This window comes from Serratia sp. SM04 (assembly GCF_040280225.1).
GTDB lineage: Bacteria > Pseudomonadota > Gammaproteobacteria > Enterobacterales > Enterobacteriaceae > Serratia > Serratia sarumanii.
In genome coordinates this window covers 115344-576716 of sequence record NZ_JBEOQT010000001.1, presented here as the reverse complement: position 1 = coordinate 576716, position 461373 = coordinate 115344, and the positions used below count along the sequence as shown (strand labels likewise).

The 461373-nt window shown below is 60.0% G+C and carries 426 protein-coding genes, 3 tRNA genes, 2 other RNA genes, 7 pseudogenes and 1 riboswitch (2 of these 439 running past the window's edge); of the genes and pseudogenes, 184 read left to right on the top strand and 254 right to left on the bottom strand.

Features of this window, described 5'->3' with window-relative positions; genetic code table 11:
* Positions 1-858, bottom strand: partial view of a LysR family transcriptional regulator gene (locus ABTW55_RS02620; RefSeq protein WP_015378928.1) — the 5' portion only. It extends 51 nt beyond the left edge of the window; the window shows 858 of its 909 coding nt (coding positions 1-858); its start codon is at positions 856-858; the stop codon falls past the left edge of the window.
* 108 nt (positions 859-966) lie between these two features.
* Here ABTW55_RS02620 and ABTW55_RS02615 point away from each other — a divergent pair, with 108 nt between their 5' ends.
* Both ABTW55_RS02615 and ABTW55_RS02610 read left to right on the top strand, forming a co-directional pair.
* A complete protein-coding gene (locus tag ABTW55_RS02615; protein WP_060422168.1) occupies positions 967-1851 on the top strand; it encodes an MBL fold metallo-hydrolase in 885 nt (294 codons plus the stop codon).
* Positions 1852-1919: 68 nt separating this feature from the next.
* The gene (locus tag ABTW55_RS02610) at positions 1920-2567 is read left to right on the top strand and encodes a DsbA family protein (RefSeq protein WP_033649493.1); all 648 of its coding nucleotides are present in this window, start codon (positions 1920-1922) and stop codon (positions 2565-2567) included.
* Positions 2568-2599: 32 nt separating this feature from the next.
* Here the strand turns inward: ABTW55_RS02610 and ABTW55_RS02605 are convergent, their stop codons facing one another.
* The gene (locus ABTW55_RS02605; protein WP_060422165.1) at positions 2600-3307 is read right to left on the bottom strand and encodes a hypothetical protein; all 708 of its coding nucleotides are present in this window, start codon (positions 3305-3307) and stop codon (positions 2600-2602) included.
* Between the two features lie 205 nt (positions 3308-3512).
* On the opposite strand from ABTW55_RS02605, the gene ABTW55_RS02600 reads away from it, so the two are divergent.
* Positions 3513-5240, top strand: coding sequence for an ABC transporter ATP-binding protein/permease (locus tag ABTW55_RS02600; protein WP_060422162.1), 1728 nt, complete (start codon positions 3513-3515; stop codon positions 5238-5240).
* A 36-nt stretch (positions 5241-5276) separates the two neighbouring features.
* On the opposite strand, the gene agaF is transcribed toward ABTW55_RS02600, so the two are convergent.
* The 6 genes from agaF to agaR are packed head-to-tail and all read right to left on the bottom strand — an operon-like array spanning position 5277 to position 9957.
* A complete protein-coding gene (gene agaF / locus ABTW55_RS02595) occupies positions 5277-5711 on the bottom strand; it encodes a PTS galactosamine/N-acetylgalactosamine transporter subunit IIA (protein ID WP_033649491.1) in 435 nt (144 codons plus the stop codon).
* Positions 5712-5721: 10 nt separating this feature from the next.
* Positions 5722-6615 carry a PTS system mannose/fructose/sorbose family transporter subunit IID gene (locus ABTW55_RS02590; RefSeq protein ID WP_033649490.1) on the bottom strand — a complete coding sequence of 298 codons (894 nt, stop codon included), beginning with the start codon at positions 6613-6615 and terminating at the stop codon, positions 5722-5724.
* Positions 6605-7384: a PTS N-acetylgalactosamine transporter subunit IIC gene (gene agaW, locus ABTW55_RS02585; protein WP_033635784.1), complete on the bottom strand. Its 780-nt coding sequence runs from the start codon at positions 7382-7384 to the stop codon at positions 6605-6607. The genes ABTW55_RS02590 and agaW overlap by 11 nt, the downstream gene beginning before the upstream one ends.
* Positions 7385-7398: 14 nt before the next feature.
* Positions 7399-7875 carry a PTS N-acetylgalactosamine transporter subunit IIB gene (agaV, locus tag ABTW55_RS02580; RefSeq protein WP_060422159.1) on the bottom strand — a complete coding sequence of 159 codons (477 nt, stop codon included), beginning with the start codon at positions 7873-7875 and terminating at the stop codon, positions 7399-7401.
* 1 nt (position 7876) lies between these two features.
* Positions 7877-9160 (bottom strand): D-tagatose-bisphosphate aldolase, class II, non-catalytic subunit, encoded by a 1284-nt coding sequence (locus tag ABTW55_RS02575; protein ID WP_060422156.1) that lies wholly within the window; start codon positions 9158-9160, stop codon positions 7877-7879.
* A gap of 23 nt (positions 9161-9183) precedes the next feature.
* A complete protein-coding gene (gene agaR / locus ABTW55_RS02570; protein WP_033649488.1) occupies positions 9184-9957 on the bottom strand; it encodes a transcriptional repressor AgaR in 774 nt (257 codons plus the stop codon).
* A gap of 503 nt (positions 9958-10460) precedes the next feature.
* Between agaR and ABTW55_RS02565 the strand changes: the two genes are divergently transcribed.
* Positions 10461-11681: an MFS transporter gene (locus tag ABTW55_RS02565; RefSeq protein ID WP_049194773.1), complete on the top strand. Its 1221-nt coding sequence runs from the start codon at positions 10461-10463 to the stop codon at positions 11679-11681.
* Between the two features lie 183 nt (positions 11682-11864).
* On the opposite strand, the gene ABTW55_RS02560 is transcribed toward ABTW55_RS02565, so the two are convergent.
* Both ABTW55_RS02560 and ABTW55_RS02555 read right to left on the bottom strand, forming a co-directional pair.
* Positions 11865-11978, bottom strand: coding sequence for a YmiA family putative membrane protein (locus ABTW55_RS02560; RefSeq protein ID WP_049232362.1), 114 nt, complete (start codon positions 11976-11978; stop codon positions 11865-11867).
* Between the two features lie 388 nt (positions 11979-12366).
* Positions 12367-14019, bottom strand: coding sequence for a multidrug ABC transporter permease/ATP-binding protein (locus tag ABTW55_RS02555; protein WP_033649486.1), 1653 nt, complete (start codon positions 14017-14019; stop codon positions 12367-12369).
* Positions 14020-14386: 367 nt separating this feature from the next.
* Between ABTW55_RS02555 and ABTW55_RS02550 the strand changes: the two genes are divergently transcribed.
* Positions 14387-14938, top strand: coding sequence for a tyrosine-type DNA invertase (locus ABTW55_RS02550; RefSeq protein WP_049194775.1), 552 nt, complete (start codon positions 14387-14389; stop codon positions 14936-14938).
* A 178-nt stretch (positions 14939-15116) separates the two neighbouring features.
* Here ABTW55_RS02550 and ABTW55_RS02545 read toward each other — a convergent pair whose 3' ends face one another.
* The 17 genes from ABTW55_RS02545 to ABTW55_RS02465 form a co-directional block, all read right to left on the bottom strand.
* Complete coding sequence (locus tag ABTW55_RS02545; RefSeq protein ID WP_080431169.1) at positions 15117-15851, bottom strand: response regulator transcription factor; 735 nt, start codon at positions 15849-15851, stop codon at positions 15117-15119.
* Positions 15852-15896: 45 nt separating this feature from the next.
* Positions 15897-16592 carry a response regulator transcription factor gene (locus ABTW55_RS02540; protein ID WP_033649483.1) on the bottom strand — a complete coding sequence of 232 codons (696 nt, stop codon included), beginning with the start codon at positions 16590-16592 and terminating at the stop codon, positions 15897-15899.
* A gap of 50 nt (positions 16593-16642) precedes the next feature.
* Complete coding sequence (locus tag ABTW55_RS02535) at positions 16643-17170, bottom strand: fimbrial protein (RefSeq protein ID WP_033649482.1); 528 nt, start codon at positions 17168-17170, stop codon at positions 16643-16645.
* Between the two features lie 57 nt (positions 17171-17227).
* Positions 17228-18286, bottom strand: coding sequence for a fimbrial protein (locus ABTW55_RS02530; RefSeq protein WP_230199965.1), 1059 nt, complete (start codon positions 18284-18286; stop codon positions 17228-17230).
* Between the two features lie 10 nt (positions 18287-18296).
* Positions 18297-20846 carry a fimbria/pilus outer membrane usher protein gene (locus ABTW55_RS02525; RefSeq protein ID WP_033649481.1) on the bottom strand — a complete coding sequence of 850 codons (2550 nt, stop codon included), beginning with the start codon at positions 20844-20846 and terminating at the stop codon, positions 18297-18299.
* Between the two features lie 105 nt (positions 20847-20951).
* A complete protein-coding gene (locus ABTW55_RS02520) occupies positions 20952-21629 on the bottom strand; it encodes a molecular chaperone (protein WP_033635793.1) in 678 nt (225 codons plus the stop codon).
* A 97-nt stretch (positions 21630-21726) separates the two neighbouring features.
* Positions 21727-22248, bottom strand: a complete 522-nt coding sequence (locus ABTW55_RS02515; protein ID WP_033635794.1) for a fimbrial protein — start codon at positions 22246-22248, stop codon at positions 21727-21729.
* A gap of 481 nt (positions 22249-22729) precedes the next feature.
* Positions 22730-23278: a tyrosine-type DNA invertase gene (locus tag ABTW55_RS02510; RefSeq protein WP_033635795.1), complete on the bottom strand. Its 549-nt coding sequence runs from the start codon at positions 23276-23278 to the stop codon at positions 22730-22732.
* A 554-nt stretch (positions 23279-23832) separates the two neighbouring features.
* A complete protein-coding gene (locus tag ABTW55_RS02505; protein WP_033649480.1) occupies positions 23833-24075 on the bottom strand; it encodes an acyl carrier protein in 243 nt (80 codons plus the stop codon).
* A gap of 11 nt (positions 24076-24086) precedes the next feature.
* Positions 24087-25340, bottom strand: coding sequence for a beta-ketoacyl-[acyl-carrier-protein] synthase family protein (locus ABTW55_RS02500; protein WP_033654091.1), 1254 nt, complete (start codon positions 25338-25340; stop codon positions 24087-24089).
* Positions 25341-25342: 2 nt separating this feature from the next.
* Positions 25343-26722 (bottom strand): efflux transporter outer membrane subunit, encoded by a 1380-nt coding sequence (locus ABTW55_RS02495; RefSeq protein ID WP_060422153.1) that lies wholly within the window; start codon positions 26720-26722, stop codon positions 25343-25345.
* Positions 26719-28671: an ABC transporter permease gene (locus ABTW55_RS02490; protein WP_060422151.1), complete on the bottom strand. Its 1953-nt coding sequence runs from the start codon at positions 28669-28671 to the stop codon at positions 26719-26721. Before ABTW55_RS02490 ends, ABTW55_RS02495 begins: the two co-directional genes overlap by 4 nt.
* On the bottom strand, positions 28661-29788 hold the full coding sequence (locus tag ABTW55_RS02485; protein WP_060422148.1) for an efflux RND transporter periplasmic adaptor subunit: 1128 nt from the start codon (positions 29786-29788) through the stop codon (positions 28661-28663). The genes ABTW55_RS02490 and ABTW55_RS02485 overlap by 11 nt, the downstream gene beginning before the upstream one ends.
* 40 nt (positions 29789-29828) lie before the next feature.
* The gene (locus ABTW55_RS02480) at positions 29829-31952 is read right to left on the bottom strand and encodes a peptidase domain-containing ABC transporter (protein WP_060422145.1); all 2124 of its coding nucleotides are present in this window, start codon (positions 31950-31952) and stop codon (positions 29829-29831) included.
* Between the two features lie 19 nt (positions 31953-31971).
* Positions 31972-32916, bottom strand: coding sequence for a hypothetical protein (locus tag ABTW55_RS02475; protein ID WP_060422143.1), 945 nt, complete (start codon positions 32914-32916; stop codon positions 31972-31974).
* Positions 32916-33581 (bottom strand): DsbA family protein, encoded by a 666-nt coding sequence (locus ABTW55_RS02470; RefSeq protein WP_033649473.1) that lies wholly within the window; start codon positions 33579-33581, stop codon positions 32916-32918. The genes ABTW55_RS02475 and ABTW55_RS02470 overlap by 1 nt, the downstream gene beginning before the upstream one ends.
* 175 nt (positions 33582-33756) lie before the next feature.
* Positions 33757-33960: a DUF4762 family protein gene (locus ABTW55_RS02465; protein WP_033635804.1), complete on the bottom strand. Its 204-nt coding sequence runs from the start codon at positions 33958-33960 to the stop codon at positions 33757-33759.
* Positions 33961-34387: 427 nt separating this feature from the next.
* On the opposite strand from ABTW55_RS02465, the gene ABTW55_RS02460 reads away from it, so the two are divergent.
* The 3 genes from ABTW55_RS02460 to lldD all read left to right on the top strand — a co-directional run bounded on the left by ABTW55_RS02460 (position 34388) and on the right by lldD (position 38397).
* Positions 34388-35308 (top strand): LysR family transcriptional regulator, encoded by a 921-nt coding sequence (locus ABTW55_RS02460; RefSeq protein ID WP_033654085.1) that lies wholly within the window; start codon positions 34388-34390, stop codon positions 35306-35308.
* Between the two features lie 323 nt (positions 35309-35631).
* Complete coding sequence (locus tag ABTW55_RS02455; RefSeq protein ID WP_060388384.1) at positions 35632-37215, top strand: L-lactate permease; 1584 nt, start codon at positions 35632-35634, stop codon at positions 37213-37215.
* A 42-nt stretch (positions 37216-37257) separates the two neighbouring features.
* Positions 37258-38397 carry an FMN-dependent L-lactate dehydrogenase LldD gene (gene lldD / locus ABTW55_RS02450; protein WP_033654083.1) on the top strand — a complete coding sequence of 380 codons (1140 nt, stop codon included), beginning with the start codon at positions 37258-37260 and terminating at the stop codon, positions 38395-38397.
* Position 38398: 1 nt separating this feature from the next.
* On the opposite strand, the gene ABTW55_RS02445 is transcribed toward lldD, so the two are convergent.
* A complete protein-coding gene (locus ABTW55_RS02445) occupies positions 38399-39208 on the bottom strand; it encodes a MoaF C-terminal domain-containing protein (RefSeq protein WP_060422140.1) in 810 nt (269 codons plus the stop codon).
* A gap of 36 nt (positions 39209-39244) precedes the next feature.
* Positions 39245-40462: an MFS transporter gene (locus tag ABTW55_RS02440; RefSeq protein ID WP_077791400.1), complete on the bottom strand. Its 1218-nt coding sequence runs from the start codon at positions 40460-40462 to the stop codon at positions 39245-39247.
* 702 nt (positions 40463-41164) lie between these two features.
* Here ABTW55_RS02440 and ABTW55_RS02435 point away from each other — a divergent pair.
* Positions 41165-41596 (top strand): VOC family protein, encoded by a 432-nt coding sequence (locus ABTW55_RS02435; RefSeq protein WP_060422137.1) that lies wholly within the window; start codon positions 41165-41167, stop codon positions 41594-41596.
* A 6-nt stretch (positions 41597-41602) separates the two neighbouring features.
* Here ABTW55_RS02435 and ABTW55_RS02430 read toward each other — a convergent pair whose 3' ends face one another.
* A complete protein-coding gene (locus tag ABTW55_RS02430; protein WP_033654079.1) occupies positions 41603-43147 on the bottom strand; it encodes a BCCT family transporter in 1545 nt (514 codons plus the stop codon).
* A gap of 158 nt (positions 43148-43305) precedes the next feature.
* Here ABTW55_RS02430 and betI point away from each other — a divergent pair, with 158 nt between their 5' ends.
* Complete coding sequence (gene betI / locus ABTW55_RS02425) at positions 43306-43902, top strand: transcriptional regulator BetI (protein ID WP_047570670.1); 597 nt, start codon at positions 43306-43308, stop codon at positions 43900-43902.
* A gap of 9 nt (positions 43903-43911) precedes the next feature.
* Here the strand turns inward: betI and ABTW55_RS02420 are convergent, their stop codons facing one another.
* Positions 43912-45681, bottom strand: coding sequence for an ABC transporter ATP-binding protein/permease (locus ABTW55_RS02420; RefSeq protein WP_060422365.1), 1770 nt, complete (start codon positions 45679-45681; stop codon positions 43912-43914).
* Between the two features lie 181 nt (positions 45682-45862).
* Between ABTW55_RS02420 and ABTW55_RS02415 the strand changes: the two genes are divergently transcribed.
* Positions 45863-46720 carry a GyrI-like domain-containing protein gene (locus tag ABTW55_RS02415; RefSeq protein ID WP_060422135.1) on the top strand — a complete coding sequence of 286 codons (858 nt, stop codon included), beginning with the start codon at positions 45863-45865 and terminating at the stop codon, positions 46718-46720.
* A gap of 34 nt (positions 46721-46754) precedes the next feature.
* Here ABTW55_RS02415 and actS read toward each other — a convergent pair whose 3' ends face one another.
* Positions 46755-47507, bottom strand: coding sequence for an amidase activator ActS (actS, locus tag ABTW55_RS02410; RefSeq protein WP_033635813.1), 753 nt, complete (start codon positions 47505-47507; stop codon positions 46755-46757).
* A gap of 159 nt (positions 47508-47666) precedes the next feature.
* The gene (locus tag ABTW55_RS02405) at positions 47667-48344 is read right to left on the bottom strand and encodes a hydrolase (RefSeq protein WP_033635814.1); all 678 of its coding nucleotides are present in this window, start codon (positions 48342-48344) and stop codon (positions 47667-47669) included.
* Between the two features lie 248 nt (positions 48345-48592).
* Here ABTW55_RS02405 and ABTW55_RS02400 point away from each other — a divergent pair, with 248 nt between their 5' ends.
* The 7 genes from ABTW55_RS02400 to ABTW55_RS02370 all read left to right on the top strand — a co-directional run bounded on the left by ABTW55_RS02400 (position 48593) and on the right by ABTW55_RS02370 (position 55342).
* Positions 48593-49480 (top strand): LysR substrate-binding domain-containing protein, encoded by an 888-nt coding sequence (locus tag ABTW55_RS02400; protein WP_049232373.1) that lies wholly within the window; start codon positions 48593-48595, stop codon positions 49478-49480.
* Positions 49481-49599: 119 nt separating this feature from the next.
* A complete protein-coding gene (locus tag ABTW55_RS02395) occupies positions 49600-50169 on the top strand; it encodes an HdeD family acid-resistance protein (RefSeq protein ID WP_033654076.1) in 570 nt (189 codons plus the stop codon).
* Positions 50170-50304: 135 nt separating this feature from the next.
* Positions 50305-50643 (top strand): hypothetical protein, encoded by a 339-nt coding sequence (locus ABTW55_RS02390; protein ID WP_033654075.1) that lies wholly within the window; start codon positions 50305-50307, stop codon positions 50641-50643.
* A 259-nt stretch (positions 50644-50902) separates the two neighbouring features.
* Positions 50903-51517 (top strand): 2OG-Fe dioxygenase family protein, encoded by a 615-nt coding sequence (locus ABTW55_RS02385; protein WP_223182037.1) that lies wholly within the window; start codon positions 50903-50905, stop codon positions 51515-51517.
* Positions 51514-52746, top strand: coding sequence for a cysteine desulfurase-like protein (locus ABTW55_RS02380; protein WP_033635820.1), 1233 nt, complete (start codon positions 51514-51516; stop codon positions 52744-52746). The genes ABTW55_RS02385 and ABTW55_RS02380 overlap by 4 nt, the downstream gene beginning before the upstream one ends.
* A gap of 95 nt (positions 52747-52841) precedes the next feature.
* Positions 52842-53189, top strand: a complete 348-nt coding sequence (locus ABTW55_RS02375; RefSeq protein ID WP_223307138.1) for a hypothetical protein — start codon at positions 52842-52844, stop codon at positions 53187-53189.
* 155 nt (positions 53190-53344) lie between these two features.
* A complete protein-coding gene (locus ABTW55_RS02370) occupies positions 53345-55342 on the top strand; it encodes a choline BCCT transporter BetT (protein ID WP_060425386.1) in 1998 nt (665 codons plus the stop codon).
* Here ABTW55_RS02370 and ABTW55_RS02365 read toward each other — a convergent pair.
* Both ABTW55_RS02365 and ABTW55_RS02360 read right to left on the bottom strand, forming a co-directional pair.
* Complete coding sequence (locus ABTW55_RS02365; protein WP_319864494.1) at positions 55284-55619, bottom strand: hypothetical protein; 336 nt, start codon at positions 55617-55619, stop codon at positions 55284-55286. The two genes, ABTW55_RS02370 and ABTW55_RS02365, sit on opposite strands and share 59 nt — an antisense overlap.
* Before the next feature lie 619 nt (positions 55620-56238).
* Positions 56239-56706, bottom strand: a complete 468-nt coding sequence (locus ABTW55_RS02360; protein WP_046372722.1) for a helix-turn-helix domain-containing protein — start codon at positions 56704-56706, stop codon at positions 56239-56241.
* A 129-nt stretch (positions 56707-56835) separates the two neighbouring features.
* Here ABTW55_RS02360 and ABTW55_RS02355 point away from each other — a divergent pair, with 129 nt between their 5' ends.
* On the top strand, positions 56836-57216 hold the full coding sequence (locus ABTW55_RS02355) for a hypothetical protein (RefSeq protein WP_129934099.1): 381 nt from the start codon (positions 56836-56838) through the stop codon (positions 57214-57216).
* Positions 57217-57287: 71 nt separating this feature from the next.
* On the opposite strand, the gene ABTW55_RS02350 is transcribed toward ABTW55_RS02355, so the two are convergent.
* On the bottom strand, positions 57288-57845 hold the full coding sequence (locus tag ABTW55_RS02350; RefSeq protein WP_262034217.1) for a recombinase family protein: 558 nt from the start codon (positions 57843-57845) through the stop codon (positions 57288-57290).
* A gap of 247 nt (positions 57846-58092) precedes the next feature.
* Between ABTW55_RS02350 and ABTW55_RS02345 the strand changes: the two genes are divergently transcribed.
* Both ABTW55_RS02345 and ABTW55_RS02340 read left to right on the top strand, forming a co-directional pair.
* Positions 58093-58533: a hypothetical protein gene (locus ABTW55_RS02345; RefSeq protein WP_342126732.1), complete on the top strand. Its 441-nt coding sequence runs from the start codon at positions 58093-58095 to the stop codon at positions 58531-58533.
* A complete protein-coding gene (locus ABTW55_RS02340; RefSeq protein ID WP_262034219.1) occupies positions 58530-58898 on the top strand; it encodes a hypothetical protein in 369 nt (122 codons plus the stop codon). Before ABTW55_RS02345 ends, ABTW55_RS02340 begins: the two co-directional genes overlap by 4 nt.
* A gap of 43 nt (positions 58899-58941) precedes the next feature.
* Here ABTW55_RS02340 and ABTW55_RS02335 read toward each other — a convergent pair whose 3' ends face one another.
* From ABTW55_RS02335 to xerD, 7 genes are all read right to left on the bottom strand, one after another.
* The gene (locus ABTW55_RS02335; RefSeq protein ID WP_262034220.1) at positions 58942-60873 is read right to left on the bottom strand and encodes a site-specific integrase; all 1932 of its coding nucleotides are present in this window, start codon (positions 60871-60873) and stop codon (positions 58942-58944) included.
* An 89-nt stretch (positions 60874-60962) separates the two neighbouring features.
* Positions 60963-61036: transfer RNA gene (locus ABTW55_RS02330), tRNA-Gly, on the bottom strand.
* Between the two features lie 146 nt (positions 61037-61182).
* Positions 61183-62700 (bottom strand): lysine--tRNA ligase, encoded by a 1518-nt coding sequence (lysS, locus tag ABTW55_RS02325; RefSeq protein WP_033649459.1) that lies wholly within the window; start codon positions 62698-62700, stop codon positions 61183-61185.
* A 9-nt stretch (positions 62701-62709) separates the two neighbouring features.
* Positions 62710-63808 (bottom strand): peptide chain release factor 2 gene (gene prfB / locus ABTW55_RS02320; RefSeq protein WP_096242572.1). Its coding sequence is split into 2 segments (ribosomal slippage): positions 62710-63732 and positions 63734-63808, totalling 1098 coding nucleotides; the frame shifts between segments, so codons are not numbered across the junction.
* 166 nt (positions 63809-63974) lie between these two features.
* Positions 63975-65708 carry a single-stranded-DNA-specific exonuclease RecJ gene (gene recJ / locus ABTW55_RS02315; protein WP_060422133.1) on the bottom strand — a complete coding sequence of 578 codons (1734 nt, stop codon included), beginning with the start codon at positions 65706-65708 and terminating at the stop codon, positions 63975-63977.
* Between the two features lie 6 nt (positions 65709-65714).
* Positions 65715-66431 (bottom strand): bifunctional protein-disulfide isomerase/oxidoreductase DsbC, encoded by a 717-nt coding sequence (gene dsbC / locus ABTW55_RS02310; RefSeq protein ID WP_039567312.1) that lies wholly within the window; start codon positions 66429-66431, stop codon positions 65715-65717.
* Positions 66432-66457: 26 nt separating this feature from the next.
* Complete coding sequence (gene xerD, locus ABTW55_RS02305) at positions 66458-67357, bottom strand: site-specific tyrosine recombinase XerD (RefSeq protein ID WP_033638574.1); 900 nt, start codon at positions 67355-67357, stop codon at positions 66458-66460.
* Positions 67358-67463: 106 nt separating this feature from the next.
* Between xerD and fldB the strand changes: the two genes are divergently transcribed.
* Positions 67464-67982, top strand: a complete 519-nt coding sequence (gene fldB / locus ABTW55_RS02300; RefSeq protein ID WP_060422130.1) for a flavodoxin FldB — start codon at positions 67464-67466, stop codon at positions 67980-67982.
* 36 nt (positions 67983-68018) lie between these two features.
* Here fldB and creD read toward each other — a convergent pair whose 3' ends face one another.
* From creD to sdhE, 5 genes are all read right to left on the bottom strand, one after another.
* On the bottom strand, positions 68019-69383 hold the full coding sequence (gene creD / locus ABTW55_RS02295) for a cell envelope integrity protein CreD (RefSeq protein ID WP_060422128.1): 1365 nt from the start codon (positions 69381-69383) through the stop codon (positions 68019-68021).
* 80 nt (positions 69384-69463) lie between these two features.
* On the bottom strand, positions 69464-70882 hold the full coding sequence (gene creC / locus ABTW55_RS02290; protein ID WP_033654070.1) for a two-component system sensor histidine kinase CreC: 1419 nt from the start codon (positions 70880-70882) through the stop codon (positions 69464-69466).
* The gene (gene creB / locus ABTW55_RS02285; protein ID WP_049232287.1) at positions 70879-71574 is read right to left on the bottom strand and encodes a two-component system response regulator CreB; all 696 of its coding nucleotides are present in this window, start codon (positions 71572-71574) and stop codon (positions 70879-70881) included. The genes creC and creB overlap by 4 nt, the downstream gene beginning before the upstream one ends.
* On the bottom strand, positions 71574-71996 hold the full coding sequence (locus ABTW55_RS02280) for a protein YgfX (RefSeq protein WP_033649453.1): 423 nt from the start codon (positions 71994-71996) through the stop codon (positions 71574-71576). Before ABTW55_RS02280 ends, creB begins: the two co-directional genes overlap by 1 nt.
* On the bottom strand, positions 71977-72243 hold the full coding sequence (gene sdhE, locus ABTW55_RS02275; protein ID WP_004931679.1) for an FAD assembly factor SdhE: 267 nt from the start codon (positions 72241-72243) through the stop codon (positions 71977-71979). The genes ABTW55_RS02280 and sdhE overlap by 20 nt, the downstream gene beginning before the upstream one ends.
* 320 nt (positions 72244-72563) lie before the next feature.
* Between sdhE and ygfZ the strand changes: the two genes are divergently transcribed.
* Positions 72564-73556: a tRNA-modifying protein YgfZ gene (gene ygfZ, locus ABTW55_RS02270; protein ID WP_060422126.1), complete on the top strand. Its 993-nt coding sequence runs from the start codon at positions 72564-72566 to the stop codon at positions 73554-73556.
* Positions 73557-73594: 38 nt separating this feature from the next.
* On the opposite strand, the gene ABTW55_RS02265 is transcribed toward ygfZ, so the two are convergent.
* On the bottom strand, positions 73595-74092 hold the full coding sequence (locus ABTW55_RS02265; RefSeq protein WP_033649451.1) for a DUF2165 family protein: 498 nt from the start codon (positions 74090-74092) through the stop codon (positions 73595-73597).
* Positions 74093-74242: 150 nt separating this feature from the next.
* Positions 74243-74917, bottom strand: coding sequence for a hemolysin III family protein (locus ABTW55_RS02260; RefSeq protein ID WP_033654067.1), 675 nt, complete (start codon positions 74915-74917; stop codon positions 74243-74245).
* Between the two features lie 183 nt (positions 74918-75100).
* Here ABTW55_RS02260 and ABTW55_RS02255 point away from each other — a divergent pair, with 183 nt between their 5' ends.
* Positions 75101-75709, top strand: a complete 609-nt coding sequence (locus ABTW55_RS02255; RefSeq protein WP_025304127.1) for an HD family hydrolase — start codon at positions 75101-75103, stop codon at positions 75707-75709.
* 26 nt (positions 75710-75735) lie between these two features.
* On the opposite strand, the gene rbsK is transcribed toward ABTW55_RS02255, so the two are convergent.
* The 12 genes from rbsK to ABTW55_RS02195 all read right to left on the bottom strand — a co-directional run bounded on the left by rbsK (position 75736) and on the right by ABTW55_RS02195 (position 88072).
* Positions 75736-76662, bottom strand: a complete 927-nt coding sequence (rbsK, locus tag ABTW55_RS02250; RefSeq protein WP_033635835.1) for a ribokinase — start codon at positions 76660-76662, stop codon at positions 75736-75738.
* Positions 76659-77567 (bottom strand): allose kinase, encoded by a 909-nt coding sequence (gene alsK, locus ABTW55_RS02245; RefSeq protein ID WP_060422124.1) that lies wholly within the window; start codon positions 77565-77567, stop codon positions 76659-76661. The genes rbsK and alsK overlap by 4 nt, the downstream gene beginning before the upstream one ends.
* A 10-nt stretch (positions 77568-77577) precedes the next feature.
* Positions 77578-78249, bottom strand: coding sequence for a D-allulose 6-phosphate 3-epimerase (alsE, locus tag ABTW55_RS02240; protein WP_033654065.1), 672 nt, complete (start codon positions 78247-78249; stop codon positions 77578-77580).
* A gap of 31 nt (positions 78250-78280) precedes the next feature.
* Positions 78281-79315, bottom strand: a complete 1035-nt coding sequence (locus tag ABTW55_RS02235; RefSeq protein WP_033654064.1) for an ABC transporter permease — start codon at positions 79313-79315, stop codon at positions 78281-78283.
* 10 nt (positions 79316-79325) lie between these two features.
* Entirely contained in the window at positions 79326-80312 is a 987-nt protein-coding gene (locus ABTW55_RS02230) for an ABC transporter permease (protein WP_033635839.1), read from the bottom strand.
* Positions 80305-81822: a sugar ABC transporter ATP-binding protein gene (locus ABTW55_RS02225; RefSeq protein WP_049212591.1), complete on the bottom strand. Its 1518-nt coding sequence runs from the start codon at positions 81820-81822 to the stop codon at positions 80305-80307. The genes ABTW55_RS02230 and ABTW55_RS02225 overlap by 8 nt, the downstream gene beginning before the upstream one ends.
* A 2-nt stretch (positions 81823-81824) precedes the next feature.
* The gene (locus ABTW55_RS02220; protein ID WP_033635841.1) at positions 81825-82808 is read right to left on the bottom strand and encodes a substrate-binding domain-containing protein; all 984 of its coding nucleotides are present in this window, start codon (positions 82806-82808) and stop codon (positions 81825-81827) included.
* 49 nt (positions 82809-82857) lie between these two features.
* Positions 82858-83676, bottom strand: a complete 819-nt coding sequence (locus tag ABTW55_RS02215; RefSeq protein ID WP_033654063.1) for a DeoR/GlpR family DNA-binding transcription regulator — start codon at positions 83674-83676, stop codon at positions 82858-82860.
* A gap of 311 nt (positions 83677-83987) precedes the next feature.
* Positions 83988-85313, bottom strand: a complete 1326-nt coding sequence (locus tag ABTW55_RS02210) for an MFS transporter (RefSeq protein WP_033654062.1) — start codon at positions 85311-85313, stop codon at positions 83988-83990.
* Positions 85310-85963 (bottom strand): DUF4286 family protein, encoded by a 654-nt coding sequence (locus ABTW55_RS02205; protein ID WP_033654061.1) that lies wholly within the window; start codon positions 85961-85963, stop codon positions 85310-85312. The genes ABTW55_RS02210 and ABTW55_RS02205 overlap by 4 nt, the downstream gene beginning before the upstream one ends.
* A gap of 49 nt (positions 85964-86012) precedes the next feature.
* Positions 86013-87359 (bottom strand): amidase, encoded by a 1347-nt coding sequence (locus ABTW55_RS02200; protein WP_060422121.1) that lies wholly within the window; start codon positions 87357-87359, stop codon positions 86013-86015.
* Positions 87359-88072, bottom strand: coding sequence for a DUF2848 domain-containing protein (locus ABTW55_RS02195; protein ID WP_033635845.1), 714 nt, complete (start codon positions 88070-88072; stop codon positions 87359-87361). Before ABTW55_RS02195 ends, ABTW55_RS02200 begins: the two co-directional genes overlap by 1 nt.
* A gap of 162 nt (positions 88073-88234) precedes the next feature.
* On the opposite strand from ABTW55_RS02195, the gene ABTW55_RS02190 reads away from it, so the two are divergent.
* On the top strand, positions 88235-88879 hold the full coding sequence (locus ABTW55_RS02190; protein WP_170929847.1) for a GntR family transcriptional regulator: 645 nt from the start codon (positions 88235-88237) through the stop codon (positions 88877-88879).
* A 224-nt stretch (positions 88880-89103) separates the two neighbouring features.
* On the opposite strand, the gene ABTW55_RS02185 is transcribed toward ABTW55_RS02190, so the two are convergent.
* The 4 genes and pseudogenes from ABTW55_RS02185 to ABTW55_RS02170 form a co-directional block, all read right to left on the bottom strand.
* On the bottom strand, positions 89104-89421 hold the full coding sequence (locus tag ABTW55_RS02185; RefSeq protein ID WP_049194807.1) for a BrnA antitoxin family protein: 318 nt from the start codon (positions 89419-89421) through the stop codon (positions 89104-89106).
* Positions 89384-89709 (bottom strand): annotated as a pseudogene (locus ABTW55_RS02180) (BrnT family toxin). Before ABTW55_RS02180 ends, ABTW55_RS02185 begins: the two are co-directional and overlap by 38 nt.
* Positions 89710-89784: 75 nt before the next feature.
* Entirely contained in the window at positions 89785-90531 is a 747-nt protein-coding gene (locus ABTW55_RS02175; protein WP_049232308.1) for an SDR family oxidoreductase, read from the bottom strand.
* A gap of 96 nt (positions 90532-90627) precedes the next feature.
* Positions 90628-90861, bottom strand: coding sequence for a hypothetical protein (locus ABTW55_RS02170; protein ID WP_060422118.1), 234 nt, complete (start codon positions 90859-90861; stop codon positions 90628-90630).
* Between the two features lie 189 nt (positions 90862-91050).
* Between ABTW55_RS02170 and ABTW55_RS02165 the strand changes: the two genes are divergently transcribed.
* From ABTW55_RS02165 to ABTW55_RS02155, 3 genes are read left to right on the top strand one after another with little or no spacing between them, the layout of a single operon-like run.
* Positions 91051-91710 (top strand): response regulator, encoded by a 660-nt coding sequence (locus ABTW55_RS02165; RefSeq protein ID WP_033654056.1) that lies wholly within the window; start codon positions 91051-91053, stop codon positions 91708-91710.
* Between the two features lie 4 nt (positions 91711-91714).
* Positions 91715-93133, top strand: coding sequence for an ATP-binding protein (locus ABTW55_RS02160; RefSeq protein WP_060422115.1), 1419 nt, complete (start codon positions 91715-91717; stop codon positions 93131-93133).
* Entirely contained in the window at positions 93130-93657 is a 528-nt protein-coding gene (locus tag ABTW55_RS02155; protein WP_060422112.1) for a GNAT family N-acetyltransferase, read from the top strand. The genes ABTW55_RS02160 and ABTW55_RS02155 overlap by 4 nt, the downstream gene beginning before the upstream one ends.
* A gap of 10 nt (positions 93658-93667) precedes the next feature.
* Here ABTW55_RS02155 and ABTW55_RS02150 read toward each other — a convergent pair whose 3' ends face one another.
* From ABTW55_RS02150 to ABTW55_RS02115, 8 genes are all read right to left on the bottom strand, one after another.
* Positions 93668-94633 (bottom strand): zinc-binding alcohol dehydrogenase family protein, encoded by a 966-nt coding sequence (locus ABTW55_RS02150; protein WP_047570626.1) that lies wholly within the window; start codon positions 94631-94633, stop codon positions 93668-93670.
* Between the two features lie 108 nt (positions 94634-94741).
* On the bottom strand, positions 94742-97621 hold the full coding sequence (gene gcvP / locus ABTW55_RS02145) for an aminomethyl-transferring glycine dehydrogenase (RefSeq protein ID WP_033635855.1): 2880 nt from the start codon (positions 97619-97621) through the stop codon (positions 94742-94744).
* Positions 97622-97713: 92 nt separating this feature from the next.
* Positions 97714-98100, bottom strand: coding sequence for a glycine cleavage system protein GcvH (gcvH, locus tag ABTW55_RS02140; RefSeq protein WP_033649434.1), 387 nt, complete (start codon positions 98098-98100; stop codon positions 97714-97716).
* A gap of 46 nt (positions 98101-98146) precedes the next feature.
* The gene (gene gcvT / locus ABTW55_RS02135) at positions 98147-99244 is read right to left on the bottom strand and encodes a glycine cleavage system aminomethyltransferase GcvT (protein ID WP_049232314.1); all 1098 of its coding nucleotides are present in this window, start codon (positions 99242-99244) and stop codon (positions 98147-98149) included.
* 507 nt (positions 99245-99751) lie between these two features.
* Positions 99752-100954 (bottom strand): FAD-dependent 2-octaprenylphenol hydroxylase, encoded by a 1203-nt coding sequence (gene ubiI / locus ABTW55_RS02130; RefSeq protein WP_060422110.1) that lies wholly within the window; start codon positions 100952-100954, stop codon positions 99752-99754.
* An 80-nt stretch (positions 100955-101034) separates the two neighbouring features.
* On the bottom strand, positions 101035-102213 hold the full coding sequence (gene ubiH / locus ABTW55_RS02125) for a 2-octaprenyl-6-methoxyphenyl hydroxylase (protein ID WP_060422107.1): 1179 nt from the start codon (positions 102211-102213) through the stop codon (positions 101035-101037).
* Between the two features lies 1 nt (position 102214).
* Entirely contained in the window at positions 102215-103531 is a 1317-nt protein-coding gene (pepP, locus tag ABTW55_RS02120; protein WP_060422104.1) for a Xaa-Pro aminopeptidase, read from the bottom strand.
* Positions 103532-103586: 55 nt separating this feature from the next.
* On the bottom strand, positions 103587-104165 hold the full coding sequence (locus tag ABTW55_RS02115; RefSeq protein WP_060422102.1) for a YecA family protein: 579 nt from the start codon (positions 104163-104165) through the stop codon (positions 103587-103589).
* Between the two features lie 319 nt (positions 104166-104484).
* On the opposite strand from ABTW55_RS02115, the gene zapA reads away from it, so the two are divergent.
* The 3 genes from zapA (at position 104485) to ABTW55_RS02100 (ending at position 105699) form a co-directional block, all read left to right on the top strand.
* A complete protein-coding gene (gene zapA, locus ABTW55_RS02110; RefSeq protein ID WP_004931621.1) occupies positions 104485-104814 on the top strand; it encodes a cell division protein ZapA in 330 nt (109 codons plus the stop codon).
* A 40-nt stretch (positions 104815-104854) separates the two neighbouring features.
* A non-coding RNA gene (gene ssrS, locus ABTW55_RS02105) (6S RNA) lies at positions 104855-105037 on the top strand.
* 53 nt (positions 105038-105090) lie between these two features.
* Positions 105091-105699: a 5-formyltetrahydrofolate cyclo-ligase gene (locus ABTW55_RS02100; RefSeq protein ID WP_060388362.1), complete on the top strand. Its 609-nt coding sequence runs from the start codon at positions 105091-105093 to the stop codon at positions 105697-105699.
* Between the two features lie 48 nt (positions 105700-105747).
* Here the strand turns inward: ABTW55_RS02100 and serA are convergent, their stop codons facing one another.
* Together serA and rpiA are read right to left on the bottom strand one after the other, a co-directional pair.
* On the bottom strand, positions 105748-106986 hold the full coding sequence (serA, locus tag ABTW55_RS02095) for a phosphoglycerate dehydrogenase (protein ID WP_025304156.1): 1239 nt from the start codon (positions 106984-106986) through the stop codon (positions 105748-105750).
* Positions 106987-107278: 292 nt separating this feature from the next.
* Positions 107279-107935, bottom strand: a complete 657-nt coding sequence (gene rpiA, locus ABTW55_RS02090; RefSeq protein ID WP_025304157.1) for a ribose-5-phosphate isomerase RpiA — start codon at positions 107933-107935, stop codon at positions 107279-107281.
* Between the two features lie 204 nt (positions 107936-108139).
* Between rpiA and ABTW55_RS02085 the strand changes: the two genes are divergently transcribed.
* A complete protein-coding gene (locus ABTW55_RS02085; RefSeq protein WP_033635863.1) occupies positions 108140-109033 on the top strand; it encodes a LysR family transcriptional regulator ArgP in 894 nt (297 codons plus the stop codon).
* 48 nt (positions 109034-109081) lie between these two features.
* On the opposite strand, the gene ABTW55_RS02080 is transcribed toward ABTW55_RS02085, so the two are convergent.
* The 3 genes from ABTW55_RS02080 to ABTW55_RS02070 all read right to left on the bottom strand — a co-directional run bounded on the left by ABTW55_RS02080 (position 109082) and on the right by ABTW55_RS02070 (position 111496).
* Entirely contained in the window at positions 109082-109813 is a 732-nt protein-coding gene (locus ABTW55_RS02080) for an oxidative stress defense protein (RefSeq protein ID WP_025160209.1), read from the bottom strand.
* Positions 109814-109934: 121 nt separating this feature from the next.
* A complete protein-coding gene (gene argO / locus ABTW55_RS02075) occupies positions 109935-110552 on the bottom strand; it encodes an arginine exporter ArgO (RefSeq protein ID WP_025304159.1) in 618 nt (205 codons plus the stop codon).
* A gap of 125 nt (positions 110553-110677) precedes the next feature.
* On the bottom strand, positions 110678-111496 hold the full coding sequence (locus tag ABTW55_RS02070) for an IclR family transcriptional regulator (protein WP_033649427.1): 819 nt from the start codon (positions 111494-111496) through the stop codon (positions 110678-110680).
* 374 nt (positions 111497-111870) lie between these two features.
* Between ABTW55_RS02070 and ABTW55_RS02065 the strand changes: the two genes are divergently transcribed.
* The 12 genes from ABTW55_RS02065 to ABTW55_RS02010 all read left to right on the top strand — a co-directional run bounded on the left by ABTW55_RS02065 (position 111871) and on the right by ABTW55_RS02010 (position 124174).
* Positions 111871-113424 (top strand): sugar ABC transporter ATP-binding protein, encoded by a 1554-nt coding sequence (locus tag ABTW55_RS02065; RefSeq protein ID WP_060422099.1) that lies wholly within the window; start codon positions 111871-111873, stop codon positions 113422-113424.
* Positions 113417-114499 (top strand): ABC transporter permease, encoded by a 1083-nt coding sequence (locus ABTW55_RS02060; protein ID WP_016930014.1) that lies wholly within the window; start codon positions 113417-113419, stop codon positions 114497-114499. The genes ABTW55_RS02065 and ABTW55_RS02060 overlap by 8 nt, the downstream gene beginning before the upstream one ends.
* Positions 114500-114513: 14 nt before the next feature.
* A complete protein-coding gene (locus ABTW55_RS02055) occupies positions 114514-115614 on the top strand; it encodes a substrate-binding domain-containing protein (RefSeq protein WP_060422097.1) in 1101 nt (366 codons plus the stop codon).
* A complete protein-coding gene (locus ABTW55_RS02050; protein WP_049212572.1) occupies positions 115611-116477 on the top strand; it encodes an SMP-30/gluconolactonase/LRE family protein in 867 nt (288 codons plus the stop codon). The genes ABTW55_RS02055 and ABTW55_RS02050 overlap by 4 nt, the downstream gene beginning before the upstream one ends.
* A gap of 256 nt (positions 116478-116733) precedes the next feature.
* Positions 116734-117732 (top strand): 3-dehydro-L-gulonate 2-dehydrogenase, encoded by a 999-nt coding sequence (gene yiaK, locus ABTW55_RS02045; RefSeq protein WP_033654044.1) that lies wholly within the window; start codon positions 116734-116736, stop codon positions 117730-117732.
* Between the two features lie 13 nt (positions 117733-117745).
* Positions 117746-118216: a YhcH/YjgK/YiaL family protein gene (locus ABTW55_RS02040; protein ID WP_049212569.1), complete on the top strand. Its 471-nt coding sequence runs from the start codon at positions 117746-117748 to the stop codon at positions 118214-118216.
* Positions 118217-118342: 126 nt separating this feature from the next.
* Positions 118343-119638: an MFS transporter gene (locus ABTW55_RS02035; protein WP_033654042.1), complete on the top strand. Its 1296-nt coding sequence runs from the start codon at positions 118343-118345 to the stop codon at positions 119636-119638.
* On the top strand, positions 119638-121128 hold the full coding sequence (locus tag ABTW55_RS02030; RefSeq protein WP_060422094.1) for an FGGY-family carbohydrate kinase: 1491 nt from the start codon (positions 119638-119640) through the stop codon (positions 121126-121128). Before ABTW55_RS02035 ends, ABTW55_RS02030 begins: the two co-directional genes overlap by 1 nt.
* Complete coding sequence (gene ulaD, locus ABTW55_RS02025) at positions 121125-121781, top strand: 3-keto-L-gulonate-6-phosphate decarboxylase UlaD (protein ID WP_033649415.1); 657 nt, start codon at positions 121125-121127, stop codon at positions 121779-121781. The genes ABTW55_RS02030 and ulaD overlap by 4 nt, the downstream gene beginning before the upstream one ends.
* Position 121782: 1 nt before the next feature.
* Positions 121783-122643: an L-ribulose-5-phosphate 3-epimerase gene (locus ABTW55_RS02020; RefSeq protein WP_060422091.1), complete on the top strand. Its 861-nt coding sequence runs from the start codon at positions 121783-121785 to the stop codon at positions 122641-122643.
* Positions 122637-123332 (top strand): L-ribulose-5-phosphate 4-epimerase, encoded by a 696-nt coding sequence (gene araD, locus ABTW55_RS02015; RefSeq protein WP_033649413.1) that lies wholly within the window; start codon positions 122637-122639, stop codon positions 123330-123332. Before ABTW55_RS02020 ends, araD begins: the two co-directional genes overlap by 7 nt.
* Before the next feature lie 143 nt (positions 123333-123475).
* Complete coding sequence (locus ABTW55_RS02010; protein ID WP_060388356.1) at positions 123476-124174, top strand: RluA family pseudouridine synthase; 699 nt, start codon at positions 123476-123478, stop codon at positions 124172-124174.
* A gap of 7 nt (positions 124175-124181) precedes the next feature.
* On the opposite strand, the gene ABTW55_RS02005 is transcribed toward ABTW55_RS02010, so the two are convergent.
* Positions 124182-124721: a DUF2058 domain-containing protein gene (locus ABTW55_RS02005; RefSeq protein ID WP_033635867.1), complete on the bottom strand. Its 540-nt coding sequence runs from the start codon at positions 124719-124721 to the stop codon at positions 124182-124184.
* 316 nt (positions 124722-125037) lie between these two features.
* Between ABTW55_RS02005 and ABTW55_RS02000 the strand changes: the two genes are divergently transcribed.
* The 3 genes from ABTW55_RS02000 (at position 125038) to ABTW55_RS01990 (ending at position 128593) form a co-directional block, all read left to right on the top strand.
* Positions 125038-126015 carry a DUF1852 domain-containing protein gene (locus ABTW55_RS02000; RefSeq protein ID WP_060422089.1) on the top strand — a complete coding sequence of 326 codons (978 nt, stop codon included), beginning with the start codon at positions 125038-125040 and terminating at the stop codon, positions 126013-126015.
* A gap of 25 nt (positions 126016-126040) precedes the next feature.
* Positions 126041-127072: a methionine synthase gene (locus tag ABTW55_RS01995; protein WP_033635869.1), complete on the top strand. Its 1032-nt coding sequence runs from the start codon at positions 126041-126043 to the stop codon at positions 127070-127072.
* A 171-nt stretch (positions 127073-127243) separates the two neighbouring features.
* Entirely contained in the window at positions 127244-128593 is a 1350-nt protein-coding gene (locus tag ABTW55_RS01990; RefSeq protein WP_060422088.1) for an aromatic acid/H+ symport family MFS transporter, read from the top strand.
* Between the two features lie 82 nt (positions 128594-128675).
* Here ABTW55_RS01990 and mscS read toward each other — a convergent pair whose 3' ends face one another.
* The gene (gene mscS, locus ABTW55_RS01985) at positions 128676-129542 is read right to left on the bottom strand and encodes a small-conductance mechanosensitive channel MscS (RefSeq protein WP_033635871.1); all 867 of its coding nucleotides are present in this window, start codon (positions 129540-129542) and stop codon (positions 128676-128678) included.
* A gap of 205 nt (positions 129543-129747) precedes the next feature.
* Between mscS and ABTW55_RS01980 the strand changes: the two genes are divergently transcribed.
* Positions 129748-130416, top strand: coding sequence for a DUF1345 domain-containing protein (locus ABTW55_RS01980; protein ID WP_033635872.1), 669 nt, complete (start codon positions 129748-129750; stop codon positions 130414-130416).
* A gap of 56 nt (positions 130417-130472) precedes the next feature.
* Here the strand turns inward: ABTW55_RS01980 and fbaA are convergent, their stop codons facing one another.
* The 7 genes and pseudogenes from fbaA to ABTW55_RS01945 all read right to left on the bottom strand — a co-directional run bounded on the left by fbaA (position 130473) and on the right by ABTW55_RS01945 (position 138423).
* Complete coding sequence (fbaA, locus tag ABTW55_RS01975; protein ID WP_060422085.1) at positions 130473-131552, bottom strand: class II fructose-bisphosphate aldolase; 1080 nt, start codon at positions 131550-131552, stop codon at positions 130473-130475.
* Positions 131553-131668: 116 nt separating this feature from the next.
* The gene (gene pgk, locus ABTW55_RS01970; protein ID WP_025160206.1) at positions 131669-132832 is read right to left on the bottom strand and encodes a phosphoglycerate kinase; all 1164 of its coding nucleotides are present in this window, start codon (positions 132830-132832) and stop codon (positions 131669-131671) included.
* Between the two features lie 70 nt (positions 132833-132902).
* A complete protein-coding gene (gene epd / locus ABTW55_RS01965) occupies positions 132903-133919 on the bottom strand; it encodes an erythrose-4-phosphate dehydrogenase (protein ID WP_004931582.1) in 1017 nt (338 codons plus the stop codon).
* 312 nt (positions 133920-134231) lie between these two features.
* A pseudogene (locus ABTW55_RS01960) lies at positions 134232-134357 on the bottom strand (LysR family transcriptional regulator); the annotation flags it as partial.
* Positions 134358-134423: 66 nt separating this feature from the next.
* Positions 134424-135494 (bottom strand): annotated as a pseudogene (locus tag ABTW55_RS01955) (ABC transporter ATP-binding protein).
* On the bottom strand, positions 135487-137256 hold the full coding sequence (locus tag ABTW55_RS01950) for an iron ABC transporter permease (protein ID WP_033635883.1): 1770 nt from the start codon (positions 137254-137256) through the stop codon (positions 135487-135489). The pseudogene ABTW55_RS01955 and the gene ABTW55_RS01950 overlap by 8 nt, the downstream one beginning before the upstream one ends.
* A gap of 78 nt (positions 137257-137334) precedes the next feature.
* Complete coding sequence (locus tag ABTW55_RS01945) at positions 137335-138423, bottom strand: ABC transporter substrate-binding protein (protein WP_060422362.1); 1089 nt, start codon at positions 138421-138423, stop codon at positions 137335-137337.
* 593 nt (positions 138424-139016) lie between these two features.
* Between ABTW55_RS01945 and brnQ the strand changes: the two genes are divergently transcribed.
* Positions 139017-140339, top strand: a complete 1323-nt coding sequence (brnQ, locus tag ABTW55_RS01940) for a branched-chain amino acid transport system II carrier protein (RefSeq protein ID WP_060388353.1) — start codon at positions 139017-139019, stop codon at positions 140337-140339.
* Positions 140340-140408: 69 nt separating this feature from the next.
* Here the strand turns inward: brnQ and tkt are convergent, their stop codons facing one another.
* Positions 140409-142403 carry a transketolase gene (gene tkt, locus ABTW55_RS01935; protein WP_033632127.1) on the bottom strand — a complete coding sequence of 665 codons (1995 nt, stop codon included), beginning with the start codon at positions 142401-142403 and terminating at the stop codon, positions 140409-140411.
* A gap of 238 nt (positions 142404-142641) precedes the next feature.
* Here tkt and ABTW55_RS01930 point away from each other — a divergent pair, with 238 nt between their 5' ends.
* Positions 142642-143394, top strand: a complete 753-nt coding sequence (locus ABTW55_RS01930) for a M48 family metallopeptidase (protein ID WP_033654702.1) — start codon at positions 142642-142644, stop codon at positions 143392-143394.
* 41 nt (positions 143395-143435) lie between these two features.
* Here ABTW55_RS01930 and ABTW55_RS01925 read toward each other — a convergent pair whose 3' ends face one another.
* The 14 genes from ABTW55_RS01925 to ABTW55_RS01860 all read right to left on the bottom strand — a co-directional run bounded on the left by ABTW55_RS01925 (position 143436) and on the right by ABTW55_RS01860 (position 156405).
* Positions 143436-145076, bottom strand: a complete 1641-nt coding sequence (locus ABTW55_RS01925; protein ID WP_033654701.1) for a thiamine pyrophosphate-binding protein — start codon at positions 145074-145076, stop codon at positions 143436-143438.
* A gap of 52 nt (positions 145077-145128) precedes the next feature.
* On the bottom strand, positions 145129-146598 hold the full coding sequence (locus ABTW55_RS01920) for an aldehyde dehydrogenase (protein WP_060423058.1): 1470 nt from the start codon (positions 146596-146598) through the stop codon (positions 145129-145131).
* Positions 146599-146614: 16 nt separating this feature from the next.
* The gene (locus tag ABTW55_RS01915; RefSeq protein ID WP_060431904.1) at positions 146615-147409 is read right to left on the bottom strand and encodes an aspartate dehydrogenase; all 795 of its coding nucleotides are present in this window, start codon (positions 147407-147409) and stop codon (positions 146615-146617) included.
* A gap of 15 nt (positions 147410-147424) precedes the next feature.
* Complete coding sequence (locus ABTW55_RS01910) at positions 147425-148219, bottom strand: SDR family oxidoreductase (protein ID WP_049235414.1); 795 nt, start codon at positions 148217-148219, stop codon at positions 147425-147427.
* Positions 148216-149034 carry an alpha/beta fold hydrolase gene (locus ABTW55_RS01905; RefSeq protein ID WP_060423052.1) on the bottom strand — a complete coding sequence of 273 codons (819 nt, stop codon included), beginning with the start codon at positions 149032-149034 and terminating at the stop codon, positions 148216-148218. The genes ABTW55_RS01910 and ABTW55_RS01905 overlap by 4 nt, the downstream gene beginning before the upstream one ends.
* On the bottom strand, positions 149034-149558 hold the full coding sequence (locus tag ABTW55_RS01900) for a cupin domain-containing protein (protein WP_004937634.1): 525 nt from the start codon (positions 149556-149558) through the stop codon (positions 149034-149036). The genes ABTW55_RS01905 and ABTW55_RS01900 overlap by 1 nt, the downstream gene beginning before the upstream one ends.
* Before the next feature lie 32 nt (positions 149559-149590).
* Positions 149591-150847 carry an MFS transporter gene (locus ABTW55_RS01895; protein ID WP_060423050.1) on the bottom strand — a complete coding sequence of 419 codons (1257 nt, stop codon included), beginning with the start codon at positions 150845-150847 and terminating at the stop codon, positions 149591-149593.
* A 23-nt stretch (positions 150848-150870) separates the two neighbouring features.
* On the bottom strand, positions 150871-152082 hold the full coding sequence (locus ABTW55_RS01890) for an NAD(P)/FAD-dependent oxidoreductase (RefSeq protein ID WP_060423047.1): 1212 nt from the start codon (positions 152080-152082) through the stop codon (positions 150871-150873).
* Entirely contained in the window at positions 152079-153020 is a 942-nt protein-coding gene (locus ABTW55_RS01885; RefSeq protein ID WP_060423044.1) for a VOC family protein, read from the bottom strand. The genes ABTW55_RS01890 and ABTW55_RS01885 overlap by 4 nt, the downstream gene beginning before the upstream one ends.
* A 109-nt stretch (positions 153021-153129) precedes the next feature.
* Positions 153130-153924: an IclR family transcriptional regulator gene (locus ABTW55_RS01880; protein WP_004937625.1), complete on the bottom strand. Its 795-nt coding sequence runs from the start codon at positions 153922-153924 to the stop codon at positions 153130-153132.
* 36 nt (positions 153925-153960) lie between these two features.
* A complete protein-coding gene (locus ABTW55_RS01875) occupies positions 153961-154716 on the bottom strand; it encodes an SDR family oxidoreductase (RefSeq protein WP_033635901.1) in 756 nt (251 codons plus the stop codon).
* Positions 154713-155756, bottom strand: a complete 1044-nt coding sequence (locus ABTW55_RS01870; RefSeq protein WP_049212885.1) for an aromatic ring-hydroxylating dioxygenase subunit alpha — start codon at positions 155754-155756, stop codon at positions 154713-154715. The genes ABTW55_RS01875 and ABTW55_RS01870 overlap by 4 nt, the downstream gene beginning before the upstream one ends.
* Before the next feature lie 20 nt (positions 155757-155776).
* Complete coding sequence (locus ABTW55_RS01865; RefSeq protein ID WP_004937617.1) at positions 155777-156085, bottom strand: recombinase-like helix-turn-helix domain-containing protein; 309 nt, start codon at positions 156083-156085, stop codon at positions 155777-155779.
* Positions 156086-156087: 2 nt separating this feature from the next.
* The gene (locus ABTW55_RS01860; protein WP_033632120.1) at positions 156088-156405 is read right to left on the bottom strand and encodes a non-heme iron oxygenase ferredoxin subunit; all 318 of its coding nucleotides are present in this window, start codon (positions 156403-156405) and stop codon (positions 156088-156090) included.
* A gap of 399 nt (positions 156406-156804) precedes the next feature.
* Here ABTW55_RS01860 and ABTW55_RS01855 point away from each other — a divergent pair, with 399 nt between their 5' ends.
* Complete coding sequence (locus ABTW55_RS01855) at positions 156805-158046, top strand: MFS transporter (RefSeq protein WP_033635903.1); 1242 nt, start codon at positions 156805-156807, stop codon at positions 158044-158046.
* 109 nt (positions 158047-158155) lie between these two features.
* Here ABTW55_RS01855 and ABTW55_RS01850 read toward each other — a convergent pair whose 3' ends face one another.
* The 3 genes from ABTW55_RS01850 to speA all read right to left on the bottom strand — a co-directional run bounded on the left by ABTW55_RS01850 (position 158156) and on the right by speA (position 161735).
* Positions 158156-158308 (bottom strand): Hok/Gef family protein, encoded by a 153-nt coding sequence (locus tag ABTW55_RS01850; RefSeq protein ID WP_033638576.1) that lies wholly within the window; start codon positions 158306-158308, stop codon positions 158156-158158.
* Positions 158309-158643: 335 nt separating this feature from the next.
* Positions 158644-159564, bottom strand: coding sequence for an agmatinase (gene speB, locus ABTW55_RS01845; RefSeq protein WP_004937606.1), 921 nt, complete (start codon positions 159562-159564; stop codon positions 158644-158646).
* A 194-nt stretch (positions 159565-159758) separates the two neighbouring features.
* Complete coding sequence (gene speA, locus ABTW55_RS01840) at positions 159759-161735, bottom strand: biosynthetic arginine decarboxylase (protein ID WP_033649617.1); 1977 nt, start codon at positions 161733-161735, stop codon at positions 159759-159761.
* Between the two features lie 909 nt (positions 161736-162644).
* Between speA and metK the strand changes: the two genes are divergently transcribed.
* Complete coding sequence (gene metK / locus ABTW55_RS01835) at positions 162645-163799, top strand: methionine adenosyltransferase (RefSeq protein WP_033654692.1); 1155 nt, start codon at positions 162645-162647, stop codon at positions 163797-163799.
* Between the two features lie 124 nt (positions 163800-163923).
* Here metK and ABTW55_RS01830 read toward each other — a convergent pair whose 3' ends face one another.
* The 7 genes from ABTW55_RS01830 to hrpB all read right to left on the bottom strand — a co-directional run bounded on the left by ABTW55_RS01830 (position 163924) and on the right by hrpB (position 175626).
* Positions 163924-164076: a Hok/Gef family protein gene (locus ABTW55_RS01830; protein WP_033649633.1), complete on the bottom strand. Its 153-nt coding sequence runs from the start codon at positions 164074-164076 to the stop codon at positions 163924-163926.
* 312 nt (positions 164077-164388) lie between these two features.
* Positions 164389-166377, bottom strand: coding sequence for a Fe(3+)-hydroxamate ABC transporter permease FhuB (gene fhuB, locus ABTW55_RS01825; RefSeq protein WP_060423042.1), 1989 nt, complete (start codon positions 166375-166377; stop codon positions 164389-164391).
* On the bottom strand, positions 166374-167282 hold the full coding sequence (gene fhuD / locus ABTW55_RS01820; RefSeq protein WP_060423039.1) for a Fe(3+)-hydroxamate ABC transporter substrate-binding protein FhuD: 909 nt from the start codon (positions 167280-167282) through the stop codon (positions 166374-166376). The genes fhuB and fhuD overlap by 4 nt, the downstream gene beginning before the upstream one ends.
* Positions 167282-168079, bottom strand: coding sequence for a Fe3+-hydroxamate ABC transporter ATP-binding protein FhuC (gene fhuC / locus ABTW55_RS01815; RefSeq protein WP_033649613.1), 798 nt, complete (start codon positions 168077-168079; stop codon positions 167282-167284). Before fhuC ends, fhuD begins: the two co-directional genes overlap by 1 nt.
* A gap of 47 nt (positions 168080-168126) precedes the next feature.
* A complete protein-coding gene (gene fhuA / locus ABTW55_RS01810) occupies positions 168127-170325 on the bottom strand; it encodes a ferrichrome porin FhuA (protein WP_060423036.1) in 2199 nt (732 codons plus the stop codon).
* Positions 170326-170576: 251 nt separating this feature from the next.
* Entirely contained in the window at positions 170577-173069 is a 2493-nt protein-coding gene (mrcB, locus tag ABTW55_RS01805) for a bifunctional glycosyl transferase/transpeptidase (RefSeq protein WP_033635910.1), read from the bottom strand.
* A gap of 118 nt (positions 173070-173187) precedes the next feature.
* On the bottom strand, positions 173188-175626 hold the full coding sequence (gene hrpB, locus ABTW55_RS01800; RefSeq protein ID WP_181423083.1) for an ATP-dependent helicase HrpB: 2439 nt from the start codon (positions 175624-175626) through the stop codon (positions 173188-173190).
* Between the two features lie 189 nt (positions 175627-175815).
* On the opposite strand from hrpB, the gene thpR reads away from it, so the two are divergent.
* The 6 genes from thpR to folK all read left to right on the top strand — a co-directional run bounded on the left by thpR (position 175816) and on the right by folK (position 180788).
* On the top strand, positions 175816-176358 hold the full coding sequence (gene thpR / locus ABTW55_RS01795) for an RNA 2',3'-cyclic phosphodiesterase (protein WP_060423031.1): 543 nt from the start codon (positions 175816-175818) through the stop codon (positions 176356-176358).
* Positions 176355-177062, top strand: coding sequence for a DNA/RNA nuclease SfsA (gene sfsA, locus ABTW55_RS01790; RefSeq protein ID WP_004937572.1), 708 nt, complete (start codon positions 176355-176357; stop codon positions 177060-177062). The genes thpR and sfsA overlap by 4 nt, the downstream gene beginning before the upstream one ends.
* Before the next feature lie 183 nt (positions 177063-177245).
* The gene (gene dksA / locus ABTW55_RS01785; RefSeq protein ID WP_004937569.1) at positions 177246-177701 is read left to right on the top strand and encodes an RNA polymerase-binding protein DksA; all 456 of its coding nucleotides are present in this window, start codon (positions 177246-177248) and stop codon (positions 177699-177701) included.
* A gap of 72 nt (positions 177702-177773) precedes the next feature.
* Positions 177774-178685 (top strand): tRNA glutamyl-Q(34) synthetase GluQRS, encoded by a 912-nt coding sequence (gene gluQRS, locus ABTW55_RS01780; RefSeq protein WP_033654685.1) that lies wholly within the window; start codon positions 177774-177776, stop codon positions 178683-178685.
* Positions 178686-178746: 61 nt separating this feature from the next.
* Positions 178747-180294: a polynucleotide adenylyltransferase PcnB gene (gene pcnB / locus ABTW55_RS01775; protein ID WP_072008431.1), complete on the top strand. Its 1548-nt coding sequence runs from the start codon at positions 178747-178749 to the stop codon at positions 180292-180294.
* Complete coding sequence (gene folK / locus ABTW55_RS01770; RefSeq protein ID WP_033654683.1) at positions 180294-180788, top strand: 2-amino-4-hydroxy-6-hydroxymethyldihydropteridine diphosphokinase; 495 nt, start codon at positions 180294-180296, stop codon at positions 180786-180788. Before pcnB ends, folK begins: the two co-directional genes overlap by 1 nt.
* A 9-nt stretch (positions 180789-180797) precedes the next feature.
* Here the strand turns inward: folK and ABTW55_RS01765 are convergent, their stop codons facing one another.
* The 6 genes from ABTW55_RS01765 to ABTW55_RS01740 form a co-directional block, all read right to left on the bottom strand.
* Entirely contained in the window at positions 180798-181127 is a 330-nt protein-coding gene (locus ABTW55_RS01765) for a DUF202 domain-containing protein (protein WP_051917642.1), read from the bottom strand.
* Positions 181127-181504 (bottom strand): YidH family protein, encoded by a 378-nt coding sequence (locus ABTW55_RS01760; RefSeq protein ID WP_033649606.1) that lies wholly within the window; start codon positions 181502-181504, stop codon positions 181127-181129. The genes ABTW55_RS01765 and ABTW55_RS01760 overlap by 1 nt, the downstream gene beginning before the upstream one ends.
* Before the next feature lie 28 nt (positions 181505-181532).
* Positions 181533-182411, bottom strand: a complete 879-nt coding sequence (locus tag ABTW55_RS01755; protein ID WP_033654682.1) for a MurR/RpiR family transcriptional regulator — start codon at positions 182409-182411, stop codon at positions 181533-181535.
* 70 nt (positions 182412-182481) lie between these two features.
* Positions 182482-183366 (bottom strand): hypothetical protein, encoded by an 885-nt coding sequence (locus ABTW55_RS01750; RefSeq protein WP_060423029.1) that lies wholly within the window; start codon positions 183364-183366, stop codon positions 182482-182484.
* Positions 183367-183375: 9 nt separating this feature from the next.
* The gene (locus tag ABTW55_RS01745) at positions 183376-185139 is read right to left on the bottom strand and encodes a sulfatase (protein ID WP_060423026.1); all 1764 of its coding nucleotides are present in this window, start codon (positions 185137-185139) and stop codon (positions 183376-183378) included.
* Between the two features lie 28 nt (positions 185140-185167).
* Positions 185168-186703 (bottom strand): PTS transporter subunit EIIC, encoded by a 1536-nt coding sequence (locus ABTW55_RS01740; RefSeq protein WP_060423022.1) that lies wholly within the window; start codon positions 186701-186703, stop codon positions 185168-185170.
* A gap of 166 nt (positions 186704-186869) precedes the next feature.
* On the opposite strand from ABTW55_RS01740, the gene ABTW55_RS01735 reads away from it, so the two are divergent.
* Positions 186870-188084 (top strand): anaerobic sulfatase maturase, encoded by a 1215-nt coding sequence (locus tag ABTW55_RS01735; RefSeq protein WP_060423019.1) that lies wholly within the window; start codon positions 186870-186872, stop codon positions 188082-188084.
* A gap of 11 nt (positions 188085-188095) precedes the next feature.
* Here the strand turns inward: ABTW55_RS01735 and qseC are convergent, their stop codons facing one another.
* Entirely contained in the window at positions 188096-189454 is a 1359-nt protein-coding gene (qseC, locus tag ABTW55_RS01730) for a quorum sensing histidine kinase QseC (protein WP_060423016.1), read from the bottom strand.
* Positions 189451-190113: a quorum sensing response regulator transcription factor QseB gene (gene qseB, locus ABTW55_RS01725; RefSeq protein ID WP_004937550.1), complete on the bottom strand. Its 663-nt coding sequence runs from the start codon at positions 190111-190113 to the stop codon at positions 189451-189453. The genes qseC and qseB overlap by 4 nt, the downstream gene beginning before the upstream one ends.
* A 166-nt stretch (positions 190114-190279) precedes the next feature.
* Between qseB and panB the strand changes: the two genes are divergently transcribed.
* The 3 genes from panB to panD all read left to right on the top strand — a co-directional run bounded on the left by panB (position 190280) and on the right by panD (position 192478).
* On the top strand, positions 190280-191074 hold the full coding sequence (panB, locus tag ABTW55_RS01720) for a 3-methyl-2-oxobutanoate hydroxymethyltransferase (protein WP_004937548.1): 795 nt from the start codon (positions 190280-190282) through the stop codon (positions 191072-191074).
* Between the two features lie 23 nt (positions 191075-191097).
* Positions 191098-191952: a pantoate--beta-alanine ligase gene (gene panC / locus ABTW55_RS01715; protein WP_060423014.1), complete on the top strand. Its 855-nt coding sequence runs from the start codon at positions 191098-191100 to the stop codon at positions 191950-191952.
* Between the two features lie 145 nt (positions 191953-192097).
* Positions 192098-192478 (top strand): aspartate 1-decarboxylase, encoded by a 381-nt coding sequence (gene panD / locus ABTW55_RS01710; RefSeq protein ID WP_004937544.1) that lies wholly within the window; start codon positions 192098-192100, stop codon positions 192476-192478.
* Positions 192479-192512: 34 nt separating this feature from the next.
* Here the strand turns inward: panD and ABTW55_RS01705 are convergent, their stop codons facing one another.
* The 3 genes from ABTW55_RS01705 to ABTW55_RS01695 form a co-directional block, all read right to left on the bottom strand.
* A complete protein-coding gene (locus ABTW55_RS01705; RefSeq protein WP_033635920.1) occupies positions 192513-193793 on the bottom strand; it encodes a polysaccharide deacetylase family protein in 1281 nt (426 codons plus the stop codon).
* Positions 193794-193970: 177 nt separating this feature from the next.
* Positions 193971-194741 (bottom strand): ABC transporter permease, encoded by a 771-nt coding sequence (locus ABTW55_RS01700; RefSeq protein WP_033635921.1) that lies wholly within the window; start codon positions 194739-194741, stop codon positions 193971-193973.
* Positions 194738-195661: an ABC transporter ATP-binding protein gene (locus ABTW55_RS01695; protein ID WP_033635922.1), complete on the bottom strand. Its 924-nt coding sequence runs from the start codon at positions 195659-195661 to the stop codon at positions 194738-194740. Before ABTW55_RS01695 ends, ABTW55_RS01700 begins: the two co-directional genes overlap by 4 nt.
* 211 nt (positions 195662-195872) lie before the next feature.
* On the opposite strand from ABTW55_RS01695, the gene can reads away from it, so the two are divergent.
* Positions 195873-196529, top strand: coding sequence for a carbonate dehydratase (can, locus tag ABTW55_RS01690; protein WP_033635923.1), 657 nt, complete (start codon positions 195873-195875; stop codon positions 196527-196529).
* Positions 196530-196566: 37 nt separating this feature from the next.
* Here can and hpt read toward each other — a convergent pair whose 3' ends face one another.
* Both hpt and cueO read right to left on the bottom strand, forming a co-directional pair.
* Positions 196567-197103, bottom strand: a complete 537-nt coding sequence (gene hpt, locus ABTW55_RS01685; protein WP_048234659.1) for a hypoxanthine phosphoribosyltransferase — start codon at positions 197101-197103, stop codon at positions 196567-196569.
* A 98-nt stretch (positions 197104-197201) separates the two neighbouring features.
* On the bottom strand, positions 197202-198869 hold the full coding sequence (gene cueO / locus ABTW55_RS01680; RefSeq protein WP_060423009.1) for a multicopper oxidase CueO: 1668 nt from the start codon (positions 198867-198869) through the stop codon (positions 197202-197204).
* A 217-nt stretch (positions 198870-199086) separates the two neighbouring features.
* Here cueO and ABTW55_RS01675 point away from each other — a divergent pair, with 217 nt between their 5' ends.
* The 3 genes from ABTW55_RS01675 (at position 199087) to speD (ending at position 201244) form a co-directional block, all read left to right on the top strand.
* Positions 199087-199434, top strand: a complete 348-nt coding sequence (locus ABTW55_RS01675; protein ID WP_004937515.1) for a YacC family pilotin-like protein — start codon at positions 199087-199089, stop codon at positions 199432-199434.
* A gap of 124 nt (positions 199435-199558) precedes the next feature.
* Positions 199559-200422, top strand: coding sequence for a polyamine aminopropyltransferase (gene speE, locus ABTW55_RS01670; RefSeq protein WP_041036651.1), 864 nt, complete (start codon positions 199559-199561; stop codon positions 200420-200422).
* Between the two features lie 27 nt (positions 200423-200449).
* Positions 200450-201244, top strand: coding sequence for an adenosylmethionine decarboxylase (gene speD, locus ABTW55_RS01665; RefSeq protein WP_004937510.1), 795 nt, complete (start codon positions 200450-200452; stop codon positions 201242-201244).
* A gap of 32 nt (positions 201245-201276) precedes the next feature.
* On the opposite strand, the gene yacL is transcribed toward speD, so the two are convergent.
* From yacL to pdhR, 6 genes are all read right to left on the bottom strand, one after another.
* Positions 201277-201639, bottom strand: coding sequence for a protein YacL (yacL, locus tag ABTW55_RS01660; RefSeq protein WP_004937507.1), 363 nt, complete (start codon positions 201637-201639; stop codon positions 201277-201279).
* 139 nt (positions 201640-201778) lie between these two features.
* Entirely contained in the window at positions 201779-204376 is a 2598-nt protein-coding gene (gene acnB, locus ABTW55_RS01655; protein ID WP_033635927.1) for a bifunctional aconitate hydratase 2/2-methylisocitrate dehydratase, read from the bottom strand.
* A 515-nt stretch (positions 204377-204891) separates the two neighbouring features.
* Positions 204892-206316: a dihydrolipoyl dehydrogenase gene (gene lpdA / locus ABTW55_RS01650; RefSeq protein ID WP_004937500.1), complete on the bottom strand. Its 1425-nt coding sequence runs from the start codon at positions 206314-206316 to the stop codon at positions 204892-204894.
* 233 nt (positions 206317-206549) lie between these two features.
* The gene (gene aceF, locus ABTW55_RS01645) at positions 206550-208433 is read right to left on the bottom strand and encodes a pyruvate dehydrogenase complex dihydrolipoyllysine-residue acetyltransferase (RefSeq protein ID WP_060423006.1); all 1884 of its coding nucleotides are present in this window, start codon (positions 208431-208433) and stop codon (positions 206550-206552) included.
* Positions 208434-208446: 13 nt separating this feature from the next.
* On the bottom strand, positions 208447-211110 hold the full coding sequence (aceE, locus tag ABTW55_RS01640) for a pyruvate dehydrogenase (acetyl-transferring), homodimeric type (protein ID WP_060423004.1): 2664 nt from the start codon (positions 211108-211110) through the stop codon (positions 208447-208449).
* 165 nt (positions 211111-211275) lie between these two features.
* Positions 211276-212040: a pyruvate dehydrogenase complex transcriptional repressor PdhR gene (gene pdhR / locus ABTW55_RS01635; protein WP_004937490.1), complete on the bottom strand. Its 765-nt coding sequence runs from the start codon at positions 212038-212040 to the stop codon at positions 211276-211278.
* A gap of 631 nt (positions 212041-212671) precedes the next feature.
* Here pdhR and ABTW55_RS01630 point away from each other — a divergent pair.
* The gene (locus ABTW55_RS01630) at positions 212672-214048 is read left to right on the top strand and encodes an amino acid permease (RefSeq protein WP_033635929.1); all 1377 of its coding nucleotides are present in this window, start codon (positions 212672-212674) and stop codon (positions 214046-214048) included.
* Between the two features lie 63 nt (positions 214049-214111).
* Here the strand turns inward: ABTW55_RS01630 and ABTW55_RS01625 are convergent, their stop codons facing one another.
* The 3 genes from ABTW55_RS01625 to ABTW55_RS01615 are packed head-to-tail and all read right to left on the bottom strand — an operon-like array spanning position 214112 to position 218684.
* Positions 214112-215347 carry a cytochrome c gene (locus ABTW55_RS01625; protein WP_060431771.1) on the bottom strand — a complete coding sequence of 412 codons (1236 nt, stop codon included), beginning with the start codon at positions 215345-215347 and terminating at the stop codon, positions 214112-214114.
* Positions 215344-215898: a (2Fe-2S)-binding protein gene (locus tag ABTW55_RS01620; protein ID WP_033635931.1), complete on the bottom strand. Its 555-nt coding sequence runs from the start codon at positions 215896-215898 to the stop codon at positions 215344-215346. The genes ABTW55_RS01625 and ABTW55_RS01620 overlap by 4 nt, the downstream gene beginning before the upstream one ends.
* Positions 215895-218684 (bottom strand): xanthine dehydrogenase family protein molybdopterin-binding subunit, encoded by a 2790-nt coding sequence (locus ABTW55_RS01615; protein ID WP_060423001.1) that lies wholly within the window; start codon positions 218682-218684, stop codon positions 215895-215897. The genes ABTW55_RS01620 and ABTW55_RS01615 overlap by 4 nt, the downstream gene beginning before the upstream one ends.
* Positions 218685-218892: 208 nt before the next feature.
* Here ABTW55_RS01615 and ABTW55_RS01610 point away from each other — a divergent pair, with 208 nt between their 5' ends.
* A complete protein-coding gene (locus tag ABTW55_RS01610) occupies positions 218893-219477 on the top strand; it encodes an NTP transferase domain-containing protein (RefSeq protein ID WP_033649596.1) in 585 nt (194 codons plus the stop codon).
* Positions 219478-219485: 8 nt separating this feature from the next.
* Positions 219486-220538, top strand: a complete 1053-nt coding sequence (locus tag ABTW55_RS01605; protein WP_060422998.1) for an XdhC family protein — start codon at positions 219486-219488, stop codon at positions 220536-220538.
* Here the strand turns inward: ABTW55_RS01605 and ABTW55_RS01600 are convergent.
* Positions 220462-221328 carry a helix-turn-helix domain-containing protein gene (locus ABTW55_RS01600; protein ID WP_049213493.1) on the bottom strand — a complete coding sequence of 289 codons (867 nt, stop codon included), beginning with the start codon at positions 221326-221328 and terminating at the stop codon, positions 220462-220464. The genes ABTW55_RS01605 and ABTW55_RS01600 overlap by 77 nt on opposite strands.
* Before the next feature lie 150 nt (positions 221329-221478).
* Entirely contained in the window at positions 221479-223125 is a 1647-nt protein-coding gene (gene fumA, locus ABTW55_RS01595; RefSeq protein ID WP_033649593.1) for a class I fumarate hydratase FumA, read from the bottom strand.
* A 349-nt stretch (positions 223126-223474) separates the two neighbouring features.
* On the opposite strand from fumA, the gene ABTW55_RS01590 reads away from it, so the two are divergent.
* The 6 genes from ABTW55_RS01590 to ruvX all read left to right on the top strand — a co-directional run bounded on the left by ABTW55_RS01590 (position 223475) and on the right by ruvX (position 227677).
* Positions 223475-223987, top strand: a complete 513-nt coding sequence (locus ABTW55_RS01590; protein WP_060422995.1) for a SprT family zinc-dependent metalloprotease — start codon at positions 223475-223477, stop codon at positions 223985-223987.
* Between the two features lie 101 nt (positions 223988-224088).
* Positions 224089-224784 (top strand): deoxyribonuclease I, encoded by a 696-nt coding sequence (gene endA, locus ABTW55_RS01585; RefSeq protein ID WP_060422993.1) that lies wholly within the window; start codon positions 224089-224091, stop codon positions 224782-224784.
* A 69-nt stretch (positions 224785-224853) separates the two neighbouring features.
* The gene (rsmE, locus tag ABTW55_RS01580; protein WP_033649590.1) at positions 224854-225585 is read left to right on the top strand and encodes a 16S rRNA (uracil(1498)-N(3))-methyltransferase; all 732 of its coding nucleotides are present in this window, start codon (positions 224854-224856) and stop codon (positions 225583-225585) included.
* Between the two features lie 10 nt (positions 225586-225595).
* Complete coding sequence (gshB, locus tag ABTW55_RS01575) at positions 225596-226546, top strand: glutathione synthase (RefSeq protein WP_033635939.1); 951 nt, start codon at positions 225596-225598, stop codon at positions 226544-226546.
* 145 nt (positions 226547-226691) lie between these two features.
* Positions 226692-227255 (top strand): YqgE/AlgH family protein, encoded by a 564-nt coding sequence (locus tag ABTW55_RS01570; protein ID WP_033635940.1) that lies wholly within the window; start codon positions 226692-226694, stop codon positions 227253-227255.
* On the top strand, positions 227255-227677 hold the full coding sequence (gene ruvX / locus ABTW55_RS01565; RefSeq protein ID WP_015379046.1) for a Holliday junction resolvase RuvX: 423 nt from the start codon (positions 227255-227257) through the stop codon (positions 227675-227677). The genes ABTW55_RS01570 and ruvX overlap by 1 nt, the downstream gene beginning before the upstream one ends.
* Here ruvX and ABTW55_RS01560 read toward each other — a convergent pair.
* Positions 227674-228696, bottom strand: a complete 1023-nt coding sequence (locus tag ABTW55_RS01560; RefSeq protein WP_060422991.1) for a type IV pilus twitching motility protein PilT — start codon at positions 228694-228696, stop codon at positions 227674-227676. The two genes, ruvX and ABTW55_RS01560, sit on opposite strands and share 4 nt — an antisense overlap.
* A gap of 20 nt (positions 228697-228716) precedes the next feature.
* Here ABTW55_RS01560 and ABTW55_RS01555 point away from each other — a divergent pair, with 20 nt between their 5' ends.
* From ABTW55_RS01555 to hemW, 6 genes are read left to right on the top strand one after another with little or no spacing between them, the layout of a single operon-like run.
* Positions 228717-229424, top strand: coding sequence for a YggS family pyridoxal phosphate-dependent enzyme (locus tag ABTW55_RS01555; RefSeq protein ID WP_060422989.1), 708 nt, complete (start codon positions 228717-228719; stop codon positions 229422-229424).
* A gap of 19 nt (positions 229425-229443) precedes the next feature.
* On the top strand, positions 229444-230265 hold the full coding sequence (proC, locus tag ABTW55_RS01550) for a pyrroline-5-carboxylate reductase (protein ID WP_033635943.1): 822 nt from the start codon (positions 229444-229446) through the stop codon (positions 230263-230265).
* A 31-nt stretch (positions 230266-230296) separates the two neighbouring features.
* Positions 230297-230851 carry a YggT family protein gene (locus ABTW55_RS01545; protein ID WP_033635944.1) on the top strand — a complete coding sequence of 185 codons (555 nt, stop codon included), beginning with the start codon at positions 230297-230299 and terminating at the stop codon, positions 230849-230851.
* A complete protein-coding gene (yggU, locus tag ABTW55_RS01540; protein WP_033649585.1) occupies positions 230848-231138 on the top strand; it encodes a DUF167 family protein YggU in 291 nt (96 codons plus the stop codon). Before ABTW55_RS01545 ends, yggU begins: the two co-directional genes overlap by 4 nt.
* Positions 231139-231155: 17 nt before the next feature.
* Positions 231156-231749, top strand: coding sequence for an XTP/dITP diphosphatase (locus ABTW55_RS01535; RefSeq protein ID WP_033635946.1), 594 nt, complete (start codon positions 231156-231158; stop codon positions 231747-231749).
* Positions 231742-232884: a radical SAM family heme chaperone HemW gene (hemW, locus tag ABTW55_RS01530; protein WP_033635947.1), complete on the top strand. Its 1143-nt coding sequence runs from the start codon at positions 231742-231744 to the stop codon at positions 232882-232884. Before ABTW55_RS01535 ends, hemW begins: the two co-directional genes overlap by 8 nt.
* Before the next feature lie 36 nt (positions 232885-232920).
* On the opposite strand, the pseudogene ABTW55_RS01525 reads toward hemW, so the two are convergent.
* The 5 genes and pseudogenes from ABTW55_RS01525 to trmB all read right to left on the bottom strand — a co-directional run.
* Positions 232921-233007, bottom strand: a pseudogene (locus ABTW55_RS01525) (DUF2442 domain-containing protein); the annotation flags it as partial.
* A gap of 116 nt (positions 233008-233123) precedes the next feature.
* Entirely contained in the window at positions 233124-233846 is a 723-nt protein-coding gene (locus ABTW55_RS01520) for a DUF2884 domain-containing protein (RefSeq protein WP_060422986.1), read from the bottom strand.
* Between the two features lie 30 nt (positions 233847-233876).
* Positions 233877-234800, bottom strand: coding sequence for a glutaminase B (gene glsB, locus ABTW55_RS01515; protein WP_060423083.1), 924 nt, complete (start codon positions 234798-234800; stop codon positions 233877-233879).
* A 95-nt stretch (positions 234801-234895) separates the two neighbouring features.
* Complete coding sequence (locus tag ABTW55_RS01510) at positions 234896-235222, bottom strand: YggL family protein (protein ID WP_019456098.1); 327 nt, start codon at positions 235220-235222, stop codon at positions 234896-234898.
* Entirely contained in the window at positions 235222-235941 is a 720-nt protein-coding gene (gene trmB / locus ABTW55_RS01505) for a tRNA (guanosine(46)-N7)-methyltransferase TrmB (RefSeq protein WP_033654659.1), read from the bottom strand. Before trmB ends, ABTW55_RS01510 begins: the two co-directional genes overlap by 1 nt.
* 177 nt (positions 235942-236118) lie before the next feature.
* Here trmB and mutY point away from each other — a divergent pair, with 177 nt between their 5' ends.
* The 3 genes from mutY to mltC all read left to right on the top strand — a co-directional run bounded on the left by mutY (position 236119) and on the right by mltC (position 238628).
* A complete protein-coding gene (gene mutY / locus ABTW55_RS01500; RefSeq protein ID WP_229601720.1) occupies positions 236119-237219 on the top strand; it encodes an A/G-specific adenine glycosylase in 1101 nt (366 codons plus the stop codon).
* Positions 237216-237488: an oxidative damage protection protein gene (locus tag ABTW55_RS01495; protein ID WP_004937404.1), complete on the top strand. Its 273-nt coding sequence runs from the start codon at positions 237216-237218 to the stop codon at positions 237486-237488. The genes mutY and ABTW55_RS01495 overlap by 4 nt, the downstream gene beginning before the upstream one ends.
* Positions 237489-237551: 63 nt before the next feature.
* On the top strand, positions 237552-238628 hold the full coding sequence (gene mltC / locus ABTW55_RS01490) for a membrane-bound lytic murein transglycosylase MltC (protein ID WP_033649581.1): 1077 nt from the start codon (positions 237552-237554) through the stop codon (positions 238626-238628).
* A 50-nt stretch (positions 238629-238678) separates the two neighbouring features.
* Here mltC and speF read toward each other — a convergent pair whose 3' ends face one another.
* Complete coding sequence (gene speF, locus ABTW55_RS01485; RefSeq protein ID WP_033654703.1) at positions 238679-240844, bottom strand: ornithine decarboxylase SpeF; 2166 nt, start codon at positions 240842-240844, stop codon at positions 238679-238681.
* A gap of 705 nt (positions 240845-241549) precedes the next feature.
* Between speF and ABTW55_RS01480 the strand changes: the two genes are divergently transcribed.
* Positions 241550-241625 (top strand) — tRNA-Phe (locus ABTW55_RS01480).
* A 500-nt stretch (positions 241626-242125) separates the two neighbouring features.
* Here the strand turns inward: ABTW55_RS01480 and ABTW55_RS01475 are convergent.
* The 12 genes from ABTW55_RS01475 to ABTW55_RS01420 form a co-directional block, all read right to left on the bottom strand.
* Positions 242126-242389 carry a hypothetical protein gene (locus ABTW55_RS01475; protein WP_060422983.1) on the bottom strand — a complete coding sequence of 88 codons (264 nt, stop codon included), beginning with the start codon at positions 242387-242389 and terminating at the stop codon, positions 242126-242128.
* Positions 242390-242953: 564 nt separating this feature from the next.
* The gene (locus ABTW55_RS01470; protein WP_072265045.1) at positions 242954-243499 is read right to left on the bottom strand and encodes a helix-turn-helix transcriptional regulator; all 546 of its coding nucleotides are present in this window, start codon (positions 243497-243499) and stop codon (positions 242954-242956) included.
* Between the two features lie 227 nt (positions 243500-243726).
* Positions 243727-244254 carry a fimbrial protein gene (locus ABTW55_RS01465; RefSeq protein WP_060422978.1) on the bottom strand — a complete coding sequence of 176 codons (528 nt, stop codon included), beginning with the start codon at positions 244252-244254 and terminating at the stop codon, positions 243727-243729.
* A 20-nt stretch (positions 244255-244274) separates the two neighbouring features.
* On the bottom strand, positions 244275-244760 hold the full coding sequence (locus ABTW55_RS01460; protein WP_060422976.1) for a fimbrial protein: 486 nt from the start codon (positions 244758-244760) through the stop codon (positions 244275-244277).
* A gap of 13 nt (positions 244761-244773) precedes the next feature.
* The gene (locus ABTW55_RS01455) at positions 244774-245265 is read right to left on the bottom strand and encodes a fimbrial protein (RefSeq protein ID WP_230199960.1); all 492 of its coding nucleotides are present in this window, start codon (positions 245263-245265) and stop codon (positions 244774-244776) included.
* A gap of 34 nt (positions 245266-245299) precedes the next feature.
* Positions 245300-245956, bottom strand: a complete 657-nt coding sequence (locus ABTW55_RS01450; RefSeq protein ID WP_060422971.1) for a fimbrial protein — start codon at positions 245954-245956, stop codon at positions 245300-245302.
* A 75-nt stretch (positions 245957-246031) separates the two neighbouring features.
* Entirely contained in the window at positions 246032-246859 is an 828-nt protein-coding gene (locus ABTW55_RS01445) for a hypothetical protein (RefSeq protein ID WP_060422968.1), read from the bottom strand.
* Positions 246860-246938: 79 nt separating this feature from the next.
* Positions 246939-247634, bottom strand: a complete 696-nt coding sequence (locus ABTW55_RS01440; RefSeq protein ID WP_373275165.1) for a fimbria/pilus periplasmic chaperone — start codon at positions 247632-247634, stop codon at positions 246939-246941.
* Positions 247635-247781: 147 nt separating this feature from the next.
* On the bottom strand, positions 247782-248717 hold the full coding sequence (locus ABTW55_RS01435; protein ID WP_133160038.1) for a hypothetical protein: 936 nt from the start codon (positions 248715-248717) through the stop codon (positions 247782-247784).
* A complete protein-coding gene (locus ABTW55_RS01430; protein ID WP_060422963.1) occupies positions 248704-251238 on the bottom strand; it encodes an outer membrane usher protein in 2535 nt (844 codons plus the stop codon). The genes ABTW55_RS01435 and ABTW55_RS01430 overlap by 14 nt, the downstream gene beginning before the upstream one ends.
* Positions 251239-251284: 46 nt before the next feature.
* Positions 251285-251827, bottom strand: coding sequence for a fimbrial protein (locus ABTW55_RS01425; RefSeq protein ID WP_060422960.1), 543 nt, complete (start codon positions 251825-251827; stop codon positions 251285-251287).
* Between the two features lie 91 nt (positions 251828-251918).
* Positions 251919-252461, bottom strand: a complete 543-nt coding sequence (locus ABTW55_RS01420) for a fimbrial protein (protein WP_060422957.1) — start codon at positions 252459-252461, stop codon at positions 251919-251921.
* Between the two features lie 508 nt (positions 252462-252969).
* Here ABTW55_RS01420 and ABTW55_RS01415 point away from each other — a divergent pair.
* Positions 252970-253746 carry a transcriptional regulator gene (locus tag ABTW55_RS01415; RefSeq protein WP_060422954.1) on the top strand — a complete coding sequence of 259 codons (777 nt, stop codon included), beginning with the start codon at positions 252970-252972 and terminating at the stop codon, positions 253744-253746.
* Between the two features lie 136 nt (positions 253747-253882).
* On the opposite strand, the gene ABTW55_RS01410 is transcribed toward ABTW55_RS01415, so the two are convergent.
* Positions 253883-254368 (bottom strand): hypothetical protein, encoded by a 486-nt coding sequence (locus ABTW55_RS01410; RefSeq protein WP_033636027.1) that lies wholly within the window; start codon positions 254366-254368, stop codon positions 253883-253885.
* On the bottom strand, positions 254358-255116 hold the full coding sequence (locus tag ABTW55_RS01405; RefSeq protein WP_033636029.1) for a helix-turn-helix domain-containing protein: 759 nt from the start codon (positions 255114-255116) through the stop codon (positions 254358-254360). Before ABTW55_RS01405 ends, ABTW55_RS01410 begins: the two co-directional genes overlap by 11 nt.
* 885 nt (positions 255117-256001) lie before the next feature.
* Here ABTW55_RS01405 and ABTW55_RS01400 point away from each other — a divergent pair.
* The 12 genes from ABTW55_RS01400 to ABTW55_RS01345 all read left to right on the top strand — a co-directional run bounded on the left by ABTW55_RS01400 (position 256002) and on the right by ABTW55_RS01345 (position 271263).
* The gene (locus ABTW55_RS01400) at positions 256002-257297 is read left to right on the top strand and encodes a lysine N(6)-hydroxylase/L-ornithine N(5)-oxygenase family protein (RefSeq protein WP_060422949.1); all 1296 of its coding nucleotides are present in this window, start codon (positions 256002-256004) and stop codon (positions 257295-257297) included.
* 50 nt (positions 257298-257347) lie between these two features.
* Entirely contained in the window at positions 257348-258232 is an 885-nt protein-coding gene (locus ABTW55_RS01395; protein WP_033655230.1) for an ATP-grasp fold amidoligase family protein, read from the top strand.
* A 603-nt stretch (positions 258233-258835) separates the two neighbouring features.
* The gene (locus tag ABTW55_RS01390; RefSeq protein WP_060423078.1) at positions 258836-259750 is read left to right on the top strand and encodes an alpha/beta hydrolase; all 915 of its coding nucleotides are present in this window, start codon (positions 258836-258838) and stop codon (positions 259748-259750) included.
* 427 nt (positions 259751-260177) lie between these two features.
* On the top strand, positions 260178-260588 hold the full coding sequence (locus tag ABTW55_RS01385) for a GNAT family N-acetyltransferase (RefSeq protein ID WP_004937348.1): 411 nt from the start codon (positions 260178-260180) through the stop codon (positions 260586-260588).
* 27 nt (positions 260589-260615) lie between these two features.
* On the top strand, positions 260616-261305 hold the full coding sequence (locus ABTW55_RS01380; RefSeq protein ID WP_060422946.1) for a PAS and helix-turn-helix domain-containing protein: 690 nt from the start codon (positions 260616-260618) through the stop codon (positions 261303-261305).
* A gap of 20 nt (positions 261306-261325) precedes the next feature.
* The gene (locus ABTW55_RS01375) at positions 261326-262627 is read left to right on the top strand and encodes a cytosine permease (RefSeq protein ID WP_033649111.1); all 1302 of its coding nucleotides are present in this window, start codon (positions 261326-261328) and stop codon (positions 262625-262627) included.
* Between the two features lie 529 nt (positions 262628-263156).
* Positions 263157-263771 carry a helix-turn-helix transcriptional regulator gene (locus ABTW55_RS01370; RefSeq protein ID WP_033636033.1) on the top strand — a complete coding sequence of 205 codons (615 nt, stop codon included), beginning with the start codon at positions 263157-263159 and terminating at the stop codon, positions 263769-263771.
* Positions 263772-264668, top strand: a complete 897-nt coding sequence (locus ABTW55_RS01365) for a queuosine precursor transporter (protein WP_004937338.1) — start codon at positions 263772-263774, stop codon at positions 264666-264668.
* Positions 264646-265485: an NADPH-dependent 7-cyano-7-deazaguanine reductase QueF gene (queF, locus tag ABTW55_RS01360; RefSeq protein ID WP_033655238.1), complete on the top strand. Its 840-nt coding sequence runs from the start codon at positions 264646-264648 to the stop codon at positions 265483-265485. Before ABTW55_RS01365 ends, queF begins: the two co-directional genes overlap by 23 nt.
* Before the next feature lie 123 nt (positions 265486-265608).
* Positions 265609-267756, top strand: coding sequence for a phosphocholine-specific phospholipase C (locus tag ABTW55_RS01355; protein WP_060422942.1), 2148 nt, complete (start codon positions 265609-265611; stop codon positions 267754-267756).
* Between the two features lie 86 nt (positions 267757-267842).
* Positions 267843-268979 (top strand): ABC transporter substrate-binding protein, encoded by a 1137-nt coding sequence (locus ABTW55_RS01350; RefSeq protein WP_033655227.1) that lies wholly within the window; start codon positions 267843-267845, stop codon positions 268977-268979.
* Positions 268980-269139: 160 nt separating this feature from the next.
* Positions 269140-271263 (top strand): TonB-dependent siderophore receptor, encoded by a 2124-nt coding sequence (locus ABTW55_RS01345; RefSeq protein WP_060422939.1) that lies wholly within the window; start codon positions 269140-269142, stop codon positions 271261-271263.
* A 27-nt stretch (positions 271264-271290) separates the two neighbouring features.
* Here ABTW55_RS01345 and ABTW55_RS01340 read toward each other — a convergent pair whose 3' ends face one another.
* Positions 271291-272187: a LysR family transcriptional regulator gene (locus ABTW55_RS01340; protein ID WP_025304273.1), complete on the bottom strand. Its 897-nt coding sequence runs from the start codon at positions 272185-272187 to the stop codon at positions 271291-271293.
* 272 nt (positions 272188-272459) lie between these two features.
* Between ABTW55_RS01340 and ABTW55_RS01335 the strand changes: the two genes are divergently transcribed.
* From ABTW55_RS01335 to ABTW55_RS01300, 8 genes are all read left to right on the top strand, one after another.
* A complete protein-coding gene (locus ABTW55_RS01335) occupies positions 272460-273776 on the top strand; it encodes a M20 family metallo-hydrolase (RefSeq protein ID WP_049235426.1) in 1317 nt (438 codons plus the stop codon).
* Positions 273773-275224, top strand: a complete 1452-nt coding sequence (locus tag ABTW55_RS01330) for a M20 family metallopeptidase (RefSeq protein WP_060422936.1) — start codon at positions 273773-273775, stop codon at positions 275222-275224. The genes ABTW55_RS01335 and ABTW55_RS01330 overlap by 4 nt, the downstream gene beginning before the upstream one ends.
* A gap of 100 nt (positions 275225-275324) precedes the next feature.
* Positions 275325-276851, top strand: coding sequence for a p-aminobenzoyl-glutamate transporter (gene abgT, locus ABTW55_RS01325; RefSeq protein WP_028127596.1), 1527 nt, complete (start codon positions 275325-275327; stop codon positions 276849-276851).
* Between the two features lie 180 nt (positions 276852-277031).
* Complete coding sequence (locus ABTW55_RS01320; protein ID WP_060422933.1) at positions 277032-277958, top strand: aminoimidazole riboside kinase; 927 nt, start codon at positions 277032-277034, stop codon at positions 277956-277958.
* Between the two features lie 193 nt (positions 277959-278151).
* Positions 278152-279561, top strand: coding sequence for a carbohydrate porin (locus ABTW55_RS01315; protein WP_033654846.1), 1410 nt, complete (start codon positions 278152-278154; stop codon positions 279559-279561).
* 63 nt (positions 279562-279624) lie between these two features.
* Entirely contained in the window at positions 279625-280995 is a 1371-nt protein-coding gene (locus tag ABTW55_RS01310; protein WP_033636041.1) for a sucrose-specific PTS transporter subunit IIBC, read from the top strand.
* Positions 280995-282404 (top strand): sucrose-6-phosphate hydrolase, encoded by a 1410-nt coding sequence (locus ABTW55_RS01305; protein WP_060423071.1) that lies wholly within the window; start codon positions 280995-280997, stop codon positions 282402-282404. The genes ABTW55_RS01310 and ABTW55_RS01305 overlap by 1 nt, the downstream gene beginning before the upstream one ends.
* A 21-nt stretch (positions 282405-282425) precedes the next feature.
* Entirely contained in the window at positions 282426-283469 is a 1044-nt protein-coding gene (locus tag ABTW55_RS01300; protein ID WP_060422930.1) for a LacI family DNA-binding transcriptional regulator, read from the top strand.
* A gap of 59 nt (positions 283470-283528) precedes the next feature.
* Here ABTW55_RS01300 and exbD read toward each other — a convergent pair whose 3' ends face one another.
* Both exbD and exbB read right to left on the bottom strand, forming a co-directional pair.
* A complete protein-coding gene (exbD, locus tag ABTW55_RS01295) occupies positions 283529-283951 on the bottom strand; it encodes a TonB system transport protein ExbD (protein ID WP_004937307.1) in 423 nt (140 codons plus the stop codon).
* A gap of 3 nt (positions 283952-283954) precedes the next feature.
* Positions 283955-284932, bottom strand: coding sequence for a tol-pal system-associated acyl-CoA thioesterase (exbB, locus tag ABTW55_RS01290; RefSeq protein ID WP_072264955.1), 978 nt, complete (start codon positions 284930-284932; stop codon positions 283955-283957).
* A gap of 431 nt (positions 284933-285363) precedes the next feature.
* Between exbB and metC the strand changes: the two genes are divergently transcribed.
* Complete coding sequence (metC, locus tag ABTW55_RS01285; RefSeq protein WP_060422927.1) at positions 285364-286575, top strand: cystathionine beta-lyase; 1212 nt, start codon at positions 285364-285366, stop codon at positions 286573-286575.
* Between the two features lie 130 nt (positions 286576-286705).
* Positions 286706-287368 carry a DedA family protein gene (locus tag ABTW55_RS01280; RefSeq protein ID WP_033636044.1) on the top strand — a complete coding sequence of 221 codons (663 nt, stop codon included), beginning with the start codon at positions 286706-286708 and terminating at the stop codon, positions 287366-287368.
* Between the two features lie 67 nt (positions 287369-287435).
* On the opposite strand, the gene ABTW55_RS01275 is transcribed toward ABTW55_RS01280, so the two are convergent.
* Positions 287436-288323 (bottom strand): AraC family transcriptional regulator, encoded by an 888-nt coding sequence (locus ABTW55_RS01275; RefSeq protein WP_194243347.1) that lies wholly within the window; start codon positions 288321-288323, stop codon positions 287436-287438.
* Between the two features lie 226 nt (positions 288324-288549).
* On the opposite strand from ABTW55_RS01275, the gene yqhD reads away from it, so the two are divergent.
* The 3 genes from yqhD (at position 288550) to ABTW55_RS01260 (ending at position 291573) form a co-directional block, all read left to right on the top strand.
* Complete coding sequence (gene yqhD / locus ABTW55_RS01270; RefSeq protein WP_060422924.1) at positions 288550-289713, top strand: alcohol dehydrogenase; 1164 nt, start codon at positions 288550-288552, stop codon at positions 289711-289713.
* Positions 289714-290000: 287 nt separating this feature from the next.
* Positions 290001-290825 carry a 2,5-didehydrogluconate reductase DkgA gene (gene dkgA, locus ABTW55_RS01265; protein ID WP_033654835.1) on the top strand — a complete coding sequence of 275 codons (825 nt, stop codon included), beginning with the start codon at positions 290001-290003 and terminating at the stop codon, positions 290823-290825.
* A gap of 142 nt (positions 290826-290967) precedes the next feature.
* Complete coding sequence (locus tag ABTW55_RS01260) at positions 290968-291573, top strand: transglycosylase SLT domain-containing protein (protein ID WP_033649078.1); 606 nt, start codon at positions 290968-290970, stop codon at positions 291571-291573.
* 63 nt (positions 291574-291636) lie between these two features.
* Here ABTW55_RS01260 and ABTW55_RS01255 read toward each other — a convergent pair whose 3' ends face one another.
* On the bottom strand, positions 291637-293805 hold the full coding sequence (locus ABTW55_RS01255) for a YgiQ family radical SAM protein (RefSeq protein ID WP_060422921.1): 2169 nt from the start codon (positions 293803-293805) through the stop codon (positions 291637-291639).
* An 80-nt stretch (positions 293806-293885) separates the two neighbouring features.
* Positions 293886-294620 carry a GntR family transcriptional regulator gene (locus ABTW55_RS01250; protein ID WP_033654833.1) on the bottom strand — a complete coding sequence of 245 codons (735 nt, stop codon included), beginning with the start codon at positions 294618-294620 and terminating at the stop codon, positions 293886-293888.
* A gap of 658 nt (positions 294621-295278) precedes the next feature.
* Between ABTW55_RS01250 and ABTW55_RS01245 the strand changes: the two genes are divergently transcribed.
* Both ABTW55_RS01245 and ABTW55_RS01240 read left to right on the top strand, forming a co-directional pair.
* Positions 295279-296676 (top strand): cytosine permease, encoded by a 1398-nt coding sequence (locus ABTW55_RS01245; protein WP_033649075.1) that lies wholly within the window; start codon positions 295279-295281, stop codon positions 296674-296676.
* Positions 296673-297605, top strand: a complete 933-nt coding sequence (locus tag ABTW55_RS01240) for a PfkB family carbohydrate kinase (RefSeq protein WP_060422918.1) — start codon at positions 296673-296675, stop codon at positions 297603-297605. The genes ABTW55_RS01245 and ABTW55_RS01240 overlap by 4 nt, the downstream gene beginning before the upstream one ends.
* Before the next feature lie 33 nt (positions 297606-297638).
* Here ABTW55_RS01240 and ABTW55_RS01235 read toward each other — a convergent pair whose 3' ends face one another.
* Together ABTW55_RS01235 and xapA are read right to left on the bottom strand one after the other, a co-directional pair.
* Positions 297639-298889, bottom strand: a complete 1251-nt coding sequence (locus ABTW55_RS01235; protein ID WP_060423068.1) for a nucleoside permease — start codon at positions 298887-298889, stop codon at positions 297639-297641.
* Positions 298890-298970: 81 nt separating this feature from the next.
* Positions 298971-299792 carry a xanthosine phosphorylase gene (xapA, locus tag ABTW55_RS01230; RefSeq protein WP_041036721.1) on the bottom strand — a complete coding sequence of 274 codons (822 nt, stop codon included), beginning with the start codon at positions 299790-299792 and terminating at the stop codon, positions 298971-298973.
* A gap of 137 nt (positions 299793-299929) precedes the next feature.
* On the opposite strand from xapA, the gene ABTW55_RS01225 reads away from it, so the two are divergent.
* On the top strand, positions 299930-300841 hold the full coding sequence (locus ABTW55_RS01225) for a LysR family transcriptional regulator (protein WP_033654828.1): 912 nt from the start codon (positions 299930-299932) through the stop codon (positions 300839-300841).
* Positions 300842-300858: 17 nt separating this feature from the next.
* Here the strand turns inward: ABTW55_RS01225 and ftsP are convergent, their stop codons facing one another.
* The 3 genes from ftsP to parC all read right to left on the bottom strand — a co-directional run bounded on the left by ftsP (position 300859) and on the right by parC (position 305660).
* Entirely contained in the window at positions 300859-302274 is a 1416-nt protein-coding gene (gene ftsP, locus ABTW55_RS01220; protein ID WP_039569305.1) for a cell division protein FtsP, read from the bottom strand.
* 132 nt (positions 302275-302406) lie between these two features.
* Positions 302407-303141: a 1-acylglycerol-3-phosphate O-acyltransferase gene (locus tag ABTW55_RS01215; RefSeq protein ID WP_060422915.1), complete on the bottom strand. Its 735-nt coding sequence runs from the start codon at positions 303139-303141 to the stop codon at positions 302407-302409.
* A 245-nt stretch (positions 303142-303386) separates the two neighbouring features.
* Positions 303387-305660, bottom strand: a complete 2274-nt coding sequence (gene parC / locus ABTW55_RS01210) for a DNA topoisomerase IV subunit A (RefSeq protein ID WP_039569308.1) — start codon at positions 305658-305660, stop codon at positions 303387-303389.
* A gap of 315 nt (positions 305661-305975) precedes the next feature.
* On the opposite strand from parC, the gene ABTW55_RS01205 reads away from it, so the two are divergent.
* Positions 305976-306557 carry an NAD(P)H-dependent oxidoreductase gene (locus ABTW55_RS01205; protein WP_060422912.1) on the top strand — a complete coding sequence of 194 codons (582 nt, stop codon included), beginning with the start codon at positions 305976-305978 and terminating at the stop codon, positions 306555-306557.
* A gap of 33 nt (positions 306558-306590) precedes the next feature.
* Positions 306591-306899: a putative quinol monooxygenase gene (locus ABTW55_RS01200; protein WP_033638602.1), complete on the top strand. Its 309-nt coding sequence runs from the start codon at positions 306591-306593 to the stop codon at positions 306897-306899.
* A gap of 5 nt (positions 306900-306904) precedes the next feature.
* Here the strand turns inward: ABTW55_RS01200 and ABTW55_RS01195 are convergent, their stop codons facing one another.
* From ABTW55_RS01195 to nudF, 6 genes are all read right to left on the bottom strand, one after another.
* Positions 306905-307819 (bottom strand): LysR substrate-binding domain-containing protein, encoded by a 915-nt coding sequence (locus ABTW55_RS01195; protein WP_049212936.1) that lies wholly within the window; start codon positions 307817-307819, stop codon positions 306905-306907.
* Between the two features lie 83 nt (positions 307820-307902).
* Positions 307903-309798 (bottom strand): DNA topoisomerase IV subunit B, encoded by a 1896-nt coding sequence (gene parE, locus ABTW55_RS01190; protein WP_025304305.1) that lies wholly within the window; start codon positions 309796-309798, stop codon positions 307903-307905.
* A 46-nt stretch (positions 309799-309844) separates the two neighbouring features.
* Positions 309845-310429: an esterase YqiA gene (gene yqiA / locus ABTW55_RS01185; RefSeq protein WP_025304306.1), complete on the bottom strand. Its 585-nt coding sequence runs from the start codon at positions 310427-310429 to the stop codon at positions 309845-309847.
* Positions 310429-311256 carry a 3',5'-cyclic-AMP phosphodiesterase gene (cpdA, locus tag ABTW55_RS01180; RefSeq protein WP_033636061.1) on the bottom strand — a complete coding sequence of 276 codons (828 nt, stop codon included), beginning with the start codon at positions 311254-311256 and terminating at the stop codon, positions 310429-310431. The genes yqiA and cpdA overlap by 1 nt, the downstream gene beginning before the upstream one ends.
* Before the next feature lie 27 nt (positions 311257-311283).
* Entirely contained in the window at positions 311284-311709 is a 426-nt protein-coding gene (locus ABTW55_RS01175) for a DUF1249 family protein (RefSeq protein ID WP_004937244.1), read from the bottom strand.
* A complete protein-coding gene (gene nudF / locus ABTW55_RS01170) occupies positions 311709-312341 on the bottom strand; it encodes an ADP-ribose diphosphatase (RefSeq protein ID WP_033649068.1) in 633 nt (210 codons plus the stop codon). Before nudF ends, ABTW55_RS01175 begins: the two co-directional genes overlap by 1 nt.
* A 347-nt stretch (positions 312342-312688) precedes the next feature.
* On the opposite strand from nudF, the gene hasF reads away from it, so the two are divergent.
* Positions 312689-314206, top strand: a complete 1518-nt coding sequence (gene hasF, locus ABTW55_RS01165; protein ID WP_060422911.1) for a multidrug efflux transporter outer membrane subunit HasF — start codon at positions 312689-312691, stop codon at positions 314204-314206.
* Between the two features lie 149 nt (positions 314207-314355).
* On the top strand, positions 314356-316305 hold the full coding sequence (gene dhaR / locus ABTW55_RS01160) for a dihydroxyacetone kinase operon transcriptional regulator DhaR (protein WP_060422909.1): 1950 nt from the start codon (positions 314356-314358) through the stop codon (positions 316303-316305).
* A gap of 4 nt (positions 316306-316309) precedes the next feature.
* On the opposite strand, the gene dhaM is transcribed toward dhaR, so the two are convergent.
* From dhaM to ABTW55_RS01140, 4 genes are read right to left on the bottom strand one after another with little or no spacing between them, the layout of a single operon-like run.
* Entirely contained in the window at positions 316310-317740 is a 1431-nt protein-coding gene (gene dhaM / locus ABTW55_RS01155; protein ID WP_060422906.1) for a dihydroxyacetone kinase phosphoryl donor subunit DhaM, read from the bottom strand.
* A gap of 11 nt (positions 317741-317751) precedes the next feature.
* On the bottom strand, positions 317752-318384 hold the full coding sequence (gene dhaL / locus ABTW55_RS01150; RefSeq protein ID WP_060422903.1) for a dihydroxyacetone kinase subunit DhaL: 633 nt from the start codon (positions 318382-318384) through the stop codon (positions 317752-317754).
* Positions 318385-318393: 9 nt separating this feature from the next.
* Positions 318394-319464: a dihydroxyacetone kinase subunit DhaK gene (dhaK, locus tag ABTW55_RS01145; protein WP_060422900.1), complete on the bottom strand. Its 1071-nt coding sequence runs from the start codon at positions 319462-319464 to the stop codon at positions 318394-318396.
* 51 nt (positions 319465-319515) lie between these two features.
* Positions 319516-320616 carry a glycerol dehydrogenase gene (locus ABTW55_RS01140; RefSeq protein ID WP_060422899.1) on the bottom strand — a complete coding sequence of 367 codons (1101 nt, stop codon included), beginning with the start codon at positions 320614-320616 and terminating at the stop codon, positions 319516-319518.
* A 353-nt stretch (positions 320617-320969) separates the two neighbouring features.
* Between ABTW55_RS01140 and ABTW55_RS01135 the strand changes: the two genes are divergently transcribed.
* Together ABTW55_RS01135 and ABTW55_RS01130 are read left to right on the top strand one after the other, a co-directional pair.
* Positions 320970-321632: a DUF1190 family protein gene (locus tag ABTW55_RS01135; RefSeq protein ID WP_025304315.1), complete on the top strand. Its 663-nt coding sequence runs from the start codon at positions 320970-320972 to the stop codon at positions 321630-321632.
* Positions 321633-321635: 3 nt separating this feature from the next.
* Positions 321636-322796 (top strand): glutathionylspermidine synthase family protein, encoded by a 1161-nt coding sequence (locus ABTW55_RS01130; protein WP_060422896.1) that lies wholly within the window; start codon positions 321636-321638, stop codon positions 322794-322796.
* A gap of 47 nt (positions 322797-322843) precedes the next feature.
* Here ABTW55_RS01130 and ygiD read toward each other — a convergent pair whose 3' ends face one another.
* A complete protein-coding gene (ygiD, locus tag ABTW55_RS01125) occupies positions 322844-323626 on the bottom strand; it encodes a 4,5-DOPA dioxygenase extradiol (RefSeq protein ID WP_033649061.1) in 783 nt (260 codons plus the stop codon).
* A gap of 323 nt (positions 323627-323949) precedes the next feature.
* Between ygiD and ABTW55_RS01120 the strand changes: the two genes are divergently transcribed.
* The gene (locus ABTW55_RS01120) at positions 323950-325482 is read left to right on the top strand and encodes an alkaline phosphatase (RefSeq protein WP_060422894.1); all 1533 of its coding nucleotides are present in this window, start codon (positions 323950-323952) and stop codon (positions 325480-325482) included.
* Positions 325483-325535: 53 nt separating this feature from the next.
* On the opposite strand, the gene ribB is transcribed toward ABTW55_RS01120, so the two are convergent.
* Positions 325536-326189, bottom strand: a complete 654-nt coding sequence (gene ribB / locus ABTW55_RS01115; RefSeq protein WP_033636071.1) for a 3,4-dihydroxy-2-butanone-4-phosphate synthase — start codon at positions 326187-326189, stop codon at positions 325536-325538.
* A gap of 109 nt (positions 326190-326298) precedes the next feature.
* A riboswitch (FMN riboswitch) is annotated at positions 326299-326459 on the bottom strand.
* Between the two features lie 147 nt (positions 326460-326606).
* Between ribB and ABTW55_RS01110 the strand changes: the two genes are divergently transcribed.
* Positions 326607-326882 (top strand): accessory factor UbiK family protein, encoded by a 276-nt coding sequence (locus ABTW55_RS01110; protein ID WP_033654817.1) that lies wholly within the window; start codon positions 326607-326609, stop codon positions 326880-326882.
* 58 nt (positions 326883-326940) lie between these two features.
* On the opposite strand, the gene hldE is transcribed toward ABTW55_RS01110, so the two are convergent.
* The 3 genes from hldE to ABTW55_RS01095 form a co-directional block, all read right to left on the bottom strand.
* Complete coding sequence (hldE, locus tag ABTW55_RS01105) at positions 326941-328371, bottom strand: bifunctional D-glycero-beta-D-manno-heptose-7-phosphate kinase/D-glycero-beta-D-manno-heptose 1-phosphate adenylyltransferase HldE (protein WP_033636072.1); 1431 nt, start codon at positions 328369-328371, stop codon at positions 326941-326943.
* Positions 328372-328448: 77 nt separating this feature from the next.
* Positions 328449-331286, bottom strand: a complete 2838-nt coding sequence (glnE, locus tag ABTW55_RS01100) for a bifunctional [glutamate--ammonia ligase]-adenylyl-L-tyrosine phosphorylase/[glutamate--ammonia-ligase] adenylyltransferase (protein WP_033649058.1) — start codon at positions 331284-331286, stop codon at positions 328449-328451.
* 45 nt (positions 331287-331331) lie between these two features.
* Positions 331332-332639 carry an inorganic triphosphatase gene (locus ABTW55_RS01095; protein WP_060422892.1) on the bottom strand — a complete coding sequence of 436 codons (1308 nt, stop codon included), beginning with the start codon at positions 332637-332639 and terminating at the stop codon, positions 331332-331334.
* 278 nt (positions 332640-332917) lie between these two features.
* On the opposite strand from ABTW55_RS01095, the gene ABTW55_RS01090 reads away from it, so the two are divergent.
* Both ABTW55_RS01090 and ABTW55_RS01085 read left to right on the top strand, forming a co-directional pair.
* Positions 332918-333538, top strand: coding sequence for a TIGR04211 family SH3 domain-containing protein (locus ABTW55_RS01090; protein WP_019453078.1), 621 nt, complete (start codon positions 332918-332920; stop codon positions 333536-333538).
* Between the two features lie 122 nt (positions 333539-333660).
* Entirely contained in the window at positions 333661-334905 is a 1245-nt protein-coding gene (locus ABTW55_RS01085) for a multifunctional CCA addition/repair protein (protein ID WP_060422889.1), read from the top strand.
* A gap of 39 nt (positions 334906-334944) precedes the next feature.
* Here the strand turns inward: ABTW55_RS01085 and bacA are convergent, their stop codons facing one another.
* Complete coding sequence (gene bacA / locus ABTW55_RS01080; protein WP_060422887.1) at positions 334945-335769, bottom strand: undecaprenyl-diphosphate phosphatase; 825 nt, start codon at positions 335767-335769, stop codon at positions 334945-334947.
* Between the two features lie 136 nt (positions 335770-335905).
* The gene (folB, locus tag ABTW55_RS01075) at positions 335906-336265 is read right to left on the bottom strand and encodes a bifunctional dihydroneopterin aldolase/7,8-dihydroneopterin epimerase (protein WP_060422884.1); all 360 of its coding nucleotides are present in this window, start codon (positions 336263-336265) and stop codon (positions 335906-335908) included.
* A 107-nt stretch (positions 336266-336372) separates the two neighbouring features.
* Here folB and plsY point away from each other — a divergent pair, with 107 nt between their 5' ends.
* Positions 336373-337011 (top strand): glycerol-3-phosphate 1-O-acyltransferase PlsY, encoded by a 639-nt coding sequence (gene plsY / locus ABTW55_RS01070; RefSeq protein ID WP_060422881.1) that lies wholly within the window; start codon positions 336373-336375, stop codon positions 337009-337011.
* A 30-nt stretch (positions 337012-337041) separates the two neighbouring features.
* Here plsY and tsaD read toward each other — a convergent pair whose 3' ends face one another.
* The gene (gene tsaD / locus ABTW55_RS01065; RefSeq protein ID WP_033654813.1) at positions 337042-338055 is read right to left on the bottom strand and encodes a tRNA (adenosine(37)-N6)-threonylcarbamoyltransferase complex transferase subunit TsaD; all 1014 of its coding nucleotides are present in this window, start codon (positions 338053-338055) and stop codon (positions 337042-337044) included.
* 325 nt (positions 338056-338380) lie between these two features.
* Between tsaD and rpsU the strand changes: the two genes are divergently transcribed.
* The 3 genes from rpsU (at position 338381) to rpoD (ending at position 342480) form a co-directional block, all read left to right on the top strand.
* Positions 338381-338596, top strand: a complete 216-nt coding sequence (rpsU, locus tag ABTW55_RS01060; RefSeq protein WP_001144069.1) for a 30S ribosomal protein S21 — start codon at positions 338381-338383, stop codon at positions 338594-338596.
* 136 nt (positions 338597-338732) lie between these two features.
* On the top strand, positions 338733-340481 hold the full coding sequence (dnaG, locus tag ABTW55_RS01055) for a DNA primase (RefSeq protein WP_025304325.1): 1749 nt from the start codon (positions 338733-338735) through the stop codon (positions 340479-340481).
* Between the two features lie 157 nt (positions 340482-340638).
* Positions 340639-342480 carry an RNA polymerase sigma factor RpoD gene (gene rpoD / locus ABTW55_RS01050; protein WP_060388246.1) on the top strand — a complete coding sequence of 614 codons (1842 nt, stop codon included), beginning with the start codon at positions 340639-340641 and terminating at the stop codon, positions 342478-342480.
* 74 nt (positions 342481-342554) lie between these two features.
* Here the strand turns inward: rpoD and mug are convergent, their stop codons facing one another.
* Positions 342555-343043, bottom strand: a complete 489-nt coding sequence (mug, locus tag ABTW55_RS01045; RefSeq protein WP_033654812.1) for a G/U mismatch-specific DNA glycosylase — start codon at positions 343041-343043, stop codon at positions 342555-342557.
* A gap of 146 nt (positions 343044-343189) precedes the next feature.
* Here mug and ABTW55_RS01040 point away from each other — a divergent pair.
* Positions 343190-343265 (top strand) — tRNA-Ile (locus ABTW55_RS01040).
* A gap of 106 nt (positions 343266-343371) precedes the next feature.
* On the opposite strand, the gene ABTW55_RS01035 is transcribed toward ABTW55_RS01040, so the two are convergent.
* Both ABTW55_RS01035 and ABTW55_RS01030 read right to left on the bottom strand, forming a co-directional pair.
* The gene (locus ABTW55_RS01035) at positions 343372-343593 is read right to left on the bottom strand and encodes a hypothetical protein (RefSeq protein WP_139639869.1); all 222 of its coding nucleotides are present in this window, start codon (positions 343591-343593) and stop codon (positions 343372-343374) included.
* The gene (locus ABTW55_RS01030) at positions 343556-344203 is read right to left on the bottom strand and encodes a hypothetical protein (protein ID WP_072265043.1); all 648 of its coding nucleotides are present in this window, start codon (positions 344201-344203) and stop codon (positions 343556-343558) included. The genes ABTW55_RS01035 and ABTW55_RS01030 overlap by 38 nt, the downstream gene beginning before the upstream one ends.
* Before the next feature lie 510 nt (positions 344204-344713).
* Here ABTW55_RS01030 and ABTW55_RS01025 point away from each other — a divergent pair.
* From ABTW55_RS01025 to aac(6'), 3 genes and pseudogenes are all read left to right on the top strand, one after another.
* Positions 344714-345302, top strand: a pseudogene (locus ABTW55_RS01025) (tyrosine-type recombinase/integrase); the annotation flags it as partial.
* A 22-nt stretch (positions 345303-345324) separates the two neighbouring features.
* Entirely contained in the window at positions 345325-346647 is a 1323-nt protein-coding gene (locus tag ABTW55_RS01020; protein ID WP_072265042.1) for a HEPN domain-containing protein, read from the top strand.
* A gap of 277 nt (positions 346648-346924) precedes the next feature.
* Complete coding sequence (aac(6'), locus tag ABTW55_RS01015; RefSeq protein WP_060422871.1) at positions 346925-347365, top strand: aminoglycoside 6'-N-acetyltransferase; 441 nt, start codon at positions 346925-346927, stop codon at positions 347363-347365.
* On the opposite strand, the gene ABTW55_RS01010 is transcribed toward aac(6'), so the two are convergent.
* Positions 347366-348082, bottom strand: coding sequence for an HPP family protein (locus ABTW55_RS01010; RefSeq protein ID WP_060422866.1), 717 nt, complete (start codon positions 348080-348082; stop codon positions 347366-347368). It lies immediately after the preceding gene.
* A 171-nt stretch (positions 348083-348253) separates the two neighbouring features.
* On the opposite strand from ABTW55_RS01010, the gene yfcF reads away from it, so the two are divergent.
* A complete protein-coding gene (gene yfcF, locus ABTW55_RS01005) occupies positions 348254-348889 on the top strand; it encodes a glutathione transferase (RefSeq protein WP_033644542.1) in 636 nt (211 codons plus the stop codon).
* 73 nt (positions 348890-348962) lie between these two features.
* On the opposite strand, the gene ABTW55_RS01000 is transcribed toward yfcF, so the two are convergent.
* Genes ABTW55_RS01000 through ABTW55_RS00990 form a run of 3 tightly spaced genes read right to left on the bottom strand, consistent with a single transcriptional unit; the run spans position 348963 to position 352995 of the window.
* On the bottom strand, positions 348963-350204 hold the full coding sequence (locus tag ABTW55_RS01000; protein ID WP_060422864.1) for an amino acid permease: 1242 nt from the start codon (positions 350202-350204) through the stop codon (positions 348963-348965).
* Between the two features lie 58 nt (positions 350205-350262).
* Positions 350263-351717 (bottom strand): NAD-dependent succinate-semialdehyde dehydrogenase, encoded by a 1455-nt coding sequence (locus tag ABTW55_RS00995; RefSeq protein WP_060422861.1) that lies wholly within the window; start codon positions 351715-351717, stop codon positions 350263-350265.
* 12 nt (positions 351718-351729) lie between these two features.
* Positions 351730-352995: a 4-aminobutyrate--2-oxoglutarate transaminase gene (locus ABTW55_RS00990; protein ID WP_004937164.1), complete on the bottom strand. Its 1266-nt coding sequence runs from the start codon at positions 352993-352995 to the stop codon at positions 351730-351732.
* A gap of 121 nt (positions 352996-353116) precedes the next feature.
* On the opposite strand from ABTW55_RS00990, the gene ABTW55_RS00985 reads away from it, so the two are divergent.
* Positions 353117-354607 (top strand): PLP-dependent aminotransferase family protein, encoded by a 1491-nt coding sequence (locus tag ABTW55_RS00985; RefSeq protein WP_033654788.1) that lies wholly within the window; start codon positions 353117-353119, stop codon positions 354605-354607.
* Positions 354608-354622: 15 nt separating this feature from the next.
* Here ABTW55_RS00985 and ABTW55_RS00980 read toward each other — a convergent pair whose 3' ends face one another.
* Entirely contained in the window at positions 354623-356242 is a 1620-nt protein-coding gene (locus ABTW55_RS00980) for an ABC-F family ATP-binding cassette domain-containing protein (protein ID WP_060422858.1), read from the bottom strand.
* Positions 356243-356549: 307 nt separating this feature from the next.
* Between ABTW55_RS00980 and ABTW55_RS00975 the strand changes: the two genes are divergently transcribed.
* The gene (locus tag ABTW55_RS00975) at positions 356550-358571 is read left to right on the top strand and encodes an FAD-dependent oxidoreductase (protein WP_033654790.1); all 2022 of its coding nucleotides are present in this window, start codon (positions 356550-356552) and stop codon (positions 358569-358571) included.
* Between the two features lie 195 nt (positions 358572-358766).
* Here the strand turns inward: ABTW55_RS00975 and rlmG are convergent, their stop codons facing one another.
* The gene (gene rlmG / locus ABTW55_RS00970) at positions 358767-359906 is read right to left on the bottom strand and encodes a 23S rRNA (guanine(1835)-N(2))-methyltransferase RlmG (protein WP_033636091.1); all 1140 of its coding nucleotides are present in this window, start codon (positions 359904-359906) and stop codon (positions 358767-358769) included.
* Positions 359907-360055: 149 nt separating this feature from the next.
* Between rlmG and ABTW55_RS00965 the strand changes: the two genes are divergently transcribed.
* From ABTW55_RS00965 to sstT, 5 genes are all read left to right on the top strand, one after another.
* Positions 360056-360562 carry a M48 family metallopeptidase gene (locus ABTW55_RS00965; protein ID WP_004937154.1) on the top strand — a complete coding sequence of 169 codons (507 nt, stop codon included), beginning with the start codon at positions 360056-360058 and terminating at the stop codon, positions 360560-360562.
* Positions 360563-360612: 50 nt separating this feature from the next.
* Positions 360613-361593: a Gfo/Idh/MocA family protein gene (locus ABTW55_RS00960; RefSeq protein ID WP_060422855.1), complete on the top strand. Its 981-nt coding sequence runs from the start codon at positions 360613-360615 to the stop codon at positions 361591-361593.
* Position 361594: 1 nt separating this feature from the next.
* A complete protein-coding gene (locus tag ABTW55_RS00955; protein ID WP_015379152.1) occupies positions 361595-362326 on the top strand; it encodes a glutamine amidotransferase in 732 nt (243 codons plus the stop codon).
* 252 nt (positions 362327-362578) lie between these two features.
* Positions 362579-363553: a TerC family protein gene (locus ABTW55_RS00950; protein ID WP_033649013.1), complete on the top strand. Its 975-nt coding sequence runs from the start codon at positions 362579-362581 to the stop codon at positions 363551-363553.
* 256 nt (positions 363554-363809) lie between these two features.
* A complete protein-coding gene (gene sstT / locus ABTW55_RS00945) occupies positions 363810-365045 on the top strand; it encodes a serine/threonine transporter SstT (RefSeq protein ID WP_033649012.1) in 1236 nt (411 codons plus the stop codon).
* A gap of 54 nt (positions 365046-365099) precedes the next feature.
* Here the strand turns inward: sstT and ABTW55_RS00940 are convergent, their stop codons facing one another.
* Genes ABTW55_RS00940 through ABTW55_RS00930 form a run of 3 tightly spaced genes read right to left on the bottom strand, consistent with a single transcriptional unit; the run spans position 365100 to position 368243 of the window.
* Positions 365100-366587 (bottom strand): UxaA family hydrolase, encoded by a 1488-nt coding sequence (locus ABTW55_RS00940; RefSeq protein WP_060422853.1) that lies wholly within the window; start codon positions 366585-366587, stop codon positions 365100-365102.
* 20 nt (positions 366588-366607) lie between these two features.
* On the bottom strand, positions 366608-368020 hold the full coding sequence (gene uxaC / locus ABTW55_RS00935) for a glucuronate isomerase (RefSeq protein ID WP_033649010.1): 1413 nt from the start codon (positions 368018-368020) through the stop codon (positions 366608-366610).
* A 55-nt stretch (positions 368021-368075) separates the two neighbouring features.
* Positions 368076-368243: a hypothetical protein gene (locus ABTW55_RS00930; RefSeq protein ID WP_154609308.1), complete on the bottom strand. Its 168-nt coding sequence runs from the start codon at positions 368241-368243 to the stop codon at positions 368076-368078.
* Positions 368244-368320: 77 nt separating this feature from the next.
* Here ABTW55_RS00930 and ABTW55_RS00925 point away from each other — a divergent pair, with 77 nt between their 5' ends.
* The 11 genes from ABTW55_RS00925 to ABTW55_RS00875 all read left to right on the top strand — a co-directional run bounded on the left by ABTW55_RS00925 (position 368321) and on the right by ABTW55_RS00875 (position 375853).
* Positions 368321-369619: an MFS transporter gene (locus tag ABTW55_RS00925; protein ID WP_350429236.1), complete on the top strand. Its 1299-nt coding sequence runs from the start codon at positions 368321-368323 to the stop codon at positions 369617-369619.
* A 119-nt stretch (positions 369620-369738) separates the two neighbouring features.
* Positions 369739-370515 (top strand): transcriptional regulator ExuR, encoded by a 777-nt coding sequence (exuR, locus tag ABTW55_RS00920; protein WP_033636102.1) that lies wholly within the window; start codon positions 369739-369741, stop codon positions 370513-370515.
* A gap of 186 nt (positions 370516-370701) precedes the next feature.
* Positions 370702-371148, top strand: a complete 447-nt coding sequence (locus ABTW55_RS00915) for a hypothetical protein (protein WP_033636103.1) — start codon at positions 370702-370704, stop codon at positions 371146-371148.
* Positions 371149-371283: 135 nt separating this feature from the next.
* Positions 371284-371964 carry a DedA family protein gene (locus ABTW55_RS00910; protein ID WP_033654796.1) on the top strand — a complete coding sequence of 227 codons (681 nt, stop codon included), beginning with the start codon at positions 371284-371286 and terminating at the stop codon, positions 371962-371964.
* On the top strand, positions 371961-372335 hold the full coding sequence (gene mzrA, locus ABTW55_RS00905) for an EnvZ/OmpR regulon moderator MzrA (RefSeq protein WP_004937130.1): 375 nt from the start codon (positions 371961-371963) through the stop codon (positions 372333-372335). Before ABTW55_RS00910 ends, mzrA begins: the two co-directional genes overlap by 4 nt.
* 241 nt (positions 372336-372576) lie before the next feature.
* On the top strand, positions 372577-372948 hold the full coding sequence (locus tag ABTW55_RS00900) for a DUF1090 domain-containing protein (RefSeq protein WP_033636105.1): 372 nt from the start codon (positions 372577-372579) through the stop codon (positions 372946-372948).
* A gap of 164 nt (positions 372949-373112) precedes the next feature.
* Positions 373113-373418 (top strand): YqjD family protein, encoded by a 306-nt coding sequence (locus ABTW55_RS00895; protein ID WP_004937125.1) that lies wholly within the window; start codon positions 373113-373115, stop codon positions 373416-373418.
* Positions 373419-373420: 2 nt separating this feature from the next.
* Positions 373421-373822 carry a phage holin family protein gene (locus tag ABTW55_RS00890; protein ID WP_033636106.1) on the top strand — a complete coding sequence of 134 codons (402 nt, stop codon included), beginning with the start codon at positions 373421-373423 and terminating at the stop codon, positions 373820-373822.
* Positions 373819-374106, top strand: a complete 288-nt coding sequence (locus ABTW55_RS00885; RefSeq protein ID WP_004937121.1) for a YqjK-like family protein — start codon at positions 373819-373821, stop codon at positions 374104-374106. Before ABTW55_RS00890 ends, ABTW55_RS00885 begins: the two co-directional genes overlap by 4 nt.
* 294 nt (positions 374107-374400) lie before the next feature.
* On the top strand, positions 374401-374796 hold the full coding sequence (locus ABTW55_RS00880) for a DoxX family protein (protein WP_004937119.1): 396 nt from the start codon (positions 374401-374403) through the stop codon (positions 374794-374796).
* Positions 374797-374866: 70 nt separating this feature from the next.
* On the top strand, positions 374867-375853 hold the full coding sequence (locus tag ABTW55_RS00875) for a glutathione S-transferase family protein (protein WP_033649007.1): 987 nt from the start codon (positions 374867-374869) through the stop codon (positions 375851-375853).
* Between the two features lie 50 nt (positions 375854-375903).
* Here the strand turns inward: ABTW55_RS00875 and ABTW55_RS00870 are convergent, their stop codons facing one another.
* Positions 375904-376800 carry a LysR family transcriptional regulator gene (locus tag ABTW55_RS00870; RefSeq protein WP_004937113.1) on the bottom strand — a complete coding sequence of 299 codons (897 nt, stop codon included), beginning with the start codon at positions 376798-376800 and terminating at the stop codon, positions 375904-375906.
* Between the two features lie 107 nt (positions 376801-376907).
* Between ABTW55_RS00870 and ABTW55_RS00865 the strand changes: the two genes are divergently transcribed.
* Positions 376908-377609 (top strand): pirin family protein, encoded by a 702-nt coding sequence (locus ABTW55_RS00865; RefSeq protein ID WP_060422850.1) that lies wholly within the window; start codon positions 376908-376910, stop codon positions 377607-377609.
* Between the two features lie 57 nt (positions 377610-377666).
* On the opposite strand, the gene rnpB is transcribed toward ABTW55_RS00865, so the two are convergent.
* Together rnpB and rsmI are read right to left on the bottom strand one after the other, a co-directional pair.
* An RNA gene (gene rnpB, locus ABTW55_RS00860) (RNase P RNA component class A) lies at positions 377667-378044 on the bottom strand.
* A 41-nt stretch (positions 378045-378085) separates the two neighbouring features.
* The gene (gene rsmI / locus ABTW55_RS00855; protein WP_004937108.1) at positions 378086-378949 is read right to left on the bottom strand and encodes a 16S rRNA (cytidine(1402)-2'-O)-methyltransferase; all 864 of its coding nucleotides are present in this window, start codon (positions 378947-378949) and stop codon (positions 378086-378088) included.
* A gap of 62 nt (positions 378950-379011) precedes the next feature.
* Here rsmI and ABTW55_RS00850 point away from each other — a divergent pair, with 62 nt between their 5' ends.
* From ABTW55_RS00850 to dolP, 4 genes are read left to right on the top strand one after another with little or no spacing between them, the layout of a single operon-like run.
* Positions 379012-381048, top strand: a complete 2037-nt coding sequence (locus tag ABTW55_RS00850) for a penicillin-binding protein activator (protein WP_060422848.1) — start codon at positions 379012-379014, stop codon at positions 381046-381048.
* A complete protein-coding gene (locus tag ABTW55_RS00845) occupies positions 381045-381398 on the top strand; it encodes a YraN family protein (RefSeq protein ID WP_086556960.1) in 354 nt (117 codons plus the stop codon). Before ABTW55_RS00850 ends, ABTW55_RS00845 begins: the two co-directional genes overlap by 4 nt.
* 51 nt (positions 381399-381449) lie before the next feature.
* Complete coding sequence (diaA, locus tag ABTW55_RS00840) at positions 381450-382040, top strand: DnaA initiator-associating protein DiaA (RefSeq protein WP_004937103.1); 591 nt, start codon at positions 381450-381452, stop codon at positions 382038-382040.
* 9 nt (positions 382041-382049) lie between these two features.
* Positions 382050-382625 (top strand): division/outer membrane stress-associated lipid-binding lipoprotein, encoded by a 576-nt coding sequence (gene dolP, locus ABTW55_RS00835; protein WP_033636114.1) that lies wholly within the window; start codon positions 382050-382052, stop codon positions 382623-382625.
* A 39-nt stretch (positions 382626-382664) separates the two neighbouring features.
* On the opposite strand, the gene mtgA is transcribed toward dolP, so the two are convergent.
* The 3 genes from mtgA to arcB all read right to left on the bottom strand — a co-directional run bounded on the left by mtgA (position 382665) and on the right by arcB (position 386623).
* Positions 382665-383396 carry a monofunctional biosynthetic peptidoglycan transglycosylase gene (gene mtgA, locus ABTW55_RS00830; RefSeq protein WP_060422845.1) on the bottom strand — a complete coding sequence of 244 codons (732 nt, stop codon included), beginning with the start codon at positions 383394-383396 and terminating at the stop codon, positions 382665-382667.
* Positions 383393-384046 (bottom strand): isoprenoid biosynthesis glyoxalase ElbB, encoded by a 654-nt coding sequence (gene elbB, locus ABTW55_RS00825; protein WP_049196178.1) that lies wholly within the window; start codon positions 384044-384046, stop codon positions 383393-383395. Before elbB ends, mtgA begins: the two co-directional genes overlap by 4 nt.
* A 237-nt stretch (positions 384047-384283) precedes the next feature.
* Positions 384284-386623, bottom strand: a complete 2340-nt coding sequence (gene arcB, locus ABTW55_RS00820; protein ID WP_033649005.1) for an aerobic respiration two-component sensor histidine kinase ArcB — start codon at positions 386621-386623, stop codon at positions 384284-384286.
* A gap of 411 nt (positions 386624-387034) precedes the next feature.
* Here arcB and ABTW55_RS00815 point away from each other — a divergent pair, with 411 nt between their 5' ends.
* On the top strand, positions 387035-387742 hold the full coding sequence (locus ABTW55_RS00815; RefSeq protein WP_033649004.1) for a phosphatase PAP2 family protein: 708 nt from the start codon (positions 387035-387037) through the stop codon (positions 387740-387742).
* Here the strand turns inward: ABTW55_RS00815 and ABTW55_RS00810 are convergent.
* The gene (locus ABTW55_RS00810) at positions 387737-388669 is read right to left on the bottom strand and encodes a TIGR01212 family radical SAM protein (protein ID WP_047570430.1); all 933 of its coding nucleotides are present in this window, start codon (positions 388667-388669) and stop codon (positions 387737-387739) included. The genes ABTW55_RS00815 and ABTW55_RS00810 overlap by 6 nt on opposite strands.
* 691 nt (positions 388670-389360) lie before the next feature.
* Here ABTW55_RS00810 and gltB point away from each other — a divergent pair.
* From gltB to ABTW55_RS00795, 3 genes are all read left to right on the top strand, one after another.
* Positions 389361-393821 (top strand): glutamate synthase large subunit, encoded by a 4461-nt coding sequence (gene gltB / locus ABTW55_RS00805; RefSeq protein WP_033649002.1) that lies wholly within the window; start codon positions 389361-389363, stop codon positions 393819-393821.
* Positions 393822-393835: 14 nt separating this feature from the next.
* Positions 393836-395254 carry a glutamate synthase small subunit gene (locus ABTW55_RS00800; protein ID WP_033649001.1) on the top strand — a complete coding sequence of 473 codons (1419 nt, stop codon included), beginning with the start codon at positions 393836-393838 and terminating at the stop codon, positions 395252-395254.
* Between the two features lie 165 nt (positions 395255-395419).
* A complete protein-coding gene (locus tag ABTW55_RS00795) occupies positions 395420-395899 on the top strand; it encodes a hypothetical protein (RefSeq protein WP_033649000.1) in 480 nt (159 codons plus the stop codon).
* Positions 395900-395962: 63 nt separating this feature from the next.
* On the opposite strand, the gene sspB is transcribed toward ABTW55_RS00795, so the two are convergent.
* From sspB to zapE, 5 genes are all read right to left on the bottom strand, one after another.
* Positions 395963-396463, bottom strand: a complete 501-nt coding sequence (sspB, locus tag ABTW55_RS00790; protein WP_004937084.1) for a ClpXP protease specificity-enhancing factor — start codon at positions 396461-396463, stop codon at positions 395963-395965.
* Between the two features lie 5 nt (positions 396464-396468).
* Entirely contained in the window at positions 396469-397110 is a 642-nt protein-coding gene (gene sspA / locus ABTW55_RS00785; protein WP_025304366.1) for a stringent starvation protein SspA, read from the bottom strand.
* A gap of 325 nt (positions 397111-397435) precedes the next feature.
* A complete protein-coding gene (gene rpsI, locus ABTW55_RS00780) occupies positions 397436-397828 on the bottom strand; it encodes a 30S ribosomal protein S9 (RefSeq protein ID WP_004937080.1) in 393 nt (130 codons plus the stop codon).
* A 15-nt stretch (positions 397829-397843) separates the two neighbouring features.
* Complete coding sequence (gene rplM / locus ABTW55_RS00775) at positions 397844-398272, bottom strand: 50S ribosomal protein L13 (RefSeq protein WP_004937079.1); 429 nt, start codon at positions 398270-398272, stop codon at positions 397844-397846.
* A gap of 263 nt (positions 398273-398535) precedes the next feature.
* Entirely contained in the window at positions 398536-399663 is a 1128-nt protein-coding gene (gene zapE, locus ABTW55_RS00770; protein ID WP_060422841.1) for a cell division protein ZapE, read from the bottom strand.
* 231 nt (positions 399664-399894) lie between these two features.
* Here zapE and zapG point away from each other — a divergent pair, with 231 nt between their 5' ends.
* From zapG to degS, 3 genes are all read left to right on the top strand, one after another.
* The gene (gene zapG, locus ABTW55_RS00765; protein WP_004937074.1) at positions 399895-400296 is read left to right on the top strand and encodes a Z-ring associated protein ZapG; all 402 of its coding nucleotides are present in this window, start codon (positions 399895-399897) and stop codon (positions 400294-400296) included.
* Between the two features lie 180 nt (positions 400297-400476).
* Positions 400477-401847: a serine endoprotease DegQ gene (gene degQ, locus ABTW55_RS00760; protein ID WP_033636125.1), complete on the top strand. Its 1371-nt coding sequence runs from the start codon at positions 400477-400479 to the stop codon at positions 401845-401847.
* Between the two features lie 88 nt (positions 401848-401935).
* Entirely contained in the window at positions 401936-402991 is a 1056-nt protein-coding gene (degS, locus tag ABTW55_RS00755) for an outer membrane-stress sensor serine endopeptidase DegS (protein WP_060422838.1), read from the top strand.
* On the opposite strand, the pseudogene ABTW55_RS00750 reads toward degS, so the two are convergent.
* Positions 402992-403519, bottom strand: a pseudogene (locus tag ABTW55_RS00750) (IS3 family transposase); the annotation flags it as partial.
* 73 nt (positions 403520-403592) lie between these two features.
* Here ABTW55_RS00750 and ABTW55_RS00745 point away from each other — a divergent pair.
* A protein-coding gene (locus ABTW55_RS00745) for an IS3 family transposase (RefSeq protein WP_181423071.1) occupies positions 403593-404770 on the top strand; the annotation gives its coding sequence in 2 pieces (ribosomal slippage) (positions 403593-403851 and positions 403851-404770; 1179 coding nt in all).
* 1 nt (position 404771) lies between these two features.
* Here ABTW55_RS00745 and ABTW55_RS00740 read toward each other — a convergent pair.
* The 8 genes and pseudogenes from ABTW55_RS00740 to mlaF all read right to left on the bottom strand — a co-directional run.
* Positions 404772-405508 (bottom strand): annotated as a pseudogene (locus tag ABTW55_RS00740) (IS3 family transposase); the annotation flags it as partial.
* Positions 405509-405641: 133 nt separating this feature from the next.
* Positions 405642-406901: a UDP-N-acetylglucosamine 1-carboxyvinyltransferase gene (murA, locus tag ABTW55_RS00735; RefSeq protein ID WP_004937068.1), complete on the bottom strand. Its 1260-nt coding sequence runs from the start codon at positions 406899-406901 to the stop codon at positions 405642-405644.
* A gap of 55 nt (positions 406902-406956) precedes the next feature.
* A complete protein-coding gene (gene ibaG / locus ABTW55_RS00730) occupies positions 406957-407211 on the bottom strand; it encodes a BolA family iron metabolism protein IbaG (RefSeq protein WP_004937066.1) in 255 nt (84 codons plus the stop codon).
* A gap of 140 nt (positions 407212-407351) precedes the next feature.
* Positions 407352-407654, bottom strand: a complete 303-nt coding sequence (mlaB, locus tag ABTW55_RS00725) for a lipid asymmetry maintenance protein MlaB (protein WP_016930202.1) — start codon at positions 407652-407654, stop codon at positions 407352-407354.
* Complete coding sequence (mlaC, locus tag ABTW55_RS00720) at positions 407654-408283, bottom strand: phospholipid-binding protein MlaC (RefSeq protein WP_033636128.1); 630 nt, start codon at positions 408281-408283, stop codon at positions 407654-407656. The genes mlaB and mlaC overlap by 1 nt, the downstream gene beginning before the upstream one ends.
* A 14-nt stretch (positions 408284-408297) precedes the next feature.
* Entirely contained in the window at positions 408298-408846 is a 549-nt protein-coding gene (gene mlaD, locus ABTW55_RS00715; protein ID WP_033636129.1) for an outer membrane lipid asymmetry maintenance protein MlaD, read from the bottom strand.
* Between the two features lie 4 nt (positions 408847-408850).
* The gene (gene mlaE / locus ABTW55_RS00710; protein ID WP_004937059.1) at positions 408851-409633 is read right to left on the bottom strand and encodes a lipid asymmetry maintenance ABC transporter permease subunit MlaE; all 783 of its coding nucleotides are present in this window, start codon (positions 409631-409633) and stop codon (positions 408851-408853) included.
* A 4-nt stretch (positions 409634-409637) separates the two neighbouring features.
* A complete protein-coding gene (gene mlaF, locus ABTW55_RS00705; RefSeq protein WP_028127533.1) occupies positions 409638-410453 on the bottom strand; it encodes a phospholipid ABC transporter ATP-binding protein MlaF in 816 nt (271 codons plus the stop codon).
* 303 nt (positions 410454-410756) lie between these two features.
* Here mlaF and ABTW55_RS00700 point away from each other — a divergent pair, with 303 nt between their 5' ends.
* The 13 genes from ABTW55_RS00700 (at position 410757) to ABTW55_RS00640 (ending at position 419818) form a co-directional block, all read left to right on the top strand.
* Positions 410757-411734, top strand: a complete 978-nt coding sequence (locus ABTW55_RS00700; protein WP_025160120.1) for a calcium/sodium antiporter — start codon at positions 410757-410759, stop codon at positions 411732-411734.
* Positions 411735-411750: 16 nt separating this feature from the next.
* Positions 411751-412737: an arabinose-5-phosphate isomerase KdsD gene (kdsD, locus tag ABTW55_RS00695; protein WP_033648998.1), complete on the top strand. Its 987-nt coding sequence runs from the start codon at positions 411751-411753 to the stop codon at positions 412735-412737.
* A 17-nt stretch (positions 412738-412754) separates the two neighbouring features.
* Complete coding sequence (gene kdsC / locus ABTW55_RS00690) at positions 412755-413309, top strand: 3-deoxy-manno-octulosonate-8-phosphatase KdsC (protein WP_021505108.1); 555 nt, start codon at positions 412755-412757, stop codon at positions 413307-413309.
* Positions 413306-413884 (top strand): LPS export ABC transporter periplasmic protein LptC, encoded by a 579-nt coding sequence (gene lptC / locus ABTW55_RS00685; protein ID WP_033654803.1) that lies wholly within the window; start codon positions 413306-413308, stop codon positions 413882-413884. The genes kdsC and lptC overlap by 4 nt, the downstream gene beginning before the upstream one ends.
* Positions 413853-414392, top strand: a complete 540-nt coding sequence (lptA, locus tag ABTW55_RS00680; protein ID WP_004937045.1) for a lipopolysaccharide ABC transporter substrate-binding protein LptA — start codon at positions 413853-413855, stop codon at positions 414390-414392. The genes lptC and lptA overlap by 32 nt, the downstream gene beginning before the upstream one ends.
* Before the next feature lie 6 nt (positions 414393-414398).
* Positions 414399-415124 (top strand): LPS export ABC transporter ATP-binding protein, encoded by a 726-nt coding sequence (gene lptB / locus ABTW55_RS00675; RefSeq protein ID WP_004937040.1) that lies wholly within the window; start codon positions 414399-414401, stop codon positions 415122-415124.
* A 52-nt stretch (positions 415125-415176) separates the two neighbouring features.
* The gene (rpoN, locus tag ABTW55_RS00670; protein ID WP_033648997.1) at positions 415177-416610 is read left to right on the top strand and encodes an RNA polymerase factor sigma-54; all 1434 of its coding nucleotides are present in this window, start codon (positions 415177-415179) and stop codon (positions 416608-416610) included.
* Positions 416611-416633: 23 nt separating this feature from the next.
* Complete coding sequence (gene hpf / locus ABTW55_RS00665) at positions 416634-416921, top strand: ribosome hibernation promoting factor (RefSeq protein WP_004937038.1); 288 nt, start codon at positions 416634-416636, stop codon at positions 416919-416921.
* 155 nt (positions 416922-417076) lie between these two features.
* On the top strand, positions 417077-417538 hold the full coding sequence (gene ptsN / locus ABTW55_RS00660) for a PTS IIA-like nitrogen regulatory protein PtsN (RefSeq protein ID WP_016930212.1): 462 nt from the start codon (positions 417077-417079) through the stop codon (positions 417536-417538).
* 129 nt (positions 417539-417667) lie between these two features.
* Positions 417668-418522, top strand: a complete 855-nt coding sequence (gene rapZ, locus ABTW55_RS00655; RefSeq protein WP_015379177.1) for an RNase adapter RapZ — start codon at positions 417668-417670, stop codon at positions 418520-418522.
* The gene (npr, locus tag ABTW55_RS00650) at positions 418519-418791 is read left to right on the top strand and encodes a PTS phosphocarrier protein NPr (protein ID WP_033648996.1); all 273 of its coding nucleotides are present in this window, start codon (positions 418519-418521) and stop codon (positions 418789-418791) included. The genes rapZ and npr overlap by 4 nt, the downstream gene beginning before the upstream one ends.
* 296 nt (positions 418792-419087) lie before the next feature.
* Positions 419088-419399 (top strand): type II toxin-antitoxin system HigB family toxin, encoded by a 312-nt coding sequence (locus ABTW55_RS00645; RefSeq protein ID WP_033636137.1) that lies wholly within the window; start codon positions 419088-419090, stop codon positions 419397-419399.
* A complete protein-coding gene (locus tag ABTW55_RS00640; protein WP_033636138.1) occupies positions 419396-419818 on the top strand; it encodes a type II toxin-antitoxin system HigA family antitoxin in 423 nt (140 codons plus the stop codon). Before ABTW55_RS00645 ends, ABTW55_RS00640 begins: the two co-directional genes overlap by 4 nt.
* Before the next feature lie 4 nt (positions 419819-419822).
* On the opposite strand, the gene ABTW55_RS00635 is transcribed toward ABTW55_RS00640, so the two are convergent.
* The 10 genes from ABTW55_RS00635 to ABTW55_RS00590 form a co-directional block, all read right to left on the bottom strand.
* Positions 419823-421739 (bottom strand): transcription antiterminator, encoded by a 1917-nt coding sequence (locus ABTW55_RS00635; RefSeq protein WP_033648995.1) that lies wholly within the window; start codon positions 421737-421739, stop codon positions 419823-419825.
* Between the two features lie 51 nt (positions 421740-421790).
* The gene (locus tag ABTW55_RS00630) at positions 421791-423005 is read right to left on the bottom strand and encodes a lactonase family protein (RefSeq protein ID WP_060422826.1); all 1215 of its coding nucleotides are present in this window, start codon (positions 423003-423005) and stop codon (positions 421791-421793) included.
* A 94-nt stretch (positions 423006-423099) separates the two neighbouring features.
* Entirely contained in the window at positions 423100-423840 is a 741-nt protein-coding gene (locus ABTW55_RS00625) for a KDGP aldolase family protein (protein ID WP_033648993.1), read from the bottom strand.
* The gene (locus ABTW55_RS00620; RefSeq protein WP_049234180.1) at positions 423837-424955 is read right to left on the bottom strand and encodes a DgaE family pyridoxal phosphate-dependent ammonia lyase; all 1119 of its coding nucleotides are present in this window, start codon (positions 424953-424955) and stop codon (positions 423837-423839) included. The genes ABTW55_RS00625 and ABTW55_RS00620 overlap by 4 nt, the downstream gene beginning before the upstream one ends.
* Positions 424939-426078 carry an amidohydrolase/deacetylase family metallohydrolase gene (locus ABTW55_RS00615; protein WP_060422823.1) on the bottom strand — a complete coding sequence of 380 codons (1140 nt, stop codon included), beginning with the start codon at positions 426076-426078 and terminating at the stop codon, positions 424939-424941. The genes ABTW55_RS00620 and ABTW55_RS00615 overlap by 17 nt, the downstream gene beginning before the upstream one ends.
* Before the next feature lie 60 nt (positions 426079-426138).
* Complete coding sequence (locus tag ABTW55_RS00610; protein WP_033636148.1) at positions 426139-426789, bottom strand: DUF4310 family protein; 651 nt, start codon at positions 426787-426789, stop codon at positions 426139-426141.
* 11 nt (positions 426790-426800) lie between these two features.
* Entirely contained in the window at positions 426801-427577 is a 777-nt protein-coding gene (locus ABTW55_RS00605; RefSeq protein ID WP_004937006.1) for a DUF4311 domain-containing protein, read from the bottom strand.
* A 30-nt stretch (positions 427578-427607) separates the two neighbouring features.
* Positions 427608-427904, bottom strand: coding sequence for a DUF4312 family protein (locus tag ABTW55_RS00600; protein WP_033636150.1), 297 nt, complete (start codon positions 427902-427904; stop codon positions 427608-427610).
* On the bottom strand, positions 427904-428269 hold the full coding sequence (locus tag ABTW55_RS00595; protein WP_033636151.1) for a glycine-rich SFCGS family protein: 366 nt from the start codon (positions 428267-428269) through the stop codon (positions 427904-427906). Before ABTW55_RS00595 ends, ABTW55_RS00600 begins: the two co-directional genes overlap by 1 nt.
* A gap of 36 nt (positions 428270-428305) precedes the next feature.
* Positions 428306-428632: a glycine dehydrogenase gene (locus ABTW55_RS00590; RefSeq protein WP_086557014.1), complete on the bottom strand. Its 327-nt coding sequence runs from the start codon at positions 428630-428632 to the stop codon at positions 428306-428308.
* Positions 428633-429076: 444 nt separating this feature from the next.
* Here ABTW55_RS00590 and rnk point away from each other — a divergent pair, with 444 nt between their 5' ends.
* The gene (rnk, locus tag ABTW55_RS00585) at positions 429077-429487 is read left to right on the top strand and encodes a nucleoside diphosphate kinase regulator (RefSeq protein WP_004936993.1); all 411 of its coding nucleotides are present in this window, start codon (positions 429077-429079) and stop codon (positions 429485-429487) included.
* A 37-nt stretch (positions 429488-429524) separates the two neighbouring features.
* Here rnk and ABTW55_RS00580 read toward each other — a convergent pair whose 3' ends face one another.
* Genes ABTW55_RS00580 through ABTW55_RS00570 form a run of 3 tightly spaced genes read right to left on the bottom strand, consistent with a single transcriptional unit; the run spans position 429525 to position 432638 of the window.
* Positions 429525-430313: a sulfite exporter TauE/SafE family protein gene (locus tag ABTW55_RS00580; RefSeq protein ID WP_033636153.1), complete on the bottom strand. Its 789-nt coding sequence runs from the start codon at positions 430311-430313 to the stop codon at positions 429525-429527.
* Positions 430306-431187, bottom strand: a complete 882-nt coding sequence (locus tag ABTW55_RS00575) for a formyltransferase family protein (protein ID WP_060388258.1) — start codon at positions 431185-431187, stop codon at positions 430306-430308. Before ABTW55_RS00575 ends, ABTW55_RS00580 begins: the two co-directional genes overlap by 8 nt.
* Positions 431184-432638 carry an FAD/NAD(P)-binding protein gene (locus tag ABTW55_RS00570; protein ID WP_049196172.1) on the bottom strand — a complete coding sequence of 485 codons (1455 nt, stop codon included), beginning with the start codon at positions 432636-432638 and terminating at the stop codon, positions 431184-431186. Before ABTW55_RS00570 ends, ABTW55_RS00575 begins: the two co-directional genes overlap by 4 nt.
* Before the next feature lie 283 nt (positions 432639-432921).
* Between ABTW55_RS00570 and ABTW55_RS00565 the strand changes: the two genes are divergently transcribed.
* Positions 432922-433704 (top strand): helix-turn-helix domain-containing protein, encoded by a 783-nt coding sequence (locus tag ABTW55_RS00565; RefSeq protein WP_041036839.1) that lies wholly within the window; start codon positions 432922-432924, stop codon positions 433702-433704.
* Positions 433705-433708: 4 nt separating this feature from the next.
* On the opposite strand, the gene cybC is transcribed toward ABTW55_RS00565, so the two are convergent.
* From cybC to ABTW55_RS00545, 4 genes are all read right to left on the bottom strand, one after another.
* Positions 433709-434095: a cytochrome b562 gene (gene cybC / locus ABTW55_RS00560; RefSeq protein WP_060422821.1), complete on the bottom strand. Its 387-nt coding sequence runs from the start codon at positions 434093-434095 to the stop codon at positions 433709-433711.
* A gap of 138 nt (positions 434096-434233) precedes the next feature.
* Positions 434234-435574, bottom strand: a complete 1341-nt coding sequence (gene pmbA / locus ABTW55_RS00555; protein ID WP_041036841.1) for a metalloprotease PmbA — start codon at positions 435572-435574, stop codon at positions 434234-434236.
* A gap of 175 nt (positions 435575-435749) precedes the next feature.
* On the bottom strand, positions 435750-436088 hold the full coding sequence (locus ABTW55_RS00550; protein ID WP_047570411.1) for a helix-turn-helix domain-containing protein: 339 nt from the start codon (positions 436086-436088) through the stop codon (positions 435750-435752).
* A complete protein-coding gene (locus ABTW55_RS00545; RefSeq protein WP_060422818.1) occupies positions 436072-436434 on the bottom strand; it encodes a type II toxin-antitoxin system RelE/ParE family toxin in 363 nt (120 codons plus the stop codon). The genes ABTW55_RS00550 and ABTW55_RS00545 overlap by 17 nt, the downstream gene beginning before the upstream one ends.
* 190 nt (positions 436435-436624) lie before the next feature.
* On the opposite strand from ABTW55_RS00545, the gene yjgA reads away from it, so the two are divergent.
* The gene (gene yjgA / locus ABTW55_RS00540) at positions 436625-437173 is read left to right on the top strand and encodes a ribosome biogenesis factor YjgA (protein ID WP_004936968.1); all 549 of its coding nucleotides are present in this window, start codon (positions 436625-436627) and stop codon (positions 437171-437173) included.
* A gap of 30 nt (positions 437174-437203) precedes the next feature.
* On the opposite strand, the gene ABTW55_RS00535 is transcribed toward yjgA, so the two are convergent.
* The 5 genes from ABTW55_RS00535 to aaeX all read right to left on the bottom strand — a co-directional run bounded on the left by ABTW55_RS00535 (position 437204) and on the right by aaeX (position 441364).
* A complete protein-coding gene (locus tag ABTW55_RS00535) occupies positions 437204-437503 on the bottom strand; it encodes a barstar family protein (RefSeq protein WP_060423064.1) in 300 nt (99 codons plus the stop codon).
* A 5-nt stretch (positions 437504-437508) separates the two neighbouring features.
* On the bottom strand, positions 437509-437970 hold the full coding sequence (locus ABTW55_RS00530; protein WP_047570407.1) for a ribonuclease: 462 nt from the start codon (positions 437968-437970) through the stop codon (positions 437509-437511).
* Between the two features lie 280 nt (positions 437971-438250).
* A complete protein-coding gene (aaeB, locus tag ABTW55_RS00525; protein ID WP_039569416.1) occupies positions 438251-440218 on the bottom strand; it encodes a p-hydroxybenzoic acid efflux pump subunit AaeB in 1968 nt (655 codons plus the stop codon).
* Positions 440218-441153: a p-hydroxybenzoic acid efflux pump subunit AaeA gene (gene aaeA / locus ABTW55_RS00520; RefSeq protein ID WP_060422816.1), complete on the bottom strand. Its 936-nt coding sequence runs from the start codon at positions 441151-441153 to the stop codon at positions 440218-440220. The genes aaeB and aaeA overlap by 1 nt, the downstream gene beginning before the upstream one ends.
* 7 nt (positions 441154-441160) lie before the next feature.
* A complete protein-coding gene (gene aaeX, locus ABTW55_RS00515) occupies positions 441161-441364 on the bottom strand; it encodes a p-hydroxybenzoic acid efflux pump operon protein AaeX (protein ID WP_039569422.1) in 204 nt (67 codons plus the stop codon).
* A 314-nt stretch (positions 441365-441678) separates the two neighbouring features.
* On the opposite strand from aaeX, the gene aaeR reads away from it, so the two are divergent.
* The gene (gene aaeR / locus ABTW55_RS00510; protein ID WP_025304394.1) at positions 441679-442590 is read left to right on the top strand and encodes an HTH-type transcriptional activator AaeR; all 912 of its coding nucleotides are present in this window, start codon (positions 441679-441681) and stop codon (positions 442588-442590) included.
* Here the strand turns inward: aaeR and ABTW55_RS00505 are convergent.
* Both ABTW55_RS00505 and ABTW55_RS00500 read right to left on the bottom strand, forming a co-directional pair.
* A complete protein-coding gene (locus ABTW55_RS00505) occupies positions 442581-442925 on the bottom strand; it encodes a hypothetical protein (RefSeq protein ID WP_033648980.1) in 345 nt (114 codons plus the stop codon). The genes aaeR and ABTW55_RS00505 overlap by 10 nt on opposite strands.
* Complete coding sequence (locus ABTW55_RS00500) at positions 442922-443197, bottom strand: zinc ribbon domain-containing protein (RefSeq protein WP_049234168.1); 276 nt, start codon at positions 443195-443197, stop codon at positions 442922-442924. The genes ABTW55_RS00505 and ABTW55_RS00500 overlap by 4 nt, the downstream gene beginning before the upstream one ends.
* A gap of 207 nt (positions 443198-443404) precedes the next feature.
* Between ABTW55_RS00500 and ABTW55_RS00495 the strand changes: the two genes are divergently transcribed.
* Entirely contained in the window at positions 443405-444346 is a 942-nt protein-coding gene (locus tag ABTW55_RS00495) for a nucleoside hydrolase (protein ID WP_033636166.1), read from the top strand.
* Between the two features lie 691 nt (positions 444347-445037).
* Positions 445038-446720 carry a PglL family O-oligosaccharyltransferase gene (locus ABTW55_RS00490; protein WP_060422813.1) on the top strand — a complete coding sequence of 561 codons (1683 nt, stop codon included), beginning with the start codon at positions 445038-445040 and terminating at the stop codon, positions 446718-446720.
* Between the two features lie 45 nt (positions 446721-446765).
* Here ABTW55_RS00490 and ABTW55_RS00485 read toward each other — a convergent pair whose 3' ends face one another.
* From ABTW55_RS00485 to csrD, 10 genes are all read right to left on the bottom strand, one after another.
* Complete coding sequence (locus ABTW55_RS00485) at positions 446766-447530, bottom strand: CDP-diacylglycerol diphosphatase (RefSeq protein ID WP_060422810.1); 765 nt, start codon at positions 447528-447530, stop codon at positions 446766-446768.
* A 123-nt stretch (positions 447531-447653) separates the two neighbouring features.
* A complete protein-coding gene (gene tldD / locus ABTW55_RS00480) occupies positions 447654-449099 on the bottom strand; it encodes a metalloprotease TldD (RefSeq protein WP_047570394.1) in 1446 nt (481 codons plus the stop codon).
* A gap of 7 nt (positions 449100-449106) precedes the next feature.
* On the bottom strand, positions 449107-449967 hold the full coding sequence (gene nit1, locus ABTW55_RS00475; protein ID WP_033636170.1) for a deaminated glutathione amidase: 861 nt from the start codon (positions 449965-449967) through the stop codon (positions 449107-449109).
* Positions 449964-453767, bottom strand: coding sequence for an AsmA2 domain-containing protein YhdP (gene yhdP / locus ABTW55_RS00470; protein WP_060422807.1), 3804 nt, complete (start codon positions 453765-453767; stop codon positions 449964-449966). The genes nit1 and yhdP overlap by 4 nt, the downstream gene beginning before the upstream one ends.
* An 87-nt stretch (positions 453768-453854) precedes the next feature.
* Positions 453855-455324: a ribonuclease G gene (rng, locus tag ABTW55_RS00465; RefSeq protein WP_016930237.1), complete on the bottom strand. Its 1470-nt coding sequence runs from the start codon at positions 455322-455324 to the stop codon at positions 453855-453857.
* Between the two features lie 38 nt (positions 455325-455362).
* Complete coding sequence (locus ABTW55_RS00460) at positions 455363-455947, bottom strand: nucleoside triphosphate pyrophosphatase (RefSeq protein ID WP_060422806.1); 585 nt, start codon at positions 455945-455947, stop codon at positions 455363-455365.
* A 10-nt stretch (positions 455948-455957) separates the two neighbouring features.
* Positions 455958-456446 (bottom strand): rod shape-determining protein MreD, encoded by a 489-nt coding sequence (mreD, locus tag ABTW55_RS00455; protein WP_004936918.1) that lies wholly within the window; start codon positions 456444-456446, stop codon positions 455958-455960.
* Positions 456443-457468 carry a rod shape-determining protein MreC gene (gene mreC, locus ABTW55_RS00450; protein ID WP_033636173.1) on the bottom strand — a complete coding sequence of 342 codons (1026 nt, stop codon included), beginning with the start codon at positions 457466-457468 and terminating at the stop codon, positions 456443-456445. The genes mreD and mreC overlap by 4 nt, the downstream gene beginning before the upstream one ends.
* Before the next feature lie 94 nt (positions 457469-457562).
* The gene (gene mreB, locus ABTW55_RS00445; RefSeq protein ID WP_003855260.1) at positions 457563-458606 is read right to left on the bottom strand and encodes a rod shape-determining protein MreB; all 1044 of its coding nucleotides are present in this window, start codon (positions 458604-458606) and stop codon (positions 457563-457565) included.
* A gap of 413 nt (positions 458607-459019) precedes the next feature.
* A complete protein-coding gene (gene csrD, locus ABTW55_RS00440) occupies positions 459020-460954 on the bottom strand; it encodes an RNase E specificity factor CsrD (protein ID WP_033636174.1) in 1935 nt (644 codons plus the stop codon).
* A gap of 205 nt (positions 460955-461159) precedes the next feature.
* On the opposite strand from csrD, the gene ABTW55_RS00435 reads away from it, so the two are divergent.
* Positions 461160-461373 carry the 5' portion of an MDR family oxidoreductase gene (locus ABTW55_RS00435; RefSeq protein WP_060422802.1) on the top strand. The gene runs 764 nt beyond the window's last position, so the window shows 214 of its 978 coding nt (coding positions 1-214); the start codon lies at positions 461160-461162; the stop codon falls past the right edge of the window.

Sequence of the window (461373 nt, the reverse complement as noted above, 5' to 3'; positions counted from 1 at the left end):
AAAGTCCAGCATGGTGCGCAAGGTGGCGGGCATCTGGCGGCGCGAGGTGTAGATGCCGTAGATGCCCATCGACTGCGGCCGGTAATCCGGCAACAGTTCGACCAGTTCGCCGCTGGCCAGCAGCGGCGCCGCCGAATAATAGGGCTGCATGGAAATGCCCGCGCCCTGCACCGTGCCGGCCATCAGCACCACCGACTCGTTGGCGCTCAGGTTGCCGCTGACCGCTACCGCCGATTTCACGCCCTGAGCATCGAAGTGCCACAGGCTTTTGCCGAAATAGGAGTAGGTCAGGCAGTTGTGCAACGCCAGATCCTGCGGTTGACGCGGGGTGCCGTGCGCCGCCAGATATGCCGGCGCGGCGCACACCACCGATGCGCAGGTGGACAGCGGGCGGGCGATCAGGTTGGGATCCAGCTCGTTGGTGATGCGCAGCGCCAGATCGATGCGCTCTTCCACCAGGTTCACCGCCCGGTTGTTCATCTGCAGATCGACCGCCACCTGCGGGTGACGCTTCAGATACTGAGCGACCGCCCCCACCAGCGCCGTTTGCCCGAGCGATTGCGAACAGGTGATGCGCAGCAGGCCGCGCAACTCGTCGCTCTGCCCTTCCTCCACCAGGTCGATCTCCCCCGCCAGCGCCAGCATTTGCCGGCAGCGTTCCAGAGTGCGCTCCCCGGCGTCGGTCAGACTAAGCTTACGGGTAGTGCGGTGCAGTAAACGCGCCCCGGCCCATTGCTCCATCTGCGCCAGGTAGCGCGTCACCATCGCGCGCGACATCTCCAGCGTTTCCGCGGCGGCGATCATGCTGCCGCGATCGACGATGGTGACAAAAACCTCAGCGGCGGTAATGCGATCCATAATTAGTCCGATTTATGCAACGAATAATTGCTTATTATCCGGTTTTTCTATCGCTTTATGCAACCTAACATCATTACAACATTAACCGATACCTAAGGACCTCTGCCCATGTTTAAGAAATCACTGTTAACTCTGGCCTTCACCGGCGTCGCCACCCTCAGCACCTACGCCACCGCGGCCGATACCCTGACCATGGAAGTGTATAACCCGGGCGAGAAAAGCGTGTTCCCGGTGTCTTCCGAAATCATCAGCGGCAAACACGAAGTGGCGCTGATCGACGCTCAGTTCCAACGCAACGACGCTGAAGAGCTGGTGAAAAAGATCAAGGCGACCGGCAAGAAACTGACCACCGTTTACATCAGCCACTCAGACCCGGATTTCTATTTCGGTCTGGACGTGATTAAAGCGGCCTTCCCGGAGGCGAAAATCATCGCTTCGCCAGGCACCATCAAGGACATCAACGCCACCAAAGACGGTAAAGTCGCCTATTGGGGCCCGATCCTGAAAGACAACGCGCCGAAAACCGTGATCGTGCCGCAGCCGCTGCAGGGCGACAGCTTCACCATCGACGGCCAGAAAGTGGAAGTGAAAGGCCTGAATGGCCCGACCCCCGATCGCACCTTCGTGTGGATCCCGGCGCTGAAGGCGGTCGTTGGCGGTGTCGCCGTCGCCGGTGACAACATCCACCCGTGGATCGCCGACAACCAGAGCGTGGAATCGCGCCAGCACTGGCAGCAGACGCTGAAAAACATCGAAGCGCTGAAGCCGCAGGTCGTGGTGCCGGGCCACTTCCTGCCGGGCGCAGCGCAAACGCTGGCATCGGTGCACTTTACCCAGAAATACCTGACCACGCTGGAAGCCGAGCTGCCGAAGGCCAAGGATTCCGCCGCGCTGATTGAGGCGATGAAAAAGCACTACCCGATGCTGAAAGACGAGTCGAGCCTGGAACTGAGCGCGAAAGTGCTGAAAGGCGAGATGAAGTGGCCGCAATAAGCGCCCGTGCGTGATTGAACCAGCCCTGGCGCCGCGGTGAGCTGCCGCGCGCCAGGCGAGGAGTAAAGATGACCGAAACCACTCTGCATTACATTTTCGATCCGCTGTGCGGCTGGTGCTACGGCGCCGCGCCGCTGGTGAAAGCGGCTCAGAGCCTCCCTGGGCTGAAGGTTGTGCCGCACGCCGGCGGCATGATGACCGGCAACAACCGCCGTCAGATTACCGACGAATGGCGCAACTACGTCATTCCGCACGACAAACGCATCGCCGAGATGACGGGCCAGCCTTTTGGCGAAGCCTATTTCAACGGCCTGCTGCGCGACACCACGGCAGTGATGGATTCCGAGCCGCCGATCACCGCTATCCTGGCGGCGGAAAAGCTGGCGGGCCGCGGGCTGGACATGCTGCACCGCATTCAGCAGGCGCACTATCAAGAAGGCCGGCGCATCGCCGATACGCCGGTGCTGGAAGCGTTGGCGAAAGAGCTGGGGTTGCCTTCGGCGGCGTTTATCGCCGAAATGCGTTTCAACACCGGCGCACCAACCGCGCAGCACATCGCGGAAAGCCGGGCGCTGCTGGCCAAAGTGCAAGGCCAGGGCTTCCCGACCTTTGCGCTGCAGGACAGCGAAGGCCGTCTGCATCTGCTGCCGGCCGGCAACTATCTGGGTAACGTGGAAGCCTGGAAAAACCTGCTGGGCGCCGCCGCGCTGGCGTAACCTACCTTTCCCGCCCCGGCTGCCGGGGCGGGTCATTCGACCCGCACGAACCGCCCTTCCGCGCGCACGTTGTGACCGAACCCGCAATCCCCCCGCGTGTGCATCTCCAGCGCTTGCTCGCCAAATTCCAGCGTGACGTCGCAGACCTGCGCGCTTTCCGAGTCATGCTGATGGTAGACCGCTTTGCCGTGCTCGATTGGCAGCTCGGCGGTGAAGTCACCCATGTTCGGCCCGTAATACAGCCCCATCAGCGGCATGGCGTAGCCGGAAAAATCGATCAGCCAGCGCTCGCCCTGCGGCTTCACCGCCACTTCGCTCCACACGCCGCGCCCGGCGTATTGCCAATACACGCCGCCCGGCCCCTGTGGCTGCGGCCGCTGCGCCAGGCGTTGGCGCAACAGGCTCATGTTGTGCTGCGATTTGTCATCGTGCGGCGCCAGCGCCAGGTAGGCCTGTGCCTTGAGCAATTCCCCGGCGCGCATCAGCGACAGCGCCACGTTGTTGTAGGCCGTGGCGATGGCCTGCTCGCTCAGGCCGCAAAACTCGCTCCAGGCCGCCTGATCGCGAAAGATGTCGGCAGCTTTGGCGTAATCCTGCCGCTGATAGGCCTTTTTTCCCAGTTCGGCGTAGCTCGCCACCTTTTGGCAGTCGGCGGCGATGTCCGGCTCGTCAATGTGCGCCCAAGCCCGGGCGCCGGCGAAGACGCCGCAGGTCAGCAACAGGGGAAACCAAGCCTTCATCGTTTATCCTTTCTGCAAAAATTCGGCGCCAGTATAACCGCCCGGCGGTGGAGTGTATGCCGCAATTGCGCCCGTCGGCGTGCCGCTGTCGATTCAGCCGCCTTATTTCAAACGGTTAGCGGAGTTAAAACTGCTTACAGTCGCGGTTTGTTTGTTACCGTCCCGCAGCCCATGCTGAACGAAATACCGCAATTATCGAGCCGTTATGAACGCAACCCCCTTGCAGAAACACGCCGTGTGGCAGCTGATCAAACCCTTTTGGGTGTCGGAGGAGCGATGGCGCGCCTGGATGATGCTGATCGCCATCGTCGTCCTGTCGCTCGGTCTGGTCTATATCAGCGTGCAGATCAACCAGTGGAATCAGGTGTTCTACGATGCGCTGCAGAACAAGAACTACCCGGTATTCAAGGCGCAGCTGTGGCGTTTTACCTATCTGGCGCTGATCTTCATCGTGCTGGCGGTCTACAAGATCTACCTGACTCAGGGGCTGCAGATGCGCTGGCGGCGCTGGATGACGGAAAAGTTCATGGCAAAGTGGCTGGCGCACCAGGCGTATTACCACGCCGAGCAGCAGCAGATCGTCGATAACCCCGATCAGCGTATCGCCGAAGATCTCAACGTCTTGACCCAATATACCCTGTCGCTGTCGCTCGGGCTGCTCTCCAGCCTGGTGACGCTGTTTTCCTTTATCGACATCCTATGGCACGTCAGCGGGCCGATGACCTTCGCGCTCGGCCAGCATGCCATCACCTTGCCCGGTTATATGGTGTGGTTCGCGCTACTGTATGCGGTGCTGGGATCGCTGCTGATCTGGTGGGTCGGCAAACCGCTGGTCATGCTGGGCTTCAACCAGGAACGGTATGAGGCAAACTTCCGTTTCGGCCTGATCCGCATCCGCGAAAACAACGACGCCATCGCGCTGTACCACGGCGAACCGCGCGAGGCGCAGCAGCTGGGCGACCGTTTTGACACCATTCGCAGCAACTGGTGGGCGATTATGCGCATCACCCGGCGGCTGAACATCGCCACCAACTTCTACGGCCAGTTCGCCATCGTGTTTCCCCTGCTGGTGGCGGCGCCGCGCTACTTCTCCGGCGCCATTCAGATGGGCGGCCTGATGCAGATCGCCTCGGCCTTCGGCCAGGTACAGGGTGCGCTGTCATGGTTTATCGACGCATTTAACGATTTGGCGACCTGGAAAGCCTGCGTCAACCGTCTGGCCGGCTTCAACGCCGCCGTCGATCAGGTGCATCATCAGCCGCGCGGCATTCAGCTGCGGGAAGAGACCGCCCATCCGTTGACGCTGAGCAACCTCAGCCTGCACTTGCCCGACGGCCAGCCGCTGCTGGCCGGCGCCGAGATGACGCTGCAACGCGGCGATCGCCTGCTGATCGTCGGCCCTTCCGGCTGCGGCAAGTCGACGCTGCTGCGGGCCATCGCCGGTATCTGGCCTTACGGCGCGGGCGCCATCGGGGTAGCGGCCAATGCCAACACGTTGTTCCTGCCGCAGCGCAGCTACATTCCGATCGGCACGCTGCGCGAAGCGTTGAGCTACCCGAGCCTGGCGTCGGAATACAGCGATCCGCAGCTGATGCGGGTGCTGGAAAACTGCCGCCTGAAACACCTGCAGCGCTGGCTGAATACCTCCGCCAACTGGAGCCACCGCCTGTCGCCGGGCGAGCAACAGCGGCTGGCGTTCGCCCGCGCCCTGTTGATTCGCCCGAACATCCTGTTCCTCGACGAAGCCACCAGCGCGCTGGACGACGAAACCGAACAGTTGATGTACTGCCTGCTGGTGGATGAACTGCCGGACGTGACGCTGATCAGCGTGGCGCACCGCAACAGCGTGGCGAAGTACCACCAGACCTGCTGGCGCTTCAGCCGCAGCGAAGATCAACCGGCGCGCCTGATGCTAAGCCCGCTGCCGGCATAACCAGCAGAGCCGGGCGCGGCGGCGCCCGGCGTTCGTTTAGATGCCGTCGGCCGGCACGTCTTCACATTTCACCCGGCGGCGCTCATGCCACAGGCTGGTCAGGCCGCGTTTGCCGCACGCCAGCGCCACCTCGCGAAACTCATCCAGGCTCAACCCGTCGCGCTCCAGCATCATTTCCGCCGCCAGTTGCATGTTGACGCCGGTCAGCACTTCGCAATCGCCCTGCGCATCCGCCAGTTCGCAGGCGCTGCGAAACGGCGAGCCGCCGAGCATGTCGGTGAGAAACACCACGCCGTCCGGCTGCGCCACCGCCGCCAGCGCCGAGCGCAAGGCGTCGTTGAGCTGCGCGGTGCTCATCTGTTCGGGGAAATCGACCGCCGCGCAGTGCGGCTGCGGCCCCACCACCTGCTCCACAGCCTGCAGCAGCCCGGTGGCGAAGCCGCCGTGGCCGGTAATCACAATGCCTGGCATAGCCCACTCCTCACAAAATGCCGATAAATTTGCCCGCTACGCCGATCGCTACGGTGACGCCAATCAGCTTCACCGGCGAGAAACCGCGCTTCATCAGGAAGAAAATGAGCAGCGTGAAGCACAGCGGCAACAAGTTGGGCATCAACTTGTCCAGCACGTCTGTCTGCAGCGCCACCCTGGCTTTGCCGGCATGCATCACCAACGGCGTGGACAGATGCACATACGAGGCCACCAGTGCGCCGATCACCGTCATGCCGACGATCGACGCGGCGTGAGAAATGCGCCGGGTGTGGGTCTTCAACAGCGCCAGCGCGCTGGTGCCGGCCTGATAGCCGTAGTGCGCCAGCCCGAAGCGCAGGCCGAAGTGGAACAGGTTGAACAGCAGCAGGAAGACGATCGGCCCGAACAGGCTGCCCTCCAATGCCAGCGAAGCGCCTATCCCGGCGCAGATCGGCAGCAGCGTCAGCCAAAACAGCGCGTCGCCGATGCCACCGAGCGGCCCCATCAGCGCCACTTTCACCGCGCGAATGGTGGAGATCTTCTCCTTGTTCTGCTCCATCGCCAGCACCAGACCGGACAGGAAGGTGACGTCGAACGGGTGCACGTTGATAAATTCCATGTGCATCTTCATCGAGTTGGCCAGATCCTGCGGGTTGCGGTGGATCTTGCGCAGCCCGGGGATCAGCTGATACAGCCAGCCGCCGGCCTGCATGCGTTCATAGTTGAACGACGCCTGCAGCAGCAGCGAACGCCAGGCCATACGGTTGATGTCGCCGCGCGTCAGCGCTTCGGCGGGCTGGCTGTCCAGATAGTCGTCCTGCTCCACCTGGCTGGTGGCCAGCGCCTGCGCCATGCGTTGCTCGGCCTTTTGCGCCAGCAGATCGTCGGAATCGTTAAATGCCATCTTCGGCGTCCTCCTGCGGAGCGGGCCGGGCCGTCGCCTCTGCCGCGCCGCGTTGCGTGTTGAAGAAATCGATCAGGGCGATCGCCAGGGCGCCCAGCGCCACCGCCAGGATCGGCAGCTTGAGGAACGTGACCGAGATAAAGCCGAGGATAAAATAGGCCACGTAGGTTTTTTTCATCATCACCTTCATCAGCAGCGAGAAGCCGATTGCCGGCATCATGCCGCCCGCCACCGCCAGCCCGTCCAGCAGCCAACCCGGCGCCTTCTGCACCATGGCGCTGGCCGCATCGGCGCCGAAGTAAATCGGCAGGAATGCCACCACGAAATAGAAAATGAACAGGATGCCGATGCCGAGATAGTTCACCCGTTCGACGCCGCGCCAGTTCAGCTCTTTCACCATGCGATCGCAGCGGTGCATCATCGGCGAGAACAGCGTAAACAGCAGCGTGATGCAGCCCTGCACCGCAATCGAGAATGGCACCGCCACGCCGATCGCCACTTTAGGGTCGGCCTTGGTCAGAATGGCGAACGCGGTGCCGATCACCCCGCCGATCACCACGTTCGGCGGTTGGGCGCCCGCCAGCGGCACCATCCCCATCCACACCAGTTCCAGCGTGCCGCCCACCAGCAAGCCGGTGTAGACATCGCCCAAAATCAGCCCCACCAGCGGCCCCATCACCACCGGCCGATGGAAGTGGGTCAGGCCGTCGAACAGGTCCACCCCCGCCAGCCCGGCCAACAACGCAATCAATAACGCATCCGTCAACATGCTTTCCCCCTGGCTCAAAAGAGCAATTTGCCGATCGCCTCGCCCGCCTCATCCGGCACCCGGCGCACTTCGCACTCCACGCCCAGCGCCGCTAACGCGCGAAACGCGGCCACGTCGTCGTCGTCCAGCGACACCGTTTTGTGCACCTGCCGCTTCCCCTCGGCGAAGTGCATGTTGCCGACGTTGACGAAACGGATCGGCACCCCGCCGCGCACCAGCGTCAACACATCCTGCGGCGTTTTGCACACCAGAAAAATCTTCTGCCGATCCGCCGCCTTGTGGATCACGTCGATGGTTTTCTGCAGCGTGAAGTAGCGGGTCTGCACCCCTTCCGCCACCACCATGTCCATCAGGTTCTGCTGCACCGGATCGGCGGCGGCCTCGTCGTTGGCCACCACCACCAGGTTGGCGCCGAGGGTGTTGGTCCAGGTCACGCCCACCTGGCCGTGCACCAGGCGATTGTCGATGCGGGTCATTAAAATGTTCGGCATGTCAGCGGCCCTCCGGGTAGCAGGCGGCGTGGTAATCGTCGAGCACCTGCGTCACTTTATGCAGCACCCACTCTTGCGGATCGGCGCTCAATTCGCCGGCGTTCAGCGCCCGCGCCTGATCCGGCAGGTACTGGCTGAGCAGCGCCAGCGGCGCCGGGCTGCGGCGCAGGTTGTCCAGCAGCCCGTCGACCGCCTGCTGCACCTGCGGCTGCGGCCAGTAGTAACGAACCCGATCGCTCAGGCTGTAGTGGCGATCGAGGTACTGTTGGTGCGGCGTGCCGTGGTAGTAGCGGCTCCACTGCTGCGGCTGCTCGCGCATCACCTGCTCCAGCGTGGCGCACAGCTGCGCCGACTGGCGCTCCCCCAGCCATTCACGCTCGATGCGATCGAGGGCGAACAGCGCTTCGCGCAGCGCGAAGGTCAGCGCCGGCCCCACCTTCAGGATGGCGAAGTGATCGCGCACCAGTTGGCGGTAGGCCTGCGGCGGCTGATAGTCCGTGGAGTGCGCTTCATAGATCATTCCCGGCTGGCGTTCGATGAAATGGCTCAATGCGTCGGCGCGCTGCGGCTGATAGCGTTCGACGCGGTGGTGATCGAACTCGACGCCCGGCTGCACCACCAGCGCGATGGTTCTCTGCCAGGCATCGTTCAGCTCGGCCTGTTGCCAGGCGATACGGTGCGTTTCCAGCGTTTGCGCCACCGCCTGCGGCGTGGTGACCTGCAGACTCGCCAGCGCCTCCTGCGCGCCGCCCGGCACCGGCACTTCGGTGCCAATCACATAGACCGGCGCTTCGCCGCCGCTCTGCATCCAGGCCCGCTCCGCCACCGCGCACAAGCGCGCCGCACGCTCGGCGACCGTGGCATCCCCCAGGGGCGAGGGATCGCCGGCGCACGACATGGAACAATCGAGGTGAATCTTGCGAAATCCGGCGCGAACGTAATCGTCGATCAAGGTTTCCGCCAGCGCCATCGCCTCCTGAGCCGGGCGATCTTGCCAGGCGTTGGGCCCCAGGTGATCGCCGCCCAGCCACACGCGATCGCGCGCCAGGCCAATCTCATCCGCCAGATGCCACAGCGCATCGCGGAACTGGGCCGCCGTTTGGCCGGTATAGCCGCCGAACTGATTGACCTGGTTGGACGTCGCCTCCACCAATACCGGCGTGCCGCGCGCTTTGGCCTGCCGCAGCGCGGCCTTCAGAACCCAGGGATGGGCGGAACAGACGGAAAAGATCCCGACCGGCATACCGGCCTTGTGCTGCTCGACAAGCTGTAACAACTGCTGCATGAAGCCCCCATGCAGGCGCCCTGCTACCGATCGGCGATGATGACCTCTACGCCCAGCTCGGTTAACGCCCGCTCGTAATCGTCCGGAAGACGGCTGTCGGTGATCAGCCGATGGATTTGTCCGGCTTCGCGAATCATGCAAAAGCTCTTGCGACCGAATTTGCTGGCATCCGCCACCGCGATAATCTCGCGCGCCACCTCGCACATCACGCGATTGAGGTGCGCCTCACCGGGGTGAGGCGTGGTAATGCCGGCGCTCAGATCGAACCCGTCGACGCCCAAAAACAGCTTGTCGAAGCGGTACTGACGCAATTGCTGCTCGGCGGCCGGACCGTAGAGCGAGTAAGAGTTGCGGCGCACGCTGCCCCCCAGCACCATAACCTCCACCCCGTCGTTTCCCGAAAGCTCGTAGGCAATGTTCAGCGCATTGGTCATCACCACCAGATCGCGCCGCCCCTTCAGGAACGGCACGATCTGCGTGGTGGTGGAGCCGGAATCGAGGATCAGCGCATCGCCGTCGCGCACATAGCCGGCCGCCGCGTTGGCGATCAGCGTTTTGACGTCGCGATTCAACCGCCCCTTGTCCCGCAGCGGCCGATCGAAAGCGAATTGCTGATTGAGCATCGCGCCGCCGTAAGCCCGCAGCGCACACCCTTTTCGTTCCAGAAAGCGCAGATCGTTGCGGATCGTCACCGTGGATACCGCAAACTGTTTGCTGAGCTGCTCCACGCGCACGCTGCCGTGCTCGCATAACAGATCGATAATGTGTTCACGTCGCTTTGCGGTATTCACTGGCATGAGCTGCGGTCCTCAGGTTTCCGGCATCGCCGGGGAGAAGATGGCTTTCGCTCTACTGCGCAGGCATTACAGCAAAGCGAAAGCAATGAAATTGTGATCGGGCTTACAGCCCGGTTTTAGCAAAAAAACCGTCAAAAAACCTTTCGAATCGAAACGGATCGAAAAGCCAAAAAGCGGAAGGGAGAAAAAGTGAAATGCCAGGATGGGCGAGAAGCCCGGAGCGCCGAGGTGCGGGCTGCGAGGAAAGCGAAAGCGGCGCCTGGCGCGCCCCGCGCCCTGACTTTTAGTTCACTCAGTGACCAGGATCACATAATGGCAATTATCCTGCGGCCGGCGAGGGTTAACCGCCGCCATCCCGCCGGGCCATCCCCTTGTCAGCGCGCGCCATCTTCCCTACACTTGCGATCGGATACCGTCGATTTGTCGGTACGTAAGCGTTAACGTCAATCAACGCATCATGCCATGCAGCACTGATTGACTGCATGCCCTGGTGCGAGGAACCCATGCCGCAACCCGCTTCACCCCCAGCGTCCACCGCGACCCCGCGTCGCCGATTACACCGCCCCGTTCTGCTGATCGTCGGCATTATGCTGATCGCGGCCAACCTGCGCGCCGCCCTGACCAGCGTCGGCCCGCTGCTGGAACAGATCCAGCAGCAGCTGGCGTTGTCCGCCACCGCCGCCGGCCTGATCAACTCGCTGCCGCTGATCCTGTTCGCCATCCTCTCGCCATTGACTCCGGCGCTGGCGAAACGCATCGGCATCGAGCGCACCCTGGGTCTCGCCCTCGCGCTGCTGGTCTGCGGCATCGCGCTGCGTTCCCTGCCGCAAGACGCCATGCTCTGGCCGGGCAGCATCCTGATCGGCGCCGCCATAGCCTTCGCCAACGTGGTGCTGCCGACGCTGGTGAAAAGAGATTTCCCGCATCGCGCCGCCGCGATGATCGCCGCCTATGCGGCGGTGATGTCGCTGGTTGCCGCCATCGCCTCCGGCCTGGCGGTGCCGCTGGCTGCCCTGGCCGACCTCGGCTGGCGTTTCTCCTTGCTGTGCTGGGGGTTGCCCGCGTTGCTGGCGCTGCTGGTGTGGCTGCCGCAGCTGCGACGCTCAGCCACTCCCGCCGCCAAAGCGCCGCAGCCGACGGAGCCACAGCGCTATCGCTCTCCCTGGGGCAGCGCGCTGGGTTGGCAAGTGGCGATGTTCATGGGGCTGCAATCGATCGCCTTCTACACCATCATCGGCTGGTTCAGCGCCTTTGCCGCCAGCTACGGCACCTCAGCTCAGCAGGCGGGTTTCGAGCTGTTCGTTTACCAGGTGGTGGCCATCGTCGCCAACTTTGTCATGGTGGTGATTTTGCCGCGCGCACACGATCAACGGGCGATAGCGCTGGGCAGCTCGCTGCTGATCTTTATCGGCGTCGGGGGATTGTTGGTGCAACCCGCCAGTTCACTGGTGTGGCTGACGTTTGCCGGATTGGGGGCGGGGAGTTCGCTGGTGCTGGCGCTGTCGTTCTTTGGATTGCGCAGCCAGCATCATCATCAGGCGACGCTGCTGTCGGGTATGGCGCAATCCGTCGGTTATCTGTTGGCGGCGCTGGGGCCTACTCTATTCGGCCTGCTGCACGATCTGACGGCAGGTTGGCGTTTGCCGTTGATCGCCCTGCTGTGCCTGACCGTCTTGCAAATGCTGTTCGGCGCGCTGGCCGGCCGCCGCCGCGTGATCAGCTAACGCGGCTGCGCGATGGGGGCCGCGGCGGCTCAGAGTCGGTATCCTGCCATAAGTCTTCAATAAAGGCGCGCTGCTCATCGCTCAGCACCCATGACGGCGGAATTTTGGACTGTGCGCGACGCTCAGCGCCCTCACGGTTTTTAGCCTGCTTCTTGTTCACGAATCGCCTTCCTGCTTAACCTGCTAACTCAGTAACCAGTAAATCACGGCGGCGGTTAACAGCCAGAACAGCCCGCTACCGATAAATACACACAGCCATGCTCTACGTTTGATATCTGATCCATCCTTGCTCACCACAGCGCCCTCAACCAATAGATTAAACCATTCAAATGATGATTATTGATCTATTTTAACGATCAATAAAGTAGCTTTTTCCTATGGAAATTTAAAAAACAACTGCCAGCCATAGGCCTGCATCACCGCCTCAGTAAGAACGGCACCGTGGATATCACTGTTATCGGCAGGCGATAACTTGAATTGATAGGCGAACGAAGGTGCAGTGTGCCATACCTTGGAAGGTCGAAATTAAACCACTGGTAAATAATTCAACTATCAATTATTTGACTGGCCGTAAGCCAAATCGGCAACAGGCAGCGCTGGAGACGGGGGAGAAAATGAAGCGATGTACTGGGATCATGCGGAGAGAAGCACCGGCCCGTTTTGGTCTTGCTCGGGCCGGCGTGAGTTAACCGATTCTGCTGACGGAATCCCGGCTGGCGTGTTCACGTTCGCTGCCGGTCAGCTCACGTAAATGGCCTGAGCGCATCTCAAGCAACCGATCGGCGTGTTCGAAATAGTGATCGTCATGGCTGATGGCAAACACCGTTTTGCCCATCGCGCGCAGCTCCGGCAATAGTTCACGATAGAAAGTGCGCCGAAATTGCGGATCCTGATCCGCGGCCCATTCATCCAACAGCAAGATATCGCGCTGTTCCGCCACCGCCAGCAGCAAAGCCAGACGTTTGCGTTGCCCCTGCGACAGTTGCGGATTGGTCACCCTGGTGCCGTCAAACTGCAGTTTGCTTTTCATATTCAACCGCTCGAGCCAGATGGCGACCAGATCCGCATCCGGTTCGCCGCCTTCCGGCCCTTGCAAGCGATCGAACTGATGAAAATCGGTGAAAATCGCCGAAAACAGCCGCCGGTAGTCCGGCATATCCGCTGCGCTCTGTGCGACGCCATCCAGAACGATATGGCCGCTCACCGGCCGGTACAACCCGGTCAACAACATCGCCAGCGTTGACTTGCCGCTGCCGTTGCCGCCGATCAGAAAGACCAGCTCACCACGCCGCAGCGTCAGATTGAGCGGCCCGACGGCAAAACCGGGCTGCTGTTCGGTATCTGCATAGTGAAAAACCACGTCGCGCAACTCCAGCGTCTGCCAGGGGCGGCCAACGGCGGCAGGAAACGCCGGTTGATACTCGGCCAGGCGCAGCGTCTTCAGCTTGTTAAAGGCCACTTCGGCGCTGACCAGCGTCGGAAACGCTCCGACCGCTTGCAGTAATGGCGTGCGCAAAAACAGCAGCGTCAGTGAATAGGTGGCGGCCACCGCCGAGTCCGCCCATCCCAGACTGTTGGCCATAAAGAACACCAGCCCAATCGCGCCCAACATCATGATGTTTGACCAGTTGAGCGCGCTCAAATGGAAGGTATCGGCGCGAATGATGTGGTGGCGATAAGCTTGCGCATCGGGCTGATAGGCCTGTTCGTACAGCGCCTGCGCCCGCTTGCGGTTCAACGTCAGTTCCTTGCGGCCGTCAATCACCGATTCATAACGATGATAGAGACGCTCTTCCGACTCACGCAAACTGGCCATGTGACGATAAACCCGTGATACCAGGCAGCCGCTGCCCACGACGGTCACCGCCACCCAGACTGCCGTGACCGCCAGCATTTTCGGCGATAGCCACCCCAGATAGGCCGCTGCCCCCAGGGTTAAAATCACCCCTTGTACCAGTTCAGGCAGGCGCACGAAGGCGACGGTGATATTGCGGATATCGCTGGACAGGCTGGCCAACAATGAGGCGCTGCCCAATTGTTCGAGGCGTTCAATATCGGTATCCAAAATGCGCTTCACTAACTGCCCACGCAGGCGATAGACGAAGTAATGGCCCAATGTCGTCAGCGCCAATTGCGAACCCAAGGTGACCGCTATCAACAATGCCAACAGGGCGAGAAACACCGGCAGCACGGCCAAGGCATCGCCGCCGGCATCCATCAGGTATTGATTGATAAAAGCAATGATACCGATACCTAAGCCGGCGCTGGCCATGGTCAACGCCATGACAGCCAGAAATGGCCAACGATACTGGTGATAAACCACCCGTAGCAGTTCCATGAAAAAACCTCTGAAGTCGCGATCTGGCAGGCATTGTAAGCGGCGTGAGAATGAGATCAAGACGAATTCTCAACACAGTTTATCAAGCACCGTTCTGAGAGAGGCGGTATCCCCGTAGCCATCTGACGGTGGCAAAATTTCCATACGGCTCTTACAGGACGCTCAATATTCGCTGATTAAATAGCTTCCCGAAATAAATTAAATAAACATATATTAATCAAAAAGCCATTCACTTAAAAAATAAAACAATAAAAACCCATGCATTCACAAATGAAATTATTTATTTTCTTTGCCGCCTATTATGTTCCAATGCTTTAATAAAGCGTCATAATAGAAATCGCCAACATCTAAGACGCAGGAAAGGAAAATGAAAAAAAGGAAGTTTCTTAGTCAGGTTGAAATTGAGCAACTGATAGCCGCTGTGCATGAAGGAAAAAATAGCATTCGAGATCGTTGTTTACTATTAATGTGCTTTATTCACGGCTTGCGGGTTAGCGAACTGCGTGCATTGCGCCTTCAGGATATTGACCTTACCTCCAATAGGATCCATATATCCCGGTTGAAAAACGGGTTTTCCGTTCAGCACCCCATTCAACCGCGAGAACGGCAGGCGCTGTTAAACTGGCTGGCCCAACGGGCGAACTATCCTGACGCTGAAGCGCCATGGCTATTCCTGTCGCGCCACGGTGGGCAGATATCACGTCAGCAGCTCTATCGGTTGATGAGAATGTATGGCGAGATGGCCGGCATTAGCGTTCAGGTCCATCCTCACATGTTGCGACATTCCTGCGGTTACGCCCTTGCGGATAAAGGGATCGATACGCGTTTGATTCAGGATTATTTAGGGCACAAAAATATCCAGAATACGGTGATTTACACCGCGACCAACGTTGAGCGATTCCGCACGATCAACATTTAACCTCACGACGAAAATAATTACGCAGCCCCGTCCTCCGTTAAACAACACATCGAGTGCAATGCAATATTCAGATGGGAGAGGCAGCCCGGCACGTCATCAACGGCTTACTCAGCAATATTTTTACGCCGAGCTGCTTTTCATGCATCAGCGCCAGGGATAGGCCACACTGGGTAAGCTTTTAACGGCAAGCCTGCCGATAAATCATAGCCCATACCGTTTCATTAAAGGTTAGGTGCCTTTTGACCATTTCCCCCCCCAATTGCCGCGCAATATTGGCGTGCAGAGAAAACAGTTCGCTGTCATTCTTCACCTGCAGTTTACGCATGGCGCTGCATTTATGCGCGCTGATCGTCTTGATGCTGCGCCGTTGCAACTCGGCGATTTGCCGCAGGCTCATTCCGTTGAACAAAAAGGCCAAGACGTCGCTCTCACAGCGGGTCAACTTTCGCGTTGCCGCCTCCTCTCCGCTAACGGAGGGCGCCAGAAAAGCGCCTATCTGCGGGCTCAACACGCGTTCCCCAAGCAGCACGCGATTAAAAAACTCCGCCACCAGCGGTAAAGCGTCATCTCTGGCTACGATGCTGATATTGGGCTGGTTCAACAGACGCCCCACCTCTTCTGCATTCTGGCAACGGGTATAGACGATCACCCGCAATTCGGGCAACTGCGTGCACAAGGCAAGCAACGTTTCCCTGCCCTGAGCGACCGTTTCATCTTCACCATCCATCTCGCTAATCAGCACGTCAGCCTGCTGATAGACCACGCTATCCGCCACCGCGCGGACGCTGGTTTCCTTTACGACGACTTTTGCCTGGGTTGGCAGCGTTTTTAAAAAACTCGCCAACCCCTCCAGCGTTAATGGGCATCTGTCCATTAATGCTATGTTCAGCGGCTGCTGACGCCATGAATGCATAATCTGCTCCTATGCTTGCTTACCCCAGAGGCATCGCACGCTTGCCTAGCGAACAAAAGACGAACCTTGCGCAGCCATCCATTTCCCCTGAAGATACAATTCCCCATCGCTGTGAAATCCCAACTTCAACATCGCATTGCGTTTATGCGTGCTGACGGTGCGAATATCACGGCACATCGTTAACGCCACGCTGGTCACGCTTTTGCCGGAAAACAACTGGGTCAGCACATCCAGTTCCTTCGCCGTCAGAGGCTTGTCGGCTGTCGCCTCATGCAATTGACGCTGACGCACCCGATGGCTGAAACTGCTGCAGCCCGCCAAGACCTGTTGGACGCAATGAGTCAACGCAATGGCCGGCTCTTGCTTCAACATCAGGCCGCGGATGCCGGATGCGATCAGTTGCCGCAGCAGCCTGGGCTCATCCAATGCCGTACAAATAATTATCGCGGTGTCCGGCGAGCTTTCACGCACATCGGCAATCAGCCTGAAGCCGTCCAATACCAATTCTGATTTGCCGCACAAATCCATCACCAGTAAACGATGCGTGTGCTGAGTGAATAAGGCTCTCAGCGCCACCAGGTTCGTCACCTGTCGAACGTTGTCGGGCTGTAGACCGCAGGACTCAATCAATCGGTTTCTCATCCCCAACGCCGTGAGGGGGCAAGGTTCCATGATAGCCACGGCCCCCGTCGCCGCATTGCCGGCCGCCAAGGTTGTTCCATAGGGATAATTAATATTCATATCATCACCTTAAATCTGTCGTTAACCTTCCATCTAGGGCAGCCCTTTGTCTACTGATAGACGAAAGTGACCTGCAGAGCCCCTTCTATCGAACCGGGCGTTGAACCGCCATTGACGCTGAATGCCCGCGCCCGCAAATTGAATTTGGCTTCATTCGTCGCCCGATTAACTAACTGGGCCATACTCTTGCCATTGCCCAGGTTTGCCCCCTGGCTATTTTGCAATTCAATTTGCACTCGGCGAGAACTGCCGGTGCTTTTGTACAAGCTGGCACCTTCATCCGCAGCCGTTCCGCTGAAGGTCGCGACGACCGACGTGGTGGTGCTTGGGCAGTTTTTTAGCGTCAAAGGGAACTCCACCCACGGGCTAAAGGCACCGGAAGTCGCCAGTACGGCGGCAGAAATATCGTCCCCCAGATTGACCGAAACCGTGCCGTTCGCGCCGTCGATTTCACAGGGTGCCGCTTTGATGTTGCCGGTAATCACTATTTTTGATACGGCATGCGCCGACGGCATCGCCAGGAGAAACAGGCCCGCCAGCGCCAATTTGCAGCCAATACCGCTAAAAACCTTCCCCATAATCTGCTCCTTCTCGTTAAACGCCGGGCCCCCGGCGTGCTACCGTTGAAATATCCGTTATTGAATTTCTGCCTGAATGGTCGCCGTTGCATTGAACTGCCCCACGGCAGGAGGTTGGCCGGTGGTGTTGATCGGATATACGCTGATCCGTGAGCTACCACTCTGGTTGGGATATTGGAAGTTATCGATCGGCAAGCGCCCGCTCTGAGGCCGAATAACATTGCCCTGCATATCCTTAATCATCACGCCAATGTCGCGATTGCTGGTCTTCAGAGCCTCGGGCATGCTGCCGTCCGCCTCACCGCGAAATGACAGGCTGACCTTGACGCCGGCGGAAATATTGCGGCAAGCCAGCGTCAGCGTTCTCTCTTCTGGCGTGACGCCGGACGCCATCGCCCCCTTGATTTGAATATTCGACGTCAAGATATCGCCAAAATCGATCGTGACCGTTTGCGGACTGATTTCACAGCTCTGCGGCACGGTGACGGTGCCGCTCATGGAGATAGTGGAGACCGGCACATCGCTTTTCACCCCGCTCACCACGGAGACGTAGGTGTCTACCAGGCGGGTGCTGGGGATTGTGGTCACGCCAACGAAAGGGCGGCGGAAATACAGGTGAATTCGCCCGCGAGCACCGCTGTTGTAGGGCGTGCTGGCACAGGATTCGTCATCACCATCCATATCGGTCTTAAAGTTAGACTCATTGGTGAACGGTGCGGCAATAAACGCGTTGCGATACCCCGCAACGAAAACTTCGCTGGCCACGCCCAGGTATTCATTCAACGCGTAATACGTTAATCCCCCGCTGCTGAATACCGGCTCGCTCAGCAGCATTTTGGCGGTAACATAAGACGCCGTACGCGTCTGACATTCGCACTTCACCCGATAAGAACCGGGCAAATTCCAGTTGCCGCCGTCAGCATTCTTAATAATCCGCCCCACCACGTTTTGCGACGGGTCGGTTAAAACCGGGGAAAAAAGGAATGAAAACCCATGGGTTCCCGAAATAGGAACACACTGCCCGAAAGCCGCCTGCACCTGTGGTGCACCCAACGTTGCGCACGCCAATAGCCCACCGACGATGATCCCTCGTTGAATCGATATTCCTGTCGCCATCATATGCACCTTATAAACACTGTCCGTTAACGAGGCGAATCCCACCGCTCTCGGGCTGATTAGCCAATTGATAGTTGGCCTGACATTGCTGAGCCGCGTCATTGCCCCACTTAACCCGCAACCGCCCGCTATCCGCCAGGCCAGCCAGATAAACCTGGCCGCCATCACCGACGATGGCTGCATTGTCAGAGGGGCTGTTGAGAGTGCTGACGGTGGCGCCGAACGGCACCGGAGCGCCGCTGCGCGTCAGCAAGGTCAGCAACACGCGGGCACCGACGTCCGGATTAAAGCGGGCGCGCACCACGGCGCCGCGAGTTGGGATCACCGTTTGGCTACTCAGCGTCATGTCGACGTCCTCTGCGAAAGATTCACCGTCCAATCCGACGATGTTGCGCCGGTAAGGCGTCAGGTAAGGCACAACCGCATAGCCGCGCCAGTCGGTGCTGACTCCGGTCTGGTTCAGGACATTCACCCCTGAAGCACCAGGCGCTTGCACCAACGCCACCGTATCGCCCAGCGGTTGGGAAAGCGTGATGCCGTTTTGGTGCACCAGAACGCCGCCCTGCACGCCGTAGTTCACCTGCCGGCGATGGCGATCGTAGCCGTACCCCAGGTTCAACTCGGCGAGAGAGCCTTTATAATCCGCCTGAATATTGCCGTTCGCCCCCACATCCCTGCCGGTATAGCCCTGGCTGATGCTGTAGTTCAGGTTGTTTCCCGGCAACGCCGTACCGCTCAACCCAAGGTTGTTGCTGGTGGCACCATTGCGACTGGCGTTCATACTGTAGGTGGCGTAGCTGCCCGGCAGCCATTTGCTGAGCGGTACGCTGACGTTGAAAGCCACGATATGGTCACGAATACTGCTGCGATTGCCGTTACTGTCATAACCGTTCTGGTTGAACGTGTAATTCAGCCCGTAACTGACCGCTTCCCAGCTGTTGTTGTAGCTGAGGCTGACAGACTGCGAACGGCGATTGTTATCCCAGTAGTCTTCGTTAAACAGGCTGAGCGACAGCGTTCCTCCCCGCTCCCACAGGCTTTGGCTCATCGTCAGCTCGGCGCGGCTCTTCTTGTGATCGCTATAGACGGCGCTGTTGCCGCCATAGCTCTCCAGCGCCTCCTGCAGGCTATAAAAGCCGCGCGTGGAGTAGCGGTAACTGGCCAAACTAAAGTTGGTGCCGGTTTCAATGAAGTTTTTACCGTAACGCAGACGCCATGATTGCCCCTGTTCCTTCGGCCGGGTTTCCTGCTTGGTCCAGGCTTGGGTGACATCGGCAGACAGCGCGCCTACCGCCCCCATGTTCTGCCCCCATCCCAGCGCCAAAGACTGATATTTACTGGCCGCCTGCACGCCGCCATACAACGTGGCCCCCCAAGGCAAACCGTAGATCCCGGTTGCCTGGCTGAACGGGCGTTCATCAACGCCGCCGCTGTATGACCGGTATTTCCCGCTGGTCAGGCTGTATTTAAACCGCCCTTCGCGCTGCAATACCGGCACCACGGCGTACGGCACCACAAAATGCTGCTCCTGCCCGTCTGCCTCACGCACGTTTACATTCAGGTCGCCGCTGCCACCCGTGGGATACAGATCGGAAATTTCAAACGCCCCCGGCGGCACATAGCTTTGATAAATCACGTAGCCGTTTTGCCGGATTATGATTTGCGCATTCGTGCGTGCGATCCCGCGCACTACCGGCGAGTACCCTTTCATGCTGTCCGGCAGGATATCGTCCTCAGAGGCCAACTGCCCGCCGCGGAACTGCACGCTATCGAACACATCGCTGGATGTTGTGCTGTCACCCAGGGTCAGGCGGCTTTGCAACGCAACGATATCGCGCTGCAGGTAGGTATTGATTGAGCGCCAGGAAGAAGAACCACCGGAGTAATGATTCCAGATCGAATAGTTACGCAGGCGCCAGGCGCCCCAGTTGATGCCCGAGCGCAGATTGAGGTAATAGTTATTGTTGTTTTGCCGTTCGCTGGCGCGCATCTGGCTATTGGCGCCGCTGAAATTGTAATTGACCAACAGCGCCGGTATGCCGGAATCCCATTTATCCGGGGAAACGTAGTCGCGCGCATTCAAGCGCAGTGCCGCCTGCGGGATGCTCAAATTCAGCCTCAACTGATTGAACAGGAATGTCGAAGAGGCTTGTGGAATGGCCTGCGCCAAATTGACGCAACTCTCCCCAGGCACCATCGCCGGAAACATGGCAACCCTCACGCCCAATTCAGCTAATTTTTCAGTGCTGAAACAAGGTTGCAGCGTTTGTTTACCGCCGGCCCCTGGCATAAGCCGGAACTCGACGTCGAGGCTGTCTATCTGTTCGCCGTTCAGGTAAAGATCGACCCGATAGTTCCCGGGCGCCTGGCTGCTGTTCTCCTCAAATACGGAGAGATCGGCGCCGCGCAGCGCCGGATTATCGATTTCCAGCAACGCCGGGTTGAAATAATCGCGCGCATAAGCCGTGCCGATCGGGCTCAGCAGCGCCACCTGGCAAGATATCAGGCCGGCAAGAACCGATCGCGCCCCTGGTAAACCAATGCAATTCGGGTTATTCATCCTTTTAACTCCCTGTCCCGATTGGCTCGGCCCGACGAAAAGCCAGGTAAGCCGAACACCTGCTCCAGCGTTATTCCGGAGCAAAAAACACGTACCGCAGCCCGGTTATAATGTGCTGGTGAAGGTCTGGCCGGTGCCGCCATAGTCATTGATGATTTGCCAGCTCAGACCGCCTCCTGCGCCATTCGCCGTCGGCAACGGGAAACTGGCGCTTGCCTGCGGTGCTACCATGGTGTTGCCGGTAATGGCGCGGCCATTCAGCTTCAAATTGAAAAAGGTGAGGTAGTAGGGTGAAGGGTTGGTCACCTGCAGACGATCGCCACTGCGCCGCCACGTCACTTTACCGGCCGCCTCCTCCAGATTGCCGGTGAGCCCCTGCGGGCGGTAAATCAACTTGATACGGGTCTTGATGGCGATTTGCAGGGTATTTTCTTTCTTTTCCACCGAGGGGATCGCCTTCACATTCAGCCAATACAGCGACTCTCTGTCCGTCGGTAAATTGCCGCCCGCACGTACCACGCGCAGCAGGTTATTTTGGCCGCCATCCAAGCGAAATAGCGGCGGTGTAATGATAAAAGGCGCTTTCGCGCTATCGCCTTCTTGCGCATCAACCCAGGATTGGATCAGATAAGGCATCGCATCCGGATTACTGATATTCAGAGCAGACTCTTTTTTGCCGCCGTCGTAGATCAGGCGCGTTCCCCCCACTACTACACCGGCCCGTACCGGAGTCCAAAGCGTCATCAGCAACGCCGCCGTCAGCACAAAGTATCCCGCTTTCATTCTCTTTCTTCCCGTTTCCATCACCGATGAATAAGAGCCAGAGAACACGCTCTCTGGCTCATTTTTCTAACTGTTCCGCCGCCGTAACGGCATGGCCTTACTGATAAACGATGGTGAAGTTGGCCGTAGCGTTGGCGCTACCGACGGAAACGTTGTCATAAGCGAAATAGCGCGCAACAAAGCCCAGAACGTTGTCTTTGTTCTCGGCCAAGGTATAGACGCGGGAATCGTTGCCGATATTTAACACGTTGCTGCCGTCGTCCAGCAGTTGCACGCCAATGCCGCCCGCGACCCCGGCGGTGCCGGCGCCGGTCAGTTGCAGCAGCCCGGACTGCCCCTGCACCTGAGTGCCGTCAAAACGCACGGTGGCGCCGGTGACGGTGGCCGGGCAATTTTTCAGCACCAGATTGAACGCCTTGGCGCCGGCGGTTTTGGACAGGGTGAACGCATCTTTGGCGATCTTGCCCAGAGCGACCTGCTTGTTTTTGGAATCCGCATCGACGGTGCAAGACTGATCGGTGATGGTGCCAGTAATATTCAGCGCGCCGTCGGCGGCAAATGCAGAAGTGGTAAATGCGGACGCGGTCAATATAGCTACAGCCAACAGATTCTTTTTCATCCTACTTTCCTTAAAATTATGCAAAATGTGCATGGGTTTATTTCCGACATATCCTTAATGTCATTCCTTTTATTTAGTTCCATGAATGGGAAACGTCTTAAGCCAAGTTGATTGATGGATTCTGGCTTATTCACCCAAACGATTCATTTTGAACTAAAGTGACTCCTTTGGACTTTTAAACCAATAAACAGACATTTGTCGGAATTTAAAACCAACCAATTGATGAATAACTGATAAATCAGACTAAAAAACCGAGGTGATAACGCAGTGATTTAAACTCGTGGGGTTTTGAGTAGGATTTTACTTAGATTGCCAGGGATGACACGGCATGCACAAAAAACACAACGCATTGTTTTTAAATGATATTTATCTTTATCCTGGAAAGAAGGCATGGGAATATTGACATTGTTTTTACGCGTCCTTACAGTATGTTTCAGTTTAGTTCAAAGTGACTCCTTAACGTTATTAACTTAAATCACACTTACCAAATTTCCTTGAAGCGCTGCGCATTGCTGGCGGTATAAATCACCGTATTCTGGATATTTCGGTGCCCGAGGTAATCCTGAATTAAACGGGTGTCGACACCGCGATCCGCCAATGCAAATCCGCAGCCATGCCGCAGCATGTGCGGGTGCGCATTGACCTCCAACTTAGCCACCTTGCTGTAATGCCGAATCAACCCGTAAATACGTTGACGCGACAGGCGGCCGCCGCGATTGGAAAGAAACAGCCACTCCTGATCGGCCCAGCGGTGCCGCTGACGTTTATCCAACCAGCGCCGCAAACATTGTCTTTCGCGCAGATAAAGCGGATGCACGGTGGAAAAACCATTTTTCAACCGATGCACATAGATATTACCGCCTTCCAGATCGATATCCGACAAACGCCATCCCCCTATTTCACTGGCGCGGCACCCATGAATAAAACACATATAAATCAAACAATAATCGCGTTCTGGATTCTTTCCATGCAGCGTGACCTCAAGCAGTCTCTCCACTTCAGAAGGCGTCAGATGTTTACGATTAGACATACAACCTCATTACTTTGATAGGAAAAATGTGGCTGTCATTTTCCTTTTACATCACCACAATGGACACTCAGGGCAGCCCCTGACATATGGATAGGTTCCTGCATCCAGCGCGGAGTATAGCGGATTTGCCGAATGCGAACAGCGCGACAACCGTTATTCTCGCGGCCATCAATCGCCCCTGAGAATCGCTATCGTGAATAATCTGCGCAGCTTTCCGGCCGTATCATAAATAATGAGGCCGCACTGCCCCTATTTTCTTTAGCTTGCATTATCACTTACAAGCGCGATGTAGAGTGAGATTGATAAATTAACCGGCAAAACAAAGAATATTCCTAAAAAATATCGCCACATAATTAACACTCATCATTCATAACGCCGCCAAGGGTTGAATAAAAAAACGCCATCACTGGCTCATATTAACCTGACGGATAAGCATTAATATTTATGGATATCGATAACTGAGTGAAGCAGGATGCGAAAAGGATGAAATGGACGTTACAACAGACGAAAAACCCAGGCCAGACCCTAGCAAGCGATCGCCTGGGGGGATGAAATTATTGACGGGTTATCAGGTGGCACAATTCGCCGAGGGTCAATTCAGGATGCTCGATAAGCATTTCCGCAGTGAGCGTAATGCCGAATTCTCGCCGAACCAACAACATCAGCTCCATATAATCCAGGCTGTCCAACCCAAGCTGCTGTAGCGGCATGTCTGCCGACAGCAGCGTTCTCTCCAGCCCTCGGGCTTCATGCAACATGCCGCAAATCGTCTCATATAACCGATGATATTTTTCCATGCGTTCTACCGTTATTCATAGTGATTGCCAAATACCAGCGCCGCATTGGCGCCGCCGAAACCGAAACTGAGGCTCATGACATTACGCAGACGACCATGCCGATGTCCTTCGCGAATATAATCGAGATCGCATGCGGGATCGGTTTCGTGCAAATGGCAGGTTGCCGGCATCATTTGCTGCTGTAACGCTTGCAGGCAGACGATCGCCTCAAAGCTGCCGGATGCACCAAGCAGGTGCCCGGTATAAGATTTCGTGCTGGAAATCGGTGTGCGATAGGCATCACGCCCCAGCGCCGCCTTGATCGCCTCGGTTTCGTTCACGTCGTTTTGCAACGTAGACGTGCCATGCGCATTGATATAGTCGATTTCATGGCTGCCGAGCCCCGCCTGCTCCAAGGCCCGTCGTAGGGTTTTCACCTTGGCCTGAGGATCCTTCGACGGCGCGGTAAGATCAAAAGCGTCTGAAAAGTTGCCGTATCCTTTGATTTCGCCCAAAATCGTCGCACCGCGCGCTAAAGCCGCTTCCCGTTCCTCAAGGCATAATACGGCGGCCCCTTCCGCCAGGACGAAACCGTTGCGTTCCCGGCTAAACGGGCAACTGGCTTTGGTGATATCCTTTTGCTCCCGGCTCAACAAACGCAACGCATCCATATTCCAGATCGCGCCGTTGCCGCGCAGCGACTCCGAGGCACCGGCCAGCATCATTGAAGCGCGGCCGCTGCGTATCACCTCAAACGCATCGCCAATCGCGATGCCGCCGGTCGCGCAGGCCGCCGCCGGCGAGCCTTGATAGCCCCGTAGCAACCAATGCTGGCCGCATATGGCGGTCGCGATATTGGGCATCGCGTGAAAACAGCCAAACAGCTGCCCCAATCCGGATTGCAGATAGTCCGCATTGTTTTGCATGATCTCATCCTGGCCGCCCCAGCCGCTGCCGATAATCGCTCCGCACTCCAACGACGAATAAAAGTGCGCGGGCCCAACAAAACTGGATGAAAACGCCATTTCGATCGCCTCCGCGGCGGCGGCAAGCGCCAGTCTGGCGAATCTGGGCAAGCGGCGGCTTACCCGCGCGGCAACGCCCTCCAGCGGCGGTTCGGCCTCCAGCAAAGCAAAAAAGCGCGCGTGGATCCCCGCCGCCGATTTATCGTGATAACGATAGGCCAGACGGCTAGCCATGATAGCCTGCCAGCTTTGCTGCGCGTTGCCCCCCAGCGCGGTGACGGCACCGTAACCGGTAACCACTACGCGTCTTGTTTTCTCCATGCTTATTCTCCTTGCCCGGATGCGAAAGCCTCGTTGCCGCCCAGCGCCAGCCAGAGTTGCATCGTGGCGTTCAGATAGCGGAATTGCAGTGCCGACAGCGAATTCTCGCTGGCCAACACCGCCTCTTGCGCATCCAGCAGCGTTTGCAGCGCAACGGAACCAGCCTGATATTGATGTCGCGCCAACGCCACGGCTTGTCGGCTCATCGCCAGATGCCACCGCTGATTGCCGATTTGCCGCTGTGCTTCCAGGCGTTGTCGCATGGCGTTGTCCACATCGGCCAGCGCACGGTAGACCGCATCGCGAAATTGAATCTCCGCCCGCTGCGCCTGCAACGCCGCTTTGTCGCTGGACAAGCGCATCTTGCGCCATTCGATAAACGGCAGCGTCAACGTGGCGCCCAGCGAGCGCGAAGGTTCACTGAACCACTGGCGGAAAAGTCCGCTGCCGGCATCCAACCCGGCCTCCAGGCTCAGCGCCGGATAAAAACTCAATCTTGCCGCCTCGGCACCGGCCAGCGCCGCTCTCAGACGGCGTTCTGCTGCCTGAACATCCGGCCGGCGCGCAATCACCCACGCCGGCTGACGCTGCGCGACAGCCACCTCGTCAAGCGGCAACGAACGCCGTTCGCTATAGCGCAGCAGCGGCGATCGCCCGAACAACAGTGCCAACGAGTTACGCGCATCTTCCCGCTGCCGCCCCAGCTCATGCAGCTGATTCTCTCGCGCCAACAAGCTTTGCTCCGCCTGCAACAGCTCGAATCGGCCAACGTCGCCGGCGGTGTGACGTGCCGCCACCAGCCGCAAAGTTTCACGCGCGATCGCCAGCGCCTGTTGCTGATGGAGGACTTGCTGATTCAAGTCGGCAATCTGCCAGTACCCGCGCGCGGTAGCACCGATCAAGGTCAACGCGGTATTGCGCCGATCCAACTCCGAGGCGACGGCCAGCCATTCGGCCTGTTCGCGAATGCGCGCCAGCTTGCCCCATAAATCCAGTTCATAGCTCAGAGAAAGCCCTGCACGGTAGCTTTCCTGCGGCGTAGACGCGCCCCGCAACGCTCGGGTATTGCGGCCGCTCAGGCTGGCGGTGAAATCCGGCGTCAAGTTGCCCTCCGTTAATCCGGCCTCCAACATGGCCTCGCGCCACTGCAATCCGGCCAGCGCCAAATCCTGATTCGCGATCAGCACGCCATCGATCAGCGAGGAGAGTTGCGGATCATTGAAGTTTTCCCACCAGGCGACGCCCGCCCGCAGCGAACCGGAACGCTCATCGACCACGCGCCACTGCTGCGGCAGCGACGGCGGCGCCGTGGCGTCGATCGGCCGCCCTCCGCAGGCGCTCAGCGACAGCATCACCAGCCCGTAAACCCAAAGTCGGCTCATTCTCGCGCCAGCGCCTCCACCGGCTGCAGGCGCGCGGCGGTGCGAGCCGGAAAGAACCCGAACCCGACACCGATCAACGCCGAAAATCCGCAGGCCAGCAGCAACGGCGGCCAGGTAAAGATCATCGTCACCTGCGGCGCCAATCCGCTCAGAACCCCTTTGACCAGCGCGGCGCAGGCGATCCCCAACACGCCTCCCAAGCTGCAGATCACCACCGCCTCAATCAAAAACTGCCGCATAATGTCCTTCTCGGCGGCGCCCACCGCCATTCGAATACCGATCTCATGGGTCCGTTCCGTCACCGAGACCAGCATGATGTTCATCACCCCCACACCGCCCACCAGCAGCGAGATGGCGGCAATCGCGGTAATCAACAGTTGCATGGAGCCTGAGGCGCGCTGAATGGATTGCGTCAGCTGATCGTCGGTCAACGTGAAGAAATCACGCCGCCCGTGTTCTACGATCAAACGCCGGGTCGCATCCCGTCCTGCCTCTTCCAGCGTCAGTTTTTCATTCACTCGCATCACAATGGATTCCAGCGGCATATCGCCGGCGATGCGGCCGGTGAGGGAGGTATAGGGCAGCCAGGCAAGCGGCTGAGAGCCGGCGTATTGAGCGCCGCGGCGCTGCGCGACGCCGATCACCCGATAAGGCACGCCCGCGATCAGCACTACCGCGCCCAACGGATCTTGCCGGGAAGCAAACAGCGCCTGTTTCAGCAAGGGATCAATCACCGCTACCGGTGCGCGCTCACTCAGATCCTGCGCGGTAAACAGGCCGCCGGAAAGCAGGCGAATGCCCTGCGTGCGGAAATACCCTTCGCCGACGCCCATCACGGCAAGCGGCACCTGTTTGCCTTCGCGAACGGCCAGCAGTTGGGTGCCGATCACCGGCGAGACGCTGTCGACGTAAGGCAGCGCCGCCAATAATGCGGCATCCCGCTCGCTCAGCGAGCGCGCAAGGTCGGGCCGCGGTTTCTCCCACCCGAGGCCTGGGCGAATCTCCAGCGTGCTGGTGCCAAGCTGGCTGATTTCCTTGAGAATATTACGCCGCGTGCCTTCTCCGATGGCGATGGCGGAGACCACCGCCGCAATGCCGATAATGATGCCGAGCATCGATAGCAATGCCCGGACCCGGTGCCCCAGCAATGCCCGCCAGGCCATGCCGACGGCCTCTTTCAACGCCGCGCCCGGCGCCATGCGTTTCAGCGGCGCCGCCAGCGGTCGTTCGAACGTAGAAAGATGTCGGGTGGCTTCATGGCGACGATCCGCCACGATCTCGCAGTCGCCGATCTCAATGATCCGCCGCGCCTGTTCGGCGATCCGCCGGTCGTGTGTCACGATGACGACGGTATGCCCGATAGCGTTCAGCTCGTGCAAAATGGTCATTAACGCCTGACCGCTGGCGCTATCCAGCGCACCTGTCGGTTCGTCGGCCAAAATAATTTCCGCGCCGTTCATCAGGGCGCGAGCAATACTGACCCGCTGCTGTTGCCCACCGGAAAGCTGCGCCGGGCGATGACCGCCGCGCTGCGCCAACCCGAGCCGGGCCAGCAAATGCGCTGCCCGCAGGCGGCGTTCGGCGGCCGGCATGGCGGTATACAACGCCGGGATCGCCACATTCTCACCGGCGGTCAGATAGGGTATCAGGTGATAGCGCTGGAAGATAAAGCCGATATGCCGGCTGCGAAGCTGCGCCAGGCGATCGGCGTCGGCTTGCCCAATAGCCACCCCGTTGATGTGCACGTCGCCCTGAGAAGGTTTGTCCAGACAGCCGATGATGTTCATCAACGTCGATTTCCCGGAACCGGAGGCGCCGACGATAGCGACCATTTCCCCCCGTTGAATGCTCAGGGAAATGCGCTTGAGGACCGCAATTTTCTGCTCCCCCGCCTGAAACTCGCGCGAGACGTTATCCAACGCAATGATGGGAGCGGTGTTAACTGACATCAGCGCCCTCCTCCACATCAGGCTGTTGCTCCAGCAGCACCTGCTCTCCTGCGTTCAGCCCTTCCAACACTTCGGCATAGCGGCGATCGCGGGTACCGATACGCACGCGGCGCACCACCGTTTGCCCGCCTTCCAGCACCTTGACCTGATAGCTTCCTTCATCCAATGCCGCGCCCAGCGCAGCCATCGGTACCCGCACCACCCCCTGTGCGCGTTCGGTCATGATGAATACCTGCGCCGTCATCGAGGTGCGCAATCGACGCTCGCCGTTGGCGACGGCAAACACGCCGTTGTAATACACCGCCGCCGTTTGCTGGCTTGAATTCCTGCCCAGCGGGTCGGTTTCCAGCGCCTCCGCCGGCGCCTGCTGTATCGCGCCCATCGCTCCCTCATAGCGGCGGCGGGGATCGGCGGCGACGTAAAACCACAGCGGCTGCCCCGTCTTCACCTGCAAGATGTCATTTTCCGATATGCGGGTATGCACCATCATCGTATCCACGTCTGCCATCACCAAAATGGTCGGCGCGCTTTGCGACGAGACGATGGTTTGCCCTTCCTGGGTGACGATGCCCAGCACCTCGCCGTCGATAGGGGCGGTAATACGGGTAAAAGCCAGATTGGCCCTGGCGGTTTCCTGCGCCACTTCGGCCTGGACGATCTGCGACTCGTTCACTTTCAACTGCGCCAGTTGCGCGTCGTGCTGCGCCTGCGCTTTTTCCAAATCGCTGGCCACGCCGGCGCGGTCTCGCGCCAGCGCTCTTTGCCGCTTCAGCTCCAGCTGGTACTGCTTCAGCTGCGCCTGGCTCGCCAGTTTCTGCGCCTGCGCGCTGCGTAATTCGGCCTGTGACTTGCGCAGCTCGTTAAGCTGCAGCGTCGGATCGATCTCAGCCAACAGCTGCCCCTGGATCACCCTGTCACCCTGTTTGACATACAGTTTTTTCAACTGCCCGTTGACCTGCGCGCCCACGTTCACCTGCCGAAGCGGTTTCAGAATCCCGGTCGCCAACACGCTTTTTTCGATGTCCCCGCGCTCGACGCGCGCCGTTTGCGGTGGTTGCGTGTCAGGGGGCCGATTCAGCAACGACAGCCCGCCAAGCAACGCCGCCAAAACGACCATCGCCAACGCCACTCGCCGCCAGCGTCTCTTTCCGGGCACCTCACTCCACCTCTGCACAATCATTCATCCTGGCGTCGTCGGTGGATTCAGGCACCAGCCGCCCCTGCGACATGCGCAAGACCCGATCGAATAACGGCAACAACCGCGGATTATGGGTGACCGTCACCAGGGTTTTACGGTTTTCACGGCAATGCGCCACCAGGGCCGACATCACCGCCGCCGCGGTCTTTTCATCCAGATTCGCCGTCGGTTCGTCCAGCACCAACACCGGGCAACGGCTGTACATGGCGCGCGCCAGCAACAGACGCTGCCGCTGCCCCAGCGACAGCCCGGCATGGCTCTCCCGCACCAGGGCATTCACGCCCCCCGGCAGCTGCGCCACCGCGTCCGTCAGCCCCAAACTGCGCAACGCCTGTTCCACCTGCCGTTGCTGGCCCGGCGCAGACGGCGCGAACAGCGTGATGTTCTGCAACACCGAGGCGTTGAACAGAATGTCCTCCTGGCTTTGCAGGAAGAACAGCCGCTGCGCGGCGGCACTTGCCAGTACGCGCCCATCCAGCGTCAGCTCCCCCTGCTGCGGCGTCAGCAGGCAGGCGAGCACCTTCAGCAACGTGCTCTTACCCGCGCCGGAACCGCCGCAAATGGCGATGCACTCGCCACGCTCCAGCGTCAGCGACAAATCGCGCAACACCGGTTGACCGGCGTCGTAAGCGAAGGCCACACTCCGATACGCCAACCGCGCGTCAAAATGGCTCACGCTTTCGTCCGCAGACTGGGCCCGAGCGGATACCGCAGGAAACAGATCCCGCGCGCGTTCATCGATGACGTGCAGCTGGTTTTTCTGCAAAACGGCAAAAAAGATCTTGCTGCTGTACGAAGTAAAGATTTCGCGCAAAAAGCTGTAGGCGAAGAATGCCCCCAGACTGAGTTCGCCCTCCTTGAGCAGCGGCAACGCCAGCAGCATGAACAACACCATCTCCAGACTGCCGATCAGCTGGTAAATGCTGCCTTTTATCTGTTCATAGATCTTTTGCTGCTGCAGGCAATTGAACAGCGAGCGGGCATGTTCGGCGAACCCTTCCTGCCGCTGGCCAGCCAGGCCGGCTGATTTGATGGTCGAAAACCCCTGGATGGTTTCCAGGATGAAGTCATTTTGCACCGCGCCTCGCACCTGCAGCTGCTGGGTGTAATGCCGATCGCGGTAGATGGCCCATACGCTGACCGCCCCCATCAGCAGCACGCCGACAACCGGCACCAGCGCCAGCATCGGGCTCAGGTAGCACATCACCGCCAACGCGATGGCGCCGATGATCCAATCGGTGCGCAGGCCGTTGTCCAGTTCGATTTTCTGGCCGGCGGCCATCTGCCAGCTGGTGAAACGGCTGAAGATCTCGCCGGGGGCGCGCTTGCTGAAGAAATTGAGTGAGTTTTCCAGCAGGCGAGAAAAACCGGCGGCGCCGTGCAACAACACGAAATTTTTGATGAAGCGTTCGGTGAGGGTGCGCGCAATCAGCGCCAACGCCGTGGACGCCACAAACGCCAGCAGATAATAGGCGTAGGGGAACGCGACCTCGCCGGCCATGGCGAACACCTGATTGATCGCGCTGGCGACCATCATCGGCATGATGAACAGCGTCAGTGAGATAAAAAACGTCATCGCCGCCAGGCGATAGATGCCGGCGATGCCGGCGGTATCCTTCAGGCTTAAGCTGGCGAAAGCGCTGCGGCGGCCGCTGCGCCGGGCCGGGACGGTGGCCGGCAAATCATCGCGATCCAGCACCAACGCATAACCGCTGATTTCCGCTTTCAGGGCGGCGTACGGCAGCAGCTGCTGCCCCAACGCCGGGTTCATTACGCACACGTATCCCCCCTGGCGATACGCCAATAACACATAGTGGCCCGCGCCGTAATGCAAAATGGCCGGTAACGGCAGCGCCGCCAGATCCCGGTGCTCGAACGCCACCGGATAAGCCGGTAGCGCCAGCTCTCCCAAAATGGCGCACAGCGTCGCCAGCGAAGTGCCGTGCTGCGAAGCGGGATAACGCTCCCGCAGCTCCGTCAACGGTGCGCGAATGCCCTGAGTTTCCGCCAGCATGGCGATGCAGGCCAGCCCGCACTCATTGATTTCGCTCTGCAAGACCGGCGTAGGAAGGGTGTTTTCCATACGTTGTGATATCCCTGACTTATTCGTTAATAAAAAATAAAGAGTGCGAATGCCATAGCAGCCAATCATCCGCATGCCGCCGGAGGGTTCGCTCGACGATCGCCGGCATGACGCGGCCGACCCGATCTGCGGCGACAGGTTCTTCAATGTGAATGCGGATGCCGCGATCGAAATAAAGCGAATAGAACACCACCTGAGCCCGCAACGCCCGGGACAGCCGAACGATGCCGCTGTGCAAATGCGCCGGCCGGCCGAACAGATGGCAGGCCAATTTAGCCGCCACATCCTGATTGCTGTGCAGGGTGTAATCCGGCGTGATATCGGGGAAAAGGATGATGTTGCGCCGATGTTCCGCCGCTTCCAGCATTGCCTGCGACAAGGTGCCGGCGATGTGCCGCGGATCGTCGTGAATCGAGCAATAGTCGAGCCGCTGCCGCCATTCGTCTTCCGGCGATCGCCGCGCAAACGCCTGCACATCGCCGGAAACGATCACCGTGGCCCGCCCGGGATAAACGCCCGCGCCGACCAGCGTCGCCAACACGTCGGAGACCGTATGCATCGGCGCCAGCAGCACCGGCACGCCCGCGCGATGCAGCGGTTCCACGACCTGATCAAGCTTCGCGGAACAGTGCGCCAAATGGCTCATCAACGCCGCATTGCGGGCAGAGACCGCCGCCATGTCCAGCCACTGCCGCCGCTGCATCAGCCAGGCGAAGTCCAGCTTGCCTTCACCCAACAGGCTTTGGCGGTTCGCCAGCGCTACCGCATGCCGGTGGCGAAAGCGGCGCTGCGGCCTGCTTCCCCTCAACCGCCGGCGCACCGCCAGCCACAGGCGATAGTCCACGCGCCGCAGCAGGGCACACGTCAGGCGGTTGCCCATCCCGGCACCGGCAGCCGATAAGCGGGCCATCGCGTCCAGGCCGTTGCGCCAGGCCAAATACCCCCGAACCGCGAGCAGGCGCATCAGGGGGCCAGCGGTTTATCGTGCTGCAACAGCGACAGCAGCTGCCGGCTGAAAGCGGAAAACTCGCGATCTTGCAGCGCCAGCCATTTGCGATTGACGATAAAACTGGGGGTCGCGTTGATCTGGTAATAGCGGCTCACCGCCGTCATATGCGCCAACAACGCCTTGACCCGCTCTGACTCTCTGGCCTGCCGATAGGCAGCCTCATCGATACCGTTGGCCGTCAGCCAGGCGCTGAGCTGCTTGTCGTCCGCCAGGTTGAGGTTTTCTTTGATAATGGCGCGATAAGCGGCGGGGCGATGCTGTGCTTCGATCCCCATGATCGTCAGCGTGGCGAACAGGGGCGCAAAGGCCGCCATGCCGGCTTGACTGTCGTCGCTGAGGTGCAAGCGCACCAATTTGGCGCCCGCCGGCAAACGTTTTTCCAGCTCTGCCACGCCGCTTTCGTTGACTTCACAATAGTGGCAGGCGTAAGAGAAGACTTCGACAATGGTATTATCGTCTTGCAACGGGCTTTGTTCGATTTTTTCCGGGGAGATAAAACTCAGGCTTTCCGCCTCCGCCGGTTGCATGACGTAATGTTGAAAATAAAATGCGGTCAAAAAAGAAGAGGCAAAAATAATAACGAGCGTGTAGCCGATAAAAAGCAAGGGACGTTTATACATAACGGACGCATCCTGCGCATATATTAATATTCACCCGGCAGAGTGAATACATGAAAAAGAGTTAATGCCGTAAATAATGAGAACGTAAGACGACTTTTTCGCCGGTATCAGGCGGGACAGCGCGAACGCTGCCCGCCTGCCCACCGCTAATCTAAATGCAGGGGGTCAACCCGCATCAGCTTGGCGTGGTTGGGTTAGACGGGCAGCTTGCTACCGGCGCCGGGTAATAAGACTTCTGTACGCCACCGAATTTGTTCGCACAGGTTTTCACCAGCTGGCAGGTGCGGTTGTTGCCGCTGCCCACCCAGGCAAATTCCTTGGTACAAACAAAAGTACCGCCGACGATGTTTTCCGCTTCTGACAGATTGATTTTTTTCATTACAATATCCTTATTTATATTAAAACATAAACACACTACCCATTACCCTGTCGGCAGACAGAGCAATCCTTCAATACGTTTCAAAACTATTTAACCAATAACAATGAGAGCGCTTCGGGAAAAAGCATAGCCATCCCAAACGAGCAGATCAATACAATTATTTACACTACAAGTTAAAGTTAATCGAATAAGTAACACTCGATTACAGGACTATTCCAATTTAAATAAGACTAAAAACAAGAAAAGTAGACTAAAACCGGTTACACCAAGAAAAATAAAAAAGGATAATTCTCAGTAAAATGAAAAAACAAATAAGAAAAATTCAGATCCGACCAGCTGGTGACGACGTGCGACACGCTGAAAAGATTGCTTCCTGGCGCGCCGGATTTACACTGGGACAAAAGGACTCTCACTCTACAGGATGCCCATGCTCGCCACCCACGAATACGCCAACGACCTGATTCTGTTCGCCCTGATCGTCGACTGCGGCTCGTTCAGCAAGGCCGCGGAGAGCGCCGGCATCACCAGCTCGGTGGTCAGTAAACGCATCGGGCGGCTGGAAAAATCGCTGGGCGCCCGTCTGCTGTACCGCACCACGCGCAGCCTGACGCTGACCGAAAGCGGCCAGGCGCTCTACCAGCAGGCCAAAGAGATCGGCGCCAAAGTGCAGGAGGCGCTGTACGCCGTCAGCGAAAAGAGCGAAGAGTTGACCGGCACCATTCGCATGTCGGTGCCGACCATTTCGGGCGAGCTGCTGCTGAGCGAGAGCGTGGCGGAATTTTGCGCTCTGCATCCCAGCCTGAAAGTCGAGATGCGGCTGGAAAACCGCTTTGCCGATCTGGTGGAAGAAGGCATCGATCTGGCGATCCGCACCGGCACCATGCCGGATTCAAGCCTGATTGCCCGGCCGATCTTCGATTCCCGCTGGGTGATCGTCTGCTCGCCGGGGTATTTGGAAAGCCACCCGGAACCGCGCTGCGCCGAAGACCTGCTCGGCCACAACTGTCTGACCTACACCTATCAGGAGAGCGGCACCGCCAACTGGCTGATGAAGCGGCCGGGGCGCAACGACATCTACGAGCTGCAGGTTAACGGCAACCTGTCGGCCAACAATGCGCGGGCGATCCGCAAAGCGGTGATCGGCGGCCACGGCATCGCCATGGTGCCACGCTGCATGGTGTATGAAGATTTGCAGGACGGCAAACTGACGGAGATCCTGGCCGGCCACTGCGGCAAGGTATTGGGCATTTACGCCGTCTATCCTTACACCCGCAATCTGCCGTTAAAAACCCGTCTGCTGATCGAGCATATCATCGGTTCCTACCAAAATATCAGCCACTATTTTTGAATTTTCCTCGCTGATTATTTCCCCGCGGCCGCAAAAGGCCGCGGAGATTACGGCATTTTTGGACATAATCTATTGAACATTACCGCTTAATTAATGTGAGCCCACGCATTCATCACACAATAATACTTTCTATCAATCTGATTTTTAAGCAGTTAATTCACCCCCTTCTACCGGCCAATTTTCCACCGCCGGCGCCGTTCGTCGATGTTAAAAAAATACCGCATGGCATCGTCGTCGACGTTGTGATTAGAATGAAAATGTTGCGCTAATTAACCTTTCAGCTACATATCTCTGCCCATAAAAATAATAACCCTGAGGATCTTATGCCCCTGTTTTTCAGTATTGCGCCCATCGTCCTGCTGATTTGGATGATGACCAAAAGGAATGGCGTGCCCTCTTATCTCGCCCTGCCGCTGACGGCCGCCGTGGTCTACGCCGTACAGCTCCTGTGGTTCGATGCCTCGCTGCGGCTGCTGCATGCCAATATCATCACCGCGCTGGTATCGACGCTGACGCCGATCACCATCATCGCCGGCGCCATCCTGCTCAACAAACTGATGCAGGTAAGCGGCGCGGAGAACGTAGTGCGCCGCTGGCTGGAAACCATCAGCCCCAATCCCGTGGCCCAGCTGATGATTATCGGCTGGGCGTTCGCCTTTATGATTGAGGGCGCCAGCGGCTTCGGCACCCCGGCCGCCATCGCTGCGCCGATTCTGGTCGGGCTGGGCTTCAACCCGCTGCGCGTCGCCCTGCTGACACTGGTGATGAACTCGGTGCCGGTCTCCTTCGGCGCCGTGGGCACCCCCACCTGGTTCGGCTTTGCCAACCTCGGCCTGTCGGACGCCAGCCTGCTGGAGATCGGCCGGCAGACCGCGCTGATCCATTTTGTCGCCGGCTTCGTCATTCCTCTGCTGGCGCTGCGCTTTATCGTTTCCTGGCAGGATATCCGCCGCAACCTGCCGTTTATCCTGCTCAGCGTGCTGAGCTGCACCCTGCCCTATCTGCTGCTGGCTCAGGTGAACTATGAATTCCCGGCGCTGGTCGGCGGCGCCATCGGCCTGGCGCTGTCGGTGCTGCTGGCGCGCGGCGGCATCGGCCTCGCCCGCAGCGGCAAACCGCAGAGCGCCGGGCAGGCGGTGCCGTTCATGCAGGTGGTCAAGGCCATGACCCCAACCCTGCTGCTGATTGCTATCCTGATAGTGACGCGCGTCCACCAGCTGGGCCTTAAAGCCTTGCTCAACAACACCGCGCTGCTGTGGCAGGAAAACCTCGGCTGGCTCGGGGAGCTGCGCATCAGCCGGGCGCTGATCGTCGAACTGCAGCAGGTGCTGGGCACCTCAGCCGCCGCCGGCTACAAAACGCTGTATGTCCCGGCGCTGATCCCGTTCCTGCTGGTGGTACTGCTGTGCATTCCGCTGTTCCGTCTGAATGGCGGCCAGGTGCGGCAAATGTTCAGCGAAACCGGCGGGCGTATCACGCGGCCCTTTATCGCCCTGTTCGGCGCGCTGGTGATGGTCAATCTAATGATGCAGGGCGGCGACAACGCGCCGGTGATCCTGATCGGTAAAGCGCTGGCGGCGCTGACCGGCGAGAGCTGGCTGCTGTTCTCTTCGTTCCTCGGCGCGCTGGGATCGTTCTTCTCCGGTTCCAATACCGTTTCGAACCTGACGTTCGGCGGCATTCAGCAATCGATCGCCCAGAGCAGCGGCCTTGACGTCAACCTGACGCTGGCCTTGCAGTCCGTCGGCGGCGCCATGGGCAACATGGTGTGCCTGAACAACATTATCGCCGTCTGTTCGATCCTCGGGATCGGCAACGCCGAAGGCAAAATCATCAGAAAGACCGTACTGCCGATGCTGGCGTACGGCGGGATTGCGGCCGGTATGGCGGCGATCCTCACGCTCTGACTGACCACTCGTTATCGCAAGCAAGACAAGAAGGTAAACACTATGATCATCTCCGCGTCAACCGACTACCGGGCCGCCGCCCAGGCCAAACTGCCGCCGTTTCTGTTTCACTACATCGACGGCGGGGCCTACGCGGAGCATACGCTGAAGCGCAATACCGCGGATCTGGCCGATATTGCCCTGCGCCAGCGCGTGCTGCGCAATATGTCCGAACTCAGCCTGCATACCACGCTGTTCGGCGAGCAGCTGGCGATGCCGGTGGCGCTGGGGCCGGTGGGGCTGACCGGCATGTACGCCCGCCGCGGCGAAGTACAGGCCGCGCGCGCCGCGGCTAAAAAAGGCATTCCGTTCACGCTGTCCACCGTGTCGGTCTGCCCGATCGAAGAGGTGGCGCCGGCGATCGATCGGCCGATGTGGTTCCAGCTCTACGTGCTGAAAGATCGCGGCTTTATGCGCAATGCGCTGGAGCGCGCCAAGGCCGCCGGCGTGAAAACGCTGGTGTTCACCGTCGACATGCCGGTGCCCGGCGCCCGTTATCGCGATGCCCACTCGGGGATGAGCGGCCCTAATGCCGCCCTGCGCCGCGTGCTGCAGGCGTTTGCGCATCCGCAGTGGGCCTGGGATGTCGGCCTGCTCGGCAAGCCGCACGATCTGGGCAACGTCTCGGCCTACCGCGGCAAACCGACCAGCCTGGAAGACTACATCGGCTGGCTGGGCGCCAACTTCGATCCGTCGATTTCCTGGAAAGATCTGGAGTGGATCCGTGAATTCTGGGACGGCCCGATGATCATCAAAGGCATTCTCGATCCGGAAGACGCCAAAGACGCGGTGCGCTTCGGCGCCGACGGCATCATCGTCTCCAACCACGGCGGCCGCCAGCTGGACGGCGTGCTGTCGACCGCGCGCGCCATGCCGGCGATCGCCGACGCGGTGAAAGGCGACATTACCCTGCTGGCCGACTCCGGCATCCGCAGCGGCCTGGACGTGGTGCGCATGATCGCGCTGGGCGCCGACAGCGTGCTGCTGGGGCGCGCCTTCGTCTATGCGCTGGCGGCGGCCGGTGAAGCCGGGGTGGCTAACTTGCTGGATCTGATCGACAAGGAAATGCGCGTCGCCATGACGCTCACCGGCGCGAAAACCATTGCGGAAATCAACGCCGGATCGCTGGTCAGAAACGCCTGAATCAAAGCGGCTGCACGCCTTCCGGGTAGGCGTTATAGCTCATCTTGCTGATGAAGGCCCCGGCCGGTGACACCAACACCCGGCCGGCGGCGTCCAGCCCAAGGAAGGTGCCGGTGCAGCGCCCGGAAATAAAGTCGAAGAAGAACACCGAGCACACCGGGATGATCTTTTCCCGGAAGGTGAACAGGAACATCTCGTCCTCAAACTTGTAGTAGGTGGCGTAGTCCATGTCGCCGTGACCGAATTGTTCGCCGCGCAGGTTTTGCCAGGCGTAGCGCTCGGTGTTGACATAGAAATGTTCGTAATAGTGGTTGGGGCTGTAGACGTTCAGCGTGCGATAGCCGATAAGCTCGCGGGTCAGATGCGGCGCGACGCCACCCGGCGTGGCGCCGACAATCCGGCCGACGTAGAAGCTTTGCTTGAGGCGGGACCCCTTTTCCACCGCCTGTTCCGGCAACAGCGTGCTGCGCACCAGCAGCGCCCGGCCGCTGTCACGATTGAGTACCAGCGTCAGGCACTCGTTGCCCGGCGACTGCAGCGGAATATTGAAGAAATAGCGCGCAGCGGAGGTTTGCACCTCTTCGTAAGCGTCCTCGCCGCTCTCCCCGCCCCAGGCCCACAGCACCCGCTGCCGATCGGCGCTGAAGCGCAGCGTGATTTCCCCGCTGCTTTCAAAAGCGATCTGCAGCGTTTTGCCGCGCCAATCCTGAGTGCCCGGCAGCCGGTTAGTGTCGATACCGCGCGCAAAATCGTCGTAATTCTTCCAGTCCGGTTCGGCATTCTGATTCAGTACGGATTGTTCTGCTGACATCTTCGCTCTCCTTGATTGAATGGGATGAAAACCGCCTCAAACGTCGGCGACGCCCGCCGGTTTCACCGCTCTGCGGCTCACCACCGCAGGTGCAGTTTCATCGAGAAAACAACTCAGTACGCCGGCGCACACGGCGCCGGTAGCCGCCAGCCACATCACGCTGACCAGCCCATAGCGATCGGCGATCAGCCCGGCGATAAACGGCGCCAGACAGCCGCCAATCACCTCGCCAATCCCCATCACCAGCCCCAACGCGGTCGCGATGCGGGCCGGCGACACCGTTTCAGACGGGATGGTGGCCATAAACAGCGTGAAGCAGCCAAGGCCGGTATAAGACAGGAACACCAGCACGCCCAGCAGCCACGGGTTATCGACGTAGCTGAGGAACAGCGGGCAGCACACCGCCAGCAGCGAAAAGAAGATCAGCGTCGGCTTGCGGCCAAGGCGATCGGAAATCGCCGGCACCGCCACGCCCCAAAATACCCAGGCGGCGCCGATGGCGCTCATGATGCCGCCCATCGTGCCCTCGCTGAAGCCACGGTCGGTCACCAAAAAGTTGGGGGTGAAGGTAATGATGATCATGAACCAGGTGACGAACACGCAGGAGATCAGAATGCACAGCGCTACGTTCTTGATTTTAAACAGCTCGCCGTAAGCGCCTTTGTTCGCCGCCTTGTCGGCCGCCGGCGCGGCGCTGAAAGCGGGATCCTTCTTGCCGTTCACATAACGATAGATCAGCCACGCCAGAATGATGCCCGGCACGGCGGTCAGGTGAAACGCCATGCTCCAACCCCACTTCTGCGCCAGATAGATGATCAGCGGCGGCGCGATAATACCGCCCAACAATCCCGGCGCCGCCCCCTGGATCAGCCCCATATTGAAGCCGCGGCGCTGCGGCTGCGATTTTTCCACCATCAGCGATTGCGCGATCGGCAGCACCGGCCCTTCGGCGATCCCCATCAGCGCGCGGAAGATCAATAACATGGCAAAGCCGCTGACCAGCCCCGACAGCGCGGAGAACAGCGAAAACACCAGGATCGACAGGATCAGCATCGGTTTGCGGATATTAAAGCGATCGGCAATCGCCCCCAGCCCCGCGCCAGATAGCGCCCAAGTCAATGCCAGCACCGCCGACAGCGTGCCAAGATGCACGTTACTCAACTTCAAATCGGCGGCAATCATCGGAAACAGAAAAGAGATGGTCAGACGATCGACGAACACGCAGCCGAAAACAAAAAACAAAATGATCAGCAATCGGTTCTCTTCGCTCAATCGCGAGCGCTGTCCTGGCGAATTATTCATAGCGTCATTGGTCCATAAGTTAACTTATAAATGGCGAGCGGCCATGGCATAAGTCGGTTGAGCGCTCGGCCAAGAGAGATATTGGCCATCGGTCACGATAACAACTCATTAACATGTTAATGATATAAACTTATCTCAAGCTACGGGCATGTCAAACAGCCGTTGAGAACGGCGACGGAGAGGCGATTCAGGTATTTCTCACAGAACGCGAATGACATGAAAATAAATCAACATTATGTTTTTACTGATTTAAATAAAATTAAACGGCACTTTTTACTTTTATCGAAAAAGCCAAAACACGCTGATTTATAAACAGGTTAACAAATAAAACTTAACTCCTGCTTATAAATGGACGGTATTTCCCTTTTCATCAGCCGCATTACCCCGCCCTCTTTATTATTTGAATCCGTTTGCTTTATAGCGGCTATAACGAGAACTATTAACTCCATTGTGTTAATCAATAATCACGCAATGACATTATCAATGCTGAATGATAATAAAAGCGCAGGCCGTGACAGGAATCACAAACAGACCGCCCCTTAACGCCCTGGTAGCGGGTTATTACCGGCGCGGCTAGCTTATGCCAACTCGATCCAACCCCGGATGGGAAAACAGCGGCATGATAAGCGGCAGGCAACCAGCAAGGAGATGAATATGACGACAGCACTGACAAAAGCCGGTTTCTGGCGCAAAACCGCCGACTCTTCATCGCTGCGTGAGCCGCGCGTGCTGATTCGGGTCTACGTTGGCGAAGGCGAAATCGACCGCGCCATCGCCTTTTACGAACAGCTGCACGGCGTAACGGCGGACATGCGCTTCGATTTTCCCGAGCATCGGCTGGTATTGGCGGCGGTGGGGCCGTTTCTGATCCTGGAAGGGGCGGAAGAGCAGTTGCGCCCTTTCCGCAGTACCGTCGGCACGCTGCTGGTCGATGACATTTATCCCTACCACCAGCGGCTACAGGCCGCCGGCGCCGAGATTTTCTTCGGCCCGGTGGAGGTGCCCACCGGCGCCTGTTTCAATGCGCGCCTGCCGGACGGCACGATTGTCGAGTACGTGCATCACCGGCCACGCGCGGGCGAATAAACCGCCTCAGGGCAGCGCCGGCTTCATGGCGTAACGGCGCAGATCCTTGCGCAGGCTGATCATGTACAGCACGATCACCGCCGAGAACGGCAGGCCGCACAGCACCACCGCGGTCTGCATCGCGCTGAAACTGCCGGCGTACAGCAAGCCGGCGCATACCAACGTGGTGACCGCTGCCCAGAACACGCGCAGCCAGGCCGGCGCGTCATCATGGGCGGAGCCGCCCTGGCAGGAGAGGTTGGCTATCATCAGCGTGCCGGAATCGACCGGCGTCAGGAACAGCACGAAGCTGATCACCACCACAAAGCCGGCGGTCAGTTGGGTATAGGGCAAGTATTCGAACAGCTTGAACACCGCCATCGGCGGATCGCTTTGCGCCACCTGCCCCAGGATCGCCTGCCCGCCTTCCAGCACCAGACTGATGGCGGTATTGCCGAAGATCGACAGCCACGCCAGCGTGAAGCCCAGCGGGATCAGCAGCACGCCGAAAATCAGTTCGCGAATGGTGCGCCCTTTGGAGATGCGCGCGATGAACAGCCCGACGAACGGCGCCCACGCCACCCACCAGGCCCAGTAGAACAGCGTCCAGGCACCCTGCCACTGGCGCGCCTTGCCGTACAGATACATATCGAAGCTGCGGCTGACCAGCGAGGTAAGATAATCGCCGAGGTTCTGCAACATGCCGTTCAGCAGGTTCAGCGTCGGCCCGGCCAAAAACACGAACAGCAGCAGCAGGCACAGGAAGCCGACGTTGATGTTCGACAGCATGGCGATGCCCTTCTCGACGCCGGTGACCGCCGCCAGCGTGGCCACCACCATCATCACCACGATCAGCGCCAGCAGCACGCCGGTGCTTTGCGGGATGTCGAACAGATAAAACAGCCCGGAGTTCACCAGCAGCGCGCCGATCCCCAGGTTGGTCACCATCGAAATCACCGTCACCAGAATGCCGAAGCTGTCCACCAGATGACCGACACAACCGTGGGTGCGCTCGCCGAAGATCGGGTATAGCGCAGAGCGTAGCGCCAGCGGCAGGCCGCGGCAATAGGCGAAATAGGCCAGCGCGGTGGCGATCAGCGCATACAGCGCCCAGCCGTGCAGCCCCCAGTGCAAAAAGGTCAGCGCCATCGCCTGTCGTGCCGCCTGCACGGTGCCGCCGCTGCCTTCCGGTGGCGACAGGAAGTGATCCAGCGGCTCATAGGCGCCGTAGTACACCAGCGCAATGCCGATGCCCGACGAGAACAGCATCGCCACCCACGAGGGATAGCTGAACTGCGGCGGCTCGTCATCCTGGCTGAGGCGAATATGGCCGAAGCGCGACAGCGCCAGCCAGAACACGAATGCCATGCAGGCGACCATCAATAACATGTAGTACCAGCCGAATACGTCGGCGACCCAGCTTTGCGCGGCGTTCAGCCACAGTTTGCTGGCGGAGGGGAACAGAACGACCAGCGTTCCCAGCAGCAGGATCACCGCCGCCGAGCCGAAAAATACCGGAACATTCAATCTGACAGGTTCTTCGTCAAGCGATGGGGGAGTTTTTGTTGTCATTGGCAGGCTTCCATGATGCGAAAGACAGACGATTTCAATGCAACTTTTAGTTAACATATTATCGCCATTTATTTGACATTTTCGCAGCATATAGAGTATTGATTGACCGTTCAATCAATCAAATCCAAAGTGTGATTGGCCTATCAGTTGAGGAAAATATGTACCGAAGAGACATTCCGGAACAGCGTAAGGAGCAGTTGATTAACGCCGCCTTCGAGACCATTAACGTCGTCGGGCTGGCCGGCGTCACCCTGTCTCAGGTGGCGAAAGAAGCCGGGCTGTCGACCGGCATCGTCAGCCACTATTTTGGCGATAAAGAGGGGCTGCTGAGCGCCACCATGCGCAAAATCCTGCGCGACCTGCGCGATGCGGTGGCCGAGTGCCGCGCGCAGGCGGCAAGCGACAGCCAGTCACAGCTGTTCGCCATTATCCAGGGCAACTTCCACCCCAGCCAAACCAATGCCGTGTCCATGCGCGCCTGGCTCGACTTCTGGGCTGCCAGCATGCATCAGCCGGTGCTGCGCCGCCTGCAGCGCGCCAACGATCGGCGGCTCTATTCCAATATTTGCAGCCAGTTCCGCCGCGTGCTGCCGCTGCCGCAGGCGCGCGACGCGGCGCGCGGGCTGGCGGCGATGATCGATGGGCTCTGGCTGCGAGGCAGCCTGGCCGGCGACGAGACGGACCTGAAGCAGGACTGCCGCATCGCCTGCGACTACGTGATACAACGGCTCAAGGCCGCGCCATCGGCGGCGTGATCGCCTCCGTCAGTGTGGCTCCTGCTCTTCGCTGTACTGGGTTTGCCACATCGCGGCGTAGCGGCCGTTAGCCCCCAGCAGCGCCTCGTGCCCCCCGCGCTCGACGATCTCCCCCGCCTCCAGCACGATGATTTCATCGGCGTCCACCACGGTGGAGAGCCGGTGGGCGATCACCAGCGTGGTGTGGTTGCGGCTTACCTCGCGCAGGTGCCCCTGGATTTCGCGCTCGGTCTGGGTATCCAGCGCGCTGGTCGCCTCGTCGAACACCAGGATGGCCGGATTTTTCAGAATGGTGCGCGCGATCGCCACCCGCTGCTTTTCACCGCCCGACAGCTTCAGCCCGCGCTCGCCCACCCGGGTGTCGTAACCGTCGGGCAAACCGACGATAAAATCATGGATATGCGCCAGCCGCGCCGCCCGCTCGATTTCTTCATCGCTGGAGCCGGTTTTGCCGTAGCCGATGTTGTAGCGCAGCGTATCGTTGAACAGCACCGTATCCTGCGGCACGATGCCGATCGCCTGCCGCAGGCTGGCCTGGGTCAGTTGGCGAATGTCCTGGCCGTCGAGGGTAATAGCGCCGCCCTGCACGTCGTAGAAACGGAACAGCAGGCGCGACAGCGTGGACTTGCCCGCGCCGGAGGCGCCGACCACCGCCACCGTGTGGCCCGCCGGAATGGTAAAACTCACCTGCTTGAGGATCGGCCGCCGCGTGTCGTAACCGAAGCTGACCGCGTCGAACCGCACTTCGCCGCGATCGAGACGCAGCGGCTGCGCATCCGGGCTATCGACGATCTCACGCTTTTCTTGCAGCAGATCGAACATGTTCTCCATGTCGATCAGCGCCTGGCGCACCTCGGAATAAATAAAGCCGAAGAAGTTCAGCGGCTGATACAGCTGCAGCAGATAGGCGTTGACCAGCACGAAGTCGCCGACCGTCATCGTTCCCTGGGTAATGCCCTGCGCCGCCATGGCCATCATCACGATCAGCCCGATCGAAATAATGGCGGTTTGCCCCAGGTTGATCGCCGTAAAACTGAATTGGTTCTTGATGGCGGCGTATTCGTACAGCCGGCGCGACAGGTCGAAACGCTCGGCCTCGAACTCTTCATTGCCGAAGTACTTCACGGTCTCATAGTTCAGCAGGCTGTCGATGGATTTGCTGTTGGCGTCGGCGTTGGCCTTGTTGAGCTCGCGGCGAAAGCGGGTGCGCCAGCTGACCGCCAGCACGGTAAACAGGATGTAGCAGCCAACCGTCGTCAGGATCGCCAGCGCGAACCAGCCGTTCAGCATGTGCCACATGATCGCCGTGACCAGCGAGAGCTCGAACAGGATAGGCACGATGGAGAACAGCAGCCGCGACAGCACCGTGGACACCGCCTGGGTGCCGCGCTCGATGGACAACGACAGCCCGCCGGTCTGGCGCTCCAGATGGAAGCGCAGGCTCAGCGCATGCAGCTGGCGAAACACCCGCACGCCCAGCAGGCGCGTGGCGTTCTGGCTGACGTGAATGAACATCACGTTGCGCAGTTCCTCAAACAGCGCGCCGCCCACCCGCGCCACGCCGTAGGCGACGATCAGCCCCAGCGGCACCGCCAGCATTTTCGCCGTCTCACCGCTCAGCGCATCGACCATCGCTTTGTAGGCCAGCGGCACCAGCGTGGTGCTGACCTTGGCCGCCACCATGAACACGAAGGCCACCACCAGATACGCGCGCAGCCGCGGGTTGTCTTTCGGCCACAGGTAGGGCAGCAGGAATTTCAGCAAACGGGAACGATCCATCATGTAATATTCATCTTCTCGGTCGGGATCGCGGCGCACGGCCGCGCGGGGGTTATGAGTTTGGCCTGGCTGGCGGCGAACGCCGCAGCCATCCCGTTTTCCTGCGGCGGCAACTCAGCATCATCCGTCAGGAGAAGCGGCGGCGGCTCGGGCAAAGTTCAGGCATGGAGGAGACAATCACATGACCCAGACGTATGCAAAGCGCTTTGCGCAGGTCTTTGACTATATCGACCGCCACCTGGACGAGGCGCTCACCGTCGAAAAACTGAGCGAAGTGGCCCACTTTTCGCGCTTTCACTTTCAACGCCAGTTTAGCGCGTATTGCGGCATCTCGGTGTGGCGTTATATCCAGTGGATGAGGCTCAAACGCGCCTCGTACCGCCTGGCGTATAACCCGCTGGAGCCAGTGATTGACATCGCGCTGGACGCCGGTTTTCAAAACCCGGAGTCCTTCAGCCGCGCCTTCAAACAGGCGTTCAGCCAAACGCCAAGCCAGTTTCGCAAACGGCCGGCCTGGATCGATTGGCAGCAGCGCTTTCCCGAGCCGAAACACACAAGGAAACAACCCATGAAGGTAGACATTGTCAACTTCCCGGCCACGCCGGTGGCGATGATCGAACATCGCGGCCCGTCCGCGCTGGTCAACGAAACCGCCGCACGCTTTATCGAGTGGCGCAAAACCAGCGGCCTGTCGCCGGTCAGAAGCAGCCGCACTTACGGCATCGCACCGCACGATCCGGCCACCACCGAAGCGCAGGACTTCCGCTTCTTCATTTGCGGCGAGGTCACTGCGCCAATCCCCGAAGACAACGCCTTCGGCGTGGTGAACAGCACGCTGCCGGCCGGACGCTGCGCGGTGCTGCGCCATCACGGCTCGCTGGATGGGCTGTCTGAAAGCGCTCGCCATCTCTACAGCGAGTGGTTGCCGAACAGCGGCGAGGAACCGCGCGATTTTCCGCTCTATTTCCACTACCACAACTTTGTGCACGAGGTGGCGGAATATGAACTGGTGACCGATCTTTACCTGCCGCTGACGTAACAAAAGTCAGGCTCCTCACGGAGCCTGACTGACGTCAACAAGACGGCGACGAACCCTGCGGCGGCAGATAACGCTGCGGATCGAGCGCGGTCGCGCGGTAGCGGATCTGGAAGTGCAGGAATACCGAATCAGTGCCGGTGCTGCCCATGGTGCCGATCTTCTGCCCCGCCTTCACATCCTGGCCGTTGCGCACCAGCGTGGTGTCGTTGTGCGCATAGGCGGTAATGAAGTCCTCACCGTGCTTAATCATGATCAGATTGCCGTAGCCGCGCAGCTGGTTGCCGACGTACACCACTTTGCCCTTGGCGGAAGCGTAGATCGGCTGGCCGCGCTTGCCGGCGATATCGATGCCCTTGTTGCCGCCGTCGGAATTGGAGTACGCCTGCACGATCCGACCGCTGGTCGGCCAGCGCCAGCAGCGGGAAGCGCCCGGCGGCGGCGTTTGTTTGACGATTGCGGCGGAAGACGACTTTTTACGGCGCGTAGCGGCGGTTTTGGCCGGCGCGCTGCCGCTCAGCCGCAGTTTCTGCCCCACCTCGAGGCTATAAGGCGGACGAATTTTGTTGATTCTGGCCAGCTCGCTGACTTCACTGTCGGTGATCCAGGCGATGTAATACAGCGTATCGCCCCGTTTGACGGTATAGGTTTTGCCGGAATAACTGCCCTTCGGCAGTTTGTCATAGTCGCGGTTATAGGTGTTTTTGCCCGAACACCCGGCCAACAACAGCCCCAATGCCAAACACACCGCCACGCGGCGCCACCCTGCCAGTTTGCTTCCTGTGCTCAAATCCTGTCCCCAGTCGTCGTTTCGGTTCTGATACGCGTCAGCCGCACAGTGTAACATTTGCGCCGGGTCAGTCAAAAAAGGGGGATAAAGGGGGGCGATAAACAACACGAAAATGGCGCCCTCAGGCGCCAAGCGAAAAACGAGCAGGCAAAGGACGTTTCAACGCTGCGAGTCCAGGATCTCGTTTTTCTTAATCACATCCTGCGCTTTGTTGTAGCTTTCAATCAGCAAGCGATAGTTCGGGAAGATTAAGGTGTAAACGTCTGCCCATTCAGCCGCATCCGCGCGATTCCAGGTTTGCTGAATTTCCGACGCGACGGCGGCGGTATCCATCGGCACCGCCCCGGCTTGCACCACGCGAGCCAAGGTGATTTCCTGAGCCATCTTGGAATAGGTGCCGGAGGCATCAACCACGGCAAACACCTGATAACCGGCGTCAATTGCGCTGATCGCCGGGAAAGCCATACAAACGCTGGTGATCGTACCTGCGATGATCAACTGTTTTTTGCCCGTGGCTTTCACCGCCGCAACGAAATCCGGGTTATCCCAGGCGTTTATCTGTCCGGTGCGAGCGACATACTGCGCATGGGGCGCACTTTCGTGGATTTCCGGAATCAATGGCCCATTTGGCCCCTGCGGCACGGAAGCGGTAGTAATGACAGGCATTTTCGCCAGAGTGGCGATTTTGGCGAGCGCTGTCGCATAGCGGCGCAGATCAGGCATGGGCATATCACCAATCGTTTGAAACAAACCGCTTTGATGGTCGATAAGCAGCATTGCCGCATCGGCAGGGTTAATCACCGGGCGTTGATTATTAAAGTTGGCTGGAGAGCTCATATATCCTCACTTATTCATCCTGAAACCTTGTGGCGATTATTTAAGCGCCGGTCGGCGGCTAACTCGTCGTAACGACCAGAGATATTTCAACGCGCCCGGCGCCATATCATCAAATTCTGATGGTTTGAAGCATTTCAAATATTTACCATGCAATGAAATCTTCACTTTTCAAACTAGCAATGAATCGACAGGATAAACAGTAAGAAAATTGGGAATGAGTATTTCACCAATGGGAAGGTCAGATTTGTATGATAGATTTCAATGAAATGTTTATGTTTGCCAAAGTGGTTGAATGTGGTGGTTTTCTTGCCGCCAGCAAGAAATTCGGCATATCAAAATCCATGCTGTCCAGAAAGATATCCAATCTTGAAAAGAGGCTTAACGTCAGGTTAATTCAACGTTCAACTCGAAAAATAATGATTACCGATATCGGAAAGGAATATTATCGCTACTGTATAAAAATGCTCACCGCCGCTGAAGAGGCGGATAATTTCATTATTAATAAAATCGAAAAACCCACGGGGAAAATAAGGATAACATGTTCAAACATGCTTATTGATCTTGGCTTGCCAGCTATTTTAACCAAGTTCATGTTGCAGTACCCCGAGGTCAGTCTGCATGTAAAGATATTCAACAGAGATGTTGATATCATTGCCGAAGGATATGATATCTCATTAAAAATTGTCACCGACGTGCCCAAAAACAGCAATCTGGTTATGCGGACCATTTGCACCATACCTTCTGCATTTATGGTGAGCGCATCAGCATTCGACAAATATGCTTTAAGCAAACCTGCGGATTTATCGAAAGTGCCCACGCTTGGCTGGCTGTCTTCACACGTCCAGGCTACCTGGACATTTCGTCAAGCCAAGCGCGAGATCAAAATCAACAGCGATCCATGCCTGGTGTGCGACGATATTCGCCTGATAAAAGATGCCTTGGTGGGCGGCGTCGGCGTTGGTTTTTTGCCGCTGGCGCTGGCGGAGCAAGAATTGATGGCAGGAAGCCTGAAAACCGTTTTCGACGATTGGTCTGTGGAGGCGCATAAAATTGTCGCCATTTACCCCACCCGACAAGGCCTGCCTCCCGCTGTCAGAGTATTAATTGATTTCATTGTTGATGAATTCAATGGATAGCAGGCGATTTTTCAACCCATTACTGCCGCGGCACATTCTCTTATATCCCCAATGGCGACTATGCTAGTAATCGACAGTCGTAGATTTCAGGATCGTAATACGCAAAATGGAGAACTATCATGTTGAACCTCGACCGCAATAATCTGCCCCTCCTGAGCGAAGAACTGCTCAAAAAGCAACGTACCACCCTGCTGATCATCGCCTTCCTGCTGCTGGCGGGCGGCATACTGTGCCTGGTCAATCCTTTCGCCTCCGGCGCGGCGCTGAGCATCGTGGTCGGCATCCTGCTGCTGTTGAGCGGCGCCGGGCTGATTATCGCCATGATCGCCAACCGGGCGCAGAATACCTGGCCGATGATCGGCGGCATTCTGCTGGGCGTGGCCTACCTGATTATCGGCTATGTGTTCATCGCCAGCCCGCTGGCGGGCATTCTGGCGCTGGCGGTGTACCTCGCCGTGCTGTTCGCGCTCGGCGGTATCGCGCGCCTGGCGGCGGGCTACATGCGCCGCGGGCTGCCGGGCAACTGGCTGCAGTTCGTTATCGGCGTGCTCGATTTGATCATCGCCTGGATGCTGATCGGCTCAGGCCCGGCGGCGTCGGTCACGCTGGTGACGGCGATCGTCGGCATCGAGATGCTGGTCAGCTCCTTTGCGCTGTTCCAGGCGGCGAATCTGTTTAAACGCGCCTGACGTTACCGGCCCGCCGCCGCGGGCCTCATCGCTTTGGTTGTTTGCAGATAAAACAAGGCGATACCCCCTCTGCTTGTCCGTGGTTATCTTCATCGGTAAGTGCCAATATAGGCGCAGACAAGGGAGCTGAAACCGATGACAACCCATTCCAACCCGTTGAACTCGCGGGAAGTCTGCCTGCAATTACGCCACTTCAATCAGGTAATCGGGCAACAATGCCGCAATATGGCGCGCCAAAAAACCACCTGTCCATGCTGCCTGACGGACATCGCCACCGGCTGCGACGCCGGTATCAAACTGTGTGGTCAACAGTTGGCCAGACCCAACCCGCAAACCCCGTTATTCCGGCAGATTCGCAACTTGCTGCTCGACCTGCGCGCAGAAGCGATAGGGGTTCACAGAATAGACGTCCTGAACCGCACCAATAACGAAATATCCTGGCTGCTGCGCGAGCTGTATTTCGAGACGTTCTAAACATAAGGGCCGCGCGCTCATCGCTTCATACCTGTCGGTGCGGGCAAGCTGCCGCGCCGTTTCATCGTAGAGCCCGCCGACTTTTCGCTACTTTATCTCTCCGCGTTCACCCCACTTTACGACCGCCGTCACACCTCGCCACCGCCAAATTGCGTTGGTTATAGAGTCGTCTACAATTCAATCGAATTACCCCCTACAACATCAGAAATTATTATTATTAGAGGTGATTATGTTACAGAAACACGAAAACGTAATAAGTATGACTGTACTAAGCCCGCAAGCCACCCAACAACTGATGCCTTCGTTTTCCTCCTTGCCCCACACGCAACACGCCGACGGCAAATATCGCCTGCGCCGTTATTCAGTCGTGAAATACCTCAACCCCAACGTCGCCGAAGTGGGGCCACGCACCTTCATGCAGTCCGATCAGATCAACCACTTCCAGGGCAACGTGGTGCGCCGCTTCGAGCCTATCGACAGCGCCGTACTGCAGAGCGCCGGCATGGCGGAGATGTGCAACCTGTTTGCAGAAAGCAACGAGCTGCCGGAAGGCGCCGAGATTGAGATCCATCAGATGCGCGTGGTCGCCATCGAGAAAGACACCCAGGTGGCGCCGGAAGGCATTCACCAGGACGGTTTCGACCATATCGCGATGATCGCCATTCACCGGCACAACATCGTCGGCGGTGAAATTATGCTGTACGACGACAGCCACCACGATCCCTTCTTTAAAAAAGCGCTGGCGGACGGTGAGGCCGTGCTGCTGGCGGACAGCAAACTGTGGCACAACGCCACGCCGATCAACGCCGTGAACCCAACTGAGGAAGGCCATTTGGATCTCTTCGTCCTCACCGCGCGGGGAGAGAAAGCATGACCTTTACGCCCGAGCTCGCCCGACGCCAGTTCAGCGCCCTGTCTCAGCAAATCGACGGCAAACCGGCGATCTTTTTCGACGGCCCCGGCGGAGCGCAGGTTTCACGGGGCGTGCTGGAAAAAATGACGGACTACCTGGGGAAATACAACGCCAACCTGGGCGGCCACTACTTCTCCAGCCGGGTCACCGGCGAGGTGATGGGCCAGGCGCGAGAATCGGTGCGCGCCTTGTTAAATGCGCCGTCGCCCGACAACATTGTCTTCGGCATGAACATGACCACGCTGACTTTCCATCTCAGCCGCATAATCAGCCGCGACTGGCAGGCCGGCGATGAGGTCATCGTCACCGCGCTCGATCACTACGCCAACGTCTCCAGCTGGCAGCAGGCCGCCGCCGACAAAGGAGCCGTGGTGCATCAGATACCGCTGGAGAGCGCAGACTGTTCTCTCGACGCCGCAAAGGTGTGTGAACGCATCAACGCCAACACTCGCCTGGTGGCGGTCAGCTACGCCTCCAACGTCACCGGCAGCATCGTCGATATCAAAACCATCGTCGAAGCCGCGCATCGGGTCGGCGCGCAGGTGTATGTCGACGCCGTGCACTATGCGCCGCATAACCTGATTGACGTGCAGGCGCTGGGCTGTGATTTCCTGGTGTGCTCCGCCTACAAGTTCTTTGGCCCGCACGTCGGCATGGCCTACCTTGCGCCGCAGTGGTTGCAACGCCTGCGGCCATATAAAGTCGAGCCGGCCACCGACGTCGGCCCCGGCCGTTTCGAGACCGGCACGCAAAGCTTCGAGGCGCTGGCCGGCGTCGCGGCGGCGATCGACTATCTGGCGCAGTGGGGCACGCCCGGCGCGCCGTTAAGGCAGCGCTTGCAGGAGAGTTTCGCCGCCTACCACCAGCATGAAGAGGCGCTGTGCCGCCACTTTTTGCAACGGCTGCAGCAACTCGACGGCGTGCGGCTCTACGGCCATTCACAGGCGGACAGCGCGCGCCGCACGCCAACCTTCGCCCTGACCTTCAGCGGCCAGACGCCTGACGCAATCGCCCGTCATCTCGGGCAGCACAACATCTGCGCCGGCAGCGGGCATTTCTATGCGCTGGGCCTGATCCAGCAGTTGGGGTTACAGGACGGCGGCGTGCTGCGCATCGGCATGATGCACTACAACACCCAGAGTGAAATAGACACGCTGTTTAAAGTGATCGCCGAAGATATCCTCAGTTAACTCGCCACATCGGCCCGCTCACCTTATTGAGCGGGCCATCGCGGCACGCTGGGGGTAGAATCAAGGGGATTTTATTTTAGAAATGGATTTTTACTTTGCGAAAATATGCAGTTATCGCCGCCGCGTTGATGATGTCTTCCTGCGCCACGCCGGAGAAATGGGAAGCGCAAACGGCAACCCCAACGCCCCTTGAAGCGGCCAGAACAAGCTGCCAGCAGGCAGCCGAACAGCGCTATCCCGTGAATCTGTCTTTACGCGCCAGCTCACCGGCCTTCTCCTCCATAACTATCAACGGCACGGAGATCCCCAACGCCGGTGGCGGCGTCTTTCCCTCGGACAGCAATGCAATGCGCAGAACAGAACACGTTAATGCCTGCATGAAATTGGAAGGATGGGAAAATAAAAATAAGGTGACGGGGTTATTGGCATTTTTATTTAACTAACGGCAACACGGAATAACTCGGAATTACCGCACTCAGGCAGCGGTAATTCCGCCCTATTGACCGACACCGACAGCCTGACTATTTTGCTACGATATAACAGGTTACACCTCTCCTCCATTCAGGGCGATAATCAAACAAATGGAATAAATCAATTTATGAGTGAGAAAGACACCCCCCTAAAAAAGCCGCAAAGCCATATCAACAAAGCGGTATTCTTCACCTCTGCAGTCCTCATTTTTCTTCTGGTCGCGTTCGCCGCCTTTTTCCCCGACGTCGCTGACAAGAACTTCAAACTTCTGCAGCAACAAATCTTCACCAACGCCAGTTGGTTTTATATTTTGGCCGTGGCGCTGATTTTGCTCAGCGTGACGTTTCTGGGGCTTTCCCGCTACGGCGACATCAAACTCGGCCCCGATCATGCGCAACCCGATTTTCGCTACCACTCATGGTTTGCCATGCTGTTTTCAGCGGGGATGGGCATCGGCCTGATGTTCTTCGGCGTGGCAGAACCGGTTATGCACTATCTTTCGCCGCCGGTCGGCACGCCCGAGAGCGTCGAGGCGGCCAAACAGGCCATGCGCCTGACCTTTTTCCACTGGGGGCTGCACGCTTGGGCGATCTACGCCATCGTGGCGTTGATTCTGGCCTTCTTCAGCTATCGGCATGGCCTGCCGTTGACCCTGCGCTCTGCGCTTTATCCGATCATCGGCGACCGCATTTATGGCCCTATCGGCCACGCCGTCGATATCTTCGCGGTCATCGGCACCGTATTCGGGGTCGCGACCTCGCTGGGTTATGGCGTGTTGCAGGTCAACGCCGGGCTTAACCACCTGTTTGGCGTGCCGATCAACGAAACCGTTCAGGTGATATTGATCGTGGTGATTACCGGGCTGGCCACCATTTCAGTGGTTTCAGGGCTGGAGAAAGGCATACGCTTTCTGTCGGAGCTGAACCTTGGCCTGGCGCTGTTGCTCCTGGCCTTGGTCTTGCTGTTGGGGCCAACCGTTCTGCTGTTGAAATCCTTTGTGGAAAATACCGGCGGCTATCTGTCCGAGCTGGTCAGCAAGACGTTCAACCTGTATGCCTATGAGCCGAAATCCAGCAACTGGTTAGGCGGATGGACGCTGCTCTATTGGGGGTGGTGGCTCTCCTGGTCGCCTTTCGTCGGTATGTTCATCGCACGAGTTTCCCGCGGCCGAACCATCCGCGAATTTGTCACGGGCGTGCTGTTCGTCCCGGCCGGCTTCACCCTCATGTGGATGACGGTGTTCGGCAACAGCGCCATTTACCTCATCATGGAAAAGGGCGCGACAGACCTCGCCGCTACGGTACAACAGGACGTGGCGCTGGCGTTGTTTAACTTCCTGGAGCATTTCCCGTTCTCCAGCGTGCTTTCGTTTATCGCCATGGCGATGGTTATCGTCTTTTTCGTCACCTCCGCCGATTCCGGCGCCATGGTCGTGGATACGCTGGCTTCGGGCGGCTCCAGCAACACGCCGGTTTGGCAACGCATTTTCTGGGCGTCGCTGATGGGCATCGTCGCCATCGCCTTGCTGATCGCCGGGGGGCTCAGCGCGCTGCAAACCGTCACCATCGCCAGCGCATTGCCTTTCTCGGCCATCTTGCTGGTCTCCATCTACGGCTTGCTTAAGGCACTGCGTCGCGATCTGACCAAGCGCGACAGCCAAAATATGGCCACCATCGCCCCCACCGCCGCCCGCAACCCCATTCCCTGGCAGCGCAGGCTGCGCAATATCGCCTATCTGCCAAAACGCTCGCTGGTTAAGCGCTTTATGGATGAGGTCATCCAGCCTGCCATGACGCTGGTGCAGGAAGAGCTGAGTAAACAAAACACGCTCAGCAGCATCAACACCACTGCGGAAGACCGCATTCGTTTCGAGGTCGATTTGGGCGATGAGCTTAACTTTATCTATGAAGTCAGACTGCGCGGCTACAGTTCGCCGACGTTCGCTCTGGCCGGGCTGGATAACGATGAACAGCAAGCCGAGCAGCACAAGTATTATCGCGCGGAGATCTACCTGAAAGAAGGCGGCCAGAACTACGATGTCATGGGCTGGAATCAGGAGCAGTTGATCAACGATATTCTTGACCAGTACGAGAAACACCTGCATTTCTTGCATCTGGTTCGCTGAATGCCGACATGCCGTCCCCCGGGGCGGCATTTTTTTGCCCCGCTTTCTTCACCACAGTGCTGATGATGCGGTTGGAATGGCGGACAAACAGAAACAGCGCTTTATGAGCAAAGGATTGGTTCGGGATAACGTTTCGAAGAATCAGGATGTTTTCAAGAGGGAGTGCTGGAGCGGGTGAAGGGAAAACACCCCCGCTCCAAACATCTCGTAATCCTATGGAATTATTAACAAAAATCAAAAGCAGTGTAGGAGAGTTTTGTAGGAGGCCAAAGAGCATTTTTTCACACTTGTTGATTTGAAATGTATCACATGATATACATTTCGAATCAGTAAACTCCGCGGGCTATCGGTATCCATACGTTCTACGCGGTTTTAAAGCTATGATTTTTCATAGCGGGCCCAGAAGTATCGCGACATAAGGGCCTAGGGTGGAGATGCTCGAAAGAGCCACTGGAGCCTAGTCGCGCGCACTGTTTTGAGAAGCCTTGCTAACCGAATCAAAACAGAGTGATCGTCCAGTGAAGGTTAGAAGAATCTACACGGAAAGATTGTGTGTGATGGTTGGCTTACGTCTAACTGTTTAAAAAAACAGTTAGGCGGAGATATAAGCCTTCTACCGGAAAGTCCTTTAAAACCATTAGGGAAACACCGTAGCTTTTAAAAGCTGTTCAACGAGCCTTAAAAGTATTAACTGTCAAAATGTAATCAAAAAGATTCATATCAAATTATTCCAATCACATCCGGAACGCCCAAGAGTCCTCGCTTCAAAACACTTGAATGAAATGAGATGATACTGTTCTGATACCAAAACCCTTAGAAAATCCCGGGCTGGTAACCAAGCAGTCTGTCTTTTAATCCAGCTATCGGAAAAAATGATCCTTATATTAACGCTAGACTTATTTCTCGCAGATAACATCCCAACGCACTGCTGATACCAGCCCCCAGTTTCCGGCAGAATTTGGCCTGCGCCATTTAGCTGTCTCCATACCCCTCAAGTATTCAAGAGCTTCCAAAAACGTGCTAAATCGCTTTTGAGCCATTTTTTCGCCTACTCGAAAACTTCCATCCCTAGGGCTTGATAATCCGGGATGGAAACATGTGCCATCTGCGGCATAAGGCACAAGCAAGTTGGTTGTATTTTCCTCAAATGTCTCATCTTTGAGTAGCTCTGATGCATTTACTTTCAAGGCGTTCGCAAGTATCTCAATAGCATCAAGAGAAGCATTCGAACCACCTCTCTCAATTCTGCTCATGTAGCTACGTGCAAAACCACAGCGATCAGCAAAAGCCTCCTGACTAAGCCCGGTTGCTATACGCAGATCTTTAACTCGTTTTCCAAAAATAGATCGCAGGTTCGTTTTCATCCCTGAAATGTGGCGCTTTGACCACTAACAGGCCACTCACCAATCGTGACATTTCAAACCCAATATTTAATAATCATGGCAGCAAACAAAATGTAGTCCTGGGCAACACATCAAAACATGAGGATTTGTATGAAACGGAAGCCACTTAAAACTATATCAATGGGTTATGCACTATTTCTGAGTCTAGCTACTTTCGATACGTTCGCAGCAACAGGAGTTCAGCAACCAGTCATACACACGCAACTAGCGACCAACCAAACAAGCAATGAACCTTCAGTTTGCGAAAACACAGCAAATGTTGCGGAACATATGGCGCGAGATCGAGATGCAGGAATAACAAAAAAGCAGTATGTGAAGAGGATTCAAACAATTGAAAAATCTGGAAAAGTATCAGGACGAGAGATTGATCTTTTCTACTCATTACTAGCATTTGTTTATGTGGATCAGAAAGATAAATCCCCAGAGTATATAAGTCGCGTAGTTCAAACTGGATGCGAACTGACGAGATAACCAAGAGAAAACTCTGATACAGAAATGAGCGCTGATGGCTAGTTATTATCAGCGCCTCAAAGAACTGAAGACTAAACAATACCGGCTATAGTAGCCCTAGAAACCCCGTAGCGACGAGATATAGAACTAATGCTCTCACCGTTAGCCTTTTTTGATAAGATCGCTTCTCGTTGCTCTGGTGTCGTTTTAGAGGGTCTACCCAATTTCTTACCCTCAGCTTTCGCTCTTGCTAGCCCTGACTGAGTTCTTTCTATCAGTAAATCGCGTTCCATCTCAGCGACCGCTGCTAACATCGAAAGTAGCAACTTTCCGGCAGTTGACGTGAGGTCTGTTGTGCCAAGCTGGTGGACTATCACCCGGATATCACGCGCAGCCAACTTCTTTACTGTTTGAAGAATATCAACTGCATCTCTTCCCAACCGATCAAGTTTCGTGACAACTAGCGTTTCCCCATCCCGGATCTTTGTGAGCATTTCATTGAACTCTTTACGCTGGGAAGCATGAACTTTCCCACTCACAATGTCTGCAAACCAGAAATCAATATGGCACCCGGCCTGTAGCAGTTCTAATCTCTGATTTTCGGTATCTTGTTGAACAGTTGAAACTCGCCCATAACCAAAAGTCACCATTGCTACCACCTCACCTAACTATGTTAGAAAACGATGTCAAAAATAGGATGGCCTGCCAGAAAAGCCAAGGCTAATTTTTCAACAGTGCAAGGGCTGCATTCAGAAAGATGCCGGAAAACGGTCGTTTTTTGGCATTCTGGTATGGAACAATAGACAGACTATAATTATAGTATCAATACAAATCCCATTAGTAATGCATTGATTTATTTTTGCATTACCCATACTAAAAATATCTTACAGGAGAATAATGGTGGGTAGTAAAGAAGAACCTCAAATTGATGAAGTTTCAGAAACAACGCCTGGAGTAGTTACAGCCCCGGCAACTACAAAAAAGTCTTATTCATCATTAAAAAGATCTCTTAGTGAAAAAGAACTTTTGAATATAGGAAGTGTCAATTTAATGATCGATGAGATTGATAGAATGGAAAATGAGATTTCATCCTTAAAATCTTTTAGAGAACAGTTTTATGCTAAAGATAAGAACTCAGCTATCCTAAGTGAAAAACTCTCTGCTTATAAATGTGCTGAAATTGCATATAATGTCTCAATAAGCATGGGGGCATTGTTAATTGGAATTTCAATTAAACTATGGGAGAATGATGTTTATGGAGTGCTCAGCTTAGGTGGCGGCATTGCTTTATGGATTTCCGGAAGCATAATGAAATTCGGGAGGATGTTTACCAAATGACTATAGAAATAAAATATGTAAAGGATGCAGGGAATATCCAAAAAGAACGTTTAGTTCTGAAGGTAACATCTGACGACGAAATTGGAAATTATGTTACTTTTGATACTACATATCTAGATGATGGGAAAATATCTAATGAAATGAGACACTCTTTTTGGTTCCCTGATAGAAAGGTCAAAGAGAATGATCTCGTAATCCTTTATACTCGAGATGGTAAAGACTCAAAACTAGAGAATAAAAACGGAACTACATCCCACTTTTTCTACATGGGGCTAGGTAATAACATCTGGAACAAAGATGGTGACTCTGCTGTTCTTATGGAAATAAAATCCTGGAAGCAAAAAATAATAAAATCTGAAGAGTAAATTAATTATAAACGCGCCCTACCCTGAGCGCGTTTAATTATGTTTATGGCTTCTGCTTACGGATCGCATTGTTGAGTGCTTTTATGCCAGCACTCACTTTAAATTGAGAAATATCAGTGAAATCATATGATAACTGAAAGATCGTTTTACATTGGTCCACTACTTCTTCATCTTTCCAATAGGTAGTCATTGCGGTAGTTCTTCCACGCACATGGCCAACAAGCTGCGCGATTTTCCGCTCGTTACTTTCAAATGACTCTACAGCATTAACAAAAGTGTGACGTAAAGAATGAAAGGTCTTCTTACCATCACGCGGGAAGCCAAGCACTTTTCCAAAATAATTCTCATTGAACCATTTGGATGCTGCGCCGCGATACCCCTTAGTTTTGCTATATTTCAACTCAGGGAAAAGACGATTAAATCCCGCAATTTTCAATGCTTCGACATACTCAAGAAGTCCCAATTCGATCAATTTGGGATGAATCGGAACCTTTCGAATAGCATTGACTGTTTTAAGGGACTTTTCACTGCCGTCTTTTACATCACTATCCATTATCTTATCCGGTGTATCTAGGTTGAAATCAACAAACGGCACTCCATTTTTATCAACCCGAATATCCGCCAGATAAAGCTGGCAAAGTTCATTGATGCGTCCGCCCAGATACAGCGCCAATAATGGCAGCCAATAATGATAAGGGCGAAATCTCGTGTAACGCCCATATTGATTGGGTGTTCCCTCGCCTTTCTTAAACCAATCAGCGGAGAAAATTTTTATTAACTCTTCTTCGGTGAACAGATCGCGGCGATCTTGCTCCCGCACCATAACGCGGCGCTGAGCGAGCACATTCTCCGCAGGGTTATCAAGTAGATAACGTTCGCTCTTAGCCCATCTCAACATCGAACCCAGTGACTCAATATGCCTGCCAATCGCATCTCTGCTCATTACCGGTTGACCGTCAGCTAACGCCTTTTCAATCAGCTTGTTCGTCTCTGAAACCTTATATTTCCGCCGCATCAAATACAGATTACCAGGCATTTTCTGCATTCTGGCAACATAATCTTTCACTAACTCGCGGTCTAGCTTACCCAGCTTAAGATCGCCCATTATCTCCATGAAATGTTCAATACGAGACCTAATTTTATCTTCGCTTGCAAGTTTTATATCGCCTGTATTTTTATACGTCATGAACGCTTCCAGTAGCTCAGAAACGGTCATGTTTATATACGCAGGATTGCAGTAGGGGTTAGTCGACGCTGATACAAGGGCAGGAACACTTGAGAAACCGGGCAACCCTGACTCTGATTTCGCATACGCTTTATCCCAAACTCTACGCAGACTCTCAGCCTGCACATTATTGATAAATAAAGAACTCGCATCCAACCTAACCCCGGGGAAATCCATCAGCCAGATAGAAAGACGGTTGCCGCCGTTTGTTCTGAACGCCGCCTCCTCGGTATACCCTTGCTCCAGAAGCTGTTTGAGCGCATAGCTAGTTTGAAGTAATTTGACGTAGCCCCGGATTACGCCCTCGATACCTTTCTGCTCAAGGTTGTTGAGCACAAAACCACCGTTATCTTCTCGTTCCACTTCAGTGAAATCTTCGATTTGGAAAGCTGTTCGCCCTTCAGCAAAGCAATAGACCGGAACGTTGTTTGCCAGTAGATGCTGAACGACCGTCTCAAGCTCAACACCAAATGACTCACAAAATAACTTCAGACTGATTTTGCCGGCACCAGCCAACAGTGGGGCGTTTCCCCGAATCTTCTCTTTATCCATTTGTCTGAACTCTTCCAAAGACGTATACCACTTCTCCAGCAAACGCGCGGCGATAGCTCTGGCATTTGCATGACGGGTTGTGCGGGTTGATGCATGTATTTCACGCTGCCCTATCAGGGCACGATAACGAACCGGAACGGTGATGCGCAGAACATAGATCCCGCTGGAACGTCGATAAAGATTATCACGCTGAGCCATTGGCTGTATCACTCCGTTGTAGGAGGATCACGATCGCCATTACGTATAATTTATAAAATACCAGTGAAATGAATACGTTAAGGAAGTTTTGGAGCGGGTGAAGGGAATCGAACCCTCGTATGCAGCTTGGGAAGCTGCCGTTCTACCATTGAACTACACCCGCATCGGTGTGCGACAGGCATTATAACCGGTTATCGGCGGCGGGCAAGCGGAGATGGCGCGTAACTGTCGATGTTTTAAGCGGTTAAGTCCGGTGGGCAAAAAAAACCGGCGCAGTTGCCTGCACCGGTGGTTGCACGCTAAACGGAATTATTTCTGTGGGCGCATCGCCGGGAACAGAATCACGTCGCGGATGGTGTGGCTGTTAGTGAACAGCATCACCATGCGGTCGATACCGATGCCCAGACCGGCGGTCGGCGGCAGGCCGTGCTCCAGCGCGGTGACGTAGTCTTCGTCGTAGAACATCGCTTCGTCGTCGCCGGCGTCTTTGGCGTTCACCTGATCGGCAAAGCGCTGTGCCTGGTCTTCGGCGTCGTTCAGCTCGGAGAAGCCGTTGCCGATTTCACGGCCGCCGATGAAGAACTCGAAGCGGTCGGTGATTTCCGGGTTAACGTCGTTGCGGCGCGCCAGCGGCGACACTTCAGCCGGGTACTCGGTGATGAAGGTCGGCTGAATCAGATGGCTTTCCGCCACTTCTTCGAAGATCTCGGTCACGACGCGGCCCAGACCCCAGCTCTTCTCAACCTTGATGCCGATGGATTCTGCGATGGCCACCGCTTTGCCCATGTCGGCCAGGTCAGCCAGATCGGTTTCCGGGCGGTATTTCTTGATCGCCTCGGTCATGGTCAGCTTCTCGAACGGCTTGCCGAAGTCGAACACTTCGTCGCCGTACTGCACCTGAGAGGTGCCCAGCACTTTCTCGGTCAGGGTGCGGAACAGCGTCTCGGTCAGCTCGATCAGGTCTTTGTAATCCGCGTAAGCCATGTAGAGTTCCATCATGGTGAACTCTGGGTTGTGACGCGGAGAAACGCCTTCGTTACGGAAGTTACGGTTGATTTCGAACACGCGCTCAAAGCCACCAACCACCAGACGCTTCAGATACAGTTCCGGCGCGATGCGCAGGTACATATCGATATCCAGCGCGTTGTGGTGCGTGATGAACGGACGCGCGGACGCACCGCCCGGGATCACCTGCATCATCGGGGTTTCGACTTCCATGAAGCCGCGTTCCACCATGAAGTTACGGATAGCCGACATCACCTGAGAACGCACCTTGAAGGTGTTGCGCGATTCTTCGTTGGCGATCAGGTCCAGGTAACGCTGGCGGTAACGGGTTTCCTGATCCGCCAGGCCGTGGAATTTGTCCGGCAGCGGGCGCAGCGCTTTGGTCAGCAGACGCAGCTCGGTGCAGTGGATCGACAGTTCGCCGGTCTTGGTTTTGAACAGCTTGCCGCGTGCGCCGAGGATATCGCCCAGGTCCCACTTCTTGAACTGGTCGTTGTACACGCCTTCAGCCAGATCGTCGCGCGCGACGTACAGCTGAATGCGGCCGCCCACGTCCTGCAGCGTGACGAAGGATGCCTTGCCCATAATGCGGCGGGTCATCATGCGGCCGGCGACGGTCACTTCTACGCCCAGCGCTTCCAGCTCTTCGTTGTCTTTATCGCCGTACGCGGCGTGCAGTTTGTCGGAGGTGGAGTCGCGACGGAAGTCATTCGGGAACGCAATGCCGTTCTCGCGCAGGCCGGCCAGTTTCTCGCGGCGGGACTGCAGTTCGTTATTGAGATCCAGCGCCTGATCGGCGCCCTGTACTTGTTGTTCAGACATTTCTATTCCTCATAACCCGGCTTTCAAACTTGCCTCAATGAATTTATCCAGGTCGCCATCCAGTACGGCCTGCGTGTTACGCGTTTCGACGTTGGTGCGCAAATCCTTGATGCGGGAGTCATCCAGCACGTAAGAACGGATTTGGCTGCCCCAGCCGATGTCGGACTTGTTGTCTTCCATCGTCTGCTTATCAGCATTTTTCTTTTGCATCTCAAACTCGTACAGCTTGGCTCGCAGCTGTTTAAACGCTTGATCCTTGTTCTTATGCTGAGAACGATCGTTCTGGCACTGCACCACGATGTTGGTTGGCAGGTGAGTAATACGTACGGCGGATTCGGTTTTGTTGACGTGCTGACCGCCCGCACCGGAGGCGCGGTACACGTCGATACGCAGATCCGCCGGGTTGATTTCGATATCGATATCGTCGTCGACTTCCGGGTAGATGAACACCGAGCTGAACGAGGTGTGGCGACGGCCGCCGGAGTCGAACGGGCTCTTGCGCACCAGGCGGTGAACGCCGGTTTCAGTGCGTAACCAGCCGAACGCGTAGTCGCCGATGATCTTGATGGTGGCAGATTTCAGGCCCGCGACGTCGCCGTCGGACTCTTCGATCACTTCGGTCTTGAAGCCCTTGGCTTCGGCCCAGCGCAGGTACATGCGCAGCAGCATGCTGGCCCAGTCTTGCGCTTCGGTGCCGCCGGAGCCGGCCTGGATATCCAGATAGCAGTCGGCGCTGTCGTATTCGCCGGAGAACATGCGGCGGAATTCCAACTGATCCAGCTTGCTCATCAGCTGATCCAGCTCGGCGACCGCTTCGTTGAAGGTCTCTTCATCGTCGGCTTCTACCGCCAGTTCCAGCAGCCCGCCGACGTCTTCGCCGCCCTGCTCCAGCTGATCGATGGTTTCAACGATGGCTTCCAGCGCGGCGCGCTCTTTGCCGAGCGCCTGCGCGCGCTCCGGTTCGTTCCACACGTCCGGCTGTTCCAGCTCGGCGTTGACTTCTTCTAGGCGTTCCTTCTTGGCATCATAGTCAAAGATACCCCCTAAGAACCGCAGTCCGCTCGGACAGGTCCTGAATTCGGTTTTTTACCGGGTTAATTTCAAACATGGTTTCGTTCTTTTACGTTGATGTCGTCGATGGCGGAATGCCATTGGAACCGCTAATTCTAACGGATCCGGGCGGCAGTTTATAGCGAGTTGGTCAGTTTTTGTGGCGATCGGGAAGGATGCAGGGGATTGGAGAGCCCAATCCCCGAATTGTGTTCAATTTCGCCTCAGCGCGGCCAAAGATGCTGGATCAGCAGCTGCACGTTGCGGCTGCCGCGAAACTCGTTGACGTCGAGCTTGTAGGCCAGCTCGACCTCGCGCACGCTGCTGTCCGGCCACAGCGTGGTGTCCACGTTGAATGCGATGCCGTCGAGCAGCGGGCCGCCGCCGAGCGGCTCCACCATCAGCTTCAGGTGTTTCTCGCCCACCAGCCGCTGCTGCAGGATGCGGAATTTGCCGTCGAAGGTCGGTTCCGGGAACGCCTGGCCCCACGGGCCGCCCTCGCGCAGCAGCTCCGCCGTCGTCAGCGACAGCTCCTGCATCGCCAGCTCGCCGTCAGACCAGATAACCCCTTCCAGCATCGCCGGATCGAGCCATTCCCCCACCAGCTCGCCGAAGCGCTGGCGGAACTCGTCGAACCTGGCCTCTTCCAGCGACAGCCCGGCCGCCATCGCGTGGCCGCCGAACTTCATCATCAGGCCGGGGTTCAGCATATCCAGCCGCTCCAGCGCGTCGCGCATGTGCAGGCCAGGCACCGAACGGCCGGAGCCTTTCAGGATACCGTCGCCCGCCGGCGCGAACGCGATCACCGGGCGGTGGAAACGCTCTTTGATACGTGAGGCGAGGATGCCCACCACGCCCTGGTGCCATTCCGGGTGATACATCGCCAGCCCGTAAGGCAGCTCGGTACTGGTGCGCTCCAACTGGTCGCACAGCTGCAGGGCTTCCACCTGCATGCCCTGCTCTATCTCGCGTCGCGTCTGGTTCAGCGCGTCGAGATCGTTGGCCAGCATGCGCGCCTGCGCAATGTCGTCGCTCAGCAGCAGCGCCACGCCAATAGACATGTCGTCCAGCCTGCCGGCGGCGTTGAGACGCGGGCCGAGGGCGAAACCGAGATCGTTGGCCGCCAGTTGGCGGGCGTCGCGGTTGGCCACCTCAAGCAGCGCGCGGATGCCCGGTCGGCATTTGCCGGCGCGAATGCGGTTTAACCCCTGATACACCAGAATGCGGTTGTTGGCGTCCAACGGCACCACGTCGGCCACGGTGCCGAGCGCCACCAGATCCAGCAGTTCCGCCAGATTGGGCATCGCCAGCGCGCGCTGCTCGAACCAGCCGCTGTCCCGCAGCCGGGCGCGCAGCGCCAGCATCAGGTAGAACGCGACGCCCACCCCGGCCAGCGATTTGGACGGGAAGGCGCAGCCGCGCAGGTTGGGATTGACGATCGCTTCGGCCGCCGGCAGGGTCTCACCCGGCAGGTGGTGATCGGTCACCAACACCTGCATGCCTTTGGCGTGCGCCACGTCGACGCCGGCGTGGGAGGAGATGCCGTTATCGACGGTGACGATCAGCTCCGCACCGCGCGCCGCCGCCTGCTCCACCACTTCGGGGCTCAGGCCGTAGCCGTCTTCAAAGCGGTTCGGCACCAGGTAGTCGACGCTGGCGCCGCCCATGCTGCGCAGCGCCAGCACCGTCAGTGCGGTGCTGGTGGCGCCGTCGGCGTCGAAATCGCCCACCACCATGATGCGGCGGCCGTCGGCCAGCGCCTGTTGCAGCAGGCTGACGGCGGCGTCGATGCCGTCCAGCTGTTGCCAGGGCAGCATGCCCTTGACGCCGCGTTCCAGCTCCTGCTCAGCCTGCACGCCGCGCAGGGCGTAAAGCCGGCGCAGCAGCGGCGGCAAACTGGCGGGCAGATGCGTGTCGTCCGCCGCCGGGCGGCGACGTAGTTGCGTTTTGATACTCACCGGCGATTAACCACCGGCTTTGGTGGCGGCCTGGTGCGCATCCAGCATGGCGGCCATCTCTTTCGGCCCCTGATAGCCCGGGATCATCATGCCGTTTTCCAGGATGATCGCCGGCGTGCCCTGAATGCCGAACTGCACGCCCAGCTCGTAATGCTTGCTGATGTCGGTTTTGCAGGTCGCCGGGGAGATGGCGTCGCCCTTCATGGCGGCGTCGAACGCCTTGGCCTTGTCTGCGGTGCACCAGATCGACTGCATGTCTTTCTCAGCCTGAGAGGCCAGCCCCTGGCGCGGGAACGCCAGGTAGCGCACGGTGATGCCCAGATCGTTGTACTCTTTCATCTGCTGGTGCAGCTTGTGGCAGTAACCGCAGGTGATGTCGGTGAACACGGTGATCACGTGTTTCTCTTTCGGCGCCTTGTAGACGATCATCTGATCTTTCAGCGCGTCCATCTTGCTGCCCAGCAGTTGGTTGGTCACGTTGACCGGCTCTTTGCCGCTGACGTCGAACAGCGGGCCCTGCAGAATGTGCTTGCCGTCTTCGGAGGCGTACAGCACGCCGCTGTCGGTCAGCACGGTTTTCAGTCCATTGACCGGTGAAGGCTGCACGTCCGCCTGCTGGATGCCCAGGCTGGCGAGCGCTTTTTTGATCGCCGCGTCATCGGCATGGGCGGCGCCGGTCACCGAAGCCACCAGCAGAGAGAGCAGCATTAAACCTTTTTTCATTGTTCCAATCCTTTCGAACCCGCCGCTCAGGCGCGCGGGTGATGCTGTTGATGTAGCTGTTTCAGTCGTTCGGTCGCTACATGAGTATAAATTTGCGTGGTCGAGAGATCGCTGTGCCCTAACAACATCTGTACGACACGGAGATCGGCCCCATGGTTCAGCAAATGGGTGGCGAACGCGTGCCGCAACACGTGCGGCGACAGACGCTCGCTGTCGATGCCCGCAAGGATGGCATAGTGTTTGATGCGATGCCAGAACGTCTGTCGGGTCATTTGCTGGCAACGGGTGCTGGGGAACAGCACATCCAGCGTCTGGCCGTTGACCAGCCACGGGCGGCCGTGCTCCAGATAATTTTCGATCCAGTAGACCGCCTCTTCGCCCAGCGGCACCAGCCGCTCCTTGTTGCCCTTGCCGATCACCCGCACCACGCCCTGGCGCAGGCTGACGTCGCTGATGCTCAGCCCCACCAGTTCGGAAACCCGCAGCCCGGTGGCGTACAACACTTCGAGCATCGCCTTGTCGCGCAGTTCCAGCGGCTGATCGACGCAGGGCGCCTGCAGCAGCGCATCGACCTGCGCCTCGCTCAGATCCTTCGGCAAACGCTGCGGCAGCTTGGGAGACGCCAGCTGCGCGGTGGGATCGTCGGCGCGCAGCTTTTCGCGGTACAGGTACTGAAACAGGCGGCGCATGGCGCTCAGCAAACGCGCGGAGCTGGTGGCCTTGTAGCCGCCGTCCACCCGCTCGGCGAGAAACGCCTGCAGATCCAACGCCTGCGCTTGCAGCAAGGCGGTGTTTTGCTGGCCAAGCCAGGTGCCCAGCGCCTGCAAATCCAGCCGGTAGGAGGCCAGCGTATTTTCCGCCAGATTGCGCTCAAGCCACAGCGCATCCAGGAATTGTTCAATCAGCGCATGGTCTTGCTGTTGCACGCGGTCCTCTCTTTGTTGCATTTCCACCCGCGCCATTATGCCTTAAGCCGACGCAAATCAGGTATACTCGCTGCAATTCTCTAAACGGCAACGTAACGGTTTACACATGAAGATTGGTCTGTTTTACGGCTCCAGCACCTGCTACACCGAGATGGCGGCAGAAAAAATCCGTGAGATTCTGGGTGAAGACCTGGTCGACCTGCACAACCTGAAAGACGTCTCTCCCAAGCTGATGGAGGACTATTCCATACTGATCCTCGGCATCCCGACCTGGGATTTCGGCGAACTGCAGGAAGACTGGGAAGCGATCTGGCCGCAACTGCCGGCGCTGGATCTGAAAGGCAAAATCGTCGCCATGTACGGCATGGGCGATCAGCTCGGTTACGGTGAGTGGTTCCTCGACGCGCTGGGCATGCTGCACGATCACATCGCGCCGCTGGGCGTACAGTTCATCGGCTTCTGGCCCACTGAGGGCTTCGAGTTCACCAGCCCCAAACCGCTGAGCGCCGACGGCAAACACTTCGTTGGCCTGGCGCTCGATGAGGTCAACCAATACGAGCTGAGCGAAGAGCGCCTGCAGCAATGGTGCGAACAGATCCTGTTGGAGATGGAGCCGCTGCTGTAGCCGCTGTCGGGCGCTGAGCGCGCCCGATTCCCCCGCTTATTTCCACAGACGGAAGCGTGGCTCATCTTCCCCGGCCGGCGTTTCCTTGGTCAACCGCGCCGGATCCGCCACCTGATACCAGTCCAACTTGCGCGTCAACAGCATAATGCCCGCCAGAATGGCGAACAGCAGCCCCGCCCCCAACACCAACGCATTGTCCTCCGACTGCAACAGCAAATAGAGCACGCCGTACAACAGCAACAGGCTCGCGGCGAACAGCGCACCGCGCAGCTTGCCGCGCAGTACGGCGCTCAGATAGAAGCCGATCAGACCGCTGCAGGCGATGCTGGCCGCCAGGTAAGCGAGAGCGAATCCCAGGTGTTCGGAGAAGGCCAGCAGAATCAGGTAGAACAACACCAGCGCCGCGCCGACCAGCAGGTATTGAATCGGGTGCACCCGCAGCCCGGTCAGGGTTTCGAACAGGAAAAACGCCATAAATGTCAGCCCGATAAACAGCAGCGCGTATTTGACCGCGCGCTCGGTCAACTGATAGTGATCGACCGGTTCGACCAGGCTGGCGCTGAAGGCCGGCAGCTTGTCCTCGTCGATAATGCCATCGTCGTAATGGAACGCACTGTTGATGTTGTTGGCGAACCAGGTGCTACGCCAGCGAGCGCTAAACCCTTGCTCCGTCACCTTGCGTTCGTCCGGCAGGAAGTTGCCGAGGAAATTCGGGTGCGGCCAGTTGCTTTGCAGCTGCAGCTCGCTGCTGCGCCCCAGCGGCACCAGCGACAGGCTGCTGGTGCCCGCCAGCGTCAGGGTGAAGTCGGCGCTCAGCCCCGCTTTTTGTTGCAGCGCCGCCAGCGTCAGCGGTGCGTGGATCCCCTGGCGCAACGATCCCACGCCGGTGCCCGGCTCAAACGCCACCGGCTGCGGCGTTGCCAGCGGGGAAATGCTCTTGATGCCGCGAGAATCGCTCAGCGCCACCAGCAGGAACGGCTGGCCGACGGTCACGTTGGCGCGTTGCAAATCCGCCAGCTCCGGCTGGCCGAAACGCACCTTGAAGTTCAGCGGCCCCTGGTAAACCTGCGTCTGATAAATGCCCAACTTGCGCACTTCCACATTCGGCGCCCCCTGCACCTGAAGCGACTCCGGCAGCAAATAGCGGTGATGCTGCACCCGCTGCACCACCGTTTGCCCTTTCTCGTCTTTTTTCTCTTCTCGTTCGACATAAGGAATGACAATCAACGGGCCGAGCACGCGCTGCGCCCCGCTGGTGCTTTCGCTCACCTGCCCGACCACGCTTTGCCGATAGCCGCTGCGTTCGTCGATCACGCTCATCAGTTGGGCGATGGGGATCAACATCACCACCATCAATCCCAGCAGCGTGGTTATTTTCCAGAAAAGTACCGATTTCATCATGCTCGCTCCTCGTAGGTAATGAGGCCACGATAAAACCCGCAGGTGAAATCAGAATGTGGTTATGTGAAGGGAAGGTGAAGTCACAGCGATAACATGAACGTCGCTTCCACCCCGTGCGGCCGGCGGTTGCGCAGGTGAATGCCGCCATGATGCAGACGGGCGACCTCCTGCACGAAGTTCAGCCCCAGCCCGCTGCTTTTTGGCCGTTCGGCGCGCGGCAACGAATAAAAGCGCTCGAACACCTTATCGAACGCATAGTCAGGAATGCCGCTGCCGTCGTCGCAAACGCTGATGCAGTAATGCTGTTCCCGCCGTTCGCCTCGCACGCTGACGCAACCGCCCGGCGGGGTAAAGTCGATCGCGTTGTCCAGCAGGTTGGTCAGCGCCTGGCTGATCAGCAACGCATCGCCGTTCAGCGTCACCTCCGCCAGCGCCTCCAGCCGCAACCTGACGCCGCGCTGCGTCGCCTGCGCCTCTTTGCCCGCCACCGTCTGGTCGATCAACGCCGCGATCGCGATGGGCGCCGTCTCCATTTCTGGCCGGCTCTCCAGCCGCGCCTGCACCAGCAGTTTATCCACCAGTTGTTGGATGCGCGCGCTTTGCTGCTCAATGTTGGTGAGAAAACGCCGAGCGGTTTCCGGCGGCGGCAGCTCCTGCAACAGCTCCGCCGCGCCCCTGATCGCCGCCAGCGGGCTTTTCAGCTCATGCGTCAGGGCATGCGCATATTGTTCGATATAGGCTTTGCCTTCCAGCTTCAGGCGCATGCTCTCCAGCGCCTGCGCCAGCTGGGTCAGTTCCCGGCCGCCCACTTTGGGCAATGGCGCATTTTCGCCCTGCGCCACCCCATCGGCATAACGCACCAGCCGGCCTATCGACCGGTTGATCCACCAGACGAACACCGCCCCGATCAGCAGAGCGATCCCCAGCAGCAACGCGCCGGCCCACAGAATGCGCCGTTCGCTGCGCTTGATCACCGGCGCCATGGTGCTGTTGGGTTTACCCACGGTGAGCACGCCGATAATGCGCCCTTGTTCTATCACCGGCGCGGCCACATACATCACCGAACTGTTTTCATCCTGCGGGTCGCTGCGGGTGCTGCGGGCGCCGTACTGGCCGCGCAGCGTTCGATAAACGTCATTCCAGCGCGAATAATCCTGCCCCTGCGCGCGGCCGGCGGAATCGAAGATGACCCGGCCCTGGGCATCGGTAAGATAGACGTGGTATTCACTGCGGTCCTTGCGGATGCCGGAAATGTTGGCGCCGATCGGCCGCTGATTCAGCTGCGTAAACGCCTGCGCCAGTTGGCCATGCGCCGCATCGCCGCGCTGCATGTCCTGACGGGCGATCTGCGCCAGCAGGTTGGCGGTGTCCACCAGCGTGCCTTCGGTAGCGCGCCGCACGCCGGGCTTCACTTCCTGGACGAAAATGCTCAGCACGAAGTACCCGGCCACCGCTACGATCAGAAAGTACCCCAGCAGCAGGCGCAGGCCAATTTTCATGGCTGGCGGCTCACGCTGTAGCCCAATCCGCGGTGGGTGTGGATCGGCGGTTCACCGGGTTCAACCGCACGCAGCTTGGCGCGCAGTGTTTTGATGTGGGTATCGACGGTGCGATCCAGGCTTTCTTCCGCCTGCGCCCAAACGCTTTCCATCAGTTGCTGCCGCGAGAACACCCGTCCGGGCGCCAACAGCAGCGTCTTCAGCAGCAGGTATTCGTAACGGGTCAGCGGCAGCGGCCGCTGATGGTAGGAGATGGTGGCCGCGTCTTCGTCGAGCGCGAAAGCGCCGAAATGGTAGGGCGCGCTCTGCTGCAGGCGCTGCTGCTTGTGCAGGCGACGCAAAATGGTGCGCACCCGCGCGCTGACCTCGCGAGGAGAGAACGGCTTGGCGACATAGTCGTCGGCGCCGATCTCCAGCCCGATCAGGCGATCCACTTCATCACTGCGGGCGGTGAGAAACAGAATCGGCAGGTCGGCCGCCTGAGCCAGCAGGCGGCGACACAATTCAAAGCCGTTGATATCCGGCAAACCGACATCGAGGATAGCGAGCGCGGGCGCGCCTTGCGCCAGCGCCTGCAACGCCGGCTCCGCGCGTTCGAACCAGCGCACCTCGAAGCCTTCGCTCTCCAGCGTGTAAACCAGCGTATCGGCAATGCTGGGTTCATCCTCCACCAACCAGAGTACGGGTTTCATCAGGGATCCTCGCCGTCACCCGCCGGCGGATACAGCAACAGCTGCCGCAGGTGGCGCCACTCCTCTTTGCTCATGCAGTCGGAAGCCAGCCACAGCCGGCGGCGCTTTTTGCCCTCCATCGGCAGCAGCGTCAGCAGCATGCCGTAACCCGGCATCCACGGTTTTTTCGCCAGCCGCCACTCGCGGCCGTGCCAGCTGAAGCGCCGGTCCGCCAGCAGCCGCAGCTCGCCCTGCGCCGCGGCGATGCGCTTCTGGCTGCGAATGCACTGAAACACCACCAGCGTCAGCAGCACCAGCCAGAGCGGGCCAAAACCTTCCGGCCAGGGCGAAATCAGGATCAGCAGGATCAACACGCCGTGGGTCAACAGTGAAAACAGCTGGGTGCGCCAGGAAATGCGGATATCACATCGCCACTGGGCCACGGTCTTTATTTCGCGTTTGGATCAGGGTCACCATTCTCTGCAGCTCGCCGTCCTGCGGCGCGCCATGATTCATCAGCCAGTTGAACAAATCGGGATCGTCGCACTCCAGCAGGCGGATAAACAGCGCCTTGTCCGCGTCATTCAGGCTGTCGTATTCGTACTCGAAGAACGGCATGATGGAGATGTCCAGCTCGCGCATGCCACGGCGGCAAGCCCAGTGAATACGTGCTTTGTTGTTAATATCCATGTTGTTATGACTCACCTCTTTTCAGCGCGGCAGCGCCAGCGCAGGGTTCAAATGACACACTGTATGGCAACGCCGTCGCAATATAATTCCATCAGCCGGGGATCTGTCTGCAAGGGTGCCCTGGCCGCAAGCCTATAGAGTAACAATTTGACATACACGCCGGGAAGGCGCTTTGCTGCGGAAAGCGTAATAAAGCGCAAAATGCCAAAAAAAGCGCACCCCGGCGCCGCGGCGCGAATAACAGTTTGCAAAGCCCGCCGCCTCTTTTACCATGGGTTCAATACCCTTCAGGTAAGCTAAACGTTGAGCAGGAACTTACTATGGCGCATAACATTCCATTCCCACCCCGTCAGCCCTCCGCATCCACCCATCTGCCCCTGACGCTGATCTCGCTGGAAGATTGGGCGCTGGTGACGTTGAACGGGCCGGACACGGTGAAATATCTCCAGGGCCAGGTGACGGCGGACATCGACGCGCTGGCGGCCGATCAACACGTGCTGTGCGCCCACTGCGACGCCAAGGGCAAAATGTGGAGCAACCTGCGTCTGTTCCACCGTGGCGAAGGCTTCGCCTATCTGGAACGCCGCAGCGTGCTGGACAGCCAGCTGGCGGAAATCAAAAAATACGCGGTGTTCTCCAAAGTCACCATCGCCGCCGATAACGACGCGGTGTTGCTGGGCGTCGCCGGTTTCCAGGCGCGCGCCGCGCTGGCGGATCTGTTCGCCACGCTGCCGAGCGCCGAGCGCCCGGTGGTGCAGGACGGCGAGACCACGATTCTGCACTTCAACGCGCCGGCGGAACGTTTTCTGCTGGTGACCCGCCCTGCCGTGGCCGAACAGTTGATCGGCAAACTGCATGACCAGGCAGAACTGAATGACAGCAGCCAGTGGCTGGCGCTGGAGATCGAGGCCGGTTATCCGGTTATCGACGCCGCCAACAGCGCGCAGCTGATCCCGCAGGCCACCAACCTGCAGGCGCTGGAAGGCATCAGCTTCAGCAAAGGCTGCTATACCGGTCAGGAGATGGTGGCGCGCGCCAAATTCCGCGGCGCCAACAAACGTGCGCTCTACTGGCTGGAAGGTAAGGCCGCCCGCGCCCCGCAGGCGGCGGAAGACCTGGAGCTGCAGCTGGGTGAAAACTGGCGCCGCACCGGCACCGTATTGGCGTCGAGCCAACTGGCCGACGGCAGGCTGTGGGTGCAGGTGGTGATGAACAACGATTTGGACGCCGACAGCAAGCTGCGGGTGCGCGAGGATGCCGCCAGCCAGCTGGCGATCAAACCGCTGCCGTATTCGCTGGCCGAAGAAAAATAATCCGTCGGCCGCAGGCGCCCTGCCTGCGGCCGTCTTCGTTACTCGTCCAACTCCCCGTCGCGCTGCACCAGATAAATCAGCACCAGAATGATGGTGACGAAGAAGCGAAACGCATCGGGCACGCCGTTCCACTGTTTCGACATCCACATGCCAAACCACTCGCCTCCAATCGACATAAAGCCGACCTGCCAGGTGAGGAAGCCCAGCGTCAGCCCCACTACCGCCAGCTTTTTCCTGCCGTTGAAAGCTTTAGCGGGCAGTTTCAGGCCGCACAGCAAGCGCAGGCCGCCGATCCAGCACAGCAGCGCGGTCAGGCTCTCCAGCGCAATGATGAAGATATAGCCGGCGTGATGCAGCCACGGCGTTTGTATCGAACGGTAGCCGATGGTGGCGTCGGGGAAAATGGTGTCCATCATAAAGACGTGGCGCACGAAGGCGAAGTTGGAGCCGTAATCGGTGATATTGCCGAAGGCCACCAGCGAAGCGAACAAAGCGATAGCGCAGACCAGCAGCGCTTTGGATAAGCGAACGATCATCGTGATGAGTCCTGAACAAAGTTTAGAGAAAGAGTATGCGGGCTCAGAAATGAAAGAACGGGCTTGCTGGATACCCGAAAGAAGCAAGCGCCTCTTTTTTAAAACAAAAGAGGCGCCCGTTCAATACGCATTCAGACGTAGCGATAACGTTTAGACGTAGAGGTAGATCGCCATGAAATGGCAGGCGCTGCCGCCGAGCACGAAGGCGTGCCAGATGGCGTGGCCAAAGCGAATGCGCTTGGAGGCGTAGAAAATCACGCCGAGGGTATAGACCACCCCGCCAATCGCCAGCAGCGTGACGCCGCCGGCCTCCAGCCGCGTAACCAGCTGATAAATCACGATCAGCGACAGCCAGCCCATCGTCAGGTAGGTTATCAGCGACAGGGCTTCAAAACGGTGGGCGAAGGCCAGCTTGAACAGCACGCCCAGCAGCGCCAATCCCCAGATTACCGCCATCAGGCCCTTCGCCAACGGCGAATCCAGCCCCACCAGCAGAAACGGGGTGTAAGTCCCGGCAATCAGGAGATAAATGGCGCAGTGGTCAAATTTTTTCAGCCAATGCTTGGCCTTCTGATGCGGGATCGCATGGTACAGCGTGGAAGCGAGAAACAGCAGGATCATGCTGCCGCCGTACAGGCTGTAACTGGTGATGGCCGTCGCATCGGCGCCGGTATTCACCGCCTGCACCAGTAGCAACACCAGGCCGACGATACCGAACACCAGCCCGATGCCGTGGCTGATGCTGTTGGCGATCTCTTCCGCCCAAGGATAAGCCGCGGCGACAATCTTATTGTTCCCGGCTTTCACTACGTCCGTTTTCCCCATAACGCGCAACCCCTCAAAATGCCCTGCTTTGTGCGAAATTAACGCAAAGCAGCTTAACTGAGAATAATTCCAGTGTACACGTGTACGCTAAAATAAAAATGTGAACGCGTGTAACCATCGAAATCGCCCGTCTGGTGGTCTACAATCGTCAGGCTTCAACCCACCCACCTTGAGGTTTACACCATGTCATCCGCTGTACCCGCGTTAGATTTCGGCTCAATGACCCAGGTCATCCAGTTCCTGATGGAAATCGATAAGTTGAAAGGCGTGCAACGCCGCACCAAAGTGCTGGGCACCCAGCGCCAGGAAAACTCCGCCGAACACAGTTGGCACTTCGCCATCGCCGCCATGAGCCTGGCGCCCTACGCCGGTGATGACGTAGACATTCAGCGCGTGATCCAGATGGCGCTGCTGCATGACATTGTGGAAATCGACGCCGGCGACGTGCTGGTCTACGATCTGGCGGCCCGCGCGGCGATCCACGATCAGGAAGTGGCAGCGGCGCGCCGCCTGTTCGGCATGTTGCCGGAGGCTCAGCGCGAGTATTTCACCGCTTTATGGCAGGAATATGAAGATGGCGAAAGCGCCGATGCACGCTTCGCCTTGCTGCTGGATCGCACCATGCCGATGCTGATGAACCTGCACAATGAAGGCCAGAGCTGGGTGGAAAACGGCATCAGCCTGGAGCAGGTGCTGGCGCGCAATGCATCGATCGCCGACGTGCACCCCGAGCTGTGGCACCACATGGAGCAACACCTGCGGGATGCGCAGCGCAAAGGCTGGTTGAAGTAAGTAAACCAGGCCGCCGCCCGTTATCGTCACGCGAACGCCCGTTGGCGTTCCAACGCCTCCTCATAGCTCGGCATCGATCCCGCCGCCCCGGCGCGCTCCACGCAGACCGCCGCGTAGGCGGCGGCGAAGCGCACCGCATCGGCTAACGGCACCTGATTCGCCAGCTGCGCCGCCAGGGCGCCGTTAAACGCATCGCCCGCGCCGGTGGTGTCTTTCGGCTGCGCCGGAAACGCCGGGATCAGTTCGCTGTTTTCCCCGTCCGAGAACAACGCCCCCTGCGTGCCCAAGGTCACGATCAGCAAGCGAATGCCCTTGGCGTGCAGCACCTGCGCCGCCTGGCGCGCCGAAGCCGCATCCCGCACCGGCACGCCGGTCAGCAACGTACACTCGGTGGCGTTGGGCGTCAGCATATCAACCTGCGCCAGCAGGCTGTCCGGCACCGGCTGAAACGGCGCCGGGTTGAGAATGATGAACGTCTGCGCCTCGCGGGCGATGGCGATCACCTGCTCAATCGCCGGCAGATTGTTCTCCAGCTGGGTCAACAGAATGTCCGCCGCGGCGATCGCCGGCCGGCACTGGCGCACCTCATCTTCGCTGACCGTCAGGTTGGCGCCGGGATCGACGGCGATCATGTTCTCCGCCTCCTCGCCGGCAACATAGATAAGCGCATTGCCGGTCGGGCAATCGCCGGTCGAGAACAGCGTCACCGCATCGAAACCAGCGGCGGCGAGGTGGCGCCGGGCGAAGGTGCCGAAGTCGTCGCGCCCCACCTTGCCGATGTAATGCACCCGCGCCCCGGCGCGCAGCGCGGCGGTGGCCTGATTGGCGCCCTTGCCGCCCGCGCCCATCATGCTGTTGCGGGCGATCAGCGATTCGCCGGGCTGCGGAAAGCGCGCCATGCCGGCGACGATATCCAGGTTGAACGAACCGAACACGCAGACTTTGCCTTTCATTGCGGGTACTCCCTGCTCAATTGGAAATGGCGCCGGGCGGCCAGGCAGGCGCCTTTGCTGCCGGTTTCATCGCTAAGGCGGCTGATGGAGATCGCCAGCCCCTGCGCCGGCTGCGGCCCGCGCAGATGGCGGCGGATCTCTTGCTCCAGCTGCGCCAACGGGAAACCATTCATGGCGATCACGCCGCCCCCCAGGATCAGCCGCTCTGGATCGAGCACGTTCATTTCGATGGCGATGGTCTGCGCCAATCGTTCGACGAAGCGCCGCAGATCCGGATGTTCGCCGTGGCGTTCGAACAGCCGTTCGAACGGCGTTTGCGCCGCGTTGGCATGCGCCCAGCCGGTCAGCCAGTGACCGGCGGTCAGGCTCTCGACGCAGCCCCGTTTACCGCACGGGCACTCGCCCTGATGGCCCGGCCAGGGAATGTGCCCCAGCTCGCCGGCGGCGCCGTGCGCCCCGTGGTAAAAATCGCCGTTCAGCCACAGGCTATTGCCCATGCCGGTGCCCAAATACAGCCCCACCGCCACCTGCGGCAGCGCCGGCAGCTGCTGCAAGTCCCACCACAGCAGGTGATTGACGTCTTTATCCATCCGCACCGGCAGCGCCAGCAAATCGGCCAACAGCGCCGCCACCGGCTGAGCATCCAACGCCGGAATGAACGGCAGCGACAGCACCCGCGAGCGATCGCGGCTGAGGATACCCGGCAGCCCCAGCATCACCTGCGCCACCTGACGATCCTGGCAATGCCCGGCGATCAGGCGGCCCAACGCCGCCAGCGGATCGGCCTGTCGTGCCCAATCGGCGGTCGCCATCTTGCGGTAACCGCTGAACTCGCCGTCATCATCCATCAACAGCAGGCGGGTGTTGGTGCCGCCGACGTCTACGCCAAGAAAATGCCGCATCATGTCCCCCGCCTCAGGCCGCCTGCCGCATCTGATCCAGCATTTTTTCCCATGCCGTCTCCAGATCCGGATCGAGGTTGAACAGCCCGGAGCTGCCGACGATCAACACTTCCGCGCCGGCGCCCATCAAATCGCGGTAGGTGCGCTGGTTACAGGATCCGTCGATCTCGATCAGATAGCTCAGGTTTTGTTGGCGTTTCAGATCGCGCAACTGGCGGATCTTTTCCAGCATTTCGGGAATGAACGGCTGCCCGGCATAGCCCGGATCGACGGTCATCACCGTAACCTTATCCAGCAGATGAAGGTAGTGGCGGATAAACTCCACCGGCGTAGCCGGGTTCAGCACCACCCCCACTTTTTTGCCCAGCGCGCGGATTTGGTTGATCACCCGGAACGCATCGCGGTTGATGGTTTCGGCGTGCGGGCAGATAAAGTCCGCGCCGGCGCGGGCGATTGGGTCGATAAAATCGGTCGGGTTCTCCACCATCAGATGCACGTCCAGCAGCAATGAGGTGTGCGGGCGGATCTGTTCGATAAAGAACGGCGACAGCGTGATGTTTTTAACGTAGTGCCCATCCATGATGTCGATATGCAGCATATCGGCGCGGCGGTTCAGCACCGCCAATTGCTGCCGGATATCCATCAGGTTCATGCACATCAGTGAAGGTGAAATCTGGTATTTCATTAGCGTTATCCTGCGCAAAAGGGAAAAAGGATCAGTGGCCTGCCGCGGCTCTGGCCTGGGCCGCGCTGCGGCGCATCGCCCGCCGCTGCCGATAGCGATGGCGGAAAAATTTCAGCGCCAGCACCGCAATCAGCACCGCGCCCCACATCGCCAGACTGAAGTGCGGGCTGACGTTCATCAGGTTCAAACCGGTGGCGATCACCTGCAGCACGATCAGCGCCAGCACCACGCCGCTGACCCGGCCAAAACCGCCGAACGGATCGGTGCCGCCCAGAATGATCGCCAGCACCGTCAGCAGCAGGTAAGAGTCGCCGTAGCCCATGCGCGCCGAGTTGAAGCGCGCCATCATCACCAGCCCGGCGATCACGCACAGCAGGCTGGAGAGGGTGTAAATGGCGATCAGCACCCGATGGGTATTCACGCCGCTGAAGTGGGTGGCGTTGATGTTGCTGCCGCTCATGTAGATGCATTTGCCGAGCCGGGTTTTCTGCAAGAACAGCGCCAGCAGCACGGCGACCGCCAGAAAGATCCACAGCGGTACCGGCACGCCCAGCACGCGCTCGGCGCCGATAAATCGCACGATCTCCGGCATGCCGCTCAGGGCCGCGCCGCGCGTCAGGTAGATGCCGATGCCGTTGACCGTAGTCATGGTTGCCAGCGTCACCAGAATCGGATGGGCGCCGACGTAGGCTACCAGCGCGCCGGTCGCCGCGCCGATCGTCACGGCCAGCAGCATCGCCGCCGCCAGCGCCAACACCAGCCACAGCGCCTGCAGCCCCAGCCCGGCGTCCGGCGGCAGATAGCTGATGAACAGCCAGGCCATCAGCAGGCTGGTCAGGTTGGCGCTGGCGATAATGCACAGGTTCAGGCCGCCGCTGAGGATCGGGATGAACATCGCCAGGGTCAGCAGGCCCAGCTCCGGCAGCTGGAACGCCACGCTGGTGAAGGTGGCGCCGCTGAAGAAGCGCCCCGGCATCAGCAGGCTGAAGGCCAGCACCACCGCCACCAGCAGCGCCAACAGGCCGACGGCGGTGCCGTCCGGACGAAATTTCAGGTAGTTGCCCATCAGGCGCTCCTCAGGCGAAACCGACGTCGGTTTCTTTGCGTTTCTTGTAGTGAGTGACGGTGATCGCCGCGACGATCACCAGGCCGATCACCACGTTCATGAAGTAGCTGGACACGCCGATCAGGTTGAGGCCGTTTTTCAGCACGCCGATCAGGAATACGCCCATCAACGTGCCGATCACGCTGCCTTTGCCGCCGTTCAGGCTGGCGCCGCCCAGCACCGCCGCCGCCAGTACGTCAAGCTCGCCGCCCACCAGCGCGTTGGGCACCACTTCGCCCATGCGGTACACCTGCACCAGGCCGCCGATCGCCGCCATCACGCCCAGATAGCCGTAGGCGAACAGGTGCAGCAGGCCGACGCGAATGCCGATGCGCCGCGCCGATTCCGCATCGCCGCCGACGGCAAACAGCTGGCGCCCGAGGTGCGTCTTGTTCAGCAGCAGCCAGGTCAGCAGCGCCACCGCCAGCATCACCAGCGTCGGCAAACCGAGCTGATAGCTCTGTTCACCCAACTGGAACGGCAGCACGCTGCGCGGCAGCGTCCACCAGTCCGGCAGCGCGTACAGACTGCGGCCGTTGGTCAGCCACATCAGCATGCCGAACAACAACGCCTGCATGCTGATGGTGACGATGATCGAGACGATGCGCAGGCAGTAGATCAGCAGCGCGTTGACCATGCCCAGCGCGGCGCCGATCGCCAACGCCAGCAGAATGCTGCCCGCCGGGCTGGCCAGGCCGTAATGGGTCGCCAGCGTGGCGATCAGGTACTGCACCACCGAGGCCACCGCAGCGAAGGAGATATCGATGCCGCCGGTCACCAGCACCACGAACAGGCCGAGGGCAAAGATGCCGCTCACCGCATAGCTTTCGCAGAGATCGAGCAGGTTTTGCACCGTTAAAAACTGCTCGCTGAGCAGCGAAAAGACGATGACCGTCAGCAACAGCACCCAGGCCAGGTAGCCTTCGTTACCGCGCGGTTTCAGGCTGAATCTACGCATTGACCGCCTCCGCCAGCTGTTGCTGACTCACCTGCCCCGGCAGGTACTCGCCGATCACGCTGCCGCCGCTGAAGTGCAGCACCCGATCGCAGTTGTAATACACCTCCGGCACTTCGTCGGAGATCAGCAAAATGGCGATCCCCTCCTGCGCCAGCAGATGGATCAGTTGGTAGATGCTGGCCTTGGCGCCGACGTCGACGCCGACGGTCGGCGAGTCGAGGATCAGGATCCGTGGCTGGGTCAGCACCCACTTGGCCAACACGATCTTTTGCTGATTGCCGCCGGACAGCGTCGAAACCGCCTGCTCCGGATCCGCCACCCGCACGCCGAGTTTGGCGATCCACTCCGCGACGATGCGATTCTTGCGGTAGTCGTCAATCAGGCGAAAACGCCCGCGCAGCTTATCGAGAATGGTCAGTACCGCGTTGTCCGCCACCGACTGTTGCTGCACCAGGCCGAGCGTCAGGCGATCCTCCGAGACGTAGCCGATGCCGGCCTTGATCGCGTCCTCATGGCCGCGAAAGCGCACCGGTTTGCTGTCGAGGTAGAGCTTGCCGCTGTCCGGCCGAGTCATGCCGAACAGGCTCAGCGCCAGCTCGGTGCGCCCGGAGCCGAGCAGCCCGCATAGACCGAGCACCTCACCCTGATGCAGCCGGAAGCTCACGTCCTGATACTGCCCGGCGCGGCTGAGGCGATCCGCCTCCAGCAGCACCCGATCCTTATTCATGCTCGGTGACTTCAGGCGATAGTCCAGCTTCAGACCGGTCATCAGCTCGGTCAGACGATCGCCGGTGATCTCCGCCGCCGGCCAGGTGCCGATCTTGTTGCCGTCGCGGATCACCGTGACGCGATCCGAGATCTCCAGCACCTCGTCCAGCCGATGGCTGACGAACACCACGCAGATGCCTTTCGCTTTCAGGTAATCCACCGTGCGCAGCAGCTGATTGACCTCGGTGCGGGTCAGCGAGGCGGTCGGTTCATCCATGATCACCAGCCGCGCCTCCGCCACCAGCGCGCGGCAGATCGCCACCTGCTGCCGCTGGGCGATCGGCAGCTCCGCCACCCGTTTATCGAGATCCAGATGGAAACTCAGCTCCTGCAGCAGCCGCTCGGCGGTGCGCCGCAGCCGCGCCGGGCGGTACCATCCCAGCAACCCATGCAGGTTGTGCTCGAAGGCGATGTTTTCCGCCACCGTCAGGTTGGGAAACAGCGACAGATCCTGGTAGATCACCTGAATGCCGAAGGCGCGCGCCTGATCCGGCGACAGCCGGCCGAAGGTGTGCCCGTCGATGGTGATGCGGCTGCCGTCGTCCGGTTGATACACGCCGGCGATCGCCTTGATCAACGTACTCTTGCCGCAGCCGTTGGTGCCGGCCAGGCAGTGCACTTCCCCCGGCATCAGCGCCAGCGAGATAGCGTTCAGCGCACGTTGCCCGCCAAAGGTCATCGACAGCTGTTGCAGCGCGATCAGCGGCGCGCCCTGGGTTGCCGTATTGCCGGAAATCGCCATGATTACAGCCCCATCTTCACCAGCTTCGGCAGGTTTTGCTTATCCAGGCTTTCAGTGGCGTTGCCGAGAATGGTGTGCTGCTGCGCATCCACTTGCACCTTGCCCATGCCTTCGATGGTCATGCCGTCGGTGATTTTTTCTCCCTTGTGCATCATGTCGGCGATGCGCACGAACACTTCGCCCGCCACCATCGGGTTCCAGATGTAACCGCCCTTGATGGCGCCGCGATTGACCAGCGAAGCGCCCTGGCCCGGGCTGAACGGCCCGATGACGCAGATATCGTTGCTTTTGCCGCGGTTGAGCACCGCGCGCCCGGCGCCGATCGGCCCCTGCGATCCGAACGCCAGCACGCCTTTCAGATCGGGATATTTGGCCATCAGATCGTTGGTGGTGCGCACGCTGTCATCCAGCGATTCCCCCACGCCGAACTTGTCGCCCACCAGCTGCATGTTCGGGTAGTGCTGCTTCTGGTAGTTGATGGCCGAGTCCGACCAGGTGATATGCAGCGGCACCGTCAGGCTGCCGACGTACACCGCGTACTTGCCCTGCTCTTTCATGCAGGCGGCCAGCGCTTTCATGTGGTTGACCCCGTGCTGCGAGGCGTCCACCAGCTCAAAGTCCCAGTCGGCGTACTTCTGGCCGGGGGATTCGTGCACGATCACCTTGATGCCCGCCTCCTGCGCGCGCTTGAGCACCGGCTCCAGCACCCGGGCGTCGTTCGGCACCACGCCGATGATGTCCACCTTCTGCGCGATCAGATCTTCGATGGCGCGCACCTGCAGCGCCGGATCCGCCGCCGTCGGCCCGACCATCCAGGCGTCGATGCCGCGTTTGGCGCCTTCGCTTTTGATGCCGGCCTCCATGGCGTTGAACCACGGAATGCCGCCGATCTTCACCACCACGCCCATTTTCAGCTTGTCCGCCGCCTGCGCGGATAGCGACAGCAGCAGCGAGGCAAACAGACCGACCAGTACGGATTTTTTCATTGTTCTCTCTCCACAAGTGTTGGCTGTAAATAAGGGGGTTTCGTTGTTGTTATCGCGCCGCCCTTTTCGCGGCGGGTGAAACTTCAATCACGTCGACGTTGTTCCAGGCCAGTTCCTGACGAAATTCGTCGTCGCTGAGCCGATCGGTGATTAAGGTATCTATCTCCCGGTAGTGGCAGATGCGCGCGAACGAGCGGCGGCCGAACTTGTTGCTGTCCACCAGCAGGAACTTGCGTTCCGACGCCAGCAGCATCTGCTGCTTCAGCCGCGCATGGTGCTCGTTGCTTTCGCGGATGCCGCCGTCCTGGCAGATGCCGTGACAGGAGAAAAACAGCTTGTTGATCACGAACTCTTTCAGCATCTGCTCCGCCAGCACGCCGATAAAATCCTCATACTTGGCGGAATACTCGCCCCCCAGTGCGATGGTGCGTACGTTGGCCTTGCAGGCCAGCGTCTGGATGATGTGCAGCGAGTTGGTCAACACCACCAGCGAGATATCCGGCAGTTGGCGCGCCAAAAACCAGCTGGTGGAGCTGCTGTCCAGCAGCAGGCAATCCCCCGGCGCGATAAACTCCAGCGCGCGTTTGGCGATGCGCGTCTTCTGCTCCGGCGCCTCGTTGCTGCGCTGGCGGAAAGATTCCCCCTGGTCTATCTCGGCGGGCACATAGGTTTTCTCCACCGCCGGCGGCTCGACGAACACCGCGCCGCCGTGGCTGCGCAGCAGCAGGCCGCGCCGTTCCAGCAAGGCCAGATCACGCCGCGCCGTCTCGATAGAGATGTGGCACAGCTGCGCCACCTCCTGCACCATCACGCGGCCGCGCTGGCTCAAGACTTCGGTGATAAAACGATGACGTTCTACAGGCAGCATGTTTCTTTTCTCCTCCACGACGTTGATTACGATATCGATTTGCCGCGCCGCGTTTTGCGCGCAGACGCAAAGCGCATCGCCCCGCGATCGGTCAACGATGGCGGTGTGATAGTTGTCAAAAAAATCGGGAGGAAAATGAAATGAATAATTATGAAAGTGTGGAGTAACAGGCAGTTATGATGCGCGTGCGTCTTAGGCAGACAGGAGATAAACGGTAAACGGTCACAATTCCACGTTCCGCAACATGACCGTTAATGACCGTTTTTGTGGTTTTGACCGAACGCCGGGCCTAAAGTAGCCCGGCATTCTATTTACAGCGGCTTATGCGCCGTTTCCCGCGCCGCCCATACCGCCCAAAGCGTGATAAGCAGAGCCAACGCGACATAGGCGGAAATCGCCAGCGTGCTGTCGTAAGATTTAAACAACGAAGTGATGATCAGCGGGGCAAAGCCGCCACCGATAATCCCCGCCAAGGTATAGGCTAACGACGATCCGGCATAACGCACCCGTGTCGGGAACTGTTCCGTGATGAAGGCCGCCTGTGGCCCATACATCGCCGCATGGATCAACAGCCCGATCACCACTGCCATGCAGATCAACACCGGTTGACTGCTGTCGAGCAGGACGAAGAATGCAAACGCCCACGCGATCGCCGCCAATGCACCGCCGATATACACCGGACGACGGCCGAAGCGATCCGACAATGCGCCAAACAGCGGTACCGCGACGGCGTTGCCTATCGCCCCCAGCATGGTGGCGCCCAGCGCCAGCGGGCGCGGCAGATTCAGCACGGTGGTGACGTAGGTCAACGTGAACACGACCACCAACGCATAGAGCACGTCAGAGCCGATACGCGATCCGCCGGCGATCAGCAGTGGGCGCATGTGCTGCGTGAAGACTTCGCGGATCGGCGACTGCGTAACATCTTTCGACGCCTCCAGTTGCAAAAATGCCGGCGTCTCACCCACTCCCCGACGCAGCCACAAACCGAAGATGACCAGCACCAGACTCAGCAGGAACGGGATCCGCCAGCCCCATTGCTGGAAATCGTCCGCCGACATCGCCAACGTCACCAGCGTAATCAGGCCGGTGCCGATCAGCGAACCGCAGGACGGCCCTACCTGAGCAAAGGACGCGTTGCGCCCGCGCTGATGCGGCTTACCGTGTTCCATCGACAACAGCACCGCCCCCGCCCATTCTCCGCCCAGCGCAATGCCCTGAATAAAGCGCAGCGTCACCAGCAGCAACGGGCTCCAAATCCCCCAGCTGGCATAGCCGGGCAACAATCCCATCAGCGCCGTGGTCACGCCCATGATCACCAGCGTGGTGACCAGCACAAAACGCCGCCCCAACACATCGCCAAGGTGACCGAACACGATGCCACCGATCGGCCGGGAAACATAACCCACCGCGTAAGTGGAGAACGCCAGAATCGTGCCCACCAGCGGATCGAACGATGGGAAGAATACATGGTTGAAAATCAACGCGGCCATGATGTTGTAGACGGTGAAATCGTACCATTCCAACGCCGTGCCGATCGAGCTGGCCGCCGCCAACTTGCCGGTATTGGGCGGTGCAGCGGCACTTTCTGCGGCCGGCGCGGCAGCCTGTGCCGTTTCAGTGGTGTATGCGTTCATGATGTCAGCTCCTGTGCGGTCAGTTGCCAGCCAAGGGCATAGTGCCAGGCATCGGCGGCGGGCATGTTCAGCGCTTCAGCGGCCTGCTCGCTTAAACGCAGGCCGGCTTCGGCGTCGCTGCTTTCGATCAATAGCATCGGCAGCATTCGGCGGTTTTCTCGCGATTCTTTCGGCAGCGGGGAACTGAGTTCGGCATCCGGCGTTAACAGGCTGCTGCGCACAAAGCCAGGCTGTTCAGCCAGCCGCGCGCCCAGTTGCAAGATGCGGGCATGCAGCGCTTCCGATGCCGCCGACGGCAGCACGAAGATACAGAGATGACTGCCGCACCCTTGGCCGGTGACCGCCTCCACCGCACACACCCGGCGCATTGGATCACGCATTTTCTCCAGGCTGGCCACCGACCAAGGCGTTTGGTGTTGAAACGCGGCGCGATAGGCTTCGGAGGTAAAACTGGCCAACGATTCGGTTTTATACAGCCCCAAATATTGACGCCCGCCCTGCAATGCCCGATAGCGTGTGCCGGATAAAAAGCCGGGCACCCGCACCCGCTCCTCCACGTGTTCGCGGTCATACCAGCGATTGAAATCCGCATCATCCTGCGTGGCGACATCCGTCGCGACAAACAGCATTCCGTTCGGGGAATCGTTCATGGATATTCTCCTGGTCATCTCAAAAGGCAGGCCTGCGCCCACCGGAAAATCACGCCTCGGCAAGACGGCGTTCGATTGCCAGCGCCCATCCCAGCAGCGCCTCATCACACATCGGCAAGCCCGCCAGCATCAGGCCGATCGGCGCAGCGCCCGGCCGCTGGCAGGGCAAGGACAGCGCGCAGCCGTCGAGGAAATTGACGATCGCGGGATTGCGCAGCATCAGTCCGTTGCAACGGAAGTAGGCATCATCCGCCGCCAGCTCGCCGATAGTTGGCGCAATCATCGGTACGGTCGGCATCAGCAGAGCGTCAAACCTCTGCAGCTCCGCCGTAATCCGCCGCTGCCAGTCGGCGCGTTGCCGCTGCAACAGCTGCAGATCGGCGTCGCCCAAGGATGCACCGCGGCGAATGCGCGACAGCACCCGCGGGTCATAGCCATCGCCCCGTTCACCGATCAGTGCCCGATGCCAGCGCCAGGACTCCAACGCGGTGAAACCACCGTTGGCATTGAACGCGGCCAGTTCGGCGAACGCCGTAGCGGGAATGAATTCAATCTGCGCCCCCGCCTGAGACAGGCATTGCAGGCTGCGCTGGAATGCCTCGGCAACCGCCGGCTGCAGTTCATCCAGCACCACCGTTTGCGGCACGGCAAAATGCGCCTGCGCCAAGCTTTTTTGCGGCACCCACAGCGGGCTGTCGGCAATCAGTGCGTCCAGCGCAATACAGCTGCCGACGTCATGAGCAATCACGCCGATCGAATCCAGCGAAGGCGACAGCGGCAATAAGCCAGCGTCATTGATGCGCCGTGCAGTGGGTTTATACCCGGTCAACCCGCACAGCGCGGCGGGAATGCGTACCGACCCGCCGGTATCGCTGCCAATCGCGCCCAGGCACATGCCGTCGGCCACCGCCACCGCCGCACCGGAAGAGGAGCCGCCGGGAATGCGCGCCGCCTGGCGCTCCCAGGGATTGGCCGGCGTCCCGTAATGCGGGTTGATGCCCAGCCCGGAATAGGCGAATTCCGTCATCGTCGTTTTGCCCACCACCACCGCGCCGGCTTGCAACAGCCGTTCCACTACCGCAGCGTGCTTTTCCGCGGGCGGCGCGTCGGCTAACACTCGCGAGCCCGCCGTGGTCGCCTCACCGGCCACGTCAAACAGATCCTTGATTGAGACAGGCACGCCATCCAGCGCCGACAGCGGCGAGCCGGCGGCGCGCCGCCGATCGGAGGCCTGCGCTTGCCGTTGCGCCCACTCGGCGTAGGTTCGCGTAAACGCGCGCGCGCCCTCCCCCCGCTCATCGGCGATCTGCGCCAAAGCGGCGGCGGTCAGCTGCGCTGCGGTGAACTCACCGCTAGCCAGGCCGGCGCTGGCCTGCATCAACGTCAGCTTTTTCATCACGCCACCACCGGCAGTTCAATGCTGCGATAACCGTGACTGATGGTGCGCCCAAGCACATCGTCCACCAGTTCCATGCGAAACTCGCCGGCCGGTCGAATGCCGCCGATCGCCGCTACCGTGCCGCAAGTCATCGCCAACCCGTCGGGCGTTTGCGGTTGCGCCAGCCCGCACTCCGGCGGCTGCATACCGGTGAAGTAACGCTCCAGCAAATCACCGGGCGTACGCAGCGCGGCAAGGCTGCCCTGTTGATACAATCGCCATTCGCCCTCTTCCTTGATCCACGAACGCAAGATCAAACTGTCCCAATGTTCCAGCACCTCCTGCAGCGGCCAGGCTGCTCGCGCCACCGGTTTAACGCAAATCTGTTTCGACAGCGCCACGCTGTGCGCTTCGAGTTGACGATCGGTGTGATCGGACGCCAATGACACGAACAGCTCGCCGCGATGGGCAAAAATCAGCGGCTCCGCTTCGCCGGACGTCGCGTTGCCAATGACTTCAATGGTCTCTTGCTGGCTCAACTGATTGGCGGCAACGCGGTAAAACAGGGGGATTGCACTGGGCTGGGGCACGCCCAGCTCGGCCAATTCACGAATATGGTGCAAGATCGCTTCGCGATCGCGTCCGGTCCAACCGGCGATCACCAGATGATCAATCTCAACATTCAACGTCGCCGCGCCGCGGGATTCAGGTAAAGTGAAGGTCAGTCTCATGGCAGTTTCGCCCCTCTTGTTAAAACACTGTGAAATTTCACTATATCTTTAGTTACCAAATAAGCGATTTTCATGCCATGTTTTTGTGTACTATGTCTAAAAACTTTCTTCTTGCAGGAGCAAAACGTGAAGACTGTTGACGCAGAAAGCCCGCAGCGCCCGATGACGGAAGAAGCCGGCGTCTCACTGAACGAGCTGGCCTACCGGCGCTTCAAACAGGCGCTGGTCACACTCAGCTACAAGCCGGGCGAATATCTCAATACCGCGCAGGTGATGAACGATCTGGATATGGGCAGAACGCCGATCAATCAGGCAATCCACCGCTTGGCCAACGAGGGGTTACTGCAGGTCATCCCGCGCAAAGGCGTGATGGTTTCACCGTTGTCGATGGACGATGCGTTGGAATTGATCGAAGTAAGGCTGGCTAACGAGATGCTGTGCATGCAGCTGGCGAGCCAGAGGATTACCGAGAGGCAAATCGCGACGCTGACCGAACTCAACCGGCAAATCGAAGCCGCGAGCCAGGAGCGAGATAGAGTGCGAATGATGACACTCGATCATGAGTTTCACCAGGAGCTGGCGCAGATCGCCGGCAATAACATGCTGGCGGATATCCTGAGTGTGCTGCACGCCAGGGCGCAGCGTTTTTGGGCCAGCACCCTGTCGCGGGAAGGGCATATGCGCGAAGTGATCGACGAACACCGGGCAATTATCGCCGCGCTGGCCGCACAAGACAGCGCCGCCGCCGCCGAGGCCGCGCAGGCGCATATCCTGTCATTCCGCAGCGCGCTGCTGCACGACGGGTAACCCCGCGGCGCAGGATATTATCGGGAATAGTTATGATGACCCTGTTCTGCCGATGAGCAGGAGATAAACGGTAAACGGTCACATTTCACGCTCCGCGGAATGACCGTTTTTATAGTTTTGACCGAGCTCCGTCGAGAGGTGGCCGACGTTGGTAGGCGTTGCCTTAAAAAACAGCAAAAAAATCCGGTGAGAATCTCACCGGACCGTTAGCCACCTGACACAAATTATTCCTCGTGCTCATGCTCTTTCAACATCGCCTCACGCAGCACAGCGTTCAGGCGTTTCTGATAGCCCTTGCCTGGCCGCTGAAGCCAGGCCAACACATCCGCATCGATTCGGATGGTTTTCGATACTTTCATCGGTTTATAAAAACGCCCCTGAACCGCAGCCTGCCACTTCTCCTCACCCAGGGCCGGGGCATCGGTATAATCGATATCCTCATCCGGCAGCGCGCTCAGTGAAGCAATTTGCGCTTTCTGCTCCCCCGTCAACGGAGGGAGTACGCTATGCGCCAGATTTTTGGCTGAATTTTTGCGCTTCATATCTTCCCCTCTCTTTGGCATCGGCCTTGCGTGCTGAAATGATGCGCACGATCTCTACGGCATCGCCTTCGACATCCGTTTCGGTCGTCGTATGTGCCACCAGCAACAGCAAACAGGAGCCGACCATACCGAGCGCGTTTGCCAGCGTTCTTCTCCATCCTCAATCCTTTCCAGCACGGCCAAATGGTTGGGATCCAGAAAAACCCGTTGCGCAATCTTAAAACTGACGCGGTGTTTGCGCTGGTTACTGTGATTTTTATCCTGATTCCATTCAAAATAAACATACATTTTTGTAACTACATTTTGATTGTTATTTAATCAAAATACACTCCGCACGGCGGGATGTCAAAACCCCTCATGCGTTCAACGCCCGCCCGCAGCCTCGATAAAAGTGCCGGTCACGTAAGACGCGGCGTCAGACAGCAGCCAGGCGATCGCCTCCGCCACTTCCTGCGGTTGGCCGCCGCGTTGCATCGGCAAACTGTCCTTCACGCGATCCACCCGGCCGGGCTCGCCGCCGCTGGCGTGCATCTCGGTATAGATGAATCCGGGCCGCACGCCGTTGACACGGATGCCCTGCGCCGCCACCTCGCGCGATAACCCGATGGTCAGGGTATCGACGGCGCCTTTCGAGGCGGCGTAATCGACGTATTCCCCGGCAGCCCCCAACCGGGACGCCGCGGAGGAAACGTTGACGATAGCGCCGCCCTGCCCGCCATGGCGCAGCGCCATGCGCTTCACCGCCTCGCGGCAACACAGGAAGTAACCGGTAACGTTAGTGCTCAGCACCTGATTGATGCGCTCGGCGGTCAACTGCTCAATGTTCGCCTGCCGGAACAGAATGCCGGCATTGTTGACCAACGCACTGAGCGTGCCCAGCCGGGCGTCCAGCGCGGCGAACATCGCCATCACCTGCGCTTCATCGGCCACGTCGGCCTGCAACGCCAGCGCCTTGCCGCCCTGTGCCTCGATTTCCGCCACCACCTGCCGCGCCGCGCTTTCGTCACGCAGGTAATTCACGCCCACTGCATAACCCTGCCGGGCCAGCAACAACGCGGCCGCACGGCCAATTCCCCGGCTCGCGCCGGTCACCAATGCCACTTTCGTCATACTGTTTTTTCTCTGGTTAGCGATGTCAACACAGCGGCCTGCATGCAGACGCCCCGTTTGCTCGTCAGAGTATAGAGCTGCGCCCTAAAAAGCGCTTCAAAGCTGAGCCAGGCGGCGCAGCTGCTTTTTAATCCGCGTTTTGACGCAGCCGTAGGCGTCCGACGTCGCTGCCTGATGCCCCCGTTGCAAGCCGGCAGCATGCGGGCCATTGTCGCTATGGCTCTGCGCATCGCCGCGAAAAGACAGCGTCAACAGAACGAGCAGCGTCGCCACGCCTGTATATATCAGCCGCCGCGAGGTGCCCGCGAGCGGGGAACCGTCAGTCTGCATGTTTCGCGCCCTCTGTCATGATTTCGAATGGCTGCAAAATAACTGAAATTCCCTCTTGCTCCCTTAACGCGAGATTAAAGCCAGATTAAGGTTTGCTTAAGAACGTGCAGGCAGTGCAGGTTTCCCCGTTGTCTTCCCGTCAACGTTATAGTTAGATAAGCGCGACTCAAAGATCTCAGCGGAAAAAACGTGAACATACTGTTGGTGGAAGACGACCTGCAATTAGGCAAGGCGCTGTGCCGCGCATTGGAGCTGGCCGGCTTTAATTTATGCTGGGTGCGCCTGCTCGCCGACGCGGAAAATAAACTTTCATCCGGCGGGTTCGATTTGATGCTGTTGGATCTCACGCTGCCGGACGGCGACGGTTTGCAGAAGCTGATCGCCTGGCGGGCCGCCGGGCAAAATATCCCGATCATCATCCTGACCGCTCGCGACCGCATCGAAAGCCTGGTGAACAGCCTGGACTCCGGCGCGGACGACTTTCTGGCCAAACCCTTTGCGCTACTCGAACTCATCTCGCGCGTCAAGGCGGTCAACCGGCGTATGGCCGGCTTTGCTTCGCAAACCTGGAGCCTCGGCACGCTGTATCTCGATCCGGTCAACCATCAGGTGACGCTGGATAACGAGCTGCTGATGCTGTCGAAAAAAGAGTATCACCTGCTGCATGAACTGATGCGCTGCGCCGGCACCGTGGTGCGCAAAGCGGTGTTGGAGCAGCGGCTGTTCGGCCACGGCGACAGTGTGGAAAGCAACTCGCTGGAAGTGCACATGCATAATTTACGGCGCAAGATCGGTAAAGAAAGGATTATTACCGTACGCGGCATTGGTTATTTGCTGAAGAAAGAGTAGCGGCATGATCGGTTTTAAATCCTTCTTTATGCGCACCATTATTTTCCAGGTGCTGGCCATTTTATTATTGTGGGGGCTCCTCGTCGCCTGGGTGAAATATTGGTATTACCCCGACATGGAGAAATATTTCGATAATCAGCAACGCATCGTCGCCGCAGGCATCGCCAATATTCTCGATGAAACCGGCACTGACAATATCGATTATCTCGGCATCATCAAGACCATTGAAGGCATGTACATTGATTCCATCAATAATGGCATGCAGGATCAAATCGACTATCACCCGCTGTTCGTGGTTTACGATCGGAACAACCGGATGCTTTACAGTTCGCAGACGCAGGGAGAACCGCTGCGCCTGCCGCCTTCGGTGCTGTCCGGCTCCGTTAAATACGCCGGCGCCAACTGGCATCTCGCCGGCAGCTGGAGCGAAAAGCGTCAGTATCGGGTCATCGTCGGCGAATCGTTCAACGATCGCACCACGCAGTTCGGCAATCCGGCGGAAAGCACCGCCGTACCACTGCTGGGCATTCTGGCAGCCATTATCGTCACCTTGTTATTTACCGCCTATTTCAGCCTGCGGCCGCTGCGCCAGATCGCCCGCACCATCTCCGATCGCCAGCCGGGCAACCTATCGCCGATCAATGTCAGCGAGCAGTATCAGGAAATCCGGCCGGTGGTGGTGGAGGTCAACAAACTGATGGCACGCATCGACGCCGCCAATCAGCGCGAGAAACGCTTTATGGCCGATGCGGCGCACGAACTGCGCACGCCGATCGCCGCCGTGCTGGCGCAGCTGCATCTGCTGACCCAGGTCAGCGAGCAGCAGGAGCGCCGGGAGATCATCGGCGACATGCAGCAGGGGCTGGATCGCGCGGCGTCGCTGTCACGCCAGCTGATCAACCTGGCCAAGCTGGAGGCGGAAGATTTTCCGCTGAAAATCGAGGCAGTGGACATCTACGCAGAGATCGGAAAATGCATCGCGCAGCACGTCCCCTATGCGCTGGAAAAGGATGTGGAACTCTCGCTCGACGGCAGCGAGGACGTGGTGGTAACCACCGATCGCCATGCGCTGATCGCCATCTTCACCAACCTGCTGGACAACGCACTCAAGTACGCGCCGCCCGGCAGCCGCATCGAAGCCCATATCCGTTCACTGGCACCGCTCGGCTGCTATATTACGTTGCGCGACAACGGCCCCGGAGTGAGCGAAGAGCACCTTCCGCGCCTGTTTGAACGCTTTTACCGCGTGCCCGGCACGCAGCAGACCGGCAGCGGACTGGGATTGGCCATCGCCCGGAACCTGGCCGACAAGATCGGCGCGCAGCTGCGCGTCACCGAAGGCCTCGACGATCGCGGCATCGGTTTTATTATCGATTTGCCGGAAAGTTACCGGCCACAGACTGAGAGTGAACAACGATCATGAGCGCCCCTGTCCTGCTGCAACGGCAGCAACTCGACCGACTATGGGATATTGACCGCAGCGAAATCATCGACACCCTGTATCGCCTGCAGGACGGTAAACTGCAAGCCTACCCGGACTACTACGACGTGCGCGGTTGGGATCCGCACGACCGGGAAACCTATACGCCGATCCACGAAGCCTGCTTCGATCGCGGCGGCGCGTTCTTCGCGCGCTTCGAAGGCGAAGAGATCGTGGCGGCGGCGGCGCTGGATACCGAGCCGCGCGGCCCGCAGCGGGATCTGCGCCAGCTGCTGTTCTTTTACGTCAGCGCGCACCAACGCGGCCAGGGGTTAGGCAAGCAGCTGTTCCAGCTCTGCCTGCGTCAGGCGGCGCAAGAAGGCGCCGCCGGGCTGTACGTCTCCTCCATCCCCAACAAAAGCACCGTAGACTTCTATCTGGCGCAAGGGTGCCGGCTCATCGAGCGCCCGGATGCCGAGCTGTTCGCCCGCGAGCCGGAGGATATTCACCTGGTCTGCCCTTGCTAGCGGCAGGAACTTAGCGGGCGATGCGTATCACCGAACGCACGTCGCTTTTCTTGTTCAGATCCCATACCTCGGCGATCTCCGCCAGCGCGTGCTCCTGCGTCTCGATAGTGAGCGCGCCCGTTGCCGCCAGCGCCAGAATTTCGGTCGCGTAGCGCTGCATCTCCGGGATCGGCGGGAAGTTGCCGGTGCCGCTGCCGAGGATCTGCAGCTGATTGCTGCGCAGCACCGCCGCCGGCAGCCGGATGTCCGGCGCGGCCATCGAGCCGACGTTGACCAGGCGAATGCCGCGCCCGCCGGCGTAAGACGAGAGATCGTGATTATTGAGCGTCGCGAGCAGCGCTTCGGTCGCCGGACCCCAGATATAATCGACGATCACCTGATAACCGCCCGGCCCCGCCGCCGCCGCGAAGGCCTGCGTCAGCGCCTCGCCCTGCAGGCTCAGATCCACCGTGGCATCCACGCCCAACGCTTCCAGCACGCTCAGCCGACGGCCGGCGGCAACGATGCGCCCGGCTCCCGCCTGACGCGCCGCGGCGACCGCCAGTTTGCCCGAGGTGCCGGTAGCGCCGATGATCAGCACCGTTTCACCGGGCTGCAGATCCGCCCGCCAGCGCAGCGGCAGCCAGGCGGCGAAGGCCGGATTGATCAGCGCCGCCGCCGTGGCGTCGTCCACCGCCTCCGGCACCGGCACCGTCCATGACGCGACGCTGCGCTCAGCCATCGCGCCGTAAGGGCGGCGGAAGGAGGCGAAATACACCCGTTGCCCGTCGGCCGTCCGGCCCACGCCGTCGGTGCCGGGTACGATCGGCAACTGCTTCGGGCTGGAGTAATGGGTGCCGGCGACGGTGGCGCGATCCAGCTGTTTGATGCCGGCCGCCAGAACGTCGATCGGCACTTCATTCGCCTGCGCCTGAGGCTCCTCAAAGGTGCCGAAAACCGGGGCTTGCCCCAGCGCTGTTACGATTGCCGCTTGCATGGTGACTCCTCAAATCGTGGGAACGTACGGGAAAGAATAGGCCGCAATAAAATAAAAAGGGACACCGCATGATGCGGTGTCCCCCGAACACAAACTTTGCCGAACGTGTTATTCGTAGTCGCTCATCGGCACGCAAGAGCAGAACAGGTTACGGTCGCCGTACACGTCATCCAGACGCTTAACGCTCGGCCAGTACTTGTTCTCGCGCACACCGGCCACCGGGAACACCGCCAGCTCACGGCTGTACGGATGCTGCCAGTCGTTAACCAGCTCAGCCTGCACGTGCGGCGCATTCACCAGCGGGTTGTCTTCCAGCGGCCATTCGCCTTTGGCGACGCGGTCGATCTCGCTGCGGATCGCCAGCATCGCATCGATAAAGCGATCCAGCTCCACTTTGCTTTCCGACTCGGTCGGCTCGACCATCAGTGTGCCCGCCACCGGGAACGACATGGTCGGCGCGTGGAAGCCGAAGTCGATCAGGCGCTTGGCGATGTCCATTTCGCTGATGCCGGTCTCTTCCTTCAGCGGACGAATATCGAGGATACATTCGTGCGCCACGCGGTGATCGCGGCCGGTATACAGAATCGGATAGGCGTCTTTCAGGCGGGTAGCGATGTAGTTGGCGTTCAGGATCGCCATCTGGCTGGCCTGCTTCAGGCCTTCCGCGCCCATCATGCGGATGTACATCCAGCTGATAGGCAGGATGGAGGCGCTGCCGAACGGCGCCGCGGAGACCGCGCCCTGCTGGGTGGTTACGCCGTCGATCTGCACGACGCTGTGGCCCGGCACAAACGGCGCCAGGTGCGCTTTCACGCCGATCGGGCCCATGCCCGGGCCGCCGCCGCCGTGCGGGATGCAGAAGGTTTTATGCAGGTTGAGGTGCGAAACGTCCGCGCCGATATAGCCTGGCGTGGTGATGCCCACCTGGGCGTTCATGTTGGCGCCGTCCAGATACACCTGGCCGCCGAACTGATGCACGATCTGGCACACTTCGCGGATGGTTTCTTCATACACGCCGTGGGTCGACGGGTAGGTCACCATGATGCAAGAGAGCTCTTCGCCCGCCTGCTCCGCCTTGACGCGCAGATCGTGCAGATCGATGTTGCCGTTCTTGTCGCAGGCGACCACCACCACGCTCATGCCCGCCATCTGGGCGGATGCCGGGTTGGTGCCGTGCGCGGAGCTCGGGATCAGGCAGACGTGGCGGCCCGCTTCGTTGCGGCTTTCGTGGTAGCGACGGATCGCCAGCAGGCCGGCGTATTCACCCTGCGCGCCGGAGTTCGGCTGCATGCACACCGCGTCATAGCCGGTCAGCTGCACCAGCCACTGAGACAGTTGGCCGATCATCTGCTGGTAGCCGGCAGCCTGCTCCGGCGGGCAGAACGGGTGCAGCTCGGAGAATTCAGGCCAGGTGATCGGGATCATTTCCGCCGCGGCGTTCAATTTCATGGTGCAAGAGCCCAGCGGGATCATCGCCTGGTTCAGCGCCAGATCTTTGCGCTCCAGGCGATGCATATAGCGCATCATCTCGGTTTCGCTGTGATAGCGGTTGAATACCGGGTGGGTCAGGATCGGATCCTGACGCAGCATGGCGGCCGGGATCGATTGACTGCTCTTGCTCACCGCCGCGTCCAGCGCGTCGATGTCCAGGCCGTGGTTGTCGCCGGCCAGCAGTGCGAACAGCGTCTGCACGTCTTCGCGCGAGGTGGCTTCGTCCAGCGTGATGCCTACGGCGCCGTGGATATCGGTACGCAGGTTGATGCCGAAGCTCAGCGCGCGTTCCAGCACCGCCGCTTTGTCTTTCACCTCAACGGTCAGGGTGTCGAACCAGGTGTTGTGGCGCAGCGTCAGGCCGGCCTTCTGCAGCCCGGCAGCCAGAATGTCAGTCAGGCGATGGATACGCCCGGCGATGCGCTGCAGCCCTTGCGGGCCGTGATATACCGCATACAGGCTGGCGATGTTGGCCAACAGCACCTGCGAGGTACAGATATTCGAGTTGGCCTTTTCGCGGCGGATATGCTGCTCGCGGGTCTGCATCGCCATGCGCAGCGCGGTGTTGCCGGCGGCATCGCGGGAAACGCCGATGATGCGGCCCGGCATCGAGCGCTTGAACTCGTCGCGGCAGGCGAAGAAGGCGGCGTGCGGGCCGCCGTAGCCCATCGGCACGCCGAAGCGCTGCGCGGAGCCGAACACCACGTCGGCGCCCTGCTTGCCCGGCGCGGTCAGCAGCACCAGAGCCATGATGTCGGCGGCCACGCTGGTGATGATTTTGCGCGATTTCAATTCGGCCAGCAGCGCGCTGTAGTCGTGCAGCTCGCCGGTGGTACCCACCTGTTGCAGCAGCACGCCGAACACGCCGTCCAGCTCCAGCACTTTTTCCGCTTTATCGACGATGACGTCGAAGCCGAAGGTTTCGGCGCGGGTGCGCACCACGTCCAGCGTCTGCGGATGCACGTCGTCAGCCACGAAGAAGCGGTTGGCGTCTTTCAGCTTGCTGGCGCGTTTGGCCAAGGCCATCGCTTCGGCGGCGGCGGTGGCTTCATCCAGCAGCGAAGCGGAAGCCAGATCCAGGCCGGTCAGATCGAGGGTCACGGTCTGGAAGTTCAGCAGCGCTTCCAGACGGCCCTGCGACACTTCCGGCTGATAAGGGGTGTAAGCGGTGTACCAGCCCGGATTTTCCAGCATGTTGCGCAGGATCACCGGCGGCGTCAGCACGGCGCTGTAGCCCATGCCGATATAGGATTTGTAGCGCTGATTCTGCGAGGCGATCGCCTTCAGCTCAGCCAGCGCCTGGTGTTCGGTCGCCGCGTCGCCGACCGGCGGCGGCCCCGGCAGCTGAATGTCCGCCGGCACGATCTGTTGGATCAGCGCGCTGAGCGAGCGAGCGCCCACCGCTGCCAGCAACTCCTGGCGTTGTTCCGCAGAAGAGCCGATGTGGCGTTCGATGAACGCTTCGCTGTGTTCGAGTTGGCTGAGTGTCTGGGTCATTGCTACAAATTCCTGAATGCTTGCGTGATACGGGATATAGCTTGAGCGGTAACTAAAACGCCCCGGCCAAAAGGCCTGGGGCGTGGTCACGATTACTCGTCGATCGAGGCCTGATAAGCCGCGGCGTCCAGCAGGTTCGCCAGCTCGCCTTCGTCGGCGGCTTTAATCTGGAACAGGAAGCCGTCACCGTAAGGTTCGCTGTTGACCAGTTCCGGGGAGCTTTCCAGCTCGCCGTTCACCGCCACGATTTCGCCGCTGATTGGCGCGTAAATGTCCGACGCCGCCTTGACGGACTCCGCCACGGCGCAATCTTCACCGGCGGCGACGCGGCGGCCCACTTCCGGCAGATCGACAAACACCATATCGCCCAGCAGTTCCTGCGCGTGTTCGGTGATGCCTACGGTGTAAACGCCGTTACCTTCTGAACGAACCCACTCGTGGGAGGATGCGTATTTCAATTCTGTTGGCACATTGCTCATCGCCGGTTACTCCTTCGAAGAAATAAAAGAATCAATCAATAAAAAATCAATTTGTCAGCGGCTTGCCGGCGCGAACGAAACCGGGCTTGGTCACTTTGACCGGCATTTCACGGTTGCGGATCTGCACGATGGCCTGTTCGCCGATGCCCGCCGGCACGCGCGCCAGCGCGATGCTGAAGCCCAGCGTCGGAGAGAACGAACCGCTGGTGATCACGCCTTCGTGAGTTTGTCCCGCCGCGTCGGTGAAACGCACCGGCAGCTCATTACGTAATACGCCTTTTTCCGTCATGATCAAGCCGACCAGTTGCTCGGTACCCTGCTCGCGCTGTTGTTCCAGCGCTTCGCGGCCGATGAAACGGCGATCTTCCGGCTGCCAGGCGATGGTCCAGCCCATGTTGGCGGCCAGCGGCGAAACGCCTTCGTCCATCTCTTGCCCGTAGAGGTTCATGCCCGCTTCCAGACGCAGCGTGTCGCGCGCGCCCAGACCGGCCGGCTTGACGCCCGCGGCCAGCAATTTTTGCCAGAAATCCGCCGCCTGCGCTTTTGGCAGCGCGATCTCATAACCGGCCTCGCCGGTGTAACCGGTGGTGGCGATGAACAGCTCGCCGGCCTGTACGCCGAAGAATGGCTTCATGCCTTCAACCGCGCTTTTTTGTTCCGGGGTGAACAGCGTGCCGGCGCGCTCTTTGGCCTGCGGGCCCTGCACCGCGATCAACGCCAGATCGTCGCGCACCGTCAGCGCAACGCCATACGGCGCAGCGTGCTCTTCGATCCAGGCCAGGTCTTTGTCGCGGGTGGCGGAGTTCACCACCAGGCGGAAATAGTCTTCAGTGAGGAAATAAACGATCAGGTCGTCAATCACGCCGCCGGAGGCATTCAGCATGCCGGTGTACAGCGCTTTGCCGGGTTGGGTCAGTTTGGCGACGTCGTTCGCCAGCAGGTAGCGCAGGAACTCGCGGGTGCGGGCGCCGTGCAGATCCACAATGGTCATGTGAGACACGTCGAACATGCCGGCATCCTGACGCACCGCGTGGTGCTCATCAAGCTGCGAGCCGTAGTGCAGCGGCATCATCCAGCCGTGAAAGTCTACCATGCGCGCACCGCACGCCACGTGCTGGTCGTACAGTGGGGTTTGCTTTGCCATCTTTTCCCTCTTTCCACTCGTCGCTAGAAGTTAGGGTGCTGCCACGCAATGCGGCGGAGCCTGGCTCGCGGCCCGATCGCCATGGCGCACTGACTGCTCAACACAAATGCTGCGCCGGGACGGGCGGAAACTGCGTGCAACCGCCGTGACGCAAACGATACCTTTCCCTCGAACTTATCACCGAACGACCACATTAACCATAAGTTAAAATAGGCTCATCGCCGTTCCGGGGCGGTAAAATGCCGGGCTAGTGTGCAGAGTTTTTCACTGGAAAAATGCGCTTTAAGGCACAAAATTAACAATTAAAGCGGCAAAACTCCGAAGTTATATAACAAACCGACGGCCGCACATGAGATTCCGACTTTTGATAACCGAACATGGAATTAGAAAAAGTAATGATAAAAAACGGCTGAAATTAGATTATTTCAAATGAAGGGTTATATAAGGAAAGACGATGGCATAAGGCAAGAAGCGCGAGCCCGCGGAGGGCTCGCAGAAGGCAGGATGTCAGGCAAGCCACTCGGGCAGATCGTTCAGGCCCATCGCCTGACGCACCAACTTCGGCTTGACGCCCGGCAGGCTATCCGCCAGCCGTAGGCCCACGTCGCGCAGCAGCTTTTTGGCCGGGTGGTTGCCGTCGAACAGTTCGCGGAACCCCTGCATGCTGGCCAGCATTACCGCCGCGCCATGTTTGCGGCGGCGCTCATAGCGACGCAGATAGAGGTGCTGGCCGATATCCTTGCCCTGCCGCTGCAGGCGGCGCAGTTCGGAAATCAGCTCGGCGGCGTCCATAAAGCCCAGATTCACGCCCTGCCCGGCCAACGGATGCACGGTATGCGCTGCATCGCCCACCAGCGCCAGGCGGTGCGCGGCGAAACTGCGCGCATAGCGGCCGGTCAGCGGGAACGCCAGCCGTTCGCTTTCCAGGCTGCAAGCCCCCAGGCGCATGTCGAAGGCCATCGCCAGTTCGCGGTTGAACTGCGCCGGTTCCAGCTGCTTGAGCCGCTCGGCGTCTTCCGGCGTCACCGACCAGACGATGGAGCTCAAATGCGGATCGCTGAACGGCAGGAACGCCAGAATGCCGTCGCCGTGGAAAATTTGCCGCGCCGTCGCCTGATGCGGCTCTTCGGTGCGAATGGTGGCGACCAGCGCATGGTGGCGGTAATCCCAGAAGGTAAGCGGAATGTCGGCGTGCTGGCGCAGCCACGACTGGGCGCCGTCGGCGCCGATCATTAGGCGGGCGGTCAGCATGCGGCCATCCTCCAGCGTGACGAAAGCGTCGTTCTCGCCCCACGCCACCTGCTTGAGCGCGGCCGGGGTAATCAGCGTGATGTCCGACAGGCTTTCGGCGCGTTTCCACAGCGCCTGCTGGATCACCGAGTTTTCGATGATGTGGCCGAGATGGCTGAAGCCGCACTCGTCGCCGCGGAAGGCGATTTTGCCGAAGCTGTCGCGATCCCACACTTCCATCGCGTTATAAGCGCTGGCGCGCAGCTGGAGAATGTCATCCCATACGCCGATATGCTGCAGCAAACGCTCGCTGGCGGCATTGATGGCGGAGACCCGCAGCGCAGGCTGCTCCGACGGCGGCGCCATGTCCGGCTGGCGCTGCTCCAGCACCGCCACGCGCAGCCCGCTGCCCTGCAGGCCGCAGGCCAACGCCAGCCCCACCATACCGCCACCGGCGATAATCACGTCAAATGATTGCATGCTGCTCGATTTCCTTAAATAACGCGCGACGCCTTGCCGCGCCGCGTTTTGGGCGCGCCACAGGGCGCCCGATTCTGTGTCTAACGTTCCACCCAGCCCAGCGTGCGCTTGGCGAAGGCGTCGCGCACCGCCGGCAAACGCTCCATCGCCATCAGCCCCAGGTTGCGGCCGACCACCAGCGGGGCATACCGGTTGGCGAACAGGCGGATCAATCCGTCGGTCACGCCGATCGTCGCCTGCTGATCGTTTTGCCGCCGCTGCTGATAGCGGCTAAGCAGCGCATAACCACCGGCGTCTTCGCCGCTGTTCACCGCTTCTGCCAGCGTTTCCGCCAGCGACATCACGTCGCGCAGACCGAGGTTGAACCCCTGCCCGGCGATCGGATGCAGCGTCTGCGCCGCGTTGCCCACCAGCGCCAGACGATGGCTGACATGGCGATCGGCGGTCAGCAGGCTGAGCGGATAGCTGTGCCGTTTACCGGCCTTGAGGATGCGCCCCAGCCGCCAGCCGAAGGCCTGTTGCAGCTCGGCGATAAAACGCTCGTCGTCCCAGGCATCCACCCGGGCGCGATCTTCGCGCGCATGGCACCACACCAAAGAACTGCGCCCCTGCGACATCGGCAGCAGCGCCAGCGGCCCGTAGCGGGTAAAGCGCTCGAAGGCGCGCCCCTGCGGATCTTCCGCCGTGGTGACGTTGGCGATGGTGGCGAACTGCGGATAGTCCTCCTGCCGCCACTGCACGTTGCAGGCCTGCGCCAGCGCCGAACGCGAACCGTCGGCCGCCACCAGCAGCTGCCCGCGCAGGCGCAAACCGGTATCCAGTTGTACTTCCGCCCGCTCGGCGGTGCGAATCACGTCCACCACCCGCGCGGGGCAGTGCAGCGTAACGCCCGGCGCCTTCGCCAGCAGCGCAAACAGCCGCTGCCCGGCGTCATGCAGTTCGATCACCTGGCCAAGCGCATCGACCTGATAATCCTGCGCCTGCAGATTCACGAAACCGGCGTGGCCGCGATCGCTGACGTGCACCTGAGCGATCGGCGTAGCGCAGTCGCGCAGCGCCGGCCAAACGCCGATGCGCGCCAGCTGTTGGCAGGTGCCCTGCGCCAGTGCAATGGCGCGGGCGTCAAAGCCCGGATGGCTGCGGTCATCCGGCCGAGTCGCCTCGACCAGATCCACCGCCATTCTTCCCTGAGTAAGCGACGAGATAGCCAGCGCCAGCGTCGCGCCCGCCATACCGCCACCAACGATAATTACGCTCATTTTATGACCTTGCCGCCGCCATCAACGCTTCGATGGCATCGGCGTCTTTCACTACGGTAGCGGTCAGATTTTCATTGCCGTCGGCGGTGATCACGATGTCGTCCTCGATGCGGATGCCGATGCCGCGGTATTCCGCCGGCACGTCCGCATCCGGCGCAATGTACAGCCCCGGTTCCACGGTCAGCACCATGTCCGGCTCCAGCAGCCGATCGCGGCTCGGCGTGCCGTAGTGGCCGACGTCGTGCACGTCGAGGCCCAGCCAGTGGCTCAGCCCGTGCATGAAGAACTGCCGGTGCGCCTGCTCGGCGATCAACTGATCGACTTCACCTTTCAATACGCCCAGTTCCACCAGCCCGACCACCATGATGCGCACCACTTCGTCGTTGACTTCGCGGATGCTGGTACCGGGTTTAAACAGTTCCAAAGCGCGCTGCAGCGACGCCAGCACGATGTCGTACACCGCGCGCTGCGGCTTGCTGAACTTGCCGTTGACCGGGAAGGTGCGGGTGATGTCGCCTGCATACCCTTGGTACTCACAACCGGCGTCGATCAGCACCAGATCGCCGTCGCGCATCTGGCTCTCGTTCTCGGTGTAATGCAGGATACAGCCGTTTTCGCCGCTGCCGACGATGGTGTTGTAAGAGGGGTAGCGGGCGCCGAGGCGGGTGAATTCATGGTGAATCTCCGCTTCCAGCTGGTATTCGAACATGCCCGGGCGGCATTTTTCCATCGCGCGGGTGTGCGCCAGCGCGCTGATCTCACCGGCGCGACGCATCACCGCCAACTCTTCCGGCGATTTGAACAGGCGCATGTCATGCAGCCACGGCCGCCAGTCGGTAACGGTGGCCGGCGCCTGCAGGTTCTGGCGGAACCCCTTGCGCAGCTTGTCCAACGCGCCGAACAGGATCTGATCGGCGTAGGCGTATTCACCCTGCGCGTGGTAGACCACGTCCAGGCCGTTGAGCAGCAGGTGCAGCTGGTCATTGATTTCATCGAACGGCAGCGCGCGATCCACGCCCAGCTTCGCCGGCGCGGCGTCTTGCCCCAGGCGGCGGCCAAACCAGATTTCCGCCGTCAGATCGCGCACCCGGTTGAACAGCACGCTGTGGTTGTGCGTTTCGTCGCTTTTGATCAGCACCAGCACCGCTTCCGGCTCATTGAAGCCGGTCAGGTACCAAAAGTCGCTGTTCTGCCGATAGGGATAGTCTGAATCTGCACTGCGCGTCGTTTCCGGCGCAGAGAAAATAACCGCCGCGCTGGCCGGCGCCATTTTCGCCAACAGCGCCTGACGGCGGTTGTTGAATTCCTGCTGAGTCATTACCTTCTCCTGAAATCATGCCATCCGCATCGCCGGCGGAGGGCCGATAGGACGTTTAGTGCAACGTCGGTTTGATGTTTTCCGGCGCCGTTGGCTTGTGACGGGTGAATTCGCCGTAGCACATGATGGCGGCAACCCGCACATACTCCGCCACTTCTTCCAGCGACTGCTCCAATTCTTCCTGATCTTCGTCTTCGTCGTAGCCCAGCTGCGCGATGTTGCGCAGATCGTCGATCGCTTCACCGACTTCGTCTTTCACCTGGGCCAACTTGGGCTGCATCATGCCCAGCCCGAGCAGGAAGTGGTTGACCCAACCGGCCAGCGCGTCGGCGCGATCGAACACGCTGATGGCTTCCCCTTCCGGCAACATCAGTTGGAACAGGAATTCGTCGTCTTCCAGCGTTTCGCGCGTCACTTCATACAGCTGTTGCAGCGGTTGGCTGAGCGCCTGCGGGAAGGCAACGCCTTCGTTGGTCAGATCGTGCACCAGCGCCTGCCAGCCGGCATCACGGCTGCCGCCGCACAGCAGGCCGCTGATCAGGCCGTGCATTTCTGCCGCGGTCAGCGCCACCGACTGCTGGTTGAGGGCCACGGTCAAAGATTGGTAACTTGGAAATGTATTCTGTATAGACATGCGCATTCGTCATCGTTGGCAGGATAAGTTCGTGTTATGCTACCACCAAGGTCCGTCGCTATACCAGATAAGCGCGACACCTCAGTGGCTAGTTATAATCGCGATGTGGCAGGTTTCACACTGCGCCGTCGGGTGGCGAAAGTGCGGTAAATACGCATTTTGAAACCCTTTTTTGACTGGCAATGTGCGCCACAGTAGATTACAACCAGGTACTGAAAAAGGGGTTGTATCTTGGTACCGAGGTATATATAGTGGCGCCCGCTTTGACGGCCCGGCCAGGGCGGACAAGGCTGGCGCGAAATTTAGGCAGGAAGGTGGCATGTCTGCACAACCGGTAGATATTCAAATTTTTGGCCGCTCGTTAAGAGTCAATTGCCCGCCAGAACAACAAGATGCGTTGAATATGGCGGCGGACGATCTTAACCAACGGTTGCAAGATCTTAAAGTTCGCACTAGAGTCTCCAATACTGAGCAACTGGTTTTCATCGCGGCATTGAACGTCTGTCACGAACTTGCTCAAGAACGGTTGAAAACCCGTGACTATGCGTCCAATATGGAACAACGCATACGGATGCTGCAGCAGACCATTGAACAAGCGTTGCTTGAACAAGGTCGCATCTCTGAACGTCAGGATGCACAATTCGAATAACTTAAGTTGTTGAAATCACAGTTTCGGCAACGAGTACAAAATTTCTCTGAGATGTTCGCCAGCGGGCCAGTCCCCTGAGCCGATATTTAGTACAAACAGAATGTGTTGCTCCGCGATCGGTGAGCACGCTCGGTGCGCCGAGAAGCCTTAAGATTGCGACGGCACGTTCACCTTGAACCATGGGTTCAAGGGTTACAGCCTGCGACGGCATCTCGGAGATTCCCCCTTCTCAGCGGTTTATGTGTGCCGAACGCCACACTGAGCAAGCCTGATACGATGCCTTTTCAACCTCAATTCGCGCAGCAGCGCCAAGCCATTCGTCAACTCATACGCCAACGTCGGCGCGAGCTTACGCCGGGCCAGCAACGCTTTGCCGCAGACAAGATAGCCGAGCGCCTCGTCGCGCATACGCACATTAAGGCGGCGCACAGCATCGCGGTATTCCTGTCGTTTGACGGTGAACTCGACACCGGGCCGCTGATCGAGCAACTGTGGACGCTCGGCAAACGGGTTTACCTGCCGGTGCTGCACCCGTTCAGCCCTGGCCACCTGCTGTTCCTGCGTTATGCGCCGGAAACGCCGCTGGTGCGCAATCGCTTCAATATTCTCGAACCGCGCCTCGATGTGCGCCAGGTGCTGCCGCTGGGCGAGCTGGACGTCGTGCTGACGCCGCTGGTGGCGTTCGATCATACCGGGCAGCGTCTGGGCATGGGCGGCGGCTTTTACGATCGCACCCTGCAAAACTGGCGCAGCGGCGGCCCCTATCCTATCGGCCTGGCCCATGATTGCCAGCAGGTGGAGCACCTGCCGATCGAGCACTGGGATATCCCGCTGCCGGAAATCCTCACCCCGCTCTGCAGCTGGGCGTGGCACGAGCCCAAATAGCAAAAGGCCGGATCGCTCCGGCCTTTTTCGTTGCGGCGAGCCGCCGAATCAGAACAGCAGACGGGCGCGAATGGTGCCGTCGATGGCCTTCATGCGCTGCAGCGCGGCGTCGGCGCGTGCGGTTTCCGCTTCGATGTCGATCACCACGTAGCCGATTTCCGGCCCGGTTTGCAGATACTGTGCGGCGATGTTAACCCCCTCTTCGGCGAAGATCTGGTTAATCTGCGTCAGCACGCCCGGGCGGTTTTCGTGGATGTGCAGCAGGCGGCTGGCGTTCGGGCCATGCGCCGGCAGCGACACTTCCGGGAAGTTGACGGCGGACAGGGTCGACCCGTTGTCGGAGTATTTCGCCAGCTTGCCGGCCACTTCGTCGCCGATATTCTCCTGCGCTTCCTGGGTGGAGCCGCCGATGTGCGGCGTCAGCAGCACGTTGTCGAACTCACACAGCGGCGAGTTGAACGGATCGCTGTTGGTCGCCGGTTCTTCCGGGAAGACGTCGATCGCCGCGCCCGCCAGGTGATTGCTGGCCAGCGCGTCGCACAGCGCGGGAATATCCACCACGGTGCCGCGCGAGGCGTTGATCAGAATGGCGCCCGGTTTCATCAGCGCCAGCTCTTCCGCCCCCATCATGTTCTTGGTGGCAAGCGTTTCCGGCACGTGCAGCGTCACCACGTCGCTCATATTGAGCAGATCGGACAGATGACGCACCTGCTGCGCGTTACCTAACGGCAGCTTGTTCTCGATGTCGTAGAAGAACACCTTCATGCCCAGCCCTTCGGCCAGAATGCCCAGCTGGGTGCCGATGTGGCCGTAGCCGATGATGCCCAGCTTTTTGCCGCGCGCCTCGTAGGAGCCCACGGCCAGTTTGTGCCACACGCCGCGGTGCGCCTTGGCGTTGGCGGCCGGAATGCCGCGCAGCATCAACAGCAGCTCGCCCAGCACCATTTCGGCCACGGATCGGGTATTGGAGAACGGGGCGTTGAAGACCGGAATACCGCGCTTGGTCGCCGCTTTCAGATCAACCTGGTTGGTGCCGATGCAGAAGCAGCCCACCGCCACCAGTTTTTCTGCGGCGGCGAACACCTCTTCGGTCAGATGCGTACGCGATCGGATGCCGACGAAGTGCGCATCGCGGATGGATGCCTTCAGCGATTCGGTGTCTAACGCACCCTTGTGGTATTCGATGTTGGTATAACCGGCGGCACGTAAATTATCGACCGTGCTCTGATGAACCCCTTCCACCAACAGGAATTTAATCCTGTCTTTCTCCAATGATACTTTTGCCATTTACCCGACCCTATGTTCAGACTTCAGAAGCGGCTGTGACGACACAGCTCCCATCCAACATAACAAAAATAACGCGGGCGGCAATACAAACGATTGCCTGCCCAGCAGGACAAGGCGCAGCGTTGATGGCGGTTTACGGCAGAAAATGCCATAGGGAAAGTTTTCGGCAGAAGCTTTGGGGAGTCAGTTTTCACAATGTGACATAAGTCACCAAATTTGCCGTTTTTCAGAAAAGATATTTTAACCGAAGAATTATGCGGCCCGGCACTACCGGGCCACAAACGGCGGAGGTTTATTTGACCACTTTCACGCCTTCCGGGGTGCCGACCAGCGCCACGTCCGCGCCGCGGTTGGCGAACAGCCCCACGGTCACCACGCCGGCGATGCCGTTGATCTTGTTCTCCAGCGCGATGGCGTCGGTGATGCTCAAGTTATGCACATCGAGGATCACGTTGCCGTTGTCGGTCACCACGTTTTGGCGATACTCCGGCAGGCCGCCGAGTTTCACCAGCTCACGCGCCACGTAAGAGCGAGCCATCGGGATCACTTCCACCGGCAGCGGGAACTTGCCCAGCACGTCCACTTGCTTGCTGGCGTCGACGATGCAGATAAATTTCTTGGCGATGGCGGCGATGATCTTCTCGCGCGTCAACGCCGCGCCACCGCCTTTGATCATCTGCATATGGCCGTTGATTTCGTCCGCGCCGTCTACATAAATATCGAGCGAGTCCACTTCATTGCTGTCGAACACATGGATGCCGAGGCTTTTCAGCTTGGCGGTGGAGGCGTCGGAGCTGGACACCGCGCCTTCGATCTGGTGCTTGATGGAGCCCAGCGCGTCAATAAAGTGGGCGGCGGTAGAACCGGTGCCGACCCCGACGATGGTGCCCGGCGTCACGTATTCCAGCGCTGCCCAGCCCACCGCTTTTTTCAGTTCATCCTGCGTCATAATATGTCCCTTGCCTCTGTACGAAAACGTGTGCGTATTATAGGGTAAAACGCTGTTTTTCACGCCGGCAGGATCACACTTATTTGCCGCAGCCCGCATTTTTAGCCGCTTAGCGGCGAGACGGGGGCGTGATTTTTCCACCTGCGCCGCGCGCAAAATGTGGCATAGTGCCGGTATCATTCTAATTTAAGGGATATCTTTCCGATGAAACGCCCAGACTATCGTACGCTGCAAGCGCTGGACGCGGTGATCCGTGAGCGCGGCTTCGAGCGCGCCGCTCAAAAACTCTGCATCACGCAATCGGCGGTATCCCAACGCATCAAACAGCTGGAAAACCTGTTCGGCCAACCGCTGCTGGTCCGTACCGTGCCGCCGCGCCCGACCGAACAAGGGCAAAAGCTGCTGGCGCTGCTGCATCAGGTGGAATTGCTGGAAGAAGAGTGGCTGGGCAACGACACCGGCGTCGATACGCCGCTGCTGCTGTCGCTGGCGGTCAACGCCGACAGTCTGGCAACCTGGCTGCTGCCGGCGCTGAAGCCGGTGCTGGCGGATTCCCCCATTCGCCTGAATCTGCAGGTGGAAGATGAAACCCGCACCCAGGAGCGGCTGCGCCGCGGTGAGGTGGTGGGCGCGGTGAGTATTCAGCCGCAGCCGCTGCCGAGCTGCCTGGTGGATCGGCTGGGGGCGCTGGATTACCTGTTCGTGGCCTCCAGCGCCTTCGCCGAGCGCTATTTCCCGAGCGGCGTCACCCGCTCCGCGCTGCTGAAAGCGCCGGCGGTGGCCTTCGATCATCTCGACGACATGCACCAGGCGTTCCTGCAGCAGAACTTCGATCTGTCGCCGGGCAGCGTGCCCTGCCATATCGTGAACTCGTCGGAAGCCTTCGTGCAGCTGGCGCGTCAGGGCACCACCTGCTGTATGATCCCGCATCTGCAGATCGAAAAAGAGCTGGCATCCGGTGAGCTGATCGATCTGACGCCGGGGCTGTATCAGCGCCGCATGCTGTACTGGCACCGCTTCGCGCCGGAAAGCCGCATGATGCGCAAAGTGACCGACGCGCTGCTGGAACACGGCCACCAGGTGCTGCGCCAGGATTAAAACGAAAAAAGGTTCGCCGCAGCGAACCTTTTCTTCAATACGAACACCTTACTGCGCGGCGTTGCGCTGCAGCTCGAACACCACATCCACCTGATCGTCGAAGTGAATGCTTTGCTGCTCATAGGTTTGCGCCGCGTCGCTTTCCGCCGCCGCACCCGCCGCCTTATACATCCGCGCCACCGGCATCGGTTGGTAGTTGGCGACCCGGTAGCGAATGCTGTACACCGGCCCCAGCTTGGCGTGGAAGCCTTTGGCCAGGGATTCGGCCTGCTGAGTCGCGTTCTCGATCGCTTTTTGCCGCGCCTGCTCGCGATACACGTCCGGCTTGGCGACGCCCAGCTCCACCGCGCGGATCTCGTTCAGGCCGGATTTCAGCGCGCCGTCCAGCAGCTCGTTCAGCTTGTCCAACTGACGCAGGGTTACCTGCACCTGACGCACCGCCCGGTAGCCCTTCAGCACCGACTCGCCGGTTTTCAGGTAGTCGTACTCCGGCTGGGTGCGCAGGTTGGCGGCGCTGATGTCTTTCTTCTCGATGTTATTTTTCTGCAGGAAATCAAAGTACTGCGCTACGCGCTCGTCCACCTGCTTCTTCGCCTGGGCAGCGTCTTTGGAGGAAACGCTCACTTCGATCGCCAGGGTGGCGATATCCGGCGTGGCGTCCACGCTGGCGGTGCCGGAGGTGACGACGTGCGGCCCTTCAGGCACTTCGGCCGCCTGCAGCGCCATCGGTAACGTCCCTAATCCGACCATTGCGGCCATAGCCAATGCTTTTAGCTTCACAGTGTCTCCTTAATGACAGGCTGTCTCTGATCGCCGGCTTTTCCCTGTGAGAACCGCCGGATTCCTGGCATCAAACGTAGCATATCGCGCGGCGTTTTGAATTCGGATTAGTGGCAAATTCTTATAAATTTGCCCCCTGCCAGGCCAGCTGCAGCGCGATGCCCCACATCACCAGCCCGACCAGCGCGTTGATGATGCGCTGCGCCCGCTGGGTGTTCAGCCACGGCGCCAGCCAGGAGGCCAGCAGCGCCAGCCCGAAGAACCACACCGCCGACGCGCTGACCGCGCCGAGCGCGAACCAGGAGCGCACGTCCGCCGTCAGCTGCCCGCCCAGGCTGCCGAGCACCACAAAGGTATCCAGATAAACGTGCGGGTTCAGCCAGGTAACCGCCAGCATGGTGACCACGAGGCGCCAGCGGCTCTGCGCCAGCTCCTGCGCCGCGGCCTGCGCCGGTTGCGGGCTGAAGGCGGAACGGAACGCGCCCCAGCCGTACCACAGCAGAAACGCCACCCCGCCCCAGGTGACCAGCGCCAGCAGCAGCGGCGAGCGGGTCAGCAACGCGCTGCCGCCGAAAATACCGGCGCAGATCAGCACGATATCGCTCAACGCGCACAGCGAGGCGATCATCAAATGATACTGGCGGCGAATGCCCTGATTCATCACGAATACGTTCTGCGGGCCCAGCGGCAAGATCATGGCGGCGCTCAGGGCAAAACCCTGCAGGAAGACGGCTAACATGGGAGATTCCTCGGATGATAAAAGGCGCCGGACGAGGGCGCGTGTCGGTCAACACGCGCATCATACGAGGAAGCGATCATTAGGTGAAATTGATGTTTCTAATCCAGTATCAGAGATGCTAATACTTAAATCGGTGTGACGAACCCCAGCTCCTGCGAGATGCGTTGCGCAGTGGCCAGCACCGGTTTAATCAGGCTTTTGACGCCGATTTGCTGCAGCTTGGCGGTCGGCAGAGAAACAGACACCGCATAGGGCACGCGCTGTTGAATATCGAATACCGGCGCCGCCACGCAGGAGACCCCCAGCTCGTTTTCTTCGCGATCCATCGCCATACCGCGCTGGCGAATATCGGCCAGTTCCTCATACATTTTCGGCAGCTCGGTGATGGTATTGCGCGTCAGCGTCTGAATCTCCTGCTGATGGCTCTGCCAGTAGTGGGCCGGGTAATCGTCGTTGCCGTAGGCCATGAAGATTTTACCCATCGCCGAACAGTACAGCGGCATATGCTGGCCGATATAGGCGCGGGTGCGCATCATGCCGGTGGTCGGCTCCAGCTTGTAGATCAGAATGACGTGGTCGTCTTCGCGGCTGGAGAAGTTGACCGTCTCACCCACTTCCAGGTTCAGCTGTTCCAAATGCGGCGCGGCCACGTGAATGATATTGAGTGACGACAGCGCCTTCTGGCCGATGGAAATGAACTTGGTGGTCAGGCGGTAGCTGCCCGGCGACGGCGCCTGGGTCACATAGCCGCTGGTGTGTAACCCCTGCAGCAAGCGGTGCACCGTGCTCTTGTTCATGCCGGCCAGCTCGGACAGATGCGCCAGTGGGCATCCATTGGGGAAATTGCTCAGGATCTCAATCAACTGCAAACCGCGGAACAGGCTTTGGCTGCCCAGCGGTTTGTCTTTCTTGTCATCTTTCTCGTCGACGGCTTTCAGGCTCATAGCGAAAATCTCTCCAGTGTCGAACCGCCAACCGGCGCTGCGGCGAAGTCAGCAGGCTCTTTGCCGGGCATGTTACCCCAAGGCCTGCATCACGTGAAGACGGAACGCCGTTTCATTGTCCGCAGCGGGCCAAAAATCCGCAATATTTCCCCCGCATTGAAGTGAGCCATCGGTCACACTTCCGCAAAGCAAAAAATAACCAATTGTTTAATAAAAACAATTAAAACCTAATCGCCTTTGATTTAGCGCAACGAACGTCATATTATTTTTGAAATTGAATTTCGCATATTGAAATTTAAAGACCAGATACTCACCAGCGGTTTAGCTGATTTGCCCGGCATCGTCGCATGGGCACAACACCAGGGGCGCATCACATGACTATCGATAATGCGGCACAACCCATCCTTACCCTCAGCCACATCGTCAAGCGATTTGGCGGCAACGTGGCGGTCAACGACGTCAGCCTGCAGGTGATGCCGGGCGAGGTTCTGGCGCTACTGGGCGAAAACGGCGCCGGCAAATCGACGCTGATCAAAGTGCTGGCGGGCGTCTACCCGCGCGACGGCGGCGATATTCGTTTTCAGGGCGCAAGCATCGCCTCCGCCGCCGCGATAAAAAGCGCCAGCCGCCAGCCGATCGCCTTTATTCATCAGGATCTCGGCCTGATTGAATGGATGACGGTGGCGGAGAACATGGCGCTGGTGATGGGGTTTCCCCGCCGCTTTGGGTTGATCGACTGGCGCGCCATTCGCCGCCGGGCGGCGCAGGCGCTGCACGACGTCGGTATCGCGCTCGATCCCGATGCGCGCGTCTTCGAACTGTCGCGCACCGAAAAATCGCTGCTGGCGATCGCCCGCGCGGTGGCGGTCAACGCCGAGCTGCTGGTGCTGGATGAACCGACCGCCTCCCTGCCCGCCAACGACGTGCGCCATCTGTTCGCCGTGATCAACCGGCTGCGCGCCAAAAAGGTCGGCATGATTTATGTCACCCACCGCCTGGACGAAGTGATCGAAATCGCCGATCGGGTCTGCGTAATGCGCGACGGGCGCTATGTCGCCGGCGGCCGCACCGCCGACTACTCGCTGCGGGATCTGGTGCAAACCATCGTCGGTGAAGCGATGGCGGACGATCAGCGCGAACCGCTACCGGAACATCGTCCGCCGGTGCTGCAGCTCGATAGCGTCACGGTAGGCGACATCGGCCCGGTGAGCTTCGATTTGCAGCCGGGCGAGATGCTGGCACTGGCCGGCCTGCGCGGGGCCGGGCAAGAAGAGATTGGCCGGCTGCTGTTCGGGTTGCGTCAGGCCGACGGCGGCGCGATTCGGTTTCGCGATCGGCCCTATCAGGCGAGCTCCCCGCAGCAGGCGATGGCGTGCGGCGTTTCGCTGGTGGCGGGCGATCGCACCGGCGAAAGCCTGGTGATGTCGATGAGCGTGCGTGAAAACCTGTTTATCAATCCCTGCGCCAGCGGCCACCGGCTGCTCTCCCGCTACGGGCGGCGAGCGGAGATCGGCGCCAGTTGGTGGAAAGTGCAGCTATTCGACGTGCGCCCCAAGGACGTCAATATCGATATCAGCGCACTGTCCGGCGGCAACCAGCAAAAGGTGGTGATGGCGCGCTGGATGCACCTGGGAGCGCCGCTGCTGATCCTGGAAGATCCCACCGCCGGCGTGGACGTCGGCGCACGAGCGGAAATCTACCACCTGCTGAATAAATCCCTGGTGGAAGGCGTGGCGGTGCTGGTGATCTCCAACGATTTCGAGGAGATCGCCCATATTTGCAACCGCGCACTGGTGTTCAACCGTGGGAAAGTGGTCGGCGAGCTGAAAAATCAGCAGGTGTCATTCGCCAATTTATTGGAGCTGGCCTCTGCCAGCACCGGGGAAAGCGTCGCAATCACGTCAGAATCCGAGGTAGGCCATGTCTAAAACATCCGTTAAATCAACCGCGCTGGAGCAGCGCGTCAGTCTGGCGCAGGACGGCGCCGGCCCCTGGCTGATGCAGGTTCTTACCCGCTATGGCCTGCTGCTGCTGTGCATCGCGCTGGTCGTGCTGTTCTCACTGCTCACCCCCTCCTTCGCATCGATGCTGACGCTGCAGGCGATCCTGTCGAGCAAGGCCAAAATCGCCCTGTTGGCGCTGGCGGCGACCATCCCGATGATCGTGGGCAAGATCGATCTTAACGTCGGTTTCGGCATTGTGTTGTGGCATATCCTGGCGATCACGCTGCAGGTGGAATACGGCTTCTCCTGGCAGATGGCGGTGCTGACGGTGCTGGCGATCTCGGCGCTGTACGGGTTGCTGAACGGCATTCTGGTGGCGCTGGCCGATATCGACAGCTTCGTCGCCACTCTCGGCTCCGGCACCGTGCTGTACGCCATTGCCCTGTGGCACTCCGGCGGGCGGCAGATCGTCGGCGACTTGCCGGATGCCTTTATCGCGCTGCACCACACCGAGATCGCCGGCATTCCGATCGTGGCGTTTTACGTGCTGATCGTCGCGGTGGTGCTGTGGCTCATCACCGAACATACCCCGCTCGGCCGCTGCATGTATGCGGTGGGCGGCAACCCGGCGGCGGCGCGCCTGAACGGCATCTCGGTCAACCGCTTCACCATCGGCGCTTTCATCGCCTCCAGCGTGCTCACCGGTTTCAGCGGCGTGTTGATCGCCGCCGAACAGGGCGTCGGCCAGGCCAGCGTCGGCATGGACTATCTGCTGCCGGCGCTGGTCGGCGCCTTCCTCGGCAGCACCACCATTCGCCCTGGGCGCGTCAACGTCTGGGGCACCGTGGTCGGCATCGCCATTCTGGCTATCGGCATCGCCGGCATTCAGCAGTTCGGCGGTGAATTCTGGGTCGAGCCGCTGTTCAACGGCGCGACGCTGTTGCTGTCGATCACCCTGGCCGGCTATGCCCAACGCCGCCGGCTGCTCAATCAGAAAGCGGTACAACGCAGCCAGGCGACGCCGGCTGACAACAACAATCAGACAGCGACCCACCCTTAAACCAGGAGCACACCATGAAACGCATTTGGCTGTTACCGGGGTTCACCACATTATTGCTCGCCGCATCGCCGGCCTGGGCCGACGCCTATCTCGATCAGGCCACCGCCGCCGTCGCGAAGGCCACCGCCAGCGCCACCCAGTGGGACGGCCCCACCAGCGGCCCGCAGCTGCAGGCCAACAAGAAGATCATTTTTATCGCCTCCGACATGAAGAACGGCGGCGTGCAAGGGGTGCAACAGGGGTTGAGCGAAGCGGCGAAAGCCGCCGGCTGGAAGCTGGAAACGCTCGACGGCGGCGGCTCGGTGAAAGATCAGCTGGCATCGCTCAATCAGGCCATCGCCCAGAAACCGGACGGCATCGTGATCGGCGGCTGGAACCCTAACGTCGCCAAGATCCCGCTGAAAAAGGCCGTGCAGCAGGGTATCGTGCTGACCGCCTGGCATGCGGTGCCGGAACCGGGCCCCATCGCCAAATACAACGTGTTCTATAACGTCACGTCGGACTCCAACGAAGTGGCGCGCATCGCCGCGCAATACGCGGTGGTGCAGTCCGGCGGCAAGGCGAGCGTGCTGATCTTCACCGACTCGCTGTACCAAATCGCCTTGGACAAGGCCAACGTCATGAAAGAAGAGATCGCCAAATGCAGCGGCTGCACGCTGCTGGAATTCATCGACACGCCGCTGGCCGATACCGCCAACCGCATGCCGGCGATGACCTTCAGCCTGCTGCAGAAGTACGGCGACAAATTCCAATATGCGCTGGCGATCAACGATCTGTACTTCGACTTTATGGCGCCGGCGCTGAAGACCGCCGGCAAAGGCGGCAAGAACGCACCTTACAACGTATCGGCCGGCGACGGTTCAATCTCCGCTTACCAGCGTATCCGCTCGGGCGACAGCCAGTCGGCGACGGTGCCGGAACCCTTGAAGCTGCACGGTTGGCAACTGCTGGACGAATTCAACCGCGCCTTCGCCAAGCAGCCGCCTTCCGGCTACGTCACCCCGGCGCATCTGGTCACCCGCGACAATATCGCCGCCGACGGCGGCGCCAATAACCTGTATGACCCGCAAAACGATTATCAGGGCCATTACAAAGCAATCTGGGGCGTGAAGTGAACGGCGATTCATTGCGCACGCACGCCCGGCTCGAGCGCCTGTGTTCGCCGGCGATCTGGGCCGAGGGGCCGGTGTGGCTGCCGCAGGAGGATGCGGTGGTGTTCAGCGACGTGAAAGGCAATCGCATGTTCCGCTGGTCGCGCCGGGGTGAGCTAAGCCTATACCGCTCGCCGTCTCACTACGCCAACGGCAATGCGCGCGACGGCGAGGGGCGCGTGATCAGCTGCGAACACGGGCGGCGCGGCATTAGCCGCACCGAAAGCGATGGCGAGGTACGCCTGTTGATCGACCGCGTCGACGGCAAGCGCTTTAATTCGCCGAACGACGTGGCGGTGCGCTCCGACGGCACCCTATGGTTCACCGATCCGCCCTACGGCATCATCGGCGACGAAGAGGGTTACAAATCGGAAAGCCAGGTGATCGGCTGTTATCTCTACAGCTTCGATCCGCGCGACGGTTCGCTGACCATCGCCGCCTGCGACCTGCAGCGCCCGAACGGCCTGGCGTTTTCACCGGATGAAAAATGGCTGTACGTTGCGGACATGTCGATCGTGGATTTTCCGACGCTGGGCCGCCGCGAGCTGCGCGTCTATGCGGTCAACGGCCGCGAGCTGGAAGCCGGCCGCCGTTTCGCGACGGTGGAGCCCGGTTTCCCGGACGGCTTCTGCGTCGATCGGGCCGGCAATCTGTTTTGCAGCTGCGCCGACGGCGTGCTGGTCTTTGATCCACAGGGGCGACAGATCGACAAAATCAGCGTGCCGGAACGCGTCTCCAATTGTACCTTCGGCGGCCCGAACGGCGATGAGCTCTATATCACCGCCACCACCTCGCTCTACCGCATGGTGCTGAACACCCGCGGTTAGCCGGGGCCTCGCAAGACGCAGGGTGGGTTTCGATCCGCCCTGCTTTGTCGCGTCTGAAGCACGTCATTCCCACCAAAACGTGGCGGCGATCACAAAACCACCACTCAATTTTAACGTCATGTTTTTCATGAATAATTTTACTCCCTCTTGCTTTGACTTCCCTGAACCGCCGGGATAGCATTTATTTGAAATGCAATTTCGTATATTGAAATTTAGCGAACCAAAAACAGACGATTCGCACAGGCGGAGAACCGGCATGAGAGTGAGTTACAGCGAGTTAAAACAGCAATTCAAACGCGTGCTGCTGGCGCGCGGCGTGGCGGAACACACCGCCGACGACTGCGCCGGCATGTTCGCCGACACCACCGCCAGCGGCGTTTACTCCCACGGCGTTAACCGCTTTCCGCGCTTTATTCAGCAGTTGGACGCCGGCGATATCGTGCCGGACGCCGAACCCAGCAAACTGTTGTCTCTGGGGGCGATCGAGCAATGGGATGCGCACCAGGGCATCGGCAACCTTACCGCCCGCCGCATGATGGATCGCGCCATGCAATTAGCCGACGATCATGGCATCGGCCTGGTGGCGCTGCGCAACGCCAACCACTGGATGCGCGGCGGCGGTTACGGCTGGCAGGCGGCGGAGAAAGGCTATATCGGCATTTGCTGGACCAACTCGATCGCCGTGATGCCGCCGTGGGGCGCCAAAACGTGCCGTATCGGCACCAACCCGCTGATCGTCGCCGTGCCCGGCAACCCGATCACCATGGTGGATATGTCGATGTCGATGTTTTCCTACGGCGCGCTGGAGCTGAACCGGCTGGCGGGTAAAACCCTGCCGGTGGACGGCGGCTTCGACAACGACGGCCACCTGACCCGCGATCCGGCCACCATCGAAGAGAACCGGCGCATTTTGCCGATGGGGTATTGGAAAGGATCGGCGCTGTCGATCGTGCTGGACATGATCGCTACCCTGCTGTCCGGCGGCGCCTCGGTGGCGGAAGTGACGGAAGATCACCGCGACGAATACGGCGTCTCCCAGGTGTTCATCGCGATTGAGATAGACCGGTTGATCGACGGCGACAGCCGCGATCAAAAACTGCAGCGCATCATGGACTACGTCACCAGCGCCGAACGGGACAATCCCGACGTCGCCATTCGCCTGCCGGGCCACAAGTTCCCGCGCATTCTGGAAGAAAACCTGCGCGACGGCATTCCGATTGACGAACGAGTCTGGGCGCGCATTCAGGCGCTATAACGGGAGGATCATCATGATATTCGGCCACATCGCCAACACCGCGCCCGAGCAGTATCCGACGCCGGTCGCCAACGCCGTCGCCTATCTGCAACGCACCGATTTCAGCGTCTTGCCCGCAGGGCGTTATGAAGATCCCGCCACCGGCTACGTGGTGCAAGTGCTGGATCTGCATACCCAACCACCGGATGCGCTGCGCCCGGAAGTGCATAGGCAAAACGTCGACGTGCAGTTTCTGGTCAGCGGCACCGAGCTTATCGGCGTAGCGGCGGACAGCGGCGACAACGTCGTTCATCAGGAGCTGCTGGCGCAGCGCGACATCCTGTTTTATCAGGACGTGGCCGACGAATCCTGGCTCACGATGCAACCCGGCAACTTCGCGGTATTTTTTCCGCAGGACGTGCATCGCCCGGCCTGCATTAACCAGCGCCCCAGCGCGATACGCAAGGTGGTGGTGAAGATACCGCTGGCGTCGTTTAGCGCCTGATCGGCCGCAACACCCGTAACGATAACAACACCGGTCCATGGGGCCTGTGCGGGCGCCCTTGCGCCCAAACCAAGCAAAACAATAACGCCCGACCCTACAAAAAAGCGAACATCGAAAGAGGTCCTTATGAATACAGCCTCCGTTTCCGTCAGCCAAAGCCAGGCGATACCCAAGCTCCGCTGGCTGAGGATCGTGCCGCCGATCCTCATCACCTGCATCATTTCTTACATGGACCGGGTCAATATCGCCTTCGCCATGCCCGGCGGCATGGATGACGAACTCGGCATCACCGCCTCGATGGCCGGGCTGGCCGGCGGCATTTTCTTCATCGGTTACCTGTTTCTGCAGGTGCCCGGCGGCAAGCTGGCGGTATACGGCAACGGCAAGAAATTCATCGGCTGGTCACTGTTGGCCTGGGCGGTGATCTCGGTGCTGACCGGCCTGGTCACCAACCAATACCAGCTGCTGTTCCTGCGCTTCGCCCTCGGCGTTTCCGAAGGCGGCATGCTGCCGGTGGTGCTGACCATGATCAGCAACTGGTTCCCGGATAAGGAGCGCGGCCGCGCCAACGCCATCGTCATCATGTTCGTACCGATCGCCGGCATCCTCACCGCCCCGCTGTCGGGTTGGATCATCACCGCCTGGGACTGGCGCATGCTGTTCCTGGTGGAGGGGGCTCTGTCGCTGGTGGTGATGGCACTGTGGTACTTCACCATCAGCAACCGGCCGCAGGAAGCCAAATGGATCTCGCAGGCGGAAAAAGAGTATCTGGTGAAGACCCTGCACGACGAACAGCTGCTGATTAAAGGAAAAACGGTGCGCAACGCCTCGCTGCGCCGGGTGCTGGGCGACCGGATCATGTGGCAGTTGATCCTGGTGAATTTCTTCTACCAGACCGGTATCTACGGCTACACCCTGTGGCTGCCGACCATTTTGAAAGGGCTGACCCACGGCGATATGGAGCAAGTGGGCCTGCTCGCTATCCTACCCTATATCGGCGCCATCTTCGGCATGCTGATCATCTCCACCCTCTCCGATCGCACCGGCAAGCGCAAAGTCTTCGTCGCCCTGCCGCTGGCCTGCTTTGCTGCCTGCATGGCGCTGTCGGTGCTGCTGAAGGATCACGTCTGGTGGTCTTACGCTGCGCTGGTCGGCTGCGGCGTGTTTATTCAGGCGGCAGCCGGGGTGTTCTGGACCATCCCGCCCAAATTGTTCAACGCCGAAGTGGCCGGCGGCGCGCGCGGCGTGATCAATGCGCTGGGCAACCTCGGCGGCTTTTGCGGCCCGTATATGGTCGGCGTCCTGATCAGCCTGTTCAGCAAGGACGTCGGCGTCTACAGCCTGGCGGCTTCGCTGGCGATCGCCTCCGTGCTGGCGTTGATGCTGCCCAATAAATGCGACCACGGCGCGAGGAACGAATGATGGAATATTGGCTGGGGCTCGACTGCGGCGGCACCTTCATCAAGGCGGGATTATACGACCGCCGGGGCCATGAACACGGCGTTGCGCGGCGCAATCTGGCGATCGTCGCGCCGCAGCCCGGCTGGGCCGAGCGCGATATGGCATCGCTGTGGCGCACCGCCGCCGACGTGATCCGTGAAGTGCTGTCCGCCAGCGGCGTCGCCGCCGGCGCCATCCAGGCCATCGGCATCTCGGCGCAGGGCAAGGGCGCATTTCTGTTGGATAAGCAGGGGCAGCCGCTGGGCAACGCCATGCTCTCTTCCGATCAGCGCGCGCTGGCGCTGGTGCAGGAATGGCAGCGACAGGGCGTGCCGCAGGCGCTGTATCCGCAAACGCGCCAAACGCTGTGGACCGGGCACCCGGTCTCGCTGCTGCGTTGGCTGAAGCGGCATCAGCCGGAACGTTACGCCCGCATCGGCAGCGTGCTGATGGCGCACGACTACCTGCGCTATTGCCTGACCGGCGAGCTGGCCTGCGAAGAAACCAATATCTCCGAATCCAACCTGTATCTGATGCGCAGCGGACGCTATGACCCGGCGCTGGCGCAGCTGCTGGGTATCGGCGACATCATGCCCGCCCTGCCGACGATTGTCGGTTCGGCCGATATCGCCGGGCGCGTCGCGGCAAACGCCGCGGCCATCACCGGCCTGCAAACCGGCACCCCGGTGGTCGGCGGGCTGTTCGACGTGGTGTCCACCGCGCTGTGCGCCGGCCTGCAGGACGAAACCCGGCTCAATGCGGTGATGGGAACCTGGTCAGTCACCAGCGGCATCACCGACGCCATCGTCGAGGGTTTCGATCATCCCTTTGTCTATGGCCGCCACGCCGAAAGCGGCCAATACATCGTGCATGAAGCCAGCCCCACGTCTGCCGCCAACCTGGAATGGTTCTGTCGCCAATGGGGGCTGCAGGACTACGGCCAGCTTAACCGCTGGGTCGCCGCCCTGCCGAAAGCCGCCGGCGATCTGCTGTTCGCCCCTTTCCTGTACGGATCCAACGCCGGCCTGGGGCTGAGCGCCAGCTTCTACGGCCTGCAGGCCTTCCACCAGCGCGAGCACCTGGTGCAGGCGATCTACGAGGGCGTGGTGTTCTGCCACATGACGCACCTTAACCGCATGCGCCGGCGTTTCCCTGAGACGCAGGCGCTGCGCGTGACCGGCGGCCCTGCCAAATCCCTCCCCTGGATGCAAATGTTCGCCGACGTCAGCGGCCTGCCGGTGGAGCTGCCGCAGGTGGAAGAAACCGGCTGTCTGGGCGCGGCGATGGCGGCCATGGTCGGCAGCGGCGCCTTCAACGATTTCACCGCCGCCCAGCACCGGCTGGCGCCGCGTATCGAGCGGCTGCTGCCAGATGCGGCCGCCGCTGAAGCTTACGACAACAAACACCAACGTTATCAGGCACTGATTGCTGCATTGCAAAATCTGCAGCCCGCCAACAAGGAGGCTCCATGAGCACGAAACCGCGCCTGCAGTTGGCGCTCGATCAAACCCGTTTGGATACGGCGCTGCGCACCGCCGAGACCCTCAGCCCCCATGTGGACATCATCGAGGCCGGTACCATTTTGTGCATCAGCGCCGGCATTCAGGCGGTTAGCGCGCTGCGCGAGCGCTGCCCGCAGCACACGCTGGTGGCCGATCTCAAGGTGGCCGACGCCGGCGCGACGCTGGCCGAGCAGGCTTTCGGCCAGGGCGCGGACTGGATGACGGTGATCTGCGCCGCGCCATTGGCCACCATGGCCAGCGCGCGGGAGGTCGCCGAGCGTCACGGCGGTGAAATCCAGATCGAACTGTTCGGCCGCTGGACATTGGAGGATGCACGGCAATGGCGCGGCCTCGGCATTCGCCAGGCGATCTATCACCGCGGCCGCGACGCGCAGGCCAGCGGGCAAACCTGGGGCCGGCAGGATCTGGATCGGATGAAGGCGCTGTCCGATCTGGGCATCGAACTGTCGGTGACCGGCGGCATTACGCCCGCAGACCTGCCGCTGTTTAAAGAGATCGCCGTCACCGCCTTTATCGCCGGCCGCGCGTTGGCCGAAGCCGGGGATCCGCCGGCGGCCGCCAGGCAGTTCCGCACCGCCATCGATGACATCTGGAGATCATGATATGCGTCAGCACCCGTTGGGAATTTACGAGAAGGCGCTGCCGAAACACCTGAGCTGGCCCGAACGCCTGGCGCTGGCCAAGGCCTGCGGTTTCGACTTCGTCGAAATGTCAGTGGACGAAAGCGATGAACGCCTGGCGCGCCTGAGCTGGAGCAAAGCGCAGCGCCTGGCGCTGGTGGACGCCATGCTGGAAACCGGCATCCGCATCCCGTCGATGTGCCTCTCCGGCCACCGGCGCTTTCCGTTTGGCAGCCACGATCCGGCGCTGCGCCAGCGCGCCTTTGACGTGATGGAACAGGCCATTCAGTTGGCCCAAGACGTCGGTATCCGCACCATCCAGCTGGCCGGCTACGACGTGTATTACGAAGAGCAGGACGAGGGGACGCTGGCACGCTTTAGCGAAGGCATGCAGTGGGCGGTAGACCGTGCCGCCGCCGCCCAGGTGATGCTGGCGGTGGAAATTATGGATACCGCCTTTATGAACTCGATCGGTAAATGGAAAGCCTGGGACACCCTGTTGGCCTCGCCGTGGTTCACGGTGTATCCGGACGTCGGCAACCTCAGCGCCTGGGGCAACGACGTGCCGCGCGAGCTGGAGCTGGGCATCGATCGCATCGCCGCCATTCACCTGAAAGACACCTACCCGGTCACCGCCGCTTCGCCGGGGCAATTCCGTGACGTGCCGTTTGGCGAAGGCTGCGTCGACTTCGTCGAGGTGTTTCGCACGCTGCAGCGCCTCAATTACCGCGGCGCATTCCTGATTGAGATGTGGACAGAAAAAGCCGAGGAGCCGGTGGCCGAGATCGTTCAGGCCCGCCGCTGGATCGAACAGAAAATGCAACAAGGGGGCATGACATGCTGACTCAGTTAAAACAACAGGTGCTGGAGGCCAATCTCGATCTGCCGCGCCATAAGCTGGTGACCTTTACCTGGGGCAACGTCAGCGCGGTGGATCGCGAACGCGGCCTGGTGGTGATCAAGCCTTCCGGCGTTGAATACGAGCATATGACGGCGGAGGATATGGTGGTGGTCGATCTGGCCAGCGGCCGCACCGTCGAAGGGGCAAAGAAACCGTCGTCGGACACCGCCACCCATCTGGCGCTGTACCGCGAATTTGCCGATATCGGCGGCATCGTCCACACCCATTCCCGCCACGCCACCATCTGGGCGCAGGCCGGGCTGGACATCCCCGCCTGGGGAACCACCCACGCCGACTATTTTTATGGCGCTATCCCCTGCACGCGCCTGATGACCCAGGATGAAATTGAGCACGATTACGAACTGGAAACCGGCAAGGTGATTATCGAAACCTTCCGCCGGCGCGATATCAATCCCAACGCTATCCCAGCGGTACTGGTCAACGCCCACGGCCCCTTCGCCTGGGGCAAAGACGCCCACAATGCGGTGCATAATGCGGTGGTGCTGGAAGAAATTGCCTACATGGGCATTTTCTCACGCCAGCTGACGCCGGGCATCCACAGCATGCAGCGCGAACTGTTGGACAAACACTACCTGCGCAAACACGGCCAAAACGCCTACTACGGGCAGTAGCGCGCCAGGGCCATAACCGTTGCGCCCGATGCTTTGCCGCATCGGGTGCCAGCGGGCATGAGGCGCAGTGATAACGATAACCGCATTCGCCCATCGGCGAAAAATTCGCTATCATCCGCACCCACCTTCCAGCCGGCCGCCCAATGTCTACTGTCACCGATACCTTTATCGCACCGCCATGCCATGACCAAATAGAGATCCTCTATCAGGACGATCATCTGGCGCTGATCAATAAGCCGGCCGGGCTGCTCAGCCTGTCGGGCAAGAATCCGCAGAATCTCGATTCGGTACACCATCGGCTGGTACAGATCTTCCCCGGCTGCACCCTGGTGCACCGCCTGGATTTCGGCACGTCCGGCTTGATGGTGGTGGCCCGCAACAAGGCCGCCAACGCCGCGCTCTGCCGGCAGTTCAGCGAGCGCACCGTCGGCAAAGTGTACAGCGCGCTGCTGTGCGGCCATCTGGCGGATAACGAAGGGGTAATAGACGCGGCGATCGCCAAAGATCCGGCGCTGTTCCCGCTGATGTCGATTTGCGCCCTCCACGGCAAGCCCGCCCGCTCCCGTTATCGGGTCGTCGAGCGTTTTTATCGTGAAGCGGAGGGCGGGATCTCGCTGCCGCTGACGCGGGTGCAGCTCATCCCGGAGACCGGGCGCACCCACCAGTTGCGTATTCACAGCCGGCAGTTGGGCCACCCTATTTTAGGCTGCGATCTGTATGGCGGGCGACTGCTGCCGGGTACCGAACAGACGCCGCGGCTGATGCTGCACGCCAGCGAGCTGGACTTTGTGCACCCCATTAGCGGGGAGCGGATCGCCGCTCGTCACGCCGCGCCGTTCTAAACGCGGCTTACCACATCAAATCGTCGGGCACTTTAAAGTCGGCGTACGGATCGTCTTCATCCTGTTCCTCCTGACTCAGCGCGCTGTGCAGCACAATGCTGGCCGCATCGCGCTGCGCGATTTTATCGGCGACGCTCGCGGGGATAATCGCGTATTCACACTCTTCCCGGTTCTCGACCACCAGGCGTGCAATGGCGAGGCGGCCATTGATCAGCTGGGTTTGCGTCGCCTTATCCACCAGGATTTTCTTGATCAGGTTACCGTCGGTGAAGTTGAAACCGATATCGCCTTTCGCCAGAACGATGCGGTTCATCTCGATCAGCTGCTTCACCTGCGCCTTGTACTCTTTGGACAGCGCGGCCTGCTTTTGCTGCTCGTTCAGCTGCTTATCGCGCTCAAGCTGCGCCTTTTTATTCTCTTCCACCGCCTCTCTGGCCTCGCGGGCCTGAACGCGTGATTTTTTAGCCGTTCTTTGGACTTTGGCCATTTTCTTGCTGGTTACCAAGCCCGCTTTGAGCATCTGCTCTTGTAAGGTGAGTTTTGTCATGTTCGTGTCTGAAGCCGTGGGATCATGGGGGGATTATACCCGTAATTTTTCAGGCTGCACCAGGTTGCCGGCCCGGTACGTTAGCGGTTTGCGCCGCAGGGCGACGGCGGCCAACCGGTCCGAACGCCAGATCATGAATAGCGCTCATGTGGTAATGAAATTAAGTCTCTTTCACTCCCACCGGGACTCTGGCAAAAATAGACCTCATTAACGACAGACAATATGAAATCGGCTGAATAAAAAAAGAGAAAAACAACCCATTGAAAGAAATGGATAAATCCAGCCTTCATATCATATAACAGGATGCTATAAGACGATGAATAGAGACTTTGCCTTTACGATTAAGAGCAGTTCTTTCGATGAAGATTATAACCCTTCTGAAAGTACGCGTATCACCACCAACTTCGCCAATTTGGCCAGAGGGGAAAACCGCCGGGAGAACCTGCGCAACACGCTGGTGATGATTAACAATCGCTTCAATTCGTTGGCGCATTGGGATAACCCCAAGGCCGACCGCTATTCGGTTGAGCTTGACATCATTTCGGTGGAGATGCGCGTTGAAGATCAGGGCGCCAGCTTCCCGGTGATCGAAATCCTGAAAACCACCATCATCGATAAAAAAACGCAAAAGCGAATTGAGGGCATCGTCGGGAACAATTTCTCGTCTTACGTGCGCGATTATGACTTTAGCGTCTTGCTGCCGGCGCACAATAAAAACACGGCGGAATTCACTATCCCGAATGATTTCGGCGATTTGCACGGCAATATCTTTAAGCACTTCGTCAATTCAAACGAATACCATGAGAATTTCAGCAAACCGCCGGTGATCTGCCTCAGCGTGTCCAGCAAAGACACCTATCATCGGACGGGCAATCAACATCCGGTGTTGGGCGACGAGTATCGGCAAGACGGCGCTTCGCTGACCGACCGGTATTTTAAAAAAATGGGCCTGCAGGTGCGCTATTTCATGCCGAAAAATAGCGTCGCGCCCCTGGCGTTTTATTTCCCCGGGGATTTGCTGAGCGATTACACCGATCTGGAGCTGATCGGCACCATCAGCACGATGGAGACCTTCCAAAAAATCTATCGGCCTGAAATTTACAATGCCAACTCGGCGGCGGGGCAATGCTATCAGCCAAGCCTGAATAACCAGGACTATTCATTAACCAAGATTGTTTACGATCGCGAAGAGCGTAGCCAGTTAGCGATTGAGCAGGGGAAATTTACGGAAGAGCAATTTATCAAACCCTACAAGCCCATTCTTGAGCAATGGTCTGCTCACTACGCGCTTTGATTCACTTAAATACAGGTCATCTATTATGAAAATATTGCTCCCTACCTCGACCGCCGGCAGCTTGCCCAAACCTTCCTGGCTGGCCCAACCGGAAACCCTGTGGTCGCCCTGGAAATTGCAAAATGAAGAATTAATCGAAGGGAAACAGGATGCCCTGCGTTTGTCGCTGGCTGAACAACAACAGGCCGGCATCGATATCGTCAGCGATGGCGAGCAAACGCGCCAGCACTTCGTCACGACGTTTATCGAACACCTCAGCGGCGTCGATTTCGAGAAACGCGAAGTGGTTAAAATCCGCAATCGCTATGAGGCGAGCGTGCCAACCGTCGTGGGTGCGGTCGCGCGCCAAAAGCCCGTTTTCGTTGAAGACGCCAAATTTTTGCGCCAGCTGACCAAGCAGCCGATTAAATGGGCCCTGCCGGGGCCGATGACCATGATCGACACGCTCTATGACAACCACTATAAAAGCCGCGAAAAATTGGCCTGGGAGTTCGCCAAGATCCTCAATCAGGAAGCCAAAGAGCTCGAGGCCGCCGGCGTCGACATTATTCAGTTTGATGAGCCCGCATTTAACGTGTTCTTTGACGAGGTGAATGACTGGGGCATCGCCGCCCTGGAAAGGGCCGTTGAAGGGCTTAAGTGTGAAACGGCGGTGCATATCTGCTATGGATACGGCATTAAGGCCAATACCGACTGGAAAAAGACGCTGGGCTCAGAGTGGCGGCAATATGAAGAGGCGTTTCCTAAGCTGCAAACGTCTACTATCGATATTATCTCGCTCGAGTGTCATAACTCGCACGTCCCGATGGATCTGCTGGAACTGATTCGCGGCAAAAAAGTGATGGTCGGCGCCATTGATGTGGCGAATCATACCGTTGAGACGCCGGAGGAAGTGGCCGCTACGCTGCGCAAAGCGCTGCAGTTTGTCGATGCCGACAAGCTCTATCCGTCGACCAACTGCGGCATGGCTCCCCTGCCTCGTCAGGTCGCCAGCGGCAAGCTGAATGCCTTGAGTGCCGGCGCCGAGATCGTGCGCCGAGAACTGCTGGCCAAATAATCGCGCCATCGCCCGCCGCAGTAGCCTCCTGCGGCGGACGATGATCATCGACTCCCCCTCCCCGCAACGCCCCCGCTCTGGTGTATACTCGGATTTCTACGCGATGCCAGCCACAGCGGCCTGAACGGCCCCTCAGCCAGCCCACACCAGCTTAATAACAGTGGAACCCTCATGAGCCCAGATACCGCTCGCATCAGCGAAATTATCGATCGCGCCAGGATCTCGCCTTATCAAATCCTCATCCTCACCCTGTGTTTCCTGATCGCCCTGCTGGACGGGTTCGATACCGCCATCATCGGCTATATCGCCCCGGCACTGCGCGAAGAGTGGGGCCTGCAGCCCTCGCAGCTCTCCCCCGCCTTCGGCGCGGGGTTGTTCGGCCTGCTGATCGGCAGCCTGCTGTTCGGGCCGATCGCCGACGCCATCGGCCGCAAACGCGTGCTGCTCGTCGCGGTGCTGGTATTTGGCGGCTGCACCCTGGCTTCGGCCTATACGCATTCGATCGAATCCCTGACCCTGTTGCGCTTCATCACCGGCATTGGCCTCGGGGGCGCGATACCGACCTGCATCACCCTCAGCTCGGAGTACTCACCGGCGCGCCGCCGCATGCTGATGGTCACCCTGAGCTGGAGCGGCTTTACCGCCGGCTTGGCCCTGGGCGGCCTGCTGGCCGGGCAGATCATTCCTGCATTTGGCTGGCGCGGCGTGCTGCTGGTCGGCGGCATCGCGCCATTGGCGCTGCTGCCGCTGCTGGCCTGGCAGATGCCCGAATCGGTGCGCTTTATGGCCGCCAGCGCCAGGCATGCCGATCGGCTGCGCCGGGTGGTCGAGCGTATCACCGGCCAACGTTGGACGGGGATAACCATTGTCGATGACGAGCGCCCGGCGCAGGCCAAGTCGCCGATCTCGCACCTGTTTATCGAAGGGCGCGCCGCGCGCACCCTGCTGCTGTGGGCGGCGTTCTTCTGCTCGCTGTTCGTGTTCTACCTGCTCACCAGTTGGCTGCCGACGATACTTAAAGACGCCGGTTACGATATCGCCCACGCCTCGCGCATCGGGGCGATGGTGCCGCTCGGCGGCACCCTGGGCGCCATCCTGATGGCGCTGCTGATGGACCGGATCGGGCCCTACCGCGTGCTGGCCGTCTCCTACCTGGGCGCCGCGCTGGTGATCGGCGCGACCGGGTATCTGATGGGCGACGTCTACACGCTGGCCGCCGTCGTGTTCCTGATAGGCTTCGGCGTGGCCGGCGCGCAGAACGGCCTGAATCTGGTTTCCGCCACCCTTTATCCGACCGCGGCCCGCGTCACCGGCGTCAGCTGGGCCATGGCCAATGGCCGCTTCGGCTCGATCGTCGGCTCGATGCTCGGCGCCTGGATGATGACCGCCGCCGGCTCGGCGGAAGTGTTCTTCCTCTGGCTGGCGCTGCCGGCGCTGCTGGGCGCGGGCGCCATCTTCCTGCTCTATCGCCTCAGCCTGCGCCGCCGCGCGCCGCTCGCCAAGCCGGTCGCCGGCGCCTGAACTCGCGGAAAAGAAAAGGCCGAGACGCCCTTGGAGACGTCTCGGCCTGTAATCAAAAAGGGAGCCAAGGCCCCCTTCTCTGTTATTCCGCCTTGGCGGAAGCGTCTTCGGTGCGATACAGGTGCACGTCCATCTGCGGGAACGGAATGCCGATGTTGTGGGCATCCAGCGCGCGCTTGAAGTTTTCCATCAGATCGAAGTACACGTTCCAGTATTCCGCGTTGGTGGTCCAGGAACGGGTGACAAAGTTCAGGGAAGACGGCGCCATCTCGTTCAGACGCACGGTCACGCCTTTGGCGTGCATGATGCGCTTGTCGGCGGCGATCACATCGCCCAGCACCTTCTTCACCACGTCGATATCGGCGTTGTAGGCCACGCCTACCACGATATCCACGCGGCGGTTCGGCTCGCGAGAATAGTTGATGATGTTGCCGGCGATGATTTTACCGTTCGGCACCACGATGGTTTTGTTGTCTGCGGTACGCAGGGTGGTGGAGAAAATCTGCACCTGATCGACGGTACCGGCCACGCCGCCCAGATCGACATATTCCCCCACGCGCAGCGGACGGAAGATCACCAGCAGCACGCCGGCGGCGAAGTTGGACAGCGAGCCTTGCAGCGCCAGGCCGACGGCCAAACCGGCGGCGCCCAGCACGGCGATCACCGAGGTGGTCTGCACGCCGACACGCCCCAGCACGGCGATGAAGGTGAACGCCAGCACGCCGTAGCGCACGATCGCCGCCAGGAAATCTGCCACCGTGGCGTCGATGCCGCGCAGCTTCATCACGCGGTTCAGCGCATTGCCGACCACGCGGGCCACGATCGAGCCGATGATCAGGATAACGATGGCGGCGACGATATTCACCGCGTACTGGATCAACAGATCCTGATTCTTCACCAACCAGTTGCCGGCACCGTTGATGCCGTCTACTACATTCAAATCTTTCATTCGTGTCGTCCTAACTCAGTCCCTAACGGGAGAAACTCGCAAAAATACACTGGCCTCGGCAGCCAGTCGGAAACCACCGCCTAAGGGTAACCAACATTAAAGGCTCATGCCAACCGTCAGCGTTAAAAATAGCCGAAACCGCTCGCCGCTTCTTCTATGCTGAAAACAGCGCGTTGGCCATTTCACGACAAGGGATCCGTTCTTCATGCACATTCGCTCTTCGCTCAAACACTATTGGCAAGTGCGGCCCAGGCTGCTGTTTTCCGTCGGCGCCGGGCTGTTGTGCTTTCTGCTGCTGCCCGCCCAGCTCTCGTTGCTGCAGCGCTTGATGATCGGCTGGAATACGCTGGCCTGGCTCTATCTGCTGTTTCTCTGGCGGCTGATGCTGGTCAGCACGCCGCAGCACATTCGCCAGATCGCCCGGCGGCAGGATGAAAGCGCCAGCACGGTGTTGGCGCTGGTCAGTTTCGGTTGTCTGGTGAGCATTCTGGCGATCCTGTTCGAATTGAGCAGCGCCAAACAGGCCAGCGACTCGCTGAAAACCCTGCATCTGGCGTTAACCGGCGGAACGCTGGCGGTCTCCTGGCTCCTGCTGCCGACCGCCTTCACCATGCACTACGCCCATCAATTTTATCGCCAGGGTGCGCAGCAGGAGCCTTTGCCGCTGCTGTTCCCCGGCAATCTCACCGAGCCGACCTATCTGGACTTCGCCTACTTCTCTTTCACCATCGCAGTCGCGTCGCAAACCGCCGACGTGGCGGTCGGCGCCGCGGAGGTGCGTAAAATCGCGCTCGTACAGTCGGTTATTTCGTTCGTGTTCAACATGCTGATCCTGGGCCTGTCTATCAACGTCGGCGCCGGCCTGCTGGGCTGAAAACGAAAAAGGCTCCCCGCAGGGAGCCTTTTGCATCGTGCAACAGGTGCCGAAGATTACAGAACGTCTACCGCGTTCAGATCTTTGAAAGCCTGCTCCAGACGCGTCACCATGCTGGTCTGCGCTGCGCGCAGCCATACGCGTGGATCGTAGTATTTCTTGTTCGGCTGATCGGCGCCTTTCGGGTTGCCCAGCTGGCCCTGCAGGTAAGCTTCGTTCGCTTTGTAGTACTGCAGGATGCCGTCCCAGGTCGCCCATTGGGTGTCGGTGTCGATGTTCATCTTGATCACGCCGTAACCCACAGACTCTTTGATCTCTGCGTCGGTAGAACCGGAACCGCCGTGGAACACGAAGTTCAGGCTGTTGTGCGGCAGGTTGAATTTCTTGGACACGTAGTCCTGAGAATCACGCAGGATGGTCGGGGTCAGCTTGACGTTGCCTGGCTTGTACACGCCGTGCACGTTACCGAAGGAGGCAGCGATGGTGAAGCGCGGGCTGATGGCGTTCAGTTTTTCATACGCGTAAGCCACGTCTTCCGGCTGGGTGTACAGTGCGGAAGCGTCCATATGGCTGTTGTCCACGCCATCTTCTTCACCGCCGGTGCAGCCCAGTTCGATTTCCAGCGTCATGCCGATTTTGGCCATGCGCTTCAGGTAGGCGCTGCAGATCTCGATGTTTTCTTCCAGAGACTCTTCAGACAGATCGATCATGTGAGAAGAGAACAGCGGTTTGCCGGTAGCGGCGAAGTGCTTCTCGCCGGCGTCCAGCAGGCCGTCCAGCCATGGCAGCAGTTTCTTCGCGCAGTGGTCGGTGTGCAGGATCACCGGCACGCCGTAGTGTTCAGCCATCTGGTGAACGTGGTGTGCGCCGGAGATGGCACCCAGAATCGCTGCGCCCTGAGACACATCGGTCTTCACGCCTTTGCCGGCGATGAACGCGGCGCCGCCGTTGGAGAACTGAACGATGACCGGCGCGCGCACTTTAGCCGCGGCTTCCAGCACTGCGTTAATGGAGTCGGTACCCACGCAGTTTACCGCTGGCAGCGCAAAGTTGTTCTCTTTAGCAACTGCGAAGACTTTCTGAACGTCATCACCCGTGATGACACCCGGTTTTACGAAATCAAAAATTTTAGACATGTTACTTTGTCCTGTTTCGTCGGCCGTAGATGGATGTAAATCGATGTTTTCACGCCGCGCAGCGTGAGCCGCGCGGTATAAAACAAACGGGCGGCTTTCGCCTCCCGTTGTCTGAATTACTGCTTAGCGCGCTCTTCCAGCATCACGACTGCAGGCAGCGGTTTCCCTTCAACGAATTCCAGGAATGCGCCACCGCCGGTGGAGATGTAGGAAATTTTGTCAGCGATACCGAACAGATCGATGGCTGCCAGAGTGTCGCCGCCGCCAGCGATAGAGAAAGCGTCGCTATCGGCGATCGCGCGGGCGACAATTTCGGTGCCCTTACGGAAGTTAGGGAACTCGAATACGCCAACCGGGCCATTCCACAGAATGGTCTTGGCGTTCTTCAGGATAACGGCCAAACGCTCGGCAGAGACGTCGCCCATATCCAGAATTTGCTCGTTGTCCTGGATCTCGTTGGCCTGCTTCACGGTCGCGGTCGCGGTTTCGGAGAACTCGGTCGCGACGCGCACGTCGGTCGGAACCGGGATGTCGCAGGTTTCCAGCAGTTTCTGCGCGTTCGGGATCAGGTCAGGTTCGTACAGGGACTGGCCCACGTTGTTGCCCTGCGCCGCCACGAAGGTGTTGGCGATGCCGCCGCCGACGATCAGCTGATCGGCGATTTTGGACAGGGAATCCAGCACGGTCAGTTTGGTGGAGACTTTAGAACCGCCCACGATGGCGACCATCGGACGGGCCGGGTTGCCCAGGGCCTTGCCCAGCGCTTCCAGCTCGGCGGACAGCAGCGGGCCGGCACAGGCGACAGGCGCGAACTTGCCCACGCCGTGGGTGGAAGCCTGCGCGCGGTGCGCGGTGCCGAACGCGTCCATTACGTACACGTCGCACAGCGCCGCGTATTTCTTGGACAGGGTTTCGTCGTCTTTCTTCTCGCCCTTGTTGAAACGGACGTTTTCCAGCACCACCAGTTCGCCTTCGGCGACGTCGACGCCATCCAGATAATCCTTCGCCAGACGCACTGGGGATTTCAGGTGATCTTTCAGGTAGTTAACAACAGGCAGCAGGGAGAATTCTTCGTTGTACTCGCCTTCGGTAGGACGACCCAGGTGGGAGGTTACCATCACGCGGGCGCCTTGCTTCAGCGCAGCTTCGATAGTCGGCAGGGAAGCGCGGATACGCGCGTCGGAAGTCACTTTACCGTCTTTTACCGGCACGTTCAGATCGGAGCGGATCAGTACGCGTTTACCCGCCAGATCCAGATCGGTCATCTTAATTACAGACATGGTGAACCCTCTTTATTGAATCTCTATAAAATTGCCTGAGCAGCGCGCCAATCACGCCGGCGCCGCCGTACTAGAAACCGCTGGCGGCCATTGCCCGTGTTGTATCCAACATCCGATTGGCAAAGCCCCATTCATTGTCGCACCAGACCAAGGTCTTTATCAGGTGCTGCCCGCTGACCCGGGTCTGCGTACCGTCGACGATAGCGCTGTGCGGGTCATGGTTAAAATCGATCGAGACCAATGGTAATTCCGTGTAGTCAACTATACCACGAAATGATTCCCGTGCGGCCTTTTGCAACAGCTGGTTGACCTCCGCCACCTTCACCGCGGCGCTCACGCTGACGCTGAGATCGATAGCCGTCACGTTGATGGTCGGCACGCGCACCGAGATCGCCTCGAAGCGATCGCAAAACTGCGGGAAGATACGGGTGATGCCCGCGGCCAGCTTGGTGTCGACCGGAATAATCGACTGGCTCGCCGCGCGGGTGCGCCGCAAATCCGCGTGATACGCGTCGATCACCGGCTGATCGTTCATCGCCGAGTGAATGGTGGTCACGGTGCCGGATTCGATGCTGTAGGCGTCGTCCAGCAGCTTGATCACCGGAATAATGCAGTTGGTGGTGCACGAGGCGTTGGACACGATGCGATGTTCCGCCAACAGCGTCTGATGGTTGACGCCGAACACGATGGTGGCGTCCAGATCGTTGCCGCCCGGATGGGCGAACAGCACTTTCTTCGCCCCCGCCGCCAGATGGGCTTCGCCATCCGCCCGGCTGCCGTACACGCCGCTGCAGTCCAGCACCACGTCGACGCCCAGCTCGCCCCAGGGCAACTGCTCCACCGCCGGCTGATGCAACAGGCGAATCGCGTCGTCCCCGACGCTCAGCGTGTCGCACTCTTGCCGCACATCCCAGGCGAAGCGGCCGTGGCTGGAATCGTACTTCAGCAGATGGGCCATGCCCTCGGCATTCGCCAGCTCGTTGATCGCCACCACGGAAATTTCCGCCCGTCGTCCCGATTCGTACAGTGCGCGCAATACGCTGCGGCCGATGCGGCCAAAGCCGTTTATCGCTATGCGGATGGTCATGCTGCTCCTGAAAAAGGGCCGTCCCGCCGGGCTGACTCACCGGCGCCGGGCCGGCGCTGACTGGTTGTCTCACTAACCCGCATAGAGTAGTGGATCGCACCGCCCGCTGTGAATCGCCGCGTTTGCATTATTCCCGCGCTTCAGCGGCTTTTCACCGCCGTCACATCGGCATTTCTGTCGAAGAGTGCTTCAACTGAAACGCTTCAGCTGAGCATAAACCAAAGTTTTGGCAAAAGGAACAGGTGCAACAGTTCCACAAGTAACGGAGGGGAGTTTTACGAGCATAAGATGATCTGGCGCACATTTTTGGCCTCAAGGCCGCGGCGGATTTTCACTCGCCGGCCCCGTTTCGCCGTAGTGCTCGCGGAAATAGTCGCGCAAAAATTCGACCGTCACCCGCACTTTCGCCGACGTTGCCAGCCGGGAAACGTACACCGCCCGGAAAAGATCGCCGCTAGCGGTTTAACTCTGTAAACGGAACGCCCGCGTCTGCGGGCGTCCTGATTAGGCTTTCGGGAATATCCACAGATGCTCGGCCGGCAGGGAGAGCCGGCACAGCGCCCGATCGCGCGCTTCGTGGCCATAGGCGCGCACCACGAAATCCTCGGCCACGGTGCGGAACAGGTATTCCCAGCGATCGCCGAGATACATGCTGGTCAGCAGTGGCAGCTCAAGCTGGTTGCCCTGCGGATCTTCGCCCAACCGCACGCGCTCCACGCGGATCACCGCCGAGCCCTCCTGGCCGACCTGCACGCCTTCGCCCGCTTTGCCCCACAGCGCCCAATCCTTGCCTTCGATGCGCGCCCGGTCGCCTTCCAGCGCGACAACCTTGCCCGGCAAGCGGTTGTTGCTGCCCATGAACTCGGCGGTGAACAGCGTGGTGGGCGAACCGTACATCTCCTGCGGTGTGCCCTGCTGTTCGATTTTGCCGTTATTGAGCAGCAGGATGCGATCGGAGATGGCCATCGCCTCGTTCTGATCGTGGGTCACCATCAGCGCCGACAGGCCAAGCTTGATGATCAACTCGCGCAGGAATACCCGCGCCTCTTCGCGCAGCTTGGCGTCAAGGTTGGACAGCGGCTCGTCCAGCAGGATCACCGGCGGGTTGTAGACCAGCGCACGCCCAATCGCCACGCGCTGCTGCTGGCCGCCGGAAAGCTGGTGCGGATGGCGCTTGGCCAGATGCCCCAACCCGAGCTGATCCAGCACCGCCTGCACCCGCTGGGTGATTTCCGCCTAGGCGATCTTACGCAGCTTCAGCGGGTAAGCGACGTTCTCAAACACCGTTTTATGCGGCCACAGCGCGTAGGACTGAAACACCAGCCCCAGGTTGCGCTCTTCGGCGGGAATTTCGCTGCGCGCGCTGCCGTTGTACACCGCGCTGTTGCCGATGACGATCCGCCCCTGGCTCGGTTTCTCCAGCCCGGCCACCGCCCGCAGCAGCGTGGTTTTGCCGCTGCCCGACGGGCCCAGCAGCGAGACCACTTCGCCCCGTTTCAGATCCATCGACACCCCTTTCAACACCGGGTTGTCGCCATAGGTCAAATGCAGATTCTCTACCGAAAGTTCAATCATGTAATTTCACTCCAAAGCGCAAGGCAATCCCCAGCCCCAGCACCACCAGCAGGATATTGATGAACGACAGCGCGGCGACGATATCGATAGCGCCCGCGGCCCACAGGGAAACCAGCATCGAGCCGATGGTTTCCGTGCCCGGAGACAGCAGATACACCCCGGTGGAGTATTCGCGCTCAAAGATCAGGAACATCAGCAGCCAGGAGCCGATCAGGCCGTAGCGCGACAGCGGAATGGTGACGTGGCGGGTGATCTGACCGCGGCTGGCGCCGGCGCTGCGCGCCGCCTCCTCCAGCTCCGGCCCCACCTGCAGCAGCGTGGAAGAGATCAGCCGCAGGCCGTAAGCCATCCACACCACGGTGTACGCCAGCCAGACGCTGAAAATGGTGCTGCGCAGCGAACGCAGCCAGACAATCCAGTTAGCACGCAGCCACTCGGCCATCGGCAGCGCCGACAGCCAGCCCTCCTTGAGCGATTTGTCCAGCCACATCGGCAGGAACAGAAACACCCACAGGAATGCCAGACCGGCCAGCAGCCCCGGCACAGCGCGCGGCACCAGCACGCTGTAATCGAGGAAGCGCGTGGCGCCATCCGGCTTGCGGTGCATGGCGATGCCGATGAACAGGTAGCACGCCACCGCCAGCGCCCCGCCAATCACCCCAATCGCCATTGAGTTGACGATGGCGCGCAGCAGGTTGGGCTGCGCCCAGATGGTGCGGAAGGTGTTGATCGACAGCTCGTCCCAGACTGACACGCCCACGCCCCAGTTGGAGATAAAGGCGCGCAGCACTACGCCGATCAGCGGCACGCCGATGGTCACGGTCAGCCAGAACACCACCACCGCGCCGGCCACCCAGCGCCATTTGCCCAGCGGCAGCGCGCGGGCCTGCGAGGCTTTGCCCTTGACGGTAACGAAGCGGTTGGCGGTGCGCATCAGCCGGCGCTGCAGCATCACCAGCGGAATGGTGATGCAGATCAGCACCACCGCCACCGCCGCCATCAGATGGTAAGACGGCGTGCCCAGCTTGTTGGTCAACTGGTACAGGTAGGTCGCCAGCACCAGATTGCCCTCCGGATCCCCCAGTACCAGCATCAGGCCGAACACTTCCAGCCCGAGGAAGAACAGCAGCACCCCGGCGTACAGGATAGACGGCCGCACCATCGGCAGGCTGACGGCGGTCATCACCTGCAGCGGCGTGGCGCCGGCGGTGCGCGCCGCCTCTTCAACGTCGGAGCCCACGCTGCGCAGCGCCGAGGAGATGTACAGATACGCGTGGGGCACGTGCGTCAATCCGGCTATCACCACGATGCTGGCCATCGAATAGATATTCCACGGCACGAAGCCCAGCAGCGCCTGCGCCCACAGCGAGAAGAAGCCCACCGGCCCCGCCGCCACCACGTAGCCGAAGCCCAGCACCATCGGCGACACGAAGATCGGCACCAGAATCAGCGGCTCGATGATCCGCCGCCCCGGCAGATCGGTGCGCACCATCAGGAAAGCCAAAATGCCGCCGAGGGGGATGGCGATGATCACCAGGCCGAATGCCAGAATAAAGCCGCTCTTCAGCGCCTTGTAGAAATCAGGATCGGTAAAGATGAACTCGAAGGCCTCCAGGCTGAAGACCTTGGAGGGAGAGAAAAACGGTGCCGAGAGGAAGCTTTGAATGATGATAAACGACAGGGGGACATAGATAACCAGCGCGGTTATCAACACCACCAGGCCGCGCGGCAGACTCTGCCACTTTCTGCGCCATGCTTGCATAAATGCTCCCTATGGTTGTAAACGACGACCAAAGGGCGCGCGCCTCTAAGGCAGGCGCGCGTCCGAATGCAGTCCCTGTTATTTCGCCGCGGCGGTGCGCCACTGTTTGATGTAGTCGAGGCGTTTGGCCGGCTGCAGATATTCCAGCAGGCTGTCGTCGACCGGGATCGGCTTGAGCGCGTTACCCAACAGCTTGGTCATGCCGTCGATGTCGTTCTTGCCTTCGATGTCGTTGCGGATCGAGGGGATATCCGCCTGATTGGCGAGAATACTTTGCCCTTTCTCCGACAGCACGTAGTCGAACCACAGCTTGGCGGCGTTAGGGTTGCCGGCCTCTTTGCTGATGAAGCTCACGCGCGACAGCACCAGGGTATAGTCTTTCGGATAGACGATGCCGAGCGACGGGTCGCTTTTGGCGCGGGCCTCGGCGTACGAACCGAGGATATTGAAGCCGATCAGGTTTTCACCGGAGGAGACGCGTTCCATCATGGTGCCGGTGGAGGATTGCACCGCCAGCCCGCCCTTGGCCACGTCGGCCAGCGTTTTGAAGTAGTTGGGATCGGCCTTGAAGTCCTGCACCGACAGCATGAAGCCGACGCCGGATTTTTCGATGTCGTACGTGGTGACTTTCTTCTTGAATTTGTCCGTCTGGCCGGCGATCAGCTTGGCCAGCGCCGCGTGCGAATCCGGCACATCGCCTTGCGGGATCAGGCGTTTGTTATAGATAAACACCACCGGCTCATAGGTGGTGCCATACACTTTATCTTGCCATACCGCCCATTTCGGCAGCTGGGCCTGCTCAGGGGAGGCATACTCCTGCGCGTAATCGCCCGCCAGTTTCAAAATGGTGTCCATCGACGAGCTCCACACCACGTCGCCGCTGGTGCCGCCGGCCGCCTGCTCGCTGATGAAGCGGTTATAGAGTTCGGTGCTGTTCATGTCGTTGTATTCCACCTTGATGCCCGGATACAACGCCTCGAACCCCTGGATCAGCGGCGCCGCCGCCTTGGTGTCGGTGGTCGAGTAAATCACCACCTTGCCTTCTTTCTTCGCGCCGTCGACCCATTTCTGATAGTCGGCGGGGTAGCCCGCCGGGAAGGCCGCATAGGCGGAAACGGAGCCCAGTAAGGTGATTGCAGCTACGGTCGCGCTGATTTTTTTCATCATCATCCATCCCCTGATCACATTTAATAAACCAAAAATTAACATATAGTTAATAACCGCAACGAGGCAACGGCGTTGCTTTGTTATCTTTCGGTTTTGTGAGGTTGGGCGTTTTTTAGCCAACGAAAAAGCCCGGCAGCGCGGGCTTTACGGCACTTTCTGTTGCAGACTATTCGGCCAGGCGAGAGCGCCGCAGCAGGCGAATTCGCTGTACGATGGCGATCTTGGAAACTTCAGGACAAACGCCGGCATTCGACCCGCGATATGCCGATCTTTTTCACCCGCAAACCGGTCGAAGACGGCCATGTCTCTTTCGCCTATGACTCTTTCAAACCGCATATCGAAATCCCGCTGTCGATAGACATGGTGGCGCGCGCAAGCTAAAGCCCTGCCGGGCCGGCCGCCATGATCCCTCTATGCGGCCGGTTCACGCCAGGATAAACAGCGCTGTATTAATCAGGTTTTTGTCGCCGAATTATTATATCCTGCCGGACGAAAATTTTGCGGGCGCTCGCGGCCCCCTGCGCCTGCCCTCTGCGGTTCTCCATCCGCAGCCAGGCCGTTTATTTCATGAATACAGGCAGTGCCATACCGTTATGACCAAGAGTTTATCCCCGAAAGACATTATCGCCCTGGGCTTTATGACCTTCGCCCTGTTTGTCGGCGCCGGCAACATCATTTTCCCCCCGCTGGTGGGACTGCAGTCCGGTGAACATCTGTGGCCGGCCGCCCTCGGGTTTATGGTGACCGCCGTCGCCCTGCCGGTGATCGCCGTGATCGCGCTGGCGCGCGTCGGCGGCAGCATCAGCCTGCTGACCGGCCCCATCGGCCGCACCGCCGGCCTGCTGTTGGCGACCGTCTGCTATCTGGCGCTCGGCCCGCTGTTCGCCACGCCGCGAACCGCCAATGTCTCTTTCGCCCTCGGCATCGCGCCCTTCACCGGCGACGGCGCCCTGCCGCAGTTCATCTACAGCCTGCTGTTCTTTACCCTGGCGATGATCGTCTCGCTGTATCCCGGCCGCTTGCTCGATAACGTCGGCCATATTCTGGCGCCGCTAAAAATTCTGGCGCTGGCCGCGCTCGGCATCGCCGCCCTGGTTTGGCCCGCCGGTGAACCGGTCTCCGCCGTCGGCAGCTATCAGGCAGCGGCGTTTTCCACCGGCTTCGTGCAGGGGTATCAAACCATGGACACGCTGTCGGCGCTGATGTTCGGCTCGATTATCGTCACCGCCGCCCGCTCGCGCGGCGTCAGCGACAGCGGCCTGCTGCTGCGCTACACCCTGTGGGCCAGCCTGATCGCCGGCGTCGGCCTGACGCTGGTCTATATCTGCATGTTCAAGCTCGGCGCCGGCAGCGGCGGCCTGGTCGAGAGTGGCGCTCAGGATGGCGCGGCGATCCTGCACGCCTATGTGCAGCACACCTTCGGCGATCTGGGCAGCATCTTTATGGCGGTGCTGATGTTCATCGCCTGCCTGGTGACGGCGGTCGGCATGACCTGCGCCTGCGCGGACTTCTTCTCCCGCTACCTGCCGCTCTCTTACCGCGCGCTGGTGGTCATCCTCGCCCTCTTCGCCATGCTGGTCTCCAACATGGGGCTGGCCAATCTGATCCGCGTCTCGCTGCCGGTGCTGACGGCGATCTATCCGCCCTGCATCGCGCTGGTGTTGCTCAGCTTCAGTCAGAACCACTGGCGCAGCGCCAAGCGCGTCTTCGCGCCGGTGATCGCCACCAGCCTGGTGTTTGGCCTCGCCGACGGCCTGAAGGCCTCCAGCTTCAGCGGCCTGCTGCCCGCCTGGTTCGATAAGCTGCCGCTGGCCGAACAGGGTCTGGTCTGGCTGCAGCCTACGCTGCTGGTGCTGTTGCTGGCGGCGGCTTACGACCGGTTGCGCAGCGTCGAAAGCGCCAACGCCGCGTCGTAACCGCGGGTTCCGCCCATAAAAAAAGCCGGTCACGATGACCGGCTTTCTTATCGGCTGGCACCAGGCCGCTTACTTCAGCAGCGCCTGCGCCTTGGCCACCACGTTGTCCACGGTGAAGCCGAACTCGGCGAACAACTGCTCCGCCGGCGCCGACTCACCGAAGGTGGTCATGCCCACGATGGCGCCGTTCAGCCCCACGTACTTGTACCAGTAGTCCGCGATACCCGCTTCCACCGCCACGCGCGCCGTTACCGCCGCCGGCAGCACCGACTCGCGGTACGCCGCATCCTGCTTGTCGAACGCGTCGGTCGACGGCATCGACACCACGCGCACCTTGCGGCCCGCCGCGGTCAGCTTGTCCGCCGCTTCCACCGTGATGCCCACTTCGGAGCCGGTGGCAATCAGGATGACGTCCGGCGTGCCCGCGCAGTCTTTCAGCACGTAGCCGCCGCGGTACACGTTCGCCAGCTGCTCTGCGGTGCGTGGCTGCTGGGTCAGGTTCTGACGCGAGAACACCAGCGTGGTCGGGCCGTCGTTGCGCTCGATGCCGTACTGCCACGCCACCGCCGATTCCACCTGGTCGCACGGACGCCAGGTGCTCATGTTCGGGGTCACGCGCAGGCTCGCCAGCTGCTCCACCGGCTGGTGGGTCGGGCCGTCTTCGCCCAGACCGATGGAGTCGTGGGTGTAGACGAACACGTTGCGCAGCTTCATCAGCGCCGCCATGCGCACCGCGTTGCGGGCGTATTCCACGAACATCAGGAAGGTCGCCGAGTACGGCAGGAAGCCGCCGTGCAGCGCGATGCCGTTGGTGATGGCGGTCATGCCGAACTCGCGCACGCCGTAATGAATGTAGTTGCCCGCCGGGTCAACGTTCAGCGCTTTCGAGCCGGACCACATGGTCAGGTTGCTCGGCGCCAGGTCGGCAGAGCCGCCCAGGAACTCCGGCAGCACCTTGCCGAACGCTTCCAGCGCGTTCTGCGACGCCTTGCGGCTGGCGATGTTGGCCGGGTTGGCCTGCAGTTTTTCCACGAACGCCTTGGCGTCGGCTTTCCAGTCGGCCGGCAGCTCGCCGTTCATGCGGCGCTTGAACTCGGCGGCCAGCTCCGGGAAGGCCCTGGCGTAGGCGGCGAATTTGTCGTTCCAGGCCGCTTCTTTGGCCTGACCGGCTTCCTTGGCGTCCCACTGGGCGTAGATGTCCTGCGGGATTTCAAAGGCGGCGTATTTCCAGCCCAGCGCTTCGCGGGTGGCGGCCACTTCGGCGGCGCCCAGCGCGGCGCCGTGCACGTCATGGGTGCCGGCCTTGTTCGGCGAACCGAAGCCGATAACGGTCTTGCACATCAGCAGCGACGGCTTGTCGGTCACCTTGCGGGCTTCTTCAATCGCGGCCTTGATGGCGTCCGGGTTGTGGCCGTCGACGTTGCGCACCACGTGCCAGCCGTAGGCTTCGAAGCGCAGGGCGGTGTCGTCGGTGAACCAGCCGTCGACGTGGCCGTCGATGGAGATGCCGTTGTCATCGTAGAAAGCGGTCAGCTTGCCGAGCTTGAGGGTACCGGCCAGAGAGCAGACTTCGTGCGAGATGCCTTCCATCATGCAGCCGTCGCCCATGAAGGCGTAGGTGTGGTGGTCGACGATGTCGTGGCCCGGGCGGTTGAACTGCGCCGCCAGGGTGCGTTCGGCGATGGCGAAACCGACGGCGTTGGCGATGCCCTGGCCCAGCGGGCCGGTGGTGGTCTCAACGCCCGGGGTGTAGCCGTACTCCGGGTGCCCTGGGGTTTTGGAATGCAGTTGACGGAAGTTTTCCAGCTCGCGCATCGGCAGGTCGTAGCCGGTGAGGTGCAGGAGGCTGTAAATCAACATGGAGCCGTGGCCGTTGGAGAGCACGAAACGGTCGCGGTCAGCCCAGTGCGGATTAGTCGGGTTGTGGTTGAGGTAGTCACGCCACAGGACTTCGGCGATGTCCGCCATGCCCATAGGGGCACCCGGGTGGCCGGAATTGGCTTTTTGTACGGCGTCCATGCTGAGTGCGCGGATGGCGTTGGCAAGCTCTTTACGAGAGGACATGTTTTACTCCAGGTCGGATAAAAAAAGCAGTCAAGTTCCCTATTTTCTCAGACTCCACATCACAACGGCAATCCCTAATGCCAAATGAGAGCGAGTTCACCACTTATTAGCACGATTGGACGCTTTTTCGGAATAACACTATTCTCGCCCCGGCTGGCGTACACTAGGCTCTTGCAACAAGATTTCCTCCAAGCAAAATGACTCTTTTACCTTGTTACCTTCACAGGAAGATGGCGTTATGAAGATCCGTACCTCTTTGATTGCGTTGGGCATTGCCACCCTGGCAACCGGCTGTCAAAACTTGAATACCGAAACCTTGATGCAGTCCGGCGCGCAGGCATTCCAGGCGGCGACCCTGAGCAACAACGACGTTAAGGCCCTGAGTGATAAATCCTGCGCCGAGATGGACAGCAAGGCACAAATCGCGCCGGCCGACAGCACCTACGCCAAGCGTCTCAACAAAATCGCCGCGGCGCTGGGCGACAACATCAACGGCACCCCGGCCAACTACAAGGTCTACGTGACCAAAGACGTCAACGCCTGGGCGATGGCCAACGGCTGCATCCGCGTCTACAGCGGCCTGATGGACATGATGAACGACAACGAAGTCGAAGGCGTGCTGGGCCATGAAATGGGCCACGTGGCGCTGGGCCACACCCGCAAGGCGATGCAGGTGGCTTACGGCACCGTGGCGCTGCGCACCGCGGCGTCCTCCGCCGGGGGCGTCATCGGCTCGCTGTCGCAGTCGCAGCTGGCGGACATCGGCGAGAAGCTGGTCAGCGCCCAGTTCTCGCAGAAGCAGGAAAGCGAAGCGGATGATTACTCGTTCGATCTGCTGAAAAAGCGCGGCATCGATCCGAATGGCCTGGCCACCAGCTTCGAAAAACTGGCCCAGATGGAAGCCGGCCGTCAGAGCAGCATGTTCGACGATCACCCGTCTTCCCAAGCGCGCGCTCAGCACATTCGCGATCGCATCGCGGCAGAGAAATAACCACGAGAACGCCCGGCAATCGCCGGGCGTTTTTTATCGTCTCAATACAGCGTCTTCTGCGGCGGCCCGGCGAAGGTCAGCGGCCCGACCTGCTTCATGTCCACCTCGACCACCGACGGCCCCGGGTAGTTGATCGCCTCGGCCAGCACGCCGTTGAACTGCGACGCCGCGTCCACCTTCCAGGCTTTCAACCCCATCGCTTCGGCGATCTGGGTAAAGGCCGGCGTATGCAGCTCGTTGTAATACTGACGCCCGGCGAAGTACTTGTCCTGAATGCCGCGCATCACGCCATAACCGCCGTCGTTCATGATAATCAGGGTGATGTTCACCTGTTCCTGCGCCATGGTCGCCAGCTCGCCCAGGCCCAGCGCCAGACCACCGTCGCCCACCAGCCCCACCACCTTGCGCTGCGGGTTGGCGATCGCGGTGCCGATAGCCATCGGCAGCCCCATACCGATGGCGCCCGCCAGCGAGTGAATGTTGCACAGCGGCGAGATCGCCCGGAACAGCCGGCTGCCCCAGACGCTGCCGGAAACGGTGATATCGCGTACCAGCAACCCGTCCTGCGGCAGCGCGGCGTCGATGGCGTCGTTGAGTTTGGCGTATTCGCCGGACTGCTGGCGCAGCGCGCTCTCCGCCTGCTGCACCGCCCCCGCGATCTCGGCATCCCACTCGGCGTTGACCTTCTCGCCGGGGCTCAGCCGCGCCGCCAGCGCCGCCAGCAGCGCCGCACAGTCGCCGTTGATCTGTTCATCGGCCAGATAGTTGCGGTTGGCCGCCGCCGGATCGATGTCAATCTGCACCAGCGGGCGCGGCAGCGGCAGCGTCCAGGTGCGGGTTTCATTACTGCGCAGGCGCGAACCGGCCACCAGCGTCAGATCGCACTGCGTCAGGATCGCTTCGATGCTCGGTGAGTTATGGAACGCCCGCAGGCTGCGCGGATGGCTGTCCGGCAGAATGCCGCGCCCGTGGGTGCTGGAGATCACCGCTACGCCAGCGTCCGCCAGCTTGCGCACCGCGTCGCCGCAGGCCAAGGCGCCGCCCCCCAACCACAGCAGCGGACGCTTGGCCTGTTTCAGCCGCTGATGCAGCCGTTCCACCGCCGCATCGTCCGCCTTCGGCAGCGGCGCCGGCGCCAACGGCTCGGTCAGCACCGAACGGGAAACCAGGCTGCTTTGAATATCGATCGGGATCTCGACCGCCACCGGGCCGCAGGGCACGGTTTGCGCATCCAGGATCGCCCGCTGGATCACCGCCACCGCCTGCTCCGGCGAATTGACCCGGTAAGCGCGTTTGGAGCAGGCGCGCAGGAAGCCGAGCTGATCGCGGGTTTCATGAATAAAACCGGCGTCGGCGTCCAGATAGGCTTTTTCCACCTGGCCGGTGATATGCAGCAGCGGCGTGTTGGCGTTGAGCGCCTCAATCATCGCCCCCACCGCGTTGCCGGCGCCGGCGCCGGTGCTGGTCAACGCCACGCCCAGGCCGGAGAAGCGCCCGTGCGCGTCGGCCATGGTGACCGCCCCCGCTTCGCCGCGCGCCGGCACGAAGCGAATTTTATCGCGCTGCCCCACCGCATCGGCGATCGGCAGATTATGAATCGAAATGATGCCGTACATCGCCGACACCGCGTACTGTTCCAGAGTCCGGGCTATCGCCTCGCCAACCGTGATTTTATCGCTCATCATCTGCCTTCTTAGGGTATTCGTTATTAGGGTTATGCGTAGAGGTGTCGGCCTAGTCGCTCCAGCGATTCACCTGATGGCTCAGCGACAGATACACGCTTTTCTGCTGCATGTAGGCCTTGATGCCGTTCAGGCCTTTTTCGCGGCCCAGCCCGCTCTCCTTGAAGCCGCCGAACGGCGTGGAAATCGAGAACGTTTTGTAGGTGTTGACCCAGACGGTGCCGGTTTCCAGCCGCTCCGCCAGCGCCATCGCACGAGGGAAGTCGCGGCTCCAGATGCCGGCCGCCAGGCCGTACACCGAGTCGTTAGCCTGTTCAGTCAGCTGTTGTTCGTCGTCGAACGGCAGCGCCACCAGCACCGGGCCGAAGATCTCTTCCTGGCAAACGCGGGCGTCGTTGTTCAAGCCTTCGATAATGGTCGGCAGGTAATAGCTACCGCTCGCCAGTTGCGGATCGGCCGGCGCTTCGCCGCCGATGATCACCCGGCCGCCCTCCTGCCGCGCCAGCGCCACGTAGTCCGCCACGCTTTGCCGATGTTTGGCGCTGATCAGCGGGCCGAGATGCACGCCCGGCACCAGCGGGTTGCCGATGCGCAGCCCCGCCGTCAGTTCGGTCAAACGCGCCAGCAGCGGCTGATACAGCGAACGATGCACGAACAGCCGCGAACCGGCGATGCACGCCTGGCCGGCGGAGCTGAAGATGCCGTAGCAGATGCCACGCGCCGCCTGTTCCAGATCGGCGTCCTCCAGCACGATGGTCGGCGATTTGCCCCCCAGCTCCAGCGAAGTGGGGATCAGCTTGTCGGCGGCGATGTGCGCCAAATGGCGCCCGGTACTGGTCCCGCCGGTAAAGGCGATCTTTTTCACCAGCGGATGGCGCGCCAACGCCTCGCCGATCACCGAACCTTTGCCCGGCAACACGCTGAGCAGCCCGGCCGGCAGGCCCGCCTGTTCGAACAGCTCGGCCAGCTTCAGCGCCATCAGCGGCGTGGCTTCGGCCGGTTTGAGCACCACCGCGTTGCCCGCCGCCAGCGCCGGCGCCACCTTCTGCATTTCGCTGGCGATCGGCGAGTTCCACGGCGTAATGGCGGCGATCACCCCCATCGGTTGGTACTGGCTGAGCGTCATCACCTCAGCGCTGCGCGGGGTCGGCAACTCGCCTTCCAACACCTCGCAGGCGGCGGCAAAGTAGCGCGCGGTCGCCGCCGCACTGGCCACCAGCCCACGGGTCTCGGCCAGCGGCTTGCCGTTATCGCGGGTTTGCAGCTCGGCCAACTGCTCCTGCTGCGCCAGGATCAGGTTGCTGACGCGGTAGAGGATCGAGGCGCGTTGATGCGGCACCAGCCCGCGCCATTCCGGCGCGCGCCAGGCGCGCTCCGCCGCTTCCACCGCCTCGTTCACGTCCTCGACGTTGGCGGCGCGCAACCGCGCGTTGACGCTGCCGTCGGCCGGGAATACCGAAGCCATCTCTTCGCCACGCCCTTCACGCCAGCGCCCGGCGACAAAAATATTCAATCGTTCCATGCTCCGCTCCTGCCGTTCAGGCAATAAAACCGCCGTCCACCAGACGGCGGCAGGCTTGTACCGCGCTCAGCGCCGCCAGGGTTGATGTTTTGGGATTGCTCGCCAGCGGGGTGCCGCTCAGCTCGATGTGAAATTCGCCAAAGTCGCCGCATACCTGCAGACGATGGGTATTGCGCCGGGTGGCGGGATCGACCTGCAGGCGCACCCGGGTGGCGTCCATCCCCAGGCCGTTGAGCGCAATGGTGGCCGCCACGTTGGCATTGGCCGGGAACAAACGCGCCGCTTCGCGCGCCGAACCTTCAAAAAATACCTGCGCTTCGCTCACCGCATCGAGGTCGATCAGCTGCTCCGCCGGGCTGCCTCGCCAGCTGGCCGGGCTTTTGCTGGCCTGATAAGTCACGCTCTCCAGCCCGCCTTCGCGCGCCGACGCCAGCCCATCCATCCCCGCCACCGCACCGGACAGCACGATTAGCTGCCCGTGATGGTGGCGGCAAACCTGCTGCAGCCGCTGTTGCAATGCGGCGTCCGCCAGCGCGCCGGTCGAGATCAGCGCCAGCGGCCAACCGCGCTGCAGCACCGCTTCGCCGAACTCCGCCACCGCCTGCTGGCTGGCGCACTCCAGTACCAGATCCGGCCGCTGCAAACACTGATCGGGATGGGTCAGCGCCTGCACCCGCCCGCCAAAGGCCGCGGCGATCGCCGCATGATGAGCCGCGCGCGCCAGGATCCAGCCAACCTCCACGCCTTCCGGCAAACGGGCGATCACTTCCTTCGCCATCGCACCGTAGCCAATCATCATGATCTTCTTCATCTTTATCGGCCCCTGCTACACATGGCGGTTAAAGCCGCCGGATACGTCCAGCGCCGCGCCGGTGGTAAAGGAAGCCAGCGGCGAAGCGAGGAACAGCAGCGCCTGCGCCGGCTCCTGCGGCTTGCCCAGGCGCTTCATCGGGATGCCGCGCCGTTCGGCGATCGCCGCCGTCCACTGCTCCCAGCTTTGATCTTTATCGCTGCGCTCGTCGAAACGGCGGCGCCACTGGCCTGACTCCACCATCCCCAGCAAGATCGAATTAACGCGAATGCCTTTGCCCACCAGCTCTTTCGACAGCGTCAGCGTCATGTTGAGCAGCGCGGCGCGCGCCGCCGAGGTGGCGATCATGTGTTCTTCCGGCTGCAGCGCCAGCAGCGAGTTCACGCAGGTGATAGACGCGATCGCCGACCGTTCCAGCGCCGGTAAGAACGCCTGCACCGGGTTGATCACGCCGAACAGCTTCAGCTCGGCCTCATGCAGCCAGGCTTCGCGGGGCGTCTGGTCAAAATGGGCGACGAAGCCCTGACCGGCGTTGTTGATCAGCAGATCCACGCCGCCGAAATGCGCCGTCACCTGAGCGGCGAACTGCGCCACCTGCTGCGCGTCCAGCACGTCGCAGCGCAGCGCCAGGATCTCCGCCTGCGGGAAGTCCGCACGCAGGCTGGCCTCCGCGCCGGCCAGTTTGTCCGGATCGCGGCCGCAGAACGCCACCTTCGCCCCTTCGGCCAGCAGCAGCTTCAGGGTTTCGAAACCGATGCCCGACGAGCCGCCGGTCACCACCGCCACCCGGTTTTCAAGCTGAAAATTCATCGTTGGATTGCTCCCGTAAAGTCCCGCAGATAGCGGTTGAAACACGCCGGCGCGTCGAGGTAGCTGGCATGACCGGCGGCGGCGATCAAACGCAGCGTCGCGTCCTGCTCACGCGCCAGCTCGGCCGCCTTCTCCGGCGGTGTAATGCGATCCTGTTCACCACACCACACCTCCAGCGGGCCGCGATAGCGCGCCAGATAGCGGCCGATATCGTCGTTGGCCAGCATCCAGGCGGCTCTCAGAAAGCCGTCGGGATCGAGCTGTTGCATGCCGTTGCGCACCCAGGCGATGTCCTGCGGATCCGCCCCTTCACGCAGCAAGGCCGCCGCCCGCTGCTCGCCGTAGCCCACCGGCCCCAGCGTCTCTATCATCTGTTGGCGCTGGCCATAGACCTGCCGGCGTTTTTCCTCCGGCGCCGTGGCATAGCCCTGCGCCGGATCCGCCAACGCCAATCCGCATAACCCGTCCGGATAGCCGGCGGCATAGGCGCTGCCGATCAACGCCCCCAGCGAATGGCCGACGATCAGCGGCTGCGCCAGCTGCAGCTCATCTATCAGCGCCGCCAACGCCGCCGCATAACCGGCGGCATCGGCCTGCGGATCCGCCAACGGCAGGCTGCCGCCGTAGCCCGGCGCGTCCCACGCCAACAGACGGTGGCCATCCGTCAGGCCGCTATCGTTGAACTGCTTGATCCACGAGGCGGAGCCGGAGCTGATGCCGTGCAGCAACACCACCGGCCGCCCCTGCCCGGCCTCGCGCCAGCTCAGGGTATACGCCCCGCAGCGCGCCCGTTGGCGTTGCGCCAGGCCGTTCATCAATTGCGCTTCACTTTGGATAGCGGATGATCCGCCGGATAGGTCGGGATCTCCGGCTTGGCGGTGCCGAGCATCACGCACATCAGCGCTTCTTCCTCACCGTGGTTGAACAGGCCGCGATATACCCCCGCCGGCACCGAGATCAGATCGCGCTCTTTCAGCCTGGTCTCGTAATACTCTTCCCCATCCTGAATCATCAGCGTGATGCTGCCTTTCAGCATGAAGAATACTTCCTCCACGTCGTCGTGCAGGTGCAGCGGGCCCTCGCACTTCGACGGCAGCACCATGGTGGAGAAGGTGAAGTTGCCCGCCGGAATGGTGTTGGCGTCGCTGGCCACGCCGGTGGCGCCGGTGCCGATGTAGCGCATCTGCGCACGGCGGTATTTCGGATCAAAGTCGGCCTGGAATTTCAGCGCGTTCCAGTCGTATTTACGGCCTTCGAAACGGGCGATGCGCGACTCTACCCAGTTTTCCATCGACAGATCCTGCGGCTTGACGCCGGCTTTGTTCTCAACCTGAGACATGTTGTCACTCCTCTGTTGAATCGATTGATTAATCAGTACTTTCTCAGTAACGGCAGCAGAATGAGGCAGCCGACGAAAGCCATCACCACCAGGAACAGCAGGCCGTTATCCATATTGCCGGTAGCGGCGATCAACGCCCCCATCAGCACCGGCGCCAGCGCGCCGGCAAAATTGCCCAACCCGTTGAAGATGCCGCCGGCGGTAGCGCTGACCTTGCTGCTGGTCGCCTTCGCCAACAGCGCGAAAATATTCGGCGCGCCGGCGCCCCACATAAAGGTGCTGAAGGCCATGGCGGCGATTACGCTGTAGGTACCCTGCAGGTGCAGCACCACCGCCAGACCGAGGCCGGCGCCGCACAGCGACAGGAAACAGGCCAGCGCGCGCCGATCCAGCTTGTCCGACAGCCAGGCGCCCAGCACTTCGCCAAGCAGCATGGCGATGAACGGCAGCGAAGAGAGGTAACCGGCATGCTCCAGATGAATGCCTTTCCCCTTGATCAAGTAGCTCGGCAACCAGCCGTTCATGCCCCACAGGTAGGTCAGGAAGGCAATGTTGAACAGGCAGATCATCCAAAAGTGCGGGCTGCGCAGCAGCTCGCGGCGATGCTGTTGGCGTTCGGACACCGCCGGCTTGGTCGCCGCCGCCGTTCGCGCGACGTTCAGGTGGCGCATGCCGAACAGCACCAGCAACATCACCGGCAGCGTCAGAAACGCCATAAAGAAGAAGGTGGCCTGCCAGTCGAAGGTATTGAGGATGTACAGGGTGACCGGGAAGCCAAGCGCGGCGCCCAGCGGCGTGCCGAGCAGCCACAGCATGGTGGCGCGCGCCTGCAGCTGCGGCGGGAAGGCCTGACGAATAATGGCGTAGGCCATCGGCAGCAGCGGCCCTTCGGCGATGCCGAGCAGAATGCGCAGCGTCATCATGGCGTGATAGGAACGCGTCATCCCCATCAACACCATCAGCACGCCCCACACCACCATCATGCCAATCAATACCTTGACCGGATTAAGCCGATCGCCGATGCCGCTGAGTAACATCGAGGAAATGCCGTAGGAGAACAGAAACGCGCTCATCAGCAAACCCAGCCGCGCCGGGTCAAACCCGATGCCCAACGCCTGCTGAAACTCACCATCGGAAAACAGCGCCGCGATGCTGATCTTGTCGAAAAACGCCAGCAGCACGCAGGCGAACAGCGCGATCGGCACCGACCAGCGCACCCGCTGCTGCGGATTTTCGGCAACGGCTTCCCCCGCCCGTCCAGCGCGGGCGTCAATGTCTTGCGTAGTCATAAAACGCTCCCGAGGTTCGGGCGTTATTTCAACGCCATCAAAGAAAACTCCGCATCCGCCAGCTGCTGCGGATCCAGCACCCGGCCGCTCGCCAGCCAACGCTTGCCGAGCTTGATGGTGCGCGCATCGTTGAACGCCACCATCTGCACCAGCTGCCGATCGGCGTTCAGCGTGAAGAACACCTGCGACTGCGGCGTGCGGCGCACCACATGGTGCACGCCGCCGCTCGGCACGCCGAGGATCTGGATATTGGCGTCGTATTGATCCGACCAAAGCCAGGCCACGTCGTCATACGGTGCGGCGAAGGCGTCGAGCATCGCGCAGGCGGTGCTGATGGCCTGATTTTGCGCGTAGGCCCAGGACTGCAGGCACAGGCCGAGCGTCGGGTGGCGCGCCACGTCGCCGGCGGCGAAGATCGCCGGATGGCTGGTGCGCCCCTGGCCGTCGACCACGATGCCGGACTCGATCGCCAGCCCGGCGCTGCGCGCCAGTTCGAGATTCAGCTCGACGCCGATCCCCACCACCACCAGATCGAAGGCCTGCGGATCGCTGACTTCGCTGCCGATCCAGGCGGCGCCATCGCGATCTTCCAACGAGATCTCGCCGCAGCCGCACAGCACCGTGACGCCCTGCTGACGATGCAGTTCGAGCAACGCTTGTGAGACGTCGGCGCCGACGCTGCGCATGCACAGCGCGGGCTGGCGTTCAAACACCGTCACCTCGGCGCCGAGACGGCGCGCGGAAGCGGCGATCTCCAGCCCGATCCAACCGCCGCCGACGATCGCCAGGCGCCCGCAACCCTGCAGGCCCTGCCGCAACCGAGCCGCATCGTCCCAGGAACGCAGCGTCATCACGCGCGGGTGCTGCGCCCAGGCGGCGCCCGGCAAACGCGGCCGACCGCCGGTGGCGATCAGCAACTGCTCAAACTGCAGCCGTCGCCCGTCGCTGAGCGTGACGATTTGCTGTTCTGCATCGATGGACTCGGCGCGCAGCGGGCGGCGCCAGTCGATATTCAGCTCCGCCACCGTCTGTTCGCTGAACAGCCGGCTGAGGGGAGCCGCGGCATCCAGCAGCGCCGCTTTCGACAGCGGCGGCCGCTCGTAAAAATCGTAGGGTTCGTCGCTGACCACCGTCAGCCGGCCGCTGTAACCGCGGTCGCGCAGCGTCTTGGCCGCCCAGCCGCCGGCCTGGCCGCCGCCGACGATGACGATGCCCGCGTGTTCCGGCCGGTTCATAACGCCGCCGCCTTTTTATGCTGACGGCGCGTGTCGTGATCGATGCCGCCCTCTACCGCCCATTCGGTGAAGGAGACCAACGAATGCTCCAGCTCGCGCGGCTGCCAGTTTTCCGTCAGATAATCGTCGTTGGTGTAGTACTCGAACGCCCCGCCGGTCGGGCTGTTGACGTACCAGAAATAAGCCGAGGAGATCGGGTGGCGGCCGGGGCCGATAAAGGTGCTCCACTTCTCCTTGTTCATGGCGATGCCGCCGCCGATCACTTCGTGGATATCACGCACGGTGAACGCCACGTGGTTCAGGCCCCGTGGGCGGTTCGGCAGCTTCAGCAGGAACAGGTTATGGTGGCCGCCGCGCGCCTGGGTACGCAGGAAGACGGCGCGATCGATATAGCGATCGGAAACCTGGAAATCCAACAGCTCGCGATAGAAACGCTCGGTCGCCGCCAGATCCTCAACGAAGAACACCACGTGGCCAATGTTGATCGGCTGCGCCTGCGCATAGACCGGACTGGGCTGATCGATGCGGCGCACGTCGCCCCATTGGTTGATCGGCGTGACCGGCACCTCGACCGCCTGCTGGCGGCTGACGACGAAGCGCAGCGTCATGCCGTTGGGATCGAGGCATTCCAGCTCTTCTCCCACCTGCCGGAAGCCGGGCATCAACGCCAAACGCGGCTGCAGGCGCGCCAGCTCGGCGGGCGAGGCCACGCCCCAGGTCATGCGGCGCAGGGTTGAACCGCCCTCAAACGCCGCAGGCAGCGCCGCGCTTTGCAACGGATGCAGGACGACACGCGCCCCGCTCAGGGTGGTGAATTCGCGCTGCGGTTCGCCCCAATGTTGCGTGGCGGGCTGCAGGCCGAAGTCTTGCATGAATTTTTCGCAGGTTGGCAGATCTTCGACGCCAAATTCCAGTTTTTCGATTCCGATTACGCTCATTGTTCAGCCTCACGTTCTCGCTGCATACGGTTTTCAGGCATGAGTCAACCCCGGCCCCTGTTTGCTACGGGCCTTATCCCTGCCTGAGTAAAAGAGTCGGTCCTGTCGGTTAGCCGACGTTGGCCTGCGGCGGCGCGCCGAGGAAGCCGGAAATTTTCTCCGCCGCGTCGCGTACTTCCATGCGCAGCCGCTCGCGATCCGCTTTCGGGATCTCATCGGATGGCACCATGATGCTGACCACCGCCTCGACCCGCTGCTCGCGGTTGAAGATCGGGTAGACGATCGAGGAGATGCCGTGGCGGAAGAACGATTCGCCGATCACATAGCCGCGCGCTTTGTCTTGCTGCACCATCTGCCACAGCGTTTCGCGATCCGCCGGGGTGCCCGGCGCATTGCCCGGCAGCTGCGCGTCCGGATAAAGTTGTTCGAACTCGCTGCGGGTGGCGCTGGTCAACAGCATGCGGCCGAGCGAGGTTTGATGCACCGGCAAGCGAGTGCCGACGCTGACCTGATTGATCTGCGAACCGGCGGCGCTGACGCGGGCGATGTAGATAACGTCGCGCCCATCGCGGATCGCCAGATGACTGCTGCACTGGCTGCGATCGCGCAGCTGCTCGATCACCGGCTGGCCGGCCTGCGCCACGTCCAGCGACGCGATGTATTCAAAGCCGAGGCGCAGCACCTTGATGCCGAGCGCAAAGGTGTTGGTGCGCGGATTGCGTTCCAGAAAGCCCAGGTGCTCAAGCGTCTGCACCACACGGTAGGCGGTGGCCTTCGGCATATCGACCAGGCGATGCAACTCGGCGAAGGTCATTTCCTTATGCTGCTCGCCAAACGCCAGCAGCAGCTGCAACCCGCGATCCAGCCCCGGGATCAGATACTTACATGCTTGCTCGTCCGCCATCTCTCGCTCCTGCGCTGTGCGCCGGCCCTGCGGGCCTCAGTTGAATACGAAGCCGCCGTTGACCGGCAGCAGTTGGCCGGTGACGAAATCCGCCAGCGGCGACAGCAGATAAAGCACCGTACCGTTCACATCGTCCGGGTGCTGCGCCCCGGCCAGCGCGCGCCCCTGCTCGTACAGCTGATGGCGCTCGGCGGGCACATACTCGGTGGCTTCCACCCGCGTCAGGCCCGGCGCGATGGCGTTGACGCAGATCCCCTGCGGGCCCAGCTCGCGCGCCATCGATCGGGTCATCGCGATCAGCGCGCCTTTGCTGGCGACATAGGCCATCAGGCGCGGCGCCCCCCACAGCGCAGTGTCCGACGCCACGTTGACGATCTTGGCGTGCGGGCTGCGCGCCAGCAGCGGCACCGCCGCCTGGCTCACCAGCCAGGTGCCGCGCACGTTGACCTGCATCACCCGATCCCACAGATCGATATCGTATTCCATCATGGTTTTGCCGCCGACGCCGGTCGCCAACGCCGCGTTGTTCACCAGGCCGTCGATTCCGCCGCCTGCGGCGATCTTCTCGAACGCCGAACGGATCGAATCCGGTGACGCTAGATCGATCGTCTGCGTTTCCACCTGAGCGCCCTGCTCACGCAGCGCGGCGCCGCTCGCCGCCAGCTCATCCGCCAGAATGTCGCACATCACCACCTGCGCGCCGGCGGCGGCGATGGCGGCGGCGAAGCTGTAACCCAGGCCGCGCGCTGCCCCGGTGACCACGATGCGTTTGCCGTTCAGCAGGCCGTTCACTGCGCCGCCTCCCGCTCGCGCAGCGTCGCCAGCTGTTTCTGCGCCTCTTTTTGCATCAGGCGGCGCAGGCGCGAAAGGCCGACGTCGTGCTGGTACAGGTATTCGCGACCGCGAGCGTTAGGCGCCATGTTCTCAAGCACGATGCGATCCTGCTCGAGCACGTCCCAATGCAACGATTCCAGGCGGTTGCGGTACATGAAGCGCCACATGTCGCGCTGCCAGTCTTTGACCTTGCGGATGCGCCAGAAGAACACCCGGCAGTGATCCTTGTCTTCCGGCACCACCATGCCGATGATCCAGAAGTGACCGCCCGGCCCGAAGCGCTTTTTGTACGGGATCGACAGGCGCATCCAATACGCGCCGCTGTTGCCGAACTCCACCCAGTCGAAGTTGACGCCAATCTGGCCGTTTTTCTTGAAGATAAACCCGCTGTCGGTCGGCTCCAGCCCCATATCCGCCTTGCGGTCCCCTTCCGCCATCGAGTGCGAGGAGGAGTGCAGGTAGGTGCCGTGCATCGGATCCATCACGTTTTCCAGGGCGTATTGGTAGTTGCAGTTCCAGCTGGCGGTGCACAGGAAATTGCTGTACGACGCTTCGTCCGCCAGCTCTTGCGGGAAAGTCAGCTCCGCCGGCTCTTCATCCGCCGTCACGCCGAAATAGAGGAACACCGCGCCGTAGGCTTCTTTGGCCGGGTAAGACCGCAGGCATTTTTGCCCCACCAGCGGGCAACGATCCACCGCCGGCACGTCTTTCACCGTGCCGTCGCCGCCGACCTCCACCCCGTGATACCAGCAGGCGATGCGATCGCCGAGGTTCCATCCCATGGAAAGCCGCGCGCCGCGGTGCGGGCAGCGGTCTTCCAGCGCGTGGATCTGGCCTTCACCGTCGCGCCACACCACGATTTGCTGCTCCAGACGGGTGATGCCGACCGGATTGTTGCCCACTTCCCAGCTGGCCAGCACCGGATACCACATGCCGCGCAGCCCCTGGTCAAGATAGTCCTGCAGGCTCTGTTCGGAGGATGTTGTATTTGCTGTCATTGTCTTCTCCCGGATGTGGCTCAGAAACCGTTAACGTGAAGGAATTCGCGGAACGTCGCCTCATTCCACGGTTGGCCGCTGCGATCGAACAGGCGGCGCTGATTCAACGCGCTGACGATCTGCTCCAGCTCTTCCGCGCCCTGATCGAAGATCGTTTCCAGCGCCGCCACCAGGGCGGTTTCGAAACCGTCCGGCACACGAGCACGGTTTTGCCAGATCACGTTGCGAAATTGGCCCGGCTGATGGATTTGACCGTTGCCGCCTTCGCGGGCCGGCGTCACCTGTTGGGTGTCCGGCAGCCAGGGATTGAAATCGGTGATGTGCTGCATGATTACTCCTCCGCGATAAAGGTGATCTGGATTTGGTTGTCGACCACCCGGGTGGGATAGGTTTGCAGATCGCGGCCGCCCGGCTCGCGCAGGCACTGGCCGGTGCGCACGTCAAACAGCGCTTCGTGCAGCGGGCACTCAACCTTGCCGTCGTCTACAAACCCCTGGCTGAGCAAGGCATAGGCATGCGGGCAGACGTCTTCCAGCGCGTAGTAGTTACCGTCGAGCAGGTATACCCCGATCTCTTTTCCTTCCACGTTGCCGGAAAAAGGAAAATCTTCTTTCACCTGAGACACTTCGCACACATTCTTCCAGCTCATTGCTTTTATCCTCTATCTGATTGTTTCATATATGAAACTCAGTTTCTTATTTAATACAGTCACTATAAGTCTGGCGAAACTTTCGTCAAGCGAGCGGAACGGCAAATGTTAATGAAAGGTTGTTTAAAAATGACAAATGCGGGAAGGATCACGAAATAATGCACCGATATGAAAAACCTATGTCAGTTGTGCGCTCCCCTGCTAATTTATGGCAAAAAACGCGTTGATTCCGGCGACGCATTGCGCGTAAAAGTGTTTTCTCTCTGTCTTTCACACCCTATTTGATAACAATAATTTTACATCAATCAGCCTCATCCTCCCGCGTTTGCGCTAACTGGCATCCTCGGGTGAGTTTGCTGCTGCCTGAATTCGTCAACCGCTCGCACTGAGGAACGCGCCGTGCAACAACGTCAACGCTGGTTTGGAGTGATCGCCCTGCTGTTTCTGATCGTTATCGCCTATGCGGATCGGGTCAATATCGCCGTGATGTTGGTCAATCCCGACTTCCTGCAACACTTCCAACTCGGCGGCGACCGCGCTCACCAGGGCACGCTGATGACGGTGTTTTTGCTCGGCTACGGGCTGTCCGCCATGTTGCTGACGCCGTTTCTGGAAACGCTGATGGGCTACCGCCGCGCGCTGACGCTGAGCGTGGTGCTGTGGGCGCTGCTCACCGCCGCCTCGCCGCTGGCGGGATCGCTGATGCTGCTGTGCGTGGTGCGCGCGCTGCTTGGCGTCAGCGAAGGGCCGCTGTTCTCGCTGAAGACCATGTACATCGGCGAGCATTTCGCCGCCGACGAGCGCGGCAAGCCCAACGCGGTCAGCGCATTGGGCGTTTCATTGGGGCTGGTGCTCGGCTTTCCGCTGGTGAGTTTTCTGATGGCGCACTTCGGTTGGGCGATGTCGTTTCACCTGCTGGCGCTGCTCAACCTGCTGCTGGGGCTGGCGCTGGTGCGGCTGTTCGTTCACCCGCTCCCCTTATCCTCATCTTCACGCCCTGCCGATCCGCAACCGGTGCTGAACCGCGTCTGGCGCACCTTTGCACTGGCCTGGCGCACGCCGATGCTCGGCTGGATCCTGCTGATCGAGATCGCCACGCTCAGCTACCTGTGGGGCTCCAGCGCCTGGCTGCCGGCGTATCTGACCGATGAAAAGGGGTTTTCCATCAAGCAGATGGGCTGGATGGCCGCGCTGCCTTTCATCGTCAGCATCGCCTCCAAATACCTCGGTGGCGTGTTGCTCGATCGTATCCGCCCTTATCAGGCGCCGCTGATCTTCGTCTGCGGCGGCGCAGCGACCGCGCTGTGCATTTATGGCGTGATGCACAGCCATCAGCTTGGCTGGATCGCCTTCTTCCTGCTGGCGGCCAACGCCTGTTGGGGGGCGCAGGGCGCGGCGATACCCACGCTGCTGCAACATTATGCGCGGCCGGAGGCGGTCGGCAGCGCCTATGGGCTGATCAACGGCATCGGCAATCTGTTCTCGGCGTTTGTGCCGATGGCGATGGGCATGGTGATGGCCAGCCAGGGCAAGGTGTCTTCAGGCTTTGCGGTGCTGATCGCCTCGCAGCTGCTGACGCTGCTGGCGGGCGGCGCGCTGTTTGGCCGCATGTTGCTGGCACAGCAGATGAAGCGGGCATAAACCCGTTTCTCTGCCCTGTGCGGCGGAAAACCGAAAGCGTTGAGAGGGTGCTCGTAGATCTGGACGCCAACAGCCAGCAGACGGGGAACATCCCCGTCGCCGGGTTGCCTTACCGTTCGGATTCGTAAGCCAAAATGGCCGCAACCTCCGTGTTGCCCGATCGGATCCGCAGCTCACACAGCGTGCTGCGGGTTATCCATGCCAGTGATATTACCGTGGCACAAATAACCACCAATTTTAACAGGCTCCGTTTGTTCGGCATCATGCCTTCTTCTCCTTGCCTCGCGGCGGGTAAGAGGCTAACTTAACGTTGTCTGGCGTTAGAGTTGGCCTCGGGTTGATGGATATCGACTCGGGGCTTTTCTCTTTGTACCTTTCACGCAGGCTCCAGATACAAAGATCCAGAGCACCCGCGCGCAGTATATTCATCCTCTCCGTTGTCCCGTTTCCTTTTCTCTGACTCAGTTTCATTTCTGCGCTGGATTGCGCAAAGGCGTTGCAACAGGCTGAAAATCGCAGCGCGGATGGCGACAAATGCAATAAAAAAGCGGCCCCCATACGATGGAGGCCGCTTTTTCAGCGAGGAGTGGCCTGGCGTCAGGCGTGTTTCTTGGCCGCCTGCAGGTACAGCATCTCCAGGCCCAGGGTCGCCGCGGCCAGCGCGGTGATCTCGGACTGGTCATAAGCCGGCGCCACTTCCACCACGTCCATGCCGACGATGTTCAGCGACTGCATGCCGCGCACCAGCTTCAGCGCGCGATCGGAGGTCAGGCCGCCGATCACCGGCGTGCCGGTGCCCGGTGCGAACGCCGGATCCAGGCAGTCGATGTCGAAGGTCAGATACACCGGCATATCGCCGACGATGCCCTTGATCTGGGTCAGCAGATCGTCCACGCTGCGATCGTTCACCTGCGCGGCGTCCAGCACGGTAAAACCGTTGTCATGATCGAACTCGGTACGGATGCCAATCTGCACCGAGTGGTGCGGATCGATCAGGCCTTCGTTCGGGGCATGGTAGAACATGGTGCCGTGGTCGAACTTGCTGCCGTTGGCGTAGGTATCGGTGTGGGCGTCGAAGTGCACCAGCGCCAGCTTGCCGAAATGCTTGGCGTGCGCGCGCAGCAGCGGCAGGGTCACGAAGTGGTCGCCGCCGAACGAGAGCATGCGCTTACCGGCCTTCAGCAGTTTCTCCGCGTGCGCCTGCAGCTTGTCGCTCATGTCCTGCGCGTCGCCGAAGTTGAACACGATATCGCCGCAGTCAACCACGTTCAGCCGATCGCGCAGATCGAAGCTCCACGGCCAGCGGTTGCCTTCCCAGGCCAGGTTGGTGGACACCTGACGGATGGCCGCCGGGCCGTGACGGCCGCCGGCGCGACCGGAGGTCGCCATGTCAAACGGAATGCCGGTGATGACCCACTCTGCATCGCTGTCGTAAGGCATGAAGTTCAGCGGAAAGCGCAGGAAACCAAAGGCGTTGGACACTAATGAATTATCGGACTGATGGCCTAAGGTGCTCATAGTAAACCCTCGTAGTTCAACAAGTTGCCGGGCGCAGAGGCCGGGCCGTTACAAAAAAAAATCCCTCCCGCGTCGTTAGCCCGACGAGAAAGGGATTTGTTCGATGTTTGTTTCGGTGCTACCGATACGGCTGATTATGGCCGCATTTTATCCATGCTTCAAGGGGGCCGATATCGTCCCCCTGAAGAGGGCAGTTACTCGTCTTCCAGATACGTGTAGCCGTACAGGCCGGCTTCAAACTCTTCCAGGAATTGCGCCTGCAGCTCGCTGTCCAGATCGGTTTCTTTGACCTGATCGCGGAACTTGGCCAGCAGCGCACCCGGATCGAGCTGCACGTACTCCAGCATGTCCGCCACGGTGTCGCCCTCGTCGGACAACTCGGTCTCGACGCTGCCGTCCGGGAACACGTACACGTCAACCGAGGCGGTGTCGCCGAACAGGTTGTGCATGTTGCCGAGGATCTCCTGGTACGCGCCGACCATGAAGAAGCCCAGCGCCGGCGGATTCTCCGGATCGTACGGCGGCATCGGCATGGTGGTCGCCACGCCGTCGCCATCGACGTAATGGTCGATAGTGCCGTCGGAATCGCAGGTGATGTCGAGCAGCACCGCACGGCCTTCCGGCGGCTTATCCAGCCCTTCCAGCGGCAGCACCGGGAACAGCTGATCGATACCCCAGGCATCCGGCATCGACTGGAACAGCGAGAAATTGACGTAGAACTTGTCCGCCATGCGCTCTTGCAGCTCGTCGATGATTGGACGGTGCGCGCGATTGCTCGGATCGAGCTGCTGCTGGATCTTGTTGCAGATGTTCAGATACAGCTGCTCGGCCCAGGCGCGCTTGGTCAGATCCAGCATGCCGTGCGCGTATTGGGTATGCACGTCGTGCAGATCCATCTGGCTGTCGTGCAGCCATTCGCGCAGCGAGCGGCGGTTCTCCGGCTCGTTCATTTCCAGCCAGGTTTCCCACATGCTTTCCAGCGCGCGCGGCGCGTCGGCTTCCGGCGGCAACGGTTCGCTGAATTCGTTGCGCTCGACGCCGATCACGTTGGAAACCAGCACCGTATGGTGCGCGGTCACGGCGCGGCCGGACTCGGTGATCACCGTCGGGTGCGGCAGGCCGTGTTCGTTACAGGCATCGCCGATACCCCAAATCACGTTGTTGGCGTATTCGTTCAGGCCGTAGTTCACCGAGCAGTCGGACTGCGAGCGGGTGCCTTCGTAGTCGACGCCCAAGCCGCCGCCCACGTCGAAGCACTGAATGTTGACGCCCAGCTTGTGCAGTTCAACGTAAAAGCGCGCCGATTCGCGCACGCCGGTGGCGATATCGCGAATGTTGGCCAGCTGCGAGCCCAAGTGGAAATGCAGCAGTTGCAGGCTGTCGAGACGGCCCGCTTCGCGCAGGGTCTCCACCAGCTTCAGCACCTGCACCGCCGCCAGACCGAACTTGGATTTTTCGCCGCCGCTCGACTGCCATTTGCCGGAGCCCTGCGACGCCAGGCGCGCACGCACGCCCAGGCGCGGCACCACGTTCAGCCGCTCAGCCTCTTCCAGCACCAGGTTGATCTCGGACATCTTCTCGATCACCAGGTACACCTTGTGCCCCAGTTTTTCGCCGATCAGCGCCAGGCGAATATATTCACGATCTTTATAGCCGTTACAGACGATCACCGAGCGGGTCATGCCGGCATGCGCCAGCACCGCCATCAGCTCGGCCTTGGAGCCGGCTTCCAGCCCCAGCGGTTCGCCGGAGTTCACCAGCGACTCAATCACGCGGCGATGTTGGTTCACCTTGATCGGATACACCAGGAAATAGCCGCCCTGGTAACCGAAAGACTCACGCGCGCGTTTGAACGCGGCGTTGATCGAACGCAAGCGATGCTGAAGGATCTGCGGGAAGCAGAACAGCGCAGGCAAACGTTGGCCGTCTTGCTGGCGCGTTTTCACCAGTTCTGCCAGATCGACGCGCGCCTGCGGGACATCCGGGTCCGGGCACACGCTGATATGGCCCAGCTCGTTGACGTCATAGTAATTGTTGCCCCAGTAGGCGACGTTATAAGTACGCAGCATCTTGCTGGCATTACGATCATTCATGGCAACCTCCTGCATGGAGCGCAAAGATAAAGACTCGCCCGCAACCGGCGGGCGGTGAATCAACAGATCATCAGACATGGTTCGCCTCACATTCCGCACTGACGAAACCGTCAGCCACTATCGCAGCTACCACCCGCGAGAACAACCCAACAAGCCGCGCTGGCGGCAGCGAAGAGAACCGCCGTTCGCGGTCAGCGATCGGTTTATCACTCATATAATTGTAAGACACCCTGTTCAAACCTCGTGAATCGGGCCAAGAAACATCCCACAGGAAGGCTGCAGGCTACCCTTGTTCAGTTCTTCAGACGACCGTTAGCCGGCCCGAGAATCCTGAGTAGCGGCCAAGTGTTTATCGCACCTGGTAAGTGACAAAGAGACAAGACGGGAAATAGCAGAAGAATGTGCGCCAGAACGGCACTGCTGTTGGGAACCAACAACCGGTAGACAACGGATCATTAATCCAACCACCTCCACGCGCGCCGTTCGGAGTGAACGACCCAGCCTCTAAAATAGTGTAAGAACGTGACCGTTCGATGAAGCGGCGGCGCTCACGGCGAACGCCTGCGACGGATAATAGCGCAACGGCGGCGAATGCAAAGCGGAAGTTTATCGCGCCTTCCCCCACTCAAGACCGCCGTACTGTGCAGCAAATGAACCGCGCGCGCAGTTTATACCGGTAAGCAGGTGAAAAAGCAAAATGAAAATTCGCCGAAAACTGTTTCAAGCGATGAAAATGGCGCCAACCCGTTTGCGCAAAAGAGCGAAAGCGCAAAAAATTACTGGCAATCTGGCTAAACCCTGACCTAAAATAGACGTCCAGATGTTAATCCATCTATACTGGTTAACTGATAAACTGCTTAACGGCTTTGCCTGAGGGGCGTTGCAGGATGCATCTCGCGCCATCAGCGGAAGACCCTTCGCTTTGATGCCGGATCTCCAGCGCTGTGCAGTAATTTCTAACCCGTCTTATGCAAGGTAAAGAACACAATGGCTAAACACCTCTTCACGTCCGAATCCGTCTCCGAAGGACATCCCGATAAAATCGCCGATCAGATCTCCGATGCCGTCCTCGACGCCATCCTGGAACAAGATCCGAAGGCGCGCGTCGCCTGCGAAACCTACGTGAAAACCGGCATGGTGCTGGTCGGCGGTGAAATCACCACCAGCGCCTGGGTCGATATCGAAGAGATCACCCGCAAGACCGTGCGCGAGATCGGCTACGTTCATTCGGACATGGGCTTTGACGCCAACTCCTGCGCAGTATTGAGCGCCATCGGCAAACAATCCCCGGATATCAATCAGGGCGTTGACCGTACCGATCCTCTCGAGCAGGGCGCCGGCGATCAGGGCTTGATGTTTGGCTACGCCACCAACGAAACCGACGTGCTGATGCCGGCCCCGGTGACCTACGCGCACCGTCTGGTGCAGCGCCAGTCCGAAGTGCGTAAAAACGGCACCCTGCCGTGGCTGCGTCCGGACGCGAAGAGCCAGGTGACCTTCCAGTACGACGACGGCAAAATCGTCGGCATCGACGCCGTGGTGCTGTCCACCCAGCATTCCGAAGACATCGCGCTGAAAGATCTGCAAGAAGCGGTGATGGAAGAGATCATCAAACCGGTCCTGCCGGCGGAATGGCTGACGGCGGGCACCAAATACCACATCAACCCGACCGGCCGTTTCGTTATCGGCGGCCCGATGGGCGACTGCGGCCTGACCGGCCGTAAGATCATCGTCGACACCTACGGCGGCATGGCGCGCCACGGCGGCGGCGCCTTCTCCGGTAAGGATCCGTCCAAGGTTGACCGTTCCGCGGCCTACGCGGCACGCTACGTGGCGAAAAACATCGTTGCCGCCGGCCTGGCCGATCGTTGCGAAATCCAGGTGTCTTACGCTATCGGCGTAGCGGAACCGACCTCCATCATGGTGGAAACCTTCGGTACCGAGAAAGTGCCAACCGAACAGCTGACGCTGCTGGTGCGCGAATTCTTCGATCTGCGCCCATATGGCCTGATCCAGATGATGGATCTGCTGCAGCCGATCTACCGCGAAACCGCTGCCTACGGCCACTTCGGCCGCGAGCACTTCCCGTGGGAAGCGACCGACAAAGCCGCGCTGCTGCGCGATGCCGCCGGCCTGAAATAAGCCCCGACATCAACATGAAAACGGCGAGCCCTGGCTCGCCGTTTTTTTTTGAGCGGATGGGTGCTCTTGGATCAACGCATCGACTGCCAGCCGGCGGAGGCACCGCCCCCGCCGCCGGGTTGCCTTACCGTTCGGATTCGTAAGCCAAAATGGCCGCAACCTCCGTAGTGCCCGCTCGGATCCGCAGCTCACACAGCGTGCTGCGGGTTATCCATGCCAGTGATATTACCGTGGCACAAATAATCACCAGTTTTAACGGGCTGCGTTTGTTCGGCATCATGCCTTCTTCTCCTTGCCTCGCGGCGGGTAAGAGGCTAACTTAACGTTGTGACGCGTTAGAGTAGGCCTCGGGTTGATGGATATCGACTCGGGGCTTTTCTCTTTGTACCTTTCGCAGAAGCTCCAGAGACAAAGATCCAGAGCACCCGCCCGCAGTATATTCATCTCACCGACACGCCTCGCGTTCCTTTTCGCACGCAATATCGTTTTTGCGCACCCGTTCGCAGCGCCTTGCAACATCATGAAAAATAAAAAAAGGCCCAGCAACGCGGAGCCTTTGATGACAGAGAAAACGCAGCCGAGACGCCGCTTACGAGGTCTGCTTACGCAACAGATACACGAAGTACGGTGCACCGATAAAGGTCGCCAATAACCCGGCGGGGATCTGATACGGGAACAGCAGCATCCGTCCGCACCAGTCGGCAAACACCATCAGCAAGCCGCCCAGCAGCGCGGCGATCACCATTTGCGGCAGCGCGCGGCGGAAGCCCAGCATGCGCGCCATATGCGGCGCCATCAGCCCGACAAAGCTCAGCGGCCCTACGGTCAGGGTCGCCATGGCGGTCAGGGTGGCAGCCAGCAACAGAATGCTCAACCGCGTCGGCGTCAGCGCAATGCCCACCGAACGGGCGGTGGCGCCGCCGAGCGGCAGGATGGTCAGCCAGCGGCGGCACAGCGGTGCCAATACCAGCAATCCGGCAGCGATCAGCGCAGTGCGCAGCGCCTGCGCCGGCTCCACCGAATAGGTCGAACCGGAGAGCCAGGTCAGCAAGCCCCCCATACGCGGATCGCCGCTGGCCAACAGCAGGAAGATGACGGTGGTAAAGGCGGTGCTGAGCGCGATACCGGCCAGCAGCATGCGTTCGGTCGAGAAACCGCCGCGGCCTGCGGCGATCATGATGATCAGCAACGTAGCGGCCGCCCCCAGACTGCCGGCGGGCAGCAGCCACACGAAGGCGTCGCCCGGCACCATAAACAGCATCATCACGACGCCAAAAGCGGCGCCGGAGCTGATGCCCAACACTTCCGGGCTGGCCATCGGGTTGCCGGTCAACTTCTGGATCAGCGTGCCGGCGACCGCCAGCATCATGCCCGCCGCCAGCGCCGACAACACCCGCGGCCAGCGCCACGGCAGCAGAGCGTCCAGTTCCGCGCCCAGGCTCCAGTGCCAGCCGCCGGCATTTTTGCCCAGCATCAGCGCCAGCGCCAGGCCGATCAGCAGCACGAGGCCGCCCACCAGGATCCAGCCGGGCAGATTCCCGCGTTCGGCAGGCACCTTGTCGCCGAGGTTCATCGGTGGCGGCGTGGCGGCGCTGCGCAAACGCGGCAGCAGCCACAGCAGCAGCGGCGCGCCGAACAGCGCGGTGGCCGCGCCGGTCGGGATCTCGCGCCACACCTGCGTTACCCCGAGCATCACCTGATCGGTCAGCCACAGCAACAGCGCCCCCAGCAGCGGCGCCAGCATCATGCGGTGCGCCAGGCGGCGAGCCCCCAGCATCTTCGCCATCAGCGGTGCAAACAGGCCGATAAAGCCGATAACGCCCACCGCGCTCACCAACATGGCGCTGAAGATGATGGCCAACCCCAAAGCACAGAAGCGCGCCATCGACAGCCCTAACCCCAGGTTGCGCGCCACACCGTCGTCCAGCCCCAGCAGCGTCAGCGGGCGCAGCAACAGCGCCGCCAACAGGCCAGCCACCAGCAAACGCGGCAGGAGGAACTGCACGGCGCTCCAGTCCTGTTGGTTCAACGCGCCAGTGCCCCACAGGAACATGCCCTGCAGCTGATCGTAATGAAACAGCGCCAACAGGCTGTTGACCGCACCGCAGTACAGCCCCAGCACCAGCCCGGCCAGAATCAGCGTGACCGGCGACATCCGCTTGCCCCAGGCAACGCCGAACACCAGCCCGCCCACCACGATAGCCCCCACCATAGCGGCCAACTGGCGAGTAAACTCACCTCCCGGCAGCACCCACAGCGTGGCGATGGTCAGGCCGAGCTGCGCGCCGGCGGCCACGCCGAGCGTCGACGGCTCCGCCAACGGATTGCGCAACACCTGCTGGAACAGCACGCCGACCAACCCCAGACCGGCGCCGGCCAACAGCGACACCGTCAACCGCGGCAGTTGGCTGTAATGAAACAGCATTTGCCGCACGTCGTCGATGTCCGGCGCGCTGAGCGCCCGCGCCCATTGCGCCGGCGGCAGCTGCTGCGCCAGGTTGTATATCGTCAGGCCACCTGCCGCCGCCAGCAACAGCAGGATCAGCGTCAGCGGCAATTTCCGGATGCCCGAACTCATGACGCACTCTCCTGAGCCTGCGCCAACAGGCGGCAAAACCGCATCGTCGACAGCGTGGCACCGTAGAACCACACCGCCGGTACCTGCCGCAGCTGGTTTTGCCGCACGAAGGGCAACGATTGCCACAGCGGCGTCGCGCTGACCTTGTCCATCATCGCCTGATTACCGTGATCGAGATAGATGACCCGCGCGTTACGCACCGTGGCCAACCGTTCAATGCCCACCACCGCCGTGCCCCAGAAATTGGTTTCTTCCTGCCAGGCGTTGCGGATGCCCAGTTGATCCATCGCCTCCTGGAACAGGCTTTTCTGGCCGATGATCAACGCATGGCGCGTGTCGATCAGCGAAAACAGCAGCAGCGGTTGCCGGGTGTAGCTTTGCAGGCGCTGACGCGCGTCCTGCATAAAGCGGTCAAACTGCGCCAGGTGCTGTACCGCGCGGCTTTCTATGCCCAATCGTTGCCCCAGCGCCATCAGCGACTGGCGGGCGACGGTCAGCGGTTTGCCGCTGCCGTCGTTGAAGCCAAAGCTCATGGTTGGCGCGATGGGTTGGATTTTTTGCGGCGTTGGGCCATAGCCTTGCGACAGTAACACCAGCGAAGGCTGAAGCTGCTGCAGCAGTTCGAGGTTAGGTTCGGTGCGCTGGCCGACGTCGACCACCGTCGCCGGCAGCTTCGGCTCCGCCACCCACAGGTTGTAGTTATGCACATCGGCCACCGCCAGCGGCGTCACGCCCAATGCCAACAGCAGTTCGATCGGCAGCCATTCCAGCGCCGCAACGCGGGCGATATCCGGCGGCGCATCCGCCGCTCGGCCGGGCAACGAGCCCAACAGCGGCGACAGCGCCAGCGCCATCAACAAACGGCGGCGCAGCGGATCGTGAGAAGAAGTGAATGCAGAGGACATCAGTAGACAAAACTCACCGGCGCGCCGCCGCTCGGGTGCGGCAACGTGCCCATAGGAATACCGTAAATTTGTTCCAGCACCGGCCCCTGCATCAGTTCCAGCGGGCCGCCCTGGGCGATCATTTCACCGCCGCGCAGCGCCACCAGATGGTCGCAGTAACGTGCCGCCATGTTGATGTCGTGCAGCACGGCGATCACCGTGAGATCGCGTTCGCGGCTCAGGCGCTGGATCAGCGCCAGCACCTCGACCTGGTGCGCGATGTCCAGCGCCGAGGTCGGTTCGTCAAGCAGCAGGCAGCGGCTGTCCTGCGCCACCATCATCGCCAGCCAGGCGCGTTGGCGCTCGCCGCCGGAGAGGCTGTCCACCAAGCGGCTGGCGAACGGCTTCAGCCCCACCAGCGCGATGGCTTCCTCCACCAATTGGCGATCGTTGGCGCCAAAACGCCCCAGCGCGCCGTGCCACGGATAGCGGCCGACGGCCACCAGCTCGCGCACCGTCATGCCTTCCGCCGCCGGCAACTGCTGCGGCAGGTAGGCCACCTGGCGGGCGAAGGATTTGCTGTCCCACTGCGCCAACGGCTGCCGATTGAGCAAGACCTGACCACCGCTGGGCGCATGATGCCGCCCGAGCAGTTTCAACAGGGTGGATTTACCGGAACCGTTATGGCCGATCAGGCCGCAGACTTTGCCCTGAGGAAAACTGAGCGACAGCGGTTGCAACAGCACCCGGCCGGGGACGGCGAAGCTGGCGTTATCCAGCGCGAAGGTCGCGCCGGGATTAAGAAGTTTGTCCTGCATAGATCCTGCTTTGTCCGGGGCGACGCAGTGCCGCCCCGGCTATCCGGTTAGAAACGGAAGGTTGCGGTGGCGACCACCTGGCGTTCTGCGCCCCAGAAACAACCATATGTAGCAAAGCAACTGGACACATATTGCTTATCAAACAGGTTGTTCACGTTAAGAGCGATCGAAGAACCCGGCAAGTTAAAACGAGCCAAGTCATACTTAAGTACGGTATTCCACACGGTAGAAGCCGGCACTTTAAAAGTATTGGCTTCATCACCGAATGATGACCCCGTATAACGAACACCCGCACCAAAGGTTAGACCACTCAACGCCGTCTCATGGAAAGTATAATCTCCCCACAGAGATGCCATATGTTTAGGAATGATAGCTGGCGTATTACCTTTATTCGTGGTGTCCTCAGTATACTCTGCATTGGTATAAGTATATGAAGCCAATAGGTTAACGTTGGCATTCAATGCAGCTTTGCCTTCCAACTCAAGGCCTCGTGAACGAATTTTCCCCGTTTGCTGCTGATACCAGCCTTCATTGGCGTGTTGAACGTCCGTTACCAGATTGTTCGACTTAGTCAGTTGATAGATCGCGATGGTTGCAGAAACTGGTTTATCTTTAGGCATGAACTTCAAACCAGCTTCATATTGCTCCCCTTTGGATGGAACAAAAGCTTTACCGCCATATGCAGCCCCCACGTTTGGCTCGAAGGACTGTGCATAGCTGACATATGGAGAAATGCCATTATCGAATAGATAGTTAAGACCAATACGATTTGTAGACTGGTGATCTTTTTGCTTACTGTAACTGTCTGCAACACGATCTTCGACCGTACTTTTGGCCCAATCGTAACGAGTGCCGGCTGTCAGAATCCAATTATTCCATTCGGCCTGCTCTTGCATGTAAATACCGATTTGCTGTTGCCCATCGACTTTACTAGTACGATTCAATGCACCTTTTGTATAATTACCGAATTGTGGGTTGGCAAGGTTAAGCGTACTTGCAATACCCCAACCGCCCTCAATATCATTGCTCATGCGCATGAAATCTACGCCACTCAGTAACGTATGTTCCACCTGGCCTGTAGCGAACTTAGCCTGAGCTTGAGTATCCACACTGAAGTTGTTCAGCCGCTCATTAGAAACGATATAGTTACGGTTTAAAGTGACGTTATCGGCTGCAACTCCATTACCATAGACATTATTTTGATTGGTATGCAGTTGCATATACCGTAAGTTTTGACGCACAGTCCAAGTATCATTTAAGTCATGATAGAAACTGTAACCAAACATTCGCGTCTGGCGGGAATAAAAGTTGCTCTTCTCACCCTCATTGAAATTAGCGGGCAGCTTGCCATAAGGTGCAGGTTGCACCGTTCCTTGCATTGGCAGCCAACCGTAGTAGCCCATATTAGGATCGTTTTGCAGGTAAGAATATAAGGTTAAATTAGTATGATCATCCGGCTGCCAACTGAATGATGGAGCAACAGCATAGCGTTTTACTTTAGCCATGTTCTGCTGGTCATTAGCATCTTTCGCCAATCCAGTCAGACGGAACGCATATTTACCCTCTTCATCTAACGCATCGCTGAAGTCGAAACCAGTTTGGAACAGACTGTCAGTGCCCATTTTAAACTGCACTTCACGAATAGGCTCATTCGTTGGACGCTTACTCACTAGAGAAACGATTCCGCCAGGGCTGCTCTTACCATACAACACAGAAGAAGGGCCACGTAAAACTTCTGCACGCTCCAGGAAATAGGGATCAATAGAGGCTTCGTTAAAGTAGTCCCCCTGCAGCTTCAATCCATCCAGATATTCATTCTGGTTAACTGAACCAAAACCGCGAATGTAGACTGCATCATATACGTTGGAACTACCGCGGCTACCGACCATCACCCCAGGTGTGTACCCCAGAGCTTCCTTGACGGAGGTTGGCTGTAAAATGTCCATCTGCTCACGTGTCACAACCGACACTGATTGCGGTGTTTTTACCAACTGCGTATCGGTTTTGGTGCCGGTGGCGCTGCGTTTGGCGACATAGGTGCCGACCGGCCCCCAGGCGCTTTCCTGCTGGGCGGTATTGCTGCCGCCCACAACGGTAATCGTGTCTTCCTTGGTGGCCGGCTTGGCGTCGGCGGAAAAAGCTGGCATCGCCAGCGTGCCCAACGCCGCAGCGACGGTGATCGCTAACGCGCTGACGGGGGTACGGCCCTGCTTGGCCGCGGATGACGAAAGACGCTTGGTCGGCATAGTTGATTTCTCTGATGAATTATTAAATGAAGAATGTAAACGATAATAATTATTATAAGCGTCGCATTTTATGCAGAAGCCAAATTAAACTGCAAGCCGAATTCATGGGGTAAATAGGTTAAGGATTAGGCGCTTAGCCATGCGGTTAACAGGGAAATAAAACGAGCGAAAAAATAAAAAAGCCCGCAACCAAGGTTACGGGCTTAATAACAAAGAAAAAATTTTCACCGGGGCCGACGCCCCGGTAGCGATTACTGGCCGAACATATCCTTGATCCAGCCGGCGACGCCATCGCCATCTTTTTGCTCACCCGCCGCCGGTTGCTGCTGTTGCTGCACCGCCGCCTGGCTGGCCTGGCACAATCCCTGCGGATTGTCAGTCCAGACCGGGATGGTGCGCCAGCTGCCGCCGCCGCAGATAAAGTTGCCGGCAGAGTCGATGCTCATCTGGTTAATGCCTTCCGGCGGCTGCAGCATCAGCGGCAGCGGCGTCTGGTTTTCCAGATAACGACGATACAGGGTCAACGCGCCGTTGGCGCCGGTCAGCTTGGCCGGGCCGTTGTTGTCGCGCCCCACCCAGGCGATCGCCACTTCCTTGCCGTCGATGCCGGCGAACCAGCTGTCGCGCAGATCGTTGGTGGTACCGGTTTTCGCCGCCAGGTTGTAGTTCGGGAACTTCACCGACAGCGAGCGGGACGTCCCGCGCGCCACGCCTTGCTGCATCGCGTACAGCGTCAGGTAAGCAGCCTGCGCCGGCACCATGCGTTCGGCCTGCGGGAAGCTCTGGTACAGCACCGTGCCGTCTTCGGCGATCACCGAACGCACCGCCGACAGCGGCGCACGGTTACCGCCGCTGGCGATGGTCTGGTACTCCTGCGCGACTTCCATCGGCGTCAGGCCGATCGCGCCCAGCAGCATCGAAGGCACCGGGTTGATCTCCGCTTTCGGGATGCCCAGACGTTGCAGCGTGGCGCTGATCTGATCCAGCCCCACCGACAGGCCAAGGTTCACCGTCGGCACGTTCAGCGAGTTGGCCAACGCATCCACCAGCATCACCTGACCGCGGAATTTGCGATCATAGTTGTTCGGCTGCCAGACGGCGCCGTTCGGCTGTTTCAGCGACAGCGGCGCATCCGCCAGCCAGGTGTTGAGGCGGTATTTATCCGGTTCGGACAGCGCGGTCAGGTACGTCGGCGGCTTGGCCAGCGAGCCGACCAGGCGGCGCGCCTGCATGGCGCGGTTGAAACCGGCGAACTGCGGATTGGCGCCGCCGACCATGGCGCGCACTTCACCGCTGAAGCGATCGACGATCACCATCGCCGCTTCCAGATCCTGCACGTGACGCGCAGCGCGCAGCGCCGGGATGCCGTCTTCGACCGCTTTTTCCGCCGCGTCTTGCGACACCGGATCCAGCGTGGTGAAAATCTTCACGCCGGACAGATCATTCACCTTATCGCCCAGCTTGGTCTGCAGCTCCTGACGCACCATCTGCATAAAGGCCGGCTGTGGCGTAATGACGCCGCCTTTCGGCTGCACGCCCAGCGGACGCGCGCTCAGCATGTCATACAGCTCGCCATCGATCACGCCCTGGTTCTGCAGCAGCTTGAGCACCAGATTGCGGCGTTCCAGCGCCAGTTTCGGGTTACGCCACGGGTTATACAGCGACGCGCCCTTGACCATGCCGACCAGCAGCGCCTGCTGATCGAGGCTCAGCTCGTCCACCGGACGGCCGAAGTAGTACAGGCTGGCCAACGGGAAACCGCGGATCTGGTCGCTGCCGCTCTGGCCGAGGTACACCTCGTTCAGATACAGCTCCAAAATGCGGTCCTTGCTGTAACGGTAATCGACCAGCAGCGCCATATAGGCTTCGTTGGCCTTACGCCACAGCGAGCGTTCGTTGGTCAGGAACAGGTTCTTCACCAGCTGCTGCGTCAGGGTACTGCCACCCTGCACCGCACGGCCGGCGGTCAGGTTGGCCAGCACCGCACGGCCGATGGAATACGGGCTGATGCCGTCATGCTCATAGAAGTGGCGGTCTTCCGTGGCGATCAGCGTATCCACCAACAGATCCGGGAAACCGGCGCGCGGCACGAACAGACGCTGTTCACCGTTTGGCGACTGCAGCATGGTGATCAGGCGCGGATCGAGGCGGAAGAAGCCGAAGCTGCGGCCGCTGTCCAGGTTTTCGATCTTAGCCAGACGGTTGTTCTGGAAATCGAGACGGGCGCGGATCTGCCCTTCTTTACCATCCGGGAAATCGAACGGGCGGCGCAGCATCTCGATGCTGTTGGCCTGCACGGTAAACTCGCCCGGACGCGTCATGCGGCTGACCTGGCGATACTGCATGCCTTCCAGCAGGTTGACCATTTCCTTCTTGCTGTACGGCATGCCCGGTTCCAGGTTGACCATGCGGCCGTACACTGCCGCCGGCAGCTGCCAGACTTTGCCGTCGATACGGCTGCGGATCTGGGAATCCAGATAGACGCCGTAGATCGCCAACAGGACGGCGATCACCAGGATCAGTTTGATAATCAGGCCGAGCCAGCGGCGTTTTTTACGCGGCGGAGTCGCTTTTACCTTACGCGGCATGCGTTCCTCCTCCTCTTCATACTCATCATCGTCATACTCGTCTTCTTCGTAATCGTCATAATCGTCGTCTCGGCGACGGCGCGGCGGCTTGCGCGACGCGGTATTTTTTGGTTGTTTTCCTTTGCGCCCGATGGGCTCGCGGTCATCCCCAGCCATGGCTGTTGTTCTCCGAGCTTGCCGACACTGCCGGCCATGATTAGTCGCTTAATCTGTGCCTACGCCGCAGCGCTGACCAGAAGAAACATCTGAATTCCAAACCTTGAATGATCGCGACCTACTGATATTTCTTCGTTCGGCGCGTCGGTACCGCCGTGGCCGGATCGTCCGGCCAAACGTGTTTCGGGTAGCGGCCCTTCATCTCTTTTTGCACCTCGCGGTAGGCGCCTTGCCAGAAGGCCGCCAGATCGCCGGTGATTTGCAACGGCCGGTGCGCCGGTGAGAGTAACTCAAGCACCACCGGGATGCGACCCTCCGCCAACATCGGGCTGCGCTGCTCGCCGAACACCTCCTGCAAACGCACCGCCAGCGCCGGCGGTTTGCCGGCCTCATAACGGATCGGCAGGCGGCTGCCGGTCGGCACAGTGTAATGAGTGGGTAGCGCATTATCCAGCCGCTGCTTTTGCTGCCAATCCAGCAGGCGGGACAGCGCCTCGGCGATGTTGACCTGCTTCAAGCCGCGCAGATCGCGCACACCGTTCAGCGACGGCAACAGCCACTGCTCCAGCGCCGCCAGCAGCGGCTCTTCATCCATCGCCGGCCATGCCGCCTCCGGCAGCCAGGCTTGCGCGCACTGCAGGCGCACCCGCAATTGTTCGGCGGCGCCCTCCCAGTTGAGCACCGCCAGCCCCTGTGCGCGCACCCAATCGAGCAGCGCCTGCTGCAGCTCTTCGTCCGCCGGTTTGGCCAGCGGCTGGGCGCGCAGCGTCAGACGGCCGATCTGCTGGCGCTTCCAGGCGCGCAGCGTGCCCTTCTCGTCATCCCACTCCACCGCCGTGCGCTGCGTGACGATCGCCGGCAGCTGCGCCGCCAGCGCGTCGATGTCCACCGGCAGCGCCAACAGGATGCGCGCATCGGGGCTGTTGTGGCCCTGCAACAGGCTGGGGACGATGAGCCAGGGCGCGCGCGACAGCGCCTCATCCTGATTCATCGCCGCCCCCATGCCGTTGGCCAGCAGGTAGCGGCCGTCCTGGCCTCGCCGCTGGGCGATGCGATCGGTAAACGCCGGCGCCAACAGCCGCGGCGCCAGATCGACGTCGACTTGCCCTGCACTTTGCGGCAGGCGTTTGGCCAACTGCGCGGCACGCTGCCGCCAGTTCGGTTGCGGGCGGCTCAGCCAGTAGCCGATATCCATCTGCCCGCCGCGCGGCGGTTCTTCCAGCAATGCCGCCAGCAACGCCGCCGTCGCCAGGCCGTCGGCACTCAGCGCCGCGCCGGCGGTCAGCATCGCCGCCAGCCGCGGCTCGCATCCCAGCGCGGCCATCTGGCGCCCCGGTGCGGTAAGTTTGCCACCGTCATCCGTGGCCCCCAGCCGGTGCAACAGCGCCCTGGCCGCCGCCAATGCGGCGGCAGGAGGCGCATCCAGCCAGGTCAGCTGCGCCGGGTCGTGGCAACCCCACTGCAGCAACTCGAGCCAAAAGCCGGTGAGATCGCTCTGTAAAATGTCCGGTTCGGCGTGTTCCGCCGCGCGCTCCGCCTGTTCTTTGGCGAACAAATGCCAGCAAATGCCCGGCTCCAGACGCCCGGCGCGCCCGGCGCGCTGCACCATCGAGGCCTGACTGATGCGCTGCGTCGCCAGCCGCGTCAAACCGTTGCGCACGTCGTAACGCGCCACGCGTTCCAGGCCGCTGTCCACCACCAGCCGAATGCCCTCGATCGTCAGGCTGGTTTCAGCGATGTTGGTTGCCAGCACCACCTTGCGGCGGCCAACCGCCGCCGGCTGAATCGCTTTTTGCTGCTGCGCCAGAGGCAGCGAGCCATACAGCGGGCAAAGATCGGTATCGCTCGCCACCTCGCCGGTCAATCGCTCCAGCACCCGATTGATCTCCGCCACGCCCGGCAGGAACAGCAGCAAAGACCCCGGCTGTTCGGCCAGCAGGCGCTTCACCGCCGCCGCTACACCATCCTCCAGCCGCTGATGGCTGGCTAACGGCTGATATAAACGTTCAACCGGGAAGCTGCGCCCCTCGGACACCACCACCGGCGCTGCCGGCAGCAGCTGCGACAGGCGCGCGTTGTCCAAGGTGGCCGACATGATCAGCAGTTTCAGATCGTCGCGCAGCCCTTGCTGCACGTCGAGCAGCAGCGCCAGCGCCAGATCGGCCTGCAGGCTGCGTTCGTGGAACTCATCGAGGATCACCAGCGACACGCCCTGCAGCTCGGCGTCCTGCTGCAACATGCGGGTGAGAATGCCTTCCGTCACCACTTCCAGCCGGGTTTGCGGCCCGCTTTTACTCTCGGCGCGCATGCGGTAGCCCACGGTCTGGCCGGGCTCCTCCCCCAGTTGCTGCGCCAGGCGATAAGCGACGTTTTTCGCCGCCAGCCGCCGCGGCTCCAGCATGATAATGCGCCCCGGCAACCCGGCCTTAGCCAGGATCTGCAGCGGCAACCAGGTGGATTTACCGGCGCCGGTCGGAGCGTGCAACAGTACCTGAGGAGCGGACTGCAACGCAGCCAGCAACTCATCAAGCACCGCGCTGACGGGCAATGAAGACACTGAACTCTCCGTGGTGGTTAACGTTAAACGGCGTACAGTGTAGCATTAGCTTTGCCCCCGTAGCCTTTCAAACTGCGGCGCCGTTAGCTATAGTACGGAGCTCGTCCAGGCGTCCCGCTTCGCGCGAGGCCGCTGCAAGCCGCATTCAAATCTGTTCCTGACGGATTTGTCATTATTTACCGAGTCTCCATGTCCAATTCGCGCCGCCTGTTTTTCGCCCTGTCCTTGCCTGACGCCCTGCAACAGCAGGTGATCCGCTGGCGCGCCGAGGCGTTTGCGCCGGAGGCCGGCCGGCCGGTGGCGGCGGCTAATTTGCACCTGACGTTGGCGTTTCTCGGCGAAGTCACCGCGCAGAAAGAGCTGGCGCTGCGCAAACTGGCCGGCCGCATCGTGCAATCCGGCTTCAGCATGCGGCTCGACGATCTCGGCCATTGGCCGCGCCCCGGCGTGGTCTGGCTCGGCACCCGCCGCGCGCCGCGCGGGCTATTGCAGCTGGCCGAACTGCTGCGTTCGCAGGCCGCCCGCAGCGGCTGCCATCAAAGCGCGTTGCCGTTCCATCCGCACATCACGCTGCTGCGCGCCGCCACCCAGCCGGTGGCGATCCCGCCGGCGACGCCGGGCTGGGCGTTCAGCGCCGACGCCTTTTCCTTGTATGAATCGGTGTTCGAAAACGGGCGCACCCGTTACCAACACCTCGAACAGTGGCCGCTGGCCACGCAGGCATCCGCATGATTTTCTCTCCACCGCTGCGTTCCGCCACGCTGATAAAACGTTACAAACGCTTTCTGGCGGACGTGATCACCCCGGAAGGGGAAACCTTTACGCTGCACTGCGCCAATACCGGCGCCATGACCGGCTGCGCCACGCCCGGCGACACCGTTTGGTACTCCACGTCGGACAACCCCAAGCGCAAATACGCCCACAGCTGGGAACTGACCCATACTCAACAGGGGCACTGGATCTGCGTCAACACCCTGCGCGCCAACGCGCTGGTGCGCGAGGCAATTGAACACAATTTAATCAATGAATTATCCGGTTACAGTAAAATCAGCGGCGAAGTGAAATACGGCGGTGAAAACAGCCGTATCGATTTGTTATTACAGGCAGAAAATCGGGTTAACTGCTATATTGAAGTTAAGTCAGTCACATTACTGCAACAACAACGTGGTTACTTTCCTGATGCGGTAACGCTCAGAGGGCAAAAGCACCTGCGTGAGTTGCTCAGCGTGGTTGAAAGCGGGCAACGGGCGGTGTTGTTCTTTGCCGTGTTACACAGCGGTATTGAGCAGGTCGCACCGGCACATCATATAGATGAGCGCTATGCGGCGCTGTTGGCACAGGTCCGGCAGTTGGGAGTGGAAGTGGTTTGCTACGGGGCAAAGTTATCACCTGACGGTATTTATCTCTGCGATAAGCTGCCGTTTTTTATCGATTAGCGCGGTCGGGTCCCTATAAATAGACAACCGGCCAGCACGATCGCCAAATACGCCCTCCTTCACACGATTGTCAAGCGGGCGACAGGAATAATTGCCAACCTACCTTCCTTCTGTTATTTATAGCGGCCTGTTTTTCCCCCGCATTGGGGATTCGATAGTGCGTGTGTATGTAGGAGAAGCAACATGCAAGAAGGGCAAAACCGTAAAACCTCGTCCTTGAGCATTCTCGCCATCGCTGGGGTGGAGCCGTACCAAGAGAAGCCGGGCGAAGAGTACATGAACGACGCCCAGTTGTCGCATTTCAAGCGCATTCTTGAAGCGTGGCGCAACCAGCTCAGGGACGAAGTGGACCGTACTGTATCGCATATGCAAGAAGAGGCAGCCAACTTCCCTGATCCGGCCGACCGTGCTACCCAGGAAGAAGAGTTCAGCCTTGAACTGCGTAACCGTGACCGTGAACGCAAACTGATCAAAAAGATCGAGAAAACGCTGAAGAAAGTGGAAGACGATGATTTCGGCTACTGCGAATCTTGCGGCGTGGAGATCGGCATTCGTCGCCTCGAAGCGCGTCCGACCGCCGATCTGTGCATCGACTGCAAGACGCTGGCTGAGATCCGCGAAAAGCAGATGGCCGGCTAATACCGTTGTTACCGCTGCGGCGTGCGCACCCGCGTGCGCCGCACAGAGAAAAGGGAACCACTCCCCTCTGATATGCAAGAAAGTCATTATGTGGGGCGCTTTGCCCCATCGCCTTCCGGGGATCTGCATTTCGGTTCGCTGATTGCCGCTCTGGGAAGCTACCTTCAGGCTCGCGCCCAACGCGGGCAGTGGCTGGTTCGCATCGAAGATATCGACCCGCCGCGCGAAGTCCCCGGCGCCGCCGCTCGCATCCTGTCCGCGCTGGAACATTATGGTCTCCACTGGGACGGCCAGGTCATCTATCAATCCCAACGTCACGACGCCTATCGCGCCGCGCTGGATCTGTTGCAGCGTCAGGGGCTCAGCTATTACTGCACCTGCACCCGCAGCCGCATCCAGCAGATCGGCGGATTGTACGACGGCCACTGCCGCGACTTGCAGCTCGGCCCGCAGGGCGCCGCCATCCGCTTGCGCCAGACCGCGCCCGTTTACGGGTTCCACGATCGCCTGCAGGGAGAATTGCACGCCGATCCGGCGCTGGCGGGGGAAGACTTTATCATTCGCCGTCGCGACGGGCTGTTCGCCTACAACCTGGCGGTAGTGATCGACGACCATTTTCAGGGCGTGACCGAGATTGTGCGCGGCGCCGACCTGATCGAACCGACGGTGCGCCAAATTGCCCTCTATCGCCAGCTGCAGGCGCCGGTGCCTACCTATGTGCATCTGCCGCTGGCGCTGGGCGCCAACGGCATCAAGCTGTCGAAGCAAAACCATGCGCCGGCGTTGCCCGTAGGCGATCCGCGCCCGGTGCTGATCGCCGCGCTGAAATTTCTGCGCCAACCGCTGCCGGAAAGCTGGCAAGATCTTGACCTGCCATTATTATTGAGCTGGGCGGTCGCACATTGGCGGTTGGAAAACGTGCCGCGTCAGGAGGCTATCCCTCTGGATGAAAACACGCCGGCATTCTCAAAGGAGCCATGGTGAGCTATGATTAGCCGCTATTTTTTGTTAGCTCCATTTTTATCAGTCACTATCGAGGTGTACCATTTTTACCCGAGTAGCCAACTTCTGTCGTAAGGTACTGACCCGCGATGACAAGCTGCCCCGCGACGACGCGGCGGCCGGCGATAAAAACGTAGTCCGCGAAGAGCGTGCCGCGGCGCCAAGCCGCCCTGCGCCGCAGCCGCGCGCCGCCGATAACGGCAGCAACGCCCCTGCCCGCCGCTCAACGCCGCGCAAGCGTCCGCCTTTTCCTATCGCCGAGAGCAACGACTCGATGACCGTGATCCCGCGCGAACAGCACTCGATTTCCCGCAAAGACATCAGCGAAAATGCGCTGAAAGTGCTTTACCGCCTGAACAAGTCCGGCTACGAAGCCTATCTGGTCGGCGGCGGCGTGCGCGATCTGTTGCTCGGCAAAAAGCCGAAAGACTTCGACATCACCACCAACGCCACGCCGGAGCAAGTGCGCAAGCTGTTCCGCAACTGCCGCCTGGTCGGCCGGCGCTTCCGCTTGGCGCACGTGATGTTCGGGCCGGAAATCATCGAAGTGGCCACCTTCCGCGGCCACCACGAACAGAACCCGGAATCCGACAAGAACTCGTCTCAGCAGGCGCAAAACGGCATGCTGCTGCGCGACAACATCTTCGGTTCGATCGAGGAAGACGCCCAGCGCCGTGACTTCACCATCAACAGCCTGTACTACGGCGTGGCGGATTTCACCCTGCGCGATTACGTCGGCGGCCTGAACGATCTGAAACAGGGCGTGATTCGCCTGATCGGCGATCCGGAAACCCGCTACCGCGAAGATCCGGTGCGCATGCTGCGCGCGGTGCGCTTCGCCGCCAAACTGGATATGCGCATCAGCGAAGAGACCGCCGAGCCGATCCCGCGCCTGGCCTCGCTGCTGCATGAGATCCCGCCGGCGCGCCTGTTCGAAGAATCCCTCAAGCTGCTGCAGGCCGGTTACGGTTTCCAGACCTACCTGAAGCTGTGCGAATACCAGCTGTTCCAACCGCTGTTCCCGCTGATCGCCCGCAACTTCACGCCAAACCACGATACGCCGATGGAGCGCATTCTGGTGCAGGTGTTGAAGAACACCGATCACCGCCTGCAGAACGACATGCGCGTCAACCCGGCGTTCCTGTTTGCCGCCATGCTGTGGTACCCGCTGCTGGAGCACGCGCAGAAGCTGGCGCAGGAAAGCGGCCTGGCCTACTACGACGCCTTCGCGCTGGCGATGAACGACGTACTCGACGAGCAGTGCCGCTCGCTGGCCATCCCGAAACGCATTACCACGCTGGTACGCGATATCTGGCAGCTGCAGCTGCGCCTGTCCCGCCGCCAGGGCAAACGCGCGCACAAGCTGATGGAACACCCGAAATTCCGCGCCGCCTATGATCTGCTGGCGCTGCGTGCGGAAGTGGAAGACAATCAGGAAATGCTGCGTCTGGCCGAGTGGTGGGGCGAGTTCCAGGACGCCACGCCGGCGCGGCAGAAAGCCATGCTGAGCACCCTGGGGGACGATCCGGCGCCGCGCCGCGCGCGTCAACGCCGCCCTCGCCGCCGGACACCGCGTAAAGAAGGGGCATAATGATCCGCGTTTATATCGCGCTGGGCAGCAACCTGGCGCAGCCGCTGCAACAGGTTAAAGCCGCACTGGAGGCGCTGGAGCATTTCCCGCGCACCCGGCTGGTCACCTGTTCTTCGTTTTACCGCACCAAGCCGCTGGGGCCGCAAAACCAGCCGGACTTTCTCAACGCGGTGGTGGCGCTGGATACCCTGTTGCCGCCCGAACAGCTGCTCGACCATACCCAGGCGATAGAACGTAATCAGGGGCGCGTGCGCAAGGATGAACGCTGGGGGCCGCGCACGCTCGATCTGGACATCATGCTGTACGGCGACAAGGTGATCCATACCGAGCGCCTGACGGTGCCGCATTACGGCCTGAAAGAGCGCGAATTCATGCTCTACCCGCTGGCGGAAATCGCTCCCGATCTGATTTTCCCCGATGGCGAGCCGCTCGCCAGCTGCCTCAAGCGCGTGCCGGAAAACGGCATGGCGCTGTGGCATCAAAGTAAAAAGTGACCGCGGGGTCTAGAGCAGATAAAGCTTGAGTTGCGCCACGGCGGCCAGCAGCATCACCATCATCATACAGCCGAATATCCGCCTCACCCACTGCAGCCTTCGTTCCTGCGCTTCCGGCCCCGTAGCCTCTCTCCCGCGTGACCAGACAAACATCACCAACGCAAACGCCAGCATCAAAAAGCCGCTCGCTGCCAACAGCAAACTGCCCGACACCATGCCGGCACGCAGCGACAGCAGCCCGACCACCGCCATCGTCAACGCGGTACGCCCCCAGGCCAGACGAGTACGTTCAGGTTGCAAACCAGGATCGCGCGGCGGCGCTTCCACCGTTGGGTGCATCACACGCCAAAACTCAGAATGACCGCCACCAGCGCCAGAGCGATGACGACCACGAAAAGAGTCAATAGCCACAGCAGGCGGGTATAAGGCATATCGCCGTCATGCCGCATGGCTTTCTCATTGGCCTTCCAGCGACGATAGGCCATCAGCCCCAGCACTACAGCCCCGAGCGTCAAAGCCACCGCCAGCCCCTGACGGATGGCAGCCGTGCCAAATTCGGAGGCAAACTGATTGATGCCGACCGCTCCCGCCATAAACGCCAATGCAGTGCGGATCCAAGCCAGAAAAGTGCGCTCATTGGCTAAAGAAAAGCGGTAGTCGGGCGTTTTACCCTTGGCCCACCATTTTAACGGGCGATTTGGCGATGGCTGGTTCATGATTTCCCTTGATAAGCAAACGGCGCGGTCAGCGTTCTTCTCGCTTAATGCGCTCTTTTATTAACAACTCTTTAATCGACATGCCGGGAGAGCCACGTCCTTGATAACTCTGCCGGGTAATTTCGGTACAGAGATACTCAATCATAAATAACTGGGAGACTCGGGTACCGATCGAATCCCCCTGATAACGCTCACTTTCACCGCAGGTCAGCAGAAAAGCATCACAAAGTTCGGTCAACGGCGAGTGCGTGCGATGCGTAATAGCCAGACAGTAAGCCTGCGCCTGCCGCGCCAGACGGAAAGCGTTCACCACCTCCGGCGTTTCGCCGGAATGGGAAAATGCCACCACCAGATCGTCGCCTTTGAGATTCGCCAGCTTCAACGTCATGGTAAAACGATCGGTGAATGCCTCGGAATCAATGCCAATGCGGTTCATCTTGTCACGAGCCTCCATCGCCGCCAAGCCGGATGCGCCAAAGCCGACAAACATCACCCGGCGGGCGCGAATAAACCGCTCGACGATCGCCTTGCTTTTTTGCACATCGAGCAAGTCGACGGTGTCTCGTACCGTCTGTTCAATGGAGAGGCCGATCTTTTTCGCCACGTCTAACCGGCTGTCATTCAGGAAAATATCCGGGCTGGCCGGCAGCGTCAGATCGTTTTCCTGCAACAGTTCCTTCTTGAGTCCCCCTTTCAGTTCCAGCAGGCCGCTATACCCGATCTTTTTGCAAAACCGGACGATGGTCGCTTCGCTGATTTGCAGTTCCTGAGACAGTTTTTTTACCGGCAACTGCACGAACACCCCGGCGTTATCCAGGATAAAAGCGGCGATTCGCCGATCGTTATCCCCCAGATTGCGGATGATGTTTGAAATATATACGCGTACGTTTTCTTTATTGACGCCCATCGGGTGCTCCTGGCCTTTTCGCGCCATCGGCGCGAGGAACGATGTCGTAAGACAAAAGTTGCCAGCCATTTTACCCGTCTCGACGCCTTGCGTCTGGATTTAGTACAATTTCATAACCTTGGCGGTAGCTTGCCCCAGCCTCCAGCCAACGGCTCCCCCGTTTCTCCGCCAGTTGGCCATTAAAATCCGGCGCATCCGTCGTCCCATCCAACGGTTCGATGCAGAGCAGGTCATTTCCTGGGACCGACCACAGCGCCAGCCAGGGATGATCGCCCGTGTTCATTTGCAAAACGGTTTCATTTTCCGGGGAAAGCACGCTTAACGTCTGATGACGACAATCGCCGAAGTAAACCGCCCCGTGCTCAAAGGTGTCGGACGCCAGAGCGAAAGCCGTCACCCTGCCGCCGCCATCCCGCACTTCAAGCGTGCGATCGCGCGTGGGAAACGGGCCACTGACGCCGGGGGCGGAAAATACCACGCGCCAGCCGGGGTGATGAACAATCGGCAAAGCAAACCCCGGATGCGATCCCAGAGAAAAGCCGAAACGACGATCTCCGGTGTTTTCAATACAATAGCTAATCTGCACGCTATTTGTCTTCAAGCGCCATTGGGCTTCAAATCCGAAGTCGAAGGGCCACTGAGCGAGCGTGGTTGCGTTCGAACACCCGCGCAGGCTCAACGCATCCGACGACTGTTGCACCCGCCTAAACGGCAGATGACGCAGGAAACCGTGCGCAGGCAACGGGTAGAATCGCTCCTCTTCCCATAATCCGCCCCGAATCAGGCGCCCCACGACGGGGAACAGGATGGGCGACACACTTTGCCAAACCGCCTTGCGGGGACGCCATAGCCATTCTCGCGCCGTCGCTTTGCTGTACAGGCTGACCATCTCGGCGCCCAGCGACGCGATGCGCAGCTGCAATCCGGCGTTTTCCAGCGTCCAGGACGTTTCCATCACGTGGCCTCAGTCGATGCGCAGCAACAGGCGCGTTTGATAGACCAGCTCCTGCTGTTTCGCCTCGTCGAAATGCCGGGCAATCAGCCAGAAAATATCGTCGCTGCCCAGAACGCGTGGAGTGTTGAAAGATCCCAGCAACCCATGCAAGGCCAAGCCTTGTTTCTCTGCTGCGGCGATCAGCAACAGCAAGGCCTCATAGACGCCGCGATCCTGACAGCCAAAGCCACTGCCCGCCAACGCGTCAAAGCTCAAACGCGCCTGACGGTCGCTTTGCTCTTGTACCGACGTCAAAGCATCCAGCTTAAAACGGGCGTAAAGCTCAGGCGGGGCATCGTTATCCTGCAAGATTTTTTTCATCGCCGCAGCATAGTGCAATGCACGGCCAAGATCGTCGCCGAGATCTCGTTGCTGTTGCGGATCGTCAGCCACATTGAACAACTTGTCGCCATAGCGGTAGGCATTCAGATATTCGAATCCCGCCGGGATCTTCATCAGTTGTGCCCCTTGGGTGAAATCGAAACCGGGATGAATTTCTATCGTTTTCAGTTCATTGAGGCTGAACGGGCTATCGATGCGCGTCGGCATCAATGTGTATTCATACAGCCCGTTTCTGTCGCATTGACGTGGGCTGCGCATATACACATAGTCTCCGTCGGTGATATTGATATGCCCGCCGTAGTAGCCGAACAACGCATAATCACGCACGGGGGTATCATTCTCTATCGCCGGGCGCAGCGATCTGCCCAACATGCTTTCCGGCTGCTTGATCCCGAAATAGTCCAGCAGGGTGGCGGGAATATCGATGGTTTGCGCCAGCGCCTGGCGCCGTTCGCCATATTTCCCGACGCGCGGATCGCGAATGAAGAACGGCGTGTTGGCGATTTCGTTATACACCGGCATGATGTTTTTGCCCCACCACTGATGTTCGCCCAACAAGAAGCCGTGATCGGTGCAGACGATAAACAACGTGTCATCCCACAGCCCCTGCAGCTTGAGGTGATCCATCACCCGGCCAAGGTAGTCGTCGCACATGGTGACCAGCGCCTGGTAGAACCGCCGCACTTTCTCAGCGTGTTCTTCACTTTGCATTGCGCAGTAATAGGGCGTCCAGCCGTCGAACTCGTCGGGGGCGCAACCATACATTGCCAAATACTTCTCCGGCACGAAAAACGGCTCGTGCGGATCGAAGCACTCGATTTGCAGGAACCAATTATCTTGATCCTTATTGGCATCAATAAAGTCCAGACCCGCCTGGATAGTGCGGTGGGTAAAGTGTTCTTCCTGAGTCGGCATCCAGGCACGGTTGATCATATCCTGCGCCATACGCCCGATACGCCGCTTACGGGTGTTCTCATCCTCCATGCCCCGATAGACCACCTCCGGCTTGCTCACCTGCCCTTTCCATTTGTCGCCTTCCTGGCCGCGAATAAACTCAAAGGTTGAATAGCGGGTATGGTAAGTGGCCCCCCCGTCACGCCAGTAGTGCTTGTGATCGGTCGCCATATGGCTGTGAACGCCGTTTTGGCCCAGCGCCTGCGGCATCGAGAAATCGAAAGGCTCCAGCGGCCCCCAGCTACGGTGCAGGAAGTTGTACCGCCCGGTGTGCAGTTCGCGCCGCGCAGGCATGCAGGGCATGCTGCCCACATAAAAATTATCGAACTGCACCGATTCGCGAGCCAGGCGCGTGAAATTAGGCGTAATCGCCGCTCCGCCATAAGGCGCCAGATGGTTGCGGGTCATGGTATCGAACATCAACATTACGGCTTTCATAGCATTTCCCTGGTATTGCCCTGGCCCGTTAGAGCCCAATAAATTCTTCGACTTCGTTTTTAATCAACGTCACGTGCGGCCCATAGACCACCTGTACGCCCTGCCCGCGCACAAAGGCGCCTCGGCTGCCGTGCCGTTTAAAATCCTCTGTTTTGACGCGCTCCGGTTCTTTGACCGTGACGCGTAAGCGGGTGGCGCAACAGTCAACATCGATAATATTCTCCCGCCCCCCCAAGGCCGCGACGATGCCGGCCGCGCGTGGCGTATCATCAATCACTACGGCATCCTCCATCGCTTCATCCTCGCGTCCCGGCGTTTTCAATTGACGCCAACCGATCAGCAAACGGAAGCTGAAGTAATAGAGGCAGAACATCAATGCCCCCAACGGCAGCATCAGCAGCCAGTTGGTTTTCGCGTTGCCTTGCAACACGCCGAACAACAGGAAATCGATCAGGCCGCCGGAAAATGTCTGCCCGACGGTGATTTCCAGCATGTGCGCCAGCATAAAAGCCACGCCGGTCAACACGATGTGCACCCCATACAGCAACGGCGCACAGAACATAAAGGCAAACTCCAGCGGTTCGGTGATGCCGGTGACGAACGCCGTCAGCGCGGCCGACAGCATCAACCCCGCCACCTTTTTGCGGTTCTCCGGTTTGGCGCTGTGATAAATCGCCAACGCCGCGCCGGGCAAGCCGAACATGAAGTCGGCAAACCGGCCTGCCATGAAGCGTGATACGCCGATGTAGTATTGGGTCACGCTGGGATCGGCCAACTGCGCGAAGAAGATTTTCTGAGTGCCCTGCACCATCTGCCCATTGACCATCACCTCACCGCCGACGCTGGTCAGCCAGAACGGCAGGTAAAACAGGTGATGCAAACCAAAAGGGATCAGGCACTTTAAAATCATGCCGTAGAACAACGTGCCGACGTAGCCGGTTTTCTCCACCAGCCAGCCCAAGTGGGTGATACCCTGCTGGATCGGCGGCCAAATAAAGAACAGCAGTACGCCCAAAAAGATGCCGAAAAAAGAGGCGACTATCGGCACGAAGCGCGAGCCGCTGAAGAACGCCAGCAGGTTGGGCAACACCGTTTTTCCGAAGCGATTATGCAGCCAGGCGGTCAATAGCCCGCTTAAAATGCCGCCCAGCACGCCGGTTTGCAGCGTCACAATCCCCAGCACGCTGGCCTGACCGTGGCCGTTCAGGTTTTCCGTCGCCAGCGTCCCCGTCAGTATCAACATGGCGTTGATTGCCTTGTTCATCACCAGGAAGCACAGCACGGCCGCCAATCCCACCGTGCCCTTATCACTGCGCCCCAGCCCGATCGCCACGCCAACGGCGAACAACAGCGGCAAGTTGTCGAATACTGCGCTGCCGCACAGTTTCATCAGCGTGAAAACGGCTTGCAGCAATGTATTCTGTAGAAACGGGTAAGTTTCAATCGTAATCGGGTTGGTAAATACGCCGCCAATCCCCAGCAACAGCCCTGCTGCGGGTAATACGGCGATAGGCAACATGAACGACTTCCCCAGATTCTGTGCTCCAGCGAACATTTTTTTCATCGGTAAGGTCCTGGTGTTGGCTTGAATTTAAAATTTCATTGAATTTTATTTTTATGAAACTATTATTTCTATCATTCTGACGTAAAGTCAATCGATGATGAGCGAACAGTGAGCGGCGTCACGCTCACGACATGCGTTCTCTGTACGACCGAAGCCGGGAGGCGTGATGAAGCGACCTTTTCACCTGATGGCGAAACCCACCAGTTATCAATGCAATCTGGCCTGTGATTACTGTTTTTATCTGGAAAAAGATCAAGGCACGCTGAAACCACAACAGGCTCAGCGACATATGGACGACGAAGTGCTGCGGCTCTACGTACAGCAGTACATAGAAGCCAATCCCGCGCAGGAAATCGAGTTCACCTGGCAAGGTGGAGAACCCACCTTGTCGGGCCTGGCGTTTTTCGAACGCGCGTTGTTCTGGCAACGCCACTACGCGGGTGAAAAAGTGATCCGCAACAGCATCCAGACGAATGGCGTGCTCATTGACGAGGCCTGGGCACAATTTCTTGCCGAACACCGTTTCCTGGTTGGCTTATCGGTCGACGGCCCCGCTCACCTGCACGATCGCCATCGTAAGACGCAGAGCGGCAAGTCGGCGTTCGACAAAGTCATCAATGCGCTGCAATGGCTGCGGCGCTACCAGGTCGAGGTCAATATTTTGTGCGTGGTCACCCCCCAAACGGCCAAGGCGCCGCTGGAGGTCTACCGCTTTATCACGCAAGAATTGGCGGCGGAGTTCGTCCAGTTCATACCGGTCGTCGAGCAACGCTCTGTCAGCCGAAAGTACGGTGAGTTGCTCTATCCACAAACGCTGTCCGGCAACGAGGTCACCGAATGGTCAGTCTCCGGTGAAGAATACGGCCATTTTATCAACACGATTTTTGATTACTGGGTACGGCACGATGTGGGACGGGTTTACGTGCAGCTGTTCGACAACGCGCTGGCCGCATGGCTGGGGGAGAAACCAAGCCTGTGCATCATGCAGCCTACCTGCGGTTTCGGTCTGGTGGTGGAGCAAAACGGGGATATCTACAGCTGCGATCATTACGTCTATCCGGAACATCGTTTAGGGAATCTCAAAACCGACCGTTTGGATAAATTGGTGAATGGCAAACAGCAACGTAAATTCGGCATGATGAAAGCCGCTCTGCCGCCCGCTTGCGAGCAGTGCCCCTGGCGTTTCGCCTGTCATGGCGGCTGCCCGAAGCACCGTATCAGCAGGGTCGACAATCATTGGCACAATCATCTGTGTGCGGGTTACAAAGCCATTTTCAGCCACCTGGATCCTTATATGCGCTTTATGGCGCAGCAAATCGCCCGGCGGCAGCCCCCGGCGAACGTGATGCACGTTGCGGCCAGCATCGCTGCACAACGTTAACGCAGCCTCTCTTACAGCGTCAGCCGCGCAACGAACCCGCCCGGCGGGCGATTGGCAAAGCCGATCTGTAAACCATGCAATCCGGCGATACGCTGCACGATCGAGAGGCCCAGCCCGCTGCCGGTTTGCTCCTGCCCCGGCGGGCGATAGAAGCGTTCTCCAAGCCGCGCCAGATGCTCCGTGGTGACCCCCGGACCGTCGTCCTCCACCGTCAGCGAGCGTTCGCTCAGCGTCACGGTGACGACGCCGCCCTGCGGGGTATAGCGCACCGCGTTGTCCAGCAAGTTGCGCAATAGCAGCGACAGCAGCAAGGTTTCCCCCTGACGCGGCGGCGGCGTTCCCTGATGTTCATAGCGCAGCGTCACGCCCGCCGCATGGGCCTGCCGATCCTGCTCCGCCAAGGTCATCGTCACCAGTTCGTTCCAGTCGATCGGCGCCAGTTCGGCCAGATCCGACAGCGAATCCAGCCGCGACAGCGTCAGCAGCTGATCCACCAGCCGGGTGGCGCGATCGATGCCGAGCGTCAGATTGTCCAGCGCGTGCTCGCGCATCGGCGCATCGTCCCCCGCCAGCTGCACCACTTCGGTCTGCACCCGCAGCGCCGCCAGCGGGCTGCGCAACTCGTGCGCGGCATCGGAGGTGAAACGCCGCTCCCGCACCAGCAACGCGTTGATGCGAGCGAACAGCGCATTGAGCGCATCCACCAGCGGACGCACCTCGGTCGGCACCTGGCGCGCGTCCAACGGCGTCGCGTCATCGGGCGCGCGCCGGCGCAAACCGGCCGCCACCGCGCGCAGCGGCCGCAGCTCGCGCCCGACCATCAGCGCGATCAGCAGCATCAGCACCGGCAGCGTCGCCAGCCAGGGCACCAGCTGGCCGGTCACCATGCCCAGCGCCATATCGCGCCGGTAATCCCACTCCTGGCCGACCACGATGCGATAGCGCCCATCCGGGCTGGTCAGCCACAGCAGGCGCCAGCTGTCGTCATCGCCTTTGCGCTCGCCGTCGGTAAAACCTTCACGCTCCCCGTCAAACAGGAAATCGGCGCCATTCTCGCCGTCGTTGAGCAGCATCTTGCCTTGGCGATCGAAGATGGCGAACGCCAGCGCGTCGTCGTCCTGATCGCCACGCTTGCCATGATGCACCAGCTTCTTGGTTTTCGGCAGGCTGCGCGCGCTTTCATCGGCCAGCAGATCGCCGAGGTTGGCGGTCGCCAGCCGTTTGGCGAACAGCATCTGCTGGGTGTCGAACACTTCATTGATGGTGTTGCGCGACATCACCCAGGCCACCACGCTGGCGGTGCACCAGGTCATCAGCGCCAACAGGCTGAAGATCAGGATCAGACGCAGCCGCAGGCTGAGACGCTTCACGGCGCATCCCCCAGCGTGTAACCCACGCCGTGAATGGTGCGGATGAAGCCGTTGCCCAGCTTGCGCCGCAGGTGGTGAATATGCACCTCCACCGCGTTGCTGCTCACCTCGTCGTCCCAGTTGTACAGCTTCTCCTGAATCAAAGGCCGCGCCAGCACCCGCCCCTTATTGTGCAGAAACAGCTCCAGCACCGCCAACTCGCGCGGCGTCAGCGTCACCGGCTCGCCGTTGCAGCTCACGCTGCGGGTGGCGCTGTCAAACACCACGTTGCCGTGCGTCAGCTGCGGCATCAGTTGGCCGTGGCGACGGCGGATCAGCGCCTGCAGGCGCGCGGCCACTTCGGCCAGCGCGAACGGCTTGCACAGATAATCGTCGGCGCCGCTTTGCAGCCCGCTGACCCGCTGCTCCAGCGCATCGCGGGCGGTGAGGATCAGCACCGGCACGTCCTGCCCGGCCTGGCGCCACTGGCGCAGCAGATCCAGGCCGTCGAGGCCCGGCAGGCTGAGATCGAGGATCACCGCGTCGTACGGCGCACTGTCCAGCGCATTTTTGCCGACGGCGCCGTCGGTGAACCAGTCCAGATTGAAGCCGAGTTTGGTCAGCCCGGCCTTGATGCCGTCCCCGATCAGTTTGTCATCTTCGATCAGCAGAATTCGCATGAGTATCCCTTTTCAGTCATTGCGCCATTGCACCACAAGGTTCTTAAGAACCGCTTAAGCATGGCGATCCGCGCTACCCACCCCGATCGGGTTACAGTAGAATGGCTGCACTTTTTTGCAGCCTGGGCCTGCGCAAGCCGCACGGCCCGTTTCAGGAGACGTTGTGATGAAACCCACCACCGTGACCCACTTGCGCCAGTGGAAACAGGAGCAACGCAAGTTTGCTACCCTTACCGCCTACGATGCCAGCTTTGCCAAACTGTTTGAAGAGCAAGGCATCAAAGTCCTGTTGGTGGGCGATTCGCTGGGCATGACGCTGCAGGGCCACGACTCCACGCTGCCGGTCACCGTCGCCGACGTAGCCTACCACACGCGCGCCGTGCGCCGCGGCGCGCCGGCCTGCCTACTGCTGGCCGATCTGCCGTTCATGAGTTACGCCACCCCGGAACAGACCTTCGCCAACGCCGCCGAGCTGATGCGCGCCGGCGCCAACATGGTGAAACTGGAAGGCGGCAGTTGGCTGTGCGACACGGTGAAAATGCTTGCCGAGCGCGCGGTGCCGGTGTGCGGCCACCTGGGCCTGACGCCGCAGTCGGTCAACGTGTTCGGCGGCTATAAGGTGCAAGGGCGCGACGAACTGGCCGCCAAACAGCTGCTGCAGGACGCGCAGAATCTGGAGCTGGCCGGCATTCAGCTGCTGGTGCTGGAATGTGTGCCGACCGAGCTGGCGCGCCAGATCACCGAAGCGCTGTCCATTCCGGTCATCGGCATCGGCGCCGGCAACGGCACCGACGGCCAGATCCTGGTGATGCACGACGCCTTCGGCATTACCGGCGGCCACACGCCGAAGTTCGCCAAGAACTTCCTGGCGCAGAGCGGCGATATCCGCACGGCGGTGCAGCACTACATTCAGGAAGTGGAACAAGGCCTCTACCCGGCGGCTGAACACTCTTTTAACTAAGCGATGGTTCCAGGAGTCACCCAATGATTATTATCGAAACCCTGCCGATGCTGCGTCAGCAGATCCGCCGCTGGCGCCAGGAAGGCAAACGCATCGCGCTGGTGCCGACCATGGGCAACCTGCACGACGGCCATATGACGCTGGTCGATGAAGCGCGCGCCCGCGCCGACGTGGTGGTGGTGAGCATCTTCGTCAACCCGATGCAGTTCGATCGGCCGGACGATCTGGCGCGCTACCCGCGCACGCTGCAGGAAGACAGCGAGAAGCTGACCCGCCGCGGCGTCGATCTGGTGTTCGCGCCGGCCCCGGCCGCGGTCTATCCGCAGGGGCTGGAGCAGCAGACCTACGTCGACGTGCCGGGCATCGCCACCATCCTGGAAGGCGCAAGCCGGCCGGGCCACTTCCGCGGCGTTTCCACCATCGTCAGCAAGCTGTTCAACCTGGTGCAGCCTGACTTGGCCTGCTTCGGCGAGAAAGATTACCAACAGCTGGCGCTGATCCGCAAAATGGTGGCGGACATGGGTTACGACATCGACATCGTCGGTGTGCCGACCGTGCGCGCCAAAGACGGCCTGGCCCTCAGCTCGCGCAACGGCTACCTGACCGCCGAAGAGCGCAAGGTCGCGCCGCAGCTGAGCAAGATCATGAATGGGCTGGCGCAACAGTTGGCCAATGGCGAGCGCCATATCGAAACGCTGCTGGAGCAGACCGCCGAGCAGCTGCGCGCCGCCGGCTTTACGCCGGATGAGCTGTTTATTCGCGACGCCGACAGCCTGCAGCCGCTGACGGTGGACAGCCAACGGGCGGTGGTGCTGATGGCCGCCTGGCTGGGCAAGGCGCGTCTTATCGACAACCAGCAGGTCGACCTGACGCTGTAAGCCGTTTTTTATACTGTCGTCACCCTTGGCCGCTGACCATTGGTAGACAATGGCGGAGCAATCGGTGACGATAGAGATTGCAGGGATGCAGGAGAGATGTTCAACCCCAGCGCCTGTGAAGGCCGATATTCAGTTAGGTAAAGCTATGATACGTACTATGCTGCAAGGCAAGCTGCATCGCGTCAAAGTCACTCAGGCTGACTTGCACTATGAAGGGTCCTGCGCCATCGACCAGGATTTCCTGGAGGCCGCCGGCATTCTGGAATATGAAGCGATCGATATTTACAACGTGGATAACGGCCAGCGCTTCTCCACCTACGCCATCGCCGCCGAGCGCGGTTCGCGCATCATTTCGGTTAACGGCGCCGCCGCGCGCTGCGCCTGCGTGGGCGACAAACTGATCATCTGCTCCTATGTGCAAATGACCGACGCCGACGCCCGCCAACACCACCCGAAAGTCGCCTATTTCGAAGGTGACAACAACCTGCAGCGCAAGGCGAAAGCCGTGCCGGTTCAGGTCGCCTGACACTAAAACGGGCGCCTTGCGCGCCCGTTCTTCCTTACTGCACCACCACCGTGCCCGGCTTGTTGGCTATCCGATCCGCCATGGTCTGGATCGAGTCGGTGCGCAGAATATACAGCCGCTTCAGCGTATAGGGGTTATCCCCCGGCTTCACCTTGCCCTGCACCGTGGTCACCGCCAGATGGAAACCGGCGTCCTGCGCCGCCTGGATCGCCCGCTGGTTATAGCCGCCGAACGGGTAGGACAGATACAGCACGTGCGGGTTGAACTGCGACAGCGCGCGGCGCGAGCGCTCAAAATCGAACTCGATATTGTGCAGCGAACGGCTCAGCAAAATCGGCTGGCGATTGCCGTCGGTGCGGTGCAGGAAGTGAGTGTGCGACTGCACGTCGAACACGTCCTGAATCTGCTTCAGCTCCGAGACGCTCATAAACTGCAGCGAGTCCGGGTTCCATTTCTGCGGGTGGCGTTTGATGCGCGAAGAGATGATGAACGCCGTGGCGCGGAAACCGTAATCCTTCAGCACCGGGTAAGCGTAGCGATAAACCGATTTCAGCCCGTCGTCGAAGGTCAACACGATCGCCTTGCCCGGCAGGTTGATCTGGTTCTTCAGGTAGGCTTCCAGCTGATACAGCGAAATGGTGTCGTAGCCCGCCTGCTTCAGGTAGGTCATCTGGTTGCTGAACGCCACGTCTGAGGTGGTGGTCGAGGTGTGGCGGAAGCGCTTGTTCTCTTCGTTTTTCAGCAGGTGATGATAGGTCAGCACCGGTATGCCGCTATCGATCTCGCAGTCCAGCTCATTGACAAACCCCAGCCGCTCGCCGATGTTGACCTCGTACCAGGTGTTGTTCAGGCGATCCTTCAGCTTGCCGATGATCGGATAGCGCAGGTTGCCTTCCAGCGTGCCCAAGACCTCGCTGTCCTTGTCCGCCGCGGTATAAACGTCGATCGTTTTTTGGGTAATCAGATTCTGGTTGGTCAGCGGTTTATTCAGCTCGCCCAGATCGTCTTGTACCTTGCGCGACTTCTTCAGTTCGCGCACGTCATCTTTATCGATAAAGCCGGTGCCGTGCCCGAATTTGAATTCGTAGTATTCCGCATCCGCCGGGAACACCTGGATCAGCTGCCCGCGCTTCACTTCTCCTACCGGGATCACATGCTCGCCCACCAACGCATAGACTTCGCTATCGCGCTGCGCTTCCATGTATTCAGATTTAACCGCGCCGTCTTCCGACAGCAGATTCGCCAGGCTCACAGGGGAAACCAACGACATCAGAATGCCGAGGAAACCAGCCGCTAACGTGTATTGAGGCCGCATGATGATGTTCTACTTACGAGTGCGTAATGACTAAAGTGAAGGAAATGTGGAGCGCCAGCATAGCACGATTTGAACAACGGGGAACTAGCGGTTATTTGAGCAATTCTATTGATTTACGCGCCGCCTGCGCCAAATCAAGAAAAGCGCCCCCGCCGGAAAAGCGGGGGCGCGATACCATCAGCTGCGCAGGCCGCGGCCGCGCTCGATCAGGTACCAGGAAAGCAGGTAAAACACCGCGATAAACGCCAGCAGCACCGCCATGGTGAACGCCAGCGGCACGTCGTTGATGCCGAGGAAACCGTAGCGGAAACCGCTGATCATATAGACGATGGGGTTCAGCTTGGACACCGCCTGCCAGAATGGCGGCAGCAGCGACAGCGAGTAGAACACCCCGCCCAGGTAGGTCAGCGGCGTCAGCACGAAGGTCGGGATCAGGCTGATATCGTCGAAGGTGGTGGCGAACACCGCATTGATCAGCCCCGCCAGCGAGAACAGGATCGCCGTCAGCAGCAGCGTCAGCGCAATCACCCACCAGGCGTGCACCTGCAGCGGCACAAAGAACAGCGAGATGATGGTCACCAGCACGCCGACACAGATGCCTCGCGCCACGCCGCCGCCGACATAGCCGGCGATCACCACGTGGGTCGGCACCGGCGCCACCAGCAGTTCCTCAATGTTGCGCTGGAATTTGGCGCTGAAGAACGACGAGGCGACGTTGGCATAGGAGTTGGTGATCACCGCCATCATGATAAGGCCGGGCACGATGAACTGCATGTAGCTGAAGCCGTGCATATCGCCGATGCGCGAGCCGATCAGATTGCCGAAGATGATGAAGTACAGCGTCATGGTGATCACCGGCGGCACCAGGGTCTGGATCCAGATGCGCGCGAACCGGTTCACCTCTTTGGCCCAGATGCTCTGCAAGGCCACCCAATACAAACGCGTCATGCTTTTTCTCCATTGCCGTTAACCAGGGTGACAAACAGTTCTTCCAGGCGGTTCGCCTTGTTGCGCATGCTCAGCACCTGCACGCCCTGCGCGCTCAGTTGGGTGAACAGGCCGTTCAGCCCCTGCTCGCGCATCACTTCCACTTCCAGCGTCGAGGTATCCGTCAGGCGGCTGTGGTAACCGTCCAGCTTCGGCAACGGGCTCTTCGCCGCCAAATCGAGGATGAAGGTTTCCGACTTCAGCTTGGCCAGCAGCCCCTTCATCGAGGTGTTTTCCACCAGCTCCCCGTTCTGGATGATGCCGATGTTGCGGCACAGCATCTCCGCCTCTTCCAGATAGTGGGTGGTGAGGATGATGGTGGTGCCCTGGGCGTTCAGCTCTTTCAGGAAGCCCCACATCGAGCGACGCAGCTCGATATCCACCCCGGCGGTCGGCTCATCGAGGATCAGCAGCTTCGGCTGATGCATCAACGCGCGGGCGATCATCAGGCGGCGCTTCATGCCGCCGGACAGCATGCGGGCGCGCTCGTTGCGCTTGCCCCACAGATCCAGCTGATTGAGGTATTTTTCGGCGCGCGCCATCGCTTCACGCCGCGTGACGCCGTAGTAACCCGCCTGGTTCACCACGATCTGCAACACGGTCTCGAACGGGTTGAAGTTGAACTCCTGCGGCACCAGGCCGAGCTGGCGCTTGGCGTTGACGATGTCTTTATCGATGTCGTAACCGAACACCCGCACGCTGCCGGCCGTTTTGTTCACCAGCGAGCTGATGATGCCGATGGTGGTGGATTTTCCGGCGCCGTTTGGCCCCAGCAGGGCATAAAAATCCCCCGCTTCGACGCTCAGGTCGATACCGCGCAGCGCCTTGACGCCACCGGCGTAAGTCTTGGTCAGCTGCGCTAATTCCAGTGCATAATTCATATGTAAAATAGTACCTTATGACGATGAGTATGCCGCCGCGCCCCCTGTTTGCGAGGCTTGAAACACTAACGATAATCCTAGCATCGGCGACGTTTTCACTGAGTCGAATCCGTGCGGAAAATGAGGCTGCACCACTGTTCCGATTTCCAAAGTGTGACGCTTACCCTATATTACCCCAACGCAATCTGTCCGTTACGGGTCAATCACCTCCATGAAAGAAATCGAAGAGCTTATCGCCAACAACCAGGCCTGGTCGGCCAACATCAGCCAGGAAGACCCGGAATTTTTTGAACGTTTAGCCCAGGCGCAAAAGCCCCGCTTCTTATGGATTGGTTGCTCTGACAGCCGCGTTCCCGCAGAACGCCTGACCGGCCTCGAGCCGGGTGAACTGTTCGTCCATCGCAACGTGGCGAACCTCGTTATCCACACCGATCTTAACTGCCTGTCGGTGGTGCAGTATGCGGTAGATGTGCTGGAAGTCGAACACATCATCATTTGCGGCCATCTGGGCTGCGGTGGCGTGCAGGCGGCGGTGGAAAACCCGGAGCTGGGGTTGATCGACAACTGGCTGCTGCACATTCGCGATCTGTGGTACAAGCACAGCTCGCTGCTGGGCGAGCTGCCGCCGGAGCAGCGTTTCGACATGCTGTGCGAGATCAACGTCATTGAGCAGGTATACAACCTGGGCCACTCCACCATCATGCAGTCCGCGTGGAAGCGCGGCCAGAAGGTGATGATCCACGGTTGGGTGTACGGCATTCAGGACGGCCGCCTGCGCGATATGGAAGTGCTGGCGACCAGCCGCGAGAGCCTGGAGATGGGCTACCGCAAAGCGATAGCCAAACTGAAGCAGGATAAAGGCATATAACCCCGCCGCGGGCGCGGCTGGCCGCGCCCCACATCAATTACTCGTCCAGCAGCACCACTTTGCCGACGTACGGCAGGTGACGGTAGCGCTGAGCGTAGTCGATACCATACCCCACCACGAACTCATCCGGGATCGAGAAGCCGACATATTCGACCGGCACCTGCACTTCACGGCGCTCAGGCTTGTCCAGCAAGGTGCAAATCGCCAGCGATTTCGGCCCGCGCAGCGCCAAAATCTCGCGCACTTTGTTCAGCGTGTTGCCGGAATCGATGATGTCTTCCACGATCAGCACGTCTTTGCCGCGAATGTCTTCGTCCAGATCCTTGAGGATCTTCACGTCGCGGGTGGTGGACATGCCGCTGCCGTAGCTGGAGGCGGTCATAAAGTCGACTTCGTGCGGCACGTCGATGGCGCGGCAGAGATCGGCCATGAACATGAAGGAGCCGCGCAGCAGCCCGACCAGCACCATGTCGCTGCCGCTGTCGCGGTAATGTTCGGTGATCTGGCGGCCAAGTTCGGCGATACGGGTCTTAACTTCCTGCTCGGAAATCATTACGTCTACAGTGTGTTTCATAGTATTCAGGTCAGTTGCCGGAAGAAAGGCGCAGAGTTTAGCATAGCCTTTCGCCGGTGGCGACGCGAGCGCGCCGCCACCTGAGCGACGGGCCGCGATCATTCGCCGACGGTGAAGCCCATCATCATGCCGGTATCTTCGTGCTCCAGCAGGTGGCAGTGGGCCATGTACGCATGTTCGCTGCTGGCCGGATGGTCGAAGCGCACCAGCACTTCGCTGCGCCACCCTTCGACGCGCACCGTGTCCTTCCAGCCGCTGCGATGCGCCGCCGGCGGTTTGCCATTTTCCGACAGGATACGGAACTGGGTACCGTGAATATGGAACGGGTGCAACATCATGTCGCCCTCGCCGGAAATGGTCCACTTCTCATACTGGCCCCGTTTGGCGGCGAACATCGGCTTGGTCATGTCGAAGGCCTTGCCGTTGATCATGTTGCCGTGGCTGAAGTCGAACGGTTTGGCTTTACCCTGCGCGCCGCCGTGATCCATCCCGGCCATCTTGCCATGATCCATGCCCTTCATGTTGCCATGGTCCATGCCCTGCATGCCGCCCTTTTCCATGCCTTTCATGTTGCCGTGGTCCATACCTTTCATGTCTCCACCGCCCATCGCGCCATGATTCATGCTCATGCCGGCCATCGCCTGGTGACCATAACGATCCATCAGCGCCTGCATGCCGAGCATATCCAGCTGCGGATCCATCATCAGCTGCAGCCAACGCTCCTGGATACCGGTGATAGCGGGTAATGTCGGCAGCTTCACCAGGCTGTCCGGCATGGTTTTGATGCCCTGCGCCAGCGACGGCTGAATGCGCAACACCGGCAGCGGTTGATCGAACGGCGCCAGCGTCATACCCATCTGCTTCACCGGCAGCGTCACGATGTCGAACGCTTTCCCGTCGGAGGCATCCACCAGCACTTCAAAACGTTCGCCCATCAGCATCGGCAGCTCGGTCAGTTTCACCGGCTCCGCCAGGAAACCGCCGTCGCTGGCGATGACATACAGCGGACGGTTGTCACTGGCCGCCAGATTCAGCGAGCGGGCGTTGCAGCCGTTGAGGAAGCGCAGACGCAGCCAGCCGCGCGGCGCCAAATGTTGCGGATACTGCGCGCCGTTGGTGAACATGCGATCGCCAAACCAGCCCACCGCCGCGCTCATCACGTCCAGGCGGTATTCGATTTGCGCGTCTTTGCCCAACCGCTTATCTTGCAGGATCACCGGAATATCATCCTGCCCCCAGGTTTTCGGCAGCGGCAGTTTGGCGCTCTCCTCATCTTCCAGCAGCACCAGCCCCGCCAGCCCCATCATCACCTGGCTGCCGGTTTTACCGTGGGTATGCGGGTGGAACCAGCAGGTGGCCGCCGGTTGATCGACAGTGAAATTCACCGTGCGCATCGCGCCGGGATGAATCAATGCCTGCGGGCCGCCATCGACGTCGCCGGGAATTTCCAGGCCGTGCCAGTGGACGGTGCTGGCCTCCGCCAGGCCGTTTTTGATATCGACCGTCACCGGCTGGCCACGCTGCAGCTTCACCGCCGGCCCGAGCAGCGCGCCGTTGAATCCCCAGGTTTTGGTGGCGGCGCCGGGCAACCAGCGGGTTTCCCCCGCCTGCAGCGCCAGCGCAATTTTTCCCTGCGCGTCCGGCGTCAACAACGGCGGCACCGGCAGGGCCGGCCGATCGGCCGCCCAGGCGGCCCGGCTCCATAACGGCAATGTGCTCGCAGCGCCCAGTGCGGCGGTTAATTTAATAAAATCACGGCGTAACATCGCTGACTCCCTTTTCTCAGTGACATAACTCAATGCCGCCAGCCTAAACCTTCCCCCTGGCGGAAGGTCAAGCCTTTCCTGGCGGTATTTTAAGCTATGCCTCACAATCAAGAGAATATGGCTGGCAAACGCAACGCCGGCCCGGCAGCAATAAAATTTGGTGCCTTTACAGGCAAGTGTGGTAACGTCAGCAAACGACAAACAGGCCTATTTCATGATGAAAAAAACAACGTTATCGATGCTGTTGCTGGCGATGCTGGGCTTCTCCAACGCCAGTCTGGCGCTGAATGAATCCGAGGCGGAAGATCTGGCCGATCTGACGGCGGTATTTATTTATTTGAAAAATGATTGCGGCTACAACGATTTGCCAAACGCGCAAATCAAACGCGCCATCGTCTATTTCGCGCAACAAAACCGCTGGGATTTGAGCAACTACAACAGCTTCAATATGAAGGCGCTGGGCGAAGACAGCTATCGCGATCTTAGCGGCATCGCCATTCCAACGCCCAAGAAGTGCAAATCGCTGGCGCGCGATTCTTTGAGCCTGCTGGCCTACGCAAACTAATTCCTTCCCCTTTCCCGCCCGCCTAACGCTCTCTCTGTCTGAAATTCAACCGTGCATCGCCAGGCAGAGTTAGCTATGATGTTGCGCCGATTTTTCATGGCTGTTATTACGGAGTTTCCCGCACATGACCCAGAAAGAAATTTGGTACGAAACGCTGCATACGGGCTTCGGCCAGTATTTCTCGGTAGAGAAGGTGCTGTACCGCGAGAAGACCGATCACCAGGATCTGGTGATCTTCGAGAACCCGGTGCTGGGGCGCGTGATGGCGCTCGACGGCGTGGTGCAAACCACCGAGCGTGACGAGTTCATCTATCACGAAATGCTGACCCACGTGCCGCTGCTGGCGCACGGCGCGGCGAAGAAAGTGCTGATCATCGGCGGCGGCGACGGCGGCATGCTGCGCGAAGTCAGCCGGCACCCTGGCGTGGAGCAGATCACCATGGTCGAGATCGACGCCGGTGTCGTCGAGTTCTGCCGCCAGTACCTGCCCAACCACAGCGCCGGCGCCTATGACGATCCGCGCTTCAAGCTGGTGATCGACGACGGCGTCAACTTCGTGAACCAAACCGACGAAACCTTCGATGTGATCATCTCCGACTGCACCGATCCGATCGGCCCCGGCGAAAGCCTGTTCACTTCGGCGTTTTATGAAGGCTGCGCCCGCTGCCTGAATGAGGGCGGCATTTTCGTCGCGCAGAACGGCGTCTGCTTCCTGCAACAGGACGAGGCGGTCAACAGCCACGCCAAACTGAGCCGCTACTTTACCGACGTCAGCTTCTATCAGGCGGCGATCCCGACCTATTACGGCGGCATCATGACCTTTGCCTGGGCGAGCCAGAACCCGGCGCTGCGCCAGCGCGATCTGCCTACTCTGCAACAGCGCTTTAACCAAAGCGGCCTACACTGTCGTTATTACAACCCGGCAATTCACGTCGGCAGTTTTGCCCTGCCGCAATATTTGCTCAATGCCCTGAACGTAACACGTTAAGCGAGAAGATAAAGGAGGTGGCCCAAATTGCATAAGCTAAAACTGCACGGCTTCAACAACCTGACCAAGAGCCTGAGTTTTTGTATTTACGATATTTGTTACGCCAAGACCGCGGACGACCGCGACGGCTATATCGCCTACATTGACGAACAATATAACGCCAACCGGCTGACCGAGATCCTGAGCGAAACCTGCTCGATCATCGGCGCCAATATTCTGAACATCGCGCGTCAGGACTACGAGCCGCAGGGCGCCAGCGTCACCATCCTGGTCAGCGAAGAGCCGATCGATCCGAAAGACGTCGATACGTCGGAGCATCCTGGCCCGCTGCCGAACACGGTCGTTGCGCACCTGGACAAGAGCCATATCTGCGTACACACCTACCCGGAAAGCCATCCGGAAGGCGGGCTATGCACCTTCCGCGCCGATATCGAGGTTTCGACCTGCGGCGTCATTTCGCCCCTCAAGGCGCTGAACTACTTAATTCACCAGCTGGAATCCGACATCGTCACCATGGACTATCGCGTGCGCGGTTTTACCCGCGACGTGAACGGCGTGAAACATTACATCGATCATGAGATCAATTCGATCCAGAACTTTATGTCGGAGGACATCAAGGCGCTGTATCACATGATGGACGTGAACGTTTACCAGGAAAATATCTTCCATACCAAGATGTTGCTGAAAGATTTCGATCTGAAGCACTACCTGTTCAACGCGGAACCGGAGGCGCTGAGCGCCGCCGAACGCAAGCAGATCACCGATCTGTTATGGAAAGAGATGCAGGAAATCTATTACGGCCGCAATATTCCGCATCTGTGATGGAAAGGGCGCGGCACGCCGCGCCCTGATGCTTAGTATTTCAGCATGAAAGAACGATAGGCCTTCAACACCAGCAGGAAGTCCTCAACGCCGCAGAATGAGAGGCTTTCTTCGTCGTAGTAATTCATCCCCTCTTCCATTTCATCGCCCTCGAACTCCAGCTGATTGGCGCGGATCATCACTTCTTCACCATCCATCAGCAGCGTATATTCATGGCCTTCCAGCTGCCATTGACGTTCACTGCCTTTGACCTCGGCCGCACCGGCTTCAATCCGGTCCAGCAGGTTGAAATCGCCTTTGACTTCTTCGTTGATCCAGTGGCCAATCGCTTCATGCCCCATCGAAAATCTGACGATCACCTGACCGGTGACGTCACGCAGAAATTCGTAATCCATAGCATGCCCTCCTGAGCCCTTTTTCTTAGTGTAAACATAAATGGCGGACTAACTCAGTGAGCGCTCGCAAAGTTGGCAACTGAGCAAAATAAAACGGGAGGCCAAGGCCTCCCGTTAAACAGTTGCGCAATATAGCGGCTTACACGGCGGTTTGGAAGATCACGCCGTCGGCTTTTTCGGTGTACTGTCCCAGCTGGTCAAAGTTCAGGTAGCGGTAGGTATCCGCCGCCGTCTTATCGACCTGCGCCATATAGGTCTGGTACTCGTCCGGCGTCGGCAGGCGGCCCAGCAGGGACGCAACCGCAGCCAGTTCGGCTGACGCCAGATAGACGTTGGCGCCGGTGCCCAGACGGTTCGGGAAGTTACGGGTCGAGGTGGAGACCACCGTCGCACCGTCCGCCACGCGCGCCTGGTTGCCCATGCACAGCGAGCAGCCCGGGATCTCGATACGCGCGCCGCTCTTGCCGAACACGCTGTAGTAGCCTTCTTCGGTCAGCTGAGCCGCGTCCATCTTGGTTGGCGGCGCCACCCACAGACGGGTTGGCAGCTGGCCCTTGTGCTGATCCAGCAGCTTGCCGGCCGCGCGGAAGTGGCCGATGTTGGTCATGCAAGACCCGATGAACACTTCATCGATTTTGCTGTTGGCCACGTCGGACAGCAGGCGCGCATCGTCAGGATCGTTCGGTGCGCACAGGATCGGCTCCTTGATCTCGTTCAGATCGATGTCGATCACCGCCGCGTATTCCGCATCCGCATCGCCTTCCAGCAGTTGCGGATCCGCCAGCCATTTTTCCATGCCCTGAATACGGCGCTCCAGCGTACGGCGGTCGCCGTAGCCTTCGGAGATCATCCACTTCAGCAGCACGATGTTGGAGTTCAGGTACTCTTCGATCGGCGCCTTGTCCAGCTTGATGGTACAACCGGCGGCGGAACGTTCGGCGGACGCATCGGTCAGCTCAAACGCCTGCTCGACCTTCAGATCCGGCAGGCCTTCGATCTCCAGGATGCGGCCGGAGAAGATGTTTTTCTTGCCCTTCTTCTCGACGGTCAGCAAGCCTTGCTGGATCGCGTAGTAAGGGATGGCGTGCACCAGATCGCGCAGGGTGATGCCCGGCTGCATTTTGCCTTTGAAGCGCACCAGCACCGACTCAGGCATATCCAGCGGCATTACGCCGGTCGCGGCGGCAAACGCCACCAGGCCGGAACCGGCCGGGAAGGAGATGCCGATCGGGAAGCGGGTGTGGGAATCGCCGCCGGTGCCGACGGTGTCAGGCAGCAGCATGCGGTTCAGCCAGGAGTGGATCACGCCGTCGCCCGGACGCAGCGAGACGCCGCCGCGGTTCATGATGAAGTCAGGCAGCGTGTGGTGCGTGGTCACGTCGACCGGTTTCGGGTACGCGGCGGTGTGGCAGAATGACTGCATGACCAGATCGGCGGAGAAGCCGAGGCAGGCCAGGTCTTTCAGCTCATCGCGGGTCATCGGGCCGGTGGTGTCCTGAGAACCGACGGAGGTCATCTTCGGTTCGCAGTATTCGCCAGGGCGAATGCCGGCGACGCCGCAGGCGCGGCCGACCATTTTCTGCGCCAGCGAGAAGCCTTTGCTGCTGGCGGCGACCGGTTTGGCGATACGGAACACATCGCTGTGCGGCAGACCCAGCGCTTCGCGCGCCTTGGTGGTCAGGCCGCGGCCGATGATCAGCGGGATACGGCCGCCGGCGCGCACTTCATCCAGCAGCACGTCGGTTTTCAGCTCGAAGTTGGCGATCAGCGCGCCGGTTTCGTGGTTGCGCACTTCACCTTTGTATGGGTAAACGTCGATCACGTCGCCCATGTTCAGCTCGGACACGTCCACTTCGATCGGCAAGGCGCCGGCATCTTCCATGGTGTTGAAGAAGATAGGCGCAATCTTGCCGCCCAGCACCACGCCGCCGCCGCGCTTGTTCGGCACGTGCGGGATGTCGTCGCCCATAAACCACAGCACGGAGTTGGTGGCGGATTTACGGGAAGAACCGGTGCCGACCACGTCGCCGACGTAGGCCAGCGGGAAGCCTTTTTTGTTCAGCAGCTCGATCTGTTTGATCGGGCCGACGCTGCCCGGCTGATCCGGCACGATGCCTTCACGTTCGTTTTTCAGCATCGCCAGCGCGTGCAGCGGGATATCCGGGCGCGACCAGGCGTCCGGCGCCGGAGAAAGGTCATCGGTGTTGGTTTCGCCGGTGACTTTGAACACGGTGACGGTGATCTTTTCCGCCAGCTCAGGGCGCGACAGGTACCATTCGGCGTCGGCCCAGGACTGCATGATCTGCTTGGCGTGCGGGTTACCGGCCTTGGCCTTCTCTTCCACGTCGTAGAAGTTGTCGAACATCAGCAGCGTGTGGGACAGCGCTTTCGCGGCGATAGGCGCCAGCGTTTCGTTATCCAGCGCTTCGATCAGCGGGTGAATGTTATAGCCGCCCTGCATGGTGCCTAACAGTTCAATGGCTTTCTCGGGGGTAACCAGGGGGGATGTCGCTTCACCTTTGGCGATGGCCGCCAGGAAACCTGCTTTGACGTAGGCGGCTTCGTCGACGCCCGGTGGAACACGGTTAATCAGCAGGTCTAACAGGAATTCTTCTTCGCCTTTTGGCGGATTCTTCAGTAGTTCGACCAGCGCGGCCATTTGGGTGGCGTCTAGCGGCTTAGGGGCGATGCCCTCAGCAGCACGCTCGGCTACGTGCTTACGGTATTCTTCTAGCACGACGTTCTCCTCGCTCTCATTGTCATTTATTGTGCCTGGCGTATATGCAAACCGGGTTTATACCCTTGGGGTTTCACTCTGTGGCTAGGCGATCGGCCCGTAAAGGCCCCGAAACGGTGATTGGGGCAAACAGACACGGTCAAACAGCGTTACAGCATGAAAGACTGATGGGTAGAGCGCACGGCGATATTGATGCCATCTATCCTGACGGGGCACTGCTGTCGATGTCCTGGACTGTAAGGTACAGTGCCCGGTTCCGCTCAGCCAGCATATCAGGATTTGAAACGGTTGTTAATTCGTTCACATAAAAGCAACATTAAATCTTTGCTGAATCGTTGAGCGCAGCGTAATCGGCTGCCGGACTAGCAGGGTATTATATCCATATAGTTAGAATGGATATAAGCAGGGGGATCGGAATTTGGCGCAGCGGCCACAAAAAAACCGCTTTCTGAGTTTGAGCAAAAAAAAACGGCTCCTTGTCAGGAGCCGCTTGTTAACCGGTCAAACCAGCAGAATTACTTCTTCTTGGCTTTCGGGTTAGGCAGGTCGGTGATGCTGCCTTCGTAGATCTCCGCCGCCAGGCCCACGGATTCGTGCAGGGTCGGGTGAGCGTGGATGGTCAGCGCGATGTCTTCCGCGTCGCAGCCCATCTCGATAGCCAGACCGATTTCACCCAGCAGTTCGCCGCCGTTGGTGCCGACAATCGCGCCACCGATGATGCGGTGAGTTTCTTTGTCGAAGATCAGTTTGGTCATGCCGTCTGCACAGTCGGAAGCGATCGCACGGCCGGAAGCCGCCCACGGGAAGGTGGAGGTTTCGTAGCTGATACCTTTCTCTTTCGCTTCTTTCTCGGTCAGACCCACCCATGCCACTTCCGGCTCGGTGTAAGCGATGGATGGGATCACTTTCGGATCGAAGTAGTGCTTCATGCCGGCGATAACTTCTGCGGCAACGTGGCCTTCGTGCACGCCTTTGTGCGCCAGCATCGGCTGACCGACGATGTCGCCGATAGCGAAGATGTGCGGCACGTTGGTGCGCAGCTGTTTGTCGACGTTGATGAAGCCACGCTCGTCAACTTCAACACCGGCTTTGCCGGCATCCAGCAGTTTGCCGTTCGGCACGCGGCCGATCGCCACCAGCACCGCGTCGTAACGCTGTGGTTCTGCCGGCGCTTTTTTACCTTCCATCGTGACGTAGATGCCGTCTTCTTTGGCTTCTACCGCGGTCACTTTGGTTTCCAGCATCAGGTTGAACTGCTTGCTGATACGTTTGGTGAAGACTTTCACCACGTCTTTATCTGCCGCCGGGATAACCTGATCGAACATCTCAACGACGTCGATCTGTGAACCCAGCGCATGGTATACGGTGCCCATTTCCAGGCCGATGATGCCGCCGCCCATAACCAGCAGACGCTCTGGGACGGTTTTCAGCTCCAGCGCATCGGTGGAATCCCACACGCGTGGATCTTCATGAGGAATGAATGGCAGTTGGATCGGACGAGAACCTGCAGCGATGATGGCGTTGTCGAAGTTGATGGTGGTTGGGCCGTTTTCGCCTTCAACAACCAGGGTGTTAGCGCCGGTGAACTTGCCCAGGCCGTTGACCACTTTCACTTTACGGCCTTTCGCCATGCCAGCCAGACCGCCGGTCAGCTGAGTGATGACTTTTTCTTTCCAGACGCGCACTTTGTCGATGTCGGTTTTCGGCTCGCCGAAAACGATGCCGTGTTCGGCCAGCGCTTTGGCTTCTTCGATCACTTTGGCAACGTGCAGCAGTGCTTTGGAAGGGATACATCCCACGTTCAGGCAAACCCCGCCCAGAGTGGAATAACGTTCAACCAGAACGGTTTCAAGACCTAAGTCAGCGCAACGAAAGGCTGCAGAGTAACCTGCCGGGCCCGCCCCAAGTACCACGACCTGAGTTTTAATTTCAGTACTCATCATGACCTCTTAATTGATTGTCCGGCGGGTCAGACGTCATTTTTATTGCTAATCGATCTCATAACGCCCTTCATCCACCGGGACGCTTACACCGCGAGCAGTTTACAGAATTGTTAATAATCTGCAAAGCGTGTTCGAGTGACCCGTGTCTCAACAATTTTGTCGAGTTATGCAAAATCCGACAAAACTGCTACAGAATCGTCAGGGGCGCAGCATGCTGCGCCCCTTTTGCATTACATCACCAGACGGCGAATGTCGGACAACATGTTGTTGATGATGGTGATGAAGCGCGCACCATCGGCACCGTCGATAACGCGGTGGTCGAAGGACAGCGACATCGGCATCATCAGGCGCGGCATGAACTCTTTACCGTTCCAGACCGGCTCCATCGCAGACTTGGAGACGCCCAGGATAGCCACTTCCGGCGCGTTGACGATCGGCGCGAAGTGAGTCGTCCCGATGCCACCCAGGCTGGAGATGGTGAAGCAGCCGCCCTGCATCTCGCCCGCGGTCAGCTTGCCGTCGCGCGCTTTCTTGGAGATGGTCATCAGTTCGCGAGACAGCTCGGTGATGCTCTTCTTGTTCACGTCCTTGAACACCGGAACCACCAGGCCGTTCGGGGTATCTACCGCCACGCCGATGTTGATGTATTTCTTCAGCGTCAGCTTCTGACCGTCTTCGGACAGCGAGCTGTTGAAGCGCGGCATCTGCTCCAGAGCGGCAGCAACGGCTTTCATGATGAACACGACAGGCGTGAACTTCACGTCCAGCTTGCGCTTGGCCGCTTCTTCGTTCTGCTGTTTGCGGAACGCTTCCAGATCGGTGATGTCGGTTTTGTCGAAGTGAGTCACGTGCGGGATCATCACCCAGTTGCGGCTCAGGTTCGCGCCAGAGATCTTCTGGATGCGGCCCATTTCGACTTCTTCGATCTCGCCGAACTTGCTGAAGTCCACTTTCGGCCATGGCAGCATGCCTGGCAGACCGCCGCCGGCAGCGGCCGGGGCCGCTTCAGCGCGTTTCACCGCGTCTTTCACGTAAGCCTGAACGTCTTCGCGCAGGATACGGCCTTTACGACCGGTGCCTTTCACTTTCGCCAGGTTAACGCCGAACTCACGCGCCAGACGACGAATGACCGGGGTTGCGTGCACGTATGCCGCGTTCTCGGCGAACTCGCCTTTGTCGTCAGCTTTCGCAGCCGGAGCGGCGGCTTTCGCGGCGGCCGGCGCCGGCGCAGCTTCCGCTTTAGCGGCTGGAGCGGCGGCAGCGGCAGGCGCAGCGCCTTCCACTTCGAACACCATGATCAGGGAGCCGGTTTTCACTTTGTCGCCGGTCGCGATCTTGATCTCTTTCACGGTACCCGCGAACGGTGCAGGCACTTCCATGGAGGCCTTGTCGCCTTCCACGGTAATCAGAGACTGCTCGGCGGCAACCTTGTCGCCCACCTTAACCATCACTTCGGTCACTTCGACTTCGTCGCCGCCGATATCCGGCACGGCGACGTCTTTGGCCGCAGAGGCCGCAGGCGCTGCAGCGGCAGCCGGTGCTTCAGCCGCAGCCGGGGCCGCAGCGGAAGCGGCGCCGGCCACTTCGAACACCATGATCAGGGAACCGGTTTTCACTTTGTCGCCGGTCGCGATCTTGATCTCTTTCACGGTGCCCGCGAACGGCGCAGGGACTTCCATGGAAGCCTTGTCGCCTTCCACGGTGATCAGGGACTGCTCGGCTTCCACCTTGTCGCCCACTTTCACCAGGATCTCGGTCACTTCGACTTCGTCGGCGCCGATGTCCGGCACGGCAACGTCTTTGGCCGCAGCGGCAGCCGGGGCAGCTGCTGCTGCCGCCGGTTTTTCTTCCGCTTTCGCCGCCGGTGCAGCTTCCGCTGCGCCTGCCGCTTCGAAGATCATGATCAGTTTGCCGGTTTCGGTTTTATCGCCGACCGCCACTTTGATCTCTTTCACCACGCCCGCCTGCGGGGATGGCACTTCCATGGAAGCCTTGTCGCCTTCCACGGTGATCAGCGATTGTTCCGCTTCAACTTTATCGCCGACCTTCACCAGAATCTCGGTGATTTCGACTTCATCTGCACCGATGTCCGGTACGTTGATTTCGATAGACATTATTCAGTACCTCTTAGGCCAGACGCGGGTTAACTTTTTCCGGGTTGATGTCGAATTTCTTGATTGCATCGGCAACCACAGAAGCTTCGATCTCACCGCGTTTAGCCAGTTCACCCAGAGCAGCAACCACCACGTAGGATGCATCGACTTCGAAGTGGTGACGCAGGTTTTCGCGGCTGTCCGAACGACCGAAGCCGTCGGTGCCCAGTACGCGATAGTCGCTGGCCGGCACATAAGTACGAACCTGTTCGGCGAACAGTTTCATGTAGTCGGTAGAAGCTACCGCCGGCGCGTCGCTCATCACCTGAGCGATGTAAGGCACGCGTGGCGTTTCGGTTGGGTGCAGCATGTTCCAGCGCTCGCAGTCCTGGCCGTCGCGCGCCAGTTCGGTGAACGAGGTCACGCTGTAGGTGTCGGAACCCACGCCGTAGTCCTTCGCCAGGATCTGCGCAGCTTCGCGCACGTGGCGCAGGATGGCGCCGGAGCCCAGCAGCTGTACCTTGCCTTTGCTGCCTTCCAGCGTTTCCAGCTTGTAGATACCCTTGCGGATACCTTCTTCCGCACCCTGCGGCATCGCAGGCATGTGGTAGTTTTCGTTCAGCGTGGTCAGGTAGTAGTACACGTTTTCCGGGTTGTCGCCATACATGCGCACCAGACCGTCGTGCATGATCACCGCCACTTCGTACGCGTAAGCCGGATCGTAAGAGATGCAGTTAGGGATGGTCAGAGACTGAATGTGGCTGTGGCCATCTTCGTGCTGCAGACCTTCGCCGTTCAGGGTAGTACGGCCCGAGGTCCCGCCGATCAGGAAGCCGCGCGCCTGTTGGTCGCCCGCTGCCCAGCACAGGTCGCCGATACGTTGGAAACCGAACATCGAGTAGTAGATGTAGAACGGAATCATCGGCAGATCGTTGGTGCTGTAGGAAGTCGCTGCGGCCAGCCAGGAAGAGGCTGCGCCCAGTTCGTTGATGCCTTCCTGCAGGATTTGGCCTTTCTCGTCTTCTTTGTAGTAAGCCACCTGTTCACGGTCCTGCGGGGTGTACTGCTGGCCGTTCGGGCTGTAGATACCGATCTGACGGAACAGACCTTCCATACCGAAGGTACGCGCTTCGTCGGCGATGATTGGCACCAGGCGATCTTTGATCGACTTGTTCTTCAGCATCACGTTCAGGGCACGCACGAAGGCGATAGTGGTGGAGATCTCTTTGTTCTGCTCTTCCAGCAGCGAGCTGAAATCTTCCAGCGCCGGCATTTCCAGTTTCTGGGTGAACTCCGGCAGACGCGTCGGCACGTAGCCTTTCAGCGCCTGGCGACGTTCGTGCAGGTATTTGTACTCTTCGGAATCTTTCTCGAAGGTGATGTACGGCAGTTTTTCGATGTCAGCATCGGCAACCGGCACGTTGAAACGATCGCGGAAGTGGTGAACCCCTTCCATGTTCATTTTCTTCACCTGGTGAGCGATGTTTTTACCTTCCGCGGTTTCACCCATGCCGTAACCTTTGATGGTGTGGGCCAGGATAACGGTCGGTTTGCCTTTGGTGTCCTGCGCTTTTTTCAGTGCAGCGAAGATTTTCTTCGGATCGTGACCACCACGGTTCAGCGCCCAGATTTCGTCGTCGGTCATGTCTTTGACCAGCGCCGCGGTTTCCGGGTAACGGCCGAAGAAGTGCTCGCGCACGTAAGCGCCGTCTTTGGATTTGAAGGTCTGGTAGTCGCCGTCCAGGGTCTCGTTCATCAGCTGAACCAGTTTACCGCTGGTGTCTTTACGCAGCAGTTCGTCCCAACGGCCGCCCCAGATCACTTTCAGCACCTGCCAGCCTGCGCCGGAGAAGATGCCTTCCAGTTCGTTGATGATCTTGCCGTTGCCGGTGACCGGGCCGTCCAGGCGCTGCAGGTTGCAGTTGATGACGAACACCAGGTTGTCCAGCTTCTCGCGGGTCGCGATGGTGATGGCGCCTTTGGATTCCGGCTCATCCATCTCGCCGTCGCCCAAGAAGGCGTAAACGGTCTGCTCAGAGGTGTCTTTCAGGCCGCGGTGTTCCAGATATTTCAGGAACTTCGCCTGATAGATGGCGCTGATTGGGCCCAGGCCCATGGATACGGTCGGGAACTGCCAGAATTCCGGCATCAGTTTAGGATGCGGGTAAGAGGACAGGCCTTTACCGTGCACTTCCTGACGGAAGTTGTTCATTTGTTCTTCGGTCAGGCGGCCTTCAAGGAAGGCACGCGCGTAAACGCCCGGAGAAATGTGGCCCTGGAAGTACACCAGGTCGCCGCCGTCTTTCTCGTTGCGTGCGCGGAAGAAGTGGTTAAAGCAGACTTCATAGAAGGTCGCGGAAGACTGGAAGGAAGCCATGTGGCCGCCCAGCTCCAGGTCTTTTTTGGATGCGCGCAGAACGGTCATGACCGCGTTCCAACGGATCGCAGAGCGAATGCGGCGTTCCAGATCCAGGTTGCCTGGGTAGGCCGGTTCGTCTTCTACCGCGATGGTGTTGACGTAGTTGTGCGCTGCAGCACCGGCCGCAACGTTAACGCCGCCTTTGCGGGCTTCTCCCAATACCTGATCAATCAGAAACTGAGCTCGCTCAACACCCTCTTCACGGATGACCGATTCGATCGCCTGCAGCCAGTCGCGGGTTTCGATCGGATCCACGTCATTGTTTAAACGTTCTGACATGGTGGTATTCCTTATCTGTCTAATGGTTTGTTTGGAGCCTGTCTTCCTGTGCTCTGTGCAAAAACACACGAAGACAGGCCCATCAGTTTAGTTGCCGCTTAAGTACTTAACTAAGTACCTCGAACTTAACCCCCGCAGGCTGGTGTACCCTGAAGAGGACAGCTCTTAATCCTTGCGTTGCTGGAGACGCCGTAGCGATCTCTCGCGCCGAGTATGCTCCCGGCTGAGATCCAGCAAGATTTCCTCGATAAACGCCAAGTGGCGATGCGAGGCTTCACGGGCCTTTTCCGGCTCGCGTGCCACAATCGCCTCAAAAATTCCGGCGCGGTGGCTGCTCACTTTTGCCAACATCTCACGGCGCGAGTAGAGCAATTCAAAGTTCTGACGCACGTTCTGTTCCAGCATCGGCCCCATGCAGCGTAGCAGGTGAAGTAACACAACGTTGTGGGCAGCTTCGGTCACGGCGATTTGATACTGCATGACCGCATCGGCTTCGGCGTCGAGATCGCCGCTGTCTTGAGCCTGTTGAATCACGATATGGCAGTCGCGGATGCGCGCCAGATCTTCATCGGTGCCGCGCAGCGCCGCGTAATAGGCGGCAATGCCTTCCAGCGCGTGACGGGTTTCCAACAGATCGAACTGTGATTCGGGATGGTCGGCCAGCAGCTCGGCCAGCGGATCGCTGAAGCTCTGCCACAGATTAGTTTGCACGAAGGTGCCGCCGCCCTGACGACGCAGGAGCAGCCCTTTCGCTTCCAGGCGCTGAATGGCCTCTCTCAGAGAAGGACGGGAGACATCAAATTGTTTCGCCAGCTCGCGCTCCGGAGGCAGTTTTTCGCCTGGGCGCAGTGTCCCCTCGAGGATCAGGTATTCGAGCTGTTGCTCGATAACATCTGACAACTTGGGTTGGCGGATTTTGCTGTAGGCCATGAGTGAATTCTTCTCTGCGAATGGCGCGGAGTCAATTGGTAATACCAATTTCAAAAACGTGACGGTAAAGTAACAAAGTATTCACCTCCTGTCCATACGGGCCTTGATCGAAATCAGGTTACCCGCACATTTTAACACCCCGCTGAAAACCCCGCTGCAAACCGGTAACGCCGTGATGGTATTACCATTTACGCGCCGGGTTGGGGATTTAACTTTTACCAAACCTTACGCAAGGAAGAGTGCAAACTTTTTGCCCAAGTTTTATTGCATGGTTATGACGCTTTAATGAATGGCTATTTGGCGAGCAGCGCCACGGTGATTCGTTCATTATTTGAACGCGCGCCGCCGCTCGGATCTACGTTATTTTTGCGCATTATGTGATTTGTTGCTTATTTCATGCACTGAATCCCTCCCGCCGTCACACAACCCGCATTTTGTTTCCTAAACTGCTGCAATCTTAATCACTCACACGACAAAGCAGGTGCAAACCGACGCGCATAACATTATTCTCTGCCAAACGGTAGCGGCACCGTGGAATTAATAGCTATAACGCCGTAAATAAAACAAAACACACATCGTAACCACTGCTTTACAGGCATGTGGGCATTCACAACGACAGAGGGTTTGATTGATGGATGGTCAACAGCATGGTGACCAGCTGAAACGCGGCCTGAAAAACCGCCATATTCAGCTCATCGCCTTAGGTGGCGCAATCGGCACCGGGTTATTTCTCGGTATCGCTCAAACAATAAAAATGGCCGGCCCGTCAGTGCTTCTCGGCTACGCCATCGGCGGCTTCATCGCGTTTCTGATCATGCGCCAGTTGGGGGAGATGGTGGTGGAAGAGCCGGTTGCCGGTTCCTTCAGCCACTTCGCCTACAAATACTGGGGCAACTTCGCCGGCTTCGCCTCCGGCTGGAACTACTGGGTGCTGTATGTCCTGGTGGCGATGGCGGAACTGACCGCGGTCGGCATCTACGTGCAGTACTGGTGGCCGGAGATCCCCACCTGGGTTTCCGCCGCGGTATTCTTCCTGGCGATCAACGCCATCAACCTGGCCAACGTCAAAGTTTACGGCGAGATGGAGTTCTGGTTCGCCATCATCAAGGTGGTGGCGATTATCGGCATGATCGTGTTCGGCGCCTACCTGCTGTTCAGCGGCATGGGCGGCCCGGAGGCCACCGTCACCAACCTGTGGGCGCAGGGCGGGTTCTTCCCCAACGGCGTCATGGGCCTGGTGATGGCGATGGCGGTGATCATGTTCTCCTTCGGCGGCCTCGAGCTGGTCGGCATCACCGCCGCCGAAGCCGACGACCCGCAAAAGAGCATTCCGAAAGCCACCAATCAGGTGATCTACCGCATCCTGATCTTCTATATCGGTTCGCTGGCCATTCTGCTGTCGCTGTACCCGTGGGGCAAAGTGGTTGAAGGCGGCAGCCCGTTCGTGCTGATCTTCCACGCGCTGAACAGCAACCTGGTGGCGACCGTGCTGAACATCGTGGTGCTCACCGCCGCGCTGTCGGTGTACAACAGCTGCGTCTACTGTAACAGCCGCATGCTGTACGGCCTGGCGCAGCAGGGCAACGGCCCGAAAAGCCTGTTGAAGGTCGACGGTCGCGGCGTGCCGGTCGTGGCCATCGGCATTTCCGCCCTCGCCACCGCGCTGTGCGTGCTGATTAACTACCTGATCCCAGGCCGCGCCTTCGAACTGCTGATGGCGTTGGTGGTATCGGCGCTGGTGATCAACTGGGCGATGATCAGCCTGGCGCACCTGAAGTTCCGCGCCGCTAAAAATCGCGAAGGTGTGGTGCCGAAGTTCAAAGCGTTCTGGTACCCGTTCAGCAACTACCTGTGCCTGCTGTTCATGGCCGGCATCCTGGTGATCATGTACCTGACGCCGGGCATTCAAATCTCGGTGCTGCTGATCCCGGTGTGGGTGGCGATCCTGGCCGTCGGTTACGCCATCAAACAGCGCAGCCAACGCGTCGACGGCGTCACCAGCCGTTGAACCCCGTGACCGCGCAATAAAATGGCCCGCTGATGCGGGCCATTTTTTTCGCCTGAACGCCGCTTATTTGCGCAGCGCTTTCACCTGTTCGGCGGTGATGTCCGCCGGCAAGCCGCCCCAGGTCACGCGCAGATAATTCACCAGCTCCGCCACGTCGGCATCGCTCAGCCGTTCGCCGAAGCCCGGCATGCTCTGCATGCTTTCGCCGTTCGGGAACTGCTGAGCCGGCAGGCCGTCCAGCACCGACACGATCAGGTTCTTGCCGTCCACCTGGCGCAGCGTGGCGTTATCGCGCATCGCCGGTGCGACGTGCGGTTTGCCCTCGCCTTCGCGGGCGTGGCAGCCGGCGCACTGATCCAGATAGGCCATGCGCCCGGCATCACTGCCCTGGCCCATTTTCACCGGCACCGCCGCCGGCGGCTGCTCGCCCATCAGATACAGCGCCAGCGCCTGATGGTCTTCCGGCGTTAAATGCCGGGTGCTGAGATCCACCACCATGTGCATCTCGCTGAAGGCGGAACCCTGCGGCGCGAAGCCGGTGCTGAGGAAGCGGCTGACGTCCTGCGGCGTCCAGCCGCGCTGCGCCAGGCCGTGCGGCGTAATGTCCGGCGCCATGAAGCGGCCGAGATCGCCGCCCTGCATCGGCTTGGCGAGATCCATCTGCCCCAGCGCGCCGCGCGGCGTGTGGCATTCGCCACAGTGGCCCAGCACGTCGGCCAGATAGCGGCCGCGCTGCCATTGCGGCGAACTGCCCTGCGAACTGGCCGGCAGCGGATCCTGGCTGCGGAACAGCAGGTTCCAGCCGATCAGCGCCATGCGCTGGTTGAACGGGAACGGCATCTCGTTGGCCGGAATGGCCACGTCCACCGCCGGGCGCGTCATCAGGTAAGCGTAGATGTCGTCGGCATCCTGACGCGACATGCCCTTGTACGAGGTATAAGGCATCGCCGGGTACAGGTGCCGCCCGCCCGGCGCCACGCCCTGCGTCAGCGCCAGGAAGAAGTCGTCCCTGGTCCAGCGCCCGATGCCGTGGTCGGCCGACGGCGTCAGATTGCTGCCGTAAATCGTGCCGAACGGCGTTTCCAGCGGATAGCCGCCGGCCAACGGCGCCCCGCCGCTGGCGGTATGGCAGGCGGCACAGTCGGCGGCCTGCGCCAGATAGCGGCCGCGGGCGATCTGTTCGGCGCCGGCGGTCACCTGCTGCACCGGGCCGTCGTAACGGCGGTTTTCCCGCCACCACAGCAACGCAATCACCACGATCGCCACCAGCAAAATCAATACTGCGAGACGTTTTTTCATTGCGCCGTCTCCTTCAGCAGGCCCGGCGTTTTCAGCACCACGTCGCGCACCGCTTCGTAGTAGCGCACGTAGCCGGTGCAGCGGCAGATGTGGCTGTCCAGCGCCTGCTCGATGGCGCTTTCCAGCTGCTCACGAGCGATAGGTTCACGCTTGAGCTTTTCCACGAAAATGGTGGCGGCATTGACAAAGCCCGGCGTGCAATAGCCGCACTGGAAGCTGTAGTGCTCCAGAAACGCCTGCTGGATCGGCGACAGTTCAACCACCTCGCCCTGCTCGTCCACCCTGGCGTGGCCTTCGACGGTACGCACTTTCTTGCCGTTGAAGAAATGCGCGCCGGTGATGCAGGTGCGCACCTCTTCACTGGTGCCGCTCGGGTGATCGACGATCGCCACGCAGGCGTGGCAAATGCCCTGCCCGCAGCCGAGGCGCGAGCCGGTCAGATCAAGGTACTCGTGCAGGAAATCGATCATCATCAGGCCTTCCGGCACCTCGATCGGGCCGTACTGCTTCTGGTTGATGGTCAGGGAGATCGGCTGGGTTTTAATGCTCATTGAAATACCTCACGAATATTTTCTGCACGAACGGGCAAATCACGGAAACGGTGGCCGGTGGCGTCGGCGATGGCGTTGACCAGCGCGGCCACGATCGGGATCATCACCACCTCCGCCATGCCTTTCGGCGGATCGGTTTCCGACAGCGCCGGCAGGATGTCGCCGCTCTGCTTCCACACCGCCACGTCGCTGGCGCGCGGCAGGTGGTAACGGTTGAAGTTCCAGGTGCCGTTGCCCGGCCCGTCTTCGTACAGCGGTAAATATTCGTGCAGCGCATGGCCGATCCCCATCGCCAGCCCGCCCTGCAGCTGGCCGGAAACCAGTTCCGGCACGATCAGGTTGCCGCACTCCATGATCGAATGGTGATTCAGCAATTCCACCTGGCCGGTGGCGATATCCACCGCCACTTCCGCCAGCGTGCCGACGGCGCTGTAGTAGGTGACCGCCGCATTGTTACGCTGGGTTGGCGGGTAGTAGACCTGCCCACGCGCCAGCGGTTTGAATTCGCCGCCGGCGTTGCGCAGCGCCATGCCGTCGATCGGCAGGCGTTCGCTTTTGCCGTTCAGCGTGAAATCGGCCTCCGCCCACTGCCAGCGGTTGAAGACGTGCACCGCCGCGCCGGTGACGCCGCCCATCTGATAAGCCGTCTTGGCCAGCAGCTCGAGGCTCAGCACCGACATGCCCGCCGCCGTCAGGCCACCTTCGACCCAACGCGCATCTTCACGCCGCACCACCAGCGGCGCCGCCTGGCCGCCGCCGATGCCGGCCTGCCACAGCGCCATCGCCGCCGGCCACAGGCCGTGATCGAAGATCAGGCGCGCCGCTTCGCGGGTGCTGTGCGAGAAGTAATAGGCCGAGTTGCTGGCGCTGGACGGCGAACAGTAGCTCGGCGTCCAGTTAGGGTTGGTTTGCAGCTTGTCCTGCTCCTCCTGCGACATCAGGTAAGGATCGCCGCTGGTGACCATCGGCAGCACCGACCAGTCAGTGACCGAGAAATGCGCTTCGTCGGCCGGTTTTCCCAGCCACTGCGCGCACAGCACCGACTGCGAGGTCGACATGCCGGTGCCCATCTCCGCGCCGCTGTGATGCAGCGTGATGCGGCCGTCTTCGCTCAGCTCCACCCGGGCGAACGAGGTTTCCGCCCCGGTGCCGAAGTCTTTCTGCACGCAGCCGAAGCCAACGCCATAGCGCTTGCCGGGATGGCGGCTCTCAAACTCGGCCTTGCGTTCGGCGCGCTTGAGCCACATCTCATGCTTCGCCGCCTTCTCCAGCACTTCATCGGCGCGGATCGCACCGGCCGGGATCGCCCCCTGGGTGTTTTTCATGCCGGATTTCAGCACGTTGCGCAGGCGGAACTCGATCGGGTCGATCTTCAGCTCGGCGGCCAGCTCATCCACCATCATCTCGGTGGCGGCCATGCTCTGCAGCGTGCCGTAACCGCGCGCCGAGCCGGCGTCGATGGCGCGTGAGGCCAGCCCGACCGACGACAGATCGCTTTTCGGGAAGTAGTAAATCGACTGGGCGGCGGTCGCGCCGACCATCACCACCGAAGGGGTAAAGTTGCTGCGGCCGCCGCCGTCCGCGGTCATGTCGCCGAGGAACGACTGCATGACGCCGGTCTGCTTATTCACCGCGATGCGGTAATTCATGTCGAACGCGTGGCGCTTCAGCGCCGTCTGGAACTGCTCGAAGCGGTCGTTGGCCAGGCGCACCGGGTGGCCGTCGCCGTACATCGCCGCCACCGCGCCGTAATACGGGAAGTTGTAGTGATCTTTCGAGCCGTAGCCCACGGTGTAGCACGGGTGCAGGATAAGCTGTTTCACCGGCGGGTTGCGCTTGGCCAGCATGCGCGGCATCTCGTCGGCCACTTCCTGCGGCGACTGGGTCGGCACCACCAGATGCAGCGTTTGCGTCTCGGCATCGAACCAGCCGTTGGCGTTGTCCGGCTCCAGCGCCGAGGTGTCGATAGACTGCGTGGTGTAGCGGCGCGACATCACCAGCCAATCGGCCGGCGGATTGGCCATCTCGTCGGCGATCAGGCCCGCATAGCGCATGCCTTCCTGATCCAGCTTGCCGCCCTCGCGCCCTTCCGGCCACACCGGCAGGTGTTTTTTCATCGACACCGGGAAGATCGGCGTGTCCTTCAGGCTGGAGAAGCGATCGTCGTCGAACGGTTGATCGCCCCCCACCCGCACATAGCGGAAGCTGCCCCAGGGATCGCGCTCCAGCGGGCCGGTGACCGCGCCGTATTTGATGGTTTCCTCACGGAATTTCAGCTTGTCCTTGGCGAAGCGGAAACGGGCGAAGTCGTGATAGATCAGTATCGCCACCGCCTGGCCGAGATAGGCCGGGGTTTTGCCGCTCGGCAGCAGCATGTCGTCGCCGTAGAACGCCGGGAAGGCCAGGCCGTCGCGCGCCAGATCTTCCGCCGTCACCAGGCGATCCGGCTGCAGGTCGTCCCCCAGCAGCGACAGATCGACGCCCTCGAACAGCCGGTCGGCTTTAGTGACGCGAAGAATGAAGGCGTGCGCCTGTTTCTGCGGCCAGTGCGGCATGTCCACCGCGCGGATGTCGCGCGCGAACACCTTCTGCCCCATGACCTTGGCGCGGCCGTCGATACGGAAACGGACGCGTTTGGTCTGCGGATCCCAGTTGGGTGACTGGAGGATTTTTTGCTCGAACAGCGCGGCGTAGGCGCGGCTGTACAGGGGCGCGAGGTACACGGACACCCCCGCAATCACGGCGCCTTTGATAAAGCGGCGCCGCGACGGGTTGAAATTGCTCATAAATAAGTCCTTCACGTCTTTCTTGTAATTGGTTTTTGTTCGCGGTGTTGTTGCGCAAACGCTGACGACCTTGCCGTAGACGTCATAAGCATATGCTTATAACTAAAATTATGTGATGATTAACAGGCTGTTTTCAACAAAAAAACATTTACAAAACACAGGTAGTTTGTAGGCTAATAAATAATTTGCGCAAACGCGGACTTCAACCATGACCACGGGCATTGTCATTACCGCCGCCGGACGCGGGGAGCGCTTTATTCAGGCCGGCGGCCGGGGCAACAAATTGAACGCCGGATTTGCCGATGCGGCGGGCGAGCGGCGATCGCTGTTCGAACACACCCTGCGCCAGGCGCTGGCCTCCGGCCTGCCGGTACAGGTGGTGACCCGGCCGGATAATCTGCCGGTGCTGGCCGCCTGCGCCGCCAACCAGGTGCCGGTCACCCTGCTCGCCAGCGCGGGCCTCGGCGACTCGATCGCCGCGGGCGTTGCGGCCACGCCGCACTGGCAGGGCTGGCTGATTCACCTGGCCGATATGCCGTTCGTCGGCGCCGATGTTTTCCGGCAGGTGGCGGATGCCTTACGGCAGCACGCGATCGTGCGCCCCTGCTATGCGCAACAGCCCGGTCATCCGGTCGGCTTTTCCGCTCTATTGCGCAAACCCCTTTGCCAACTGCGCGGCGATAATGGCGCGCGTGAACTGCTGCAAGGCGCGGCAGTGCACCTGCTGCCGCTTGAGCAACCCGGCGTCGTGCAGGATATTGATCTTCCATCGCAACTCCCGGCCAGCGAGTAAATTCACCTATGCAACATCTTGACGTCACCGTGGTCAGCCAGGCGATAAGCTGGCTGCAGCAACAGCCGGTCTGGTTATGTACCGTGCTCAGCACCTACGGCTCTTCGCCGCGCTCGCCGGGCGCGCTGATGGCGGCGACCCGCGATGGCCGCTACAGCGGCTCGCTGTCGGGCGGCTGCGTGGAGGAGGATTTTTTGCGCCGCGTGGCCGCCGGGGAGTATCAGGCGGCCAGCCAGGTGATTCGCTACGGCGAAGGCGGCATGACGCCCAACGTGGCGCTACCCTGCGGCGGCGTGCTGGACGTGCTGATCGAATACCTGCCGGCGAGTGAAGCCAGCATCACTTACCTGCGGCGCATCGCCGGCGCGCTGGAAGGGCATCACGCGTTGATCAAACGCCTGACGCTGCCCAACGCCTGCCACAGCCTCGAGCAGAGCCACTTCACCAGCGCCACCCAGGTCGAACGCCGGCTCGAGCAGATCACCCTGCACATCGCGGCCGCGCCGCGCCTGCTGATCGCCGGGCTGTCCAGCGTGGCGCTGTACTGCGTCGATTTCGCCGTGGCGTTGGGGTTTGAGGTGCTGGTGTGCGAGAACCGCCCGGAGGCGCTGGATAACTTTGCCACCGAGCTGAAACCGGGCGTGACGTTGCTGCGTCAGTTTCCGGCCAAATTCATTGAGGAAGGGGGTTGCCACGCCAATACCGCCGTCGTGGCGCTGACCCACGATCCGCGCATGGACGACCTGACGCTGATGGAAGCGATCCACACCCCGGCGTTTTACATCGGCGCCATGGGCTCGCTCAGAAACAGCGCGCGGCGGCGCCAGCGTTTGCAGCAGATTGCCGAATTCACCCCGCAGGAGCTGGAACGCATCCATGCGCCGATCGGCCTGCCGCTGGGCAGCAAAACCCCGGCGGAGATCGCCCTGGCGGTGATGGCGGCGATCGTGCAGCAAAAAAACCGGCTGCCGGCCGCCGACGGGCTCAATGCAGCGGCACCACCGGCACCAGATGCTGCAACTCCAGATGCAGCTCCTCTTTCCCGCTCAGCGAATAGCTGAACACCGTAATGTCCGGCCCCTCTCCGCGGGCCAACCCCATTTCGGGCAGCACCTGCGTGTAGATTTGAATGATGTGGTCATTGAGCGCCACCGGCTTGCCGGAATAGCGAAAACGGCAAAACTCGCCGTGGATCTCCGGCAACGGCTCCAGCACCACGCCTTCGCGCAGCGGGTATTCCGTCGTCACGCCCAGGGTATAATCGACCCTGACCCGCTCGCCGTCCGGCACCAGTTGGGTAAACGAATAGGTTTGCATCGGGCGCTCGCCCAATAAGGTATAGAACTGCGCCCGCAGCGCGCTGCGCTGCGGCAGGTGCGACTTGTCCAGCTTCTCGATATCCAGGTGATAAGCGTACTGCTTGCCGTGAAAGGCGTATTGCCCGCTGGCGATGCTGACGCGTTCGACCTGAATATCACCCGGCTGGCTGGCCGCCAGCGAACGCACCAGATTGCTGAAGTCCTGCTTGCGGGCATGGCGATAGACGCTGGGCGATTCGGCGAAGTGTTTCTTGAAACAGCGCGAGAACGTCTGCTGGTTATCGAATTGGTATTCGACCGAGATATCGAGGATGCTCTTCTGCGTGAAACGCAAGGCGAAGGCGGCGAGATAGAGGCGGCGAGCGCGGATATACGAAGCTAACGATAATCCGGTCTGCTTCTTGAACATGCGCTGCAGATACCATTTCGTATAGCCTGACTTGGCGGAAACGATATCCAACGACAGCGGATTGGTCAGATTATCCTCAATCCAGACCAGCAATTCCTTGATATGACTTTCCTGCGTACTCATGTGCTTGCCGAGCCTTCTGTTGCCGATATTCCATCAGTCGAATTTTAGTGCTGTCCGCGTAGGGTATACAGGTTAAAACTCGCCGTCCAGCAGGCTACAGGACTTTACACAATCCCCTTCACCGCCCGCAGGCGGCGAAGGGGGCCGCGCTTATTTCAGGCAGCTGGAGCACTGACCGGCCTGGATCTTCTGGAAGAAGTCATTGCCTTTGTCATCCACCAGGATAAACGCCGGGAAATCTTCCACCTCGATTTTCCAGATCGCTTCCATGCCCAGCTCAGGGTACTCCACGCACTCCAGGCTCTTGATGCTCTGCTGCGCCAGCACCGCTGCCGGGCCGCCGATGCTGCCGAGATAGAACCCGCCGTGCTTGTGGCAGGCATCCGTTACCTGCTGGCTGCGGTTGCCTTTCGCCAGCATGATCATGCTGCCGCCGTGGGATTGCAGCAGATCGACGTAGGAGTCCATACGCCCGGCGGTGGTTGGCCCCAACGAACCGGACGCGTAACCTTCCGGCGTTTTGGCCGGGCCGGCGTAGTAGATCGGGTGATCCTTGACGTACTGCGGCAGGCCTTCACCGCGATCCAGGCGTTCTTTCAGCTTGGCGTGCGCGATATCACGGCCGACGATGATGGTGCCGCTCAGCGACAGGCGGGTGGAAACCGGGTACTGCGACAGCTGTTTGAGGATCTCGGCCATCGGACGGTTGAGATCGACTTTGATCGCCTCTCCCTCCCCGGCCTGGCGCAGCTCCTGGGGAATGAATTTCCCCGGATTGTGCTCCAGTTTTTCCAGCCAGATGCCGTCGCGGTTGATTTTGCCTTTGATGTTGCGGTCCGCGGAGCAGGAGACGCCCATGCCGACCGGGCACGACGCGCCGTGGCGCGGCAGGCGCACCACGCGGATATCGTGCGCGAAGTATTTGCCGCCGAACTGCGCGCCCAGACCCAGGTTCTGCGCTTCTTGCAGCAATTCCGCTTCAAGTTCCAGATCGCGGAACGCCTGGCCATGCTCGTTGCCTTCGGTCGGCAGACCATCGTAATACTTGGTCGAGGCCAGCTTGACGGTTTTCAGCGTCGCTTCCGCCGAGGTGCCGCCGATGACGAACGCCACGTGGTACGGCGGGCAAGCCGCGGTGCCCAGCGTGCGCATCTTGTCGACCAGGTAATTTTTCAGTTTGCCCGGCGACAGCAGCGCCTTGGTTTCCTGATACAGATAGGTTTTGTTGGCGGAACCGCCGCCCTTGGCGATGCACAGGAACTTATACTCTTCACCGTCCACACTGTAGAGATCGATCTGCGCCGGCAGGTTGCTGCCGGTGTTGACCTCTTTGTACATATCCAGCGCGGCGTTCTGCGAATAGCGCAAATTCTCTTGGATGTAGGTGTTGTACACCCCGCGCGACAGCGCGGCTTCATCGCCGCCGCCGGTCCAGACGCGCTGGCCCTTTTTGCCGACGATGATCGCCGTGCCGGTGTCCTGGCAGGTCGGTAAAATACCCTTGGCGGCGATTTCTGAGTTACGCAGAAATTGCAGCGCAACGTACTTGTCGTTTTCGCTGGCGTCCGGATCTTTGAGGATATCGGCCACCTGCTGCTGGTGCGCCGGGCGCAGCATGAACGAGGCGTCGTGGAACGCATGCTGGGCAAGCAGGGTTAACGCTTCAGGGGCAACTTTCAGAATTTCCTGGCCTTCAAATTCGCTCACGGAAACGTGGTCGCGGCTCAGCAGGTAGTATTCGGTATCGTCTTTCTTCAGCGGGAACGGATCTTGATAGTGGAACGGTTTATTCGACATTGATCTCTCACTTGCAACATCAGCTGCGTTAAATTCACACTTGCGGCGCACGGCTCGGCGCCTTGTCAAAAAACTGCCTCCACCTTACGTATTTTTAATCAGTCAGTTATTGCGCCAAATCGCAAAATAACCGCTCTTTGCGTAAGGGATTACCACAGGCGGCGTTTCAACCTTGCTCGGTGAGAACTGCGGGTACAGGCTCATCATGCACGCTTTATTATCCCGCAGTTAACACATTGATTACAATCCATCGGCGGCGATCGTCTTATCAATGTGGCGAAAAAGCGCCGGATGCGATTTACGCGGGGCGTATTGTCAGCCGCCGCGCCATTGCTTAAGCTAGGCCGCAATGAACAAATCGAGAATCCCCATCGCGCTGCAACAAGCGGTAATGCGCTGCCTGCGAGAAAAGCTGCAGCTGGCCCGCCGGCATTTTGCCGTCGAGTTCCCCGAACCCAGCATCGTCTATCAGCAACGCGGCACCAGCGCGGGCACCGCCTGGCTGCAAAGCTGGGAAATCCGCCTGAATCCGGTGCTGCTGCTGGAAAACCAACAGCCGTTTATCGATGAAGTGGTGCCGCACGAGTTGGCGCACCTGCTGGTGTTTCGCCAATTCGGCCGGGTGGCGCCGCACGGCCGCGAATGGCGCTGGATGATGGAAAGCGTGCTGCTGACCCCCGCCAGCCGCACTCACCGCTTCGAAACCGCCTCGGTGCAAAGCAAAACCTTCTCTTATCGCTGCGGCTGCGGGCAGCACCAGCTCACCATCCGCCGCCATAACCGCGTGCTGCGTGGCGAAAGCGAATACCGCTGCCGCCGGTGCGGCGAAAAACTGAAATTTCTCGCTAGCGAGAACCTTTAGCTAAACGATTTATACGTTAAAACAAGCAAATATCGCCATTTGCCACTGCCGGCAAGTTCCGTTACCCTGCCTGCTTTTCCAATTTTGAGCTGTTTTGGAATATGCTTCGCAGAATTTTGTTTATGGCGGTTTTCGCCGCAGGCGCCGTACAGGCACACGGCATCAATAACTTTTCTCAGGCCAAGGCGGCGGCGGCCAAGATTAACCAGGATGCGCCGGGCAGTTTTTACTGCGGCTGCCGCATCGATTGGCAAGGCAAGAAGGGCATCCCGGATTTCGCCGGCTGCGGCTATCAGGTGCGTAAAAACGCCCAGCGCGCGCAGCGCATCGAGTGGGAACACGTGGTGCCGGCCTGGCAGTTCGGCCACCAGCTGCAGTGCTGGCAGGACGGCGGGCGCAAAAACTGCAACAAAGACGCCACCTATCGCCAGATAGAAACCGATCTGCACAACCTGCAGCCGGCGATCGGCGAAGTGAACGGCGACCGCAATAACTTCATGTACAGCCAATGGAACGGCGGCGCCGGCCAGTACGGGCAATGCCCGATGAAGGTGGACTTCAAGAATAAACAGGCGGAGCCGCCCGCCCGCGCCCGCGGCGCCATCGCCCGCACCTACTTCTACATGCGCGATCGCTACCAGCTGCGGCTGTCACGCCAGCAAACCCAGCTGTTCGAGGTGTGGAACCGGCAATATCCGGTGAGCCAATGGGAATGTCAGCGTGAAGCACGTATCGCCAAGGTGCAGGGCAACCACAACCCCTATATTCAACAGGCTTGTCAGCAGCGGAAAAGCTAACCTACTATAGCCTTTATCTTTCATGGCGCCGCCAACCCACGGCGCCGTTTCGTCAGGATCAGACTACCCATGCGCATACCCCGCATTTACCATCCGCAGCCGTTGACCGATCGGGCGGAGATCGCCCTCAGCGAGGACGCCGCCAACCACGTCGGCCGCGTGCTGCGCATGAGCGCCGGCCAGGCGCTGCAGCTGTTCGACGGCAGCAACCAGGTGTTCGACGCCGAGATAGTTCGGGTGGACAAAAAGAGCGTGCTGGTGCGCCTCAGCGACGGCCGCGTGGACGACATCGAATCGCCGCTCAACCTGCATCTGGGCCAGGTGATCTCGCGCGGCGAGAAGATGGAGTTCACCATCCAGAAATCCATCGAGCTGGGCGTCAACGTCATTACCCCACTGTTTTCCGAGCGCTGCGGCGTCAAACTGGACGGCGAGCGTCTGGCGAAGAAAATCCAGCAATGGCAAAAGATCGCCATCGCCGCCTGCGAACAGTGCGGCCGCAACCGCATTCCCGAAATCCGCGAGGCGATGTCGCTGGAAGCCTGGTGCGCCGAACAAGACGGCAGCCTGAAGCTCAACCTGCATCCGCGCGCCAGCCACAGCATCAACACCCTGCCGCAGCCGGTAGACCGCGTCCGCCTGCTGATCGGCCCGGAAGGCGGTTTGTCCGCCGACGAAATCGCCATGACCACCGGCCACGGATTTACTGATATTCTGTTGGGGCCACGCGTGCTGCGTACCGAAACCACAGCGCTCACCGCCATTACCGCTCTGCAGGTCCGTTTCGGCGACCTGGGTTAAAGGAGAAAAGATGATTAAGCTCGGCATCGTGATGGATCCTATCGATTCCATCAACATCAAGAAAGACACCAGCTTCGCCATGCTGCTCGAAGCGCAGCGCCGCGGTTACGAATTGCACTATATGGAGATGAACGATCTCTATCTGCACGCCGGTGACGGGCGCGCCCGCACCCGCCTGCTGAGCGTGAAGGAAGACAAGGAAAACTGGTTCAGCTTCGGCAGCGAGCAGGATCTGGCGCTGCACGATCTGGACGTGATCCTGATGCGCAAGGATCCGCCGTTCGATACCGAATACATCTACGCCACCTACATTCTGGAGCGCGCCGAGGTCAAAGGCACGCTGGTGGTCAACAAGCCGCAGAGCCTGCGCGACTGCAACGAGAAGCTGTTCACCGCCTGGTTCCCGGAACTGACGCCGGACACGCTGGTCAGCCGCAGCGCCGCGCACATCCGCAAATTCCACCAGCAGCACGGCGACATCATCCTGAAGCCGCTGGACGGCATGGGCGGCGCGTCTATCTTCCGCGTGAAGCAGGACGATCCCAACCTGTCGGTGATCATCGAAACCCTGACCGAACACGGCAGCCGTTTCTGCATGGCGCAGAACTTCCTGCCGGCGATCAAGGACGGCGACAAACGCATCCTGGTCGTCGACGGCGAGCCGGTGCCTTACTGCCTGGCGCGCATTCCGGCGCAGGGTGAGACCCGCGGCAACCTGGCGGCCGGCGGCCGTGGCGAAGCGCGCCCGCTGAGCGAGAGCGACTGGAAAATCGCCCGCACCGTCGCCCCGACGCTGAAAGAGAAAGGGCTGATCTTCGTCGGCCTGGACGTGATCGGCGATCGCCTGACCGAAATCAACGTGACCAGCCCAACCTGCGCACGCGAAATTGAGGCGGCATTCCCCATCTCGATTACCGGCATGCTGATGGACGCGATTGAAAAGCGCCTGGCGGCGAAGTAATGCGCCATGCGGGCGGCCTGCCGCCCGCTATCCTGCATCGCGCCCGCCAAAGCACGCCTTTGCACGCGGCTTGAAAGGCGGCGGGTATAGCCGCATACTGGCGGCTGTTTATTTTCTCACCCATTGATTACCTTATACTAACGCCATGAATTTACAGCACCATTTTCTGATCGCCATGCCCACCCTGCAGGATCCTCGCTTCAAGCGCTCGGTGATTTACGTCTGCGAGCACAACGAAGAAGGCGCCATGGGTTTGGTGATCAATAAACCGGTGGAGCAGTTCACGGTAGCCACGGTACTGAGCAAGCTGAAGATCATGCCGCCTGCGCGCGATCCGGCCATCAGCCTGGACAAGCCGGTGTTCGCCGGCGGCCCGCTGGCGGACGATCGAGGGTTTATCCTGCATACGCCGCGCCACGGCTTCGGTGCCAGCATTCAAATTTCCCCCAACACCATGATCACCACCTCGAAAGACGTGCTGGAAACGCTCGGCACCCCGGAACAACCGGACGACGTGCTGGTGGCGCTGGGTTATGCAGGTTGGGAAAAGGGCCAGCTGGAGCAGGAGGTGTTGGAGAACGCCTGGCTGACCATCGAGGCCAACACCGACATTCTGTTCCGCACGCCGATCGCCAGCCGTTGGCGCGAGGCGGGGAACCTTCTGGGTATCGACATTCGCAGCATCGCCAACCACGCAGGACACGCCTGATGAGCAACCGCACCATTATCGCCTTCGATTTCGGCACCAAAAGCATCGGCGCGGCCGTCGGCCAGGAGTTGACCGGCAGCGCCCGCGCCCTACCGGCCTTCAAAGCGCAGGACGGCTCGCCGGACTGGCTGAAAATCGAAAAGCTGCTGAAGGAGTGGCAGCCGGATCTGGTGGTGGTCGGCCTGCCGCTGAACATGGACGGCACCGAACAACCCGTGACCGCCCAGGCGCGCAAGTTCGCCAACCGCCTGCACGGCCGCTTCGGCATCCAGATCGATCTGCATGACGAGCGCCTGAGCACCGTGGAAGCGCGCGCCAACCTGTTCGATCGCGGCGGCTTCCGCGCGCTCGACAAAGGCAGCGTGGATTCCGCCTCTGCGGTGGTGATCCTCGAAAGCTGGTTCGAACGGCAGCTGGGTTAACCCTCCGTTCCCTCCCCCGCACTCTCCCCCAACACGCCGGCGTCGATCCGCTGCTGCAAACCTTGCTCAAAGGTTTGCATGCCGGACTGCGCGCCGGTTTGCAACACGCTCGCCAACTGGTGGGTTTTCCCTTCGCGGATCAGGTTGCTGACCGCCGCCGTCGCCGTCAGCACCTCAAAGATCGCCACTCGCCCGCCGCCGGGCCGCCTCATCAGCTTTTGCGCAATCACCGCCTGCAGGCTGCCGGCCAGCTGGGCGCGCACATAGGGTTTCTCTTCCGCCGGAAACACGTCCACCAGCCGTTCCACCGCCTGCGGCGCGCTGCGGGTGTGCAGCGTCGCCAGCACCAGGTGGCCGGTCTCCGCCGCGGTGAGCGCCAGCCGAATGGTGGCAATATCGCGCAGCTCGCCCAGCAGGATCACATCCGGATCTTCGCGCAGCGCGGCGCGCAACGCCGCATCGAAGCTGTGACTGTCGCGGCCGATCTCCCGCTGCTGGATCAGCGAACGCCGGCTGCGGTGCAGGAATTCGATCGGATCCTCCAGCGTCAAAATGTGCCGCGGCTGGTGCCGGTTGATCTCGTCGATCATCGCCGCCAGCGTGGTGGACTTGCCGCTGCCGGTGGCGCCGGTGAGCAGGAGAAGCCCGTCGTCGCGCCGCAGCAGCGCCGGGATGATGGCCGGCGCCGCCAGCTCGGCAAGCGAAGGCGCCTGCCCGGCGATGCGCCGCAACGCGAGAGACATCCCCGCGCTTTGCTGAAAAACGTTGGCCCGCAGCCGTTCCCCGCCCGGCCGGTGCAGCGCCAGATCGACCTGCCCCAGCCGCCGCAGGCTCTCGCGCTGCTGCGCATTCAGCAATCCGTCGCAGAGGGCCTGCACGCCTTGCGCCGTCAGCGTTGGCGCCGCCGCCAGCGGCTGCAGTTCACCGTCGATGCGCAACATCGGCGGATGCCCGGCACAAAGGTGCAGATCGGAAGCATTATGCTTTACACTAAGGGCCACGAATTCATCGATATCCATATCACTCTCCCGGGTCAATAATGAGCACTATCCAACAGAACCTGCAGGATGTCAGAAACCGCATCGCGGCCGCCGCGCAAAACTGCGCGCGGGCGCCAGAAGAAGTTGCCCTGCTTGCAGTCAGCAAAACCAAACCTGTGGCGGCGATCGAAGAAGCCATCGCCGCCGGCCAGCGCGCCTTCGGCGAGAACTACGTGCAGGAAGGGGTAGACAAGATCCGGCATTTCGCCGAGTCGCCGCAGGGCGGCGAGCTGGTGTGGCACTTTATCGGCCCGCTGCAATCCAATAAGAGTCGGCTGGTGGCGGAACACTTCGCCTGGTGCCATACCGTAGATCGGCTGCGCATCGCCCAGCGCCTGAGCGATCAGCGCCCGGCCGACCTGCCGCCGCTCAACGTGCTGATTCAAATCAACATCAGCGACGAGCAAAGCAAATCCGGCATCGCGTTAAGCGAACTGCCAGCGCTGGCCGAAGCGATCGCTGCGCTGCCGAACCTGACGCTGCGCGGCCTGATGGCCATCCCGGCACCGGAAGCGGATTATCAGCGGCAGCTGGCGGTATTCAACCAGATGAACGACGCATTTCTCGCCCTGCGTCAGCGTTATCCGCAGGCCGATACGCTATCTATGGGCATGACGGACGACATGGCGGCAGCGATTGCCGCAGGCAGCACCCTGGTGCGCATCGGCACCGCAATTTTTGGCGCCCGCGACTACTCGCAGGCCTGACAAACAGACGAGGGATTTGATGCAACATCGCAAGATTACCTTTATCGGCGCCGGCAACATGGCGCGTGCAATCATCGCCGGCCTGGTGGCGGGCGGCTATCCGGCCAAATCCATCAGCGTCTGCGCCCCTTCGGCGAAAAACCGCGATGCGCTGGCGGCGGACTATGGCATCGTCAGCAGCGGCGACAACGTCGCCTGCGCGCGCGCGGCCGAAGTAGTGGTGCTGGCGGTCAAACCGCAGATGATGGCCGACGTTTGCCAACCGCTGCGCGAGCAGGTCGATTTCAGCGGCAAACTGGTGCTGTCGATCGCCGCCGGTATTCAGGTCAGCCGTTTCTATCAGCTGCTCGGCGACAAGCTGGACATCGTGCGCATCATGCCCAACACCCCGTCGTTGGTCGGCAAGGGCATGAGCGGGTTGTACGCGCCGGCGCAGGTCAGCCAGCAGGATCGCGACTACACCGGCGATTTAATGGCGTCGGTCGGTAAAGTTTGCTGGGTCGATGACGAAAATGGCATCAACGGCGTGATCGCCGCCGCGGGCAGCGCCCCGGCCTATTTCTTCCTGTTTATGGAGGCGATGCAAAAAGAGGCCGAACGTATGGGCTTCGACAGCCAGACCGCGCGCGATCTGGTGCAGCAGGCCGCTTCCGGCGCCGCCGCGCTGGTGGAAGCCAACCCGGATACGCCGCTGGGCACGCTGCGCGAGCAGGTGACCTCCAAAGGTGGCACCACCGCCGAAGCGCTGCGGGTGTTCAATGAACGCCAGCTGCCGGAAACCGTGGCGCAAGCGATGCAGGCCGCCGTTTCCCGCGCGCAAGAGATGGAAAAATTATTTTAAATAACCATGAGTTAAGGAGAAGGACCACTTCATGCTAACGCTGACTTTCCTGGTCAAGACCGTTATTGATCTGTACGTGATGGTGCTGTTGCTGCGCATTTGGATGCAGTGGACACGCACCGATTTTTACAACCCGTTCTCGCAGTTTGTGGTGAAGATCACCCAGCCGGTGGTCGGCCCGCTGCGCCGCATCATCCCGTCGCTGGGGCCCATCGACAGCGCTTCACTGCTGCTGGCGTTCCTGCTGATGACCATCAAGTACCCACTGCTGCTGCTGATCCAGGGCGGCGCGATGTCGCTCAGCCCCTATAACCTGCTGTTCGGCCTGATCTCGCTGGTGAAGTCTGCCGGCTACCTGATCTTCTGGGTGATGATCATTCGTGCGCTGATGAGTTGGATAAGCCAGGGCCGCAGCCCCATCGACTATGTAATGTACCAGCTCACCGAACCCTTGATGGCGCCGATCCGTCGCATCATCCCGGCGATGGGCGGCATCGACTTTTCCGCCATGGTGGTGATCCTGATCCTCTATCTGATCAATTACCTGGGCATGGATCTGTTCGGCGAGATCTGGTTCCTGCTGTGAGTGCAGTCACTCCGGTGCTGGACGGGCTGGCGATCAGGCTATATATTCAGCCGAAAGCCAGCCGCGACCAAATTATCGGCTTGCATGGCGACGAACTGAAAGTCGCCATCACCGCCCCGCCGGTCGACGGCCAAGCCAACGCCCATCTGATCAAGTTTATCGCCAAGCAGTTCAAAGTGGCGAAAAGCAGCGTCACCATCGAGAAAGGCGAACTGGGGCGGCATAAACAGTTACGCATCGTGAATCCGCAACAGATCCCCGCCGTGGTCGCGGCGCTCATCGAATAATTTTCAAGGTAGTCATTATGCAAAAAGTCGTTCTTGCCACCGGTAACCCGGGCAAAGTGCGCGAACTCGCCGACCTGTTGGCCGATTTCGGCCTGGACGTGGTCGCGCAAACCGATCTGGGCGTGGAATCCGCCGAAGAAACCGGGCTGACGTTTATCGAAAACGCCATCCTGAAAGCGCGCCATGCGGCACAGGTCACCGGCCTGCCGGCGATCGCCGACGACTCCGGCCTGGCGGTAGACGCGCTGGGAGGCGCACCGGGCATCTACTCCGCGCGCTACGCCGGTGAAGACGCCGACGATCGGCAGAACCTCGACAAGCTGCTGGCGGCGCTGAAAGACGTGGCGCCAGGCCGGCGCGGCGCGCAATTCCACTGCGTGCTGGTCTATCTGCGCCATGCGCAAGATCCGACGCCGCTGGTGTTCCACGGCAGCTGGGCCGGCGAAATCACCGAGCAAGCCGCCGGCGAAGGCGGTTTCGGTTACGATCCTGTCTTCTACGTGCCGGAGCTGGGCCGCACCGCCGCCGAGCTGAGCCGCGACGAGAAGCGGGCGATTTCGCACCGCGGCAAGGCGCTGAAGCTGATGTTGGAAGCCATGCGCAATGCTTAAGCTGCCCCCGCTGAGTCTCTACATCCACATCCCGTGGTGCGTGCAGAAATGCCCGTACTGCGACTTCAACTCCCATGCGCTGAAGGGTGACGTGCCGCATCAGGAGTATGTCGATCATCTGTTGGCGGATCTGGATGCCGACCTGCCGCTGGCCGGCGGCCGGGAGATAAGCACCATCTTCATCGGCGGCGGCACCCCCAGCCTGCTGAGCGCCGAGGCGATGCAAGCCTTGCTGGACGGCGTGCGGGCGCGCATTCGCGTCGCCGACGACGCCGAAATCACCATGGAGGCCAACCCCGGCACCGTGGAGGCCGATCGTTTCAGCGGCTACCAGCGCGCCGGCGTCAACCGCATCTCCATCGGGGTGCAAAGCTTCAGCGCCGAGAAACTGACCCGCTTGGGGCGCATCCACGGCCCGGAAGAGGCCAAGCGCGCGGCGACGCTGGCGACCGGCCTCGGCCTGCGCAGCTTCAACCTCGATCTGATGCACGGCCTGCCGGATCAGTCGCTGGAAGAGGCGCTGGACGATCTGCGCCAGGCTATCGCCCTCAATCCGCCGCACCTGTCGTGGTATCAGCTGACCATCGAGCCGAACACCCTGTTCAGCTCGCGCCCGCCGGTATTGCCGGACGACGACGCGCTGTGGGACATCTTCGAACGCGGCCACCAGTTGCTGAGCGCCGCCGGCTATCAGCAATATGAAACCTCGGCCTACGCCAAGCCGGGCTACCAATGCCAGCACAACCTCAACTACTGGCGCTTCGGCGACTATCTGGGGATCGGCTGCGGCGCGCACGGCAAGGTGACCTTCAGCGACGGGCGCATCCTGCGCACCGCCAAGACCAAGCACCCGCGCGGCTTTATGCGCGGCGACTACATGGACAAACAGCATGAGGTGGCGGCGGCGGATCGGCCGTTCGAATTCTTCATGAACCGCTTCCGCCTGCTGGAAGCCGCGCCGCGCGCCGACTTCGTCAACTACACCGGGCTGGCGGAAAGCGTCATTCGCCCGCAGCTGGACGAGGCGCTGGCCAAAGGCTATCTGGAAGAAACCGCGGAGCACTGGCAGATCACCGAGAAGGGCAAACTGTTCCTCAACTCGCTGCTGGAACTGTTCCTGGCGGACGACGAGTAAAAAAAAGCGCTGAATAATCAGCGCTTTTTTTCATGTTCAGGCGGCATTATGAGGGCGATGCGTCACGTCGCCACGCCCCTTCAGCAATCCCTCAACGGAAACATCCTCGTCCAACGCGTCCCAAAGCTGACGCGTTTAGCCGTACTCATGCCAAGCCTCCAAAAACAATGCCTGATAGGTATCAACCAGAATTTCGCTTCGCCTCAGCGTCTCTGATATGGATATGCGATATCTATCCGTTACTTCAACGCCTTCAGCAGATCCTTGCGCTGGGTTTCCAGTGCGGTGACGCGGTTGCAAACGTCGCGGCCGAAGTTCTGGAAGTCCTGCTCCTGGTTGTTCCATTCGTTCTGGATCGCCTTCTGCAAGCCGCCCAGGTTGCCCATGATCGCCTGTAGCGGGTTGCCGCCGCTGTTGGCGGCCTGTTTGACGCCCATCTCGTTCAGGCTGTCCTGCAGCACCCCGCCCATGCTCTGCTGCACGATGTTGCGGCCGTCCTGTTCCACCTGGTCAATCGCCTTGTGGTGGAAGGTCAGGCCGTCGCTGCGGTGTTCGATGATGCGGTTCATCTGCTGTTTCAGCTGGCCGTTCAGGGTGGTCAGCCGGTTGCGTACATTGCTGTTGCTGCCCAGCTCTTTGACGATCACCTTATCCAGCGCCGAACGGGCTTTCTCCAGGTGCTGCTGCGCGCCGTCGTCGATCCACAGCAACTGCTTGCGCAGCGCGCTCTGGTAACTGAAGGCTTTCTGCCGCTGGCTGTCGTTCAGGCTCAGCGCCTGGCCGTTGCGGATCACGTCGCCATCCGGCGAAATTTGCAGGTCGCCGCTGGCGCCTTTCACCTGCACGCTCTGCGGGCTGATGATCACATCATCCTGGGGTTTAACGCTGCATTGGTACTCGGCGTGGGCCTGCGCGGCAGTCGCCGCCAGCAGCAGTAAGGCTAACCCGGTTTTCTTCAACATAGCTTCTCCTGACTCCCATCCAGATTGGGATTAAAAAATTGAACGACCGATACGTTGAGACAACAGTTCCAGCGCCGCAGTTCCCGCCAGCGAGTTGCCGGAAGCATCCAGCTCCGGCGACCAGACGACGATCGACAACTCATCCGGTACGATGGCCACGATGCCGCCGCCCACGCCGGACTTGCCCGGCATCCCCACCCGATAGGCGAATTCGCCGGCGCCGTCGTACATCCCGCTGGTCATCATCAGGGCGTTGATCTGCCGGGCCTGCAGTGGGCTGATCACCGTCTCGCCGTTGAGATCGCGGCCATGATTGGCCAGATAGACGAAGCTGCGCGCCAGCTCCACGCAGCTCATGCGCAGCGCACAGTAGTGGAAATAGGTTTGCAGCACGGTGATCACGTCGTTCTCGAAGTTGCCGAACGACTTCATCAGATAGGCGATGGCCGCATTGCGATCGGAGTGTTCGAACTCGGAGCGCGCCACCCGCAGGTCATAGGCCAGGTCGTCTTCGCCGGCCAGCTGGCGCACCACCTCCAGCATGCGCTGTTTGGGGGCGCTGAGCCGGGTTTGCAGCATGTCGCACACCACCAGCGCGCCGGGGTTGATAAACGGATTGCGCGGTTTGCCCTGCTCCATCTCCAGCTGCAGCAGCGAGTTGAACGGCAGGCCGGAAGGCTCTTTGCCGACGCGCCGCCAGATCTCAGGCTCCTGATAGCGCGTCAGCGCCAGCGTCAGGCTCAGCACTTTGGAGATCGACTGAATGGAGAAGCGCTCCGCGGCGTCGCCGGCCTGGAACAGTTCGCCGTCCACCGTGCAGACGGCGATCGCCAGCCGATCGGCGGGCACTTCCGCCAACGCCGGGATGTAGTCGGCCACTTTCCCCTGGCCAATCAGCGGGCGCACCTGTTGCAGGATCTCCTCCAGCAACGCGTTATCCAATGTTGTTACCACCTCGGTCACACTCCGGGCAAAACAAAGGCGCCGTTAAGGCACCTTAGATCAATAAAACGGCGCGGCGCGAAGCCGCGCTCATCGGGCAAGCGCGATCAATCCCACCAGATATCGAACAGATCGCTGACCTTAACGTCGGTCAGTTTGCGCGCTTCCAGCCAGTTTTTCACCAGCTCGCGCTGCTCGTCGGTGCAGTGGCCGATCTTCTGCAGGCAGATCAGACCTTCCCACTGCAGGTAGCCGCTGCCGTCAAACGCCAGGCCGTTCGGCTCGATCACTTCATCGATGAAAGTATCCAGCGTGCTGTCGATGTCTTCCACCGACGTGCCTTCGGCGAAGCGCCAGGCTACGGAGAAACCCAGCTCCTGAAATTCTTCAATGTGCAACTTTTTACGTAAACGACGACTGCGGTTCTTAGCCATTATTCTTTCCTCTCAAACATCAAGTCCCAAACGCCATGTCCCAGGCGCTGGCCGCGTAATTCAAATTTCGTCAGTGGGCGCGAATCCGGACGCGGCACGTAATCATTATCGCTGGAAAGATTACGGTAGCCTGCGACCCCGTTCATAACCTCTAACATATGTTCCGCATAAGGTTGCCAATCGGTGGCCATGTGGAAGACGCCGCCGGTCTTCAGCTTGCGCAGCACCAGTTCGACAAACGGCGTTTGCACGATGCGGCGCTTGTTGTGGCGCGCCTTGTGCCACGGATCGGGGAAGAACAGCTGCACCATGTCCAGCGAGCCGTCCGGGATCATGTTTTCCAGCACCTCAACCGCGTCGTGGCACATCACGCGCAGGTTGCTCAGCTTCGCCTCGTGGGCGTCGGCCAGGCAGGCGCCCACGCCCGGCGAGTGCACTTCGATCCCTAAAAAGTTCTGCTGCGGGTTGTTGCCCGCCATGGTCACCAGCGAGGCGCCCATGCCAAAACCGATCTCCAGCACCGTCGGCGCGTCGCGGCCGAACAGCGCGGCGAGATCGACAGCGTCAGCCTGATACTCCACGCCCATCACCGGCCAATAGTTCTCCAGCGCGTGCTGCTGGCCTTTGGTCAGCCGCCCCTGGCGGCGGACAAAACTGCGGATACGGCGCATCGCGCGGCCGTTCTCATCAAATTCCGGGGAGATGACGTCATTAATCATAGTGCTTTCTGTCTGTTTGGCTGCCAATTAGGGAAACGCGCATTATGCAAAGATACATTGGTTTAGCAAGTGTTCATCTTCTGTACCCGCCGTGCGGCGTCGGAAAGTTCCGGTTTACAGCACCATGACTCTATGCTGCAATCTCGCTTCATTTTCTGCCGGATAACGACGCTGCTCATGATGCAAGCACAACAATTCGCACAGGTGGTGCTTGACTGGTATCAGCGCTACGGCCGCAAGACCCTGCCGTGGCAGCTGGAGAAAACCGCCTATCAAGTATGGCTCTCCGAGGTGATGTTGCAACAGACCCAGGTTGCCACCGTCATTCCTTATTTTCAGCGCTTTATGGCCCGTTTTCCCAACGTGCGCGCGCTGGCGGAGGCCCCGCTGGACGAAGTGCTGCATCTGTGGACCGGCCTCGGCTATTACGCCCGCGCCCGCAACCTGCACAAGGCGGCGCAGACCATTGTCGCACAGCACGGCGGCGTGTTCCCGACAACCTTCGCAGAAATCGCCGATTTACCGGGCGTCGGCCGTTCCACCGCCGGCGCGGTGCTGTCGTTGGCGCTGGGCCAACACTATCCGATCCTCGACGGCAACGTGAAGCGCGTGCTGGCCCGCTGCTACGCGGTGGAGGGCTGGCCGGGCAAGAAAGAGGTCGAAAACCGGCTGTGGAAAATCAGCGAAGAGGTCACCCCGGCGCAGGGCGTCGGCCAGTTCAACCAGGCGATGATGGATCTGGGCGCCATGGTCTGCACCCGCTCCAAGCCCAAGTGTGAACTCTGCCCGCTCAACGTCGGCTGCCTGTCTTACGCCAACCACAGCTGGGCCAACTACCCCGGCAAGAAACCCAAACAGACCCTGCCGGAAAAAACCGCCTACTTCTTATTACTGCAGCACGGCGAGCGCGTGTGGCTGGAACAGCGCCCGGCGGTAGGGCTGTGGGGCGGCCTGTTCTGCTTCCCGCAGTTCAGCGCGCGCGTTGATTTGGAACTCTGGCTGCAGCAGCGCGGTCTGAAAGGCAAGCGCCTGGAACAGCTGACCGCGTTTCGCCACACGTTCAGCCATTTCCACCTCGATATCGTGCCGATGTGGCTGTCGCTCGACGCGGCGGGCAGCGGCATGGATGAGGGCGCGGGTCTCTGGTATAACTTAGCGCAGCCGCCGTCGGTCGGGCTGGCGGCGCCGGTAGACCGTTTGTTGCAACAGCTGGCGAAGCAGCCCCCGATCCAACAAAACTTATATGGCGATAGCGCCATCGATGAGGAATTAGCATGAGCCGCACCATTTTTTGTACTTTCCTGCAGCGCGACGCCGAAGGCCAGGACTTCCAGCTTTATCCCGGCGACGTCGGCAAGCGCATCTACAACGAGATCTCCAAGGAAGCCTGGGGCGAGTGGATGAAGAAGCAGACCATGCTGATCAACGAGAAAAAGCTGAACATGATGAACGTGGACGACCGCAAGCTGCTGGAAGAGGAAATGATCAAGTTCCTGTTCGAAGGGCACGACGTGCACATCGAAGGCTATACGCCGCCGAGCGAATAACGCTGTTGGGGCCAGGCGCTGGCCCGCTTCAATCCTCTTATACTTCTTCCAAACGGCTTTAAGATGAAGAAAATTTTAGCTTTGCTCGTAATAGCGCCTTTGCTGATCTCCTGTTCCGGCAAAAAAAGTGAAGAAATCAACGAAGCCTGGATTAAAGATACCAACGGCTTCGACATTCTGATGGGCCAATTCGCCCACAACATCGAGAACATCTGGGGTCTGAACGAAGTTCTGATCGCCGGGCCGAAAGACTACGTCAAATATACCGACCAATACCAAACCCGCAGCCACATCAACTTCGACACCGGCGCCATTACCATCGAGACCATCGCCACCACCGATCCGGCCGCGCACCTGCGCCAGGCGATCATCAGCACGCTGCTGATGGGTGACGATCCGGGCTCCATCGATCTCTATTCCGACGCCAACGATATCCAGATCAGCAAAGAACCGTTCCTGTACGGCCAGGTGCTGGATAACAAGGGCGCGCCGATCCGCTGGGAATGGCGCGCGGCGCACTTCGCCGATTACCTGCTGCAGACCAAGCTGCAAAAACGCACCTCCGGCCTGCACGTGATCTACTCGGTCACCATCCAGCTGGTGCCGAACCACCTGGACAAACGTGCGCACAAATATCTGCCGATGGTGCGCAAGGCGTCGGAAAAATACGGCGTGGACGAGTCGCTGATCCTGGCTATCATGCAGACCGAATCGAGCTTCAACCCGTATGCGGTGAGCGGTTCGGACGCGCTGGGCCTGATGCAGGTGATGCAGCACACCGCCGGCAAGGATGTGTTCCAGATGCGCGGCAAGTGGGGCACCCCGAGCCGCAGCTACCTGTTCGATCCGGAGAACAACATCGACACCGGCACCGCCTACCTGGCGATCCTGCAGAACAACTACCTGGGCGGCATTCAGAACCCGACCTCGCGCCGCTATGCGGTGATCACCGCCTACAACGGCGGCGCCGGCAGCGTGCTGCGGGTGTTCTCCAGCGACAGAACGCGCGCGGTGGGCATCATCAACGCCATGCAGCCGGGTGACGTGTATCAGACGCTGACCACCAAGCACCCGGCCGCCGAGTCGCGCCGCTATCTGGTGAAAGTGAATACCGCGCAGAAGAGCTACCGCAGGAAGTAACGCGTTCCGCGTGGATAAATGAGAAGGGCCGGTGCGAACCGGCCCTTTTTCTATGACTTGATCATATAGCCGAAAATGCGCTTCCAGCCGTGATCTTTTTTCTCGATGTAGACCCCCTGCAGCTCCGGCGAGAAGCCCGGCAGGCGGTTGATGCCCTCTTCCAGCGCCAGGAAATAGCGCTGCACCGCGCCGCCCCACACTTCGCCCGGCACCACGCACAGCACGCCCGGCGGGTACGGCAAGGCGCCTTCCGCCGCGATGCGCCCTTCCGCCTGGCCGATCGGCACCAGCTCGACGTTATCGCGGATAAACTCCACGTTGGCGTCCTGCGGGTTCATCACCACCGGCGGGAAATGATCCTGGCGGAACATCTCCTTTTGCAGCTGTTTGACGTCGAAGCTGACGTACAGATCGTGCATCTCCTGACACAGCCGGCGAATGCTGTAACCGCGGTAGCGCTGCTCGTTCTTGCGGTACACCGTCGGCAGCACCACGCTCAGCGGCGCGTCCTCTGCAACATAGCGTTCGAACTGTGCCAGCATCTCCACCAGCTGTTCCATCTTGGCCGGGTTCTCCGCCGGGGTCAGCAGGAACAGGATCGAGTTGAGATCGCACTTCTCCGGCACGATGCCGTTCTCGCGCAGGAAGTTGGCCAGAATGGTGGCCGGCACGCCGAACTCGGTGTATTGGCCGGTCGCGGCGTCAATCCCTGGCGTGGTCAGCAGCAGCTTGCACGGATCGACCAAATACTGATCCTGGGCATAGCCTTCGAAGCCGTGCCACGTCTCCCCCGGCACGAAGGTGAAGAAGCGCGCGTCGTTGGCGATAAGGTCAGTATCGTGATCCTGCCAGTCTTTACCCGCCACCTGCTGCGGAATAAACGGCTTCAGCTGCGAGCAGCGCTTGAGCAGCTGTTTGCGCGTCTCGATGCCCAGCTTGACACAGTCCATCCACATGCGGCGCCCGGCGGGGCCGGCGTGCATCTTGGCGTTGACGTCCAGCGCGGCGAACAGCGGATAGAACGGGCTGGTCGACGCATGCAACATGAACGCGTTGTTCAGGTGCTTGTGGTTGCAGTGGCGCTTTTGCCCTTTGATATGGTCGTCTTTCTTGTGGATCTGCGAGGTCTGCGAGAACCCCGCCTGCTGTTTATGCACCGACTGGGTGACGAAAATGCCCGGATCGTGCTCGTCCAGCTCCAGCAGCAGCGGCGAGCACTCTTTCAGCATCGGAATAAAGCCTTCGTAACCCACCCAGGCGGAGTCGAACAGGATGTAGTCGCACAGATGGCCGATGGTGTCGATCACTTGGCGAGCGTTGTAAATCGTGCCGTCGTAGGTGCCGAGCTGAATAATCGCCAGCCGGAACGGCCGCGCCGCCGCCGCCTTCTCCGGCGCCACTTCGCGGATCTGCTCGCGCAGGTAGCGTTCGTCGAAGCAGCGCGCGTCGATGCCGCCGATAAAGCCGAACGGGTTGCGGGCGGTTTCCAGATAGACCGGCGTGGCGCCGGCCTGGATCAGCGCGCCGTGGTGGTTGGATTTGTGGTTGTTGCGATCGAACAGCACCAGATCGCCACGGGTCAGCAGCGCGTTGGTCACCACCTTGTTGGCCGCCGAGGTACCATTGAGCACGAAATAGGTTTTATCGGCGTTGAACACCCGCGCCGCGTGCTTTTGCGCATCCTTGGCCGATCCTTCGTGGATCAGCAGATCGCCCAGCTTGACGTCGGCGTTGCACATGTCGGAACGGAACAGGGTTTCACCGTAGAAATCGAAGAACTGCCGGCCGGCCGGGTGCTTGCGGAAGAACTCGCCGCCCTGGTGCCCTGGGCAGGCGAAGGTCGAATTTTCCATCTCGACGTAGGTCTTCAGCGTTTTGAAAAAAGGCGGCAGCAGCGCCTGCTCGTAGGCGTCGGCGGCGGCCTCCAGCTGCGCCATGTAGAACGGCTTGCTGGCGCCGGCCAGCAGCGCGAAGACCCCACTGACGAACGGCAGATAGTCCGGCGAGAGATGCTCGTCCCCTTCCACCGCCACGAAGGTCGGGATGTCGAACCCCGTCGCCTGCAAGCGCGCCAGAATGCCGGCGTTCACGTCGGCGACCGACACCACCACCGCCGCCACGTCGGTGTAGTCCGTCTGCTCTACGCGCACGATCTGACGCAGCGTCTCAATGGTGGCGACCAGGCTGGCGCTGGTCGCGATTTTCAATTCTTTCATCATGCTGACTCTCAAACGGTGAAGGATGAGGGTGTGCCACCGGCACGGTAATGAGATAACGCGGTTATCCCGGTAAAAGCGATACCCGGGCACGGCAGCATAAGCGGCGTGCGTGACCGGCTCATGATCGGCGATCATCAGGCGGCTATCGGGAAAACTGGTCTTGGCAGCGTCCGACAGGCATCAGTAAAATCAGGGCCGCAGCGCTGGCTTTACGCATGCCTAACAGCGAGCATCAGGCGGCCTTACCGCATGGCCGGCAGGCGTATTCGGACGGATGGCGTACGGAGGAAACAACGGCGGAACGGTGGCAGCGTCAGATGTCTGGTGCGCAGCAGCGCTTGAGCAACAAAACCAGTCATGCCAATAACCCTCTGGCTTATAAGAAGCGTGAACACCGTCAGGGAACGGAGAGTGCTAAAATTTGCGCAATGATTGCATGATTCGTTGCGGGGTTCAAGCAAGAATCGCCTTGATTGAACGCTCGTTGATTAAATCATAATGCATTGTTATTTAATTAAAAAATAAGAACCCACGCTTGTGTCAGCGGTATAAATACACGTTTTATATGCATATTTATTGAAAGGCGATATCCCCCCGCCCCCCATCCCGCCGGGTTCGCTGCCTGAAAATAGAGCAACCGATCGGCTTTGTGACAGAAAGCGATTGACGCCATCCGGCCAATACGGTTTAATGCGCCCCGTTGCCCGGATAGCTCAGTCGGTAGAGCAGGGGATTGAAAATCCCCGTGTCCTTGGTTCGATTCCGAGTCCGGGCACCATATTCAGAAGAACCCGCCTATGGCGGGTTTTTCGCTTTCTGGGGTACGGACTCTCCATCGAACTGCGTTCGATTATTCGGCCTTTCGTTTCCCGGCGGAAGCAGCCCAATCAGTGCCAGTACGCAAGATTTAGCGGCCAACACCAGATTGAGATGCCTGGGGAAAGCGACGTTAACAAACCAAAAGACCAAGAACACCGCCGGAGAAACCGGCCAGGCGAGCACAAAGAGCCGGGTATCGCACAGCCGCCGGGCGCAAAACAGCAGCATCAACACGATCGCCAACAGCCCGAAAGGTAGATACAGAATCAGCCTCAGGTAAGAGGCGACGACATCGGCGAACGAAGCGCCACGACCTGCTCAAATACCGTCTTGTCTGCCATTCTGATTCTCTCTTCACTGACTGCTGTTGTCTGATAACTCATCCGCCTTTGTGGCGAAACCGACCTGAACGTCAGTGTAGCGCCGGGTACAGAAGAGTAAAAATGCGGTGCCATGCTGCTACATACTTTCGGCCAGCGCTAACGGGCTCATGTGCAAGCTGCTGTTTTCTTTCATCAGCGCCAGAACCCAGTCGACAAAGCAACGCACCCGCATGGATAGATTCTCATTACTGAGATAAATAAGATGAATCGAGCGGGCCTGAAAATGCCAGTGCAGCAACACAGGCACCCACCTCCCAGCCCGCCCCCATTCCGCCGCCTTGATAAAGCTGCCGGCTTCGGCGACAGTGACGAACGTCGCCATTGCAGAGAGTTTGTCCATCTCGTTATTAAATAAAGCTGAACAAAATTTGATTTTTTCGATTATTTATCAAGAACTAGACCCTCATTAAACTGTGTCTCACCGTCCCGGCCGGCGAGCGGCCTGACGCGAGCTCAACTCGCCCCGTTCTCTATCGGCGAACGGGTGCCAGTCTTCTCCCTTTCATTGGCCCGCCAGTTTTGACGTTGCCCAATCTTCGTTTGCTCATGTGACACGCATGTTTGTGGAACGAATAAATACTCAAAAAAAACAGGCAAACTGCCAAATAAAAAAGTCCCACTTTACCTTCCCTTGGTTTTTTATCGCTGTTCCAGCCCTGTCACCGGAATGGAGATGCAATTAAACAACCAGCGTTTTTCAGTCACAGGGCAAATGCTTGCGCCTCGCTGACGAAAGAGGCCGCCTGCTCTCATTCCGAATAACATCGGGTTAGAATTTTTATTTTAATTTAATAAATGAAGCTAAGATCATTCATGTTATTTATATAAACCACACGCCCTGTCGCGCGTAAATCTCAGGCAATAACATAACAAAATGGATTAAATAAGATATTCCCAATCAAGGTTAAGAATAATCTCCCTCGTGGGACAACAGCCAATAGATGAAATCATGGCTGCGGGTGAGCTGCAGTTTGCTCATCACCGAGCGTTTATGGCTATGCACCGTTTTTACGCTGACGCCCATCACTTTAGCCGCCTTGGACTGATCCCAGCCTTTGCGCAGGTAGTTCATCACCTGTTTCTCACGCGTCGTGAATCGCCAGGCCTTCTCCGGCCGACCGCCTTTCACATCGGCGAACAGCCGTGCCAATAAGGGCGCAAGCGCCTTGAGCGGCACAGTGCGATAAATTTCACGCCAGACCTCGCTCGCTTGCGCGGGCGCCCTGTCCCGAATGAGCACCAGTTGCAGGTGCCCTCCCTGCCAGGGCGTGCACCAGTGCGTGATGCGCCGCCCCCGCGTGGTGATCACCACACCGGGGTGTTCTTCATCGCCCCGGCTTAAAAACCGCACCGATTTATTATGTTCCCTGGCATAGTCGGTAATATACAGCTGTAATCCCAACGAGAAATAACTATTCTCATCGTCAATTCTTATTGTTAACGGATTCATTTACATCCTCACTTATTTACCCTGGCGCTGAAAAAGAGCAACAGCGAACCGTACCATTCTGTTGCCAGCGGCAAATAATCACGTTCGTGTCGTCTTTTCGTTTTAATCATTTTTCATCACAGGCATTCACCCAAAATGAAAGCGCCAAGACGGCGAGGCCCACGCACCGCAGGGCAAAGCCGCCGCCGGCCCACTGTCCGCTCTTCGCGTTCCGTTGCCTAACCCCTTTATTCGTAGTTGAGATTAAAGGTCGCCACCGCGCCAAAGGCGCCATACTCAAGCGTCTTGTTCGCCAGCGCCCCCGGCTCCGCCTGCACATAGGCCTGCAGACGCACCGCGTTGGCGCCGGGCAGCAGCGTGATCTTATCGCTGGCGCGGTTGATCGGCAGCGCCGCCCCCGCCGGCGTCTCTAGGCCGATGGCGATGCCGGTGGCTCCGCTGCCCGACGCCAACGCCAGCAGCCCGGGCAGCGCCCGGCTCTCGCTCCCCTGCAGGGTCACCGAGACCGTCTTGCCCAGCGCCGGATCGCAGTCGGCCAGCACGATCTCGAACGCCAGGCCCGGCGTACGCCGGTACTGGTATAGGTATTTGTCCACCACGCCGCCGAAATCGAGCGCGATGGTTTCCTGCCCGGGCGGTATCACGCAAGGCTCGGCAACCAGCGCGCCGGAAAAATGCAGGTTATCGGCCGCGGCGGCCACCGGCGGCGGCAGCAGCGCACAATACCCCAACAGCAACGCCCACAACTTGTTCATCCCACCCTCCGTTCGCCCGTTCATTGGTAATCCGCCTGTAGCGTCGCCGTAGCGCTGAAGGCGCCTTCGCTGAGTTCCGCGCCCGGCCTGGCGACCGGCACGGCCTCCAGCCGCGGCGGGTTGGCGGGATCGATATTCAGGCTGCTGTTGATCAAAAACGGCTCATCGTTGCGATAGAGGCGGATCCCCAGATTGGTCTTGTCGGTCTGCAGGGCGGCCTTGTCGAAGGCCGTGGCATTGCCTTTCAGCGTCAGCGTCAGTTCCCACGGCAGCGCGTCGTTGCGATTGCAACTGAGACGATAGGCCACCGCCTGGCGATAGTTGACGCCATCGACCTTGTTGATGCCGACGCGCTGGCCGAAATCGGTCTCCACGATGCCGCCGTCGTTGATCGTGCAGGGCGGCGGGGCGCGCAGCGTGCCATGAAATTTCATTGCCGCCTCTTCCGCCGCCTGCACCGAGGCACCGGCCAGCACCAGCGCCAAAATAAACGCCTTTCGTGTCATAGAGCCTCCCGGTTCACTGATAGTCGACGCGCAGCGTGGCGGCGGCGCTGAAATCCCCGGTGCGCAGCGTGGCGGCGGCCTGCTTCATCGGCACCGCCTCCAGCTTCGGCAGCGTGGGAAAGGTGAAGTTTTGCCAGGTGTTCGGCGCTAAGCGCACGCCGTCGCGCAGCAGGGCGATACCTAAACCGTCGACGTCGGTTTGCAGCAGCCTGCTGTCAAAGCCGGCGACCGCGCCCACAATCTGCAGGCGCATGGCGTTATTCGCCGGCTCGTTGCACGTCAGCGTATAGTCGATGGGCGTGCGGTAGTTGTTGCCGTCGATGCGGGTGGTCATGACGTCCGGACCAAAATCCACGTCTATTGGCTTGCTGCCGTTGACCACGCAGGGCAACGGGGCCAACACCGTCACGCTCACGTTCAGGGTCGCCGCCGGCTGCGCGGGCAACGCCGCGGCGCACAGCAATACGCCCATCCACAGTCGCCCGGCTTTATTCTGTCTCTTCACTTGTCGCTATCCTTAAGTTGTCGCCGTCACGTCCTCAGTCATAGCTGAGGTTGAACGTCATCAGCGCGCGGTAGGCGCCGGCCGTTAATGGCGCGGCGGTGCGCTCGGCCGCCACGCGGTAGGACAGCGTATCGTTGCCGGGCGCCAGCCACAGCGGTTCGCCACGGCTGCCCAGGCGTACGTCCTGCCCCTGGCCGTCAAGCAGGCGTATGCCCATCCCCGACACGCCTTCCGCCCGCGCCAGCTGCGGGTTGTCCGCATCGGCCGGCGCCAGGAAGCTCACCCTCACCGCCGGCTGATCCGCCGCGGCATAGCGGGCGCCGGTGCGTTCGTCCCGGCTGGCCGCCGGACCGCGCAGGCAGTCGCGCAGGCGCAGCGCAAAACTCACCGCCACCCCGCGATCGCCCGGCCGCGCCAGGCGGCCGGTGGCGATCTCTCCCAGCCACACCTCCTGGCGTGCGCTGTCCATTTCCAGCCGACAGGCGCTTTCGGTCAGCGCTCCCCGGATCTCCAGCACCCCGCTGGCACCCTCGACATCCCAGTTATCTACCGCCTGCGCCGCCGGCAGCAGCCACAACAGCATCGCCAGGCTGAGTGGCGCCATCAGCGCCAGCCCGCCCAGGGCGGCGTAATAACGCAGTTCGCTGCGGCCCCAATACCCAAGACGCGCGGCCATTATTTTCCCTGCCATTCTTGCCTCCCAAAAATAAAAATTAAGCCTTATCGCTGAGCGCACCAATCACCGCGGCAACCCCCGCGATTAACCTCACAATACATTCATGACGACGACGGCCGTGCCTCTAAAAGCCCCGCGTATTACCACGTTGCCGCCTTTCGCATAAAGCCGCGAAGAGAATTTGACGGGAGTATTGCCGTTTACGGAAAGCTGAGCGTCCCCCGGTTTATCCATGATTGAAACCAGTGAATAAAACGTGCCATCGCTGTTCAAATTAACCCTCCCGCCGTTGGCAACGCTGATTTTTACCGTCGCCTGCCGATTGCAGTAAGCGGTGGCAGAGTAGATCGCCTCACTTTCCGGGATCCGGCGATAATCGATGGTGCCGTGCGTCAGGGAAATGTCGCTGAGAGAGCAATTCAACGGCTTTATCGGCGGAGTAATCCCCCCGCCCCCCCCGCCGCCATAACAATTCCTCGTATTGTATATACGCAACCCCGGTAAGAAGCTCCACTCGTCCCGCCAGCCCCCCAACGCCTCGTGCAAAATGCAGATGCTCTCACTGCCGTCAAGGGTCAGGTTACTCAGGGTGCAGGTTCCACCGGCCGCACTTTCTACCCTCCTGACATACGCGCTCCCCGTCATGCCTCTGGGGGCGAGAACCTTCGGATCACAAAAGATACTGCCGCGTCCACGGACATCGATTTTCCACATCCCTTCACAGCCGACCTCAGAAATACACTTAACCGTCTTCATGTCATTGGTTAAGTCAAACGTTCCTCGCGGAGTGATACTTAAAGACCATTTCCCGCGATCGTTTTGCTCCCATTTCTCATTGAGTGAAATCGCAGCAAAAACAGATGAGTCGTGGGTGCCAATAACCGCCAGAAAAATGAAGAATAAAATGAACCGTTGCATTATTTCCCAGACTCCGTTGATGATTACGCTTCATTGGGAGGCTACGCTGTGAATAAATAGCGGCCACTTATATGATTATTTAATTCGCGGCTGAATTCTTATCCGGCACAACTTTGCAGCTGCTGCCGCTGCAGCTAAAACTCAGCTGCGGCCGGCCGCCGTAGTCGTTGATATAGGTCAATACCGGGCTACCGCCCACGCTCGCCGCGCTGACCGTCAGCGGCGCGCTGCCTTTCGGCGGCACCATAAACGGTTCGAAACCTTTCGCCCCCTCCACGCCTTTGCGCGTTGCGGCGTCGATCAGGGTGACGTAATACGGCGTCGGGTTATTGACGATGTACTTGTCGCCCTGCCTGGTCAGCGTCAGCAGCTCCTGCCACGGCGCCGCGTTGCGTTCCGGCGCGATCGCCGCCGGACGGTAGAACAGCTTGATGCGCGTCTGCAGCGCAATCTGCAGCGAGTTCGGCTTGTTGCTCTTCGGCGGGATCTCCCGCAGGTTGAAGTAGTACAGCGTCTCCCTGTCCTGCGGCAGCATCTTCGCCGCTGGCAGCGCTTGGATCTTCACCTGGCTCGGCTTGCCCGGCTCGATGCGCTGCACCGGCGGCAGCACGGCCAATGGGCTTTGAATCTTGTTGCCCTGCGCGTCTTCCAGCCAGCCCTGCGCCAGATACGGCAGCTGCTTGTTCTGGTTGCTGACGCTCAGGCTCACCGACTGCACGCTGCCGTCGAAAATAACGCGGGTGCGATCCAAAGCAATGGCCGCCTGTGACGACATCGATAAAAAAACACTGCCAATTAATGCTACTGCCGGAACCGCTCGCACGACGCTATATTGCATAAACATATTCATAAATAACCTTCCTCCCGACAGCTCAATAAATATCGCAGCCGCCGAATTAAAAAAACGTAACATTTAAAACAGCTAAATAACTTCAAACACAATCAGCGCATTTCCGGAAAAATCGCCGCCATCAACACCAGCCAGCTGCACGCCGTCCAATTTGGCGACAAAGGCATAGGTCGCATTAAAGCCTGGCGAGACATCAATTATCTGCTCATTAGGCAAGTTAGGTTCGCCAATCGACAATTTCACTTTTATTTCATCATTTGAACCACTCTTACGCAGCGTGACGGTATTTGCCCCCACCTGATTGACATCGGTAAATCTGAGGCGCGCTTTTCCCGAAGTCCCGCCCTGGCAGGCAAGTTTGGCGGCAATGCCCTTTGCTTTATTTTCACCCGGCGTCATCACGCCAAAATCAATCTCACCGCTGCTTTGCCATGTCACCGAGCAAGAAAGCGGCTCCGGCGGCTTTGGCGTGGTGGGCGGCAAAGGCGGCAGTACACCGTCACAAGAAGAACCTAATTTGTAATCATTGCCACCGGTAGTCAAATAAAGATATATGCACTGTCGAATACGAACATCGTATAAAAACCTTACAGTAGCCTTAAAAGGCATGATACTCCTAATCCGTTGATTAGCTTCATAAGAGGTTAAAGAAAAATTTTTTGGAGCAAACACAGAACTATATACTAGAGTATGCCCCCCCTGAGAAGCGTGGCTATCTATTCTTATATAAAACCGACACCCCAGAGAATGAGGGCTACAGAAGAGCCTTTTATATGTAGCAAATGGTTCATCATAGTCATCTAACAGAATTGTAGAGTAGTTAAAATCCATCTCAACCCATCTAGCCTCCGCAGTTGACGTAATCGGCGGCCCCTCCCAGCGCCAATCGGAGTAGCCGCCTGCGACATATACAGCCTGCACCATTGCGCTATAAAAAAAAACCGGCACGGCGAATATAAAGATAATTAGCTTTTTCAATTTACGCCCCGCGTTCTTATTGACGTTCATTTAATCCCGATAATGCCCGGCAAGGGAGCAGTAAATTATTCACCAGCATCTCCGGCGGTAATAACATCGGCATTTGCACTTCGCACTGTGCGGCCCCCCCCCAGTGTACGGTCATGTTTTCGCCGGCTTTAATGCCGCTCAGATAAACGCTGCCGCCGTCGTTGACGATGCCGGTCTCTTGTTTGCGCGCGTTCCGCACCGTGGCGCCGAACGGCGGTTCGCTGCCGTCCGCCAGCTTGATCACCGCCATCGCCTTCTCCCCGGCGATCACCGCGAACTTACGGTAACCAATAGCCCCTTCCGTCAGCGTCGCTTGTACCACCGAATGGGTGGCCTCGGCGTTATCGTTCAACTGGTCCAGATCGATGCTGGCCCGGTTGCGGTAGTAGCTGTTGACGTCCGTCACTACCGCCTTGCCCCAGCGGTTGGTCGCCATGGCCCGGCCATAGCCGCGCACCGGCACCCCGCTCACGCCTTCGGTATCCAGCAGCAGCCGGGTGCTGCCCGATATGTTGCTGCGGTGCAACGCACCGCCTTCGGCGGTCAGCGTCATGCCCCCCTGTGCCGACAGGCCGAAGGCGCTGTACCTGCCCTGCTGATAGCTGGCGTTGGCGGTTATGCGCGCCATATCGCCGTCGCGGTTTAAATAACCGCTCAGATTGGCGCCGCTGCGCGAACCGCCGGCGCTGAGCTGGTAGTTGCTGCGCTCGTCAAGGCGATCGTAATAGCTTGCCCGATGAGTGTTGTCATTGCGGTTGAGCGTTGCGTTGTAGCTTAGCGTGGCGCCGTTGCCTAACGGCAGCGACAGCGACAGATACATACCGTCATCGTTGCGTTCGTTGTAGCGGTTGCGATACGCCGACAGCGACAGCCCCAGGTTTTTAAAGCGCCCGACATCGAAATAACGCGCCAGCGTCAGGTTGTAGCGATCGTTGGCCGGCTTATCCCAGTAAGTCTGATGGCTGTAATTGAGATAGGCGCTCACCCCCAAGTTCCGCAGTTGCTGGTTATAGGTGATGGTGTACATCTCCTTGCTGTTGCCAAAACGCCGGCCGAACTCGCGCGCATCCAAATATTCACTCATGCTCATAAAGTTCTGTTCAGAAAAGCGGTAACCGGCAAAGGTCACCTGGCTGTCCAGCTCGTCGAAACTCTTCGAATAGCTGAGGCGGTATGAACCGCCGCTCAGCGTTTCGCCGCTATACGGCAACTTGGCGTGCGACTGGGTTGCGTCGAACGACAGCGCCCCCAGCATCATCAGATCGCGGCCGATGCCCAGCGCCGCAGCGTTATAATCTCCCCCCAACAGCCCGCCGCCGTACAACGACCAGCCGTTGCTCACCCCCCAGGAAAATTCGCCGGTGCCGAACAGCGGCCCGCGATAGCGGTGATCGAGATCGGAGGGCTTCCCCAACGCCAGCTTGTAGCGCAGCGATCCCGGCCTCGTCAGATACGGAATGCTGGCGGTGCTCATCGTGAACGCCTGCACGCTGCCGTCCTGCTCTTCCACCCGCACGTCCAGATCGCCGGACACCGCATCATTCAGATCCTGGATGCGGAACGGCCCCGCCGCGACCGTGGTCTCGTACAATACCCGCCCCTGTTGGCTGATAATCACTTTGGCATTGCTCTTAGCGACTCCCGTCACCTCAGGCGCATAACCGCGCAGGTTCGGCGGCAGCATGTTGTCGTCTGACCGCAGGCTCAGGCCGCCGAAACGGAAGCTGTCGAACAGCCCGGAATCAAGATACCCTTCACCAAGCGTCAGTTTTGAGCGTAACGCCGGCACGGCTCGGTAAGCGTAGTAACGGCTCCAGTCCAAACGTTTGTCAGTCGGCTGCCCCGAACCCGTCTGGTGATTTAGCTGCGCCTGCCAATCTGCCCGTAACCGCCAAGCGCCCAGGTTAGCCCCCGCCGTGCCGTTACCGCTCATGTTATAACCACGCGTACCCGCCTGTATTTGATGCTGGGTTTGCGCATTGAGGTTGTAATCAAACAACAGCCCGGGAATGCCTTCATCCCAGCGCGAGGGCGGATCCCAATCCTCCGAAACATAGTCCAGATAGGCCTGCGGGATGCTGAGATACAGCGATGAAGTACCCAGGTCACCGCGCACTTCCATGCCTTTCAGACTGGCTTCATCCAGGCACTCCCCCTGATGCCACCAAGCCAAGTCGCTGTGCAGCGCCGTTTTCAATCCCAGCTGTTCCATAAGAGGGCGGGAAACGCAGGCGCGGCTGCCGTTAGGATCATCATCCGGCGCATAGAAAGCGATTTGCTGTTCCGGCAAATCACTTTTATTGACGTGCACCGCCATACCGTAAGTGCCCGGCATAATGTAACCACTGCGAGCAAACTGGCTCAGATCGATGTTTTTGCGATCGTTCACGTCCAGTACATCAATGTTGAACTGGATTTCTTCTTGAGCGCCGGCAGCAGAGGTGAAACCAAAGCAGTACAACGCCACCCAGGCACTCAGAATAGATAAACGAAATGACTTTCCGGCAGGCAAAAACATCATGTTCCAAACCTTCTATCTGTTAACTTCCCTGAAATAATCGATCGATTCAGTAATAATCCATTTTGAATCTAACCGATGAAGAATAACTTCCTGCCGTTAATGGTTGACGATTCGCCATGAGGTTTATGACGTAGTTCAACCGATAACTCCTCAGAGGAATATTCATTAACGGCAACGGCATGCCCGGCCTGGCGATATTGCCGTCATCATCGCTTATTTTTAACGCCACACCGGCGGCTTCGCCACGAATGCCAAACATTTCGCCATCGGCATGGCCATCAAAAGTCACCTGAAATTGCTTCCATCCAGGTAATGTTTTATCCGCTCTCTCTAAGACACAATTTACTAATTCGATACTGAAAGAGATGTTTTTTCCCTGCCCATCCCGAGCAATATCTGAAACAGGGATAACCTCCATATCGATAATCTGTTCACGGCTTTCCATAGCGATCGCACAGGCTGCATCATTAATGGCCCCTTGCATATTGACGCGCCCCTCGCCCTGTGAAGCAGAAATATCCTGCGACACAAAGAACAACGGCACCGACAATAGGCAAAACGCCCCCAACTTTGTTATCTGATGCTTCATTATCTTTTCCCGTGAAATAACGATTCCCTGTAAATGGCATGCGGGCTCCCCCGCATGCCGATAATCACGCGTATTTCGTTGGGTTAACGAATTACTGGTAAGCCAGGGTAAAGTCGGCAACGGACTGGAATTCGCCCGGAACGATCGTCGCATTGGACGCGCTGCTGCCCTGCAGGTAAGCGGCGAAACTCAGGGTGTTGGCGCCGTTCTGCAGATCACGTGCTTTAGAAGCCTTGCCCAGTTCGATGTTGGTGCCGGCGCCGTCGGTGATGGCGATGCCAGCCCCTTTAGCGGTACCGGTGATGCCCAGCAGCTTGTTGTCCGCTTCCGACGCTGAACCGGAGAAGGTCAGCGAAACGGTGTTGTTTTTGCCTGGCGCGACGGTGGTCAGCTCGCAGTTTTCCAGCTTGATCTGGAAGTTACGCGGCGTGGATTTACCGCCATTTTTCAGCGCCACGTTTGAGATGGCGCCCAGCTCAACGGTCTGATCCAGAGACTCAGGCGCGATAGAGCAAGGTGCGTCGATGATCGAGCCGCTGAAGGTCACTTTACCGTGACCCTGATCGGCGGCGTGTGCCAGGGAAGAAACACCAAACGCCATAACGGCAGCCAGCATGATTTTATTCAGTTTCATATAACCAATTATCCTTAATCGTATTAATACATAAGGTATTTTCTTAACAATGAGTAATGTGTATCAACGGCCTGGCCTTGATGCTTTAAAAACCAAGCCGCCTTTTCACGCGGCTATTACTGATGTAGTAGATAACCATGGTTAATAGGTCAGCCACATACTATTCAAGGAATAAACCAATTACTCTCCTGTTTTTCCCAACCGATGAAATCCTCCATCGCCGGGGTGAAGCCACTTTAGCGCCCCCGCCGCAATCTTGAAATATTATTTCATCAAACACGATAAATACGAGATTAAAACCTAATAAACACCATTAAATTACACATAGAGTCTAAAAATGACATCTTTTAGTTCAATAATTAGATCTCCATAAAAAATTCATTATGGATAAATTATCACTTAGTGACAGATATCAATATTATTGGAAAACACAGAGAATCAGGGTTATTGAAAAATATAACCTCTCAGCGCAAAATCCCTTCCCGAAACAAAAAATGAGAGGATTCCTATGATTTTCATTATAAATGGAAGGGTTAAGTTCAATGAATACGAAGGAACCCTGGAGAGCGTCAATGCCCCGCAAAATATGCAGCCGCTAGCGGCCGCGGCTTGCCGTTTGCTTTCTATTTTCGTCAGGAACAATGAAATGTTGATTAAGCGTCAACAATTACTTGAAGAGGTCTGGGAAGAACGAGGACTAAAAGGAACAAACAGCAACTTGAATAACTATATCTCACTATTGCGTCGCCATCTGGCGCAACTTGGCGAGACGGAGTTGATAATCACTTACCCCCGGCAAGGCTTTAAGTTCGTTGCAAAAAAAATTAGCCGACACGCCACTGCCGAACCGGAAAAAGAACAAAACATAATGGAGGAAACCGTTGTTCCCACGCAACCGCCGGGGCAAGCCGCCCCCAGAGGGCGTGGTAGCGGAAAATTATTATCGGCCTGGCGGCAGTTTCAGAGTTGGAATAAATGGGTTAATCTCATCCTATTCATCAGCATCGCTGCATTGATCATGGCCAGCCATCAGTACTCCGTACGTAACAACCTATTCAGCGGCACTCAGTTCGCGGGTTGCCAAATATACAACATGGGGTGGGATTACCCAGAGAAGGAAACGGTAACCGACATGGTAAAGGCCTATGTCAATTGCCAGAAAAAGACTAAAGTTTATTACTATAACAAAATCACGCAGGATAACAGGCAGTTTGAAGAGAAAATGCTCGTATCCTGCCGGGAAAACGCAGGCCGCCAACCTTGCGAAGTGGTTTATATTCCATAAATGAGTAACGTTTTTCACTACCAGTGATACAAAAACAGCAAGATGTCCGTTCACGGACACGTTCAACCTGCCGTTATTTGCTATACACGCCATCACCAACCACATCCCATAATCGTCTCATTATGGGATGTTCCCATCATTTTCTGGTTACGGAACACAGCAGCTCAGGCTGCCTGCCGTAGTACATAATAAAATTGTCATCATTCAATTTGGCAATTTTTAAAACATAGTAATGTTTTTCCTCACCCAACAGAAACGTCTGCGCATCGGAGTAGGTGAAGTTATCCATGGATTGAAGGATTTTCTTTTCAATGGCGACATAGTAGTACCCACGATGATAGTGATACTTCGTTTCGAGCACGCGGGCTATCACCTGCTTCTTTCCATCCCGATAGGCTAAACCGTTAAGCGTAATGGTCGCGCGGCGCCATCCCGAACGCACGATGTTCACGTACAAACCGCTGGTTACCGTCCCATTCGGCGTCATGCGCGTCGTCGATAAAGACGCATTGCACTCAGGGAAATCTCGCGAGGCGGTCAATAAATAAATCAATATAACAATAACAAGGGCAATAGCAGCAGATAATGCCAGGTAGAAAGCACGGCGCGAGCTAACCTTCATTGATCACCTCAAACTCATCTTCACAGTGCGCATCCATATTCTTAACGCGGTGTTTCGGGCAATACGAGATGAAATCAATCAGCTTTTTGTAGTTCGTATAATGGTATGTCAATCGAGAGTAATAAACCGTTGCCGGTACATCACAATCAAAACCACGGCTTTTGAGCCTTTCCAGGGCGTCGGCAATATACCGCTCGTCGATCCGCTCGCTGGCGTTCAGCGTCTCCACGCGGCAAGATTTGTAGCTGGCGATCTGGGTCTGATAAGCGGTGTCGTAACGTTCGGTAAAAAAGTAAACGCCCGCCAATACCAACGCAATCCCGATAAACAGCAGCGTTACCTTAGGTAAAATGGCATCGCAACGGCGCCGGACGGGTAAAGGCGCGGCAGGAACGCTTTCGTCCTGCGTCATATTGTCCGCCACGGAATGAATGCTGGCGGCGGTAAACATAAATCCCTGCCTCGGCACGGTAACCAGAATTTCGCTCTCTCCCAAGCCGGCAAATGTACGGCGCAGGCTGGCGATATAGTTGTTCAGGTTACTGTTCGAGGCCGTTTTGCCATGATCGTCCCAGACGGTGGAAAAAATAAAGTCCCGGCTAATCAAGATGCCGTTATTTTTTACCAACAGCGCGAGCAGACGATTGGCTATCGTGGTGAGCGTCACCGGTTCGAGGTTCTCCTCCGCCAACGCCAGCGTCGAGTTATCCTCATCGAAGATAATTCGGTTATTGATTAAGAACCTCATAATCGCTCTCTTAGACCTACTCCTGGCGCGGATTATAGCTGAAACATAAGAATCTTCCTATCACACGAACAATTAACCGCCGCGCGGTTAGACAAGTCTTTCTCACAACGTAACCACGTCGAGCGTGACGGCCAGCCTCTCTGACCTTCCGCCGGCATTGAGCCGGTGTCCACTAAACGAACAGCGCATTTTGCATGCAGCATGAGCAATCTTTGCTCAGCCGATGAGTGCCCGCAGGGAGGGAATACTTAGGATTCAGGAGGGATACAGCGAAGGAAGAGGCTCACTGCAGCAGGAAAAACCCCAGCTCACTGGCTCGCCACGTCATTACGAATAACAACTCAACATGTTGAATTATATGGAAAAAAATAAATTATGATAAGCTGATTTCATAATTTCACTTTTAATTTCATATTTTCAAAACGCCCTCTGCTTCTAATATCATGTTATTTCACCTTCCCAGGACGCATTTTAGGGCTATTCTAGGCAACGAATACTTGATCCCAGAGACATAAGACGAGCGCAGACCAGCGTCGACACGAGAACAACTGATGAAAACCCAACGGCTTTTCTTTTCCCTGGGTTGGCGTTTTTATGGAATGATAAATAAGACTTTATCGGATTTATACCTAAACGAGTTAATTATAAACACACGCAAGCTTTCATTGGGACTTTCATGGAAAGAAATACGCCCGTAGCCTTTACCTGATGAGCTACCGAATTCTAAACGGGCATTTAAATAATGCGGTATTTTTGGCCCGCACACCTTTTAATTACATTTAATTCGTGAAGCTTACTTATAAGAAAGAGGCAGCCTGGTTGCTATAAGCCGCCCTTCTGCAGCCGTATTTCTGGGTATTATTCTCATTATACTGGAGCTTATTAATGAATCAGCGTTTGGATATCATCGGTATTGGCCTTGGCCCGTCGAATCTTAGCCTGGCGGCCTTAGGGAGTGAAATAGAGGGATTTACGGGGCAATTCCTGGAACGCAAACCCCATTTCTCCTGGCACCCAGGGATGATCCTGGCGGATTGCAGCATGCAGACCAACTTTTTAAAAGACCTGGTGAGCGCGGTTGCCCCAACCAACCGGTACAGCTTTCTCAACTATCTGGTAAAAAACAGGAAGTTCTACCGTTTCCTGACCACGGAACAGCGCACCGCATCGCGTGAAGAGTTTGCCGATTACCTCTCCTGGGCCGCCGGCGGCATGCGCTCATTAGCATTTAATCAAGACGTTCAACGGGTCGAGTTTGACGATCGGCAGCGTCAGTTTGTGGTGACCACCTCGAATAAGGTCTTCCACGCCAGGCACGTCAGCATTGGGATTGGCAAGAAAATAAAGTTGCCTGATTGCGTGACGGTGCAAAGCGATCGCTGTTTCCATGCCAGCGAAATGATGCTGCGCAACCCCGATCTGACAGGCAAACGCGTGGCGATCGTCGGCGGCGGCCAGAGCGGGGCCGATCTGTTCCTGAATATTTTTAAAGGGGAATGGGGGCAACCGGAACAGCTCGACTGGATATCGCGCCGCAACAATTACAACGCGCTCGATGAAGCGGCCTTTGCCAACGAATATTTCACGCCCGATTACGTCGAGAGCTTTTACTCACTGGATAGCGCGGCCAAGCGGCATATGCTGGCCGAACAGAAGATGACCTCAGACGGCATCACCAGTGAGTCGCTGCTGGCGATTTATCGCGCCATGTACCACCGCTTCGACGTCCTGCGCGAGAAATTATGGGTGCGCCTGCTGCCCAGCCGTTCGCTGACGGCCGTGAAACACACGCTGGATAACGCCTACCAACTCGAAACGCGCCATCATCTCGATCACGGCGAAGAAGCCTTCAAGACGGACGTGGTGATCTTTGCCACCGGTTACCAATCGGCAACGCCAGAGTTCCTTGAGCCTTTGGCCCACCGTTTGCTGACCACTGCGGATGGCGAATACCGCATCGCCCCCGACTTTACCTTTGAGTGGGAAGGCCCTGCGGAGAACTGCTTATTCGCCATGAACGCCAGTATGCATAATCACGGCATTGCCGATCCGCAGTTGAGCCTGATGGCGTGGCGATCGGCCCGTATTCTTAATCGCGCTTTAGAACAACAGCCGTTTGATCTGAGTACAACGCCGAGTGCAATTCAATGGCGAAGTGAAGGTGTCTCTCCCACGTTTTAATCGCGAGCACGCCTTAATCATTATCACAGCGCTATGATGGAATGACGTATATGAAAAGACAAATTATTAAATTTATTATAAAGCAGCTGGCCGTATTGGCCCCCGAATTCAAGGCCAGATTGCTCTACAAAAAAGCGTTTGGCAAACCGTTAAACTTGCAGACGCCGTCCACTTGGAATGAAAAGATCAATCACCTGAAGTTGAATGGCTATAGTCACAATGCGTTGGTGAAGCAATGCGCAGATAAATATGCGGTGAGAGAGTACATCAAAGAAAAGGGGTGCGAAGAGATCCTGAATGAATTGTACTTTGCCTGCGATTCAGTAAACGATATTCCGTGGGACACGTTGCCGGACAAATTTGTTATCAAAGGGAATCACGGTTCCGGGTATAACCTGATTTGCCAGAATAAAAAATTGCTGAATATCACGAGCGCCAAAAAATTGATCGACGGCTGGATGAAAGACGATTATTGGAAAACCTATGTAGAACTCAACTACAAAGGGATACAAAAAAAGATCATTGGCGAGAAGTATATCGAATCGGCCAATGGTCACGGGCCTGAAGACTATAAGATCTATTGCTTCCGCGGCGTGCCTTACTGCACCTTACTGTGTGTCGGCAGGGATACCGGTTCGCCGAAGTATTACTTCTTTGACAAAGATTTCAAGTTTCTCTGCTACAGCGAGGACTGCCTGGCATTGAGCCAGGAAGAAATAGACGCCTTCGTGAAGCCAGAGGGTTACGATGAGCTGTTTGAGTACGCCTCGCGCTTGTCGGCGCCCTTCGAGTTTGTTCGCGTTGATTTCTACATCTCGCAAGGCCGAATCATTTTTGGCGAGCTGACCTTTACCCCTTCCGCCGGGCTGGATACGGATATCCTGCCGCCGACCGATGTTTTGCTTGGCGAGATGCTGACGCTGCAACAGCACTGATTTTCACCTGGCCCCACGGTGAAGATCGGCAATACCTGCCGGCATGTTCGCGGCCTGCCGGCCGGTATTGCCCTGAGGGTTATCGGGCCGCCGATCTCGCCGGTTCATGCCGCCGTTACAGCAAAACCCCTGCCGGCAATCCCTGGCAGCCCACGCCCGCCCCAAGAACAATACCTCAGCCAGACCACATAACCATTTGAAAAATAATGGCATTAAACGATTAATAAGAATCACTTACATATTTATAATAAAATGTTCTATATGTATAGGAAGCTATAATATAAGATACCGGAAAGTTTCCCTGGTGTTGTTGTGTGTCTTTGCCCTATTTTATAGGGCTTTTTTTGCTAAAAACCGTTGATAACCGTGTGTTTTCATCCGCCCTCGCCGTTTCTTCCCTCATAAGAATCATAACCATTTCTAATTAATACTAATCCTTCTTATTCCTGACTTACCAATAATAACAATGAGTTGCTATTAACCCGGCAAAGCAACTGGCGGCGCGCTTCCGGGTTTCGCGGCCGGAATGTCCACCCTAAAGGTAGGTTTTTGCCTGACGCGAACGGATGCTACTATCGGCCTTTTTCGAGGATGTTGATCCGCATGTTCTTGTCCAACCGGCATTTTATCTCCGCGCTTCTGGCGCTCGCCATCGGCCTTTGGCTGCCGGGCTCCGTGCTGGCCAGGCCCGATTTGGAACGCAAGATCGGCACTACCGTAGCCGATAGCGATTCTGCGGATTATCGTTTCAGCGATCTGCGCTTCACCTCCGCCGATGGCCAACGGCATTACCGTGTTCGCATCGCCCAGCCGCGTCGGGCGCCTGCGCCTGACGGCTATCCAACGATTTATTTCCTCGACGGCAATGCGGTGCTGATGGAGTTGAACGCCGCCTTACTGGCCAAATTGGCAGCGGCGAAGCGGCCGCCGGTGCTGGTGATGATCGGTTATGACAACGATCTGCGCATCGATGCCGCCGGCCGCGCCTACGACTATACGCTCCCTCTGCCGGCAGGCATGAAGAAAGCGCCGCGGGCCGGCGGGGGCGCGGATGCGTTCCTGCAATTGATTGAAACTCGGATCAAACCGGCGATCGCCGCCAAACTGGCGGTCGATCCGCAGCGCCAAACGCTGTGGGGCCACTCCTACGGCGGGCTCTTCGTTCTGCACACGCTGTTCACCCATCCCGCCGCCTTCCAGCGCTACATCGCCGTGGAACCCTCACTGTGGTGGGGTAACGGCATGATCCTGCAAGAAGCGCAGCAGATGACGGAACGACGTGCGGTGCCGGCGACAAGGCTGCAACTGTGGGTTGGCCTGGCGGAACGCGATCGCGCGGCTCCGCCCGGCGTGAAGAGCCCCACTCTGCCGGCAGATGCAACGCATTTGCTGGCCGAACAGCTGGCGCAGCTCGGCGGTCTCACCGTCGGCTATCGGGAGTGGCCCGCCTTAGGGCACGGCGCCATGCTGGGCGCGGCCATCGAGCCGGCGCTGAGCAGCGTCATCGCAGAAGACTGAATCCGCGGATTGGAAGGTATCGGCCACATTTTCATCTGCGGCGCATATCTTCTGATGAGAAGAGTGTTTACTATCTGAGACGATGAAGGGTGGTCGCGGATGGGGGCGTCAAAAAACAAAGTGGCTCCCCCGTCGGCAAGTGAGCTTGCTCTATCCGGTGGAGCCATACAGTACTGCAGTTTTCCCGGTGGGGCCCTGGTGAGGCGCAAGTAGGAATAGATGGTGTTGGCAGGGCATTTCAGCGTTTTAATACCGCCTGTTTCACTATTTTCTTCTCCCTGTGACGCCTACTATAAGCGCCCGCTCACCGGGTGGAAAAGGGTGAAAACCACCCTTGAAATACATTAATTAAAGTGATATTAGAAGCGGTTGGAGCGAAAGCGCCTAGTTCGGTTTTGAATAATTAAATCAGGGAATTATATTAAAAATGAATATTAATATCACCGACAAACCCAACCCGCAGGATGAAGAGTTCGTTATCGACAGCCTTTGGGCGCACAATCACAAAACCCAGCCCGTAGACATTCACCCGCTGTTCCTGACCGTCACCGACGACAACCAGCAGATCGTCGGCGGCCTGGTCGCGCGCACCTGGTGGGGCGGCCTGGAAGTGCAGTATCTGTGGGTCGGCGATCAATGCCGCAAAAGCGGATACGGCCGCCAATTGATGGAGCTGGCAGAAGAAGAAGCCCGCAAGCGCGGTTGCCATATGGCCTATGTCGATACCTTCGATTTCCAGGCCAGAGGCTTCTACGAAAAACTGGGCTACCGGGTCTACGGCGAGCTGGGCGACTATGCGCATCGCCACACCCGCCATTACCTGGCTAAAAGCCTGTAACGCAGCCTGAGCGGCACAGAGGTGGGTATGGGTTCATCGCATAAAGATAATGAATCTTATTTTAAGGGCCTCATCACCATGATGGAGCACCTGAGCGAACCCTGGGGCATCAAAGATCAGCTGTCCCGCCACCTCTATATGAACCGCGCCGCTTATCTCTATACCAATACGCCGCTGAATTTCGACGTCGCCGGTAAATATGACCACGAATTCCCCGCCGACTGGGCCGACTCCGCCGCCGACTTTATCGAGCATGACAAGATGACCGAAGCGGCGCGCGATCGGGTCACGGTCATAGAAACGCACTACTGGTACGGCAAAGACAGCCTGACGCCGTTTATCAGCGAAAAGCTGCCGGTGTACAACGATGACAAACAGGTGATTGGCGTGATCTGGAACGCCAAGCCGATGAACAGCCTGTCGCCGCTGAAATACATCAATCAGCAAAAACCCAGCGTGTTGACCACCGAAGTCAATAACGAGCTGTTCACCCGTGCCGAACTCGATGTCATTTTCCTTATGCTGCAACGATTTACGGTGAAAGAGATCGCCAAAATCTATAACGTCAGCAATAAGACCATCGAAAACCGCATTTATAACATCTACCAGAAGGCCAACGTGCATACTCAGCAGCAATTTGAGGAATACTGCAAATACGCCAACCTGGATAACTACATTCCCGATCGCCTGATAACCAAAGGCATTCAGTTTATTTGAACCGCAAGGAAGATCTCACCGTGATAAAGATCGAAGATTATCCGCTCACCCGGGTGCCGCAGGATAAACGAGTTTCGTTTTTAAGCGTGGCCATCGTACATATGGGCATGTTGACCGCGCTGGACCAGTTCATGCTCGGCGCCGTACTCGGCAACTCCATGACGCTGATTGACGCCTTCACCGCCATTTTCGTCGGCAGCCTGATCTTCGGCGTGGTGACCTACGGCCTGGGGCTGGCGGGCATGCGCGAAGGCATTTCCGGCAGCCTGCTGGCGCGCTGGTGCGGCTTCGGCCGTCTGGGCTCGGTGCTGATCGGCGTGGTGGTGGCCGTCAGCCTGCTGGGTTGGTTCGGCATTCAGAACGCCATTTTCGCCAAGTCGCTCGACTTCGCGCTCGGCAATAAGCTGGGCTTCGGCCTGGCCGCCGGGCTCTCGGGCACGCTGCTGACCATCCTGGTGGCATTCGGCTTCAAGGCGCTGCGCATCGCCGCCCGTATCGCGGTGCCGATGTTCATCATGCTGGTGGCCTATATTTCGGTGACCGCGCTTTCCGGCCATAACCTGCAGGAGATCATCCAGCTGGCGCCGCCGGGTGAACCGCTGACCATCAGCGCCGGCATCACCATCGTCGTCGGCGGCGCCATCGTGGCCAGCCTGATGACCCCCGATCTGACTCGTTACTCCAAAAACGGCAAGCACGTGCTCGGCGTCACGCTCTTCACCATCATCGCCGGCGAGTTCGTGGTGAACGGCCTGGCGATCCTGATCGCCAAAACCCTGGGCACCGCCGATGTGGTCACCATCATGTCACAAGCGGCCGGCGGCGCCGGTTTGCTGGTGGTGGTGTTCTCCACCCTGCGCGTCAACGATCTCAACCTGTACTCTTCTTCGCTGGGCATCGTCAACGCGGTGGAAGGCATCACCGGCAAAAAGCTGAAGTACACCTACACCACGTTGGTGATCGGCATTCTGGGCACCACGCTGTCGGTGCTGGGCATTCTTGACCGCTTTGTCGACTTCCTGACGGTGCTTGGCGTGGTCTTCCCGCCGATTATCGGCATCATGCTGGTGGACTATTACCTGCTGCGCAGCCACCGCAAGATCCTGGACGAGAGCCGCCGTACCGGCCAGTTGCCGAGCGAAACGCCGACCATCGGCTGGGCGGCGATCGTCGCCAGCATCGTCGGCGGCGCCGTTGGCCTGGCGACCGAGTGGGGCGTGCCGACCATCAACTCTCTGGTGGCCGCCAGCCTGCTGTATTGGGTGCTCAAACTGGCCTTCAGCCGGGCGCAAAAACCGCTGGCCTCACAGAAATCGCTCTGATTTTCGCGCATGCGTTAATGCACTCCTCCGGTAACGGGGGAGTGTTTGATGCTCGAAAAGGGAGATTCAGTGCAAAAGAATAGGCCGATCGCGCAGACAAACGGCCGTGGTAGTTAGGGTCCCTGGTGTCGGTAGCAAGCTATCCATTATGCTCAGAGTGTGGCAACGCCCCCTCTGGGCTTTTTATTATAAAAATTGTTGGCTTCCGTGTTTGATCATAAAGAAAAACTTCAGCTTGCATGAACAGTAGCCCATGAAATCGGTTTTGGTCAACATAAAAGTAAACATAAAACCGGCTTTTGTGTTCACTTTTCCATAAGAAAAACCTAATCAATTGATTTACACGGCTTTATCTTTCGCGCAGAGAAAGCAGGCCATCCCCGCTGACATCACTGCGCTAAACGGCTGACGAGAAACAATAATTACCGCCAATAATCAGCCTGTTACCCGCGCGTCCGCGCCTTTTTATCTGGACAACGCCAGTGCGTAGGATATAGTGAAGCCTGCGTAATGTTTGTAAGGACAGCCAATGAAAACCACCAACGCACAGCGCAAAATCAACATCATTAAAAATATTGAATATCTGATGCGTACCCGCGGTGAAACCAAGGCTTCCTTTTCCAATCGCAGCGGCCTGACGCGCACGACTCTCTACAAAATTCTTGACGGAAGAGTGAACAACGTTCAGCAATCCACCGTGAATCGGATCTCCGATTTCTTCGGTGTCTCCTGTGAAGAGATCGAAGACTACGATCTGGAAAAGCTGGAGCTGCTCAACGAGACGCTGTCCACCGAGGGCAACAAGAACCCTTCCGCCATTCCGGTGATCCCGCAGTCGCGCTATCTGGCCGTCTCGCAACGCAAGATCGGGCAACTGGTCACCGAGTTTCCTCTGACTTATTTCTTCGGCGATGAGTCGAACATGTTGGCAATGAAAATAGAGACCGAAATTAAAGGGTCATTTATTCCCGGCGAGATCATCATCATAAAACGTCCGCCGGTACTGATTTGCGATTCGCCTTTGCTGTATCACTCGGGAAAAAGCGGCTTCTTTGTGGTTGACGACAAAGACAGCGAAAGCATGGACAAACGCCCTCAGGACACCGTGCAATTCCTGGGTTACATCGTTGGAGAAAGGTTATAAATGGAACCGAATCAGAAGTTCAAGCTGTTGGGCTTCACCCGGCATGGCACCATCGCGGCCAATGTCATGGTATTGGCCACCGGCAAAACCATTACCATGGGGCTGAATGAGCTGGCCGACAGCGAAATATCGGAAGATCTGAGCCGGCACGAGCTGCAGGCGCTGTACCGCAAACTCTATGGCGACAACCAACAAAAAACCGCCTACGAGCTCAGCGATCGCCATGAACGCTCCTGGTACGCCTACCTGATTATTACCGTGGCGCTCAGCGTGATTTATATTTTCTCAACGCTGTGCGGCGTTAAGCCGATCCAAATCCCGGTGCTGAATCTCATCACGCCGCCGGCGATCTTCATCTACCCGCTCACGTTCATTCTGGTGGACATTCTCAACGAATTCTACGGGTTGCGGCTGGCCAGGCGCACCATCATCATCTCGTTTATCGCCAACCTGACCTTTGTCCTGGGGGTCTGGGTGACGACGCTGGTGCCGAGCATTCCGCAGTGGGAGTACAGCGAGACCTACAACGGCATCGTACACAGCATCATGGCGGTGCTGGTGGCCTCGTCGGCGGCCTATCTGATCTCCGAGAACGTCAACTCCTACCTGCTCTGCAAAATCAAAGAGTTGACCAACTCCCGCTACCTGTTTGTGCGCGTGATCACCAGTACCGTAGTGGCTTCGGCCATCGACAGCGTGGTGTTCTGTACGCTGGCGTTCTACAACGTGCTGAGCTGGGACATCATCAAAACCATGATCCTGTCGCAGTTCCTGATCAAGGTGGTTTACGCCCTGCTGGGCGTCGGGCCGATCTACGCCACCCGCAGTCTGTTTAACCGCTACATCAATACCGAACAAGCAAAGGGCAATGAATATGCATATCCAAAAGCAAGATAAGATCACCCATCTTGGCGCCAACTCCGATTATCCGGATCAATATGCTCCCGCATTGCTCGAAGCCTTGCCGCGCGCGCGCGGCCGCGATCTGATCGGCGTGGACGAGCGGCAGCTGCCGTTCAGCGGCTTTGATCTGTGGACCGCCTTCGAGCTGTCCTGGCTCAACGCCAAGGGCAAGCCGGTGGTGGGCATCGGCGAATTTACCTTCCCGCACTCCTCGTCGAACCTGATCGAATCCAAGTCGTTCAAGCTGTATCTCAACAGCTTCAACCAAACGCGCTTCGACAGCGTGGAACAGGTGAGCGCCGCCATGCAGCAAGATCTGTCGCAGGCGGCCAACGGCCAGGTCACCGTCAAACTCTATCCGGGGCTGGAAGGTTACCCGGCGCAGATCGACCGCCTGCCGGGCATCAATATCGACGATCTGGATATCGCGGTCGACGACTTCGCCTTCAAACCGGAATACCTGAACGGCGCGGCCGAGAGAGGGGAACCGGTGTCGGAGACGCTGTCTTCCAATCTGCTGAAATCCAACTGCCTGGTCACCAACCAGCCGGACTGGGGCAGCGTGGTGATCCGCTATGAAGGCCGCAAAATCGATCGCGAAAGCCTGCTGCGCTACCTGATCTCCTTCCGCCAGCACAACGAATTCCACGAGCAATGCGTCGAGCGCATTTTCAACGACATCAAGCAGAGCTGCCGCCCGGAAAAACTCAGCGTGTTCGCGCGCTACACCCGCCGCGGCGGCCTGGACATCAACCCCTTCCGCAGCGATTTCGAAACGGCGCCGGCGCTCGGCCGCCTGATCAGACAGTAAGCGTTATCCCCCAATGCTCCCGCCGGGGAGCATTGTTTCCCTCGCATTCATCTCCCTGTTATTTTTCGCCATTATCGTCGTCAGCGGCTATCTTCAAAGCACACTGACGGAGATTAACGACGCATGCCTGACCTTTCACGCAGAGACATCCTGCGGGCTGCCGCCATCGGATCGGCTTTCTCACTGTTGCCCGCCTCGATTCGCAAAGCGCTGGCCATTCCCGCCAATAACCGCACCGGCACCCTGCGCGACGTCGAACACGTGGTGATCCTGATGCAGGAGAATCGCTCTTTCGACCACTACTTCGGCACCCTGCCTGGCGTGCGCGGCTTCAGCGATCGTTTCACCATTCCACTGCCCGGCGATCGCCACGTCTGGCAGCAGCAGGGCGCCGAGCGGCTGGTGCTGCCCTACCACCTGGACAGCAAACGCGGCAACGCCCAGCGCGTCACCGGCACGCCGCACTCGTGGGTGGATGAGCAAGCCGCCTGGGATCACGGCCGCATGAGCGCCTGGCCCACCTACAAAACGCCGGCCTCGATGGGCTACTACCGCCAGCAGGAGCTGCCGTTCCAGTTCGCGCTGGCCAACGCCTTTACCCTGTGCGACGCCTATCACTGCTCCATTCACGCCGGTACCAACACCAACCGGCTGTTCCACTGGACCGGCACCAACGGCCCGTCCGCCGCCGACGTGGCGGTGGTGGTCAACGAGTGGGACAGCCCCGGCCCGGCGGAGATCGGCTACCAGTGGACAACCTATCCGGAACGGCTGGAGGCAAGCGGCGTCAGTTGGAAGGTGTATCAATTCCTGCCGGACAACTTTACCGACAACCCGCTGGCGGGTTTTCGCCAATACCGCGCCGCCAGCATTCAGGTGGGCAATCCGGCGCGGCCGCCGAAAGACTTCAACGCCTTCGTGCCCTACAGCGATGCGCTCAACGAGGCCGCGCCGCTGTACAAGGGCAACGGCAACACCCTGCCGGCCGCCGACGGCAACGATCTGGACGCCATGCTGGCCGGATTTCGCGCCGACGTGCAGCAGGGCAAACTGCCGCACGTCAGCTGGATCATCGCGCCGGCGGCCTATTCGGAACACCCCGATCCCTCCAGCCCGGTGCAGGGCGGCTGGTTCACCCAAGAGATCCTCAACGCGCTGACCGACAACCCGGAGGTGTGGAGTAAAACCGTCCTGCTGGTCAACTACGACGAAAACGACGGCTTTTTTGACCATATGCCTTCGCCTTCCGCGCCGTCGCTGCGCGAAGACGGCAGCTTCGCCGGTAAATCGACCGTGCCGTTCGACACCGAGATCTTCCAGCACGTGGCCCCGCCCGGTTCGCAGGATCAACCGCCGCCGGACGGCCGCATCTACGGCCCCGGCCCACGGGTGCCGATGCTGGTGCTGTCGCCCTGGAGCCGCGGCGGCTGGGTCAATTCGCAGGTCTTCGATCACACCTCGGTGCTGCAATTTTTGGAAAAGCGCTTTCAGGTGCATGAACCCAACATCAGCGCCTGGCGCCGCGCGGTGTGCGGCGATCTCACCTCGGCGTTCAACTTTGTCGATCCTAACGGCGAAGCGCTGCCGAGCCTGCCCGCCACCAGCCGCCACGCCGCCGACGGCCTGCGCCTGCGCCAGGAACAGCTGCCGCAGGTGCCGCTGCCATCCCCCGCCCACCAGCGTTTGCCCCATCAACGCCGCCTGGCACGCCCTTCCCGCGCGTTGCCCTACCAGCTGCACGTCGAAGCCACCGTCGCGGCCGAGCAGCGCCGCGTGACGCTGAACCTGTTCAATACCGGCGAGCAGGGAGCGGTGTTTCACGTCTACGATCGGCGGGATCTGACGCAGATCCCGCGCCGTTTTACCGTCGAGGCGGGTAAAGCGGTCAGCGACGACTGGCTGGCGGAGAATGAGTACCATCTGTGGTTGCTCGGCCCCAACGGCTTTCACCGCGAGCTGCGCGGCGCCCTGAGCCGGCCGCAGCCGGAGGTGCGTTTGCGCCCGACGGGCCGCAGCCTGCTGCTGCAGCTGAACAATCCGGGCACCGAAGCGATAGCGGTTACCCTCGAACGCTGCCCCTACACGCAGCAAGGGCCGTGGCCTATCACGCTGCCGGCGGGCGGCAGCCACCAGCAAGCGTTTGACGCCCGCGCCAGCGGCGGTTGGTATGACCTTACGCTGCAAGGCGCCGACGGCTGGCTGCGCCGCCTGGCGGGGCGGCTGGAAGATGGCGAACACAGCGTCAGCGACCCGCTGATGGGCCAGGGGTAATCGATCGGCATCAAGGGAGTTCAAAAAGCGAAAGGATATCGCTTATCATTGCGTTCTCGTTCCCAGCCGATTACCCAAGGATCTTCATGCCCGCTGTTCTTATCGCCAAAGCCGGCCGCTGGTTGGCCGCCTGCGTTTTGCTGTTGGCCGGCGCCGCTCAAGCCGCGCCTATCGTCGTCACCGATGTCGCCGGCCGTCAGGTCACCCTGCCGCAACCGGCCAAACGCGTTATTCTGGCCGATGCCCGCGCGCTGCTGGCGCTGAATATTCTGCACCCGCAGCAGCCGCTGAAAAACATCATCGCCTGGGACAACTCGCTGAAGGTCAAAGCACCGGATCTGGTTGAAGCCTATGCGAAAAAATTTCCGCAGGTCATGCAAATCCCTACCTTCGACAACCCCTACACCAGTGATTTCAGCGTGGAAAGCGCGGTGGTGCGCCAACCGGACCTGATCATTTTCGACATCGGTCTGCTGAGCAAATTGAAAGACAGCGGCGTACTGACCCAGCTGGAAAAAGTCGGCATCCCGGTGCTGATCATCGATTTTCGCCAGCAGCCGCTGACCAACACCGTCGCCAGCATGGCGCTGTTGGGTAAAGTGTTTGACGAGCAGCCCAACGCCGACGCCTTTATTCGCCTCTATCAGCAGCGCCTCGAGCTGGTGCGCCAGCGCGTCGCCACGCTGAAACCGGAGCAGCGCCCCAGCGTCTTCATCGAGCGCAGCGCCGGCATCAAAGGCGAACAGTGCTGCAACACCTTCGGCAAAGGCAGCTTCGGGCAGTTCATCGATACCGCCGGCGGCAACAATATCGGCAGCAAGCTGTTTTCAGACATGGGCGGTGAAGTGAACGTCGAGCAGGTGATCAGCAGCAACCCGGATTTCTATCTGCTGACCGGCGCCGACTGGAGCCGCGGGCATCGCGGCACGCTGGCAGTGCCGCTGGGTTACGCTACCGATATGGCCACCAGCCAAAAGAAACTGGCGCATCTGCTGGATCGCACCGGCATTAACGTGCTGAAAGCGGTGAAAGAAAAACGCGTGATGGCGATTTACCATCAATTTTACGACACGCCGCTCAACTTTATAGCGGTTGAGGCGATCGCCAAATTCCTGCACCCGGCGCTGTTTAAAGATATTGATCCGCAAGCGGATATCGAAATGGTGCATCAGAAATTCACCGCGCTGGATTACAGCGGCGTCTTCTGGCTTACGCCGCAATAACCCCCGCCAGGGCCCGCCAGCCGGGCCCTGTTTCCCGCATTCATTATTTAGTTACCCACTTAACTATCCCGTAACAATTCTATTTACTTGCCAATAATTATCATTAAGATTGTCTTTTCTAAAAAAACACATCCGGGTCTGAAACTCTTAAGGCATTATTATGTCACCTCTTTTTCGGCTTTCCCTGCTGTCGGCTGCCATCGCCGTCGCGTTCCCTGTCCTTGCTACTGATAATTCATCTCAGAACGATACCGACACTGTGACCGTCGTCGGCAACTGGCTGGACAACCCTGATACCAGTTCGGTGCTGCTCAACCATCCGGGCGCGCGTTCCATCGTCACCCAGCAGCAGATGCATGAACAGGGCGACCAAACCATCGCCGACAGCCTGCGCGGCGTCCCCGGCGTGCAGGTGCGCGACAGCAACGGCACCGGCGGCAGCGACATCTCGCTCAACGTCGGCGTGCGCGGCCTGACTTCGCGTCTTTCTCCGCGCTCCACCATTTTGATGGACGGCGTCCCGCTGGCGGTCGCGCCTTACGGCCAGCCGCAGCTGTCGATGGCCCCGCTGTCTATCGGTAATCTGCAATCGGTGGACGTGGTGCGCGGCGGCGGCGCGGTGCGCTACGGGCCGCAGAACGTCGGCGGCGTGATCAACTTCGTTACCCGAGACATTCCCAAAACGTTTGGCGGCACCGCCAGCGTACAAACCCAGGGTGCCAGCCACGGCGGCCTGAAGACCCTGACCAGCGCCTCCGTGGGCGGCACCGCAGACAACGGCTTCGGCGCCGAGCTGCTCTACTCCGGCCTGCACGGTCAGGGCTACCGCGACAACAACGACAACACCGACATCGACGATTTCATGCTGAAAACGCGTTATGCGTTCAGCGATCGCGACGAGCTGCTGGCCAATTTCCACTACTACGACGCCAAAGCCGGCATGCCGGGCGGGCTGAGTGCCGCGCAATACGCGCAAAACCCGTTCCAATCCACGCGGCCGTGGGACCAGTTCGAAGGCCGCCGCAAGGATATGTCGTTCAAGTACAAACATCAGGAAGACGACAAACAGTTCGAAGTGTTGACCTACTTCACCGACAGTTATCGCGGCAGCAACATCGAATCGGAAGGTACCGGCAAAAACGCGGGCCAGCGGCGCATGGTCTCCTATCCGCGTCACTATTCAACCTGGGCTATCGAACCAAGCTATTCGCAGGTCTTCCGCTTCTGGGATATGGCGCACGAAATCACCCTCGGTTACCGTTACCTGAATGAAACCATGGACGAAAAGGCGTCGCGTTCGGCCTGGTATAATCCGGCGGATATCGGCTCGACGCCGGAGACCCCGGACTATTACCAGCACACCTCCGGCGGCACCGCGGCCAACGCGTTCTATATCGACGACACCATCAACGTCGGCAACTGGACGGTCACGCCGGGCCTGCGTTATGAAAGCATCCGCACCCACGTGGACGATGCCTTCAACAACATCAGCCGCGAGAAAAGCTACAGCGAACCGCTGCCGTCCTTGAACGTGATGTACCACCTGTCCGATGCCTGGAAGCTGTTCGCCAACGCCAACACCTCGTTCGGCAGCATGCAGTATTTCCAGCTGACCAAAGGCGGCAACGGCAACCAACCTGCGCCGGGGCTGACGGCGGAGAAAGCGCATACCTATGAATTCGGCACCCGCTACGACGACACCGTGGTCAAAGCCGAAGCCACGCTGTTCTATATCGACTTCGATAACCAGTTGCAATACATCAGCAACGACGTGGGCTGGACCAATATGGGCGCCACCAAGCACAAAGGTATCGAGCTGGCGCTCAGCTACGATCTCAGCGAGCTGAACCGGGCGCTCGACGGCGCCAGCGTCTACACCAGCTATACCTACACCAAGGCCAGCACCGATAAGGGCGACTTCGCCGGTAAAGACCTGCCGTTCTACTCGCGCCAGGTCTATACCGTCGGCACGCGCTACGCCACCGGCAGCTGGGTATGGAATCTGGACGGCTACGCGCAGTCCAAACAGCATTCGCCGGGCACCGGGCCGGAGTACATCACGCAGGAAAGCGCCGATGGTCAGTTCGGCGATATCGCCGGTTACATGGTGTGGAATATGCGCGGGGAATATAACTTCGGGCCGCAGCTGTCGAACCTGACGCTGGGCGCCGGGGTGAAAAACCTGTTCGATCAGCGTTACTTCACCCGCTCCAACGACAATAACTTCGGCAAGTACGTCGGCGAACCGCGCACCTTCTTCGTGCAGGGGTCGATCGCCTTCTGATACCGAGGCCCCGCCGGGGCCTCGGTATCACCGACAGTAAAGGCGAAACAGGCGCGCCAGGTGCGCGCCCATAGGCGTCAAAGTGGTGTCCTTGCGTTGGATAAGATAAAACGTCGCTTTCGGCAGACTCTCTTCCAGCTCGAGCGGCACCAAATGCTTGCCCAGAATCGGATCCGAAATCACGTCCACCGACAGAATGCTAACAAAATCGCTCTGCGCCACCAGGCTGGTACAAGCCATAAAGGTCTCGCAGGTCACGCTGATCGACGGCGCCATGCCCAAGTCCCCGAACAGATCGTGCAATAACCGGTAATAACTGCCTTTCGGTGTCGGCATGGTCCAGTCGCAGTGCTGCAGCTGTTTCAGCGAGGTCGCCCCCTCCATCGGATGCCCTTTGCGCACCACCACCCGATACTCTTTTTCCATCAGCCGTTCGTACTGCAACTCGTTGTCGAGGCTGCTGGGATAGTAGGTATTGACGGTAAAATCCAGCTCGCCCTGGCGCAGTTCAGGGATCATCGACACCAGCTGCCCCTCGACGATGCGCACCTTCACGTTGGGATACTCACGATGAAACTGCGTGACCACCTGCGGCATCACGGTGCGCGCAATGCTGCCACCGACGCCGATATTCACCGTGCCGCCCGCCAACCCCAGCCGCTGCTGGATATCTTCCTGCGCCACCCGCAGCTCTTCAAGGATCAGGCTGGCATGCTGGAAAAAGTTATCGCCGCAGTCGGTCAAGACCACACCCTGGCTACGGCGAATAAACAGCTTGGCGCCCAGCACCTCTTCCAGCTCCTGAATGGCCTTGGTCAGTGCAGGCTGGGAAAGGCGTGATGTGCGGCTGGCGGCGCGGATGCTGCCCTGGCGGCTAACGTCCACAAATGCACGCAATTGGTGCAATTTTATCGAGGCTGGCATAGGCGAAAGGCGATAACCGTTATTTATCAATAGCAAGATATTGGCATCTTATTTAGCCAGATTCCATTGTGTACATTCGGAAAAAACATAATAAATAACCAAATTCTTATTTCGCTTAATTAAGCGCATTTTCTGCGCCAATAAGCGCCATTCACGGCAGTTAGTAACCAAATACACCTTTTTCTTTGCAATAGCTTCACCGTCTGATTTCAGTTCAGAGCATAACTGCTGCCTGGAGCGATCCAGCGCGCGATAACTTATGAGATATCACTATGACTAATTCGCTTTCGATGTTGGTGGCCGATTTGTACCCGCAATTGCAGGCCTGGCGCCGCGACTTCCATCGCTATGCCGAGTCCGGCTGGTTTGAGTTCCGCACCGCTACCCTGGTGGCGGAAGAACTCGATCGGCTGGGTTATCGCCTGCAGCTGGGCCGCGAGGTCATCAAGGCAGAGTCTCGCATGGGGCTGCCTTCGTCCGATGAGCTGGAAGCGCAGGAACAGCGCGCCCGCAATCAGGGGGCGTTGGAAAAATGGTTGCCGCACTTTTCCGGCGGCTTCGCCGGCATCGTCGCAACGCTCGATACCGGCCGCCCCGGCCCAACCATCGCCTACCGCGTGGATATGGACGCCCTCGATCTCAACGAGTTGCTGGAACCCGAACACCTGCCGTTCCGTGAAGGCTTCGCCTCTTGCAACAGCGGCATGATGCATGCATGCGGTCATGACGGCCATACCACCATCGGCCTGGGGCTGGCGCACGTCTTCAAAAGCCTGGAGCCCCAGCTTAGCGGCACCGTCAAACTGATCTTCCAGCCGGCGGAAGAAGGCACCCGCGGCGCAAAATCGATGGTGGAGGCCGGCGTGGTGGACGACGTCGATTTCTTCACCGCGGTGCATATCGGCACCGGTGTGCCGGCCGGTGAGCTGGTGTGCGGCAGCGACAGCTTTATGGCCACCAGCAAGCTGGACGTCACCTTCCGCGGCGTCGCCTCCCACGCCGGCGCCAGGCCGGAAGACGGTCGCAACGCTCTGCTGGCAGCGGCCCAGGCTGCGCTGGGGCTTTACGCCATCCCGCGCCACAGCGAAGGCAGCTCGCGCATCAATGTCGGCGTGCTGCAGGCCGGCACCGGCCGCAACGTGATCGCCGATCGGGCGTTTATGAAGGTGGAAACGCGCGGCGCCACCAATGAGATCAACGCGTTCGTCTATCAGCAGGCGCTGAACGCCATCGAAGGCGCAGCCAAGATGCACGGCGTCGCCTGCGACATCGCGCTGATGGGCGCTGCGCAGAGCAGCAAACCGACCCAACCGTGGGTGGATTACATCCGCCGCCTGGCACAGCAGGTAACCGAGCTGACCTCGGTGGTCGATCGCCGCGAACAGGCTGCGGGTTCAGAAGACGCCACCTACATGATGGAGCGGGTGAAATCCCGCGGCGGCCAGGCCTCATACGTCATTTTCGGCACCGAGCTGAGCGCCGGGCACCATAACGAAAAATTCGACTTCAACGAGCAGGTGATGGCGGTGGCTGTGAAAACGCTGGCATCGCTGGCGCTGAACCTGCCGACATTCGGGAGCGAAGCATGAGCAACTCAGCACTGCAGGCATTTATCAACGACTACATTGACCAACGCCGGCCCCGCTTCAGCGCGCTGAGCGACGCGATTTGGGACCACCCGGAAACGCGCTTCAACGAGACCTATTCCGCCACGTTGCTGGCCGATGCGCTGGAGCAGGAAGGCTTCTCGGTTGAGCGCGGCGTAGGCGACATCGAGACGGCGTTTATCGCCAGCTACGGCAGCGGCCACCCGGTCATCGCGCTGCTGGGCGAGTACGACGCGCTGGCCGGGCTGAGCCAGCAGGCGGGCCGCGCCACGCCGCAGCCGCTGGTGGAAAACGGCAACGGCCATGGCTGCGGCCACAACCTGTTGGGCACCGCGGCGCTGGCGGGCGCCTTCGCCGCCAAGGCGTGGATGCAGCAAAACCGGCTGACCGGCACCCTGCGCTTCTACGGTTGCCCGGGCGAAGAAGGTGGCTCCGGCAAAACCTTTATGGTGCGCGAAGGCCTGTTCGACGGCGTCGACGCCGCCCTCACCTGGCACCCGGAAGGCTTCAGCGGCATGTTCAATACCAGTACGCTGGCCAACATTCAGGCGGCGTTTCACTTCAAGGGCGTCGCCGCCCATGCCGCCAACTCGCCGCACCTGGGGCGCAGCGCGCTGGACGCGGTGACGCTGATGAATACCGGCGCCAACTTCCTGCGCGAACATATCGTGCAAGAAGCGCGGCTGCACTACGCGGTCACCAACACCGGCGGCAGCTCCCCCAACGTGGTGCAGGCCGACGCCGAGGTGTTGTACCTGATCCGCGCGCCGCAGCTCGACCAGGCGCAGGACATTTACCAACGGGTGATTAACATCGCCAAGGGCGCAGCGCTGATGACTGACACCCAGATGGAAGTGCGCTTCGACAAGGCCTGCTCCAACTATGTGCCGAACCGCAGCCTGGAACGCGCGATGTATCAAAACCTGTGTGATTTCGGTCTGCCCGAGTACAGCGACGCCGAACGCCGCTTCGCCGAGGAAATCCGCCAGACGCTGAGCCGCGACGATCTGCGCAACGCCAAACTCAACATTGCCCGCACCGGCGGCGCAGCCGGGCGCGAGTGGGTGCAGTTGCTGGGAGAAAAGGTGCTGATGGACGAGGTCGCTCCTTATGTGGAATCCGACGACCTGCTGTACGGTTCTACCGACGTTGGCGACGTAAGCTGGGTGGCGCCGACTGCCCAATGCTTTAGCCCCTGTTTCGCACTCGGCACCCCTCTGCACACCTGGCAACTGGTGGCGCAGGGCCGCACCGCTATCGCCCATAAGGGCATGTGCCTGGCCGGCAAGGTGATGGCGGCGACCGCCATCGATCTGCTGAGCGACAGCGCTCTGCTGGCGCGCTGCCGCAGCGAGTTTGAACGCCGGCGCGCCGAACAGCCGTACCGCTGCCCAATCCCGCAGGGGGTGAAACCCTCCCCATTGAAATAGCATGAACAGACAGGGCCCGGAGAACCGGGCCACTAAGCATAATTATAAATAAATCAAATAATAACAATCACACAACAGAGCAAACACAGAGGGTAAAATCATGAGTGAGGCCACAACGCCAATCAATAAAAGCCCCGGACGCGTTTTTTACTGGGTGGAACGCATCGGCAATAAGATCCCCAATCCGTTTTTACTGTTCGTCTATTTGATCCTGGTGCTTATGCTGGCCACCGCGCTGTTTTCCTGGCTCGACGTGGCGGTGAAAAATCCGGCCACCGGCGAGCTCATCAAGGTCAATAACCTGATGAGCGTGGCGGGCATGCAGTGGATATTTCCCAACATCATCCATAACTTCAGCAGCTTTGCGCCGCTGGGGGCTATTTTGGCGCTGGTGATAGGCGCCGGCCTGGCGGAAAAGGTCGGCCTGCTGCAGGCGCTGATGTATAAAATGGCCTCGCGCGTCAGCGCCCGCTACGCCAGTTATATGGTGCTGTTTATCGCCTTCTTCAGCCATATCTCGTCGGACGCCGCGCTGGTGGTGATGCCGCCCCTTGGCGCGCTGATGTTTGTGGCGGTGGGCCGCCACCCGATAGCCGGACTGCTGGCGGCGATCGCCGGCGTCGCCTCCGGCTTTACCGCCAACCTGTTGATCGTCACCACCGACGTATTGCTTTCCGGCATCAGCACCGAAGCCACCAAAGCGGTGGATGGCGCGGTTCACGTTAGCGTAATCGACAACTGGTACTTTATGGCCACCTCCGTGATCGTGCTGACCATCGCCGGCGCGCTGCTCACCGACAAGTTTATCGAGCCCCGGCTGCCGAAGTGGCAAGGCGGCGCCGAAGACAAAATCGCAGCGCTGACCCCGTTGCAAAACCGGGGGCTGATGATGAGCGGGATCGCCGCGCTGGTGTTTATCGCCATCATCGCCGCTCTGGTGGTGCCGGAGGCCGCGCCGCTGCGTGACCCGAACACCGGTTCGGTGATCCCTTCTCCGTTCATCAAGGGCATTGTGCCGATCATCATCCTGTTCTTCTTCACCGTCGCCATTACCTATGGCGTAGTCACCAAACAGATCCGGCGGCCGGATGACATTCCCCACCACTTGCTCGATCCGATGAAAAGCATGGCGGGTTTTATCGTGATGGTGTTTCCGCTGTCGCAGTTCGTGGCGTTCTTTAACTGGAGCAACATGGGCAAGTTTATGGCCGTCGGCCTGACCGATATGCTGGAAGCCGCCGGCATGAGTGGCGCGCCGGCATTTCTCGGCCTGATGTTCCTCTCCGCCTTCCTGTGCATGTTCATCGCCAGCGGCTCGGCGATCTGGTCAATTTTGGCGCCGATCTTCGTGCCGATGTTTATGCTGCTCGGTTTCCACCCGGCGTTCGCCCAGATGATCTTTCGCATCGCCGACTCTGCGGTGCTGCCGCTGGCGCCAATGTCGCCGTTCCTGCCGCTGTTCCTCGGCTTCCTGCAGCGCTACCGCAAAGACGCGCAGCTCGGCACTTATTACGTGCTGATCCTGCCCTATCCTGTGGTGTTCTTCAGCGTGTGGATTTTGTTGCTGCTGGTTTGGTATGCGCTTGGGTTGCCAATCGGCCCGGGCGTGTATCCGAAACTGGGCTAAACCGCCCCGCTACCTCGCCCCCGAGCCGGCTCGCGGGGCGGGTTCTCTTCCCCCCGATCCCCGAAAAAAAATTGATCTTCCTCACCCTCCCAACGCCCCAGCGCATCATTTTATTGCCTTGCTAAAACGGTTCTTCTATTTTAGCACCCCATCTGACAAGGACAAAAACAGGGATTAAGCATGATGAATCGCGTATGGGTACTGGGCGACGCCGTGATCGACCTGGTGCCGGAAAATGCCAACGGTTATCTCAAATGCCCCGGCGGCGCGCCGGCTAACGTGGCGGTGGGTATCGCCCGGCTCGGTGGCGACAGCGCTTTTATCGGGCGAGTGGGGCAAGACAGCTTCGGCGCCTTTTTGCAGCGGGTGCTGAGCGATGAAGGGGTGGATATCAGCCATATGCGGCCGGATCCCGAACACCACACCTCCACGGTCGTGGTGGATCTCGATCTGCAGGGTGAGCGCTCATTCACGTTTATGGTGCAGCCCAGCGCCGATCTGTTTTTGCAGCCCGACGATCTGCCGGTTTTCCAACGGGGCGAATGGCTGCACCTCTGCTCCATCGCGCTCTCACAGGAGCCCAGCCGCAGCGCGGCCTTTACGGCGATGGAACGCATTCGGGCGGCCGGCGGCCGGGTCAGTTTCGATCCCAACATCCGCGAAGAGGTCTGGCGCCAGCCGGAAGCGCTGCGCCCCTGCCTGCAAAAGGCGCTGCTGCTGGCGGACGTGGTGAAACTGTCGCGCGAAGAGCTGGCTTTCATCAGCCATCTTGACGATCTGGAGAACGCCATTCGCTGGATGATGCAAACCTATCCGCTGCGCCTGCTGCTGGTGACGCTGGGCGGCGACGGCGTCTGCGTACACGATGGGCAGCGTCTGCGCCATTTCCACGCGCCATCGATCGTGCCGGTCGATACCACCGGCGCCGGCGACGCCTTCGTCGCCGGGCTGTTAGCGGCGCTGGCGCACCTTCACGAATTGCCGCAGGAAGCGCAATGGCCGGCGGTTATCGCCCAGGCCCAGGCCTGCGGCGCGCTGGCCACCACCGCCAAAGGCGCCATGACCGCCCTGCCCCGCGCCGACGAGCTGGCCGCTTTCCTGCGTTGATCTTCAGCATTCACGGCGATCCGCAGGTTCGCCGTGCTTTTACCCACGATTTGCGCGCTCGATCACAATAGCTGAATCGGGTTAGCTAACTGAGTTGCCAGCTCGCTTCGCTCTCGTTATCTTTCGCCATGAAAAACCGGTTTAGCAATTTAGCAAACAATAATAACAACCCTTACCCGGATGATAGACGATGATGAAAAAACTCAGCTATTTGGCGATAACAACAGGGCTTTTCCTCTCCGCTTCCAGCGCAGCGGCCTCGGGCAGCGGCAGCATCGAGGCGCGTCTCAACGCGCTGGAACAACGTCTGGCGCAGGCGGAACGGCGCGCCGCACAGGCTGAAACCCGCGCGACGGCGGCGGAACGTCGGGCGCAACAGCTGGAACAACGCACCGCCAACACCGAACGGCAAACCGCACAGATTGCGCAGCAGGCCGCCACGCCGGAAACGCCGGTTGCCCCGGCCAGCGCGCTGCAGCTGAGCGGATTCAATGACCTGAAGCTGTACGGGGATGTGGAGTTCAATCTGGACGGCGCCAGCCGCAGCGGCCAGCTGACGTCGCTGAAAGGCAGCGACCACAAGGACTGGAAGCCCGGCAACAAAGAACGTTGGGATATCAACGGCCGCATTCTGGTCGGGCTGGACGGCTACCGCCGCAATCCGGACGGCAACTTCTCCGGCTTCAGCGTGCAGCCGCTGGCGGACATGACCGGCAAAATGAACCTGGACGACGCCGCCTTCTTCTTCGGCAATGAAAAGAACTGGCAAACCAAAATCGGCCGCTTTGAAGCCTACGACATGTTCCCGCTGAATCAGGACACCTTCATTCAATACTCCGGCAATACCGCCAACGATCTGTACGCCGACGGCTTCGGCTATATCTACATGATGAAAGAGGGCCGCGGCCGCAGCAGCAGCGGCGGCAACCTGATGCTGAGCAAATACGCCGGTGATGTCTATTTCGAGCTGAACACGCTGGTGGAAGACGGCACTTCGCTGTTCCAGGACAACAGCTACCACGGCAACGCCCTGGACAATAAGAAAAACGTCGCCTATTTACGGCCGGTGATCGCCTGGAAAAAAGACGCCTTCAGCATCGCGGCGGCGATGGAAAGCAACGTGGTGAATAACGCCTACGGCTATCGGGACAGCCAGGGCCGTTTCGTCGATCAGTCCAAGCGCAACGGCTACGGCATGACGATGAGCTGGAACAACAGCGCCGCCGATCCGGACAACGGCGTGGTGGCCAACCTGAGCACCGCCTATCTGGATGCCTCAGGCGAGCAAGACTTCACCGCCGGCGTCAACGTGCTGTGGCGGCGCTTCGAACTGGGTTATATCTATGCCCATAACAATATCAAAGAGTTCAATACCGCCGGGATCGCCGCCGATATCCACAACCCGCTCAGCGAACCGGGCAACTACGACATCCACACCGTTCACGCGTCGTATCAGATACCTGACATTATGAATATGAAGAATTTCAATCTGTATTTAGGCGCCTATGTGTCGCTGCTGGAGGCCAACGCCGACAACAAGATAGCCAACGGCGACAACGATCAACGTTACGGCATGCGCGCCAGATTCAAGTATTTCTTCTGACATCGATTCACGGCGCTGCGCCGCAAACGGCGCGGCGGCATTTTTATTTAGCAAGGGGACAACATGGACATTACCGCAACCGCCAACGCGCTGTTGCCGCTGCTTGGCGGTAAAGAGAATATCGCCAGCGCCGCCCACTGCGCCACGCGCCTGCGCCTGGTGCTGGTGGACGACAGCAAGGTGGACAAAGAGGCCATCGGCAAACTGGACGGCGTCAAAGGCTGCTTCAGCAACGCCGGTCAAATCCAGGTGATCTTCGGCACCGGGCTGGTGAACAAGGTGCATGCGGAATTCATCAAGGCGGCGGGCGTCAGCGAATCCAGCAAGGCCGAAGCCGCCGATATCGCGGCGAAAAAGCTCAACCCGCTGCAGCGCATCGCCCGCCTGCTGTCGAACATCTTCGTGCCGATCATTCCGGCGATCGTCGCTTCCGGCCTGCTGATGGGGCTGCTCGGCATGGTGAAAACCTACGGCTGGGCCGATGCCAACAGCGCGCTGTTCATCATGCTGGATATGTTCAGCTCGGCGGCGTTCATTATCCTGCCGATTCTGATCGGCTTCACCGCCGCACGTGAATTCGGCGGCAACCCCTATCTGGGCGCCACGCTCGGCGGCATTTTGACGCATCCGGCGCTGACCAACGCCTGGGGCGTCGCCGAGGGTTTCCATACCATGAACTTCTTCGGTCTGGAGATCGCCATGATCGGCTATCAGGGTACCGTGTTCCCGGTGCTGCTGACGGTGTGGTTCATGAGCGTGCTGGAAAAGCGGCTGCGCAAGGTGATCCCCAACGCGCTCGATCTGATCCTGACGCCGTTCCTGACGGTGGTCATCTCGGGCTTTGTCGCCCTGCTGTTTATCGGCCCCGCCGGCCGCGCGCTGGGCGACGGCATCTCCTTCGTGCTCAGCACGCTGATTGCCCATGCGGGCTGGTTCGCCGGGCTGCTGTTCGGCGGCCTCTATTCCGCTATCGTCATCACCGGCATTCACCACAGTTTCCATGCGGTAGAGGCCGGGCTGCTCGGCAACCCCAATATCGGCGTCAACTTCCTGCTACCGATCTGGTCGATGGCCAACATCGCGCAGGGCGGCGCCTGCCTGGCGGTGTATTTCAAAACCCGCGACGCCAAAATCAAAGCCATCGCGGTGCCGTCGGCCTTTTCCGCCATGCTCGGCATCACCGAAGCGGCGCTGTTCGGCATCAACCTGCGCTTCGTGAAACCGTTCCTGGCGGCGCTGGCGGGCGGCGCGCTCGGCGGCGCCTGGGTGGTGGCCAACCACGTCGGCATGAATGCGGTCGGGCTGACGGCGATCCCCGGCATGGCGATCGTGCAGGCCAGTTCGCTGGTCAGCTATATCATCGGCCTGGCGATCGCTTTTGGCAGCGCCTTCGTGCTCTCCCTGCTGCTGAAATATAAAACGGACGCGCAATGATGGAAGAACTCAGCTTAATCAAACAGGCGCTGCGGGCGGTAATGAACGGCCAGCCACGCGCACTGCGCGATCCGCACCGCCCGGCCTGGCATCTGGCGCCCAGCGTTGGCTTGCTGAACGATCCCAACGGCTTTATCCAGCACAACGGCGTTTATCACCTGTTCTATCAGTGGAACCCGCTGGGCTGCGATCATCGCAACAAGTGCTGGGGACACTGGCAATCGACCGATTTATTGCGTTGGGAACATCAGCCGATCGCCCTGGCGCCGGGCGCCTGTTACGACAGCCACGGCTGTTACTCCGGCTCGGCGGTGGTGGCGGAAGACAAAATCACGCTGATCTACACCGGCAACGTGAAATTCCCCGACGGCTCGCGCACCGCTTACCAATGCCTGGCTCAGGAAAGCGATCGGGGCGAATACCGCAAACTCGGGCCGGTGCTGCCGCTGCCGGAGGGCTACAGCGGCCACGTACGCGATCCGAAAGTGTGGCGTCATCAGGATGCCTGGTACATGGTGCTCGGCGCGCGTGACTTGCAGGATCGCGGCAAGGTGCTGCTGCTGCGTTCCTGCGATCTGCGCGACTGGCAAGCGCTGGGGGAGATCGCCGGTTCCGGCCTGAACGACCTGGGTGAATTCGGCTACATGTGGGAGTGCCCGGACCTGTTCTCGCTGGACGGCGACGACGTGTTGATCTGCTGCCCGCAGGGGCTGGCGCCGCAGCCGGAACGCTATCTCAACCGTTATCAGGCCGGCTATCTGCTCGGTAAGCTGGATTACCGGCAGGCGGCCTTCAGCCACGGCGAATTTCGCGAGCTGGACGCCGGCTTCGAGTTCTACGCGCCCCAGACGACGCAGGCGGAAGATGGCCGCCGCCTGCTGTTCGGCTGGATGGGCGTACCCGAGCAAGATGAAGAAGCCCACCCGACGCGCCGTTACGGCTGGATCCACACCATGACCTGCCCGCGCGAGCTGTCGCTGCAGCATGGCCGCCTCTACCAGCGCCCGGCGCGCGAGCTGCAACAGCTGCGCGGCGAGCGGGCTGGCTGGCAAGGCCACGCCGATGACGCCCCCGCCTATGCGCTGGGCGCCGCGGAGCTGCAGCTGACGCCGCAGGGCGCGTTCAGCGCCGACTTTGGCGACGCCATGACGCTGAGCTGGGACGGCGAACGGCTGCAGCTGACGCGCGCTTCCCTGGCCGACGGTAGGCCGGAGCACCGTTACTGGCGCGGCCCGGTCACCCATCTGCAGCTGCTGTTCGATCGTTCCAGCGTGGAGATTTTCATCAACCACGGCGAGGCGGTGATGAGCGCGCGCTACTTCCCGGCAGCTGAACCGCAACTGCGGCTGAACGGGAGCGCGCCGCTGGCGTTGGAATACTGGCCGCTGACGCCATGCATGCTAGAATGACGCATCCTCCGATGACTTCAGATGGCGTCAGTGAAAAAAAATAAACGCATTACCATCAGTGACATCGCCACGCTGGCCGGGGTGTCGAAATCGACCGCCAGCCTGGTGCTGAACGGCCGCAGCAAGGAATACCGGGTGTCCGACGACACCCGCGATCGCATTCTGGCGCTGGCGCACGAACACCATTATCAGCCCAGCATCCACGCCCGCTCTTTGCGCTCCAACCGCAGCCACACGCTGGGGCTGGTGGTGCCGGAGATGACCAACTACGGCTTTGCGGTGATCTCGCGCGAGCTGGAAACGCTGTGCCGCGAGGCCGGTCTGCAGCTGTTGATCGCCTGTACCGATGAAAACCCGGCGCAGGAGATGATGGCGGTGAACAGTCTGGTGCAGCGGCAGGTCGACGGCCTGATCGTCGCTTCCAGCCAGTTGAACGACGCGGAATACCAGAAGATCAACGCCGGGCTGCCGGTGGTGCAGATGGATCGCCTGATCGCCGGTTCCGAACTGCCGCTGGTGATCACCGATTCGGTCAATTCGACCGCCGACCTGGTGGAAAAGGTCGCGCGTCAGCATCCGGATGAGATCTATTTTCTCGGCGGGCAGCCGCGCATTTCACCGACTCGCGATCGGCTGGCCGGCTTCCAGCTTGGCCTGGAGCGCGCCGGCGTATCGTGCAAACCGGAATGGATCATCAACGGCAGCTATCACCCCAGCTCGGGTTACGAGATGTTCGCTCAGCTGTGCGCGCAGCTGGGGCGTCCGCCCAAAGCGCTGTTCACCGCCGCCTGCGGCCTGTTGGAAGGGGTATTGCGTTATCTGACTCAGCATCAGCTGATGGAAAGCGACATCCACCTGTGCAGCTTCGACGATCACTACCTGTTCGACTGCATGACGTTGAAGATAGACACGGTGGCGCAGGACTGCCGGGCGCTGGCGCAACATAGCTTCAGCCAGGTCACCGCGCTCATCGACGAGCGGCCGCTGGAACAGAACGCGCTTTATCTGCCGGGCCGTATCCACTGGCGCCATGCCGGTTCGCGGGCGTTGTTGGCCGGGGAGTGATATTTCTGAATCAATAAAAAAGGGCGCCTGAGCGCCCTTTATCGTTTTGCTGCCGCTACTTACTTGGCGGCGCCTTCCATGCCCACCAGCCCCACTTTCAGGTAGCCGGCTTTACGCAGGGTGTCCATCACGCTCATCAGCGTTTCATAGTCCACGCTCTTGTCCGCCTGGAAGAAGATGGTGGTTTCTTTGTTGGCCTGAGTGCGTTGATCCAGCACCGAAGTCAGCTGATCGGCATTCACCGGCTGATCGCCAACGTAGAGCTGCTTGTCGGCCTTCACCGACAGGAACACCGGTTTTTCCGGCCGCGGCTGCGGTTTGGCGGAAGAAGCCGGCAGATCGACGCGGATATCTACCGTTGCCAGCGGCGCGGCCACCATAAAGATGATCAACAGCACCAACATGACGTCGATAAACGGCGTCACGTTGATTTCATGCAGTTCGCCGCTGTCGTCCAGATCTTCATTTAAGCGCATCGCCATGACTCACCCCGCCCGCAGTTGGTGTGCGTGCTGTGAGCGCTTGGCTTCCGCCGTCGCGGCCAGATCCAGATCGCGGCCCTGCAGCAGCAAGACCTGCGCCGCCACGTCGCCTACCTGGGCGCGATGGCCGCTGATGACGCGGGCAAAGATGTTGTAGATAACGACGGCAGGGATCGCCGCGACCAGGCCCAGCGCGGTCGCCAGCAGCGCTTCCGCGATGCCCGGCGCCACGACCGCCAGGTTGGTGGTCTGCGAATGGGCGATGCCGATGAAGCTGTTCATGATGCCCCACACGGTGCCGAACAGGCCGACGAACGGCGAGATGGCGCCGATGGTGGCCAGGAAACCGTTGCCGCGGCCCATGTTGCGGCTGTAGGCCGCCACGCGGCGCTCGAGGCGGAAGCCGGTACGCTCTTTGATGCCGTTGTTGTCGCTGGACTCTGCGGACAGCTCCAGCTCATTTTGCGCGTCGTTCAGCAAGACAGCGCTGACGCTCTGCGAGCCGAAGTTTTGCGCCAGCTCGGAAGCTTCATCCAGCGAGCGCGCGTCGGCCAGCGCCAGCTGTTCGCGGCGCAGGCGGCGTTTGGCGCGCAGCAATTCACTGCCTTTGGAGAACAGAATGGTCCAGGTCACGATCGAGGCCAGCACCAGGCCGATCATTACCGCTTTCACCACCGCGTCGGCGTGCTGATACATGCCCCAAACGGACAGATCCATGCCGCGGGTTTCCGGTGGCTGGATCGTTGGCGCCGGGTTCACCGGCGTGATGCTCTCCGGCGCGGCGGCTGCAGGTGCAGGCGCGGTGGTCGGCGCAACGCTTTCGGTAACGGCCGGATTGGCCGCCGGCGCCGCCTGCGCGCTGCCGGCCAGCCCCACGACCAACACCATTGAAGCCATCAGGCTGCGGCCAAAGGCCTTGCCCCACTGCGCCCGGCCCTGGCCGAACGATCCTTGATTTAAATTCTTGCCAGCCGTTTTCACGCTGTGCCTCCACCCATTACCGATCAAAATTAAGGAATAATTCAGCGTGCGATCATATCAAACCAACCGGGGATTGATAGTAGTTCTCATTATTATTTACCAAATAAACGAGAAAATTTTAGCCAACCCCGCGGCAAAGCGCCAATCCACGTCCGTTCACCGCCAAACGCCCCTTTTATGGGGTTATTTCGTTACTTTTCCCCCACAACGGCGCAACAAGGCCACGCTGCCGAACGGCATCTCGACCGATGAATGGGCTTCTCTCTCGCCGCTCGGCAGAAGGATGAGGCGAGAAATGCGCAGTCGGCAGCCAATTATAGCCGTTTCTGTATCTGGAAGTTAAAACGTCTGGATGGCTATATTAACTCATGATAACGTAAGGGCTATCGCAAACGGGCACGTGCAGAGCAACCAGAGGTGAGCCAGGTACCATGACGTCAAAACATATCGAAACCACGCTGATCGGCGCCGGCCGCGGCAAGCGCTACACCCAGGGCTCCGTCAATCCCGTCACGCAACGCGCCTCTTCTTTGGTCTTCGACTCCGTCGCCGCCAAAAAACACGCCACCGCGCAGCGCGCCCACGGCGAGCTGTTTTACGGCCGACGCGGCACCCTGACCCACTTCGCGCTGCAGGATGCGATGGTGGAGCTGGAGGGCGGCGCCGGCTGCGTGCTGTACCCCTGCGGCGCGGCGGCGGTAGCCAATGCGATCCTGTCGTTCGTCGGCGCCGGCGATCACCTGCTGGTCACCGGCTCGGCGTACGAACCGACCCAGGATTTCTGCACCCATATCCTCGGCCGCATGAACGTCAGCACCACCTATTTCGATCCATTAATTGGCGCCGATATCGCCACGCTGATCCAGCCCAATACCCGCGTGGTGTTCCTGGAATCCCCCGGCTCCATCACCCTGGAAGTGCAGGATATCCCGGCGATGGTGCAGGCCATCCGCGCCGTGGCGCCGGAGGTGGTGATCATGATCGACAACACCTGGGCGGCGGGCGTGCTGTTCAAGGCGCTGGATTTCGACATCGACATTTCGATTCAGGCCGGCACCAAATACCTGATCGGCCATTCCGATTACATGCTCGGCACCGCCGTCGCCAACGCGCGCTGTTGGGATCGGTTGCGCGAGTACTCCTACCTGATGGGGCAGATGGTGGATGCCGACACCGCCTACATGGCGAGCCGCGGCCTGCGCACCCTGAGCGTGCGCCTGAAGCAGCACGAGTGCAGCAGCATCGAAGTCGCCAACTGGCTGGCGGCACGGCCGGAGGTGGCGACGGTCAATCACCCGGCCCTGCCCAGCTGCAAGGGCCACGAGTTCTACCGCCGCGACTTCAGCGGCTGCAACGGGCTGTTCTCCTTCGTGCTGAAAGAGCGGCTGGATGATGCGCAGCTGGCCGCCTACCTGGACAACTTCAGCCATTTCAGCATGGCCTACTCCTGGGGCGGCTTCGAGTCGCTGATCCTGGCCAATCAGCCGGAAGAGCTGGAAGCGATCCGTCCGGCGGGCGGCGTCGATTTCTCCGGCACGCTGGTGCGCCTGCACATCGGCCTGGAGAACGTCGAAGACCTGATCGCCGATCTGGCGGCCGGCTTCGATCGCCTCAACGGCGTGCGCCAAGACGGATTCCGGTAATTTTCTTCGCCTTGTTTAATGTCGGCTTAAGCTATTAGCGGTACACTAATCGGGTAACTGTCAGATACGGTAACCGCCGCATCCTGGAGAACGTGACCCCGGGCGCAACCGGCATGCAACAGGACATAAAATGGATGTATTACGAGAGATTATTCATGCGCTTTGGCAGCAGGACTTTATCGCCCTCGCCGATCCAAGCGTAATTTGGGTGGTTTACGCCGTACTTTTCACCACCCTGTTTTTGGAAAACGGACTGCTGCCCGCCTCCTTCCTCCCCGGCGACAGCCTGCTGCTGCTGTCGGGCGCGCTGATCGCCAAAGGCGTGATGGGCTTTGCCCCCACCCTGCTGATTCTGACCGCCGCCGCCGGCCTCGGCTGCTGGCTGAGCTATATCCAGGGCCGCTGGCTGGGCCACACCGGCCTGGTGAAGAGCTGGCTGCTGCAGCTGCCGGCGCAGTACCACCAGCGCGCGCACAACCTGTTCAATCGCCACGGGCTGACGGCGCTGCTGATCGGCCGCTTCCTCGGCTTCGTGCGCACGCTGCTGCCGACCATGGCCGGCATTTCCGGGCTCAACAGCTCGCGCTTCCAGGTGTTCAACTGGCTGAGCGCGGCGATCTGGGTCTGTGCGCTGGTGGGCCTCGGCTACGCTTTCAGTCAAATCCCTCTGGTAAAACGCTACGAAAGCCAGGTGATGACCGGCCTGATGCTGCTGCCGCTGCTGCTGCTGTTCGTCGGCCTGCTGGGCGCCATGCTGGTGATCTGGCGCAAAAAGCGCGCTTCCTCTTCCTAAATCCGGCGCGCTACAGCGCCTTCTCGACCAGCGCCCGGCAAGATCGCACTGCCCCCGTAAACGCGGCTCAGCCCTCCAGCAGCAGCGGGTTGGCCTCGCGCAGCCGGGCGACTTCATCGCTCGGCGTCATGCCGAACAGCCGTTTGAATTCACGGCTGAACTGCGACGCGCTCTCGTAGCCGACGCGGATCGCCGCGGTGCTGGCCTTCAGGCCGTCATGCACCATCAGCAGGCGCGCCTTATGCAGCCGGTACGACTTCACGTACTGCAGCGGCGAGGTGTTGGTCACCGCTTTGAAATTGTGGTGGAACGCCGAGACGCTCATGTTGACCTCGCCGGCCAACTGCTCGACGTTGAGGTTGTCGGCATACTGATGTTCGATGCGCCGCAGCGCCTTGGCGATCTGGCTGAAGTGGGTATGGCGATTGACCAACTCCTGCAGCGACGCGCCGCAGGTGCCGCGCAGCACGTAGTAAAGGATCTCGCGCACGATCTGCGGCCCCAGCACCCGGGCGTCGAGCGGCTTGGCCATCACGTCCAGCAGGCGTTCGGTGGCGCACAGCAGCGCTTCCGTCAACTCGGCCAGGTTCACCCCGTTGCTCTCCGCCCGCGGTTGCATCAGGTAGTCGTCGTCGCCGATGTCGATCAGCAAATCCTGCAGCATTTGGGTATCGATATTGACCGCCAATCCAACCAGCGGCAGTTCCGGGCTGGCGAAGGTTTCGCATTCGAACGGCAGCGGCACCGTCATCAGCAGGTAGTTGCGCGGATCGTACTGGAACACCTTACTGCCGCAATAGCCGACCTTGTGCCCCTGAAAGATGATGACGATCCCCGGTTCGTACATCACCGGTTGGCGCGGGCAGTGGCGATCGACATACAGGATCTTCACCCGCGGCACCGGCGACGGCGTGTAGCCGTTGCCGGTGGCGATAGCCATCGCCTGGCGCGCCATGCGGCTGCGCTGCGCATCGATTTCAATCACGGAAACACCCTCTTACAGTCAGAACGATTCGGCATAAATCATAATTTAAAATTCGCTATTCCTACAGAGGATTGTAGAAATAGGCAAGAACCAAACAGGAATGTGCATTGTGCGCTGCCGGCAGGTTGCTGACAATACGGGCCAGAAACCTTTGCGCCGCGTTGGCGCCCGCCTGACAGCAAGAGAGAAATCAACCATGCAAAACTTCATTCTGCATACCCCAACCAAAATCCTGTTCGGCAAGGACCAAATTGCCGAAGTGGCCGGCCAGATCCCGGCGGACGCACGCATCCTGATCACCTACGGTGGCGGCAGCGTGAAGAAAAACGGCGTGCTGGATCAGGTGTATAGCGCGCTGGCCGGCCGCAACGTGCGGGAGTTCTCCGGCATCGAGCCGAACCCAACCTACGAAACGCTGATGAAAGCGGTCGAGGTGGTGAAGGCGGAAAACATCGATTTCCTGCTGGCGGTCGGCGGCGGGTCGGTGGTTGACGGCACCAAGTTCATCGCCGCCGCCGCCCGTTATACCGCCAACGGCGACGCCTGGCATATCCTGCAGACCGTCGGCAGCCACATCGCCGACGCGGTGCCGATGGGCTGCGTACTGACGCTGCCGGCCACCGGTTCCGAATCCAACAGCGGCGCGGTGATCACCCGTAAAAGCAGCGGCGACAAGCAGCACTTCTTCTCGCCGCTGGTGCAACCGCGCTTCGCCGTGCTGGATCCGGTGGTGACCTATTCGCTGCCGCCGCGCCAGATCGCCAATGGCGTGGTCGACGCCTTCGTGCACACCCTGGAGCAGTATCTGACCTACCCGGTCGACGCCAAGGTGCAAGATCGCTTCGCCGAAGGCCTGCTGCTGACCCTGCTGGAAGACGGCCCGCGCGCGCTGGCCGAACCGGAAAACTATGCGGTGCGCGCCAACGTGATGTGGAGCGCCACCATGGCGCTGAACGGCCTGATCGGCGCCGGGGTGCCGCAGGACTGGGCAACCCACATGCTGGGCCACGAGCTGACCGCCATGCACGATCTCGACCACGCGCAAACGCTGGCCATCGTGCTGCCGGCGCTGCTGCACGAGAAGAAAACGCAGAAGCGCGCAAAACTGCTGCAGTACGCTGACCGCGTTTGGGGCCTGCGCGAAGGCAGCGAAGACAGCCGCATCGACGGCGCCATCGCCGCCACTCGCGCCTTCTTCGAGCAGATGGGCGTACCGACCCGCATGGCGGATTATCAGCTCGACGGCAGCAGCATTCCGGCGCTGCTCGACAAGCTGCATCAGCACGGCATGACCGCCCTGGGAGAGCATCAGGACATTACCCTGGACGTCAGCCGCCGCATTTACGAAGCGGCGCGTTAATCGCAAAACGGCGATTTTTTGCTAGGCTTTAGTCTCCGTCAGCCATTTTTCGCCGCATCCGGCGCCCGGCCGATCACCGGGCGCCGTCAGGCGCCTCAGCGCGCCGCCGATCGTTTCGCACCACCCGTCTTACCGCTCATTCGCAGGGAGAGCGGGGAGAAAATCGCCCTCCCGCCACCGCTGAAATTAGGCTGGCAAACCCGGCAACCGCCCACTTTGCCAACTAGAATTTATCTATAGCCGTTTCGGTGCCGCAGGCGCCGCAATCCGTACACAAGGAGATGCGCATGACAACGCAACAACCCATCATCAAACTCCACGATGGTAATCTGATGCCGCAGTTGGGTCTCGGCGTTTGGCAGGCGAGTATTGAAGAGACCACCCGCGCGGTGAGCAAAGCGCTGGAGATCGGTTACCGCTCCATCGACACCGCCGCGATCTACAAGAACGAGGAAGGCGTCGGCGCCGCGCTGCAGTCCAGCTCGCTGCCGCGCAGCGACCTGTTCATCACCACCAAGCTGTGGAACGACGATCAGGGCGATCCGCTGGCGGCGCTGGAAACCAGTTTGGAAAAACTCAAGCTGGACTATGTGGATCTGTACCTGATCCACTGGCCGCGCCCGCAGCAGGATCAATACGTCTCCGCCTGGCGCGAACTGATCAAACTGCGCGATCAAGGCCTGGTGAAAAGCATCGGCGTATGCAACTTCCATACGCCGCACCTGCAGCGCCTGCTGGATGAAACCAACGTGGCGCCGGTCGTCAATCAGATAGAGCTGCATCCGCTGCTGCAACAGCGCCAGCTGCGTGCCTGGAACGCCACGCACCACATCGCCACCGAATCCTGGAGCCCGCTGGCGCAGGGCGGTGAAGGGGTGTTCGACCAGCCGCTGATCAAGGCGCTGGCCGAAAAATACGAGAAAACCCCGGCGCAGATCGTGGTGCGCTGGCACTTGGACAGCGGCCTGATCGTGATCCCGAAATCGGTCACGCCGTCGCGCATCCGCGAAAACTTCGAGGTGTTTGATTTCAAACTCGATAAGGACGAACTGGGAGAGATCGCCAAGCTGGACATCGGCAACCGCCTCGGGCCGGATCCGGATACCCTGTAATTCCTCCCCAAGCCCTCTCCCGCCGGAGGGGGCTTTTCCTTTCCGCACATTGCTCCCTTGCGCCGCCTGACGTTATGATGACGACGCCGGAGGCTCCGCCCGCCGGTTAATACCGTTAAAAAACAGACAAGCACGGAGCACCATGAAATTCTCTTTCTCACACGGGTCACGGCTGGGCATGCTTTGCATCATGCTGGTGCTGGCGGGTTGCGCCGGCAAGAAACAGCGCGTCAGCTACGATCGCCACGCCTTCGACAGCGCCATTAAAGACGCCGCCAGCGAATACGGCGTAGACGCCAAGCTGATCACCGCCATGATCCAGGTGGAGTCCGGTTTCAACCCCGCCGCAGTGAGCAGATCCAATGCGATCGGCCTGATGCAGCTGAAAGCCGATACCGCCGGCTGCGACGCCTATCGTTACAAAGGCAAACGCGGTTGCCCGGACGATGACGATCTGCTGGATCCCGACACCAATATCGATCTCGGCGCCGCCTATCTGGCCACCTTGCAAAAACAACAGCTTAAAGGGATCGCCAATCCCGTTACGCTGCGCTACGCCACCATCATCGCCTACGTCAACGGCACCGGCGCGCTGCTGCGCACCTTCTCCAGCAACCGCCAGCAGGCCATCGCGATGATCAACAACCTGTCGCCGGAAGCCTTTAACTGGCACGTGCGCAAATACCATCCCGCTCCGCAGGCGCCGCGCCATTTGATGAAAGTGGAAGCCGCCTACGATCGGCTGTGATGAGTAAAAGTAAAAAGGAGAACCCGAGGGTTCTCCTTTTTGTTTGCGCCCGCGGCGTGGCCGTTACGGCTTGGCTTTGCGAATCGGTTTGCGCGGCGGCCGGTTGGACGGCGTGCGCTGCCGATTGATATCGGTATGTTTGGTCAGCGCCGGCCGGGTATGGCGCTGCAGGCGTTTCGCTTCGCGCTGCTCGTCGATGCTCGGCGCCGGCACCAGACACTCGCGGCGGCTGCCGATCAGGTGCTTTAGCCCCATCTCTTCCAGCGCGGCGCGGATCAGCGCCCAGTTGGCCGGATCGTGGTAACGCAGCAGCGCCTTGTGCAGGCGGCGCTGGCGATCGCCGCGCGGCACCACCACGTCTTCGCTCTTGTACCCCACCTTGCTCAGCGGGTTTTTGCCGCTGTAATACATGGTGGTGGAGTTGGCCATCGGCGAAGGATAGAAGTTCTGCACCTGATCAAGGCGGAAACGGTTCTTCTTCAGCCACAGCGCCAGGTTCACCATGTCTTCATCGCGGGTGCCCGGATGCGACGAGATGAAGTACGGGATCAGGTACTGCTCTTTGCCCGCCTGCTTCGAATAGTGATCAAACAGCTGCTTGAAGCGATCGTAGCTGCCCATGCCCGGCTTCATCATCTTCGACAGCGGCCCTTCTTCGGTGTGCTCCGGCGCGATCTTCAGGTAGCCGCCGACGTGGTGGGTCGCCAGCTCCTTGATATAACGCGGATCTTCCACCGCCAGATCGTAACGAACCCCGGAGGCGATCAGGATCTTCTTGATGCCCTCCAGCGAACGCGCGCGGCGATACAGCTTGATGGTCGGCTCGTGGTTGGTGTCCATGTAGGTGCAGATCTCCGGATACACGCACGAGGCGCGGCGGCAGGTCTGCTCGGCGCGCGGGTTGGTGCAGCGCAGCATATACATGTTGGCGGTCGGGCCGCCGAGATCGGAGATCACGCCGGTAAAGCCCGGCACCTTGTCGCGGATCTCTTCGATTTCGCGAACGATCGAATCTTCCGAACGGCTCTGGATGATGCGCCCTTCATGCTCGGTGATCGAACAGAACGAGCAGCCGCCGTAGCAGCCGCGCATGATATTCACCGAGAAACGGATCATGTCATAGGCCGGAATGCGATCCTGGCCGTAGGACGGGTGCGGCACGCGCTGATAAGGCAGCGCGAAGACGCTGTCCATCTCCAGCGTAGTCAGCGGGATCGCCGGCGGGTTGATCCACACGTAGCGGTCGCCGTGTTTCTGCATCAGCGCACGGGCGCAGCCCGGGTTGGTTTCATGGTGCAGAATGCGCGAGGTGTGCGCATACAGCACCTTGTCGCCCTTCACTTTCTCGAAGGACGGCAGCAGCACATAGGTCTTCTCCCACGGCTTCGGCTTGGCGGCGCGCACGGTGACAGGCTTGGCTTCCGGCTCTTTCGGCTTGGCGCCGTCGGCGCACGGCAGATCGTCGCCGTACGGGTTCGGGATAGGTTCGATGCGGCCCGGCTTGTCGAGGCGGGTGGAATCCACGCCGCTCCAGCCCGGCAGCGCTTCTTTGCGCATTACGGCGGTATTGCGAATATCGTGGATGTCGCCAATCTTCTCACCGGCGGCCAGGCGATGCGCCACTTCCACCAGCGGGCGTTCACCGTTGCCGTAGATCAGCATGTCGGCCTTGGAATCCACCAGCACCGAGCGGCGCACGGTATCCGACCAGTAATCGTAGTGGGCGATGCGGCGCAGGCTGGCTTCGATGCCGCCCAGCACGATCGGCACGTCTTTGTAGGCTTCTTTACAGCGCTGGCTGTAGACCAGGGTGGCGCGATCCGGGCGTTTGCCGCCGACGTTGCCGGCGGTGTAGGCATCGTCGTGGCGCAGTTTGCGATCGGCGGTATAGCGGTTGATCATCGAGTCCATGTTGCCGGCGGTGATGCCGAAGAACAGGTTCGGTTTCCCCAACCGCATGAAGTCTTCTTTGTTGCTCCAGTCCGGCTGCGCGATGATGCCGACGCGGAAGCCCTGCGCTTCCAGCATGCGGCCGATGATCGCCATGCCAAAGCTCGGGTGATCGACATAGGCGTCGCCGCTGATGATGATCACATCGCAGCTGTCCCAGCCCAGTTGATCCATCTCTGCTCGCGACATCGGTAAAAACGGCGCGGTGCCAAAACATTCCGCCCAATAAGGCTTATAGGAAAACAGTTCACGATCGGGTTGGATCAGGCTGGTGGTGCTCATTCTGCTGCTCTTTTTACAGGTTAATTAATCGCCGGGCGGCGATTATACGCACTAGCTGCAAAAAGAGCATGGTTATTTCGCTAACCGTTCACTTCGAATTCATAAACGTCGCTGCGGCACAAGATATCGCTGAACTCCAGCGCCTCACCCTGGGCATTGCGGCTGGTCTGGGTGATGTGCAACAACGGCGCACCGCACGGCACGTTGAGCAGCTCGGCGACCTCGTCGCTGCAGGATACCGCCTTCAGCAGAAAGTGTTTATCTTCGGGCACGATGCCGCGCGATTGCCATAACGCATACAGCGAATGTTCCAGCTGCCCCGGTTCGGGCAGGAAGCGCGGCGGAATATAGGTGGTTTCCAGCGAGACCGGGCTGCCGTTCAGCAAGCGCAAACGCCGCAGTTTGACCACCTCATCCCCTTCCGTCAGCCCCAGCGCCGCTGCGGCCTTGGCCGGCGCGCCGACCCGGGTGCGCAGCAGCCATCGATTGCTGACGCTGCTGCCGTGACGCAGCGCCTGAGCGGTGAAACCGCTGTCCTTATCGAGGGAATAGCCAATGTGCATCGCCACGCGGGTGCCAACGCCCTGCTGTCGCAAAATCAGCCCCTTCTCCTCCAGCAGTTTCATCGCCTTGCTGACGGTGACGCGCGACAGCGCCAGGCCTTCCGCCATCTGCCGTTCGGGCGGCAAAAACGCCTCCGCCGCCAGCACCTGCTGCCTGATCGCGGTTTCTATCGCCATCGCCAGCTGAATATAACGCGGCGCTACCGCCCCCTGCGCCAGATGGCCACGCAGCCAGGCCATAAAATCCGTCATTCGCCCGCCCTCTTACCTATGCCATTTGTCTGGATTTCGTTTTTTATCCTATCGCCGATCCGGCGATAAGCCCCTCACCTTAACTAAAATATCGCTAATGTTTTCAGAGTGGCATCACAAATTTTGCCTAATGGACTTTCATTGGATCTAGATCGCGCGTAATCTGTGCTTATTGATGTTGATACATCAATCGCACCAACACCAGGGACCCACTTTAAAAACAATAAAAAACCCGCTGCCAGCCCTAAAGGATACCCTTGATGGCCGGTAGCGGGGATATACTGTCAGCACAAACGGCCGAGAATAAGCAACGTAGCTAATGGATAGCTTGCTCACTGCTCATAGCCACATCACAGGATCCCCTCGCGGTGGGCGCAACGGATCGATGTCGGCAAATAGAAACGTTCCCGCTTCGCCAAACCCCGCTGCAGACCCACTCTTTGACTACACTCATTGGCGCCGTGCGGCCGACGTGCCTCACCCGATAAGGCGGATACCGCCCTCACTTTGACAGACCCGGCGGTATCAGCCGCTACACACTGCGCGGAATCGGCGTCTTCACCGACAACGGAATAGCCGGCGTCAACCGCGCCAACGGAATCGATTTTCAGTCAACTGCGGCGGCCCTCGCGGCCCTGCGCTACAGGGATCATTTGCTATGACCGATATCAATCGCAATGAAGCATGGAAGGTAGAAAGCACCGGTATCGATCGGGTGCCGGACGCGGAACAGACCGGCAAGCCCATCGAGCTGTTTTGGATCTGGTCGGCGGCCAATATCGGCATTCTCGGCGTGGTGTACGGCGCCATTATCGTCGGCTTCGGCTTATCCTTCCTGCAATCGGTACTCGCCGCGCTGGTCGGCGTCGCCAGCTTCGTGCTGGTCGGTCTCACCAGCTTCGCCGGCAAGCGCGGGCGCACCTCTACGCTGACGCTCTCGCGGGTGATTTTCGGCCTGAAGGGCAACGTGGCGCCCACCCTGTTCAGTTGGATCAACCTGATGGGCTGGGAAGCGGTCAACGTGATCACCGGCACCCTGACGCTGGCGGCGCTGTTCGAGGCCTTCGGGTTGGGTAGCAGCCACCTGCTGACCGCGCTCAGCCTGCTGCTGTTCGGCGGGCTCACTGTCATCGTCAGCCTGCTGGGGCAAAATACCGTGGTCTGGATGCAAAGCTGGTTCAGCCGCATCTTCGGCACCATGACGCTGATCGTGGTGCTCTATATCCTGTTCAACACCGAGTGGAGCCAGGTGCTGGCGCTGCCTTCCGGCAGCTGGTTGACCGGCTTCCTGCCGGCGGTATCGGTGATTGCCGCCGGTACCGGCATCAGTTGGGCGATCGCCGGCGCCGATTACAGCCGCTATCAAAGCCCGAGCTCGTCGAGCAAAAGCATTTTCGCCGCGGTAATGGGCGGCGCCTGTTTGCCGCTGATGCTGCTGATGCTGGCCGGCATCCTGCTTTCCGTGCAGCTGCCCGATCTGGCCAGCGCCGCCAACCCCATCGCACTGATAGGCTCGGTGCTGCCCGCCTGGATGGCCATTCCTTATCTGCTGGCCGCCACCGCCGGCATCGTCACCATCGCGGTGCTCAGCCTGTATTCCGCCAGCCTTAACCTGCTGACTATCGGCGTGCAGGTCAAGCAGTGGCTGGCGGTGTCGATCGACGCGGTGGTGGTGTTGGGCATCGCCCTGTATGTGCTGTTCATCTCCGGTGATTTCATGGGGCCGTTCATCTCCTTCCTGGTGTTCTGCGGCGTCTTCCTGGCGGCCTGGGAGGCGATTTTCCTGCTCGATTACCTGTGCCTGCGCCGCCGCCACGGGTATGATGGCAACGCTTTGTACGGCCTGCATGGCCAGAACCGCGGCGTGCGCAAAGCCCCGCTGTTCTGCTGGTTCCTCGGCGCCCTGTGCGGCCTGCTGGTCACCAAAACCGGTTTTATCGACGGCCCGCTGGCCAAAGGCCTGTTCGCCGATTCCAGCCTGGGGCTGTTTGTGTCGTTCGCGGTGAGTCTGATCGCTTACGGTCTGTACCTGACCCAACGCAGAGAACATCAATGAGTGAGTGGGAAGCTGTAACACCTGTCCTGGTGATTGGGGGCGCGGTCGGCGATCTGGTGATGACGCTGCCGCGCCTGCCGACCAGCGGCGAAGATATCGAAGCCCAGCCGCAGGCGCGGCAAATCGGCGGCTGCGCGTTCAACGTGGCGCGCGCGCTGGTGCGCCTGGAAACGCCGGTGATTAACGGCATGCCGGTTGGCAACGGCGAATGGGGCGCGGCTGCCGAAGCCGCCATGGGCGAGCTGGGGCTGGAGGTGCTGCTGCGCCACGGCCAGATGGACAACGGCTGGTGCCTGGCGCTGGTGGAGCCAAACGGTGAACGCACCTTCATCACGGTTTCCGGCTGCGAAAGCCAATGGAATAAAGCGCAGCTGGCGACGCTGCCGCTGACGGAGCACACCCTGATCTACGCCAGCGGCTACGAGCTGGCGGGCGAAAGCGGCGAGGCGCTGCGCGAGTGGCTGACGCGCATGCCGTTCGACCAACCGCGCCTGATCGATCCCGGCCCGCGCATCGCTCAGCTCAGCGAAGATTTCTTCGCCATGCTCAGCGACAGCCACACCCTATTGACGCTCAACCGCGACGAAGTGGCCGCGCTGTGCGGCGGCGGCGACGCCGTGGAGGCCGCGCAGCGCTATGCCGCCGCCCGTAACCTGACGCTGATTTGCCGCCTGGATCGCTACGGCGCGTGGATCTGCGACGGCCGCACGCCGCCGCTGCACGTGCCCGCCTATCCGGTAGACGTCGTCGACACCATCGGCGCGGGCGATGCCCACTGCGCCGGTTTGCTGGCGGGCCTGTCCGCCGGCTGGCCGCTGCCGCAGGCGGTCGATCTGGCCAACCGGGTCGCCGCTTGCGTGGTGGCCAGCCTCGGCGCCGCCAATCCGCCGGACCGGCAGCAGTTGCAACAGCGCTTCCCGCAGGCCTGACGTTTCAGGGCGCAGCCAGCGGCGCCCCCAGTCTTACTGCGCCGCTACCGCACTCTCCTGCGGCGGGTGGCGGTAGTTGAAGCTCAACGCGAACACGATCCCCAACACCAGCGTATACAGCGCAAACACCAGCCAGATGCTCTGCCAGTCTTTCACGCCGTCATGGCTGAAGAAGTCCACCACCTCGCCGCTGGCGAGCGCCCCCAGATAGGCGCCCAAACCGTTCACCATAGTCATGAACAGCCCCTGCGCGCTGGAGCGGATGCGGCGATCGGCCTCTTTCTCGACGAAGATGGCGCCGGAGATATTAAAGAAGTCGAACGCACAGCCGTAGACGATCATCGACAGCAGCAGCAGAACGAAACCAAAGCCGACCGGCGTGCCATAGGCCAGGAACAGGAAGCGCAGCGTCCAGGCCGCCATGCTGATCAGCATCACCTGCTTGATGCCGTAACGGCGCAGGAAGAAGGGAATGGTGAGGATAAAGAACACTTCGGAGATCTGCGACAGCGACAGCAGCACCGCCGGATACCGAACGCTGAGGCTGTCCTGATACAGCGGGTTGAGCGACAGATCGTGCAGGAACGGGTTGCCGAAGGTATTGGTTATCTGCAGCGCCGCGCCAAGTAACATGGCGAACAGGAAAAACAGCGCCATGCGCCGCTGGCGGAACAGCACCAGCGCATCCAGCCCCAGCACGCTCACCCAACTCTTCGACTCGGCCGCGCGGTTGGTCGGGCAGCGCGGCAGCGTCAGTGAATAAGCGGACAGCAGCAGCGACGCCGCAGAAGCCAGATACAGCTGCAGATTGCTGAGCTCGATTCGGCTGAAGCCGACCAGCCACATCGCCAGAATGAACCCCACCGTGCCGTACACCCGCACCGGCGGAAAGTCCTTCACCGTGTCAAAGCCGTGCTTTTCGAGACAAAAATAGGAAATGGCGTTGGAGAGCGCGATGGTCGGCATATAGACCATGGCGTTGAACAGCATCACCCAGAACATCAGCATCGGTTGCTCGACCTGCGCCGCGCAGTACAGCGCCAGCGCCCCGAGCAGGTGACAAAGCGCATACAGGTAGTTGGCCTTCATCCACCGATCGGCGATGATGCCCGCCAGCCCCGGCATGATCAGCGCGGCGATGCCTTTGGCGCTGTAAACCATCCCCACCTGCATGCCGCTGAAATGCAGCGTGTTGATCATGTAGGAGCCCAGCGTCACCAACCAGGCACCCCAGATAAAGAACTGCAGGAAAATCATGACCTTCAATCGTGCTTTTATCGCCATCGCCATCACCTTGTTATTATGCTTTCAACGATGATTGGTGCGGCGGGCCCCCTGCAGCCCGCCGCCGGTTTGCCTGCGGTGTTACAGCGTTTTGAACAGCTCGCGGATCAGGCGCATGAAATCGTCCGCCGCCAGCGCCGCGCAGCTGAGCGTTTGTTCATGGGAGAGCGGCGTATCCGACAGCCCTTCGGCGTAGTTGGTCATCGCGGACACCACCAGCACCTTGAGGCCGCAGTGGCGCGCCGTCAGGACTTCCGGCACGATCGACATGCCCACCACGTCGCAGCCCAGGGTCTGCATCATGCGGATCTCCGCCGGCGTTTCGAAATTCGGCCCGGTGTAGGCGGCGAATACCCCTTCCGCCAGCGGAATGCCCGCGCTTTCGGCCACCGCCGCCAGCCGGGCGCGCAGATCGCGATCGTAGGCGTTCGCCAGGCTGAAGAAGCGCGGCCCGAAGCGCTCGTCGTTGGCGCCGACCAGCGGCGATTCCGGCATGAAGTTGATGTGATCGGTGATGGCCACCAGGCTGCCCGGCGCCACCGAGCGGCGCAGCGAACCGGCGGCGTTGGTCGCCAGCAGGAATTCACAGCCCAGCAGTTTGAAGGTGCGCACTGCGGTGGTCATCACCTGCATGCCGCGCCCTTCATAGAAATGACCGCGCCCTTTCATGCACAATACCGGCACGCCTTCCAGCTTGCCGGCGACCAGCTGCCCGGCATGGCCGGCGACGCCGCTCACCGGGAAGCCCGGCAGCTCCGCGTAGTCGATGGTGACGGTTTCGGTCATCACCTCCGCCAGGGCGCCGAGTCCGGAGCCGAGAATCAAGGCCGCTTTCGGCTGGAAACCCGGCAGGCGTGCGCGGACGACATCGGCGCAGGTAAAAGCATCTTCTTGATTAAACATCGTATTCTCTCTTTCAGCGGGGGATAATAATCCCCATAGTAGAGAGCGAGGCGCGGCCGAGACCAATACATTCTTGGCGGCCGATTTATTCCATTTACCTATAAGTTGAGCTGCGTCACAAGGAGGCGATACCCCGGATGAATCAGCCCCATGCCCTGCCCGATCCCGGCCGGATTAACTTCCGCCTGCTGCACTATTTCCGCGTGGTGGCGGAAGAGATGAACTTCACCCAGGCGGCGCGGCGGCTGAATATGTCACAGCCGCCGCTCAGCAAGCACATCAAGGAGCTGGAAAGCCAGCTCGGCGTGGTGCTGTTCAAACGCACCACCCGCTCCATGACGCTGACGCCGGCCGGCCGCACGCTGCTGCGCAACGTCGAGCGGCTGCTGGATCAGGCCGACAGCGCGCTGCATCAGGTGCAACAGATGGGGCGCGGCGAAGGCGGCCACATGGTGGTCGGCATGGTCGGTACCTCGGCCTGGGGCGGGCTGATCGCGGCGCTGCGGCGGTTCAGCGAGCAAAACGCCGGCGTCACCTGGTCGTTGAACGAGCTGACGCCCAGCCAGCAAATCGCCGCGCTGCAAAAGCGGCATATCGATATCGGGGTCTGGCGAGAGGCGCAGCAACAGACGCTGCCGGGGTTGACCTGCCAACGCTTGGCGAGCGAGAGCATCGCCGTGGTGCTGCCGCTCGATCATCCGCTGGCGCAGCAGGAAAGCATCCCGCTGGCGGCGCTGCAGAACGACAGTTTCATCGTGCTGCCGCCGCACGAGGCCAGCCTGGGGCTGTATCTGCACAATCTGTGCCTGCAGCAGGGATTTTTGCCGGACGTCGCTTATCAGGTCAACGAGCCGCAAACCCTGCTGGCGCTGGTGGCGGAGGGCTGCGGCATTACGCTGCTGCCGGACAGCTACGGCCGCATTCCGTGGCCCGGCGTCCGCTTTTGCTCGCTGCAACAGGCGCCGCCGGCGGATCTGTACGCGGTTTACCGCGCCGACAGCGTCACGCCGGTCGTAGAGGCCTTTCTGGAGATGCTGCGGGCGCCGTAAGCGGCCCGCAGCGCAGATTACATCGTCGGCTGCACCATCAGCTGGCCGGCGGTGCCGCGATCGGCCATCTCCAACGTCTGGCTGTAATACAGGAACGGGAAGTGTTCGGAGGTAGGTTGGTTGAAATACACCAGCAGCTCGACGTCGCCATCGACCCAGACGGTGTCCTTCCAGCCGCGATCTTCCGCCATCGGCTGCGCGCCGTTGACGCGTTTGATCAGGAACTGCACGCCCTGAATATGGAACGACTGCGGCGTATCCGCATGAATGTTCCAGCGTTCCCAGGTGCCTTGCTGCGCCTGCACGTCGATGCGGTTCATGTCCCAAATCGCGCCGTTGATGCCGACGCCGCCGTCGCCCAGGCGGAAATCGCGGGTGCGGCTGGCGCTGCCGTCCAACAGCTGATCCGCCAGCAGGCGCATCGGCAGGTTGTCGGTCACCAGCGGCAGCAGGCCGGTCGGGCGCAGCGTCAGCACCTGGGTGGACACCAGAATGCTCGACGGCTCGAACAGGCCGCGCAGGCGATCCATGATGCCCGCCGCTTCACCGGCGGTGATGGTCACCTCCTCGCCCTTCGACATGTCGATCAGCACTTCCCGGCGTTCGCCCGGCGCCAGCGACAGCTGCTGCACCGCGACCGGCGCGGGCAGGAAGCCCTGATCGCTGGCGATCACGTTGAATGGGCGCCCGTCGCTGAGCTGCAGGGTATAGCGGCGCGCGTTGGAGGCGTTGAGCAGGCGCAAACGCACCCAGCCGCGCGACACCTCTACATACGGATTTTGCACGCCGTTGACCAACAGCGTATCGCCGACGAAACCGCCCTGCGACGGCGCATCGTATTGCGGCGTGCCGAAGTTATCGAAGCGCTTGTCCTGAATGATCAGTGGGAAATCGTCGACGCCGTAGTGGTTGGGCAGCGGCAGCGCTTTGCTGACGGCATCCTCCACCAGCCACAGCCCGGCCAGCCCGTTGTAAACGTGCGGCGCCATGCGGTTCGGCGTATTGGCATGGTACCAACAGGTGGCCGCCGCCTGACGAATAGGCAGCACCGGCGACCAGTCGACGTTGGGCGACATCATGCGCGGCGCGCCGCCCATCAGCGTGCCCGGCACCTGCAGACCGCTGACGGTCATCGCCACCGGCTCCTGCAGGCGGTTGCTGTAGATCAGTTTGACGTCGTCACCGCTGTAAACCCGCACCGTCGGCCCCAAATACATGCCGTTGATGCCCCACACCGCCGCCTTGCGGTTATCCATAAACGCCCAGTGGGCGCGCTGCAGGGTCAGGAACAGCGGCTGACCGCGGCGAGACTCCAGCAGTGGAGGAATGGGTAATGGGGTCTGCGTTCCGCTCGCCTCTGCCCTCAGCGGCACGGCGCTCGCGCACAGCGCCAGGCCCGATGCCTGTATAAACTGACGTCGACTGAGTGACATATTTTCTCCATGAAAAGCAATAACTAAACCGTGTGCAAAACCCAAACGCCCGCCAATCAAGATTAGCAGGCGCTCAGGCGTTAACGGCGCTGAACGCCAATTAAAAACGTATTCTTTGAAGCCGGTAGACTCTTATTTTTTGGCGGCGTTGCGCTGGGCGACTTCGGCGTCCAATTGGGCGATTTTCGCCTCCATCAGCTTGCGGCAATGCGCCGCCAGCTCGCGCACGTTTTCTTTGCCGTATTTGCTGGTATCCACCGGCGCCAACATCTCGACGATCACGTGACCGTTATTCCAGCGATTAAGATTTATATTACCGCTGGTGGTCGATACGCAGATCGGCACAATCGGCACGCCGGCGGCGATGGCCGCGTGGAACGCGCCGGTTTTAAACGGCATCAGCCCGCGACCGCGGCTGCGGGTCCCTTCCGGGAACATCCAGATCGAAATGTCTTTCTTTTTGAACTGCTCCGCCACCTGGGCGATGGTGCCGTGCGCCTTGGCGCGATTATCACGATCTATCAGCAGATTACCGGTCAGCCAATACAGCGGGCCGAAAAACGGGATCCACACCAGACTTTTTTTACCGACGGTCACGGTGCGCGGCTGCACGATATTGGCGGCCGTCACCATGTCGTAGTTATTTTGGTGGTTGGCGATATAGATGCAGTTGCCGTTGTTGGCCGCATCGGCCGGCACGCGGGTTTCAACCTTGATGCCGAACAGCGTCGACAGGCGGCCGAAAAGGTGGCCGAAGGTCGCCACATGGCGGGGATTGCGCGGGCTGAACAAGCAATAAACAGAACCGAAAATACACACCAGAATACAGAAAAGAGTGGCGAGAACGGCACGCAAAATCAATAACATAACAACCTCATTAGCACACTGCCAACGCAGTTTACTTCGCTGCGCAGATTCCTTTACTCATTATTTGCCGGCCAGGCGATAAGCACGCCGATGTCGCCTGCCTTTCTCGCTATTTTCCCGCCAGCCGGCAATACGCACAATAATTTTATGCGCAGAAATGTTAACTATTTGGAAAATAAACGCCAGTAAAAATAATAAGGCGGCCACAGCATGCTGCGACCGCCCGTTAACGCTGGCGCCAACGCTTACTCTTCGCTGTCGCCGCCCGACGCCCGCATCGGCGCATCCACTTCGACGCGATCGATGCGCTGCAGGCCGCGCGGCAGCTGGGTGCCCTTGCGCCCGCGCTCGGCGCGGAATTTCTGCAAATCCTCCGGCCGCAGCGTCAGCTTGCGTTTGCCGACGTGCAGCGTGACGGACGCCTGCGGCGGCAGCACGAACAGCCAGGCCAGCTTGTCGTCACCGGCCGCCGCCTGGGCTGCCGGAATGGAGACGATCTTGTTGCCTTTGCCCTTCGACAGCTGCGGCAGATCGGCGACCGGGAACATCAGCATGCGCCCGGCGGCGGTGATCGACAGCAGCATGTCGTCTGCGCCGTGGATTTCCATCGGCGGCAGCGCCCTGGCGTTGTCCGGCAGCGTGATCATCACCTTGCCGGCGCGGTTGCGCGCCACCAAATCGTTGAAGGTGCAAACGAAGCCGTAACCGGCATCGGACGCCATCAGCAGCTTCTGATCGTCGGCCGCCATCAGCACCTGCTCAATAGTGGCGCCCGGCGGCGGCGTCAGCTTGCCGGTCAGCGGCTCGCCCTGCCCGCGCGCCGAAGGCAGCGTCATCGGGTCGAGCGCATAGCTGCGCCCGGTGGAGTCGATGAATACCACCGGCTGGTTGCTCTTGCCGCGCGCCGCGCCGCGGAAGCTGTCGCCGGCCTTGTAGCTCAGGCCGGCCGGATCGATGTCGTGGCCCTTGGCGCTGCGCACCCAGCCCATTTCCGACAGCACGATGGTCACCGGCTCGGACGGCACGAAGTCGTGCTCGCTCATCGCCTTGGCTTCCGCACGCTCGGTCAGCGGCGAACGGCGATCGTCGCCGTAGGTCTGCGCATCGGCCTGGATCTCTTTCTTGATCAGCGTGTTCAGCTTGCGTTCGGACGCCAGCAGCGCCTGCAGCTGATCGCGCTCTTTCGCCAACTCATCCTGCTCACCGCGGATCTTGACCTCTTCCAGCTTGGCCAGGTGACGCAGTTTCAGCTCGAGGATCGCTTCCGCCTGGGTGTCGGAGATGCCGAAACGCTGCATCAGCACCGGCTTCGGCTCATCCTCGCTGCGGATGATGTGGATCACCTCGTCGATATTGAGGAACGCCACCAGCAAACCTTCGAGGATATGCAGGCGTTTCAGCACTTTCTCGAGGCGGTAGTTCAGGCGGCGGCGCACCGTGTCGCGACGGTAGGCCAGCCATTCGGTGAGGATCTCCACCAGCCCTTTGACCTGCGGGCGGTTATCCAGACCGATCATGTTCATGTTGATGCGGTAGCTGCGTTCCAGATCGGTGGTGGCGAACAGGTGGTTCATCACCTGTTCCAGATCGATACGGTTGGAGCGCGGCACGATCACCAGACGCGTCGGGTTTTCGTGGTCGGACTCATCGCGCAGATCTTCGACCATCGGCAGTTTCTTGGCGCGCATCTGGCTGGCGATCTGCTCCAGCACCTTGGCGCCGGACACCTGGTGCGGCAAGGCGGTGATCACCGCGCTGCCGTCTTCTTTCTTCCACACGGCGCGCATGCGCACAGAGCCGCGCCCGCTCTGGTAAATTTTGCGGATTTCGTCGCGCGGGGTGATGATCTCGGCTTCGGTCGGGAAGTCCGGCCCCTGCACGAATTCGAGCAGATCGTCGAGCGAGGCGCCCGGCTTGTCGAGCAGCGCCACCGCAGCGGCGGCGACTTCGCGCACGTTGTGCGGCGGAATGTCGGTCGCCATGCCGACGGCGATACCGGTGGTGCCGTTCAGCAGGATGTTCGGCAGGCGCGCCGGCAACATCTTCGGCTCTTGCAACGTGCCGTCAAAGTTCGGGATCCAGTCGACGGTGCCTTGCCCCAGCTCGGCCAGCAAGACTTCGGCGTATTTGGACAGGCGGGATTCGGTATAACGCATCGCCGCGAACGACTTGGGATCGTCCGGCGCCCCCCAGTTCCCCTGGCCGTCCACCAGCGGATAGCGATACGAGAACGGCTGCGCCATCAGCACCATGGCTTCATAACACGCGCTGTCGCCGTGCGGGTGGTATTTACCCAGCACGTCGCCCACGGTGCGGGCGGATTTCTTGAATTTGGCGCTGTTGTTCAGCCCCAGCTCAGACATGGCGTAGATGATGCGGCGTTGTACCGGCTTCAAACCGTCGCCAATGTACGGCAACGCCCGATCCATGATGACGTACATGGAATAGTTCAGATAGGCGTTTTCAGTGAATGTGTGCAGCGGTAAACGCTCTACACCATCATGAGTCAGATCACTCATTACTCAATTATCCTCAGACCGTGGCTTGGCAATCCCTGGACGACAATAAGGCATCGCTTGTCGATTCTGCCCGCGATAGTAACCCATCTGCGGGGTGGCTGTCACAGTTGGCGCAAGGATCGTCGGCCGAAGGCGCTGCCGCCGGGACGTTTAGGCAAAATTCCATCGCGATTGTTGATTAAGAATCAACACTGTTGTGTCTGTCGTCACGTTTTTCCTTGCCTGGTCAGCGATTACACTCTCGTTCAGCAAGCTGTTTTTGCGCACCGCAGCGGAAAACGGCATCTATCTTAACTCTGACGGGAGACGCAAAAGATGAGCAATATCCTGATTATCAACGCTAAAAAGCAATTCGGCCATTCCAACGGCGAACTCAACCAAACCCTGAGCGACGTGGCGGAAAGCTTCCTGCGCGATCTGCAGCACGAGGTGCAGGTCACGGTGGTCGACGACGGCTATGACATTGAGGCCGAAGTGCAGAAATACCTGTGGGCCGACGCGGTCATCTATCAGATGCCAGGTTGGTGGATGGGCGAGCCGTGGATCCTGAAAAAATACATCGACGAAGTGTTCACCGCCGGCCACGGCAGCCTGTACGCCAGCGATGGCCGCACCCGCTCCGACGCCGGCAAGAAGTACGGCTCCGGCGGCCTGATTCAGGGCACAAAATACCTGCTGAGCCTGACCTGGAACGCCCCGCTCGAAGCCTTCACCGATCCGAACCAGTTCTTCCACGGCGTCGGCGTCGACGGCGTTTACCTGCACTTCCACAAGGCCAATCAGTTCCTGGGGATGGAAGCCTTGCCGACCTTTATCTGCAATGACGTGATAAAACAACCGGATATCGAAACGGACATCGCACGTTATCGCGAGCATCTGGCGGGAATTTTTGCTTAACTGGCAGCGAAGGGCTTAACCAACGAGGTAATGATGATCACCGTAATCGCAGAAATCAAAGTCAAACCCGGCCACCGCGCCACCGTGTTACAAGCCATTGAAAAACTGGTGCCGCTGGTGCTGGCGGAAGAAGGCTGCGGCGAATACACGCCGATGGTAGACAGCCACACGCAGGCCCCCTGGCAGAAACTGTCGCCGGACTCGGTGTTTATGCTGGAAAAATGGCAAAGCCAGGCGCATCTGGAAAAACACCTGCAGATCGACCATATGCTCAAGCACCGCGAGACCATCAAGGACTACGTGCTGGGCACCGAGATCTACGTGCTGGAAAACGCGCTGTAATCCCTTCAGAGGCCCTCTGCGGCCTCTGGCGGCTCTCCCTCAAGGCGGGCGCTGACGTAGTCGAGAAAACAGGTGAGGCGCGCTGCCAGCTGGGCGTCGTGGTAATACACCGCGTTGATCGGCTGGCGCACGTCCAGCGTCTCCCGCACCAGCAGCGGTACCAGCCGGCCCGCTTCCCGATCGCGGCGGGTCATGAAGTCCGCCAGCTGGACAATGCCCGCTCCGCGCAGCGCCAACTCACGCAGCGTCTCCCCGCTGGAGGCCGAGATCGTCGGTTCGATGGCGAAATGCCGCGCCTGCCGGTAACGCAGCGGCCACTGGTTCAGCGATTCCGGGTAGGTGAATCCCAACAGGCAATGGCGGTGCAGATCTTCCACGCCGCGCGGTTCGCCATGCCGTTGCAGGTAATCCGGGCTGGCGAGGATGCGCAACCGGCTGTGCCCCAGCAGGCGCGCATGCAGCGTGGAGTCACGCAGCGCGCCGATGCGGATCGCGATATCGGCGCGTTTCTCCAACAGGTCGATATTGCGATCGTCGGTGTCCAACTCCAGCTCAATCTGCGGATAACGACGGCGGAACTCCGCCACCATCGGCACCAGCACGTGCGCCATGAAAGGGGCGGCGGCGTTGACCCGCAGCCGACCGGCGGGCAGCTGGCGCCGCAGCGCCATCAGTTCTTCGGCCTGATCCACCGAACGCAGTATTTCGCGCGCAGGCGCCAGGAAGCTCTGCCCTTCTTCGGTCAGGCTCAGGCGACGCGTGGTGCGGCGCAAGAGCGTAGCATCGAGTTTCGTTTCCAGGCGGCTGAGTGCGCGGCTGACGCCGGAGGTGGTTTGGCCGAGCCGATCGGCGGCGGCGGTGACCGAACCACTGTCGACCACCGCAGTGAACGCCAGCAGCTCTTCGAGGGTGATCTTCACGCGGTTCGTCCCAGGTTGACGGGCGCCGCATGCAACGCCCTGCGGGAAAGCAGGCCCGGCGTTTCACCGGGCCAGGGTCAGGCTCAGACCGCCAATTCGGCCATGTCGCCCTTGTCTTGCAGCCAGTTGCGGCGATCTTCCGAACGCTTCTTGGCCAACAGCATGTCCATCACCGCCAGCGTCTGATCGACGTCATCCTCTGCCACCGTCAGTTGCACCAGACGGCGGGTGTTCGGATCGAGGGTGGTTTCGCGCAGCTGCAGTGGGTTCATCTCGCCCAGCCCTTTAAAGCGCTGTACGTTCGGCTTGCCCTTCTTGCGCTTCAGCTGTTCCAGCACGCCGGCTTTCTCTTCTTCATCCAGCGCGTAGAACACCTCTTTACCGAGATCGATACGGTACAGCGGCGGCATGGCGACATAGACGTGGCCGCCTTTCACCAGCGAGCGGAAGTGGCGCACGAACAGCGCGCACAGCAGCGTGGCGATGTGCAGGCCGTCGGAGTCCGCATCCGCCAGGATGCAGATTTTGCCGTAGCGCAGCTGGCTGAGATCTTCGCTGTCCGGATCGATGCCGATCGCCACGGAAATGTCGTGCACTTCCTGCGAGGCCAGCACTTCGTCCGAAGACACTTCCCAGGTGTTCAGGATCTTGCCCTTGAGCGGCATGATCGCCTGATATTCACGATCGCGCGCCTGCTTGGCCGATCCGCCCGCCGAGTCCCCTTCCACCAGGAACAGTTCGGTCATGGCCAGATCCTGCGAGGTGCAGTCCGCCAGCTTGCCCGGCAGCGCCGGCCCGCTGGTCAGCTTTTTGCGCACCACTTTCTTGGCGGCGCGCAGGCGGCGCTGGGCGCTGGAGATCGCCAGCTCGGCCAGCTGTTCCGCCGCCTGAACGTTCTGGTTCAGCCACAGGCTGAAGGCGTCTTTCACCACGCCGGAAACGAAGGCCGCGCACTGGCGCGAGGAGAGACGCTCTTTGGTCTGCCCGGCGAACTGCGGATCCTGCATCTTCACCGACAGCACGTAGGCACAGCGATCCCAGATATCCTCCGCCGACAGCTTCACGCCGCGCGGCAGAATGTTGCGGAATTCGCAGAACTCGCGCATCGCGTCCAGCAGCCCCTGACGCAGGCCGTTGACGTGGGTGCCGCCCTGCATGGTCGGGATCAGGTTGACGTAGCTTTCGGTCAGCAGCTCGCCGCCTTCCGGCAGCCACAGCAGCGCCCAGTCCACCGCTTCGGTGTCCCCGGCGAAATTGCCGACGAACGGCGCTTCCGGCAGGGTGATCAGGCCGTTGACCGCTTCCATCAGGTAGTCGGTCAGGCCGTCCTGATAGCACCAGCGCTGTTCGGTGTTGTTCACCTTGTCGATAAAATAGATCTCGACGCCAGGGCACAGCACCGCTTTGGCTTTCAGCAGGTGAGTCAGGCGCGATACCGAGAAGCGCGGGCTGTCGAAGAACTGCTCGTCCGGCCAGAAGTGCACGCTGGTGCCGGTGTTGCGTTTGCCGCAGGTGCCGGTCACCGTCAGATCTTGCACCTTGTCGCCGTTTTCGAAGGCGATGCCGTAGACGTTGCCATCGCGGCGCACGTTGACTTCCACCCGCTTCGACAGGGCGTTGACCACCGAGATCCCCACGCCGTGCAGGCCGCCGGAGAACTGGTAGTTTTTATTCGAGAATTTACCGCCGGCGTGCAGCCGGCACAGGATCAACTCAACCGCCGGCACGCCCTCTTCCGGGTGGATGTCCACCGGCATGCCGCGGCCGTCGTCGATCACTTCCAGCGACTGATCGGCGTGCAAAATCACGTCGATGCGCTTGGCGTGACCGGCCAACGCTTCGTCGACGCTGTTATCGATCACCTCTTGGCCGAGGTGGTTTGGGCGCGTCGTGTCGGTATACATGCCGGGACGACGGCGCACTGGTTCTAGACCGCTGAGTACTTCAATGGCATCAGCGTTATAGCTGGATTGAGTCATCGTTGATTATTTTTTCGTGGTTAAAGGGAGGTGCCGGAACGGTCCGTCAGACCGCGTTTAGCCCTAAAAAATCCACAATCTGGGGGAAGTAGTGCTCGAAACCGACGAAGGCGTGGTTTCCACCCGACTCCACCGTTTGCCGACACGCGGTGTAATACGCCACTGCCTGGCCGTAATCGAGAATTTCATCGCCCGTTTGCTGCAGCAGCCAGATTAAATCCGGCGACTCCAAGGGATCGATCTGCATCACTTTCAGATCGTAAACGTGCCGAGACTCTAACACATATTGCTGGCCGGTGTAGGGGTTCTCGTTGGCGCCGAGATAGTCGACCAGCAGCTCAAACGGCTTGACCGCCGGGTTGACCACCACCGCCGGCAGCGAAAAACACTGCGACAGCCAGGTGGCGTAATAGCCGCCCAGCGATGAACCGACCAGCCCGAGCGTTTGGCCGGCGCGCTCCAGCACCATATTCTCCAGCATCTCGGCGGCCTCCGCCGGAAAGGCCGGCAGTTGCGGCACCAGCATTTCGATATCGGGATGGTGCTCGGCCAGCCAGGCCTTGAAGGCCACCGCCTTGGCCGACTGCGGCGAACTGTTGAAACCGTGCAGGTAGAGCAGTGTCGAAGGCATCAGTATCCATCCGAGTCCATATCGGGGCGGAAATCGTCGTTTTCCAGGCGGAACACCTGCGTCTCGACGCGGCCGTCCGGCAGCAGATCGAGGTAGCGCCAGCCGGGGGAGACGTCGTCAATGGTGAAGTTCGTGCAGTGCGGCTTGAATTGCACGCAGGTGGAAGGCGTCGCCAACAGGCGTCGGCCCTGCCATTCCAGATCCAGATCCTGGTGAATGTGCCCGCACACCACGGTATTCACTTTCGGATAACGCAGCAGGATCGCGCCCAGCATATGCGGGTTGCGCAGGCTGTGCTGATCGAGCCAGGTGCAGCCGGAAGGCAGCGGATGATGGTGCAGCAGCAACAGCGTATAGCGCTCGGGGTGAGCCTGCAGGCAGCGCTCCATCCACTCGAGTTGGTATTCGCTCAATTCGCCGTGCGGCACGCCGAACACCTGGCTGTCCAGCATCAGCACCTGCCAGCTGTCGCCCAGCAGCACCTGTTTGGAAGGCGCGATGCCGGCGGCGGCCAACGCGTCGACCATCGCCGGTTGAAAATCATGGTTGCCCGGCAGCCACACGCAGGGAGCCGGCAATTGCGCGATGCCGGCGGCGAAGTGGCGGTAGGCCTCTTGCGAATGATCCTGCGCCAAATCTCCCGTGGCGACGATCAAATCGACGTCGCGGCGCTGCGCCTGGATGGCGTCCAGCACCGCGTGATAGCTGCGATAGGTATTGATGCCGAGCAACGTCTCGTGTTCGCCGGCAAAAAGGTGGGTATCTGTTATTTGTAGAATCCTGACCGCGGCCCCACTCGCCACGGGCAGTTTAAACAGGCTTTCCAAATGGTGTCCTTTGTTATTTCAGTCTGTCTAACAAACCGGAACCGCCATCGCTCCATGCGCCAAACAGTAGCGCAGCCAATCAGCAAGAAACTGGTTAATTTGATGCTTTTCGTCGCGTTGATGCAACTTTTTATTAGGATAATCATAACGCGCTTTAAAGCGATAGATCTGCTGACTGGAACACACTTCCGCAACCATGGCGTCATGGTACAGCCGCACCGTCATCGCGGGCAGGCTCCAGTAGCTGACCGCCGGAAAGATCTGCTCGATCTCCACCAGCGACGTGTAACGCGTGGACTCAACGATGGTCAAACGATAGCCGGCGCCGTTCACCTGATAAGTCACCGTTTCGCCCGCTTCGTCGTTGCGCGGCAGCAAGCGGCGCAATTGCGCGAAGTTGGTTTCGCACAATCTCATCATTTCGGGGAAATCAGGGGTATAGCGCTGTTTCATTAGTTGGCCCACTCTTTTCTCAACGATTCATGGTGCAACGCCAGCCATTGCAATGCAATCACTGATGCGGCGTTATCGATCGCGCCCTCCTCAACCCAGCGGTAAGCCTGCTCACGGCTGACCACGTGGACGCGGATATCTTCATGTTCTTCCGCCAGGCCGTGGATGCCCTCAGCGGTACCGGCGTCCACCTCGCCGACCATGATCGACAGACGTTCGCTGGTGCCGCCGGGGCTGGCCAGGTAGCTCAGCACCGGCTTGCAGCGCCCGACCACCACGCCGGCCTCCTCCTGCGCTTCGCGGCGGCACACGTCCTCGACGCTTTCGCCGGTCTCGATCATACCCGCCACCATTTCCAGCAGCCAGGGCGAATGGCTGGTATCAACCGCGGCGATGCGCAGTTGTTCAATCAGCACAACCTCGTCGCGCACCGGATCGTAGGGCAGCAGCACCGCCGCATGGCCGCGTTCGAAAATTTCACGCGTGATTTCAGGGCTCATTTCGCCATTGAACAACCGATGGCGAAACCGGTATAAATTGAGTGAAAAAAAACCACGGTACAGCGTCTCGCGTGCAATAATTTCTACATCTTTTTTCTCGAAAGTAACGGGCGACGGCTGCGAACGGTTCATGCGCGAATTCTCCTGCTTGAGTATGCCGATAAAATAATCGGTTTTGATGACAGAAACAGCGGGACTCTCCGCCGCGGCTTTATGTTAGGCTGTTTTCCGCCGCCGGATGCGGCACGTTTGTGCGCTCGCAGGTAATAGCGGGAAACAATCCGGATTGTCAGCCATAATATCAGCTGCAGTCGACCCGGGCAGTACGCCAAGGTAAATGGGCGGTCTGAAAGGTAAAAGTTACGTGAGATGGCACATTCAGCCACCTGATGCGTACCCCAGACTCTGCTAGAATCGGCAACTATTTCGTCTATCGTCAGCGCTAACATAGCAATATTGCTGCACAACAAGGAATGCAAATGAAGAAACTGCTCCCCCTTCTTATCGGACTGAGCCTGGGCGGCTTCAGTGCAATGAGCCAGGCAGAGAACCTGCTGCAGGTCTACAAACAGGCCAGGGAAAGTAACCCGGATCTGCGCAAAAGTGCTGCTGACCGCGACGCCGCATTCGAAAAGATCAATGAAGCGCGCAGCCCGTTGCTGCCGCAGCTCGGTTTAACCGCAGGTTACGATTACACCAACGGTTATCGTGACAGCAATGGCGTTAACAGCAACGTGACCAGCGGTTCGTTGGCGCTGACGCAAACTATTTTCGACATGTCGAAATGGCGCCAGCTGACGCTGCAGGAAAAGACCGCCGGCATCTCCGACGTCACCTTCCAGACCGCTGAGCAGTCGCTGATTCTCAACACCGCCACCGCCTACTTCAACGTGCTGAAGGCGATCGACACGCTGTCCTATACCCAGGCGCAGAAAGATGCGGTATACCGCACGCTGGATCAAACCACCCAGCGCTTCAACGTGGGCCTGGTGGCGATCACCGACGTGCAGAACGCCCGCTCGAACTATGACACCGTGCTGGCGGCGGAAGTCTCCGCCCGCAACGATCTGGATAACGCGCTGGAAACGCTGCGCCAGGTGACCGGGGCCTTCTACCCGGAGCTGGCCTCGCTGAATACCGATCGCTTCAGTACCCAGCGCCCGGAAGCGGTGAACAACCTGCTGAAAGAAGCGGAAGCGCGCAACCTGAGCCTGCTGTCCGCCCGTCTGAGCCAGGATCTGGCGCGCGAGCAAATCCGCGCAGCCCAAACCGGCTATATGCCGACGATTGACGTCAGCGCGTCAACCGGCATCAGCAATACCAAATACAACGGCTCCAACACCGGCGGCGCGAATGCATCACGCTACAGCGACTCCGATGCGGGCCAAAATAAGGTCGGCATCAGCTTCAACCTGCCGCTGTACAGCGGCGGCGCGACCAACTCGCAGGTCAAACAAGCGCAGTACGGCTTCGTCGGCGCCAGCGAGCAGTTGGAAAGCTCACACCGCAGCGTGGTGCAGACCGTGCGTTCGTCGTTCAACAACGTTAACGCCTCGATCAGCAGCATCAACGCCTACAAACAGGCGGTGATCTCCGCGCAAAGCTCCCTGGACGCGATGGAAGCCGGTTATCAGGTCGGTACCCGCACCATCGTCGACGTGCTGGACGCCACCACCACGCTGTATAACGCCAAACGTCAGCTGTCCGACGCGCGTTATACCTATCTGATCAACCAGCTGAACATCAAGTCGGCGCTCGGCACGCTGAACCAGAACGATTTGCTGCTGTTGAACGGCGCGTTGGGCAAACCGGTGTCGACCGCACCTGACGCCGTGGCGCCGCAGAATCGCGCGCAGGACGCCTATGCAGACGGCTATCAGGACAATGCGCCGATGCAGCAAACCGCAGCGCCGGTACCGGCGGCCACTCGCGCATCCGCGCCGGCCGTGACCACCAGCCAACCGGCTCGCAACAGCGGCAACCCATTCCGCAACTGATGCGCGCACATTGATAAACACGGGGTCCGGCCTGCGCCGCGCCCCGTTTTTTTGCCTCGATTTCACCACTTCTGCCCGCCGTCTCACAGCCGCCGCCACGTCAGGTGGTATCATCGTCACTCTCGTTTTCGCAGTCTGGATGAGGTTCGATGGACAACGATTCACGCTGGCAACGGCTGATTAACGACGGCGAACTGCCGCCGCCGCTGCGCCCGGCACAGGCGGTTTACGCCTCCTGGCTGCGCTGCCGCAGCCTGATGCAGCCCGACGTCTGGCAAGCACCGCACCGCGCTCAGGGCGCCACCTTCGAATCGATTTGCCGCCGTAAGAACGATCTGCTGACGCTCGGCCAGGCGGCGCTGGAAGACGCCTGCGAGTACATGGAGCCACGTCGTTGTCTGTTGATGATCCTCGACGAGAGCGGCTGCATGCTGTGGCGCTGCGGCGACGCCCAAACCTGGGAACATTTACAGCAACTGGGGTTCGCCCCCGGCGCTTACTGGGCCGAAGGGCAGATCGGCACCAACGCCCCGGCGCTGGCGGCAACGGAAGGCCACCCGGTGCGGGTGAGCGGCGGGGAGCACGTGCGCCGGACGCTGCACGGCTGGTCGTTCTGCGCCACGCCGGTCTACGACAACAGCGGCCGCCAGCGCGGTTCGATCGCGCTGGGCTGTCTGTTGGCCGACTGCGCCGCCGGCGATCTGTCGCTGACGCTGGCCATCGCCCGCGAAATCGGCAACTCGCTGAACGCCGACGGCCTGCTGGCGGAATCCAACCGCCATCTGAATCAGCTTTACGGCCTGCTGGACGGCGTGGACGACGGCGTGATGGCTTGGGATCACCGCGGCTATCTGCAATACATCAACCAGCGCGCCGCCGCCCTGCTGAAGCTGGACGAGCAGCAGAGCCAGGGCAAACCGCTGGCGCAGTTGCTGACGCTGCCCGCCCTGCTCAAGCGCGCCATCGCCGACCGGCAGCCGCTGCAACACGTCGAAGTCACCTTCGAAAGCCAGCGGCAGTTTATCGCCGCCCTGCTGACGCTAAAGCCGATTTTCGACGGCGATCGCTGCAGTTTCATCGCCCTGTTGCACCCGCTCGAGCGGCTGCGCCAGTATGTCAGCAGCCAGTTGGGGCGCGTCAGCCACAGCTTCGAGCAAATGCCCTCCGCCTCGCTGGAGATGCGGCGGCTGATCCGTTACGGGCAGCAGGCGGCCAAGGGCCAGCATCCAATCCTGCTGCGCGGGGAGGAAGGGGTTGGCAAAGAGCGGCTCAGCCAGGCTATCCACAACGCCGGCGAACGCGCCGCCGGGCCGTATATCGCCCTCAACTGCCAGCTGTTGCCGCAGGCGCAGGGGCTGCGTGAACTGCTGGGCAGCGACGCCAGCGAAGAAGAGGCGGGCCAACTCAGCAAATTCGAATTGGCCAACGGCGGCACGCTGTATCTCGAACAGATCGAATACCTGCCGGCGGAGATGCAGTCGGCGTTGCTGCAGGTGCTGAAAACCGGCGTGGTGATCCGCCTCAATTCCAGCCGGGTGATCCCGGTCGATGTCCGAGTCATCGCCGGCAGCGCCGCCGATCTGCCGCTGCTGGTGCAGCAAAACCGCTTCCGCCGCCAGCTTTTTTACAGCCTGCAGGCGTTCGAGATCCAGATCCCGCCGCTGCGCCAGCGGCTGAGCGATATTCCGCTGCTGGTCAAACACCATCTGCGCACGCTGGAGCAGCATTTTCAGTGTCGCTTTCGGGTGGATGACGAAGTGATGGCCCAGCTGGCGCTCTACCTGTGGCCGGGCAACGATTTGGAACTGAAAGGGGTGGTGGAGCGCGCGGCAATGATCTGCCACGGCCACCACATCCAATTGGCGGATCTGCCGGCGCACCTGCTCGGCCAGCCGTCGCTGCTGGAAAGCGATCCGCAGCCCGGCGCGCCGCTGCTGACGCTGACGGACATGGAGCGCCAGGCGATCCTGCGCGCGGCGACCGTCAGCCGCGGCCAGCTGACGGAAATGGCGCTGCTGCTGGGCATCGGCCGCACCACCCTGTGGCGGAAGATCAAACAGCACGGGATCGACATCCGCCAGTTCAAGCTGCGCGCCTGAACGCCTAGTGGCTGAGCTGCAGTACCCCGCGCGCGGCGTCCAGCATCGCCTTCTGCCCGCTGCGGGTTTTGCTCAGGCAATCCTGCATGCCGACCACCATCGGCATGCCCATCGCCTTCGCCAGAATGGCGCTGTGTGACAGGGCATTGCCGCCGCTCAGGCAGATGCCGAGCACCAGCCGCCTGTCGAGCATCACCACCTCCGAAGGCATCAGTTCGTCCATCACCAGTATCGACGGCTCTGCCAGCGCAATCGTCGGTAACGGCAGCCCCTGCAGATGGCACAGCGTGCGGCGCAGCATGTCGCGCACGTCCAGTTCGCGCGCCCGCATGTAGTCGTCATCCAGCTCGCGGTACTCTTCGGCGATCGCCTCCAGCACCTGTCGCCAGGCCTGCTCGGCGTTGCACAACTGCTGCGCGATGCGGGTGTACGCCGCCTGCTGCAGATCCGGATCGTCCAGCAGCATGCTGTGGGCGCCGAAGATCGCCGCCTGCGGCTTGCCGATCAGCGTGCCGGTGCGCTCTGCCAGCCGGTTCAGATCGCTCAGCGTGCGCTGCAGCGCCTCACGCAGGCGTTGCTGTTCGCCCAACACCTCGTCCGCGCCGATTCGTCGATCGACGATTGGTGGCCAGAAGCTGTGGGCCTGGAACACCGGCCCGCTGGTGACGCTTTCCGCCACCGGAATGCCATGCAGCGAAGGCTGCTGCCGCTCGGAGACCGTCTCGCCGAAATGCTGTTCCGCCAGCGCGTTGAACGCCGCCAGCGCCTCGTCCGCCTGCGCGCCGTCGGCGATCAGGCGAATAGTGTCGCCGTGGCGCACCTGCAACAGCGCCAACTGATTGAGGCTGCGCGGATCGACGCACTGCCCCTGCTTTTCCAGCACCAGCTCGGCCCTGAACGGCGCCAGCGTCTCGACCAGCCGCGCCGCCGGGCGCGCGTGCAGCCCGTGCGGGTTCTGCACCGTCCAGGTTGCGCTTTTGCCCTGCGCCAGCGGCAAGGCCGCGCTTTTTGCGGCCGGCGAGCCTTCGCCCAGCTGCGCCTGTTTGGCCTGCAGCGCGCCCTGCGCCTCCGCCACCACCTGCTCCAGCGCGGCACCAGAGTTGGCGGCCACCACCGCCGCCAGCGTACCTTCGACCAGCGGCGCCGCACACAGCCGCACTTTGACAGCCACGTCCGGATCCAGCAGATCGAGCGCGGTTTCGGCGCTGAGCAGCGCGCTGCCCAGATCCATCAGCACCAGAACGCCGTCGCCGTCGGCGACCGCTTCGATCGCCTCCATCACTTTGACGGCGTCCGTGCCGATCGGGTGCTGCTCGTCATCCACGCCCGCCGCCAGCGCCAGTTTGCAGCCGTCGCCGCGCATCATCTGCCGCGCCAGTTGCTCAACGCCGCGCGCCAGCAACGCGCTGTGCGAAACCACCACGATATTAATCATCTCGCCTCCTGCTAGCTGCCGGCGACCTCGGCCAGCGTTTTCATCATCAACATCACCGAAGTGGCGCCGGGATCCTGGTGGCCGATGCTGCGCTCGCCCAGGTAACTGGCCCGCCCCTTGCGCGCCTGCATGGTAATGGTGCTCTCCACTGCCCGCTCGGCGCTGTCGGCGGCGCGCTGCAGCGCCTCCACCACGCTCAGGTTCTGCTGCGCGGACTGTCCGAGGCTTTCCACCACCGGCCACCAGACGTCGCACATGGTCTTGTCGCCCGGCTCCGCCTTACCGCGCATCACCACGCCTTCAACCCCCTCTTGCATCATTTGATGCAGCTCCGCCAGATCCAGGCTTTGCTTGGCGTTCGCCGCTTGCGCCGCGCGGATGAAGAAGGTGCCGAACAGCGGGCCGCTGGCGCCGCCCACGCTCGACAGCAGCGTCATGCCGGTGTTTTTCAGGATAAAGCCGATATCCTTGTCCGCCACCGACGGCAGCTTTTCCACCACCTTGTTGAAACCGCGATTCATGTTCAAACCGTGGTCGGCATCACCGATCTCGGTGTCCAACCGGGTCAGAAAATCGCGCTCCCGGCTGAACACCTCGCCGCAACGCATCAGCCAATCGACAACCTGTTGTTTGGTCAACGCCATGATTCCTCCTCAGCAACCCCAACGCAGCGCAGGCGTTTTCACCGGCGCATCCCACAAGGACAACAGCTCGTCGTCCACGTTCAACAGCGTGATGGACACGCCCTGCATATCGAGCGAGGTGCAATAAGACCCCACCAGGTTGCGTTCAATAATGATGCCCGCTTCGGCGCAGCGCTCCGCCAGCCGATGGTACACGCCGTATAGCTCCGACAGTGGCGTGGCGCCCAGGTTGTTGACCAGCGCGATCGCCCGATCGCCGCGCGTCAGCGGCTGTTTGGTCTGCATCTCGTCGCGCCACTCGCCCTGCTGGCGATCCCAGACGCGGATCGTGCGCTGATAGTGGCCGTGGTCGATCAGCGTATGGAACATGTCGTCCACCGCCGCGTTGAGCGTGGTGAACGGGCGGCGCGCAATGCCCGGCTCGCCGTGAATGCCGACGCCGAACTCCATTTCGTTTTCCGCCAGGGTGAACGACGGCTTGCCGGCGGCCGGTACGGTGCATGCCCCCAGCGCGATGCCGATTGAGTGCCCGTGGTTATTGATGCGATGCCCTAACGTCACCACGCTGTCCAGATCGTCGCCGCGCGCCGCGGCGGCGCCCAGCAGCTTCTCCATCAGCACGGTGTTGGCCACCCCGCGCCGCCCGGCGGTAAACAGGCTGTCTTTGACCGCCACGTCGTCATCCACCAGCACCGTCGCCACCGCGACGCCGCTGTCGTGCAGCAGCTCGGTGGCGGTTTCGAAGTTGAGCACGTCGCCGGTGTAGTTCTTGATCAGCATCAGCACCCCGGCGCCGCCGTCGATCGCCTGGCCGCACTCGTACATTTTATCCGGCGTCGGCGAGGTGAAAATCTCGCCCGGACAGGCGCCATCGAGCATCCCTTCGCCGACGAAACCGCAGTGCATCGGCTCATGGCCGCTGCCGCCGCCGGACAGGATCGCCACCTTGCCCGCCACCGGCGCATCGGCGCGGGTCACGAACACCGGATCCGCGTGCACCAGCAGCTCGGGATGGGCCTCCGCCAGCCCCTGCAACTGCTCTTCCAACACCGACTCGACCTGATTAATCAGTTTTTTCACGATGGTTTCCTCTGTAAGAACAGGGGCGCGGCGCACCGCGCCCCAACGATATCAATGATGCTGCAGCCAGGCGGCGCCCAGCCGATCCGCCGTCAGGATCGCCGCCTGCACGCCCGCGGGAGTAACCTTGAACGGCATGTTGTGAATGGTTTCGCCGGCGGCGCAGCTGGCTTCGGCCACCGCCATGATCTTCGCCGCCGCATCGCCGGTGACGCCCATCTGCGCCAGCGAGATCGGCAGGCCGATGCCATGACAAAACGCCAGCACGGTTTCAATCTGCGCCATCGGGCTGTTCTGCAGCACCAGCTGCGCCAGGGTGCCGAACGCCACTTTCTCGCCGTGATACAGGTGGTGGCACTCCTCCAGCACGGTAAAACCGTTGTGAATGGCGTGCGCCGCCGCCAGCCCACTGCTCTCGAAGCCGATGCCGCTCAGATAGGTATTGGCCTCAATGATGCGTTCCACCGCTTCCGTCACCACGCCGGCCTCGACCGCCAGTTTGGCTTTCACCCCTTCCGCCAGCAGCGTGTCATAACACAGCCGCGCCAGGCTGAGCGCCGCCAGCGTCGATTTGCCGCCGGCCATGCTGGTGGCCTGGGCGTCGAAGCAGGCCTGCGCCTCGAAATAGGTGGAGAGCGCGTCGCCCATGCCGGCCACCAGCAGACGCACCGGCGCTTTGGCGATGATGGCGCTGTCCATCACCACCATGTCCGGGTTGCGCGGGTAAATCAGGTACTCGGCGAATTCGCCCTGTTCGGTGTAGAGAACCGACAGCGCGCTGGTCGGCGCATCGGTGGAGGCGATGGTGGGAATGAGCACCACCGGCAGCTGTTGGTAGTGCGCCACGGCCTTGGCGGTGTCGAGCGTCTTGCCGCCGCCGACGCCGATCACGCCGCGGCAGCCGTGAGCCTGCAGCTCATGGCCGAGCCGGTCTATCTCCTTGCGGCAGCATTCGCCGTTGAAGCGGGCCGCATGATGTTTCACGCCGTGCTGCTGCAGGCTGCCCATTAGGGTGTCGCCCGCCAGCTGCATCACGAAGTCGTCGGCGATCACCAGGTAATGATCGGCGAGGGATTTGGCGTATTCGCCGACGGCGGCCAGCGCATTGGCGCCCTGAATATATTTGCCTGGTGACTGGATGATTCTCAACATAACCGGATCCTTGTAGGGAGTTGGCGATGGTAACGTTCAGATATCAGGTGATGACGCGCCGACTTAGCCGCCGGCTTGTTGTTGTGCTTCGACTATGAGCGCCCGCCGCCCGCCTGGCGAGCCTCGCGATTTTTGTTCCATTATGGAACATCATCATAGCGACAACGTTTCATGATGAAACGCCAACGCGCGTTTTTTCGCCGCGAAAGCGAACTGGCGCACACCCCAACGTATAACTGCGTAAAGAGTCGATTCTGCGGGCGTTTCAGCTTTAATTTTGACCATGTTTCCCCTATCCTTAGCGCCACTACTGGGAAAGGGCGAAAACAGCCCGCATGATGGGATTGATAACGATGAAACGGACAAAAAACATCAACCAAGAGACGTTCCGCAAATCCTGGCGCAGTTACCGTGTCGCGCCCGTGGCTTTGGCGATCAGCGCCGTCTTTATGCTGGCCGGCTGCGAGAAGAGCGATGAAACGGTCTCCCTGTATCAGAATGCCGATGACTGTTCGCGCGCCAATCCTTCGATGAGCGAGCAGTGCACCACCTCCTACAACAATGCCCTGCAAGAAGCGGCGAAAACCGCGCCGAAATACGCCACCCGCGAAGACTGCGTCGCCGAATTCGGCGAAGCGCAGTGCACCCAGGCGCCGGCACAGGCCGGCATGGCGGCGGAATCGCAAAGCAGCGGCAGCTTCTGGATGCCGTTGATGGCGGGCTACATGATGGGCCGCCTGATGGGCGGTTCCGGCTTCGCGCAGCAGCCGCTGTTCACCTCCAAGAACGCCGCCAGCCCGGCGAACGGCAAGTTTGTCGACGCCAGCGGCAAGAGCTACGGCCCGGCCACCGCCGGCGGCCGCACCATGACGGTACCGAAAACCGCCATGGCGCCGAAGCCTGCGGTCACCAACACCGTGACCCGCGGCGGCTTCGGCGAGACCGTAGCCAAGCAGACCAGCATGCAGCGCAGCAGCGCCACCTCCAACTCCGGCTCTCGCAGCATGGGCGGTTGATGCATGAAACGTATTGCTATTACCGAGCGCCCGGACTGGCGTGAAAAAGCGACCGAGTTCGGTTTCCGTTTCCACACCATGTACGGCGAGCCGTACTGGTGTGAAGACGCCTATTACCAGTTCACGCTGGCGCAGATTGAAGAGATCGAAAGCGCCACCGCCGAGCTGCACCAGATGTGTCTGCAGGTGGTGGAAAAAGTGGTCGGCAGCGACGAGCTGATGGCCAAGTTCTGCATCCCGAAACACACCTGGGAGTTCGTGCGCAGTTCGTGGCGCACCAATCAGCCGTCGCTGTATTCGCGTCTCGATCTGGCCTACGACGGCGTTAACCCGCCGAAGCTGCTGGAGAACAACGCCGATACGCCAACCTCGCTGTATGAGGCGGCCTTTTTCCAGTGGCTGTGGCTGGAAGACCAGATCAACGCCGGCAAGTTGGATCCTGAATCGGATCAGTACAACAGCCTGCAGGAGAAGCTGATCGAGCGTTTCGCCGAACTGAAAGCGCATCACGGCTTCGGCCTGTTGCACCTGGCGTGCTGCCAGGACAGCGAAGAAGATCGCGGCACGGTGCAATATCTGCAGGACTGCGCGCAGGAAGCCGGTCTGCCGACCGAGTTCCTGTTCATGGAAGAGATTGGCCTCGGCGAGAAAGGCCAGTTTACCGATCTGCAGGATCAGGTGATCGGCAACCTGTTCAAGCTCTACCCGTGGGAATTCATGCTGCGCGAGATGTTCTCCACCAAGCTCGAAGACGCCGGCGTGCGCTGGCTGGAGCCGGCCTGGAAGAGCATCATCTCCAACAAAGCGCTGCTGCCGCTGCTGTGGAAAATGTTCCCGAACCACCCGAATCTGTTGCCGGCTTATTTCGCGCAAGACGATCATCCGCCGATGGATCATTACGTCACCAAGCCGCTGTTCTCACGCGAAGGCGCGAACATTCAGATCGTCGAAAACGGTCAGGAAGTGGCGCGCGTCGATGGGCCATACGGCGAAGAGGGCATGATCGTGCAGCAGTTCCATCCGCTGCCGAAGTTCGAAGACAGCTACACGCTGATCGGCAGCTGGCTGGTGAACGATCAACCTTGCGGCATCGGCCTGCGCGAAGATCGCGAACTGATCACGCAGGATCTGTCGCGCTTCTATCCGCACACCATCCTCGGCTGATAGCCCCGCCGAGACCAAAACGCCAGTCTCTGACTGGCGTTTTTTCTTTAGCCCACCTGCACCGACAGCATGCTCAGCGCTCCCATTTCGATACCGTCGATCGGCACGCTGATGGCCTCTTTGCCATCCCAGCCGCCAAGCACGTACAGCAACGGCAGATAGTGTTCCGGCGTCGGATTCGACAGCGCTGCCCCCTCATGGCGCATGAAATCCACCAGCGGATGGTTATCGCCCCGATAACGCAGGTTATCCCGGACAAAGTTATTGAACGATTCCGCCCACGGGTAGGCGCTGGTATCGCCCTGCCATTTCACCATGCGCAGGTTGTGCACCACGTTGCCGCTGGCGACAATCATCACCCCCTCATCGCGCAGCGCCGCCAGTTTGCGCCCCAGCTCATAGTGATAGGCCGCCGGCTGCGTGCCGTCGACGCTGAGCTGCACCACCGGGATGTCAGCATTGGGGTACATCTTGATCAACACGCCCCAGGTTCCGTGATCCAACCCCCACTCGCCGAGATCGGCCGTCACCGGCACCGGCGCCAACACTTGCTGCAGCTGCGCAGCCAGCGCGGGAGAGCCCGGCGCCGGATAACGAGTATCAAACAGCGCCTGCGGGAACCCGCCGAAGTCGTGAATGGTTTTGGGTTTTTCCATCGCGGTGACCGCAGTGCCGCGGGTATACCAATGCGCGGAAACCGCCACGATCGCCTTCGGGCGCGGCAATGACTCACCCAACGCACGCCATGCCCGGGTGTAGCGGTTGTCTTCCAGCACGTTCATCGGGCTACCGTGGCCAAGAAACAGTGCCGGCATACGAGAGGTGTTCATAGGGAGATCCTTAGTTCAAATTGTGCTATGCCGCTACATTACGCGCTTTGCCGCGCCAACACAGCCGGATAACCGTGATGAAGATATTCAATAAATTTGAATTAAAAGCGGAGGAATGCGCCGGCAGACAGAAAGATAAAAAATTAATATATTTCAATAGATTAATAAGATCAGTGAATGCCATGACATTACTGCCACACAGATCTAATTTGTGAATAATTTATGTATTTTTTGTTAACACGATCTATACACTCCTCCTCTGCCGACGGGTAGCAGGCAACCCCGCCGCGCGATGGGAATTACGTCTCACCAAGGAGGAATTCATGTTCAGACTCACACTGGCAACCCGCCTGGCGCTTTCCATATCCTTGCTCACCGGCTGGACGGCCACCGCCGGCGCGGCGGACAACGCGCAGCTGACGCAGCGCGAAGATCCTTACTTCCTTCAGGCGCAAGCTCAGCTGCAACAGCGGTTGAAACAGACGCCAAACACCAACCGCGCCAAAAACGTCATTCTGGTGGTCGGCGACGGCATGGGGTTTTCCACCGTGACCGCCGCCCGCATTTTTGAAGGGCAGCAGCGCGGCGTGGACGGCGAATCCAACGTGCTGGCCTGGGAGGCCTTCCCCTATCTGGCTGCGGCCAAAACCTACTCCGCCGACGCCCAAATCACCGACTCCGCGCCCAGCGCGGTGGCGATGACCACCGGCGTCAAAACCATCAACGATCTGATGGGCCTCAACCATACGGCCACCCTCAACAATTGCGAGGATCAGCAAACCAAGACCGTCACCACGCTGTGGGAGATGGCTGCAACGCTCGGCATGGCCACCGGCGCCGTGACAACCGCGACCATCACCCACGCCACGCCGGGCGCGACCTATGCCCATATCGCCAACCGCGATTGGGAATCCGACGCCAAAATGCCGGCAGCGGCTCTGGCCGCAGGCTGCCGCGATATCGCGCGCCAGCTGGTGGAAATGAAGTACGGCGACGGCCTTAACGTGGCAATGGGCGGCGGGCGCGCCAACTTCCTGCCCGATAGCGTGAGCGATCCGGAATACCCCGGCAAGAAAGGCGCCAGAAAGGATGGCCGCGATCTGACGCAGGCCTGGCTACAACGCTATGGCGAGCGTGGGCAATATGTCTGGAATCAGGCGCAGTTCGACAAAATCGAACCGGGTAAGATCGATCATCTGCTGGCCCTGTTCGAGCCGTCGCACATGAACTTCGAGCACGATCGGCGGCAAGACGCGGCGGGAGAGCCTTCGCTGGCAGAAATGACCGGCAAGGCCATCGATATTCTGGCCAGGAATCCCGAAGGCTACCTGCTGTTGGTGGAGGGCGGACGCATCGATCACGGTAGCCACAACGGTAACGCCTACCGTACGCTGAGCGACGCGGTCGCCCTGAACGAGGCGGTGAAAACCATCGTCAACAAGGTCAACCTGGACGAAACCCTGGTGATCGTGACCGGCGATCACAGCCACACATTGACCATCGCCGGCTATGCTAAGCGGGGTAATCCTATCCTCGGCATTTCCGTCGGCGTCGACGGCAAACCGCGGCTGGGCAGCGACGGGAAACCTTACACCACCGTCGGCTTCGCCAATGGCCCCGGCGGCACAATCCCGCTAACCGAACGCCCGACATTGACCATGGAACAGGCCACCGCGCCCGACTTTATTCAGCCGGCGCTGGTGCCGCTGAAAAGCGAGACCCACGGCGGGGAAGATCTCGGCATCTACGCCATCGGCCCCTGGGCCCATCTGTTCCAGGGTACGGTGGAAGAGAACTACACCTTCCACGTGATGAATTACGCCAGCCGCATCGGCGAACGCCTGTCAGAACGATAGCCACAAAAAAGCCGCGTTACGCGGCTTTTTTTATCGTTGAAAGCGACCGGCTATCAGCTGGCCTTTTTCTCGTGCGCCTGACGGTAGGCCACCAGATCCTCGATGGTCAGCACCACCATGTCGTGCTGTTTGGCGAAGGCGATCACTTCCGGCGCGTGCGCCATGCTGCCATCGTCGTTGGTCAGTTCACACAGCACGCCGGCAGGTTTGAAACCGGCCATGGAAACCAGATCGATGGTCGCTTCGGTGTGGCCGCGACGGCTCAGCACGCCGCCCGGCTGCGCGCGCAGCGGGAACACGTGGCCCGGACGGTTCAGATCGCTCGGCTTGGCGCTGTCTGCCACCGCCGCACGGATGGTGGTCAGGCGATCGGAAGCGGAAACCCCGGTGGTCACGCCCTGCGCCGCTTCGATGGTCACGGTGAAGGCGGTCTGGAATTGGCTGGAGTTGTTGGTCACCATCATCGGCAGCTCAAGCTGCTGACGGCGTTCTTCGGTGATGCACAGGCACACGATACCGCTGCCGTGGCGAATGGTCAGCGCCATCTGCTCAACGGTCATGGTTTCCGCGGCGAAGATCATGTCACCTTCGTTTTCACGGTTTTCATCATCGAGCACCATTACGCCGCGCCCGTTGCGCAGTGCGTCGATCGCGCGTTCAACGCGTTCTGTCGGCGTGCCGAAGTCTGAAAGTAGCGTCTGATTCATGGTAAAAAACCTCATTAAAAATTATGGATTACCAGAACCAGGGCGATCTTGAGGAGTAGCTAGCAATAGCTAAAAAAATAACGCAAGCGGGCGCAAGCCCGGCAGATACCGTTACTCTCTCCCATCCGGACTATAACCGTCGGCCCCGGAATTGCACCGGATCTGCTGACCTCTAACCGGCCTTTACAGGCTGGCTGAGCGCTCGCGGGCTTTCACCGTAGAAGGTGATTTACCGCCGGTGGGGACTTTCACCCCGCCCTGAGAATAAGCAGGATGACTATAACGCTAATGGGTAGACAGGGCAATTGGCAAAAGCACAATTCGGCCACGCGCGGCGAATGCGCTTAATGGTGTTTATCCGGCGGGCAACTCGCATTACACTAAGCGGCAGCAATTAAACTCTGAAAGGGATACGCCATGATTGACCCGAAAAAAATCGAACAAATCGCACGCCAGGTTCATGAGTCCATGCCTAAAGGCGTTCGTGAATTCGGGGAAGACGTTGAGAAAAAAATCCGTCAGGTGCTGCAGTCGCAGCTGACCCGCCTGGATTTGGTTAACCGCGAAGAGTTCGACGTGCAGACTCAGGTGCTGTTGCGCACCCGCGAGAAGCTGGCGCTGTTGGAACAGCGCCTGGCCGAGCTGGAAAGCAAGCTGAGCGCGGCACCGGCAGCCAAGCAGGAAGACGAATAAATTCCCGCCAAGGGCGCGCACCTGAACCGCGCGCCCCTGTTCTTTCGGTCGCCCGGCGTTAGCCGCGCCCGTCTTTGATCGCTTTGATGATGTTGGTGGTCGACAGCCCGTCTTCAAAGTTCAACACTTTGACATCGCCGCCGTTGGCCCACACTTCCGCACTGCCAGCAATCTCTTCCGGTTTGTAATCGCCGCCTTTCACCAGCAGATCCGGCAGAATGTCGGCGATCAAGCGCTGCGGCGTGTCCTCTTCGAACGGCACCACCCAATCCACCGCTTCCAGCGCGCCCAGCACGATCATGCGATTCTCCAGCGCGTTGACCGGGCGTTTTTCCCCTTTCAGGCGTTTGGTCGAGGCGTCGCTGTTCACCGCCACGATCAGGCGGTCGCCCAGCTTGCGGGCGTTGGCCAGATAGGAGACGTGGCCGGCGTGCAGAATGTCGAAAATGCCGTTGGTCATCACCACTTTCTCGCCGCGCTGACGCGCCTGAGCAACAGCGGTTTTCAACTGCGCTTCGGTCATCACGCCAAAGCCGGTTTCGGCCCGGCCGCGCACCGCGTTTTCCAGCTCGATTGGCGACACGGTGGAGGTGCCAAGCTTGCCCACCACCACGCCGGCGGCGGCGTTGGCCAGGAAGCAGGACTCTTCCAGCGAGTTACCGGCGGCCAGCGAGGCGGCAAGCACGCCGATCACGGTGTCGCCCGCGCCGGTCACATCGAACACTTCCTGCGCCTGGGTCGGCAGGTGCAGCGGCTCAACGCCTGGCTGCAGCAGCGTCATGCCGTGTTCGGAACGGGTGACCAACAGCGCCGACAGCTCGAAATCCGCCACCAGCTTCATGCCGCGCGCCACCAGTTCCGCCTCATCCTTACAGTGGCCCACTACCGCTTCGAACTCGGACAGGTTCGGCGTCAGCAGCGTCGCGCCGCGATAGCGCTCGAAGTCAGAGCCTTTCGGATCGATCAGTACCGGCACCTTGGCGGCGCGCGCCAGTTGGATCATGCCCTGCACCTGGCTGAGCGCGCCCTTGGCATAATCGGACAGCACCAGCGCGCCGATCTGCGGCAGCGCCTGCTGAATGCGCTCCAGCATCGGCTGCGGATCGACGTTGGAGAAGCCTTCTTCGAAGTCGAGACGGATCAGCTGCTGGTTGCGCGACAACACGCGCAGCTTGGTGATGGTCGGATGGGTCGGCACCGAGACGAAGTCGCAGCGCACGTTGACTTCATTCAGCTTGGCGCTCAGCGCCCGCGCCGCATCGTCGATGCCGGTCAGGCCCACCAGGCGGGAATTGGCGCCCAGCGAAGCGATGTTCATGGCCACGTTAGCCGCGCCGCCGGGACGCTCTTCGATGGTGTCGACCTTGACCACCGGCACCGGGGCTTCCGGTGAAATGCGGCTGGTCGGCCCATACCAATAGCGATCCAACATGACGTCACCGACCACCAGCACACCGGCGCGGCGAAAATCAGGCAGCGTAACTTTCATCCGATAACTCCAAAAAAGAACAAAATTTTAGTGGCGCAGATATTACCACAGACCGCCGGAATACCCGCAAAAAGGTATTAATCCAGCCATTTGGCCCAGCTGGCGCGCACCTGCTCGCGCTCGGCGGTGAACAGCTCGCTGCCGACCTTACCGGAATGCTCCTGCAGCGCCAGATGGTGGATCTCGTCGCGCATGGTGACATAGGCCTGGGTCAGCGCGCGCGCCTCCTCTTCCGGCATGATGTCGTAATTGGCCATCAGCTCGAAGATGCGCACGTTGTCTGACCAACGCGTCAGCCGCGGTTCACCCGGCGCATAGCGTAAGACCAGATATTGGGCGATAAATTCGATGTCGGTAATGCCGCCCTCATCGGTTTTGATATCAAACAGATCGCGCTGCTTGTTGCCGAGATGGTTGCGCATCTTTTCGCGCATCTCGCGCACTTCGCGCTTCAGGGTCTCCGCATCACGCGTTTTGCACAGGATTTCGCGCCGAATCGCGTCGAACTGCTGGTGCAGCGCCGGGTCGCCGTGCACGATGCGCGCGCGCACCAGCGCCTGATGCTCCCAGGTCCAGGCTTCGTTTTGCTGGTAATCGGCGAACGCCTCGACGGTGCTGACCAGCATCCCCGCGGCGCCGGAAGGCCGCAGACGCGCGTCCACCTCATACAGAATGCCGGAGGAAGTGCGGGTGCTGAACAGATGCATCACCCGCTGCGCCAGCCGCAGGTAGAACTGGCGGCCGTCGATGCAGCGATCGCCGTCGGTCATCACCTCCGGCGGGCAATCCAGCAGGAACACCAGATCGAGATCGGAACTGTAACCCAGCTCCCAGCCGCCCAGCTTGCCGTAGCCGATCACCGCAAAGCCGCGCCCTTCGCGCTCCTGCAGATGGGTCGGCTGGCCGTAGCGCGCCACCATGTCGCTCCAGGCCTGTTGCACCACCGCGTCGATGATCGCCTCCGCCAGATAAGTCAGGTGGTCGCTCACTTTCATCACCGGCAGCGCGCCGGCGATATCCGCTGCGGCGATGCGCAGCTGCTGCGCCTGTTTGAACTGGCGCAGCGCCTCCAGCTTTTGCTCTTCGTCGTCTTCCGGCACCCGCAGCAGGTACTGGCGCAGCTCGCTGCGGTAGGCGTCCAGCGCCACCGGCTGATACAGCGTGGCCGGATCCAGCAGTTCGTCCAGCAACAACGGGTAGCGCGACAGTTGGTTGGCAACCATCGGCGAAGCGGCGCACAGACGGATCAGATGGCTGAGCGCCGCGTGATACTCAACCAGCAGTTCGAGGTAAGTGGTGCGGGTGACGATGCTGAGCAGCAGCTGCGCCAGCCGCACCAGCGCGGTGGGCGCGTCCTGGCGCGGGCACACTTCCGCCAGCAGGCGCGGCATCAGTTGATCGAGCACGTCGCGGCCGCGTGGGCCTATGGTGCGCTTGTCGACGTCATGGCGGAAATCGGCGATGGTGCGCAGCATCTGTCGGCGCCCCTCTTCGTCCAGGTGCGGCGTCAGCGGCGCCAGCTCGTTTTCCTCCAGCGCGTCCTGCCACAGGCTGTGATAGTGCTGGTAGTCGGGATCTTCGCCGATATCCGGGCTATCGTCGCCGATCAGATCGTCGAACACCGCCCGCACCGCCTGCATGTGCACCTCCAGCGTCGCCATCAGCGCCGGCCAATCCGCCAGCCCCATGCCGTAGGCCAGCCGCGCCTGGTCGAGCGCATCCTGCGGCAGCGTCTGGGTTTGCTGATCGCCGATCGCCTGCAGCAGATTCTCCAGCCGCCGCAGGAACAGGTAGGCGGCGCTCAGCGCCCGCACCTGCTCGGCCTCCAGCAGCCCCAGCTCACCCACCGCCTGCAGCGTCGGCAGCAGCGAACGCCCCTGCAGCGCCGGCTCACGGCCGCCGCGGATCAGCTGAAATACCTGGGTGATGAATTCGATTTCGCGAATGCCGCCTGCGCCCAGCTTGATGTTGTCCTTCAGGCCGCGCCGCCGCACTTCACGGGCGATCATGCCCTTCATGTTGCGCAAAGACTGGATGACGCTGAAATCGATATAGCGACGGAACACGAACGGCCGCAGCGTTTTGCGCAGCTCCTGGCTGTAGGCGTCTTCCGCCCCGCCCATCAGGCGCGCCTTCACCATCGCATAGCGCTCCCAGTCGCGCCCCTGCTCCTGATAGTAGTCTTCCAGCGCCGCGAAGCTCATCACCAATGGGCCGCTGTCGCCGAACGGCCGCAGCCGCATGTCGACGCGATAGACGAAGCCGTCGATGGTCTGCTGATCCAGCGCCTTGATCAGCCGCTGGCCCAGGCGGGTGAAGAACTGGGCATTGTCCAGCTCGCGCCGCCCGCCCTGGGTTTGACCATTTTCAGGGTAAGCGAAGATCAGATCGATGTCCGACGAGAAGTTCAATTCGCCGCCGCCCAGCTTGCCCATGCCGAGGATCAGCAGCGGCTGCGGTTCACCGGCGGCGTTGCACGGCGTGCCCCACTCGCGGCAACAGGTTTGGTACAGCCAATCGCGCGCGCTGACGATCAGCGTTTCCGCCAATCCGCTCAGCTGCAGCAGCGTTTCTTCGGTCGAACACAACCCCTGCGCCTGCGCCCAGGCGATGCGCACCAGCGTTTCACGGCGAAACAGACGCAGCGTGCGCATCAGCTGCGCCTCATCGCGCACCTCTTCCAGCTCGTCCTGCAGCCAGGCGGCATAGTGCTGCCACTCGCCGGGCGCCGGCGGCTGTTCGCGCAGCGTCGCCAGCCAGGCCGGCTGGGCGAGCAGTGCGTCGCTGACGAAGTCGCTCGACGCCAGCACCCACTGCTCCTGCTCGCTAAAGGCGCTGTCCGCGCCGTGAACTTCCTGAAAACGCTGCACAACCTGCTGTGCCTGAGCCTGTAACGCGGCTGAAAGTGGCGACATAGTGTATGACCCGTTCTGCGGCCCACGGCTGGCGGGCCGGCTTGATTAACGAAGCGCGCCGTTTAACCAGAATGGCGCATGCGATAAGGCCTGTTTGCGGCTGGCTTCATACCAGCCCTGGCGGCGCTCGCTCAGCGCCGCCTGCAGTTCGCGCCAGGCCTCGATATAAGGGCCGGTCTGCTCGTCGGGGTAGGCGCCCGACAGCAGGACCAGCGCCGAAATCTGACGCGTCAGGCGCGGCAATTGTTCCTGATATTCATCTTCGTTCAGCGTACGGCTAAAGGCCTCTTTCAGCTCCGCGCCGCTGCGCCCCAGCATGATGTCGCTGAAGCGTTTGAAAGAACCGTCCAGCTTGGCCTGCCCTTTGGCGTCAATAAACGGCCGCCAGGCGCCGCTCACCTGCCATGATGTGAGCGCCAACTTACATTGCAGGTAGGCCGCGCTGTAGCACAGGCTCTCTGGTTGCGCGGCTTTGTCCGCCAACAGCGGCTCGAGCTCGGTCAGGCGGGCGCGCAGATCGGCGCTGGCCTTGCGCGGCACCAGGCCGCCGAAGATCACCAGCGCCTGGCGGATCGTGCCGACCGCCTCAACCACCGAGGCGCGCGCCTGCGCGTCGCCGCGCAGCCACAGCTCTTCATGGTACTGCCAGTGGCTGAGCGCTAGTTCGAAGGCGGCGATCATCCCCTGTTCGACGGTCGCCTTCGCCGCCGGCTTCAGCACCTGCAGCGGGCGCACCTCGCGCGGCGGATTGCCCTGCGCCAGGTGGTAACCGCGCGCCGCCTTGCTCAGACTGCCCTGGCGCAGCCCGTCGTGCGCCGCCAGCTCACCGGCCAACGCCAGCAGATCGGCGGTATTGCCTTTCAGCAGCTCCAGCTCGATCTCGCTCAAGGCTTCGCTGAGATCACCGGCGCGCACCTCGCCCTGATCCAGGCCAATCTCTATCTCGCTTTGGCCGTAAGTAACCACCCACTTCTCACGCACGAAATCGGTACGGAACAGCGGTTGCAACGCCTGCTGCAACGCTGCGATATCGCAATCCTGCGGCCAAATGTCGGCAGGAAACTGCGCCAGCGCCAGCTGCGGCTCGGCGATAGCGACATTGTATTCCGGGCGCTGGTGCAGGCCGCCCACCACTTTACCGGCGGTTTTGATGGTCATCTCATAGCGATCGTCGAAACCGCGAATGCGCAGCCCCATGTCGTGACGGCGCAGGAAGTTGTCGGCCGTTTCGAAGTAAATGTTGGTCAGTTTTTGCGGCGCGGAATGCTGATGCGGCCAGGCGGCGAGCCAGTGTGGCAGAGCGGCCACCGCTTGCGGCGCGGCGATGAATTTCAGTTCAATTTCAACGGTCATAATTCTTTAACACCAATAAGTTATGCATTCACGTCGGTTTCAGCGCGGCGCGTTCGGCCCGCCGTATGCTGCCCACTGACGCACAGTTGCCGTTATCTTACCGCGATTCCCGGCGCCTTAACCCTGCTAACTGTAGAAAAAACCTGTTACGTTATAAAACACTGCGCAACTCACAGAATCAGCCACAGTAAGATAGTTCTCATTCCGGTTTTGGCGTTGCGTCGTCAGACTGAACCCTCTACTATCGTTCCATAAATTCACCCAGAAACGATGAACTAATGCAGAAATTACGCCTGATTTGCCTTGCCGCGCTGAGCTTCAGCATCACTTGGGCCGCACATGCCGAAGATAAACGCTATATCTCCGATGAGTTAAGCACTTACGTCCATAGCGGCCCAGGTAATCAGTACCGTATTGTCGGCACTCTCAACGCCGGTGAAGAAGTGACCCTGCTGAGCGTCAACGACAGCACCAACTACGGCCAGATCCGCGATCCGAAAGGCCGCACCACCTGGATCCCGCTCGATCAGCTCAGCCAGACGCCAAGCCTGCGCACCCGCGTGCCCGAGCTGGAACAGCAGGTGAAAACCCTGACCGACAAGCTGGCCAACATCGACAACACCTGGAACCAGCGTACCTCGGAAATGCAGGAAAAAGTCGCGGGCAGCGACAGCACCATCAGCAGCCTGCAGAAGGAAAACCAGGATCTGAAAAACCAGCTGGTGGTCGCGCAGAAGAAGGTCAACGCCGTTAACCTGCAGCTCGACGACAAGCAGCGCACCATTATCCTGCAGTGGTTCATGTACGGCGGCGGCGTCGCCGGCGTCGGTTTGCTGCTGGGCCTGCTGTTGCCGCACCTGATCCCGCGCCGCAAGAACAACAACCGCTGGATGAACTGATCTCAGTATCGTTCAGTTTGAGTATGGGCGCCTGCGGGCGCCCTTTTCATTGGCGCCGACATCCCGCGGCCAATTCATGTAATCTGATAGACAGAGCCTTACACGATATTCAGGAGTCAACAGTGCGGATTTATCTGGTCGGCGGCGCCGTTCGCGACAGCCTGCTCAATATTCCGGTGGTCGATCATGATTGGGTGGTGGTGGGCGCCACGCCGGCAGAGCTGCTGGCGTTGGGCTACCAGCAGGTCGGTAAAGATTTTCCGGTGTTCCTCAATCCCGACTCCCACGAGGAGTACGCGCTGGCGCGCACCGAGCGCAAATCCGGCCAGGGGTACACCGGTTTTACCTGCTATGCCGCGCCGGACGTGACGCTGGAAGAAGATCTGCTGCGGCGCGATCTGACCATCAACGCCATCGCCCGCTCCGCCGAAGGAGAGCTGATTGATCCTTACGGCGGCGTGGCCGATCTGCAGGCGCGCGTGCTGCGCCACGTTTCCGACGCGTTCGGCGAAGATCCGCTGCGCGTATTGCGCGTGGCGCGATTCAATGCCCGCTTCGCCCATCTGGGTTTTCGCATCGCCGACGAAACGCTCGCCCTGATGCGCCAGATGGCGCACAGCGGTGAACTGGCCGCGCTGACCGCCGAACGCGTCTGGAAGGAAACCGAAAAGGCGCTGCAAAGCCAGAGCCCGCAGGTCTATTTTCAGGTGCTGCGCGATTGCGGTGCGCTGGCGGTGCTGTTCCCGGAAATCGACGCGCTGTTCGGCGTGCCGGCTCCCGCCAAGTGGCACCCGGAGATCGACACCGGCGTACACACGCTGATGGCGTTGGCGATTGCCGCCCGCCTCACGCCGGAGGTGGACGTGCGCTTCGCCACCCTGTGCCACGATCTCGGCAAAGGGTTGACGCCGAAAGAGTTCTGGCCGCATCACCACGGCCACGGCCCGGCGGGCGTGCGGCTGGTCGAAGCGCTGTGCCAGCGGCTGCGGGTGCCCAACCCGGTACGGGATTTGAGCAAGCTGGTGGCCGAGTACCATGATTTGATCCACACCGTGAACAAGCTGCGTCCGGAGACCCTGTTGAAGCTGTTCGACGCCATCGACGTCTGGCGCAAACCGCAACGGCTGGAGCAGATGATCCTGACCAGCGAAGCGGATGCGCGCGGCCGCACCGGCTTTGAGGAGAATCCTTATCCGCAGGGCGACTATCTGCGCCAGGCGTATCAGGTGGCGAACGCGGTATCTATTAAAGAAGTGGTAGCCAGCGGGCTGCAGGGCACCGCGATCCGCGACGAGCTCAAACGCCGTCGCCAGCAGGCGCTGGCCGACTGGAAGCTCAATCAAACCATCCTCAACGATCAGGCATAAAAAAACCCCGCAGAGCGGGGTTTTTTCCTGGCATCGGGCTTACAGGAACACCATGTAAACCACGGCCGCCACGATAAAGCGGTAGATGGCGAACGGCACGAACGAGATGCGTTTGATCAGCGACAGGAAGGTTTTGATCGCAATCAGCGCCACCACGAAGGCAGTAACGAAACCGACGGCGAACATCGGCAGGTCGCCCCAGGTCAGGAAGTGCAGGCTCTTGTACAGCTCCAGGCCGCTGGCGCCTATCATCATCGGCACCGCCAAAATGAAGGAGAACTCGGACGCCGCATAGCGGTTTACGCCCACCAGCATGCCACCGGCGATGGTCGCTCCCGAACGGGAGAAGCCCGGCCACAGCGCCAGGCACTGGAAGCAACCGATCAAAAACGCCTGCCGGTAGGTGATGTCATCCAGCCCTTCCGCACGCGGCTTCTTCGGCTTCAGCCATTCCGCCGTCAACAACAGCAGGCCGCCGACCACCAACGCGTACATCACGTTTTTCGGCGCGAACAGCGATTTAATGACATCGTGGAATATCAACCCCAGCACCACTGCCGGGATCATCCCCAACAGGATGTGCCCCAGCTTCAGCCGGCCGCGGGTTTTGCCCTCGTGCTCCACCGGCTTGCCGCCGAAATGGATGCCGATCAGGCCGAACAACCGGCGCCAGAACATCACTACCACCGCCAGGATCGACCCCAGTTGGATGATGACTTCAAAGGTCTTGGCTTTGTCGCCGGTAAAGCCCAGCCACTCGCCAACGATGATCATATGCCCGGTGGAAGACACCGGCAGAAATTCGGTTAATCCCTCAACAACCCCAAGAACAAACGCAATAAACAGTGAATGCATGTCCGTCATGTGCTTCGCTCACCCCATAAATTTGCGACTAACATAAACATAAAAAAGCGGCAGTGCTTAAAGACAATGCCGCTAAAACAATTCTCAGGATTAAGACCAGCTTAACGGTCTTTCGTTGCAAGCAGATGACATAAAATCATGCGGGACGAGTGCCGCGCTCAATGATCACGCCGACCCGATTGGCATGTGCTACAGCGCCCGGTTTGCTGACCTTAATACGGACCCACGGGGAATTGAAGCGCTGAAGCAAAATTTCGGATATTTCCTCCGCCACGCGTTCCACCAGCGCGAACTGGTTCGATTCAACGTGCCGGATCACGGCGTCGCTGACGTCGGCATAGCTCAGACAGTCAGTTACGTCGTCGCTGGCGGCGGCCGGCCGGTTATCCCAGCCCATTTCGATATCGAACACCAGCTTCTGACGAATGCCCTGTTCCCACTCATAAACGCCAATGGTGGTAATTACGGTAAGCTCTTCAATAAATACGATATCCATCACGTCATTCTCTGTTTTTGGCCTTGCCGGATACCACTTCCAGCGGAATGTGCGTATTATCCATGGATGTTGCGAGTAAAACGACCATTATTAAACGGAACCGCGTTATGAGTGCTACCGCGCTTGGCATGATTATCTTCGCGTATCTGTGCGGCTCGATTTCCAGTGCGATCCTGGTTTGCCGGATCGCCAGGCTGCCGGATCCGCGTGAACATGGCTCAGGAAACCCCGGGGCGACCAACGTCCTGCGCATCGGCGGCCGGCTGGCGGCGGCGGCGGTGCTGGTGTTCGATATTCTGAAAGGGATGCTGCCGGTCTGGCTGGCCTACAAACTCGATGTGCCGCCGCTGTACCTCGGCCTGACGGCGATCGCCGCCTGTCTGGGGCACATCTATCCGGTGTTCTTCCACTTCCGTGGCGGTAAAGGCGTGGCGACGGCATTTGGCGCCATCGCGCCTATCGGCTGGGATCTGACCGGCCTGATGACCGGTACCTGGCTGTTGACGGTGCTGCTCAGCGGTTACTCTTCGCTCGGCGCCATCGTCAGCGCGCTGATCGCCCCGTTCTACGTCTGGTGGTTCAAACCGCAGTTCACCTTCCCGGTAGCGATGCTCTCCTGCCTGATCCTGATGCGGCATCACGACAATATTCAGCGCCTGTGGCGCGGCCAGGAAGGCAAGATCTGGGGCAAGCTGCGCAAGAAGAAAAACGACGCGGATAACGGCGGCCAGCCGAAAGACGAATAGCAGAAGGGCCGGATAATCCGGCCCTTTGTTTTATACCGCAGGCAATTCCGCCAGCGGCCAGCGCGGCCGCACCGAAACGCTCAGCTCCGGGTTGGCGCCGCTCTTCAGGCGCACCATGCCGGCATAGGCGATCATCGCGCCGTTGTCGGTGCAAAATTCCGGGCGGGCATAGAACACTTCCCCACCGCGTTTATGCATCATCTCCGCCAGTTTGGCGCGCAGCGTGCGGTTGGCGCTTACGCCGCCGGCCATCACCAGGCGCTTGAAGCCGGTCTGCTCCAGCGCGCGTTTGCATTTGATCGCCAGCGTATCCACCACCGCATCCTCGAAGGCGCGGGCGATGTCGGCACGCGTCTGATCGTCGTTGCCGTTGGAGCGGATGGTGTTGGCGGCGAAGGTTTTCAGCCCGGAGAAACTGAAGTCCAGCCCCGGACGATCGGTCATCGGCCGCGGGAAGGTGAAGCGCCCCGCCGTGCCCTGCTGCGCCATCTTCGACAGCATCGGCCCGCCGGGATAATCCAGGCCGAGCAGCTTGGCGGTCTTGTCGAACGCTTCGCCGGCCGCGTCGTCGATCGACTCGCCCAGCAGCTCATACTCACCGATGCCGGTGACGCTGATCAGCTGGGTGTGGCCGCCGGAGACCAGCAGCGCGACGAACGGGAATGCTGGCGGATTGTCTTCCAGCATCGGTGCCAGCAGGTGGCCTTCCATATGGTGCACCGGCACCGCCGGCACGTTCCAGGCGAACGCCAGCGCGCGCCCGACGGTCGCGCCGACCAGCAGCGCCCCCACCAGGCCCGGCCCGGCGGTGTAGGCCACGCCGTCGATGTCGGCCGGGGTCAGGTTGGCCTCTTTCAGCGCCGCCTGAATCAGCGGCACGGTTTTGCGCACGTGATCGCGGGAGGCCAGTTCCGGCACCACGCCGCCGTAGTCGGCGTGCAGCTTCACCTGGCTGTATAATTGGTTGGCCAACAAACCGGTTTGATCGTCATACACTGCAATTCCGGTTTCATCGCAGGACGTTTCTATACCCAGTACTCGCATTACATTTCCCATCATTCACGTGCGGCCGCCAGTCTACCACATTCCGCCGCATTTACCGCCAGCGCGGCGCATCTTGTCACCGGCTCGCACCTATGTCGATGATTCATCCAGAAAATGCCCAGGCGATTAAACACGAGCATTTTTTTCTGATTAGTCTATAATCAGCGCCCGGTGCAAAATTGCGCACGTTGCGGCAGAGCGACGCGGGTTTCAATTTGCTGTGGTGCTTTACAAAGCAGCATCCATTGGAGTAAAATTCCGCACCATTTTGAAAAGGCTGGCGCTTGGCCAGCAGCAAACCGAATTTTATTGAGGTGAGAGGCACATGCCGGTAATTAAAGTACGTGAAAACGAGCCATTTGACGTTGCTCTGCGTCGTTTCAAACGCTCTTGCGAAAAAGCGGGTGTTTTAGCTGAAGTTCGTCGTCGTGAGTTTTATGAAAAACCAACTACCGAACGTAAACGCGCTAAAGCTTCTGCTGTGAAACGTCACGCGAAGAAACTGGCTCGCGAAAACGCACGCCGCACTCGTCTGTATTAATTCTTCGGGGGCAACCCCACCGCGTGAATTTCTGATTTTCAAAATCGCGCAGACCGAGTAGTTGCATACGAAGGCCGTGCTTTCCGAAAGGAATGCGCGGCTTGTTCTCGTTTATAGGCTAATGAAGTAAGGGCTTATGGCTGGACGAATTCCGCGCGTATTTATCAATGACTTGCTGGCTCGCACCGACATCGTCGATCTGATCGACGCCCGCGTGAAGCTCAAGAAGCAAGGCAAGAACTACCACGCGTGCTGTCCGTTCCACCACGAAAAGACGCCTTCATTTACCGTTAATGGCGAAAAGCAGTTTTATCACTGTTTTGGGTGTGGTGCGCACGGCAACGCCGTCGACTTTTTGATGAATTACGACCGGCTTGAGTTTGTCGAAACCATCGAAGAGCTGGCGACCATGCACGGGCTGGAAGTGCCTTACGAAGCGGGCACCGGGCCAACCCAGATCGAACGCCATCAGCGCCAGAGCCTGTACCAACTGATGGAGCAGCTCAGCGCGTTCTATCAACAGTCACTGCAGCAGTCCTCCGGGGCACCGGCGCGCAGCTATTTGCAGCAGCGCGGATTAAGTGACGACGTTATTCGCCATTTCGCCATCGGCTTCGCGCCGGCGGGATGGGACAACGCCCTGAAGCGTTTCGGCCGCGACGCCGACTCGCGCCGCGCATTGAACGATGCCGGCATGCTGGTGACTAACGATCAGGGGCGTTCGTACGACCGTTTCCGCGAACGGGTGATGTTCCCCATCCGCGACAAACGCGGGCGCGTGATCGCCTTCGGCGGCCGCGTATTGGGCGATGGCATGCCGAAGTACCTGAACTCGCCGGAAACCGAAGTTTTCCATAAGGGCCGCCAGCTTTACGGCCTGTATGAAGCACAGCAGAACCACCCTACCCTGCAGCGGCTGCTGGTGGTGGAAGGGTATATGGACGTGGTGGCGTTGGCGCAATTCGGCATCGATTATGCCGTCGCCTCGCTCGGAACCTCGACGACGGCTGAACACATTCAGCTGCTGTTCCGCGCCACCGACAACGTCGTCTGCTGTTACGACGGCGACCGCGCCGGCCGCGAAGCGGCATGGCGGGCGTTGGAAACCGCGTTGCCGTACCTGAACGACGGGCGCCAGCTGCGGTTCATGTTTTTGCCTGACGGCGAAGACCCGGACACCCTGGTGCGCAAGGAAGGCAAAGAAGCCTTCGAACAGCGAATGGAGCAGGCGCAGCCGCTGTCCACTTTCCTGTTCGAAAGCCTGCTGCCGCAGGTGGATCTGAGCAGCCCGGACGGGCGCGCCAAGCTGAGCACGCTGGCGCTGCCGCTGATTACTCAGGTGCCGGGCGAAACGTTGCGCTTGTACCTGCGCCAGGAGCTCGGCAACAAGCTGGGGCTGCTGGACGACAGCCAGCTCGACAAGCTGATGCCCAAGCAGGCGGAAAATGCGAATCCTTATCAGGCGCCCCAGCTAAAACGCACAACCATGCGTATACTGATAGGGTTACTGGTGCAAAATCCGCAGTTGGCTACACTTATCCCTTCGCTTGAAGGGCTGGAGCAGACCAAACAGGCGGGATTGCCGCTGTTCGTCGAACTGGTGCAGACCTGTTTGGCGCAGCCGGGCCTGACGACCGGGCAATTGCTGGAGCTGTATCGCGACAACAAATTCAGCCAGCAGCTTGAAACCTTGGCGACCTGGAACCATATGATCGTTGAGGATATGGTCGAGCAGACCTTTTTGGATACGTTGGCCAGCCTGTACGACTCGGTGCTCGAGCAACGGCTGGAAACGCTGATCGCCCAGGCCAGAACGCGCGGCCTGAGCCCGGAGGAACGTGAAGAAGTCCGTTCCCTCAACCAGGTTTTAGCGAAGAAAAACTGAATACCAAACGGCTTAAGTGCCGATAATTGCGAGGGCAGAGCCCTGCACAGTGCCGCCATAGTGGGCCGCGGCGATAACGAAAACGCCCCAAATGCTATTGTTGGCGGTTTCGCCGACCGACACCAACCTAAATACTCTGAAGTGTGGATACCGTCTTATGGAGCAAAACCCGCAGTCACAGCTGAAGCTACTTGTCACCCGTGGTAAGGAGCAAGGCTATCTGACCTATGCTGAGGTCAATGACCATCTGCCGGAAGATATCGTCGACTCCGATCAGATCGAAGACATCATCCAGATGATTAACGACATGGGCATCCAGGTGATGGAAGAAGCACCGGACGCCGATGACCTGCTGCTCGCCGAAAACTCGAACAGCACGGACGAAGATGCGGAAGAAGCCGCCGCACAGGTTCTGTCCAGCGTGGAATCCGAAATCGGCCGCACCACCGACCCGGTGCGCATGTACATGCGCGAAATGGGTACCGTCGAACTACTGACGCGCGAAGGCGAAATCGACATCGCCAAGCGCATCGAAGACGGCATCAACCAGGTGCAGTGCTCGGTTGCCGAATACCCGGAAGCCATTACCTACCTGCTTGAACAGTACGATCGCGTCGAAGCGGGCGAAGCGCGCCTGTCCGACCTGATCACCGGCTTCGTCGATCCTAACGCGGAAGAGGACATCGCCCCAACCGCCACCCACATCGGTTCCGAACTGTCGAGCGAAGAGCAAGACGACGACGAAGAAGATGAGGATGCCGAAGAGGACGACACCGAAGACGACAACAGCATCGATCCTGAGCTGGCACGTCAGAAGTTCGCCGAACTGCGCGATCAGTATGAAGCGACGCGCTTGGTGATCAAGAAGAACGGCCGCAGCCACACCAGCGCCGCGGACGAGATCCTGAAGCTGTCCGAAGTGTTCAAGCAGTTCCGCCTGGTGCCGAAACAGTTCGACTTCCTGGTCAACAGCATGCGCACCATGATGGACCGCGTTCGCACCCAGGAACGCATCATCATGAAGCTGTGCGTTGAACAGTGCAAAATGCCGAAGAAAAACTTCGTCACCCTGTTCGCCGGCAACGAAACCAGCGATTCCTGGTTCGAAGCCGCGCTGGCGATGGCCAAGCCATGGTCGGAAAAACTGAAAGACGTGGCCGAAGACGTGCAGCGCAGCCTGCAGAAACTGCGTCAGATCGAAGAAGAAACCGGCCTGACCATCGAGCAGGTCAAAGACATCAACCGTCGCATGTCGATCGGTGAAGCGAAAGCGCGCCGCGCGAAGAAAGAGATGGTTGAGGCCAACCTGCGTCTGGTTATTTCTATCGCCAAGAAATACACCAACCGCGGCCTGCAGTTCCTGGATCTGATTCAGGAAGGCAACATCGGCCTGATGAAAGCGGTAGACAAGTTCGAATACCGCCGCGGCTACAAGTTCTCGACGTACGCCACCTGGTGGATCCGTCAGGCTATCACCCGCTCCATCGCCGACCAGGCGCGCACCATCCGTATTCCGGTGCATATGATTGAGACCATCAACAAGCTCAACCGTATTTCGCGCCAGATGCTGCAAGAGATGGGCCGCGAGCCGACGCCGGAAGAGCTGGCCGAGCGCATGCTGATGCCGGAAGACAAGATCCGCAAGGTGCTGAAGATCGCCAAAGAGCCAATCTCGATGGAGACGCCGATCGGCGACGACGAAGATTCGCATCTGGGCGACTTCATCGAGGATACCACCCTCGAGCTGCCGCTGGATTCCGCGACCTCGGAAAGCCTGCGTTCCGCCACCCACGACGTGCTGGCCGGCCTGACCGCGCGCGAAGCGAAAGTGCTGCGCATGCGTTTCGGTATCGACATGAACACCGACCACACGCTGGAAGAGGTCGGCAAGCAGTTTGACGTTACCCGTGAGCGTATCCGTCAGATCGAAGCCAAGGCGCTGCGCAAGCTGCGTCACCCAAGCCGCTCCGAAGTGCTGCGCAGCTTCCTGGACGACTAAGTCCGGCTGCCGCAGCAAAAACAAAAACCCCGGCCTGCCGGGGTTTTTTTATGCCCTGAATACGCCTCGCCGCATCATTGCAGCGCCAGGAACAGCTCGCGATAGCTGGCGGTGAGCTGCTCGAGGGTGGCGCGGTTCAATCCGCTGGGGTTGGGCAATACCCACACCTCGGTTTCCCCCAACGTCAGCGTCTGCTTGCCCCAGGGCGCATTTTTCACCCCGAAGGCGGTGGTGAACGCCTGCTTGCCCAAAATCGCCAGCGCGCGCGGCTGATAGCGCAGGATCTTCTCTTGCAGCGCCTCACCGCCGCTGCGCAACTCGTCGCGCGACAGCTCGCTGGCCGCCACCGTCGGGCGCGCCACCAGCGCGGTAATGCCGCAGCCGTTGTCCTTCAGCTGCTGCCACTGCTCCGGCGCCAGCTGGCTCTCGGTAAAGCCGGCCTGATGGACCACCTTCCAGAAGCGATTGCTGCCGTTGGCGAAAGGATAGCCCTGATGGGCGGAAGAAAGACCGGGGTTGATGCCGCAAAACACCACCCGCAGATTGGGCGCCAGAAGTTCCATGAGTGTCGTGAGTCCATTGCAGGGATTTACTGCGGTTATCGCAAAATCCGCCAGCAATTACAACAGGCTAGAACTGTGCAGAAAAGCAACATACGGGCGAGTAACAGTAGACCGCCGCTTAAGGATTCCCTATAATCTCGCGGCTTGGCCCCTTAGCTCAGTGGTTAGAGCAGGCGACTCATAATCGCTTGGTCGTTGGTTCAAACCCAACAGGGGCCACCAAATTTTAGCTTTAAAATCATATAAAAAAGCCACTTTTCTCGAAGTGGCTTTTTTATTTCTTGCTCACAGTGGCGGCAAAATGGCGGCAGTATGCCAGCACTCTCAGCTATCTTTCCCCTCTTAACCAGCCTATAGCCAGACTTACCAGGAAGCCGGCAAAGAAGATCGCGATAGCCGCAGAGATAGATTTCCACCACTCATCAAACCAGAACAAGGCAACAAATGCCGCTACAGAGAACAGGCCAATGACTATGGACTCAGCCAAGTCAGCAGTTTGCCGGCCAACAAATTTAACGAACTTCACAAGAAAGGATTTTAGCCAGTTCATGGTTAACACCTGCACAAAACTGATTGGAAGAGCTATTGATGTAGATGAGATACGGCTCTAAGAACCCCTCAACAAGAAAGTACGCCATATCCAGATTCATGCCCCTTATCTTGTAAAACGTTTTGGGAAATTTCACCTGCATACGCCTGGAAGCGAGCGCGGCCTCCTCAATCATCCCTTGGAACATAACCACGTTCAGTATGGCGGTCGTGCTGTACTTGATAAACCGCTTGTAGACAAGGCCGTAACTCGTCTTGCGTATGATGTTTGAAGCTATTTTATTGGCAATGAAAAATTGCGTCACACTACGACCCGCGATAAACCCTTCTGCGCGGTTAATCTCGCCTGCAACAGCGCTCTTACTGCCCGCATCGAGCTTTGCATAAAAATCGTTGATGACAATCATCACCAACTTCCGTATTGGCTCTTGCTTATCAACGGCGGAGCGAATCAAAGAGACAAACCGCTCAGTTTCCCTAAAATTCCGCTCCTTGAGGCTATTGCCTACAACGCCAGAACCTTCCCACGTTCTCCGTATGCTGTAACCGAGGCTTGTCGGCAACGATCCTACTCCTTCCGCAATCCCTTTCGCTATTTGCTTAGCGTCCATAACATTCCTTTAAGCAAAAATATCCAAGTCAGAGAATAACCAAACAGAAAGCAACTTACCAATACCCAATGTCCCAGTGTGGCCAGAAATATAACCACCCCATCATTCTGATTTCTCCGGCCATTCTTTGTGCTGATGGATGGCAATGGAGGATTCTCTACAATAATATCTGCTTCGCAAGAACTCATGTGCGGTCATGCCACCATCACACATATCGCGTACTATTCAGGTTGTGTGCACGAGCAAGTTCTTAGCACAAAACAACCTGATGTGCCTTACCGGTCATAGATGCACACGTAAGTGTATATTTGTTGAACATCGCATAAATGTATACCCGTAGCGTAAACCACCTTTTTAGTGTGGGATTGATAAGATAAAACGACTTAATGATGCACCGACTGTATGCAGAAGGAGTACGTGCAGAACTCGTAACGCTCGACCGAATAAGGTAGAAAGAGTTACTCGTATTCCTGGTTGTTAATTGGTCTGCTCGAAGGTGGCATTTAATAGCTGAATCATGTCGGCGAATGGAAAGGTGAAAACCCACTTACGAACATTCGCCCCTGCACACGGAGACAATCAGCATGGATTGGTTCACTCAAGATCAGGTTGTATTACGAACAATAGCGTATGCACGTCACGGCCGTACTGAGCTAAAAACCGAGGCAAGAATCAGTCTCGTCACTGGCACTCGATGGTCTGAGGGTGAAGAGTTGAAAAAAGCCAGCTCGCGAAATACAAAATCACTTACACCAACACTAAAGGCAGAAAAAACCGCGCCGTTCCCATCAGCAAAGAGCTTTATGGCTATCTGCCTGATGACAGAAAAGGCCGGTTATTTAGTGATTGCTATGGGGCGTTCCGCTCTGCTCTGGAAAGGATGGGTATCGAATTACCGGCTGGGAAACTTACCCACGTTTTGCGCCACACCTTCGCTAGTCACTTTATGATGAATGGTGGTAATATTTTGGTGTTGCAGCGCGTGCTCGGCCATACCGATATAAAAATGACTATGCGATATGCACACTTTGCTCCTGACCATTTAGAGGATGCTGTTAAATTAAACCCACTAAATCATCAGGCGACCATTTATAACTAATGAATTAAATGAAGAGGTACTCATGGCTGGTTATTTATATGACTTTACAAAAGAGCATTCTTTTCATGGAGAGTTTTGGAACAACCCTAATGATAACAAAGGCAGATTTTCAGCTAAAATAGAATACACTCCTTATAATGGGTTGACATTGGATTATTGCATTTCAGATAGTGATAGTCCAACAACATGCCAGCGATTATATGGAGTATTAAACACCGGAGAACCATGTACTCTCATTGGCCCATTTGATTTTCTTCATAGCTCAATACATTTTGGTAAGTTAAGAGTTTTAACTGGCAAGCACTATTTCAAAGCAATAATATTTAATGGGATGTATACAGATAATGATAGCGTCGAATACTGTGACCTATCTCTTTATGGCATGCAGGAGTTTATCCACCCTCAAGGTTTCATATCTCAACTAAAGCATTCGACAACACCGATTTTATCTACTCAAGGTACAGGATGGAAGATCGACGTTATCAATAACGCTACATTTAGTAGCGTTGGGGATGATGTTTTAAATATTATCAACTGCCAGAATGAAGAAGCACTAAATAAATTCACCAAAGACTTTCTATCCACTAAAAAACAATATCCTGAAGCATTTTTCTCAATAAGAAAAAATCTTAAATTTTATCTACGATATACTAATACCAAAGATGAAAGTATCATAAAACACATTGATGACCTATGGAAAATGACGGGACTTTTCTCAATCCTATTAGACAAGCCAGTCATACCTGATGAGCTAAATATAAAGTTCAAAGGACAGCAAATAAAAAACCCTTGTCTTCTTTCTAATGGCATAGAACAGAGAACTATTGATCTTGCCCTTACTAATACAACCCATCATCTCCTGCCATTAAATTGGAAACAAATTAACATGGGAGAAATTATTAGCAATTGGTTCAACATAAGCGATGAGTATGATTCTCTTTCAGTTACATATCAATATGAAACTGGGTATAGAACTCTACATCAAGCCCATGCTGATATAATACTTTTTGCTACTCAGTTAGAATCCATTAACCTAACACTCTCTGCGAAAAACTCAGACAAATATATTGGACCTATAAACAAATATGCCTCGTCATCCTTAAAGAACAACTTAGAATCGATATTCTCAAAATTCAATAAAAAAACTATCGGAGAAAACATTACAATAGTTAGAGGTGAACTTGCTCATGTTGGTCGCCCTAAAAAATTAATGAAAGTAATGACCATAGATGATTATATAAAAATAGGGTTGTATCTTAAAGTAACAATTACTTCACATTTACTGTCTAAACTTGGTTTGACGAAAGAGCAGATTGAGAGATATCAGAGCAAAGTTGCCCCTTGAGTAAAGTGGCGGCAGAGATGGCAAAATATGAGTAACTCATGGCAGGTCATGGCAACCTATGTCAATGACAAGTAAAGTAACCTATTGATTTTAGGTAATTCTTATAGGAACTCATAATCGCTTGGTCGTTGGTTCAAACCCAACAGGGGCCACCAAATTTTAGCTGTTTTCACAGCCTTAGAAGCCATTCTGTCCGGGATGGCTTTTTTGTTTCCCGCCGCCGTGCCACACTTCTCTTTCAACATTCCTGATTTATTCCGACTCATAAGGCCCCCGCATGATCGTCAACTGCGACCACGACAACCTCGACGCCTGGCTGGCGCTGCGCACCGCGCTGTGGCCCTCCAGCTCGCCTGAAGATCACCGCGCGGAAATGCGCGAGATACTGGCTTCACCGCACCACACCGCGTTTATGGCGCGGGGGCTGGACGGCGCTTTCGTTGGCTTTGCCGAGGTCGCGCTGCGCTACGATTACGTCAACGGCTGCGAATCGTCACCGGTGGCGTTTTTGGAAGGGATTTATACCGTCGAGCGCGCGCGCCGCCAGGGCTGGGCCGCGCGCTTAATCGCACAGGTGCAGGAGTGGGCGAAGCAGCAGGGGTGCAGCGAGCTGGCGTCGGATACCGACATCGCCAATCTGGACTCCCAGCGCCTGCATGCGGCGCTGGGCTTTGCCGAAACGGAGCGGGTGGTGTTTTACCGCAAAACGCTGGGCTGATCAGGCGGTCTTGCTTTGCCGCTGATCCGCCAGCTGCTCGGCGCGCAGCAGGATCTCCTGCAGATCGTCCTCGTCAATATCGAACAGATCCCCCTCCATCAGCGCCTCGTGCAGATCTGCGCGGGTGATGGCAACGGCATCGATCGGCAGATTGGCCGGTTTGGCCTCCGCCGGCGCCAGCGCGTGCGGGTAGCGTCGCCCGGCCAGGTTATTGAACAGAATGGCCAGCGCCGCCAGCAGCACCGAGTTCAGCAGCACCGGGTACAGCACGAAGTGGTAGCCCATCTGGTGAATGCCGGGGCCGCCGAGGATGGCGGTCAGCGCCACCGCGCCACCCGGAGGATGCAGGCAGCGCAGCTTGAACATCAGGCCGATGGCCACCGCCGCCGCAACGCCGCAGGCCAGGCCCGGATCGGGGATCAGCAGACCGGCGCTGACGCCCACCGTCGCCGCCAGCGCATTGCCGCCGACGATCGACCAGGGCTGCGCCAGCGGGCTGTTGGGCACGCCGAACAGCAGCACCGCCGAGGCGCCCATCGGCGCGATAAACCACAGGTTCACCTCGCCCAAAATAAAGTGGCTGATCCAGCCGGCGAGCATCAGCCCCAAACCGGCGCCGACGCTGGAAATCAGCATCTCTCGCTTGCCCACCGCCAGCGGGTGCGGCCACAGGCGCGCGCATCCCACTTTTACTCGTTCTATCCACTGCGTCTTCATGTTACCCAATACGGCTCGATTCACGTGTTGGCAACAAATATATCACATCATCCTGAAGGAGCTCACGGCGCCGTAAACCGCGCCGCCCAAGAACTTTTAGGCTAACAGATTGATTTTTAGCCTCCCCTCGTCAATGATGAATGTTCCCCCCTTAACCCCGAGGAACCGCCGATGTCTCAACCGATCATCGAGCTTTATACCGACAGTGAATTTTTCAGCCCGTACGCCATGTCCGCCTTTGTCGTGCTGACGGAAAAAGGCATTCCGTTCACCGTGAAGCCGGTGGATCTGGCGAAAGAAGAGAACAAAGAGGCGGCCTACGCGGCGCTGTCGCTCACCCGCCGGGTGCCGACGCTGGCGATCGGCGAGTTTCAGCTCTCGGAGTCTTCGGCGATCGCCGAATACCTGGAAGACATCCACCCGGCCCACGCCGTTTATCCGCGCGACGTGAAGCTGCGCGCCAAGGCGCGCGAGATCCAGGCCTGGCTGCGCAGCGATCTGTTGCCGATCCGCGCCGAGCGCTCGACCGAGGTGGTGTTCAACAACGGCAAGTTCCCGCCGCTGTCCGAAGCCGCGCAGGAGGCCGCGCGCAAGCTGATCGCCGCCGTGGAAAAGCTGCTGAGCCACGGGCAGGACAATCTGTTCAGGGAGTGGTGCATCGCCGACACCGATCTGGCGCTGATGCTCAACCGGCTGGTGATGCACGGCGACCCGGTGCCGGAGCGCGTGCGCCACTATGCGCACAAGCAGTGGCAGCGCCCGTCGGTGCAGGCCTGGCTGGCGTTGTCGGAAAAACGGCGCGCCTGAGAAAAAAATCGGCGGCCACGACGCCGCCGTTCTCAATGCCGAGAAACAACATCACTGCTTGAGGGAAGGCAAATCACCATCCAGAGGGCAGATAGCCTAACAATGAAGCGATGGCGTACACCGCGCTGGCCAGGTACAGCAGCACAATGCTGACCTGCAGCAGCGGGTGCGTGATCCAGTTGCACTGCCAGCGCGGGGTCTGGTCGCCCTGTTTGCGCGCGCCGCGCAGGATCAGCATCGGCATGATCGACAGGATCACCCCGCTGAACACCCCGGCGAAGTAGAGCGCGTTGACGAACGACACCAGCCCGCTGTAGGCCAGCACGAACGGCGGCACTACCACCAGCAGCAGCACGCCGAAGCGGCGCAGCGGCAGCTCGTCGTTGCCCAGCCGAAACTTGTCGAAAATATTGGTCAGGAAGCTGCCGCCCAATCCCCAGTACGAGGTTAGCATCGCACACAGCGCAAAGATGTTGGCGGAGAAGAACGCCCACTGCCCCAGCGCCTGGCCCCAGGAGATGGTGGCCACGTCGGAGATGTCATCCAGCCCGCTGAGCGCGATCACCGACATCGGCACCGCCGCCAGCAAAATGAAGGTCACCACCATACCGACGATGATCGCCTTCGGCAGTTGTTCCGGCTTGTCGGCAAAGCCGCGCGCCATTTCCGGCACGATGTACTGCGCCGAGAAGCAGAACACCACCACGTTGAACACCGGCACCATATAGCGCCAGTCACCGTCCAGCAGGTTGCGCATCTGGGTGGTATCTTTCAGCAGCGTTGCCGCCACCAGCGCGGTCAACATCACCACCATGCCGATGCTGATGAACTTCTCGCCGCGGCCGATCGCTTTCAAACCGAGGTACAGCACGCCGGCGGCGGGCACGAAGAACAGCAGGCTGCCCAGCGCCGGCGAGATGCCGAACAGCGATTGCAGCAGCTTGCCGCTGCCGGTCATGTAGGCGGTAAGCGCCCCGACGCTGTTGACGCACACCGAAGCGAACATCAGCCAGGCGCCCAGGCCGCCGACGTAGCGCTTCGCCAGCCCGCTCAGCTGCAGATGTGCGCGGGTGCGCAGCGTGGATTCGGCGACGTACAGCATAGTGATGGTGGTCAGGCTCCCCACCAGCACCAGCCAGAACAGCAGCGGCAGGAAACCGGCCTTGCTGGAGGCGTAGGCGATGGAGAGCACCCCGGCGCCGATATTGGTGCCGACGATCATCGCCACCCCTTCAAGGAAACTTAACGATTTGGCGGGTGCAGGTGCTCGCACCCCGGCGGCAAGCGCCGGAGAAACAGAGGTATTATCAGACATGCATCATCCTTTATCGCCCGGCGACGCTGGCCGCCGGGATGGGTTAACGTCCTGACGCTCAACGGCTCACATCGATACACAGGTATTTCAGCTCCAGATATTCTTCTATCCCGTAGCGCGATCCTTCACGCCCGAGCCCTGACTGTTTCACGCCGCCGAACGGCGCCACTTCGTTGGAAATCAGCCCGGTGTTGATGCCGACCATGCCGTACTCCAGCGCTTCCGGCACGCGCCACTGGCGCGCGGCGTTCTGCGTGAACAGGTAGGCGGCCAGGCCGAATTCGGTGTCGTTGGCCATGGCGATGGCTTCCGCCTCGTCATGGAAGCGGAACAGCGGCGCCACCGGCCCGAAGGTCTCTTCTTTGGCGAAGCGCATTTTCTGCGTCACGCCGGTCACCACCGTCGGCTGGAAGAAGGTACCGCCCAGCGCGTGCGGCTGGCCACCGGTGGCGATCTGCGCCCCTTTGATCAGCGCGTCGTCGATATGGCTCTGCACCTTCGCCACCGCATCGCTGTCGATCAGCGGCCCCTGGGTGGTGCCTTCCTGGCTGCCGTCGCCGACTTTCAACTGCTCGACCGCCGCCACCAGTTTCTCTGCCAGCCGCTCGTAGATGCCGTCCTGCACGTAGATGCGGTTGGCGCAAACGCAGGTCTGGCCGCTGTTGCGGAACTTGGAGGCCATAATGCCCGCCACCGCCGCGTCCAGATTGGCGTCGTCGAACACGATGACCGGCGCGTTGCCGCCCAGCTCCAGCGACAGCTTCTTGATGCTCGGCGCGCACTGCGCCATCAGAATGCGGCCGACCTCGGTCGAACCGGTAAAGCTCAGCTTGCGCACCACCGGGCTGTCGCACAGCACCTTGCCCACCTGCGCCGCTTCCCCAGTCACCACCTGCAACACGCCGGCGGGAATGCCGACGTCCTGCGCCAGCTTGGCCAGCGCCAACGCGGTCAACGGCGTTTGCTCGGCCGGTTTGACGATGATGGCGCAACCGGCCGCCAGCGCCGGCGCCACCTTACGGGTAATCATCGCCGCCGGGAAATTCCACGGGGTGACGGCCGCGCACACGCCGATCGGCTGCTTCACCACCACCAGGCGCTGCGAAGCCTGCGGTGCCTGCAATACCGCACCGTCCACCCGCTTGGCTTCTTCGGCGAACCAGGTGATGAACGACGCGGCGTAGGCCACTTCGCCGCGCGCTTCCGCCAGCGATTTACCCTGCTCGGCGGTCATCAGCTGCGCCAGATCTTCCTGCGCGGCCAGCACCTTGTCGGCCCAGGCCAACAGCAGCGCGGAACGCTGCTTGGCGGTCAGCTGTTTCCAGTCGTTTTGCGCCCGCTGCGCCGCCGCGATCGCCTGCTGGGTTTCCTCTTCGCTGACCAGCGGAATGCTGGCCAGTTCGGCGCCGGTGGCCGGGTTGATCACCGCTTCGCGCTTGCCGCTCAGGGCATCGCACCATTCACCGTTGATCAGACACTGGCTGCGCAACAGCTCGGGATTGTTCAATTTCATGCCGTTCGCTCCTTAGTGAGCCAGCGCGCGGGACAGGATGCCCATCGCCTTGGTGAACTGATCGTCTGGGATGGTCAGCGGATACAGGAAGCGGATCACGTTGCCGTTCACGCCGCAGCTCAGCAGCAGCAGCCCTTCTTCCATCGCCTTCTGCTGCACCTGACGGGTGATATCGGCAGATGGTTTACCGGTGGCCGGATCGTTGAACTCCACCGCCACCATCGAACCTTGCGCGCGCACATCCGCAATTGCCGGGCTGGTTTTGCGCGCCTGCTGCAGCACTTCCACCAGGTGCTGCCCCAAGCGCTGGGCGCGCTGGCACAGCTGCTCTTCTTCGATCACGTCCAGCACCGCGTGCGCCGCGGCCACCGCCAGCGGGTTACCGGCGTAGGTGCCGCCCAGCCCGCCCGGCGCCGGCGCGTCCATCACCTCGGCGCGGCCCGCCACCGCCGACAGTGGCATGCCACCCGCCAGGCTTTTCGCCATGGTGATCAGATCCGGTTTAACGCTGTAGTGCTCCATGGCGAACAGCTTGCCGGTACGGGCGAAGCCGGTCTGTACTTCGTCGGCAATGAGAAGAATGCCGTGCTGGTCGCACAGCGCGCGCAGCGCCTGCATAAAGTCGGCCGGCGCCACGTTGAAACCGCCTTCGCCCTGCACCGGCTCCAGCACGATCGCCGCCACCTGCTTGGGATCGATATCCGCTTTAAACAAGCGATCCAGGCTGTTCATCGCGTCTTCGGTAGTCACGCCGTACAGCGCATTCGGGTACTGGCCGTGGAACACCGAGCCGGGGAACGGCCCGAAGCCCAGTTTGTAAGGCGCCACTTTGCCGGTCAGCGCCATGGTCATGTAGGTACGGCCGTGGAAGCCGCCGCCGAAGGTGATCAAGCCCGGGCGGCCGGTGTAAGCGCGGGCGATCTTCACCGCGTTTTCCACCGCCTCCGCGCCGGTGGTGAAGAAGGCGGTTTTACACGGGCCGGCGATCGGCGCGCGCTGGTTGATGCGCTCCGCCAGCGAGACATAGCTTTCGTAAGGAACGATCTGATAGGCGGTGTGGGTGAAGGCCTGCAGCTGCTTTTCAATCGCGGCGATCACCTTCGGGTGGCGGTGGCCGGTGTTCAGCACGGCGATCCCCGAGGCGAAATCGATCACTTCTTTGCCTTCCACATCCCACAGCGTGGCGTTCTCTGCGCGCTCGGCGTAAAAACCACACATCACGCCCACTCCGCGCGGGGTGGCGTCCTGACGGCGTTGGTTCAATTCTGCGTTTTTCATGCTGTTCTCTCCGGTCGGTGCCAGTTACACGTTTCGTTCACATTCGTGAAACAATGCCGTTTATTTACACAGGATGTGGCCCTATAATCGAGTGCCAGTTGCGAATAATTGAGGGATCCAATTGCGCTCATTGAGTGGTGATCTGTTGCTGCAGCGCCTCGGCGAGCAGCCCGATGACAAGCTGCACAAGCGGCTTTACAACGCGATCCGCACCAGCATTCTCGACGGCAGCCTGCCGCCCTCCAGCCGCTTGCCCGCCTCGCGCGATCTGGCGCAGGAGCTCAGCCTGTCCCGCAACACCGTATTAACCGTTTATGAACAACTGTTGGCGGAAGGCTACGTATCGGCGCGCGCTGGCAGCGGCACCTTCGTCGCCGACACGGTGCCGGACAGCTGCCTCTCCACCGGCGGCGCGCCGGCCGACGGCAGCGGGCAACCGCGGCGCGTCGAACTGTCCGAGCGCGGCGCCACGCTGCTGCACCACGCCAGCGCCAGCCCCAAACAGTGGGGGGCGTTCATTCCCGGCGTGCCCGACGTCAACGCCTTTCCCCATCAGCTGTTCAGCAAGATCCAGGCGCGCCTCAGCCGCCGCCCGGCGCCGCAGCGGCTGACCTACAGCAATCAGGGCGGCAGCCCGGAGCTGCAGCATGCATTGGTGGAGTATTTACGGGTGGCGCGCTCGGTGCGTTGTTCGCCGGAACAGATCCTGATCACCGAGGGCATTCATCAGGCGATCGATCTGGTGACGCGCATGTTGTGTAATCCGGGGGATGACGCCTGGATCGAAGAGCCGGGCTATTGGGGGATCCGCAATATCCTGCGCATCAATGCGCTGAACATCTGCCCGCTGGCGGTGGACGAAGCCGGGCTGGTGCCGCCGGAGCAGCCGACCACCCCGCCCCGCCTGATTTTCGTCACTCCGTCGCACCAGTATCCGCTCGGCTCGGTGATGAGCCTGGCGCGCCGCCAACGGCTGCTGGCGCTGGCGCGCAACGCCGGCGGTTGGATCGTCGAGGACGATTACGACAGTGAATTCCGCTTTTCCGGCCAACCGATCCCGGCGCTGCAAGGGCTGGAGGCCGACGCGCCGGTGATTTATATCGGCACCTTCAGCAAAACGCTCTATCCGGCGCTGCGCCTCGGCTATGTGGTGTTGCCGCCGCCGCTGGTGCAGGCGCTGAAAACCGCCCACGCCGAGCTGTACCGCGGCGGGCACCTGCTGATCCAGAGCGCGCTGGCGGAGTTTATTCAGGCGGGGCATTACACCGCGCATATCCGCCGCATGCGGTTGCTGTACGCCCGGCGGCGCGCCTTCCTGACCGGCTTGATCGAACAACACCTCGGCAAACAGGCGCTCAGCGAGTTCAACAGCAACGCCGGGCTGCATCTGATCCTCAACCTGCCGGACGAGGCCGACGACGTGGCGATCGCCGCCGCCGCCGGCGCGCGCGGGGTGCTGGTGCGGCCGCTGTCGCGCTACTACATGCAGCCCAACCGCCGGCGCGGCCTGCTGATGGGGTTTGCCTGCGTACCGGAAGAGCAGATGGCCGCCGCCTTCACCCAGCTGCTGGCGTGCATCAACGCGCCCGAAATGAAAAAGGCGGCTCCTTAGGGCCGCCTTCGCGCGTTACCAGGCCTGAAGCCGCCAACCGTCCGCCTGCCGGTGCAGACGGTGCGTCGGCCGCAGCGCCTGCAGGAAGTCTTCGTCGTGCGACACCACCAGCATCGCGCCGGGGAAATCCGCCAGGGCGGTTTCGATCGCCAGCGACGACGCCAGATCCAGGTGGTTGGTCGGTTCGTCCAGCAACAGCAGCTGCGCCGGTTGCCGCCGCCACAGCGCGCAGGCCAGCGCCGCCTTCAGCCGTTCGCCACCGCTCAGCGAACCCAGCGGCAGCGCGATGCGATCGGCGCCAAGCTGCAACTGCGCCAGCCGGGTGCGCAACGCGCCTTCCACCAGCGGCGAATCCTGCAGCCCGAGATGCTCCATCACCGACAGGCTCGGGTCGAGCTGCGACAGGGTTTGATCGAGATAGGCCGTCGACAGCGGGCAATGACAATGGCCGGCAAGCGGCGCCAACTGGCCGAGAACGGTCTTCAGCAAGGTGGACTTGCCGCAGCCGTTAGGGCCGGTCAACGCCACGCGCATCGGGCCGTCGATCCGCAGATCCAGCGGCGGCGCGCTGACGAACGGCAGCTGCAGCTGTTCGAGCACCAGCACCTGCTTGTTCGCGCTCACTTCACTGCCCGGCAGCGCCAGCAACACCGGCTGTTCCTCTTCCACCCGCTGATAGGCCTCGCGCACCGCCGCATCGAGGCTGTCGCGCTGGTCCTGATGCTGTTTGCGCAGCGTGCCGAGGCTCTCCTTCGCCGCCGATTTGTAGGCCACCCGCTCGAAAGAGGCGATATTCAGCGTATCGACGACGCGCAGCGTTTGCGCCGAGCGCCGCTGGCTCATGTCGTGCTCTTTCTGCTGACGCGCGCGGGTACGGCGGCGTTCCTCGCGCGCATGCTCCAGATCGGCGCGCGCCGCCTGCTGCTCCGTGTCGCGCTGGCGGCGGTAGTCGTCGTAGTTGCCGCCGTAGCTGCGCAGCGCGCCGGGCGTCAGTTCGACGATGCGCTCCATACGCCCCAGCAGTTGCCGATCATGGCTGGCGATCAGCAGCCCGCCCTGCCACCGCTCCAGCTGCTGATACAGCCAGGCGCGCCCGGCGCTGTCGAGGTGGTTGGTCGGTTCGTCCAGCAGCAGATAATCCGCCTCCCCCAGAAAAGCGCCGCACAGCGCCGCGCGCATCCGTTCGCCGCCGCTCAAGTCGCATGCGGATCGCAACGGATCGAAGGCCGGCAGCCCGGCGGCGGCGAAGGCGCTTTGCAGGCGATCGTTGAGATCCCAGCGCCCTTCCAGACGATCGATGTCGTCCGCCAGCGGCAGCCCCTGCTCGATGCGCGCCAGCGCGGCGAACACCTCGCCGTAGCCCAGCAGCTGCGCCAGCGTGGTGTCGGCCGCGATCTCCGGCTGCTGCGCAACGTAAGCCAATGCGGCATGGGATTCGACGTGCCCGTTGCCCGGCCGATCCCGCCCGGCTATCAGGCGCAGCAGCTGGGTTTTGCCGACGCCGTTGCGCCCTACCAGGCCGCAGCGCTGCCGATCGAAAGCGAGATCCAGCGGGCCGAACAGCTTTTCGCCGTCAGCAAATTGGCAGGTCAGTTGATGTAAAACGAAATAAGGGGACTGCGCAAAATGAGCCATAAGCACTCCTGAATGAGATCAAAACATCCCCACAGGGCGCGAGAGCGCACGGCGTGGGACCAGATATCAACAGGTGTGGTTGTTCATTTTCGGTTATGGCTCCGCAGAGAGAAGGAATTTGCAACGCGCAAAGGTTAACCGATCTTTTGTTCGTTATGCAAACAGTGTCTGAGATTCATGACGTCTATCACATTCGGCGCAACGCAGATTCCCAAGCGGCGCGACAACGGCTAGATTTATCTCATCCGACCACTTGTGTTCACATAATTATAACAACGGGCCCCGATTTCACCCGATGGAGAGTGCAATGAGCAATTACCCTCACCTGCTGGCGCCGCTGGATCTCGGCTTCACTACCCTGAAAAACCGGGTGCTGATGGGATCGATGCATACCGGCCTGGAAGAGCTGCCCGACGGCCCGCAGCGCCTGGCCGCGTTCTATGCCGAGCGCGCCGCCGCCGGCGTGGCGCTGATCGTCACCGGCGGCATCGCCCCGAACGAACAGGGCGTGGTTTTTCGCGGCGGTTCGATCCTCAACAGCGAGGAGCAATTGCCTCACCACCGCCCGGTGACCGAAGCCGTCCACCGGGCGGGCGGCAAAATTGCGCTGCAGATCCTGCACACCGGCCGCTACAGCTATCAACCCAAGCTGGTCGCCCCTTCCGCCCTGCAGGCGCCGATCAACCCGTTTACGCCGAGCGCGCTCAGCGAAGCGGAGATCGAGCAGACCATCGCCGACTTCGCCCGCTGCGCGGCGCTGGCGCAGCAGGCCGGCTACGACGGCGTGGAAGTGATGGGATCCGAAGGCTATCTGATCAACCAATTCTTGACGACGCGCACCAATCAGCGCGACGACCAATGGGGCGGCAGCTTCACCAACCGCATGCGCTTCGCCGTCGAGACCATCAGGGCGGTGCGCCAGGCGGTGGGCGCGGAGTTCATTCTGATCTACCGGCTGTCGATGCTCGATCTGGTGGAAGACGGCTCCAGCTGGCAGGAGATCGAGCAGCTGGCGCTGGCGGTTGAACAGGCGGGCGCCACGATCATCAATACCGGCATCGGCTGGCACGAAGCGCGTATTCCGACTATCGCCACCATGGTGCCGCGCGCCGGGTTCAGCTGGGTGACCCGCAAGCTGATGGGCAAGGTCGGCATCCCGCTGATCACCACCAACCGCATCAACGATCCGGCGGTGGCCGAGCAGGTGCTGGCGGACGGCTGCGCCGACATGGTGTCGATGGCGCGTCCGTTCCTCGCCGACGCCGCCTTTGTGCAGAAAGCCGCCGAGGGGCGCGCCGACGAGATCAATACCTGCATCGGCTGCAACCAGGCCTGTCTCGACCAGATTTTTGAAGGCAAGCTGACTTCCTGCCTGGTCAACCCGCGCGCCTGCCGCGAAACCGAAATGCCGCTGACAATGGCGGAGAAACCGAAAAAACTGGCGGTGATCGGCGCCGGCCCCGCCGGGCTGGCCTTCGCCACCACCGCCGCCAGCCGAGGCCATCAGGTGACGCTGTTCGACGCCGCCGAGCAGATCGGCGGCCAGTTCAACATCGCCAAGCAGATCCCCGGCAAGGAAGAATTCCATGAAACCCTGCGTTACTTCCGTCGCCAGCTGGCGCTGCGCGAAGTGACGGTCAGGCTGGGCGTCAAGGTCGAGGCGGCGGATTTAAGCGAATTCGACGAAGTGATCCTCGCCTGCGGCATCGTGCCGCGCACCCCGGACATCCCCGGCATCGGCCACGCCAAGGTGCTGAGCTATCTGGACGTGCTGCGCGATAAAAAACCGGTCGGCCAGCGGGTGGCGATCGTCGGCGCCGGTGGCATCGGCTTCGACACCGCCGAGTACCTCAGCCAGCACGGCGTGTCCAGCAGCCTGGATCAGGCGGAATTCAACCGCGAATGGGGCATCGACGGCCGCCTTGAGCAGCGCGGCGGGCTGGCGGCGCAAGGGCCACAGGCACCGCGCGCCGCGCGGCAAATCTACCTGTTGCAGCGCAAAACCAGCAAAGTGGGTGAAGGCCTGGGGAAAACCACCGGTTGGATCCATCGCGCCAGCCTGGCGATGCGCGGCGTGAAAATGCTCAACAGCGTCAGCTATCGGCTGATCGACGACGAAGGGCTGCACATCACCCGCGCCGAGCAGGACAGCTGTCTGCCGGTGGACACGGTGGTCATCTGCGCCGGGCAGGAACCGCGCCGCGAGCTGCAGCAGCCGCTGCTGGCGATGGGGAAAACCGTGCATCTGATCGGCGGCGCCGACGTGGCCGCCGAGCTGGACGCCCGCCGCGCGATCGATCAGGGGACGCGGCTGGCGATGGCGCTGTAAAAAAGGGGCGCACAGCGCCCCTGACATTGATGATAAACCTCATCCCCATGCCGGGTGGCAGAGAGCAGCGAATAGAAAACAAGGAAAATCAATTTATTGATTTTCGGCTGATAACCACAAAGGGGGGAAAAACCACGCTTTTTCCCCCCTTTGTCAACAGCATGAGGGGCGCACAGCGCCCCTTGTTATTCACTCTCAGCGACGCGCGCCGGATTTCACCGCTCTCAAGATCACGAACTTCTTGTTCGAGGCCACCAGCGTGCAGTTGCCGAACAGACGCTTGAGCTTCTGGTGATAGTCGAGATGGCGGTTGCCGACGATGCGCAATTCGCCGCCCACCTGCAGACAGCGCTTGGCGTCGCAGAACATCTGCCAGGCGGTGTGATCGGTGATGGCGTGCTGCTGGTGGAACGGCGGGTTGCACAACACCGCCTGCACGCTTTCGCGCTCGATGCCCGCCAGCGCGTTGTTCACCTCAAATTGGCAACGATCCAGCTCTTGCGGCAGGTTGTGCTCCACGTTCAGTTCGCTGGAGGCCACCGCCATGTAAGATTCATCGACGAAGGTCACCTGCGCTTCCGGGTTTTGCGCCAGCGCCGTCAGGCCAATCACGCCGTTGCCGCAGCCCAGATCGACGATATGGCCGTTCAGGCCGCGCGGCAGATGCTCCATAAACAGGCGCGCGCCGATATCCAGGCTGCCGCGCGAGAAGACGTTGGCGTGGTTATGGATAAGCCAATCGGTGCCGTCCAGCGGCCAGTCGGTGGTTTCCGCCGCCGCCGGCGGGACGATGTCCGCCGCCTGGCAGAAGATCAGGCGCGCTTTTTTCCACGCCAGGCTGGTGCGCGTCGGGCCCAGCACCTTTTCAAACAGCTGCATCGTCGAGGTGTGCACGTCGCGCGCCTTGGCGCCGGCGACGATCAGCGTGTCTTCGGTCACGACGTGGCGCAGCGCGCGCAGCTGCTGCTCCAGCAGCGCCAGCGCCTTCGGCACGCGAATCAACACCACCGCCGGCGCCGCCGGCAGCTCGGCCAGGCTGTCCAGCAGCGTAACCTGCTCGGGATCCAGCCCGTTGAGCTTGAGGTTGTGGCGCGTCGCCAGCTGGCTCATGTAGGAGTCGCTGACGCTGTAAGGGCGATGCGCGTGCAGCGCACAGGCCAGGGTGCCGAAGTTATCGTTGAAAATCAGCACCGGGCGGCCGCCGATATCTACGTTTTCAAGCTGTTGCAGCAGATATTCGTCCGCCGCTTCCCACGCCTGCAGTTGGGTGGATTCTTCCTGTTGGGGATAACGCTCCAGCTCAAGTTGCTGTGTTCCCAGATCGAGTTGGCTCATTGCCCCTCCTGACTGATAAAATTTGGGCTGTTTATCCCCTAAAAACGCCCGTCAGTAAAATGTTTTTTCGGATAAATTGCGTATGCCAGGATTTGAGCGAAAAAACAGCATAGAATGACCGACTGAATGGCCGTTGATACGGAACAAGAATGTCTGAATTGACCTACCTGCAAGGCTACCCAACGCATCTGCAAAGCCAGGTGCAGCAACTGATCCATCAGAATCGGCTGGGAGACGTGCTGCTGCAGCGCTATCCGCAGGTGCACGACTGCACCACCGACAAGTCGCTGTATCAGTTTACCGTCGATCTGAAAAACCAGTATCTGCGCAACGCCCAGCCGCTGAGCAAGGTGGCCTACGACAGCAAGATCCACGTCATGAAGCACGCGCTTGGCCTGCACACCGCCATCTCGCGCGTGCAGGGCGGCAAACTGAAGGCCAAGGCGGAAATCCGCGTGGCGACGGTGTTCAAGGTCGCGCCCGAACCCTTTTTGCGCATGATCGTGGTGCATGAGCTGGCGCACCTGAAAGAGAAAGATCACAACAAGGCGTTCTACAGCCTGTGCTGCCATATGGAGCCGGATTACCACCAGTTGGAGTTCGATACCCGGCTGTATCTGACGCACCTTTCGCTGTTCGGCGAGCTGTATGCATAGCGAGTGAGGGCGTGATAATCTGCGGTTTTAGGCCTGGACCGGAGCTCGCCATGATTCGCTTTGCCGTCGTCGGCACCAACTGGATTACGGAACGTTTTATCGATGCCGCCCATGAAAGCGGCAAACTCAAGCTGAGCGCCGTGTATTCACGCTCGCTGGAACAGGCGCAGGCGTTTGGCGCCAACTATCAGGTCACGCAGTTTTTCGACTCGCTCGAGGCGATGGCGCAGTCTGACGCCATAGACGCGGTGTATATCGCCAGCCCCAACTCCCTGCACTGCTCGCAATCGCTGCTGTTCCTGCGCCATAAAAAGCACGTGATCTGCGAAAAACCGCTGGCCTCCAACCAGCGCGAAGCGGAACAGCTGGTCGCCTGCGCGCGGGAAAACCAGGTGGTGCTGTTCGAGGCGTTCAAAAGCGCCTATCTGCCGAATTTCCTGGCGCTGCAGCAGGCATTGCCTAAAGTCGGCCGGCTGCGCAAAGCCTTTATCAACTATTGCCAATACTCTTCGCGCTATCCGCGCTATCTCGCCGGCGAGAATCCCAACACCTTTAACCCGCAGTTTTCCAACGGCTCGATCATGGACATCGGCTACTACTGCCTGGCCAGCGCGGTGGCGCTGTTCGGCGCGCCGCAGTCGGTGCTGGCCAGCGCCACGCTGCTGGATACTGGCGTGGACGCCCACGGCACCGTCTGCCTGAACTACGGCGATTTCGACGTCACGCTTTCCCATTCCAAGGTCAGCGACTCGGCACTCCCCAGCGAGATCCAGGGGGAAGAAGGCACGCTGATTATCGACAAGATTTCCGAGTGTCAGGGAGTGGCGCTGACGCCGCGCGGCGGCAACCGGCAGGACCTGAGCCAGACGCAGCACATCAACACCATGCTGTATGAAGCGCTGGCTTTCGCCGAGCGGGTTGAGCAGCGTCAGGTGGAACATCCGGAGCTGGAGAATTCGCTGATCGTCGCCCACCTGCTGACCGACATCCGCCGCCAGACCGGCGTCGTCTTCCCCGCCGACGGAGAATGAGATGAAACCGCTGCTCGTGATGCAAACCGGCGACGCGCCGCAGGCCATTCGTCAGGAATTGGCCAACTTTGATGGCATGTTCCTGCAACAGGGGAATATCGACGCCGAACGCGCGCACATCGTGCATCTGCCCGCCGGCGAAAGGCCGTTGCCGCCGGCCGCCTATTGCGGCGTGGTCATCACCGGCTCGCCGGCGATGGTGACCGAACGGCTGCCGTGGAGCGAGGAGGCCGCCGAATGGCTGCGTCAGGCGATGGCGATCAAACTGCCGCTGTTCGGCGTCTGCTACGGCCACCAACTGTTGGCCTACGCGCTCGGCGGCGAAGTGGGCTATCACCCGCAGGGCATGGAGGTCGGCACGCTGGAGATCGAACTGCTGCCCGCCGCGGCCGACGATCGGCGGCTCACCCTGCTGCCACCGCGATTCAAGGCCAATCTTATCCACTCGCAGAGCGTGCTGACGCCGCCCGCCGGCGCGCAGACGCTGGCGCGTTCGCAGCAGGACGCGCACCAGATCCTGCGCTATGGCGATCACGCTCTGACCACCCAGTTCCACCCGGAATTCAACGGCGCGGTGATGAGCCAGTATCTGCAGTGGCTCGGCGAACTGCATCCCGAGCAGCAAGCCCGCTATCAACAGCAACAACAACAGGTTAGCGACACGCCGTTCAGCCGCCTGCTGCTGCAGGGATTCGTCGTCAGCCTCGGCGCGCAAAAAGCGATGGCCGGCTAACGCGATTCACGTTGACCGCCGACACATTTTGCATTACTTTCTGCTCTGCAAAGGGGAGTAACTTCATTGCCGGTCAATCGTCATTACGATGCGCAAGCATCCGGTTACCGGGCAACCTGATGTCAAAGGTGTAACCACCTTCATCAACGTTGTAAGTGAGACCTTGCCGGAAGGCGAGGTTTGCTTGCAGCGTTCACAGAGCGGCTGGCGTCTTCCGACGTTGGCCGTTTTTGTTTTTGAAGGATACCTCTGATGATGAATTCCGTTGGCACACCGTGGTTATGGGGCAGCTTCGCCGCCGTCATAGTCGTGATGCTCGCAATCGATCTCCTGTTGCAGGGCCGTAAAGGCGCGCACACCATGTCTATGAAGCAGGCCGCCAGCTGGTCGCTGGTGTGGGTCAGCCTCTCCCTGCTGTTCAATTTCGGTTTCTGGTACTACCTGAATGAAACCGCCGGGCGCGCCGTCGCCGATACCCAGGCGTTGGCCTTCCTTACCGGCTACCTGATCGAAAAAGCGCTGGCGGTGGATAACGTGTTCGTCTGGCTGATGCTGTTCAGCTACTTCGCCGTGCCGGCCAACCTGCAGCGGCGAGTGCTGATCTACGGCGTGCTAGGGGCGATCGTGCTGCGTACCATTATGATCTTCGCCGGCAGCTGGCTGGTCAGCCAATTCCAGTGGCTGCTGTATCTGTTCGGCGCCTTCCTGCTGTTCACCGGTATCAAAATGGCGCTGGCGAAGGAAGATGACTCGGCGATCGGCGACAAGCCGCTGGTGAAATGGCTGCGCAGCCACCTGCGCATGACCGACAACCTGGAAGGCGAGCGCTTCTTCGTGCGCCGCAACGGCATCCTGTTCGCCACCCCGCTGGTGCTGGTGCTGATCCTGGTAGAGCTGAGCGACGTGATCTTCGCGGTGGACAGCATTCCGGCGATCTTCGCCGTGACCACTGACCCGTTCATCGTCCTGACCTCCAACCTGTTCGCCATCATGGGCCTGCGCGCCATGTACTTCCTGCTGGCCAACGTGGCGGAGCGTTTCTCGATGCTGAAATACGGCCTGTCGGTGATCCTGGTGTTTATCGGCATCAAGATGCTGATTATCGACTTCTTCCACATCCCGATCGGCGTATCGCTGGGCGTGGTGGCGGGCATCCTGACGCTCACCTTGCTGATTAACGCCTGGGTCAATCGCCGCAACGATCGCCTGGCGAATAAACAACCATAATCTGTTATCCGGGGCGCTAGTCGCCCCGTGATTGTTTGGCAATTCCCCCAAAACGCCAAACGTTATTGCGATCACACAAATGTAACCAGTATGTTATCAAGTGTTGATCCGCGCTTAGAATTTCACCTTCGCCTCTTTCCAACATCATTCGATTGCTGAATACTGATTCGGCAAACACACTTAGTTACAGAATCATATAAAGCCACCCGGCGTCGTTCCCGCCGCGGCGGCCAGATAACATCAGGAAGAAAGCACTATGCAAAAACTACTACAAAAGATCACGCAGGGTAGCCTGGTCAAACAAATCATGGTCGGCCTGGTGGCTGGCATTCTGTTGGCGCTGGTTTCGCCGGCGGCGGCCTCCGCCGTTGGCCTGCTCGGTTCCCTGTTCGTCGGCGCGCTGAAGGCGGTGGCGCCGGTGCTGGTGCTGGTGCTGGTGATGGCCTCGATCGCCAACCATAAACAGGGGCAGAAGACCAACATTCGCCCAATCCTGTTCCTCTACCTGCTGGGCACCTTCGCCGCGGCGCTGGTGGCGGTCGTCGTCAGCTTTATCTTCCCTTCCACGCTGGCGCTGAGCACCGGCGCGACGGACATTACCCCGCCGGGCGGCATTGTGGAGGTGATGAAGGGCCTGTTGATGAGCGTGGTGGCCAACCCGTTCCATGCGCTGATTAACGCCAACTACATCGGTATTCTGGCGTGGGCCGTCGGGCTGGGGCTGGCGCTGCGCCACGCTTCCGAAACCACCAAGGGGCTGATCAACGACATGTCCCATGCGGTCACGCTGGTGGTGCGCGCGGTGATCCGCTGTGCGCCGCTCGGCATCTTCGGCCTGGTGGCTTCCACGCTGGCGGAAACCGGTTTCGGCGCGCTGTGGGGCTACGCCCAATTGCTGATGGTGTTAATCGGCTGCATGCTGCTGGTGGCGCTGGTGCTCAACCCGCTGATCGTTTACTGGAAGATCCGCCGCAATCCGTATCCGCTGGTGTTCGCCTGCCTGCGCGAGAGCGGCGTAACCGCCTTCTTCACCCGCAGCTCGGCCGCCAACATCCCGGTGAACATGGAGCTGTGCAAGAAGCTGAACCTGAATGAGGACACCTACTCGGTTTCCATCCCGTTGGGCGCGACCATCAATATGGCCGGTGCGGCGATCACCATCACCGTACTGACGCTGGCGGCGGTAAACACGCTGGGCATCGCGGTGGACGTTCCGACCGCCCTGCTGCTGAGCGTGGTGGCCGCCCTCTGCGCCTGCGGCGCGTCCGGCGTGGCCGGCGGCTCGCTGCTGCTGATCCCGCTGGCGTGCAACATGTTCGGCATTCCGAACGACGTGGCGATGCAGGTGGTAGCGGTCGGCTTTATCATCGGCGTGCTGCAGGATTCGGCGGAAACGGCCCTCAACTCCTCCACCGACGTGCTGTTCACCGCCGCGGCCTGCCAGGCGGAAGACCAGCGGCTGGCGAACGAAGACCCGCTGAAGGTGCGTTAATCCCACCCTGGCTGCATTGCAAAGGCGCTCTTTCGAGCGCCTTTTTTGTCAGCCTTACAGCGTCACTCCGCTTTTAAAGATCGCCAGCTCGCGGAAATCGTTGGCTTCATTGCGCGCCGGACGGCCGTTGGCGATCTCGACGATCAGATCGACGAAACGGCTGAGCAAGGTCTCCATCGCCACGCCGTGAACCAGACCGCCGGCGTCGAAATCGATCCAGTGCGGTTTCTTCGCCGCCAGTTCGCTGTTGGTCGCCAGCTTCACCGTCGGCACAAAGCCGCCGTACGGCGTGCCGCGCCCGGTGCTGAACAGCACCATATGGCAGCCGGCGCCGGCCAGCGCGCTGGTCGCCACCGCGTCGTTGCCCGGCGCGCTGAGCAGATTCAACCCCGGCACGCGCAGCCGCTCGCCGTATTTCAGCACGTCTACCACCTGGCTCAGGCCCGCTTTTTGGGTGCAGCCAAGCGATTTCTCTTCCAGCGTGGTAATGCCGCCGGCCTTGTTGCCCGGCGACGGGTTCTCGTATATCGGCTGTTGATGGGCGATGAAATAGCGTTTGAAATCGTTGATCATGTCGACGGTTTTGTCGAAAGTCTCCCCATCGCGGCAGCGGCTCATCAGGATGCGCTCGGCGCCGAACATCTCCGGCACTTCGGTCAGCACCGTGGTGCCGCCATTGGCGATCACATAGTCGGAAAACCGTCCCAGCAGCGGGTTGGCGGTAATGCCCGACAGTCCGTCCGAACCGCCGCACTCCAGGCCGAACTTCAGCTCGCTCAGGCGGCCCGGCTCGCGGCGATCGTGGCGCATCTCACGGTATAGCTCGTGCAGCAGCCCCAGCCCGGCCTCCACCTCGTCGTCCTGCTGTTGGCACACCATAAAGCGCAGCCGCCGCTCGTCCGCCATCCCCAGCGTGGCGCGAAAGGCCTCCACCTGATTGTTCTCGCACCCCAGCCCGATCACCAGCACCGCGCCGGCGTTGGGATGGCGCGCCATGTTTTGCAGCATGATGCGGGTGTTGGCATGATCCTGTCCCAGCTGCGAGCAACCGAACGGATGGCTGAACAGATGCACGCCGTCGATCCCCTTCGCCTGCGTTTGCTGCAAAAAGCGCTGCTGGATCTGGCGGGCGATGCCGTTGACGCAGCCGACGGTCGGCACGATCCACAGTTCGTTGCGGATCCCCACGTCGCCGCCGGCCCGGCGGTACAGCTGCACCTCGCGATCCGCCGCCTGCGGCGGCAACGCCGGAAACTGCGGCTGGTAACGGTAGCTGTCCAGATCGCTCAGGTTGGTTTTGGCGTTTTGCGAATGAATATATTCCCCGGGCCCGATGGCCGCGAGCGCGTGGCCGATCGGCTGGCCATATTTGATGATGTCCTCGCCCTTTGCGATCGGGCCGAGCGCAAACTTGTGCCCGCGCGCCACCGGCTGCGCCAGTTGAACGCGCTCCCCGTCCAGCTCAACCGTTTCTCCGGCGGCCAGATCGCGCAGCGCCACCGCCACGTTATCCTGCTCGTGAATCTTTATCGTACTTTGCATAAACCGGTCCCGGATAACGGCTACGCCAGTTCAATGGCGAAATAGTTTTTGGCGTTGTCGAAACAGATGTTTTTCACCATCTCGCCCAGCAGCGCGAGATCCGCCGGCGCTTCGCCGTCCGTCACCCAGCGGCCGATCATCTGGCAAAGAATGCGGCGGAAGTATTCATGCCGCGTATACGACAGGAAGCTGCGGCTGTCGGTCAGCATGCCGACGAAGCGGCTCAGCAACCCGAGCTGCGCCAGCTGCGTCATTTGGCGCTGCATGCCGTCCTTCTGATCGTTGAACCACCAGCCGGAGCCGAACTGCATCTTGCCCGGCGTGCCTTCCCCCTGGAAATTGCCGATCATGGTGCCGATCACTTCGTTATCGCGCGGGTTGAGGCAATAGAGAATGGTTTTCGGCAGGCCGCCCTGCCGCGCCTGGGCATCCAGCAGCCGCGACAGCGGCTCCGCCAGCGGCCGATCGTTGATCGAGTCGAAGCCGATATCCGGCCCGACGGCGGCCAGCATGCGGCTGTTGTTATTGCGCAGCGCGCCGATATGGTACTGCTGCACCCAGCCGCGGCGCCGGTATTCGCCGGCCAGGAACAGCAGCACTGCGCTTTTGAACTGGGCGCTCTGTTCCGGGGTCGGCAGCTCGCCGTTCAGGCGGCGCAGCAGGATCGCATCCAGCGCCGCTTCGTCGGCCTCGCCGAACACCACCACGTCCAGCGCATGATCGGCCACCTTGCAACCGTGGGCGGCGAAGTGATCCATGCGCTTGTACAGCGCGTCGCACAGCGCGCTGAAGCGGCCGATGGCGGTGTCCGCCGCCGCCTCCAGCTGCCGCAGATAGTCGTTGAAGCCAGGCGCATCGATGGCGAAGGCCTTGTCCGGCCGCCAGCTCGGCAACACCTTGATATCGAAGCTGTGATCGTCGGCGATCGCCCGATGATGGCGCAGATCGTCGATCGGATCGTCGGTGGTGCCGACCATTTTCACGTTCATCTGCCGCATGATGCCGCGCGCGCGAAACTCATCCTGCGCCAGCAGCGCATTGCCGCGCTGCCAGATCTCATCCGCCGTGGCCGGCGACAGCAACGTTCCGGTGATGCCGAACGGCCGGCGCAGCTCCAGATGCGTCCAGTGATAGAGCGGATTGCCGATGGTGTGCGGCACCGTGGCGGCCCAGGCGTCGAATTTCTCGCGATCGCCCGCATCGCCGGTGCACAGCCGCTCCGCCACGCCGTTGGTGCGCATCGCCCGCCATTTATAGTGATCGCCCCGCAGCCAGATATCGTACAGGTTGCTGAAGCGGGTATTCTCCGCGATCTGCTGCGGCGGCAAATGGCAGTGATAATCGAAAATCGGCTGGTCCGCCGCGTAGTCATGATACAAACGCCGGGCAAATTCGCTGTCCAGCAGGAAATCTTCGCTCAAAAACGTCGCCATCTCGGGCTCCTTACCTTACTTGCCGTGCGGCATGGGGTTCGAATTACAAAAGTTATCACACCAATTTTAATGAGCGTCCAGCAAATTTTTCTCGACGCCTGCCGTTTTGCTGTCCCTCAATCCCTTTTCTGCTCGTTTTTACGGCAAGCTTGCGCCATAAATGCGCTATTTCATCGGCGACAGTATCGCTCAGGCGAATAATTCCTTTTGTGATATCACTCAACTTTTAAACCTGTATGACAGGTTATTGTCTCGCCAGCCGCATCGCCGGCCATACCTTCAAACGGGGAGACATTTCGGATGCGTAAAATTAAAGGGTTACGCTGGTACATGATCGGGCTGGTGACCGTCGGCACCGTGCTGGGCTACCTGACCCGCAACGCCATCGCCGTGGCGGCGCCGACGCTGGAAGATACGCTGCACATCACCACCCAACAGTATTCCTACATCGTCGCCGCCTACTCCGCCTGCTACACCGTGATGCAGCCGGTGGCGGGCTATGTGCTTGACGTGCTGGGCACCAAGGTCGGCTACGCCATGTTCGCCATTCTGTGGGCGCTGTTCTGCATGGGCACCGCGCTGGCCAACAGCTGGGGCGGCCTGGCGCTGGCGCGCGGCGCGGTCGGCATGGCCGAGGCGGCGATGATCCCCGCCGGGCTGAAGGTCAGCAGCGAGTGGTTTCCGGCCAAAGAGCGTTCGATCGCCGTCGGCTATTTCAACGTCGGTTCGTCGATCGGCGGCATGATCGCCCCGCCGCTGGTGGTATGGGCCATCGTGGCGCACAGCTGGGAGATGGCGTTCATCATCACCGGCGTGCTGAGCCTGATCTGGGCCATCTGCTGGCTGCTGTTCTACAAGCACCCGAAAGATCAGAAGAAACTGAGCCAGGAAGAACGCCGTTACATCCTCGAAGGCCAGGAGGCGCAGCACCAGACCTCTAACGCCAAAAAAATGTCCGCCTGGCAGATCGTGCGCAACCGCCAGTTCTGGGGCATCGCCCTGCCGCGTTTTCTGGCGGAGCCGGCCTGGGGCACCTTCAACGCCTGGATCCCGCTGTTCATGTTCAAGGCCTACGGTTTTAACCTGAAAGAGATCGCCATGTTCGCCTGGATGCCGATGCTGTTCGCCGATCTCGGCTGCATCGTCGGCGGCTACCTGCCGCCGCTGTTCCAGAAGTATTTCAAGGTCAATCTGATCGTCTCGCGCAAGCTGGTGGTGACGATGGGGGCGGTGTTGATGATCGGCCCCGGCATGATTGGCCTGTTCACCAGCCCTTACGCGGCTATCGCGCTGTTGTGCGTCGGCGGCTTCGCCCATCAGGCGCTGTCCGGCGCGCTGATCACCCTCTCTTCCGACGTGTTCGGCCGCAATGAGGTGGCGACCGCCAACGGCCTGACCGGGATGGCGGCCTGGACCGCCAGCACGCTGTTCGCGCTGGTGGTCGGCGCCCTGGCGGACACTCTCGGCTTCAGCCCGCTGTTCGCCGCACTGTCGGTCTTCGATATTCTCGGCGCCATCGTCATCTGGACGGTGCTGCAAAACCGCCCGGCCGCCGAAGCGCAACCGGCCGCGCTGCAGCCGTCTCCGGCGCGCAGCTGATCCCGTCGCCCGGCCCCCGCGCCGGGCCTTCTGCTCCTCTGGCAGCGGTGCCGAATAAGTGGTATAACAAATCCGATGGCCACGCGCCCCTTCCCACCGCACCGTATAGAGCATTCACTATGGAATTCACTGAAACCAGACGCCTGTATCAGCAACTGGCCGCCGAGCTTAAACAACGCATCGAAAGCGGCCGCTACCCGGTGGGCGACAAGCTGCCGGCCGAGCGATACATCGCCGAAGAGATGAATGTCAGCCGCACCGTGGTGCGCGAAGCGATCATCATGCTGGAAGTGGAAGGCTATGTGGACGTGCGCAAGGGATCCGGGATCCACGTGGTGTCCAACCAGCAAAAACACCTGGTGGTGCCGGGCGACAGCATCGAGTTCGCCACCGCCGGCCCGTTTGAGCTGCTGCAGGCGCGCCAGCTGATCGAAAGCAACATCGCCGAATTCGCCGCCACCCAGGTGACCAAGCAAGATATCGTGCAGCTGATGGAGATCCAGGAGCACGCCCGCAAAGAGGATCGCTTTCGCGACTCGCAGTGGGATCTGAAGTTCCACGTGCAGGTGGCGCTGGCCACCCAGAACACCGCCATGGCCACCATCGTGGAAAAAATGTGGGTGCAGCGGGTCAACAACCCTTACTGGAAGAAACTGCACGAACATATCGACGAACGTTCGATCGCCAGCTGGTGCGACGATCACGATCAGATCCTCAAGGCGCTGATGCGCAAAGATCCTTACGCCGCCAAACTGGCGATGTGGCAACACCTGGAAAACACCAAGCAGATGCTGTTCAACGCCACCAGCGACGATTTCGAATACAATGCCGACCGCTATCTGTTCGCCGAGAATCCGGTGGTGCATCTGGATGGCGTGAGCCACGAACCGAAATAGCCACGGCGGTCAAAAACCGTCGGCTTATGTCAGGTAATGTAAAATCCGCTGAATCGATGCCGGAACCGCCGTTTGCCGTGTACTATTTCACCGTCGGCAACGTAGATTTCCCTGTTGCCAATCGTGCTATTTTGGTAGAGTTAGCCCACTTTTTTACCCATTGCTGCGGGGGCGGGACGCGAATAAATGCGCTGGTTGTTTGCCATGCTGATTGCTGTTTTTTGCTGGACCGGTTCGGTCTCCGGCCAACAGCTATGCGTGGCGTCACCCAAGCCAACCCCCAGCGCGCTGAGCAGCCTGCCGCTGCTGGCGGAGCCGGCGCTTTCCCCCTATGATCATGTGTATCGGGCACCGGCCGAAGCGCGCCGCAAAGCCCCCGGCAAGTTGCCGCTGCTGCTGCCCAGAGCGCACTCTTTCCCCGGTTCGCTGCTCGCATCCTCCCTGCCGGCGCCGGTCTATACCTTGGCCGCAGAGCCGGGCTACCGAATTCGCTTCCCCCGCCAGGACACTCCGGCTCCCAACCGGCTTGCCCAGGTCGACTGGATGCTGGACGCCTCCAGGCAACAGAGTCGGCAGGCCGGCTGGAAAGAAAGTAACATGCAGTACCGTGGCACGCTGACTTATCACCTATGACCGGTGTCGCACCGCTAAAAACCTTAAAGCAACGCCGTTTCATCGTTATCAGCATTCAGGATCGCCGCGCGCTTTCAGCCCACGCCCGTTCCGCCGCTGAGATAAAAATAAACAATGACGTTTTAGGAACACCGGATGGACATCATTAAAGAACTGATACATGCCCTGTGGCAGCAGGATTTTGAGACGCTGGCGAACCCTTCGTTGGTGTGGACCCTCTACATCCTGCTGTTCATGATTCTGTTTTTGGAAAACGGCCTGCTGCCGGCCGCTTTCCTGCCGGGTGACAGCCTGCTGATCCTGGTCGGCGTGCTGATCGCCAAAGGCACCATGGGCTTCCCGCTGACCATCGTCATACTGACCGTCGCCGCCAGCCTGGGATGCTGGGTCAGCTACATACAGGGCCGGTGGCTCGGCAATACGCGAACGGTGCAAGGCTGGCTTTCGCACCTGCCGGCCCACTACCATCAACGCGCTCACAACCTGTTCCACCGCCACGGGCTTTCCGCCCTGCTGGTCGGCCGCTTCCTGGCCTTCGTGCGCACCCTGCTGCCGACCATCGCCGGCCTGTCCGGCCTGAGCAACGCGCGCTTCCAGTTCTTCAACTGGATGAGCGGCCTGCTGTGGGTCTTGATCCTGACAACGCTGGGCTTCGCACTGGGCAAAACCCCGGTGTTCCGCAAGTATGAAGATCAGCTGATGTTCTGCCTGATGATGTTGCCGCTGGTATTGTTGGTGGTCGGGTTGATCGGCTCGTTGATCGTGCTGTGGCGCAAGAAGCGCGCCAGCAGCCAGAACCCGGGGAAAGGGGCGTGACAGCAAAGCGCCCGCGCTGGCAATACGTCCTGATGATCGCGCTCGCCCTGCTGGCGTTGGCGACGCTGTTGGTGCCCTGCATGGTGCGCACCGAGAGCGAGCTGCGCATTCGCGCCAGCCAGCAAGGGCTGTCGCTGCCCGACGGTTTTTACGTCTACCAGCGCCTGGATGAGCGCGGCATCCGCATCAAAAGCATCACGCCGGAAGGCGATGGCCTGGTGATCCGTCTGGATTCGCCGGAGCAGCAGTTGCTGGCGCGCGAAGCGTTGCAAACCATTTTGCCGCCCGGTTACCACATCGCGTTGAGCGAATCCCCCGTGCCGTCGCATTGGGTACGCGAATTTGCGCGTTCCCCACTCAATCTGGGATAATCCCCCTTCATATGAAGGGGTTTCCTTTCATTGCATTATTTTCATTTTCATTCGCACCGATTAGCTCAAGAATTAATCAGTCAGCACCGAGTCACGGCTGATTCTTTGGGGGCGCGCCGGTTTCATGACTATGCTGAAGGGTAACTTCAGCCGGCGATGAACGCCCTCCTCTCGCGCTGCCGCCTTCGGCAGTCAGGAAAGCGGGTGCCTGTTCAGGCATCCCATGAAAAGGAACTGAAAGATGAAATTACGCCATTCACTGTTACTGCTGTTGCCACTCTGCACGCTGCCGGCCCTCGCTTCGGCCGCTGAGGGCGGCTGCGCCGCCAAAGCGCAAGACATCCAGCAGCAAATCGACTATGCCACCCAGCACGGCAACACCCACCGCGTGGACGGGCTGAAAAAAGCGCTGAGCGAAGTGCAGACTCACTGCACCGAAGCCGGCCTGCAGGCCGAACGCCAGAAAAATATCGCGGAGAAACAGCGCAAGGTCGACGAGCGCCGGCAGGAGCTGAAAGAAGCGCAGCAAACCGGCAAGCTGGACAAGGTCGCCAAGAAGCAGCAGAAGCTGGCGGAAGCGCAGGCTGAGCTGAAACGCGCTCAGGCGGAATAATTTTTTTGTACCAGCGGATTTATCGATGAGAGCCCCATCACACGGGATTTATTAAGCATATGGGATTGATGCCTGGTGTTATCTGCTGGCCATCACCCCTTTGCTCCGGCGAAAAAATCCGCTATGTTAAAAGTCTGTCGAAATAAACGTTAAGGAATAATCACATGGCACATGATTCAAATGCAGAAAACTTACGCGCTGAACTGAAGTCCTTAGCCGATACGCTGGAGGAAGTGCTGAACTCCTCTACCGACAAGCCGAAAGCCGAGCTGGAGAAGCTGCGCTCGAAGGCGGAAGGCGCGCTGAAAGAGACCCGCGCTCGCCTGAGCGACGCCGGTGACAAGCTGGCTTCGCAAACCAAGCAGATCGCCGGCCAGGCCGACGACTATGTGCGCGACAACCCGTGGACCGGCATCGGCATCGGCGCGGCGGTCGGCGTGGTGTTGGGCGTGCTGCTCGCGCGTCGTTAATCATGGCTGAACAACCGCAAGTGCGCGCGCAGGGCCCCGCTAAAGGGGTCCTGGATATCGGTCAGCGCATCATCACGATCCTGGTCGGCATGGTGGAAACCCGTGTCCGGCTGGCGGTGGTCGAGCTGGAAGAGGAGAAAGCCAACCTCATTCAGCTGCTGATCATGGCCGGTATGACGCTGCTGTTTACAGCCTTCGGTTTGATGAGCCTGCTGATCCTGATCTTCTGGGCCATCGATCCGGTCTATCGGCTGATGGCGCTGGGTGCCACGACCGGCGTGCTGCTGTTCCTGGCCGTGGTCGGCACCATTTGGACGCTGGTCAAGGCCCGTCGCACCACGCTGCTCGGCGCCACGCGCAAGCAGCTGGAACTCGATCGTGCTGAACTGGAGCGCGAGCCATGAGCCGCCGCCGCTATCTGGAATGGAAAAAAGAGAGGCTGATTCGCCAGATCCAGCAACAGCGTCTGGATCTGGCCGAACACAAGTCTTTATGGCTGGAAAAGACCGAACGCATCGACCGCGGCTGGCAGACGGTGTTTGGCCTGCGCCGCTATCTGGTGCTCGGTTCCAGCGTCATGGCGCTGTACGGCATCCGCCACCCCAGCAAGATGATCCGCTGGTCGCGCCGCGCTTTCGGCGCCTGGAGCGCTATCCGCCTGTTTAAAAAGACCTTCTCCGCCAAGTAAGCCCCGCGCTTTTCCTTCAAACATCCTGTTGCTCCGCCCTCGTTTCCCCCCTAAAACAGCGCTGCTTATCCCGAGGGCCGGGCAACCTGCTGACAAGCGTCAGTTTATTAGCACGCTAAAGATTCAGATTTTTTGAAAAATTACGACAGTTTTACTTGCTAACAACCTGAGCACTTCCCGCTTAACATTCACTCCATCAATTCGAGACGGAGCGGACAGGGTAAGAGACCCGCTACGCCGCCCGTTGATATGACTACCGCCGAACAGGCACACAAAAACACGTTGGAGTAGATGATGAAAAAATTAGAAGATACAGGTTTGTTGGTTGCTCGTATTCTGATGCCAATCCTGTTTATCGTGGCAGGCTACGGCAAAATGGGTGACGCTTATGCCGGTACCCAACAGTACATGCAATCGATGGGCGTGCCTGGCTTCTTGCTGCCACTGACCATCCTGCTGGAATTTGGCGGCGGTCTGGCGATCCTGTTCGGCTTCCTGACCCGCACCGTGGCGCTGTTCACTGCCGGTTTCACCATTCTGACCGCGCTGCTGTTCCACACTGACTTTGCGGAAGGCGTAAACCAGCTGATGTTCATGAAAAACCTGACCATCGCCGGCGGCTTCATCGTGTTGGCGGTCGCAGGCCCTGGCGGCTTTAGCATCGACCGTCTTCTGAACAAGAAATGGTAATCTAAACTGTCATTCAGGGCCCGGCATGCCGGGCCCTGTCGCTTTTCACTCGGACACCAAGGAGACTCCCATGGGACAACTCGTCGATGGCGTTTGGCAAGACATCTGGTATGACACCAAATCTACCGGCGGCCGTTTCAAACGTTCAACCGCTCAGTTTCGCAATTGGGTGACCGCCGACGGTCAGCCGGGCGAACACGGCGCGGGCGGCTTCCAGGCCGAAGCGGGCCGTTATCACCTGTACGTTTCCCTCGCCTGCCCCTGGGCGCACCGCACGCTGCTGATGCGCAAACTGAAAGGGCTGGAGCAGATCATTCCGGTCTCGGTGGTGCACCCGCTGATGCTGGAAAACGGCTGGACCTTCGGCCAGGATTTTCCTGAAACCACCGGCGATCCGCTGTATCACGCCGACTTCCTGTATCAGATCTACCTGCGGGCCGATCCGCACTACAGCGGGCGCGTAACCGTGCCGGTGCTGTGGGATAAACAGCAGCAAACCATCGTCAGTAACGAATCCGCCGATATCATCCGCATGTTCAACAGCGCGTTTGACGGCGTGGGCGCCCGCGCGGGCGATTACTACCCGGCCGATCTGCGCGGCAAAATCGATGAGCTGAACGGTTGGATTTACGATCAAGTGAACAACGGCGTGTACAAGGCCGGTTTCGCCACCAGCCAGGAAGCGTATGACGACGCGGTCAGCGGGGTCTTCAGCGCGCTCGAACGCCTGGAGCAGATCCTGGGGCAGCACCGCTACCTGACCGGCGATCGGCTGACCGAAGCCGATCTGCGTCTGTGGACCACGCTGGTGCGCTTCGATCCGGTGTACGTCACCCACTTCAAGTGCGACAAACACCGCATCAGCGACTACCTGAACCTGTACGGTTTCCTGCGCGACATCTACCAGATGCCGGGCATCGCCGAGACGGTCAGCCTGCCGCACATTCGCAACCACTACTACCGCAGCCACGCCACCATCAACCCGCACGGCATCATTTCCATCGGGCCGGCTCAGGATCTGGACGAGCCGCACGGCCGCGACCAGCGCTTCGGCTAAGGCAAAAAAATCCCCTTGCCGCCCGGCAAGGGGATGTCATCCAACCGGCGTTAGCGCTGTGCGAACAGGCGCGGAATTTCGCGCAGGAACCAGGCCTTCGCCTCCCCCATGCTGTCGCGCCGCCAGGCCATGATGATATCGGCTTCGCGGCTGTATTCCGGCCCCACCACGCGCAGCCGCCCGGCTTCGATATCTTTCTCCACCATCGGGTACGGCATGGTCGCCACCCCCAGCCCGGCCAGCAGCGCCAGGCGTTTGTCTTCGATGGTGCTCACCGTCAGGCGCTGTTGTTTATCCAGCAGCTGTACGGTCAACACCGGGCGCTCGCGGGCGGTATCCGCCACCGCGATGCCGCGGTACTTCACGCGGGTCACCTCAGACAACGGCTCCGGCTCTTGGTGGATCGGGTGATCCGGCGCGGCGACATAAACGCTCATCACCTTGTACAGTTTGCGGGTGTTGATCTCCGACGACGCGCGGAAGTGCATGTCCGGCGCGATCACGATGTCGGCGCGCCCCTGCTCCAGCCGTTCCCAGGCGCCCGCCAGCACCTCGGTGAAAATCGACACCTGGGTGTTGGCCTTCAGCGCCAGCTTGTCCACCAGCGGAAACAGCAGGCTCGGCGGCGACAGCGCTTCGCTGACGATGGTCAGGTGGGTTTCCCAACCGCGCGCCAGCGCTTCGGCGTCGGTGGTCAGCTTGTCGGCCGCTTCCAGCAGCACCCGCCCGCGCTCCAGCAACATGCGCCCCACGTTGGTGAACTTGGTGCGGTGGCCCGAACGGTCGAACAGCACCACGTCCAATTCTTCTTCCAATTTTTGCATGGTGTAGCTGAGCGCCGACGGCACCCGGCCCAATTCGTCGGCGGCCGCGGCGAAGCTGCCGCGCCGGTCGATCGCGTCCATCACTCTCAGCGCCTCAAGCGTGAGCGCCCGATCTCTGGCCATCAAATCCCTCTGTCAGGAAATTTGAATATGCCGACCAGATTAACTGGCTAACAATCCGACGTCCAGATGCTTACCATTTGGATAATGAATTTAGAGAGCCGATTGCCATGATCACATGCAGAACAGCACAACAATGCGGGCAAGCTGACTTTGGTTGGCTGCAGGCTCGCTACACCTTTTCCTTTGGTCACTACTTCGATCCCAAACTGATGGGCTACGCGTCGCTGCGGGTGCTGAATCAGGAGGTGCTGGCGCCGGGCGCGTCGTTCCAGCCGCGCACCTATCCCAGCGTGGATATCCTGAACCTGATCCTGCAGGGCGAGGCGGAATACCGCGACAGCGACGGCAACACCGCGCGCGCCAAAGCCGGTGAAGCGCTGCTGCTGGCCACCCAGCCGAGCCTGAGCTACAGCGAACAGAACGTCAGCAGCGATACGCCGCTGACTCGCCTGCAGCTGTGGCTGGACGCCTGCCCGGAACGCAACAACGAGCGGGTGCAGCGCCTGACGCTGCCGGCGGCGGGCAACCTGCTGCTGGCCTCGCCGGACGGCGCGCAGGGCAGCCTGCAGCTACGCCAGCAGGTTTGGATCCACCATCTCGATCTGCAGTCGGGCGAAGAACAAACGCTGACGATTAACGGGCCGCGCGCTTATCTGCAGTCGATACACGGCACCATCGCCGCCACCGGCGAGCGCCACGAAGAACAACGCCTGACCTGCGGCGACGGCGCCTTCGTTCGTGAGGAGAATCGCCTGACGATCCGCGCCGAGACGCCGCTGCGCGCACTGCTGATTGATCTGCCGGTGTAAGCCGGCCGGAAAACGAAAAACCCCGCGCAACTGGCGTTGCGCGGGGTTTTCTTTTGTCGAGGGAGTTGACCGGTAAGCCGGGTTCTGTCGTGGACAGTCATTCCTCTAGGCCAGCAATCGCTCACTGGCTCAAGCAGCCTACCCGGGTTCAGTACGGGCCGTACCATGTGAACCCCTATTTGGCCTTGCTCCGGGTGGAGTTTACCGTGCCACGAACTGTTGCCAGCCGCGCGGTGCGCTCTTACCGCACCCTTTCACCCTTACCTGATCCCGCTTGCGCGGGCCATCGGCGGTTTGCTCTCTGTTGCACTAGTCGTAGGCTTGCGCCTCCCAGGCGTTACCTGGCACCCTGCCCTATGGAGCCCGGACTTTCCTCCCCTCCATCTGTCTCCCCGAAGAGGACGGCAATGAAGCGGCGACTGTCTGGTCAACTCCGGCGCGGATAGTAGCGTCGCGGCGGCGGCAGGTCAACCGCTTTACGGCTGTTGTTGCTCCAGCGCGTGCTTATACAGCGCATTTTTCTTCACGCCGTGGATTTCCGCCGCCAGCGCCGCCGCCTTTTTCAGCGGCAGCTCTTTTTGCAGCAGCGCCAGCGTGCGCAGCGCCTCAAGCGGCAGCGCATCCTCCTGCGCCTTGTGGCCTTCGACGATCAGCACCATCTCGCCGCGGCGGCGCACTTCATCTTCCTGCACCCACGCCAGCAGCTCGCCCACCGGCGCGCCGTGGATAGATTCCCAGGTTTTGGTCAGCTCGCGCGCCAGCACCACATAGCGCTGCGGCCCCCAGACGGTGACCATGTCCTGCAGGCTTTCCAGCAGGCGGTGAGTGGACTCGTAGAAAATCAGCGTGCGCGGTTCCTCCGCCAGCGCCATCAGCGTATCCTTGCGCCCCTTGGTTTTCGCCGGCAGGAAGCCCTCGTAGCAGAAACGGTCGGAAGCGACGCCCGCGGCGCACAGCGCGGTGGTGGCGGCGCAGGCGCCCGGCAGCGGCACCACGCGAATGCCGGCCTCGCGGCAGCGGCGCACCAGGTGATAACCGGGATCGTTGATCAGCGGCGTGCCGGCGTCGGACACCAGCGCGATGCTCTGGCCCTCCTGCAGTTTCGCCAGCAATTGATCGGCCTTTTGCTGTTCGTTGTGATCATGCAGCGCGAACAGACGCGCGTTGATCGCGAAGTGTTGCAGCAGCAATCCGGTATGGCGCGTGTCTTCCGCCGCGATCAGATCAACGCTTTTCAGTACCTCTAACGCACGGTGGGTGATATCGCCCAGATTGCCGATTGGGGTGGGCACCACATACAGCGTTGATGCAGAAATGACTGATTGTTGGTGTTGATTCATTGTTTCATCCGGGTTGCCGATTTAATATTGAGCATCTTGAAAAAAACATCACTGGATACAGTATGCTTTCCTCAACATTCGTTCGTACCAAAGCAGGGCGTTCCAAGCCTGTCCGACTTACCGCAGTCATCGCGGCCGCCCTTTTCCTGGCAGGCTGTCCAAGTCGGGCCCCGCAAACGCCGCCCGCCAATATACAGGACGAAGCGAGCGCCAGCTCCGATTACTACCTGCAGCAGTTGCAGCAAAGCAGCGATGATAACAAGGCTGACTGGCAATTACTTGCTATTCGCGCCTTGCTGCGTGAAGGAAAACTGCCGCAGGCCGGCGACCAGTTGAATCAGCTGCCGAAAAACCTCAGCGGCGCGCAGCAGACTGAACGCCAGTTGCTGACCGCCGAACTGCAGATCGCCAACAAGAGCTACGTCAGCGCCCGCAGCACGCTGGGCCACCTGGACAGCGGTTCGCTGTCGCCGAATCAGAAGGTGCGCTACTACCAGGCGCAGATCGCCGCCAATCAGGGCAAAGCGTCGCTGCCGTTGATCCGCGCCTATATCGCTCAGGAGCCGTTGCTGACCGGCAAACCGCATCAGGACAACCTGGATCAGACCTGGCAGGCGCTGCTGCAGCTGACGCCGCAGGAGATGAACAGCCTGGTGATCAACGCCGACGAGAACGTGCTGCAAGGCTGGCTGGATCTGCTGCGCGTCTATCAGGACAACAAGCAGGATCCCGATCTGCTGAAGGCCGGCATCAAAGACTGGCAAAACCGTTATCCGAAGAACCCGGCGGCCAAAACGCTGCCGGCTCGCCTGAACCAGGTGCTGAACTTCACCCAGGCTTCCACCTCGAAAATCGCCCTGCTGCTGCCGTTGAATGGCCAGGCGAAAGTGTTCGCCGACGCCATCCAGCAAGGCTTCGAAGCGGCGAAAAACGGCGGTTCCATGCCGGCGCCGCAGCCTCAAGCCGCGCCACCGGCCAGCGTACCGGCCCAAACGGCGCCGGCCGATCAGGCCGCCACGGGTGACATCAACGCCAACGGCGCGGTCAGCCCTTCGGCGCAAGAGAGCCAGCCTGCCGTGACCGCCGCGCAACCCGCTGCGCCGTCCAGCGCGCCGATAACGCCGCCGCAGGCCGCCAACGCGCAGGTCAAAGTGTACGACACCACCAGCCAGCCGCTGGCCGCCTTGCTGAGCCAGGCGCAGCAGGATGGCGCCACCCTGGTGGTCGGGCCGCTGCTGAAAGAGACCGTCGATCAGCTGTCCGCCAGCACCACCACGCTGAACGTGCTGGCGCTCAACCAGCCGGAAACGCCGAAGGACAACCTGAACATCTGTTACTTCGCCCTGTCGCCGGAAGATGAAGCGCGCGACGCCGCTCGCCACATCTGGGAACAGCAGAAGCGTCAACCGCTGCTGCTGGTGCCGCGCGGCGCCTTCGGCGATCGCGTCGCCAAGGCCTTTAACCAGGAATGGCAGAAGCAAGGCGGGCAAACCGTGCTGCGTCAGGACATCGGCTCCGCCGGCGAGCTGCGCCAGATGGTGAACAGCGGCGGCATCCGCATGACCGGCACGCCGATGTCGAGCGCCCCGGCGCCGCAGAGCGTGACCATCGCCGGGCTGACCATTCCGGCGCCGCCGAGCGACGTGCCCGCCGCAACCGGCGGCGTCGACGCGGTGTATATCGTCGCCACGCAGTCTCAGCTGACGCTGATCAAACCGATGATCGACATGGCCACCAGCTCGCGCGGCAAGCCGGCGATGTACGCCAGCTCGCGCAGCTACCAGGCAGGCGCCGGCCCGGACTTCCGTCTGGAAATGGAAGGCCTGCAGTTTAGCGATATCCCGCTGCTGGCCGGTTCAAACCCTCAGCTGTTGCAGCAGGCCAGCGCGCGCTTCCGCAACGACTACTCGTTGGTGCGCCTGTATGCGATGGGGATGGATGCCTGGACATTGGCCAACCACTTTGCTGAAATGCGCCAGCTGCCGGGCTTCCAGGTTTCCGGCACCACCGGTATGCTGAGCGCGTCGCCGAACTGCGTGATCAACCGTAAGCTGCCTTGGCTGCAATACCGTCAGGGCACGGTCGTTCCGGTCTCTTGAACCCACGCGCCTCAGGGGCGGGCTATGAGTTACTGGCCCGCCGTCACCTGGAACACGCCGGGCTCACCTTCTGCGCCGCCAACGTCGCGGTGCGCGGCGGTGAGCTCGACCTCATCATGCGCGACGGCGCTACCTGGGTATTCGTCGAAGTGCGCTACCGCCGCAACGACGCCTTCGGCGGCGCGGCCGCCAGCGTCACCTTTCGCAAACAACGGCGGTTGCTGCACGCCGCCGCCGTCTGGCTGGCGGGGCGCGGAGCCAGTTTTGACACATCATCTTGCCGTTTTGATGTTTTGGCCATTACCGGTAGCCAGTTAGAATGGATACCCAACGCCTTCAATGCGGATTAATCGGGGTTTTGCGGCGCAGACCGGCCCTTTGACTTAGTGGATTAATACAACGTGCTGGATAGAATTAAAGTCTGTTTTACCGAAAGCATCCAAACCCAGATCGCGGCGGCGGAAGCATTGCCGGACGCCATTTCCCGCGCTGCAATGACGCTGGTTCAATCCTTACTCAACGGCAATAAAATCCTGTGCTGCGGCAACGGCACCTCGGCGGCCAACGCGCAGCACTTCGCCGCCAGCATGATCAACCGTTTTGAAACCGAGCGCCCCAGCCTGCCGGCCATCGCCCTCAACGCCGACAACGTGGTGCTGACGGCAATCAGCAACGATCGGCTGCACGACGAAGTGTACGCCAAGCAGGTGCGCGCGCTCGGGCACACCGGCGACGTGCTGCTGGCGATTTCCACCCGCGGCAACAGCCGTGATATTGTGAAAGCGGTCGAGGCGGCCGTCACGCGCGATATGACCATCGTCGCGCTCACCGGCTACGACGGCGGCGAGCTGGCCGGGCTGCTCGGCCAGCAGGACGTCGAGATCCGCATCCCGTCGCACCGCAGCTCACGCATTCAGGAAATGCATATGCTGACCGTAAACTGCCTGTGCGACCTGATAGACAACACGTTATTCCCCCACCAGGACGATTAAGGAACTGAGATGAAGCTAAAAGCCACATTTGCAGTGCTGTCCAGCGCCCTGCTGTTGCAAGGCTGTATCGCCGGCGTCGTCGTCGGCAGTGCGGCCGTCGCCACCAAAACCGCCACCGACCCGCGCAGCGTCGGAACCCAGGTGGATGACGGCACGCTGGAAGCCAGGGTCGAAAACGCCCTGAGCAAAGACCAGCAGTTGAAGAAAGATGCCCGGGTGGTCGCCACCGCCTATCAGGGCAAGGTGCTGTTGACCGGCCAGTCGCCTAACGCCGATCTCACCGCGCGCGCCAAGCAGATCGCCATGGGCGTGGAAGGCACGAGCGAAGTGTATAACGAAATCCGTCAGGGCACGCCGGTCAGCCTGAGCACCGCGTCCTCCGACACCTGGATCACCACCAAGGTGCGTTCGCAGCTGTTGACCAGCGATACGGTGAAATCGTCCAACGTGAAGGTCACTACCGAAAACGGCGAAGTGTTCTTGCTGGGCCTGGTCACGCAGCAGGAAGGGCAGTCTGCGGCGCAGATCGCCAGCCAGGTCAGCGGCGTGAAGCACGTCACCACCGCCTTTACCTATGTGAAGTAATCCGCTTGGCGGGAACGGCGCCCTGCCGTTCCCGCCCGTTTAATCCAGCGAGTTCTCGCGTAAAAACGCTTCCCCGCCCAACTGCCGCATCTGGCGCATGATCCACTGTTGACGCTGCACCACATAGCCGGACGGCGCATCGGCCCTGAAACGATGCGGATTCGGCAATACCGCCGCCAGCAGCGCCGCCTCGGCCGCGTTCAGCCGTTTAGCCGGCTTATGGAAAAAGCGCTGTGAAGCCTCCTCCACGCCGAACACCCCGTCGCCGAACTCGACGATGTTCAGATACACCGTCAGAATGCGCCGTTTGGTCCACACCAGCTCGATGCCCGACGTCAATCCGGCCTCCAGCCCTTTGCGCAGCCAGCTGCGGCCATCCCACAGAAACAGGTTCTTGGCGGTTTGCTGCGACAGCGTGGACGCACCGCGGATGCGCGTCGGGCGCTTCTCGTTGTGGCTGAGCGCCTTTTCAATGGCCGCCACGTCGAAGCCCCAATGGTCTGGAAACTTCTGATCCTCCGCCGCCATCACCGCCAGCGCCATTTGCGGCGAGATGTCGTCCATCGACACCCAGTCCGAATGGGCGACGTAGCCGAAGTCGCCGCTCAGCCAGGCGCTGACTTGCCGCTCCGCCATCACGGCGGAAAACGGCACCGGCAGGAAGGCGAAGAGCACAATGCCCAACGCCCACAGGCCGAGGATCGCAATGACGCCGCGCTTCAGCCAATACCACGGGCGCAGCCGCCGCCATCCGCCGAGCGATTTTCTCATTCAGCCAGTTCCAGCACCCGCGCCACCAGCTTATCGATGCCGAGGGCCGCCTGCGCGATCGACGGCGCCAGCATATAGGCCGGCGTGGTCACGATCTTGTGATCGCTGTCCACCACGATGTCGTCCACCGGGCAAATCACCGGTTCGCCGCCCATGGCGTCAATCACTTCTCCCAGGTCCGGATCGTTGCCAATGGTCAGCCGCGCTTGTTGATCCAGCAGTTTCGGCAATAGCGCCGGCGCGATGCACATCAGGCCAATTGGTTTGTTGGCCTTATGCATCTCGCGCGTCAGGCGCGCCAAATCTTCATCGACCCAACATTCCGCGCCGGCTTCGGCGAAATTGCTGAGGTTCTTGGCGGCGCCAAAGCCGCCGGGCACGATCAGCGCATCCAGCTGCGCGGCCTCCGCCAGCGTCAGCGGCTGTACCGCGCCGCGGGCAATGCGCGCCGACTCAATCAGGACATTGCGCGTCTCCGCCATCTCATCACCCGATAAGTGATTAATAACATGGCGTTGTGGTTTATCAGGCGCAAAGCACACCGCCTGCGCGCCGGCACGATCCAACGCCAGCAGCGTCAGCACCGCTTCATGGATCTCCGTACCGTCATAAACGCCGCTGCCGCTGAGGACTACACCCACCTTTTTCATCACTCTTACTCCTGTCGCTGCTGTCAACTGGTTCGTGCTCCGAGTTGACAAACACTAATCTACATCACACATTTTAATGAATCTTCTAACAAGAGCGCTTACATTTGCTATGTTGTTGGCTGTATGATGTTTAGGAATTCGCTACAACCTGCTCGACCAGAACACTGAAACCAATACGCAGGTTCACAATTTCCCTGGTGTTGGCGCAATATTCGCGCACCCCGGCTTAGGTCGGGGTCATTTTTTTTCAGCGTTCTCTACCCAAGCCCGCAGTACCTGCACATCGTTGCGCCACTCTTGCTTCAACTCATCCACCCAGTCCTGCACGTTATCCCACCAGGCCGGCAGCGTCGGCGTTTGAATCTGCTGGGCCAGCTGCTGCAGATGGCGCAGACCGACCGAACCGGCGGCGCCCTTGATCTTGTGCCCTTCCTCGGTGATGCCTTTCTGATCGCGCGCCGTCATGTTGGAGTCCAGCACCGCCAGATAGCCCGGCATCATCTGTTCGAACATCTCCAGGCTTTGGTGGATCAGCTGCGGGCCAACCAGATCCATATACTGTTCCAGCATCGCGGTATCGAGTAACGACTCATTAATCTGCATCGCCTTGTGCTCCGTTTTCTTTGAAGTGTGAGAAGGTTGATGATCCCAATAGTGTTTGATGACCTGGGTCAGCGCCGGCACCGACAGCGGCTTGCTCAGCACATCGTCCATGCCCGCCTCGAGGTACTCTTTTTTGTCTTTCAGCACGTTGGCGGTCAGCGCAACCAGCGGCGGCAGCGCCTGACCGGCATAGCGCTCACGCAGCGCCCGGGCGATGTCCAGCCCGGTCATGTCCGGTAGTTGAATGTCCAGCAGCACCAGATCGAACTCGTCCGGATCGAACATCGCCAGCGCATCGTGGCCGTTCATCGCCACCTCGACGCTGTTGCCCAGCTTCTCCAGCACCGAGCGCGCCACGATCACATTCAGTTCGATATCCTCCACCAGCAGGATGTGCAGCGCCGGCAACGGCAGCTCCTCTTCCTCCGGCGCCGCGCTGACGGCTTCCTGCACCGCCGGCGCCTGGATGGTCAGAGTGAAGCAAGAACCGTGCCCCTGTTCGCTGCGAACGGTGATGTCGCCGCCCATGCTCTGCGCCAGCCGCTTGGAGACCGCCAGCCCGATGCCGGTGCCGGTGGCCGGGCGGCCGCCGCGCTGATCTTTCACCTGGTAATACATGGCGAAGATCTTGTCCTGCTCGTCCTGCGGGATGCCCATGCCCGAGTCTTCCACCTCGAACACCAGCTTCTCCTGCGCCTCGCGCCGCACGCGCACCACGATTTGCCCCTGCTGGGTGAATTTCACCGCATTGCCGATCAGGTTCCACAAAATCTGCCGCAGGCGCGTGCCGTCGGTCACGATCTGCTGCGGCAGCGGCGTTTGCGGCTCCATGATGAACTGCAGCCCTTTCGGCTGCGCCAGCAGGCCGGAGAGATTCTCCAGATCCGCCAGGAAACCGGTGAAGTCCACCGGCTGGTTGTCGAGCTGCACCTTGCGCCGCTCGAGCTTGTCCATTTCGATAATGTCGTTGAAGATATTGCCGAGGGTGATGGCGCTGACGTGAATGGTCTTCAGGTATTTCAGCTGCTCGTCGTTCAGCTCGGTATCGAGCAGGATGCGGCTCAGGCCGACGATGCCGTTAAGCGGCGTACGCAGCTCGTGGCTGATGGTGGAGATAAAGGTGGTCTTCTCCCGGCTGGCGTTCTCCAGCGCGTCCTGGTAGCGCTTACGCTCGGTAATATCGCGGCCGAAACCCATCAGCCCGTGGCGTTTGCCCACCCGGTCGTAAAACGGCACCTTGCGCAGTTCGAAACAGGCCTTGCGGCCGTCGGGATACACCAGCCATTGTTCGTAGGTCAGCGAGACGTTGTGGCGGAACACCTTCTCGTCGGTCTCAATGACCTTTTCGGCGATCTCCTGGCCGTAGACGTCGAACGGCGTCAGGCCGATCAGCTGCTTCTCGCTCTTGCCGGTCAGCAGCTCCATCGCGCGGTTGCAGCCTGAGAACTCTTTGTCTTCGTTGCGGTAGTAGACCAGGTCCGGCGAGGCGTCGAGGAAGGAACGCAGCAGCGCCGACTGCTGGCCCAGCTCAATCTGCGCCAGCTCGCGCTGTTCCATCTCTTCCGTCAGCTTCTCCATCACCTGCAGGCGCTCTTCTTCCGCCTTGATGCGATCGGCGATCTCCTGATTCAGCTGGCTGATATTGTCTTTGAGCTGCTGATTGAGCTCCAGATCGCGGTGGCGCATCTCTTCCAGCTTGTCCACCAGCCGCGCCAGCCGTTGGCGCGACTCCTCCAGCTGCTCCACCACCACCGAGAGAAAGTAGACCGCCCACGGGGTGATCAACAGGCCGAAGAAGATTGAACGCACCACGTCGATGCTTTCCACTTCGCCGCGCAGCAGCATGGTCACCGCCATCTGCACCACCATCGCCAGCACCACCAGCGCCGAGGCCAGCAGCAGCGAGAAGCGCACCAACCCCAGTTTCACCATTAAATCAACGTAGTACTGGGCCAACACCCGGATTTGCTTCATAGCGGCTCCCATCAGACACAATCTTTTGAATCATACCGTAAATTTTTCCGCCGTGTCTGAGAGTCAAGTCCTGCTAACGGAAAATAGCGGCGTCTGGCGTGCATCGGGCGGTTCATTGCCGTCGACACCGTGGAAAAGCACGTTGATCAATCCGCTCATACTTAGGGATTAATCACTTGTAACTAAAAGACTTTTTATGTGACACACCCCACACCTCAGCCGCTTGAGAAGGCCTTTCCGTTAATATATTAATGATGCACCGTGCATGACGCATGCTTTAGCAGACACGGATAGCGAAGCCCTGAGGCTTGAAGTAAGGGAAAGGATGTTATCCCGCGGTTTACTTTCACCGGCAGCAGCGTTGTGGCCAGCCCGGCAGGCTTCCTCATTTCCCTGACGTGAGGATTGACCATGTTAACCATCTATCGCACTACCCTGTTCGTCCTGTCTTTGACCGTTATTTTGCCCCTGAAGGCCGCCACTGCCGTGACCGGCTATCTGAGTGCAGAGCAACGGCAAATCGCCACGCTGTTGCCGCCGCCGCCTTCAACGGATACGCCGCAGAATCGGGCGGATCTGCAGGCAGTGCTGGCCATTCAGGCTAACCGCACGGCGGAACAAATCGCCAAAGCCAAGCGGGACGACCACCTGGAAGACGCCGCCTTCCCCTTCGCCCGCGAGATCTTCGGCCCGACCTTTACCGTCGATCGCCATCCGCTCACCGCCGCCCTGTTCCGCCGGGTCTATCAGGACTTTGAACAAAGCCTGATGCCCGCCAAGGCCTTCTATGGCCGCCCGCGCCCCTATGAGGCCGACAGCCGCGTGAAACCGCTGCTGCCGCCGCCGGAAGGCGATTCCTACCCTAGCGGACACGCGATGGACAGCTACCTGACGGCACTCCTGTTGGCGCAGATGGTGCCGGAAAAACGCAGCGCGCTGTTTGAGCGGGCGGCAAGCAATGCGCAAAGCCGGGTGATTGCCGGCGTTCACTACCCGAGCGATCTGGAAGGCGGCAAGTTGGCGGCGACGGCGCTCGCCGCACGACTGCTGGCGAATCCGCAGCTGCAGGCCGATCTGCAGCGCGCCCGCGTGGAGGTGCGCGCCAACCTGCAGTTATAACGTCGGTGAATAATGCAGGGCGGCATCCAGCGCGCTGCCCTGCCCGCCGTATTGCTGCAGATAAGCGCCCACCGCCTGCATACCGCGCCAGCGGTTTTCGCACCACAGCGGCGCCAGCAGCGTAGGCCGACGGGCGCTGGCGGACAGGCGGTGATACACCACCTCGCCCGGCGTGTGGCGGATCATCTCCCCGGCGCTGACGGCGTAATCTTCCAGCGCCAGTTCGGGCAAGCGCCCGGCGCGCCATGCGCGGGCCAGGGTGCTGCCGGTAACAACGTGCAGCGGATGCAGCTTGATGCCATCCACGCCGCTCTCCACCACCCGCTGCAGCGTGAGCAGATGATCGCGCTGGGTTTCTCCCGGCAGCCCGACGATCAGATGGCAGCACACCTTCAGCCCGCGCTGCCGAGCCCGTTGCGCGGTCTGCTGATAGCAGCGGAAATCATGGCCGCGGTTGATGCGTTTGAGCGTTTTATCGTGCGCCGTCTGCAGCCCCAGTTCCAACCACACTTCATAACCCTCTTCGCGATACCCCGTCAGCAGATCCAATGCGGCGGGCGGCACGCAGTCCGGGCGAGTGCCGACGCACAGGCCGACCATGTCGCTCTGCGCCAACGCCTGCCGATACATCGACGCCAGCAGTTCGACCTCCGCATAGGTGCTGGTATAGGCCTGAAAATAGGCCAGATAGCGCCGCGCCCGGTCGACCCGCGCGGCCTGTTGCGCCAGCTGTTCGGCGATGCTCTGCCGCTGCATCGCCTCATCGGCGAATGAAGCGACGTTGCAGAACGTACAGCCGCCGCGCCCCAACGTGCCGTCGCGGTTAGGGCAACTGAATCCGCCATGCAACGTGAGTTTATGGATCTTTTCGCCATGGCGGCGCTGGAGATCTGCGCCAAACATATTGACTAATTGCGGCAACTGCATAATCTTGGTGATTCTCTGTGTTCAAAGCCGCGATGCTAATAAGAAACGGCTTTTCCCGCGATGACAGAGATCAACGCTTTCCCCGCAAGGCGCCACCAGGCATAACTATTCATCATAAACGCAAATCAATTCACTATAATTCTGATGAATTATTCTAATCGTCACGCAACCGTTAACGGCAATATGACAACACGGTGAAAAATAGTCATAAACATCAACTAAGCAATATCTTATAGAATAAAACTCTGCCATTAACCCCCGCACTAGCATGGTGCAGAGATTAAGGGGTTGCACTATAGTGAGACAGCTCACACTTCTGCGGGGATCGGCGTTGCCCCACGATAGTGCAAAAATGCATTAAACACCTTATTTTTCAAATAAATAAATACCATAAATTCGATAAGAATCTATCTTAAGCCCACATTTGACCTGCGAATTCTTTCTCGCTAAGTTGGAAGTCCGCTGGAAGCTTTCTGGACGGGCAAACGTCTCGTCATATTTATGCAGTAATTGAAGACTCCCTCTTAAAACAAGTCCTATACCACTTGTGAGACCGTCACGAGAGGCCATTGATGGAGGGCGGAAAAGCAGATTGGCGGGGTTAACTTGCTGATTGGACTTCTGCCTGAAATTGGGAAGCCCCCTCGCAGTAGGTTGTGAGAGTCACGCAGAGCCTGGGGAGGTTCACGATATGTTGTACGATAAATCCCAAGAGAGGGACAACTGTGGTTTCGGCCTGATCGCCCACATAGAAGGCGAACCTAGCCACAAGGTGGTGCGCACCGCCATTCACGCGCTGGCCCGCATGCAGCACCGCGGCGCGATCCTGGCCGACGGCAAGACCGGCGACGGCTGCGGCCTGTTGCTGCAAAAACCCGATCGCTTCTTCCGCATGGTGGCGGAAGAGCGCGGCTGGCGTTTGGCCAAGAACTACGCCGTCGGCATGATGTTCCTCAGCCAGAATGAAGAGGAAGCGCGCCTCAGCCGCCGCATCGTGGAAGAAGAGCTGCAAAACGAAACGCTGTCGATCGTCGGCTGGCGCGAAGTGCCGACCAACCCGGACGTGCTGGGTGAAATCGCCCTTTCCTCCCTGCCGCGCATCGAGCAAATCTTCGTTAACGCCCCGGCCGGCTGGCGCCCGCGGGATATGGAGCGCCGCCTGTTCGTGGCGCGCCGCCGCATCGAGAAACGCGTGCAGGACAACAGCTTCTACGTCTGCAGCTTCTCCAATCTGGTGACGATCTATAAAGGCCTGTGCATGCCTGCGGATCTGCCGCGCTTCTATCTCGATCTGGCGGACCTGCGCCTGGAATCGGCCATTTGCCTGTTCCACCAGCGCTTCTCCACCAACACCGTGCCGCGCTGGCCGCTGGCGCAGCCGTTCCGCTACCTGGCGCACAACGGCGAAATCAACACCATCACCGGCAACCGCCAATGGGCGCGTGCCCGTACCTACAAATTCCAAACGCCGCTGATCCCGGATCTGCAGGCCGCCGCGCCGTTCGTCAACGAAACCGGCTCCGACTCCAGCTCGCTGGACAACATGCTGGAGCTGCTGCTGGCGGGCGGGATGGATCTCATCCGCGCCATGCGCCTGCTGGTGCCGCCGGCCTGGCAGAACAACCCGGACATGGACGGCGATCTGCGCGCCTTCTTCGACTTCAACTCGATGCACATGGAGCCGTGGGACGGCCCGGCCGGCATCGTGATGTCCGACGGCCGCTACGCCGCCTGTAACCTCGATCGCAACGGCCTGCGCCCGGCGCGCTATGTGATCACCAAAGACAAGCTGATCACCTGCGCCTCCGAAGTCGGCATCTGGGATTACCAGCCGGATGAAGTGGTGGAAAAAGGCCGCGTCGGTCCCGGCGAGCTGATGGTGATCGACACCCGCAGCGGCCGCATCCTGCACTCGGCTGAAACCGACAACGATCTGAAAAGCCGCCACCCGTATAAAGAGTGGATGGAGAAAAACGTCAAACGTCTGGTGCCGTTCGAAGATCTGCCGGACGATCAGGTCGGCAGCCGCGAACTCGACGACGCGCAGCTCGAAACCTACCAGAAACAGTTCGGCTACAGCAGCGAAGAGCTGGATCAGGTGATCCGCGTGCTGGGCGAGATCGGCCAGGAAGCCACCGGTTCGATGGGCGACGATACCCCGTTCGCCGTGCTCTCCAGCCGGCCGCGCATCGTTTACGACTATTTCCGCCAGCAGTTCGCGCAGGTCACCAACCCGCCGATCGATCCGCTGCGCGAAGCGCACGTCATGTCGCTGGCCACCAGCATCGGCCGTGAAATGAACGTGTTCTGCGAAGCCGAAGGCCAGGCGCACCGCCTGAGCTTCAAATCGCCGATCCTGCTGTACTCCGATTTCAAACAGCTCACCACGCTGGAAGGCGAATACTATCGCGCCGAGACGCTCGATCTGACCTTCGATCCGCAGCAGCAGGATCTGGAGCAGACCATTCGCGCCCTGTGCGACGAAGCGGAACGCAAGGTGCGCGAAGGCGCGGTGCTGTTGGTGCTGTCCGACCGCGCCATCGCGCCCGGCCGCCTGCCGGTCCCGGCCCCGATGGCCGTTGGCGCCGTGCAAACCCGCCTGGTAGAGAAAAGCCTGCGCTGCGACGCCAACCTGATTGTTGAAACCGCCAGCGCCCGCGATCCGCACCACTTCGCCGTGCTGCTCGGCTTCGGCGCGACCGCCATCTACCCGTACCTGGCCTATGAAACCTTGGCCAAGCTGGTGGACAGCCAGGCGATCGACAAGAAATACCGCGACGTGATGCTGAACTACCGCAACGGCATCAATAAAGGCCTGTACAAGATCATGTCCAAAATGGGCATCTCGACCATCGCCTCTTACCGCTGCTCCAAGCTGTTCGAAGCGGTCGGCCTGCATCGCGATCTGGCGGATCTGTGCTTCCAGGGCGTGGTCAGCCGCATCGGCGGCGCCAGCTTCAGCGACTTCCAGCAGGATCTGCAGAACCTTTCCAAGCGCGCCTGGCTGAAACGCAAACCGCTGGAGCAAGGCGGCCTGCTGAAATTCGTGCACGGCGGCGAATACCACGCCTACAACCCGGACGTGGTGAACTCGCTGCAAAAAGCGGTGCACAGCGGGGAATATAGCGACTATCAGGCCTACGCCAAGCTGGTGAACGAGCGGCCGGTCGCCATGCTGCGCGATCTGCTGGCCATCACGCCGAAAGGCGAACCGATCCCGGTCGATCAGGTTGAACCGGCGGAGTCGCTGTTCAAACGCTTCGACACCGCGGCGATGTCGATCGGCGCACTGAGCCCGGAAGCGCACGAGTCGCTGGCGATCGCCATGAACGGCCTCGGCGGCTTCTCCAACTCCGGCGAAGGCGGCGAAGATCCGGCGCGCTACCGCACCAACAAGGTGTCGCGCATCAAACAGGTGGCCTCCGGCCGCTTCGGCGTGACGCCGGCCTACCTGGTGAACGCCGACGTGATCCAGATTAAGGTGGCGCAGGGCGCCAAACCGGGCGAAGGCGGCCAGCTGCCGGGCGACAAGGTGACTCCGTACATCGCCAGACTGCGTTACTCGGTGCCGGGCGTAACGCTGATCTCCCCGCCGCCGCACCACGACATCTACTCGATCGAAGATCTGGCGCAGCTGATCTTCGACCTGAAGCAGGTCAACCCGAAAGCGGTGATCTCGGTGAAACTGGTTTCCGAGCCGGGCGTCGGCACCATCGCCACCGGCGTGGCGAAAGCCTATGCCGATCTCATCACCATCGCCGGTTACGACGGCGGCACCGGCGCCAGCCCACTGTCCTCGGTGAAATACGCCGGCTGTCCGTGGGAACTGGGCCTGGTGGAAACCCAGCAGGCGCTGGTGGCCAACGGCCTGCGCCACAAGATCCGCCTGCAGGTGGACGGCGGCCTGAAAACCGGCGTCGACATCGTCAAGGCGGCGATCCTGGGCGCGGAAAGCTTCGGCTTCGGCACCGGGCCGATGGTGGCGCTGGGCTGTAAATACCTGCGCATCTGCCACCTCAACAACTGCGCGACCGGCGTCGCGACTCAGGACGACAAGCTGCGCCGCGATCACTACCACGGCCTGCCGGAACGCGTGACGAATTACTTCCAGTTTATCGCGCGTGAAACCCGCGAGATCATGGCGCAGCTGGGCGTGAGCCAGCTGGTGGATCTGATCGGCCGCACCGAGTTCCTGACCGAGCTGGACGGCATCTCCGCCAAGCAGAACAAGCTGGATCTGTCGCCGCTGCTGAAAACCGCCACGCCGCATCCGGGCAAAGCGGTGTACTGCACCGAAAGCAGCAACCCGGCGTTCGACAAGGGCCTGCTGAACAAAGAGCTGCTGGCGCAGGCGCAGCCGCATATCGAAGCGAAGCAGGGTAAAACCTTCTACTTCGACATTCGCAACACCGACCGCTCCGTGGGCGCCATGCTGTCCGGCGCTATCGCCGACGTGCACGGCGATCAGGGCATGGCGGCCGATCCGATCAAGGCGCACTTCTCCGGCACCGCCGGGCAGAGCTTCGGCGTCTGGAACGCCGGCGGCGTCGAGCTGACCCTGACCGGCGACGCCAACGACTATGTCGGCAAAGGCATGGCCGGCGGCAGCATCGCGGTGCGTCCGCCGATCGGCTCCGCCTTCCGCAGCCATGAAGCCAGCATCGTCGGCAACACCTGCCTGTACGGCGCCACCGGCGGCAAGCTGTTCGCCGCCGGCCGCGCGGGCGAACGCTTCGCGGTGCGCAACTCCGGCGCCATCACCGTGGTGGAAGGCATCGGCGACAACGGCTGCGAATACATGACCGGCGGCATCGTCTGCGTGCTGGGTAAAACCGGCATCAACTTCGGTGCGGGCATGACCGGCGGCTTCGCCTACGTGCTGGACGAAGACGGCGAGTTCCGCAAGCGCGTGAACCCGGAGCTGGTGGAAGTGCTGGATGTCGATCAGCTGGCGATCCATGAGGAGCACCTGCGCGGCCTGATCACCGAACACGTGCAGGCGACCGGCTCTTCCCGCGCGGAAGAGATCCTGGCCAACTGGCCGGAGTGGGCGCCGAAGTTCGCCCTGGTCAAACCGAAGTCCAGCGATGTCAAAGCGCTGTTGGGTCACCGTAGCCGTTCCGCAGCCGAGCTGCGGGTGCAGGCGCAGTAAGAGGTAGGTCATTAATGAGCCAGAACGTTTATCAATTTATCGACCTGCAGCGTGTTGATCCGCCAAAGAAACCGCTGAAGATTCGCAAAATCGAGTTCGTCGAGATCTACGAACCGTTTTCGGAAACCCAGGCCAAGGCCCAGGCGGACCGCTGTCTGTCCTGCGGCAACCCGTATTGCGAGTGGAAGTGCCCGGTGCACAACTACATCCCGAACTGGCTGAAGCTGGCCAACGAAGGCCGCATCATGGAAGCGGCGGACCTGGCGCATCAGACCAACAGCCTGCCGGAAGTGTGCGGCCGCGTGTGCCCGCAGGATCGCCTGTGCGAAGGCTCCTGCACCCTGAACGACGAATTCGGCGCGGTCACCATCGGCAATATCGAGCGCTACATCAGCGATAAGGCCATCGAAATGGGCTGGAAGCCGGACATGTCACACGTGCAGCCGACCGGCAAGCGCGTGGCGATCGTCGGCGCCGGCCCCGCCGGGCTGGCCTGCGCCGACGTGCTGACCCGCAACGGCGTCAAAGCGGTGGTGTATGACCGTCATCCTGAGATCGGCGGCCTGCTGACCTTCGGCATCCCGGCCTTCAAGCTGGAAAAGGAAGTGATGGTCAAACGCCGCGGCATTTTCAGCGAGATGGGCATCGAGTTCCAGCTGAACACTGAAGTGGGCAAAGACGTCAGTATGGAGACCTTGCTGAGCGAGTACGATGCGGTATTCCTCGGCGTCGGCACCTATCAGTCGATGCGCGGCGGCCTGGAGAACGAGGAAGCGCAGGGCGTGTACGACGCGCTGCCGTTCCTGATCGCCAACACCAAGCAGCTGATGGGGTATGAAGCCGATCAGCACGAGCCTTACGTCAGCATGGAAGGCAAGCGGGTGGTGGTGCTGGGCGGCGGCGATACCGCCATGGACTGCGTGCGCACCTCGGTGCGCCAGGGCGCGACGCAGGTCATCTGCGCCTACCGCCGCGACGAAGCCAACATGCCGGGCTCCAAGCGCGAAGTGAAGAACGCCCGGGAAGAAGGGGTGGACTTCCAGTTCAACCTGCAGCCGCTGAGCATCGAACTGAACAGCGCCGGCCGCGTGGCCGGGGTGAAAATGGTGCGCACCCAGCTGGGTGCGCCGGATGCCAACGGCCGTCAGGCGGCGGAGCAGGTACCGGGTTCCGAACACGTGATCGACGCGGACGCGGTGGTGATGGCGTTCGGCTTCCGCCCGCACCGCATGGACTGGCTGGCAGCGCACGACGTGCAGCTCGATAAACAGGGCCGCATCCTGGCGCCGGAGGGCAGCGACAACGCGTTCCAGACCAGCAACCCGAAAATTTTCGCCGGCGGCGACGCGGTGCGCGGCTCCGACCTGGTGGTGACAGCGATTGCCGAAGGCCGCAAAGCGGCAGATGGCATCATGAACTACCTGGAAGTGTAAACCTTCCGTACCATCGGAGGCCCGGCATATTGCCGGGCCTCCGTTTTTAGCCTGCCACGCTTTGTCACCCCTCCCCCTCTCCTCACCGTCTCAACGCGCTATAGTATTGAGTTGGCACCATTGCGGGGCGCGGCTGCGCCTGACACCGAGATAAGGATAGCGAACATGAAATGCTCCATTTCCCTGTTGGCCGGCGCGCTGCTGGCCGTCAGTTTCAGCGCTTCAGCCATGGCGCTGGATTCGCAGGAGGTTGGTTACAATATCGAAGCGCGCGGCGCGCGGCCGGTCGTGGCTCAGTTAGGCAAGGCCGGGCAGTTCAACGCCGTGGAAAACAGCATCCGGCTGGGGGACGACAATTGGATTGCCCTGGCGCCCAAGCTGGCCGGCGGCGGCAATGCCGGCTTTACCGCCGGCATCAAATCGGCCCTCTCCGCCGCCCTGATCTACAATCCGGCGGCGGTGTTGCAGGCGCTCAACAAAGGCAACGATCTGCCGCTCAATGACATTTGCACCGCGCCGCCGGAAGTGCAAGGCGACACCGCCGTCACCAGTTTCCGCCAGCGCGCAACCCGTGCCTTGTCCACCGTGCGCGTAGGCGATCTCAGCGCGCCGCGCGATGCCTGCATTGCCGCCTTGAAAGGCTGATTCATTTCTGCCGGGCAAAAAAAAAGCACCCCATGAGGTGCTTTTTCGTTTGTTCGCGCGGGCTTATTTCACCACGCGCAGCGCCGGGCGGCCACCGCGCGGCGGCTGCGGCGGTTCGTCGTCCGGGCCGTTGTCTTCCGCGGTGTCCGGGCGATCGCCGTCGATCACCGACATCAGCGTTTCCGAAGGGATCGTCTCATTGTCCAGGCCTTCGAACACGCCTTCGCTCTCGTCGTAGGCGGCTTCCGGTTCGAACATCGTGCCGGCGCCGTTTTCACGCGCATAGATCGCCAACACGGCGGCCATCGGCACCGAAACCTGACGCGGCACGCCGCCGAAGCGCGCGTTGAACTGCACGTCTTCGTTGCCCAACGCCAAGTTGCCTACCGCCCGCGGCGCGATATTCAGCACGATCTGGCCGTCACGCGCGAACTCCATCGGCACCTGCACGTCCGGGCGAGTCACGTCGACCACCAGGTGCGGCGTCAGTTGGTTATCCAACAGCCAGTCGTAGAACGCCCGCAGCAGATACGGGCGACGCGGCGTCATCTGAGACATGTCCATCGCGCTTAGCCCCGGGTCTGCAGGCGCATTTCACGCTCGGCTTCGGTCAGGGAAGCCAGGAAGGCGTCGCGTTCGAAGACGCGGGTCATGTAGCCTTTCAGCTCTTTGGAGCCGGCACCGCTCAATTCGATGCCCAGCTGCGGCAGACGCCACAACAGCGGCGCCAGGTAGCAATCCACCAGGCTGAACTCTTCGCTCATGAAATACGGCGTCTGACCGAAGATCGGCGCGATCGCCAGCAGCTCTTCACGCAGTTGGCGACGGGCGGATTCCGCTTCCTGGCCGCTGCTCTTCTCGATCTTGTCCATCAGCGAGTACCAGTTCTTCTCGATGCGCAGCATCATCAGACGGCTCTCGCCACGGGCAACCGGGTAAACCGGCATCAGCGGCGGGTGCGGGAAACGCTCATCCAGGTATTCCATGATGATGCGGGATTCATACAGGGTCAGTTCGCGATCGACCAGCGTAGGCACCGTCTGGTAAGGGTTGAGGTCAATCAGATCTTGCGGCAGGTTATCCATTTCGACCTGCTCGATCTCGACGCTGACACCTTTCTCCGCCAGTACGATGCGTACTTGATGGCTAAAAATGTCGGTCGGGCCAGAGAACAGCGTCATTACCGAACGTTTGTTGGCAGCGACAGCCATGAAAACCTCCAAGTTATCTAGAAAATACTGCGAATAGCCAACTGACAGGCTGCTATCCTGAATAATCTTGCCGCAGGCCGGCAGCACGCAGCGCGACCCGAGCCCATGAAAAACCGGCCCAGGGGGTCAACTGCACGGCGAACAGGCGCAAAAGTGGGTGATAGTTTACCAGATTTTGCTTGTTTTGTGGGGGCGGTGCGGCGAATTCATGTTGAATTGTCTGATATGCCACAGATTTTAGTCGGGGATGGCGGATTTCAGGCATAAAAAAACCCGGTGAAGCACCGGGTTTTTTGCGTAAATCGCACTGCCGAAGCAGCGAAAATTAACGCTTGGAGAACTGCGGACGACGACGTGCTTTACGCAGACCGACTTTCTTACGTTCAACCTGACGAGCGTCACGGGTGACGAAGCCAGCTTTACGCAGTTCAGAACGCAGAGTCTCATCGTATTCCATCAGTGCACGGGTGATACCGTGACGGATAGCGCCAGCTTGACCGGAGATACCACCACCTTTAACGGTGATGTACAGATCCAGTTTGCCAACCATGTCGACCAGTTCCAGCGGCTGACGAACTACCATGCGGGCAGTTTCGCGACCGAAGTACTGTTCCAGGCTGCGCTGGTTGATAACGATGTTACCGTTGCCCGGCTTGATGAAGACGCGAGCGGCGGAGCTTTTGCGGCGACCAGTGCCGTAGTATTGATTTTCAGCCATTGCCATTAATCCCGATTAAATGTCCAGAACTTGCGGTTGCTGTGCCGCGTGATTGTGCTCGGTGCCCGCGTAAACTTTCAGTTTACGGAACATAGCACGACCCAGCGGGCCCTTTGGCAGCATGCCTTTAACCGCGATTTCAATCACGCGCTCAGGACGGCGGGCAATCATCTCTTCAAAGGTCGCTTGCTTGATACCACCGATGTGGCCGGTGTGGTGGTAGTACACTTTGTCTGTACGCTTGTTGCCGGTTACAGCAACTTTGTCAGCGTTCAGAACGATGATGTAATCACCGGTATCCACGTGCGGGGTGTATTCCGCTTTATGCTTGCCGCGCAGGCGACGAGCCAGTTCAGTAGCGAGACGGCCTAAAGTTTTACCATCTGCATCAACAACGTACCAGTCGCGTTTTACGGTTTCTGGTTTAGCTGTAAAAGTTTTCATTAGAAAGCTTACCCAATAATTAGTTACACGTTGGTGAACACCCAAACGCTCGAAAACAGTTGAGGCTCACACGACCATACAAGTCCAGCAAACCTACCCCTTCGAATAGCCATTGCCGGCACTATAAAGTTTTTGGGAAAAAAACTTTGTTGTAACGTGGGGTCGCAAGATTATAGAGAAGTCGCTCACAAAGATCGAACGGTTTTTGAATGGAAAATAAATTTATCGCCGGCGGCAGGCAACCGGCGATAGGCCCGGCGGACTCAGGGCAGATGCGGCAGCTTGAGGTACTCTTCGCTCTGCATTTCCTGCAGGCGCGACAGGCAGCGCTGGTACTCGAACTTAAGCCGTTCCCCCTGGTAGATCTCGAACATCGACGCCTCGGCGCCGATCACCAGCTTGACGTGCCGCTCGTAGAATTCGTCCACCAGCGCCAGGAAACGGCGCGCGGTATTCTCTTTCAGCGGCCCCATCACCTGCACATTATACAGGATCACGCTGTGATACAGTCGCGACAGCGCAATGTAATCCAGCTGGCTGCGCGCCTCTTCGCACAGCGTGTGGAAATCCACCGCCAGCACGCCGTCCACCGAACGAATGGCCTGCAGCGGCCGATGGTTGATCTGCAGCACCGGCGCCTCCTCCCCCGCCTTGCCCGCCAGTTTGACGAACATCCGATCCAGGGTCGCGCGCGTCTGGTCGTTCAGCGGCGTCAGATAGAGGTGAGCCTGGGTCAGGGTGCGCAGACGATAGTCGATGCCGGCGTCGACGTTCATCACGTCGCAGAACTCGTTGATCAGATCGATAGCCGGCAGGAAACGCGCCCGCTGCAGGCCGTTGCGATACAGATCGTCCGGCGGGATGTTCGACGTGGCCACCAGCGTGATGCCGCGGGCGAACAGCGCCTGCAGCAGCGTGGCCAGCAGCATGGCGTCGGTGATGTCGGACACGAAGAATTCGTCGAAGCACAATACGTCGGTTTCGGCCTTGAAGCCGTCGGCGACGATGTCCAGTGGGTTTTCCCGCCCTTGCAGCTCGGTCAGCTCTTCATGCACCCGCAGCATGAAGCGGTGGAAGTGCAGACGCATTTTGCGATCGCCCGGCAGGCTGTGGAAGAACATGTCCATCAACCAGGTTTTGCCGCGCCCGACGCCGCCCCACATATACAGCCCCTGCACCGGGCGCTGCGGCACCGTTTCGCCGCCTTTGCCCAGCAAACGGCTGAGCTTGCCGCGCAGCCCGCCGGCCGGCGCGCTCGCCGCCGGTTTTTGCAGCAAGGCCTGATAAATGCGATCCAGTTGAGTGACGGCCCGGCGTTGAACCTCATCGGCCTGATATTCCCCCGCCTCCAGCGCCTGCTGGTAGCGAGATAACGGTGATAGTGCCTGCATCTGTTCGATGTTCCCTAAGAACGCTTAGAAATTATTTAGCCAACGTTGGCGGCAAGTTGATGCCGATTCGCACCGTTATCGCCACAAATGCCCGCTGCGGGCGCCGCTGAAAACCCTGTAAACACTGGGTGGAAGCGCATCAGGATTCCACTCTGACAAGGTTAACGGTTATAGTGGATATTATTAAGTGAAAAATCCCTGCGGAACAACGAAGTCAAAATAGGAGTCATCATGACCTGGGAGTATGCGCTGATTGGTTTGGTCGTCGGTATCGTGATTGGTGCGGTGGCGATGCGTTTTGGCAACCGTAAATTACGTCAACAACAAGTCCTGCAGAACGAGCTGGACAAGAGCAAAACCGAGCTGGAAGAGTACCGTCAGGAGCTGGTCGGCCACTTTGCCCGCAGCGCCGAGCTGCTGGACAACATGGCGCGCGATTATCGTCAGCTGTATCAGCACATGGCGAAAAGCTCCAACAACCTGCTGCCGGATCTGCCGATGCAGGAGAACCCGTTCCGCTATCGCCTGACCGAAGCGGAAGCGGACAACGATCAGGCGCCGGTGGAAATGCCGCGCGACTATTCTGAAGGGGCCTCCGGCCTGCTGCGCGGCCAAAGCGCGCGCCGCGACTGATACCCCTTCTTCACCCGCGGGGCCACCCGCGGGTTTAACCCCGATTGTGCCTTATTGACCTTCCTTCGCATTACCTTTACTGAACTTTGCACGCAAATTCACGGTCTTACCCTTCACTATGACAAGGTGATTGCCTTATCATCAAATTTTCATCGGCAGGTATTGAGAGAGTTATCATCAATGAAGAAAAAGTCGTTAATTCTTAGTGCATTGGCAATGAGCCTCGGCCTGGCGCTCAGCGCCGCACCGGTGGCCAACGCGGCCCTGCCCGTCGCCGTTCAGGGGCAGCCGCTGCCGAGCCTGGCGCCGATGCTGGAAAAAGTCTTGCCCGCCGTCGTGAGCGTGCATGTCGCCGGCACCCAGGTGCAGCGTCAACAGCTGCCGGAAGAGTTCAGACGCTTCTTCGGCCCCAATTTCCCCGGTCAGCAGCAGAGCTCTCGCCCGTTTGAAGGGCTGGGCTCCGGCGTCATCATCGACGCTGCCAAAGGCTACGTGCTTACCAACAACCACGTCATCAACAACGCCGATAAAATCCGCGTGCAGTTGAACGACGGCCGCGAACTGGACGCCAAACTGGTCGGCCGCGATGAGCAATCCGACATCGCCCTGCTGCAGCTCAGCGACACCAAAAACCTGACCGCCATCAAGATGGCCGATTCCGATCAGCTGCGCGTCGGCGACTTCGCCGTGGCGGTCGGCAACCCGTTTGGCCTGGGCCAAACCGCCACCTCCGGCATCATCTCGGCATTGGGCCGCACCGGCCTGAATCTGGAAGGGCTGGAAAACTTCATTCAGACCGACGCCTCGATCAACCGCGGCAACTCCGGCGGCGCATTGGTCAACCTGAACGGCGAGCTGATCGGCATCAATACCGCCATTCTGGCGCCGAGCGGCGGCAACGTCGGCATCGGCTTCGCCATTCCGAGCAATATGGCGCAGAACCTGAGCCAGCAGCTGATCGAATTCGGCGAAGTGAAACGCGGCCTGCTCGGCATCAAGGGCAGTGAAATGACCCCGGACATGGCCAAAGCCTTCAACACCGACGCGCAGCGCGGCGCCTTCGTCAGCGAAGTGCTGCCGAAATCCGCCGCCGCCAAGGCCGGCATCAAAGCCGGGGATATTCTGGTTTCCGTCGACGGCAAGCCGGTGAACAGCTTCGCCGAACTGCGCGCCAAGGTCGGCACCACCGCGCCGGGCAAAACCCTCAAGGTGGGCCTGCTGCGCGACGGCAAACCGCAGGAAGTCTCGGTCACGCTGGACAACAGCGAGAGCGCCTCGACCAATGCCGAAACGCTGTCTCCGGCGCTGCAGGGGGTTTCCCTCAGCAACGGCGCGCTGCCGAGCGGCGACAAGGGCGTGAAGGTGGAGAACGTGGATAAAGGCTCGACGGCGGCGCAAATCGGCCTGCAAAAAGGCGACGTGATCATCGGCGTCAACCGCCAGCGCGTGGACAGCATCACCGCGCTGCGCAAGGTGCTGGAAGCCAAACCGCCGGTGATGGCGCTCAATATCGTGCGCGGTAACGAAACCATTTATCTGCTGCTGCGTTAATTTGTGCAAAAACCGGGCTCGGTGGCATACTGCGCCCGGTTAACTCATGCTATCCTCCGAACATCGTTCACCACACCACGAAAACTCCATGTTTGCTAAGCTCTTGCGTTCTGTCGTTATCGGTCTCATCGTTGCCGGCCTGCTGTTGGCCGCTCTGCCCGTGCTGCGCTCTTCCAACGGCCTGTTTGCAGAGAAAACCGAGAATACCAGCGACGAAACGCCGGTGAGCTACAACAAAGCGGTGCGCCGCGCCGCGCCCGCCGTGGTGAACATCTACAACCGCAACCTGAACGGCGCCGCCAACGTGCTGTCGCTCGGTTCCGGCGTGATCATGAACGAACGCGGCTATATCATCACCAACCGCCACGTGATCAAAGACGCTCAGCAGATCACCGTGGTGTTGCAGGATGGCCGCCGCTACGAAGCGCTGCTGGTCGGCTCCGACGGCCTGACCGATTTGGCGGTGCTGAAGATCGATCCCGGCAACCTGCCGGTGATCCCGACCAACAAAAATCGCGTTGCCCACGTCGGCGACGTGGTGCTGGCAATCGGCAACCCGTACAACCTGGGGCAGACCGTGACTCAGGGCATCCTCAGCGCCACCGGGCGCATCAGTATGAGCACCACCGGCCGGCAGACATTCCTGCAGACCGATGCCTCAATCAACCGCGGCAACTCCGGCGGCGCGCTGGTCAACTCGCTGGGCGAGCTGATCGGCATCAATACCCTGACCTATGACAAAATCACCGACGGCGAAACGCCGGAGGGCCTCGGCTTCGCCATTCCGATCGAACTGGCCACCAAAATCATGGACAAGCTGATCCGCGACGGCCGCGTTATCCGCGGCTATTTCGGCATTCAGGGCAAAGAAATCATTCCGCTGCGTTCCTCCAATTCCGGCATCGATCGCCTGCAGGGCATCATCGTGACCGAAATCACGCCGAACGGCCCGGCGAGCAGCGCCGGTTTCCAGATCAACGACATCATCATCAACGTGGATAACAAACCGGCGGTGTCCGTGCTGGAGACCATGGATCAAGTGGCGGAGATCAGGCCGGGCACCGAGATACCGGTTATCGTGCTGCGCGACGGCAAACGCATTACGTTGAAAATGACGGTGGGCGAATTCCCGGAAGACAACTGACTAGTCCTGGTATAGGTTGACACTTTTATGCCTGTAAAACGCCTGATGCACCGCATCGGGCGTTTTGTATTTTAGCGACTGGTGAGGCCGCTCTCTGTTGTAAATTTCTATCGATTCCCTCACCATCTTTCTTGCCTGCTCCAGATCGGCCGGGCGTGATAGCAAAAACTCCGTCTTCAGTATCCCGTTCACCCTTTCCGCCAATGCGTTTTGATAGCAGTCATAGCCATCTGTCATTGAGCAGATTAGCCCGTATTTTTCATGGATTGACTGGTAACCTGCTGAACAATATTGTATTCCACGGTCCGAGTGATGGATCAGTGGCTGAGTCGTTTTTCTCTGCTTTAAGGCCTGTTTCAGAGCCTGCACAACATTGTCAGTACGCAGATCGCTGTGTACATGATGGCCCATTATTTTCCTTGAGCAGGCATCCGTTATTAGGCTCAGATAGACCATGCCATTCCGGGTTGGCAGATAGGTAATATCTGCTACCCATACTTGTTCTGGTCGCCTGACTACCACCTGTTTCTGTAGTGGCACAGTGAATTTGGCCACCTGATTAAAGGTGATATTCTCACCTCAACATAAAATAGGTGACTTAATGAACAAGAAAACTAAGCGTACTTTTACCCCTGAGTTCAGGCTGGAATGTGCACAGTTGATCGTTGATAAGGGTTACTCATATCGACAAGCCAGTGAAGCGGTTAATGTTGGTTCTACCACGCTTGAATCTTGGGTACGCCAGCTCAGACGAGAGCGCCAGGGTATTACGCCTTCTGCCACCCCCATTACCCCAGAGCAGCAGCGTATCCGCGAGCTGGAAAAGCAGGTTCGCCGCCTGGAGGAGCAGAATACGATATTAAAAAAGGCTACCGCGCTCTTGATGTCCGACTCACTGAACGGTTCACGATAATTGCCAGGCTGAGCGACAGCCACACGGTAGTCAGACTTTGTTCCGCTCTGGGAGTACACCGTAGCAGTTACCGGTACTGGCAGAAACGATGCGATACTGTTAATCCGGCGCGAGTCAGGTTGTACAGCGAGATACGCCGGGCATGGAACCAGAGCCGTGGCTCTGCTGGCGCGCGCACTCTGGCTGAAATGCTGACCCAAAACGGCATTCCGATGAGCCGTTACCGTGCCGGGCGTCTGATGAAGTCCCTGAGCCTGAGCAGTTGTCAGCCCGGAAAATATCAGTACAAAAATGCCCGTCAGGAGCATACATGCCTGCCAAATCTGCTCGAGCGCCAGTTCGCTGTACCGGAGCCAGACCGGGTATGGTGCGGAGATATTACTTATATCTGGGCAGGAAATCGCTGGTGCTATCTGGCGGTCGTAATGGATCTTTTTGCCCGCAGAGTTATCGGCTGGAGTCTGTCAGCGAATGCCGATACAGCATTGATAAGCAACGCTCTGCGGATGGCATATGAGACGCGTAGCCAACCGCGTGATGTCATGTTCCATAGCGATCAGGGAAGCCAGTATACAGGCCTGAAATATCAGCAACTTCTCTGGCGTTACAGAATAAAGCAAAGCGTCAGTCGGCGGGGAAACTGCTGGGATAACAGCCCGATGGAACGCTTCTTCCGCAGCCTGAAAACAGAATGGGTGCCAGCGAATGGCTACGTGGGAAAAGACGAAGCCCGGCGGCAAATCAATCGCTATATATTGAATTACTACAATAGCGTCAGACCACATCATTATAACGGTGGACTGACGCCAGAAGAATCAGAGAACAGATACCGTTCTTACTGTAAAACCGTGGCCAATATTACTTGACCACTACATTCGGTCCCGTTTTTAATAAATTGGGATGTCGCCGAAAACGATGATGGCTGTCCGTTGTTTTATGGTACGCCCGTCTGACTGGTACCAGCAGCCGGCGTTCCTTCAGCAGAGAGAACAACCGGTCACGTCCAACATGCAATCCATCATCTGACTGTTTATTCAGTAAATAATGCAGCTTACGGGTTCCGATACGCGCCTGACGTACTCTTATCGTTTTAACAAAATCGACGATCCTGACATCACGAGCCCGCTGCTTACTAAGCCGTGTATTGTGCTGATACCAGGCTTGTCGGCTGTGTCCCAGGAACTGACAGGCCCGGGTAATGGTTATTTTTGGGGTCTGTTTTTGCGTGAGGACTTGCCTGGCCGCTTTTTTATGACACTGATCCCATAATCATTTTTCAGCACGTTAACGACAGCATCCAGGAACTCCGCTTTCTGGGTGACCAGCTCAAGCTGTTCTTCAAGTTCCCTGATCCTTTGCTCAGGAGTTAAAGGGGCAGACGGTTGGCTCATGGGCAACTCCCGGCTGGAGAGAGAGGGAAGACCTGGGGCCCAGTTAAGGTGGCCATGCTTGCGTAACCAGGTCAGAACGGTCGAACGTCCCTGAATACCATAGCGCAGTTGAGCCTGTTTGTAGGTCATTTCGCCTTTTTCAACCTGCTCAACAACAGCAATTTTAAAAGACAAAGGATAGTCGCGTTGTGTGCGTTTAAACTCGGCCATTATCACGTTCTCCGGATTTAAGTCGAAAACGTGTCAACGCTATTCAGGACGGGTCAAACAATTAAAAAAGGGCCGGCATTGATAGCCGGCCCTTTGATTTTCATCCTGCCGACGCAGCCGCGCCGGCGCTAATGACTTACTCGCCTTTCACGCGCTCGATGTTAGCACCCAGCGCGCGCAGCTTGTCTTCAATACGCTCATAGCCGCGATCGATGTGGTAGATGCGATCGACGACGGTCACGCCGTCGGCGATGCAGCCGGCGATCACCAGGCTGGCGGAAGCGCGCAGATCGGTCGCCATCACCTGAGCGCCGGACAGCTGCTCAACGCCATGGCAGATCACGGTGTTGCTCTCGATTTCCGCGTGCGCGCCCATGCGGATCAGTTCCGGCACGTGCATGAAGCGGTTTTCGAAGATGGTCTCGGTGATGACGCCGGTGCCTTCCGCCACTAGGTTCAGCAGGCTGAACTGGGCCTGCATGTCGGTCGGGAAGCCCGGGTGCGGCGCGGTGCGCACGGTGACCGCTTTCGGGCGTTTGCCGTGCATGTCCAGGCTGATCCAGTCTTCGCCCACTTCGATATCGGCACCGGCTTCGCGCAGCTTGGCCAGCACCGCATCCAGCGTGTCCGGACGGGTGTTGCGGCACATCACTTTGCCGCCGGAAACCGCGGCGGCGATCAGGAAGGTGCCGGTCTCGATGCGGTCAGGCAGCACGCGGTACACGCCGCCGCCCAGACGCTCGACGCCCTCGATGGTGATCTTGTCGCTGCCGGCGCCGCTGATCTTCGCGCCCAGCGTATTGAGGAAGTTGGCGGTATCAACAATTTCCGGCTCACGCGCGGCGTTCTCGATAACGGTGGTGCCGGTCGCCAGGGTCGCGGCGCTCATGATGGTCACGGTCGCGCCCACGCTCACCTTGTCCATGACGATGTGCGCGCCCTTCAGGCGACCCTCGACGGACGCCTTGACGTAGCCTTCTTCCAGCTTGATCTCGGCACCCAGCTGCTCGAGGCCGGTGATGTGCAGATCGACCGGACGCGCGCCGATCGCACAGCCACCCGGCAGGGAAACCTGACCGCGGCCGAAACGCGCCACCAGCGGCCCCAGCGCCCAGATGGAAGCACGCATGGTTTTCACCAGATCGTAAGGGGCGCAGAACTCGTTCACGCCGCTGGCGTCCACGAAGACCGAACCGTTGCGCTCAATCTTGGTACCCAACTGGTTGAGTAGTTTAATGGTGGTGTCGATGTCCTTCAGCTTGGGGACATTCTGCAGCTCGACCGGCTCTTCCGCCAACAGGGCGGCGAACAGGATCGGCAGGGCGGCGTTTTTGGCCCCGGAAATAGACACTTCACCGCTCAGGCGGGTCCGACCCTGCACACGAAATTTATCCATCTGACTACTCTCTGTTATCTAATCTGAAGCTGCCCGCCCGGCAGGGCAAACAGCCTTAAAATCCGTTGAGTTTGCGGTCTCGCTGCCACTCTTCAGGGGTGTACGCCTTGATAGACAAGGCATGAATGCGGTTGTCCGCAATGTATTCCATCAGCGGTGCGTAAACCGTCTGCTGTTTTTTGACGCGGCTCATGCCGGCGAACAATTCGCCGACCACGATCGCCTGGAAATGGCTGCCGTCGCCCGTCACATGTACTTCATCCAGTGCCAATGCCTGCATCAGCACGTCTTTAATCTCGTTGGTTTCCATAGTATCCAGTTCTGCCGCTAAAGGATCATAAACAGCCTAGTATCTTAGTGGAATACGATGTTTTCTTAAACTAAAGAAAAAGCCCCTGCATAACAGGGGCTTTGTATCGTTTTACCACGTAAGGGCGGCGTAAAACGCCGCTAACCGGCGGTATCGACAGGCATTATCGCCTGCAGGTTGTAGAGCGCAATCAGCGTTTTCAGGCGCTCGGTGGCGCCGAAAATTTTCAGCGCGACGCCGCGCTCGCGCTGCTCTTCCTGCAGATGCAGCAACAGCGCCAGCCCGGCGGAGTCTACGCGCTGCAGTTGCGCCACGTCGATCGCGGTTTTATCCGCCATCAGCGCGTCGCGCTGCCGCCACAGCGGCTGCAGCGTTTCCCGGTCCAGTTCACCGCGCAGGATCAGCGTCTGCTGCTCTGATTCGAAGCTGAGCGCTGCCGACATCAGTTTTTCTTGTCCAGCGTGATAGGCTGCGCGGCGGCGGCCTGCAGCTGTTTGGTCAGGCCGTCGATGCCCTGAGTACGCAGCGTAGACGCCCACTCGTTCTGCTTGGTGGTGATCATGCTGACGCCTTCGGCGATCATGTCATAGGCCTGCCAATAGCCGGTTTTGCTGTTCTTGCGCCATTGGAAATCCAGACGCACCGGCGGGCGGCCGCCGTTGTCGATGATGGTGACGCGAATGGCCACGATGTCGGCATTGCCCAGCGGCTGTTCAGGCGCGATCTGATAAGTCTGGCCGTGATACATCGCCAGCGCCTGGCCGTAAGCCTGCTCCAGGTAAGCCTGGAAGGCGGTGAAGTAAGCTTCGCGCTGTGCAGGCGTCGCCTCTTTATAGTAACGGCCCAGCACCAGCGCGCCGGCGTATTTCACCTGCACGAACGGCATCAGTTCCTGATGCACGATGGAACGCAGGTAGTTCGGGTCCTGCTTGATCTTCGGCTGTTCATTCTTCAAACGGCTGAAGGTCTTCTGCGCCGCTTCTTGCATCATGCTGTAAGGATTGGTTTGGTCGGCTGCGCTCGCCAGCGGTGCAACCACCAGCAGAGCCACCATCAGTAAACGTTTAAACATGCAGGTATCCTCTCTTAATGATTTGGAACAGCGGGTTGCGGTGCGGCGCCGGCAGCCGGCTCAGCGGCCGCGTCTCCCGGTTTGGCGCTGTCCTGACCGCCGCTTTTATACAGGAACTGGCCGATCAGGTCTTCCAGAACCATGGCTGATTTGGTGTCCTGAATGGTGCCACCGTCTTTCAGGATGGCGGTGCCCATATCAGGATCTTCGAAGCCCACGTTAAGCGCCAGATATTGCTCGCCCAGCAGGCCGGAGGTGCGGATCGCCAGCGAGCTGGTATCCGGGATTTGGTCGTACTTTTTCTGGATATCCAGCGCCACGCGCGGCGTGTAGGTTTTCGAATCGAGTTCGATGTCCGCCACGCGGCCGATCACCACGCCGCCAATCTTCACCGGCGAACGCGGTTTCAGGCCGCCGATGTTGTCGAACGTCGCGTAAATGCGGTAGGTCGGCTCGCTGCCGATCGATTTAAGGTTCGCCACCTGCAGGCAGATAAACACGATGGCGCACAGCGCGATCAGCATAAATGCCCCAACCCAGATTTCACTCTTCTTCGTTTGCATCGAATCAATTCCCAAACATCAGTGCTGTCAGCACGAAATCCAATCCCAACACCGCCAGTGACGAATGCACCACGGTACGCGTCGTCGCCCGGCTAATCCCTTCAGAGGTAGGCACGGCGTCGTACCCGTTGAAAATGGCAATCCAGGTTACGGTAATGGCGAATACCACGCTTTTGATCAGGCAGTTGAGCAGATCTTTTTTCCACTCTACGGCGCCCTGCATCGCCGACCAGAAGAAGCCGCTGTCGATGCCCTTCCAGTCCACGCCGACCACCGAGCCGCCCCAGATGCCGATCGCCACGAAAATGATGGTCAACAGCGGCATGCTGATCAGCCCCGCCCAGAAGCGCGGCGCCACGATGCGCCGCAGCGGATCGACCGCCATCATTTCCAGGCTGGAGATCTGCTCCGTCGCCTTCATCAGGCCGATTTCCGCCGTCAGCGCGGAACCGGCGCGGCCGGCGAACAGCAGCGCCGTCACCACCGGCCCCAGCTCGCGCAGCAGCGACAGCGCCACCATCATGCCGAGGCTGGCCTCGGCGCTGTAGGTGGTGAGCACGATATAGCCCTGCAGGCCCAGCACCATGCCGATGAACAGCCCGGAGACCATGATGATCAGCAGCGACTGCACGCCGACGCTGTAGAGCTGTTTCAACAACAGCGGCCACTGCTTGCCGGGTTCCGGCCGGCCAATCAACGCGTTGAACAGCATCAACCCGGCGCGGCCGAAGCTGGCGCTGGTGTTGATGCCACTGCGCCCCAACGACGCTAACGCTCTTAATAACATGAGCTTATTTACTCCCTAAGCCTAGCAGTTCGGTCTGATAATCCCCGGCCGGATAGCGGAACGGCACCGGCCCATCCGCTATACCATCCAGAAACTGGCGCACGCGCGCATCAGGATTGTTCTGCAATTGCTGCGTGGTGCCTTCGGCGATCACCCGGTGATCGGCCACGATATAGGCGTAGTCGGCGATGCTCAGCACCTCCGGCACGTCGTGCGACACCACGATGCAGGTAATGCCCAGCGCATGGTTCAGCTCATCGATCAGCTTGACCAGCACCCCCATGGTGATCGGATCCTGGCCGACGAAAGGTTCGTCGAACATGATCATCTCAGGGTCCAGCGCGATCGCGCGCGCCAACGCCGCCCGGCGCGCCATGCCGCCGGAAAGCTCATTGGGCATCAGCTGGGCCGCGCCGCGCAGCCCCACCGCTTCCAGCTTCATCAGCACCGTGCTGCGCAGCAGGGGTTCAGGCAGGTTGCTGTGCTCGCGCAGCGGGTAGGCCACGTTTTCGAACACGGTCAAATCGGTGAACAGTGCGCCCGACTGGAACAGCATGCTCATCTTTTTGCGCGCGTCATATAACTGACGGCGGGACAACGCGGGAATGTTGTCGCCGTCGAACCAAATCTCCCCGCTGTCCGGCGCCAGCTGGCCGCCTATCAGGCGCAGCAGCGTGGTTTTGCCGATGCCCGATGGCCCCATGATCGCCGTGACCTTACCGCGAGGCACCGTCAGGTTGATGTCTTCAAATATCCGTCGGTCGCCGCGCGAGAAGCTCATGTCGCGCACTTCGACCAAATTATCTGCCTTTTGGAGCATGTTAATGGACCCTTTACGACTCATCTTTTGCTGAATCTACCCGTGATGTTAAAGCAATGGGCGCAATCCGTCTCATCTTTACAAAAACTTACTGCCATTTCGCAACCAATGGTGCCATTGGTTTTACTTTTCCGCGCCACCCGGTCAAAATTGGCGCCATAACGAAAAAAAACGAAACTGTTCAACTATTAGCCGGGAAAAACCGTTGCTGCGGCTCACGCGCGCGCAACGGAGGGCAAGCAATACCGCCGCATTGACGGCTTTAACCAACGAACCGGGATAATACCCGACAAAGGACCCTGCATGTTTCTCGCGATAGCATTATTAATCGTTGGTTTATTTCTACTGGTGTATGGTGCAGACCGCTTAGTTTATGGTGCTGCCGTGATTTCCCGCTCGCTCGGCGTCCCGCCGTTGATCATCGGCATGACCATCGTCGGCATCGGCACTTCGCTGCCGGAGCTGATCGTGTCCACCACCGCCGCGCTGAACGGGCAGATAGATATGGCCGTTGGCAACGTATTAGGTTCCAACATCACCAACATCTTATTGATCCTGGGTGTGGCGGCGCTGATTCACCCGCTGGCCGCGCGTTCCGAGATACTGCGGCGCGAACTGCCGTTGATGTTAGCGGTCACAGTATTGTGCGGTTTCGTGTTGATGGACGGCACCCTGAGCAGGCTGGACGGCGTGCTGCTGCTGGCCGCCGCCGCCGGCTTCATCCTGCTGATGCTGAAAATCGCCCGGCTGGCGCAGCGCGAGGGCAGCGACAGCCTGACCATGGAGCAGATCGCCGAGCTGCCGCAGGACAGCAGCAACACCGTGGCGGTGCTGTGGCTGGTGCTGGCGTTTATCATTCTGCCGCTCTCTTCCAGAATGGTGGTCGATAACGCGACGGTGATTGCGCACTATTTCGGCCTGAGCGAACTGGTGGTCGGCTTGACCATTATCGCCATCGGCACCAGCCTGCCCGAATTGGCTACCTCCATCGCCGGGGCGCTGAAGGGCGAGGATGATATGGCGATTGGAAATATCATCGGCTCCAATATTTTCAACACGGTGATCGTGCTGGGCGTCCCCGCCCTGCTGTCGCCGGGCAGCGTAGACGCCGCCGCCTTCCAGCGCGATTACTGGGTGATGCTGGCGGCCAGCGTGCTGCTGAGCGTACTGTGCATCGGCCGCAAGCATCGCATCGGTCACCTGGCGGGCGCTCTGTTATTATGTGGCTTTATTGCGTATCTTGCGGTGCTGTTCTTTAACCCTTTCAGTACTTTCGGCTAAACCGACGGGAATGAGTATGTCGAACATTGAGTTGCAACCGGGCTTCGATTTTCAGCAGGCCGGCAAAGAAGTGCTTCAGATAGAGCGTGAAGGGCTGGCTCAGCTCGACAGCTACATCAACGCAGACTTCACCCGCGCCTGCGAAACGATCGCCGCCTGCGGCGGCAAAGTGGTGGTGATGGGCATGGGCAAATCCGGCCATATCGGCTGCAAGATCGCCGCGACCTTCGCCAGCACCGGCACCCCCTCATTCTTCGTTCACCCGGCGGAGGCCAGCCATGGCGATTTGGGCATGGTCACCCCACAGGACATCGTGCTCGCCATCTCCAACTCCGGCGAGTCCAGCGAGATCCTGGCGCTGATCCCGGTATTGAAACGCCAGCAGATCACCCTCATCTGTATGACCAACAATCCGGAAAGCTCGATGGGCAAGGCGGCGGATATCCACCTGTGCATCAAGGTGCCGCAGGAAGCCTGCCCGCTGGGGCTGGCGCCGACCACCAGCACCACCGCCACGCTGGTGATGGGCGATGCGCTGGCCGTCGCGCTGCTGAAGGCGCGCGGTTTCACGCAGGAAGATTTCGCGCTGTCGCATCCGGGCGGCGCACTCGGCCGCAAACTGCTGCTGCGGGTTAGCGATATCATGCACAGCGGCGACGAAATGCCCCACGTCAGCGCCGACGCCTCACTGCGCGACGCGCTGCTGGAAATTACCCGCAAAAATCTGGGCCTGACGGTTGTCTGCGACGATTTGATGAAAATCGCCGGCATCTTCACCGACGGCGACCTACGCCGGGTGTTCGACATGGGCATCAACCTGCACGAGGCGAAGATCGCCGATGTCATGACGCCGGGCGGCGTACGGGTGCGCCCCAACATCCTGGCGGTCGATGCATTGAACCTGATGCAACAACGCCACATCACCGCGCTGCTGGTTGCCGATGGCGACCAGTTGCTGGGTGTGGTACATATGCATGACATGCTGCGCGCCGGCGTCGTTTAATTAAGGAATAGAACGGAATGGGTATGGTAGAAACCTGCTACGGGCCGGTAGAACAAGAGGTTATGGCGCGTGCCGGGAACATCCGCCTGTTGATTTGCGACGTTGACGGCGTGCTGTCGGACGGCCTGATCTTCATGGGCAACAACGGTGAAGAATTGAAAGCGTTCAACGTGCGCGACGGCTACGGCATCCGCTGCTTGAAAACCTCGGACATCGAGGTGGCGATCATCACCGGTCGCTCCGCCAAGCTGCTGGAAGACCGCGCGCAGACGCTCGGTATCACCCATCTGTATCAGGGGCAGTCCGATAAGCTTTTGGCCTTCCGCGAACTGTTGGATAAACTGTCGTTAACGGCGGATCAGGTCGCCTATATCGGCGATGACCTGATCGACTGGCCGGTAATGGCGCAGGTCGGCCTGGCGGTCGCGGTGGCGGACGCCCACCCGCTGCTGACGCCGCGCGCCCACTACGTCACCCGCATTGCCGGCGGCCGCGGCGCGGTGCGCGAACTGTGCGACATCATTCTTTTGGCTCAAAATAAGCTGGAGGACGCCAAAGGGCTGTCGATATGAGTAAAACCAAACTGTGGATCACCATCCTGTTGACGGTGATCGTTCTGGCGCTGATCGGCTGGAACATGACGGACTTCAGCGACGACACGGCCCCTGGCCCGGTCAACGATCAGGATCCGACCTACCAGAGCCAGCACACGGTCACCGTGGTGTACAACCCGGCCGGCAAGCTGAATTACAAACTGGTGGCGGAAGACGCGAAGTATTACACCGCCGGCGAGCTGAGCTGGTTCACCCAGCCGGTAATGACGCTGTTCGATGAGAATGCGGTGGCCACCTGGTCAGTTCGCGCCGATCGCGCCAAACTGACGAAAGACCGGATGCTGTATCTGTATGGTCACGTCGAGGTAAACAGCCTGACCACCACCTCGCAGCTGGAAAAAATTAAGACGGACAACGCTCAGGTAAACCTGGTCACCCAGGACGTCACCTCCGATGACGAAGTCACGATTTACGGGACCAATTTTACCTCTAACGGCATGAAAATGCGTGGGAACCTGCGGACCAAAACCGCTGAGCTGATTGATAAGGTTAAGACCAACTATGAAATTCAGAACCAAAAACCAACTCCGTAACCTGTTGCTCGGCAGCTTAGTTTTGGCCGCCAGCGCCCCCGCTCTGGCGCTGAAATCCGACTCCAGCCAGCCGGTCAGCATCGACTCGCTCAAGCAGTCGTTGGACATGCAGAGCAACGTCAGCACCTTCACCGACAACGTGGTGATCAAGCAAGGTACCATCGATATTCGCGCCGACAAGGTGGTGGTCACCCGCCCGGGCGGAGATCAGAATAAGACCTATATTGAAGCGTTCGGCAACCCGGTAACCTTCTACCAGATGCAGGACAGCGGCAAGCCGGTCAAAGGCCACGCGCAGAAAGTGCGTTACGACGTGGCGACCCAGCTGGTGACCCTGACGGGCAACGCCTATCTGGAGCAGCTCGACAGCAACGTGAAAGGCGATCGCATCACCTATCTGGTGCAACAGCAGCAAATGCAGGCGTTTAGCGACAAAGGCAAACGCGTGACAACGGTTCTGGTACCGTCGCAGTTGCAAGACAAAAACGAGCAGAAAAAGAGTAACTAATCACTTATGGCAACACTCATCGCAGAAAACCTGGCGAAAGCCTACAAGGGCCGTAAAGTTGTCGAAGACGTCAGCCTGAAAGTGAAATCCGGCGAGATCGTCGGCCTGCTCGGGCCGAACGGCGCCGGTAAAACCACCACCTTCTACATGGTGGTCGGCATCGTGCCGCGCGACGCCGGGCGCATCGTGATCGACGAAGAAGACATCAGCCTGCTGCCGCTGCACGCCCGCGCGCGCCGCGGCATCGGTTACCTGCCGCAGGAAGCGTCGATCTTCCGCCGCCTGAGCGTGTACGACAACCTGATGGCGGTGCTGGAGATTCGCCCCGACCTCACCAGCGAACAGCGCGAAGACCGCGCCAAGGAGCTGATGGAAGAGTTCCATATCTCCCATCTGCGCGACAGCCTTGGCCAGGCGCTGTCCGGCGGTGAGCGTCGCCGCGTCGAAATCGCCCGCGCGCTGGCGGCCAACCCGAAATTCATACTGCTGGACGAACCCTTCGCCGGGGTGGATCCGATTTCCGTTATCGATATCAAGAAAATCATCGAGCACCTGCGTGACAGCGGCCTGGGCGTGCTGATCACCGACCACAACGTGCGCGAGACGCTGGACGTGTGTGAACGCGCCTACATCGTCAGCCAGGGCAAACTGATTGCCCACGGCACGCCGGATGCTATTCTGGCCGACGAGCAGGTTAAACGCGTTTATCTGGGCGAAGAGTTCCGCCTCTAAGCGCCGGCGCGCCCTGCGGGGCGACACCGTTAACGGAAGTAGACAGAAAACTATGAAGCAAGGTTTGCAACTCAGGCTCAGCCAACAGCTGGCCATGACTCCTCAGCTCCAGCAGGCGATCCGCCTGCTGCAGTTGTCCACGCTTGAGCTTCAGCAAGAGATCCAGCTGGCGCTGGAGAGCAATCCGCTGCTTGAACAGACCGATCTGCACGACGAAATCGACGCCAAAGAAACCCAGGAGACCGAGGGGCTCGATACCCGCGAGGCGCTGGAACAGAAAGACATGCCGGAAGAGCTGCCGCTGGACGCCACCTGGGATGAGATCTACACCGCCGGCACGCCGTCCGGCACCGGCACCGACTACAGCGACGACGAACTGCCGGTCTATCAGGGCGAGACCACCCAAACGCTGCAGGATTACCTGATGTGGCAGGTGGATCTGACGCCGTTCTCCGATACCGACGCCGCCATCGCCACCTCCATCGTCGACGCGGTGGACGACACCGGCTATCTCACCGTGCCGCTGGAAGACATTCTGGAAAGCCTGGGCGACGAGAACGTGACCCTCGAGGAAGTCGAGGCGGTATTGAAGCGCGTGCAGCGTTTCGATCCGATCGGCGTCGCCGCGCGCGATCTGCGCGATTGCCTGCTGGTGCAGCTCTCCCAATACGCCAAAGACACCCCTTACCTGGCCGAAGCGCGGCTGATCATCAGCGACCATCTGGATCTGTTGGCCAACCACGACTTTCGCAGCCTGATGCGATCAACCCGGCTAAAAGAAGATACACTGAAAGAAGCGATGCTGCTGATTCAGTCGCTCGATCCGCGCCCGGGGCAGTCGATCAATACCGGCGAGTCGGAATACGTGATCCCGGACGTGCTGGTGCGCAAGACGCAGAACAAATGGACGGTCGAGCTCAACGGCGACAGCGTGCCGCGTTTGAAGATCAATCAGCAGTACGCCGCGCTGGGCAACAGCGCCCGCAGCGAAGCCGACGGCCAGTTTATCCGCAGCAACCTGCAGGAAGCCAAGTGGCTGATTAAAAGCCTGGAGAGCCGCAACGAGACGCTGCTGAAGGTCACCCGCTGCATCGTCAGCCAACAGCAGGCGTTCTTCGAGCAAGGCGAAGAGTTTATGAAACCCATGGTGCTGGCGGATATCGCCCAGGCCGTGGAGATGCATGAATCGACGATCTCGCGCGTCACCACGCAGAAGTTTCTGCACAGCCCGCGCGGCATTTTTGAATTGAAGTATTTCTTCTCCAGCCACGTGAATACCGACAGCGGCGGCGAAGCCTCCTCGACGGCGATCCGCGCGTTGGTGAAGAAATTGATTGCGGCGGAAAACCCCGCCAAGCCACTCAGCGACAGCAAGCTGGCCACCCTGCTCGCCGATCAGGGGATCATCGTGGCGCGGCGCACCGTCGCCAAGTACCGAGAGTCTTTGTCCATCCCGCCGTCGAACCAGCGTAAACAGTTGGTTTGACCTCTATTGAGAAGGAAGACACTATGCAGCTCAACATTACCGGACACCACATCGAAATCACCGATCCGTTGCGCGAGTTCGTGAACAACAAGTTCGCCAAACTCGAACAGTATTTTGATCGCATCAATCAGGTGTATGTTGTATTAAGTGTGGAAAAAGTGCAGCAAATTGCGGAAGCAACGGTGCACGTGAATGGAGGCGAGTTGCACGCCACCTCGGAAGACGAGAATATGTATGCCGCAATTGATACGCTGATCGACAAATTGGCACGTCAATTGAACAAACATAAAGACAAATTGAAGCAACACTGACACCCTAACCCACTCCATGAGGCGGCATCCGTCGCCGCCTCGCCCTTCGGCGCGTGACCCGCATGGGTGACGCGCCGAACGGTAATCAGGGTTAAAACCGACGAAAAACCGCCTTGCCGGGTGCGCCCGGCGGCGCGGTTTTAAGTGAAGATGAGATGAACAACGAATATATGCAATTAAGCTCGGTGTTAAACATCGAGTGCACCAAAAGCTCGGTACACTGCACCAGCAAGAAGCGGGCTTTGGAAATTATCAGCGAACTGGCCGCCAAACAGCTCAATCTGCCTTCGCAGGTGGTGTTTGACGCGGTTCTCACCCGGGAGCGCATGGGCAGCACCGGTATCGGCAACGGTATCGCCATTCCCCACGGCAAACTGGAAGAGGACACACTGCGGGCCGTTGGCGTGTTTATCCGTCTCGACCAACCCATCGCTTTCGACGCTATTGACAACCAGCCGGTCGACCTGCTGTTCGCGCTGCTGGTGCCTGCCGATCAGTGCAAAACCCATTTGCATACCCTGTCGCTGGTCGCCAAACGCCTGGCCGACAAAACCGTATGCCGCCGCCTGCGCGCCGCGCAAAGCGACGAAGAACTTTACCAAATCATCACCGAGTGATGCCCGGCCGGCGTGACTTCCAGCCCGGATAACGTTACTGTTTCACGATGATGGATCCGGCCTCGGCCGGAATAACAAAGTTTCCACCGGTAGCGATGAACGCCGCCGCGATGCCAGGGGAGTTGCCACATGGTGCTGATGATTGTCAGCGGCCGTTCCGGTTCCGGAAAATCCGTCGCCTTGCGGGCGCTGGAAGACATGGGTTTTTACTGCGTTGACAACCTGCCGGTGGTGCTGCTGCCGCAGCTCGCCAATACGCTGGCGGAACGCAATATCTCCGCAGCGGTCAGCATCGACGTGCGCAACATGCCGGAATCGCCGGAAGTGTTCGAATACGCGATGACTCAGCTGCCGGACAGCTTCTCGCCGCAGCTGCTGTTCCTCGACGCCGATCGCAACACGCTGATCCGCCGTTACAGCGACACCCGCCGCCTGCACCCGCTCTCCAGCAAAAACCTGTCGCTGGAAAGCGCCATCGACGAAGAGAGCGATCTGCTCGAACCGCTGCGCTCGCGGGCTGACCTGATTATCGACACCTCGGAAATGTCGGTGCACGAGCTGGCCGAAATGCTGCGCACCCGCCTGCTGGGCAAGCGTGAGCGCGAGCTGACCATGGTGTTCGAATCCTTCGGCTTCAAGCACGGCATCCCGATCGACGCCGACTACGTGTTCGACGTGCGCTTCCTGCCGAACCCGCACTGGGATCCGAAGCTGCGGCCGATGACCGGTCTGGATAAGCCGGTCGCGTCGTTCCTCGATCGCCATACCGAAGTGCACAACTTCATCTACCAGACCCGCAGCTACCTGGAGCAATGGCTGCCGATGCTGGAAACCAACAACCGCAGCTACCTGACGGTCGCCATCGGCTGTACCGGCGGCAAGCACCGCTCGGTGTACGTGGCGGAACAGCTGGCCGATTACTTCCGCTCGCGCGGCAAGAACGTGCAGTCACGCCACCGCACGCTGGAAAAGCGCAAACAATGACGGTCAAACAGACGGTTGAAATCAAAAACAAGCTGGGCATGCACGCGCGCCCGGCGATGAAACTGTTCGAGCTGGTGCAAAGCTTCGACGCCGAAGTGATGCTGCGCAACGAAAGCGGCACCGAAGCCGAGGCCAGCAGCGTCATCGCGCTGCTGATGCTGGACTCCGCCCAGGGCCGGCATATCGAAGTCGAAGCGACCGGCCCCGACGAAGTCAACGCGCTGGAGGCGGTGGTCGAGCTGTTCAACTCCGGGTTTGATGAAGATTAGCCGCTGAAGCCCTCCCGCGAATGCGTCGCACCGACGCGTTCGTTCTCTTTGCCTTCTCTCCCTGACACGATCTCCCGCTTTTCACTTTGCGTATCCGCTTCCAAAGTCAGCCGTAACTGCCTGTAAATGCGAAGTATTGATTTACCCGCACGGCGCTAACCGCAATAGTATGCAACGACAAAAACGGGCTGCGGCCGGGTATTTCTCTCTCACTGTGAGCGGGGATGATAAGTTTACAATTTGTGAACACCTAAGACAGTCGCTATAATGTTCACCAGGCAGGAATCGAGGGAACGATGCATATCATTTCCAGGGAGCCGTTCAATAACGCAACCAAGCAATATCCTAATGAAGCCGCTGCTCTCGAGGCCATTTATAAAGCGTTGCGACGCGGCGAGTTCCGCACGCCGGACGAGTTAAAAGCGCTTTTTCCTTCGCTCGATCGTATGAAATACAAAGAGAAATGGTGGGTCATTGACGTCGGTGGCAACCACCTGCGGATTTTGTTCTTCGCCAGCTTCGAGACACAGAAAGTCTTCATAAAGCATATCGTTAGCCACGCTGAGTACGACAAGCTGATGCAGCACTATCGAAGGAGTTCATCATGATTACAGATGCCATTAAGGCCGCCGATGCGCTGCTGCGCGCCGTGCCCTTATTGCAGGGCAGCAGCTCTCAGCAAGACTACCGGGAAGCGCTCGAATTGGTGGAATATTTGCTGGAAAACGATGAACACCATCCGCTGATTGACATGCTGGCAAAAAAAATCGCCGAATATGAAGATAACAGCGCCGAATTTACCGCATTCAACCAGCGTATCGCCCAACTCCCGCAAGGAGTGGCCGCGCTTCGCGTATTGATGGAACAACACCAACTTAGCCAAAGTGATTTTGAACATGAGATCGGTAAAAAGTCGTTGGTCAGCCAAATCCTGAGTGGCAAAAGATCGCTGACCATTCCGCACATTATGGCGCTGGCCAAACGCTTCAATCTGCCCCCGGCCCTCTTCCTGCCGGAAGCGGATTAGCCCCTCAGCTCCGGCTCAGGCAGTCCAGCGCCACCGCTTTAAAGCTGTCGAAGCTGTCGCTGCTCAACAGGCGGCTCATTGAGCGTTCACGCACGAAGGTGACGAACAGCTCGTAGATCGCCATCGCCTCTTCATAGTCGCTCTTGCTGATCGCCAGCAGGAAAATCACGTGCGCGACCTCGCCTTCTCCCCAGGCGACGCCCTGCGGCGCCAGCAGCGTCACCACCACGGTCTTTTTGGCCAGCAGCCCCAGCGAGTGCGGCAGCGCGATGCCCTCGCCCAGCAAGGTGGAGACGATCGCCTCGCGTTCGACCACCGACGGATAAAAGTCCGCGCCGACGTACCCTTCCCGCTCCAGCTGGCCGCACACTCGGCTGAACAGTTCCGCCTGCGTCAGCGGCTCGTTGAGCACCATGAAATGCTCGGCGTCGAAAAACTTCTCCAGCATGTACGGTCGGGTGCGATCCACCAGCACCAGCTTGCCCAGCTGCTCCAGCTGGTAATCGGTTGGGAACGGCGACATCACCACCACCGGCTTGTTCTTTTCGCCGATGCGGGCGTTGGAAATCACGAAGTCTTCGTCGATATGCGCAAGCATCTCGTAATCGCGCAGCGAGACGATGCGCGTCATCACCAGCTGCGGATACTTACGCGCAATCTGCGCCTGGATCATGCGCACCGTCGAGTTGCCGGTATCGCACACCAGCATCACCTGCGGGTGGCGTTCATAACCGATGTTGTAATGCCGCTCCAGCCCCACGCCGATGTGCAGCACCAGATAGCCTATCTCATTCTCGCTCAGGGTATAGGGGGTGTATTTGCCCCAGCTGGAAACCGCCGCCAGCGTCACGTCGTAAGCCATCGGATAGTGCTGCTTGATGTTGGCCAACAGCGGATTGGGGATATTGATCTGGTATTTCACCCGCGTAATCATGGTCTTGATATGGGTGAGCAGATCGGCCCGCAGCTGCTCGTCGCCCTGCAGGTTGTAGTTATAGTGTGCGTTGATGTAGGACAGGATGTAGTCCACCAGCGCTTCTTCATCGTCGGCGTTGATCTCGGTCGGCTGCACGTCCTGCACGCGCCGCGCGGCGATATTGACCCGCAGATAGGCCTCTTCGGCCATCGAGATCTCTTTGCCGGAGGCCGAACGCAGTTCCGCCGCCAGGCGGGTCGATACCTGGCGCACCGCATCGTCGCCGTCTTCCACCTCGAAGTCCGGCAGCGGATAGCCGTCGTTGATGCGCCGCAGCGCCACCGCGCAGTAGAAGATCAGGTACTGCTCGCCCTCGTCGGTCAGGCGAATGGCGTATTGCGACAGCAGCGGGTGCAGCAATCCGGCGAACGCCGCTACCTGCGGCTGCAGCAGGATCTCGTTGTTGAGCAGCGGGTTCTCGGCGTCGGCCAGCTGCAGTTGGAACAGCAGATCGGTCAGGCAGGCGCGGATCGCCATCTCCGTGCCGAACAGCTTCATGCCGTAACGCGGCTTGGTTTCAATCGTCAATTGATAGTGCGCCAGACGCTCTCTCACCTCAGCCATGTCGTTTTGCAACGTACCGCGGCTGACGAACCACTCGTCGGCCAGATCTTCCAGTTTAAGGGAGAAGGCTGAGGTCAAAAAACGCACCAGCAGATAATGCACACGCTCCTGCGCGCTGCGCGGGGTGGCATGCTTGCGGCGCTCCTGATGCTGCAGGGCGCTGAACAGCGCGGCGTTATCGACCTGCAGGCGATAGCCGGCACCGCGGTTATGCACGAAACGCGCGCCGTATTTGTCCAGAATCTCGTTCAGCGCGGTGATGTCCGCCCGCACCGTGCGGGTGGACACGGCGAAACGCTTCGCCAGCTCATCCTGCGGCAAAGTCTCGGTTTGCAAGGCATCGAACAAGTAAGCCAAACGCGGGTAAGGAAATCGCACCATTCTGTGTCCGTCAATCAGGCGACCCGCCCGGCGAACCGGGCGGGCCACGGGTTACTTCGGCGGCGGCAGAAACGCCATTTGCGAGGGGCTGCCGATCGGCAGATAGCCGCCCACAACGCTGAGTTTGCCGTCCGTCGGGTTTACGCTGAAGCGGGTGACGTTATCGCTGCGCTGGTTCAACGCATACAGATAGCGGCCATCCGGGCTCAGCGCCAGCGAACGCGGGTAATCGCCGCGCGTCCAGGTTTCCGCCACCGGTTTCAACTCACCGCCGGCGCCCACGCTGAACTGGGCAATGCTGTTATGCAGCCGGTTGGCGACGTACAGCGTGTCGCCGTTCTTGCTGAGCGCCAGCCCCGAAGCGAAGCTGGTGCCCTGATAGTCGGCGGGCAGCGCGGAAACCGCATGCAGTTGTTTCAGAGTACCTTTTTGGCGATCAAAACGGTAGCTGGTCAACGTCGAGGCCTCTTCGTTCACCAGCAGCACGGTTTCGCCGTCCGGATGGAACACAAAGTGACGCGGACCCGCGCCGGCGGAAGAGGCGGCGATCCACGGCGGATCGTTCGGCGTCAGCCGGCCGCTCGCGGCGTCAAAGCGCCATTGGTAGATGCGATCCAACCCCAGATCGGTGGAGAACACGAACTTGCCGCTCGGATCGCTGGCGATCATATGGGCATGCGGGCCGTTGTGATCGCTGATGGCGAAACTGCCGTTCACCGCCGCCGCCGGTTTGGCCGCGCCCGCGGGGCCCTGCTGTTGCTGCACCGAGCTGGCGACGCCCAGGCTGCCGTCCGCTTCGATCGGGAAAGCCGCCACGCTGCCGCTGACATAGTTCGCCACCAGCAGATGGCGCCCGTCCGGCGTCGATGAGAGATACACCGGCCCCGCTCCCTGCGAATCCACCTGGTTGAGCTGCGTCAGGCCGCCGTCGGCCGGATTGACCCGGTAAGCGGTGATGCCGCCGTGCTTGCCGCCGTTGAAATCGGCCACTTCGCTGGCGACATACAGCGTCTTGCCATCAGCGCCCAGCGTCAGCTGCGCCGGATTCGGCACTTTGCTGACCAGCGTAACCTGGCTCAGCGCGCCGCTGGCCGGATCGACCTGCACCCGGTAAACGCCTTCGCCGTTGGGATTGTAGGTGCCGATATAGGCGAAATGAGATGACGTGGAATTCATTGCATCCTCAGCATGCAGCGCCGGGCCGGTCACGGCCAGCAGCGCCAGGAACAACGCGGTGCGTCGGGTTGGAGCCTGCCAGTTTCGCATAGTTATCCTCAGACCTGAGTATAGGTAACGGCGCGGCATGCCGCGCCAGGGGAAAACCTTCGCCTCCCAGCGTTTACCTCATCCCATTGCGCGTTCAGCCCACCAGCTTTTTGGTCATCGCCAGCAGGGTTTTCACATCCTGCGGGCGCGTGTCGCCGCTGGCGGCGTCGATGATCGAACTGTAGATATGCGGGATCACGCGTTTCACGCCGGCCGCCAGCGCGATCTCGACGATCGGCTCGTAGTTCTCCAGATCGATGCCGCCGGTCGGCTCCAGCATAAAGTCATGCTCAGCGCAGGCCTTGGCTACGTACTGATATTCGTCCTTGCACTTCAGGCCGCCCATCGGGAAATACTTGATGGAGCTGCCGCCCATGTCTTTCAGCAGGGCGATGGCGGTTTCCACCGGCACGATGCCGTCCGGCGCCGCGGCGCTCAATGGGCCGGTAGAGATCTTCACCCAACCGACGCGGCCGGTCGGCGATACCAGGCCGTTGACCACGCTGTCGTTCTGGCCCAGCAGCGCGCGGCTGGCGCCAACGCCGGTAAACACCTGGTTGACGTGCTGCGGCTGCACCTGCTGAGCGATCAGGCTGACCATCGCCGACTGCTTCGGATCGCCGGCGCCCAGGCCGACCGAGAGCGCGTTTTCGATCAGGCGCGCATAGCGCAGCATGTCGGTCACCGCGCTGTCGACGTCCGGGTAGTTCTTGGAGAGCACGCCCACCAGCACATGGCCTTCCGCCGCGGCGTAGATGTCCTGCGCGTTGGCTTTGGAGCCGGCCAGCACGTTCAGGCAGACGCGGTCGCGATAGTAGTTAGGCTGCAGCTTCATGCTTGTTTCTCCGTAAACAGGTTTTTGATACAGGTAAAGACGGTCATCAGCTGTTGCTCATCGACGCTGCGCACGTCGACCTCAATCTTGCCCTCGTTGGCCTTGTAGCCGCGGAAGTAGATGGCGATGTCACCGGTTTTCAGCGCCTGGACGATGTCATAGGTCGACCGCCCCAGCACCGCTTCGTCGAAGGCGATCTCGGCGCGGGCGATATCGCGGCCGGCGCTGTCCCAGACGGTTCTGGCGCTGACGCCGGTCAGGGTGTTGAGGCTGTCGAGGAACGGCGTCATCCGCGCCACCATCTGTTGCCCGGTGGTTTTCTCAAGCGTCAGATAGCTTTCGATCGCCTGCGTCAGGCCGAGGATGCCCTCTTTGCCGACCTTCATCGCCCGACCGATGCCACCGGACTGCAGCTTCACCCACTCGACGTACTGTTTCTTGCCGATAACCAGGCCGCTGGTCGGCCCCTCGATGGCTTTGGCGCCGCTGTAGATCACCAGTTCGGCTCCCATCTGGTAGTAACACATCAGATCTTCTTCCGCCGCGGCGTCGACGATCAGCGGCAGGTTATGCTTGCGCGCCACCACCGCCGCCTGTTCGACGGACAGAATGCTTTTCTGCACGCAGTGGTGCGATTTGACGTACAGGATCGCCGCCGTCTGCGGCGTGATGCAGGCTTCAATCTGCTCCGGCGAACATTCATTGGCGTAGCCCGCTTCCACCACCTTGCCGCCGCCCAGCGCCACCATGGTGTCCACCGGCGCGCCGAAGTTGACGTTGTGGCCGCGCGGCAGCACGATCTCGCGCGGCACGGCGATCGGCGCCGAGTGCAGGTTCACCAGCAGATTGGCGTTATCTTTGACGATCACCGCCGCCACCGACTGGGCGATGCCCGCCGAGGCGCAGGAAACGATCACCGCGTCCTCCACGTTGAGCAGATCGGCGATGTAGGCGCCGGTCTTGTTGACCAGATCCTTGATTTCGAAATAGTGATTCAGGCCGTAGTCAACGGCGTCGATCACATCCTGGCGCGGCGTGGAAACGCCGAGAATGGTCATGCGGCCGGAGGTGTTGATCACCTGCTTCAAACCGTATTTTTCATAAATCGAAGACATCGCTTGCCTCCCCTTGTTCGGTTAATAGGATTTCCCCGGCCACCACCGCGGCCAGCGGCACCAACAGCTGTTCGCCCTCGGCGGTTTGCCCTTCGGCGTCGGCGAACACCTGCGGTTCGCGGCGCAGTTCAAACAGCGTGAAATCGGCGTCATAGCCCGGCTCCAGCCGCCCTTTGCCGCTGAGCTGCAGCGCCGACGCGGCGTTCTCCGTCACGCAGGCGATCACCTGCGGCAGCGTCAGGCCGACGCTGAAAAATTTGGACATCACCGTCGCCAGGCTGTGCACCGGCCCGTTTATGCGGTTGCGGCAGTAAATATCGGAGCTGATGGTGTGCGGCAAAATGCCCAGCTTGATCGCCTGTCGCGCCACCTCGAAGCTGAAGCTGGCGGTGCCGTGCCCCACGTCGAGCAACACGCCGCGCCGCAGCGCGCGCTGGATCGACTCGCGCAGCGTGCCCGCCGGCGTCAGAATGCGGTTCGGTTTGCCGTTGTAGCAGTGGGTGATGATGTCGCCACGGGTCAGCAGATCGGCGATCTCGTCCAGATCCGGCGGGTTGTTGCCGATATGCACCATCAGCGGCAGTTGGCGGTTTTCCCGCTGGATCTCTTTGGCCAACACCAGCGGCCGGGTGCCGTTCTTGCCCACCACGCTGCTGCTCATGCGCGCCTTGATGCCTATGATGAAGCCGGGATGATTGGCGATGGCCTGGCCAGCCTCGCGCTTGTCGATGTCCGTCAACTCCGCCAGCTCGTTCTGCCGCAGCAGGCCGATGCGCGAGATGTTGAGGAAGGCGAACACGTTGGTTTTGGCGCTGCGCGTCAGCTGATAAAAGGCGTCGATATCGTCGGCGCCGGTGCTGCCAGCATCGACCACGCTGGTGACGCCGCTGGCGACGCCGACCCGATCCGGCTCGTCATGGTAAATCGGCGAGTCGGGATAGCAGTGCACGTGCGCATCGATCCAACCGGCGCTCAGGCGGCAGTTGCCCGCCAGATCCAGTTGGCGAACGGCGCTGACGTCCGCCGCCAGCCGCCCGACCGAGGCGATTTTGCCGTCTTTCACCGCCAGATCGATCAGCGTGTCGTCCGCCAGTCTGGCGTCTCTGATTACTAAGTCATACATACCGCATTGCTCCTGTTAGCCCGGGCGCCGCCGCATCGGGCGGCGCCTGGCGCAGGCCTCTCAAGAAATGGCTACCGGGAAGATCGCCCCCAGGATCATCGCGCCGAGGATCGCTCCGCCGGTGATCGGTTTACCCCAGATATAGAACAGCAGCGCGCCGAGCAGCGAACCGATGCCGATCGGGATCGAGGCGGTCATCGCCGACAGGATGATCAACGGCCCGAGGAAACGGCCCGACGAGTTGCCCGCGCCCATCATCACGTCCGCCCCGTAGGTGGAGTTGCTCTGATTGATGGTGAATTTGCGCGCCAGAATGATCACGTAACCGATCGCCAGGCCGATGACCAGGCCGGTCACCAGCGAAGCGGCGAAGTTGGCGACCGGGAACACGATGCCGGCCCCCAGCAGCAGCGCCGGCACGCCCAGCCCGACGCCGGTCTGGATCGCGCCACCGATGTCCAGGATGCCCACCAGCGAGCCTTCGATGATGCGCGCGAACAGGAAGCTGGCGCCGAACGCCGCCACCGCGCCGTATACGCCGGTATCCATCCCCGCCCGCAGCATGGAGACGAACGCCACTTCGTTAAAGGCGCCGATGCCGTACAGGTAGTACATGTGCGTCCCGGCGAACACGCCGGAGGACAGCAGGCCAACAAAAATCGGGAATGACCAGTCGGCGTACCAGAAACCTTTTTGGGTTTGCTCTTCCATCATCCCGCTCCTTATTTACCGCTCAGGGTGTTGTGAATGGCGTCCAGCCAGCCCGGCACGCCGAGGCTGAAGGACTCGAGAACTTTCATGTCGAAGCCGCGGAAGAAGCCGCTCAGCACGAACAGCAGCACGATCACCGCCATCATGATCTTGGTGATCTTGTTCCAGCCGCTCTCTTCCACGCCTTTGCCGATCAGAATGCCCAGCACCAGGCCCGGCACGGCGTTGCCCATGATCAGCTGTGCCAGGCCGCCGAAGATGGTGCCCCAGAAGCCGGAACGGCGCCCGGCGTCGATCGCCGCCAGCCAGAAGATCACTGGCATCACGGTGTTCACCAGCAGGTTGGCCGCCGGCACCAGCACCTTGATCGCGGTGACCTGCAGCGCGGCCGGCACGGCGGAAGCGGTGGTATTGAGGAACGCCACCACCAGCATGCCGATGATGCCGCAGGCGATGGCCATTTTTTTCGGATCGTGCAGCGTTTGCGCCAGATTGCGGTTCTTGACCATCAGGGCCGCCGCGCCCCAGTGTGGGATGATGCGGTGGTCGACGTCCTGCGTGAAGGAACCCGCCGCCACGGAAGACGCCCAGGCGTTGAAGAAGAAGCCCAGACCGAATGAGAAGTGGGAGGCCGGATCGCCCTCGCAGGAATTCAGCTCGCCCAGGGTGCGAAACGCCCCCATGCCCTGTGTTGTCGGTGCGTGGAACATGCGTGCGGCGCCGGCCCCTACGCCGACCCCCACCAGCCCACCGATAATAATCGATTTAAATAAGATGATTAAAAACATCAGTATACCCTTTCATTTATGCTAACGTTTTTATTTCGTGACGAAGACAACCTTCTCGGTATTGATAATGGTTACGTTCACGGTTATTTCCAGAGAAACGGCATAGCTCTTTCTTTCACGCGGCAAAAAGAAGAAAAGAAATTTCTCTTTAGTTATTTTCTCTTCCGCTCTCACGACGCTGACGTCCTGCGGCTCGATACGCAGCAGAATATTGTTGGTGGACTTTAATACCGCACCCTGCACATTAGCCAAGGCGGAAGCAAAAGCTTTCGCTTTGCTGTCGCCTTTACCCTCCACCTTTACCGATGTGGTATATTGCTCTTTCATTATGGATTGCCATGTTTTTTGATGTAGGCTTCCACCAATTTCTGGCCCAACTCTTCTTTATCCATAAAGCCGAAGCCCAGCACGTTGCAGCCTTCGTTAATTGCCGTCACGCCCTCTTCCACCGAACGCATGCCGTATTTGGCTTTGTAGCCGTGTTTGGTTTGCGCGGTAATCGCGCCGGCGCCGCCGCTGCCGCAAAAAGAGATGCCCAGCTGCGCGTTTTCCGCTTTCATGACGTCACCCAGCTTCATATCCGCCGCCACGCCGGGGATAACCACCGCTTTTCCGCCTGCGTTTTCAACGCCCTGGCCGACTTTTTGCCCTTTACCCAAACGATCGCCGATCACTACGGTAATTTGACCCATGGTATATTCTCCTGATTGAAATCGATGCGTTAACCGCTATGCGTTATTATCTTTCGCCACTTCGAAGTGCACTGACAATAAATAGGCTTCTTCGATAGGCAATGTGCCAAACTGATTCACCACGCGCTCCGCCATTTGCATGGATTCGGCGGAGATTTCGTCGAACAACGATTTATCCACCTCCGGCAACGGCTCGCCGGTTATTGAACGCTGCACCATGGCGCGAATATGCGATTCCAGCATCTGTTGCTGCACCGCATTGGTATAAATATTTTCAGCATTCAGCATCGCGGCAATATCCGCCAACACCCGAGCGGTGATCTCACCGGCTGCGCTGACATCGGATTGTTCAATTTCTTTTATCGAAGCAGATCCATCATTCACTTTTCAGTACCCCTAGATCCCACATTAATCAGTAAGCCGTAAAGCGCATCACCTGAATAACCCGCTTTCTGTGATGTCTTTACCCTACCCCCGGTAGGATTTTCTGTGTAGACCGGTTTTTTCCAGTTCGAAGTGGAAATCGCATGACGCGCGGGGATCCATTTCGCAAAACGGCGCTGCGGTGAAAAAGTTAATGAGATAACAAATAGATAACCGGGCTAACCGTTTCTTTCGCCACAATTGACGATAAAAGCCTTCGTGATCGGGATCTCTTTCTTTTCTCGTCCCAACCGCCTACTATCAATGGGACAAATCGACATTACCCACACCCCCGCTCCTCTGGCGCGGGGGTGTTGCTTTGTGTTGTTTTTCCGAATTTATGGGTGCACAGACTGGCACCCTTTGATTTGACTGGAGAGTGGAATGACCAAACCCATCATTACTATTAATGAGCTGGATGCGGAACGCCTGGATGCGCTATTGGAACAACCGGCCTTTGCCAACACCGACGTCGCCGCCGCGCTGAACGACGAGTTGGATCGCGCGGAAATCCTGCCGCCGGAAAAAATGCCGGCCAACGTGGTGACCATGAACAGCCGCGTGCGTTTTCGCGATCTGCACACCGATGAAGAGCACGTGCGCACGCTGGTTTACCCGGCATCGCTGAAAGACAGCCACGATCAGCTGTCGGTGATGGCGCCGCTGGGCGCAGCGCTGCTCGGCATGCACGTCGGCAAGCAGATTTCCTGGCAATTGCCGAACGGTGAAGAAGCGCGGATTGAAGTGCTGGAGTTGCTGTACCAGCCGGAAGCGGCGGGCGAATACCACCGTTAAGCGGTTCTCAGGGCGGCATCCGGCCGCCCTTTCTGTTTCAGACGCAGATAGCGATCAGCACGGCGATCAGCAGCAGCACGTAGATTTTGGCATGCAGCGCATCGCTCACCTTAGGCAAACAGCGCCTGGCAAATACGATCCCCGCAATCCCCGCCACCACCAGCAGCCCAAGAACGTTCAGATTGACGTAGCCCAGATACTGCGGCCCGCTCATCTCGCGCCACCCCAACACGATATACATCAGCGCGCCGATCACCGCCACCGGGATCGACAGCGGGTTGGCGGCGCTGACGCAATACTTCATGTCGTAGCCATGGCGGCGCAGCAGCGGCACCGTCATCACGCTGCCGCCCACCCCCAGCAGGGTGGCGATGCCGCCGATCAGCGGCCCGCCGCCCCACAGCGTGGCGGGGGAAAGTTCGGCGCGCGCCGGTTTGATCAAAAAACCCCGGCGGAACAGACAGTCGGCGATGGTCACCGCCATATAGGCCACGAACAGCCCGCGGATCACGCCGTCCGCCAGCAGCGAAGAGGCGAACGCGCCCAGCGCCGCGCCGATGCCGATGAAAAAGATCAGCGGCACGATGGTTTCACGCAGCAGGTTGCCGCTGCGCCAGTTGGTCAGCGTGGCGTAACTCGCGTTGAGGATCATCACCGCCGTCGAGGTCGCCACCGCGATATGCATCGCCTGGCCGGGCTGCTCGCCCGACGCGGAGATCAGGTGATAGACGAAAGGCACCACCACAAAGCCGCCGCCGAAGCCGAACAGAATGGTGGTGATGCCGGTCAGAAAACCGGCACCCAGTACAATCAAGGTTTCAATCATGGCCGTGCGCCCGCACGAAGTCGTCGAACCCGGCGCAGAACTGCCCCGCCAGCGGGTGGAAACGATCACCGACGAACAGCCCCAGATACTGCTCGCGCACGGCGTCATGGTCCACCAGCTCAATGCCCGCCTGTTCCGCCTGCGCCAGCGTCTGCGCGTCCGGGAAGCCCCAATAGCGCGAATCGCCCTGCTTTTCCGCCGCGATCGCTTCGCTGTGCTCCGCCAACATCAGCCGGCGCGCCAGGAAAGAGCCACTCTGCACGCCCAACAGCATCATGTTTTCCAGGAACGACAGATCGTGACGCAGCTCGGCGGGCAGGCGGGCGATAACCGGGCCGGCGTCCCAGTGCTCATCCATTTCATGCAGCGTTACCGCACAGTCCCTGTCACCGTTCATCAACGCGCGGAACAGCGTCATCACCCCGCGATAACGCGGCAAGTCCCCCGGATGCAGGTTCCACAGCAGCTTGCCGCGTCGGCTGAAGGCGCGCACATAGTCGGCGGAGAATTTCTGATAACAGCGCAGGGAGATCACCCCATCCATATGCCCCAGGCTGCTGATAAACGCGGCGTCATTGATGTCGAGAACGCGATGCGCTTTGACCCCGGCGGCGGCCAGGAACAGGGCCGGCGGCTGATAGGCCCCCTCGCAGGCGGCAGCGTTGCGGCCAACGAACGGGAACACGAAATCGTTCAGCACTTCGCGCTCATACAGCCCCAGGCGGCGAACCGCCGGCTCCTGCGTGCGCCCGGCGCTTTTCGCCAGGGGGAAATACACCGTAAAGGCACACTCGCCCTTCAGGGTGGCGATCAGATCCTGACACACCAGCCAGGAGAAAATGTCGTTGCCGACAAAGAGCGCTACGTTTTTCATGCTTCAGCCTTCTTTGCGTTGAAAATAGGGTTGTTGAACACGATCTTGCTGATATCCCGCGTGATGGACTCCATCGCCGAGGTGTAAAAAAGATCGCCCTTGGCAGGCGCGCCGAGCGAGTAGAGATGCTGCTCGCGGCCGCGCCGGTCGGCGATTTTCAGCGTGTGCGGGTTGCACTTCACGCCGCCGAACAGGTTCTCTTGCACCAGCCCGTCTTGCAGCAGTTGCTGGCTCAGCCGGTTGGGCGGCAGTTGATAGGACGGCGTGGTGCAGTTGAACAGATACTGCGCATGCACCCGTGCCTCATGGCAACGAAGGATAAACCCGTCCGTTCCCTTGCTGATATCCGCCAGGCCGCCACAGGCGCGCAGGCGTTGGCTCTCCAGCGCCGCCACGATCTTGTTGGCGTTCTTGATCGGCATGGCGTGCCGATTGCGCATCCAGGAGGAGTTGTAAAAGCGCATGAAGACCTGCCGGTTGTTGGCATCCATCTTGACCCAGGCGGCGCACACCGCCGGGTGGATCGCCGCCAGATAGCTGCAGATATGCTCCCGGGCAAAACGCGCGCGATCGAGGCTTTCCGCCAGATCGCGGTAACAATCGCGCCTTTCCCCCAGCGCCGAGAGCACCGTCAACCGCTCCGGCCCCGGATAGTGGCGCGCCAGCGCGGCGTTGATCGCATGCACCAGCTGGTGCGCGTCAATGAAATCGCGGCCGGCGACAAAGCGCCGCACCCCCTCCACAAACGCCTCCGGCGGCGGACGCATCAGCGCCGGCTGCACGCTGGGGAACAGGCCCGAGCGCGACAGGGCACAGATGTCGGTCGCCCCCAGACGCTCCATCAGCTCAACGATGGCGTCAATCGCCGTCAGGCTGCAGCCGATCACGCCGATGCTCGAATAAGGGTTGATCGGCGGCAGATCCTGGTGGGCCTGATAAGCGATCACCCCATCCACCGGATAGAGACATTCCGGCGGGTTGTGCCCCGAACATAGCACCAGCGCGTTCATCTGTTCGGCACCGCCACAGGTGGTGGTCAGCCGGTAGCCGGCCTCCAGCGGCGCGATGGTATTCACTTCGGCGGTCATGAAATTCAGCGCTACGTTGCTGTCCGCCGCCATATAAATCGTCATGTCGCGAATAAAATCGAGATATTCCCGATACAGCCAGCGCGGCGGATAACGATCCTGGCAAAATTGCGGGAAATGCATGGCGATCCAATCGACGAAGTGCGCATCGTCGAAAATATCCGCCGACATATTTTCCGGCGTCATATTTAATATATGGCTGTCAAAATCGCTGCTGTATGCCATACCGCCCTTGAAGCCCTGCTTGTCGAACACCGTCAGGGAAAGCGGCCTTTTGCAATGATTAACCGACTTATTTTTTATAAAGTTATACGCAAAAGCGATCCCGGCGGCTCCGCCGCCAACCACACCGAACTTATACATGAAATATCACCTTATAGTCATTGAACTGCGCTAAGAACTATTGCTTCAGGTGTTGGAATAAAAAGACGCTTTATTCCTTATTAACTTCTTGTATTGCGAGAACGAAAATCTTCGTCCCACCCCGGTGTGAAAACTTGCACGGGCTATATGGCCGATAAAATAGCGGCGCCCCGAACAAGCGTTATTTTTCTGCTCCGATAGTAGGGCGACGGCCGTTGGCTTGCTTTATATGAAGGGCCAACTATCATTGCGTTTCGGCCAATCTGCCCGCCAAAGGGAACACATGCGCAACGTCCGCATTGATGACATCGACCACGTAACGCGCGCGGTGATCGCCATCGGCACCGATTATCCGCCGGGGCACCTGCTGCCGATGCACAGCCACCGGCGCGCGCAGTTGTTGTACGGCGCCACCGGCGTCATGCACGTTTTCACGCAGCAAGGCAATTGGGTCGTCCCGCCGCAGCACGCGGTGTGGCTGCCGCCGCAGATGCCGCACGCGGTGAGGATGGTCGGCGTCACCACCCGCAGCCTGTACCTCGAACCCGGCGCGTTGCCCGCCGAACGGCCGCAGGTCTGTCAGGTGGTCAGCGTCACTCCGCTGATGCGCCAGCTGTTGATGGCAGCGGTGGATATGCCGCTGGAGTATGCACAAGAGGGGCGCGACGGAGCGCTGGCGACGCTGTTGCTGCATGAGCTGGCTCGGCTGCAGCCCTTGCCCCTGCACATTCCGCTGCCCGCCGATCCTCGGCTGGGCGAGCTGTGCCGCGCCTTTTTGCAGCACCCCGACGCCCACGACTCCGCGCAGCGGTGGGCCCCTCGTCTGTACATGAGCATTCGCACCTTCAGCCGCTTCTTTCGCGCGCAGACCGGCCTGCCGTTTTCGCAATGGCGCCAGCGCGCCTGCGTGGTGCTGGCGTTGGCGCTGCTGGCCGAAGGGCGCAGCGTAACGCAGGTGGCGATGGAGATGGGATATGACAGCAGCGCGGCATTTTCAACCATGTTTCGCCGCGTGCTGGGGCAGGCGCCCTCCTCCTATCTGACGGAAGACGGGCGCGACGGTTGACGGGTTAGCGGAATTTCTTGTGGTTGGCGTCGCGGGTTTGCTTGAAGCCCTGCGCCAGCTGCTTCGCTTCGGCGACTTTGCCCTGGTTAGCCAGCGCCAGCGCCTGATCGATCTCGCCGATCAGGGTATCCAACCCGCTGCGGAAATCTTTCATCTCCGGGCTGTCGGCGGCTTTGTCTTCCAGCTTCGGCGGGGTGCCCTGTTTGGCGTCCTGCGCGGCGGCGCGCATGTTTTGCAGGCTCTGTTTGAGGGTGGCGGCGGAATCGGTATTCAGCACCGTTTTGTAGTTTTCCGCCAGGGTGTCCATATCGTCGCCCAGATCGGCGGCGACCGCCAGCGAGCTGGCTGCCAGCAGCGTCAACGCCGCCAGCGCTTTCAGGGTATTCTGCATGTTTGCTCACCTTCCAGTTATTGTTTTAATTAACCCACCGTTACCATAGGCAAGGCCGGGCAAAACCGAAACCGGAGATTTGTAAGCAAGGTTGAGGCGGGATAACGCGCGACCGGCGGGCGCCGGCCGCGCAGAGGATCACTGGCCGGCGATCTTCATTTCCGGCAGCAACACCGAACCGCACTGGATATTGCTGCGGGTTTCGATATCGCTGCCGACGCTGACGATGTTGCGCAGCATGTCTTTCAGGTTGCCGGCGATGGTGATCTCGCTGACCGGATATTGGATCTCGCCGTTTTCCACCCAGAAACCGGCGGCGCCGCGCGAGTAATCGCCGGTGACGCCGCTGACGCCCTGGCCCATCAGCTCGGTGACCACCAGGCCGGTGCCAAGCTGTTTCAGCATGCCGGCGAAGTCGGCGCCCTGCCCGGCAATGCGCCAGTTATGGATGCCGCCGGCATGGCCGGTGCTGTGCAGGCCCAGCTTGCGCGCCGAGTAGCTGGTCATCAGCCAGGTTTGCAGCACGCCGTCCTTGACGATATCGCGCCGCTGGGTGCGCACGCCCTCGCTGTCGAACGGCGTCGACGCCAGCCCTTTCAGCAGGTGCGGATGCTCTTCGACGGTCAACCACGCCGGCAGGATCTGCTTGCCGAGCGAGTCCAGCAGGAAGGTCGATTTGCGGTAAACGCTGCTGCCGCTGATGGCGCCCACCAGATGACCGAACAGCCCGGTGGCCACCTCGGAGGCGAACAGCACCGGCGCCTTCATGGTCGACAGTTTGCGCGGCGCGAGACGCGCCAGCGTGCGGCGGGCGCACTCCTGCCCCACCCACTCGGGGCTTTGCAGATCGCCCATCGCACGGCCGATGGTGTAAGCGTAATCCCGCTCCATATCGCCGTCCTGCTCAGCAATGACGCAACTGGACAGCGAGTGGCGGCTGGAACAGTAGCTTTGCAGCATGCCGTGGCTGTTGCCGAACACCTTGATGCCGTAGTGGCTGTTGAAGCTGCCGCCTTCGGTGTTGGTGATGCGCTTGTCCGCCGCCAGCGAAGCCTGCTCGGCGCGCGCCGCCATCTCGATGCCGCGCTCGGCGTCCAGCTCGATCGGGTGGAACAGATCGAGATCCGGCGCCTCGAACGCCAGCAGATCTTTCTCCGCCGGGCCGGCGCAAGGATCCTCAGAGGTGTAGCGCGCGATATCCAGCGCCGCCTGTACGGTGCGGGCGATGGCGTCCGGGCTGAGATCGGTGGAAGAGGCGCTGCCTTTGCGCTGGCGGTGATACACGGTGATGCCCAGCGCGCCATCGCTGTTGAACTCGACGTTTTCCACCTCGCCGAAGCGGGTACTGACGCTGATACCGGTCGATTTGGTGACCGCGACTTCCGCCGCGTCGGAACCGGCGCGGGCCAGCTCCAGCGCCTGAGAAACGGCCTGTTCCAGCGCCTTGCGCTGTTCTGCAACTTGAGTGACTACTTTCATCAATCTGCCATAATTAATCAGAAAATCGTTGAGAAAAGTGCCGGAGCGGCGTAGTTGTGCACGCGGAGCGGCGCGCAAAAATCCTGAGATCTCTGCCGTTGAGTCTAACAGGAACCGCGTTGAATTTCGCATAAAGCCGAACGGCAAAGCCGGGATAACATGCAAAAGCCGTGCATCACTCGACGATCAGTTTTACCGACTTGCCAATATTCGCCATCATGTTGACCAACGCATCCAGCGTGAACTTCTCGGTTTTCTGATTCACCACGTCGGACACGCGCGGCCGGGAAGTGTGCAGATAACGCGCCGCCTCCTCCTGGCGATAACCTTCTTCCTCAATCCACGCGCTGATCTCACCCATCAGCTGTTTTTTCAGTGCGATAAGCTGCGCAATTTCCGCATTGGACTGCGCTTGCAATTGCCGAGCCTCGTCGGCGGAAAATCCCAGATCCGCAAACACATTGCCGCCTGCGGGCGTAACGTGGCGCGAATCGATATCAATCGGCTTGGTCATGACCTTTACTCCGCTCATTAATGACCGCGTCATAACGCGCTTTGATTATCTGAATATCGTGGCGGCTGGTTTTCTCCGCCTTCTTCTGGAAGCTGTGCAAGACATAGATCGCTTCGCTGAACTTTGCCACATAGACCACCCTGAATGCCCCACCGATGGCATATAAACGGATTTCGATAACGCCGCTTCCGCAGTTGGCCATCGGTTTCCAATTACCGGGTTCCAGACCTCTTTGCACTTTACTCAGTTCAAATCCTGCCGCTTTTCGCGCATCGATTGGGAAGGCCAGCAAATTCTCTAGCGATGAGCCACGCCAATCAATGGCTTTCTCGATGCCATCATCCATGAATACCACCTCCTTTTGTATAAAATTTTATACAGACAGGGTGATAAAAACAACCGTGCAAATTCCCAAGACGGGCAGCCAGGCGCGATAATCCCCCAACGTGGCAGCTATACTCAGTTTGCTCAAGGCACGTAATTGGCGGGTTGCCGGACAACCTGTTAGGATTAGCCTCTTTTTAACGGAGCCTACCATGAACAAACAGCCTGAAGACTGGCTCGACGATGTCCCGGAGAATGAAAACGAGGACGATGACGAGATTATCTGGGTCAGTAAAAGTGAGATTAAACGTGATGCCGAAGCGCTGAAAGACCTGGGGGCCGAAATGGTCGATCTGGGCAAAAACGCGCTGGATCGCATCCCGTTGGACGAAGATTTGCGCGCCGCCATCGAGCTGGCGCAGAAGATCAAGAAAGAGGGTCGCCGCCGTCAGCTGCAGCTGATCGGTAAGATGCTGCGCGCCCGCGATATCGAGCCGATCCAGACCGCACTCGACAAGCTGAAAAACCGCCACAACCAGCAGGTTTCGCTGTTCCACAAGCTGGAAGCGCTGCGCGACCGTCTGGTGGAAGAAGGCGATGACGTGATTCCGTCGATCCTGGATCTGTATCCGGCCGCCGATCGCCAACAGCTGCGTTCACTGGTGCGCAACGCGCAGAAAGAGAAGGCCGCCAACAAGCCGCCTAAGGCTTACCGCCAGATCTTCCAATACCTGCGCGAGCTGGCCGAAGCGGCCGACTAAGCGCCGCCGCCCTCCCGGGATGAACCCGTTTCATCCCCGGTGATGGGCCGGTTCGCCGCTGCTTTCGCGGATATTGAAACGCAGGCTGCCTTCCAGCTCTTCTTCCGCCTCTTCAAACAGCAGAATGATCGCGCCGAAACGACGCTTGCTGCGGGCATTCAGGTGAGTGAACTCGATTTCCACCGGCAGGCCGATATCGCCGGTCACCACGTCCCACAGCGCGTCGAGGTTGGCGCCAAACCCCTCGCCTAGCGCAAACTTGTGCGCGAAATCGCGGTAGAAGGTCGGCACATCCTGGATCTGTTCGAAATCAAACTCTACTTTTGCCATCAAACTCACTCCACACGAATGAAGTTTTTGTAATGGTCGCGCGTGACGAAGATCAGACCGTCGCTCGAATACAGCAGGCGATCGGCGCCGCGCCGGCCACACTGATAATTGATGTCCGCTTCGCGCCAGACCCGGCCGCCGGCGCTCGGCAGTTGCCCTTCACGGTTAGAGAACCGATCGCCGCCGATCGCCTTGCCCGGCAATACCGCACAGAGGTTGCCTGAACGCGGATCCCAGCCCTGCTCGCGCGCCTGCTTCTTGGTGACGTAATAGCCCGGCAGCCGCTGATGCTGCTGCAGGTAACTCACCACCGTTTGCTGCTGCGTGAGCCGATCGATGCTCTGCTGCTGCCCCGCCGGCGCCACCGCTGCGTTGCCGTCGATCGCACGGTGCTCGTTGCCGCGCAGCGCGCTGAAGACGGCGATGACCACGGCGATGACAATCGCCAACAGAATCCGCTTGTTCATGACATTCCCTGAAATTATGCCGCCGAAGGCGCCACAGCGCCCCCAGGCTAGTTAGCTATATAGTCGACCTGGATGAAACTAAGATGACCGACACGTCACATTTTCGCGGCGGTAAGAGTTTCATCCATTCATGACAATGATGCCACTTTCCAGCCGTTCTGGCACTCGGAGTCGCTCTGAAAACGGGCCGCCCCACATGAGACGGCCCGCCGTGCCAGGCGCTGCTTTCAGTATAGTCGGGGAAGGCACCACACAACGCGGCGCAACAGGCGGGAACGCATCAATCGATCAAGGCGTGGCGATAGCGATGCAGCATGTCGGCCAGGCGCTTCACCGGCCCGGTGACGCTGAGCGGCGCCTGATTGTCTACCAATTTTTGCTGGTACTCGTTCATTTCACCCAGCAAGCGATCGTAGTAATAGGCGCGCTTGACGTCGTTTTTGGCCGAGACCACCCGATCGGCGGTGCTGCGGATCTGGCGGTGGAAAGCCGACAGCTCTTCACTGACCGGAATCTCCGCCCGCTGCATGCGCTGGTGGGCGATGATCAGGTTCAGCGCCAGACGATATTTGGCGATGTCGTTCGGGAACATCATCAGCAGTTGGTTAAGCTGCTGATACAACGCAGGCAGGTGGTTCTGCCGACGGCGCGCTGCCTTGGTGGTCAGCGCCGACACCGCGCTGCTGACGAACTGGTTGAGCAACGTGCGGCCGGTGCGTTCGCGCGAATTGTCGCGGATCAGCAGCAGCACCATCAGCCCGACGCAGCTGCCGAGGAACTGGCCGAGCGCTCCGTCGAGAAACTGGGTGACGTTGAACTCCATCGGGTTGCTCAACACCAGAATGTTGATGGTTCCCGCCAGCAGCCCCAGCGAACCGAGCCGCCGCTTCTGCACCTCAATGCCGATGAAGAACGCTAGCAGGCCGAGGCTGAGACACAGCAGCAAAATGCTCTGCTGCGTCGCCGGCAGGATCACCATGAAGAACAGGGAGCCGACCGGGATCGCCGCCAGCATGCCCAGCACGAAATCCATCGCCACCATGCGCGGCGCCGGGGTGCGCATCGCCAGCGAGGTGATTACCGCAATGATCACCATAAAGCCGCTGCCGGACGTCCAGCCGGTCCACAGCCACAGCAGGCAGCCGAAGGCCGTGGCCACAAAGGTGCGCAGGCCGTTGATCATCGCATGATGCCCTTCCGCCGAGGTCGGCTTGACCACGGTTTCATTGCTCAACACGTCCTCTTCCACCGCGCTGATGCTGCCGTTGGTGTGTACGCCCTTCGACAGCAGCAGGTAGCGCGTTGCCGCGCCGACCCAGCCGGTGAGGGTCGGCAGCGTTTCTTCGGAGCGATGCGTGGTCAGCACCTGGCGCAACAGCTTCATGCGCCTGTGGATCTCCTGCGGGGTTTCCGCCGGCACCATCAGCTGTTCCCGCAGGCTCGCTTGCAGCGCGTCCGGGTGATTCAACAGGATCAGGTAGGTTTCGCAAGCCTGGGTAATCAGCGTCAGCGACAGGGTATGCAGCGCCTTCACCCGGCGATTGACCTTCTGCCAGCGCGAAGACTCCATCATCAGGTTGTTGCGCATGCCGTCCAGCGCCGTGGTGCTCTTCACCAGATTGCTCCAGGCGCGGTCGATGTCTTCTTTGTCGGCGTTGCTGATGCACATCTGCATCAGGCGATATTGATCCACCAGCAGCTGATCCACCGCCCGATCGATATCCTGCTTGATCGAACGCGGCGAGAACAGCAGATCCGCCAATACGGCGCTGACGATCCCCAGCACGATCTCGCTGCAACGCTCGATGGCGAACTGCGGCGCTTCCAGCAGATGGGCCTCGCTGGTGGCGACCGTCACGATGATGATCAGCGCGGTATAGCCGGCCAGGCCCCAGGCGTAGGAGTTCTCGACCTTGATCAGTGAAGAGAGCCAGGTGCAGAAACCGGCCCAGATGCAGCATAACAGCAGCATCACCACCGGCGCGCGGGCGGTGGTGATGATAATGAGCAGGCCGACGAAGCAGCCGATAAAGGTGCCGATAATGCGCAGCCAGCCGCGGTGGCGGATGGCGCCGGAGAAGGGTTCACCGCCGGCGGCAAAGGCCGGGCCGGCGGCGACGATGGCGGCGGTCATCGCCGACCAGCGCGGGGTTTCCAGATTGAGATGGAAGCCGACGAACAGCGCAAACACAATCGCGAAGCTGAGCTTGAAGGCGAATCTCAGCCGGATAAAGGTTGGGCTGTTCATTAGCCGAACTCACGCAGCCGGTGCATCAGGCGCACAAAAGGCGAGCCGCTGTCGGCATTGCGATCGTTCTTGCCGACGATCACCACGGTGGCGGTGGTGCCGGCCGGGTACGGATGCTGTTGGTCCTTGGCGTCCAGCAGGATCTTCACCGGCACGCGCTGCGCCAGGCGCACCCACTCCAGGTTGCTGTCGATCGAGGCCAATCCTTTGTTGTTCACCGTGCTGCTGCTGTTGTTCACCGCCGCCGCCACGCTGTCGACGGTGCCGTGCATGATGCGGTTGCTGCCGAGCGGGGTGATCTCCGCGCGATCGCCCTTATTCAGGCCGTTCAGTTTGGTTTCTTCCAGGTACGCCAGGATGTAGAAGGAGTCTTTCTTCACCAGCGCCACCGCCACCGAACCGCGGGTGATGTATTCGCCGGCGTGTACGTTGAGGTTGGTGATCCAGCCATCGGCCGGAGCGCGCACCGTGGTGCGTTCCAGATCCAGCTGCGCCAGCTCACGCGTCGCCACGGCCTTCGCCAGCTGGTGTTGCACGGTCTGCAGCGAGTTGTTCGACTGGTCGATTTCTTCCTGCGACATCGCCTGCACGCCCAACTTCACGCGGCGGCCGGCTTCGCGCCGTTTTTCCGCCGCCAGCGTCTGATAGTAGGCGACGTCGGCACTGGCTTGCGCCAGCGCCTGCTCATAGCGCGGCCGATCGACCACGAACAGCACCTGCCCTTTCTTCACCAATTGGTTATCCACCACCGGCACATCGTTCAGCAGGCCGCTGACGTCCGGCGCGATCGCCACCACGTCGGCGGTAAACTTGGCGTCACGCGTCCACGGCGACTCGGTGTAAAACACCCAGGCCTTGAATACCGCGACGATGCCCAGCAGCACAAGAATCAAAGTGATCGCGATTCGGGTTATTTTTATCGAAAAATTTTTCACAGCGACCTCAAACAAAAAGACATGAAATCAGATAAAACAAGCAGCAATACAGCGCGGTGTTAAACAGCGCCGGATGCCAGACAAAATCGTAAATCCCCGTCGGCTGCAGCAGGCGGCGCATGAGGAAAAACAGCGCCAGCGACACCAGCAGCTCGAAAAACACCGGCGGAAACGACAGTCCGAAGATGACCATAACCGGAAGCAAACTCATCACTTTTTCCTTATTGTTCACTGCGCCGGGGAAAGACAGGTCTCGCCATTCACATTCTCTTTACATTTTAGCGTGCGCGCGCCACAAATCTTGACCAGGCAGCTTGTCCAGGTCACGAACCCGAAAAAAGGTTAAACTTTGGGGCAGACATCCACGACAGGGATTGCGAGGGTGCCGGAGGAGCGGCAGGATTGCGTTGCCGATCGCTCTCGCACGTTGGTAAGGTCTATTCACCCGACCACGTTATATTAGCCTGCTTACTATCAAGGCATCAACAATCTGTGATCTAAATCACTTTTAAGCCAGAGTGAATAATGGAAAGATTAAAACGGATGTCGGTATTCGCCAAAGTGGTTGAGTTCGGGTCGTTTACCGCGGCCGCGCGCCAACTCGGCATGAGCGTTTCATCGATCAGCCAAACCGTCTCGAAACTGGAAAATGAGCTGCAGGTCAAGCTGTTGAACCGCAGCACGCGCAGCATCGGCCTGACCGAGGCCGGCAAAATCTACTATCAGGGCTGCCGACGCATGCTGCAGGAAGTCAGCGAAGTGCATGAGCAGCTGTATGCGTTTAACAATACCCCCGCCGGCACGCTGCGCATCGGCAGCTCATCCACCATGGCGCAAAACGTGCTGGCGAACATGACCGCCGAGATGATGAAAGAGTACCCTGGCCTGACGGTCAACCTGGTGACCGGCATTCCGGCGCCGGATCTGATCACCGACGGGCTGGATCTGGTGATCCGCACCGGCGCGCTGCAGGACTCCAGCCTGTTCTCCCGCCGCCTGGGGCAAATGCCGATGGTGGTGTGCGCCGCCAAAAGCTACCTCAGCCAGCACGGCACGCCGCAGAAGCCGAGCGACATGGTCAACTTTTCCTGGCTGGAGTACAGCGTGCGGCCCGACAGCGAATTTGAACTGATGTCGCCGGAGGGCATCACCACGCGCATTTCCCCGCAGGGGCGCTTCGTCACCAACGACTCCTCCACCATGATCCGTTGGCTGAAAAACGGCGCCGGCATCGCCTACGCCCCGCTGATGTGGGTGATCGAAGAGATCAAGCGCGGCGAGATCGAGATCCTGTTCAAAAGCTACCATTCGGATCCGCGGCCGATCTACGCGCTCTATACCGAGAAGGACAAACTGCCGCTGAAGGTGCAGGTGTGCATCAACTACCTAACCGACTATTTCGAACGCGTGGCGGCGGTCTATCAGGGCTATCGTTGAGCGGCGCTCAAATAGCGGTGCGCCAGCGCGCCCAGCAGCATCAGCGCCAGCATGCCGAGGCCCCACAGCAGCCAGACGGCGTAGCCCGCCCAGTTCAGCAGCAGAGGAAAATAGCTCGCCAGCCCGCTGCCCAGCTGTTTCAGCCACGGCAGCCAGGCGTCCAGCACTGCCTGCGGCACCAGGCTCAGCGCGCCGTTCACCGGCAGCGATGCGCCGCCGGCCGCTTCCGCCAACGCCGGGAGCCAGGCCAGCACGCCGGCTACGCCCCAGGCCAGCAGCGTCCATAGCGCCATGGCGCCCAGCAGCAGCGCTAGCGTCCAACCGCCCCGGTTCACGGCACACCGCCGCCGCACTGCGGGCAAAAGCGGCTGCCCGACGGCAGCGGCGCGGCGCACTGGCCGCAGGTGGCGCTCAGCGCGGCAAACGGCTGACCGCAGCGGTGGCAATAACGCGCGCCCGATTTATTCACCGCCCGGCATTCCGGACACTGCGGCCCCGGCTCGCCATGCTGGTTATAGCGGTTGCCATGATGCCCGCCGCCGTGGCCCGCGCGCTGATGACCGCGGTTAATACCGCCTTGCCCCAACAACCTTTTCAGTAAGCTCATCCCGCCTCTCCTCTGTGCATTGACGCTGACCCTCACTGTAAACCCTGGAGTAACCTCCAGGGTAAAGCCCGGCGAGCAGGCTTTACGTTTCATTACATCGTAAAAGTGGCAAGGCTTTGATGCCGCTAACAAAAGCACCATCGGCATTATCCCACGCCGCCACGCTGCGTTATGCTGCGGGAACCTCTCCCTGCATCAGGAATAACCATGAAAAAAATCATACTGGACTGTGACCCGGGGCATGACGACGCCATCGCCCTGCTGCTGGCCTGGGGCAATCCGCAGATCGACCTGCTGGCGGTCACCACCGTGGTGGGTAATCAGACGCTGGACAAAGTGACGCGCAACGCGCTGGCGGTGGCGCGCATCGCCAATATTACCGGCGTGCCCTTCGCCGCCGGCTGCCCGCGCCCGCTGGTGCGCAATATCGAAGTGGCGCCCGATATCCACGGCGATTCCGGCCTCGATGGCCCGGTGCTGCCGGAACCTCACCTGCAGTTGGACTCGCGCCACGCGGTGGATCTGATCATCGATACGGTGATGGCCCACCCGCCCGGCAGCGTGACGCTGGTGCCGACCGGCGGCCTGACCAATATCGCCATGGCGGTGCGCAAAGAGCCGCGCATTGCCGAGCGGGTCAAGGAAGTGGTGCTGATGGGCGGCGGCTACCATGTGGGCAACTGGAGCGCGGTGGCGGAGTTCAATATCAAAATCGATCCCGAGGCGGCGCACATCGTGTTTAACGAAAAATGGCCGCTGACCATGGTCGGGCTGGATCTTACCCACCAGGCTTTGGCCACGCCGGCAGTCTGCGCGCGTATCGCCGCCCTCGGCACCCGGCCGGCCGCCTTCGTCGGCGAACTGCTGGCATTCTTTGGCCGTATGTACCAACAGGCGCAGGGCTTCAGCGCCCCGCCGGTACACGATCCTTGCGCCGTCGCCTACGTGATCGATCCGAGCGTGATGACGGTGCGCAAAGCGCCGGTGGATATCGAACTCACCGGCACCCTGACGTTGGGCATGACGGTCGCGGATTTCCGCGCGCCGCCGCCGCCGGACTGCCACACCCAGGTCGCGGTCAAACTGGATCAGGATAAATTCTGGGATCTGGTGGTGGATGCGCTGGAACGGATTGGCGAAGTGGAGTGAGGTCTGTGAAGCGTGGATTAACGCGCTTTTACAGGCGCGTTAATCCGTCTTGCGGCACGGCAACAGGGATAGGGGGATCATCACCCCTTTATTTCCACAGTAACAGAACAATCTTAATAAAATGGATTTAAATAAAATTTAAAAACAACCAATAAAAAACAAGAAGAATCTTAATGAAAATAAATATAGATCCAATAAAGAAAATATAAAATAAAAATAAAAAACAGCGGTAAATAAAACCACGATCGCCGTGCCGTCATTGGCAACAACGATTTAACAAGAAAAGGCTTATCTCATTGGCTACATCGCCTGTCGGCCCAGGCGTTCGTTGTCGCACACACGGCGTTTTACTACATACAAAAAATCCCAATGTTTTGATTTAAATACAAAAATAAAATAAAAGATTAAAAATTGACTGGAGCAAGATGAATTTGAGAAAATGACAACCCTGTTTTTTCAAACAAATAAAACACCCTTTGCAGGCAACTGAAATACGGCTTACCCCTTTTTATATAAACCGTCCCTGCGCTCACAGGGGAAAAACTTATTTATCGCTTCAACAGGAAGTCTTTTCAATTTCCATAAAAAATTTTAGGTATTGAAGCTTCAGCGAATTTAAACACCAGGATAAGGATAGGGAATCCTAATAATATGCATTCAATGATCGATATCGAAACATGGCAGGTTCACCATGACCGATAAAACCGCCATTAACGCGCCGGCTATCGCCGTGCTGCCCCTGTTGCTGATCTGGATGGCGGCGATCCTGCCGTTTTATCACCCCAACATGGGCGGCGGCGGCCTGGCGCTGCCGCAAAACATTCTGGCCTGGAGCGCCATGGCGCTGACCACGCTGCTCGTGACCTTCACCGTCTGCCTTGGCCGCGCCCGGCTTTCACTGACCCCTACCGCACGCCTGTTGCTGCTCGGCATCGCCGTATTGGCGCTGCCGCTGCTGTATACCCGCCCCGAGTGGCGCGAAGACGCACTGTGGCGCTGCGCCGGTTTGCTCGGTGGCTGGCTGTTCTATGTCGCCTGCCTGCAGCTGCGCCTCACCACCCGGCAACGCGATCTGTTGCTGTACGGCCTGCTGTTCGCCGTAAGCGTTCAGGCATTGCTGGCGGCGCTGCAGCTGTTCGCCCCCGCGCTGGCCTGGGTGGCCCCCAACGGCCGCCGGGTCTATGGCGTCTTCCAACAGCCGAACGTGCTGGGCAGCTTTATCGCCACCGGGCTGGCTTTGGCGCTCTGGCTGCTGCTTGCCCCCCTCTCCACGCCGACGCGGCGGCGGCAACTCCCGCTGCTCGCCCTGCTGGCCGCTTTCTCCGCCCTGCTGGTGCTGATCCAGTCGCGCGCCGCCTGGCTGGGCGGCGCCCTGGCGGCGGCGCTGCTGCTGTGGCGTTTTGCCCGTCAGCGCCCGGCCGCAAGCCGCTGGGCCGGCGGCGCGCTGCTGTTGGGCGTGGCGGCCGGTCTCACGGTGCTGTTCACCGGCCTTGGCCTGGATAGCCGCGCCGGCCTGATCGGGCGGGAGCTTTCCAATAGCGCGCGCCTGACCATGCTGCATGACGTCGGCGCCATGATCCTGGCCAAACCGCTGCTGGGCTGGGGCTACGGCGGCTTTGAATACAGCTTCGCGCACTTCCGTCTGCAGGAAATGCCCTGGCGAGAAGTGCTGGAAGTCGCCGGGCATCCGCACAATGAAATCCTGCTGTGGTGGGTTGAGGGCGGCCTGCCGGCGCTGGCGGGGATCGTTATCGTCCTCGTCGCCGGCGCGCTGCTGTTGAAACGCGCCTGGCAACGGGATCGCGAACAGCCGGGCGGTGCGCGCGTCGGGCTGTTTCTGGTGCTGTTGCCAATGCTGGTGCACACCCAGCTGGAATACCCTTTCTATCTGTCTGCGCCGCATTGGCTGGCGTTTCTGCTGCTGCTGGCGCTGCTGGACGGCCAAACCGGCGAGCCCCGCCCACTGCCGTTCGCCAAAGCCCTGAGCCTGCCGGTGGCGATGGCGGCAATCGGCATGTTGGTGATGGCGATCTTCGCCTGGCAAGGGCGCATGGCGCTCACCCAATCGGAACGCACCATGCTGGCCTCCATCGACAGCATCGAGCAGATGCCGCCGCCGGCCGCCTGGATCTACCGGGAGCGCAAAACCTTCGACGAGCAATCTCACGCGCTGCTGGTCTATAACCAAACGCGCGATGATGCCCTGCTGACCGGCTATCGGCAGTGGGCCAATGCCTATCTGCAGCGCCGTATCGACGCCAACGTCTATGCCACGCTGATCATGATTTTGCGTTATCAGGGCGCTCAGGCGGAAGCAGACGCCCGCCAGCGGGAAGCCGCTTTCCTGTTTGCGCGGGATGCGCGGTTTAGGTAGGAAGAATAAGGTGAGAGCGCATCGCTCTCACCTGCCGTCTTAAGATTAACGCGGCAAAATCGCGCACGTTTTATCCAGCAGCGATTCTACCGAGGCGCGGTTGCCGACGTCCCAGCCGCGCTTCGAGGCCAGCAAGATAAAACCCCGTTGGCCGGCAAACGTGGTCGGGACGACGGCCACGCCATACTCCGCCAGCTGCGGCGGCGACAGATGAAAATAATCCGCAAGATCCCTAATCGGGTAGATGCCCATCGCGGTCGGCTGCATCACGCGGCGGGCATAGTAGGTGTGGCGCAACAGCTTATCCGGCAAGGGGCGCCATTGTTCCTGTATGTAGGGGCGTTCCGCCTGCAGCTGGCGCCGCACATCCTCGCGCAGACAGGTCAGGTGAATGTGCAATTGGTTCTGGCTGCGGCCGTAAGCGGAGTTGATCGCCATGCCCAGCCTGTCGTCCGGCACCGGCCCGCCATACTCGGCGGCCAGCCGGTAACGCATCAGCCATGCATAGCCAAAATAGTCCGTTCGTTCTCCGGCCAGCAGCAGCGGGCTTTCAATGCCGGAAAGCGGCGCCGTCGGCACCAGAATGAAATGATAGGGATAACGCGGGTTTTGCAGCACGCTAAAGCCCTGCGCTTTCCCCTGCGGCATATAAATCTGCTCGCACGGGGCCGGATCGCGCTTTTGCTGATAGTTGACCATGCAGAGCTTATCGACCACGCCCCACAGCGCATCGGAACGGGCGCAGCCCGTCAGGGACAGAACGCCCAGCAACAGCAGCCAACGCCGGGCGGAGAAAGCCCAACGCGCCATCCTCGTATTGTTCCGTTTTTTCGCCACGTCAATTTCATTCCATCACTGGGCGCAGGCGCGCCTGCAAGGGCCGCAACATGGGGAATGGATAAAGGAGCCAGCGCGTGGCTCCTTGAGGAAAGATTACGCCGTGCCGCCGACGGTCAGCGTATCCAGTTTCAGCGTCGGTTGGCCGACGCCCACCGGCACGCTCTGGCCTTCCTTGCCGCACACGCCCACGCCTTTATCGAGCGCCAGATCGTTGCCGACCATCGAGATCTGCTGCATCGCCTCGATGCCGGAGCCGATCAGCGTCGCCCCCTTCACCGGTTTGGTGATGCGGCCCTTCTCAATCAGGTAGGCTTCGGTGGTGGAGAACACGAACTTGCCGGAGGTGATGTCCACCTGGCCGCCGCCAAAGTTCGGCGCGTACAGGCCGTACTCGACGCTGGCGATGATCTCTTCCGGCGTCGATTGGCCCGCCAGCATGTAGGTATTGGTCATGCGCGGCATCGGCAGATGCGCGTAGGACTCGCGGCGGCCGTTGCCGGTCGGCGCGACGCCCATCAACCGCGCGTTGAGTTTGTCCTGCATGTAGCCTTTCAGCACGCCGTTTTCGATCAGCACGTTGTACTGGCCCGGTACGCCTTCGTCGTCGATCGCCAGCGAACCGCGCCGCCCTTGCAGGGTGCCGTCATCCACCACGGTGCACAGCTCGGAAGCCACCAGCTCGCCCATATGGCCGCTGAACACCGAGGTGCCACGCCGATTGAAGTCGCCTTCCAGGCCGTGGCCCACCGCCTCGTGCAGTAGCACGCCCGGCCAGCCGGCCCCCAGCACCACCGGCATATTGCCGGCCGGCGCCGCCACCGCGCCAAGGTTGACCAGTGCCATGCGCACCGCTTCTTTGGCGTAAGCGTCGGCGCGCACGTCGCCGTCGACGGTTTCCAGGAAGTAGTCATAGCCGAAACGGCCGCCGCCGCCGCTGGAGCCGCGCTCACGCTTGCCATCCTGCTCCACCAACACGCTGACGGAGAGCCGCACCAGCGGGCGAACGTCCGCCGCCAGCGTGCCGTCGGTGGCAGCCACCAACACCTGCTCGTAAACGCCGGTGATGCTGGCATTCACTTCCTGCACCCGTGCATCGGCGGCACGCGCCACCTTGTCGACGCGGTGCAGCAGGGCAATTTTCTCTTCGCGCGGCAGGCTTTGCAGCGGATCGAGCAGCGGGTACAGCGCCCGATAGCCGATCTCGCCCAGGGTGTGCGCCCGCCCGTCGCCCTGCTCGCGCACGATGCTGCGCGCCGCCTGGGCGCTCTGCTGCAGCGCATTCAGGGTGATCTGATCGGCATAGGCGAAACCGGTCTTCTCGCCGCTGACGGCGCGCACGCCGACGCCCTGGTCGATATTGTAAGAGCCATCCTTGATGATGCCGTCCTCGATCACCCAGGCTTCGTGATAGCTGGACTGGAAATAGAGATCGGCGTAGTCGATACGGCGTTCTGCCAGTTGACCCAGTACCGAGTACAGATCTTGATGACTCAGCTTGTTGGTAGCGAGTAACTGCTCACTGACAAACGTCAGGCTCATAATGGTTTCACTCTTGATTGGAGGATAACGTGTCAGACGGCGCCGTCAGCGACGTCTGGAATCGGTTGTGCTGCAGCACTGGCATCTGTTGCCGCAGGGGCTGCAGGCTTGTGGTGTCCACGCGCACCTTCAGCGCCGCTACGGCGTCCGGGTTCTCGGCCAGCACCTTGCCCCAGCCGTCGACAGCCAGCGTGTGGCCCCAGGTGCGGCGGGTCGGCCCGTGGCGCCCCACCTGCGCCGGCGCCAGGATCATGCACTGGTTTTCGATCGCCCGGGCGCGCAGCAGGATTTCCCAATGCGCCTCACCGGTGACCCGGGTAAAGGCCGCCGGCACCGAAATCAGTTCAGCGCCCTGCGCCCGCAGCGCCTGGAACAGCGCGGGGAAGCGCAGATCGTAGCATATGGTCATGCCCAAACGCCCGACCGGCGTATCCACCACCGTCAGATGCTGCCCGTGCTGGTAGGTATCCGACTCGCGGTAGTGGGCGTGCGCGTCGTTGATGTCCACATCGAACATGTGCAGCTTGTCGTAGCGGGCGCGGATCTCGCCCTGATCGTCGAACAACAGGCTGCTGGTGGTGATAAGCTCCGGGTTTTCGCGGCTGATCAAGGGCATCGAGCCCACCAACAACCACACGCCATAGCGGCGCGCCAGTTCGCGCACCGCGTTCTGCAGCGGGCCATCGCCCTGTTTTTCCGCCTGTTGGCGATAGGCTGCGGAGTTGGCGAACAGCAGCGCGTTCTCCGGCGTCATGACCAGTTTTACCCCGGCATTGAGCTGCTTGATCTGCTGTTCAATCTGGGCCAGGTTATCGCGCACCTGATCGCCACTGCACAACTGCAACAACGCAACGTTAGCATTCCTCATGACGCCTTATCCTCCTTTGCCTTACGAAGTACCTCATTGATCTTCGGCTGGTCGAGATCGCCGCTGATATGGTAACGAATCAGCGAAATCTTGCTCCACAGCGGTCCCAGCACCTGCGAGGCGGCGAACACCGCCGCGCCGACGATCGGGTTAACGACAAACGCCGTGGCCACGCCGACCGTCGCCGAAATCGCCGGCGCCACCACCGCTTCCATATCGATGCGGCGGCGCGCCAGATCGATCTGGCCACTCATGGCGATATCCGCCGCCAGGCCGTCGATCAATAGATTATCAGTATGCATTATGCCATCTTTCAGCCAGGCGGTGCTGCGGATGGAATCAAAGTAGAAGCCTTTGCCGAAGGTATCGCTGAAATCGAACTGCAGCTTGCGCAGCAAGGCGTCGAAGCTGACCAGTCGCAGCAGCTGGCCGGCGCGGCCGCCGCCCATGCTGTCGATCTCGCCCTTGCCCATTTTGACCTGCAGCGCGCCGCTCAGCGTATTGACCTGCGGCTGCCACGGCGCGCCGCGCCAGTACAAATCGAAGTCCACGTCGTAAGGCGCGCCTTTCAGCGGGATGGTGATGCCGAAGAAGGCGGCGGTTTCATCGATTTTGCCGCCGAGCAGCTTGCCTTTCAGCGAGCTGCGCTCTTCCTGCGCGTTCTGCTTCCACAGGCCGGTGGCGCTCATGCGCCCTTTGCCGGTATCGACCAGGCCGTGATCCAGCGTCAGGGTATCGCCCCGATTGCTCAGATCCGCCTCGACCTTGCCGAGGTTCTGCCCCAGCACCCAGCACGACTTGCAGCGCAGCATCAGCGAAGGCCAGTCGCGGAAGCTGACTTTCTCCGGCGGCGGTGGCGGCGAACCCGCCGCGCTTTTCGTCTCGGCGAACTGCGGGTTGTAGTACAGGTAGTTGATATCGGCGCGCCACGGCCCGCGATCGGCCACCCGCAGGCTGCCGTCCACTTCATCGCTCTTGGCGCTCACCACGGTGGCACCCAGCTGTTTTTCGGCCGACAGCGTCAGCTTATGCCAGGCCTGGCCGCCCAACAGCAGCTGCGGCGTGGTCAGCGCCACGGTGGTGGGGAAGCTGAAACCGCCCACCTGACCGCTGCCGCCGCCCTGTTTCAGCGCCGGCGCCAGCAGCGCCAGCCATTGCTCGCCGTCCAGCGCCGGCAGGTTCAGCGTCATCGACTTGCCGGCCGGCAGCGGCGGCGTGCCGCCACCGTTGGTTTGCCAGGCGGCGCGCGCCAGATTCACCTGTTTTTTGTCGAAGTTCCATTCGCTGTTGAAGCGGTTCTGCTTGCCCGCACTGCCGGTCAACATGAAGCCGTTAAGACCGCCTTTGACCTTGACGCTCACCGGCAAGGCTTCGCCCGGCGCCTTGTCCAACGGCGAAGGTAAGTGACTGCTCACTTTCCTTAGGTCTGCGTCAAGGCCGATATCGTAGCTGGCCGAGCCCTGATGCGGCAACGTGATGGCCACCTGACTCTGCCAGGGCGCGCTGCCGCTGAGCGCATCGGCGGCCTCTTTCGGCAGGCCGGGGAACTTACCCGGCTGCCAGTCGCCCTTCAGGCCGACGTTGACCTTGTAGTCACGCTCGCCTTCCTGGGTGGTGAAGTTGACCGCCACCGGCTGCCCGAACCAGTTGGCCGACAGGGGGTCGCTCTGCAGGTTGCCGTTATCGAAGCGGAACTTGCCGCTGAGCTTTTGCAGTTCGCTGTCCAGCGGCTTGATCAGCAACGAATTGTTGTTCAGCGCCACTTCACCGGTGGCTCTGACCTGCTCGCCGTCCAGGGGAATATCGAGATGTAAGCGCCCACTGACATCACCGCCAATCTGCAGCTGCTCCAGCGCCGCCCCCAGCGAATCGTGCAGCGGCGTCTGCATGAAGTAGTCGTGCACGTCGCTGCCCGCACCCGCGACTTCGGCGTCGATCAGCAGCCGCTCTTTCAGGTAATCCGGGATCACCGCGCTGATATTTTTGCCCGCCACCTTGCCCAGCCGGGTTTGCGGCGCATGCATCCACAATCCCTCGTTGGCGAAGTCGAGGTCGATCGCCAAATCGGTCAGCGCCGGCCAGCCCGGTTGGAACTGGAAGGTGGCGTGGCGCAGCGGCACGAAGACTTCGAACTGCCCTTCGTTCTTACGGTACGGGAAGTGCTGCGGATCGCCGGAATAAATCAGCGTGGCGTTATCCACCCGGCCGCCCTGAATGGCGCCGCTCAGGTAGTCCACCAGATGCTTGCCCATCAGCGGTTCCGGGAAATAGCGCCAGGCCTCGGCGCCGTCATACAGGCGGATGCCCGCCAGGATATTCAGCCACGGATCGCCCTTGGCCGGCTGCTGATAACGGAAATCGCCGTTGACCCACAGCGACTTCGCCTTGACGTCCAGCCCCTGGCTCGCCAGCTCCCAGCCTTGATCGTTGTAACGCCAGGTCAGCGCGCCGCGCGCGCTGCTGATTTCAAGCGGCGCACGGAACATATCGCCGTAAGGCAAGGTGCTGCCTGCCAGCCCCAGCGTCAGGCGGCCGTTCTCCACCCCGCCGCTCAACGCGCCGGAGAAGTGGTTGACGCCGGGCAGCAGCTCCCAACGCTGCCAGCTGACATCGCGCCACAGCGCCTGGAAACGGCTCTTTTCCGGCTGCTTCAGTGGGATGTCCAGTGCCAAGGCTTCCATCTTCCCCTGCGGCTGCAGATCGTTCCAGCGATCGAGCACGTCCGGGCTGAGGAACGAGAAGGTCGGCAGCAGCGCCGACAGGCGCTCCAGCTGAAGGTTAGTCGCGCGCACCCGCAGCTCTTCATTCTGCGCCGGCCCCATGAACTCGGTGTTTTCCGGCAGCCACAGGGCGGAAAGCGTGCCCTGCGGCCAGGCCTGGCCGTCGGTGCTCAACCGCAGCTGCGGCACGTCGAGCTGCCAACCGGTGCCCTGGCGGCGCAGCGACAGCGCCAGATTGTCCACGTCCAGCCGGTGCTGCGCGGCGCCGGTATCCCAGTTGGCCGCCCCCTGCTTGAGCAACGCATGGCCGCCGGCAATCTCGCCGTTCTGCACCTGCAGCCAGGCCGCCAGGCTGAAGTCGGCGCTTTCCAGCCCGGTGTTGGCGCGCAGCCAGCGGGTAAACCAGGGTTTCATGTCGATGTTATCGGCCTGCAGATAGACCGTGCCGGTGTCCAGCAGGCCCTGATTATCGCGCAGGTCCATGCGCAGCTGCACCACGCCGTGCTGGCCGTTCAGCGTCGACAGGCTGATCTGCCCCTCGGCGCGATGGCGCTCGCGGCCGTTAAGCCAGGTCAGTTGGGGAATGTCGAATTCGGCGCGCGCGCCGGCGGGCGTCAGGAATGAGATACGGCTGTCGCGCAGATCGAAATGGTCGAGCTGACGCAGCATCAGATCGCCGATTTTGCCCGGCTCAAGGCCTTCGCCCTGCCGGTCGCCGCCCAGCGTGGCGTTCAGATCGAGGCGGAATTGATAGAAGGTCAGATCGCGGAACTGCCAGCGCCAGTGCAGCAGCGATTGCCACACGTCCAGCGCCAGCGTCACGCGTTCGATATGCACATCGCTTTTGGGCAGCGTGGCGCTCAGGTTGCGCATTTCAAGCTGTGGGCCGAACGTTTCCCAGCTGCCCTGCAGGAAATCCATCTGCACGGGCACGCCGGACAGCTTCTCCACCTGCGCCAGCAGTTGGGGACGGTAGTCGTTCAGCTTCGGCAGCATCAGGCGCAGCCCGCTGATCAGCAGCGCCACAATCACGATTAGGGTGGCGCCTGTTGCTAACAGAATCCCAGGCAGTCGCCTCACGCAGTTCTCCTTGCTCCGCTGCCTGGCAACGGGAATATCTATGCACTGACGGGCCCGGCATGCCGGGCCCTTACGATGTCGGACGGGCTACATCATGACGACGTCGAACTGCTCCTGGCTGTACAACGGTTCGATCTGCACCTTCACCTGTTTGCCGACGAAGATCTCCACTTCGGCCAGCGCATGCGACTCTTCGCTCTTCAACGCTTCGCCGACCGCCGCGGAGGCGTACACCAGGAAGCGATCGGAATCGTAAGCATGGTGCACGCGCACAATCTCGCGCAAGATCTCGTAGCACACGGTTTCCACCGTTTTCACGGTGCCGCGCCCATTGCAAGTAGGACAATCGTGACAGAGCACATGTTCAATGCTTTCACGCGTGCGTTTACGCGTCATTTCAACTAAGCCTAGCTGAGAGAAGCCGTTGATCGTGGTTTTTACCCGATCTTTACTCAACGCCTGCTCCAGCGAGTGCAGCACCCGGCGGCGATGCTCTTCGTTGTTCATATCGATAAAGTCGATGATGATGATGCCGCCCAGGTTACGCAGCCGCAGCTGGCGCGCGATGGCCTGCGTCGCCTCGATGTTGGTATTGAAGATGGTTTCGTCGAGGTTGCGGTGGCCGACGAAGGCGCCGGTGTTGATGTCAACGGTGGTCATCGCCTCGGTCTGATCGATGATCAGATAGCCGCCGGACTTCAGCTCCACCTTGCGCTCCAGCGCGCGCTGGATCTCGTTTTCCACATCGTACAGATCGAAAATCGGCTGGCTGCCGGTATAGAGTTCGAGCTTGTTGGTGATGTCCGGAATGTACTCGCCGGTAAACTCCACCAGCAGATCGTGCGTCAGCCGCGAATCGACGCGGATGCGATCCAACGCCGCGCCGGCGAAATCGCGCAGGATGCGCTGCGCCAGCGCCAGCTCGCCGTACAGCTTGTATTTGGTCTGGTTGCGCTTCTTGCGCTCCATCACCTTGGTCCACAGGCGTTTGAGGAACGCGGCGTCCTGCGCCAGCTCTTCCTCGCCGATGCCTTCCGCCGCGGTGCGGATGATAAAACCGCCCAGCTCGTCGCAGTGCGGCGCAACGATGGCTTTCAGGCGCTCGCGCTCGGCTTCGCTTTCAATGCGCTGCGAAACGCCGACGTGCGCCGCGCCCGGCATGAAGACCAGATAGCGCGAAGGCAGCGTGATGTCGGTGGTCAGGCGCGCGCCCTTGGTGCCGAGCGGATCTTTCACCACCTGCACCATCAGGTCTTGCCCCTGGCGCACCAGCTCGGCGATGTCGCGCACGTGGAAGTTTTTCCGCTCGTCGCCGGCGACGCATTCGGTATGCGGCATGATGTCGGAGGCGTGCAGGAAGGCGGCCTTGTCCAGGCCGATGTCGACGAACGCCGCCTGCATCCCCGGCAGGACGCGGCTGACGCGCCCTTTATAGATATTGCCGACGATACCGCGTTTGGATTCGCGTTCGATATGGATCTCTTGCAGAATGCCGCCATCGATATAGGCGACCCGCGTTTCAGACGGTGTGATATTAACCAGTAGCTCAGCTGTCATGCCTTCTCCTCAGAGCCGGTCGATAATGGCAGCGCCCATCAACCGGTTCTTACATCACGTAATGCGACAAAATTACTGAGCAGCTCATGTGTTTCGACCAGCGGCAGACCAACCACCGCGTGATAACTCCCGGTTATCGTTCTGACGAAACAACCACCCTTTCCTTGAATTCCATAGGCGCCCGCCTTATCCATCGGTTCGCCCGTAGCAATATAGTCGCGGATATCCTGTTGTGACAGGCTGCGGAACGTCACGTCGGTCACCACCAGCTGGCAGCGCACGTCGTCGCGATCGGCGATCGCCACCGCCGTCATCACCTGATGCTGCTTGCCGGACAGCGCCGCCAGCATGTCCGCCGCATGGGCTTCGTCGCGCGGCTTCTCCAGCACCCGGCCGTTGAGCACCACGATGGTGTCGGCGCCCAGCACCGGCCGATCTTCCTGCGCCAGCGCTACGCCGGCTTTGGCCTTGTCCTGCGCCAGGCGGCGCACATAGGCTTCGGCGGCTTCGCCTTCCCGGCGCTGCTCTTCGGTATGCGTCAGCAAAATGTCGAACGACACGCCGAGCAGGGTCAGCAGTTCACGTCGACGTGGGGAGCCGGAGGCCAGATAAAGCGAAGTCATTGAGATACCCTTACTGTACGGCGAACTGACGGCGGATTTTGCGCATCAACAGGAATAACCACGGCCACAAAATGCCGTTTACCACACTACTCCAGAACACCTCTGGGCGGAAAGAGACGTTGATCACTAAAAACTCAGCCCAGAACACCACCACGTCCATCGACAGCGACAGCAGCACGACGATCAGCGCCTGTTGCCACAGCGCCATATTGCGGAACAGTTGGAATTTGAACGCCACCAGATAGGCGATGATGCCCAGCGCCAGCGCGCGCACGCCCAGCGTAGAGCCGAGGATCAGATCCATGATCAGCCCCAGCACGAAGCCGGTGCCGACGTTGACCCGGTGCGGCAAGGCCATCACCCAGTAGATCAGGATCAACACCAGCCAGGAAGGCCGGAACATGTAGATCTGCTCCGGCCACGGCATGATTTGCAGCACCAACGCCACCAGGAACGACAGCCAGATTATCCAGCGCCCGTGGCTGCGGTAGCTGTTCATGGCACCACTCCCGCCGCGGCAGGCTGAGCTTGGGGCTGGACAGAGGCCGGAGCCGCGGTTTGCGGCGCCACCCCGGTGGCCGGGGCCGGCAGCTGCGGCCCGACGGAGCCGGCAGGCGGCAGCACCTGCGGCATCATCTGCATCAGGCGTTCATTGGCCACGCGGTGCACTTCGTCCGGCGGCAGCGGCATGTCGCCGTTGCGATCGGCGCCCCACAGCAGCAGCAGGTAGCGCAAGCGCTGCAAACCGGCGGTCGGCCGCGCCTGAATCACGGTGTAAGCGCGCTGGTTATCGACCTTGACCGAGGAGACCACCGCCACCGGATAGCCTTCCGGGAAGCGGCCGCCGAGGCCGGAGGTGACCAGCACGTCGCCAACGCGGATATCGGTGTTGTTCGGCAGGTGCTCCAGCTGCAGATCGTCGGCGCAGCCGCTGCCCGCGGCGATCACCCGAATATCGTTGCGCAGCACCTGGATCGGCAGCGCGTGCGAGGCGTCACAGATCAGCAGCACGCGGCTGGTGACTTTCGCCACCGCCACCACCTGGCCGACCACGCCCTTGTCGCTGATCACCGGCTGGCCTTCATAGACGCCGTTGTCCGACCCTTTGTCGATCACCACCTGATCGCTGTAAGGATCGGAGCCGGTGGAGATAACCTGGGTGACCATCTTGTGTTCGTCCTGACGCAGCGGAGAACCCAGCAGCTCGCGCAAGCGGGCGTTTTCCTGCTTGAATTGGCCAAGAAGAAGAATATCGCTGTTTTTCAGCAGCAGTTCCTGCCGCAGAGCGCGGTTTTCCAGCTCCAGCTGTTGGCGGGTAGCCAGCGTTTCTGACACGCTGTCCAAAACTTTACGCGGCCCGTTGGCCAGAAAATAGAAAGGGCTGACTGCGGTGTCCATGTAGTTGCGTATCTTCACGAACGTGCCGAGCCGGCTGTCGGCAACGATCAGGCCAATGGCCGCGATCACCGCCAAAAAAAGTCGCAGTTGCAGGGAAGGCCCCCTGCTAAAAATCGGCTTCATAAATTATGCGAGTTCCTCGACAACAGAAAGAGGAACCGTACCCGATTCTCGCTGTGCGCATTCATCCGATACGATTCCTCCTTCCAGGGGCTGACTATTCTTCGCTGAACAAATCGCCGCCGTGCATGTCGATCATTTCCAACGCCTTGCCGCCGCCGCGCGCCACGCAGGTCAGCGGATCTTCCGCCACCACGACCGGGATGCCGGTTTCTTCCATCAGCAGGCGATCGAGGTTGCGCAGCAGCGCGCCGCCGCCGGTCAATACCATGCCGCGTTCGGAAATGTCGGAGGCCAATTCTGGCGGGCACTGCTCCAGCGCAACCATCACCGCGCTGACGATGCCGGTCAGCGGCTCTTGCAGGGCTTCGAGGATTTCATTGGAGTTCAGGGTAAAGCCGCGTGGTACGCCTTCGGCCAGGTTACGGCCGCGGACTTCGATTTCGCGCACTTCATCGCCCGGATAGGCAGAACCGATTTCGTGCTTGATGCGCTCGGCGGTTGCTTCGCCGATCAGCGAGCCGTAGTTGCGGCGCACATAATTGATGATGGCTTCATCGAAGCGGTCGCCGCCGATGCGCACGGAAGAGGAGTACACCACGCCGTTCAGCGAGATCACCGCCACTTCAGTGGTACCGCCACCGATATCCACCACCATGGAACCGGTCGCTTCGGAGACCGGCAGACCAGCGCCGATCGCCGCCGCCATCGGCTCTTCAATCAGGAACACTTCACGCGCGCCGGCCCCTTGGGCGGACTCGCGGATAGCGCGGCGTTCAACCTGGGTCGCGCCGACCGGCACACAGACCAGCACGCGCGGGCTTGGGCGCATGAAACTGTTGCTGTGAACCTGTTTGATAAAGTGCTGCAGCATTTTTTCGGTCACGAAGAAATCGGCGATCACGCCGTCTTTCATCGGGCGAATAGCCGCGATGTTGCCGGGGGTGCGGCCCAGCATCTGTTTGGCGTCATGACCGACGGCCGCGACGCTCTTTGGGGAGCCGGCACGATCCTGACGAATGGCAACCACCGAAGGTTCATTCAGTACGATGCCTTGCCCTTTAACATAAATCAGGGTATTGGCGGTACCCAAGTCGATGGACAAGTCGTTGGAAAACATGCCACGAAATTTCTTAAACATAACGAAAGGATAATCCTGCAAGCTGGGGGCGGAAAATAAAATCCGCCTACTTTACCAACCACACGAAGCAGCGACAAGGCGCAAAAACGTTCTACTTCGGTGAAAAATAGTCTGTATTGTTTCTGCTCGAATGCACGGAAATTGGATGAGGCCTGAATTCCCTGAACAAAGGCTCAGTTTACCACCCTGTCAACGCACGAAACGGCGTAACACAGCTCATAAAATCTAACATATTCCCTGATTGCCGCCGATGGTAAGCACCTACCAACGCCAACCAGATAAAAGCTGACAAGAGCCTATCTCAAATAGGCGTCGTTGTCGCAGGCAGATTGGAGAAAACTCCAAAATGACGGGTGACATGGCCCAGATGGATCCGGCGCTCATTCTACGTCAATTTTTGTCCGGCAATCAGCTTAAACGCGATAACGACGTGAATATTTTTTACGCCCCGCGTCGATCGGTTCCGGCGGCGCGAAAAAGTCGCCCTGCCCGCCGTGGATCCCACGCTCTTTCAGCGTCTGCCACTCGTTGCGCGTGCGTACGCCGGCGGCGAATACCTGCGCGCGCGTGCCCGCGCAGGCGCCGGTCAGGCTCTGCACGAACAGCTGGTTTTCGTCCCGCTTATCGATGCTCCGCACCAACCCCGGGTGGAGCTTGACGATCTCCACCTGCAGCGACTTGATATAGGACGTACTGACCACGGTTAAACCCGCTTTGGACACCGCGAGGCGGCAGCCAAGCCCTGACAACAGCCTCAGCACCGGACGCAAACGGTCGATATGTTGACACACATCTGCCTCCGCAAGTTCAATCAGAATTCGCCGACGTTGACTTTTTTCGCACTGCAGCAATGTATCGCGCAGCCAGCGCTGGAAAGAGCGCTGCAAAATCGAGTCCACGCACAGCGGAAACGCCAGCGTTTCCTCGGGCCACTGCGTCAACAAGGGAATGATGCGGCTCACCTGTTGGCGATCGTAACTTTCCGCCAGCCCGAGCTGCTGCACCAGCGGCATATATTCCGCCGGCAGCAATTCCTGGGTGCCGTCATAGATCCGGCTCATGATCTCGCGATGGTGCACCTCGCCCCCCACGGTCACCGCCGGTTTCTGATACAGCCGCGGGCCGCCGCGCGCCAGCACCTGTTCCAGCAGCGTGCGCCATTTGACGCTGCCGCGCCCCTTTTCCGGCACCTGGCTGTCGTACACATACCACCCGTTTTCGCCCTGCAGCGTAGCGTGGCGCGTCGCCTGCTCCGCATAATCGATCACCTGCTCGGTGGTTTGACCGCTGCGGTACGCCACGATGCCGATGTGCAGGAAGGCCTCGCGGTCGATCAGCGCCGTGGAAGGCAAGGCATCGATGGCGTTGACCAGCTGTGAGGCGATGCCGTCGGCCTCCTTCAGGGTTCGATGCGGCAACAACACGGTAAAATCGCTGTGGAAGTAGCGCGCCAGCAGCGCCGACGGATAGCGCATGACGAAGGTAGACAGCAGATTGACCAGCGAATACATCAGCTCCTGCACCGCCACGCTGCCGTGCGTCTCGCGCAGGGTCTCGAAATCGGGCAGCCGCACCATCATCACGATGCCGTGCGAGCCTTCGTCTTCCAGCTGAGTGGTCAACTGGTTATCGAAGAACAGGCGATTATTCAGCCCGGTTTTGGCGTCCTGCGCGGCAAAGGCGCGGATCAGCGTATCGACCCGGCTGCGCTCTTCCCGCGCTTCCGCCAGATCGGCCAGCAGGCGGTCGAGCGCGCCGCTGACGTTGGCCGGCCACTCACGCACGTCGCCCTGCATGACGTTTTCACGCTCGCCGTTCAGAATGCGCCGCGCGCGGCGTTCCAGACGATCTTCGCCGTCGGCCTGCTCACGCAGCCAGCGCAGGCTGAACAGCAAAACCACCACCATCACGACGATCGACAGCGTGACGGCGGCGGTGGATTGCAGCGTGCGCACGTCGCTGGCGAAGGGGTCGCGGTAGGTGATGTGCAGCGTGCTGCCCGGATGCTGCAACAGGGGACGCGAGACCTGACGATAACCGTTCAGCGCATCCCAGTGCTCTTTTTCCTGCGTCGGCAATTGATAGTCGAGCAGTTGGCTGCTACCGGCCTCTATGCGGATCGACACGATGCCGAGCGTGCGCATGACGATCGGCAACCATTTTTCCTGCTCCTGCGGCGGCTCGCTCAGCATGGCTTGATCGAGAGTGGTGACCAGCGAATCCAAGCGGCGCTCCTGGCGATCCTGGGTAACGTAAAAGAAGCTGTATGAGCATCCCATCAGCATCAAAAACATCGCCAGCGCGACCAACAGAGTGATCAATGCAGAGAGTTTGGTGGTAAATCGCATCCCTGTGCCTTGTCCGCTATGGTTAAGTGAGTGTTCACCCTTTAGCTAAAAGGGGCCGTCCAACCCTAACAAGCCTTGCCGAGGAATTAAACCTGCAAGCGCCATTTTTGTCCTTTATCAGGACTTGGGCCGCTTATTATGCATATAGTCAAATAACTGTGATTCAGCCATTGAATAGAAAAGTGTAAACGAGAGGAAGAGTGACATGCGTGCACTGTTATTGGAACAACAAGACGACCAAACTCTGGCTCATATCAAAGATATCGACAGCGATCGGTTGCCGGAAGGCGATGTCACCGTCGACATCAACTGGTCCAGCCTGAACTACAAGGACGCGCTGGCGATCACCGGCAAAGGCAAGATCGTGCGCAACTTCCCGATGGTGCCGGGCATCGACTTCGCCGGCACCGTGCGCCACA

Bases quoted from the DNA above. Each gene is read 5' to 3' on its own strand.
- ABTW55_RS02615 (WP_060422168.1), top strand. From the start codon at position 967: ATGTTTAAGAAATCACTGTTAACTCTGGCCTTCACCGGCGTCGCCACC.
- ABTW55_RS02610 (WP_033649493.1), top strand. From the start codon at position 1,920: ATGACCGAAACCACTCTGCATTACATTTTCGATCCGCTGTGCGGCTGG.
- ABTW55_RS02605 (WP_060422165.1), bottom strand. From the start codon at position 3,307: ATGAAGGCTTGGTTTCCCCTGTTGCTGACCTGCGGCGTCTTCGCCGGC.
- ABTW55_RS02600 (WP_060422162.1), top strand. From the start codon at position 3,513: ATGAACGCAACCCCCTTGCAGAAACACGCCGTGTGGCAGCTGATCAAA.
- agaF (WP_033649491.1), bottom strand. From the start codon at position 5,711: ATGCCAGGCATTGTGATTACCGGCCACGGCGGCTTCGCCACCGGGCTG.
- ABTW55_RS02590 (WP_033649490.1), bottom strand. From the start codon at position 6,615: ATGGCATTTAACGATTCCGACGATCTGCTGGCGCAAAAGGCCGAGCAA.
- agaW (WP_033635784.1), bottom strand. From the start codon at position 7,384: ATGTTGACGGATGCGTTATTGATTGCGTTGTTGGCCGGGCTGGCGGGG.
- agaV (WP_060422159.1), bottom strand. From the start codon at position 7,875: ATGCCGAACATTTTAATGACCCGCATCGACAATCGCCTGGTGCACGGC.
- ABTW55_RS02575 (WP_060422156.1), bottom strand. From the start codon at position 9,160: ATGCAGCAGTTGTTACAGCTTGTCGAGCAGCACAAGGCCGGTATGCCG.
- agaR (WP_033649488.1), bottom strand. From the start codon at position 9,957: ATGCCAGTGAATACCGCAAAGCGACGTGAACACATTATCGATCTGTTA.
- ABTW55_RS02565 (WP_049194773.1), top strand. From the start codon at position 10,461: ATGCCGCAACCCGCTTCACCCCCAGCGTCCACCGCGACCCCGCGTCGC.
- ABTW55_RS02555 (WP_033649486.1), bottom strand. From the start codon at position 14,019: ATGGAACTGCTACGGGTGGTTTATCACCAGTATCGTTGGCCATTTCTG.
- ABTW55_RS02550 (WP_049194775.1), top strand. From the start codon at position 14,387: ATGAAAAAAAGGAAGTTTCTTAGTCAGGTTGAAATTGAGCAACTGATA.
- ABTW55_RS02545 (WP_080431169.1), bottom strand. From the start codon at position 15,851: ATGCATTCATGGCGTCAGCAGCCGCTGAACATAGCATTAATGGACAGA.
- ABTW55_RS02540 (WP_033649483.1), bottom strand. From the start codon at position 16,592: ATGAATATTAATTATCCCTATGGAACAACCTTGGCGGCCGGCAATGCG.
- ABTW55_RS02535 (WP_033649482.1), bottom strand. From the start codon at position 17,170: ATGGGGAAGGTTTTTAGCGGTATTGGCTGCAAATTGGCGCTGGCGGGC.
- ABTW55_RS02530 (WP_230199965.1), bottom strand. From the start codon at position 18,286: ATGGCGACAGGAATATCGATTCAACGAGGGATCATCGTCGGTGGGCTA.
- ABTW55_RS02525 (WP_033649481.1), bottom strand. From the start codon at position 20,846: ATGAATAACCCGAATTGCATTGGTTTACCAGGGGCGCGATCGGTTCTT.
- ABTW55_RS02520 (WP_033635793.1), bottom strand. From the start codon at position 21,629: ATGAAAGCGGGATACTTTGTGCTGACGGCGGCGTTGCTGATGACGCTT.
- ABTW55_RS02515 (WP_033635794.1), bottom strand. From the start codon at position 22,248: ATGAAAAAGAATCTGTTGGCTGTAGCTATATTGACCGCGTCCGCATTT.
- ABTW55_RS02510 (WP_033635795.1), bottom strand. From the start codon at position 23,278: ATGTCTAATCGTAAACATCTGACGCCTTCTGAAGTGGAGAGACTGCTT.
- ABTW55_RS02505 (WP_033649480.1), bottom strand. From the start codon at position 24,075: ATGGAAAAATATCATCGGTTATATGAGACGATTTGCGGCATGTTGCAT.
- ABTW55_RS02500 (WP_033654091.1), bottom strand. From the start codon at position 25,340: ATGGAGAAAACAAGACGCGTAGTGGTTACCGGTTACGGTGCCGTCACC.
- ABTW55_RS02495 (WP_060422153.1), bottom strand. From the start codon at position 26,722: ATGAGCCGACTTTGGGTTTACGGGCTGGTGATGCTGTCGCTGAGCGCC.
- ABTW55_RS02490 (WP_060422151.1), bottom strand. From the start codon at position 28,671: ATGTCAGTTAACACCGCTCCCATCATTGCGTTGGATAACGTCTCGCGC.
- ABTW55_RS02485 (WP_060422148.1), bottom strand. From the start codon at position 29,788: ATGGTCGTTTTGGCGGCGTTGCTTGGCGGGCTGTCGTTGCTGAATCGG.
- ABTW55_RS02480 (WP_060422145.1), bottom strand. From the start codon at position 31,952: ATGGAAAACACCCTTCCTACGCCGGTCTTGCAGAGCGAAATCAATGAG.
- ABTW55_RS02475 (WP_060422143.1), bottom strand. From the start codon at position 32,916: ATGCGCCTGCTCGCGGTTCGGGGGTATTTGGCCTGGCGCAACGGCCTG.
- ABTW55_RS02470 (WP_033649473.1), bottom strand. From the start codon at position 33,581: ATGTATAAACGTCCCTTGCTTTTTATCGGCTACACGCTCGTTATTATT.
- ABTW55_RS02465 (WP_033635804.1), bottom strand. From the start codon at position 33,960: ATGAAAAAAATCAATCTGTCAGAAGCGGAAAACATCGTCGGCGGTACT.
- ABTW55_RS02460 (WP_033654085.1), top strand. From the start codon at position 34,388: ATGCTCGCCACCCACGAATACGCCAACGACCTGATTCTGTTCGCCCTG.
- ABTW55_RS02455 (WP_060388384.1), top strand. From the start codon at position 35,632: ATGCCCCTGTTTTTCAGTATTGCGCCCATCGTCCTGCTGATTTGGATG.
- lldD (WP_033654083.1), top strand. From the start codon at position 37,258: ATGATCATCTCCGCGTCAACCGACTACCGGGCCGCCGCCCAGGCCAAA.
- ABTW55_RS02445 (WP_060422140.1), bottom strand. From the start codon at position 39,208: ATGTCAGCAGAACAATCCGTACTGAATCAGAATGCCGAACCGGACTGG.
- ABTW55_RS02435 (WP_060422137.1), top strand. From the start codon at position 41,165: ATGACGACAGCACTGACAAAAGCCGGTTTCTGGCGCAAAACCGCCGAC.
- ABTW55_RS02430 (WP_033654079.1), bottom strand. From the start codon at position 43,147: ATGACAACAAAAACTCCCCCATCGCTTGACGAAGAACCTGTCAGATTG.
- betI (WP_047570670.1), top strand. From the start codon at position 43,306: ATGTACCGAAGAGACATTCCGGAACAGCGTAAGGAGCAGTTGATTAAC.
- ABTW55_RS02420 (WP_060422365.1), bottom strand. From the start codon at position 45,681: ATGGATCGTTCCCGTTTGCTGAAATTCCTGCTGCCCTACCTGTGGCCG.
- ABTW55_RS02415 (WP_060422135.1), top strand. From the start codon at position 45,863: ATGACCCAGACGTATGCAAAGCGCTTTGCGCAGGTCTTTGACTATATC.
- ABTW55_RS02405 (WP_033635814.1), bottom strand. From the start codon at position 48,344: ATGAGCTCTCCAGCCAACTTTAATAATCAACGCCCGGTGATTAACCCT.
- ABTW55_RS02400 (WP_049232373.1), top strand. From the start codon at position 48,593: ATGATAGATTTCAATGAAATGTTTATGTTTGCCAAAGTGGTTGAATGT.
- ABTW55_RS02395 (WP_033654076.1), top strand. From the start codon at position 49,600: ATGTTGAACCTCGACCGCAATAATCTGCCCCTCCTGAGCGAAGAACTG.
- ABTW55_RS02390 (WP_033654075.1), top strand. From the start codon at position 50,305: ATGACAACCCATTCCAACCCGTTGAACTCGCGGGAAGTCTGCCTGCAA.
- ABTW55_RS02385 (WP_223182037.1), top strand. From the start codon at position 50,903: ATGACTGTACTAAGCCCGCAAGCCACCCAACAACTGATGCCTTCGTTT.
- ABTW55_RS02380 (WP_033635820.1), top strand. From the start codon at position 51,514: ATGACCTTTACGCCCGAGCTCGCCCGACGCCAGTTCAGCGCCCTGTCT.
- ABTW55_RS02370 (WP_060425386.1), top strand. From the start codon at position 53,345: ATGAGTGAGAAAGACACCCCCCTAAAAAAGCCGCAAAGCCATATCAAC.
- ABTW55_RS02365 (WP_319864494.1), bottom strand. From the start codon at position 55,619: ATGCTCTTTGGCCTCCTACAAAACTCTCCTACACTGCTTTTGATTTTT.
- ABTW55_RS02360 (WP_046372722.1), bottom strand. From the start codon at position 56,706: ATGAAAACGAACCTGCGATCTATTTTTGGAAAACGAGTTAAAGATCTG.
- ABTW55_RS02355 (WP_129934099.1), top strand. From the start codon at position 56,836: ATGAAACGGAAGCCACTTAAAACTATATCAATGGGTTATGCACTATTT.
- ABTW55_RS02350 (WP_262034217.1), bottom strand. From the start codon at position 57,845: ATGGTGACTTTTGGTTATGGGCGAGTTTCAACTGTTCAACAAGATACC.
- ABTW55_RS02345 (WP_342126732.1), top strand. From the start codon at position 58,093: ATGGTGGGTAGTAAAGAAGAACCTCAAATTGATGAAGTTTCAGAAACA.
- ABTW55_RS02340 (WP_262034219.1), top strand. From the start codon at position 58,530: ATGACTATAGAAATAAAATATGTAAAGGATGCAGGGAATATCCAAAAA.
- ABTW55_RS02335 (WP_262034220.1), bottom strand. From the start codon at position 60,873: ATGGCTCAGCGTGATAATCTTTATCGACGTTCCAGCGGGATCTATGTT.
- lysS (WP_033649459.1), bottom strand. From the start codon at position 62,700: ATGTCTGAACAACAAGTACAGGGCGCCGATCAGGCGCTGGATCTCAAT.
- dsbC (WP_039567312.1), bottom strand. From the start codon at position 66,431: ATGAAAAAAGGTTTAATGCTGCTCTCTCTGCTGGTGGCTTCGGTGACC.
- fldB (WP_060422130.1), top strand. From the start codon at position 67,464: ATGAAGATTGGTCTGTTTTACGGCTCCAGCACCTGCTACACCGAGATG.
- creD (WP_060422128.1), bottom strand. From the start codon at position 69,383: ATGATGAAATCGGTACTTTTCTGGAAAATAACCACGCTGCTGGGATTG.
- creC (WP_033654070.1), bottom strand. From the start codon at position 70,882: ATGAAAATTGGCCTGCGCCTGCTGCTGGGGTACTTTCTGATCGTAGCG.
- creB (WP_049232287.1), bottom strand. From the start codon at position 71,574: ATGAAACCCGTACTCTGGTTGGTGGAGGATGAACCCAGCATTGCCGAT.
- sdhE (WP_004931679.1), bottom strand. From the start codon at position 72,243: ATGGATATTAACAACAAAGCACGTATTCACTGGGCTTGCCGCCGTGGC.
- ygfZ (WP_060422126.1), top strand. From the start codon at position 72,564: ATGGCGCATAACATTCCATTCCCACCCCGTCAGCCCTCCGCATCCACC.
- ABTW55_RS02265 (WP_033649451.1), bottom strand. From the start codon at position 74,092: ATGATCGTTCGCTTATCCAAAGCGCTGCTGGTCTGCGCTATCGCTTTG.
- ABTW55_RS02260 (WP_033654067.1), bottom strand. From the start codon at position 74,917: ATGGGGAAAACGGACGTAGTGAAAGCCGGGAACAATAAGATTGTCGCC.
- ABTW55_RS02255 (WP_025304127.1), top strand. From the start codon at position 75,101: ATGTCATCCGCTGTACCCGCGTTAGATTTCGGCTCAATGACCCAGGTC.
- rbsK (WP_033635835.1), bottom strand. From the start codon at position 76,662: ATGAAAGGCAAAGTCTGCGTGTTCGGTTCGTTCAACCTGGATATCGTC.
- alsK (WP_060422124.1), bottom strand. From the start codon at position 77,567: ATGATGCGGCATTTTCTTGGCGTAGACGTCGGCGGCACCAACACCCGC.
- alsE (WP_033654065.1), bottom strand. From the start codon at position 78,249: ATGAAATACCAGATTTCACCTTCACTGATGTGCATGAACCTGATGGAT.
- ABTW55_RS02235 (WP_033654064.1), bottom strand. From the start codon at position 79,315: ATGGGCAACTACCTGAAATTTCGTCCGGACGGCACCGCCGTCGGCCTG.
- ABTW55_RS02230 (WP_033635839.1), bottom strand. From the start codon at position 80,312: ATGCGTAGATTCAGCCTGAAACCGCGCGGTAACGAAGGCTACCTGGCC.
- ABTW55_RS02225 (WP_049212591.1), bottom strand. From the start codon at position 81,822: ATGGCGATTTCCGGCAATACGGCAACCCAGGGCGCGCCGCTGATCGCG.
- ABTW55_RS02220 (WP_033635841.1), bottom strand. From the start codon at position 82,808: ATGAAAAAATCCGTACTGGTCGGTCTGTTTGCCTCGCTGCTGCTGTCG.
- ABTW55_RS02215 (WP_033654063.1), bottom strand. From the start codon at position 83,676: ATGCTGCCTGTAGAACGTCATCGTTTTATCACCGAAGTCTTGAGCCAG.
- ABTW55_RS02210 (WP_033654062.1), bottom strand. From the start codon at position 85,313: ATGAACGCATACACCACTGAAACGGCACAGGCTGCCGCGCCGGCCGCA.
- ABTW55_RS02205 (WP_033654061.1), bottom strand. From the start codon at position 85,963: ATGAACGATTCCCCGAACGGAATGCTGTTTGTCGCGACGGATGTCGCC.
- ABTW55_RS02200 (WP_060422121.1), bottom strand. From the start codon at position 87,359: ATGAAAAAGCTGACGTTGATGCAGGCCAGCGCCGGCCTGGCTAGCGGT.
- ABTW55_RS02195 (WP_033635845.1), bottom strand. From the start codon at position 88,072: ATGAGACTGACCTTCACTTTACCTGAATCCCGCGGCGCGGCGACGTTG.
- ABTW55_RS02190 (WP_170929847.1), top strand. From the start codon at position 88,235: ATGACGGAAGAAGCCGGCGTCTCACTGAACGAGCTGGCCTACCGGCGC.
- ABTW55_RS02185 (WP_049194807.1), bottom strand. From the start codon at position 89,421: ATGAAGCGCAAAAATTCAGCCAAAAATCTGGCGCATAGCGTACTCCCT.
- ABTW55_RS02175 (WP_049232308.1), bottom strand. From the start codon at position 90,531: ATGACGAAAGTGGCATTGGTGACCGGCGCGAGCCGGGGAATTGGCCGT.
- ABTW55_RS02170 (WP_060422118.1), bottom strand. From the start codon at position 90,861: ATGCAGACTGACGGTTCCCCGCTCGCGGGCACCTCGCGGCGGCTGATA.
- ABTW55_RS02160 (WP_060422115.1), top strand. From the start codon at position 91,715: ATGATCGGTTTTAAATCCTTCTTTATGCGCACCATTATTTTCCAGGTG.
- ABTW55_RS02155 (WP_060422112.1), top strand. From the start codon at position 93,130: ATGAGCGCCCCTGTCCTGCTGCAACGGCAGCAACTCGACCGACTATGG.
- ABTW55_RS02150 (WP_047570626.1), bottom strand. From the start codon at position 94,633: ATGCAAGCGGCAATCGTAACAGCGCTGGGGCAAGCCCCGGTTTTCGGC.
- gcvP (WP_033635855.1), bottom strand. From the start codon at position 97,621: ATGACCCAGACACTCAGCCAACTCGAACACAGCGAAGCGTTCATCGAA.
- gcvH (WP_033649434.1), bottom strand. From the start codon at position 98,100: ATGAGCAATGTGCCAACAGAATTGAAATACGCATCCTCCCACGAGTGG.
- gcvT (WP_049232314.1), bottom strand. From the start codon at position 99,244: ATGGCAAAGCAAACCCCACTGTACGACCAGCACGTGGCGTGCGGTGCG.
- ubiI (WP_060422110.1), bottom strand. From the start codon at position 100,954: ATGCAATCATTTGACGTGATTATCGCCGGTGGCGGTATGGTGGGGCTG.
- ubiH (WP_060422107.1), bottom strand. From the start codon at position 102,213: ATGAGCGTAATTATCGTTGGTGGCGGTATGGCGGGCGCGACGCTGGCG.
- pepP (WP_060422104.1), bottom strand. From the start codon at position 103,531: ATGACTCAGCAGGAATTCAACAACCGCCGTCAGGCGCTGTTGGCGAAA.
- ABTW55_RS02115 (WP_060422102.1), bottom strand. From the start codon at position 104,165: ATGTCTATACAGAATACATTTCCAAGTTACCAATCTTTGACCGTGGCC.
- zapA (WP_004931621.1), top strand. From the start codon at position 104,485: ATGTCTGCACAACCGGTAGATATTCAAATTTTTGGCCGCTCGTTAAGA.
- ABTW55_RS02100 (WP_060388362.1), top strand. From the start codon at position 105,091: ATGCCTTTTCAACCTCAATTCGCGCAGCAGCGCCAAGCCATTCGTCAA.
- serA (WP_025304156.1), bottom strand. From the start codon at position 106,986: ATGGCAAAAGTATCATTGGAGAAAGACAGGATTAAATTCCTGTTGGTG.
- rpiA (WP_025304157.1), bottom strand. From the start codon at position 107,935: ATGACGCAGGATGAACTGAAAAAAGCGGTGGGCTGGGCAGCGCTGGAA.
- ABTW55_RS02085 (WP_033635863.1), top strand. From the start codon at position 108,140: ATGAAACGCCCAGACTATCGTACGCTGCAAGCGCTGGACGCGGTGATC.
- argO (WP_025304159.1), bottom strand. From the start codon at position 110,552: ATGTTAGCCGTCTTCCTGCAGGGTTTTGCCCTGAGCGCCGCCATGATC.
- ABTW55_RS02070 (WP_033649427.1), bottom strand. From the start codon at position 111,496: ATGAGCCTGAAAGCCGTCGACGAGAAAGATGACAAGAAAGACAAACCG.
- ABTW55_RS02065 (WP_060422099.1), top strand. From the start codon at position 111,871: ATGACTATCGATAATGCGGCACAACCCATCCTTACCCTCAGCCACATC.
- ABTW55_RS02060 (WP_016930014.1), top strand. From the start codon at position 113,417: ATGTCTAAAACATCCGTTAAATCAACCGCGCTGGAGCAGCGCGTCAGT.
- ABTW55_RS02055 (WP_060422097.1), top strand. From the start codon at position 114,514: ATGAAACGCATTTGGCTGTTACCGGGGTTCACCACATTATTGCTCGCC.
- yiaK (WP_033654044.1), top strand. From the start codon at position 116,734: ATGAGAGTGAGTTACAGCGAGTTAAAACAGCAATTCAAACGCGTGCTG.
- ABTW55_RS02040 (WP_049212569.1), top strand. From the start codon at position 117,746: ATGATATTCGGCCACATCGCCAACACCGCGCCCGAGCAGTATCCGACG.
- ABTW55_RS02035 (WP_033654042.1), top strand. From the start codon at position 118,343: ATGAATACAGCCTCCGTTTCCGTCAGCCAAAGCCAGGCGATACCCAAG.
- ABTW55_RS02030 (WP_060422094.1), top strand. From the start codon at position 119,638: ATGGAATATTGGCTGGGGCTCGACTGCGGCGGCACCTTCATCAAGGCG.
- ulaD (WP_033649415.1), top strand. From the start codon at position 121,125: ATGAGCACGAAACCGCGCCTGCAGTTGGCGCTCGATCAAACCCGTTTG.
- ABTW55_RS02020 (WP_060422091.1), top strand. From the start codon at position 121,783: ATGCGTCAGCACCCGTTGGGAATTTACGAGAAGGCGCTGCCGAAACAC.
- araD (WP_033649413.1), top strand. From the start codon at position 122,637: ATGCTGACTCAGTTAAAACAACAGGTGCTGGAGGCCAATCTCGATCTG.
- ABTW55_RS02010 (WP_060388356.1), top strand. From the start codon at position 123,476: ATGTCTACTGTCACCGATACCTTTATCGCACCGCCATGCCATGACCAA.
- ABTW55_RS02005 (WP_033635867.1), bottom strand. From the start codon at position 124,721: ATGACAAAACTCACCTTACAAGAGCAGATGCTCAAAGCGGGCTTGGTA.
- ABTW55_RS02000 (WP_060422089.1), top strand. From the start codon at position 125,038: ATGAATAGAGACTTTGCCTTTACGATTAAGAGCAGTTCTTTCGATGAA.
- ABTW55_RS01995 (WP_033635869.1), top strand. From the start codon at position 126,041: ATGAAAATATTGCTCCCTACCTCGACCGCCGGCAGCTTGCCCAAACCT.
- ABTW55_RS01990 (WP_060422088.1), top strand. From the start codon at position 127,244: ATGAGCCCAGATACCGCTCGCATCAGCGAAATTATCGATCGCGCCAGG.
- mscS (WP_033635871.1), bottom strand. From the start codon at position 129,542: ATGAAAGATTTGAATGTAGTAGACGGCATCAACGGTGCCGGCAACTGG.
- ABTW55_RS01980 (WP_033635872.1), top strand. From the start codon at position 129,748: ATGCACATTCGCTCTTCGCTCAAACACTATTGGCAAGTGCGGCCCAGG.
- fbaA (WP_060422085.1), bottom strand. From the start codon at position 131,552: ATGTCTAAAATTTTTGATTTCGTAAAACCGGGTGTCATCACGGGTGAT.
- pgk (WP_025160206.1), bottom strand. From the start codon at position 132,832: ATGTCTGTAATTAAGATGACCGATCTGGATCTGGCGGGTAAACGCGTA.
- epd (WP_004931582.1), bottom strand. From the start codon at position 133,919: ATGACCATCCGCATAGCGATAAACGGCTTTGGCCGCATCGGCCGCAGC.
- ABTW55_RS01950 (WP_033635883.1), bottom strand. From the start codon at position 137,256: ATGCAAGCATGGCGCAGAAAGTGGCAGAGTCTGCCGCGCGGCCTGGTG.
- ABTW55_RS01945 (WP_060422362.1), bottom strand. From the start codon at position 138,423: ATGATGAAAAAAATCAGCGCGACCGTAGCTGCAATCACCTTACTGGGC.
- brnQ (WP_060388353.1), top strand. From the start codon at position 139,017: ATGACCAAGAGTTTATCCCCGAAAGACATTATCGCCCTGGGCTTTATG.
- tkt (WP_033632127.1), bottom strand. From the start codon at position 142,403: ATGTCCTCTCGTAAAGAGCTTGCCAACGCCATCCGCGCACTCAGCATG.
- ABTW55_RS01930 (WP_033654702.1), top strand. From the start codon at position 142,642: ATGAAGATCCGTACCTCTTTGATTGCGTTGGGCATTGCCACCCTGGCA.
- ABTW55_RS01925 (WP_033654701.1), bottom strand. From the start codon at position 145,076: ATGAGCGATAAAATCACGGTTGGCGAGGCGATAGCCCGGACTCTGGAA.
- ABTW55_RS01920 (WP_060423058.1), bottom strand. From the start codon at position 146,598: ATGGAACGATTGAATATTTTTGTCGCCGGGCGCTGGCGTGAAGGGCGT.
- ABTW55_RS01915 (WP_060431904.1), bottom strand. From the start codon at position 147,409: ATGAAGAAGATCATGATGATTGGCTACGGTGCGATGGCGAAGGAAGTG.
- ABTW55_RS01910 (WP_049235414.1), bottom strand. From the start codon at position 148,219: ATGAATTTTCAGCTTGAAAACCGGGTGGCGGTGGTGACCGGCGGCTCG.
- ABTW55_RS01905 (WP_060423052.1), bottom strand. From the start codon at position 149,034: ATGAACGGCCTGGCGCAACGCCAACGGGCGCGCTGCGGGGCGTATACC.
- ABTW55_RS01900 (WP_004937634.1), bottom strand. From the start codon at position 149,558: ATGTCTCAGGTTGAGAACAAAGCCGGCGTCAAGCCGCAGGATCTGTCG.
- ABTW55_RS01895 (WP_060423050.1), bottom strand. From the start codon at position 150,847: ATGACTACGCAAGACATTGACGCCCGCGCTGGACGGGCGGGGGAAGCC.
- ABTW55_RS01890 (WP_060423047.1), bottom strand. From the start codon at position 152,082: ATGAACCGGCCGGAACACGCGGGCATCGTCATCGTCGGCGGCGGCCAG.
- ABTW55_RS01885 (WP_060423044.1), bottom strand. From the start codon at position 153,020: ATGAGCGTAATCGGAATCGAAAAACTGGAATTTGGCGTCGAAGATCTG.
- ABTW55_RS01880 (WP_004937625.1), bottom strand. From the start codon at position 153,924: ATGGCGGACGAGCAAGCATGTAAGTATCTGATCCCGGGGCTGGATCGC.
- ABTW55_RS01870 (WP_049212885.1), bottom strand. From the start codon at position 155,756: ATGACAGCAAATACAACATCCTCCGAACAGAGCCTGCAGGACTATCTT.
- ABTW55_RS01865 (WP_004937617.1), bottom strand. From the start codon at position 156,085: ATGCAGCACATCACCGATTTCAATCCCTGGCTGCCGGACACCCAACAG.
- ABTW55_RS01860 (WP_033632120.1), bottom strand. From the start codon at position 156,405: ATGAGCTGGAAGAATGTGTGCGAAGTGTCTCAGGTGAAAGAAGATTTT.
- ABTW55_RS01850 (WP_033638576.1), bottom strand. From the start codon at position 158,308: ATGCCGAACAAACGGAGCCTGTTAAAATTGGTGGTTATTTGTGCCACG.
- speB (WP_004937606.1), bottom strand. From the start codon at position 159,564: ATGAGCACCTTAGGCCATCAGTCCGATAATTCATTAGTGTCCAACGCC.
- speA (WP_033649617.1), bottom strand. From the start codon at position 161,735: ATGTCTGATGATCTGTTGATTCACCGCCCGCCGGTTGCGGGCGAGTCT.
- metK (WP_033654692.1), top strand. From the start codon at position 162,645: ATGGCTAAACACCTCTTCACGTCCGAATCCGTCTCCGAAGGACATCCC.
- ABTW55_RS01830 (WP_033649633.1), bottom strand. From the start codon at position 164,076: ATGCCGAACAAACGCAGCCCGTTAAAACTGGTGATTATTTGTGCCACG.
- fhuB (WP_060423042.1), bottom strand. From the start codon at position 166,377: ATGAGTTCGGGCATCCGGAAATTGCCGCTGACGCTGATCCTGCTGTTG.
- fhuD (WP_060423039.1), bottom strand. From the start codon at position 167,282: ATGTCCTCTGCATTCACTTCTTCTCACGATCCGCTGCGCCGCCGTTTG.
- fhuC (WP_033649613.1), bottom strand. From the start codon at position 168,079: ATGCAGGACAAACTTCTTAATCCCGGCGCGACCTTCGCGCTGGATAAC.
- fhuA (WP_060423036.1), bottom strand. From the start codon at position 170,325: ATGCCGACCAAGCGTCTTTCGTCATCCGCGGCCAAGCAGGGCCGTACC.
- mrcB (WP_033635910.1), bottom strand. From the start codon at position 173,069: ATGGCTGGGGATGACCGCGAGCCCATCGGGCGCAAAGGAAAACAACCA.
- thpR (WP_060423031.1), top strand. From the start codon at position 175,816: ATGTCCAATTCGCGCCGCCTGTTTTTCGCCCTGTCCTTGCCTGACGCC.
- sfsA (WP_004937572.1), top strand. From the start codon at position 176,355: ATGATTTTCTCTCCACCGCTGCGTTCCGCCACGCTGATAAAACGTTAC.
- dksA (WP_004937569.1), top strand. From the start codon at position 177,246: ATGCAAGAAGGGCAAAACCGTAAAACCTCGTCCTTGAGCATTCTCGCC.
- gluQRS (WP_033654685.1), top strand. From the start codon at position 177,774: ATGCAAGAAAGTCATTATGTGGGGCGCTTTGCCCCATCGCCTTCCGGG.
- folK (WP_033654683.1), top strand. From the start codon at position 180,294: ATGATCCGCGTTTATATCGCGCTGGGCAGCAACCTGGCGCAGCCGCTG.
- ABTW55_RS01765 (WP_051917642.1), bottom strand. From the start codon at position 181,127: ATGCACCCAACGGTGGAAGCGCCGCCGCGCGATCCTGGTTTGCAACCT.
- ABTW55_RS01760 (WP_033649606.1), bottom strand. From the start codon at position 181,504: ATGAACCAGCCATCGCCAAATCGCCCGTTAAAATGGTGGGCCAAGGGT.
- ABTW55_RS01755 (WP_033654682.1), bottom strand. From the start codon at position 182,411: ATGGGCGTCAATAAAGAAAACGTACGCGTATATATTTCAAACATCATC.
- ABTW55_RS01750 (WP_060423029.1), bottom strand. From the start codon at position 183,366: ATGGAAACGTCCTGGACGCTGGAAAACGCCGGATTGCAGCTGCGCATC.
- ABTW55_RS01745 (WP_060423026.1), bottom strand. From the start codon at position 185,139: ATGAAAGCCGTAATGTTGATGTTCGATACCATGACCCGCAACCATCTG.
- ABTW55_RS01740 (WP_060423022.1), bottom strand. From the start codon at position 186,703: ATGAAAAAAATGTTCGCTGGAGCACAGAATCTGGGGAAGTCGTTCATG.
- ABTW55_RS01735 (WP_060423019.1), top strand. From the start codon at position 186,870: ATGAAGCGACCTTTTCACCTGATGGCGAAACCCACCAGTTATCAATGC.
- qseB (WP_004937550.1), bottom strand. From the start codon at position 190,113: ATGCGAATTCTGCTGATCGAAGATGACAAACTGATCGGGGACGGCATC.
- panB (WP_004937548.1), top strand. From the start codon at position 190,280: ATGAAACCCACCACCGTGACCCACTTGCGCCAGTGGAAACAGGAGCAA.
- panC (WP_060423014.1), top strand. From the start codon at position 191,098: ATGATTATTATCGAAACCCTGCCGATGCTGCGTCAGCAGATCCGCCGC.
- panD (WP_004937544.1), top strand. From the start codon at position 192,098: ATGATACGTACTATGCTGCAAGGCAAGCTGCATCGCGTCAAAGTCACT.
- ABTW55_RS01705 (WP_033635920.1), bottom strand. From the start codon at position 193,793: ATGCGGCCTCAATACACGTTAGCGGCTGGTTTCCTCGGCATTCTGATG.
- ABTW55_RS01700 (WP_033635921.1), bottom strand. From the start codon at position 194,741: ATGACGCGTTTGTATTGGGTGGCCTTGCAGAGCATCTGGGCCAAAGAG.
- ABTW55_RS01695 (WP_033635922.1), bottom strand. From the start codon at position 195,661: ATGAATTATGCACTGGAATTAGCGCAGCTGACCAAGACTTACGCCGGT.
- can (WP_033635923.1), top strand. From the start codon at position 195,873: ATGAAAGAAATCGAAGAGCTTATCGCCAACAACCAGGCCTGGTCGGCC.
- hpt (WP_048234659.1), bottom strand. From the start codon at position 197,103: ATGAAACACACTGTAGACGTAATGATTTCCGAGCAGGAAGTTAAGACC.
- cueO (WP_060423009.1), bottom strand. From the start codon at position 198,869: ATGTTACGCCGTGATTTTATTAAATTAACCGCCGCACTGGGCGCTGCG.
- ABTW55_RS01675 (WP_004937515.1), top strand. From the start codon at position 199,087: ATGAAAAAAACAACGTTATCGATGCTGTTGCTGGCGATGCTGGGCTTC.
- speE (WP_041036651.1), top strand. From the start codon at position 199,559: ATGACCCAGAAAGAAATTTGGTACGAAACGCTGCATACGGGCTTCGGC.
- yacL (WP_004937507.1), bottom strand. From the start codon at position 201,639: ATGGATTACGAATTTCTGCGTGACGTCACCGGTCAGGTGATCGTCAGA.
- lpdA (WP_004937500.1), bottom strand. From the start codon at position 206,316: ATGAGTACTGAAATTAAAACTCAGGTCGTGGTACTTGGGGCGGGCCCG.
- aceF (WP_060423006.1), bottom strand. From the start codon at position 208,433: ATGTCTATCGAAATCAACGTACCGGACATCGGTGCAGATGAAGTCGAA.
- aceE (WP_060423004.1), bottom strand. From the start codon at position 211,110: ATGTCAGAACGTTTAAACAATGACGTGGATCCGATCGAAACCCGCGAC.
- pdhR (WP_004937490.1), bottom strand. From the start codon at position 212,040: ATGGCCTACAGCAAAATCCGCCAACCCAAGTTGTCAGATGTTATCGAG.
- ABTW55_RS01630 (WP_033635929.1), top strand. From the start codon at position 212,672: ATGGATGGTCAACAGCATGGTGACCAGCTGAAACGCGGCCTGAAAAAC.
- ABTW55_RS01625 (WP_060431771.1), bottom strand. From the start codon at position 215,347: ATGAAAAAACGTCTCGCAGTATTGATTTTGCTGGTGGCGATCGTGGTG.
- ABTW55_RS01620 (WP_033635931.1), bottom strand. From the start codon at position 215,898: ATGAGCATTAAAACCCAGCCGATCTCCCTGACCATCAACCAGAAGCAG.
- ABTW55_RS01615 (WP_060423001.1), bottom strand. From the start codon at position 218,684: ATGAGCAATTTCAACCCGTCGCGGCGCCGCTTTATCAAAGGCGCCGTG.
- ABTW55_RS01610 (WP_033649596.1), top strand. From the start codon at position 218,893: ATGACCACGGGCATTGTCATTACCGCCGCCGGACGCGGGGAGCGCTTT.
- ABTW55_RS01605 (WP_060422998.1), top strand. From the start codon at position 219,486: ATGCAACATCTTGACGTCACCGTGGTCAGCCAGGCGATAAGCTGGCTG.
- ABTW55_RS01600 (WP_049213493.1), bottom strand. From the start codon at position 221,328: ATGAGTACGCAGGAAAGTCATATCAAGGAATTGCTGGTCTGGATTGAG.
- fumA (WP_033649593.1), bottom strand. From the start codon at position 223,125: ATGTCGAATAAACCGTTCCACTATCAAGATCCGTTCCCGCTGAAGAAA.
- ABTW55_RS01590 (WP_060422995.1), top strand. From the start codon at position 223,475: ATGAACAAATCGAGAATCCCCATCGCGCTGCAACAAGCGGTAATGCGC.
- endA (WP_060422993.1), top strand. From the start codon at position 224,089: ATGCTTCGCAGAATTTTGTTTATGGCGGTTTTCGCCGCAGGCGCCGTA.
- rsmE (WP_033649590.1), top strand. From the start codon at position 224,854: ATGCGCATACCCCGCATTTACCATCCGCAGCCGTTGACCGATCGGGCG.
- gshB (WP_033635939.1), top strand. From the start codon at position 225,596: ATGATTAAGCTCGGCATCGTGATGGATCCTATCGATTCCATCAACATC.
- ABTW55_RS01570 (WP_033635940.1), top strand. From the start codon at position 226,692: ATGAATTTACAGCACCATTTTCTGATCGCCATGCCCACCCTGCAGGAT.
- ruvX (WP_015379046.1), top strand. From the start codon at position 227,255: ATGAGCAACCGCACCATTATCGCCTTCGATTTCGGCACCAAAAGCATC.
- ABTW55_RS01560 (WP_060422991.1), bottom strand. From the start codon at position 228,696: ATGGATATCGATGAATTCGTGGCCCTTAGTGTAAAGCATAATGCTTCC.
- ABTW55_RS01555 (WP_060422989.1), top strand. From the start codon at position 228,717: ATGAGCACTATCCAACAGAACCTGCAGGATGTCAGAAACCGCATCGCG.
- proC (WP_033635943.1), top strand. From the start codon at position 229,444: ATGCAACATCGCAAGATTACCTTTATCGGCGCCGGCAACATGGCGCGT.
- ABTW55_RS01545 (WP_033635944.1), top strand. From the start codon at position 230,297: ATGCTAACGCTGACTTTCCTGGTCAAGACCGTTATTGATCTGTACGTG.
- ABTW55_RS01535 (WP_033635946.1), top strand. From the start codon at position 231,156: ATGCAAAAAGTCGTTCTTGCCACCGGTAACCCGGGCAAAGTGCGCGAA.
- hemW (WP_033635947.1), top strand. From the start codon at position 231,742: ATGCTTAAGCTGCCCCCGCTGAGTCTCTACATCCACATCCCGTGGTGC.
- ABTW55_RS01520 (WP_060422986.1), bottom strand. From the start codon at position 233,846: ATGTTGAAGAAAACCGGGTTAGCCTTACTGCTGCTGGCGGCGACTGCC.
- ABTW55_RS01510 (WP_019456098.1), bottom strand. From the start codon at position 235,222: ATGGCTAAGAACCGCAGTCGTCGTTTACGTAAAAAGTTGCACATTGAA.
- trmB (WP_033654659.1), bottom strand. From the start codon at position 235,941: ATGATTAATGACGTCATCTCCCCGGAATTTGATGAGAACGGCCGCGCG.
- mutY (WP_229601720.1), top strand. From the start codon at position 236,119: ATGATGCAAGCACAACAATTCGCACAGGTGGTGCTTGACTGGTATCAG.
- ABTW55_RS01495 (WP_004937404.1), top strand. From the start codon at position 237,216: ATGAGCCGCACCATTTTTTGTACTTTCCTGCAGCGCGACGCCGAAGGC.
- mltC (WP_033649581.1), top strand. From the start codon at position 237,552: ATGAAGAAAATTTTAGCTTTGCTCGTAATAGCGCCTTTGCTGATCTCC.
- speF (WP_033654703.1), bottom strand. From the start codon at position 240,844: ATGAAAGAATTGAAAATCGCGACCAGCGCCAGCCTGGTCGCCACCATT.
- ABTW55_RS01475 (WP_060422983.1), bottom strand. From the start codon at position 242,389: ATGGACAAACTCTCTGCAATGGCGACGTTCGTCACTGTCGCCGAAGCC.
- ABTW55_RS01470 (WP_072265045.1), bottom strand. From the start codon at position 243,499: ATGAATCCGTTAACAATAAGAATTGACGATGAGAATAGTTATTTCTCG.
- ABTW55_RS01465 (WP_060422978.1), bottom strand. From the start codon at position 244,254: ATGAACAAGTTGTGGGCGTTGCTGTTGGGGTATTGTGCGCTGCTGCCG.
- ABTW55_RS01460 (WP_060422976.1), bottom strand. From the start codon at position 244,760: ATGACACGAAAGGCGTTTATTTTGGCGCTGGTGCTGGCCGGTGCCTCG.
- ABTW55_RS01450 (WP_060422971.1), bottom strand. From the start codon at position 245,956: ATGGCAGGGAAAATAATGGCCGCGCGTCTTGGGTATTGGGGCCGCAGC.
- ABTW55_RS01445 (WP_060422968.1), bottom strand. From the start codon at position 246,859: ATGCAACGGTTCATTTTATTCTTCATTTTTCTGGCGGTTATTGGCACC.
- ABTW55_RS01440 (WP_373275165.1), bottom strand. From the start codon at position 247,634: ATGTCGTCACAGGCGGCCATTGCTTTGGATCGCACCCGCGTTATTTTC.
- ABTW55_RS01435 (WP_133160038.1), bottom strand. From the start codon at position 248,717: ATGAACGTCAATAAGAACGCGGGGCGTAAATTGAAAAAGCTAATTATC.
- ABTW55_RS01430 (WP_060422963.1), bottom strand. From the start codon at position 251,238: ATGATGTTTTTGCCTGCCGGAAAGTCATTTCGTTTATCTATTCTGAGT.
- ABTW55_RS01425 (WP_060422960.1), bottom strand. From the start codon at position 251,827: ATGAAGCATCAGATAACAAAGTTGGGGGCGTTTTGCCTATTGTCGGTG.
- ABTW55_RS01420 (WP_060422957.1), bottom strand. From the start codon at position 252,461: ATGAAACTGAATAAAATCATGCTGGCTGCCGTTATGGCGTTTGGTGTT.
- ABTW55_RS01415 (WP_060422954.1), top strand. From the start codon at position 252,970: ATGATTTTCATTATAAATGGAAGGGTTAAGTTCAATGAATACGAAGGA.
- ABTW55_RS01410 (WP_033636027.1), bottom strand. From the start codon at position 254,368: ATGAAGGTTAGCTCGCGCCGTGCTTTCTACCTGGCATTATCTGCTGCT.
- ABTW55_RS01405 (WP_033636029.1), bottom strand. From the start codon at position 255,116: ATGAGGTTCTTAATCAATAACCGAATTATCTTCGATGAGGATAACTCG.
- ABTW55_RS01400 (WP_060422949.1), top strand. From the start codon at position 256,002: ATGAATCAGCGTTTGGATATCATCGGTATTGGCCTTGGCCCGTCGAAT.
- ABTW55_RS01395 (WP_033655230.1), top strand. From the start codon at position 257,348: ATGAAAAGACAAATTATTAAATTTATTATAAAGCAGCTGGCCGTATTG.
- ABTW55_RS01390 (WP_060423078.1), top strand. From the start codon at position 258,836: ATGTTCTTGTCCAACCGGCATTTTATCTCCGCGCTTCTGGCGCTCGCC.
- ABTW55_RS01385 (WP_004937348.1), top strand. From the start codon at position 260,178: ATGAATATTAATATCACCGACAAACCCAACCCGCAGGATGAAGAGTTC.
- ABTW55_RS01380 (WP_060422946.1), top strand. From the start codon at position 260,616: ATGGGTTCATCGCATAAAGATAATGAATCTTATTTTAAGGGCCTCATC.
- ABTW55_RS01370 (WP_033636033.1), top strand. From the start codon at position 263,157: ATGAAAACCACCAACGCACAGCGCAAAATCAACATCATTAAAAATATT.
- ABTW55_RS01365 (WP_004937338.1), top strand. From the start codon at position 263,772: ATGGAACCGAATCAGAAGTTCAAGCTGTTGGGCTTCACCCGGCATGGC.
- queF (WP_033655238.1), top strand. From the start codon at position 264,646: ATGCATATCCAAAAGCAAGATAAGATCACCCATCTTGGCGCCAACTCC.
- ABTW55_RS01355 (WP_060422942.1), top strand. From the start codon at position 265,609: ATGCCTGACCTTTCACGCAGAGACATCCTGCGGGCTGCCGCCATCGGA.
- ABTW55_RS01350 (WP_033655227.1), top strand. From the start codon at position 267,843: ATGCCCGCTGTTCTTATCGCCAAAGCCGGCCGCTGGTTGGCCGCCTGC.
- ABTW55_RS01345 (WP_060422939.1), top strand. From the start codon at position 269,140: ATGTCACCTCTTTTTCGGCTTTCCCTGCTGTCGGCTGCCATCGCCGTC.
- ABTW55_RS01340 (WP_025304273.1), bottom strand. From the start codon at position 272,187: ATGCCAGCCTCGATAAAATTGCACCAATTGCGTGCATTTGTGGACGTT.
- ABTW55_RS01335 (WP_049235426.1), top strand. From the start codon at position 272,460: ATGACTAATTCGCTTTCGATGTTGGTGGCCGATTTGTACCCGCAATTG.
- ABTW55_RS01330 (WP_060422936.1), top strand. From the start codon at position 273,773: ATGAGCAACTCAGCACTGCAGGCATTTATCAACGACTACATTGACCAA.
- abgT (WP_028127596.1), top strand. From the start codon at position 275,325: ATGAGTGAGGCCACAACGCCAATCAATAAAAGCCCCGGACGCGTTTTT.
- ABTW55_RS01320 (WP_060422933.1), top strand. From the start codon at position 277,032: ATGATGAATCGCGTATGGGTACTGGGCGACGCCGTGATCGACCTGGTG.
- ABTW55_RS01315 (WP_033654846.1), top strand. From the start codon at position 278,152: ATGAAAAAACTCAGCTATTTGGCGATAACAACAGGGCTTTTCCTCTCC.
- ABTW55_RS01310 (WP_033636041.1), top strand. From the start codon at position 279,625: ATGGACATTACCGCAACCGCCAACGCGCTGTTGCCGCTGCTTGGCGGT.
- ABTW55_RS01305 (WP_060423071.1), top strand. From the start codon at position 280,995: ATGGAAGAACTCAGCTTAATCAAACAGGCGCTGCGGGCGGTAATGAAC.
- ABTW55_RS01300 (WP_060422930.1), top strand. From the start codon at position 282,426: ATGGCGTCAGTGAAAAAAAATAAACGCATTACCATCAGTGACATCGCC.
- exbD (WP_004937307.1), bottom strand. From the start codon at position 283,951: ATGGCGATGCGCTTAAATGAAGATCTGGACGACAGCGGCGAACTGCAT.
- metC (WP_060422927.1), top strand. From the start codon at position 285,364: ATGACGTCAAAACATATCGAAACCACGCTGATCGGCGCCGGCCGCGGC.
- ABTW55_RS01280 (WP_033636044.1), top strand. From the start codon at position 286,706: ATGGATGTATTACGAGAGATTATTCATGCGCTTTGGCAGCAGGACTTT.
- ABTW55_RS01275 (WP_194243347.1), bottom strand. From the start codon at position 288,323: ATGGCGCGCCAGGCGATGGCTATCGCCACCGGCAACGGCTACACGCCG.
- yqhD (WP_060422924.1), top strand. From the start codon at position 288,550: ATGCAAAACTTCATTCTGCATACCCCAACCAAAATCCTGTTCGGCAAG.
- dkgA (WP_033654835.1), top strand. From the start codon at position 290,001: ATGACAACGCAACAACCCATCATCAAACTCCACGATGGTAATCTGATG.
- ABTW55_RS01260 (WP_033649078.1), top strand. From the start codon at position 290,968: ATGAAATTCTCTTTCTCACACGGGTCACGGCTGGGCATGCTTTGCATC.
- ABTW55_RS01255 (WP_060422921.1), bottom strand. From the start codon at position 293,805: ATGAGCACCACCAGCCTGATCCAACCCGATCGTGAACTGTTTTCCTAT.
- ABTW55_RS01250 (WP_033654833.1), bottom strand. From the start codon at position 294,620: ATGACGGATTTTATGGCCTGGCTGCGTGGCCATCTGGCGCAGGGGGCG.
- ABTW55_RS01245 (WP_033649075.1), top strand. From the start codon at position 295,279: ATGACCGATATCAATCGCAATGAAGCATGGAAGGTAGAAAGCACCGGT.
- ABTW55_RS01240 (WP_060422918.1), top strand. From the start codon at position 296,673: ATGAGTGAGTGGGAAGCTGTAACACCTGTCCTGGTGATTGGGGGCGCG.
- ABTW55_RS01235 (WP_060423068.1), bottom strand. From the start codon at position 298,889: ATGGCGATAAAAGCACGATTGAAGGTCATGATTTTCCTGCAGTTCTTT.
- xapA (WP_041036721.1), bottom strand. From the start codon at position 299,792: ATGTTTAATCAAGAAGATGCTTTTACCTGCGCCGATGTCGTCCGCGCA.
- ABTW55_RS01225 (WP_033654828.1), top strand. From the start codon at position 299,930: ATGAATCAGCCCCATGCCCTGCCCGATCCCGGCCGGATTAACTTCCGC.
- ftsP (WP_039569305.1), bottom strand. From the start codon at position 302,274: ATGTCACTCAGTCGACGTCAGTTTATACAGGCATCGGGCCTGGCGCTG.
- ABTW55_RS01215 (WP_060422915.1), bottom strand. From the start codon at position 303,141: ATGTTATTGATTTTGCGTGCCGTTCTCGCCACTCTTTTCTGTATTCTG.
- parC (WP_039569308.1), bottom strand. From the start codon at position 305,660: ATGAGTGATCTGACTCATGATGGTGTAGAGCGTTTACCGCTGCACACA.
- ABTW55_RS01205 (WP_060422912.1), top strand. From the start codon at position 305,976: ATGAGCAATATCCTGATTATCAACGCTAAAAAGCAATTCGGCCATTCC.
- ABTW55_RS01200 (WP_033638602.1), top strand. From the start codon at position 306,591: ATGATCACCGTAATCGCAGAAATCAAAGTCAAACCCGGCCACCGCGCC.
- parE (WP_025304305.1), bottom strand. From the start codon at position 309,798: ATGACTCAATCCAGCTATAACGCTGATGCCATTGAAGTACTCAGCGGT.
- yqiA (WP_025304306.1), bottom strand. From the start codon at position 310,429: ATGCCTTCGACACTGCTCTACCTGCACGGTTTCAACAGTTCGCCGCAG.
- ABTW55_RS01175 (WP_004937244.1), bottom strand. From the start codon at position 311,709: ATGAAACAGCGCTATACCCCTGATTTCCCCGAAATGATGAGATTGTGC.
- nudF (WP_033649068.1), bottom strand. From the start codon at position 312,341: ATGAACCGTTCGCAGCCGTCGCCCGTTACTTTCGAGAAAAAAGATGTA.
- hasF (WP_060422911.1), top strand. From the start codon at position 312,689: ATGAAGAAACTGCTCCCCCTTCTTATCGGACTGAGCCTGGGCGGCTTC.
- dhaR (WP_060422909.1), top strand. From the start codon at position 314,356: ATGGACAACGATTCACGCTGGCAACGGCTGATTAACGACGGCGAACTG.
- dhaM (WP_060422906.1), bottom strand. From the start codon at position 317,740: ATGATTAATATCGTGGTGGTTTCGCACAGCGCGTTGCTGGCGCGCGGC.
- dhaL (WP_060422903.1), bottom strand. From the start codon at position 318,384: ATGGCGTTGACCAAACAACAGGTTGTCGATTGGCTGATGCGTTGCGGC.
- ABTW55_RS01140 (WP_060422899.1), bottom strand. From the start codon at position 320,616: ATGTTGAGAATCATCCAGTCACCAGGCAAATATATTCAGGGCGCCAAT.
- ABTW55_RS01135 (WP_025304315.1), top strand. From the start codon at position 320,970: ATGAAACGGACAAAAAACATCAACCAAGAGACGTTCCGCAAATCCTGG.
- ABTW55_RS01130 (WP_060422896.1), top strand. From the start codon at position 321,636: ATGAAACGTATTGCTATTACCGAGCGCCCGGACTGGCGTGAAAAAGCG.
- ygiD (WP_033649061.1), bottom strand. From the start codon at position 323,626: ATGAACACCTCTCGTATGCCGGCACTGTTTCTTGGCCACGGTAGCCCG.
- ABTW55_RS01120 (WP_060422894.1), top strand. From the start codon at position 323,950: ATGTTCAGACTCACACTGGCAACCCGCCTGGCGCTTTCCATATCCTTG.
- ribB (WP_033636071.1), bottom strand. From the start codon at position 326,189: ATGAATCAGACGCTACTTTCAGACTTCGGCACGCCGACAGAACGCGTT.
- ABTW55_RS01110 (WP_033654817.1), top strand. From the start codon at position 326,607: ATGATTGACCCGAAAAAAATCGAACAAATCGCACGCCAGGTTCATGAG.
- hldE (WP_033636072.1), bottom strand. From the start codon at position 328,371: ATGAAAGTTACGCTGCCTGATTTTCGCCGCGCCGGTGTGCTGGTGGTC.
- glnE (WP_033649058.1), bottom strand. From the start codon at position 331,286: ATGTCGCCACTTTCAGCCGCGTTACAGGCTCAGGCACAGCAGGTTGTG.
- ABTW55_RS01095 (WP_060422892.1), bottom strand. From the start codon at position 332,639: ATGACCGTTGAAATTGAACTGAAATTCATCGCCGCGCCGCAAGCGGTG.
- ABTW55_RS01090 (WP_019453078.1), top strand. From the start codon at position 332,918: ATGCAGAAATTACGCCTGATTTGCCTTGCCGCGCTGAGCTTCAGCATC.
- bacA (WP_060422887.1), bottom strand. From the start codon at position 335,769: ATGACGGACATGCATTCACTGTTTATTGCGTTTGTTCTTGGGGTTGTT.
- folB (WP_060422884.1), bottom strand. From the start codon at position 336,265: ATGGATATCGTATTTATTGAAGAGCTTACCGTAATTACCACCATTGGC.
- plsY (WP_060422881.1), top strand. From the start codon at position 336,373: ATGAGTGCTACCGCGCTTGGCATGATTATCTTCGCGTATCTGTGCGGC.
- tsaD (WP_033654813.1), bottom strand. From the start codon at position 338,055: ATGCGAGTACTGGGTATAGAAACGTCCTGCGATGAAACCGGAATTGCA.
- rpsU (WP_001144069.1), top strand. From the start codon at position 338,381: ATGCCGGTAATTAAAGTACGTGAAAACGAGCCATTTGACGTTGCTCTG.
- dnaG (WP_025304325.1), top strand. From the start codon at position 338,733: ATGGCTGGACGAATTCCGCGCGTATTTATCAATGACTTGCTGGCTCGC.
- rpoD (WP_060388246.1), top strand. From the start codon at position 340,639: ATGGAGCAAAACCCGCAGTCACAGCTGAAGCTACTTGTCACCCGTGGT.
- mug (WP_033654812.1), bottom strand. From the start codon at position 343,043: ATGGAACTTCTGGCGCCCAATCTGCGGGTGGTGTTTTGCGGCATCAAC.
- ABTW55_RS01035 (WP_139639869.1), bottom strand. From the start codon at position 343,593: ATGAACTGGCTAAAATCCTTTCTTGTGAAGTTCGTTAAATTTGTTGGC.
- ABTW55_RS01030 (WP_072265043.1), bottom strand. From the start codon at position 344,203: ATGGACGCTAAGCAAATAGCGAAAGGGATTGCGGAAGGAGTAGGATCG.
- ABTW55_RS01020 (WP_072265042.1), top strand. From the start codon at position 345,325: ATGGCTGGTTATTTATATGACTTTACAAAAGAGCATTCTTTTCATGGA.
- ABTW55_RS01010 (WP_060422866.1), bottom strand. From the start codon at position 348,082: ATGAAGACGCAGTGGATAGAACGAGTAAAAGTGGGATGCGCGCGCCTG.
- yfcF (WP_033644542.1), top strand. From the start codon at position 348,254: ATGTCTCAACCGATCATCGAGCTTTATACCGACAGTGAATTTTTCAGC.
- ABTW55_RS01000 (WP_060422864.1), bottom strand. From the start codon at position 350,204: ATGTCTGATAATACCTCTGTTTCTCCGGCGCTTGCCGCCGGGGTGCGA.
- ABTW55_RS00995 (WP_060422861.1), bottom strand. From the start codon at position 351,717: ATGAAATTGAACAATCCCGAGCTGTTGCGCAGCCAGTGTCTGATCAAC.
- ABTW55_RS00990 (WP_004937164.1), bottom strand. From the start codon at position 352,995: ATGAAAAACGCAGAATTGAACCAACGCCGTCAGGACGCCACCCCGCGC.
- ABTW55_RS00980 (WP_060422858.1), bottom strand. From the start codon at position 356,242: ATGGCTCATTTTGCGCAGTCCCCTTATTTCGTTTTACATCAACTGACC.
- ABTW55_RS00975 (WP_033654790.1), top strand. From the start codon at position 356,550: ATGAGCAATTACCCTCACCTGCTGGCGCCGCTGGATCTCGGCTTCACT.
- rlmG (WP_033636091.1), bottom strand. From the start codon at position 359,906: ATGAGCCAACTCGATCTGGGAACACAGCAACTTGAGCTGGAGCGTTAT.
- ABTW55_RS00965 (WP_004937154.1), top strand. From the start codon at position 360,056: ATGTCTGAATTGACCTACCTGCAAGGCTACCCAACGCATCTGCAAAGC.
- ABTW55_RS00960 (WP_060422855.1), top strand. From the start codon at position 360,613: ATGATTCGCTTTGCCGTCGTCGGCACCAACTGGATTACGGAACGTTTT.
- ABTW55_RS00955 (WP_015379152.1), top strand. From the start codon at position 361,595: ATGAAACCGCTGCTCGTGATGCAAACCGGCGACGCGCCGCAGGCCATT.
- ABTW55_RS00950 (WP_033649013.1), top strand. From the start codon at position 362,579: ATGATGAATTCCGTTGGCACACCGTGGTTATGGGGCAGCTTCGCCGCC.
- sstT (WP_033649012.1), top strand. From the start codon at position 363,810: ATGCAAAAACTACTACAAAAGATCACGCAGGGTAGCCTGGTCAAACAA.
- ABTW55_RS00940 (WP_060422853.1), bottom strand. From the start codon at position 366,587: ATGCAAAGTACGATAAAGATTCACGAGCAGGATAACGTGGCGGTGGCG.
- uxaC (WP_033649010.1), bottom strand. From the start codon at position 368,020: ATGGCGACGTTTTTGAGCGAAGATTTCCTGCTGGACAGCGAATTTGCC.
- ABTW55_RS00925 (WP_350429236.1), top strand. From the start codon at position 368,321: ATGCGTAAAATTAAAGGGTTACGCTGGTACATGATCGGGCTGGTGACC.
- exuR (WP_033636102.1), top strand. From the start codon at position 369,739: ATGGAATTCACTGAAACCAGACGCCTGTATCAGCAACTGGCCGCCGAG.
- ABTW55_RS00915 (WP_033636103.1), top strand. From the start codon at position 370,702: ATGCGCTGGTTGTTTGCCATGCTGATTGCTGTTTTTTGCTGGACCGGT.
- ABTW55_RS00910 (WP_033654796.1), top strand. From the start codon at position 371,284: ATGGACATCATTAAAGAACTGATACATGCCCTGTGGCAGCAGGATTTT.
- ABTW55_RS00900 (WP_033636105.1), top strand. From the start codon at position 372,577: ATGAAATTACGCCATTCACTGTTACTGCTGTTGCCACTCTGCACGCTG.
- ABTW55_RS00895 (WP_004937125.1), top strand. From the start codon at position 373,113: ATGGCACATGATTCAAATGCAGAAAACTTACGCGCTGAACTGAAGTCC.
- ABTW55_RS00890 (WP_033636106.1), top strand. From the start codon at position 373,421: ATGGCTGAACAACCGCAAGTGCGCGCGCAGGGCCCCGCTAAAGGGGTC.
- ABTW55_RS00885 (WP_004937121.1), top strand. From the start codon at position 373,819: ATGAGCCGCCGCCGCTATCTGGAATGGAAAAAAGAGAGGCTGATTCGC.
- ABTW55_RS00880 (WP_004937119.1), top strand. From the start codon at position 374,401: ATGAAAAAATTAGAAGATACAGGTTTGTTGGTTGCTCGTATTCTGATG.
- ABTW55_RS00875 (WP_033649007.1), top strand. From the start codon at position 374,867: ATGGGACAACTCGTCGATGGCGTTTGGCAAGACATCTGGTATGACACC.
- ABTW55_RS00870 (WP_004937113.1), bottom strand. From the start codon at position 376,800: ATGGCCAGAGATCGGGCGCTCACGCTTGAGGCGCTGAGAGTGATGGAC.
- ABTW55_RS00865 (WP_060422850.1), top strand. From the start codon at position 376,908: ATGATCACATGCAGAACAGCACAACAATGCGGGCAAGCTGACTTTGGT.
- rsmI (WP_004937108.1), bottom strand. From the start codon at position 378,949: ATGAATCAACACCAACAATCAGTCATTTCTGCATCAACGCTGTATGTG.
- ABTW55_RS00850 (WP_060422848.1), top strand. From the start codon at position 379,012: ATGCTTTCCTCAACATTCGTTCGTACCAAAGCAGGGCGTTCCAAGCCT.
- dolP (WP_033636114.1), top strand. From the start codon at position 382,050: ATGAAGCTAAAAGCCACATTTGCAGTGCTGTCCAGCGCCCTGCTGTTG.
- mtgA (WP_060422845.1), bottom strand. From the start codon at position 383,396: ATGAGAAAATCGCTCGGCGGATGGCGGCGGCTGCGCCCGTGGTATTGG.
- elbB (WP_049196178.1), bottom strand. From the start codon at position 384,046: ATGAAAAAGGTGGGTGTAGTCCTCAGCGGCAGCGGCGTTTATGACGGT.
- arcB (WP_033649005.1), bottom strand. From the start codon at position 386,623: ATGAAGCAAATCCGGGTGTTGGCCCAGTACTACGTTGATTTAATGGTG.
- ABTW55_RS00815 (WP_033649004.1), top strand. From the start codon at position 387,035: ATGTTAACCATCTATCGCACTACCCTGTTCGTCCTGTCTTTGACCGTT.
- ABTW55_RS00810 (WP_047570430.1), bottom strand. From the start codon at position 388,669: ATGCAGTTGCCGCAATTAGTCAATATGTTTGGCGCAGATCTCCAGCGC.
- gltB (WP_033649002.1), top strand. From the start codon at position 389,361: ATGTTGTACGATAAATCCCAAGAGAGGGACAACTGTGGTTTCGGCCTG.
- ABTW55_RS00800 (WP_033649001.1), top strand. From the start codon at position 393,836: ATGAGCCAGAACGTTTATCAATTTATCGACCTGCAGCGTGTTGATCCG.
- ABTW55_RS00795 (WP_033649000.1), top strand. From the start codon at position 395,420: ATGAAATGCTCCATTTCCCTGTTGGCCGGCGCGCTGCTGGCCGTCAGT.
- sspB (WP_004937084.1), bottom strand. From the start codon at position 396,463: ATGGACATGTCTCAGATGACGCCGCGTCGCCCGTATCTGCTGCGGGCG.
- sspA (WP_025304366.1), bottom strand. From the start codon at position 397,110: ATGGCTGTCGCTGCCAACAAACGTTCGGTAATGACGCTGTTCTCTGGC.
- rpsI (WP_004937080.1), bottom strand. From the start codon at position 397,828: ATGGCTGAAAATCAATACTACGGCACTGGTCGCCGCAAAAGCTCCGCC.
- rplM (WP_004937079.1), bottom strand. From the start codon at position 398,272: ATGAAAACTTTTACAGCTAAACCAGAAACCGTAAAACGCGACTGGTAC.
- zapE (WP_060422841.1), bottom strand. From the start codon at position 399,663: ATGCAGGCACTATCACCGTTATCTCGCTACCAGCAGGCGCTGGAGGCG.
- zapG (WP_004937074.1), top strand. From the start codon at position 399,895: ATGACCTGGGAGTATGCGCTGATTGGTTTGGTCGTCGGTATCGTGATT.
- degQ (WP_033636125.1), top strand. From the start codon at position 400,477: ATGAAGAAAAAGTCGTTAATTCTTAGTGCATTGGCAATGAGCCTCGGC.
- degS (WP_060422838.1), top strand. From the start codon at position 401,936: ATGTTTGCTAAGCTCTTGCGTTCTGTCGTTATCGGTCTCATCGTTGCC.
- murA (WP_004937068.1), bottom strand. From the start codon at position 406,901: ATGGATAAATTTCGTGTGCAGGGTCGGACCCGCCTGAGCGGTGAAGTG.
- ibaG (WP_004937066.1), bottom strand. From the start codon at position 407,211: ATGGAAACCAACGAGATTAAAGACGTGCTGATGCAGGCATTGGCACTG.
- mlaB (WP_016930202.1), bottom strand. From the start codon at position 407,654: ATGTCGGCAGCGCTCAGCTTCGAATCAGAGCAGCAGACGCTGATCCTG.
- mlaC (WP_033636128.1), bottom strand. From the start codon at position 408,283: ATGTTTAAACGTTTACTGATGGTGGCTCTGCTGGTGGTTGCACCGCTG.
- mlaD (WP_033636129.1), bottom strand. From the start codon at position 408,846: ATGCAAACGAAGAAGAGTGAAATCTGGGTTGGGGCATTTATGCTGATC.
- mlaE (WP_004937059.1), bottom strand. From the start codon at position 409,633: ATGTTATTAAGAGCGTTAGCGTCGTTGGGGCGCAGTGGCATCAACACC.
- mlaF (WP_028127533.1), bottom strand. From the start codon at position 410,453: ATGCTCCAAAAGGCAGATAATTTGGTCGAAGTGCGCGACATGAGCTTC.
- ABTW55_RS00700 (WP_025160120.1), top strand. From the start codon at position 410,757: ATGTTTCTCGCGATAGCATTATTAATCGTTGGTTTATTTCTACTGGTG.
- kdsD (WP_033648998.1), top strand. From the start codon at position 411,751: ATGTCGAACATTGAGTTGCAACCGGGCTTCGATTTTCAGCAGGCCGGC.
- kdsC (WP_021505108.1), top strand. From the start codon at position 412,755: ATGGGTATGGTAGAAACCTGCTACGGGCCGGTAGAACAAGAGGTTATG.
- lptC (WP_033654803.1), top strand. From the start codon at position 413,306: ATGAGTAAAACCAAACTGTGGATCACCATCCTGTTGACGGTGATCGTT.
- lptA (WP_004937045.1), top strand. From the start codon at position 413,853: ATGAAATTCAGAACCAAAAACCAACTCCGTAACCTGTTGCTCGGCAGC.
- lptB (WP_004937040.1), top strand. From the start codon at position 414,399: ATGGCAACACTCATCGCAGAAAACCTGGCGAAAGCCTACAAGGGCCGT.
- rpoN (WP_033648997.1), top strand. From the start codon at position 415,177: ATGAAGCAAGGTTTGCAACTCAGGCTCAGCCAACAGCTGGCCATGACT.
- hpf (WP_004937038.1), top strand. From the start codon at position 416,634: ATGCAGCTCAACATTACCGGACACCACATCGAAATCACCGATCCGTTG.
- ptsN (WP_016930212.1), top strand. From the start codon at position 417,077: ATGAACAACGAATATATGCAATTAAGCTCGGTGTTAAACATCGAGTGC.
- rapZ (WP_015379177.1), top strand. From the start codon at position 417,668: ATGGTGCTGATGATTGTCAGCGGCCGTTCCGGTTCCGGAAAATCCGTC.
- npr (WP_033648996.1), top strand. From the start codon at position 418,519: ATGACGGTCAAACAGACGGTTGAAATCAAAAACAAGCTGGGCATGCAC.
- ABTW55_RS00645 (WP_033636137.1), top strand. From the start codon at position 419,088: ATGCATATCATTTCCAGGGAGCCGTTCAATAACGCAACCAAGCAATAT.
- ABTW55_RS00640 (WP_033636138.1), top strand. From the start codon at position 419,396: ATGATTACAGATGCCATTAAGGCCGCCGATGCGCTGCTGCGCGCCGTG.
- ABTW55_RS00635 (WP_033648995.1), bottom strand. From the start codon at position 421,739: ATGGTGCGATTTCCTTACCCGCGTTTGGCTTACTTGTTCGATGCCTTG.
- ABTW55_RS00630 (WP_060422826.1), bottom strand. From the start codon at position 423,005: ATGCGAAACTGGCAGGCTCCAACCCGACGCACCGCGTTGTTCCTGGCG.
- ABTW55_RS00625 (WP_033648993.1), bottom strand. From the start codon at position 423,840: ATGAAGCTGCAGCCTAACTACTATCGCGACCGCGTCTGCCTGAACGTG.
- ABTW55_RS00620 (WP_049234180.1), bottom strand. From the start codon at position 424,955: ATGTCTTCGATTTATGAAAAATACGGTTTGAAGCAGGTGATCAACACC.
- ABTW55_RS00615 (WP_060422823.1), bottom strand. From the start codon at position 426,078: ATGTATGACTTAGTAATCAGAGACGCCAGACTGGCGGACGACACGCTG.
- ABTW55_RS00610 (WP_033636148.1), bottom strand. From the start codon at position 426,789: ATGGAAGAGCAAACCCAAAAAGGTTTCTGGTACGCCGACTGGTCATTC.
- ABTW55_RS00605 (WP_004937006.1), bottom strand. From the start codon at position 427,577: ATGTTTTTAATCATCTTATTTAAATCGATTATTATCGGTGGGCTGGTG.
- ABTW55_RS00600 (WP_033636150.1), bottom strand. From the start codon at position 427,904: ATGAAAGAGCAATATACCACATCGGTAAAGGTGGAGGGTAAAGGCGAC.
- ABTW55_RS00595 (WP_033636151.1), bottom strand. From the start codon at position 428,269: ATGGGTCAAATTACCGTAGTGATCGGCGATCGTTTGGGTAAAGGGCAA.
- rnk (WP_004936993.1), top strand. From the start codon at position 429,077: ATGACCAAACCCATCATTACTATTAATGAGCTGGATGCGGAACGCCTG.
- ABTW55_RS00580 (WP_033636153.1), bottom strand. From the start codon at position 430,313: ATGATTGAAACCTTGATTGTACTGGGTGCCGGTTTTCTGACCGGCATC.
- ABTW55_RS00575 (WP_060388258.1), bottom strand. From the start codon at position 431,187: ATGAAAAACGTAGCGCTCTTTGTCGGCAACGACATTTTCTCCTGGCTG.
- ABTW55_RS00570 (WP_049196172.1), bottom strand. From the start codon at position 432,638: ATGTATAAGTTCGGTGTGGTTGGCGGCGGAGCCGCCGGGATCGCTTTT.
- ABTW55_RS00565 (WP_041036839.1), top strand. From the start codon at position 432,922: ATGCGCAACGTCCGCATTGATGACATCGACCACGTAACGCGCGCGGTG.
- cybC (WP_060422821.1), bottom strand. From the start codon at position 434,095: ATGCAGAATACCCTGAAAGCGCTGGCGGCGTTGACGCTGCTGGCAGCC.
- pmbA (WP_041036841.1), bottom strand. From the start codon at position 435,574: ATGAAAGTAGTCACTCAAGTTGCAGAACAGCGCAAGGCGCTGGAACAG.
- ABTW55_RS00550 (WP_047570411.1), bottom strand. From the start codon at position 436,088: ATGACCAAGCCGATTGATATCGATTCGCGCCACGTTACGCCCGCAGGC.
- ABTW55_RS00545 (WP_060422818.1), bottom strand. From the start codon at position 436,434: ATGGATGATGGCATCGAGAAAGCCATTGATTGGCGTGGCTCATCGCTA.
- yjgA (WP_004936968.1), top strand. From the start codon at position 436,625: ATGAACAAACAGCCTGAAGACTGGCTCGACGATGTCCCGGAGAATGAA.
- ABTW55_RS00535 (WP_060423064.1), bottom strand. From the start codon at position 437,503: ATGGCAAAAGTAGAGTTTGATTTCGAACAGATCCAGGATGTGCCGACC.
- ABTW55_RS00530 (WP_047570407.1), bottom strand. From the start codon at position 437,970: ATGAACAAGCGGATTCTGTTGGCGATTGTCATCGCCGTGGTCATCGCC.
- aaeB (WP_039569416.1), bottom strand. From the start codon at position 440,218: ATGAACAGCCCAACCTTTATCCGGCTGAGATTCGCCTTCAAGCTCAGC.
- aaeX (WP_039569422.1), bottom strand. From the start codon at position 441,364: ATGAGTTTGCTTCCGGTTATGGTCATCTTCGGACTGTCGTTTCCGCCG.
- aaeR (WP_025304394.1), top strand. From the start codon at position 441,679: ATGGAAAGATTAAAACGGATGTCGGTATTCGCCAAAGTGGTTGAGTTC.
- ABTW55_RS00500 (WP_049234168.1), bottom strand. From the start codon at position 443,197: ATGAGCTTACTGAAAAGGTTGTTGGGGCAAGGCGGTATTAACCGCGGT.
- ABTW55_RS00495 (WP_033636166.1), top strand. From the start codon at position 443,405: ATGAAAAAAATCATACTGGACTGTGACCCGGGGCATGACGACGCCATC.
- ABTW55_RS00490 (WP_060422813.1), top strand. From the start codon at position 445,038: ATGACCGATAAAACCGCCATTAACGCGCCGGCTATCGCCGTGCTGCCC.
- ABTW55_RS00485 (WP_060422810.1), bottom strand. From the start codon at position 447,530: ATGGCGCGTTGGGCTTTCTCCGCCCGGCGTTGGCTGCTGTTGCTGGGC.
- tldD (WP_047570394.1), bottom strand. From the start codon at position 449,099: ATGAGCCTGACGTTTGTCAGTGAGCAGTTACTCGCTACCAACAAGCTG.
- nit1 (WP_033636170.1), bottom strand. From the start codon at position 449,967: ATGAGGAATGCTAACGTTGCGTTGTTGCAGTTGTGCAGTGGCGATCAG.
- rng (WP_016930237.1), bottom strand. From the start codon at position 455,324: ATGACAGCTGAGCTACTGGTTAATATCACACCGTCTGAAACGCGGGTC.
- ABTW55_RS00460 (WP_060422806.1), bottom strand. From the start codon at position 455,947: ATGACTTCGCTTTATCTGGCCTCCGGCTCCCCACGTCGACGTGAACTG.
- mreD (WP_004936918.1), bottom strand. From the start codon at position 456,446: ATGAACAGCTACCGCAGCCACGGGCGCTGGATAATCTGGCTGTCGTTC.
- mreC (WP_033636173.1), bottom strand. From the start codon at position 457,468: ATGAAGCCGATTTTTAGCAGGGGGCCTTCCCTGCAACTGCGACTTTTT.
- mreB (WP_003855260.1), bottom strand. From the start codon at position 458,606: ATGTTTAAGAAATTTCGTGGCATGTTTTCCAACGACTTGTCCATCGAC.
- csrD (WP_033636174.1), bottom strand. From the start codon at position 460,954: ATGCGATTTACCACCAAACTCTCTGCATTGATCACTCTGTTGGTCGCG.